The sequence below is a fragment of the Paenibacillus catalpae genome (genome assembly GCF_900112695.1).
Taxonomy (GTDB): Bacteria; Bacillota; Bacilli; order Paenibacillales; family Paenibacillaceae; genus Pristimantibacillus; species Pristimantibacillus catalpae.
Genome location: NZ_FOMT01000002.1, coordinates 485,164 through 946,536 on the forward strand (window position 1 = coordinate 485,164; position 461,373 = coordinate 946,536).

Here is a 461,373-nt window from a genome sequence, read left to right on the forward strand (position 1 = left end):
GTCGTACAAATTCGGATGATTCGGGTGCCAAGAATGAATCTTCCATTCGTTAACGTCGTTCATGACGCTCATTTCCACCTTCAGGAACGTGCGGTCTACATTCGTTTCAGAAGAGCGGATGAGCTTCCCGTCATATCGAATAATCGTTTGCAGGGTAAGGTTGTCGAAGGAGCGGACGGTGCTGCCCAGCTCGTATTCGAACGTTACCGATGCTTCCTCAAGCTTAGGCGTAATCTTAGCTCTGTTTACATGGTATACATCAACGTATTCGAGCCAAACAGACTGCCAGATGCCCGTTGTTTGTACATACCAGCACCCGTAGTTCTTGTCCGTCCAGCGCTGCTTGCCGCGCGGCTGCATCGTGCTGTTGCCGTCTTCGACCCGGACTATGATGCGGTTGTCTCCGCCAAGCTGTACAGCATCTGTAATATCCAACGAGAACGCGGCATATCCGCCTTCATGCGAACCGATATATACGCCGTTTACCCATACCTTAGCCAAATAATCGACAGCTTGGAAATGGAGGATTACGCGCTTGTCTCCGATTTCCTTCGGAATGGCTACATTCCGTTCGTACCATACGCATGGATGGAATTTCTCCTCGCCGATGCCGCTTGCTTTTGTTTCATAGGTGAACGGAACCTGAATCTTCCGGTCTGCATCCAACTTGCTGTACCACTTGCTGCGCTCTCCTTCAAACGAATCGTCGAAGCGGAAGCTCCATTCACCATTTAATAATTGCCATTCGTCGCGTACCCATTGCGGCCGTGGATAATCCTTCACATACTTGTGCGTGCTTGTCATCCTTCTTTCTCTCCCTTTAGTTAACAATTTGGTTGATATAATAAATAACTTCTTAATGAATTTATTCATATTATGCTAAATTAATAGCATTACGTCAACTAAAATGTTGTTTTATTAACTAACAAGTTAATTAATTATGTAATTAGCTTATTGGTGGTAGAATGAGGAAAACGAATAGAGGTGAAGGGATTATGGAGAAACCCTTGTTAATCATAATCAATGGATTTCCCGGTGCGGGCAAGACGACTTTGGCCAAGCGGCTTTCAAAAGATTTGCGGCTGCCCTTATTGTCCCGGGACGGTATCTATGAGACCCTTTTTGACGCTTTAGATTGTAAGACCAACGGCTCTCCTCCCTTGCTGGCTCCGGCAGCATTTACGTTTTTATATTCTTTTGCCGGCACTTTGCTGGCGGCAGGCCAATCCTTAATAATCGAAGGATTCTTCGGACGGCCGGAATTAAGAACTGCGGAGTTTCTTGAATTGAAGCAGGTTTATGATTTTGAACCGTTTCAAGTGATGTGCAGAGCTGATGGAGAGGTGCTGCTGGAACGTTACTTCGCGCGCATGGGATCAGCAGAACGGCATATTGGCCATCAAGATCTGGAATGGATTGAACAGGAAGGCAATAAAGAGAGGCTTTTGCATGAGAAGCTTGAGCCTTTGTCGATTGGCGGAACGGTTATCGAGATGACTACAACAAGCGATACGGGTTATGCGGATTTGCTCAAGCGACTGAGATCGGCACTTGAGAGAAGTAAATAGCAGGATTCGATGAGTGAAGAGCAGGATCGATACTGCCTCTCCTTAAGCTCAGTAAATATACTAGAGAATAGATTCATTTAGGGGGAGAGCGCGTGACAAAAGATAATCGAATTCCAAGGCTTGATGTGCAGATGTCATGGTGGGGAATGTCTGGATTGGCTGCAGCCGCGGGACACAGTACCGAGGAACAGGTGGAGATGATAGCGGAAGCGGGCTTTGACGGCATCAACGGATTTATCCCGGCTCCACAGGAAGAAGAGAAATGGAGACGGCTCCTCGAGCGTTACGACTTATCTTTTAGCGTTAATGCGTACCCGAAAACCGCTGAAGACATGGAGAGTTTCCTGATCAAAGCGAAAGCATATGGCGGCATCCAACATATCAATGTTCAAGTACTGACGCCATTCTTGATAGACGAGCCGGCTGTTCAGTTGCTCAGCACGATTGATGCGTTATCGGGGCAGGCCGGAATCCAGACCTATATCGAGACGCACCGCGGCACGATAACTCAGGATTTATTGCGTACGATTCAATATATCAAGGCACTGGATTCTTTGCGTTTGACGATCGATCTGTCGCATTATGTGGTGGCTGGCGAGATGCATATGATATCGGAGGAAGCGGAGCAGCTGATCCAGACGGTTCTGACCCGCAGTTCGGCGTTCCATGCCAGGGTGTCGAACGGAGAGCAGGTGCAGGTTGACGTAGGAAAAGATGGACAGCACCCGATGATGACGCACTTCGAACGCTGGTGGAGCGATGGCATGAGGAATTGGCGATCGGAAGCGGGAGAGGGAGCTGTTCTTCCGTTTGTTGTGGAGCTTGGCCCGCCGTCCTATGCGATTACGACAGATGAATACGCGGGACGCACCAATGAAATTAGCAACCGCTGGGAGCAGTCGTTGTTCTTTATGAGAACGGCCAGAAGGCTTTGGTCGGAGGTCGGAAACGATTAACTTGTGTATAAAGGAGAGTTATGGTGACGGACAGAAAGTATTGGATGGATACCTTGGTTCGCATTGCACATCCTGTACTAGATGCATTATCCGAACGGCGGCTTCGTACGGTTATGCCGGTCGAAGCGTTGAAGGAGGGCCGGAGCGACTACACGTATTTGGAAGCACTGGGGCGGACGCTAGCCGGAATTGCGCCGTGGCTCGAGACAGGGCCTCGTACAGGTGACGAAGGTGAGCTTCGAGACCATATGGCAGCTATGGTAAGACGGGCAATCGATGCGGCAACGGATCCGGCTTCGCCTGACTTCATGAATTTTGATAAGGGCGGACAGCCCTTGGTTGATGCAGCTTTTCTCGCAAATGCGGTTCTTCGCGCGCCAAATGAGCTATATGAGCAGTTAGAGCCGAAGGTAAAGGAGAATTTGATATCTGCTTTGCTGGCAACGCGGGTTATTCGCCCCGCTTTCAGTAATTGGCTGCTATTTAGCGCCATGATTGAAGCTGCATTATATCGGATAGGCGCACAATGGGACCGCATGCGTATCGATTATGCGCTGCGGCAGCATGAGCAATGGTACGCAGGTGACGGGGTCTATGGAGACGGCCCTGCCTTTCATTGGGACTATTACAACAGCTTTGTCATTCAACCTATGCTGGTTGAAGTGTTGGATGCCGTCCACGATCAATACGGGGATTGGTCAGACCTTCGAAGCAAGGTGCAGACAAGGGCCGTTCGTTATGCAGCCGTTCAGGAACGGTTGATTTCGCCGGAAGGGACATTTCCGCCAATCGGGAGATCGCTTGCTTATCGGTTTGGCGCGTTCCAGCATTTATCCTTGATGGCATTAAGGGAACAGCTCCCGGAGGAGCTTGAGCCTGCTCAAGTCCGCTGCGCGCTGACGGCGGTCATGAAGAGGCAGATCGAGATGCCGGGCACGTTCGACGACAACGGCTGGCTTCGGATCGGATTTGCCGGGAGTCAGCCGGAAATCGGTGAAGAGTACATTTCTACGGGAAGCTTGTACTTGTGCACGACGGTATTTCTTGCTCTGGGACTGCCGCCTGAAGCCGATTTCTGGCAAGGGGAGGCCGATTGGAGCGCCAGGAAAATATGGTCCGGAGGCGAAGCGCCGAGGGATAAGGCGATTTCGGGCTAATGCGTTACGTGCTGGTTGCCCTCTATATCCTTATTGTACAGGTCCATTTTCTTCATGAGATCTGTTACAATAACGACTAAAGAGGTGAGATCATGCTGGATTCAATCGATAATCTTATATTGCTCAGGCTGTCTCAGAACAGCCGGATTTCATATACCGACCTGGCCAAGGAAGTGGGCTTGTCGGGGGTTGCGGTGAAAGAACGGATTGACAGGCTTGTGAATCAGGGAATCATCGAGCAGTTCTCGATTGTCATCAATGCCGAGAAGCTGGGGAAAAAAATATCCGCTTACTTGGAGCTTGAGGTAGAGCCGGCGCATCTGGATGAAATTCTGGAATTGCTTAAGGCGAATGAACGCGTGGTGGTTCTCTACGAAATGACCGGACCTTGCCTTCTGCACGTTCATTATCTGGTGGAGGATATGGACGAGGTGGATCGTTTCATGCACGAATCCATCTACTCGTTAAAAGGGATATTGCGCGTCGAGAATCAGATTCTGCTTAAGCGTCACAAAAATCAGGATGGCTTAAATATTTAGAAAGAGAACCGCCGGGAACTAGAAGCCCGGCGGTTCCTTTTTTTATAAGGGAATAATTAGTTCGTTTTCGACAATACGGATTTGTAGAAGCTTGCAAAATAGTCGCTGACTACGGCTTTCTCATCCAATAGAAGCACAGGTGCGATCAGCTTCATTTTTTCTCCGTTGTAAGTTGCAGTGGCATCTCCAATCTTCATGACAAGCTTGTTGCCGTTGTAGCTAATGGTGATGGCTTGCTTCGCGTTATTCCAGCCGATCTTTGCTCCAAAACTTTCAAAGCTGCTACGCAGTCCTACGGTCTGTTGCTCTGCCTCGCCGAATTGCCCTTTGCCGATTACCGCATGAACACCCCAATTGCCGTCAACCACTTGCGTAATGCCGAAATCCGTGGAGACCGACATGAGGGAGTAGGCTTCGTCCTCGGTCAGATCCATGCCTTTCATCAGAAAATCCTTCGTTTTATGCGCAGCATCCTTCATCGCTTTATCGATAGAAGAATTGTTGTAGATGTCCTTCTGCGCATTATCCCCAAGCTCTGCCAAGTGGTTGGCGTAGCTGAAGCCGTGCACGACCCATTCATTCTCATTCTCAAGCAGCGGGTAATTGAGGTCGCTCAGCTTTTTGTCTAGATCCGCTTTCTTATGAAGAATGACTTGAATATCGCCGGTCACTGATGTCTCGATTGCCGTTCCGTTGATCTCCGAATCCCCTTGGCCAGCATGTGGGTCACCTACCGACAGCAGCGCGCCTGGTACGGAAACCGGATAGTACATGGATGCGCCTTCGGTTACGCGCCAATCATCCACATTGCCGCCGAAGTAGGAAGGCGGGACGGAGTCAACAATATCCGCTTCTTTCGGAGCGACGCCCATCGTGCCAAAATGCAGCCTTACCGGTACCTTCACGCCTTTCAGTACACTATAATTCTCCTCAACCGTATCGTGATCTACAATGACGCCGGGATAATCGATTGTCGGATGTACTTTGCCGTCCGGATCGGTTTGCGGTGTCCACCTGAAGCTGTAAAGCGCGGTGGCATAATCTGTGACGCCGTCAGATTCCATCTCATAGATCGTGACAACCTCGCGCTTCTTTGGTTCTTCTGCCATATCTCCGTATAAGTAACCCCAGTTGGCGGCTGCGTTGACGCCATAGGTTTTGCCTTCATGCTTTTCGTTGCCGTTAGGCCGGAGCTTCATGTCTAATATTTTCACTTCCAGAACATCGCCCGGTTCTGCTCCATCGACAGCGATAGGTCCTGTCATAATATGTACGCCGGGTCCGCGCAGATCTTCGTTCTTCTCTACACTATCCCAGTGAAAAATATCCTCCACGCCGGCATCGCCTTCTATCATTCTCTCGTAATCATCACCGGAATGATGGGTAATCGCTTCGACAGTTACGATGTCGCCGGAATTGACCGTAAGCACCGGATCGCCTTTGCCGATATTCCCCCAACGGACATTGTCCGCATTGGCGGCAAGATAATGTGTTTTTGGCAGTGATTTCGTGTTAGCATTCGCTACATAAAGCGGCGAACCAAGTGTTGTTAAAGCAGATAAAGCCATAATAACCTTCCATGACATCCTTTTCCCCATAATCAAGTCTCCTTTTTTATTAATACGTGTAAGTTTTCCTAACATGTTAGTGAGACTGAGTATAGCAGAAGGTATTGGAATTAACAATATAAAGTTTTATGCGTATATGAATTAAATATATTAAGAATCTGCGCCCATATGGTTTATATATTTAATTCATACTTGAAGCGGGATATAGACTCGACTGCTGCCGGCTTGCAAATATAGCACAATAGGTCAATTCAAAGCATAAAAAGTGATTATCAAGCTGTCCTGTTATATCCTAATATGTAGGGGTTAAGGTTAGTTGTACCGGTTAATAGGAACTGGAGAGATTACGAGGAGGATTGACCAAATGTCATTGGATTATGAAGCGTATCTTTTTGTGCATTTTACCGGCGAGCATGAGGATGGCGAGCAGGTTTATTTCTCTGTAAGCAAGGACGGACTTCACTGGAATGACCTGAATCCAGGCAAGCCTGTTTTACAATCCGGCATTGGCGAAAAGGGAGTACGCGATCCTTTTATTATCCGTTCTCCATTGGACAACAAATTTTACATCATTGCGACGGATTTGCGCATTGCAAATGATAAGGGTTGGGATGCGGCTCAGCATCGCGGCAGCCGCTCGATTATCGTCTGGGAGTCTTCGGATCTTGTGAATTGGTCGAAGGAGAGAAGCGTGGAGATTGATCTTCCCGATGCAGGCTGCGTCTGGGCGCCGGAGACGATCTTTGACGAGGAAGCGGGAGAGCATCTCATGTTCTGGGCATCCATGGTGAAAGCAGGAGAGAGCGATCCTAAGCAGATTATTTACAGCTCCAGAACAACGGATTTTATCAGCTTCACGAAGCCCGAGAAATATATCGAACGCGGCAATCATGTGATTGATACGACCATTATCAGGGAAGGGAATACGTATTACCGGTACTCGAAGGACGAAACAACGAAGTGCATTACGGTTGAGCGCAGCAATTCGTTATCCCGTTCGTCCTTCCAAGAGCTGCATTTTCCTGTATTGGACAAGCTGTTTGGAGTAGAAGGGCCGGAGGTATTCAAATTCAATGACCGTAACGAATGGTGCCTGATGGTTGATCAATATGCCACAGGCAAGGGGTATCTGCCGCTTATTACCGAAGACTTGTCCAGCGGACAGTTCCGTGTGCTGAATCCGGAAGAGTATAACCTCGGGGCAACAAAGAAGAGACACGGATCTTTCCTGAATCTGACCGGAACGGAATATAAGGCCTTATTGGAAGCCTGGGGGACAAAGGGGAAATAAGACAAAAAGCTTAGCGTGGAGCAATCCATGCTAAGCTTTTTTCGTTCACCCAGTTATCCGGCTGCAACAATCACCTTTATGTCGTATTCGGTGCATATTTTTCCAAAGGGGACGGGCAGCTCGGCATCGGTGATCAGTACGTCGATGTCGTCAAACGGGCATACCCGGTGAAAAAGCGTTTTCTCGAATTTGGAGGAATCGGCCAGAAGTATAACCTGATTTGCCCGCTTGATCATTTCCCGTTTCAGGTAAGCTTCTTCCACAGTAGGGGCAAACAAGCCTTCGGCTGTAATGCCGCATGTACCGAGGAAAAGCTTGTCTACCCGGATGTCGCTGAGCATCTCGATCGTGCGTGGTCCAAAGGCATAACGATGCCAGGCATGAAGCTCACCGCCAAGCATATGGGTTCTTGTCTGCGGCTTGTCGCACAGGATGGCAGCGATATCGATCGAATTGGTGACAACAACGTTATCCTGAGAGGGCATAAATTCGGCGATATATTGCGTTGTTGTTCCCGTATCCAGCATCAAATAGTCACCGCTCTGAATAAGTGACGTTGCAGCCAGGGCGATGGAGCGCTTGCTGCCTGCATCGGTGAGCCGCTCTTTGTAGCTGCTAATTTGCTTGGTCATCGAAGGCAAAATAGCGCCGCCGCGTACGCGGACGATTAGGCCGTCCGATTCCATCCGGACAAGATCCCGCCTTGCTGTATCATAAGAGACCTCGTATTTCGTACAAATGTCTTCCATGCTTATATTGTGATTCCGTTTCAAATAATCGACGATCGATTGTATCCGTTCCTCTTGCGTCATTCTATGCCCACCTTATTCATACATTCTTCTTTCATTATAAGCATCCGGGGAATTTGGACACAAGGAAAATATGATTTTTAGTAAGTGTTTTGCTTAAAATAATAAGTATATTAATTACATTCTGTTGAATATATGCACATCTTCACTTATACTGATTAAAGAAAATGGCGGTAAAGGAGTGCTCGGAAATGAACAAAGTGAACGTAGGATTAGTCGGATTCGGATTATCGGGACAAGTCTTTCATGCACCAATTATTCAGTCTGTCGAGGGAATGGAAATCGTGAAGGTGGTCTCAAGCAACCCGGATAAAGTGGGACAGTATTTGCCGGACGCCTCAGTCGTAACCTCGTTAGAGGAATTGTTGTTTGATGAACATATTGATCTTGTTGTCATTACATCGCCTAATCAGACGCATTATCCATATGCTAAGCAAGCCTTGCTCGCTGGCAAACACGTGATTGTTGAGAAGCCTTTTGTCATCTCATCGGAAGAAGCAGAAGATCTGATCGAGACGGCCAAGCTGCAGAATAAGAAACTTAGCGTATATCAGAACCGGAGATGGGATAATGATTTTCTCACGGTGAAGAGCCTTATTGCTTCCGGTAAACTGGGGGATATCGCTTCCTACGAGACGCATTATGACCGTTTCCGGCCGCAAGTATCGGACAGATGGAGAGAGAAAGCGGGGCCGGGCTCCGGTATGCTCTATGATCTTGGTGCACACTTGATTGATCAAACGCTGCATCTGTTCGGAAAGCCGGCAAGCGTATATGCCGATCTGCTCGTGCAAAGAACAGGCTCCGAGGTCGTTGATTATTTCCATCTGATACTGACGTATGAGAACATGCGGGTCATTCTCCATAGCGGTTCGCTTGTCATGCAGCATGGTCCAAGATTCCAGGTGCACGGCAGTCAGGGCAGCTTTATCAAGTACGGGCTGGATTCACAAGAGGATATGCTTCGGCGAGGCGGCCTGCCGGGCCAGCCTGATTGGGGCAAGGACCGGGAAGATTGGTATGGCGATCTCACGTTAACGGTTGACGGCCAAGCGGTAACAAGCAAGGTGCCGACGCAACAAGGAAGCTATGAACGCTTCTATGAAGGCATGTATCAAGCGATAACAGACAACAAGCCTGTACCGGTTGATGCGGCAGATGCGATGAATACGATTAGAGTCATTGAGCTTGCGATTCAAAGTAGCAGGGAGAAAAGAGTTTTGCCTTTTAATTAAATAACACAAGCAGAAAAGCGCTTAACATGGCGGAGTCCATGCTAAGCGCTTTTTGTGCTTTATGCGATTACTTCATATACTTGCGATCGATGTAGGTAAGCTTGCTGACAATGTCCTGATAGTAGTTGCCGAAGCCTGAGCCGTAGATGGTCAGTCCGCCTATGTTCTTCGCGTCTTCCCTGACCTCCAGCCTGAGGTCCCACTGCAGCCGTCTAATGTCGACGTTGTCGATCGTATAGTCTGATACCTTTGTTCCTTCGATGAATGTGCCGTCGTTATTGATACGGATATGGACGAGCAAGCCATACTGATTCATCTCGATATTCCACCACTCTGGTGTATACTTGCCGCGCGTGCCGCCGAAGTCGCCGGGGCTTGTCCATTTGCCGATCGGGAAGCCGTTGAACGTGAAGGAGATGTCGGATGGCCAATGCTCGTTGGACAGCGGGGCCTCTGAAGCGAGCTCCATCGTGAGCTCAAGCTCTTCAGGCTCTTCCTCGGGCATCAGGAAGTTTGGAATTTTGTACGAAATAAAGCCTTTCAAGAACCACAAAATCTTAGCGTCGACACGTTCCTGGTCGAGGAAATAACGCGGGTCGTCGAAGCCGTCGCCGATGATTTTGTACTTGGAAGCCAGGCCGCACGTAGGCTTGACGTCGAAATCGGTGAAATGTCCGATGGAGATGTTGGAAATATGGAAGTTGCGCGGAATCATTCCTTTGCTCGGGAACACGAGCTCGATCCGGTCGGCTACTAGCGTGCAAAGCTTTTGTGATGCGCCCTTGCCAGGAATCATCTCCGTGCGGACCAAGTCAGCCCGTTCAAGCTTCTTGACGTGCATCGTAATGATCGAGTTGCTAAGTCCAAGTGCGGAGGCCAAGTCTTTCATAATCATCGGCTCTTGTCCGAGCAGCTCGATGATCTTAATCCGGACGTTGCTGGCCAAAGCCTCGAATAAGGGGAGATTATTCTCCGATACAATTGTTTCCATGTGACCTCTTTTTATAGTTCATTTTATTATTAAATATACCTCATCCGATTGAGTTCTGACAAGAGTACACAACAATCATTTAAATTTTTGAATTAAATTACGAAGAACTTAACAAAAATATGAAACACTTTATAGAAAATCGTTGACAAAATGAATCGTGCGTTTTAACATGCTAAATATCACAGTCATCTACGAAATACTTCACATTTATGTAAAATACTTAAGCGGCAACTGTAAATCATTCGTATCATTTGCAGGAAGCAGCCACGCATTCGGAAGGGAGGGTACTTTTTTTCGGAGTGAATATGTAAGCGCTGTTATGGGGGTTGTCAATTCGCTTTACTAATCATGAGGAGGTTTTGAAACAGATGAAAAAGAGTTCGATTATGATGCTTACGCTGATCACTGCGCTAACGGTTACGGCGTGCAGCAGCAACAACGGAGGAAACAACGGCACGGCGGGCAATAACGCTGCAGGCAGCAATGCAGCTGCAAGCAGTAACACTAACGCGGCAAATAAAGAAAGCGAGCAGCCGCCAGCCGAGAAGGTTGAAATCTCCATCTCGTCGTGGGGAGCTCCGGACGAACGCAAGGTGTTCGAGGCGGTACTCGACGAATTCCAGAAAGCGAATCCGAACATCAAAGTTAAATTCATTCACATTCCTAACGATTATACAACGAAAATGAATACGATGATTGCCGGCAACTCAGCACCGGATGTCATCTTCACAAGCGATGGCGACTTCCCGCGCTGGGTGAAGCAGGGCGCATTCCTTGACATCACGCAGTACGTTGAAGCAAGCGATAAGCTGGACTTGAATGACATGTGGGAAGGCGGTCTGAACCGTTACCGTTACGACGGCAAGATTACGGGAACGGGCAGCTACTATGCACTTCCGAAAGATATCGGCCCTACGGTTATGTACTATAACAAAACGATATTCGACAAGCTGGGCGTTCCATATCCGAGTGCAGAGAAGCCTATGAACTGGGAGCAAGCGCTTGAGATGTGGAAGAAGCTTACCGTCGACGAGAACGGTGACGGCAAGACAGACATCTTCGGTGCAGGTCCAATCTGGTGGGAGGGCTTCGTCTGGGGCAACAGCGGAGCAGTGCTGAGTGATGACCGCAAACAATTCACACTGAACGAGACGGCTGCTGCCGATGCGATGCAATTTATTTATGATCTTACGAATACACACAAAGTCGTGCCAGATTCAAGGGCGCTGCAATCGATGAACGATGGTCAAATGTTCGAAGCAGGCAAGCTTGCGACGATTACGGGCGGCCGCTGGATGGTGCCTACATACCGCAAGCTGAAGTTCGATTGGGACGTTGCACCGATCCCATCCAACAATGGTAGCTGGACGAACGGCTGGTCAGGATCGGTTGGTCTCGGCGTCAATGCGAAGTCGAAGCACCCGGAAGCAGCCTTCAAGCTGGTTGAATTCTTCTCAGGTATTGAAGGTCAGACGAAGATGACGGAGCTCGGCTTCCAAATTCCGAACTTCAAATCCATGTCCGACGATGAAGTATACACGCAACCTGGCCAAAAGCCGGAGCATTCGGAAGTGTTCATTAAAGCTGGCGAAGGCCAACAGGCAGGTACGTGGACGTATCTGCCGAACAGCAAATGGCTTGATACCCTTAACCAAAACCTCAGCAAGTTCTGGACCGGCAAAGAATCGGCAGTCGACTTCTTCACGAAGCTGAAGCCGCAGGTTGAGAAAGATCTGAAAGAAGGCAATCCGGAGCTCTTTCAGTAATTTATAACGTGAAGCTGCAACGCGTACGCCGCGCGGACACGTTGCAGTTTCATTTTACCGGAACAAATCAAGAAAGGGGGCAGCCCTGATGAGTGCCAATACCGTCAAGCCGGCGAAGCGAAAGTCGCTCTACCGCAGTGAGAAGTGGTGGGGTTTCCTGTTTATCGCCCCGCCGTTCATCGGCGTGCTTGTATTTTTACTTTATCCGTTTGTGAATTCACTTTATATGAGCTTTACAACATTTAATTTCGGGCAACCTGCTGATTTTACGGGGGTTGCTAACTATAAACGGGCGCTCACCAATGATCCGCTCGTATGGAAGACGCTATGGAATACGTTCTACGCGGCACTTGGTGTACCGGTTAGCATGATCGTCTCGCTAATCATCGCGCTGCTGCTTGATCGGAAGCTTCGCGGCAGAAACTTCTTCCGGATGATGTTCTTCCTGCCGACGATTTGCTCCATGGTTGCGCTGGCGATGATCTGGCAGTGGATCTTTAATGCCGACTTCGGCCTGCTCAACTACTACCTTAGCGAGCTCGGCCTGAACCCGCCGGCATGGCTAGTCGATGAGAAATGGGCGATGATCGCCATTATCATCCAAGGTGTCTGGGGCGGTATGGGCGTCAGCATCATTTTGTATCTGGCAGCGCTTGGCAATGTCCCGTCTTCCTTATATGAAGCGGCTACGGTCGATGGCGCGGGCGGCTGGAACAAATTCATCCACATTACAGTTCCGGGGATTTCGCCGGTAACGTTTTTTGTCCTGATCACTTCGCTCATTGGTGCGCTGCAGGACTTCCCTCGGTTCCAGCTGCTTACAGGCGGCGGCCCGAATTACTCAACAACAACAATTGTGTATTACTTGTACACCATTGCCTTTGAGTACAGTGAAATGGGCTATGCGTCTGCAATTGCCTGGTTCATCGGCATCATTATTATGTTCGTCATTCTGATCAACTTCCTGCTGTCCAAGCGATGGGTCCACTACAACTAAGGCCCTGTTCTTACGAAGTAAGAATTACCATAAATGGCTAAAGATAAGCCAGTTAGTGTTGCAATTCTTTAGGTTTATGCTTACGAAGTAAGAATTACCATAAACGGCTTATGATAAGCCAGTTAGTGTTGCAATTCTTTTTAGGAGGGATACAAATTCATGAGTACAACAACGGCAACCGGCCGCAAAGTGAAAACAGGTGCTACGCTCGCCAATACGGTCGTCTACCTGTTAATGATCATCGGCGGTGTCATCATGGCAGTGCCCTTCCTGTGGATGCTGTCTACGTCGCTTAAGCCGGACGGCGAGGTGTTCTCGTATCCGCCGCAGTGGATACCTTCAACCTTTGCTTGGGACAACTACAAGCTAATTTTCACTGATGCACATATGATTCGAGGCTTCTTCAATACGATGATCGTAGTTATTCCAACCCTTGTGATCGGCCTATTCGCCTGTGCACTGTCTGCCTACGCGTTCGCGAAGCTGCGGTTCCCGGGGCGTGACAAGCTGTTCATGACACTCGTCGGCACGATGGTTATTCCCGGTGCGGTTATGATGATTCCGGCCTTTATTATGTTCAAGACGTTCGGCTGGACGGACAGCTGGAAGCCGCTCATTATTCCAGGCATGTTCGGTGCGCCGATGACGATTTTCTTCTTCCGCCAATTCATTAAGCAGCTCCCCGACGAGCTTGAAGATGCAGCGAAGATTGACGGAATGAACCCGTTTGGGATTTTTATGAAAATTATTATTCCGCTTACGAAGCCGGCCTTGATTACACAAGGTATTCTGTCCTTCAACGCGGGGTACAACGATTATCTTGGACCGCTCATCTACTTGAACACGCCGGAGAAATATACGCTCCAGCTCGAGCTTGCGTCCTTCTCGTCCTACTACGTAACGGAATGGACGCTTATTATGGCGGGCGCAGTTGTTGCGCTCATACCAACGCTTATTTTGTTTGCATTCGCACAGCGTTTCTTCATTGAAGGGATTGCCCTCACGGGTATTAAAGGATAGGAATTGATTTCTACATATATAAAGGAGATAGACCAACGATGACCACTTTCAAAGTAGTTGTACACACGGACTGGACGGTAGGCACGATCGACCGTCACATCTACGGACATTTCGCGGAGCATTTGGGCCGCTGCATTTATGAAGGATTGTGGGTCGGCGAAGATTCGTCGATTCCGAATACGAAAGGCATTCGCAATGACGTGCTTGAAGCACTTCGCAAGCTGAACATTCCGAACCTACGCTGGCCGGGCGGCTGCTTTGCAGACGAATACCATTGGAAGGACGGCGTAGGCCCGCGGGAATTGCGGAAGCGGATGGTCAACACGCATTGGGGCGGCGTTGTAGAAAATAATCATTTTGGTACGCATGAGTTTTTCCAGCTGTGTGAGCTGCTGGATACGGAGCCATACATCTGCGGCAATGTCGGCAGCGGCACGGTGCAGGAGATGAGCGAGTGGGTTGAATATATGACGTTCGGCGGCGAATCGCCGATGGCGAACTGGCGGAAGGAAAACGGACGCGAGCAGCCGTGGAAGTTGAAATATTTTGGCGTTGGCAATGAGAACTGGGGCTGCGGCGGCAATATGCACCCGGAATATTACGCGGACTTATACCGCAATTATCAGACTTACGTCAGACAATACGGCGACAACCGAATTTATAAGGTGGCAGGCGGCGCCAACATCGACGATTATCGTTGGACGGAAGTGCTTATGCGTAAAGCGGGCCATCTTATGGACGGTTTGAGCCTTCATTATTATACGATCCCGGGTAGATGGGAAGAGAAGAAATCGGCACTCGAATTTGACGAGCAGGTCTGGGCAGAAACGATGGCCAAGGCATTCCATATGGACGAATTGATTACGCGCCACAGCACGATTATGGATCAGTATGATCCGGAGAAGCGCGTTGGTCTAATTATCGATGAATGGGGCACTTGGTTCCTGACAGAGCCGGGGACAAATCCGGGCTTTCTGTTCCAGCAGAACACGATGCGCGATGCGCTGGTTGCCGCGATTCACCTGCATGTCTTCCACAAGCACTGCAGCCGGGTCCATATGGCGAATCTTGCTCAAATGGTTAACGTGCTGCAAGCCGTTATCCTGACAGAAGGGGAGCAAATGCTGCTCACGCCAACCTATCATGTACTCGAAATGTTCAAGGTGCATCAGGATGCCGATGCGCTTGCCATTCACGGCTCGTTCGGGGAATACGAGGGCTTCGGCAAGAAGATGCCGCAGGTGACGGTATCCGCATCGGTTAAGGATGGCGTTATCAGCGTCAGCCTGGCGAACCTTGATCCGAATCATGCAGCCGAGATGAACGTTGAGCTCCGCGGCTCGTCTTCCGGTTATACGGTAAGCGGCTCACTTCTCGCAGCAGATGATATTCATGCCCATAACACATTTGATCAGCCTAACCGGGTTGCGCAGCAATCGCTTGATGGAGCGCAATGGGCGGACGGCATACTGTCCGTGAAGCTTCCTCCGGCATCGGTGGCGGTCGTGGGGCTGACACCTAACGTTTGATGGCGCGCGCGGCTGGAAGATACCGTGGACTGCGAGTGGGGATCGGAACGGCTTTGACCGCCATGCTGCTGCTCGCCGGCTGTAGTGATGCGGGGAACAGCGGGGCAGGAAAAGTGGAGAATACAACACCGGTGTTTAATGAAGCATCTGTACATGATCCGTCCGTCATTCGGGCGGAGGACGGTACTTATTATGTATTCGGCTCACATCTGGCGGCAGCAAAGTCAACCGACTTGATGAGCTGGGAGCTCGTTGCATCCGGCGCGGCTGACGGCAATCCGCTCATTCCGAATGTGACGGAGGAATTGCGTGAAACGTTCGAATGGGCACAGACCGATACGCTTTGGGCTGCGGACGTCATCCAGCTTGCAGACGGCAAGTATTACATGTACTACAACGCATGCCGCGGCGATTCACCGCTCTCGGCAATGGGTGTAGCAGTGGCGGCTGACATCGAAGGGCCGTATAAGGATCTGGGCATTATTCTGAAGTCCGGCATGTGGGGCGAGCCGAGTGAGGATGGCGAGATTTACGACGCCACTATTCATCCGAATGTCGTCGATCCCGATGTCTTTTTCGATAAGGACGGCAAGCTGTGGATGGTGTACGGCTCCTATTCAGGCGGTATTTTCATTCTGGAGATGGATGAGAAGACAGGTAAGCCCCTGCCAGGCCAAGGGTACGGCAAGAAGCTGCTTGGCGGCAACCATAGCCGGATCGAAGGTCCGTATATGCTGTACAGTCCGGACACGGACTATTACTACCTGTTCCTGTCGTATGGCGGACTCGATGCCGCAGGCGGCTACAACATACGGGTTGCACGTTCGAAAAATCCGGACGGTCCGTTCGTCGATGCAGAAGGAAAAGATATGATTGAGGCGAAGGCGGATCCGTCGCTTCCCCTGTTCGATGACCGGTCCGTTGAGCCGTTCGGCACAAAGCTGATGGGCAACCATCTGTGGAAGGATCCGGCGGATGAGGGACGCGAAGGCGGCTACGTATCGCCTGGCCATAACTCAGCTTACTACGATGAGGAGAGCGGAAGCTATTATCTAATCTTCCATTCGCGGTTCCCGTACAGTGGGGAGAAGCACGAGATTCGTGTGCACCAGTTCTTCCTGAACGAGGAAGGCTGGCCTGTTGTTGTGCCGTTCCAGTACGCCGGTGAGACACTCAGGAAAGTCGACAAGGATGCAGCTGCGGGAGAGTATGAGCTTGTGAATCACGGGAAAGACATTTCGGCCGAACTGAAGGAATCCGCAGCGATTCGGCTAGAGAAGGACGGTACCGTGGCTGGCGCGGTAAGCGGTGAATGGGAGTTAACCGGGGAAGCCGGTCTTCATCTGACGGTGGACGGCATGGCTTATGACGGATATTTGCTCCGGTCTTGGGATGAAACAGCGGAGGTATGGACGGAGACGTTCACCGTCCTGTCGGAGGATGGCACCGCTCTGTGGGGTGCAAGACGATAACATTGCTGAAAATAGAGAGGGAGAGAGACGATGACTGAACAAAAAACGATGAAGGCGACGGAACAACCTATTATATTGCAGCGGGCTGATCCTTGGGTTTACAAGCATGAAGACGGGTTTTACTACTTTACAGCATCCGTTCCGGAATATGACCGGATCGAAGTGAGACGGGCAAGCACAATTGCGGGTCTTGCGGAAGCGGAGCCGGTTGTTGCTTGGCGGAGGCATGCGTCCGGCATGATGAGTGCAAATATTTGGGCGCCGGAAATCCATTTTATCGACGGCAAGTGGTATATCTACTTCGCCGCTGCCCGCACAACTGAGACAAACGATGGGCTGTTCGATCACCGTATGTTCGTGCTGGAGAACGAGTCGGCAAATCCGCTCGAAGGCGAATGGGTAGAGAAAGGCCAAATCAAGACGATGTGGGAATCATTCGCACTTGATGCGACGACATTCGAGCACTACGGCATCCGTTATCTCGTATGGGCGCAGAAAGATCCGGACATCAAGGGCAACTCCAATCTGTACATCGCACCGCTCGCGAATCCATGGACGTTGGCGTCGGATGGCGTCATGCTGACGAAACCAGAGTACGACTGGGAAGTGATCGGCTTCCTCGTGAACGAGGGTGCGGCTGTTGTTAAGCGTAATGGGCGTATCTTCATCTCCTATTCAGGAAGCGCGACGAATCATCATTACTGCATGGGTCTGCTTGAAGCATCGGAAGAGGCTGACTTGATGGACCCGGCCTCGTGGACAAAGTCGCCGCAGCCGGTGCTGAAGACGGACGAGGAACGCGGTCTGTTCGGACCGGGTCACAACAGCTTCACGAAATCGGAAGACGGCCAAGATGATATCCTCATCTTCCACGCCCGCACGTACAAGGAGATTGTTGGTGATCCGCTGTACGATCCGAACCGTCATACGTTCGTCCGCAAGCTGCAGTGGAGCGAGGATGGCAAGCCGGTATTCGAATAGCTATAAAATATAGCACAATAGGTCAATTCATAGTGTAGCGTCAATTGTTGTTGACTCGCTAGAGGGCGTAGCCCAAGCGAAGGCGCGGGAGCTCAACGATCAGGAACAGAATCTCTTGCATAACGATCATTGTACATCTTTTCAAATGCAGCTTTCGTATCAGGAACACTGAATCCACGAATAAAGGATGATTGGAATGATTGAGGGGAGAATGTTTGAAATGAGAAAATCGTATAAGCTGATTTTGTCCATGTTAATTTTCACGTTAATGATTCCTGTTACCGCTATGGGAAGCGGGGAAACCGCTGCATCTGGCAATAAGACTGGTGCAAGTGGCGAGCCGGCTGCACCAACGTACAGCGATGTGTCGGTTCATGATCCTTCGATCGTCAGAGACGGCGACAACTTCTATGTTTTTGGCTCTCATATTGAGGCTGCCAAATCAACGGATCTGATGAATTGGACGACGTTTACGAACGGATATACAACACCAAACAACGTGATTTACGGGGATCTATCGCAAAATCTTGCGACGTCCTTTAAGTGGGCCGGGGAAAATGATTCCGACAGCAAAGGCGGCTTCTCTGTCTGGGCGCCGGATGTGTTCTGGAATGACAGCTATGTTAATGCGGATGGAACGAAGGGTGCCTATATGATTTATTATTGTACCTCATCGACTTACATCCGCTCGGCAATTGGTTTTGGCGTGTCCCAGAACATCGAGGGTCCGTATACGTATGTGGATACTCTCGTTTATTCCGGCTTTACAGCAGGTGAGGCTTATGATGCCAACAGCGTCATTAATAAGAAATGGACAAACACGAATATCCCACAGTTGATTGAGGACGGGAAACTGAGCGGCTCTAGCGATAAATGGTTTAATAGCGATGGCACTTTCTCCAACATTACGTATCCTAACGCTATTGACCCGCAGCTCATGTTTGACGAGAACGGTAAGCTTTGGATGTCCTATGGTTCATGGTCAGGCGGAATATTTACCCTGCAGATCGATCCGGCAACAGGCAAGGCTGTTTATCCGGGTAAGGACTCCGTTACCACAGACGGCAGACTGGTTGACCGTTATTTCGGAACGAAGATCGCCGGCGGCTACTACAAATCCGGAGAAGGTCCTTACATGGTCTACAACAAAGAAACGGACTACTATTATCTGTTTGATACGATCGGATGGCTGGGTGCGGACGGCGGTTACAATATGAGATTGTACCGTTCCAAGAATCCGCTTGGTCCTTTCGTGGACGCAGCAGGGGAAAGCGCCGTACTTCAAGGTGACACGGACGTTTCGGCCTTTGGCAACAAGCTGATGGGGAACTTCCTGTTTAAGCGTGAAGTGGGCGATCCAGGCACAGGAATTGGCTACGGCTATGTTTCGTCAGGACATAACTCGTTCTATCAGGATCCAGATACCGGAAAAATGTTTCTAGTCTTCCATTCCAGGTTTCCGCAGGAAGGCGAGAACCATGAAGTACGCGTGCATCAGATGTTTATGAATAAGGACGGCTGGCTTGTCACAGCGCCATACCGTTATTCGGGCGAATCCCTTGAGAAGGTGAATCGCGAGGATCTGATCGGCGAATATAAATTTATTAATCATGGCAAAGGAACAACGGCCGACCTTGTAGAGTCCAGTTACATTACGCTGAACAAGAACAATAAAGTGACGGGCGATGCTGCGGGGACCTGGAAATCGACTGGTCATAACGAAGCAGAGCTGACTCTGGACGGCAAAACGTACAAAGGTGTGTTCGTGAAAGGGTGGGATCCTGAATCCGAACAATTCGTCATGACATTTACAGCAATGTCTGATGAAGGGGTAACCATCTGGGGCAGCAAGCAGGAGGATAAGACAGACTCGCAAGTCGTTGCGGACATTATTGCAGATTTGAATATAGGGGATACCAGCCGCGTGATTGCGAATCTGAATCTTCCTTCTGAAGGCATGCGTCATACTCCAATTACGTGGACATCCAACAATCCGGATGTTGTGTCGGCAGCAGGTGTTGTCGTTCGTCCAGACTCCGGCTCGGCTGCAACAGCCGTAACGCTGACCGCTTCCGTCACGAAGGGAGCCGTTACAAGCTCGAAGAGCTTTGACTTAACGGTGCTTCCGTATGAAGATGCCACACTTGTAGCCCAATATTCATTTGAGAACGATTTGACGGAATCAACCGGCGGCTACGGTGCTGGTACAGTAACCGGCAATCGAATTGACATTACGGGCGGCACTATCTCGTATACGGCTGGCGTTAATGGCCAAGCAGCTATATTAGACGGCAATTCCGGCGTACGCTTACCTAATAAGCTGATCGACAGCAATCAATATTCGGTATCACTGTGGGTAAAGCCCGAACAGTTGACTACCTATACCACAACCTTCTTTGGCGCCAAGGATGGCTTTAACTGGGTGAGCCTTGTTCCTAAAGGTCCTGTTGGCGATAATACGATGGTATGGTCCGGCAGCAGTGTCTGGTATGACGGGATCGCTGGACTCACAATTCCAACTGGTACCTGGACACATCTTGCTTATTCCGTAGATAACGGGACTTTATCCGTATATGTCAACGGAGAGCTGAAGTTCACTGGCTCGAACTTCCCGGATATTTTCACCGGAACCAATTCAGTCTTCAGCCTTGGTGTTAACTGGTGGGATACTCCGTTCAAAGGACAACTTGATGAACTGCAGGTTTATGAAGGAGCGCTTAGCCCGCCTCAAATAGTGGAATTGGCAGGATAAAGGGCAATAGCAGAAAGGTTGTCCCATAGGGGCAACCTTTCTTTGTTGTGAATGAGGGAAGAAACCAAGCTCTGCGAGACTTTAAGGCCCCCAAGTGACCTTAAATTGAGAAACATCTCTCGTGGAATTTGTCTATGATATCTATCCTGGATTCCAGAAAAATCAACGATATGAAGCTTATCTTTTTGTGCATTTTACCGGAGAGCAAAGGATGGAGAGCATTATAAGCCAGGACGGTCTTCATTGGAATGACTTGAATATTGGTCAGCCTGGATTGAAATCCGCCATCGGGGAAAAGGATTATTTCCAACAGGGGGCAGGAATATGTAACCATCAACGTTCGGATGCGATTGCAAAGTATGCCTTCATCGCTTACAATACTGAATAAACGTTCAGTATTGTGTCGGGTATCGATCTACTGGATAGAGGTGAAGCCATAAGTGAATAAGAAACAGCAGCAAACCGAGCAGACGAAGAGGAAAATAGCCGATGCCGCGCGGGCTTTGTTCGTTCAGAAGGGTTACAAGGCGACTTCGATTGAAGATATTGTGAAGGCGACCGGCTGCAGTGCCGGCAACATCTATTATCATTTCAAGAGCAAGGAAGGACTGTTCCTGCATCTGATCGAGGATTGGAATACCGAGTGGGAAGAGACTTGGCTTGCGAAGGAGCCGCTGTACGCGACAACGATTGATAAGCTGTATGGAATGGCTGAGCATCTGGCGCATGATCAGCTTAATCATCCGCTTACCAAGGCGGTTGACGAGTTCTTCTACAACGCGGAGAAAAATACGGAAGTGGAAGAGCGCATCAATGAGATGGTAAAAGGTTATATTGATTTTAACCGGAATTTGCTGCAGCGGGGTATCAACAACGGAGAATTCGAAACCACGAACGTAACCGGACTCGCCATTATTCTGGACAGTCTGATGTATGGCCTTAATCAGCATACGCGAAGAATGGATAGGGATGAAGCTCTGGCGGCTTACCGGCTGGCTATGGATGTGTTCCTGCACGGCATCGCCAAACCGGCCCGCTAGGCCTTTTTTTCTGCAATAATCTAGAATGAATATTCAGTATTATGACAGCATGAAATCGGGGGAATAAAGAATGACGTTATTGCTTAAAAATCGGGGAGCTTTGCTTATCCTGATGTTTAATTTATTGCTAGTCTTCACGGGGATCGGGCTTGTTATCCCGATTATGCCGAAGTTCATGGAGACGCTGGGCATTACCGGAGGTATAGTTGGCCTTCTGGTTGCTGCCTTTTCGCTGACGCAGCTTCTATTCTCGCCGCTTGCCGGGAGATTATCCGACAAGTTCGGCAGGAAAAGAATGATTGTTATCGGCATGATCGTATTTGCGGTCTCCGAAGCCCTGTTTGGGTTCGCAGAATCTCCGGTCCTCTTATTTGTGTCGAGGCTGCTAGGCGGCATTAGCGCGGCTATGATTATGCCGGCCGTTATGGCGTATGCGGCAGATATTACGACCAAGGAAGAACGGGCAGCGGGGATGGGGCTCATTAATGCGGCGATTACAACCGGATTTATCATTGGTCCCGGCATTGGCGGTTATATCGCCGAGTTTGGCATCCGGGTGCCTTTTTATGCCGCAGGTGTCGCAGGGTTAATTGCAGCATTTATCAATTTGTTTATTCTTCCGGAGTCCAGGCCAGTTCAAGAAGAAGCAGCGGATGCTCCTGCTCCTGCTTTCAAGAAACAACAGAGCGGGTTCATTACGCAATTGCGCTATTCTTATCGGGAGCCGTATTTCTTGAGCTTGATTATCGTCTTTGTGATGTCCTTTGGACTTGCTAATTTCGAGACCGTATTTGGATTGTTCGTCGATCATAAATTCAGCTACGGGCCTAAGGATATCGCCTTTATCATTACGTTTGGTTCGATCGCCGGAGCCGTTGTTCAGGTCACCGTCTTCAGTTGGATCCTGAAGACGTTCGGCGAGCGGAGGGTCATCTCCATCTGCCTTCTTTTTGCCGGGCTGTTTATCGTTCTGACCTTGTTCGTCCATCAATTCTGGATGGTATTTGCCGTTACGTTTATTATCTTCCTCGCCATCGATATTCTTCGTCCGGCGATTAGCACACAGATGTCCATGGTCGCCAAGGACCAGCAGGGCTATGTGGCGGGTCTCAACTCGGCCTTCACCAGCCTTGGCAATATTGCCGGGCCAATCATTGCGGGATTCCTGTTTGATGTGGATATTAATTATCCTTATGCGTTAGCCTGCCTGGTTCTTCTCGTCTGCTTCGCGTTAACGTTAAGCGATAGAAAACGAAGCCTGCAGAGCGCGCAATCATAAGGCTGCTTTCCAACAGCTGATGCCGGTCGTTTTATTGCCGGCGTCAGCTTTTTTTAGGTTAAGAGTCATTGAAAAATACTTGCGTCATCATTGAAATATAATGACCTAATGGGCAAAATGAGAGAAGCTGATAATAGGCAGCGCGGTTTGGAAGGAGCAGCCCATGAATAGATTCAAGAAGATTATTAAAAGCAAACCATTTATCGTTATGGCTTTGCTCGTTGTATTGGTCTTTTTAAATAATACTTCCTTATTTATTAAACCGTCAGGCGAAGCCCCGGTATTGCTTGCCCATCGCGGACTGGCGCAAACCTTCACGATGGAGGACATTCAGAATGATACCTGCACAGCGGAGCGGATCTACGAACCGGAGTACTCTTATTTAGAAAATACGATTCCGTCTATGGAGGCTGCATTGGATGCCGGAGCAGATATCGTCGAGTTTGACGTACATATAACGAAGGACGATCAATTTGCCGTTTTCCACGACTGGACATTGGACTGCCGCACAAACGCCAAAGGCGTCACCCGGGATTATACGATGGATGAATTGAAGCAATTCGATATTGGCTACGGGTACACCGCTGACGGAGGCAAAACCTATCCTTTCCGAGGGAAAGGAGTTAATCTAATGCCTTCGTTAACAGAGGTATTAGCTCATTTTCCGGATCAATTCCTGCTTATCGATGTAAAAAGCAATGATCCGGAGGAAGGCAAGCTCCTGGCTCGCTATTTGTCCGAACTTCCGGAGGATCGCAGAAGCAAGCTGGCCGTCTATGGAGGAGATGAACCTATTGCAGCCTTGAAGGAAGAGCTCCCCGATATGCGGGTGATGTCCAAAGCCACCATGAAGAAATGCTTAATTCCTTATCTGGCCGTTGGATGGACGGGGTATATGCCCGCAGCATGTAAAAACACGGAATTACATATTCCCGAGAAGATTGCTCCGTTCTTATGGGGATGGCCAAACAAGTTCCTGGATCGCATGGAGCATGCAGATACCCGGGTTGTTATCGTTGGCGGGAATGGCAGTGATTTCTCCAGCGGCTTTGATGCCTTGGAAGATTTGAAACGCCTGCCCGAGGGATATTCAGGAGTGATCTGGACCAATCGGATTGACCGGATTGCTCCGGCGTATAACCGGTAGTACCCGGCCAGGATATACAGCTCTGTTCTCAAGTTGAGCAGAGCTGTTTCTTTTTTTACAAATCCGATCAAACGGGTTGGAGAAGGAGAACAAACATAGCCCGCCAACATATGCTGATCATAGCAACACATTGTGGCAGCAAGAGAGGAGCATACGTACAGATGGGCAGAGAGTTTACGGCGCTGTTTGACGAATGGTCGGAATCTTATGATCGTACGGTTGCCGGGGAAGATGTGGAATATCGTGAAGTATTTGCGGGATATGACCGCATCCTCGAAGCAGTAGCGGAGAGGGTCAGCGGGACAGTGGTAGAGTTTGGGGTAGGCACGGGCAATTTGACGGAGAAATTGCTTAAGGTGAGCGAAAAAGTGTTCGGGATAGAGCCTTCGGAAGGGATGCGCCGTGAGGTGCTGAAGCGGGGACTCCCGATTAAGCTTCTGGACGGCGATTTTCTGGAGTTTCCGCAGCTGCCCGTTCGGATTGATGCGATTGTGAGCACGTATGCTTTTCACCATTTGACCGATGCGGAAAAAGAACGTGCGATTGCCCTCTACAGCAGTTTGCTGGCGCCTGGTGGGCGCGTAGTGTTTGCAGATACTTCATTCGCAAGCGCGGAGGAGCGGCAGGAGATTGAACAATCCGCGCTGGATGCCGGATTTTTGAATTTGTATCAGGATTTGCGCACGGAGTATTATACGTCACTTGAGATCTTGAATAAGCTGTTTATGGAGCAAGGATTTACGGTCAGCTTTACCCGCCTCAACCGTTATGTCTGGCTGCTCGAAGCGGTCAAGCTGGGCTAGATCAACTGCACATCCAGAGGGGACAGCAGAGGAGAGATGCTTACATGGCTATATATCGCAATGTCCGTGAGCTGATCGGGAATACGCCAATCGTTGAACTGACTCAGTTTTCATTGCCAGCAGGAGTCCGGTTATTCGCCAAGCTGGAGATGATGAATCCGGGGGGAAGCGTGAAGGATCGTCTGGGGCTTGCGCTGCTTAGTGATGCGGCGGAGCGGGGAGTGCTAAAGCCCGGAGGAACAATCATAGAGCCAACAGCGGGAAATACCGGAATTGGTCTGGCGCTTGCCGCTGTTGGGTCAGGATATAAAGTCATATTTGTCGTACCCGAGAAATTCAGCATGGAGAAGCAGACGCTGATGCGCGCGCTTGGCGCGGAAGTCGTCAATACAAGAGCTGAGGACGGAATGCTGGGAGCAATCAGCAAGGCCGAAGAGCTTGTAAAGACTATTCCCGGGGCGTATACACCTGCGCAATTCTCGAATCCGGCGAACCCGTCTGCCTATTATTCAACGCTTGGTCCGGAGCTGTGGCAGGAGCTGGACGGGGAAATTGATATCTTTGTGGCGGGTGCGGGAACGGGTGGTACGTTTATGGGGACGGCACGTTATTTGAAGGAACAGAGCCCTTCTGTGAAGACGGTTATCGTTGAGCCGGAGGGCTCGACATTGGCAGGCGGCAAGTCAGGTCCGCACCGGACGGAAGGCATTGGCGTCGAGAAGCTGGCTCCGTTTATGGACCCGACTTATTTCGATGCGATTCATACGATTAAGGACGATATTGCTTTTGCCCGTGTGAAGGAGCTGGCAGAGCTGGAAGGACTGCTGGTCGGCAGCTCTTCGGGTGCTGCGCTTGAGGCATCGCTAAGGGAAGCGGAGCTGGCGCCTTACGGCAGCCGGATTGTTACCATATTCCCGGACGGGAGCGAAAGGTATCTCAGCAAGCAGATCTACGGGGAGTAGAGGAGGCGGCTTTAAGTTGAAGCGATTAACGAAGCTGATTCACGGCGGTACGCCGGTTGACCCGCATACCGGTGCGGTCAGCGTACCGATCTACCAGACGAGCACGTACAAGCAGGATGATATTGGCGTTCATCGTGGCTATGAATATTCCCGCACGGGCAATCCGACAAGGCATGCGCTGGAGGAGCTGATCAGGGAGCTGGAGGGAGGAGCGCGCGGACTCGCCTTCAGCTCCGGCATGGCGGCTATTCATACCGTGCTCTCCCGACTGGACAGCGGTGACCATCTGCTTGTAACCGACGATGTCTACGGCGGAACGTTCCGAATCGTCACCCGGGTGCTGGCGCGGCTTGGCATCGAAGCCACCTTTGTGGACACGGCGGATTTGGATGCATTGAGCGAGGCGTTGCGTCCGAATACCAAAGCTCTGCTGGTAGAGACACCTACCAATCCGCTGCTGAAGTTGACGGATATCGCTGCCGTGTCTGCTTGGACGAAGACGCACGGCCTGCTGTTTATCGTGGATAACACGTTTGGCACGCCGTATTGGCAGACACCGCTTGAGCTCGGCGCAGATGTAGTTGTCCATTCGGCAACCAAATATTTGGGCGGACACAGCGATGTTGTTGCAGGGCTGGTCGTTACGGCAGATGAGAAGCTGGGCGAGGAGCTGCATTACATTCAGAATGCGGTTGGCGGAGTGCTTGGGCCGCATGATTCGTGGCTGCTGATGCGCGGGATGAAGACATTAGGGCTGCGCATGGAAGCGCATGAGGCGAATGCCCGCGCGATCGCGGCTTTTCTCGCGGAGCATCCTGCTGTCCGCAAAGTCTATTATCCCGGCCTGCCGGAGCATCCGCAGCATGAGCTGGCGAAGCGGCAGGCGCTTGGGTTCGGTGGGATGATCTCCTTTGATGCGGGAGGCGAGGAGCGTGTGGCGGAGGTGCTGCGGAAGGTGCGGTATTTCACGCTTGCCGAGAGCCTGGGTGCCGTGGAAAGCCTTATCTCCGTCCCCGCCCGCATGACGCATGCGTCGATTCCAAAGGAACGGAGAGAGCTGCTTGGCATTACAGACGGCCTGATCCGGATCTCAGTGGGGATCGAAGACCGGGAAGATCTGATCGCGGATCTGGCGCAGAGCCTGGGATAGTAGGGAAGAAGGAAAAGGGCTGTTCCGGGCCGATGCCGGCTTGCGGAGCAGCCCTATTTCTGCGCTGTAAGAATCTGTAAGCGCAAAAAGGCTTCTTACAGTTTCAAGTGAAAAAAAAGTATTAAATAAAGTGTTAGACCATGATGGCATTAAGCTAACGGGCAGTTTAGCGCAGAAGAAACGTAGTAAAAAAGGAAAAAGAAGGAGTTTCTAGAATGTGTAAATTAACCAAAATGCCTATTTATTGGAATGCCTACCCTCTCTACGAAAAATAACCAGAATGGATATAGGCTAGAATCCCTGGGATTTATATAGCTAGAGTTAAATTGGATCAGTCTATAGAGTCAAGACAATTTTGCTTAGTAATAACGAAAATGACCTTATCGGGGGACCAGATGTGAAAACCTCTTTAAAAATATTCTACCTCATTTCTGCTGCAGCAGTTGGCTTCGGTTGCTTTATAGCATTCGTGTTCATTATCTTTAATACTGGCGACGGATTTATGAGCACTGATAATGAACCGGCTGCTATCGGGGTAGCTTTCTTGGCAGTTGTAGGGGGGACAGTCTATTTATTTCTCGGACGACTCATTTACAAGTCGTACAAATATATAGGCACAGTGTTGTTAATCATCATCATTTCAGCTTTTCTATCTTTACCAATTATGCAAGCTTTGCCCGATGTCTTGGAGGCTTACCATGGATATCGTGCTAAACCATATGTGGAAAGGTACTTGGGTGAACTGAAACCGACCCTTGTCGGGAAAATTGAACCACTCGAATTCGATTACGACAAAAGCATGTCTTATACTCTAGATGACTGGGGTGATCAGATTTGGATTGAGTTAAAAAAGGAAAAAGCGACGCTATCATCTGAGGACTTAGAAAAGGTGATAGGCGCATTACCTCCTGCCAAGTATGATCTGAGGGTAATTATAAATTATGAGAATTTAAAGGATCCAAATTATCAGAATACACTCGATTTTATGATTCGTAGTGATCCAACTGATCCGCCGTATTGTGATTCTTACGACTATGAGCATAAGCCGTGTGATCAAGTGAGAGAAATTTTGGATAGCCGAGATTAACGAGAAACACTAGTGGAGGAACTGTCAAGGTGTGGCAGTTCCTCTTTTGATTTATTGAAGTAAACCAACAAATAGCCATACGACACCTGACAGTCATCATTTGCTGCGCCTTATGAATGTGTTAGTTATACGTGATACAAAGGATTTGACCAGATGGATCGACTTTGAATTGGATTATTATAGCCTGATTATTAACACAATGAGAATCTATGATCCATTGCTATGGATGTATATTCAAATCCTACCAGTGAAAACAAACAATAAAAAAAATACGTAGACCAGTATGTAGCGTAGCTCAATTTAAAATATAAAACAAAAATCAGCGTTTCCGATTAAACCGGTAACGCTGATTTTTAACCGGTACGAAGAGCGAGGAGAAGCATTCATGTATGTATAGAAGTCGTCCGACAATAAATATGTCGGACGACAAGAACATCTATACAACGAAAGTCGCATAAAGTGCGGCTTTTTTATTTATTGTATAGAAGTTCTTGTCGTGATCACAAAACAAGAACTTCTATATATTGCCGTATAAGGACAAGAACTTCTATACATAAACGACAAGAGCACAACCAAGTTCTACCCGAGCGGCTCGTGAAGAGATGATCTTCATGCTGATGCGAGCATATGGCAAGCTGTATGGCGTAGCGCAAACCGTAACGGCGTCAGCGTTCGATGATGAATCGCAAGTGTCAGCTTGGGCGGTAGACGCGGTCAGACCGGCAGCGGCGATGCAACTGATCAGAGGACGCAAATTCTGGTTAAGCTACTATCGGGGGAATTTAGTTGAGTTAATAAGGAGCAGACTGCACTTTGTATGCTCCATTTCTCACTTATCTTGTCTCTCGATGAAGCGTCATCTTTTTATGAGAAGGACAATACTTGCTAAGCTCCAGGCGGCTCGGATTATTTTTCTTGTTTTTCATTGTCGTGTAATTACGGGCACCGCATTCCGTACATGCTAAAGTAATGATCACTCGCATGATGATTATCACCTTCCTTTATTACCATATTATGTATGAGCTCAACCACGTGATCAGCACGAAATAAAGAATATTCCGGAATTCATCTTATTTTATTTAGGACATGAAAAAGCATCAACTACTCAAATTTATGCCCAGCTGCGCGGGGAACGTAGAAGAGAGTTGTATCGTCGCGGCGAACGACAAGAACATCTATACAATCCCGTGATCCCCGGGAAACACGAATTATTAAACGGGCAGGATAACGCAACAAACTCCACGGATATACGTCTAAATACTGGAAGTATATTTAGGGATTTGTAGCGTTTTGTCCAAGAACTTACAGAAAAAAATAAAGCAATTCCACACACCGTGCGAAATTATCAATATACATAAGTATCGCTCCAGAGTTCATATTCTGCTTTTTTGCGAGGGTTAATAATACTGTTTGGATGGACCGATACCCGCTCGTAGACCTCCAAAGGCAATGTCGTATGAAAGGTGGTAAAGGCAATAGCAACACTTATTGTTCCAATCGACTGGTTTAAAAAGCAAAATGGGAGGGTTAAATTCACACTTATAACCTTACTGTTAATAGCCGCCGTTGTTTTCTTCGCAATAGCTTCATCATTAATACTGGCTGCGTTCCGACTTACTTATCGTCATTGGGTCATATCGGTAGGCTTTTTCCTGTTGCTACTTTTGGTTGCCGCAGTTTCTTGTGGACTTATAGCTTGTCTACAAATGTACAAGAAAAGGTTCGCAGTGTTGATTCGTACGGTCGGGACGATAGCACTGTTGGCAGCTGTTGGCTTTGGATGTTTTTGGGGGTGTTTCGTTTCAATATTTTATACTGCCAGTATCGAGGAGCAGATGGTTGAGCGGGATGGCACAAAAATGCTTGCCGAAGTAAGTTCGTTTTTGGATGTAGATGTGTATTACTACGACTATAAAAACTGGTTTGTTCGAAGTGAAAAATACAGGATTCATGAGTGGTACGGAGACGGTGGATATAACCCACTTAAAAATGAATTAATGCCAGAACCGATAACAGTAACGTACTACGATGAAAATGGAAATCGCATAGGCGGGGCAGGACATTAGATGAGGTAAAGCCATTAATCTATCGGGAGGACTATAGCTGAATGAACACTTCGGCAGATGCTCAGATGATCGGCTATCGTTTTCATTGAAGAAAAGGGCAGGCACTAACAATATATGGTGTCAAGTGAGTACCGACATACGTGGGATATAAATGAAATATAGGGGTAGAGAGGATAACATTAATAAATGAAATATTTAACAAGGCTCATTCTTTCCGTTCGCTTGCATAATGGAAGTCACTTCTTCTTGGAGATGAACCCATTTGTTTAATTCGGCACTGTAGAGCTGTTGGAAATATGCTTCTGAGAATGTTTCCGCTTGTTTTTCTTCCTCTAAAGGTAAATGAAAGCTTACTTTTTGAAAAAGCTCGTACCATTCTTTCCGTGAATACTGGGCATTTACAAACGAACACAGGCCGCCATTGGGTGGACGAGGCGTTAAAACGGGACCCTGAGCATCATCTAGGCTGGTATGTCCGCGTTTCGTTGTTTTATGAGACCGGCAACGAGGCGGCTTTTCACGAGGCAGTCCATGAAGCGCTGCGAATTGATCCTTACGAGGCTCATTATTATTACTTGCGGGCTAATCAGCTGAACAAGAAGGGCAAGTTCAAGGAAGCGAAGGAACAAATCGAGGTTGCTCTGGAGCTGGAACCCGAGAATCCGCAAATTACAAGGAAGCATTGCTCGGGAACGATGTCGTATCCAGAGAAGTCGAGCGGGGAGCTCTCCGTTATGGCGCGGAAGAACCGATTGTGCTGATGTACTTAGCCTGGTCTGCCGCCAGACGAGGGGATTATAAGCTGCATGAGACTTATATGCGAAGCGCGGTGCGGTTAAATCCGGACGAGAAGCAGTACCAGGATGAGTACCTGGAGTCGCTTCAGAATCAATATGTACTCTACCGGATTTGTTAGTGGCCTAATAAATTATTTCGTAAAATGAAGCCTTGGCAAGTTTTCGTGCTGTGGGCAGTATGCTGGTTATTGTTCAAGCCACTTGTCCTTATCTTTATTATCCTTCATCTCGTCGCCCACTGGTCGACCAAAGCAATCGTTCATGTGAAGATTTTTGGCTGGCGCAGACGGCGGACATAAGCCTAATACGGAACCCATGCAAAAACCGGATCGATTCTCTAAAGGAGAATGATCCGGTTTTTCTGCTAAAGTCTGAATGAATTGGTAAGACAGATATGATTGACAATTAATTATCCTAAAGTTAGAATAAATAATATTAGGATAATTAATTAGCCGAAATAACACCTAGATAGGAGGATGCAGATTGTCCGAACGCGATGCAGAAGGAATGGAACTTGATCTAAAGCTAATTCGCGTATTGAGAAATATGGTAAAAGAGTTGTACGCGAGCTTGGAGCATGATATCGAAAGCTACGGGCTTAGTACTGAGAATTTTCGCATTCTAGAGCTTCTCTATAACAGGGGTCCTCACCCAATCCAGAAGATCAGCGATACCTTTGCTATTCCTAGCGGGAGTATCACCTATGTGGTGGACAAGCTTGAAAAAAAGGGGTTGGTGGAACGGATTCCTATTCCAGGAGACCGTAGAAAAACGAATGTCTCCTTAACGGCTGCTGGTCGAAGCAGCTTTGACAGTATTTTTCCAAAGCATGCTCAATTTATTTCCGAGCAGTTGTCTTTCGCGACCGACGAGGAGAAGCTCGAGTTAATCGATGTAATGAAGAAGATCGGTTACGGCATCAAAAACCGTGACAACACAGACAATCAGAAACAGGAGGGCTAAACATGGAAATAGGGGTAGATACCTTTGTGGAGACAACACCTGATGTTGTAACAGGTGAAACCATCAGTCATGCGGAACGTCTGCGTCAGGTAGTTGAGGAAATCGTTCTTGCTGATAAGGTTGGGCTAGATGTTTTTGGGGTTGGCGAGCATCATCGGAAGGAATTTGGAGATTCTGCAACCGCCGTTATTCTGGCGGCTGCAGCTCCAATGACCAAGAACATTCGCTTAACGAGCTCGGTTACCGTACTTTCTGCGGCAGATCCGGTCCGTTTATTCCAGCAATTTGCAACGCTTGACGGTATTTCGAATGGGAGAGCCGAAATAATAGCAGGCCGTGGGTCAATGGTTGATGCTTTCCCTTTGTTTGGCTATAACTTAAATGATTACGATGCGTTATTCGAGGAAAAGTTAGAGCTTTTATTGAAATTGAGGGAATCGGAAAAGGTAACTTGGAAAGGCGGATTCCGACCGGCCTTTAAGGATCTGGGAATTTACCCGCGACCTGTTCAGAGTAAACTGCCTGTATGGCTTGGCAGTGGCGGTAATGCCGGATCTGTAATAAGGGCAGGGCAGCTGGGGCTGCCGCTTGTATTAGCCATTATCGGAGGGAGTCCGTTAAACTTTGCTCCCCTAGTGCCGCTTTATAAGAAAGCAGCCGAACGAGCCGGACACGATGTGTCGAAGCTACAGATAGCCGTACATTCACTCGGGTATGTCGCAGAGAGCAACTCGCTTGCGGTTGATCAATATTTTCCGCCTACTCAGGCTTCCTTTAATTATTTCGCCAAAGAGCGCGGTTGGGCGCCATATACACGTGCACAATTCGATGCTTCCCGTTCCTTAGAGGGGGCCTTATACCTTGGTGATCCGGAAACAGTGGCTAACAAGATTCTATTTATGCGCAAACATCTAGGCTTCAGCCGGTTTTTCATGCATTTACCGGTTGGAACCATGCCGCATGAGGAAGTTATGAAGGCAATCGAATTACTGGGAACAGAAGTGGCTCCTCGCGTTCGGGAAGAAGTGGCTAAGTTGGAGACTGAAGGGACAGGAGCAAGAGCGTAAATTGTTCAATTAATAAATTAAGATAGAAAAAAAGGGAGAGAAATGCAATGCATATTTTATCTGTTGTACTTCAAGTTATTTTGGGATTAGGATTTTTAATGTTTGGTTTTATGAAGTTTGGTTCTAAACAAATGGTAGAGGGATTTAACCATTACGGTTACTCGAGTTGGTTCAGAGTGTTTACCGGTATCGTAGAAGTTGTGTCCTCCATTTTGGTCATTGCGGGGATCTGGAACGAATCATTAGCTGCTTGGGGAAGCGTAATCATTCTTATTACGATGATTGGGGCGATAATGACCCACATTAAAATCAATGACAATGTCAAACAGATGAGTATGCCAATCATGTTGTTTATTATGGGACTCGTTGTTTTTCTCATCAATTATGATGCGCTGATTTGAAATCTCATTTTGACCAAAATAGATACAGATTGATGAATAAAAAGCATTGATTACTGCGATATTATACTTGGTAATTTGATGGATAAGGAGGAATTATTCATGGGTATTCTAGATAAGAAGATTGTATTGATTACAGGTACAGGCGGAGGTATGGGGCGGGTCGCCGCTCTTACCTTCGCTAGAGAAGGCGCGAAAGTGATCGGCTGCGATATCAATCCTGAAGCCAATAACGAAACAGTCGAACTAGTAAAGAGCGCCGGCGGAGAGATGACCGGTATTGCGCCAAGCAATCTGACCGACCCGGAACAAGCTAAGCAAGTAGTGGAAGAGGCCGTAAAAGCCTATGGCGGTCTTGACGTTCTGTACAACAATGCGGCTATGCAGAGATTTGGTCCAATGCCGGATTTCTCGATTGAGGACTGGCGGACAACCATCTCCGGCGAGCTTGATATTCCATTCTTTATGTCCAAATACGCATGGCCTCACCTGGTTAACCGCGGGGGCGGCGTTATCATTAACATCGCTTCGGTTGCCGGCATGATAGCAGGTGAAACCCCTCCAATGGTAGCACATTGCGCTGCTAAAGCAGGCGTCATCGGTATGACCCGTCAGCTTGCGCTGGAAGGTGCACCTCATGGTATACGTGCGGTGGCAATCAGTTCCGGTCCGGTTCTTACGCCTGCCAGTGACCGTGATCTGGGTGATAATCAGGCGGCCCGCGCTGCAATCACAAGCAAGACGCTGCTTAAGCGTTTTGGTAAACCCGAAGAGATCGTGGAGCTTGCGGCATTTCTGTCGTCTGATCGAGCAGCCTATATCACTGGCGTTAACTATGCGGTTGACGGCGGAGCATCAGCTTGGTGATATCCAAAAGCCAAGTGAATTCATAAGATATTAATGAAAAGACCGACCTGGATTTGGATCACCAGGTTGGTCTTTGATTTATTTATAATGGGAAAAATTATAAAAGCATTATACAAAAAACAACCCCAAGATTAGAACTAAAAATAAACTCAAGACAAGAGAATTAACTGAAGATCTAAAAACATGAAGATGAATAGACTATAGACTAGATTGTAGGGAATGTTGGCTGTCGGACGACAACAACATATATACAACGGAAGCCGCATAAACTGCGGCTTTTTTATTTTTTGTATAGAAGTTCTTGTCGTGAACTCAAGACAAGAACTTCTATACAAAGCCGTATTGGGACAAGAACTTCTATACAATGCCGTGATCCCCAAAAACCGCAGCTCGAGTTATTAAACGAACGGGCAGTTTAGCGCAACACTCACTTTGATAGGCGCCAAATAAAAAAGGAAATGTCCCGTCGGAACATTTCCTTTTGGTTATCCGAATATCTTTTCCAACGCTTCTCTTTGAATTGGTTTAACATCAATAATTGGGCGAATTTGTTTTGCTTTTGAGATAGCGTCCTCTACATTTTCAGCGATACCCAACTTCAGAAGAGTACCGGCTGCCACTGTACCCGTACGTCCTTTTCCAGCACCGCAATGGAAGGCAACTTTTTTACCATTCCGATAAGCATTTACTACCTCGTCTATAGCTTGCTTGAACGCAACATGTTGGTTTTCTGGTGAATTATCACCAAGCGAGATGGGCACATGCTGTGCCTTAGATTCTGCATAGGCACGACCATCTGCCTCACCGCGTAAGTCAACGATGACATCAATATTTTCGTTTTTCTCCATTGCTTCTACGTCTGCAGCTCCACCCATAAAGATTTTCTCTTCATGAAGAGAGTGATAGTTCTTTTCCATGATGTTAACACTCCATTGCATCTTTTATTTTTTTCTGAAGCTCGTAAATGATACCGAAACTGGTGCAGAAGGAGGGGCGCAGCAAAGCGAAAGATCACGAGCTTCACCAGCTGATTCAAATTCAGAATCTTCTTTCGTGTAGAAGATCTCCCATGCGTTTCCGTCAGGATCATATACCCATACCTTATCTTGTACAGCATAACAGCAGGTTGTATTCATTTCATCAATTAACAGTAAGCCTGATTCACGAAGTCTTTCTCCCATCGCCAACACTTCTTCAGTATCATTAACCTGAAAGCCAAGGTGGTTTAACACGCCATTTTTTTCAAAAGGACGTACGTTTAAGGAGAAATGTAAGGCCGGATTATCCAGTTCAAACTTAGCGTAGATATCTTTGATTTTCGACGGCTCTGTTCCGAAGAAACTCCGATAGAAGGCAAGGGACTTTTCAAGATCAGAGCAATTGACTGCTACATGCATTCTTTTAATCGAAGCAGACATTTATTCACCATCTCTAACGAACTGTTCAATTCGAGACTTAATTGAATCTCTGACCGTGCGGAATTGCTCCATAATTTCTTCTTCTGTACCTGTCGCTTTGGCAGGGTCATCAAAACCCCAATGCCATTTGATAACGTTAGGATTCATAATGACAGGGCAGTGTTCATCTGCATGACCACAAAGAGTAATGACATAAGTTGCACGATTCAATATTTCTGGATCAATAACATCAGAGCTATTACCGCTAATATCTACACCGGCATCTTTCATCACTTGAACGGCTCTAGGATTCAAACCATGCGCCTCAAGACCAGCACTTTTTACTTCGTACTTATCTCCACCGATTGCATTCAAAAAACCATCAGCGATTTGGCTGCGGCATGAATTCCCTGTACATAGAAAATAAACAAGTGGTTTGTTAGACATTTTTAAAACTCCTTTAAATTGTAATTTTTGATTATCAGCCTACAACTTTTAACCATAGATACAGCCCACTTAAAGTAATAAACAAAACAGGAACCGTTAGGATAATACCCGTTTTAAAGTAAGCTCCCCAAGAGATCTTAACTCCCTTACTCGACAACACGTGCAGCCAAAGCAAGGTAGCGAGTGAACCAATAGGAGTAATTTTCGGACCTAAGTCAGAGCCAATCACATTTGCATACACGAAAGCTTCATGAAGCACGCCTGTAGAATTCGTATTATGAATAGCAAGTGCATTTATCATGACTGTTGGCATATTGTTCATGATCGAAGAGAGGATAGCAGCTATGAAACCAGATCCTACTGTGGCTACAAATAAGCCTTGATCGCCAACCCATTTAAATACATCGCCTAGCTCATCAGTCAGTCCAACATTTCTAAGTCCATATACAACGACATACATCCCGATAGAGAATGTGACAACTGCCCATGGCGCCCCTTTTACAAGCTTCCAAGTATGGATCTCCCGGCTCTGACGGGCAAGTAGCAAGAAGATGATAGCTGCAATACCAGCGATAATAGATACCGGTACATTAATGAACTCACTTGTTAAATAAGCGATTAGAAGAACGGCAAGGATAATCCAGGAAATCTTAAATAGTCGCTTGTCTTTGATCGCGTCAACCGGTTTCTTCAATTGTGCCAGGTCATATTGCTTAGGTATGCTTTTTCGGTAGAAGAAAAAGAGCACAAGTAAGCTCGCAGCAACAGAGAAGAGAGTAGGAACGATCATACGACTAGCATATTCCGCGAATCCTACGCCGAAAAAGTCTGATGACACAATATTCACCAAGTTACTAACGACAAGCGGTAGGGAAGCCGTATCGGAAATAAATCCACTTGCCATAATAAAAGGAAGAATCATACGTTCATCAAACTTTAACGCCCGGACCATGGCCAGAACAATTGGCGTTAAGATAAGAGCCGCACCATCGTTTGCGAAAAAAGCAGCTACTGCCGCACCTAATAAAATGACATACACAAACATCAAATGACCGTTTCCTTTGGCAGCTCTAGCCATGTGAAGCGCTGCCCATTCAAAGAAACCAATCTCATCAAGAATGAGCGAAATTAGAATGACCGCGACGAACGCAAGAGTAGCGTTCCAAACAATTTGGGTAACGTCCCACACGTCATGAAAATTTACAACTCCAAAGATGAGTGCGATTACAGCTCCGCCACATGCAGACCAACCGATATTAAGACCTTTTGGCTGCCAGATGACGAATACTAAGGTAACTAAAAAAATGATTGATGCAATAGCCAGCATAATGCCTCCTGGTTTAAGTACAGCCTTTAACTGTATTGATTTTCTCTTGCATAGATGGAAGTTGATCAATCAACTGCTTCAAATAATTCTTGTCATCTAAGTTCAATGAATAGTAAATCCACTGACTACGGCGCTCCTCGTTAATTAGACCGCCCATTCTTAGTTTTTTAAGATGTTGGCTAATATTCGGTTGAGTTGTTTCTAAAATTTCAACGATATCACAGACGCACATCTCTCGGTGCCGTAAAAGCGCCATAATGGATAACCTAGTTTTATCGGAGAGAAGCTTAAGCTCATCGGACATCTCCTCAATCGATTGCATATTTTGCCCCCTTTCCATAACTAGCTTTCTAATTACAGGGTAATTATATACGCGATCAATTATATAAGTAAATAGTTATATCAGTAATTACTTATTTAACTTGGGGTTAACAAAAGTTAATGTCCAGATAACAAAGTAGACCTATAATAAAAAGCTTCTGCATTTAGCAGAAGCTTCTCATCACTTTAACATCCTCTATCCGTTTTGCATGATGTAGATTCATTTTTTGGACTGCAGCAGCCACTACTAATAGTGGTCACTTCGATTGGCCGAATAGTCACCTTCTTCGGGGCAGGCGTACAGCAACTATTGTTGTTATCACTTATTTCTTGTGACCTGGACACAGAGCAGACGCCAGTCTCCGGGAGATGAAGTTGCACTTCACGAGCTGCTATAAAATCACCTGCTAGTGCAGCAACAACACTACGAACTTGTTCAAAGCCTGTAGCTAGCAGGAATGTCGGAGCTCGACCGTAACTTTTCGATCCCACAATATAAAAATCTTTTTCAGGCTGACGAAGTTCCGCTTCACCATGAGGGCGCACAGTGCCACAGCTATGAATATTAGGATCAATCAAGTCAGCAAGTTGTGGGACGGACTCCACAGCAGTATCAGCTGCATATCGCAATTCAGAAAGGAACGAGAAATCAGGTCTTGCTCCCGTTGCTACAATAACCTCATCGATTTTATCAAGAGAGTATGCCTTATCTAATTTAGTGCCATGTAGTGATAAGGTTTCTGATTCTTTTCTGAGTTCATCAATAAGAAATGGGGTATGAACCTGTACATTGCCCTGTTGTACATATTGGTTAGCTCGGGTACCTAGTGCTCCGCGAGCCGGCAGCCCATCATTTTCTCCGCCGCCAAAGGCATCCGAAACCTTTTGCTTTCTTAGTACCCAATGGATTGTTGTTTCCGGGATCTCCATTTTCAACTCATTTAACAATGTGAGTGATTGAATGGCCGAGTGACCACTGCCTACAACAACGATGTTCTTCCGTGCATATCGTCCTTTATCTGCACCCAGAATATCTGGGATACCATACTGAATGTGATCTTTATTATTGATCTCGCCTTCAGCAGGATGACCACTTGTGCTCATCGGGTTAGGTGTGAGCCATGTGCCGGTGGCGTCAATGACAGCAGAAGCTTCTTTACGCAATAACTTACCGTGCTGCTCATATTCAATAATAAAGGGGGCAAGATCCCGGCCGGCCGTTTTCATTTTATCGAATCCTTTTCGATAGATAGCTTTAACCGATGATTGAAGATGAATAAAGGGTTGTAATTGTTTTAGCTGAGATAGTGGTAATAGGTACTCATTAATTAATTCCAGCCCCGTAGGCATGTGATCTTTTACTGGAGCGTGCCACCCAGACTCCATAAGGAGCTCCTTAGCAGCTGTATCTATGTTAAATTCCCAAGGGGAGAACATCCTTACATGTTTCCAACTAAGTACAGAGGACGCGATATGAGTGCCTCTTTCAAATAAAATAAAGGGCATATTCCTTTTTACAAGTTGTGCAGCAGCAGCTAATGCTACTGGCCCGCCACCGATAATAGCTGTTGGTAATGGTTTATTCATTTTGTACTTCCTCCCTAGATTTTATTTGCAATTTGCAAATATATGATAAAAAGTAAACCTCCATTATTTTGGAGGCACACAACATGCTGCTGATTTTTGCATAGCATCATTAAACAATTGAATGGAGCGTAGAACTGTTTCTCGTTCAAAATGACTCATTGTTGACAGGACGCCATTCAGTTGAGTATTTACAGTAAGGTTAATCGCATTTTCAACGCTTAATCCTTCAGGTGTTAGCGATAAAATATTGATTCGTTGGTCAGAAGGGTGCGGCGTTTTCTTTACTAATCCTTTATCAGTCAAGGTTTTAACCTGTCTGCTAAAAGTGGTGATGTCCATTCCAAGAGCCCCAGCAATATCCTGCATGGAGGGATTATGCTGACGATTAATTTCATAAAGAATATGACTTTGTACAAGTGATACCTCTTGGCCGCAGCAGGAATCGCAGCATTGTTCGTTTAACAAACCAAAATTTCGGGACAGGATCTGAAACATAGTTCTCACATTTTCCATTTGCATGACCTCCTGAATCAGTTATAGCATTTATATTTGCAAATTGCAAGTAATTGTGTATAATCAATTTTAAAATTACCAGAAGCAGGAGGTTTCTAAAATGTTAGATCTCATTATTATTGGGGCTGGACCGTACGGGATATCGGTAGCAGCACATGCCGCTGCAAAGAAACTAAGCTACAAACTGTTTGGATATCCCATGGATTTCTGGAAGAATCAGATGCCACAAAACATGTACATTCGAACGCCGCATGACCTGGTTAGTTTTTCTGATCCTGAAGGGGAATACACTATTCAACTGTTTGCGAAAGAAACAAATACAGACCTCGAATCTCCTTTGCCACGCACCGTATTTGTACGCTATGCCTTTTGGTTTGTTGAAAGGGCTGGGATCCAGTTCACATCAGAGCTTGTTCGTAATGTAAGCTACAATGGATCGTTTTATACGATTACGGCAGAGTCGGGTGATAAGTTGGAGGCTAAAAACGTTGTAATAGCAACAGGGGTTAAAGATTTTCAATTTATCCCGTCACTGTACAGCGAATTGCCTGAGTCCTATGTGTCCCATACTTTAGGTTATACCAGCTTTGATGAGTTTCGTGACAAATATGTTGTCGTTGTTGGAAGCGGACAGAGTGCTTGGGAGGCTGCAGCTTTATTATACCAGGCTAAATCAAAGGTTAAGCTCCTGTATAGGAAAAAGAGGCATGTATACGGCGGAAGTCGGATAGGCGAATTGATCTTAAGAAGAATAGGTGATTTTTTTTATAAGCTCCCACGACCCTTAAAAAGACTGCTATGGAAAGCCGGTTCAGTAACCGTACCTATTGCACGCTTTTTAAAACCGTTAGTTGAAGAGAAGGTACCTGTGTTTGCAAACATAACTATAAATCAGGTGAGGGTAGTAAATAACAAAGTACAGCTAAAATTCACTAATGGTGATGAAACATACGCTGATCATATTATCGTTGCATCCGGCTTTAAAATTGATATAGATAAGTTACCCTTTGTTGAAGACCACCTAAAAAAACAGATTGTTAGAGAAGAAGAGAATGGAGCATTTCCGAAACTAAATCAGAACTTTGAAAGCAATCTGAAAGGGCTATTCTTCGCAGGGCCTTTATCTGCACATAGTCATGGTCCTACATTTCGATTTATACTTGGGTTAGGCAAAGCTTCAAAAACGATTATACGCTCTATAACGAAACAGGAGGAGAGCTAATGCCGGCGATACTCGTCAGACATGCAACATTAATGGATCTAAAAGATGTGTTATCCATATATAATCAAGGAATTGAAGACCGTATTGCCACTCTTGAAGTTGAACCAAAAGATATCAGCTATATGGAAAGCTGGTACAATGGCCGCAGTGAGCGATATTCAGTTCTAGTTGCTGTTAAAGGGGATGCAATTGTAGGGTGGGCATCCTTAAATAAGTATTCTCCCCGTTCTGCTTATGATGGTGTGGCTGATTTGTCAATCTACATTCAAAGAGATCACCGAGGGCAGGGGATTGGAAGTATATTGCTTGCTGCTCTTGAAGACGCTGCCTTACAAAATGGTTTTTATAAGATTGTTCTTTTTACTTTCCCATTCAACAGCTTAGGTCAAGGATTATATCGTAAACAAGGATACCGCGAAGTGGGCATCTTTATTAAGCAAGGGATTATAGACGGTAATTTTGTAGATGTCATGGCTATGGAGAAGATATTGAACTAACGGCGAACTATAGTTCAATCAATAAAGCTGCAGCAGACAGGTGGATCTGCTGCAGCTTTTGTTAAAGTAAAGGGCAGGATAGTGGGGTATTACAAAGGGCTTCCGGTTATGTTTTAATGTAGCGGCCGAGTCAGATCAATCTGTTCGTAAAAAAACTATTGATTATGACAGGAGTTGTCACCATTAAAGTTTACACTATCAGGGAGAGATCAATCCTAAAGGTTGAAGGAGCTGTATAACCATGGAAGTACAATTGACCCCGTTTATTATGCTGGACGGAGGCGCCCGGGAGGCGATCGCCTTTTACGAGCAAGCGCTGGACGCGAAGGTAGTATTCAAGCAGACCTTCGGCGAAGCGCCCGGAGAAGCCGGACAAGCGGTGCCGGAGCAGGCGAGGGACCGATTGGCCCATTCCGTCCTGAAGATCGGAGGAACGGATCTGTTCGTCGCCGATACCGATCCGGGGGCTCGGTTCGCGCAGGGCAATCAGGTGAACATCTGCATAACCGTCGCCGATAAGGAGCAAGCCAGGAAGTATTATGAGGCGCTGAAGGAGGGCGGGCAGGTGGATCTCCCCCTGCAGGAGATCCACTTCAGCCCCGCGTACGGGATAGTGACCGACATATTCGGCGTCACCTTCCAGATTTTCACGAAGAGGGCGTAATGGAGTGGCGTCTTTGATTGCGCTAACGGGAAACGTTAGTTCCATACAACTACGAGCAGCAGCCGCAAGTCAGTGGCTGCTATTTTTATGGAAGTAAAGAGCATTTTCTTTAATTGGCAGCTGTTATTAATAAAATCGGGTACGAGTTTTTAGAGTGTATTTCATTGAATGAACATGAACTAATGAAATATGAACCGTTGGCAGGATCATACGCGGTGGTTAGATTTGATGCTAAATATCTTATTTGTTTTAATACATGGAGAGAACAGTGGGAATTACCTGCTGGAGGAAGAAATGATGGTGAAACAGCTAAAGAATGCGCTATACGGGAGCTTTTTGAGGAAACAGCGCAGGTTGTTCACGATATGGATTTTAAAGGCTTATTGAAGGTTAGAAAACCTGATGGAGCAATAAAATATAATCCAATTTACTTTGCTGATCTGGAATACATAGCTCCCTTTTTTTGCAAAGTAGCTCATTACGCTAAAGGGGAACGTTAGTTCGGAATAACACAGCAGCAGCCGGTAAGGGGATCAGCTGCTGTTTTTGTTGAAGTAAAATGGCATTAGAGCGTGGTATTATGGGGAAAACAGTATAGAAAACAGGAGAACTAGCGTTCATGATTGAGAACATAAAGATGTGGGCTAAACAACTTAAAAGGAAGGTTTTTGTACTTTATTTTGCATATAAGGATAATCGAACTCCTTTGTATGCAAAAGTATTTGCCATATTTGTTGTTGCATACGCATTTAGCCCAATTGACTTGATACCAGATTTTATACCCATATTAGGATATCTGGATGATGTAATACTTGTTCCACTTGGCGTAGCGATATCATTGAAAATGATACCTGGTAATGTCATTCAGGAGTGTACAGTAAAAGCCGAGGAACGAATGAAGAATGGAAAACCGAAAAATTGGCTTGTTGGAAGTATAATTATTTTGGTGTGGATTGTAGCTTTTATTTGGATTTCTTTTACCGCATACCGTTATTGGTTCAACTAACTGGGAACGATAGTTTGAATTAAAAGGATATGGCTACAGCTGTGGCGGATACTTTTTCATTTGTACAAAAATGAGTTTAAATTGAGAGAGTTCAATAGAGCGGCAGTCTGGAGTTATTTCTCGCCCAAGATTAGCCGTTTTGTTTTTTTGGACAAGATGTATATTAAAAAGTAATTATAAAGGGAGAAATTGATTATGAAGGTTAAGAAAACAGTTAAGTTAATTGATTTAGTTGGTGAAATTGAGATGCAAATAGACGATACTTTTACTTATATTAATTCAGCAACAGGAGAAGTTTTTATGCTTACAAGAGAAGAAATTGGAGCGGCTGAAGATGAAGATCCACTCGAGAAATTTCCTGAATGGCAAAGAGAGAACATCGAAAAAGCAATCCAGGTTCTTGAAGATGAAAACGGGATTTATATCGACTTTACATTAAGAAACGACTTCAATGAATATGAACTCATGGAAGATTTTATTGGGGCTTTAGAAGATGAAAAAATTCGAGAAAAACTGTTTGAGGAAATTCAAGGGCGAGGAGCATTCCGAAGATTCAAAGATTCCATTATTGAACAAGGTGTTGATAAGCAATGGTATGACTACAAAGAAAGAAAAATAAAGGAATTAGTAATTGGATGGTGTAAGGCTCACGATATTGAAATTCAGTATTAAGCTGTCGATGCCGCCCTTCGAGATGTGGATCCGGCGTTGGCCCAGTATATGCCGGGCAAAGATGGATCTGGCATGGTGCCTTGGGGCATTCACGTCATCGAACCAAAGAAAATCAAATCCTGCACGTTCAAAACTTCATTCATACGCCATTATTTTCGCGATTTGGGCTGCCTGAGCAAATTGACCAATGAATTTCGTCATTGACTTACGTCTATATCATTGAGAATAACCAAACAACGAATATCATGAGAGAGGTGTCTATTTAAAATGGAAACGAGTCAACCGACGAAAGTAACCGTGCAGGCCGTCATTCAAGCCCCTGTCGAGAAGGTATGGCGCTATTGGACCGAGCCGGATCACATCACGAATTGGAATCAAGCGTCCGAGGAGTGGCATGCGCCGAGAGCCGAAAACGATCTGCGGGTCGGCGGCAAGTTTCTGACACGGATGGAAGCGAAGGATGGCAGCATGGGCTTTGATTTTGGCGGCGTCTACGATGTCGTGAATCGGCATGAGGCGATCGGCTACACCATGGAAGACGGAAGAAGAGTGGATATTGCTTTCGTCGATCAAGGGGATGAGACGAAGGTCATTGAAACGTTCGACGCGGAAAGCTCCAATCCCGTCGAGTTCCAGCAAGCAGGCTGGCAAGCAATCATGGAAAATTTCAAAGTCTATACCGAACAAAACTAATCATCGCGAAGAAGACGCCGGGGAAGATGCCCGGCGTCTTTCTTTTTGAACCCTAGTACGACGTGCTCTCCGTTAGCCTTAACCTTGTGCCGCATCCATGTTCATGTAGTTAATGGCCCACAGATGGCCGTCCAAGTCCACGAAGCCCCAATGATACATGAACCCATGATCTTCAGGTTCAGCGTGCAATTTCCCGCCCAAGGAGACCGCGGTATTCACGATTTCATCGACCTTTTCCCGGCTCTCGAAGGCCAATGCGATCGTCATCTGAGCATACTTGCTCGTATCGACGGATTCCTTCTCCGTGAGCGTATTAAAGAATGCTTGATTGATCAGCATGACCTGCAGGTTGTCGCCGATCACGATGGCTACCGAATTCTCGTTCTCGGGGAATTGCGGGTTGAGCTCAAATCCGAGTCCGGTGAAGAACGCTTTCGATTGTTCTACGTTTTTTACAGGCAGGTTGAAGCTCGTGAATGCGGACGTTAATGCCATTTTCAAAACACCTCTTCGTCAAATTAGTTTGTGTTCATTTATGCCTTCGTTTATATAGACGACAGCCGATCCGGGAATTCATCGGTCTCATGGATTCGGAAGCGTAAATTTTGAAAAATAAATTGGTATTGAGTTCGGATACGCCATTCCCGTAAGGTTGCTTATTCTTATTGTGCAGGGATAAAGATTGAACCTCTCTAAAAAAGAATTCGTCTGAATATATGACTATTAAAGGGTACCGAAGGGCGAAAGCACCCCAATACAAAATATTTTTTTGGGAGGGATTGACATCATAAGGTCAATCGGATATATTTGTTACATACCAACCGAATGTATGGAAGGAGAAGACGAATGGCAAGGAATAAATATCCTGAAGAAACAATCAATCAAATCCTAACCGTAGCTCTTAACCTGTTCATTCAAAAAGGATACGAGCAGACCTCCATTCAGGATATCATCAACGAGCTGGGTGGGTTGACAAAAGGGGCGATTTACCATCACTTCAAGTCGAAAGAGGAGATCTTGGAAGCCGTCACCAACCATTTGTTCAAGGGTGTTGACGAGATGCTGTCCGGTGTCCGGGACGACAATGGGCTGAACGGACTGGAAAAGCTTCGCAAAATTTCCCGCGTCTCACTCGACAATCCCGCCCAAGACGAAATGGCATCGGTGGCTCCGAACCTCTTACGCAATCCGAAGATGCTGGCGGCACAGATCGAGAACATCATCGAAAAAGCCGTACCCGTCTATATCCAGCCCATCATCGAACAGGGTATGCGAGACGGATCGATCCGAACCGATTATCCAAGGGAGCTTAGCGAAGCGTTAATGATTCTCACCAATATATGGCTAAACCCGGCGGTCATTCCAGCTTCGCCCGAGATGATGTTGCGCAAGTTAAGGTTTTTCGATGAAATACTGAAAGGCCTGGGGCTTGACCTGTTCGATGAGCAAATATTTCAACGATACGAGGAACTGTTTCGTATGTCAGCTAGAGAAGTCAGCATAGAGAAGTAAACTGTCGAAAGGCAGCTTATTTTTCACCTATACATACCGTCGGTTGGTATGTATAGGTGATCCGGGTTAAAAGCGTAGTATAGAAAACTTATTATAAGGAGATGTGAATGTTATGAATCAGAAATTAACAATGACTTCCCGCTCGCAGGAACGTAATGTAGTGACCAACTTTAGCGGAAGCAACCTAGCGAAGAGCGACTTAGCAGGCGTTACGGCCCATAAAGGACAGTTTAACGGCAGCGCGCTGCATGGTTCCGACTTTTCGGGGGCGGATTTGACCGGCAGTTCGTTTAAGGGCAGCGATGTACGCCATGCCATTTTTGATGGCGCGAATCTAACGGACTGCAGCTTGTTAGCGCTTGACCTTTCGAATGCAAGCTTCAACAAGTCGATTCTTGTACGAACCAATTTCAATAGTTCGCAGCTTGACGGAGCTAAATTCACGGGAGTTAGACTGACCGACGTCACGTTAGCGACGACCGATCTTAAGACAACGATATTTGAAGGCTGTTTATTTGACGGGGTTGATTTCAAGTACTCAGATCTGAGCGGGCAGCGTTTCGACGGACAGACGTTTATCGGCGTTAAGTTTGACCGGGCGGCATTAAGCAACGCTTCGTTCAAGGGCGCTACATTAAAAAATGTTTCTTTCCACCCGGGTTTTACTCTGACTAAGAAATACTATCGCTTGATCAAAACCATCTGCTTTGACAACGCAACGATGGATAAACTGACATTTGCTGCTCTCAAAGGCATGGATGCTAATTTGTCAAAAGTCACAGTCATTTAATATAAGGGAGGTAACCAAATGAAAACCGTACAAACCAAGACCATTCAAGTAAAAGGACTGCAAAAAACCTACAAGCAGCTTCATGTCTTAAAGGGCGTAGATTTTGAGGTGGAAAAGGGCAGTATTTTCGCCCTGCTCGGCTCCAACGGGGCGGGCAAGACAACGACCGTCAAAATCCTCACCACGCTGCTCAAACCGGACAGCGGAACCGCCACCGTGTGCGGCTTTGATGTTGCATCAAAGCCGGACCATGTGCGGCAGTCGATCAGTTTGACCGGGCAATTCGCCGCGGTTGACGAGATTTTGACCGGGCGGGAGAATCTTATTATGATCGCCAAGCTGCGGCATCTTAAAAATCCGCGTCAGGTTGCGGACGATATGCTTAAACGCTTCGGCTTGACGGATGCCGCGGACCGAAAAGCATCTACTTATTCGGGCGGTATGCGCCGCAGGCTCGACATCGCCTTGAGCCTTGTGGGAAAACCGCAGGTTATTTTCCTCGACGAGCCGACTACCGGACTTGACCCCGAGGCTCGCATCGAGGTTTGGAAGATCGTCAAGGAGCTGGCGGGCGGCGGCACCACGGTATTCTTGACCACGCAGTATTTGGATGAGGCTGAGCAGCTTGCCGATCGAATTGCCATTCTGCACGAGGGTAGGATTATTGCCAATGGCACGCTTGAGGAACTGAAAAAGCTGTTTCCGCCAGCAAAGGCGGAGTACGTGGAAAAACAACCTTCATTGGAAGAGATCTTCCTTGCAATCATCGGTAAAAAGGAGGCAATGTAAAAATGGAAACAGTGAAGAAACATTTTTTCAGCGATATGGGTGTTATGCTTGGACGTTCCATGCGCCATATTTTCCGCAGCATGGACACCATCGTCACGGTCTGCATCACTCCGATTGCGATGATGCTGCTGTTCGTCTATGTGTTTGGTGGAGCAATCCAGACCGGTACGGATAACTATGTGAACTACCTGTTGCCCGGTATCCTGCTGATTGCGATTGCAAGCGGTATAGCCTATACGTCGTACCGCCTATTTCTGGATAAGCAACGGGGCATCATTGAGCGGTTCCACACCATGCCGATAACGCGTTCCGCCGTGCTGTGGGGGCATGTTCTGACCTCGGTGGTATCCAACGTCATTTCGCTTATCGTCATCATTCTCGTAGCGCTCGTGATGGGTTTCCGCTCGTCGGCGGGGGTGCTGCCATGGCTTGCCGTAGCCGGTATACTCGTGCTGTTTACGCTGGCTTTGACTTGGGTTGCAGCGATTGCCGGACTGTCCGCAAAATCGGTGGAAGGCGCAAGCGCATTTTCCTATCCGCTTATCTTCCTGCCGTTTATCAGCTCGGCGTTTGTGCCGACTGAGTCAATGCCGACTGTCGTTCGCGCCTTTGCAGAGAACCAGCCGGTGACCTCGATCGTGGAAGCGATTCGTGCGCTGCTATCAGATCAACCGGTGGGCAATGATATATGGGTCGCGCTTGCATGGTGCGTCGGAATCACGGTCGTGGCATATATCTTTGCCATGAGGGCGTATAAAAAGCGGGTGTAAGAATATCTCTACAAATGGGAAACATGTGGGCCCAAGACGGCTCGCGAGGCTATGGCTTCGCGGGCTGTTTGCTTTGGGTGGATCGTTTCAAGCGGAATACCGTTAGCAATACTTCAGTTCTTTAATACTAAAGGGCAGATTAATTTAAGAAGTCCAGTTTTTATTCTATTTTATCCCCAAACTTCTTCCCGAAATGTTCCATTAAATCAATAATGGGGATTAGTTCCTCTCCTTTCAATGTTAATGAATATTCAACACGCGGAGGTACCTCTGGATAAATTTTGCGATTAATTAAGCCATCCGCTTCTAATTCTCGAAGTTGTTTTGTTAGGGATCCTTGTGAAATTCCCCCTAAATGAGTCTTAATTTCATTATATCGACGAGGGTTAAATTTTAAAAACCAAAGAATTAGATACTTCCAACGTCCCGAAAGTATGTTTTGAGTATAGGCAATGCCATATAGCTCTCTATGATCTTTCTTACATTCTTCACTAAATTCATCCTCATTTATTCTAGACACCTTAATCACTCATTTCTGCTGTTAGGTACGAAAAAGTGTACTATGTCCATTTTTATTGCCTTCTTCAAATATCCGAGCAACGTATATATAGTAGTACATGTATACAGATTACTCAATCAAGGGACCATGAAATAGGATATTGGAGGAATGGAAATGAGATTTGGAATTATAGGTGCAGGACCAATCGGATCTAATATTGCGAAAAAATTGGTTGATAATGGACATGATGTCAAGATTGCAGACGCTCGTGGGATTGAACGCTTGGAAGGGAAAAATCTTACAGGAACACCTGTGATCGTAGAAGATGTCATTAACAATATCGATGTTCTTATAACATCGATCCCTTTCTATGCATTGCCAAGCATTCGCAACATTATAGATAAAGTTGGGGAGGAAGTCGTCGTTGTAGACACTTCAAATTATTATCCTCAAATCAGCGGTACAATCGAAGACGTGGAGAATGGAATGGTTGAAAGTGTTTGGGTGTCCAATCATTTGGGAAGACCCATCATTAAAGCGTTCAACAATTTCTTAGCCTATACGTTAGAGCATCATGGAACTCCCGAAGGGACGGATGGACGCATTGCTATAGCGGTTGCTGGCGATGACCTATCCCATAAACAAATCATCATGGGTGTAGCAAACGATCTTGGCTTCGATGCCGTAGATAGCGGTTCTTTAAGCGATTCGTGGAGACAACAGCCAGGAACCCCAGCGTACTGCACCGAACTTACAAAAGAGGAACTAGCTATAGCCTTAACAAAAGCGAATAAAGAAAAAGCGCCGCTTCTGCGCGAAAAGGTCATGGAAAAGCTGATAGCTTCAGGTGGAACATTTTCCATTCATGATGTTGTTAAAGCAAATAGAGAAGTATTCAATTCATAAATTACAAATCCCTGTACCTTCAACTAACAGAGAACGTTAGTTTGAGTCCATCCAGGAGCAGTTTGCCACCGCGGCAGCTGCTCCTTCGTCGTTAAGTTAAATGATTGGGTAGTTGAAGTAAAGGGCAGATTACTTCAAAAAGCTTTGAAATAACAGGATAATTATGGTACAAATTTGTTGAGGTTAATTAGGTATGTGCGACTGGCGAAAACGTGGAGTACCACAAGGAAGCACATATTTCATACGCCGTTCGCCTGGGCAAAGTGTTTGATCTTAGATCAGATGCTTTTTTTATTTCCCATTCTTGAAAGGGTAGGTGTTATGAAATGAAAATTGCTTATGTTCTATTTGACAAGATGACAACGTTAGATTTTGTTGGTTTTTACGATGCGGTATCCTGGTTAAGAATTCTAAATGTCAAAGAAGGAGTTTCGTGGGATCTCTGTGCAAACAAAGATGAAATTACAGACGATCGAGGTATGACAATAAAAATTAAGCATATTTATCCAGATTTATCTGGGTATGATTTAATATTTATCCCAGGTGGTATGCCTACTAGAGAACTGAGATATGATACCAAGTTTGTTTCATGGATTCAAAGTGCTCATGATGTACAGTACAAAGTATCTGTCTGCACAGGTGCATTACTTTTAGGGGCTGCAGGATTCTTAAATGGTAAATTGGCAACAACGAATCCATCTGCATATGATTTGTTGACTCCTTATTGCTCAGAGGTTGTTAAGGCTCGTATTGTACGGGATGGAGATACTTTTACAGGTGGCGGTGTATCAGCTTCTATTGATTTAGGTTTGTACCTTGTTGAGTCATTAACGAATGCGGATGTGGTGAAAAAGGTTCAAAAGATGATGGATTATCCGTATTATAGGGCGGGGAATTTAACTTATGTTTTCATGCCACACGAATAACACTTTCATAAACTTCTAAAAACTAAAAGTTTATCTTTTATAGCGGGTTGCCCGCCGCGAGATTATGCCCTTGCTGATCGTAAAATCACCAAGAATAGGGACTGCAGACTACAGTCCCTATTCGACTTTAATCTATTAATCTTCTTGCCAGGAACGACTACCAGATCAATGTCCCTCCGGTTCTAACCTAGTTTCTGCGAACCATTGAACCACACGGATTTGATCGACAGGGTATCCGAAATATTAGTGGTCGGATCACCGTTTATGAGAACAAGATCAGCACGCGCACCTTCGGTAATCCGGCCTCGATCATGAAGACCAAAACAACGGGCCGGTTTGGAAGTAGCCGACTGAAGAGCTTCGATCGGAGTGAACCCAGCCTTCACCAGAAGCTGCATTTCGTGGTGGACACTGGCTCCATGAGCAAGCCCACCAAGGTTCGGAACGGGAACCGGCGCGACATCCGTCCCTACAAGAATATCAACTCCGGCACGGTGAAGATCCATTACATTCTTAAAGCTATTTTCCATATTGCCTTGTGGGAACGTATTGAAGCTTGAGTTCAAAATATCGATCCAATCCGGACTTAATCTGGAATGAACCCGCGGATCTTTCGCCAATTCCGATGCCGTATTTCCAATAATCGATGAATTCAACACCAAACACGGTGTAACAAAAGCTCCTGAATCCGCTATGGATTTAACTAATTCGGACGTGAACTCAGGTCTATCGATAAACAAGTGGCCCAAACCGTCGACTCCAAAATCGATGGCTGCTTTCGATGAAAGAGCCGTCAAGACGTGGGCGATGACCAACTTATCGAATTTGTGGGCTTCAGACACGGCTGTTTTTAGAATCTCATCGCTTAGAACAGGCAAGCCAGGCGCATTCATGACCGTTCCTTCTTCGATCATGATCTTAATATAGTCAGCTCCATTCTCCACTTGGGTATGCACATGTTTGATCGCTTCTTCAACTGTCGTCACTTGCGGTATTTCTTCGTGATCGTGAGCGTATGCGGCCAACATTGCTTCCCTGTCTTCCTCCGATAACTTCTCTAGTTCCTTTAATATAAACTCCGGTATTTCATCTCCATCCGGCAGTAATTCATCTGGGTGTCCACCGGGAGCGGTAATTGCTGTACCGGCAGAACGGACGTCCGCGACGTCATCCGCATTTTTCAACTGAATTTCGCGCCCTCTTTTAGTGAAATCGCCATTCATTTCGAGTTCTGTTGTAACGCCGAATTTTAAGGCATCTCGTAATCCGCCGATTGAGGTATGGACATGTGCATCAATCAGACCAGGTATTAGTGTCGTATTTTCACCATCGATAATCGTTGCATCGGCTGGAATGTTTCCGCCCACTGAAATAATGGACTCCCCTTTAATGACAATATGTCTGGGAGCAATAATTTGATATCCATCAAAGATTCGTACATTTGTAATCGCCGTAATTTGTTCTAATGCAGCATTTTGATTTACTTTCTCCATTTCAATTCCTCCTAGATTGCGACTCGACACTTCGGAGTATAACTGTTAGAAAACTAACTGTCAATAAGCTAACATTTATTTGACAATCCTATAGGATCACTGTATATTTTAGCTACTTACAATTAGATTCCTAACAATTACAGAGGGGACGATGGGACGATCATGCATTCCCGAAAAGATACGCCATATATGGATTTGTTTCAAATTATCGGTCTTAAGTTAAAGAAAAGAGCGGACGAGAGTATAAAAGAGCTAGGATTAAGTTCTCAACAAGGAAAAGTAATCGATTATATTTATGAGAACCAAAATAATCATATTATTCAAAAGGATCTTGCAGACCGGTTTCATCTACGTGGGGCGAGCATTACAAGCATGCTTCAAGGTCTAGAGCAAAAAGGGTTCATCGAGCGCAAAATCCCGGCCAATAATGAACGGCAAAAAAATATATATGTATTACCAAAAGCGGTTGAATTGATTGAAGGTTTTAATAACTCATTCCAAAAGGTGGAGGATGAGATCGTTCAAGTCCTTAATGACGAGGAGCAGCAAATCTTAAAAAAATTGCTGATCAGAATAAATGAACGCATATAAAGAAGAGGATCCCAATGAGATTATGGATGCAACTAGAAATATGTCGGACGACAAGAACATATATACAACGAAAGTCGCATATACCGCGGCTTTTTTATTTTTTGTATAGAAGTGTTGTCCTTTCCTAATATTTTCGGTCATTGCAAGCCCTATAGATGAACCCAATTTGCTACAGCTGACAGGAAATGAGGAAGCAAAAACATTTTTGAAGGCGGTTGGCCGCTGCCGTTTTGTTGTTGAAGTAAAGGGCAGGTTAATTGAATGGAATTACAGTTGAACTTGAATATAGGAAAGGGATATCGTTTACACGATCACCTGTAATGAATAAAGAAGATGATACGAAAAAAAGAAGTCGACCATTTCGTTGGTCGACTTCTTTTTTTCTATTGTGCGGTCAAAATTTGTGGGCCTTCAGCCGTGATAGCGATTGTATGCTCATATTGGGCGGCAAGCTTGTTATCCATCGTCCGTGCGGTCCAGCCGTCCGGATCGATTGTCATGAAGTAAGTACCTTCGGTGATCATGGGTTCAATCGTGAACACCATGCCTTCCTTGAGACGGAGGCCTTTTCCGGGCTTGCCGACATGCACATAAGTCGGCTCCTCGTGCAGGTCGCGGCCGATGCCATGGGCAAGAAGATCGCGCACGACACCGAAGCCGTGTGATTCCGCATGCTGCTGAATCGAGCTCGTCACGTCGCCGAGCCGATTGCCGGGCTGCGCCTGCTCGATGCCCAGGTCAAGACATTCCTTCGTGACACGCATCAGCTTCTCGGCAGTCGGCGAGATTTGCCCGACCGCATAACTCCAGGCCGAATCGCCGAGCCAGCCATCGAGTTCAGCGACCGTGTCGATCGTCACGATATCGCCTTCTTCGAGTGGCTTATTGCTAGGGAAGCCATGTGCGATCACATCGTTGGCGGAGGCACAGGTCGCGTATTGATAGCCCTTATAGCCTTTCTGGTATGGCTTTGCGCCGTACTTCAACATAATGTCCTCAAAAATGCGATCAATCTCGTTGGTGGTAATGCCCGGTTTGATAAGCGGGGCGATTGTACGATGGCATTCCGCCACTACTTGGCATGCCTTCCGGATAGCCTCAATTTCATACTTGCTTTTTAAAATGACCATGTTCGTATCAGGACTCCTTCGTAATAGCTTGCAAGGCGAGACGGGCAATTCGATCGATGTCAAGGTCAGAATTGCCTGCATAATAGTACAGTCCACAGCAGCCGATCAGCACAGCAAGCATATGGTCAACGCTATCGTCTTCGCACTGAGCGATCGATTGAAGTGGAACGTACAGACGTTCCGTAAATCGTCTCTTTGCGTGGTAGCGATCCTTCTCAGGCAAGCCTGCGTAATGTTCCGCCGCCATTTTGTAGACAAGATATGCACGGGCGTCTGATTGCCACAGCCGGAGGAGCGCTTTGCAATAGGTCAACACCTGCCAGTCATCGGGGTGGCTGCCGCTGATGTTCGCCCATTCCACGATAACTTGCTCGCATCTGTCAAAGCCGCTGCACAACACATCTTCTATTAATAAATGCCGGTTGGGGTAATAATGATATACTGTGCCGTAACCAAGCCCTGCTTCACGGGCGACGTCGCGAATATCAAAGCTACCTCCCGTGCGAAAGTAAGATCGCGCGGCGACGTCCAGGATCTGTTCTCTGCGCTGTATACGTATGAGCTCATTTTGTTCTTTGGTACGGGGGGACATAAGCGTGAGAACCTCCTTATATAGACCTGCATATTTGTCGATATAAAGATTTTAGCGCATATGGCAGAGTAATGCAAAAGATCTGTAGGTGTTCGATGAAATGAAGTATTAAGTTGTGAGCTGTCATAATACCTTATATGTTTAGCTATGGGGCAAGAAGTCAATTAGGGTTAAGTTCAACTAACCAGAGACGATAGCTTAAGTAAGAAACACCGACGCCAACTTTGAATCCGGCATTGAGAAAATATCGTAGGAATAATATTGGAAAGAGCAAACTTAAAAGACCTCCGTCAAGAGGTCTTTTGTTTTATATTTTAGAGGAATATCGTTAGCCAGCTGTCGTGAAGGCAAGAAGCTTGTAATGATTAGTAGTACCCTTTTCCAGTGCCTACACCACCTACCTGTGGGCCGTAACCGCCTCCCCAGCCGCCAACAAAGCCACATCCGCAGACGATAATCACCAGCAAGATGAACAGTACTAGAATTCCGCCAACTTGATTTCCATGGCCAAATCCTGACATAATTCACAACACCTCCTCACGTCTGGAGTATACTTTATAATATGTGTGGTGAGGTAAGGTGCTTGGGTATTTGCCTCAAAGGCATTCATTTAATTCCATTTGCCCCTCCGTTACGAAGGTCATGGAAGGTTAAATGTCCGGGGGAATGCATGCAAAGTTTAGGTGTTATTGAAGTGAGCAATTCGAAGGATGGTGAAATACCATTTATCAGATATTTCAACTCTGGAATTGTACTTTAAAGGAAAAGCAAATGAGGTATATAGAGTCATAGGAGAATTATTAATCGAACATCAGAAAATAACAGAAGGCTGGATTGATTTTCAACGCTTTATGAAAGGATAGCTTGATTGGCTATTAAATCAAAACCAAGGACTTTTAGCACAGGTCCAGGAAAAGTTATTACTACATATGCGAAAGTCCTGGAAAAGCATCAACTAAATCCAACTGAAATTAAGATTGGTTCGAATGATGAAACGTTTAAGGTAGCAATTTTAGGGGAATCTTTTATTATTTGTAGGGAAGTAGAATTCAAGAGAGTTTTATAATATTACGCGTACTACGTATTCAATCTTAATTGGAGTATCTGTTGCAGCTTTTGTTGGAGTAAGGGCGGCAGATCGCTATAGACATTGTGGTAGCAGAACACGTCAAATAACCTTCATCACTTGATGAAGGTTATTTGACGTTCATGATACCCTTGCTCTAGACGTTGCTTGTTTGTATCTGGCCATATTACAAACCGATTTAAGCGTTGCGCGAAACCTCCGGCTTCCGGGCATCCGTCCTTCCCCACAGTTGCCAACGCAGCACAATTCCGATGAAACCAATTATTCCAACCGCGAGCCCGGCGATCAAGAACGTGCGGCTCACCCCCATGAGACCGATCAGCGCACCGCCGCTGAGCGGAGCGATGACGAAGATGACGCTAGTCAAGGATTCAAATATGCCGCTGACGCGGCCTACGGCTTCGGGTGGCGTTTCCTTCTGCAAAATGTAGTTCATGCCCGAGGAGGTAAAGCCGGTACCGATCCCTCCAATAAAGAATACCAGCAGCATGAGCCAAAGTGGACTGTCTTGTCGGAAAGCACCGGCTGCCGCGAACATCAGGCCGATCAACGTCACGCCCCCTCCGAGCAGCAGTCCATACGCCGTAAGCTCTTGGTACCGGCGAAGCCAAGTTACGCTCGCGAGTCCGCCAGCCCCGATCGCGGTCACGAGCCAACCCATCAACTCGGGTTGTTCCGGGGCAATCTCGCGGAAGAGGACGGCGAATTGGGCATCAATCATTTGGATGCCGGCCAGCCCGATCAAGCTGAAGAGAAGACTCATGCGCAAGATGCGGCTGTGCCAGAGAAGGCGCCATCCTTCACGCCATTCGCCCCGCAGTCCCCCCTTCTCCCTGATTGGTGATGCAGCGGCCGGTACCCGCCCATCGGCGGCGGGGACAAGCAGGAGCAAGAAGGCGGACACGACGTAGCAGCCCGCATTCACCGCCATACTGACGGAGGGGGTGAATGTGGATGCCACGGAGGCGCCAAGCAAAGGCCCTAGTATTTTGGAAAGCTGGAAGACGGCTCCGTTAAGAGAGGTTGCCTGCAAGAGCTGATCCTGCGCAACAACTGCCCGAGTCATCGATTGTTGTGCGGGATAGTGGAAGACGCGGGCGGTTGATCGGATTGCGATCAAGCCGAGCAGTAATCCCGCGTTAGGGGCGAAGATGAGCATGACGGTTAATCCCGAGCGCAGGAGATCGGTGGCGATCATCAGGTTCCGTTTGTTCCAGCGATCCGCCAAAATACCTGCCAACTGGCTGAATGCAATGCTGGGCACGGCAAAACAAAGAGGTAGCAGCGCGATCGTCATCGCATCCGCCTTCCAGATGAAGCCGAGAAGAATCGTGACTGCCATAAAGTCGAAATAATCGCCGAAGGCCGAGAGGCCGTAGGCGGCGAACATTTTTGCGAACGAGCGGTTTTTTCTTAACATCGGAACGGCAAACCCCCTGATTGAAATCGTTATGATCCAATCGTAGCAGGGGAATGTCAGAGAATGATCAGAGATGTTTTATAAGCAAATGCTCCGTTCGAGGCAGCAGTTCTTCAAAGCGGTAACGGACAGCAAGCTGGTCCCGCTGCCGTTGATAGGCTAACCGATAAGTTTCGTCGCACTCGTGGATGGAGAGAAATCGCAGCAATGTATTTAAGCTAAAAAGCAGATGGGGGAGAAATTCCGTATGGCGGAGCGTCTCCAACCCTTCATCCAATATAAGTCTCGCGGCGGGAATATCGCCTTGCCGGTATAGGAGCATTGCCATGGCCACGAGATAAGCTCCCCGCTCGCGCTTGATCGGATGACTTATCAGGAGCTCGTCGCATTCGCGTAGCTTGGCGTCCGCAGTCTCTAGCTTCTCCGTCCATATTGCCAGATAAATCTCCTGCAGCAGAAAGACCGCCTTGAAGCTAGGGGAGTTGAGTCCTTCAATCTCCTGCCGGATCTCTTCGAGAGCATTACGCGCATGATCCGGCCTGCCGGCTTCCGTATAGAGGTTAACGAGGCTTAGCTGCAAGTCATATCGCCATTCCAATGTGTCGGCCCTGGCAAGAAGCTTTACGAAGTAAGGGAGCGTAGCTGCGGGCTCCGGTTGAATGAGGGAGTGGATATATACGGCATACGTCAGCTTCTGCCAAAGGGAAATGTGGTCCATTGTTAGGAGCCATTCAAAATCACTGCGTATAAAACGGAGATAGGCGTCATTATAAGGGTCGCCCGGCAAGCTGAGAACCTCACGGTTCTCCGCCAGCAGCTGCATGGCTGCTCCCATGCCAAGGCCGTGATACCTGGAAAATAAACGCTTCACGTCAAACGCGAACTCTTCGTCGAAGCATAGCGGATTATCTTTCGACTCGGGAGCGTGGCGCACGAGCTTGTAGCCCTGACCGCGGACGGTCTCCACGCGGAACAGATGGTTCCACCCGGCCAATTTTCTCCGAATGCGGTAGATGTGGTCGTCCACGGTCCGGTCGGTCGGGGCTTCCATCGGCCATACGGCATCAAGCAAAGCCTCCCGGGTGAACGAGCGTCCGGCATGCTCGTATAGAAATTGGAAGAGCACGAACTCCTTGGGCAGGAGATGAACGCGTTCTCCCGCGTATGCGATTTGATAAGTATCCGAATTGAAATGAATCATGTGAAACTCCCTGCCCTTTCATTACGCATGCCAATACTTCTTTTCTTGATGATGGCATGGCGGTTCGGAGAAAGCAAGCGAATGTCTTCCTTCCATTGCAGATGGTATGTTGAGGCAGCAACTGGCATCGTTTTATTGAGCTAACAGTGAACATAGTAGCGGAATATACTAGTTAGTAATTAGGTTGGTAGGTTAATGAAGGAGTTTGATTCCTTGAATTCGGTTATTATTCATAAAGCCCCATGTGGCCAGCAGGCCACGCCGAAGCTGCGGCGAAGTTATGCCGCAATGCTTCGTATTTCATTGTCGATCATGCCGGGCATACGGTGAACATAGAGAAGCCCAAGGCGGGTTAATCGGGAAATCTTGAAATTCATACATAGTTAAGGTATTGATCAATAGTTAAAGGGATCTTTAGGACGAAATTCTTTTAATATCCCGTTTTAAAGAGAAATCGCGGTGTAACGATAGGTAGACTTGAGATAACGGTATAATGCCACTAAGCGCCAATTAATGGCGTTTTCTTTTTATGCAGTTACTGTAGCTCTAACTCTAAATGCACAACGACAGTTTTTTTGGGGCGTGGTTGTTTGTTGGGTTTACCAATTATTTCCTTTGTTTAAGCATGAAGCGAGGTGTATAATCCGTTCAGATATCGGAGATAGAAGTGGGGAATTGGGTATGAACAACGGGTTGGTCAACGCCATTATTGCGTATATCATGTGGGGGGTTCTCCCGCTATATTGGAAGCTGTTTAACGACGTGCCGGCAGGAGAAATTTTGTCGCATCGGGTTGTCTGGTCGTTCGTCTTCATGGGTATTCTTGTTGCCGTCCAGCGCCGCTGGGGCGACATGAAGCGAATTGCATCTAGCCGTTCGCTCCTGCTGTCACTTGCCGCCAGCGGACTGCTGATCGCGGCGAATTGGCTCATCTTCATATGGGCGGTCAACAACGGCCATGTCGTAGAGACAAGTCTCGGCTATTATTTGAACCCGTTGCTGAACGTGCTGTTGGCGGTCGTCTTCCTTCGCGAGAAGCCAAACCGTGGCCAATGGCTCGCAATTGCCATTGCTGGTTCCGCAGTGCTCATCATCGCCATCGACTACGGGAGGTTCCCGTGGGTCGCGATTTCGCTGGCCGCGTCGTTCGGCTTGTACGGCTTCGCTAAGAAAAAGATCGGGCAAGACGCTTCTGTAGGCTTGCTGTCGGAGACGGCAGTCGTCCTGCCCATTGCGCTCGGCTACTGGATCTACTTGGCAGCCGCGGGCAAGACGACGGCATGGACGCTGCCCGCGTCCACGTTCGTCGAACTGCTTCTGTCAGGCGTGGTTACAGCGCTGCCGCTGCTCTTCTTTGCGCGGGCTGCCGCCCGGATGGCGCTGTCCGCACTTGGATTCGTACAGTACATTGGGCCGACGATTATGTTGTTATTGAGCATATTCGTATTCAAGGAATCGGTCTCTCCGGTGCTGCTCGTCGGCTTCGCGCTCATCTGGACATCGCTTGTCGTATACGCTGTGGCATCAGTTCGCGGCACGAGATTAGCGAAGGCGAGTTAACGGCAAAGGCGCTCAGGCACCGTCAAAAACAAAATGGCCATTTTGTTTTCGTAAGCTTAACAGGCGACATCAGAGAGTATTTAATACATTGGACTTCTATTCGGTTTGGCGGAACGACTCGGTAATAAATAAGTGACGTAAGGGTCAGGGCGACCCTCGGTACGGAAAAGAACCGGCAGCGGATCAGTGATCCGCTGCCGGTTTATTATTTGGAGGAGCTTTTTCACCTTAAGGATATCCCTGCAAACGTTGTTGCGGTTGGCAATCCTTGTACAGTGCTTCGCGAAATTAACGAGCACGATTCAGTGAACAAAGGAGCAGTTTGCCGGCGGCAGCTGCTCCTATTTTTCATTGAAGTAACAGGCAGGATAACGTAATAATAGACATGTATTTTCTGCGCAAAATGAAGCCACCTAAGGATACGGTTTGTATTTCAACTTGCATTTAATATATGTATGCGATATATTGCATGTATGAAAACGAAAAAGTAAGGATGATAACAATGCCAGTACCTAAAGGTTTTGTCTCGCCTGCACGGATGTCCGCTAAAGAACGGGTCTTCTCCCAAATTCAACGCTGGATTATCGATGGCACGTTGCAACCTGGTGAAAAACTTATCGATGCTGAATTGGCCGAGTCGCTTGGCGTAAGCCGCACACCTATTCGGGAAGCTTTTCAGCTACTCGAAGTACAGGGGCTCGTTTCCATGCATCCTGGAAAAGAAACAAAAGTAACGGAAATTGAGAAGGACGACATCTTTAAGATGTATTCGACAATGGCAGTTCTTCAGGCATTAGCAGCAGAAATTGCCGCAAAAGTGATAGTTCCTGAGCAGATCGAGCAACTGCGCGCGATTAATTTAGAATTTGCTAATGCTATTAAGAGTGGTCAAGCTTACCAAGCAATGGAGGTGGATGAACAGTTTCATAATCTCATTGTGGAGCTTTCCGATAATTCTTACGTCGCTTCATTCAGCGCATCGCTTCAGATACATAAACGACGCTTTAAATATGTGTTCCTAAAGCAGCCGGTTACTGCGACACAAGCTTCAGTTGATGAGCATGCTTTGATTATTACAGCTTTCGAAAAGAACGATAGTGAACTCGCTCAAGAAATTATGAAGCAAAATTTCATTCGTCCGATGCAGGAGCTACACGGACTACTTTAAACAGACAGGGGCAAAGAAAGATGGCGAACAAAAAAGATCTTCGTATTCGTAGCAAGGTAATCAGCGAGGGTGTCAATCGGGTACCGAATAGAGCGATGCTCCGCGCTGTTGGTTTTACTGATGAAGATTTCAAAAAGCCGATGATTGGCGTAGCTAGTACTTGGAGTGAGGTAACCCCATGTAATATGCACATAAATGAATTAGCAATTCAAGCCAAGCAAGGGGTGCGCGATCATGGTGGCGCTCCGCTGATTTTCAATACGATTACAGTTTCTGATGGCATTTCAATGGGGCATGGAGGCATGCTGTTCTCGTTACCAAGTAGGGAAGCCATTGCGGATTCTATTGAGATTGTAACAGGAGCCGAACGCTTTGACGGTCTCGTGGCGATCGGTGGGTGCGATAAAAACACGCCTGCCTGTTTGATGGCAATCGGGCGGATGAATATTCCTTCCGTTTACGTATACGGCGGAACGATTCAACCGGGTAATCTCGACGGTAAAAACGTCGATATCGTTACGGCCTTTGAAGCAGTCGGCCTATATCATGATGGAAAAATGACGGATGAACAGCTCCACAAGGTAGAATGCAGCGTTTGTCCGGGTCCAGGCTCCTGTGGTGGCATGTATACCGCCAATACAATGGCCGCAGCGGCAGAAGCCATGGGCATGTGCCTTCCCGGTTCATCCTCTACGCCAGCAATCTCGCCTGACAAAGCGGCAGAATGTGCCGCGGCAGGCAGACAAGTCATATCTCTGCTGGAACGTGATATCTACCCCAAAGATATCATGACGAAAAAAGCGTTTGAGAATGCGATTACTGTGGTTATGGCTCTAGGCGGTTCAACAAATGCGTTTCTGCATCTGCTCGCCATTGCACACTCGGTAGGCGTTGATTTGGCATTAGATGATTTTGAGCGAATCCGCCTGCGTGTTCCCCACCTGGCTGACCTGAAGCCAAGTGGCCGACATGCCATGCAGGATTTAAATGATGTTGGTGGCATACCGGGAGTAATGAAGTTGTTGCTCGCTGAGGGTCTTCTTCATGGTGATTGCCTGACGGTGACTGGTAAAACTTTAGCAGAGAATCTAGCCGAGGCAGCTCCACTTCGAAACGACCAGGAGATTATTCGCCCATTGGATAAGCCACTGAAACCGAATGGACCATTGGTTGTACTCAGAGGTAACCTAGCTCCTGAAGGTGCCGTTGCCAAAATGTCAGGTATGAAAAAGCTGCGGTTTGTCGGACCTGCAAAGGTGTATGACAGCGAGGACGAAGCAACGGAAGCAATCTTGAGAAATGAAATCCATAAAGGGGATGTATTGGTCATTCGCTATTGCGGCCCTAAGGGCGGGCCAGGAATGCCGGAGATGCTATCTGTTACGGCACTAATTGTAGGTAAAGGTCTTGGTGGAGAAGTTGCCCTTATTACGGATGGCAGGTTCTCTGGCGGCTCGCATGGATTTGTGGTCGGTCATGTATCGCCTGAAGCACAAGTAGGTGGACCAATCGCGTTGCTGAGAAACGGGGATACTATTACCATCGACAGCGAGACGCAGCAGATCACATTTGATGTCACTGAAGAGGAGTTAGCTGAGCGGGCGCAAGTATGGGTACAGCCTCCACTTAAAGTAAATTCAGGTGTACTAGTAAAGTATGCAAGGCTAGTTTCTTCAGCATCTAAAGGTGCAGTAACTGATATCTCCGAATAAGGTGTAATTCTACCGGCAGTTGAATAAAGCGGATGTGACAATTCAACCAGCGCTTGATAGGATTGCGTTTGCGGAAATGCTATGCTGTTTTCGACAGTGCGCACTGTACATTTTGTTTTATCGGAGGTATATGATGCTCGACTTGCGTAAAATTGGAGCTTATATTTCGAAGCTTCGCAAAGACCAGGATCTGACCCAATTGGAACTTGCCGATCAACTGAATGTAAGTCATCAAGCGGTATCGAAATGGGAACGGGGCGACTCGCTACCGGATATCGGAACGCTTCCGCAGTTTGCGAGGTTATTCGGCAAAACGGTAGACGACATTTTAAATGCAGGAGACAACGTAGAAAATCGGGAGCACCGGCACCTAGGAACGATCGTTAAGGAGATCGCAGAGAACAGGCCGGTACAAGTTGCAGAGATGGTCAATACCGGAGAGGTGAAGGTGGAAGAGCTTGTACAAGTAGCGCCGTTTGTAAAGGCAAGCGCTCTGAATAAGGTTACAGAACGATTAGACAACAGCGTCCTTAAGTTAGACGTGATCATGCGGCTGGCTCCGTTCCTTGGAACAGATACATTGGATGAACTGGTTCGTCAGGCAGAAGAGGGAGAAATTGTGTGGAATGCCATTACTGGACTCGCTCCGTTCGTCAGCAGCGACACATTAAGCCGACTGGTAGATAAATCGATTGACGGTTCCTTAGAAGTGCACAATCTTGTTGCAATTGCCCCGTTTCTTGGAAGAGAACATGTAGATCGGTTGGTACAAGAAGCCGAAGAGGGCAGCTTGAGCTGGCATTCCGTTCAAGGGCTGGCCCCCTTTATTAGCAGAGAAACATTAAGTCGTTTGGTAGACCGGGTTGTAGATGGCACCATTGATGCGAACCGGATCATAAGCCTCGCACCTTTTCTGGACAGGGAGCAAGTGGATCGGTTAGTACAAGAAGCCGAAGAGGGCAGCTTGAGCTGGCATTCCGTTCAAGGGCTGGCACCCTTTATTAGCAGAGAAACATTAAGTCGTTTGGTAGACCGGGTTGTAGACGGCACCATCGATGCGAACCGGATCGTAAGCCTCGCACCTTTTCTGGACAGGGAAAATCTCGAGAAGTTGATTGGTGGAGTCGAAGCGGAACAGCTTAGCCCGGATCTGCTGGCAAGTCTTGCTCATTTCGTCGATCAAGGGACATTGAGCAGAATGGTGAAAAACTTATTAAATAAAGTAAAGTAGACATGTATATCGGATATCGGAGATTGGATGCATAGACCGTCGGCGATTCCCAAAGCTACCGGCTTGAGCTTTTTGTTTGATTTTCGGATCATTGCGAACCAGCAATAGCAAATGACCGAGCCACGATAAAATTTGTCGATATAAAGATGTTGAAACGAAAGTTGAATAGCTAAACTGTTGGAGCTGCCGGTCTTACACCGGCAGCTTTTGTTGCGTTAAACGGACAGTTTAACTCGAAGGAGTACATTGATCTTTGAAGAAGTGACGCCAAGCAACAAGATATTCCCTTATTATGGGGGTAAGTATTAGCTGGTTTTTATTGAACTATAGTTCCCTACGTCATTAGGTTTCTCCAGATATTCATTTCGAATACACACGTTGGACACAGGAACCTCCTATACTTCAACTTGTAAGAACAAATTGGAGGTGCTGGCCGTAAGGTTAAAACAAGGGGTCCCATCGTCAGCAGGGATGCTGTCCGTTATCATTATTCTGATTTACGCTAGGTCAATTGAAACCTTTGCTGTCGAAGATTCGTTTAGTAGTAAACTAATTAAAATTGATGGGTTACTATGAAAGGATGTTATATATGAAATTCAAACAACACAAAAGACTTGGGCTGGCCCTTGCTACAGCATTATTAGCTTCTCCGTTGGTCATGTCGCTGCCAGCAGGTCATGCAGCTGCGGCTGTTACCAAAGCGAAATTCAGCATCATAGATCAATCTTTTAGCATTGAGGGAGTTAAGAGTAACATTGGTACCATCAACAGCGACGGCTCCACTTATATTGCTCTGCGAAACTTGAATAAGGCGTTAGGATTAGGAACAAACTTCGATAAAACGACTCAAGTGGTTACCGTTACCGGGCACAACCGGACCATGAAGCTGGATCTGAAAAACAACACCGCAACGTTAAACGGACAAGTCATTACTGGCCTGCAAGTGATTACACAGGATAATACGTCATATCTGCCACTACGCTCTTTGTTGGAACGCATGGGTTATGAAGTGACATACACATCAGGTTCCAAACAAATCGGCATTAAAGCTATTGCCGAGAACAAGTTGACGATCCAAGCTCACTCGTTAAGTGATAACAGCGGCGGCAAGAAGCGTTTCGTTTATTACCCTGTGATTTCTGGCATGGACAATACTGAAGTACAGACCAAAATCAATGCGCTGTTGAAGCAAGAGGCTGAGAAGACAATAGCCTTATCGAGCCAGCATAATGAGTATGACACTATCAGCAACAGCAATCTTAAGGGAGCATTCGAAGTTACGTACAACGAAAAAGGAAAGCTAAGTCTATACACTTACTACAGCATCGATTCAGGCGGAGCGCATGACCTCCATAGTCTCGTCCCTCATACGTTTGATCTAAACACAGGGAACCAATTTTCCTTAAAGGATGTAACTGAAGGTAAGGCAAACTATGTAACGATCATTAACGATCGGATCAAAAAACAAATCAAAGACCGTAAGCTTGACGTGATCACACCTTTTAAAACGATTAAGGCAGATCAAGACTTTTACCTAAGCCATAACGGAGTGGTCATTTATTTTACCGAAGGTGAGTTAATGGGAGCTGCACAGGGCTTACCTAGGTTCGTTATTCCTTTCTCGGCATTTAAATAGTTCACTGATATCCAGGAGTAGTTTGCCGCCATGGCAACTGCTCCTTTTTAAGCTAAAAGGCAGTTTGTTTAATGGATTAGAAGTTTGGAAGGAATTAGTAATTCCTGATAGAATAAATATGAAAATGATCCGGTAATAATTTGTACATATAAGGAGATAAAACTATGGCAAAAAACAAATTACTAAGAATGGACAATGTTGGCATCGTTGTAGAATCCCTTGATAACGCAATCTCTTTCTTCGAGGAGATTGGCTTGAAGCTCGAAGGGCGAGCTACTGTCGAAGGTGAATGGGCTGGCCGCGTAACAGGGCTGGGTTCACAGTGTGTAGAGATTGCTATGATGGTTACCCCAGATGGCCACAGCCGGATTGAACTTTCTCGATTTCTCACCCCGCCTACGATATCAGATCACCGAACTGCTCCTGTAAATGCCCTCGGTTATCTACGCGTCATGTTCACCGTTGAAGACATTGACGAATTGGTATCGAGACTCGCTAAGCATGGTGCTCAGCTCGTTGGCGAAGTGGTTCAGTACGAGAACTCGTATCGGCTCTGCTACATTCGTGGAAATGAAGGACATCTAATCGGTTTGGCGGAACAACTCGGTAATAAATAAGTGACGTTTAAAAGAAGACTTAACGGAAATATATACATTACTAGAGTAGGGTGCATCATATAAACACCGCGTTCACGCTCCGGGTCTGGGCGACCCTCGGTCCCGGAAACTAGGAGCGAGGAAGTAATTGCGGTGACACATCCGCACCGACTAGCCCTATCGCTGCCGGCACGCGATTGGCAGCTAAGATATTGCAGCGACAACACCACCTTGGGAAACTAACCAAGGCGGTGTTTTTTGTTACAAGAAAATAATGGAGGAGATATAAATGGAGCTTCTTGTTCCTTTTAAATTTATATCTCTTATGGAGAATTTAAGACAAGTCTACCTTAAGGACTGTACTTTTTTTGAAACTCCTTATCCAATAACATAATTTCTGCTTTTTGGCTTACGGCATGGTCCCCAAGTTTTACATCAATTATAAAGTCATTGCTTAGCATCCGTCGGTAGTGTGTAATTATGTCGCTGTCATCCCACTCTCCCAGTACCCTCGTTTCGGCTGGGATCACCGGAATTCCGGCTTGTTCTACTAGATGAAGGTTTTGTTTAATATCTGAGGCTATCTTTCTTAGCACACTTTCACTTCTTGCTGTCTCTATATCGACCATACCGTCTTTTGTATAGAAATGCTTGTTTACAATAGCCAACGCCGCATGCGAAACATGGAATGCTTGAATATCATTCTGTATCTCATAATGCAAATCTGCTAATTCAAATATTTTGGCAAGTTCCTTTACTCTTTCGGTCCTCAGTCCATTAACTTCACCAAAAATGGTTCCTTGATGTTTTTCGGAACCGAATTGCGCGTATAGAACGCCTTCTTTCATGTCTCCACCTGCACCAGGGAATCCTGGGAGTAACCGCTCGCCCACGATTTCAAGCCAACTGTCATATTGGATGGTATTAGTCAAGGTGACAATGGTTTTACTCTTATTATTTTTGACTGCAGACAGGGCAGATTCGACCTGATCATATCGTACGGGCATAAAGATGAAATCATAAATGTCGTCGTTATCAAGTTTTTCGATTGTATTTATTGATATTTGTTTCAGGGTCCCCTTATCGTTGTATGTTAGTCCGTTCCTTCTCAGCGTATCCAGTCTTTTTCCTCTTGCTAGTAGGGTGACGTCCAGTCCGTACTGTGCAAATCTGAGCGCATATACACTGCCAATCACACCAGCGCCGAATATTAAAAGTCTATTTTGTTTGGTGTTCATTGTTGATCCGTCCTTTCAGGATTATGATCACAGATTGCTTAAGCAACAACTGTTAGATAAGATATTAGTACCACATTCATATCAATTCAACCGGCAGATGAAGTGGAAAGTTGCATAACCAACACATATTGATATTTGATGTTTAATATGGGGGCAGGGATATGGTAAATCAGCAGGATCCAAGGGTTTTGCGCACAAGGCAGTTAATAAGGGAAGCATTCCGAGAATTGTTACAGAGTAAAGGATTCGATTCCATAACCATAAATGATATCGCACAGAAGGCTACCATTAACCGAGCAACCTTCTATGCCCATTATTTAGATAAGTATGCTTTGCTGGAAGAGATCACAGAACAGGCTTTTCGCGAGATGATTCCAGAAGAAGTGATGGATGCACTTGAGTTTACAGATGAAATATGTGATCAACTGATCTTGCTCACACACCGCTACCTCATAGATTTTCATCAGAAATGCAGAATGGATTCCAAATCGATGGCTACGATTGTAGATGAAAAAATAAAGGAAATGTTGAAACAGACAATAGTAAGTATTTTATTGAAAAGGGATAACTTCTATAGAGAAGACCGTTACCATGCAGAGATCATTTCGGCCATGACAGGCTCGGCCATTTATGGCGCTGCACTACATTGGTTAACAGTCGGAAAAATGGATCAGACCGATTCGCTTTTAAACATTGTTCGTCCTTATGTTATGAACGGTCTTGAGTTGTATCGCAATTGAGGTGTTTTTGAACTAACGAGGAATGATAGTTCAATTAAAGCTGCAGCAGATCTGAGATCTGCTGCAGCTTTTGTTTTGTTAAAGTATAGGGCTGGTTAGTTTAAACAAAGTTGTGGGCTTGAGGAGCCTAGGCCGTAACTAATTTTTAAAGAGTAAAGATTGGCCCGTAAATCGGGTGTTGACCTGGAGGTGGCTCCAGCCTCTAGAATAATAATATCCGGAGCAGAGAGAGGTGGCGATCAAATGTATTCCATCGGGCAAGCGGCGGAGTTGACTGGTTTCAGCATCGATACGCTCAGGTATTACGAGAAGATTGGTTTGACGAAGCAGCCCGACAGAGGGCCGGGGGGGCTGAGGTTGTATAGTGAAGAAGACGTACGGTTGCTTACTTCCTTGCACTGCCTGAAAAAGACGGGATTGACGCTAGAAGAAATGAAGAACTTTCTGCAGGAAGGACGATGCTTCGCGAATCCGTTGTTTCCGTTAAGTGCCGAAGACAGGGAGGTTATCGCGAGCCGAACGCACATTCTCTCTGAACATCTGGCCAAAATGGAGGATCAGTACTTAGCGCTAGCGAGCGTAATCAGGCAGACCAAAGAAAAGTTGGATTTTTACAATGGGATATTGGAAAAGGAGGCATCGATAAAATGAAAATCGCTTCTATCGGTTCTGGGAATATGGGCGGGACATTAGGAAAGAGATGGGCCGCATTTGGGCATCAGGTGATGTTTGGATCGCGGGATCCGCATAGCGAGAGGATGAAGCTCTTGCTTCAGGTCGCGGGCGATAACGCACAGGCTGGCACCGTCAAGGAAGCGGTCACGTTCGCCGAGGTGATTCTGCTTGCAGTGTTACCCGGTGATGTGGAGCGCACGCTTGCCCAGGCGGGGGATCTGGACGGCAAGATACTCATCAACTGCACTAACAGATACGACGGCATGTCCGCGGACTTAGAGGTGAGGCATCTTGCTAGGAATGCTCGCGTTGTCCGTGCTTTTCACACACTGCCCTGGGAAGTGCTTGCAAGCCCGCGATATGAAACGGGTCTCGCGACTGCTTTCTTGAGCGGGGATGACCCCGCAGCAGTGACAGCTGTCGCAAAATTGGCAGCCGATATCGGACTCGATCCGGTAGACGTTAGCGGCTCGGACGCTATGGCAAAGGTGGAGGTGGCGATCGGGACACTTTGGAGTGTACTCGCTCCCAAGTTCGGACGGGAATACAGCCTTGCCGTACTAAGACGTTAGTGGTAGGAAGTTGATGCGATCTTGTACAAAACTGATTTTTGGTCATATGGTAGTGAAATCGTTTAAGATAAATATTGTTGTATGCGTAGATTCAAACTCCCCGGTACGTATCCCTTTTCTAGGGTACTGCGCGCTCTAACAATGGTTGAATAGCTAAAATGGTTAGTGAGCGTCAAATAGCCCACATCCTGGCTAGCAGGTGTGGGCCATTTGACGCTCACTAATTTTGAAAGTTCGAATTCAACGAACCTACAATCGGCGCTATATAAAAGACGGACCGTTCATATAAACTCTTCATCCTCATTTGTAATTCAAATTATCAACTCTTTTCATCTTATCATAGATAAGTGATGGAGCCATAGGCTCCAGAAGATTGTCCAAATGAATTAGGTTACTTAGTAGCGGCTAAGAAAATTACTTATAAAATAAATTAGACAAGGAAATGGATTGGTGTCAGCTAACGGGAAAGTGCGGTAGGGGTATCTAAAGGGAAGTTAATATTTGACTTCTAAAATAATTGTCGGATGACAAGAACATTATTTCATTAACTGCCGCGTAAATCGCGGTATTTTACTTTATGGGATAAAGTTCTTGTAGAGCCGAATGACAAGAACGCTGCAACAGCGCCTCTCCCGAGCGGGAGAGGCGCTGCTCGCTTAGATAAACTGCCTTACATCGTTGTTGCGGCTGAAGCGATAGATGGCGACCAGTGTGAACACGGCAGCGAAGGCGACGAGAATGGCCAAGTTGAGCCCGAGACTTCCGATCGCTTGACCGTCCTGCAGCTTCGTAATCGTGTCGAGAAGCCAGTGTTGCGGGAGGAAGCTCGAAATTTTCTGAACGGTATCCGGCATAATCTCGGCTGGGAAGAAGCAGCCGGCAAGCAGACAGGTCGGAGTAATGATCAGCGTCTGCAGAGCGCTGGCCCCTCTGCTGTTCTTCGAGAATGCGGTGAGCAGCAGGGCGAGGCTGATGGCGACGAGCGAGAACAGGAGGAGCGCGCCGAGCAAATCTCCGAACGGAACACCGGAGTCGATGCCGAAGGCGTACTTCAAGATCAACAGCGTAATGACGATCTGCAGCACCTGGATGATGAAGGTAACCAGCACGTTCGCGAGCACGAATCCCCGGGCCGATAACGGAGATGAGAGCAGACGGAGGAAGGTGCGGTCTTCTCTCTCTTTAAGAATAAGCCCGCACATGTTGACCGCGGAGGAGAGGAGGAACATCAGCAGGAAGCCGATCGATTGATACGTCATATCCTTAAATCTCGCGGTATCTTTAAGCGACTCCGAGTCGAACTTGAAGCTGGAATTTTTGTAATCCGCAAAGATGGCGTCGAACGCATCTGCGTCGTTCTTCGTCACTTGGCCAATTGCGGCGACGTTAACAAGATAGCCGTCAAGAAGTGCCTTCACGTAAGAAGTTACTTCCGCGCCTTTGGCGGAAACGAGGCGCAGATGGGCCGGATGACCATCCTGGACGCTGTCCGCGAATCCTTCCTCGAAGATAAGGCCGCTGTCCAGCTTTCCGGAAGCGATGTCCTTGTTTATGGAGGCTTCATCCGTCATCGTGATTTTCACGTTGTTCAGCCCTTCGACGAAATGAATCGCATCTTGCGTCAGCGTCTTCTCGCCGTCTTGGTTGAGGATGCCGACGTGTAAGCTGCCGCCGCTGGAGCTTCCGTAGATCAGCATGGAGAGCAGGACGGCGGCGATTGGCAATCCGAAGTAGACGATCCAGCTCGATCTCTTGCGAAAGGTTGAGTGGAGCAGCCTGCGAGCAATCCAAAGAATGTTAGTCATGTCAGAACGCCTCCCGTTTACGCATCGTAATGGCGACGAATGCAAGGAACGCTGCCGCTATCGCGGTATTAAGCCCGATGACCGGGAACACGGCTTGCAAGTCGTCGTTATAGATCAAGCTCATCAACGCTTCATTCGCCCAGCGAAGAGGCGAGACGTTCGCGATTGCGCCGAAGACGCCGGATGCCTCGTCGACAGGGAAGTAGGCTCCGCCGATCATGGATGCTACTTGAACGAAGATCATCATGACGGCGTTGACCGCATCGTCTTTAAATAGGTAGGCGATGCCAAGGCCGAAGCTGACCGCCAGCAGAACTTCGGTGAACAACAGGAGAAATACAAAGCCGAGGTGTTGGCCCCAGTTGGCGTTGAACGCGTATTTGCTGAACACGACGACCGCGAGAATGCACAGGAAGTTGATGATGGTGCTAGCAATCACCTTACCCGCGAAGATCTCCATCTTCCCGATGGGGGCGGCGACCAGTCGGAGCGCCGTCTTCCGCTTCACCTCGCCACGAATGAGCCAGCTAGCCGACATGCAGGCATAGAAGGCAATCATTGTCGATTCCGCAATCGCGTAATAATCGATGGAGCCCGGTTTACGGTCTGGATCGATCGAGAACTCCTGGACGAACGAACCGGCCGACATCGATCCCGCGATGATGGCTTGCGCCGCTTCGGGATCGTTTTTTACAGCTGCCGCGGCCAAGCTATACTTGTCGGCGAACGAGGTTAGCATGCCTTGGATGATATTACTCGAAATTGTCTGACGGCTGCTTCCGTAGAAGTGAACGCCATTGTCGTCGATCTCCGCGTAAGCCGTAAATTGATTATTCTGAACCGCTTCCTTGCCGTCGATGCCGTTCGCGGCGGGCGTCAACTCGACGCCTTCTTTGCCGATCGCTTGAGCGAAGCCGTTCCAATAGCTTTGCAGCTGCTGACTCTGGGCGGTATTTTTAACAAGCAGCTTCATATCTCCGACTGCGACTCCGTTATGGAAGGCGTTCGTTAGCGCCGTTCCGAGGATCAATATAAGCACGATCGGAAAAGCAAGCATAAAGATCAGGGTGCGCTTATCCCGCAAACTTTTCTTGATCTCGAATAATGCAATGTTCAGCACGTTCACGTTCCTCGTCCTCCTTAGTCGCGCAGGTTCCGGCCGGTTAAGGTCAGAAATACCGTCTCCAGATTTGGCGCTTGCTCTTCGACCGAGCTGATCTCGACCTGATCGCGAATCAACTGCTGGATAACCCAATTGAGATTGTTAATCTCGCCTTTCGACACGATCTTGACCGTTTGTTCTTCCAACCGAACGGAATTGACGCCAGTGGTTCGCTTCAGTGCATCCAGGTCAAGACGCTCGGCGTTCTTCACGCCGATCCAGGTCTCCTTCGTATCGGTGATGATCGACTTGAGTTGCTCCTTTGTTCCCTCCGCGATGATCTTGCCGTGGTCGACGATCGCGATACGGGTACATAGATCTTCGACCTCTTCCATATAGTGACTCGTATAGATGACCGAGCAGCCCATCTGATTCAGCTTCTTCACCGAGTTCAAAATGTAATTGCGAGACTGAGGATCGATACCCACGGTCGGTTCGTCCATGATGATCAGCTTGGGGTGGTGGGCGATGGCGCAGGCGATGTTGAGGCGCCGCTTCATGCCCCCGGAGAAACTCTTCGGCAGAGCTTTGTGCTTGTCGCCGAGACCGACGAACTCCAGCGCCTCCTCCGTGCGTTCCTTCAGCAGCGACCCGCGGAGACCGTACAGTCCGGCGAAGAAGCTCACATTCTCGTAGGCGGTCATCTCTTCGTAGATTGCGAGATCCTGCGGTACAATGCCGATGTTCATCTTGGAGAATTTGTTCTCCTTCACGATGTTTCTGCCGAGAACTTGGATTTCTCCCTTCGTGATCCGCAGCAGTGAGGAGATCATGTTAATCGTCGTGCTCTTGCCCGCGCCATTCGCTCCGAGGAAGCCGAAGATTTCTCCTTCGCTAACGCTAAGGTTCATGTTGTCGACGGCGATGAAGTCGCCGAATTTTTTGGTCAGGTTGCGGATTTCCAATACGTTCATCCGTATCACTCCGTTTTCGTTAATGTTCATGGCTTTATTCTAATAAAAAAGGATGACCTCATGTCAGTGCATAAGTTCACCCTTTGCATATGAGAAATTTCATGTTTGAAGCGTGAGTTCTTTCATCCGCCCTTCTGAAGGGGCAAGAGAGTGGTCACGCGGAAGCCCTTGGCACCGTCGACGATGACGGTTCCCCCCGCGGACGCTGCTCTCTCCTCCATGCCGACGATGCCCAGCCCTTTGACGATTTTGCCCGCGCCTCTGCCGTTGTCGGCGACGACGGACTGGATCATGCGGTTCAGCACGCGAATCTCGAACTCGATGGCGGTCGCCCCTCCGTACTTCAGCGAATTGGTGACCGCCTCCGTCGCGTTCTCATGGATGATCTTCCACTGAAGAGGCGTGATCACATCCAGATCTCCCGCATGGGTGACGGTCGCGTTTATCGAGTGATTGGCGGACAACTCGTCCACGAACAGCCGAAGCCGGTGGATGCCAAGCTCCTCCGACCGGGGCTTCATATCTTTAAGAGTAAGGCGGATCCGCTCCAGCCCCTCCTTGGAGATGGTGATTGCGTTGCCGAGAAGCTCGGAGGCTTTATCCGGATTCGCGCCAAGCAGACGCCTGGACGCTTCCATCTGGATAAGCGCCCCGGCCATCGCGTGGCCGACTTCGTCGTGAATCTGCTGCGACAGCCGATTGCGCTCCTCCAGCTTGATTGTGTACTTGGATTGGCGAATATACTCCTCGTTCATGCTAAGGGATTGCTTCAGACGCTGCAGATCGAGGCGAAGCGTCTCCTTCTCCTCGCCGATCTTCTCGAGTTTCTCCGTATGAACCCGCAAGGCATAGTAGAGAAGAAGGCTTAAGGAGGTTGAGAGAAGATAGACCGGAATCTCGTCGTTTGGAATGAGGAACAGCGGCACAAGTCCAAGCAGCAGGGCGAAGCGGTTTCTTCCTCCCAGCAGCAGCACAATCTCATAGAGATTGACGGGCAGCAGAAGGATAAAAATCGTATTCATACGAAAGGCGAGCAGAGCGACCAGTACGGCCGAAGCGACCGATCCCAGCAGCTGAAACCGTCTTTGCTTTTTCAGAATCGGAATGGCCATGTTCACGCATAAATAGGACAAGTAGGCTAGCATCTCCCACGGAGATGCTCCGCGCACGACGGAATAAGAGACGAAAATGACGTAGAAAAGCAACGCAGCCTTGTTGCCAATGATCCAAAATTCCATGTCGCGACTCCCTAATCTTCGGATTGCTTGACTTCACCCGTCAAATAATAGATCGCAATCTGCGTTCTGTGCTCAAGTCCCGTCTTGTTCAGGATGGACGTGATGTAATTGGCGGCAGTGCCTTCGGAGATGAACAACTTCTTCGAGATTTCCTTATTAGAGAGCCCTTTAGCGATCTGTGCCATGATGTCGAGCTCCCGCTCCGTGAACAGGCTGCGGTCAATTCGATCCGAACCGGAGGACGGAGCGGCAGCGGGTTGAACCGGATCGAAAGCGGCAGCATGACCGTTATGCTGCTCATGGCCGGTCTGAGGTTTCAATTGCGCACCAGTCAACAGATTGGATTTGATCGTATTCAGAACGACGTCTTGGAGAACGTGATGGTCGTTATAGACGCTCTTTATGGCATCCCGGATTCTTTCGGGGTCGTTGTTCTTGAGGAGGTACCCTCTGGCGCCCGACCGCACTGCCTCGAGAATGTATTCGTCATCGTCGAACGTGGTAAGGATCAGCGGCTTGGCCTTCGTCTGCTCTGTCAAGAGACGGGTTGCCTCGACGCCGTTCATGTTCGGCATTCGCACGTCGAGCAGGGCGACGTCCACTTCGTGCGAGCGGCAATATTCGACCGCCTCCGCTCCGTCGCCGACGGTGGCGACCACATCGAATTCGTCGAACGTGGTGAGGATGATCTTCATTCCTTCACGGATAAACGAATTATCATCCGCGATCAGCACTTTTATTTTCAATGGATAGAGCCTCCTCATGAACTTGCTTGCGCAGCGTATACATTAATACAAGAATATACCAATCGCGTGTTATCCGACAATCGAATAGCCTAAGAATCTTTAGCATAAAATCGATAGGAGCGAACGCCGGTTAGTTTAAGGAGAGGTTGATCACTAACATGGATAAAATATTAGAAGCGCTTCTCGGAGGAGTTAAGAAGCAATATTCGAAATCTAAAGCAATGATTCCACCAAAGGTATATGATGTATCACCTCAAAGCCAGAAAGAAATATTCGACATGAAATTCCCTGGGCTTTATATTTTTTATGGCCAGACGAGCTATTGCTCCAAACAAAAGGTACTTTACATAGGAATATCCGGAGCAAAAGGTGGTGTCGGGATAGGAGTTCAAAATCAAATCAACAAACGTAAATCGGATCCTGATTTTCAAAAAAACATGAAAGAGTTGGGTTATGATGGAGTAATTCACTATGACACGGCTAGTTTCCTAGACAGTACGAAGGCGACAGTACTATTAGAAGAGATACATATCGTTGAGTTTGAAGGGAAAGAAAACCTGAAGCTAGTTGAGATGTTCCTTTGCATCGAAGAAGAACCCCTTTTCTGTAATAGGCATATTACTGAACCGATGAAAGATCGGCATAAACGCTATATGGAAGAGTGTGAGGACGAGGTACTCCAAGCCGATTAAACATGAATATGAAAGATGATATAATTCATTGAATTCAAAGCTATATACACCCACGACGAAGCTGCCGCAATTATCGGCGGCTTCGTCACGTTAACTGGCAGTTTGACGCGACTTTCAATCAAAGAAAAAGTATAAAACTACATGGAGACTTACACCGAGGAACGTTAGCTGAGGGGCTTGTTTCCGAACCTTAAGCTTTTAGATGATCTGAAATCGTATTTATCAATACGGAGGGTTGCCTGATGGAGAAAGAGATACGATTAATAGAGGAAAGTGATTACGAAAAGGCGTATACATTTCAGTGCGAGTATTTGGATAGAGAGAACTTTGAGGATTTTATGCAGCGAGTGAAAAGTGATCCTGACTTGTACTTCGTAACAGTGGATGGCAGTGAAGTGGTTGGTATTTGCTATGGAAGTCCGTCTAAGAGAAATGATTCAGTCATTAATTTGAATGGGATCGCGGTTAATCTGGATGTTACTAAGAAATATGCTAGAGTTGGGCTGGGAACAAACATGATGCGGATCTTTGAAACGGCTGTGAAGAAAAGAAGCTATTATATAATTGGCGTAGGTTCAGCGGACGATCCAAAAGTGGAAGCTTTTTATTTAAAAAATGGATTTAAACCAACGGAATTGGTAGTCAAAGGTTCAAATCTGGAGGAAATTGAGAGAGTCCGCGTAATTGACTATGAAAGCGGGATTTTACGAAGAGAAGAACTAAGACGTAAATATAATCCAAGAGAAGTGATCTTCGTTTTAGAAAAGGATTTAGAATGAATGACTTCAAGGGGGGCTGTGAAATTGAAAAAATGGAGTATTGCACTCATTGTCTCGCTGCTCATGTTTGTCTTGCAAACGGGGTGTACGGGTGGCACGCAAAACCCAGGGAAAGAGGTATCGAACAAGGCGGAGAATGCCAAGCCAGCAACCAGCAAAGCGGAGGAGAATACGCTGTCTCCCAAGCCAACTACGGCTGCTTTGCCAGCGGCTACGCCGGCCCCGAAGCTGCCGAAGCGTGACCCGCAGTCAGCGCCGCTTGACGTATTTCAACAGGCGAAACAGCTCGGGAGAGGTGTCAATCTTGGCAATGCACTTGAAGCTCCGATAGAAGGGCAATGGGGAATCATTTTACAGGAAAGCGACTTCAAGACGATCAAGGATGCAGGCTTCGAAACGGTCCGCGTTCCGATCAAGTGGTCGGCGCATGCGGACGCGGAGGCTCCTTACGCTATTGATGCCGAGTTTTTCGAACGCATTGATTGGGTCGTCGACCAGGCGCTGAAGCAGGGGCTGAACGTGGTTCTTGACATGCACCATTTCGATGAGATCTATCTGAATCCAGATGAGCAGGAGGCTCGTTTTCTGGCGCTGTGGAAGCAAATCTCGTCACGGTACAAGGAGCTTCCCAGCAATGTGTATTTTGAGCTGCTCAATGAACCAAACGGTTCTCTGACCTGGTCAAAATGGAATAGAATGCTGAAGAAAGCGCTCGATACGATTCGAAGCGAGGATCAGTGGCATACGGTCATTATCGGCTCCGTCAACTGGAACAATTATGCTGATCTTGTGTCGCTAGACATTCCGGTTAACGAACACAACGTTATCGTTACATTCCATTATTACGATCCTTTTCCCTTCACTCACCAGGGAGCAGAATGGGCAGGTCCAGAAATCGGAACCAGCGGCGTTATTTGGCCAGGTCCCCCGGCGCAGAAGGTTGAACCAGTCACTTCCGCCAAGCAGGTGAAGTGGGTGGACGATTGGTTCCAGGATTACAATACGAAACCGGTGGAAACGAATCCAGCAGGTCCCAATTCGATTGTGGAAGCATTCGATAAGGTGAACAATTGGGCAAAGGAGCACCATCGCCCGATCTATCTTGGCGAATTCGGCGCGTACAGCAAAGCCGATATGCCTTCACGAGCACGATGGACGACTTTTGTGCGAGAGGAAGCGGAGAAGCGCGGTTTCAGCTGGGCTTATTGGGAATATAGCTCGGGCTTCGGCGTATTCGACCCAATCGCTAATCAGTATCAGAAGGAATTGCTGGAAGCGCTTATTCCTCATAAGGAATAGTAAGGAATAAGATGCAATAAGCTTCGGAATAAAGCATAATAATTTGTCGGTTGAGTCCGAATGAAGTCCGCGTAAATCGCGGGCTTTTTTATTTAGTGGGATCAAGTTCTTGTCACTTAGAAACTTATTTATATCAGTAAAAAATGATTGAGCTCGCTCGAGGAACCATAGCTCAATACAACGCCTACGACGTAGCTGCCGGCATTATCGGCAGTTTTACTTTGCGGCAAATGCCATTAACAATCTCCACGCCTTAGGCTTGATCAATGGCTATGGCGACGGCACTTTCAAGCCAAACCAGGTCATCACGAGTGCGGAGGCGCCTGATGCGAACACATCGCGCGAAGAGGCCGTCGTGCTTGTTCTCCGCACGCTTGGCAAAGCGTTGGAGCTTGACTTGAAGCTGTAAATGATATAATTCTCTAAATTTAGAAGAATAGGCGGTGAAGGGGCCCTCCCTTCACCATTTTTTATAGGGTAGCTCCTATTTTACAAAAACAACGTATTCGCTTAACGGACAGGCAATACTCCCCCGTTAGGATGGGATAGATTACCGAACGATTACGATAGCGGAAGGAGTGCAATTATGAGATTAATCTTAATGGGAGATTTGCATTACCACGACATCGACGAGGCCGTAGAAGGTCTGCGCGAGGCACGAGCTGCATTTTACGAGACGTACTTGGGGCGTTTTCTGGAAATGGATGCTAACTATCATATTTCGCTCGGCGATTTGACAAACTACGGAACGGTGTCGGAGCTGCGGGAGGTATACGAGATTCTCGGCAGCAAGGAAAGATCGTTCATCCATGTGCTGGGCAACCACGACCTGTACGCGCAAAAGAAGATGGACGTGCTGAGAATGACCGGTCAGAAGGAATATCACGCGATTGACGCCGGCAAAGCTATTCTGGTGTTTCTGAATACCGCGAAGGAAATGGACTTCGAGGATTGGGGCGGATGGATTGACGAGGAACAGCTGCACTGGTTCGAGCAGACTGTTAAAACTTCCGGCTCAAAGCCGATGCTCGTCTTTGCTCATCATCCGGTGTTCGAAACCACGGCGAGGTCCGAGAAGGAGAAAGGCTCGATTCATCCGGACATTGATATGTGGTCCATCCTTAAGCAGAAGCAAGGACAAGGTCTCTTCTTCAACGGCCATACGCATGTCGATTCGATCATCCGGCAGCATAATTGGACCTTCGTACAGCTGTCCGCCGGGCTCGACCAGCACGGCTTCAGGATCGTCGATATGAAGGAAGATGAAATCCGAATCATGGCCGTCGATGTCACCGATGCAGCACTAACGGATCATGCTCCGATTCTGCATCGGCATATGAAGCATTTCGGGCATAATCCCGACGCGCGGGGAATGGATGCGGACCGTGAGACAATCGTCAACCTATTGACGACCGTGCAAGGAGGATAACCGATGGCAAGCTCGACCCCGCATGACCTGTTCCTCAAACGGCTGCACGAGCATCGGATGATTGCTTCCATCAAGGAGCCGAAGCATATCGAAACGGCTTTGGCGCGGAGCGACCGGCTGAGCGGCATCTTCCTGCTGACTGGCCATATCGGCGTGATAAAGGGATACGTGGATGTCTTCAAGATGCATGGGCTTCCGGTCTTCCTGCATTTGGAGAAAATCGGCGGGCTGAACACGGACATTTACGGGCTGGAATATTTGGCGAAGGTGATCAAGCCCACAGGCATTATATCGACCAAGACGAGCGTGGTGAAGACCGCAAGGAAGATGGGGCTGCTTACGATCCAGCGTTTTTTTCTCATTGATACCGAAGGGCTGGACAATATCGCCAAAAGCTTAAGCCAGACTGAGCCTGACGTCATCGAGGTAATGCCTGCCCGCATTCCGGAGGTTATCAGCATGGTTAAAACCATCACTTCCTTGCCGGTGATTACCGGGGGCTTGCTGTTTGATGAAGAACAGGCGCTTGCCTGCCTGCAAAGCGGAGCGGCCGCCATTTCTTCTTCCAATGCCGAGCTTTGGAGGAAGCGCTATCTCCAAGAGGAAAAATTACGGAGATTCATATAATCTTAGTAAAGCGAAGACATTGCGTTAATACTTGTCCCTTAGTATTCAAAGTGAAAAGTAAATAGCAATTGGTTGGAGCATTGGAGAAACCTTAACCCGCCGCGGACGAAAGACCGCGGTTGGATTAAGGTTTCTTTTTTGCAGCTCAAGCTCTTTAACACAAAAAAATTATTGGAGGAACTAACCATGATGAAAAAGTTTACCGCCCTTATGCTTGCGACCGTTATGACCGCTACGCTCGCCGCTTGCGGATCGAACGGAGCGGCAGGCAGCCAAGCGACGAGCAGTCCGAGCGAAGCTGGCGCGAACGGAGGCTCATCCAAAAAAATCGTCATTAAGTATTGGTATGCGTTCGGAGACAAAATCGAAGAAGCAAAGCTGCATTTGGTAGAGGGATTTAATGACTCGCAAGACCGCATCGAAGTTGTAGCGGAGCATCAAGGCGATTACGAAGATCTGCATGCGAAGGTACAGGCAGCTTTCGCAGCAGGCAACGCTCCGGCTGTGACGGATCTCGAAAGTTCTTCAACCGGCGTGTTCGCGCGCTCCGGCATGCTTGAGGAGCTGACCGCTTTCGCGGAGAGGGACAATGCCGAGCTGCAGCTCGAGGATTTCAATCCCGGTCTGATGGGGAATGCCTACGTGGACGAGAAGCTTTACGGCCTTCCGTTCATGCGCAGCACCCCGATTCTGTATAAGAATGTCACGCTGCTGAAGGAGGCCGGCCTCGATCCGGAAGGTCCGAAGTCATGGGACGAGCTGGAGCAATACTCCCGCGTGCTGAAGGAGAAGGGCAAAACCGGAATGACGGTTCCTGCCGACATCTGGTTCTATGAAGCGCTTGTCGCCCAAAGCGGCGGCAAAATGCTGAGCGATGACGGCAAATCCGCCGCATTCAATAGCCCAGAGGGCGTAGCTCCGGTTGAGTTCTGGAAGAAGATGGTTGGCGAGGGGCTCTTCAAAATTCCGGTCGGCGACGAAGCGGGCGCAACGGCGGACAAAGACTGGGCGAACCAGTTGTCTGCCTTCAAGTTCGCCTCCACCGCAGGCGTAAACGGAAGCTTGGAAATCGCAAAAGGCAACGGCTTTGAGATGAAGACGTCGTTCATGCCGGCGAACAAAGACTACGGCGTGCCGACAGGCGGCTGCCAGCTAGTCATAACCGCCAAGCAGTCCGACGAAGAGAAGGAAGCGGCATGGGAATTTTTGAAGTGGATGACGAGCAAGGAAAACACGATTTATCAGCATAAAAACGTCGGTTACTTGCCGACCCGTCTGTCCGCCCTCGAAAGCGAAGATCTGAAGGCGCATTTCAAAGAGTTCCCGCAGTACAAGGTAGCCGTCGACCAATTGGAGTATGCAAGGCCTCGCCCGATGGAGAGCGCCTATCCGGAAGTAACGAAAATCATTAGAGAAGCGATCGAAAAATCGATTCTCGATCCAAAAACGAACCCTCAGGATGCAATGAACGAGGCAGCCGATAAGGCGAATAAGCTGCTGAACAAATAAACCGTCTCCGGGAGCTGAGGATTTGCTTACAAGGTTTGGCGAAAAATGGTTATCCGAAATTAGAGTCGTCATATTCGATATGGACGGCACGCTTTATCAGGAGGACACGTTCCTTGAACGTTATATCCGCTACATGCTGGAGGGAACGGAGCATGAGCGGGAATCCAATGCCGCTGTGAAGGCTGGAAGAGCTATTTTAACGGGGGAGCATCCTTTCCAATTTGGTCATTTCTATCATAAAGCGGACCGTCTTGCGCTCTTGCGGCATCAAGACAGCTTTATTCAAGGCTACACCTGGGACGGGGAGTGCATTGGGGAATTAGCCAGCGGTTATGGTCCATTGACGCGGCAGGCCGAACAGTTGATTCCGATTGGCGATCCATGGGGCATTGCCTCCGTCATCGGACACAAATACCGGCTTGCCGAAGAGAAGATGGCGGCGGCGTTCGTCCGCGTCCGCGAGGAGATGATACGGGAGCCGTACCGGTTCTCTTTTAACCGGGATTTGTTTCGGGCGATTGAAGAGCTGAAGGGCTGCAAACGGGTGCTGATGACCAACACGTATCTGGAATCGGGCAACGCATTTCTGGACTATATGGGAATCCGGGACTTGTTCGAGGAAGTGTACTGCGGAGCCCAGAAGCCTCATGGAATCCGAAGCTACTTCGAGTCGCTGCTGAAACAGGGCTGGGAGGCGCAAGAAATATTGTCGATCGGCGACAATCCGTGGAACGACCTGCACCCGGTGAAAGGGCTCGGCGGGCGGACTTGTTTTATATCTCCGTACCCAAGCAGCGACAGCGAAAGCTGGGATTTGCGGTTGACAACGGTGGATGAGCTGGCAGAGCTGATGCGGGCAATGCAACAAAGCATAACGAGGGGGAGACGGCCAGATGGCGAAGATCGAGCTGAGAAACATAAGCAAAAAGTTCAAGGATGACACGGTCATTCCCAATTTGAATCTGACGATCAAGGACGGTTCGTTCACGGTGCTCGTAGGCCCTTCCGGCTGCGGGAAATCGACGACGCTCCGCATGGTGGCCGGGCTGGAGCAGCAATCCGACGGGGACATTTGGATCGACGACAAGTGCGTAAACGATACGCCGCCCGGGCTGCGGGACGTGGCCATGGTGTTCCAGAACTATGCCTTGTATCCGACGATGACGGTTCGCGGCAATATCGAATTCGGCCTGAAAAATCGCGGCGTGGCAAAAACGGACCGCAACACGCTTGTGACGGATATTTCCGAAATTGTCGGCCTTGCTCCTTATCTGGACAAGAAACCCCAGCAGCTGTCCGGCGGCCAGCGTCAGCGGGTTGCCCTCGCTCGCGCGATGGTAAAGCAGCCGAAGGTGTTTATTCTGGATGAGCCGCTGTCCAATCTGGACGCGAAGCTTCGAGGCCAGATGCGAACGGAGCTTATTCAGCTTCATAAACGGCTCGGCACGACGTTCGTCTACGTGACGCATGACCAGGTGGAGGCGATGTCGATGGGGGACCAGATCGTTGTCATGAATAAAGGCGTCATTCAGCAGGCCGATTCGCCAATGAAGCTGTACCATGACCCGGAGAACCTCTTCACGGCCGAATTTATCGGAACGCCTGCGATGAATACCATGAGCATGAAGGATGTGCGCGGGCTGGATGTGCAAGCGAACGGGTATATCGCCTCTTTGGGCTTTCGTCCGGAGCAGGCGCTGCTAAATGCGGGCCCTGAGGTGCGGGGTCATGTCATCGAAGGCGAAATCGTGACCCGCGAGAGTCTTGGCGCCGAGCAGATTTATCAGATTCGAACAGGCGGAGGCGTCTTTTTCGTCAAAACATTTCTGGCGCCTCTCGCAACCGCGGACCGGGTGAAGGTGACGATTCCCTATGAGCATCTTTATTACTTCGGACCCGGCGGGGAGAGGCTTCGCGCGGGAATAGAGGCGGGCGCAAAACAATTGGTTCAAGCCGGAGGAATCTGAACATGACCTTATGGGCGAAACTGCGGCCTTACGGGATGGTGGCGCCGGCTATCCTCGTATTCTCTCTGTTTTTCATTTATCCGATATTTTACATGATCTATCTCAGCATGTTCGATTGGAACTTCGTAAGTCCGACTAAGGCTTTTGTTGGCCTGCAGAACTTTCAGGACCTTCTGTCGGAAGAGGACTTCCGAAAGGTGCTGACTAATACGTCGATTTATACGATTCTTACCGTTACATTGACGACCGGCCTAGCGCTGCTGCTGGCTCTGTGGCTGAACAAGAGAAACATCTTCCACGGCTTCGTACAGGGTGCGATCTTCAGTCCGCATATCATCTCGCTCGTCTCCATCTCCCTCCTCTGGAGCTGGCTGATGGATCCCGAGTACGGACTGTTGAACTGGGTCATCGGGCTCGTCGGGTTCGGCAAGCTGCAATGGCTGTCCCACCCGAGCACGGCACTTGTCTCGCTTGTAATGGTCGCCGTCTGGAAGGGAGTCGGCTATAACGCGCTCGTATTTATCGCCGGGCTGCAAAGCATTCCGGCCGATATTTATGAGGCGGCTTCGCTGGATCGCTCCAAGCCGTGGACCACATTCACGAAACTGATTCTGCCAATGCTGTCGCCGACGATCTTCTTTCTCGTCATCATCAACATGATCGGCTCGTTTCAAGTGTTCGAGACGATTGCCATCATGACGCAGGGCGGACCGATCAATTCGACCAATACGCTTGTCTACTATATCTACGAAAACGGCTTCCGCTTCTTCAAGATCGGCTATGCCTCCGCAGCTGGCGTTATCCTGCTTATCATTGTCGGTATCCTGACGATCGTATATTTCAAGCTGTTGTCGAATCGCGTTCATTACCGTTAGAAAGTGGTGACCATGTTGAAATCCGTTAACGATACGATCAGCGGCGTTCCGATCGGAGCCGCGGCCAAGAATGATCGCGTGTTTGTGCGCAGCAAGCGGCAAGCGCTGCGCAGAACGCTGCGCGCCATTCTCCAAGTTGTCAATTATGCCGGATTGCTGGGGCTCGTTCTTGTCTTCGCCATGCCGTTCGGGTGGATGCTGTCCACCTCGCTGAAGACGCTGCCGGAGACGATGATCTTCCCGCCGGAGTGGATCCCGCACAACTTCGTCTGGCAAAACTTTGCCGATGCCTGGAACACGGGGCCGTTCCTCAGTTACTTCGTGAACAGCGTCGTTATCGCGGTCGGCATTCTTGTCCTGCAGATGCTCACGTGCATCCCGGCCGCGTACGCCTTCGCGCGCTATAAATTTAAAGGCTCGGGCTTCCTTTTCGGCATAGTTATGGTCACGCTCATGATTCCGGGACAGCTCATCTTCCTTCCCGTCTATCTGGAGCTAAGCGCATTTAAGCTGTTGAACACGCATCTTGGCCTGATTCTCCCGTTCGCGTCAAGCGCTTTTGGCATCTTCCTGCTGCGGCAGGCGTTCAAGCAAATATCCGAGGAGCTGCTGGAGGCGGCGCGTCTCGATCAGGCCGCCGAATGGAAGATCATCCTGCAGATTATGGTGCCGATGGTGAAGCCGGTGCTCGTTACCTTCGCGCTGTTCAGCTTCATCGCCCATTGGAATGACTATTTCTGGCCGCTCGTCATGACAACGAACGAGACCGCCCGCACGCTGCCGCTTGGCATCGCGAAGATCCGGGAAGTGGAGGGCGTTGCAACGTGGAATATTCTGATGGCCGGCAACCTCATTCTGGTTGCGCCGATTCTGGCCGTATTCTTCCTGTCGCAGCGGCAGATCATCAAGGCATTCGTCTATAACGGCGTCAAATAAAACACGGAAGGCTGGGATATTCAATGATTACCATTGTTGCGCACCGCGGTTGTTCAGGACATGCCCCCGAAAATACGATGGCCGCGTTTAAGCTGGCGATGACCGATCCAGGCATCGCGATCATCGAGCTGGACGTACATTTGTCCAAGGACGGCGTGCCCGTCGTCATGCACGATGCCGCGCTGGACCGGACGTCCAACGGGAAAGGACCGATTCAAGCTTATTCGCTCGAGGAGCTCCGCACGTTCGACGCGGGCAGCTGGTTCGCGCCCGAATTCGCCGGCGAGCGAATTCCAACGCTGGAAGAAGTGCTTAAGCTTGCCAAAGGACGCATTCAGCTGCATGTCGAGTTAAAGGCGCTGGGCGGCGAGTATCCGGGGATCGAGGAAGCGGTCATTGCAGACATCCGGAGACAAGGCATGGAGGAAGAGGTTGTTCTCTCCTCGTTTAACCACGATTCCATGAAGAAGGCGAATGAGCTTGCGCCCTCCATCCGCACTGGACTTATTTTTCTCGGAAAACCGACGCTTTTGCTTGAACAGCTTCGCTATACGGGCGCGGCCAGCGTATCGATGCATCACGCCTTCGCAACGCGCAGCCTGGTCGACGAGATGGCTGAGCACGGCATCGACTTTGGCGTATGGACGGTTGATGACGCCGAAACACTTGCCTGTCTGACGGAGAAGTATCCGAACTTGCGCATAACGACCAACTACCCGGACCGGCTGCTGCACATCATCCGGCAGGATGTTCTATCATCCTGAGAAGAGACGCACAGGAGAGGAGAGGGAAACAGCGATGGCCATCCGAATAACCTCCCATGCCAAGCTTAAAGTTGTATTGCTTTTGCTGCTTTTGGGTAGTTCAGCGCTCCTCACGTCCGCGTCGTATTTGACGTATCCATCGAACGTGCCGCTCATTGTCGCGCATCGCGGGGCATCGGGCTATGCGCCGGAGAATACGATGGCTTCCTTCGAACTCGCGGAGCAGCTCGGAGCCGATTATATCGAGCTGGACGTCCGTCTCAGCAAGGACGGCGAGCTTGTCGTCATTCATGACGTCAACTTGGACCGAACGACGAACGGCACGGGTATTGTTGACGACTACACCGTAAACGAGCTTCGTCGCTTTGATGCGGGGAGTTTCTTTGATCCCGGCTACTCGGGCGAGACAATATCAACGCTCGAGGAGGTGCTGGATCGGTTTGGCGGCAGGATCGGGCTGCTCATCGAAACCAAGGATCCCGAGCGGTACCCCGGGCTCGAGCGGAAGCTGGCGGAGGAATTGAAGCGGCATCGCGGGCTCAAAGACATTATGCTGCAGTCGTTTGACTTTGACTCGTCAAAGCGAATGCACGAGCTGCTGCCGGACGTGCCGGTCGCCGTGCTTGTCCACGAGGACAAGTACCCGCTCTCCGGTGACATGCTGGATGAACTGGCCTCCTACGCTTCTTATATTAACTGTAAGGTCGACCAGTTGGATTGGAAGGCGGTCGCCGACATCCATAAACGAGGCGGGAAGGTAATGGCGTGGACGGTGCGGACCGAGAAGGACATGAAGCGGGCGAAGAAGCTTGGGGTAGACGGAATTATTACCGACTATCCGGCTTGACCGGAAGACTGCCGGAATGCGAAACGGGGCCGTAACCGAGGTCTGTTAAGACTCGGTTACGGCCCGTTTGCTTTTTTGCTGTTGTCTTTGAAGAAAATTTAGAAATCCACTTGATCCTTACGTAACGTAATGATTTATAGTGAACGTAAGAGCAAGAGGAAACACAGGCCTACTGCCAACAAATCGAACAATTAATTTCCAAATCGGAGGAGAAACAAACATGAGAAAACTCGTATTGTTCATGCATGTGTCGCTGGATGGGTATGCGTCGGATTCGAACGGAGGACTAGATTGGATTCCGTACAACGAGGAATTAGAAAAATACGCCGAGGAGGTCGTAGCCGAAGTCGGCTCTCCTGTATACGGACGCAACACGTATCGGATGATGGAGAGCTACTGGCCCTCGATGCTGGACAATCCGGATGCATCAAGGCACAGTATGGAGCATGCTAAATGGCTGCAGGATGTTAAGAAGATCGTCATTTCCGGCTCGATGGACAATGTGGAATGGAACAATACGATGCTGATCAAGGACAATATCGCTGAGGAAATCAGGGCGCTCAAGGAGCAGCCTGGCAAAAACCTCGTTATCTTCGGCAGTCCGGGGGCGGCGAAGACGTTGCTTGAGCTCGGCCTGATCGACGAATTCTTGCTGACGATTTGTCCGGTCATTTTGGGCGGCGGAAAATCGGCATTCCACGGCAACGGTGAGAAAATCAGGCTGAAGCTGCTGTCCAGCCGAACGCTCAAGTCGGGCATTATCGCGGCCCGCTATGAGTTGGAGAAATAGCCGTGCGTACAAGATGTTCCACTAGCGGGAAACCATAGGCTAATAGCGTTTAAAATAAGCAGATTCTAATCCCTATTAGTTTATTCTAATTGGCATAACGCGTCTGATTATTCTACCATAGGTACATAACCTTTTTTTCTGCTCCTCTAAGCTGCCGGGTAACCGCTCTTGAGGAGCTTTTTATTGTTTAAGCACCACGTGTCGGAACGAATAGAGCATTTGCCCCATTAAAAGTCGCTTAAGTTTTTTTCAGCCAATTTCCAACATTGACCATCCCCCTTAAACAGCTTAATATGGTAACAAATAGTGAAGGTGGGATATGTGCAGTGATGATGATGACTGTGTTCCTGAGAGAGGTTAAAGGTTAATTATTAACCGAATAACGTACGGCCGTGATTAAAGCACTCTGCTGCTTGTAGTGGGGTTTGCTTTGCTGCGTTCGTACCACCTCTTATGAACACCATTATCATCACTGCTTCCGTAACGAATGAGCGAGATAAAGATTTTTACTTTATTTCGACTTCGCTGCGTTCGAAAAGCCGTGGATGAACAATGTTCATTCACGGCTTTTCTCTGTCCGATCCCTATTTTATTTGTTTTTGCTGACTCAAGAATAGACTTTAATATACAGGAGATGGAACAATGACTGCTTACGAGAAACCTGGTTTGGACATAAGAGAAATCGAAACCGTATTACTGAAAATTCTTGGACCCGGTGCGGCCGAAATTACGCCATTGACCGGCGGCAATTTGAGCAGCGTGTATTCCTTCGTCCACGGAGGCAAAGGTTATGTCGTGAAATTTAGCGATCTGGAAGGAGCGTACAAGACGGAAAGCTATGTCTCTGACTTGCTGGCAGGTCAGGGCATCCCTTTTCCAAAATGTTTCGCGTTGGGGAAAACCGGCCGGTTGGCTTACATGATCATGGAGAGAATGGACGGGCGCAATCTAGGCGATTACACGGCAGAGGAACAGGCCCGTCAATTACCTGAACTTATCGGCATCTTGAGCAAAATGGCAGCTGTGGACGTTAGGGCAACGAACGGGTATGGGTGGATCGGGTCTGACGGTAATGGAGTTTACGATTCCTGGAAGGAATTCGTCGTTGCCTTCAATGCGGAAGATCAGACGGGGACGTTCTGGGAGAACTGGCACGACTTGTATCGAATGTCTTGCCTGGAGAGAGACGTATTTGAAGAAATCTATAACCGCTTGTTGGCTTATGTTCAGTATAACGAACTGCACAGAGGCTTTATCCACGGGGATTTCCACCAGTGGAATATTTTGTCCGACGGTAGACGGATCACCGGTATTATTGATGGGAACTGCCTATATGGCGATTCTCTTGTGGATCTGGCGATTCTCGATCGACATATGCCGTCAAATGGCGTCATTCAGGCGTATCAAGACTATCAAGCGAAAGTTGGAATCCCCATTCCTTATTTTAAGGAGAGGCTGCTCGGCGCCTATTATTTCAAGGGACTCGATGGACTTCGATTTTACGCCAAGATGGGATGGAGTGACGCCTATAAAGGTACGCGACATTTCCTATTAAATCTGAAAGCTTGACGAGCAGGAATTTAACAGCAAGGCGAACTGTCACCAAAAGAAGCTTGCAACGGCAGAAGTATGCGCGTATGTGTTCGGATCCTCGTTACCACGTTAACCGTCGGAACGGGGATCCCCTTGCCGCTGCCCATTCCGGTAGACCATAGGCGTCATGCCGTATTGCTCGGCAAATATGCGGTAGAAAAATCCGAGGCTGCTGTAACCGACAGCCTGCGCGATGTCCTCAATAGGCTTGTCCGTATTGGCTAGCAGGCCGGCTGCATGAATCAGACGTTGAGTTTTTACCAGTTCGATAAAGGTTTTGCCGGTTCTTTTCTTAAGCATATTGCCCAGGTAATTGGCATTAAAGCTAAACGCTTTGGACAGCTGGGTAAGCGTGCAGTCGCGGAAGTTCTGTTCGATATAATCGAGGACCTGGATCAGATCCGCTTTGGCCGCCCCATGCTGGCTTTCGTTATTGGTTCGGACCGCATAAACCCGCATCAGCTCTGTGAAGACCAGCATGATATAGTTATAGATCATCTCCTCTGCATAAGCCCGGCTGCCGAACGCTTCGCACATCAGGCTCCGCATAAACCATTGCAGCTCCCCATGCCCCTCGGATTCAAATACGATATACCGGTTATGATTCGTGTTCTCCGTAATCGCATTCGCCAGAAAGTCGGACACTATGCCCCTTGATCCAAATCGGCTCAGAAAGGAAGAGGTGAACGTATTTTTCTTCATAATGATATTAATCAGAATATCATTATCCCCCATAGCTTCGATGCTGTGCACGACCTCGGAATCAAGCAGACATACCTGCCCCTCCCTTAGGACAACCTCCTGTCCATTAATCCACTGCCTGCAGCTCCCCGAGTAGATATAGTTCAGTTCAATAAAATTGTGATAATGCAAAGGCATCGGCGCAAAGCGGTTGTGCTTGCGGATATGAATCGGTCCATTCGTGAAAAAAGGCGAGTCCGGCATCCGGAAGGGAAGATTCTCCTCCCTCTGAGGCGGTGCGGACGGAATATCATTGATGTTCTTTTTCGACTCAAGCTGTTTGGCCTCAGTCTCGTTTATTTCCCTCAAATAACTGTCTAGCTGGCGATGGTTCATAGCAGCCTCCTCTATCCCAATCGTGGACAAGCATCATCTGTAAAAAGGAGAATGATAACCGTAAATACGGAATTGTTAGGTGCCTTGGAAAGCGTTTTAATAAGGATATCGCGATAACAGGCTATATGCAATCGGAGAATGCCAGACCTAGATGAAAAGGGATGATCAGATAATGAAGCCATGGATGAATACAACAATGGACACCAATCAAAGAGTAAAAGAACTGCTTACTGCCATGACGCTTGATGATAAGCTTGCCTTGATGCACGGTGGTACGCCTTCTGAAGAATGGGGCATTCCAACCCTGAAGCTGAATGATGGCCCCGGCGGCGTGACCGGACCGCATGAACGGGTTGGGACGCAGCTTCCTGCTCCAATTGCGCTGGGCGCCGCATTTGACGATGAAGCTTCTCATCGGTACGGAGAGATCATAGGCAAGGAAGCGCAGGATCGCGGAACGTCGCTTTTGCTTGGACCTACCGTTAATATCGCGCGCACCCCGCTTAATGGACGGACGTTTGAAGGCTATGGCGAGGATCCGCTGCTGTCGGCGGTCACCGGAACGGCCGTTATTCAGGGCATACAGGAGCAAGGGGTAATGACCTGCGTCAAGCATTATGCGGCTAACAATCAGGAAGAGGACCGTATGGTCCAGAACAGCATCATTGATGAGCGGACGCTGCGCGAGATTTACCTCCCGGCGTTTGAAGCAGCCGTTAAAGAAGGGAAAGCCGCCTCCATCATGTCTTCCTACAACAAAATAAACGGGACCTACGGGTCGGAGAATCATGCCTTGCTGACGCAGGTGTTAAGGGATAACTGGGCATTTGACGGCTTTGTTGTTTCCGATTTTCTGGCTACGCAAAGCACCGTCCGCTCCATCTATGCCGGTCTGGATTATGAGCTGACGATTCCGTTTAAACGGTATTACGGTGAACCGCTCAAAGCAGCGGTGGAGAGCGGACAGGTACCGGTGAAGATGATCGATGAGAGTGCCGGGCGCATATTGAGGAAAATGTTTGAGTTTGGTCTGTTCGATAAGGGACAGATGAACGAGAAAAGCAGTGATGCGGGAAGCTTGAGGCATGAAAAGGATGCTTTGCGCCTCGCGGAAGAGTCGATTGTCCTGCTCAAAAACGATGACGCCATGCTGCCGCTTGCGTCATCCGGCTCCATCGCGGTTATTGGACAGGCGGCCGTTAACCTGATCGCTTCGGGCGGAGGCAGTGCCCATGTGCCATGCTCAGATATCCTTACTCCTTTGCAAGCAATCCGATCCCATGCCGGTACGGCCGGAAAAATAAGCTATGCGCCAGGTACAGCCCCTGTTCCAACGGGCCCATCCTTTATCTACCCTTCGCCGAATGCGGCGCATACGATTCCGGCAGAAGCCTTCGAGAATGGGCTGCAGATGGAAGGTTACCTTTCAGCAGATCTGAGTGGCGAGACGGTGCACAAGCAAGTGCTGCCAACTCTTCATCTGAACTGGCAGTTTGACGGTGTCCCGCATACCGCATCGGCTAAGTGGACCGGCACGCTGCTTCCACAGGAAACGGCTGACTATACCTTTTATATGCCGGCGTCCGGAGGAACGCGTTTGTTCATCGATGGCGAGCTTGTGATTGACAATTGGAATTTCCGTTCCCTTTACGTAACGGGGGTAAAGCGGCTCGAAGCAGGCAGCCGCGTCAGCGTGGAGGTTCATTATCGGTCCAATAACGGTGAGGCTGCAGCGTTGCCCTCCATTGCACTTCAATGGTATGCCGGAACGGACGAAAATCGAATGGAAGAGGCCGCTGCGGCCGCTGCAGAAGCTGATGCCGCCGTCGTATTCGTAAACGATTATATGACCGAGAACTTCGACAAACCGGATCTGAGGCTGCCCGGCGCCCAAGACCGGTTAATCGAAGCGGTAGCCGCAGCCAATCCGAACACGGTTGTTGTATTAAATACCGGCGGTCCGGTTGCGATGCCATGGCTCAGTAAGGTTAAAGCCGTTGTTGAAGCTTGGTATCCCGGGCAGCAAGGCGGCGAGGCGATTGCGAACGTGCTTTTTGGCGATACGAATCCTTCCGGCCATCTACCGGTCAGCTTCCCGGAATCCGAAGAACAAGGGCCAATCATGACAAAAGGGCAATATCCGGGTATTGGACTCGATACGGTTTATTCGGAAAAGCTCGATGTCGGCTACCGCTGGTTTGCTGCGGCAGGGGAGAAGCCGCTCTTCCCGTTTGGCCACGGACTTTCATATACTTCGTTCGGCTACGGAGACCTGCGAATCGAACAAATCAATCATGCAGGAATGCCATGCTTACAGGTTGCATTCGAAATCGTCAACGAGGGACCGCGTGACGGCAAAGCGGTACCGCAGCTGTACCTTCAATTCCCGGCAGCAGCCGGAGAGCCGCCGCTGCAGCTGAAAGGCTTCGCCAAGGTTATGGTTCCGGCAGGCCAGACCGCCCAAGCAGTCATGCGGCTTAACCCAAGAGCCTTCAGCATTTGGAGCACGGCTCAGAACAAATGGACGGTTCCCGAAGGCGAGTTTACGGTCTTGATCGGCGAGTCTTCCGAGCAGATCGTTCGGAAGGCATCCATCGTTCCAGCAACAGAATTTGCGAAAGCAGCAGAGAACTGTGAGAGTGTATTGCACGGATTGAAGCGGCATACGAAAGAGTTCTGATTCCCCGGATAGATTTTCCTATGGAGCACTTTCGATCCTGGTCGTCTATCCATGCCTGCAGCGTTTCTTCATAAGCGGCGGCATCGTACTGGGGAGCTTAAAAGAATAGAACAAAAGAGGCTGTGCAGTACAAAACCTGCACAGCCTCTTTCTGCTGTTAACCCCAGCAGGATTTTATTGACCATCCAAAAAATCCTGACACCCCATCCAAAAAAAGGCGCCGTGATAATTGGTTTGTATTCGTTTACAATAAATGAAACAACCATTAGACGGCCAAATCGGGCCACAGGAGCTAAAGAGAATGCGCTCATTTTCCCTAACCTCGCTTCTAAGGCAATATCGTCCCCGCAGACTTCGTACGCGGATCCTTCTTGCCGTCGTCTTGTTGTCCGTACCGCCGCTTATTATTCTCGGGACAATATCGGTCAACATTTCGAAGGATACAATCGTTCATAACCATCTGGACAATAATGAACATAACCTGAAGACAGCAAGCGAAGTCGCGGACCTGCTGTTTCGCAACGTCATAAATATGCATCGATTAATACTGGCCAATGACCAACTGCGCGAGGAATTAAAGGCAAGTGCAGAGGACGGGGGACATATGCTGGATATCCGCACGGCCAACCGTCTGCAAAATCTGGTCGTACGCAATTTGATCGATACCCGGCATATTGATTCCATCTGTTTGTTTGACAGGGGCTATCATTCGGTATGTTATGGAAGCGTGGATGCCAATGCCGGTATTTACGAGGATGAATCAAGCAGAGCGATGATCGGTCAGACGGATTGGTACAAAAGTACGGCTGCCGCAAACGGCAAGGAAGTGTTCTTCAGCTACAATGTTCTACAGTCTATTAATTCGGACACAACCGGCCAGTCATTCTCCAGTGTGAAGCTGCTTCGCGATCCGGCGAATTTTCGTCCGATCGGGCTGCTCGTTATCAATTTGAAAAGCACGATATTCGAGCAGGCGATGAATGACGAAGAGGACAGCGGGTTCGTCGTATTGGATACGGGCACCGGAGTGACCCGCAGCGTATATTCGCAAAATCCCTCCATCTCTGACCTGATCGACCGCGAGGATGGCGAAGCGAGGGTGCTCCAAAACCTGCATCAGCATGGTTATTTGACGGTAGGCTACCGCAATTCGACCACGGACTGGACCTTTCTTCATGTGGTAAAGGCCAAGGTGCTTCTGCAGGATTCGAACCGCATTACAACGGTCACGATGCTGATCGCTGCTATCATTGCCTTGGTTGCCATTCTCTTGTCGCTGTTTGTATCGGGCAGCATCACCCGGCCGCTGCTTCAGCTCAAGAAAATGATGGTCGACTGGTCCAAGGGCTCTGGAGCCTCCGTTCAAGTCATTTCGTTCGAGGAAGACGAGGTTGGCGCCATCGGGGAGACGTTCCGGAAAATCTCCTCGGAGAACAAGCAGCTGAGCGAAAGGCTGATCCACTCCCAGCTGAAGGAGAAGGAAGCGGAGCTTAGAACGCTTCAGGCGCAGATTAAGCCGCATTTTTTGTACAACACGCTGGATTCGATTTATTGGATGGCCATCCTGCAAAATAATAAGGATATTGCGAAAATGACAGTCGCTTTGTCCGAAAGCTTCAAAATCAGCTTGAATAAAGGGAAGGAAACGATTCCTGTATTCAGGGAGCTTGAACATATTGAGCATTACATGACGATTCAGAACCTGCGCTACAAATCGCGCTTCCGCTATTCGGTGGAGGTGGATGAGGCGCTGATGGGGATTGAGATTCTTAAGCTTATCCTCCAGCCTCTTGTTGAGAACGCGATCTATCACGGCTTGGAGCCGAAGATTGGCGAAGGAACGATCCGGCTGACAGGAAGAATGGAAGAAAGCACCGCAATCTTTACGGTAGAAGACGATGGCGTCGGCATGGAGGATGTCCGTGCAACAGAAACGGGATACGGACTTGTCAATGTCAGGGAGCGCATCATGCTTTACTACGGAGATCGCAGTTCCCTTCAAGTAAGCAGCGAACCCGGAAAAGGGACGATCGTCGAGATTCGTTTCCGGCCAAATGAATTCAGAGAGGGATGAGAGCTATGTTAACTGCCGTTATTTTCGACGACGAATATATCGTGACACAAGGACTGCAAGTGATGGTTGACTGGTCCCGTTACGGCATTGAGCTAATTGGCACAGCCTCTGACGGAATCTCCGCTCTGCAGATGGTCCGGGAGCTGCAGCCTGATATTGTGATGACGGACATTCGCATGCCCGGCTTAACGGGACTTCAGTTAATCGAAGAGATTGCCAAGGAAAAGCCGGAAACCGCATGTATCGTGTTCAGCGGGTTTAACGAATTCGAGTATATCCGTACGGCGTTAAAGCTTGGCGTCATCGATTACTTGGATAAGCCGATTACGCTTGAGAAAATCGATGAGGCCATGCGGCGGACGATTGCCCGAATTGGCCGTCAGCAGGAGCATGTCCAGATGAAGACGCAGCTGGCGGCTAATAAAGAAGCTTTGCTTGAGAAGGCAACGCTTGATTTATTGCTGCTTGGCGAGGAAGCCGTTCCAGCCTGGAGGACAGCCTTTGGGGAAGGGGATGCGAAGCAGGCCGCAGCTGTAACCGTGCTTGCAGCTACTGGCAAAGGGGAGTGGCTGGACGAGCATCCTTCCTATCGGAGCATCCCCTTTTATTACGAGAAGATGTGGATTATGGTCGTTATCCATTTCATGATGCCCGCCGATTATTTATGGGAGCATCTGACGCTTCTCTCACCGCAAATGCAGGAGACGATTGGCTCCGGGCAAACCTACGCCAATATCGCCGAAGCAGGCCAAAGCTATAAGGAAGCCGTCCGCGCCTTGCGCTATGGCGTTTTTCTTGAGGAGAAAGGATGGAACAGGTTCGAGCATGCGGAGGACACCTTTCCTCACGGATTAACCGAGTGCGAAGAAGAAATTGTATTCTGCATGCGAACAGGCAATAAAGAGGGGTTGCTTCGCTTGCTTGATGAGTATAAGCATTGTATGGAAGCTGAGCGCCTGAGTCCTGAGCTGGTCGAGCAGGAGGTGACGAAGCTGGCCTACATCGGCTATCAGGTTGCGATGGAATCAGGCGAAGATGTCAGAACAAGCGCCCGTCCGATCGTCCCCCATTGGGAGCTCGGCGAGATGTCATCAAGAGACCGGATGTTCCAGTGGCTTCGGGAGCAGATGGAGCAGCTTCATAATTTCATGAAGGAAGATAAGCAGGCAACAAAGCATAATGCGATCGAGAAAGCGCTGGCTTTTATCGACAAACATTATCTGGAGTCGTTCACCCTTCAGGAAGTGGCCGAGCATGTGGGTATGAATGCGACCTATTTGAGCCTGCTGTTCAAGGAGAAGGTAGGACTCTCGTATATTAAGTATGTAACGAAGCTTCGTATGGAGCAGGCCAAGATTTTGCTGCATAAAGGCATGCTTGTCAATGACGTCAGCAAGAAGGTGGGCTATTATAATTACCGGCATTTCACCGAACTGTTCAAGAAGTATACCGGCGTGACGCCGGGCCAGTTCCGAGAGGGGCATGGCATGGCCAGGGTCAACGAGATACCTGGCAACGACGAACAGGAGGTGGGCGATCATGATTAAGCCTGCTGCTGCGACATTTGGCCTTATTGCGGCTTGCTGCGTACTTCTTGCCTCCTGCGGCGGCCGCTCCTATATTTCAGAAAAGCAGAACACGATCTCCGATCCCGTCCGGGTTATTCATTATGTGTCATCGGATCTGGAGGAGCAGCAGCCTAGAATGATAAGCGAGCAGGCCCGTGAATATGAGAAGCAGCATCCTAACATCAAATATGAGTTTGAGAATGTCAATACATCGGATCTTGTGCAAAAAATTCAGCTGCTTGCCGCAAGTAACGATCTGCCGGAAATTTTCTCCTATGAATCGGGGAGACAGCTCGAGCAGCTGGCCGATAACGGATTTATTCTTGATATTGAAAAGCTGTTTCGCGAGATTGGCCTGCAAAACGAGCTGAATCCCGCAGCCGTCAAGCTGCTCAAATCAATGGTACGGAACAAAGGGCTGTATGCGCTCCCGCTTGAGATTAATATCGAAGGCTTCTGGTACAACAAGGATATGTTCGCCAAATACGGATTAGCCGAGCCGGAGACTTGGGATGATCTTCTGCATGCGGCAGAGATCTTCCATTCCAATGGCATTCAGCCCTTTGCACTCTCAGGCGCGCAGAAGTGGCCGATTACCCGTCTTATCAACGGTTATGTGATCCGTAAATACGGGTACGATGCGATGCAGCGAGTAGAACGTAAAGAATTGAAGGTAACCGAGCCGGGCTTTGTTGAAGCAGCTGCGATTGTACAGCATATGGCACAGCAGGGCTACTTCGGAAAGCATGTGAACATGACGGAGATGGATGAAGCGTCAGCTTTATTTCTCGAGGGAAAAGCGGCGATGTTTTATACGGGAAGCTGGAGCCTGAGGGATTTCAACAGTTCTCTCAAGAATCATATCGGGATGGATGCAATCGGTTTGTTTAATATTCCGCTTGTTCCCGGCGGCAAAGGAACCAAGGACGATTGGATGATGAATGCGGGGCTTACGACTTCCCTGTCGGCTGCTGCTTACGATGACACGATGAAGGATTGGCTGAAGGCGGTATTTACCGGTTACGGCGATAAAGCGATGGAAGAAAGCGGCGTTATCACGGGCTTTAATGTGCAGCGTTTGCCATCCGATGTGCCGAAGCTGACGCAAATGGTGCAGTCCACGATCGACAGCGTCAAGAACGGCGCTTTATGGTTTGAGGCATTGTTTGATTCGGACGCACAGACAATCGCCTGGAATAACGCGCAGTTGCTTATCTCAAGCAAAGACTATACGCCGGAGATGTATATGCAGGATCTTCAGGCGGCCTTGGATGAACAACAATAAGAAGAGAAAGCAAGATCCCGCAGACCTTACCCTGGCATGCGGGATCTTGCTGTTGCTTAACCTTTAACCGCACCTGCCGTCATGCCTGCCACGATCTTCTTGTTGAAGAAGATAAAGAGAACAAGCGGCGGAAGCGAGATCAGAATAATATCGGCGAACAGCAGGTTCCAGGAAGTATTGAACATGCTCGTGAAGTTATAAAGCGTCAGCTGAATCGTCGCGTTTTTCGCTCCCGGGAAGAAGTAGAGCGGGTTGACGAAGTCGTTATATATACCGACGGAAGACAAGACGACAACCGTTGAGGTGACGGGCATAAGGAGCGGGAAGACCATCTGGAAGAACATCCGCATGCTGCCGCAGCCATCCACGATAGCGGCTTCATCAATCTCTCTTGGAATGGTGGCCATAAAGCTGCGGTACAGCAGCACGGCAAATGAAATGCCAAGCGCGACCTCGACAAGCACGATCCCGGTCATTGTTTTGAACAGGTGAATGGAATCAAGCACCCAGATGGTCGGAACGACAGCAGGCGGAATCATAAGCCCGGCCATGACGAGAAACTGGATGATTCCTGACCAGCGGTCAGTGCGGCGCTGCAGCACATAGCCGGTCATGGCGCTTACCACAATCAGAACAGCGATCGACAGCAGGGTGATCAGCGTACTGTTGATGAATGAACGAACCACCATATGGTCTTGAGCGATCAGAACTTCCCTATAGTTCGACCATTGAATGGCCGTAGGCCAGCTGAGGTCCAGGAGAGCGGCGTCCGTCTTGTTTTTCAAGGAATTGATAATGACAAAGAAGAACGGTACCCAGAAGATGACGATGGACAAGATGACCGCAATAACTTCGAATATAATTCGTTTAGTGCCTTTCAACTTCATTATAAATCGACCTCCCTTTTCGACAGAAGCTTAAGCAGAGGGAAGGCCAGCAGAGATACGCCGATAAAGAGAATGACGTTGCCCGCCGTCGAGAGGCCGTAGAAGCCTCCTTGATATTGTTTATAAATGATAGAAGCGATCAAGTCTGTACTGAAGCCTGGTCCGCCCTTGGTCATCGCCCATACGAGATCGAAGGAGCGCAAGCCTCCGATAAAGGCAAGAATAATGACGGAGTTCATAGCCGGTGCTACAAGCGGATTTGTAATATGCCGGAACCGGTCCCAGGCGTTGCCGCCGTCGATCTGAAGCGCTTCGTAATATTCCTCAGGAATGGACATAATGCCCGCGATAAAAATAACAGTAGCCATACCGACGCCTTTCCATACATCAACGAGAGCGACGGACAGGAGGGCGATGTTCTGGTTGCCAAGCCAGTCAGGACCGGCAATGCCGGCAACGGCAAGGGCTTTGTTAATGAGGCCTTGTGTCGGATGCATCATGCTGCTGAACGCGATGCCAACGGCAATCGTAGACAGCAAAGTCGGGAAAAAGACGACGGAGCGCAGGTATCCTTTAATCCGAAGACCGGATGTGAGGGCTACCCCAAGCAGCAAGCCAAAGACTACCTTAAGACCGCAGGTAACTACGGCGTAAATAATCGTATTGCGGAAGCCGATATTCAGCGACGATTCCGAGAAGAACGTTTTATAATTGTCAAATCCGATGTATTCCCAGTCTACCAGGTCCCATCTCGTCATACTGAAGAAGAAGGACATGATCGTAGGGAGCAGGAACAAAACAAAATAGATGATGCCTGCCGGCAACAAAAACTTATACGTATACAAACGTTTGTAAGTCTTCGTTATGGAAGCCTTCTGCATGGTGAATCTCTCCCATCTTGCTATCTTTAGAAAAAGCCCTGTCCTGCCGCGTTCGTGCAGGGCAGGGCTTGATGTTGTTGCTTTAGGCTAAGTTTTTATCACCAGCCTTGGATGCCTAATTGCTTCGCTTGCTTCTCAACGTCTTTGTCATAGGCTTTGGCATTGTCTTCAGCCGATTTCATGCCTGCGCCAACTTCAACAGTCAGCTGCGGCAGGTTTGGTCCTTTCAGCGGAGACAGGAACTCGAGAGCAGGCGCATTGTTGCCGTTATCGAAGTAAGGCATCATTTCCTTAACGCCCTCGTAAGCATCATCCGGCAGTGTAGCACCTTTGATTACGTAAGGACCTTCTGGCTTCGCTTTCGTTGCTTGAATCGCCATGCCTTCAGGGGAAGCGAAGAAGTTGATCCATTTTTTCGCTGCTTCAATGTTTTTGCCGTCTTTGTAGATCGAGATCGCTGCAGGCATCCATACCGTCAGAGCGGTTTTGTCCGCACTGTCAGCTGGCTGTGCGAATACGCCGATGTCACTGATTTTGTCCGGGTAAGTCGCAAAGATGTTAGACAGTGCAAAGGTTAGCATAGGGTACTGAACGCCAGTGCCGTCAACGAGCATTTTGAGCGCTTGGTCATAAGTCGTTGCGAGATAATCCTTGTTCATAAAGTCCTTCATTTCGGACAGCTTCTGGAAGCTGCGCAATGCTGCGGGAGTGTCTGCGAATTTCGCTTTGTTGTTGGTGAAGTCGTCTGCGAAAGCAGGAGCATCCGCCTGTACGTTCGCATAGTCGGCCAGAACGATCAGCTGGGAAGTCCAGCTGTCTTTGTAGGAACCGATTACGGCTGTTTTGCCGGCTGCCTTGATTTTCTCGCTATTTGCCTTCAGCTCATCCCAGGTTTTAGGTACGGACAAGCCAAGCTCAGCGTATACCTTCTTGTTGTAGAGCCAAGCGCCGGCTTGCGATGCGCCGCTTGGAGCCGCATATGCCTTGCCGTCAACGGAGACCGTTGGGAGGAAGGAATCCATCACATTTTGCATGAATGGTTCGTTTGTCAGGTCAACGAAATATTTCTCGGGCTTTAATGCTTTGAACAAGGAGCCGGAGTTGTAGAAGCTAAGGTCGCTCATCTCGCCTGTGGCCAGTCTTGTTTTAACGAGGTTGTCGCCTTCGTCGCCGCCTGGGCGGAGATCGAATTCGGTTTTGATGTTATAACGTTTCTCGATTTCATCGGCTACCGCTTTGATGCCCTCGGTCGAAGTCTGGTTGTCGATCATCAGCTTCAAGGTAACCGTTTTTTCATATCTTTCCGAAGCGGTGTCATTCGAAGCTGCCGGAGATTCAGCCGCTGCGTTCTGGCTTGCTTCCGGCGATTTATTGGCATTTGCATTTGCTGCCGTGTTATTGCCGTTATTGTTGCTGCCGCATGCCGTCAAAGCGGAAGTGAGGAGCACTGCCCCTGTCAGAGCAAGAATTGTTTTCTTTTTAGTTTGAGCCATTCAGATATACCCTCCTTGTCATGTTCGAGCGTAATCAAGCTTGCTGGATAGAATATTTGGTTGTACGGGTTCCGGAGCCCTGTGGACCTAAGTGTAAAGGCTTTCATAATGACTGATAAGCGCCGCATTTTTTTGTCGGTGTCTGATTTTTTTGGCCGTCCAGTAACGGCGCGGGGTTTCGCTTGAGGATCCAAATTAATCGTACATGAACCTAAAAATAGCTGACGTTCCTTCGCATCGATTACTCAGCGTAAAGAAAGAAGGGTGCCCATTCCAAGGGCACCCTTCTTTCGTCCTTTATTTGCGCGTTTACTAGCTCCTGTTTGCTTTCCTGTACTCTCTAGGCGTCAATCCGGTATATCTCTTGAACAAATCATTAAAGTAGGGAGTGTTCTGATAGCCTACGGCAGCGGAAATATCGGTTATCCGGATCTCGCTGCTCACCAGCAGCCGGCACGCTGCTTGAATTCGAATATTTTGCAGATATCCGGAGAAAGTCTCGCCTGTATATTGCACGAACAGGCGTTGAACCTGCCGCTCTCCGACGCCAAGCAGGGAGGACAGCTGACTGAGCGTAAATGGCATCGCGTAATCTCTCTGCAGCAAAGCTAAAATCTGATCCATGCTGGAGTTAAGGGACTGTACCTGCGGATTCGTATGACCGGATTGGAGTCTGCTGATATAGATAAGCAGCTGCAATAGCCCGGTGTGCAGGGCAGCTTCCCTTCCCGGCCGTTCGACTGAGAATTCCCGGTGCAGGTAGGAATAATAATGCTGAACTTCTCCGGTAAGATCCTTGTAACGCGTAATATGATGCAAATTCAAAAGCACCTCCAACTCGCTGCCTCCCGGAAAGCTGTTAAGAAGGTTCCGTGCAGCCTCCATGGTAACGATGCAGTTGTACACGATCAACGGGCGCTTCTTATCCAGCGAGGCCGGCCTGAACACATGGGAGGCGCCCATCGGGATGACGAACAGGTCACCGCGCGACACATTAGAGACATCGTTCCCGACATGATGGGTTCCGAGCCCTTCGCTGACATAGCTGATTTCAAGGAAATCATGATGATGCTCCGTGAGCTCGTAGGACTCCACATTGCGGTTCACAAATATGGAAAGCTTGTCGTCAAAATATTGTTCACCGCTTAACAGCCTTACCGTACGTTTCGTCATACCATCCACCCTCATTTGTCGGGATAACGTTGATATTGTCGTGAAAGCAGAATTATACATGCCATTCCTTAGCGAAAGCAAGAGGATCATCACCGGTTATATCGCTCCTGACGGATGTCGGAATAATAGAAAAGGATGTCGCATTTACCTGATTTTTTTTCGAACGATAAAATTTATGATTAAGGCAAACAGCCGGACTTTCTGAGAGGGGATCTATTCATGTTAATCAATCAATCGATGGTCGATAAAGCGGAATCATTAATGCCGGAGCTTATTAGTTCTGTAGCCGAACCAAAGGCAGTTGTGGACATTGTTGCCGATGAGTCGGCCTTTCAAGGCTGGAGGGTAGACCAGGCGGTAGATCAGGAATGGAAGGAGAAGGTGCTTGGAAAAGGAGACAGCTTCATCCTCGATTTCCAAGATCATCTCGTCGGATATATCCGTTTGAGAATCAAGCCTGTCGGCAGTCCGCCGGATGCACCGCTGAAGCTGAAGCTTACGATTGGCGAAATGCCGTGTGAAATTGCGGAGCCATTCGATACTTACAACGGTTGGCTCAGCAGCTCCTGGCTGCAGGAGGAGACTATCTTTGTAGACGTGCTGCCAGCGGAAATCAAGCTTCCGAGACGTTACACATTCCGGTTTGTTAAGGTTGATGTTCTGGATACGTCGGTGAAATATAAGGTATCGTTCGAGGAAGTGAATTGTACGGCAGTAACTTCGGGAGATGTATCGAGCATTAAGCCGCTTCCTGACCAGCTCTCCGAGGAATTAGCGCTCATGGACCGGATCGCGATCAAAACATTGCAGGACTGCATGCAATCGGTATTCGAGGATGGACCAAAACGGGACCGGCGTCTATGGATTGGCGACTTAAGGCTGCAGGCGCAGGCGAACTATCTGACGTTTAATAACCATGATTTGGTGAAGCGTTGTCTGTATCTTTTCGCCGGTATGCGTCTCCCGGATGGCGCAGTTGGGGCATGTGTATTCGAGAAGCCGCATGCTCATGTGGACGATACGAGGTTGTACGATTACTCGCTGTTTTTCGTAGCTTGTCTGTATGATTATTATGAAGCATCCAAGGATATGGCGACTCTTCAGGAGCTGTGGCCGATTGCGTTGGAGCAAATGGAGATAGCTGCTCAGCGGCTGGAGGAAGATGGAGTTGTACGTGACGACGAGACCTGGTGGAGCTTTATTGACTGGCATCCTGAACTGAACAAGCAGGCGCCAACGCAAGGTGTCTTGATTTACTGTTTGAAGCAGGGCTTGGAGCTGGCACGTGTCCTTAGCGAGTCTGACAAGCAGCAGTACATCGAAAGTCTGATTGAACGGACATCCGCAGCAGCGGTTAAGCATCTGTGGGATGAGGAGAAAGGCTTCTTCGTCAGCGGCTCGGAACGCCAGATTTCATGGGCATCGCAAATCTGGCTGGTGCTGGCTGAAGTGCTGCCCGCGGAGGAGAATGCAACGCTGCTGAACCGTTTGTTCGAGGAGCAGCCGGCAATCGGAATGACTACTCCATACATGTACCATCATCTAATCGAAGCCTTGTTCACGGTTGGCAGCAGAGAGAAAGCACTCGAGCAGATGCAGGCCTATTGGGGTGAAATGATTAAGGACGGAGCGGATACATTCTGGGAGTTGTATAACCCTGAGGATAAGAAGCTGTCGCCATACGGCAGCAACCTGATCAACAGCTACTGTCATGCGTGGAGCTGCACGCCTACTTATTTCATTCGTAAGTACCTGCTCTAATGCGAGGAGAGTGCCCTCGGCTTCCATCGGGAAGCGAGAAAGGGCTGCTTTTACATGATGTCACTTCACGGAACGTCGGTCGGCTTTTTCGAGCTCGTGAAAAAGAAATAGACTATGTTTTGCATAAAGTAGATTAGTTAATGGGTTAGAAAAGAGCTGTCTCCCATGCCTGCTTGAGGCTTGGGGACAGCTCTATCTGTTACACCTAGCGGCGGCGAAGAGCCGTCGTGTTAATAACGCCGTACCGGAACAGCAGCTTGCTGCCTAGCCAGCCGACAATACGGTCAGTCAGGAAGCCCATTAGGCCAAGGCTGATCAAGCCAACAAAAATCCAGTCTGTGCGGAAATAAAGCCGGGAGTTCCAGATGAGGAATCCAACGCCTTCATTAGCCGCGATCATTTCGGCACCGATAATGGCCATATACGAGGTACCCATTGCAAGCCGGATGCCGGTGAAGATGTAGGGGGTAGTAGCCGGAATGACAACATGAAGCAGGATCTGCCATTCGGAAGCGCCCATGCTTCTTGCGGAGCGGATCCGATCTTCTTCAATCGCTAGTACTCCCGTTAACGTATTAATGATGACAATAAACAAGGTTGCGTACATAATAAGGGCAATTTTAGACTGCTCTCCAATCCCGAACCACACCAGGAATAAGGTGATAAAAGCAATCGGGGGAATGAAGCGGACGAAGTTCAGGAACGGCTCCGCAAAGACGCGGATAGCCGTTACCTTGCCAATCGTCAGCCCAATCGGAATAGCTAACAGACTGCCTAGTGCCCAGCCGGCGAATACCCGGTAGAAGCTGATGCCGATATACTGCATAAGCGAGCCATCGCTCAGCAGCTCCTGCGCTCCTTGCCAGGTAGCTATCGGACCAGGGATAATATCCGGACCATATATCCATGCGCCAATCTGCCAGACGATGAACGTAATCAGCCAGAGCAGAGGGATAGTCACCCATTTTTTCTGCAAAATCTTCATGGATACAGTCCTCCTTCCAGCTCGGCATCAAAGTGAGATTGAATACGGCGGTGCAGCTCATTCAGCTCCGTAGATGCCGGGTCGCGCGGATAGGCAAGAGGCACCTGATAGATGCTGGAGATGCGTGCATTTGGTCCGGTAGACATGACGGCAATCCGCTGCCCAAGCAGCAGAGCCTCCTGGATATCATGGGTAACGAAAATGACCGTTTTCCCTGTTTCCCGCCAAATCTGGCTTAGTTCCTTCTGCATAATTCTTCGTGTCATCGCGTCAAGCGCACCAAACGGTTCGTCCATGAGCAGAATCGCCGGGTCATTCGCTAATACTCGGGCAAGCTGAACGCGTTGCTTCATACCGCCGGACAATTCACGCGGGAATTTGTTCTCGTGGCCAAATAATCCGACAAGACGGATATACCGGTCCGAGATTTCTTTCCGCTCGTTTTTCGGCAGCTTCTTCATCTTCAGGCCAAACTCCACGTTCTGCCGTACCGTCAGCCAAGGGAAGAGGGAGGAGTCTGCCTGCTGGAAGACGACCGCTCTTTCCTTGCCGGGCTTATCGATCTCGTCGGACCCGACGCGCAGACTGCCTCCCGTCTTGGAGACAAAACCGGCAATCATATTCAGCAAAGTGGACTTGCCGCAGCCGCTTGGTCCGAGAAGGACGAAGAATTCTCCGCCCTTTACGACCAGATCAATATCTTTAATGATGTAGTGAACGGAACCGCCGGCACCCGGCTTCAGCTCGGAATAGCTTTTGTTCAGCCGTTCGATTGTTATCGTATTTGGAGATGGACTTGGGTTTTGCATTTGTCATCTCTCCTTTACTCTTGCTTATAAGTGAACGAATCAGGAAGAGCTTGTTGTAAACCGCCCAAACTCAGCTTATCGGCCAAGTTGAAGTCTTGTTTGATAATGCCGGCGCCAACCATATAGTCTTTCTGGTTCGTCAGGCTGTCGAAGGACTCTTGGGTGAAGCCGATGTTCCAGTTGTTTGTTGCCAGATCCCGGATGGTGGCTTCCTTCGGCTGCTTCGTTTCCTTGAACAGGATATCTGCCGTTTCGTCCGGATTCGCCGCAATATATTTGGAGGTTTCATCCAAGGCTTTAAGGAAATTCGCAATCGCCTGCGGATGATCTTTAATCAAGGAATTAGGAGCGATAAGGGTGCCGCCGATCCGAATGGATGTTTTGGACATATCAGTCAACTCGTGAACGCCTTCAATCGCTTTGAACTTATCAATAAGCGTTGCTCCAACAACCCAGGTTGCGTCAATTTCGCCTTTTTTGAGTGCGACAAAAGCCTCGTCGAAGCCGCCTTGCCCAATTTGCTTCGTGTCATCAACCGCTACGCCGTTATCCTTCAGATAAACTTCCCACAGATAGGGCAGGAACGTGCCGCGAAGCGTGCTCAGCTTCTTGCCTTTCAAATCTGCTGCCGATTGAATGTCATCACGGACGAACAGCTTCCACTGGGCTGCCGAAGCTTCCGTATCTGTACCCGTCGCGCCAATAATGGAAAATTCGCCTTTGCTAACCGCATTCAGAGACGGAAAATCCGCGCCCCAGCCAATATCAGCCTGCTTGATGAATAAGGAGTTAATGCCTTCGGCAGGTGTAGCAAAAGTAATAATTTCGGCATCAATGCCGTATTTCTCGAGGAAGCCTTTGTTCTTTGCAACACGGAATACGGGATTGGTCGAAGTGTCGGCAATCTTGATTTTGATCGGATCGGCGGCTGCCTCTGTCTGCTGGCTGTTCGTAGAGTTTGCCTCAGCGGCTGCCGGCTTATTGTCCTTGCCGCCGCATGCGGCAAGGGTGAACGTAACGGCTAGAACCGTAGCAATGATACCAAACTTTTTCATCTGTCATTCCCCTCAGCTTTCTTCTCCGGAATCGGCCGTACTTGGTTTCTCCTCGGTGGTCGCAACGCAGAACGCACCTTCGCCATATTCCCCGGTTCCTACGACTTCGACAACCGAGCTCGTTCCTCTATCAGCGGCGCCAGGCACGCGGTAATCGGCAACGTCGATCGGAATGATCGCTTCTTCCACCGGTTTCTCAAGCTGAGGCACCCACTCATAAGGAACCCGGTAAGCTCGGTAGACCATATTGGCATTAATTTTGTTTTTGTACGGAGAAATGTACTCCCAGACTAATTCATGCTCTCTTGTAACCTCGAAGATCCGGCCGTCGGCGCCTTCCGTAATAAGCGTATTGCCGTTTGGCAGACGTTGAGCCGAGCTGATATACGGGCTGTAGAAACGATAGGAGTCGAGCGGAGCCATAAATCCGGCTTCTGTCGGCGTGTACTGCCATTCAATCTCGAGGGTCACCGGATTGATCTCCAGGATACGCGAGTGGTCGCGCACAGCATTCTTGATTCCATATGGAGATGCGGGGTTTGGCAGGCCATAACCGCCCCAGCCGCCGTTATCGAATACGAGAAGATTGCCTTCTCCAGGCAGACCTTGCGGAATAATGTGGGCATGATGCTGGCCGATAATCCAGCCGAGATGCTTCACTTCAGGCTTCGAGTAATCCGGTCCAAGCTGCCATACAATTTTGCCGGTTTGGCGGTCCGTTATGGCAATAATATTGGATTCCCTAGCATCCCAGATGATGTTGTCCGGATGGAAACGCTCGTCGCCGGCATCATAAAATTTATTTGGTCCAACCCATGATGCGGAGTTGATATGCATCCAGTCGCCGCCTGTATCACCGCCGAAGTGGCGGCCGTTTGGATCGCGGAACAGGACGTTTTTCGCTGCTTCATCAAATCCAAGCTCTTCAAAATGATCGCTTACCGCCCATTGCCAGAGGATGTTGCCTTCCCAGTCCACTTCGATAATGACGTCATCGAGCAGCTCTTTGTCGGAAATCTCAGGCTTAGTGACGTTGCGGTGAGCCAGAATGAGGGTACGGCCGCCATTTGCCTGCGGTTCCTGTCCCGGTGCATAATAACCGACAGGATTGCCTTCGCGCTGGTAATCATGATGCGCGCGTGCCATCCACTCCGGCTCATAGCCCGGATCCTCTATGTATTCCAGGCGGTTGAATCTCCATACGATCTCGCCGTTCCAATTCACTTGTACAAGGTCGGCTTCATCCTGAAAGCCATACTTCGGATCACGTTCCTTGGTGCTGCCCACCACATAACCGCCCGGCAAAATTTTGTTCGGGAAGCCGCGGAGTCCCTTCCACAGATGCACCTCTTTGCCGCTCATATCAATCAGTAAAGCACCAACGTTTGCTGCTTGGAAAATCGTGTAGCCGCTCCATGCTTTCTCGGGCAAATAAACCGTTGCTCCAGTTGGATAAATAGTGGGATGTCCCATGTTCAACACTCCTTAAATGATTAAATGGAATAGATTAATAATTCAGAAAATAATTTTGCTTCGGCTTTGAGGACGGCGGAGTTTTTGGTTTTGCATCCGCTTGTTGTTCGGTCTTTTCGGTTAATTGCTCTTCATATTCTTTGACCATTGCCATGTAACGTTCCGAGAAGCCCTCCAGATTGGCATAGATACGTTCAAAAATTTCCCTCTGACAGGCGAGTTCTTCCTCGTTAAAGCTGCCAAAGATGAGACTTACGCCACGCTTTCCAAGCTCCGGATACCGGTCTAACAGCTGCCGGCCTTCCTCTGTAACGTCCAGCCATACATTCCTTCGGTCGTCCGGCATACGCCGCCGTTCTGCAAAACCTTTCGCTTCAAGCTTGTCGCATAACGCCGTAATGGCGCCGGAGGTCAGATCAAGCTGCTCCGCGAGATCTCCAAGCTTCTGTATACCGCCCAACTGAATACTCCGAAGAATAAGCAAGCCGGGCAGGGCGATGTCTTCAACGGAAATTTTGTCTCGCTCCTTCACGAATCTTCGGACCATACGCCTGAACAGCCAATCAATTTCTTCCATTTGAGAGATGAGATCTGCCATGTTTTGTTGTTGTTACCTCCTCCAAGAAGACAAAAAAGGCCGCAACATACGTCCTGTGTTCAGGTACGGTTGTTGGGCCTTTGGTTATCCAATCGGCTTTATGAAATTAGTTCAACGTTAAAACAATGAACGTTGAAGGATTATGGATTGATCTTAACCCCATAATTCCGACAAGTCAAGTGGTATTTAAAAATAAATATTAGACTTTATGAATCTCCCTGAATTGAATAGGTGTCATGCCCTCGAGGCTTTTGAAGCATTTGCTGAAGTAACTGGTTTGGGAGAAGCCTGTCTCAAGAGCAATGAGCTTAATCGACAGGCTGGTTGAAGCAAGCAGCCGCTTCGCTTGCAGGATCCGTGCTTCCATCAGAAATTCCGAAAAAGACATCCCAAACGTCTTGTTAAATCTGCGGCTGAAATAATGCGGACTGAATCCCGCGATGGCAGCTGCCTGCTCCAGCGTGAAGGGCTCGCTGCAATGGGCACGGATATAATTGGCGGCGGCGCGTATCTTGTCAGCAGCCTGGTTCACCGACACATTAAGCTGGGCGGCCGTCGTTTGAATTCGGGTCAGCAGCTCGTATAAAGTAGAGGCCGACGCGTATTCGTCATCCACTTCATAACTTCTGCCCAGCTCCAGCAATTTTTCCATTAATGACTCTACAGGAGCGGAATCGGATAATTGAAATAGCCATGGTTCGTCCAAGCCTTTTCCGTCTAATAATTCCTCCAGATGAGTACCGAAAAAATGAACCCAGCGAATATTCCAGGGATCCCGGTCATCCGAGTAGTATGTCTGCCTAAGGCCTGGTCCGTACAGAAATCCTTGCCCCTTTGTCAGCTCATACGTCATGCTTTCTGTTTGCAGGTAGCCCTTGCCGTCCAGCACAAGATGAAGATTGTAGTAGCGGTCGAGGTTATTTTCGGTGGTGGCATACTCGCGGTTGACGGCATGTTCGGGAAAATCGCTGTACCCGCCGATAAAATCAGGGAAGCAGCTATGTCTTGGGAAGATAGGCTTCGGAAGGAAAATATGCTCTTTCATGTAACACCTCTCGCAACGCAATATTTTCACATCATATTTATAGATAAAGGAATATACGGCTGTTAACGGATAACCATATGACAATATATTAATACACTTCGCATATTTTTGTCATATCCATGCGGAAGTGGCGTCCACTAAAATAGAGGTAGATGCAAGATACGTTGGGAGGATGTCACAATGGCAAAATCAATTCAGATGGAAGAATTAACGCTTGGTGTTTGTTACTATCCGGAGCATTGGCCGGAGGAACTGTGGGAAGATGACTTCCGCCGCATGCGGGAGTTGAATATCTCTGTTATTCGGATGGCGGAGTTTGCCTGGGCGATGCTTGAGCCGGAGGAAGGCGTGTATGACTTCAGCTTTTTCACGCGGGTCATGGACCTGGCACACAGCTATGGCTTGAAAGTAATTCTTGGAACGCCAACGGCAACGCCGCCCGCGTGGCTGACTCATAAATATCCGGAAGTATTAAACGCCCATCAGAACGGTGAGCTGATCAAGCACGGCATGAGACGTCATTACAATTATTCCAGCTCGAAATACCGGGAGCTTTGCGAACGGATCGTGCGGAATATGGTGAATGCATACAAGGATCATCCCGCGGTAATTGGCTGGCAGATCGATAATGAGTTCAACTGCGAGAAAAATGTGTTCTATGCCGAGGCTGATCATGCCGCATTCCGCGTGTGGCTTAAAGAGAAGTACGGGACTTTGGACAATTTGAATAAAGCGTGGGGAACGGTCTTCTGGAGTCAGACTTACACAGCTTGGGAGCAATTGCACCTCTCTCAGACCGAGTCGCCGAATCCGCATCTGGCCTTGGACGAGAAGCGGTTTATCTCGGATAATGTCATCTCTTTCGCTAGGCTTCAAGCCAATATTATCCGGGAGCTGGCGCCGCAGCATTGGGTGACGACAAACGGTTTGTTCGGCCATCTGGACAGTCATGAGCTGACGGATGAGCTGCTCGACTTTTTCTCGTATGATTCGTATCCGCAGTTTTCAACCATCTTCCCGGGCCAAGATGAAAAGCCGCTTATGGACCGCGGATGGAGCATGAGCCTTTCTAATGTTCGTTCTATCTCGCCAAACTTCTGCGTGATGGAGCAGCAAGCGGGGCCGGGCGGCTGGGTAGACCGTATCGAGATGGGATCCCCAAGACCCGGACAAATCCGATTATGGTCGTATCAATCGGTTCTTCATGGTACAGATCTGCTCGTCTACTTCCGGTGGCGTACGGCAACGTTTGGCACGGAAATTTACTGGCATGGCATCAATGATTACCACAATCGGCCGAATCGACGGGTTCGCGAGGTGGCGCAGGTTGGCGGGGAATTTGCCAAGATAGGTGCAGCTATCGCCGGAACGCAGTATCAAGCGGATGTTGCCATCATGCAGGACTATGACAACAACTGGGATGCCGAAATGGACAAATGGCATGGCCCGCTGCAATGGCAGAGCAAAGGCTCCTGGTATAAGCAGCTGCAGTACCGTCATATTCCGGCGGATGTCATTACCCTGCGTCCGAACACCAGCTTGGAAGATTTAACGCAGTATAAAGTAATCGTTTATCCGCATCCGGCGATTATGACCGATGACACGGCTGAGCTTCTAACGCGGTATGTGGAGCAGGGCGGCAAGCTGTTCTTTGGCGCCCGCACGGGGTACAAGGATCCGTCAGGACAATGCTATATGCGTCCATTCCCGGGGCCGGTTGCCGAGCTCTGCGGCATCACGGTGGAGGACTTTACGTTAGTCAAAGGCTCGATCCGCGCTGCTGAGCTGCAGTGGGAAGGCCGATTGTCTTCGGGGACGCAAGCGGTAGGCTTTAACGAGGTTCTGCATGTGGAAAATCCTGAAGTCAAGGTTGCAGCTGAGTACGCAACGGAATATTACCAAGGTGAGCCGGCGTTAACCCGGCGTCCTCTTGGCAAAGGCGAGGTTTGGTATTACGGTGCCGCGTACAGCGAACCGGTAGTGGATGCTATCCTGGACGAATTAGGCCTAACCTCTCCAATCGCAGATTGGGTGGATGTTCCGGCTGATGTGGAGCTTGGCATTCGGGCTTCGGAGAATGCTTCATATGCCTTCTTGTTGAACTACTCGGATCAGTCCGTCACCATTCAGGTCAAGCAAAGAGCAGTGGATCTTCTCACAGGAGAAACATTGGAAAATGAGGTTGAGATGCCAGCGTACGGCGTTATAATATTGGCGCTTCAATAATGATAGAGCCCCCGCGGGAATAGTCCCGCGGGGGCTTGCTGCATTTATAAACAAAGAGCCTGCGGCAATCAGCCGCAGGCTATAAAAGAGAATATATTAAAGGGGGGTCTTGTCCTTTATTATAGGAGCCGATAATGAAAGGAACCTGAGTGGAATATTACAAGAAGGTTACAAATAGATGGTTGCAGTTGGTTTAATAAATAGATGTGGGAAAACAAAGTTCTTTAACTGAAAATAAAGTTTTTTAATGAAAAATAAAGTTCTTTAATTCAGGGGAATATTCTAATTGTCTTGAAAATAATGTTCTTTAATCATGATATGCCTTTTTTGTTGTTTAGCACAGAGTTTCTTGGGAATTGCTGCCGCAGATAGTGTACAAGATGGTTCACCTTACGATTAATGGCAAGTAAAATATCTCGACGGGAAGGGTATATCAGCAAAGCTGCTATGCCTAGATTGTTGAGAAACCTTTGCCTTCTCAAAAAGGCATAGGTTTTTCTTTTTATCTTACAGGGGGGAGAATTAATGGGATCAACTCCCGTTAATTCTTCCTCTCCGAGAGAGCGAACTTTTTTATGTTCTGATCGGCTGCCATCATCATCAGTGCTTGCTCAGTCGCATTTCGCAAGTTTCTCAAACTGCAGTGTAGCGGCTGTAAATGCGCCTTCTGAAACCCCAACTACAATTAATACTTATTTACATATCGTCATGATGCGTCACATACTTGGGGAATAATAATGTGATGATTTGCTTGACCTGTTGATTGTTCAACGAGTACGCGACCTCGGTACTTTTTCGTTTCACTCCAACCACACCGAAGGTACGAAGTTTCTGAAGATGTGTTGATACTGTCGATTGCGGCAATCCCATACAATCCTGCAGGAATGAGACGTTACAGCTATTTTGTTCGGCCAGCACCTTTACAATACGCAGTCGGACAGGATGGCTGATTGCTTTTAAAAGATTAGCGGCTATCTTAATTTCTTCTTTTGTAGGATCCATAAGCGCTCTCCTTTCGCTATATCGTAATATAATGACATAAAAACAACGGTGAAAGTGATCTTCATCACCCCAATATAGGTTATTCCTTATAGGGGTTGACGAATGATTAGCTTTCACATATAGTATCAATATACCCATACGGGTATAGGTAAAAATGTAACTTACGTGGAAGGAGAAAGTCAATTGTAAATACTCTTTTTTTTGGCCAAATTAATACCCTACGGGGTATTTCGATTGGTTAAAAAGAGCAATCTACATTTGGCATTCCCGATAAAACACAGAAAGGAGGAAATCTCTTGGATATAGCTTGGATTCTGACGTTATTTACAATTGGGTTTGCCGGATCTCTAATTTCCGGGATGGTCGGGATCGGAGGTTCCATTATTAAGTACCCGATGCTACTTTACATTCCACCGGCACTAGGCTTCATCGCTTTTACAGCACAGGAGGTATCCGCGATTAGTGCAGTACAAGTATTCTTTGCTTCGTTAGCCGGAATATTCGCCTTTCGAAAGGGAGGATATATCAATAAATCCCTCGTGTTATATATGGGAATTGCCATTGTGGCCGGTAGTTTTGCCGGCGGTTACGGCTCGAAGTTTCTGCCTGATGAAGCGATTAACCTAACGTATGCCGTGCTTGCGCTTGTAGCTGGGATTATGATGTTCCTTCCCAAAAAGGGAGACGACAAAGCCGATTACACGAAGTTAAGCTTCAACAAGACGCTAGCGGCAAGTTTGGCCGGTCTAATTGGAATATTATCTGGTATTGTTGGCGCGGCTGGAGCATTCATCATAGTTCCCATTATGCTCGTCGTTTTGCGCATTCCTACACGCGTTGCCATTGCTTCGTCACTTGCGATTACCTTTATTTCCTCGATCGGCTCAACTGCGGGGAAGCTTATGGGTGGCCACATGCTGCTCATCCCATCGATCGTCATGGTAGTAGCAAGCACAATCGCATCGCCACTTGGTGCCGTGATTAGTAAGAAGCTTAATACGAAAGTATTGCAATGGATTCTCGCGGCACTCATTGTTGCTACTGTCGTAAAAATATGGCTTGATATTTTGACTTAAAGGGGGGATACACGATGCAGTCGAATCAGGTCCGTTTGCAGCTACCGTTTGAAGTGAAGGAGCGGTTGAAACGTAGCGAGAAATTTACCATTCTCGACGTACGCGAACAGGATGAATGGGAATCAGGACATATACCGCAAGCGAAGCATATCCCGCTAGGCCAACTTGAGTCACGGCTCAACGAACTCGATCCAAATCAGGAGACAGTGGTCGTATGCCGAAGTGGAGGTAGAAGTTATGTTGCGTGTGAATTTTTGTCGGCTATGAACTATAACGTAATCAATATGCCAGGCGGAATGACCGCGTGGCAAGGAGATATTAAACAAAGAAAATAATCATTGTGGGAGGAAGTTTATCACCATGACAACGACACTTAAGGTTGACCGGATACTCGAATGTGAAGGCTTGGCGTGCCCGCTGCCGGTTGTTAAGACGAAAAAAGCGATTGAAGAACTGAACACCGGAGAGGTACTGGAAATAAAGGCAACCGATAAAGGCTCTGTAGCGGATCTGCAAAGCTGGGCTAAACGGACCGGACATCAGTATATCGGGTTTAAGGAAGAAACTGGAATATTCCGCCATTTTATTCGTAAAGCAGATCCGACAGAAACCAAAGAGGATGTGAAATTCCAATACACGGCCTCATTGGATGAAATTAACAACAAACTCGCTTCCGGTGAAAAGCTGAATATTCTTGATGTACGTGAACCAGCTGAGTATGCATTCGGTCGTATTCCCGGAGCGATATCGATCCCCGCAGGAGAGCTGGAGGCTCGTTATAATGAGTTAGATCGGGACAAAGAATTTCATGTTATCTGCCGTACTGGAAGCCGGAGCGATATGGTATGTCGTACCCTGGCTGACAAAGGCTTTTCAAGGCTCAAGAATGTCATTCCAGGTATGACCGAGTGGGCAGGAGACGTAGAGAAGGATGTTTAAATAGCAAAGTAATTTAAACCCTGGTAATACCATTTAACTACAATTATAGAATTGGAGGTAACAACAATGTCAAACAAACTCGCGATTATTGCCAGCAACGGTGGCTTGTTCGATGCTTATAAAGTATTCAACATTGCAACAGCAGCTGCCGCTACCGACACAGAAGTAGCCATTTTCTTTACCTTCGAGGGTTTGAACCTTATTCATAAAGAGGCTTATGGACAATTGAGCATGCCGGTCGGCAAGGAGCGCCTCGAGCAAGGCTTCAAGGCAGCAAATGTTCCCTCCATACCTGAACTCGTAAGCATGGCTCAAGAAATGGGTGTTAAGATTATCGCTTGTCAGATGACGATGGATGTCATGAATCTTAAGAAGGAAGATTTTATTGATGGAATTGAAGTAGGTGGAGCTGTAACTTTCCTTGACTTTGCGCAAGACGCTAACGTGACTTTAACTTTCTAATAATCTAACCTATAGGGAGGTTAAAAAGATGACAACAAATACAGTAACGAAGTTGTCGGCTAAGGAAGTCGCACAACTTGTACTTGAAGGTAAAGAACTGTTTATTATCGATGTACGCAATGAGACGGATTTTGCCGATTGGAAAATTGAAGGTCGCAGTGTGGAGATTATCAACATCCCATACTTTGATTTGATCGATGGCGTAGATCCAGCTCTTGATCAAATTCCGGATGGCAAACCAGTACTCGTCGTTTGTGCAAAGGAAGGCTCGTCGATATTTGTTGCTGAAAAAATTGCTGAAGCAGGCAGAAGCAATGTGTCTTATCTTGAAGGTGGCATGAAATCTTGGAGCGAATACTTGGAGCCGGTTAAAGTTGCCGATTTGACAGCAGGTGGAGAGCTATATCAATTTGTTCGGATCGGTAAAGGTTGTCTGTCTTATGTTGTGCTGTCCGAAGGCGAAGCTACCATCATTGATACGAGCCGGATGATTGACCAGTATGAAGTCTTCCTGCAATCGAAGGGCGTCAAGCTGGTGCATACAATTGATACCCATCTGCATGCCGACCATATTTCTGGAGGCCGGGCACTAGCAGAAAAGTACGGCTCGACATATCACTTGCCTGAGAAGGATGCAGGGGAAGTCACGTTCTACTATGAGAAACTTGAAGAAGGCAAAGATATTACTGTAGGAGGCGAACGGATTATCGTGCATCCAATCTACTCACCGGGACATACAATTGGCTCGACGTCGTTTATTATCGACAACAGATATCTATTATCCGGTGACATTTTGTTCATTGAATCTATCGGCCGTCCAGACTTGGCAGGACTTGCTGAGGATTGGGTCGGTGATCTCCGTGAGACGCTGTACAGTCGGTATAAAAATTTGTCTGAGGATTTAATTGTATTGCCAGCACACTTCGGTAAAATTACCGAGCTTGGCGAGAAGGGACTTGTATCCGGTCGACTCGGCGACCTCTATAAGCAAAACCCTGGCCTAAACATCACTGACGAGGGAGAATTCCGTAAAACAGTCACTGAAAACTTGCCGCCGCAGCCGAATGCTTACCAGGAAATCCGACAAACAAATATGGGTAAAATCAATCCGAATGAAGAAGAGCAACGTGAGATGGAAATCGGACCAAACCGGTGTGCCGTTCATGATAACTAAATTTTTTGGGGGAATAAAACTATGATCAGTGATAAAGTTTTAGATGCAACTGGATTAGCATGTCCAATGCCGATTGTGAAAACGAAGAAGTCTATCGACGAACTATCTTCTGGGCAAGTACTGGAGGTTCACGCTACCGATAAAGGTGCTCAAAATGATCTAACAGCTTGGGCTAAAAAGACGGGGCATGAAATTTTAGACAGCAAGGAAGAAGAAGGAATATACAAATTTTGGATTAGAAAAGCATGAAAAAGCAGGGGGGAATGACCACAAGTCATCCTCCTTCTTTACTACTGCATTTTTATGCAAAGCTATCCTACCCCTCTGAGTATAGAATCAGTTGTATGTTCGCAGAGACAAAGAGGGGATGACGGTTTGATTATATTGATAATCTTCGTCGAGCTGCTGTTCTTACTAGTTGTTTTTCTAAAGTGGTTACCGGTCAAGTGGCTCTCCTTTATCGATGATTTTCAATTGATTGACCGAATGACTCTAACTGATTGACTATGTATAGTATATTTTTTTTTTTCAAAATCAGAACCCTTACCCGTATATGTATTTTAGAAAGGATGATATTATAAAATGACACAAACTGAAAAATCAACGATCGTGTTATTCAGTGGAGATCTGGATAAGGCAATCGCTGCTTTTATAATTGCAAACGGAGCAGCTGCTTACGACCATGAGGTAACAATTTTCTTCACGTTTTGGGGGCTCAACACACTACGAAAAGATCAGCCCGTTTCGGTTAAAAAGGGATTGTTGGAAAAGGCATTTTCATGGATGATGCCGCGTGGTTCCAAAAAACTAGGTTTATCACGTATGAATTTCGCAGGCGCTGGTCCGGCTATGATCAAGCATGTGATGAAAAAGCACAATGCACTGAGCCTGCCGCAGTTAATCGAATTGGCGCAAGCGCAAGGCGTTAAGCTCGTCGCGTGCACGATGACGATGGATTTGCTGGGGCTAACACAAGACGAGCTGCTGGACGGCATTGAATACGCCGGCGTTGCAGCTTATCTAGGAGACGCGACGGAAGCGAGGGTCAACTTGTTCATCTAAGCTCAATTACTGTCCATCATCGTATGTGGTATATTGTAAGCTTAGGGAACTTTGTTCATAATATACCTATTTACTTAATACGAGAGGGTGGGCATTCATGAAATATGATGATGATGTGAAACGCAGATTGAAACGTATAGAGGGACAAGTTCGAGGCGTTCTTAACATGATGGAAGAAAATAAAGACTGCAAGGATGTCGTAGGTCAGCTTTCGGCGATTCGGAACGCAGCGGATAAGGCGATTGCCTATATCGTTGCGGTTAATTTGGAGCAATGTCTTGTTGAACAGATGGAACAAGGTCAGGAAACGGGGCAGGTAGTGAAGCAAGCTGTTGAACTGCTTATCAAAAGCAGATAATTCACATGTAGAGAATGAGGGCGAAGATGAATACATCAACGATAATTAACGTTCTTATTGCTTTAGTCGTCATTTGGTTGATTTATAAACAATTTGCTTCAGTTAAAGGGGTACGTTCAATAGGCTCGAAAGAGTTCGAACAGGAGCAAAAATCCACTCAGGATGCCATTCTAATTGACGTTCGCGAACCGCATGAATTTAAGTCGGGGCATATTCCAGGGGCGAAAAATCTTCCGCTATCCCAATTAAAAATCAGAATTAACGAAGTCCCAAAGGATAAACCTATATTTGTTTATTGTCAGAGCGGAATGAGAAGCAAAAGGGCTGCAGTCTCTTTTAGTAAAAACGGTATTGCTCATATTGTGAATTTAGAAGGCGGCATCATGGCTTGGCAAGGGTCAGTGCGGAAATAAGGTGAAGAGTCCCTACAAAATAGGGACTTCTTTTTTTGCGATATTTATTGCAGCTTAGGGTAATAATACGTTTAATCATGAAAAAATGAGTTTAAAAGATATCGCAGGGGGTTCAAAATGTTTCACTACACGGTACAAACGAATAAATCTGTCGATGAAGCTATCGGTGCACTGGAACTTTCGTTAAGGGTAGAACAATTTAGTGTTCTCTGGCGATTTAATATTCAAGATAAATTAAATAAGAAGGGAATTGAATTTAACCAACGCTACGAAGTGCTTGAGGTGTGCAATCCGGTTGAAGCGAAGAAGGTGTTAGCCGAGAATGTATTAAACGGTTATTTCTTGCCATGTAAGATCACAGTGTACGAGCATGCAAGTGTGACAAATATTGGATTACCGAAGCCATCACACTTGATCGGAATGGTTGGAGAGGAATCGGTCGCTGCTCTCCGGAAAACGGCTCTAGATATCGAGCGCCGCCTGATTTTGTGTATAAATAAAAGCATCTGAAGGGTGGATCAGCCTAGAATGAGGAGAACTATCTTATGATGCAGGTAAATGTCAGACGCACAAGAACATCTATACCACGACAGTCGCTTACACAGCTGTCGAACGACAACAACATCTATAGAATGGAAGTCGCATAAACTGCGGCTTTTTTTGTTTTAAGGATTTTCATCGCGCTAGCGATCGCTTCCGTACGAGTTATCGTCGATAAAGAGCAAATAAAGAGAGCGATGCGTTCTGTATGCATCGCTCTCTTTATTTGACCTGACCACTTACTCCTCGTCCTCCACCAGTTCAACCACCACAGGATCCGATTCTACCTGAAATACCGGTCCGTCCACCTCCAATCGGAACGACGCAACAGCCTGATTCGTGACTTTCTCTCCTTCATTTACGCTGGACGGACGCGCAGAGAATGTAACCGTTATCTCCTCGCTAGGGCGGATCGTGCCTAGCAAAATCAGCTCAGGACGAGCACCCGATCGCGTTTGGCCATTTACTTTCACACTGTCCGGAATAAAGACCAACGGCTGCTGCAAAACATCAGATAGCCGCAAGTCAATGATCGGCAATTGTCCTCTGTTCACGACAACAATCGTGTACGTAATTATTTCTCCTAGGGTGGCCTCAACGGGAGAAGCCGATTTGCCCACCGTCACGGGCGGTGGAACGACTGGCGGGATAACAGGAGGGACAACAGGCGGAACCACGATAATAATTTCCGATGAATCGCTCTCTTCCGGCGCTTCGACGGAAACAACGGTTGCAACGTTAGAAATGACGGTGCCGTTTGCAGCGTCAAGCGGTATGGTGAACGAACGTGTTATTGTGACCGTTTGTCCCGGCTCGAGTACGGCAATCGTCTCGATCATGCCGAGCAGCGGATCGGAAACCGCAATACCCGTAACGGTGACAAAGCCGGTGTTGGCAACACGAATGGTATACACCACCGTATCACCTGGGGCAGCAGTCGTCCGATTCACCGTTTTATCGATTTCCACTCTTGGAACCGGCGGTGTAATGGCCGTGATCACTTCGTTGGACGAAATTTCGCCTGTATTGATTTCCCCTCCGGCTACGCTCTGGTACTCGAACTGTACGAGCGCTTCATTTCGGATCAGCCCATCCTCAGGAAACGATACGACAATCGCCTGATAAGTCACGATGATCGTATCATCGGGCGCCAACGTGCCCAGGCTGATGCCGGTAACCGGATCACCCGGCCTCGGTTCGCCATCTACTGTAATGCTTCCGGGCAGAAATACCGTATCGTTTGGGAGGCTGTCTAGCAGAAATACCGTTTCCGCAGACACAGTGCCTGTATTGCTTATGACGACCGTATAGGTGAGTACCTGCCCGAGTCCAGCAATATCAGCATCAACATCTTTGCCGACCGTCACACGGGGTGAATTAATATCGATAAAGATACCGACGGCAATAACCGAGTAGCCGTCATTCGTTGTACGAAGCTGGAATGCAGCGGATGTTTGGTTATTCAGCAGCGAGGCCGAGATGTCTACGTTCGTAATATCCCAGCTCTGTCTACCGCCTACAATTTGAGTGCCGGGCTCTCCGTTAATCTGATTTCGGTCACCGAAAGTGCCCGACGTATCCAGATTGCCGCTGTCTTCATTAATTTGGGAGGCAAAGAAGTTGTTCGAGAAGTTGTTCGGCCCCGAAAGCAGCGTTAAGTTCGCCGCATCCGGCCCGAACAGCACTTGGTCCCCCACTTTATTAGCGTCTCCGTCTTGCGCGCATAGCGCCATACGTCCGCTGACGGGACCTTCAACCGGAGTGACAAAACCGGACAACGTCGTTGTGACGGAAGGGTCGCTGCCAAATGCGATCTCAACGATACCGACATTAAGGCTTAAATTACGGAACGGCATATCAGGGTCTCGATAGACGACACAAAGCGTCCATCCGCAGCTGTTCGCCGTACTGTTGCCAAAATCAATATTTCCGACCACGCTTCCGACGGTATAGACGCCGGCGCCACCGGATTGAATTTGAGAGGTTACATTAGCAGAACGAAAGTAATTGTCTGTTGCGTTGCGATGGGAGATTTGTGCGGTAGACGGATCAGGGGCGATCGTATAGGTGATTCCCGCAGGTGTAGTCAGTGTGACCGATTTATTAATAAAGGCAACGTAATTGTTCGTTCCCCCGGTAACAGCATAAGTGCCTGCCCACACGAGCTCCGCATAGATAACTTCACTTTCGGCGGGAATACGCAATATTGCGCTGGCGCTGTTGAGGTTATAATCGGAGGTCGTGCCCGCCGGATAACTTCCGAACTGCATCGATGTATCAATGGTGGTGAAAGCTCCGATGTAATCGCGGGTTCCAGGCACGCCGTCCGTCGATGAGCGACTGAGTCCAAGCGTATTCCCGGTAAACGTAATGGCTCCTGTGTCGTTTCCGCTGAATCGAACAATAAATGGCATGTCTTACTGCCTCATTTCGTTATTTTATTATGCCTCACAGTATGTTTAAAGGCATTTACTGGTGACATTAAAAAATAATGGCTGAGCTCATGACAAGAACTTCTATACAATCCCGTGATCCCCGGGAATACACGAGTTATTAAACTAACGGTCAGGATTGCTTAATAAAATGCTAAAGGGTTATTTTAATGGGTGATGAACGAAAATCACTGCACATTGTCAGGTTTTTATTATTGTTCGATTTCTGTTGACTATATGGCAAATAGCCAAGTGGAGGGAGATGGTTAGTGGAATTAAAGAATAACGAGGGGACAATTTTATTGAATGTATTGTGCTGAAAGTAACGGAGGAACAGAAGCGCTTTATCTCCTCCAATCAACATACACTCGCTGAAGCTTAAGCAAGGGATAGTTAATATGGATAATGAACAGTCCAACAAGTGGTGGAAATTAGTTTTTAGTGTTATTAATGTCTTCGATGAAGGAAAGATACCTTATAGCTTTGATGCGTCAACTTCGCTTTTTGTGCATGGCATAGAAGATTTCGATATGGATGATTTAGATATTATGATTCAGTGGAATTACTGAAACTGCCCATAAGTTATTTCAAAAAAATAATCCTAGTCCAATAAATAAAGGCGGGTTTTGGCAATTCAACTTCTATGTTGATGGAATGGAAGTACATATTATGTCGTCAGAACAAATAACTTGCTTAGAGAAAGATGACGAACGTGTCGCGATTGAAAAGGAGAGTATTATCATATGGTCGAAATCAATTCACTTTTATCGTCGGCATACGAAGAATCCCCGTCTTATTGAATTAATTGATAATTTCATTATGAGTAAGGAGTAACTGAGGCTATTTACACTAACGGAGAACTTTAGTTCAACACACGAAGAAGAAGGGCGCGATCCGCAGCCTAAAAAATAGGGAGGCGTAATATTGATCTGCGAGAAGAAGACTAAGCGGCTTGATAGTGTGCGAGCTCTAGTTCATGAAATGCTTCTTCCAATTACGATAGACAAGATGGATTCAATCCAGAGCGTGGTGATATTGTCATTTTCGAGAAGCTTCTTTCTGATAATTCTCACGATCATATCGGAATTGTTTTAGCTTGTGATGACAACAAAATTAGTTCAATTTCCCAATCTGAAAAATTCAGCTGTTGCCGCCAGTGCCTTTCACTCATTGGAGAAGATGTTCATCACTGAGGTTTGAGCACTTTTGTTTGTTTTGATTCTGCTTGATGTTCTGGTTGACAATTTAGCATTAAACAAACAACTTTATTTTCAATTCGGGCTTATTACTGGCCCTGATTAAACAACTTTATTTTCACAAATTCAGCCGTGTTGTTTGTAGAATCTCATTCCATTAAATAACTTTAATTTCTTTGTCGTCGGTTTTTAGTACCTGCAAACCTTTGATTTTACTGGGTCTCAGTTAAAGAACTTTATTTCTCCTCTCCAACTTGACCTCATTCCCGATGGATAGTAGGTAGGAGACCCAATTTTGAAAAGCCAATTAGATGAATTTATTCAAATCCCATTTTTGATTAAATTCCAGATGCGTTCGAACCTGTCTTGGTAGTCTGGTAAATTCCATGATTCTTTGAATGACGGGAGGCTAAACACCGCAAACGCAGATAAAATCGCCTCTGCCCGTTCAAAGTGAGGATCTTGATAGTCCATGAATCCGTCAATAATTTGGTAGGAATCCCATAGAACTTCTCGTAATACTAATGGATTGCTATCTACATATTGTGTATTCAAAGCAAACATTTTGGGATTTTCGTTATACGCACGTTTTTTTGCGTTAACAAATGCCCAGAGCCAATCGTGAAGCAAGTCCCGCGCATTCAAATTAGTCATATCTAATCTAATTTGTTCTGAAATCATTCGGGTGAACCAACTTTTGGACACGGCTACCCACAGTTCCTGCTTATTTTTGAAGTGTTTATACAGTGCTGCATGGGTGATATTTAATTCATCCGAAATTTGAGAGAGAGTCACTTCGGGTTTATCTGTGCGTTCAATTAACGCTTCTGCTGTTTCGATGATGAGCTCTTGTGTGATTTTAGCCATGAGATTTGCCGATGAATACGGGGATTTTAAAAGCATATCATTTGCCTTCAAGCACCCGCGTAACACCGTGTTGTCCCCCTTCTTTATAAAAAATTCTTTAATACCTGTTTGTATATTTGCCCATATCTTAGCATAATGGCGAATAAGTAACAAATGTTGACTTTTGTAACCATCGATAGTATGCTTGGTGTGAAAGTTACAAAAACAAAATATTGTTACTTATTATCCGACGCATAGGAGGCCGTTAATTATGAAAGCAGCACAGATTAGTAAATATTCAAAAAAGTTCATAGTAGAAGTTAACGAAATTCCAGTCCCGGAAATAAATGACTACGAAGTATTGGTCAAGGTGAAAGCAGCAGCGGTTAATCATTTGGAATTACTCATCGGTACCGGGAGCGTGAGGCTGATTCAGGATTATGAGTTCCCATTGACACTCGGAAACGAACTGACGGGTGTTATTGAAAGAGTCGGTAAGAAGGTTCAGGGTTTCAAAGTTGGCGATACAATTTATTCACGCCTGCCACTACAAAAAATTGGTGCCTTTGCGGAATATGCAGCAATTAATGCGGATGCCATTGGACATTTACCCTCTAATCTCGATTTTGTAACTGGGGCTGCTGCACCCTTAACCGGTTTGACGGCCTATCAAGGTTTACATGAAGAATTAGCTGCCAAATCCGGCGAAACGGTGTTTATCCCCGGGGGCTCAGGGTCATTTGGCCAAATGGCGATTCCTATCGCCAAGAGCATGGGACTCGAGGTTATCGTCAGTGGAAATCCACAAGCGCGTGGACGGACAATAGCGGCTGGAGCAGACCGATACATTGATTACACGACTGAGAACTATTGGGAACAACTTAGTGATGTTGATTATGTAATTGATACCTTGGGACCAAGCGAATTTAATCATGAACTGTCAATTATTAAAGCAGGAGGTCGCCTTCTTTCTCTGCGAACCGGTCCTAACAAACGGTTTGCTCGAAATCTAGGCTTGTCAGGTTGGAAACAAAAGCTCTTCACCATTGCCGGAGCTAAGTATGATTACAAAGCGAAGAAAAAGAATATTCAATATCATTTCATTTTTGTTCGCAGTGATGGCGAACAATTAAAGAAAATCACCAAGATTATTGAAGATAACGGAATTGTACCAGCGGTGGACCCGACAGAATTCTACATTGAAGATATTAATGAAGCACTGAAGCTTGTTGCTACAGGTCATCCTAAAGGAAAAGTCATTATCCGATTTTAAGGAGAGCACCCAGTGAAGGCAGCACAAATTTCTGGATATTACCGGTGTCCAAGATTTTAATAAAGGTGATCTCGTGTACACTATGCCACCGCTAGATACAATGGGAGCGTTTGCGGAATATGTCGCAGTAGAGGCAACTATTGTGGCTAAAATGTCGAATAATCTTTCCTTTAAAGAAGCAGCGGCCGTACCATTGTCTGCTTTGACGATCATCCAGGCATTAGATGTTTTAGGTGCTCGACAAGACAGTAAATTATTTATCTCTGGAGGAACGGGGGGCTTGGGGCAGATTGCCATACCTTACGCGAAGTAACAAGGACTGTTTGTGACGGTTAGTGGTAGTAAATCCGCGCGTGCTTTGGCTACTCGACTCGGGGCAACGATGAAGCTTTTTTGGGAATAGGGTTATGAAAAGACTTCTCTGTCGGATCTAGTTGAGCATATGGGAATTCATCGGAGAAGTTTGTAAGACACGTTTGGTTTCTAATATCATTGAGAAATTAAGTTCTAATACATGAAGAGATTCATTTTTTTTGTTGATTGTAGAATGATCATTCTCAAGTACCGAAACACCCCTCCTCCAAATTTATACCAAAAATCTTAACTAAAGAATAAAAGGAGCAACTAACATGAAAGTTTCTGAACAAGTCGCATTTGTCACGGGTGCCAACCGAGGTCTTGGACGTTATCTTACGCTTGAACTTCTATCCAGAGGGGCAAAGGTTTATGCTGCAGCCAGAAATCCAGAGTCCATTGATATTCCGGGTGTAATACCTGTGAAACTGGATATCACAAACCCTCAAGAGGTGGTTGAAGCTGCTAAGGCCGCTAAGGATGTGACTATTTTAATTAACAACGCGGGATCGTCTACAGGTGCTTCTTTACTTGAAGGAGATCTAGAACAAATCCATTTGGAATTTGACACACATTTCTTTGGCACACTTTCCATGATTCATTCTTTTGCACCGATTTTGGCAAATAACGGCGGTGGCTCGATTCTGAATATACTTTCTGTATTATCTTGGTATAGTTCGGGAACTGTTGGCGCTTATACGTCTGCGAAAGCTGCAGAATGGGCATTGACGAATGACCTACGTATAAATCTGTATCCTCAAAATATCCGAGTAGCTGGATTACATGTTGGCTTTATGGAGACAGACATGACATCGGGATTAGAGGTTCCAAAAGTAAACCCTATAGACGTAGCAAAAGCTGCAATCGATGGTATTGAATCTGACAATTTTGAAATTATTGCGGATGATGTGAGTCGCAAAGTCCAAAGTGGGCTTGCCTTTGGTGTAGCTGCGTTATACCCCCACCTAAAATAGGGTCTAGCAAGCAATACTGTACTGATAGCCGGTGCATCGGGGCGGTATTGACAAAGAACTAGTCGGACCGATTCGCCAAAGGTCGCGAGGAACAATGACTGAACTCATAAATAATTTAAGGGGAGTTTGAAAATGGATAAATTGTGGAGCAAGACAAAGATCGGAAATTTGGAATTGCCGCATCGTTTAGCGATGGCGCCAATGACACGTAGTAGAGCGCAAGATGATGGTACACCAGGCGAGCTAAGCGCCCTTTATTATTCTCAAAGAGCATCAATGGGATTAATTATTAGTGAAGGTACACAGCCTTCAGAAGATGGCCAAGGTTACTTGAATTCACCTGGTATCTATACTGAAAAGCAAATTGAAGGCTGGAAAAAAGTTACTGATGCTGTTCATGCTGCAGGTGGATACATGTTTATCCAGTTGATGCATGTTGGTCGTATGTCACATCCTGATAATACCACGCATCATCGTCAAGCGGTTGCACCTTCAGCAATTGCACCTGGATTAGAAATGTTTACTGCTAAAGGGAAGCAGGAAATCCCTGTTCCACGTGCGTTAAGTGAAAAGGATATTCAAACGACAATTTCGGACTTCCGAAAAGCAGCAGTTGCGGCTATTGAAGCAGGGGCTGATGGTGTTGAAATTCATGGAGCCAATGGCTATTTAATAAATCAATTCTTTGGAGAGAATTCTAATAGACGAACTGATAAATATGGAGGATCTATAGAGAATCGTGTTCGCTTTGCTATTGAAGTAACGAAAGCAATCGTCGACGAAATTGGAGGGGATAAAACAGGCTTCCGTATTTCTCCAGGAACCCCTCTTGGCGGGATTGATGAAGGCGAACAAAGTTATGAACTTTATCTCCACCTTGTTAGAGAATTATCCCAGTTTAATTTAGCATATCTACACGTTATGCATTTAGGGAATGAAACACTTCTTCGTGAAATCCGTTCAATATGGGAAAATCCATTATTGGTCAATCGAGCTGGAAGAGCACTAAAAGATATTAGTATAGATATTGATAATGGCATTGCTGACATGGTACCAGTTGGTGTCTGGTCATTAGCTAATCCGGATTTAGTAGAACGTCTAAAAAAAGAAGCTCCCTTGAATGAAGTTGAACACACTACACTATACTCTGGCACCGGGAGTGCAGGCTATACGGACTATCCTACTTTGAACGATCTAGAATCTCATCAGCAGTAAGAATACCATATAAACGAAAGCCGTAAGCAGGATTCATAATGCTTGCGGTTTTTTTTATTATAACAGCGGCCGGCAGCAAAGTGAGCATGTGCTAAAGTTCTTATCATTTATGTTGCATTAGTCTTGTCATCCGACGACAAAAGCGATAGCATGGAAAACTGTTTAATTGTTACAATAATATTGTATTAAAAACTGAAAACGCAAAAATTTCATTGAATAATTCAATATATTTGAAACAAACTGTTGACTTTGCCTGGAAAATGCCGATATACTCTCGATATATTAGATTAATTGGATAAAATGAGGTGATGAGATAACGGTGGTGTAAGGGGGAAATCATCACGAACAGTCATTAATGAAAGCGCTTTAATTAATTCGATGAGGTGATAAGTTTGATGTTGAAACGAAGTTTAATGGCTATTCTATGTGTGCTGCTCTTGATTGCCCCTCAGGCGGCATTCGCCTATAAGAATCCGGCATCGCTGCCAGACGAATGGGGACAATATGGACTTGGCGACCCTTATGTGCTGAAGTTTAACGGTACCTATTATTTGTATGTGAGCACGAGAGATACTGATATCGGGGTCAAAGTGTGGAGCTCGCCAGACCTTGTCAACTGGAGCTATGGAGGATTGGCCGCAACCGATCCGGTCACGAAGGGAGCCTACGCTCCCGAAGTCGTTTATTGGAACGGATATTTCTACATGTATACCTCTCCTGCCGGTAATGGTCATTACGTGCTGCGCAGCGAGAGCCCGACCGGTCCGTTCACGGTGCAGACGGGCAATTTGGGCCATTCGATCGATGGCAACGTCTTCATTGACGATGATGGCAAGTGGTATTTCTATCATGCGAACGGAGCGGGAATTCTCGCGGCTGCGATGCCTACGCCGACGACGATCGGCAACAGCGTCAATACAGGTGCAAGCATGAACGGTTGGACGGAAGGTTCTACAATGTTCAAGCGCAACGGAAAATACTATATGACGTATACCGGCAACCATGTATTCAGCAAAGGCTATCGGGTCGACTACGCGGTCAGCACAAACCCGCTCACGGGATTCGTGCGTGATGCGGATAACCCGATTCTGATCAGTACGGAAGGTCCGACAGTCGGTCTCGGCCATAATACGGTCGTCGTTGGCCCGAACCTGGATGCCCGCTATATCATCTACCATAATCTCGAAGGACCGGGCATTGTCGGACCTCTTCGGCATATGGGGATGGACCGGATCGTGTTCAACGGGGATAAAATGTCGGTGCTAGGACCGACGACAACTGAGCAGCCGGATCCGGAGATGCCGGATTTCGAGGACCGGTTCAATGGCGCGGAACTCAGCCCGGCGTGGACGAATGCGGACGGTGGCAGCTGGAGCGTTGATTCCGGCTATCTTCGGCAGCAAACCGCCGGTACTAGCAGACTGGTGACCACTTCTGCGGCCGGCAGCAGCTATACGGCAGAATTTAACCTGCAGCTGGCTGAGTTGAGCAATACCGGCAGCCCGCGGCTTGGAGTCGTATTCTCCTACAAGGGCGATAACGATTTCGGCACAGCGCTGTTAGATCCGTCGAGCAATTCGCTGCAGACGCAGTTCCGGGTGAACGGTGCTGATCTGGGATGGGTGGCGAGCCCGCTGCCGGAAGGGTACGATTATACGAAGCTGCACAATATCCGGGTTGAGAAAGCAGGAGATACGTTCAAGATCTACGTCGACGGCATGCTGAAGCAGACGCGCAGCGTGATGCTTGGCGGCGGCAGCATCGGTTACGTCACGGAGAATGCGAAGGCGAATTTCGGTTATGCCGCTTTCAGCAACGACGTGAACGGCAGCAGCGATTTTGACGCCGCGAAACCGGTTCCAGGCCAAGTCGAGGCCGTTCATTACCTGTCAGGCGGTGAAGGAGTCGGGTATCATGACCAGACGCCGGATACAATCGGCGATTACCGCGGAGAAGGCATGGATACGGGCAAAGCAGACGACGGCACCTCACATATCACCGCTTTCGAGAATGGCGAATGGCTGCAATACCGGCTGAACATCTCGGAAACAGGCAAATACGATATCGATCTTTCTTATGCGGAAGCAGCCCTGGGCAGCAAGGTACAGCTCACTCTGGATGGTGGACAGCCGCTTGGCGAGTTTGAGCTGGCAGGAGTTAATGACGCTGCTGATGCAGGATGGCAAACCGCACAGCTGAACGGGGTAGAACTGCCGGCAGGTGTGCATACCTTGAAGGTCGCAGCCGTATCGGGCACTATCTCGCTGGATAAGCTGACGTTCCACCGGCACGCGGACGTTCCGGTTCTTTATGAGAACTTCGATGACGGCCAGGATGACGGCTGGAAACGGTATGAAGGTTTCTGGAGCGTGAAGAGCGACATTGCCGAGGAGGAGCAGCCTTACGACGCTTATCATCCGATCCCGGGTGCGATTGGTACGGTCCACTATATCTCCGGCGGCGAAGGTGTCGGTTATCATGAGAATACACTCGAAAACATCGGCGGCCAGTACCGGGGAGATTCGGTCGACATTCGTTCCAATCCGGCCGGCGGCGGTTACAACGTAGGCTGGAACCAGACGGGCGAATGGCTGAAGTTTAACATTGACGTAGCGGAAGCCGGATCCTATAACGCAGAATTCAAAGTGGCTACTACGCTGGATGGAGGTCAGATCCGGCTTTGGCTGGACGATACGACGGATCTTACCGGCATCGTGGACATTCCGAAGACCGGTGACTGGAACATCTGGAATGTGGTGCTCAAATCCGGTGTTACACTGCCGGCAGGCAAGCATACGCTGAAAGCCGAGACGGTCCGCGGAGAATTTGATTTTGCAGGTATAGCGCTGACGAGGATGGATCAGCCGATACCAGTACCCGGTGTCATCGAAGCCGAGCATTACAAGCCCGGCGGTGAAGGCGTAGGCTACTATGATTTGACTCCTGCGAACATTGGGGGCAAATACCGCAGCGATAAGGTCGACATTCGCTCCGCTGCATCGGGCGATCAGATCGTAGGCTGGAATCAAACAGGCGAATGGCTGAAGTACAACATCCGCGTCGCGGAAGAGGGACTGTACGATCTCGACTTGTGGGCAGCTACAACGTTCACGGATGCACAAGTCCGGCTATGGCTGGATGACACGACTGATTTGACAGGCGTACTGAGCGTTCCTGCTTCCGGCGACTGGAATAAGTGGAAATCGGTGACGAAATCCGGTATCCTGCTGCCGGCCGGCGATCATGAACTGAAGGTCGAAATTGTCAAAGGCGAGTTTGACATGACAAGACTGTCGCTCACCCAATTCGATAAGCCGCACGTGCTGCCCGGATTTATCCAGGCTGCTGATTATAAGGCAGGCGGCGAAGGATCGGGCTACCATGATCTGACTCCGGCTAACATCGGTACGGAATACCGAAATGATTCGGTCGATATCCGCCGGAATGCGGGCGGCAGCTACAATGTGGGGTGGAACGCTACCGGCGAATGGCTGGCCTACAACGTAGATATTGCCGAGGCTGGCGTGTACAACGTCGATTTCGTGACCGCTACATCGACGGACGGCGCGAAGGTCCGGCTGTGGCTCGACGGCGCAACCGATCTAACCGGTGAAGTCGATATTCCGAATTCCGTCACCTGGGAGAACTGGGCGACAACAACAAAGCAAGGCATCTATCTCCCGGCGGGCGCACATACCTTGAAGGTAGAAACCGTGAAAGGTGAATTCGACTTCCAAGGAATACGGATTCATCAGAATCCGGTCGAACCGAAGGTTGTTCATACAGGCGAATATCAGGCAGCAGTCGGCAGCTTCGCGAAGACAACGATCGGGGATGCCAATTGGTCGGATTACAGCATAGAGTCCGATATCAAGCTGATTAGCGATTCTGGTGACGGAGGCATTCTGTTCCGTGTGAATAACCCGGCTCACGGCAAAGAATTGAATCAGAACAATGCGAACTTCGTGCAAGGATATGTCGCGTACCTGAACAATCAGGGCGTTCATCTCGGCAAGCTGAATTACAGCTGGACCTATTTGACAGGGGTGCCGCTCGAGGTGAAGACAGGCGAATGGAAGCATATGAAAGTCGTTGCACAGGGTACCCGCATTCAAGTGTATGTCGATGATATGAGCAAGCCGGTTATCGACTATACAGATACTAGCGGCAGTCCATTCACGCACGGCAAGGTCGGCATGCGGACATTCATGAATGAAACGAGCTACGATAATTTCACGGTTCTGCCTGCCCCTATTCATGCTCCTGCCATCGGCAAGCTGCTGGATTGGTTTGGCTCAGCCGGACAGTTAGACGAGAAGACCCGGAAGCAGCTGGATAAGGAGCTTGATCATGCAGCCGATGCGGTCAGCAAGAAGAAGCCGGACTGGAAGCAGGGGATCAAGCATCTGGAGAATTTGCTGAAGCAGCTGAATAAAGAGAAGCAGCAGGAAGAGATTTCGAATCAAGCAAAGACAACGCTCAATCGGAGCGTTAACGCACTCATTGAGGCGTGGAGCGAAAATCTGGGCAAGTAGCCGACAATGCCTCAGCCAAAGCGGCGACTAATTAATAATCACGTCCCTGTACCGAAGGAGCTTCGGTGCGGGGACTTTTGCGTTATTGAATAAGAAATTATGAAGGTAGTATTATTTTCTCTCACCAGCCGTTAAGCCTATTTTTAAAAGAAATACAATTATTCAATTGACATACTCTAGGGGGGTATTGTATAGTTCAATTGCGAGGTGATCATTTTGGCAAACCAAAAGGAAGCTGCAATGAACGAAATCAATGATGTCTGCTGCTCTTCAGATAACGAAAGAAAGAGTCATCATTCGGATAAAATGAAGGGGAGTTTAATCTCTCGGTTAAATCGAATTGAAGGACAAATTCGCGGAGTGAAAGCCATGATCGAACGCGATACTTATTGTGATGATGTGTTGAATCAAATCGCTGCAATTCAGTCGGCTTTAAACGGTGTAGGAAAACTGCTGCTCGAGGGCCATATGAAAAGTTGCGTGGTGGAGCGTATTCAGGCTGGGGAAAATGAAGTCATTGACGAGCTATTGATTACGGTAAATAAATTAATGAAATAATTTGACTTGGAGGGATTATCAATGAAACAAGTAATAATGAATGTTAACGGAATGTCTTGTCAACATTGTGTGAATTCTATTGAGAAAGTGATCAAAGAAATCGGAGGTTCTGCTCTTGTAGATCTGTCAAATAACAAAGTGACCGTGGAATATGACGAAAATAAATTGTCCATGGGTGATATTAAAACAGCGATTGAAGAACAAGGGTATGACGTTGTGGGTTAAATAATCTGGCCACGCTGGTGGCCCTTTTTTTCACAAATTTTAATACCCCCATGGGGTATATATGAATAAGGGTGATAAAATGATGCAAAGCACTGAAGCACAGCAAAACAAGCAGGCAACATTGCAAATAACAGGCATGACATGCGCAGCATGTGCAAATCGAATAGAGAAAGGTTTAAATAAAATGGAGGGAGTTACCGGGGCAAATGTAAACTTTGCTCTTGAAAAAGCGTCTGTGACCTACAATCCGGATAAAGTGAGCCTCCCTCTAATTGAGAAGAAAATCCAGGATATCGGCTACGATACTGTAAAAGAAGCTGTTGATTTTGACATTGGCGGCATGACTTGCGCAGCGTGTGCTGCGCGAATTGAGAAGGGGCTTAACAAAATGGCTGGCGTAACGAATGCGACCGTAAACCTGGCTTTAGAAACAGCTCGGGTCGAATATTTGCCGGCAGAAGTATCCACTTTGGATATCATGAAAAAAGTAGAGAAGATCGGATATACGGCAAAAGTTAAACAGGAGCAGCAAGGGACAGAAGACCATCGAAAAAAAGAAATTAAAGCGCAGCGAAAAAGGTTCTTGTTGTCGGCGGTCTTATCGCTGCCGCTGCTTTGGGCGATGGTTGGACATTTTTCATTTACGTCTTGGATCTGGGTGCCGGATTTGTTTATGAACCCTTGGTTCCAACTGCTGCTAGCTACTCCAGTTCAATTTATCATTGGTCGTACTTTTTATATGGGTGCATATAAAGCGCTTCGCGGAGGAAGCGCCAATATGGATGTGCTTGTGGCCCTTGGTACATCTGCAGCCTATTTCTACAGTTTGTATTTGACGATAGATTGGTCCAACGAAACACATGCTCATCACACGCCAGCCATGTATTATGAGACCAGCGCGGTACTCATTACGCTAATCGTCCTTGGAAAGTTGTTCGAAGCTTTAGCAAAAGGCCGGTCATCGGAAGCGATAAAATCGTTAATGGGCCTGCAAGCGAAAACAGCTTTAGTGATTCGAGAAGGGCAGGAAGTCGTTATTCCAATTGATGACGTGGCCGTGGGTGATGTTATCATCGTAAAGCCCGGCGAAAAAGTACCAGTTGACGGCATTGTATTGGAAGGCTCCTCCACGGTGGATGAATCTATGCTCACTGGTGAAAGCATGCCAATCAGCAAAAAGAAGGACGATTTTGTAAACGGGGCAACAATCAATAAAAACGGTATGCTTCGGATTCAAGCGGAAAGGGTCGGGAAAGAAACGGCTCTTGCTCAAATTATTAAAGTTGTTGAGCAGGCACAAGGATTAAAAGCCCCAATCCAACGTATAGCTGATGTGATATCAGGTACTTTTGTGCCAATTGTCGTCGGAATTGCAGTCGCCACTTTCCTGGTATGGATTTTTATAATTGATCCTAACGATTTCGCCGGAGCTCTTGAAAAGGCTATTGCGATACTTGTAATTGCATGCCCATGCGCACTTGGTTTAGCCACCCCAACTTCAATAATGGCGGGGTCTGGTCGCGCCGCAGAATTTGGTATCTTGTTTAAGAGTGGAGAACATCTGGAATCAACACAGAAATTAACCACAATTGTATTGGACAAAACAGGAACAGTGACAAAAGGCAAACCTGAACTTACAGACGTAATCGTTGCTTCATCCATTCCAGAGGAAGAGTTTCTTGCTTTCATAGCCTCTGCCGAGAAAAACTCAGAACATCCGCTTGCGGAAGCCATCGTTACTGGTGTACGGGAACGAAACATCGCTTTCTTAGAACCTGAAGCATTCGAAGCAATTCCGGGATTTGGCATTCGTTCAGTTGTGAGTGGGAAAGAGGTGCTTATCGGAACACGTAAATGGATGGCCCATAATCAGATACAGGTAGATACGGCCATTGATCAAATGTCTGTGCTGGAAGAGTTGGGAAAAACGGCAATGCTGGTTGCCATTGACGGTCATTATTCCGGTCTAGTTGCCGTTGCCGATACCATCAAGGATAGCTCAAAGCGTGCAGTTGAGCGGCTGAAAGAGATGGGGCTTGAGGTGATCATGATTACTGGTGACAATGAACGAACAGCAAAGGCAATTGCCAATCAGGTTGGAATTGAGCATGTGCTTGCGGAGGTTTTGCCAGAAGGCAAGGCAGTAGAAATAAGGAAGCTGCAGCAGGCAGGCAAAAAAGTAGCCATGGTTGGCGACGGCATCAACGATGCCCCTGCACTGGCAACAGCCGATGTTGGTATGGCCATTGGTACGGGTACCGACGTGGCTATGGAAGCAGCTGATGTGACGCTGATGCGTGGTGACTTGAACAGCATTCCGGATGCTATCTTGATGAGCCAGAAAACGATGACCAATATAAAGCAGAATCTTTTCTGGGCACTCACTTATAACGTGATCGGCATCCCGATTGCAGCAGCCGGCTTCTTGGCTCCGTGGCTAGCAGGGGCGGCGATGGCCTTCAGCTCCGTGTCTGTAGTGCTTAATGCACTCCGTTTGCAACGGGTAAAATTATAAGAGGGAGCGTGGATAGATTGGGGTACAAGAAGTTTGCAGTTTCTCCGGGCTTCGAGGAAGGCGGCTCTCTCTTTAAGCCTGAACAACTCGCTATGCTTGGTTCCATAGTGGGTGCTGATGCTAAGATTGAACTAACCACTTTTAAGCAATTGTATGTGGAATTGGACGAAAACCTATTCGAAGCCGTACAAGACCAATTAAGGCTGACAGGTTTGGACATTCAACCAGCAGGATTCTATACCAAGAACTTAATTGCCTGCAATTTTTGCAGGGGAGCTGAAGACGCTGGTTTAAATCTGGCGAAAAGGTTGGATCAGGCTGTTGCCGGAAAAGAGGTACCAAGTCCATTAAAAATCGGATTTGCCGGATGTGCACTTGGTACGAGCGAACCTTTGCTAAAAGATATCTCAGTGATCAAAATGAATAAAGTTTACGATGTATATGTCGGTGGCGAAGCTAAGGGGATAAAAGCCCGTCTTGGACAGCTATTCGTTTCTAGCCTTCCTGAAGATCAAGTCATTCCCGTTGTTACTGGCCTGATTAAGGTTTTTCAAGAGCAGGGCAAAAAGAAAGAGAAGTTTTCGAAATTCGTGCAACGTTTAACAATTGAAGAGTTACGCAAAGTAACTGGTACTTGTCTTAATTATTAATCTGATAATCACTAGGAGGCTAGCTTAAAATGAAAAGAACAACGATATTAATCATGATTGCAATCGTAATGCTTGCAGTATTAAGCGCATGTGGAAAAAACGCGGTGAATTCCAATATGGAACATTCCGAAATGAACCATTCCGGTTCGGGTGAAGTACCCGCAGGTTTAAAAGAGGAAATAAACCCTACCTATAAACCTGGAAGTCAAGCAGTTATACAAGATGATCACATGCCAGGGATGAAAGGTGCAACGGCAACGATTGTTGGAGCATATAAAACAACAGCGTATGTGGTGGATTATACGCCTACAAATGGCGGGGAAAAAGTGAACGATCATAAATGGGTAATTCAACAAGAAATAAAAGACGCGGGGGAAAAGGATCTACAACCAGGTGCTCAAGTTATCCTTGATGCTGATCATATGCCTGGGATGAAGGGAGCAGCAGGTGAGATTGTATCTGCTGAGAAAACTACTGTGTACATGGTTGATTACACACCAACAACTGGCGGAGCACCGGTAAAAAATCATATGTGGGTAACGGAAAGTGAGTTGTCACCATTAGTAGAATGATTTACCGATGATGGATGGATATAACCGATTTCATTTAAATCCCGCTTCGTCAAAGGAGTGGGATTTTGTTTGTGACTCTTTTTTAGTGCGCCAAGCATAGGAACCGATTACTATTGCGTATTCCATAAGACACAACAGACAGCTGCGGATAATCAATAGGCAGCTGTCTTGTTGTTAAACGTGTGGGTAGGATAGCTAATAACTTATATGGAATAAACGGGAGGATCATATTAAACTGAGGTAGTTAAGAAAAAATTGCGAAGGGTGAAAAAAGGAGATATTGTATGAGCAATCGTGAACGAATTAAAATAGTCTTTTTATATGGTGTTTTCATCTGTTACCTATTTTTGTTAATTAAAATATTATTCTTATCGAGAGTATCGATTTCGGAGCTATTTAACAGCCAAAGGACTTTAGTTAGATCAATTAATCTCATTCCTTTCAATAGCATAAGTGAATTTATATCCGGCAGCTCTGCTAACTTAAAACAATTCGCTTTTGGTAATGTGGTTGGCAATATACTTATTTTTATTCCCCTTGGTGTATATGTGGCATTATTTAAGAGCAATAAAAAAGTAATAATCAATCTGTTGTTTATATGTATGGTAAGTTTATTTGTTGAAGTCATTCAAGGGCTATTAGGCATTGGAGCAGCAGATATTGATGATATCATTCTAAATGGTTTAGGTGGATGGATTGGTATCGTAGTTTATAAGTCTTTATTATTTGTAATACGAGATAAAAAGAAAGTACAAACTGTAATAACCGTACTATCTGCCATCGTAGGGTTACCAGTTATATACTTCTTATTATTCATGATAAAAATGAGGTTCTGAATATCTTTATTGCACGTGCTCAACTTTGCTTCCTTGCAAGGTTGGGTACTTTTTTTGTTATGTATACACTTTACAAAGTTTGTCCAGTGGTCTAATGTATGCATATAGATCATTTACGTTTTTTGTCTAATTGGTGAAGCTCGAACCACAGCGGTGGCCGATCGAGGGGTTACATTACAATTACTTGGCACTTATGTTTGGAAAAAGAAATGGTGGAGGAGATTGAATTGTCGTCAATGCAAAATCTAATCGTTAATAACTTAATTCGCGCTTATGAAAGACTAGGCGAACTCAGTCAGCTGCTCACCTTTATTAAAACGGATCGCACACAACGCTTTGAATCTGATGTCCCTTTTGAATTATTCAATAGTGTAGTTAACTATGAGCATTCTGAAGGGATCGACCTTATAGAAGAAATCAAAGCCATTAAGTCAATGTACCATAATCGCGGCCAGAAATTGCGTTGGCTGACTTACTCTCACAAGCCTGATGAAGTCGTTAATCAAGCACTTGCAGCTAATGATTTGAAGCAGAGCGACGTGCTTTTCGGCTTGGGACTTGATCTGGATGGATGGCGGTTGGATTTACCGGAAATACCGGGTCTTGAGGTTCGACCTGTACGGGAACCTCAAGAGTTGGAGGACTATAGAAAGACCATTCTGGCCGGATTTAGCATTCCAGAGCCGATGGCAGATATTTTTTGCAAAGTGTTTGTAGATGGCCCCAGTCAGAATTCGTCCATGATTCAACATTATATTGCTTACTTGGACGGCGTGCCTGTGACTACGCTCAGTACCTTTATCGATGGCGATGTCGCAGGAATCTATAGCATTGCAACGGTAGAAGCCTACCGCTCTAGAGGAATGGCTCAAGCGGTGCTAACACATGCATTAGATGTCGTACAACAAAAAGGCGCGAAGCTGGCGGTTATCCATGCAACCCCGATGGGACGAAAGGTTTATCAAAGGGTTGGGTTCAAGGAAGAACTGACGATCACCATTCATTCCAGCTAGTAACACGACGTCGATTTTAATGCCAGAAACTGATCCTTCCGGAATTGACCGCTCAAAGACTGCCGACTATCGGCAGTCTTTTTCTATTGGACCAGGTATTGGCTGAGTCAAGAGGGGAGCCTTCGGCCGGATGGAGCAGGCACATCGGAGGTCCATCCCAGGAATCGGTTTGGTGATGTCGATTCTATGGAGTAGCTATACTCGAGGTAACATGCTGATAATATTTTCACTTCTTTCAGACGGGAAGCGGTCGTTCTATAATGGATCAGGAGTCTAGTTTTATATATAGAGTGTCGCTTAATATTTAAATGCCGAAGGGTCGTGGACTATGCGTTCTGATATTCAGCCTGCCAATTACCGGGTTCCGCTTTTTTGTGCAGTTACTTTGTTATTCTGGTTCTCGATGTATACCTGTGTTCCAATTTTAACCGCATATGTAGAAAGCGTGGGTGCATCGAATAAGATGGCAGGACTGATCGTAGGGATGTACGGGCTAAGCCAAATGCTGTTACGTATTCCGGTTGGCATCCTGAGTGATCGGATTCATAAACGGAAGCTGTTTATAATGATCGGGTTATTGTTCTCTACCCTGTCAGGGGCAGGTATTCTATTGACGCATGATCTAAACTGGATCCTATTCCTTAGAGTTGCGGCGGGGATCGCGGCTTCGACATGGGTGGACTTTACAATTCTTTTTGCCAGCTACTACGCCAATGACGAAACGACCCGTGCCATGGGAACGATTGCCGTAAATAATTCTTTGGGACAGATGCTGGGGATATTATGCGGGGGATGGTTTGCGGATCAATATGGCTGGGAGTCGGCTTTTCTTATTGGAGCCGCTGTTGGATTGGTTGGGATGGCGGGTTCTTTCTTCATCGTGGAGAAGTTCGATGATCAGGCGGCTCCTATAACCCTGCAGGGGATACAAGAGGTGGCAAGTGACCGCACTCTTCTAACCGTCTCGTTTCTCTCGATTTTATTTCAAATGCTGACGTTTGCAACCGTCTTCGGTTTTACCCCCGTGTTTGCCCAGTCACTTGGGGCAACCAAGCTGGATATGGGGCTGCTTACATTCTGTTCAACTTTGCCTACAGCACTTGCTTCCTGGATAGGCGGCAGGCATTTGGCCCGTAAGCTTGGAGAACGAAGGGTTATTATTCTAGGGTTCATTCTGAGCGGCTTGTTTACGGTCTTTATTCCTTTTACCAGCTCCTTATGGTTTCTTATTGTGACCCAATCACTTGCCGGCTTTGGCAGGGGCTTTACGTCTCCCGTTCTTATGTCTCTTTGCATCAAGCATATGGTGCCGGAGAAACGAGCTACGGCTATGGGATTCTATCAAGCGATCTATGGATTGGGCATGTTCATGGGTCCTTTATTTATGGGAGCTGCGGGGGATTGGCTAACCTTGCGGGAGGGCTTTGTAATCGTTGGATTGCTGGGGTGTGTGACTGCTTTACTAGGGCAAGTGATGCTAAGAAAACTGCCTGGTATTGGCATATCATTGAGTATAGCATCAGGTACCTCTTCAAAAAACGCATGATAGAATGTTTTTTCAAAATAGTACTTGATTAAAACGGAACTATAACCGAAGAAGGCGGTGAAATGGATGGGGAAACCTATAACATTCAGCATCATAGGCGGTGGAAGCTTTCGCGCACAATATTTTCTAAGAATTGCACAGGCACTTCCTGAGCAATTTCGTGTTAGCGGAATGGTCATTCGTGATGAATCCAAGGGCAGGGCGATGGAAGAGTTATGGAAAGTGACTAGTTACCGGACACTGGATCAGCTCTTGGTTAATGAACAACCGGACTTTGTTGTACTATCTATCCATGCATCTGCCGCTATCGATTATATGCTGCAGCTGGCAGAACGAGGAATTCCTGTACTTACTGAAACACCTCCCGCACCTGATCTGGACGGTTTACTGCAGCTCCACGACAAGCTTACCCGTCAAGGTGCGCGAATTCAAGTTGCTGAACAGTACCAGTTTCATCCTATACAGGAAGCCCGGCATAACTTTATTATGTCTGGACAGTTAGGCAATGTTAATCAAGTGACGGTATCCATATCTCATTTATATCATGCAGTAAGCTTAATTCGGAAAATGCTGGGAGTGCGCTTTGAAGAAGTCACCATAAAGGGAATGAAGTTTGAATCCGATTGGGTCGCTGGACCGAACCGAAGCGGTCCGCCTGTAGAAGATAAATTAATCAAGTCGGAGAGAGATTTAGCTTGGTTGAATTTTGGCGGAAAGCTGGGGATTTACGATTTCACCAAGGATCAACATCGTTCATGGACCCGTTCGAACCATTTATGCGTACGGGGGGAGCGGGGGGAAATATTCGATAATCGGATCAGCATACAAGATCCTTCCTGCATACAGATTCAAATGGAATTAAAGCGAATGAATAAAGGTGAGTATGAGAACGCGGAAGGCTACTTCCTTAAAGGAATTATGGCTGGTGAACGATGGGTATACGAAAACCCCTACATTCCTGCTAGGCTTTATGATGATGAAATTGCTATTGCTGTCTGTTTGGAGAAGATGGCCGTTTATGCCGAGGGAGGACCCGGATTTTATGGTCTTCCGGAAGCTTCGCAGGACCACTATATCGGATTGCTGATTGAGCAGGCCATTAGATCCGGGGAGACAGTAGTATCAATTCGACAACCATGGGCTGATAACGAATGATAACAACCGCATTACTATGACATTCAGCTCGTCGGTATTTCGAGGAGCAGAGAAACCGCCCTGAGAAGGGCGGTTTCTCTTGTTTATCACGCAGCAATTTCTGATAACCATACTATTGCATTGTGTACACCTTCGAATTCATGGTACAGCAATGTTGTTGTATCCTTTTCAGTAGCTTCTCTATTCAAACCGCTGTGGGAGACTGAATTCGTTGGGTTAACAGCAGCTGTGTATTGAATGCCTGCATTCAATAGTCTGGGGAGCCACTCATCATACAACCATTTCATATCTTCTTCCAAGGTCAATAGATGACTGTTATCAAATAAAACTTTCTTTGCATTCTTAACGACAGCCAATTCAATCAATTTATCTAAAGGTTCGCGGAAATCGTCCCCTATAGCAAAGGAATTCCACCGAATCACAACAGATTCAATTACATCATCCCAAAAAATGTGAGCCTTTTTATAGTAATGTCCCATCATAATTCTCTCCTTCATCCATTTCATGTGTTTTGATAGTTTCACTATAATACGAAAAGGCATCATATACGTAATTAATATATTTTAGATTTGCTATAGACGTCATTTATACCCTGAATCCGCAATTGTTCTATTTTACCTAACACTGTAACAGCTGTAACTTTTAAATTAATCATTACGTCTAGATAGTTACATCTGAGCAGAGAAAGGAAGAATATAAATGATAAATAGAAAAAATCTCATGCTGTCCAGTCTTGTATTTGCGACCGTCATTTCTGCAAGCAGCGCGCCATTAGCATACGGAGCCGAGAGTAAATCTGCCTCGCCTTCTGCCGTTACTTTTAAAATAAACGATGTTCATTATAGTAATAGCACCGGTAAGCATAGCCTGCTTTCAGCCCCTTTTGTTAAGAACGGAAGTACGATGGTTCCCGTCAGAGCTGCTGCTGAATCTCTAGGCGCGTCGATAAATTGGAATAACAAGAACCAGAGGATTACCTTGTCGGGCGCAGGCTTCGGCAGTATTCAGTTCACTTTGAATTCATCCTATGCGGTGAATGCCAAGGGAGAGAAAATCAAGCTGCCCGAGCAAGTGCGCCAGGCAAAGGGCACCGTGTTCGTCCCTGCCCGGTCGTTGGCAACACTGATGGGCGTCCGTCTGCAATGGGAGCCTGCAACCGATACGATCACTCTCGCAAATCAAGCGCAAACGCCTGGTTCAATAAACTTCAATTATCCATTTGCCAAGGATACGGAAGGATGGAAGGGGGGCTTTGCCGATATGCCGGTCGATTATGATAAAGAGATTTACGAACTGGACTTTGCCCGTAACTTACTTCCCGTCCAAAACAATACCGCTAATTATGGTCTGAAGCTTTCGGGGCATAATCGCAGCGATGATCTGTTTATGTATCTTTCCAAAGGCATGGAAGGGTTCAAACCAAATGCTTCCTATAACGTTAATTTGAAGTTTGCGATGTATACCGACGCGGGAGGAGGAATGATCGGAATTGGCGGCTCTCCAGCTGAATCCGTATTCCTGAAGGCTGGTATTCTTGCGAACGAACCGTTATCTGTTCCAACCTCTTCCGAAGGATCGCAATACTACAGAATGAACGTGGACATCGGCAGTCAAGGAACCGGCGGCAAGGACGTCAAGGTAATTGGCAATGCTGCTAAGCCTGATGTGGAGAAGGATGGTTATCAGCGTGTTGAGTTTGATTACAGCGCCAAGGTGACGGCAAATGCCAAGGGCGAGATTTTTATTCTTATTGGCGCGGATTCAGGATTCGAAGGGCTGACTACCCTTTACTTTGACGATATCAAAGTAACCGCTCAGGCCGCCTCATCCGGGCAATAACATGCAAATAGCTTTGGCTATTAAGCCGGCTTAACTTACCCAAAAGTGCTTGCCATTCCATTAATGGCAAGCACTTTTTTGCATGGTAAGAATAAAGGTAAATAGCTTGTTTATTCCGAAAAGCGAGCAAATAAGAAAGCCCACAACGACGACATCATGAGAGACAGAGGAAGCGCAGGCTTCCTTTTATTAAAGTGAACCCATTTCCAGGCATGTTTATCAATTTGTTTGAGTTCCCAATTTTTAAGTCTCATCTGCTCTTCAAAGAAAAAAGGATGATTTAACAACGTATTCACTTCCCTTTTATAATAATGGTCAATCCAACGATTTCCATTATTATAAAAAAGAAAGTATGACAGCATAGTGTCACACTTCTCCGTAACGGTCCAACATTTTTTCGATTTTCTCTTTGATCCGAAGTCTGAGCATTGGTGGTTCGAGCACAACGGCGTCCTCGCCGAAGGTAAGCAGCTTTTGAATCAGCCAGTCGGTGTCGATGGGTTGGACAATGGTTAGCGTAAGTGTTCCGTTTTCATTGAACTGCTTCTCGTCCAGATAAAATTCGTCGAGCACCTTGGCAAGTGAACCAGCCGTGAAAAGAATGACGGCATGTTCAGTCTGGTCGTGATCATAGACGCCGCCTGAGAAAATATTATCGGCATGGACCGTGTGCTTCCGTTCGAACACTTCCTCCAAGGCAGTTAGCTCCGACATTCTCGTCAGCTTGAACAACCGATAATCGCTACGCGAACGGCAGTAACCATATAAATACCAAGTGTCGTATTTAAGCACCAGACTGACAGGCTCAACGATTCGGTCCTGCCGTTCTTCCTTGGCATTAATGTAATGAAAGTGGACGAGCTGACCGGCATTAATAGCCGAGCGGAGAGTTCGGAGCAGACAGGCATAAGATCTCCAGCTTCCTAGATCCATCGTCAGGCTCGGGGTCTTGCTGCTATCGGTCTGCACGGTCTTCAGGCGTTGAATCGTCTCCTGAACCCGCTCATCTTGAAATATGGTTGTTGTGCTGTTCAGAAGGGTAATTAAAGAGGCAATATCGTCGGAACCTAGAAGGCTTTTGTCCATCTTGTATTCCTCCATGATCCCATAACCGCCGTTTACGCCTTGATAGGACACAACAGGAATACCGGCTGCGCAGATTGCCTCTATGTCCCTGTAAATGGTTCTTTGCGAGACGCCGTATTTGTATGACAATTCCGATGCAGAAACGACTTCATTGTTCAGCAGCAAATAGGTAATGGATATCAGTCTTTCCAGCTTCAAGAAAGAATCACCACCTTTTCATCTCGAATAATCGAAATAATCTCCTGCAGCTCGGGTACATGCTTATGCTTGCTTTTATAACCGATAAACAGCTCGTTATTAACTGTTAAACTATCGAAGCAAGTTTGAAGGTTGGTATTCGAATTCTCGAACAGATAGGTAGGGGCAACACTGATGCCTGCTCCCGCCTCGACAGCTTTGATAACAGCATGCATATTGGGAATCACATGCTTCGGCTTAATAAGAGGCCTCCTCTTGAAGTGCTCTCTCCAGAGACGTCTAATCATGGGGAGCTCCAGCCCGTATGAAATCCATTTTTGCTGGGACAGCCATTCTTCCTTTTCTTTTAGAGTGTGAAGAACCGGAATGGCAGCAGCAGCTGGAGCGATGATTGAGAACGTCTCCTCCATAAGCCATTCATATTCAATGCCGGGAACGGCGAATTTCTTGGGAGTAATAATCAGCTCGACCTGATCTTCCTTCAAAAGCTCGATTAATTGATCAGCTGTTCCGAAATAAGAAACGCTGCATATGCCGGAATCCGTAAGCTTGGGAAGGAGACGCTCCTGGAAATACTCCAGGGACAAGCCGATGCGAAACACCTTGTTATTCGGCAGGGAGGTGGATTTGAGCCCCGCGGTTGCTTCCTCCAGCGATTCAACCAGCGGAGCCAGCCGGGAATAGAGCTCTTTCCCCCGTTCAGTCGCGACAAGCCTTCGGGACACCCGGGCGAATAAAGCCTCGCCTACTTCCGCTTCCAAGGCAGCGAGGTGCTGACTCATAGCCGGCTGCGTCATCATTCTGGTCTTGGCCGCTTCGGAAACGGAATGATGCTTATAGATTGCGATAAAGCTTCGATACCATTCAAAATCAACCATCGTTTTATTCATCCTCCGAACATTATCAATAAATTGAATTATAAATATATTTATGGATCATTACAATTTATATAATTCGTTTTATTGTTATGGTGGATGTATAATGGCTCAGTATCATCCATTTGATAAAGCCATGTCATGAGTCGTCCAAAGCTGGGTACATTATTAAAGTAGTTGGCAAGGGATTCATGGACTGAATAGAGGAGAGATTAAATTTGAAGCACTTATTTACTCCATACGAGATCAAAGGCTTGTCCCTTAAAAATCGTGTCGTTATGCCGCCGATGTGCCAGTACTCGGTAACGAATAAAGACGGTATCGCAAACGACTGGCATTATACCCATTACGTCAGCCGCGCCGTTGGCGGCACGGGTTTAATCATTATTGAGATGACCGATGTTGAACCGGATGGCCGTATCTCCGATTATGATCTTGGTTTATGGTCCGATGAACAGATTCCGGCCTTAGCCCGCATTATTGAAGCCAGCCATCAGCACGGAGCAAAAGTAGGGATCCAGATTGCACATGCGGGACGTAAAGCGGAAGATGCGGATGTGCCTGTAGCTCCGTCTGCCATTCCTTTTGATGAGAAATCCAAGACTCCTAGAGCACTGACTACGCAAGAAGTAGAAGAGATGGTTGAGAAGTTCCGGCTGGCGGTACGTCGTGCGGTACAGGCGGGAGTAGATACGATTGAGCTTCATGGTGCTCACGGCTACTTGATTCATCAATTTGTTTCGCCGCTGACGAACAAGAGAACGGATAAGTACGGGCAAGACTTGACGCTGTTTGGCAAAGAAGTCATCAAAGCCGCCAAAAGCGAAATGCCTGCCGATATGCCGCTCATTATGCGGATTTCTGCTAGGGAATATGTAGAAGGCGGCTATGGCATTCATGATAGTATCGCATTTGCCAAGGAATTTCAAAAGGCTGGGGTTGATATCTTCCATATCAGTGCAGGCGGAGAGGGTCAAATTGCCGCTGCAGGAAGACCGGGAACACATGCCGCTTATCAGGTGCCGCTTGCTAGAGCAATTAGAGAAGCGCTCAACGTACCGGTTATCGCGGTAGGCAGACTGGATGAGCCAATTCTCGCCAACTCGGTGATCGGCAACGAAGATGCGGATCTTGTAGCCGTGGGTAGAGGCATGCTGCGAAATCCTCATTGGGTTCTGGAAGCAGCAACCGTTCTTCATAAAGAAATCGATCTGCCTAGACAATATGCGTTTGGATTCCCAAAGGTTTAAAATAACTTCATTACCAAAAGCGGTGCAGAGAACAATCTGCACCGCTTTTTTTTGCTTTGCACGATCCTTTGATCACTGTCTTTTTCTATGGGGTAAACATAAACGGAGCCTTTGAATGGTTCTGTAGAAGAAGATTGTGCTTCCGAAGCAGCTTTCTTGCAGAAAGCTTTTAAGTGGTCGCTTTTGCTCTGAGGATTCCACCACTTTGAATTCTATTCAAAGGAATCCTCGAGCAATGGCGATCGGAAGAACATTCAAATGCGCAGTTTGCGATTTACCCTATTTTTTTATAAAAAACAACCAGAAATCAAAGGATTAGCTTCTACGAAGCTGCCCACCCGATCTTTTACAATACAGATATACCATTTAAGAAAAGCAGGTGAGGCATTTGATTAAAAGCAGCCGCTGGAAGCTGGCGCGCAGCAATTGGGATATGTATGTGCTGCTCATACCAGGATTAATCTTCTTACTATTGTTCAAATATACGCCGATGTACGGTGTTGTCATCGCGTTTCAGGAATTCAATATTTTCAGCGGCATCGGAGGCAGCGAGTGGGTTGGCCTAGAGCAATTTCAGAAGCTGGTTCGCTCCGAAGACTTCTTCCAGGTGCTGACGAACACCCTGCTCATCAGCATGTATAAGATCGTACTCCTGTTCCCGGTACCGATCGTTGTTGCGCTCTTGCTCAACGAGGTTCGGAAAATGCTGTTCAAGCGCACGATCCAAACGATCATATACTTGCCCCATTTTCTATCGTGGGTGATCATCTCCGGGTTGTTTGTCACGCTGCTGGCTCCGACAGACGGACTGGTCAACCAGATTATTATGGCCTTTGGAGGCGAGCCGATCTCGTTCCTGCAAGATAATTCGTTCTTCCGAAGCGTTGTCGTGTTCACGGCGGGTTGGAAGGAAATCGGCTGGAATGCTATTATCTTTATCGCTGCCATCGCGGGCATCGATCAGGAGCAATACGAAGCAGCATCGATCGACGGCGCCGGCCGGATTCGCAAGATGATGTCGATAACGCTTCCTGGCATTATGCCAACGATTGTTCTGATGTTCATTCTTCGGATCGGAAGCCTGCTCGAAGCCGGCACCGAGCAGATTCTGACCATGTATAATCCGCTCGTATACGAAACCGGAGATGTTATCGGAACTTATGTCTACCGGATGGGCCTTGGCCAGCAGGATTACAGCTTCAGCACGGCGGTTGGCCTGTTTAACTCCGTTGTCGGATTTATCCTTATTATTAGCGGCAACATGCTCAGCAAGAAGTTCTTGAAGAGAAGTATCTGGTAAGGGGGCAATACCATGCACAGCAGAAAAATCGGTGATTATGTACTCGATATCTTCATTTATGTGAGTTTGATTGCGATGGGCTTGTCTACGCTGGTTCCTTTCATCACCGTGTTATCGAAGTCGGTTAGTGAAGAATGGGCGATTACATCCGGGAAAGTTAATTTGTTCCCTGTAGGCTTTCAGCTTGATACGCTGCAATATGTCGTAACGAATAACCAGTTTCTCCACGCGCTGCTCATTTCAGTTCTGGTGGCAGTTGTAGGAACGCTCGCTTCACTTATTGTGACAGCCATGACGGCTTACCCGCTTTCGAAGCGGGAGCTGCCCGGCGTAGGCATCATCATTATCCTGTTTGTCTTTACGATGATGTTTAACGGCGGCATTATTCCAAGCTATCTGCTCATCCGGCAGCTGGATCTGATTGATAACCTAGGTTCTCTCATACTGCCCGGATTAATCAGCGTGTTTAATATGCTCGTCATCAAAAGCTACTTCGAAAGTCTTCCGCAAAGCCTTGAGGAGTCTGCCAAGCTTGACGGCGCGCGCAACTACACGATTTTGTTCCGCATTATTCTGCCGCTCAGCGGTCCCGTTCTTGCTACAATCGGGTTATTCTATGCGGTTTATTATTGGAATGATTACTTCCATCCGATGCTCTACATTAACAGCACGTCGCTTAAGCCGCTGCAGCTGTATTTGCAGGATATTGTGATGAACGCGGATTCCTCAAGCTTCAAGATGAGCGCGGAGGACATGATGAATGTTCCTGCGGAAGGAGTAAGGGCAGCTACGGTTATTGCTTCTACCATTCCGATTCTGCTGGTGTACCCGTTCCTGCAGAAGTATTTCATCAAGGGTGTGCTGATTGGCTCTGTCAAAGGCTGAGTCGCTCGCATTGATTCTTGCGGCTGTTCGGCAATAATGCGGCTAACCGCAAGATTAATGATAAATAATATATTTACAGGAGGGTCATGCAATGAAACAAATGACAAAAAAGCTTTCACTTGCAGCAACAACGGTTGTTCTGGCTAGCTCTTTAGCTGCATGCTCGTCGAATAACAATGGTAATGATGCAGCAGCATCGAATGCGCCTCAGGCATCTAATAATGCGGAAGCATCGAATTCCGGAGGCAATCTTCCAACCTTGAAACGTTTGGATGTCTTCCAGGGCGAAGATTATGCCAACTACCCGGTAGCGAAGCTGCTGGAAGAAAAAACGGGCTACAAGGTGCAGTACGATATGCTTCCTCAGGATAATCCGGCCCAGAAGCTGAATCTGCTCATGGCCTCCGGCGAGCCTTATGACATCGTTACCTCGTACATCGATATGGCGTTGTATTCCGATTATGCGAAAAAAGGTGCACTTATTGATCTGACTCCTTTGATTGACCAATTTGGTCCTAACATCAAGAATGCCATCTCGCAGCAATCGATGGATGCGCTCAAGGTTGACGGCAAGCTGTACGCCATTCCGAACATCATTACCTATCCTGTAGGCACGGGCATTCTGATTCGTACCGACTGGCTCGATAAGGTTGGCATGAAGATGCCGACAACAACTGAGGAATTTGAAGCTGTTCTTCAGGCATTCAAGGACAAAGACCCAGGCGGCAACGGCAGCCAGAACGTTCCTTTTACCATTAAAGGCGACTTGCCAATGATCGATGATCTTGTAGGCGCTTTCGGAATGCCAAACCCGTGGAATAACGTGGACGGGCAGCTTGTTCCGCGTGTTCTCGACCCGGCCTTCCCGGATTATGTGAAGTATGTTTCCGAACTCTATGCCGGTGGTTTGCTCGACAAAGAATTTGTTGTAAATAAAGACGCTACCGCAAAAGAAAAATTCTCAAGCGGCAAAGCCGGGGCTATTGCCATTCACTGGGCTGACATTCCGGGCGTAGCCGATGCACTTGCAAAAGCAGCGCCTGACGCGAAGTTTTCGTACGTGCCGGCTCTTAAAGGTCCAAGCGGCAAGTCCGGCTTTGGAGCCAACCAAGGCTTTGACCGTCTGAGCTTTGTCCCGAAAGCCTCCAAGAATCCAGAGGACGCAGTTAAATGGATCAATGCAAGCCTTGAACCGGCGACATTTAAAGAGCTTGCCATCGGTGTAGAAGGCACTCACTATACGGTTGATAACGGCTCGTACACGCCAATTCTGCCGATCTTTAACGACGAGCGCAACCTGGCAAATAACTACATGGTAGGAACGGACGAAGCCAACTATCCGCAATACTGGCAGGCACGCGTGCGCAAAAATCCGGTGATGTTCGAAGCGTTTGACACGCTCAACAACAAGACAGCCGACTCGGATAAAATTCTTAACGAGCTCAGCGTAGCGCCGTACTTGGAAAACTACTCGAAAAACAATCTGAAGCTTGAGACCATGGCGGGCGACTATACGGTCAAGCTCATTGCGGGCAGCGAAAAGCTGGAGGGCTTGGGCGACTTCCAGAAGAAGTTTAATGCCGAAGGCGGAGAAGCAAGCGCCAAAGAAGTTAACGCTTGGTACGCTTCGAAATAATCAAAAAATTTAGCGGGGAGGGCTTCCTATAAAGCCCTCTGCCGTGTTCCTTTGGAGAGGGGAAATGGATGATGACTACTTATTCTTTTTCGCGGGAAATTGAGACTTACAAACAGGCGGACGTCGTTATTATTGGCGGGGGGCCAGCCGGTACAGCGGCTGCTATAAGCGCAGCCCGCTGCGGCAAGAAAGTCGTAATATTGGAAAAAACAGCCCAGCTTGGCGGCATGGGGACAATCGCTAACGTCAGTATTTTTATGCCAATCGGCAATGTGACCGGCATTTACCGCGAGCTGATTGCCGAGATGCTGGCCGAGTCGCTTCCGGCAGGCCATGATGAATCGATTGCTCCGCAATATTCTCCCTTTATGCTGCGCCATTATTTGAATGAGAAGATGAAGAAAGAAAAGGTGGATGTCTACTTCCACTGTGAATTTATCGGCACGATTCGGGAAGGCAGCAAGCTGAAGGCGGTTATCGTATCGACCCGCGAAGGGCTGAAAGCGTTCGAAGGCGAATGCTTTATCGATTGCACGGGTGATGCACGCGTAGCGATTGATGCCGGCGTTCCTTACACAACCGGCCGCGAGAGCGATGGACTGACACAGCCGATGACGCTCATGTTTATGATGCAGGACACGGGCAAGCCGGTAACGCCGATTTTGCCGGAAGGCTGCTATGAATATAAGGACGTATCCGACCTGCCTCAAGGCAGAAGACTGTATTGGGAGCAGAACAACGACGGCTCGCTGCTCGTCAACATGTCGCGCGTCAAAGCTAACGGGGCCAAGATCGAGGACGTGAACTACGCGGAGACGGAAGCGCTCAAACAGGTGTATTCCATTGCTTATTACCTTCAGAAAACCGGCTTTGAGAACTATGCCTTAACCCATATCGCACCGCAGACGGGTACCCGCGAGACGAACCAGATCGTGGGCCTCTACACCCTTAACGAGCAGGATCTGACCAGCGGCGCGAGATTCGCGGACGTTGTTGCGCAGACGAATTACGAGATTGATATTCATAGTCCGGATGCTCAGAAGACAACCGATGAACGGAAAATCGACGGCTATGACATTCCATACCGCTGCATGGTGCCGGAGTCTTTGGATAATCTGCTTATAGCAGGCCGTTCGATTTCCGCAACACACGTAGCGATGTCCTCGATGCGCGTGCAAGCAACCTGTTATGCGCTTGGGCAGGCTGCGGGTATTGCGGCTTCACTCTCCATCGGCAGCGCTGTCCGCATGCAAAATATATCCATAGACAAACTACATGATATATTGGAAGATCAAGGTGTAAAGTTCAAGAAATAGCTTGAACCGATTAAGAAGGAGGACATTCCATGTACAAGCTGCTTATTGTTGATGACGAGATTACCGTCAGAACGGGCTTGCAATCTTACTTCAACTGGTCCTCTTTTGGTATCGGGATTATGGGCGAGGCCGATGACGGGGATGTTGCCTTCGAGATGATCGAAAGGGAAACACCCGATCTTGTCCTGACGGATGTCCGCATGCCGAATATGGACGGAATTACGTTGTCCCGCCTGATTAATGAACATTATCCACAGGTCAAAATCATTTTTGTCAGCGGGCATGATGATGCTGATTACTTGAAGTCGGCCATGAAGGTCAGCGCGGTCGACTATATTTTCAAACCGGTAAATCTCGAGGAGCTAAGCGCTGTCCTGAAGCGTGTCGTTAGCGATCTGGATGAAGCGCGCGCCGAGCAGCAGAGGAAGGAAGAGCTGCAGGTCAGGCTGAAGGAAGGAATGCCGCTGCTGCGGGAGAAGTTCCTGTTGTCGCTGATCAACAGCGGCGTGCATAAGCAGGACATTCGCGAGAGAGTCCAGTTTCTCGAGCTGAACCTGCCTGAGGATGCTCCTTATTGGGTGATCGTCATCTCGGTGGACGATCTGCCCGATGTGGAAAGCGTCCGAAGCGAGAAGGACCGGCAGCTGCTCTGGTATTCAATTAACAACATCTGCCAGGAGCTGATCGACACTCATATGGACGGCTATGTCTTTGAGCATCATACGGGTGAATTTGCCGGTATTCTGCGCATGAATAGGGACAGCGAGGGATTAAGAGATGCCGCGGAGGTTCTGCTTGAGCTGGCCGGCAAGATCCGCGATAATCTCGAGCGTTGGCTGAAGATCAGCGTTACCATTGGGGTCAGCGACCGGGTAACGGGTCTTGGCAGTCTTGCCAATTGCTATAAGCAAGCCCGAGAAGCGGTCAATCATAAATGGTATTTGGGGAAAAACCGCATCATTACGATGGACAGTCTGGAAAGCCCGGAGCAGCATAGCGGAAGCTCTAGCCGGTATGAGTTTGTCTATAACGAGGAGCTTGCCTCCGCGCTTAAAGCGGCGGATTCGAACAAGCTGCATGAGGTGCTGGACTCAATCTTCGCGGATTTGAATCGTAACCGCCCGGACGGCTTGAAGTATGGACGCAACGTCTGCATGCAAATTTTTCTGGCCGCAGGTCAGCTGCTGCTGGAATTAAATGTGCAGTCCGAAGAGCTGGAAGCGGCAGAAGCATCGGTCTGGGAGTCGCTGTTAGACCGGGAGACGCTGGGTGAAATCAGGCATATTCTTGAATCGTATTTATCGGCTGCCTGCGAGCGGATCGGCGAGAAACGCACGGGCAAGGTAGCCAATCTTGTCGAGCGCGTCCGGGCTATCATCGACCGGAACTATGCCGACGGCAGCTTGACGGTAACGGACATCGGCAAGGAGGTTTTCCTGACTCCGACCTACGTGAGCCTGTTGTTCAAGCAAGAGTCGGGACAGACGATAGGCGAATATATGACGCAGGTACGGGTGGAGAAAGCGAAGGAAATGCTGCGTGATCCGCAATACAAGTTCTACGACATCTGTTATGCGATCGGGTATACGGATCCGAGCTATTTTACCAAGCTGTTCAAGAAGATGACCGGCGTAACGCCAAGCGTCTACAGGGAGAAATATGTTTAGGCCGGCAGGGAAGGCGCATGCGGTAAAGCGCCCATACAGGAATGAAGGTGGCGGATGGTTCCGTCACCTTCTTCGCCGTATTGCTATTCCTCGTCAATGGCTGATCGCTTACTTCGTGCTCATTGTGATACCGGCAGCCGTTATTTTGTACGGTTATTATGAACGCTCTACTACGATTCTGAAGAATGAAGTCATGCGGACGATGCAGCTGACGCTGGAGCAGGCAGGCAGCAATTTATCCTACAGGCTGCAGCATATCGAGGAGATCAGCGATGCGGCCTTCATGAATAATAAATTACACCAGTACTTATCGGTCAGTGATACCGACCAGCTTATAAATACCCAGCTCGAGGTCGTCAAGGATTTGCGGAATCTGGTCGAGTCGGTACAATCCAATTCGGACGTATTCCGTGTCCGTCTGTTCGTGGACAAGTCGAAGCTCTACGCGGGGGAGAAGGTAAACTTTTTCCCGCTCGACAGCTTGATGGAGAAGCCATGGTATAACGATATTATCGCGGCCAACGGCAGCATAGTCTGGAGCGGCATATATCAGCAGTCTTATTTGGAAGCCGGAAATGTTGATGTATTGTCGTCTGCCCGCATGCTGCGTGATCCCCAGCATTATGATCAAATTTCGGGAGTCATGATGATCGACGTGAAGGAGAAGATGGTCTCCGATCTGTTATCTGCTCTTGAATTCGCGTCCGGAACGCAGGTCTACCTGGTGGATTCGGCAGGCACCGTTATTGATCACCCCGACCGCGCACGGATTGGAACGCGGATAGATAACGAGATGAGAGACCGGCTGAATGCCAGCCGGGATAGTGACGGTCATGCTTTCCGGCTGAGCAAGGCTTCGGATGAAGTGATGTTCACGACGATCTCGCCTACGAACTGGAAGCTGGTGGCGCAAAGCAACGGGGGCCAGCTGTCGCCGCAGGCGGTGAAGCTGACTCAGCGTTCAAGCTTGACTTCCCTTTTGGAATATTTTGCATTGTTCACGCTGCTGCCTTTTGTTCTGCTCGCCATTATCGTTCGGGGAATGAACCAAAGGGTGAGGAAAGTAATCACGGTCATCCGCAGGGAGGGCACCGATAGTCTGGAAGAGCTGCCCGTCGTATCAAACAGTGACTTCCTCGTACTGGAACGAAGCGTAGATCATCTGATCCTGCGTGTGCGCAAGCTTGTTGAAGAAAAGTATCTGGCCGAGATTCACGAACGCGAAGCACAGCTTCAGGCGCTTCAGGCGCAGATTAATCCTCATTTTCTGTACAATACGCTTGATATGATCAACTGGATCGCCATCGGCAAAGGGGCGTCGGACATCAGTCAGATGATCGACAGCCTCGCGAAATATTTCCGCTTAAGTCTTAACAAAGGCAAGAGCATCGTCAGCGTAGAGGACGAGGTCCGGCTGGCAGAGGTTTACCTGAACATCCAGCAGAACCGGTTCCCGAATACGTTTGAAGTCCTGATTGAGGTGGAGCCGGGCATCGCAAGCTGCCAGATTCCGAAGCTGATTTTGCAGCCGATTGTTGAAAACGCGCTATTGCACGGTATCCGAAAAATGAAGCATAAACGCGGCCTGATCTCCATTATCGTCAAGGAGGAGAACGGGGATCTGATGATTACGATATCAGACAACGGTATCGGGATGGATGAGGAGCGTACCCGTCAGCTGCTAAGGGCAGCACCTCAGCCCGAGGAGAGAACGGACGGCGTGGGCAGCTCATACGGCTTGTTTAATGTGAACGAGCGCATCAAGCTGTACGCGGGGGATCACTATGGACTGGAGATTGCCTCGGAGCTTGGAGTCGGAACAACGGTAACGATCCGCTTGCGCGCGGAACAGCCGGAAGGCCGTTCATAACGGCAGATAAGCAAGTAAGATGCAGCAGCCAATCAAACGATTGGCTGCCTTACCTCTATTGACTCCGGTAGCGCTTTTTTGCGCGTAAGAGCCACCTCATGCTAAATAAACGTGTAAGATGGTTCTTTTACTCTTTCCCCATACCTGTCATGATCAATTTGAGTTCGTAAACAACGAGTCATGATGATGTTCAGAGGAGGAAATGATAATGAATCACCAAATTCCATTTCAACAAGTGGATGTATTTACAAATGTTCGATTTAAAGGGAATCCGGTAGCCGTGGTTCTGGATGGAGATGAGTTATCAACGGAAGAGATGCAGGCTATAGCAAATTGGACGAACCTATCTGAAACCACTTTTATTTGCACGCCAACAGACCCGCGGGCTGACTATAAACTGCGCATTTTTACCCCAAACAGTGAGCTTCCTTTTGCAGGACACCCCACTATAGGGTCGGCTTTTGCTGTACTAAAACATGGTTATAAACCGAGGACAGAAGGGTGCTTGGTACAGGAATGCGGCAGCGGGTTAGTTGCGATTCATATTGATGAAAACAAACTATTCCTTACATTGCCTGAGCCTAATGTACAGAGCATACAGCCTGCTGATTTGGCTGCACTTTCAGATGCTTTGGGAATCCCGTCCGATCATATAAAAACAAGTGCAAGGATTAACGTTGGAGCAGTATGGCTTACGCTGCAGCTTTCTCATGCAGACGAGGTGCGAAGCCTGCGCCCCGACATGGCAGCACTTGCTGCACGGATTCCTTCAGGAGTGACGGGTGTTACCGTATTTGGCCTGGATTCCGGAAATACGGATTCTGATCTGGAGGTGCGGTCTTTTGCCCCAAATGAAGGAATAGAGGAAGATCCCGTGTGCGGCAGCGGTAATGGATGTGTGGCAACGCTTGTTAGAAATCTTGAACTATTAAACAAATCGAACTATGTTGCTAGTCAAGGACACTGTGTGGGGCGAGACGGAAAGGTCGAAGTTCGAATTCAAGATAACGGAAAAATCTTAATCGGCGGTTATGCAGTTACATGTATCGAAGGTACGTTAAACATTTAATCAGATATTTATAGTTTAAAATCTCATTCAAAACCTTACACCGGCAGCTGACATGATCAGCTCCCGGTTTTTTGTTTAAAGCGGCGACCTTGAAAAAACACAAGCGCGATTAAAACGATTCCATTGTTGGCTTCCCCCTCAAGCGGCTAGGATAAGAGTATGCACACAAGCTTATTTCGAAGACGAAGGAGGGACCGCTCTTGTTCGGTTTCATGTGGAAGTACCGGACGTTATATCTCATTTCGATCCCGGGCATTCTTTATTTTCTCGTGTTCAAGTACTTACCGCTCCTTGGATCGGTGATTGCGTTTCAGAACTACAACCTGTTCGCCGGCTTCAGCGGCAGCCCATGGGTAGGCCTCGAGCATTTCAATCGAATGTTCCAGCATTACGATTTTCTTCGCATCTTGAGAAACACGCTTATGCTTGGTGCCCTCGACATCCTGATCGCCTTCACGGCACCTATCATTCTGGCGCTGCTTCTGAACGAAGTCCGGCTCGTTCTGTATAAGAAGATCGTTCAAACGGTAGTCTACGCGCCGCACTTTCTGTCGTGGGTGATTGTCAGCGGGATTTTCACGGGAATGTTGTCTCCTTCTTCCGGTATCGTAAACGTCATTCTTGGCTGGTTTGGTGTCGAGCCGATCTACTTCCTCGGCGAAAACTCGTATATCCGTACCATATTGGTTGGCTCAGGCTTGTGGCGCGACGTTGGCTGGGGAACGATTATCTATTTGGCTGCCTTGACCGGCATCAATCCCGAGCTGTACGAGGCATCCGAAATCGACGGCGCGGGCCGCTGGAAGCAGACGATCAAGATTACAATTCCGTCTTTGCTGCCCGTCATAACCGTACTGTTCCTGCTGAAGATTGGCGACTTTATGGATTACGGCTTCGAACGCGTATTTGTCTTCCAGAACCCGCTGAACATCACGAACAGCGAAATTCTGGACACGTATATATACAAAGCCGGATTGAAGCAGATGCAGTACAGCTATGCAACGGCGATCGGACTGTTCAAATCAGTCGTCGGCTTGTTCCTGCTAGTTATCGCCAATACATTAAGCCGCAAGGCAACCGGAGAATCGTTGTATTAGGTGAACGCTTTCGAAGTATGAATCATCATGATGATCGCAGTACGGTCATTGTGGTCATCATTCATTTTAGGAGGGGTGGCCGTGATCAGGCGTGAGCATTGGAGCAGAAAATGGTTCCTTATCGCGAATTATGTGTTTTTGGCAGGATTGTCGCTTACCATGCTTCTGCCGTTCTTGAACGTCATCGCGCAGTCGCTGAGTGGAGCGGCGGCAATTGACCGGGGAGACGTCATGTTCTGGCCCGTCGATTTCACGCTCAATTATTACCGGTATGTGTTCGATGATGTCTCCATATGGCGGGCGTTTGGCATTACCGTATATATTACGGTGCTCGGCACGCTTATTAACCTAGCTGCTACTTCGTCGCTCGCTTATCCACTGTCTAGAACGGAATATGTCGGACGTAAATACGTGCTCCTGTTCGTCTTAATGACGATGATCTTTACGGCGCCGCTCATTCCTCAGTTCATTCTCATGAGAGAGATCCATCTCATCAATACACTTTGGGCGCTTATGATCCCGACGGCAATCAGCGCGTTTAACCTGATCGTGCTCCGCTCCTTTTTTGTTCAAATCCCGACCGAGCTTATCGACAGCGCGAGGATTGACGGCTGCGGGGAATTGCGAATACTTTGGAGCTTGATGCTGCCGCTGTCCAAGCCCGCGCTTGCGACGGTGGGTATCTTCTATTCCGTGACCAACTGGAACAAATATATGGACGCCTTGTACTACTTGAATGACCGCAGGCTATACCCGCTGCAGGTTAAGCTGAGGGAGCTGCTCATTAACGACGATCTGGTCGACACGGGCAATCTGCCATTCGATATTGCTTCGCAGTCGGTGCAAGGCGTCCAGATGGCCGTCATTCTTGTGGCGACCGTTCCGATTATTATGCTGTACCCGTTCATGCAGCGATATTTTATTAAAGGCATGCTGATCGGCTCTATCAAATCTTAGTCGAAGAAGCAGCCCACAGTAAAAAATGACAAACCGAGCTTAACAAACTCCATTGTGGCCGCGCATCATTCGTATCTATACTGAGGCTATAGTTTTGAAAGCGCTCTATCGATATATTTTCGACTGAGGAGATGAGGGGATTTATGAGAAAACTGTTCGTACTCGCCACGATTGCTGCACTATCCGTCTCGGTGATGGCTGGCTGCTCCAAGAACAACAATGAACCATCCAAGGCGGCGAATAACCCGTCTAATACAGCAGCTCACAACAAGCCTGAAGAAACGCCGGCTGCCAAGCCAGCCAAGTTCTCGATTTCCATGCGGACGCTTAACGTGCCCTACGTGGAACAGAATCCTGACATCAACAAGGACAAATACGTGCTTGCGCTTGAAAAAATGACGAATACCGATCTCGATATCAGGCTGATTCCTCACAACGAGTATCAGGACAAGATGATTCAAATGTTCGCGACAAACGACATTCCGGACGTTGTTCAAGGCAGCGGGGGCATTAGCGGGCAGGAGCTGGCGGGTGCCGTACAAAACGGCGTGTTCCTGCCGCTGAACGATCTGCTGGAGCAGTATGGGCAGAACCTGCTTAAGCTTCTCCCGAAAGAGGCATGGGATCGGCTGACAGACGCGAAAACGGGCAACATCTACGGCATTCCGGAAGTGTTAAGCAATCCGTCGAGAAGGGCAACCTGGATCCGGACCGACCTGCTTGAGAAAGCGGGCAAACAAATTCCAACAACCGTCGAGGAAACAATCGACGTGCTGCGGGCGTTCAAAGAGCTTGGGGTCGAGCATCCGTACATGGGCCGCAAAAACTTCAAGTATGCGGATACCTTCTTTGGTTCCTACGATGTTTTTGGCTATCTGAATCAATTCAAGCTGTTCCCGGACGGTCAAGTAAAGCCGAGCTTCTTCGATGCCGATGCCATGAAGAAAGCAATCGGGACATACAAAACCATGTTTGATGAAGGCTTGATCAGCAAAGAATTCGCGACGATTGAAAGCGCGGATTTCAAAAGCATCGTAACGAGCGGCAAAGCGGGCATGTGGTCAATGAATGCCAATGAGCTTCCGATCTGGGGCACGCAGCTGATGACTAATGTTCCGGGTGCCAAGGTAGCGCTTATTCCTTCGCCTGTCGGCGACGATGGCAAAGGCGGTTATGCGTACTACAATCCGGTAACGCGTTCTTACTTCATCAATGTAAACGCAAAGGACAAAGCGGCTGAGATCGTGAAGTTTTTCGACTGGATGGTCAGTGAACAAGCCGAGCTGTTCTTCAGCTACGGGATTGAAGGCGAAGACTACCAAAATGATGGCGGCACAATCGCGTACACCCCGCCTACGGATGAGGCAGGCACGAACAAGCAGCGGTTCCTGAACTACTGGCTGTGGATGGTGCAGGACACAACCTACAACAAGCGCATTGCTGAACTATCCGAGCCAGGAAAGCAAATGGTTGACGCGTTCGACAACCTGCTGACGAAGGAGGGCCGCGGCGGGATTGAGTTTGATCCGCGTCTCGAAGCACTTGTGAAATACCCGGATTTGAGCCCGCTGTCCGATCAGCTTCCGCCGCTTGTGCTCGAACACGTACTGAAAATGGTGTACGGCAAAGAGTCTATTGATAGTTATGACAAGGTACTCGAGGAGTACTTATCCAAGGGCGGAAAAGAATTAATAGAGGAAGCAACAGCCCGTTACAACAGCAAAGAAAACGCTTTCGAATAATGCTCGCGGGAAGCGTGCGCATGAACTAGAATGACAGTAAGAGATTTGGATGCTCTCCGTGCCCGGTATATATTTGCGAGCCGGGGAGCATCTTGCTCCATAAACGCTTTGCACCTGAAGCAGCAATGCTTCCGCTCGCAAACGAGGAGGACAGATCCATGTACCGCATTTTAGTCGTCGACGACGAACCGATGATTCGCAAAGGACTGCAGAAGCTGATTGGAGAGTCTGATCACTCGATATGTCATGCCGAAACGGCGGATAACGGGGTAGACGCACTCGAGAAAATCGCGGCAAGCCGCCCCGACCTTCTGTTTACCGATATCAAGATGCCAAAGATGGACGGTCTGGAGTTATGCCGGCAAGTGAATGAACGTTTTCCCGATTTGCCCGTTGTTGTCATTTCGGGTTATGGCGATTTCGAATATGCCAGGCAATGCATGTCCTTTGGCGTAAAGGAATATTTGCTCAAGCCGGTGACAAAGGCAGCTGTGAGCAAGGCGGTATCGAAGCTGATCGCAGGGCTTGAAGCCCGGCGGCAAACGGCGTATATTCCGCTGTCCAAGACGGAAGAGTGGCTGAATCAGCTGCAGGACGGTATCTGGCATCTGCAGCCGGAGTCGATCAAGACGGTAATGGCAGGCATGGAGCAGTACTGCGCGGCCAGCATGCTGGATGCCCGGATGCTCAGCGAATTGACGCAAGATTTGGCGGGCAAACTGGCGGATCGCTTGAACGCGCGTCATGTGTACCCGTTCGAAGCGCCGAGGAGACCAGCGGAGCGGGATGCCGCTGCTTTCGCCTGGCTCTGCGAAACGGCGATGGGGATGATGGAGCAATTGCGAATCAAACGAAAAGGCAACCTGAAAGAACCGGTTGAAGAGGCCAAAGCTTATATTGAGAAACATCTGAACCGCGAATTGTCGCTGGAGGAAGTGGCCGACAAGCTTGGTCTCAGCGCTTCGTATTTCAGTCAGCTATTCAAGCAAATGACGGGCGAAACGTTTGTGCAATACCGGACGAAACGGCGGATGGAGAAAGCCAAGCTGCTGCTCTCGATGCCTCACCATAAAATTACGGATGTTTCCGCCGAAGTCGGATTTGCCGATCACCCGCACTTCACGAAAACGTTCAAGAAGTACAGCGGGCTGACGCCTTCCGAATACCGGGAATCGCTGGGGATCAAAGGATGAAGCCAAGCCTCTCCAGGGAGCTTTTCTTTTATTTTCTGATTGTCATTTTATTCTCCTTGTCCACGGTCGGCATCTTTACGTATCTCAAATCATCCGCGGCGATCGACAAGCAGGTAGAGAAATATATTTCCACGGTCATTGAGAACGCAGGCGCGCAAACGGATCTTCAACTTGAAACGTTCGAACGGGTGAGCAACTCCATTCTGTCCCAGCAGTCCGTCAAGCAGTTTCTGGATATGGATCCAAAGGACAGCTACGAATATTACCACTTCACGAAAACGATCAGGCAAGACGTGTTCCAGAAAATCTTCATTACTTACCCGACTCAGATTCATATGATCTATATTTTGGGAGACCATGGCCTGTCGATTTTCGATCAGAACCAAAGCTTCTCTTCCATGACCGTTGATCCGTCGCCCCGGTATGAGGAATTGAAGGCGAAGACGCCGGATAACGGCGGAATCGCGATATTAAACACGGCGCTCATGGACGGAGAGCGTGTCGTCACCATTGCCCGCAAAATCAGGGGTTACTCGTCTTACGCGGTGAAAGGCATTCTTGCCATCGAGCTGAACGAAAGCGAGCTGTCGACGTTATGGAACAATGTGGATCTCGGCGAGAACGGCTTCTTCTTCATACTGGACGCTGAAGGCTCCGTCGTCTACTCGCCGGACGGCGGCACGCGGAGCGAGGTCGCAAGTACGGATCTTGGACAGCGGATTGCAAGCGGCGGGAATACGCGGTTCATCGAGAAGGTAAGCGGGAAGGACATGCTGATCGTCTCGCATAAATCAGGTTATTCCTCATGGAGTCTTGCGGTTGCTTTGCCGCTCGATGAGCTGCGGGAACCGATTTCCGGGATTCGGTCCACGACGATAACGGTTGGCCTCGCGACTCTTGCCATCGCGTTGTTCCTCGCTTACCGGTTCGGCTATTCGATCGTTCGTCCGATTCGGACGCTAAAGAACGGCATGCGCCAGACGGAGAAGGGAAACTGGATTCGGATTGAGAGCAAACGGCGAAATGACGAGATCGGCGGGCTGATTCACAGCTACAATCTCATGGTCAGCCGGCTTTCGGACATGATTGAACGGGTGTACGATACGGAACTGACCAACCAAAAGACGCAGCTCCAGCTTCAGGCCATTGAACTAGAGAGGCATAAAGCGGAGTTTCAGGCGCTTCAGCTGCAAATTAATCCTCACTTTTTGTACAACACGCTGGAGACCATCAATTGTTACGCAATCGTACAGGATTCCGGCGAAATTTCAGAAATGGTCGAGGCGATGGCTTATATGCTTCGTTACTCGATTCAGACCAACCTCGAAGAAGTGACTTTGGCCAATGAGCTGAATCATGTTCGCAATTACATGATCATTCAGAAGCACCGTATCGGACATGAGTTCGAAATCGAAGTTTTGACGCCGCCATCGCTGCTTCTGTCAAGAATGGTCAGGCTGACGCTGCAGCCCATCGTGGAGAACATTTTTCAGCATGCATTTGTGGACGGGTTCGAAACCCGGCATTACATTCGAATCGATACCCGCCTGGAAGACGGCGAGCTGCTTGTTATCGTGGAGGACAATGGAGTTGGCATGACGGAAGAGAAGCTCGCGAAATTGAGGAAAAGACTAGATCGGAACCGGCTGGTCGAAGAGGCGGCAGCAAGTCACGGACGCCGCGGCGGGATTGGGCTGGTGAATGTTCACCGGCGGATACAGATGGTTTTTGGCGATGAATACGGGCTTCGCATCGACAGCTCGCTTGGCGAAGGGACGCGAATCGTACTAAGAATGCCGAGCGAAGTCAGGCTGCAATGGAGACCGGAGCTCGAGCTTATGAATGCGTAGAAGACGAGAGGGGAAGGCGATTGGTATGGCAATTGATCTGACAGGGAAAGTTGCGCTTGTAACGGGAGCGAGCGGCGGGATTGGGCGAGCGATTGCGGTCGCTCTGGCCTCATCAGGAGCGAAAGTCATTCTTAACTATTTGAATAGCCGGGAAGCAGCCGAAGAGGCGGCCGCTTCCATTCGGGATAGCGGGGGAGAAGCAGTCGCGATTCAGGCCGACGTTTCGAAGGCCGAGGAGGCGGAGCGACTTGTCGGCGAGGCAGAAAGCGCGTTTGGCCGTTCTGTCGATTTGCTCATTAATAATGCGGGTCATCTCGTGCAGCGGATTCCTAACGAGGAAATGACCGAGGAGTTATACGAACGCATCATGGACGTGAATCTGAAGAGCGCCGTGTTCGTCGCGAAAGCAGTCATTCCGGGCATGAAAGCGGCCGGGGGCGGAAGCATCGTGAACATGACGTCCGTCGCCGCCCACAACGGGGGAGGACCGGGTGCCTCGATTTATGCCGCGAGCAAAGCCGCCGTACTGTCGTATACGAAAGGACTTGCCAAAGAGCTGGCTGCCAGCGGCATTCGCGTCAATGCCATATCGCCTGGATTTATCGGGAACACGGCATTCCATGCGACATTCACATCAGCTGCGGCAAGAGAAGCAACCATTCAAAGCATCCCTCTGCAGAGGGAAGGTACCCCTGAAGACGTGGCGGGGGTTGCCTTATTTCTCGTCTCCGATCTATCGGCCTATCTGACCGGGGAGACGATCGAGGTAAATGGCGGCATGTTCATGCGATAATCGCTGGGCAACAAATTTGACGAGCGGAGAGAGGGATCGCCATGGGGAAGCTATTCGAACCGGTCAGCGGATTGTTGACCGTACCTTATGAACCAAACGAGAAATCGGAGCTAAAGGAGAATCCGCCAAGGTTCACCTGGATGCCGGCGAAGCCTGAAGATGACCGGTACCTCCTGCAGATTTCTTCTTCTTCAGAATTTGAGGCGGATTCGACGGAGCAGGTTGGACCGCTTCCTTTTAACTTCTATACGCCTGATCATGTGTTTGAGCCGGGGACGTATTATTGGCGGTATGCTTTGGCGGAAGAGGCAGGAGCGGCGGCACAATTTTGCTGGAGTGAGGTGAGGTCGTTCGTTGTGCCGGAACATTTGCCATCGACGCCGCTGCCAACGCGGGAGACGAGATATGCGGATACGGACGTTGCGCATCCCCGGCTTTGGCTGCAGCCCGGCCGAGTCGAAGCGCTCCGGGAACGCATCCGCAAGGATGCTGCCGTCTGCGGTTGGGACGTTTTCTACGAGAAATCCGTTAGGCCATGGATGGAAAAGAAGCTCATTCCTGAACCGGAGAGGTACCCGGACAACAAACGCGTCGCGAAGCTCTGGCGCAAAATGTATATGGACTGCCAGGAAACCCTGTATGCCATTCGCCATCTGAGCGTGGCGGGCGTGCTGCTTGAGGATGCGGACATTTTGGAACAGGCGAAGCGCTGGCTGCTGCACGTCGTTTCCTGGGATCCGGGAGGAACAACCTCACGGGATTACAACGACGAAGCCGCGTTCCGGATTGCCGGAGCCGTGGCGTGGGGATATGACTGGCTGCACGGGATTTTGTCGGAGGAGGAGCGGGCAGCGGTTCGCGCGAATTTGCTCATCCGCACGGAGCAGGTCGCCCATCATGTCATTGATAGATCCCGGATTCACCGCGTCCCTTATGACAGCCATGCGGTTAGGTCGCTGTCTTCCGTGCTTGTGCCGGCATGCATCGCCATGCTGCATGAGGAGCCGAAAGCACGGGAATGGCTCGATTATGCGCTGGAATATTATGCTTGTCTATACTCCCCGTGGGGCGGGCAGGACGGCGGTTGGGCAGAAGGTCCGATGTACTGGACGACCGGTCTTGCGTACTTAATCGATGCCTTGAATTTGATTCGCCAGTATGTCGATATCGATTTGTTCAAGAGACCCTTCTTCACGCGTACAGGAGATTTTCCGCTTTATGTGAACAGCCCGGGTACGGTAAGAGCGAGCTTTGGCGACCAGTCCAGTCTCGGTGAACCACCAAGCCTAAAGACAGCCTACAATATCCGCCAATTCGCGGGATTGACGGGCAACGGGCTATACCAATGGTATTACGAGCAGGTGAAAGAGCAGGATAAAGACGCCGACACGAAGTTTTATAATTATGGATGGTGGGATTTCCGGTTCGACGACCTTCTCTACAACCATGATTATCCGGCCGTTCAGCCCGTCGTTCCCGTACCGGAGAGCATCGAGCCCGTCAAGTGGTTCCGCGATGTCGGCTGGGTTGCCTTTCATCGCAGGATGGATGATCCGGACGAACATATCCAGTTACTCGTCAAGAGCAGTCCATATGGATCGCTTAGCCACAGTCACGGCGATCAGAACGGGTTCCTGCTTCATGCGTACGGCGAACCGCTCGCCATCGACAGCGGCTATTACATTGCATTCGGAAGTACAATGCACCGGAATTGGCGAAGACAGACCATCTCGAAGAATGGTCTGCTCATTGATGGTAAAGGTCAATACGCAGGCACGGACAAGGTGCTTTGCAAGGAGGCTTGCGGCCTGGTCGAGGAGGTCCTATCGAAGCCCGGGTTCGCCAGCGTCCGGATGAACGCAACGTCAGCTTACCGGGAGACCGTGCCGTATTTGAAGCGTTACGTCCGTGAGGTTCATTGGCTGGATGATTCATACGCCGTCATCGTAGATAGCGTAGACCTTGACCGGCCGGGGCGAGTTTCCTGGCTTATGCATACGCTTCATCAGATGGAATTGAAAGGGCAGGTGTTTCGGGTAGTCGGGACCAAAGCAGAGATGGAGGGCCGGTTTGTTTACGTATCCTCCGGCGACATGACGCTCAGCCAGCATGATCAGTTCACGGATGTAGATCCGTCCGAGTATGAAGGGCTGCCCAGCCAATGGCATTTGCGGGCAGAAACGAAGGAAACTCAGAGTCATCGCATCGTTACGCTGCTCGTGCCGATGAAGAAGGGCGATGACAAGTTTGTCTCTTATTTCATTGACGATCAGGATCACGGCATTCATTTATATTTCACGAATGAGAAGGGCACGACGCGTATGATTGAGGTGCCGAAAGCGTATTGACGGAAGAGGGGATGCGTTTATGAGTAACATTGGAGTATGGGAAGCGGCGGAGCCGGGTGTAAAACGTAATATTTTGTGCGCCGAGGGCGGTCTGATGATGATGGAGGTCCACTTCGAGAGCGGTGCAGAAGGCTATGAGCATCAGCATCCTCACGAGCAGATGTCCTATTGCTTGAAAGGAGCGATAGCGTTTACGATCGACGGAATCGTGACGGTAATCAAGCAAGGGGAGACCATCTATATCCCGAGCAACGCCATTCACGGCGCGAAAGCGCTGGAGCCTTCCGCGCTTCTGGACACGTTTACGCCGATTCGCCGGGATTTACTGATGCTAGAGTAGGCGAGAAGCCTGTTCGTCCAATTAAATATTCTTTGCAGCAGAAGCCGCATCAAATGCGGCTTCTTTATTTTGATAGAGAAGGACTTGCGATGAAACGTTTGACATTCATTGATTACAAATGTAATATGACTACAACAGTAGTCAACAAGGAGGCTTGAATTCCATGAAAGAAATGCCGAGAATTTCGGATGCGGAGTGGGAGGTTATGAAGGTGCTATGGGCAAAATCGCCGATGACCGCAGGTGAAGTAATTGAGTCCCTGGCAGACATAACGGATTGGAGTCCCAAGACGATCAGAACCTTACTAACCAGATTGGTCCAGAAAGAAGTAATAACCTTCGATTCTAACAGCAAGCCATATGTCTATTCTCCGCTTGTTGCGGAAGAAGAAAGCACTCGGGCTGAAACGCAATCGTTTCTGAAACGGCTGTACGGAGGAGGAGCATTAAAGCCGATGTTGGTTAACTTCCTCAAGTACGAACAATTGTCCAAGGAAGACATTCAAGAGCTGAAGAGCATTCTGGACGAAAGAAAGGAATAAGCCGGATGATTTCTCTTCTAACTGACCTATTAACCTGGATCATATCCACGACGCTGATGGCCAGCGTATTAGCCGTTATTATTTTAGCTGCGAAATGGTTGCTGAGAGATAAATTAAAGCCCAGGTGGACATATTTGCTGTGGCTTCTCCTGGTTCTGAGGTTATTGCTGCCGTGGATGCCTGAGAGCTCATTTAGTGTCTTCAATATCTACCATACTCTTTCGGAGAACAGCCAGACATTAGAAAATTACGAAACTTCATTATCACCTGCAGTTGAATCAGGATATGAGACCCCGACACAAGTTCAAGTCGATCCGGCAGCGAGTGATTCGACTGCAGCAAAGCAGATCTCACTCTTTCAAATCGCGTCGATCGTTTGGATAGTTGGCATGCTAGCATTCCTTGGTTTTATGATCAGGGCAAACGCACGGTTCGCCGCGAAAATAAAAACGGAGCCGAATGTTAAGGATCAGGGGATAAATAGATGTTTTGAACGCAGCAAAGATGAAATGAACGTACGCCGAAGTATACCCTTAATCCAGACGAATCGAGTATCCAGCCCGACCTTGTTCGGGTTACTGAAACCGAAATTGTTGATACCTGATTCCGCTCTAAGTGCCTTGAATGAAGCGGAGCTGCGGTTCGTGTTCTTGCATGAATTGTCGCACGTCCGTCGAAACGATATTGCCGTGAATGGGTTGATGAATATATTGCTTGCTATACATTGGTTTAATCCCTTTCTTTGGTATGCGTACCGCAAAATGCGAGTAGATCAGGAAATGGCATGTGACGCACTGGCCTTAACGAGAATAAAGCCGGAGGAGTCCAAAGAATACGCCTTAACAATCATCAAACTGCTAGAGTTATTCATAAAACCTGTTCATTTGGCAGGAGCTGCAAGTATTTCACCAAATAAAAAAGAACTCAAGAGGAGACTGATTATGATCACATCATCTCCGAAGAACTCCTATAAATGGTCTCTGCTTGGTCTTGCAGTCATCTTATTGTTAGGTGGCGCTGCATTAACCAATGCCAACACGGCAGATAACGGTAAGTACGCTCTTGAGGACACAAATAAATCCGCGCCTGCAACAATAGAAGAGCTTGCTTCGGTATGGGCAAATGCGCTTCAAACACGAGATGGAAGACCCCGTTATGAAATGATGTCTGCAAAAGCGAAAGAAAAGTTCATACAAGAACAGATCGTTAGGAGTGGAGAGGACTGGAATTATAATATTGGCGTGTCGAGTCCTTGGGTTGTTGATTATGAGAGTAAGATTGACGGTATGAATGTTACGATCACTTATTTAACGAAAACAAGCGAACCGTCCTATTATAAAACGGAGGAATCTCTTACCTTTGCTAAGGAGAACGGTAAACTTGTTGTTGAGGATTATGAAACCGTCTTTGAAGGTCAGGTAAAATGAAACAGCTGCGCAAATAGGGAGGGAGATCACTGTTGAGAAAAGCTTTAGTTATCATTTGTATGGCAATCGCAGTTGCCGGGACTACGTTGTACATCATTAAACAGAAAGAAGCTAAAGAAAGACAGATATTGCAACAGAATCTCATCACAACTATTGAAGATAAGCGGAGCGGAAATGATGTTATTGATATTGATTTAAAGCAGATCAACAGTTTCGCTTGGAATAATGTATATATCTTCACCCCATATATGGATGAAGACTCCATTAATAAGCAGTTAGGTTTTAAATGGTCAAAAGCTGACTTGGTTGCATACTCCGACAGCTACAGCCTAGTTGTCTTTGTTAAAGGTAAAAAGGTCGTGCGATATGTGTTACTGCCTAGAAGGTATGGCGATTTTATGATTGAGCATAAAAACGAATTTAAGCCCAGCGAGACACTGAAAATTAAACCATTGAATTTTGGTAACGGAGAACAATAAATCAATACCCATGTACAGCAGTCGGTTAAGATAATCGGCTGCTGTTTTCATTTGCATTAGTTGGGAGTTAATGCCAGTTTATGTTAAAGTGGAAAGATAGTCATGGAATCGTCAGCCGTTTGAAGATGACCTTAAATTGATAAGACTGAGAATGTATATAGATTAAGAATGTAAATGTATCAACGGCAACTAATCTAGGAGGGAAATCCCGTAATGGAATCGGAAAGTAAGCAGAACAGCTTTATTGATTTATTAAAGAAAGGAAACACATCATCAGCCGCCGCTGCACTCGGTAACACAGGAATTGCAATCATCAAAGGATTTGCTGCTATAACTACGGGTAGCGGGGCAATGTTTGCATCAACCATGCATTCCATCGCAGACGCAGTGAACCAGGCTTTTGTATTTGCGGGCAGTGTCTTAGCGGAGAAGAAACCCACTAGGCGATTTCCAACCGGGTTCGGGCGTGTCATTAACTTATTCTGTATGGTTGCAGTTATTGTAGTAACCGTTATGGCATATGAGACCCTTCTAGAAGGGTTTCATTTATTAGCATATCCTTCGGCAGAATCTCATGGTTTTTGGTTAAACGTGATTGTATTGCTCTTATCCGTCACGGTAGATGGATTTGTATTAATAAAAGCAACCAAGGAGATCATTCACGAGACTCGAGTAGAAGCTAAGGGGCTTGCAATCTTTCCGCAAGCCTTTAAAAATGTCGGCCGGGCAGCGCCTCCAACTCGTTTAGTCTTCTTCGAGGATCTGGTTGCTACAACCGGTGCTTTCTTAGCACTGCTTGCGGTAATCGTCACATCATTGACCAGCTTTGCACTGCTTGATGGGATTTCTACTCTTCTTATCGGATTATTGATGATTGGAGTTGCATTTAAAGTGGGTTACGATAATATGGTCGGACTTATTGGTGTTTCTGCTCCGAGAGATGTTGAAGATAAAATTGCTAAGATTATTTTTTCAAATACCTATGTTACAGATATTTATCAAATGCGAATTCTTCAAGAGGGACGCTATTATCATGTAGAGGGTCTGATAGAGCTGCGGGCAGGTCTAACCCTTGCCGACGCGGACGATATTAAATTCCGAATTAGAGATAGTCTTCTTGTGGAATCTGAAATTGCGGATGTAACGATAGGGATAATTGAAGATAACGGGGTAAAGAACTGGAACCCTGAGCCTGTTAATCCTTAATGCCAAATTAGCGCCGTATAGGCGCATATACAATAAGGGAGTGAATAATGTGGTTATAACTTATGAGGAGATTACCCGGAAAGGCGTTGGAGTACTAAATGAGGATGCCATTATTTCTCATCCCAAAGCAAATTTGTATGGGGCTTTGGACGGAGTATCTTCCCTGGTACCCTATGTTAATTCCAAAAAGGAAACGGGCGGCTTCATTGCGGCTAATCTGGTGAAAAACTATTTCGAATCTCTAACTGAGCCCGGAAGTTTAAAGGATCACGTGACCGAGGTGAATAATCTCCTAAGGGAACAAATGATTCTCGCCAATATCAATCTCGAGAAGAAAGAAGAACTTTGGGGAGCAGCCCTGGCAATCCTACGCGTTCATGATGATGGTGTGGAGTTTATACAGACAGGGGATTGCATGATTCTAGCGGTGTACGATAATGAGGAGGTTCGCCCATTAACCTGGAGACAAGTTTCTCACCTTGAAGCTTCAGCATTCGCTAAATGGCAGGAAGGAATAACTAAAGGCTTAAACAGCCGGAAAGAGCTTCATGAAACCGTTATTGCTACGATAGTGCAGAATCGGTATCGGTCTAATACTGATGGCGGTTATGGAGTATTAAACGGGGAAAAGGATGCAGTTCGTTTTTTTGAATACGGGAAAATTAATCTGACGTGTTTAAAGCATATTATTTTATTGACTGACGGGATGTTTTTGCCAACAAATATCGTGCCCGAACAAAACTCGTATTGGAGCTTTGTTGCCCATAGCATATTGGATAAGGGCTTAACGCTTTATACTCGGGAGTTAATTGAGCTTGAAGAATGTGATCCCGAATGTATGAACCATGTCCGCTTTAAGAAATCGGATGACAAGACCGCAATTGTGATTAATTTTCAATAATGGAGCCAGTGAATGAGCTTGTAGTAAATGGAGGGGCTTACCATTTTAGTTTGTAATAGCGATAATCAGTCGCCTTTTTTTTTATTTATGTAAAGGGCAGGAAACTTGCAAGAACATGCTGAATTAAAATATGTAATTTATGTATGATAATTCTTTTTAAATTTAATAAGCAGGTGAAAAATGGGATTATTCGATTTTTTAAAAAAACAGAAAAATGCTGAACGATTAATAAGAACAGCAGATATTCAAAATGTTGAGAATTTTTCATCGTTGCAAGAATTATTGGAACGTTACGGTGGCATTGCTCTTGAGAAACAACTAGCAATGACAGAGTCAATCGGCAGCCTTGACTGGAGCGTTAATATGAGTGCCGGAACAGCAACATTTGGTGATGATTTAACTTTCCCGATTCAAATCTTGGGTAGTGTTTCTCACCAATCAAATACTTGGTTATGGGCTTGGGCAAACGCTCAGGCACAGATTTCCTCAAACAGTTTGACACAAGCTATTCAATTGAAAGCTTACGGGAATAAGAACAACATTCCTGAACTGAGTGAAAAGACAATCCCTGTGACCAATAATGAAGGACATGTTATTGCAAGCATTGCTTCCGGAATGTTTAAAAACCGTTTCTATTATGCAGGCAACTATGGTGCCGGAACAGCATTCTTCACTATTGATGTAACAGAAGAAGATTTAAAGGAACAACCCGAATCGGTATTGACCGTATTTCCGCAACTGATTATGACATTTGAACTCAATCATAGAAAAGCATTAAGCTTTTATTTGAAAGACAAAGGCTTTGAGGTTTATGAATCGAAGAATGACAGTCTAACAGGCATTTCTGCTAAACTTACGGTTACCGCGCATTTCGATGAGCTTAATCGAATGATCAACCTGGAAGCAACTCATAAATAAAAGTGTTAGTCATTGATCTACAGCAGCCGGCAGATCCCGGCTGCTGTTTTCATTAAAGGAACGAGCGCTTTTTGACAGGCTGCGCAGACCCCTATCAGAAAATAAACATGGACAGTAGCCCATTTATATACGGCGATTATGAATATGGAAGAGGCGCAAGGAGTTGCCGAAGAACTTAAACAAATCAAATCTCCATACGATGATAAATAGAATGGGGTCTATGCTGCAACAAAACTAGGTTAACTCCGTCTATTATTTACATGTGGGAAATTCCACCATCCGGACGGAGTGATAAAATGTGGAAAATTACATCCAGGTTCTTCCTGATTTACTTGGTCGTGTTTGGTACTTGGTTTATGTTCGAGCACGAAACTGTCCATGCCTGCTCTTGTGCGGCTCCCCCTAACATAGAAGATCAGTTGAATCTTAAAACTGCCATTTTTACGGGTAAGGTAGTGAGTTTAACCCAGCCGGTTAAAGGAAAACTAATGTCTACTGCAGATCCTGTAAAAGTTCAATTCGAAGTGAAAACGGTATGGAAGGGAGAATTGAGCTCTCAAACCACTGTTTACACAGCGATGAGTTCAGAAAGTTGCGGATATGAGGAATTTGATGTGGATGAAGAATTTATCGTGTTTGCTTACGGGGATCCAGATCATCTTGAAACAGGAATTTGTGAAGGGAACAAGACGATTGCAGCCGCCCAGGAAGACCTTAAAGCCCTGGGAGCAGGATATGAACCAGCCAAGATAACACTGCATCAAAAAGATTCTTCGGATATTACCTCCAATAACAAAGAATTTAATAGCTCATTAGTCATAGCTCCGGCCGTTTTTCTTTCATTGCTGATCCTGCTGGCCATAACCTTAAAAAGGCGGGGGCGTTAATTAACATCTTTTGCGAAAAAAGCAGCCCTGTCCGGCAACGTCGAACCGTTGCGGGCAGGGCTGTTTATATATCAATGATAGACGTGCATTATTTTACCGTAATCCGAATTGAAGCGGTTTTGCCGCCGAAGGCTGCTTTAATCGTCGCGCTGCCTTTGCGGACCGCCGTAATTTTGCCTTCCTTAACCGTCGCGACCGACGTATTGGATGAAGTCCATACGGAGCTATCTGTTGCGTTCACCGGGCTGCCCGTATAGTAGATCGCCTGCACGTTGACCGTCAGCGTGTCGCCAGCTGACAACTGCGCGGATTTGCTGGATGCCTGCAGCGATTTCAGCTTTGGCGTGACGGTGACAGAAACTTTAACCGTCTTGCCTTGATAGGTACCCTTCACTGTGGTTGTCCCCACGTTGAGCGCCTTAACGGATGAGGAGCCGCTAATTGTTGCGATCTTCTCGCTTCCGACAACCCAGTTCATCTTGGTTCCGATGGATATCTTCTTGCCGCTCTTGTAGTAACCCGTGACCTTGATCGACTTGGAACGCCCCGGATTCAGCTCGAGCTTCGTGGGTTCGACGACCAGCTTTACAATCTCTTCTTCGATCTTGACGCGAACGGTGACGGTTTTAGTCAAGTAAGTACCCGTCAAGGTTACGGTTGACGATTCCAGACCTTTCATCGTTTCCTCTAATAGCACGATGTTGTCGGAGGTCGTGTTCCATTCGATCGCTTCCGAAATATCTTCTTCTTCGCCATCCTCATAGACGACAGTTACCTTAGGAAGCTCGGTAGCTTTGCCTAAAATAACGCTCAAGTCCTTAGCTTCGGCCATTAGCTTGATCGGCTTCAAATGAACGGCAAGCTCAACTTCGACTCTCAGATCCTGCACGGTTCCCGTGAAGATCGTCTTTCCGAGCTGTTTGGCCGTCCAGATGCCATCCTTGAGATCGGCGATTTCATCATCAGAAACCGTCCATTTCACCAGCTTCGAGACGTCGACGCTCGTGCCGTCAAACGTGGTTGCCGTTACTTTCGGCAGCTCGCCTTCGATGCCCTTGAAGCCGTCGATCGTCGTTTTTTCAACCTTCAGCTTGGTAATGCTCGGATATATGGTTACATCTATGCTGCGGCTTACGCCCCGGTAAGACACCGTAATCTTCGTTGTGCCAATCGCCTTCGGTGTCACCTTGCCCTGCGATACGGTAGCGATTGTGACGTCGGACGATGTCCAGTCACCTGCGGTTGTAATGTCCGATGTAACGTTCGAATTGCTAAGCACCTCGGCTTTGATCTGCAGAGGCGCGTCCTGCAATTGCATATGGAATTCCTTGTCGGGAGCGATCTTGATGGACTGGTATGGCGTCCGAACAACAACGGTAAGTGTGTCGGTTACTCCCAGATGGGACACCGTGACGGTTGTTTTGCCTGCGCCAACTGCGGTAATAATACCTTTGCTCACAGTCAGCACCTTCGTGTTGGAGCTTGTCCATTTGGCTTCGCTCGTCACATCTTGCGTTCCGCCTGAGTTTGGCACGGCGGTTGCTTTCAGCAGGTAATCATCGCCGCCAACCTCGAGCTCCAGCAGATTATTGGCCGGTTCGGGACTGATTGAAACAGACTTGTAAGGCGATGAAACTGTCAGTTTGATCGAGTCCGATTTGCCTTTATACTTTGCCGTAATGGTAGCCGTCCCCGCACCAACGAGCGTGATGCGGCCTTCGTCGACGGTGGCAACGGATGAGCTGGTCGTGCTCCACGTCGCGTCGTCGCTAATGTTCTGGCCGTCTCCGTCGAGCGTGAAGACAAGCGATTGCCCGAGAAGCACATCCGTGGCCGCAGGAGCAGCTTGACTATTTTGCATAATCGTGACTTGGTCGTACACATAATCCGAAGATGCTTTAATGGAAATGGAGAAGCCTTTATAGGTAGCGGAGATCGTAGCTGTTCCTTTGCCTACGCCGCTTAACACGCCTTTTTCGACTTTGACGATAGAGCTGTTGGATGATTTCCATGCTGCGTCTGCCGTTACATCTTTTTTGGATGCCGAACCCGATAGAGACGCGAGCACGGTGAGATCGACTTTGTCGTCCTCCACGGACATTTCCAGTGACGACGTGCCGCTATTGTAATCCGATTCCGCGTAGCTCCATTCGATGCCGGTAACGGTATCCTCCGCCGCATAGACGGCTCCGGCCAGACTTCCCATGACAAGCGTCATGGCTAATGCGGCTGCCAGCCATTTGCGGGCAAACTTAAGCGACAGGATTCTCTTGCTGTTTTCTTTCACTACATCCCTTCCCTTTCCTTGGAAAATGTTTCTTCCTTCCATTGATAACGGCATTTGATCGGCGAAAATGAACCCAAACGCCGAACTTTTACTATATGTAAACATAAAGAAGAAGCCGACGGCCGGCTTTCGCCCTATGGAAAACTTTGCATCAAGCCTCTTAACGCATGGCAAGTAACTTTAGTTGCAGCCAGCCAATGAAGTGGATAGCACTTCTTCCTTTAGGTGAAGTGTTCTACGGAGAGGATTTAACAAGGGAGACAGCTATAAGCTTGCGATAAAATGAGCAGGGACAAACATAAAAAAAGCAGCGGTCAAAGGACAGTTCTCGTCCATGACCGCTGCTTTATTTCGTTTACTTCAACACAACCGACAATCCCGTGAAAATAACGCCAAGCGCATAAGCGCCGGCATCGGGATAACCGATGCTCCGTTCGCCCACGGTGCCTGCGCGGCCCATCCGGGCAACGATTATTTCGGTCTGCCTGGCGCCTTCAACCGCTGCTTCGGCAGCCGCAATTCCGGCAGCCTTCAGCTCGGTTCCCGCAACAGCTGCTGCCTTCCAGCTGTCCGCATAAGGGATAAGCGCGTCGATCAGCGTCTTGTCGCCCACAACCGCACCTCGGCCAAATGACCTTTCGCCGGTTGCCTGGATGCCTTTCACTACCGCATCAAGCAGCTCTGCCACCTCTGCTGCAGACAGCTCTGTCTTGCCTTCGGCATACTTGCCGCCGGCACGGAAAGCCGAGCCCCAGATCGGGCCCGACGCCCCGCCGCAATGCTCCATAATAATCAGCGAACAGGCATGCAGGAAGCTGCCGATATCATGGGACTCGCGGACAATCTCCGTCCATTCCGCCTTTAATTGCTTGAAGCCTTTCGCAACACTCATGCCAAAATCACCGTCGCCGGCATGGGAATCCAGATCGCAGAATGGCACTTCATTCTCGATAATAATCTCGCTCATCTTATCGATGAGATAGATCATATTGTGCAGCGAGAGCTTGTCATCCTGCACAACGGCATAATCTTCGCCGGTTTCTACCCGGTAAGACACCGTCTCACTCTGTTGCACGGATTCCTCGAGCGCCACATAGGACACCGGCTCCGAAGCTCCGCCGCGTACGATGAGAGCAGGCGTATCGCATTCTTCATTGAGCAGCTGCTTCAACTGCTCATCCAATTTCATGATGGACAGGGAAGCTCCCGCCATATCGATGCTGGTCATGTAGTTGCCGACAAACACCCTGTTTACAGGGATGCCCTTGGCATGCAATTCCCGCATTACGGCATTGTTCAGCAGGTACAGCTCCTGAAGCGGAGTTCCGCCAAAGCCGTTAACAAGCACGGCAACTTCCTCTGCAGAACCAGCGCTCATATCCAGGCTTGCAAGCAGCTCAGTGACCATACGCTGTGCCAGTTCATCAGCGGAAATCCGCTTTTCTCTGCGGATGCCCGGCTCGCCGTGGATGCCAACGCCATATTCCATCTCATCTTCGCCGATTGCGAACGTTGGCGTGCCTTTGGCAGGAACGGTACAGGAGGTAAAAGCAAATCCGATGCTGCGGACATGGGCAATTGCATTCTCAGCTGCAGCTTTTACTTCTGCAAGGCTTTTGCCCGCTTCCGCAGCAGCGCCGGCAATCTTGTGAACAAGAACCGTGCCGGCAACGCCGCGGCGTCCAACCGTATAGAGGCTGTCTTCCACCGCAATGTCGTCATCCACTTTGACATAGTCGACCTGAATGCCGTCTTCTGCAGCCAGATGGGCGGCATTCTTGAAGTTCATCATGTCGCCGCTGTAGTTCTTGATAATAAGCAGCGTGCCTTTATCGCTTGCTGTCGATTTGATCGCTTGGTACACCTGAATTTGGGAAGGGGAAGCAAATACATCCCCGCATACTGCCGCATCAAGCATGCCTTTGCCGATAAATCCGGCATGGGCGGGCTCATGGCCGCTGCCGCCGCCGCTGATCAGCGTCACTTTTGCAGCATTAATGTTCTGTTTCTTGATTACTTTATATTTGGAGTTGAAGGCAAGGCCAGGATGCGCAATGACAAGTCCATTACACATCTCGCGGACAAGCGTCTCCGGCTGATTGATGATCTTCTTCATCTTACGACTTCCTTCCTTGTTTGAAAGCCTGGCCGAGCTGGTCAGCAACCATGATCGCCGCGGCTACAGCTTCCTCTGTAATCGGGAATGGCATAGCATGAATCGATTCCTCCGGAATGCAGGCAAGCGCGGCAACCTTCGCAAGCTCCTCATCCGTAATGCTGTCTACGCCGATGTCGGACAGACATACCGGCAGACCTACAGCCGCGCAGAACGCAAGCACTTCATTGACTTCTTCCTTCGGTGCATTTTCCAGAACGAGCTGGGCAATCGTGCTGAAGGCAACCTTCTCGCCGTGGAAGTAATGATGAGTGCCATCCAGAACGGTCAGGCCGTTATGGATGGCATGGGCCGCGGCAAGACCGCCGCTTTCGAAGCCAAGACCGGAGAGCAAAATGTTTGTCTCAATGATGTTCTCAAGCGCAGTTGTTACTTTATTGCTGTCGCAGGCCAATTTCGCCTGAACCCCATCTTCCAGCAATGTCTCATAGCAGAGCTTCGCAAGCGCTTGGGCCGCTTTGGTTCCGCGGGCAATCGGTGCTGCACCGGCATGTACGCCGTTTGGCAGTCCGGCATTAACCTTGGAGAAGGAGCGGGACGTTGCTCTGGCTTCAAAATAAGTCGACAGCGCGTCACCCATGCCGGATACGAGGAAGCGGGCAGGAGCATTGGCAATAACCGTCGTATCAATCATCACGACGCTTGGGCTGGATTTGAAGTAAGCATAATCCTCGAATGCACCGTCATTGGTGTAAATAACGGCCGAATGGCTTGTTGGCGCATCGGTTGCCGCAATCGTTGGAACGATAATAAGCGCATCGCCTTCCGCGACGCATTTGGCCGTATCAATCGCTTTTCCGCCGCCAAGGCCAATGGTGCAGGAGCAGTTTTTCTCCCGGGCAAGCTCTTTGAGACGTGCAATCTCTTCGCGGGAGCATTCGCCGCGGAATCCGCTTTCAACCAGCGTAATATGGAATTTATTAGAAGTAAAGTCCAGCTTGTCCTTTACGCGTTTCACATCTTCGGGATGGGCAATAAGAAGGGCGGAATTACCGTAGGTTTGAACGAAAAAGCCAAGGTTAAGCAGTTCGTTTTCACCTTGTACGTATTTGCTTGGACTAATAAATGCTTTTCTCATTATGGAGCCTCCTAAAAAGAATTGTCACACAAGCGGCCAAGTTCTGGCCGCATGTGATGATTCTTGCGTCGTAAGCATGAGCTAAAAAGAATTGTCACACAAGCGGCCAAGTTCTGGCCGCATGTGATGATTCTTTGACTACTGCCATTATAAGATTAGGAGGAGGGAGAAGCATTGTACGTTAAGCGCAAAATAAAGCAGTTTTCGATGGTGTTTTTATGCACAAATCTTCCTGGAATTGTACTATTTTGTCCTGGCAGAGCGATCTAGTATAATGGGTTTAATGCTTCCGAAGCAAGAATCATCACAATTGTGCTGAATAAGGCCAATTAATTGGGTGATCATTCCTTTTAAGGTTTGGAGCGATTCCGATGAACGCAAGATATGATCTGAAACAAATTATGGATATCGACAAATGGCATAAGCTTCAGGATTCGATGTCTCTTGTGACGAAGATGGCGATTATTACGGTGGACTATAAAGGGATTCCGGTATCGAAGCATAGCGAATGCCAGGCATTTTGCCGCGAGGTGAGGAAGGATTCCACGTTATCCTCCTATTGCCAGAAATGCGATGCGCGGGGAGGGCTGGAGGCGGTCCGGTCGAACAAGCCGTATATTTATCAGTGTCATTTTCAAATTCTTGATATCGCGATTCCGATTGTGGTGGATGATCAATATATCGGTGCGGTGATGGCGGGGCAGGTCAAGCTTCGTGATCCCGATGTGCCGATTGAGCAGATTGTAACCAGGCCTCCCAATGTGGAGACGGATAAAAAGTTTAAAGCACTTCAGGAGGAATATCAGTCGCTGCCGGTATTGTCCTTCGAAGAGGTAACGCGAATTGCCGACATGCTGTTCCACCTGTGCAACTATATCGTCGAGGAAGCCATCCGCAAGAGCGACATGCTTCAAATGTACCGGGACTCCTTGTCGCTTGAGCATCCGGCGGCAGCCCCGATGCAAACCATCAATTCCAAGTATGAGCATATACAGGCGCTGCAAAGCGAGCTGTCGAATACGCTGATTGAGAAGAAGCTCAAGAAGTCCTCTAGCGTCTACCAGTCTGGCAATTCCCTGCTGCAGCCGTCTTTTGATTATATATACCGCCATAAGCATGAGAATGCGGATTTGAAGGAAATGGCCGTGTTATGCCATGTGAGCCCGAGTTATTTCAGCCGGATATTCACGAAGGAGACGGGGGAGAATTTCTCGGTATTTGTCCCGCATCTGAAAATTGGATGGGCGAAGGAGCTGCTGGAGACAACCGAGCTGTCCGTTGCCCAGATCAGCGATGAGCTTGGATTCGCGGACGCGGGTTATTTTATCAAGACGTTCAAGAAGTTCGAAAGCCTTACACCCAACGCTTACCGGAAAATCTACCGGGACAAGGCTTAAGCTTCGCTTGAATATTCCGGAATGAAACGCATCTCGCAGCCAAAAAACAACGGCGAAGCCGTTTCACCTTGTCCCTTTGTAATAAGCAGGGGATAGTCCGACGTATTTCTTGAACATTTTGCTGAAATAATAAATGTCGCTAAAGCCGACCAGCTCGGCAATCTCGCCAACGCTCAAAGGGGTGTTCTGCAGCAGCTCCCGGGCCTGATTTACCCTTACTTTATTGACGTAATGAGTAATGGAATAGCCGGTAATTTTGTTGAACGTCCGGTTCATATGATCAAAATTGCAGTCAAAGCGGGCTTCGATATCGGAGCCCGTTATTTTGTCCGGATAATGATGATGGATGTAGTCGAGCAGCTCGTAAGCTTTGACGGCCCCTTTGGTAGTCCGCTTACGGGAGCTTTGCAGATGCTCCAGCAGATAGGCGCGGGACAGCTCGATGAACAGCTCCGACAGCTTAAGTGCCGTCAGCCCGCGGTTGTAGTTTTTCCTCCGGTAGAGCTGCCCCATCTCATTCAAATGGTTAAATACCTGGCTGCGTATGTTTTTATCGGCAAGATTGAAGTGCTTCGGAAAAGAATAGCTGCTGCCGGGCTCCATATCCCTTTCCTGGTCCTCCAGAATAAATCCCCTCGCATAAGCCTCTATATCATCGATCTGAACATGCTGAATATCCGAATGCAAGAAGTGAATGTAATAATAATCGCATACGTGCTTCTCGAAGCCTTCATGATCCAGATTCGGCTCCAGCATAAACACATCGCCGCTCCGCAGGGCATAACGCACCCCATCCTCCTCCATATGCAGCTCTCCGCTCTTGATAATGTAGAGAATATATTCATTCACATTCCGTTTGAAATGGATCCAAGGGCTTGTATAAGCAACAAAGCCCAAAAAGGTAATGCGGGGTATAAGCTCCATGTTTACTGCCAGCACTGCAACAATCCCCTTTCATAAAAGTCGCTATTATACAAAAAGTGTCTCTATCCGCCATTTTCAAATATTCTATCACAAGCTAATCTGATGGTGTGGTTTTTAATCCGGTAATCGTTGGGATGGTGTGTATGGGGAAATTAAAAATCGGTATTATCGGACTTGGCGGCATTGCCGACTTTCATAGCGAAGGCATATTGGCAAGCGGGGAAGCGGAGATTTGGGCGATCTGTGACGAAGACGCCGAACGTCTGGCCGCAAGACGAGTGCAGTGGAATATTCCCGAGGAACGGGCTTACTTAAGTTATTCCGAGCTGCTCCAAAACCCGGACGTGGATGCCGTCACGATTGGCACGCCTACCGTGAGCCACTTCGCGATTGCGATGGCAGCCATTGAGCACAGCAAGCCTTTTGCGCTGGAAAAGCCGGTTGGCATGAACGCGGAGGAAGCGGCTGCTCTACGGGCTGCTCTGCAGAACAATCCGCTGCCGCATATGATTTGCTTCTCTTACCGCTATAAAGCGGCAGCCCGTTACGCGAAGCAGCTGATTGAAGAGGGAAGGCTTGGCACGATCAACCATGTGTACAGCCAGTATTTGCAGGATTGGGGCATTCATGAAGACATTCCGCTCGTCTGGCGGTTCGTGAAGTCTATTACGGGCTCCGGAGCATTTGGCGATTTGGGCTGCCATATGCTTGATCTGACCCGCTTCCTCGTCGGCAATACAGAGCGTGTGATTGCGGATGCCGGAACGATTATCAATCGGCGGAATTTGCTGGACGGCTCCGGCCAAGGCGAGGTGGACGTTGATGATTTCTGCCATGTCCTCTCCCGCATGGAAGGCGGCATATCCGCTTCGATGATGATCTCCCGCTTCGCCTATGGACGGGGCAATGATCAGCATATTGAAATTTATGGTACGAAAGGCGCTCTTGTCTATAACCTGGATGCCGACGATTCGCTTCTGGTGAAGTTCAAGGAGGACGGAGACGAGTTGTTCCGCCGGGTTGAGATTCCAGACCACTGCCGGACAGGTCAAATGCAGTCGTTCTTTCATCTCTTGAACGGACGCGGCGACGGTCAGGATGCAACGATGGAAGACGGTTATATCAATCAGGTTGCCGTAGACGCGATTATCCAATCTTTTACCGAAGAACGATGGATTTCAATTCAATAGCAAATAGGAGGCTGTAACTGCAATGAAACAAATTAAAGTAACCGTATGGAACGAATATCGTCATGAGAGACACAATGAGCATGTGGCAGGCATCTATCCGGAAGGCATTCATAATGCAATCGGCGGATACCTGAAAACAATCGAAGGCCTTGAAGTCGGAACAGCTACACTTGATGAGCCGGAGCATGGCCTCACCGATGAAGTGTTAAATAACACGGACGTGCTGATCTGGTGGGGGCATCTGGCCCATCATGAAGTGCGGGATGATATTGCGGAGAAGGTAAGAGACCGGGTGCTGCAGGGCATGGGCCTTATCGTCCTTCACTCCGGCCATGCCTCCAAGGTATTCGAGAAGCTGCTTGGTACCAAGACCGGCGCACTCAAATGGCGGGATGACGGCGAGAAGGAACGGATCTGGGTTATTGAGCACGGCCACCCGATTGCGGACGGGCTTGGCGAGTATATCGAGATTCCCAAGGAAGAAATGTACGGTGAGCGCTTCGAGATTCCGGCACCGGATGAGCTTGTTTTCATCTCCTGGTTCGAAGGCGGCGAAGTATTCCGCAGCGGCTGCTGCTACCGCAGAGGCAAAGGCAAGCTGTTCTACTTCCGTCCGGGTCATGAGACCTTCCCGATCTATCATCAGCCGGAGATTCTGCATGTGATCAAGAATGCCGTACATTGGGCAGCGCCGACACAAGGAGCAGCAGCATCGTATGGACGAGTGGAACCAATCGAAAAAATAAGTAAATAATTTACTAATGCCCAGATATAAGAGGGTATAGGTTTACTCTATACAGGGCTTATATTTCACCGCGAAACGTAAGCTGCACCTCCTAACAAAGGTGCAGCCGTTTACGCTTCGATTGACAGTTAGTTTTTCATGGCCATATACTCTGAGGTAACCGGTTGATTGAAACGGGAAGTACGGTCCCAAGCCTTATTGTTCCGCATGAGATTGTGGAGCGTCAGACGGTCAAGGATTTGCGTATATAAAACAGGAAATGCGTGGCGGGCCATAGCAAGAGGTCTGTCACGCATTTTCTGCTCTTAGATTGGGTTCGGGAGGATCAACCATGTTTGCCAAATCCATCAAAAAAACAAGAAAGCTGAGCTCCCGGTTTGTTCTGCTGTTCTCGGCCGTTACGCTGCCGCTCCTGATCATTCTGTTTGCGGTCGGGCATTACGCGCAGGATGTCGTCCTGACGCAGGTCGCGAATTCGTATCAGAATCTGGTTAATTCCAATCTGAACATGATCGACCGGAGTCTGGATGATATTACGACCAATATGGTCTATAACGTGGATCATGACGAGAACTTTCAGAAGTTCGGACAGACGGGGCTGTCGGACTCGGAATATTATTTTGCCCAGATGGAGCTCATTCAGAGAAACTCCGCCTACCGCTCTTATTACCATACGGTAGATATGTTCTATGTCTACTCGGTGCCAAACCAAGTGCTTGCGACGACTAATGTGATTACCGATACCGATCATGATCAGGTCAGCAGCTGGATTACAGAGACGCTGAACAGCCCGGAAGCTTTGCGCCCGCTTATGTATCAATGGACGATCGTGCAGATTGGACAGGAGTATTATTTGCACCGGGTCGTCAGCGATGATACGAGTAATAACGCCTATATCGGGGCGTTAATCAGCATGAATACGTTAAAGCTGCCGCTTAAGGACGTACGCACCGGCGGGGATGTGCTCTTTGCCGGCAATGACGGCATGATCTTGTCAAAGCCGTCGGACAGCTTAAGCAAGGATTTCCGGCTTCCGGCCGACAAGCTGGCGCAAAATACTTCTTTCTCCTATTCGGATGGCGGCAGGAAGCTGTTCATCATTACAAGCCAATCGCCGCTTAGCGGAATCAGCATGGCGGTTGTTCTGCCATATTCGGATCTGTTGAAAGGGCTGAAGCAGTTCCAGACGGTCATTAACCTGCTGCCGCTCTTTGCGCTGGTCATTCTGCTTATCTATCTTTTTGTATTCCGGCGGATCATCCTGACGCCGATTCTTCAGCTGCTTGGCACGATCCGGCGCGTGAAGGACGGGGATATGGAGATGAAGCTGCCCGAATCGCCTATCACCGAATTTGATATTATCAACCATACCTTCAACAACATGATGGATGAAATCAAGGACTTGAAGATCGACGTGTATGAGGAGCGGCTGAATGCGCAGAAGGCAGAGCTCAAGCATCTGCAGACGCAGATTAATCCGCATTTCTTCCTCAATACGATGAACATTATTTTTCAGCTGGCAGACTTGAAGCGCTATGAGCTGGTGAAGAAAACGGTGCGCCATATGGTTGGCTACTTCCGGTTTATGCTGGGCACAAGCCGGGATACAATCACGCTGTCGCAGGAGCTGGAGCATATCCGCAACTACCTGGAGATTCAGAAGATGCGTTATCAGGATTCCTTCGACTTCGAGATCGGGTGTGCGGAGGAGCTTCTGGATGCCCGGATTCCTTCGCTGCTGGTACAGCCGTTTGTAGAAAATGCGATGCTTCACGGCATGAGCGTAAAAGGGGAGCCGTTCCTTCTTCAGATTACGGCGGCGCGGGCGGAAGACTCTGCCGAACGGATGTTAATCGAAGTGAAGGATAACGGCAAAGGCATGAGTCCCGAGCTGATGGAGGAGCTGGCATCGGATCAATACAAGCCAGCCTCGGATGACAATCATATCGGGATTTGGAATGTGAAGAAGCGGGCGGCGATGCGGTACGCAAGTCTTGCCCGGATCAGCTTCCAGCCTAATGATCCCAAAGGGTTGGCCGTACGGCTGCTTTTACCTATAGATCTTACGAAGGAGCAGGATGAACATGGCGCAGATGCTGGTCGTTGATGATGAGAAATTTGCCGTGGACGGCATTTGCGAATGCAACGACTGGTCGATGCTTGGTATCGACGTTGTGCATACCGCCAATCATGCCGATGCGGCAAGAGTGATTTTGAAGGAGCACCGCATTGATATCCTCATTTGCGATATCGAGATGCCAGACGAGGACGGATTGTCGCTTGTCCGCTGGGTGAAGGAGCATTCGCCGCATACGGAATCGCTCTTTCTTACCTGTCATTCGGAGTTTACTTACGCCAAGCAGGCGATTAATCTCGGCAGCTTTGATTATTTGCTGAAGCCGATTGACGGCGAGGAGCTTGTCCATGCGGTCTCCCTTATGCTGCAGGCGGTGAAGGAGAAGGAAGAAAGCATTCAGCATCATGCGCAGTACCACAGATACGTGGAGCTGTGGCGGAAGCAGCAGCCGCTCTTAGCCGAGCGTTTCTGGCAGGATCTCTTGTCCCGCCGGCTGCTGTCGTTCGGGGATTTTCTCGAGCGGGGACTGCAGGATGCCCAGATCGAGCTTGCGGCTGACGGCCGGGTCATGCCGGTTCTGATCAGCATTGAGGAATGGCAGAAGACGCTCGATGCCCGGGATCAGGAGATTATGGAGTACGCGGTGAAGAAAGCAGCCGATGAAATGTTTCTGTCCGAATATGCGGGAGAGGTCATTACTGACCGCAGCGGGGTCCTGTTCGTAATGGTTTACACGGCAGGGGCTTCCCGGCCGGCGAATGGCTGGGTGGAGATTGGCAGAAGGTTTATTGAGGTGTGCCGGGACTATTTCTATTGCCAGGTGACCTGCTATATCGGGAAATTCGTCAGCCTGCAGGAAGTGTCCGGATTATGCGAAGGGCTTAAGAACAGAGAGCGGCATAACGTAAAGGAGCCGCAATCGGTTATCTTGTACGTGCCTCAGGGAACAGGAGGCGCCGAGCAGTTGTCTGTTCCGGACAAGATCAACGTGCCGGAATGGTCCTCCTATATGTTGAACAGGGAGCGGGACAAGGTGATTGCCCTTATTCACCGGAGCGTGGATAAGCTTGAAGCCCGCAAAATCCATCAGAATCAGCTTGAAACGTATTATCATGACACGCTGCAGGTCGTATACAGCTTTATGCACGTGAAAGGGATCAGTCCAAGTCAGGTGCCGAACTTCCCGCTTTGGGCATCTGCCCAAATCCGCAGCTTGTTCCAATACAGGCATTGGGCGGAAAATATGATCTCCACTGTTATGGATGTTGCTTTCTCTGCCGTCGAGAGCGACGGCGTTGTGCAGAAGTCGATCCAGTATATGAAAGAAAAGGTGGAGGAGGATATCTCGCGTGAGGATGTCGCCGCACATGTCCACTTGAATCCGGCTTATTTGTCCCGTCTGTTCAAGAAGCAGACCGGTCAGAACCTGATCGATTACCTCATTGAAACGAAGATGACGAGGGCAAGACAGCTGCTCGATTCGAAGGGAATGACGGTCAGCGCGATTGCGCAGCAGGTCGGATATTCGAATTTTTCGCATTTCACGAAGATGTTCAAGAAGCAATATGGGGTTAATCCGCAAGAATACCGCAATGTCACAAAACGACTAGACTAAGGTTACAAAAACGGTAGGGGGGTCTGCCGGGCGGCCGTATACTTGAAGACATACAACAAACAAGTAGGTGAAACATATGCCCGTGCTAAGACAGCTGCTGAAGCACCGCGCCTTGGTCATTCTCGCGATTCCCGGCATCATCATGCTGTTTATTAACAACTATCTCCCGATGTTCGGCATATTCCTTGCGTTCAAGGATTTGAACTATACGAAGGGTGTATGGGGAAGTGACTGGGTGGGGCTGCAAAACTTCAAGTTTTTGTTCGCCTCGAACGATGCCTGGATGATTATCAAGCACACCATTCTGTACAACGCTGTTTTTCTCCTCATTAACACGGTGCTGGCAGTATTGCTGGCGATTCTGCTTAATGAGGTCAGACGGAAGGTTCTCTCGAAGTTCTTCCAAAGTGCCGCGATTCTTCCAAACTTTGTGTCGATGGTTATTGTGGGCTATCTCGTCTACGGCTTCCTGAATCCGGAGCTTGGCTTTATCAACAAATCGATTCTGGAGCCCATGGATAAAGAACCGATCGCCTGGTACGCCGAACCCGACTATTGGCCGTATATCCTGACGATCGTGAATACGTGGAAAACAGTCGGCTACTCCGCCATCGTGTATCTGGCTGCCATCATTGGCATCGACCAGGAGTATTACGAGGCTGCCCGTATTGACGGGGCAAGCAAGTGGAAGCAGATGACGAGCATTACGGTTCCTCTTATTACACCGGTTATTATCATTCTTACGCTGCTTGCGGTCGGCCGGATCTTTAATGCGGATTTTGGCTTGTTCTATCAAGCAACGATGGCTTCGGGCATGCTGAAGGAAACAACCGAGGTTATCGATACCTACGTGTACAACGCTTTGCTGGTAACCGGCGATACGGGGCTGGCATCGTCCGCAGGTCTTCTTCAATCGGTCGTTGGCTTTGTGCTTGTCATAACGGTCAACTATGTGGTGAAGAAAATCAGCAAAGAAAACGCGTTGTTCTAGGGGGCCCAGCATGAAGACAAATAATCGTACGAATCCGTTTATTATTTTGTTCCTGACCGTGTTCAGCCTGTCCTGTCTTATCCCTTTCTGGCTTGTCTTTATGGTATCCGTGACCAATGAAAAGGATCTGACAAGACATGGCTACAGCTTCTGGCCGAACCATTTCGATTGGGAAGCCTACCGTTACCTGCTCCATGATTCCGCGAATATCGCGAGGGCTTACGGAGTGACGATTACCGTTACGGTAATAGGAGTTGTCGTCAGCCTTCTTATTACTTCAGCCATGGCTTATTCTTTGTCCCGAACAGAGTTTCCGTATCGGAATGCCTTGAGCTTCTACGTGTTCTTCACCATGCTGTTCTCTGGAGGCCTGCTGCCATGGTATCTGGTGTATACCCGGTTCCTGCATGTGCAAGATACGCTGCTCGCTCTTATCATTCCGGGGTTAATAGGCGGCTTCAACATCTTTATTATCCGGACGTTCTTCACAAACAGCATTCCGCCGTCTCTGGTGGAGTCAGCCAAGATTGACGGGGCCAGCGAATACCGGACGTATTTCAGCATCATTATTCCGCTGTCTCTGCCGGTTATGGCGACGATTGGGCTGTTCACGATCGTATCCTACTGGAACGACTGGTTCACAAGTCTGGTGTTCATTAATAACGAGAAGCTGTATTCGCTGCAGTACTTGCTGAACAAGACGTTAATGAACGCTTCATTCCTGCAAAGCATAGCGAATAAGGCTTACAGTAATACCGCCAACGTAACGCAGCCGCTGGAATCGATCCGGATGGCTATGGCAATGGTTGCCATCGGTCCGCTTGTATTTGTGTTCCCGTTCCTGCAGAAATACTTTATTAAAGGGTTAACGGTAGGGGCAGTAAAAGGCTAAATCCGATCCGTCGGTTTAGTATATAGATCCATCAATTTGGGGAGGTCACTTGAATGAAGCTTGTTAAACACAGTTCGGCTGTCCTGATGTCGGTCATTCTTATCCTTGTGCTGGCTTTGACAGGATGCTCGGGCAATAACAAAACAAATGATGAAGCTTCACATGCAAACGCAGCAAAAGAGACAAATGCGTCCAGCGAGCCGGCAGCAACAGGCGGCGATGCGAAAAAGCTTGATCCGTATGAAGTGGTGATGGTCTATCCGGATGCGCCGCAAAGCGATCTCGCTTCGGTTCAGACGGCGATGAACGATTACTTGAATGCCGCATACCCTGAGCTGAGCATGACGGTTAAGCTGAATCCGATTGATTGGGGCGCATGGGGTGATAAGACGAATCTGATGATGGCGTCTAATGAGAAGTTCGACCTGTTCTTCACGGCAGACTGGTTAGGCTATAACCAGCAGGTATTGAAGGGCGGCCTGCTGCCGCTGGATGATCTGCTGGCCGAATACGGTCCGGACATTGAAGCGGTAGAGAAAGATTTCCATGAGCCGGCCAAACGCGGCGGCAAGCTGTACGGCATTCATACCCACCAGGAGCTTGGCGGCTCGCAGGGTATCTACCTCGACAAAGCGCTGGTCGACAAATACAGTATGGATCTGTCCGCGCTGAAATCCGGCAAAGTAGAAGATTTGGAGCTGTTGCTTCAAACGATTAAAGAGAATGAGCCGGACGTAACGCCGCTTGTTGCGCCAAGCTTCCCGCTGGATGCGTATTATACATCCGGCACGCTGGATACCATTGCCAGCGCGGCAGCCATTAATATTTTGGATACGGATCCCAGCAGCTATGATGTAGTCAACTTCTACGAAACACCGCGTTACAAAGAGCTGGCTGATCTGATGTACAAATGGTTCAAAGCGGGTTATGTCAATAAAGACGCTTTGACACCGGGCCTTGATGCGTGGAAAAAAATCCAGGCGGGCAAAGGCTTCGCTCTTGTAGGCGATATGGAGATTCTGGCGGACATGGAGATTGGCTCGGTATCGAAAGCGCCTAATGCCTCCATTAAAGCTGGCCGTGAGATGATCCAGATTCCGCTCAACATCGACAGATTGCAGACGGGCAAAATGACAGCAACGATGCAGGCGATCTCCAAAACGTCGAAGGATCCTGCCCGTGCGATGATGCTGCTTAACCTGTTCTTCAAGGATCAGAAGCTGCTGACCTTGTTCAACTTTGGCGTAGAAGGCAAGCATTATGCGCTGAAGAACGGTCAGATCGCGCTGCCTGAAGGCAAAACAACAAATGATGTGGGCTTCTATCACGATATTATGTGGCAGATTGGCAACCAAATGCTGAACTACACCCGTGAAGGGGAAGACCCAAACAAATACAAAAACTACGAGAAGTTTAACGAGATGATCTCGAGCCGTGCGGCACGCACCTTTGGCTTCATCTTTGATCCGGAGCCGGTGAAAAACGAGATTATCGCGATCGACAATGCCAACAAGGCTTTTGTTGACGGTCTGAAATCCGGCCAGCTGAATCCGGAAGAAAACCTGCCTAAGCTGCTTGCGAAGCAAAAAGCGGCCGGCGTAGACAAAGTCATCGCCGAGGCGCAGAAGCAAATTGACGCTTGGCGTGCGGCGAACGGGAAGTAATAGTCTGATAGGAAAGAGAAGGAAGAGCTGTTCCGGCAGGTCATAGAGATGACCGCTGGGCAGCTTTTTTTGTATTTAGACTTAGTGGCCTCCAGTGCTCTATTAGCACGTTGGAATTTTGTCCAATTCATTCGGTTAGTTGGCGGATCCTTAGCCGTCTTCGCTGGATTCCATCCAACATAATCAGGCTGAAAGGCGGTTACTTAGGCGAATGAAGTTCATTTTGCTGCATGGAATCCAACGTAGCGGAACGAATAAAGCTCAATGAATGATTTATGTTGGATGAAATCCACCTTAGCGTTAGAAGGACAGACCACTATACCCGGTTCCATATGATATAGTGAGAGAGAATACATATGGATGAGGAGGGAGCATGAACAATGAATATCCTTATTACAGGCGCCAGCCGGGGGCTAGGTTTGGAAATGGCGGCAGAGGCGCTTGAGCGTGGGCATCAGGTCATTGCAGGTGTACGTGATCCAGAAGGACCAAGCAAGCTGACTTCTCTGGTCGAGCAATATGGATCATTGCTTGAGCTGGCAAAGCTTGATGTTACAAATGAGGCGGGACTAGCTGAATTGGCTGATTTATTGAAGCAGCATGACAGGCCGCTAGGTGCAATTATCAATAATGCCGCAATTCTCGTTGAACGGAATACTCCAATTGAGAAGCTGAATATCGAGGAAGTTGCCAGAACGTTTGACATTAACCTATTTGGACCCATGCGCGTGGTGAAGCATTTCCTTCCGCTTATCACGGAGCCGAATGGAGCCATTATTAATATTTCTTCTGAGGCTGGCAGCATCAGCAATGCTTATCCGGGGGATTATCCTTACGGCATTTCGAAGACAGCAATGAATATGTTTACGCAGCAGCTGCTCTCCGCTGTGAAGGAGCGGGGCATCCAGGTATTGAGCGTTCACCCGGGCTGGATGAAGACGGACATGGGCGGAGAGAATGCTCCAACGAATCCGCGTCAAAGCGCGAAGGGAATCCTCGATTTGATCGAAGGCCGCATTGTACCGGAGACCCGCTTTAACTTTGTAGATTATACAGGCAAGGAAATGCCAATCTAACCGATACGCCCCCTCTTCTTCCTCTGCGGAAGTTGATATGTCAATCCATCTTGGCAAATGGAATATATCATGATATATTGTTATATATATTGAACACTTGTCAGGTGGAAGACGGGGGAACGAACTGGATGAACGAATCATCGAAACCGATGTATGAGCGGATTTTCGAAGCACTCCGCGAGGATATTATTGAGAAGAAATATGAACCGGGCGACCGTGTTCCTTCCGAGAAGGAGCTTGGCGATGAATATAATGTAAGCCGGATTACGAGCAAGAAAGCGCTGGAGCTGCTGGCTAGCGAAGGTTACATTGTCCGGCAGCCCGGGCGCGGTTCATTCGTGTCTGAACAGCCGGCGCCGCAGGCGAAGCAGGCTGTGCAAGCAGCAGGGGCACCGGCTCAGAGGTCGCGCAAGGAAGACGGCAGGCTGCTGATTGGTCTGGTCATTACCGACTTTGCGGACAGCTACGGCAACGGGCTCATCTACGGCATGGAGGAGGCTTCGCGCCAGCATAACTGTTATCTGGTTCTTCGCCGTACATTTGGTATTCCGGCTCTAGAGGAGGAAGCAATCAAAGGGCTTCTTGAGCTTGGAGTAGACGGACTTATTATTTTCCCGGCGCAGGGCGAATACTTTAATGCGGAGATTCTGAAGCTGGTCATTAACCAATTCCCGTTTGTGCTGGTAGACCGCCATCTGAAAGGGATTTCAGCGAGCTCTATTGCAACGGACAATGTAGGTGCAGCGAAGGATGGTACAAACCATTTGTTTAAGCTTGGGCACAAATCGATTGCCTTCCTGACCCCTCCGCCGGTTGATACAACCGCGATTGAGGAGCGGATTGAAGGGTTTATTCAAGCCCATGCGGAGAAAGGGATTGTTGTCGACCGGGAGATCTGGATGGAGAATATTACTTCTACGCTTCCCAAGCATAATACGGAGGAGAATAAGCAGAAGGATATTCAGAAAATTATTGACCATCTGAATAAGCATACGCACATTACTGCGCTGTTTGCGACCGAATTCAATATTGGTCAGATTGCGTTTCAGGCCGTGCAGCAGATGGGCAAGTCCGTACCGGAGGATTATTCCATTGTCTGCTTCGACTGTCCGGAGACCAACGGGCGTTATCCTTTCACTCACCTGAGCCAGAACCAGCATGAGATGGGGCGCGTAGCCTTCGAGAATGTGCTCAAGTTGCATGGCGGACAATCCGTGCCAAGCAAAATTCTGCTGGACGCTTCACTTGTCATTAGCGACTCGACAGGTCCGGTTAATCTATAAGCATTAGTATTCAAGCCTCCGATCAGGAGGCTTTTTTTGCGTTTAGCCAGGGGGCCCCTTGTCCGAATAACAAAAAAACGTTAGAGCACAATATTTGGTAAGGGGTAAGCCGCAGGAACAACTATCAAGCGCTAGTATAAGATCCGAATAGAGGAGCAGTTCATGTGCATTTAATTCTTGGCGTCATTACCGTATTGGCAGCTTGGAGATATGGCGATTGGAGGCATTGGCAGAAGTATCATCAGACGATGATGTATTTTGCGCTCGGCAACCTGCTGTATAACTTCCTAACCGCCAGCCACTTCCTTTGGAAGCTGAAGCCTGACTTTTTTCCTAATCATAGTTTGACGGAAATGATGTATACCTTTGTTGTTTTCCCCGCTACAGCGTTAATGTTTCTCTCAAATTATCCTGAGCAAAAGAAGAAAGTGATCGTCCACTACTTGAAATGGATTGGGATCTATGTCGGAGTCGAATGGGTTTTTATGCTGACCGATCGTATCGTTTATCAATATGAGTGGAATCTTTACTGGTCCATATTTTTCGACTTCACCATGTTTCCTTTGCTTCGGATCTTCTATAAGAAACCGCTGCTTGCTTACGGAATCACGTTTATACTGTGCTTATTTTATATCTGGTATTTCAAGATACCCGTTAATGTTCCTGTTGAAGAAAGGTGATAGACCGCTTTTTCGCTGCGGCAAAGGATTTGTCGAAAAATGTCCTGCTTTCCCAAAGCCTCCCTTCGGAGGCTTTTTTTGTGCGCCATAAGTCCTGCTTAAATAGTATGAAAGATTGGTATAAACAATATAGAAAAATACATATTGACATACCATATACATGCCAATATAATAGCAATATCAAATGAAAGCGTTTTATAAAAAGGTTTACGGAAACAAGGAGGCACAATTGTTATGACACAATCGACAGAAATCCCCGCATCTTTAACGCGGCTGGTGGATCTAATCAAGGAGAAAACGCCGGATCATCCGAATTGGGCCGCTATATTTGAGAAGGCGATCCACAATACGCTGCAAACAACCATTCAGCGGATGCCGGACGGCACGACATTTGTTATAACAGGTGATATACCAGCTATGTGGCTCCGCGATTCTGCCGCTCAGCTTCGTCCGTTTCTCGTGCTGGCTTCTGAGGATGCCGATCTGGCTGATCTCATCGAAGGTCTGGTACGGAGACAAATGGCTTCGATCCTGATTGACCCTTATGCGAATGCTTTCAACAACGGGCCAACCGGCAAAGGCCATCAGGATGATTTGACCGATACAGGCCCTGCCATCTGGGAACGCAAATACGAAATTGACTCGCTTTGCTACCCGCTGCAGCTCAGCTATCTGCTGTGGAAAAATACCGGCCGGACCTCGCAATTCGATGACACGTTCAGACAGGCGGCAGAGGCAATCCTGAATCTATGGACGACCGAGCAAAACCATGAAACAGCTTCGCCTTACACGTTCCAGCGCTTTAACTGCGCACCGACAGATACGCTCCTGCGTGAAGGCAAAGGGACAAAGACGGGCTATACGGGAATGACATGGAGCGGCTTCCGCCCAAGCGACGATGCTTGTATATACGGCTATCTCATTCCAGCGAATATGTTTGCGGTTGTCGTTCTGGGCTATCTGAAGGAAATTGCGGAGGAGGTGCTTGGCGACCAGCAGCTTGCAGCACGCGCAGCTAAGCTTGGCACGGAAATCGATCAAGGCATCCAAACCTACGGCGTAACCGAGCATCCTCAATTTGGAAAAATTTACGCATATGAAACAGACGGATTAGGCCATTACAATTTTATGGATGATGCGAATGTGCCAAGTCTCTTATCGATTCCTTATCTCGGCTATACCTCGGAGAAGGATCCCGTCTACCGCAATACGCGCAGCTTCGTCTTGAGCAGCAGCAACCCTTATTACTTCGAGGGAGAAGCAGCAGCCGGAATCGGCAGCCCGCATACGCCTGACCAATACATCTGGCATATTGCGCTGGCGATGCAGGGTTTAACGACGGAAGAGCGTTCCGAGAAAGAGCGGCTGCTCAGCCTCATGGAGGCGACAACGGCAGGCACCGGCTTCATGCATGAAGGGTTCCATGTAGATGATCCGTATCAGTTTAGCCGTCCGTGGTTCTCCTGGGCGAACATGATGTTCAGCGAGCTTCTGCTTGATTATTGCGGAATTAAAGTACAGACGAAATGATAGCGGTTTCACGGAAAGACTTGCCTTAAGGCGGCTTTCTTCGAAATAGAAAGTGCAACTAAAAAAGGGAGGCATGAAAAGTGAAAAAATGGATCACGATGATGGCCTTGATTACGGTCGTAGCAACAGCCGGCTGCGCAAACACATCTACAAGCAGCAACGGCAACAGCAATGCGAATGCAAACAGCGGGACAAATGAGCAGACGGACAACGCATCAGGAAATGCAGGAGGCGGCAAGGCAGTTGAGATTACGTTCTGGGGTGACTGGGCTGGCGACGGCCAGAAGCAGTTCCAAACGATGGTTGATGCTTTTAACAAGTCGCAGGACAAAATCCATGTCAAATACATGCTGCAGCAGGATTTGATCACGAAATTCCTGACGGCTGCCACATCCGGCGGCGCACCGGACGTTCTGCTCTGGGACAGATGGCGTACACCGCTGTATGCACCGAAAAATGTCCTTCACCCGATCGATGATTTCATGACGCAAGACGGCTTGAACAAGGATGATTTCTACGGCGAAGCACTGAAGGAATTAACCAATAGCGACAAGCTGTACGGTCTTCCTTTAACCGTTGACGCCCGCGCTCTTTTCTATAACAAAAAGCTTCTGAACGATGCAGGCGTAACACAGCCTCCTACGACATGGGATGAGCTTGAGCAGGCTGCGATCAAAACGACCAAATGGAATGGCAGCAAGCTTGAGGTGGCAGGCTTCTCGCTTGGCGACAATGGCCTCTTTAATATGTATCTCCAACAGGCGGGCGGCCAAATGCTGACCGAAGACGGCAAAACAAACTTTAACAATGAAAAGGGCCTGGCGGTGCTTGATTTCTGGAACCGCATGCTGAACGACGACAAAGTGTATAAAGTCGGCTTCGAGCAAGGTCTTGGCGAAGGAACGGATGCCTTCGCGACCGGCAAGGTTGCCATGACTTATAACGGTCCATGGATGCTCAGCACGTACAAGAAATACGGCAAAGATCTGGACTTCGGGGTTGTGCCGCCTCCGGCAGGACCAAACGGTGACAAGGGCGGCGTGATGGGCGGCTTTGGCCTTGTTATTCCGGAAGCCTCGAAGCATCAGGCAGAGGCATGGGAGTTCATCAAATGGTGGACGGCTAACAAAGACAATGCCTTGATGTGGGCAAAAACAAGTCTTAACATCCCGGGCTACAAACCGGCGCTGGATGATCCGTTCTTCCAGGATGATCCGCTTTATAAGCCGTTCCTTGATACGCTTGAATTCGCTAAAGTTCGTCCGTCTCACCCTGGCTATTCCGTAATGGAGACTGAAGCGCTTATTCCGAACCTGGAGCTCTACCAGCAGAAGAAGCAAAACGCTGAAGATACGCTTAAGAAAGCGCAGCAGCGTGGAGACCAGCAGCTCGCAGATAACGAAGACGTGAAATAATAACGCTACTTAGCAGCACTATAAAAGGAAGGATAAAGGGAGGGAGACCTCCCTTTATCCCTTCTCACACAAGGAAAGGAGGAGTGCTGATGTCTTCAATGGGTAAGCTGAACCAACATCAGGCCCGCATGGCCTATCTGTTTATAACGCCAACCATGCTGCTGTTTATTGCTTTTACCATTATTCCGGTCATCATGGCGCTCTATTTAAGTTTTACGAATTATGACGTGGTGAGCCGGATGGAGTTCGTTAAATTCGACAACTACAAAAAGATGCTTGAAGATGATTTGTATTGGACGACGTTCAAGAACGTATTCTTCTACGCGGTCGTCTTTGTACCGCTGAATATCATCATTTCCTTGCTGCTTGCCATGCTGCTTAACTTCAAGCGGTTTGGCGTCAAGCTGTTCCGCACAATGAACTATCTCCCGACGCTGACTTCTTCTGTGGCGGCGGCAACCGTTTGGATCTGGCTGCTTCATCCGGAATTCGGACTTGTCAATAACCTGCTAAGTTATGTCGGAATTACAGGTCCGGCATGGCTCGCTCAGACGGAGACGGCGATGTTCTCCATTATTATGGTGACCTTATGGCAGTCGGTGGGCTCCAATATGGTCATCTATATTGCCGGCCTGCAAGGCGTACCGGACTATTTGTATGAATCCGCGAAGCTGGATGGGGCAACGGCTTTCGACCGGTTCCGCTACATTACATGGCCGCAGCTTCGGCCGACAACCTTCCTTGTCAGCACGATGGCGATTATCGGGGCGCTTCAGATGTTTGACCAGGCCTTTGTTCTGACGCAAGGCGGTCCGGGCAACGTGACTAAGACGCCGGTATACCTGATTTACAATCAGGGCTTCAACCAGCTCAAGATGGGTTATGCTTCAGCCCAGGCATTCGTGCTGGCAGTGGCGATTCTGATCTTTTCTTTCATTAACATGCGCATTAACAAATCCGAAGAACCAATTGTGTAAGGAGGCAAGCATATGTCACAGCCAACTGTTACATCTGTTACAACGCGTACGCCTAAGCTGCCTTCTTACGCCGTAAGAAAGGTAGTGGCGACCGTATTGTTCTATGTCGTCACGGTAGCCATAGCAATAGCGATGTTTTTACCTTTTTTCTGGAGTCTGATCACATCGTTCAAACCAAGTAATGAAATCTTCGCGGTGCCGATCAAGTGGATTCCGTCAACGCTTACTTTGGAGCATTACAAAGCGGCGTTTACAACGGTGCCGTTTGCCGGATATTTCGCCAACTCGTTTATCCTGGCCACGGCCGGAGTGTTATGTAATTTATTCTTTGGTTCCATCAGCGGCTACGCCTTTGCCAAGCTGAACTTCAAGATGAGTAAGCCGCTCTTCCGTATATTGCTGGCGGCGATGATGATTCCTGGGATCGTGACGATGATCCCGAGCTTCTACGTGCTGAAGCATTTTCCGCTTATCGGCGGCAATGACATTCTAGGAGGCGGAGGCAACGGCTTCCTGAATTCCTTCTGGGGGATTATCCTGCCGGGAGCATCGGGTTCCTTCGCGGTCTTCTTCATGCGGCAGTTCTTCCTGACACTGCCTTCCGACATGATGGAGATGGCGCGGATCGAGGGCGCCGGAGAGTTTCGTATTTTCTGGAATATCTACCTGCCGCTAACGAAGCCGGCGCTTGCGACGCTCGCTATCTTCACCTTCCAGGGAGGCTGGAATAACTTCCTGTGGCCGATGATCATCCTGAATGATCCGGCTAAAGCGACGATACAGATGGGACTGCAGGCTTTCTCGTTTAACCATCAGACCGACTTCGGGCCAATGATGGCGGGGGCGCTCATTGCGATTTTACCGATTCTCGTCTTGTTCCTCCTGCTTCAGAAGTATTTTGTGCAAGGTATTGCGTTTACGGGAACTAAAGGATAAGCGGGGGAATCGATTTTGTTGCAAAAGAAGCTGATAGCCGGAGTGGCAGTGCTGCTTATTATGGCGGCGGCTGTCATCTGGCAGCTGTCGCAGAAGGACGGGCCTTCCGCTTCCTCCGCCTTGTGGCAGGAGCGGGCAGACGAGGCGCAGCTGGAACTGGCTGCTTCGTTCTGGGATGAGAAACGCAGTTTGTTCAACAATGCCGCGCCGTGTATTGCGCAGCTGTGCACCGACCCTTTCAATTACTGGTGGCTGGCTCATGCGGTTGATGTGCTTGTTGATGGATATGAGCGTACAGATGATAAACGATTTACCGAGCAGATTGCCAAGCTTTATCAGGGATTGCTGGACCGTAATGCCGGAGTCATGATTAACGATTACTACGATGATATGGAATGGATGGCCCTTGCCTGGCTGAGAGCCTATGACGCAACCAAGGATGAGCGGTATAAGCAGGCTTCGCTTGATCTGTGGGAGGAAATCAAAGGCGGCTGGAACGATGAGATGGGCGGTGGCATCGCCTGGCGCAAGGAGCAGATCGATTACAAGAATACACCTGCGAATGCACCCGCTGTTATCCTGGCAGCACGGCTGTATGGACATTTTCATAACGAAGAAGATCTGGAATGGGCCAAGAAGATTTACGACTGGCAAAAGAAAACGCTTGTTGATCCGGAAACCGGACTTGTGTGGGACGGCATTAACCGGACTGGTGACGGCAATATCGATAAGGACTGGCAGTTCACGTACGGCCAAGGCGTGTACATCGGGGCTGGCACCGAGCTGTACCGCGCAACAGAAGAGCAGGCGTATCTGGAGGATGCCCGCCTGACGGCGGCTAATCTGAAGAACATGTTCCTGACTCCGGCTACCGGCATGCTTCCTTCGGAAGGCGAAGGGGACGGAGGCTTATTTAAGGGCGTACTAGTCCGCTATTTAGGTGAACTCATTGCCGCAGATCCGGGTAATCCAAAGCGGAAGGAACTGATCGGCATGCTTAAGACGAATGCCGACAGCTTATGGCAATACGGCAAAGCAGAAGACAAAGCGTTGTTCAGCTATTCATGGACACAGACGCCGGACGCCGTGGTGCAATTAAGCACGGAATTAAGCGGAATCATGCTGCTCGAGCAGATGGCCGTATTAGAGAAAAACGGACAATTAGATTAGGCAGAAGATACGGGGAGAGTGAGAGCTATGATGTGGGCAGCAAGGGCGGAAGAAGCGCAGCAGGCATTGGAGCAGTTATATTGGAATCCATCGATTAACATGTACGACATTGAGATCCCATGCCCGGACGGTGCTTGCAATACGATTTTTCATTACTGGTGGATGGCGCATGCGGTAGATGCACTGGCGGACGGATTGAACCGCACGGGCAGCCCGGCTTACCGGGAGCGGCTCGATGCTTTCTATGAAGGTATTCTGCAGCGCAACGAAGGGGCTTGGCCAAATGAGCTGTATGACGACATGGAATGGATGGCGATTGCCTGGCTGAGGGCTTATCAGGCAACGGGAGTGGAGAAGTATAAGGCGGCGGCCCTCCTATTATGGGACGATATCCAGACCGGATGGAATGATCATGCGGGCGGAGGAATCGCTTGGCAGAAATCGCAGCTGGATTATAAAAACACCCCTGCGAATGCTCCTGCCGCCATTCTGGCAGCACGTCTGTATCAAGCGTTTGGCAGGGAAGAAGATTTGGCTTGGGCAAACAACATTTATAACTGGCTGAAGGCTAAGCTTGTTGATCCGGCTACCGGCTTTGTGTGGGATGGCATGAACCGTACCGGAGACGGCTCGATCGATAAGGACTGGAAATTTACGTACTGTCAGGGCGTCTTTATTGGTGCGGGAGTAGAATTGTACCGGATTACGGGAGACGCGGGTTATTTGCAGGATGCCGAGCGCACGGCAAAGGCAGCCCAAGATGAACTGCTGCGCGGCGGATTATGGCCTGATGAAGGCAACGGGGACGGCGGATTGTTCAAAGGCATTCTTGTTCGTTATCTTGGAGAGCTTGCATCCGTATCGGCGGAGAGGGCAGAGCTGGCGCAGCTTCTGGAGCAGCAGGGGCAGACGCTTTGGGCGCAAGGCGCTGATCCGGCGCGCAAGGTATTCAGCACGTCCTGGGGTGTTCAGCCGGAAGAGCGCGTTACACTCAGCACGCAGCTGAGCGGCATTATGCTGCTGGAGCAGCTTGCGCTGCTGGAGAAGCGCGGTCTGACAAGCGAGGCACAAACAGAGGAGGTACAGTCATAATGGCAGCACAAGGCATATGGGCGGAACGCGCGGCGGCCGCGCAGCAAGACTTCAAGCGTTTGTTCTGGAATGAAGAACGCGGCGTAATGGATCAGGTGGTTCCCTGCAGAGGGACCTGCAACGACCACTGGATTTATTGGTGGCATGCGCATGTGGTAGATGTGCTGGTCGATGCGCTTCAGCGCACGGAAGCAAGCGAGGATGAGGTGCTGCTGGAGCGGGCATTCCGCGGCGCGAAGAAGTGGAACGGCGACACGCTTCTGCATAATTACTATGATGATATGGAATGGATGGCGTTGGCGCTGCTGCGTGCCTATCGGACGACAGGGAAGCCCTTCTATAAGGAAGGCGCGCTTGAGCTGTGGGAAGACATCAAGACGGCCTGGAACGACAATATGGGCGGCGGCATGGCTTGGAAGAAGGATCAGCTGGATTACAAGAATACGCCGGCTAATGCTCCTGCCTCTATTTTGGCTGCCCGAATCTATCAAATGGACCGCCGGGAAGAAGATTTGGAGTGGGCTTTACGAATTTATCAATTCAACAAGGAACGGCTTGTTGATCCGGAGACCGGCTTTGTCTGGGACGGCATGAACCGGCTTGGCGACGGCCAGATCGATTATGACTGGAAATACACGTATTGCCAAGGCGTATTTATTGGCGCCGGCATTGAGTTGTATAACTGTACCGGGGATGAGAACTATCTGGTTGATGCACAGAGAACCGCAGCAGCAACCGTCCAGGAACTGGTAGATCCAGAGACGGGCATGCTGCCGCGCGAAGGAAATGATGATTGCGGGCTCTTCAAAGGAATTCTTATCCGTTATCTCGTTAATCTCATCCACATTCAGCCTGATTTGGCGCTGCCATGGGTTAATCTGATCCGGCATAATGCCATCTCTTTATGGGAGCAGGGTCGTTCAGAGGCCGGATTGTTCAGCTTGTCCTGGGCAGGAGAGCCGGAGCCGGAAGTCCAGCTCAGCGGCCAGCTTAGCGGAGTTATGCTGCTTGAAGCGATGGCGGAGCTGGAGAGAACGAAAGTCCTCGAGTCTAAGTAAAGGGCTAGTGCTGCTGCCGGTACTGCAAGCGGAATTGCTTTGGGGTCTTGCCGGTACGCCTGTGGAAGCAGCGGACGAAATACGGGAAGGAGCCAAAGCCTGTCTCTTCCGCAATAGCGCCAACGGGATCATTCGTATGAATGAGCAGCCGTTTCGCTTGTTCAATCCGAAATTGGGTTACATAGTCTAGCGGCGTGCAGCCAAACGTTCTTTTCATGCATAAGGCGATATAGTTCGGATGAAAATGCAGCTCCTCCGCCATCCGCTTATAACTGAGCGGGTCGCGGTAAGATTTGCGCAAATAGAGAGCCGCCTCCTCGGCAAGCTGAAGATGAGAGCTTTGTGCCGTATCTTCCTTGCTGTCCTCCTGTAGACGAAGCAGAATAGCGTGGAACTGCTGCTGCTCTTGCCAGCGGGAGTTGCCGGAGGGGTTCTCATACAGCCGAAGGAGCTCGCCGAATTGCTCTTCCGTCAGCCCAAGGCTTTGTACCGAGCCTGATCGCGGCAAATAAAACGAGAAATACTCAATAGGGGAATAGAGAGGCTCCTGCTCAGGCGGCAGGGGCTCTTTTTCGTAGGGCTCGGGATGCCACTGTCCGGTTGTTTGAAAATGCAGCCAGTAGAAATGCGTCTCTTCCTTGCAGGGCGAGACGGTGTGATGCTCCAAATCCGGGCGCAGTATGCCGAAATGGCCGGCTGGCAAGGTGAGCTCATGCTCCCCTTCCATCAAATATAAACAGCCTCTGGTCACGAACAAGAGGTCAAATACGCCAATGCTGCTGCGACCTGGATGCTTCCTGCCGATGCTGTACGTATCTTGGCCAATCTGGATGAAGTGGGGCATAGGCGGACATTCAAAATGAAACATTATGATTCTCCTCATATTGCGGAATTATGGTTCCAGTATAAGTAAATACAAGGGATTCGTAAATATGTGAATATTCCTATTATGTTGTAATCGGATAAATAGTAGTTGCGATTGTCTATCCAGCGGCAGGCGGCTATAGTGGTATATTCGAAGGAGTTGCAACAGAACAAGGAGGGAATCTAACAATGAAGAGTGCATTTGAGGCTCTGCCGCTTGGCAGCATTCGAGCGGAAGGGTGGCTGTACAACCAGCTTCGGATTCAGGCGGATGGATTAACGGGGCATCTGGAGGAGCATTGGGCGGATGTAGGCCCTGATAACGGATGGATCGGCGGAAACGGTGAAAGCTGGGAGCGTGGTCCGTATTATTTGGACGGATTGCTGCCGCTTGCCTATATATTGAACGACAAGAAGCTGATCGCTAAGGCGGGCCGCTGGGTAGAATGGGCGTTAAATAGTCAGCAGGAGAACGGCATGTTTGGACCAAAGCGGATCGAAACCGTAAATAATGACGTGGACAAGGAGCAGGATTGGTGGCATTACATGATCATGCTCAAGGTGCTGACGCAATATGAGGAAGCGACAGGTGATTCGCGCGTTATTCCGTTTCTGACGAGATTCGCAGAATATGTGTCCGGACAGATCGAAACCCAGCCTTTGCGCGGATGGGCGAAGGCCCGCGGAGCGGAGCTGCTGCTTTGCCTCGTGTGGCTGTATAAGCGGACGAAGAAGGAAGAGCTGCTGGAGCTTGCTTCCATTGTGAAGGAACAGACAACGGACTGGACCGATATTTTTTATGATTTTCCGTTCTGGCGGAAGGTAGAGCAGTGGGATTGGAGAACGCATGTGGTGAATGTGGCCATGGGGATCAAAACGCCAGGAGTTCTCTATGAATTGACAGAGGACAGCCGTGAGCTGGAGGCGGTGTACCGCGGGATTGACAGTCTGATGACCTATCACGGGCAAGCGCATGGCATGTTCTCGGGCGATGAATGGCTGTCTGGAACACACCCGAGCCAAGGCGTCGAATTATGCGCGGTTGTTGAGTATATGTATTCGCTCGAACAGCTGTCACGGATTTCAGGAGACGGCAAATTCGCCGACATTCTGGAAAAAGTAGCCTTCAACGCATTGCCTGCCGCTATTTCTGCGGACTGGACCTCTCATCAATATGACCAGCAAGTGAATCAGATTATTTGCAATGTAGCGCCGCGCGCCTGGAGCAACGGTCCTTATGCCAATGTGTTTGGCCTGGAGCCGAATTTCGGCTGCTGCACAGCGAATATGCATCAAGGCTGGCCGAAGCTGGCCTCGCATTTATGGATGCAGGACAATGAAGGCGGACTGGCGGCGGTATCTTATGCCCCTTGTTTCTTACGTACAGCCGTTGCCGGAGATGTGCAGGCAGAGATTCGAGTATCCGGAGAATATCCATTCCGGGAACGGGTAAGGATGGATATCCAGTTGGATCGTCCGGCAAACTTCCGGATCCAGCTGCGAATTCCGGGATGGTGCCATTCACCGGCTATTACAGTGAATGGAGCAGAAATTCCGGTTGCCAATAAACAAGGATATGCTACAATTGACCGCGAATGGCAAACGGGAGATTGTATACAGCTGTCGCTGCCGATGGAGCCGAGAACCGTGTCCCGCAATCTGTTTGCCGTGAGCGTGGAACGCGGACCTCTTGTTTATGCCCTTCCCATAGAAGAAAACTGGCAGCTTCTGCGGAGGCGCGAACGGTTCCATGATCATGAGCTGTATCCGGCCTCGCCTTGGAAATACGGCTTGCTTGCGGATACCTCCTTTAAGGCTGTCGTAAGCGAGGGAGATTTGCCTTACCAGCCGTTCCTGGCGGTTGATTCCCCCATTAAGCTGGAGGCGCAAGGCAAGCTGGTGCCGGATTGGCGGATGGAAGGCAATAATGCGGGAACCCCGCCGCTTGCTCCAGAGACCGATGAACAGCCAGTGGTCGATCTCGAGCTTGTACCGTATGGCGGAGCCAAGCTTCGAATTGGAGAATTCCCGCTGATTGGCGAGCGAAAGTCCGCAAGAACCTGATGCTTAGTTATGAACCTGGACATTACGACAAAGGAGTATGAGGAAACGATGAATCAAGCGAATGAAGGATTATTTCATGGCGAGCGTGCCATATGGCTTCGCTGGGGACGATATGAAGCAGCGCTGCTTCCGGAGATTGGCGGCAATCTGATCGCATTCCGGGACGCAGAAGAGGAATACCGCTTCCTGCATGAGCCAACGCCGGAAGAGATGGAGAGCTTCAAGGCAAGACCTATGATTCACGGTATTCCTGTGCTATTCCCGCCGAACCGTTATGAGGACGGCAAATTCCCCTGGGGCGGCCAGACCCTTCAGTTCCCTGTAAACGAGCCGGCTACGGGCAATCATCTGCACGGTTTTCTCTATCAAACGCCATGGCAGGTAGAAGACTACGGATCGACAAAGACAGAAAGCTATGTTGTTGTATCCGTTCAGGTGGATGAGAACCATCCTTCCTATGCAAGCTTCCCGTTCCACTATACGATCCGCCTTCGTTACTCCTTAAGCGAGAACGGACTGCTGCAGCAGGTTGCGGTTCGTAATGACGGGCAATCGGATATGCCATGCCTGCTTGCTTTCCATACATCGGTTAATGCACCGTTCGTGCCGGGAGGACAAGCTCAGGATTACCGCATCCGCATGACAATCGGCGAGCGTTGGGAGCTGAATGAGCGTATGCTTCCTACCAAGGCCTATCAGCCGTTGAAGGAAGAGGAGCTCCAAATGCAAGGCGAAGGCGTATATCCATTCTTTGAAGCGATGGACAATCATTACACATCCCGTCCGCAGAACGGACGTAACCGGATGGAGCTTGCGGATACAAAGGCGAATATCAAGCTGGTCTATGATGTGGGCACGTCCTATAAGCAATGGATGATCTGGAATAACAATGCGACGGAAGGCTTCTTCTGTCCGGAGCCGCAGATTAACCTGGTAAATGCGCCTAACGTTGATCTGGATGCAGATGAGATCGGCCTGTTAAGTCTCGCGCCTGGAGAGATCTTCGAGGAATCCAGCAGACTGTATGTAATAAAAGGTTAGTCTAACATAAGGAGCTGTCTCAGAAGCCAATAGCTGATGAGGCAGTTTTTTTATGTCTCAGTACATTTCCAATATATGTTACAATCGAGGGGTGGAGAGAAGAAGAGAGGCAGACGCCGCTCACCCTAATAGGATTAGGAGGAGTTTCAAAGATGTCTAAGCGGATTCTGCTCATAGAGGATGATATCGACATCAGCCAGTTAATCGAAAGCCACCTCAAACAGGAGAACTACAACGTTTATACGGCATATGACGGCGAAGAAGCCGAATTGCTTTTTCGGCAGGAGAAGTTTGATTTAATTTTGCTCGATTTAATGCTGCCCAAGATTAGCGGCATGGATTTGCTCAAGCAAATCCGGGAAACCAGCGTTGTTCCTGTCTTGATTATTTCTGCCAAGGGCAGCGATCTTGATAAGGCTTTGGGACTGGGTTTTGGTGCGGACGATTATATAAGCAAACCCTTTTCGATGATTGAATTGACAGCCAGAGTGCAGGCGGCCATACGAAGATCAACGCAATATTCGGAAGTGGATAACAAGCCGGAAGAGACTAGAGCGATTACCTATAAGGATCTTACTCTTGATTTACATACATTCTCCGCGATCGTAGGCGGCAAGAGCATGCAGCTTACGGCCAAGGAATTTCATATTTTAAAGCTGTTCCTCACCAATCGCAGCAGAGTATACACCAAGGAGCAGATCTATCAGTTAATTTGGGAGGACGATTACTACGGCAACGAGAACGTCATCAATGTTCATATCCGTAGATTGCGGGAGAAGATCGAAGAGGATCCGTCATCTCCCCGGTACATCAAGACAATCTGGGGAATCGGATACAAGTTGGGCGAATAAGCTATGATTCTAATCTTATCATTTGCAATTGTCGTATTGGTCTCAATCATTGTCTGGCAATGGTACTCCGGCAGGAAGCTTAAGAGTAATGTGCAAGAAATAACAGATAAAATCTCTGACATCATTATGCAAGAAACGGCTGAGAAAGTGCTGGTGACTTCCGGTCAGAACACGGTTCGACAGCTTCTTGTCCAGATTAACAGACTGCTCGATTACAATCAGAAGGTCATAGCGGATTATGCGAGAACGAAGGAGAGTCAGCGGAAGCTGATCTCCAACATGTCCCATGATTTAAAGACGCCGCTGACGGTCATTCTTGGCTATACAGAAAAACTGAATCAAGATAAACAGCTATCCAAGAAAGAGGAACAGCAGGTGCTGCAGCGGCTGAACGAGAAGGTGAACGCAATGATTGCGTTAATTAATCAATTTTTTGACCTGGTCAAGCTCGAGGCCGAGGATTATGCGATTCCGTTAAGCAAAATATCCCTTAGCGAGATTAGCCGGCAAAGCGTGCTCGATTTCTATGACCTGCTGTCGTCACGAAACATACGGGTTGAGATTGATATTCCGAACCGCCCCTTCTATATTCTGGCCAACCGGGATGCGCTGCATCGGATATTAAGTAACCTCATCTCCAATTCCATCCATTATGGAAGTGACGGGGGAGTGCTCGGGGTAACGGTTCGGGAGGAAGGTGATTATGTAGCGGTCGATGTTTGGGATCGGGGAAAAGGGATTGCGGAGGCGCACCGGGACCGCGTATTCGAGAGGCTCTACACGTTGGATGATGCCAGAAACCCGAACTTCCAAGGAAGCGGGCTGGGGCTAAGCATTTCCAAACGGTTAACGGAGGAGATGCAGGGAACGATAGCTCTGAGCAGCACGCCGTATCACAAAACCACCTTTACCTGCAAATTCAGGCCATTATCCTATTAAGAGATGTTCAGCTGCTGCCGAACATCTCTTTTTTTTCTTCCAACCTCTAATTAAGAAACATGTAAGGAATGGGAAAGGAAAAATCGACATTCTCTAGTCTAGAATAAAAATAACAAAACGAAACCGAGTCGAAACCGCGGGAGGAATCAGACAATGAATGCGATCATTCAAACCTATGGGCTGACTAGAGAGGTAAAAGGAAGAACGATTGTCTCGAACGTTAATCTGAATTTAAAAAGAGGCGAAATTTATGGTCTGCTTGGACCAAATGGCGCAGGCAAAACGACGATTATGAAAATGCTCACCGGACTTATTCTTCCAACCTCCGGAGAAATTACGTTGTTTGGCAAAAAGCTTGCTGAAGATTCGAAAGAAAGCTTAAAGCGAGTCGGGAGTATTATCGAATACCCGCTCTTCCTCGAACATTTGACGGCCATGGAAAATTTGAAGATTCATTGCGAATACTTGGGTTTTTATGACGAGATGGCGATTCGTCAGGCATTGGACCTGGTTCAATTGAAAGGAATTGAAGGGAAGAAGGTGAAGGAGTTCTCGCTGGGCATGAAGCAGCGCCTGGGTATTGCGCGGGCTGCGATTACGAAGCCGGAATTGATCGTGCTCGATGAGCCGACCAACGGCTTGGATCCAATCGGCATTAAAGATATGAGAGATCTCGTTCAAACGCTGAACAAGGAATATGGCATTACGTTCCTCCTCTCCAGCCATATTCTTGCTGAAATTGAACAAATGGCGGACAGAATTGGCGTCATTCAGCAAGGAAAGCTCGTGGATGAGTTCACCTTGTCGGACATTCGGCAGCGGCGGACCGAATATCTGGAGCTGGTGACTCCGGATGTGCGGAGAGCCGCGGTGCTGCTTGAGCAGGAGCTTCAAATTTTCAATATCAAAATTGTCCAGGACAATCGGATCCGGATTTATGACGCTAACGTATCCGCAGGGCAAATATCCAGGCTGCTGGTCTCGCGGGATATTGAACTGGAGGAGATTCAGAAGAATACAAGCACGCTGGAGGATTATTTTTACAATCAAATTCAAGGAGGAGCTAAGCATGCTAAAGCTGATTGAATTGGAATGGAGAAAGCTGGAGCGGAAGAAAGTCATCGGCGAAGTCGTTATCTATTGGGCCATTCTTATGTTTCTGCCCGTATTCTTTCTCCAAGTTGTATTTGCCGATATGCCCGAAGTGACCTATGCCGAAAGCTATGCCGCTATGATGAAGCTGATGCTTCCAATCCAGATGGGGTTCCTTCTATTCGGAGCGTCATTGATCAACCACGTATTTATTGAACCATATAAAAATAAAACGATGGCCTTATTCTTCGGCTATCCGCTTAGCCGCAAGAAACTGTTCACGGCCAAAGCCCTGTTCATCGTATCGGCAGTTTTCTTCTGCACGGTCGTCTCCTTTCTGCTGTCGGGCATCACGACTTATGCGATTGACCTGGCCTTTGATGTCATAGACGGAACACCGACAGCGCCAGATCTGATGGCCTTTGGAGTCCGTACGATCATTCATTCGGCCGCGGTCGCCTTCGCTTCGTTGATTCCGCTGTTTTTGTTTGGGATTTGGAGAAGGGCGGTCATCCCAACGGTTGTTTGTGCGATTTTTCTCATGCAGTTTCCTAATTTTCTGGGGCTTCTGCGTATTGCATTGAACCCGGACCTTTTATATGCTCTACTCAGCGTTCTTGGTGCAATAAGTGCTTACCTTTCCGTTAAGCTGGTGAATAAGATCGGGGATGTATAGTCCATTCAAAAGCAAAAAACCAAGACATGTAGTATACAAGTCTTGGTTTTTTGTACAGGAACGCTATTCGTAAGTCAAGCTGTCCAGAATTTCCTTCACGTTAAGCTCAGCACAAGCCATGGACGTATCGGCTACGCCGTAATACATCTTCACCACATCGCCATCGACCAATGCGCCGCAAGAGAAGACAACGTCTCCGAAGAATCCGTTCATCTCATAATCGGTTTCCGGCTCCATGATGGGATGATTGGAGCGGGCAATTACTTTGGAAGGATCGTTCAGATCCAGCAGCAGGGCACCCATGCAGTAGCGGTGATCCAGCGTTGCGCCGTGGTATAACTCCAGCCAGCCTTTTTCGGTGCGGAACGGTACGGCCCCGCCGCCCATGCGGCCGCTGTCCCACATGCCGTCGCGCAGACCCGCGAGATGTTTATGGTTGCCCCAATAGACGAGATTATCGGATTCGGCGATCCACATTTCCGGATTGCCTGTGCTCTTGGTCGTTGGACGGTGCAAGGCATAGTATTTGCCGTTAATTTTCTCAGGGAAGATCAATACGTCCTTGTTGTCCGGTCCGAAAATCATCCCGTGATGCGTAAAGTTCACAAAATCCTGGGTCGAAACCATGGATTCGCCTACGCCTACCGGAGATACAGCGGAAAAATAGATATAATACGTATCGCCGATCTGCGTCACGCGCGGGTCTTCGATACCGAAGCTTTCCAGCGATTGTGCAGGATACACAAGCGGCTTGTCATCGATCGTAAAGTGATGTCCATCGGTACTGCGTGCTACCCGAATATAGGACAAGGAAGTCAAATATTCGAAGGTAGCGCTGTGATTCACATTGCGAATAACACGCGGGTCGGAGAAATCATAACGCGCATCATCCGTACGGAATTCCAGAATGTCCAGCTCTTGCGTAGCTGCATTAAATACGGGAGCTTTGACAATCATCGGATCGTTACTGATCGGACGCTCAGCGACCCGGAGCAGCAGTAAAACTTCACCGTTATATTCCGCGACGCCTGCATTAAAAGCGCCAATTACTTCAAAACCTTCATGATACGGCTTCACGTCAGCCGGTGTAACCAGAGGGTTCTCCTCATATCTGTATATATTCATGTTGTTTGCCCCTATCCAATAAGCATTATTTATTTTGTTCGAACTTGAGGAACGGATCGTGGATGGTGATGCGATGCGCTTCCGCATCGCTGATTCCGGCATAGAGGTCGGCCGTTCCATCCGAATGGCGAACGAGCCCCCCGCTAAATACGACGTCGGCCAGATCCGGGCGCTTGGTTTCACCCGGCAGGAATTCAGCGCGTACAGCAATCAGTTCCATATCGCTGAACTCGCCTGTCTGCGGATCGAGTGCAAACACCATCGGATAATAGTGACGGTCTCCGGCTTCGTCAAAGCTGGCGACATGGCCAAGCACGCCGACAAGTCCATTGTTCAGGATGTGCAACTCGTTGGCACCGCCCCATTCCGCGTCAATGAATTGATCTGCCAGAAGGGGAGCATCGTTAACTAGTTCTACCGTCACACCGGCGAGCGAGCTTACCTTTGTAAATCCGATTTTGCCTCGGCCGCCTTTTTCGCCTTGAGGACGAGTGAACACGCCAATTTCGCCGCTGGCCAGTTCCACAAGACGCAAATCCTTCATGGCATCGGGGCCGGTGAAGAAAGGAGAAAGCCCATTTAGCGATTTGCCTTTTCTGAATACGGTTCTCCACATTAACGCATTGTCCATTGCAGGGTGAGGGAAAGTCTCAACGCCGCCCAGAACCAGCTCGCCATGAATGAAGGTGAAGAACGGATCCTGAAGGGTAAAGACGGGCGCTCCTTCTTTGGGTACCCAAGTGCCGTTCTGCTCTACGAAAAAGTGGATTTCCGAATGCTCGCTGTCCCGGGATTCCACACGACCTGCAATTACGGTGACTCCATCAATTCGAAATGGTGCCGAGATATTATAAACGTCTTTGTCACCTACGCCCGAAAATGAAAGTTTTACCGGATTCAGAATCGTAGATTTCTTATCTTGGTATTCCTGCAGCAGCGTTGCGCATGTTTTAACTGCGGATTTCTTCAATGCCAAAGTAAATGCCTCCTAAGATAAACAAGAAATAATTGCGATTTAGTTAACCCAGACAACCGCTGTATGAGGCGGGATTTCGACCACAGATTCACCGAGCGGCAAGATTTCTTGGCTTGCCGCACGAAGCGCCAGCTTACTGCCCGACCAATCGAACAGGTCCAGCCGGAGCGGCTCGCTCCCAAATTGGAGCACAACGACGGCCTCATCGCTGCCGCAGCGTTTGGTATATACGATTGCCGCCCCGTTCAACTGTTCCAACTTGACGTATTCGCCGATGGAGAGGGCGGGGTGCTGCTTTCGGAGAGCCAGCAGTCTTTTGTAGAAAGCATAAATAGAGTCCGTCTGCTTCTGCTGAGCTGCCGTATGAATCTGATCGTGGCCCGGTCCCATCCCGATCCAAGGTGCTTGATCCGAGAAGCCGCCGTAGCGATCTCCGTTCCACTGCATGGGGGAGCGGGAGTAATCGCGGCTTTTAGCCCGGGCCAAGCGTAAAGCTTCTTCTTCCGTTAAGCCATTCTCAATAGCAGCTTTGTAGTGGCCAAGTCCCTGTATATCCCTCATGTCCTCAATCCGGTGAGCGTTATAGTTCCTCATTCCGATCTCGTCGCCATAGTAGATAAAAGGAACACCTTTAGCCGTTAATAGGAGAGCTGCCATCAGCTTGGCTCTCTGTTCTTCAAGCTCCATATCGCCCTCGCCAAATCTCGATATATGGCGCTGCATATCATGGCTGCTGAAGAATAAGGTAGGGAGCTGCTCGGAAGTATGCCGTTCTTCCATTAATTTGATCTCTCTGAACAGATCCTCCGGCCGAAAGTTCTCCTGACTTCCCAGGTTGAAGTTAAACACCACATCGAGAAGGCCGCTGCCGCTGTAAAGGCGCAAGATATCCATATCTTCGGAGCCAACCTCGCCTACCATAAAAATGCCTTCGCGCTTATGCACATAACGGCAAATGTCGCCGATCGCCTCCAGAATCCCGTCCTGGTTCTGATCGTAGAGATGAACCTGTTCTCCATTCGCATCTACCGGATTATCCTGAAAATCACCGGACACCTTAAGAAAATTGATGACATCCAGCCGGAATCCGTCGATTCCCTTATCCAGCCAAAACCCCATAACGTCCTTCATCGCTTGCCGGACTTCCGGGTTGGCCCAATTCAGATCAACCTGTTCCTTGGCAAAGGCATGGTAATAATACTGCTTCGTGCTTTCATCCCATTCCCAAGCGCTTCCTCCAAAAAACGACTCCCAGTTGTTCGGGGCCTTTTGATAGTCAGGAGACTTCCAGATATACCAGTCACGCTTCGCGGACAGGATAGAAGATCTGGATTCCTGAAACCAGGCATGGGCAGATGACGTGTGGTTCAGCACGAGATCCACAATAACCCGGATGCCCCGCTCATGGGCTTCATGAATGAAGGAATCGAAATCTTCCATCGTACCGTACTCCGGATCGACGGCATAATAATCCGAAATATCGTAGCCGTTATCGATCTTGGGCGATTGGTAGAAGGGGGTCAGCCAAACGCCGCCGATGCCTAGTTCCTTCAGGTAATCCAGCTTGGAGGTGATGCCGGGAAAATCTCCGATGCCATCTCCATTGCCGTCGCAGAAGCTGGGCATATAAATTTCATAAAAGACGGTTTCTTGCCACCACTTTTTGTGATTTCTGTTCATATGTCTCCACCCCGTATTATTTGAGACTGAACTGCATGCCTTCTTTGAACTTTTTGCCGAAGATTGCAAACATGATGATAATCGGTACGGTGAGCAGAACGGATGCCGCATAGAGCGGTCCCGGGTAACTGCCGTAAGGGCCGAACATCTGGGACAAGAGTACGTTGAGCGTGAGCATGTTGTCGCTGCGGACAACGATCATATCCCATAGAAGCTCGGTCCAGCGTTCCATCAGCAAGAAGAGGAAGATGACCGCCGTAATGGACTTGGACATAGGCATCATGATTTTGTACAAAATCTTGAAGTCCGAAGCGCCATCCAGCTTGGCAGCTTCAATAAAGGCATCCGGAACGGCTTTAAAGAAGTTGGTGTACATGAAGATCGCCCATAGGCTGACGGCCTTTGGAATGATCATCGCCCAATACGTGTCGTAAAGCCCAACCTTCTGAATAATGAGGAAGTTGGGAATCAGCAGAATGATCGCCGGGAAGAACATATGGAACAGCACGAAATTGTTCACGGTGTCGCGGCCCCGGAATTTCAATTTGGCCAGGGCATAGGCCACCATGATGCCGAACAACATCATAAGGAAGGTGGAGGCAATCGACACGAACACGCTGTTAAAGAAGGCATTCATCCACGGCCGGGCAATGCCGACGTCACCGCCGGTAAGAAGCCACTCATAAGATTTGAATGAGAATTTGCTTGGAATGAACTGTCTGTCCACTTGCGTCCAATCGGCAAACGAGTTAAGCACCATATACAAATAGGGGTACACCATGACGAGAAGCAGAAGGGTTGCCAGTACATAGCGCACCGCGAGACGACGTTTACTATTTTTCTTAGACCCAACCATTTCGTTTCCCCCAGCTTTCCAGCAGTTTGCGAATAATGAAGATGGAGATGAACGTTACGATGGAAGCCATAATGGCAATCGCAGACGCATACCCAGCTTGCAAATTCGTAAAGGCTTGATTGAAGATTTCCATCTGCCATGTATTCGTTGCAAAGTTTGGCCCTCCGCCTGTCAACTGGTAAACTTCCGTGAAGATACCGAAGGTTACGCCAAATGCGAGAATAAGGGTTGTATACAGGGCAGGGTACAAGAGCGGCAGCGTAATTTTCCAGAATCGCTGTCGGTCGGTCACCCCGTCAATGGCAGCTGCTTCATAGACTTCCTTGTCAATGCTTTCGAGACCCGAAGTCAGAATCAAGGCATAATAACCGGTGAACTTCCAGGCCAAAATCAGACCAACAATAAAGAGCGCCGAGAATGGCGAGCCGAGCCAGTCGATATTAATCCCGAAGGTGCTTCTCAAAAATTTATTGATCGGGCTATTGTAAGACAGAAAGCCTTGTACAATCAGGGACGCAACAACGCCTGAAGACAGATACGGCAGGAAGAATCCGATCAGATAAACGCTTTTGAACTTGGGCAATCCTTGGATAACAACGGCCACGGCGAGCGACATGACGATGACCAGAGGCACGAACAGCATCATGAACTTGTAGGTAACCCAGAAGGAGGCTTGTACCCCGGGTGCTTCTAAGGCTTTCCGAAAGTTATCCACCCCTACAAAATCATATTCGGGAGCGATTAGGTCCCAATTCGTAAAAGAAAGGTACAGGGACCAAAGGAGCGGCCCCAGGAAAAATACAAGCCCGAAAATAATGTAGGGACTGGCAAAAAGCCAGCCCAACTTATTGTTTTGCTTATTAATCATTATTGAAGTTCACCTTCAATCGCTTTCTTCATGTTATTCCAACCGGTTTGCGGATCAATTTCCCCGCGGATGACCTTGGTAAAAGCTTCCTGTCCGATCAAGGTTTGAAGCTCATTGAATTTAGGGTTGTCCATAGCTGGAACACCTTTGGACACCGCTTCTGCATAAGGAGCCAGTTCCGGTTTCCCGGCGAGAATCTTCTTGAAGCCTTCCAATTGGTTCAGATCATCCCGTGCCGGAGGGAGGTTGGTTTGCTCAAACCATTTCACATCATGATCCGGAGTGGAATAAACCCACTTCAGGAATTCGGCAGCTGCCTGCTTTGATGCTTCCGGAGCACTGGAGAAGATAACCAGACCTTTTGCATCCGCATAGGTTTTCGCATTCGCCGGATCCATATCATCCGGTACCGGAGGCAGGGTCAGCGTGAAGTTCTCTCCATATTTCAGTTCAGGATATTTCGTTTTCCACAGATCGAATGTCCATGGACCGATATCGGTGAACACGCCAACGCCCGTTTCGAACGGATCGGTTGCATTCTGAGACAATATACCGTCAGCTTTACGAAGATTATCAACGAAAGTCAGCATTTCAACGCCGGCTTTATCGTCGGCGACAAAGTTTTGTCCTTCAATAAACTTATTGCCGTCTGAAGCCGCGTTGTAGAGCAAGAAGAAGTCAAACCAGCGTTTCCAAGCGGTAGGGTCCGCAAGGTCGGCGCCTTTCGTCCACATATATTTATCTGGATATTTAGCCTTCAGCTTCGCCGTAGCTTCCAGAACTTCACTGTATGTTTGCGGCGGCTCATTATAACCGATCTCTTTCAGGAGATCCGTACGCCATCCAATAAGCATCGGGTTTGAGTAGATCGGCAATACATATTGATGACCATCGGCGAATTGCCAAGGGGCGATCGTTTCGGACATGTTGCGGGATTCAACGATTTCCTTGAATTGCGGCAGCTCATCAAGAGCTACGAGCGCTTTGCTATTGGATAACTGAGCGGCGAAACCGCGGTTTATATTCTCAGCAATTGTCGGCGCGTTCTTGCCGGCAATGGCAGCTTGAATGCTTGCTTCAGAGCTTGGCGATTCTTTAATCGCGCTAACGTTAACCTTTACATCAGGATTTACGGTTTTGTACTCTTTGGCCATCTCCTGCCAAAATGCTTGCTGCGTCGGGTTAGGTGCCGCCCAGAATTCGATGGTAGTTACGCCTTCTGCGCTTTGACCGCTATTGCCGCCGCTGCCGCAAGCGGAGAGCACCGTTCCGCCTGCCAATGTGAGTGCTAGAAGCAAAGAATATCTTGATTTTTTCATAATGACCTTTCCTCCTAAATACATGATGTAATCAACTGTATAAGTTGACAAAGCAAATCTAGTAACGTTACAAAATGTAATTACTAATTACTGAAAGCGTTATATCCACATTATTATTCATGAATAATAGTTTTGTCAACGACTAAACCAGCGAAAGTGGATGGAACTATTTCCTTTGGGTAGAAAAGGTCACTTTACATAATTTATTTGTAACGTTAAAATAATTTTTGTAATGTTTGAGCGGGAGCTTTCAAAATTCTGCTTTTTTTCGGTATAGTATGATGAGAATCCATTCGTTCTATACAACTATTCTTACTGTGAAGAGAAAGGAACGTTATCCTTGACCAAGCCAAAAGTTACGATGCAGGATATCGCAGACCACTTGCAAATCTCCAAAAATTCGGTTTCGCAAGCACTTACGGGTAAAGGCGGTGTCAGCGAGGAGACGCGCAAGCTTATTATTCAAACGGCTGATGAGCTCGGCTACGTCTATCCCGGAACTCGCAAGCGATCCTCGGATCAGGAGGACAAGGAAGAGGCTGCAGGCAGTATTGCTTTGGTAGCAACGGATTTTGCCTTCTCTTTGCGGGGCTTTTTCGGGGAAATTTACCTTACAATAGAAAACGAAGTGCAAAAGAGAGGGAAAAAGCTGCTGATTCAATCTATTTCCCAGCAGATGATGAAGGATCGGACGCTGCCCCCATTTATAGAGGGAAGAGAAGTGGACGGGATCTTGATCCTCTCGCATCTTAGTACCGAATATATGAACTCGTTGATCGATACAGGGATTCCAACCGTGCTCATCGATCATCATCATCCGGATGTGCATGCCGATGCTATTCTTACGAACAACCGATTCAGCGCCTATCATGTCGTGAAGTATCTCTATGAGCTGGGACATATACGCATTGGCTATATCGGCAACATGTCCTTTTCACCCAGTTATTATGAACGTCTGGAAGGATTCAGGCTTGCCCATCATGAACTCGGCATGGAGATGCACCCTAAATGGATTATTAGCGATGCCCTTGAAGATCAGGAATTCATGGAGACGCGGCTGCAGGGGCTGGAGGAGCAGCCTACAGCCTGGTTCTGCGTGAATGACGGTCTTGGGTTTATCGTGAATTCGACCCTTTATAAAATGGGTTATAAGATTCCGGCCGATATTTCCATTGTGAGCTTTGATAATGGACAGCTTTCCAGATTGGCTACACCGAGGACAACCACAATGGGAGTGGATCTTGGGTTATTCGGAAGAACGGCGATCCGGCAGCTCTTCTGGCGGATGCAGCAGCCGGATGCGCCGCATATGGAGCTGCTGCTGCCGACAACGCTCATTGAACGCGAATCAACATCTGTTCCACGCATTTAACTTAAATGGGTGTTTCCGTAAGGGACACTGAAAAACATGCCGCGTTTGAATTGGCTATTAACCAGCCAAGGCAAGCGCGGCTAATTTTATATGTTGAACCCATCATTATTTATCATTCAGAAAAAGTGTAATAAAAAATAAAATTATATTTTGTTACAAATAAACTAGACAAATTAGAGCGATCGCGCTAATCTTATTGTAAGAAACTTATTCGATATAGAGGAAGAAGGGACTTTGCGTTGTTAGAATTAACGATAGACGAGCCCGATCGTCTCGTAAAGGTTGCGCATGCTCTCAGTACACATACAAGAATCGGCATCATCAAGCTGCTGCTTGCCAAACCAAACCTGAACATTATCGAAATCGCAGAAGCGCTTCATATTCCTGTCTCAACGGCGGCAACCAATGTGAAGGTGCTGGAGGAGGCGGAGCTGATTTTGACCGAGCTGCAGCCGGCGTCCCGCGGGGCGATGAAGGTCTGCAGCCGAAATTTTGACGATGTGCGCATGATACTTAATCCGATTGCCTTTTACCAGAATACGAGCAAAGCGGTGGAAGTCGAAATGCCGATTGGCCATTTCATCAACTTTGATATCCTTCCCACCTGCGGAATGGCAAATACGACAGGCATGCTGTTTACGGAGGACGAGCCGGACAACTTTTATCATCCGGACAGCCGTACAGCAGAGATCATCTGGTTCCGCAAAGGCTGGATTGAGTACCGGTTCCCGAAGAAGGTTCCGCCTGGCGCCAAAGTGAAATCACTCGAATTCTCGCTTGAATTATGCTCGGAAGCGCCGAACTATAATAACGACTGGCCGTCGGAAATTACCGTGTGGGTGAATGATGTGGAGATAGGCTCCTGGATTTCGCCGGGTGATTTCGGAGACCATCGGGGCAAGCTTAATCCCCCATGGTGGAATGACTCCAGCACCCAGCACGGGCTGCTCAAAACTTGGGCAGTGGACGAAAGCCGCAGCACCGTCGACAATGAGAAAAGCGGGATGACGACGCTTCGGGATTTGCATCTGGATCAGAAGCCGTATATTACTTTCCGGATCGGACTGAAACAGGATGCGAAGCATCAGGGAGGAATGAATCTGTTTGGCAAATCGTTTGGCGATTATGCGCAGGGTATTATTATGCGCATGCAATACGAATAACTAGATAGATCGTCCAATTGTTTCAGATGTTTTGTGAGAACAAAGGCATCTGGAACTTTTTTGTTGAATGATACAGTTTTATTGAAAGAAAGCGTTGACATTACGAATTTTGGATTGTATATTTTGTTTATAAACAAATAAGTTGAAACAAATTAAAAAATATGTCGGTATTGTCGAGCCTGATTCAAGGAACGCTAGCGGGGGCCGGTCAGACTGTACATAAGGGGCAGAGCTTATTTGTTTACGGGTTACTGGGAATCGTTCATTCATTATGAAGGGGGAAGGAACAAATGGCGACATGGAAAAGCGGTAAGGTATGGATGGCCGCAGTGCTTTGCTTCATTATTGTCCTTACGGGCTGCAGCTCCAATAACGGAGGCAGCAAGGAAAACTCGAACAGCGGAAAAAACAACAGCGCGAATACGGCAGAGCAGAGTCCTTCGAATGCAGGAACAGCAGGTGAAGGTGCGGATGCAGGTGCTGACGCGAAGTCCAATATTGAATTTATGGGCTGGGGCGGCGATACCGAGAAGGCTGTCTTCCAAACGCTGATCGATGCTTATATGAAGAAATACCCGAACAAAAAGGTAAAGTACACGGTTGTACCTCCAGGCGAGTACTATCAGAAGCTTGATACATTGATCGCAGCGAAGAAAACGCCGGATGTATTTTATGCAGGCGGCGCGAACTTCAACAAGCTTGTAAGCAGCGGCGTATTGATGAACCTGCAGTCATTGCTTGAATCGAGCAGCCTGGTCGATCAGAACAATGTATGGCCGGCAGCGCTGGACCGTTACCGTTATGACGGCACGGCATCCGGTCAAGGCGATATTTACGGCTTGCCGAAGGATGTTGGCCCTTGGGCATTTGCTTACAACAAGGATCTGTTTGATAAGGCAGGTCTTCCGTATCCAAGTGCAAAAGCCGGCGAATACACATGGGATGATATGATTGCCGACGCGAAGAAGCTGACTGTAGCTAACGAACGCGGTAAAATCGATACCTTTGGCGTAGCAGGCTATTCCACGGAATCTGCCGTATGGGCCAATGGCGGCGATTGGACAGACGGAAAAGGCAACATCACAATCGACACTCCTGAATTTGCGCAAGCGATGCAATTTGTTGCTGACCTTAACCTTGTTCATAAAGTAAGTCCTTCCCCGGATGACGAGAAAGCACAAAATGGCTATGCGCGCTTCGTAGCTGGCAAGATTGCGATGTTCCCGATGGGACCATGGGATCAGCCGGGCTTCTGGGATCTGCCATTCAACTGGGATATCGCGGCATGGCCAGCCAGCCCGAATACAGGCAAGACAGCAACATGGCTCGGCTCGCTTGGCTTTGTCGTATCGGCCAAAACCGAGTTCCCTGATGACGCCTTCCGCCTTGCTGCATACCTCAGCCTTGATCAAGACTCGCAAAGACAAAACTATGAGCTGGGTCAAGCGGTACCAAACCTGATGGATATGGCAAAAGGCGAGTTCTTGCAAATGGATAAAAAACCGGAGACCCGTCAAGTGTTCCTTGATATTATTTCCGACTATGGCCGTCCTCCAATTGAGAACACCTCGAAAAACACGAAATGGCTCGATACGTTCTGGCAGGACGCAAGTGCTGTCTGGACTGGCAAGCAAAGCGCAGCTGACTTTGTGAAGGCTGAACAGCCGAAGCTGCAAAAACTGTTTGACGAAAGCAATAAGTAAGCAGGTTGAACTTGCCGAGTTAAAGGGGCAAAGATGACAGCCGAAGGGCAGCGTCTTTGCCCCTCTCACCTTCGGCCAGGGAGGATTAATAATGAAGAAAACAATAACCGGATACCGGCGCAAAGAAATCATCTGGTCTCTTATATTCGTCACACCGCCCGTACTCGGGTTTCTGATCTTCGGACTGGCGCCGCTGCTCACTTCATTTGGTCTCAGCTTTATGTCCTGGGATATGCTGACGCCTTCAGAGGTAGTAGGTTTCGATAATTTTAATTACATGTTTAATGACGAGAAGTTTTATAAGTCGCTCTACAATACCGTTTTCCTGCTCCTCGGTATTCCGCTTGGCATGATCGTCTCCATGATTCTTGCCATTATGATGAACCGCAAGCTTGCAGGCATCTCGATTTTTCGGACGATCTATTATATCCCTGTCATCTCGCCGATCATTGCCGTTTCCCTCCTGTGGCAGTGGATGCTGAATTATGATTACGGCTTGGTAAACGAGTTTATTTGGAAAGTCTTTGGAACGCAGGGGCCGAACTGGCTGGGTGATCCGAACTGGGTAAAACCATCCTTCATTATTATGGGATTATGGGGCGGTGTAGGCGGCACGATGGTGCTGTATTTGGCCGGACTCCAAGGCATTTCTTCAACCTATTACGAAGCAGCAGAAGTTGACGGGGCTTCCCGTTGGCACCAATTCAGGCATATTACGCTTCCGCTTTTGTCGCCGATTCACTTCTATGTGGTTGTCATGGGCATTATCGGCACGTTCCAGTCCTTTAGCCAAATGTACATTCTGGCTGCAGACGGCGGACCGGAATACAGCGGTGCGACAATTGTGTATTACATTTTCCAAGAAGCGTTCAAATATTTCAACATGGGTTATGCAAGCTCGGTTGCCTGGGTGCTTGGCATCCTTATATTTATCATTACATTGGTACAATTCCGCTTGTCCAAGCGGTGGGTGTACCAGGATTAGGAGGCCGCTACGCAATGGCTAATCAACGCCGTCTTATAAATACGATGATCTACGTGCTGCTGCTTGCGGGTTCCGTTATTATGCTGGGCCCGCTTGTATGGACCGTATCGACTTCGCTGAAAACACAGCAGCATGTGTTTGATGTACCGCCGCAATGGATTCCCGAACCGTTGACCTGGCTCAACTATAAGGATGTATGGTCGAAGGCACCGCTATTATACGGCTTTATGAACAGCGCCATAGTCGTTGTTACTGTTCTTACTGTCGGTTTGTTCGTCGCAGCGATGGCTGCTTATGCCTTCTCCAAGTTTGAATTCCCGTTCAAGGAATGGATCTTTATGGCGCTTCTCGGAACGATGATGATTCCGTATTCAGTCGTAATGATTCCGCAGTATATCGGGTTCTCCGAGCTGGGCTGGGTGGATACGCTTGCCCCTCTCATTGTTCCGGGGTTATTCGGCAATATCGTGACGATCTTCTTCTTCCGGCAGTTTATGCAGGGCTCGATTCCGAACGATCTGATCGATGCGGCCAAAATCGACGGCTGCGGCTACTTCCGGACATTTACAACCGTAGCGCTTCCGATTGCGAAGCCGGCGATCGCCGCACAAGCCGCGCTTGGTTTTATGGGCATCTGGAATGACTTTATGGGTCCGCTGATTTACCTGCATACGCCAGAGCGTCAAACGATTCAGGTTCTTATCGCAAGCATGCAGTCCAACTATATTTCCACTTCAAACTACCCGTCTCTGATGGCGGCATCGATTGTTGCCCTTGTGCCGGTCGTTATCGTGTTCTTTATGGCGCAGCGTTATTTCATCGAATCGATGGCAATCAGCGGTATTAAGGGGTAATGACATGAGCGCATGGCAAATGAAACGATCCCTGATCGGCTTTGGCATCGCGGTTGTACTGGCAGCAGGAGGAGGGGGGATATGGATGATGACGCAGAAGCAGGATGAAGCGAAGGTCAGAGAAGGCTTAACGCTGGACCGGACCTACCAGAATCCCATGATGCTGGATCAGGAATGGGAGGATTACGGCATCGGCGATCCTTATGTGCTCCGCTATAACGGCAAGTATTACTTATATTGCAGCACGAAGGACTGGCGGGTCGGCATTAAAGCCTGGAGCTCCGATGATCTGGTGAACTGGAGCTACGAGGGGCTGGTAACGGAAGAGCCGCTCACCGAAGGTGCTTATGCGCCTGAGGTTGTCTATTGGAACGGTTCCTTCTATATGTATACCTCTCCGGCAGGCAAAGGCCATTATGTGCTGCAAAGCGACAGTCCGACAGGACCGTTCACCGTCAAGACCGACAATCTTGGACTTACCATTGACGGCTCCGTTTTTATTGACGATGATGCCAAGTGGTATTTCACTCATGCGGAATCCGGCGGGATTATGGCAAGCCCTATGAGCGATCCCTATACGATCGAGGCAGGCGATAAGCTGAATACGTCGCTTGGGCATTGGACGGAAGGCTCGATGATCATTAAGCGAAACGGCGTTTATTTCATGACTTATACCGGCAATCATGTTTTCTCCAAGGGCTACCGCGTGAACTACGCAGTGGCGCATGAGTCGCCGACAGGCCTTTATACGATTCCTGATAACAACCCTATTATAATGTCGACAGATACAGATTTTAACGGCCTTGGCCATAGTGCGACGGTTCTTGGACCGGATATGGACTCGTATTACATCGTTTATCACAATTTGGCCGGCAAGTCAGCCGAAGGGCCGCCGGTAAGAAAGCTCAATATGGATCGGTTAACTTTCAACGGGGATAAAATGTCCGTGCTTGGTCCAACGCATGGCATGCCTGCTCAGGCGCCGGAACTTCCGGCGTTCCGGGATCCGCTGGGCGACAGCCCAGGGGCCGAGAAATGGCAACCGGCAGACGTTTCCGGAGCAGATGAGTCTTGGGTAACGACTGTTTCAACGGAAGAACGGTTTACCGCGGAGTATAACGTTGTCGTGGACAACGGGCAGTCCGTTCCGTCTTCCGGTGAATTGGAGACGATCTTCTCCTATACCGATGAAGACAATTACCGCAGTGTCCGGATTAATCCGGGCAGACGTTCCATTTCTTTGTCGGATACGGAAACGGGACAAGAGGTTCAGCAAGCATCATTGCCTGAAGGCATGGACTTCTCCAAGCTGCATACGGTTCGGGTAGAAGCGGACCAAAACGGAACACGGGTGTATTGGGATGGGCTTTTACTTCTCGATAATCAGCAGCTGACGGCAAAAGCCGGACGGATCGGTTATGCCTGGAAAGGCGGACTGAAGCCGGAGCTTCATTACACTGCGTTCACGAATGAAGCGGGCGGCAGCAGCGACAATAAAGCGATTAAGCAAGTACCGGGCACGAAGGAAGCTGTTCATGCCGCATCTATTGGTCAAGAAGGCATCACGGTTCATCGGGAAGGAACTCCTGACGGCAGCTACTCGGCTGAGCTGAGTGGCCCGGAAGCCGAGCTGGCATTCCCGGTATATGTACGAGCGGATGGTGACTATACCGTTGCCGCGATGGTATCGGATGCTTCAGCCGGCTCGACGCTAGAGGTGGAGGCCGGCGGCGTAAAACGGTCCGTGAAGCTGAAAGCGGAGGCATTCGCAACCGAGGACGATTCTTCGGAATGGATGAAGGTTCCGCTTGGAAAATTCTCATTAAAGCAAGGACTGCAGTGGCTGACCGTTGCGAAGGGGAAGGGCAGCCCGGACATCAGGTTCATCGAAACGAGTGAAGCGGCTGTATTAGAAGGCGAGCAGGAGGTCAGCTTCGACCCGGATTCAACTTTTGGTGATTGGCGGGTAGACAACGGGACGACTGGACTGCTGCTGGACGGCAATAATGCGATGATGTTTGGCGGGGATACCCGGTGGACCGATATGGATCTTAGCGTCCAGGTTACGCAGACCGAAACAGCGGAAGGCGAAGCTTCGATTCTGCTGCGTACAACGATGGAATCCTCGTTCCGCGATCAGGTAGCAGATTCTTTCATCGGCTATGAGCTGGCTCTGCGCAACGGCAGAATCATCTTGCGAAAGGTCAGCTATGAAGTAAATCAGGAGCTGACTTCTGGCGTGCTTGAGCTGGAGAACGGCATAGCCCGCGAGATTCGAATCAAGCTGGATGGCACCAAAATCAGCGTGTATGACGGCGATCAGAAGGAACCGCTTCTTGAATGGACGGACCGGAACGCGTTTTTGCATGGCCGGGTAGGCTTAAGAACAAGCTCGTCAGGCTGGCAGTTCAGCCATATGAAAGTATCAGCGGAATAACTAACTTTTTTCATAAATACAACGCAGCAAATGAAGCGTAACAGGGAGCAGGGAAACCGTATGACAACCAAAATGTACATCAAAAACTACCCGCGGCCGCAATTCGCCCGCGAGCAATGGATCGATCTGAACGGAGAATGGAATTTTGCATTTGATGATGCGAATACGGGCGAAGCTGGTTTGCCTTCTCAATTCACCGGCGATTTGAAAATCAACGTACCTTTTACGTATGAGACGCAGGCAAGCGGAATTGGCGATGAAAGGCATCATCCTTATGTGTGGTATAACCGTACGCTTGATATTCCGGCGGATGCGGAAGGCTCGCAAGTGCTGCTGCATTTCCAGGCTGTAGATTATGTTGCAAAGGTATGGGTGAACGGCACTTACGTAGGTTCGCATCAAGGCGGCTATGCGGCATTCTCCTTTGATATTACGCCGTATATTACCGCTGGCGGAGAGAATCAGCTGACGGTCAAGGCAGAAGACAGCCAAGACGCCACGCAGCCGCGCGGCAAGCAGCGCTGGGTGAAGGATAATTTCGAGTGCTTCTACGTGCAGACAACAGGGATCTGGCAGTCGGTATGGATGGAGTTTGTGTCTCCCGTCCATGTAGACTCTGTTAAGATCACCCCGGATATCGACAATCGTACCGTTCGGTTCGAATACCAGGTAGAAGGTGACTATTCGGCCTCCGATATTCGTCTGGAGACGGTCATCAGCCTGAAAGGCAAGCAGGTCAAGCAGCTGAGTATGATCATTGACCGCCCATGGCTGCAGCTTGATGCCGATCTCGTTCATGAGGTGAACGGACCATGGAAGCACAGCAACTGGTCGCCGCAGCATCCGAATCTGTATGATGTGGAGTTTATTTTGTATAAGGGCGATACCAAGCTGGATCACGTCTATTCCTACTTCGGCATGAGAAAGATCTCGATCGAAAAAGGCCGTGTTCTGCTTAATAATGCGCCGCTCTATCAACGGCTTATATTGGATCAGGGTTATTGGCCGGAGAGCCATCTGACCCCGCCTTCGGAAGAAGCTTTGATCGAAGACATCGATCTTATCCTGGCGATGGGCTATAACGGCGTACGCAAGCATATGAAGGTGGAAGACGCGCGGTTCCTGTACTGGTGCGATGTGAAAGGCCTGCTCGTCTGGTCTGAAATGGCTGCTACCTTTGAATTTAATGATAACGCCGTTCATAAATTCACCAAGGAATGGATGGAGGTTGTGCGCCAGCAGTACAATCATCCTTCGATCATCACTTGGGTTCCATTTAATGAATCCTGGGGCGTCATGAATATTAAGAAGGATAAGAAGCAGCAGAAGTTCACCGAAGCGATCTATCATTTGACCAAAAGCTTTGATCCGTATCGTCCGGTCATTACGAATGACGGCTGGGAGCATACGGTGTCCGATATTCTGACCCTTCACGACTATGTCGAGACGGGGGAAGAGTTCGAGAAGCGCTACAGCAACAAGGACGAAATATTGAACAACGAGCGTTCCTTCAACCAATGGAAGTATGCTTTTGCAGAGGGTTATGAGTACAAGGGACAGCCAGTTATTGTAAGCGAGTTCGGCGGGATCGCCTTCCAGACTGAAGCAGGCTGGGGGTATGGCAATCAGGTAAGCTCCGATGAAGCATTCCTGAACCGGTTCCGCAATATTCATCAGGCGATTAAGGACAGAGATTACATCGTCGGCTACTGCTATACCCAGATAACCGATGTCCAGCAGGAAGTGAACGGGCTCTTGACAGCGGACCGCAAGCCGAAAATCCCGCTCGAGAAGATCCGTGAAGTTAATCTGTTGTAAAAGAAATCCCCTCCCGATAAGTAAACGGGAGGGGATTTTGCTGTGCTTTTTATTATTTCGCGGAAGCAACTTGTGTGCTGTCATTCGGCGACTTGACTTCGCTCTTGCTCCATTTCGGCAGAGAAGCGACATATTCATCAGACATGCTGATCAAACGATGTGCTCTCGTATAGGTGTCTTCGGTATCCTGCGGAATTGTTGTTGAGCCGCCTGCGAGCGGGTACGTGCTGCCGTCAGCATAACCGGAGCCCGGTATAAATGCGCCTTTATCCGAGATGAACGAACCGGAAGGCAGATAATAACGTTGTGGCAGGATGTTGCTTGTATGATTGAGCAGATCCTGGCCGAAATGGACTTGGTCCTTGATGGACACGCCAATCAAATTAGATAAGGTCGGGAAAATATCCGATTGTCCGCCGACCTGCGGGAATTCCTGGTGAGGTTCATTTGGCACGGACATAATGAGCGGGATATTCATCATATCCGGCAGCGTGTAGTCACGGCCGTAAATTTCTTTCATCAGCTTCTTCTCATCGTTATCGAGCGAGTAAATCGGAAGGCCTTGATGGTCGCCGTACAGTACGATGACGCTGTTATCCCAGACCCCGTTTTTCTTCAGCTCGTCAATGAACTGGCCTAGGGCGTAATCCGCATAATTCTGTGATTCAATATAGTCTCCGACGAGCGTGTCTTTATAACGCTCCGGCAGCTCCATCTTATATTTGCTCTCCGGGATACGGAATGGATGATGACCGGACATGGAGATCAGCTGAGCATAAAACGGCTGGCCGGTTTGCTGCATGCGCGCAAGCTCATCAGCCGACTTCGCATACAGAACCTCATCGGACGGACCAAAGGCAACGGGGTCTTCTTTGCCAAAGAACCGGTCATCATAATATTTGCCCCAGCCAAGTGCTTTATACAGCTGATCGCGGTTCCAGAACATTACACTGTTCGTATGGAAGGTAGCCGTTTGATAACCGTTAGCGGCAAAAGCCTTCGGCATGCTTGGCAGCTCTTTATCGGCATAAACCTCGGAAGCCGCGCCGTTTGGCGGTACGTAAAGCGATGTATTCACAACAAACTCCGCGTCTGCTGTGTTGCCCTGGCCGACCTGCTGGAAGAAATGCGGGAAGTAGAAATGATCGGCAGCCAGCTTGTTCATGTTCGGCGTAATTTCCTGACCGTCGATTTTCAAGTTAATCAGGAAGTTTTGGAAAGCCTCAAGCTGAATGATAATGACATTTTTTCCTTTGGCCGCTTCCCAGTATGCAGGCTGAGCGGGCTGGGCGCTTCCTTTTTCCTGCTCGACCATAGCCGGAGTTACTTCCTCCGCATTAATCGGCAAGTCTTTGGAAGGAGCAAACGTTGCGTAAAGCTCATAGTTCAGGATCCCCATGTTCTTCGCCTGCTGGAATTCATTCATATCCTGGCGGTAAGGGATAATGGCTGTTGCGCATGCGGCAACAGCCAGCACTTGTCCGGCTACGAACCAGGTGCGTCTGCCTTTAACCGACAGGGTGCGGCTCCAGGTACGGAATCGCTTGTTGCTTGCATACAGAATGAACAAGGCAACAATGTCGGTGAAGATAAACAGGAAATACGGATCCATAAGGGAGATTACGCTGCTGTTTACCTCCCCGACCTGATTGACCTGCCGCAATTCATGATAAGTAACAATAACGCCGAAATACTTGTAGTACATAATAACGGCAAAATAAATTCCGGTCAGAATCAAGTCGCAAATCAGATAAGTCATGAACTTCTTTCTGTAGGCGAACGATTCAATCAAGCAGAAAATAAATCCAATAGATGAAATGCCGGTCAGCAGCATTTTGACAATATCCCCAGTCCCGCCATCAAACACGATGATCCAGACGAGAAGCATTTTTAAAATCATGATGATGGAAAAGACAATAGAGGGCTTATTAAGAAGCGCTTTCCACCGATACCCGTTACTCAAAACCAATCGTCTCCCTTTCCTTCAGTTAACGGCTGCCGCATCTTGCCGAAAGCAGCTCGCGACTTGCGCGTTAGTAATAGGTTTGTTTAATTTCTCGCTTACATGCATGGTAAACAGACGAAAAAGTGCTGCGGGGATTTGACGGGCGTACATCTGCCTCCGAGCACGGTGTGAAAACTCTCAAATATGACTTATAATTACAGCTGTTTATTATTACTTTACTACTATAATTCATTGCTATAATCAAATGCAAGATGACCAAATGCCACTCCAACAATTACATGATTACCCTATCAATTATTTAACACGAAATCTTATCTTGCCATAGTGAAAAAGAGTCCGTTATGATAAGTACACGACTTACAATTTTATATTTTAGGTACTGCTGTGTTTATAACGTTAGGGAATCGCATAAAATGAAGAAAGTAACTAATATTCCCGAAAGCGGGAGGTACCTATGCGAAAAACAGGTTGGAAGATAACGGCAGTTGCAGCCCTTCTTGCTGCATCCATTGGTTTGAACATGAAATCCGATCTGTTCTCTGTATTTGCGTCAGCCTCAAGTAGCGGCGGCACGATAGATCAGCTCGAAGAGGAGCTGGCATCTCATTTCCAAAGCAGATCCGAGCATTTTACTCTTCAATATAAAGGAGACAAGCACAAGCTTTCTGACGGGCTGCAGAATACAATCAATGTGGCGTTGTCCCAGGATGATTATACGGCTTATATTCTTGACTCCTATTTATATACGATTCGCAGCTGGGGCAATCTGTCCACGATTAAGCTGGAGGCCAGATACCGCGAGACAACGGAGCAGACCGCCGTTGTTGACGAAATGGTAAGTAAAGCAATCTCCCGGATTATTACCCCGCAGATGAATGAGCACGAGAAAGTGAAGGCCATTCACGACTGGGTTGTCGACAAGCTGCAGTATGACGAGACCTTGAAGCATTACACCGCATACGATGCCCTGACGACGGGAACGGCCGTATGTCAAGGTTATTCGCTGCTCGCTTATAAAATGCTCAAAGCTTCCGGTATTCCGGTTCTGATTGCAGAAGGCAAAGTGAAAACGGGCGATCATGCTTGGAATATGGTGGAGCTAAGTGGCAATTGGTACCATCTGGATATGACCTGGGATGATCCGGTTGTGAAGCAGGCTGGCACGCAGCAGGCGGAATCCCGTCTCAGCTACAACTATTATTTAAAAACGGATGAAGAGATGCGCGCTGATCATCAATGGGTGAAATCCTATCCGGCAGCGACGCAATCGTACAGCAGCGAGCTGAGCAGGCTGGAGAGCACGGACAGCGCGAAAGCGGACGTTTACGAGAAGCTCACGACTGATCTTGGTTTGCATTGGGCGGAGCCTGAGCATACCGTTGCAAGTCTCGTCGAACTGGAGCAGGATATCCGCGAGGCCGTGATGGAGGAGCAGACCAGCATGCATTTCCGTTATCTCCATGGCTCAGAGCTGGCAACGGATCTTCCGACAGCGTTCAAGCAGGCGCATGTATCTGTCCGCTACTCGGCCCATTATGAGCCTTACGGCAACGACGGTTCGATGCTTGTGCAGGTGCAGCTGGATTATCAATAAAAAATGAAGAGCCGTATCCCTTGCAGCTAATCTGCTTGGGATACGGCTCTTATTTGGCTTTAGCCTATTGCTGCTCGCGGTTACGGGCGGCGGTCATTTGCTGCCATACCGATCCTGCCGCTTCCTCGCCGCGCTCAATACGCTCCAGCGCGATCTGAGCCTGAAGCTGGATCTCGAACTCGGCATCCTTCGCCGCCTCGCGCAGTGCCTCTACGGCGCTCTCATCGCCGGCTTCATACAAGAAGCGTGCGGCACGCCAGCGGACAAGCTTGTTCGGATCGCGTAGCGCTTCAATCATCGGTCCGGTAGCGGCGGGATCGCCCCAATCGGACAACGTATCGCCTGCGGTACGGCGCACGGATACGGATTTGTCGCGCAGCGCCTCGAACAAGTACGGCATGGCCTCCGGTGTGCGAAGATCGCCGAGGTATACAACAGCAAGCCGGCGGATTGACATGTTCTCGTCATGAAGGGCTCTGGCGATCAGCGGCAGCAGTTCCGGTTCCGGCGACATTCTCTCCATTGCGGCGTAGCGGATTTGCCATTCCGGCGAATCCAGCCGTTCCGAGATTTCTTCGGCAGACAAAGGCGCCGGTCTTGCAGGTGCGGCAGGTTCTTCGCCCGGACCAAGCGCCTGGGCTGCGGCAATCAGCTCCTGCAGCCGGTCAGTTGTGTAAGCAGCATCAAGCTCCTTCACGATCTCGGCAGCAATCTCTTCAAGCTCGCCATAACGGATGCCGAATTCCTCCAGCATCCGCTCGCGGATCATCGAAGCACCGGCTGCCTCGGATACGGCATCGGCGAATTTAGGCGGCAGCGCGGAGCGGGCTTCACGCTCGCCGTTCTTCACGCGCACCTGCATCGGAATTCCTCGAAACATTTGCACAAGTACATGGGCCTCGCCATAACTTTCGGCGGCAAGAGCAGCTCCTCCTGCGGCATCGTCGCCGTCACTGCCGCCTTGCAGCAGTGCTCTTGCATCGGCGAGAATTCGTGCCCAGTCCGCATTGGATACGCGGTCCAGCGCGATGAAGTCGGCCGTGCGGAAGATACTCCGCACTCCTTCAATGGCAAGCAGCGAGCGGAGCGGCTCCGGTGCGGAGTCCGACTCTTTTTTCGTATAGGATTGTCTGACGCCGCGCGGGAGCGATTCATCCACATTCAGCTTCATGGAATTTGGGCTTGGGGTTGGTTCTATCGAAATAAGTTTCATGATCTTTATGCCTCCCGTTCACTAACTTGAGCTTATAATCATAGTGTACATGAAAAAAACAGCTTTCGCGAATACCGCTGACTAACTCATAAAAGTTGATTGGACATTCCCAAGTTGGTATCTTTAAACTACAGGACAAGACAATCAGGAGGGATGAACGGTGAGGCAGCATAAATTTAAGAACATCGAGCCGGTGCCGCTGCATAATTCCATGAAGCAATTAAAAAGATGGCGGCAAGAGCGGCTTCGTAAAATAAAAACGAAGGATTATTCGTATTCTGTTCCTAACGTAGAGCCGGACCTGAACTTTTTGCATCAGAACCGGACCATGCCTTCTTTGACATGGATCGGGCATTCGACCTTCTTCATTCAGCTTGCCGGTAAGAACATCATGACGGATCCGGTCTGGGCCGGGCAGATGGCTTTCCAGAGAAGATTGGCACCGCCGGGTATACCGATTGATGATGTACCCCCTGTTGATATCGTCCTTATCTCCCATTCCCATTACGATCATCTCCATATCCAATCGCTGCGCCGGCTTCAGGGCAGCAAGCTGATGCTTGTCCCGGCTGGACTTCGTTCGAAGCTTAGGCTGAAGGGGTTTACGAATGTCAAAGAGCTTCATTGGTGGGAGTCGGTTGTGATTGACGGCATCCGTATTACCTTTGTGCCTTCCCAGCATTGGACCCGGCGCAACCTGTGGGACATGAACAGCTCCCATTGGGGAGGTTGGATCATGGAGCCGGTTGAAGATGATTCGAAGGATCCGACGATATATTTTGCAGGGGACAGCGGTTATTTCCCCGGCTTCAAGGAGATCGGCAGCCGTTTCCGTATTGATGTGGCGCTTATGCCAATTGGAGCTTATGAGCCGGAATGGTTTATGGGTCCGCAGCATGTAACGCCGGAGGAAGCGCTTCAGGCATTCGAGGATACCGGGGCCAAATGGTTTGTTCCCATGCATTACGGTGCGTTCAAGCTTGCCGATGATACGCCGCGCGAGGCGCTTGACCGGCTCGAGAATGATCGGGTTAGACGGGATCTCGAAGAGCAGCGGATCAAGATTCTGCCTCATGGCGAGACCTGGCGCTGTCCGAATCGTGAAAATAGCAAACGAGAACAAGAGTAAGCCAAATAAGCACAATGACTCTCCAGGGCCGGAGAGCTATACTTATGATATACAAACGTACGTCTTTAGGAGGAAACTAGATAATATGAGTCAGCCTATCCGTCTTGGCATAATTGGTGCAGGGGCTATTGGTAAAGTCCATTTGGAAACATTCGCGAAGGTAGGGGCAGATTCGGTCTATGTGAGCGCAATTACAGATGCTTATTTACCGCTTGCCGCACAAAGAGCAGAGGAGTTTGGCGTGAAGACGGTTCATCCGAATCCGCAGGCTTTGCTTGAGGATCCGGAGATTGATGCCGTTGTGATCGGCGTGCCGAACCAGTTCCATGCTCCGCTTGCAATCGAAGCGTTAAAGCAGGGCAAGCATGTTTTGCTCGAGAAGCCGATGGCGATTGATGCCGAGGCTGCGCGGACGATCTATGAAGCGCAGAAGTCTTCGGGCAAAGTGCTGATGATGGCGCAGCAAATGCGCTGGACCGGCATTAACCGTGCAATTAAAGCCCGGATTGAGAACGGCGATTTGGGCCGCATATATAATGTGAAGACAGGTTGGTTCCGCAAAAAAGGAATCCCGGGCTGGGGCTCGTGGTTTACCCGCAAAGACATGGCAGGCGGCGGACCGCTTATCGATATCGGTGTTCATATGCTTGATCTGGCCCTTTATCTGATGGGCAATCCAAAGCCAGTGTCCGTCTACGGCTCCACCTATGCCGAGTTTGGTCCGGAGCGCCGCGGCATCGGCACCTGGGGAACGCCAAACTGGGAAGGCTATTATGACGTTGAAGACCTAGCAACTGCGCTTATCAAGCTGGACAACGGCGCAACGCTGTCGCTTGAAGTGAGCTGGGCTGCGCATTCGGCAGGCATGAGCCAAGATCCGTTCGTGCATCTGATGGGCAAGGAAGGCGGCGCAGCGCTGATTGGCAATGACGGCAAATTCGTCACCCATGAAGGCGACGAGGTGGTGGAGTCCAACATCGATCCGCTCGAAGGCGAAGAAGACCGCGTGCTGCTTAGCAAGCATTTCATCGAATGCATTAACGAAGGCAAAGAGCCGATTTCCTCCGCGCTTTCGGGCTATACCAACAGCCGTATTCTGGATGCGATCTATGAATCATCCCGCAGCGGCCATGAAGTGAAGTTGAACTGGGATTAAAAAGAGCGGCCGTGGACACGGCCGCTTTTTTGTTGTTATCGTCATTCGTTTAGTGCAAGCGGAGCGATAAGAAGAACATTTGAATGCGCAGTTTGCCATTTAAACTGCATTTATCTTTTCCCATTGGGTGTAATTGAACGTTCAGACTGTGGTATAATGGTTCGAGATAAATTGAGTTTGGAAAAGAAGGACGGGATTAAATAAAATGATTAGTACAAGCGGCATAACACTTCGCTTCGGGAAGAAGCCACTGTTCGAAGATGTAAATATTAAATTTACGCCAGGCAACTGCTATGGCTTGATTGGTGCCAATGGCGCCGGTAAATCGACGTTTCTGAAAATTTTGTCCGGCGAGGTTGAACAGTCCAGCGGCGAAGTTCATATTACGCCGGGCGAACGCCTTGCCGTATTGAAGCAGAACCATTTCGAATACGATGAGTTCGCCGTGCTCGAAACGGTAATTATGGGCCATAAGAAGCTTTATGACGTGATGAAAGAGAAAGACGCTCTTTATGCTAAAGCAGACTTCACGGACGAAGACGGCATGCGTGCAGGCGAGCTTGAAGCTGAATTCGCCGACATGAACGGCTGGGAAGCAGAATCGCAAGCAGCTGAGATGCTGAACGGTCTGGGCATCACTCCTGATCTGCATGACAAGAAGATGGCTGAGCTGGGCGGCAACGAGAAAGTCCGCGTCTTGCTGGCACAAGCCTTGTTTGGCGAACCAAACATCCTGCTGCTCGATGAGCCTACCAACCATTTGGACATCGAATCCATCCGCTGGCTGGAAGATTTCTTGTCCGGCTACGAAGGCACTGTCGTTGTAGTCAGCCATGATCGTCACTTCCTGAATACGGTATGTACGCACATTGCGGATATCGACTTTGGCAAAATCCAGATGTACGTGGGCAACTATGACTTCTGGTATGAGTCCAGCCAGCTGGCTCTCGCTCTTCAACGCGGCGAGAACAAGAAGAAAGAGGATAAGATCAAAGAACTGCAGGCATTTATTCAACGCTTCAGCGCGAATAAATCCAAATCCAAGCAAGCGACTTCCCGTAAGAAATTGCTGGACAAAATTACGCTCGACGACATTCGTCCATCGAACCGTAAATATCCTTTCATCAACTTCAAGGGCGAGCGCGAAGCGGGCAAATCCCTGCTGCTTGTTGAAGGTCTGACGAAGACAATCGACGGCGAGAAAGTGATCGATAACCTGACGATTGCCGTGAACAAAGGCGACAAAATCGCTTTTGTTGGTCCTAACGGCCTTCCTAAAACGGTATTGTTCCAACTGCTCATGGGCGAGATGGAAGCTGATTCCGGTACGTACCAATGGGGCGTTACAACAACGCAAGGCTACTTCCCGAAAGACAATGCGCCTTACTTCGACGGCGTTGAGCTGAACCTTGTGGAGTGGCTTCGCCAATACTCCAAAGATCCGGACGAAACGTTTATCCGCGGATTCCTCGGCCGTATGCTGTTCTCCGGCGACGATGCGATGAAGAAAGCAACTGTTCTGTCCGGTGGCGAGAAAGTACGCTGTATGCTTTCCAAAATCATGTTAAGCGGTGCAAACGTGCTTGTCCTCGATGAGCCTACGAACCACTTGGACCTTGAGTCCATTACGGCGCTTAACAATGGTTTAACAGATACGGACTGCACGGTTCTGTTCACATCGCATGACCATCAATTCGTGCAAACAATCGCGAACCGCATCATGGAGATCACGCCTAACGGTTTGATCGACAGAATGATGACTTATGACGAGTACCTCGAGAGCGATGAGATTAAAGCTCTCCGCGAGCGTATGTACGCGGTATAAATAATCAATATTGAGCCGTACGATTTCAAATTCGTACGGCTTTTTGTTTTTTTATATTTTATATGAATTTGCTTTTTGTAAGGAGATCACCTATCTGTGCGGAGTAAAAGGTTTGAGCCGGAGAAGCGCAGCGTTCGCCTTTGTTCCCGGATTTCAACCGCTTAGCCCATTGATTAAAGAAATACGGGGAACAACAGCGATTGGAGGTCCAAACCTTTTACGCAGCACGATGGAGTCCCGAGCAATAGCAATCCCTTATTATAAGTTTCCTCCATGCATAAAAGTGCGTATATGGTAAACACTGTTTCTCTAGACCCACATCCATTTGTTCGGGTATGATAACTCATATTGCATTCATGGATTAATGATGAAATGAGGTTAGGGGATATAAATGAATCAGTATGAAGAGATCAAGCAGGGCGAGAAGGGAGCCTTGGTCAGCATCGGCGCGTATATCGGGCTGTCGGCCATCAAGCTTGGCGCCGGCTATTGGTTCGCCTCTGGAGCGCTCGTTGCGGACGGGTTTAATAACCTGACGGATATTGTAGCATCGGCAGCCGTACTGATCGGCCTGCGAATATCGCAGAAGCCGCCTGATAAGGATCATCCATACGGACATTTTCGAGCGGAGACGATTGCGGCTCTGATTGCCTCGTTTATTATGGCTACGGTAGGTTTGCAGGTTATTATCAATACGGTACGCTCCTTATTCTCGGAAGAGCAAACGGTGCCCTCACTGACTTCTGCGTGGGTCGCTTTGTTTGCTGCTGTCTGCATGGGGATTGTTTATGTCTATAACCGCAGGTTGGCCAACCGGATTAACAATCAGGCTCTGCATGCGGCGGCCAAAGATAATTTATCGGATGCGCTCGTCAGTGTTGGTGCAGCGATCGGTATTATTGGCGCCCAGTTTGGCATGCCTTGGCTTGACCCGGTAGCCGCGCTTGTAGTGGGCGGTATCATCTGCAAGACGGCTTGGGAAATCTTCTACAGCTCGACCCATGCGCTTACGGACGGCTTTGATGCCAATGAACTGATGACGCTCCGTTCTACTATTGAACGGACCAAAGGCGTCGAATCGATAAAAGATATTAAGGCCCGCGTACATGGAAGCAATGTTCTGATCGATGTCATTGTGCAGGTTGATCCCGGCTTGTCGCTTATCGAGAGCCATCGGATCAGCGATGAGATTGAGCAGCGGATGGAGGGGAAGCATAACATTATGAGCGTTCATGTGCATGTGGAGCCCCATGAATCCGGCACAGCGGTTGGTACTCCGCAATCATAAGTCCCAAAATAAAAACCTTAGCCGTCCCGGCTAAGGTTTTTATTTTGGGATCGTCATCCGTATTTCTTCATCATCTTGAGGAATTTATTGGCCGTAAGCGCCGGTGTGCCGGCATTCAGGCGGAATACTTCATCGGAACCCGGTCTATTGATGCCTGGATGTGTAGTGAAGAATAAAGCGACGCCTGCATTTTTCTCAAGCTGCTTGGCTGTGGAGTTAAAGGCGCCGAACGGAAAAGCGATCATCTGACGGGTATTATTGAGCTCTTCCTTCAAACGTTTCTCCATCAGCTGCGCATCAGCTGCAACGCGAGCCGTATATTCCTTTTTGGTTTCGACCCGGCCTTTATCTTTCAGGTAGATTTGATTGGTTAGCATAGGGCCTTTCTTATGTCCTTTTTTATCGAGCGGAACATAGTCATGCTGATTGTAAGTATGGCTGTAGAAGCTGAAGCCCTCGGCTTTAAGCTTGCGCATGGTATCCCAGGACAAATGCTTGGTGTGTACATTTTGTTTGTCGCTGCTTGCGCCAATAATGAAATGAGTGGCGACAAAATTATTTTTCTTCAATATCGGTACCGCATATAGGTTAAAGCTTTCATAGCCGTCATCGAAGGTAATGACGACTGCATTATCCGGTACCTTTCCCTTGTTCTGCATGAAGTCCATAAACTGCTCAACACTGATGACATTGTAGCCGTTCTCTTTCAGAAGCTTCATATGGGTGCCGAACCGGCTGGGGGAAATCGTTGCCCCGCTTTCCTTCATATCAATATGATGGTACATGAGGACAATAACCTTGTTTTTGTAATGTGCAGGTTTGTTATTAGCAGCGTTCAGCTGATACTGAGACACTGGCCAAGTGATCGCAATGGCGATGACGAGGAGTGCAGCAATCACTTTCATTCTCAAACTTATTTCCTCCTACAGATGAATTACGCGTCCAGCTGTCTTTCCGGAAGAACCGGCTGTGCAGGCCGTTTTTTCGGCCTTGGCAGATTACCGAAGGCAATCCAGTTAAACGGCACATAGCGGGCGAAGAAGCCAACAACGATCCAGGATCCAATGAGGGCGAGCGCAAAGCCTCCAAGATACCAGAAATGAAGCAGCCAAGCCGTTCCCGTATCAAGCGGATATTGCCGGTAGACGAGCAGGAAAAATGGATGAATCAGATAAATGCCAAACGATAATGCACCAAGCCTTGCAATTAGACGGGTTAGGACCTTTGGCAGTTTTCTGGATAAAATAAAGGATAATTGAATTAATACAAGGGCCGTAAGCACCCCATGAATATTCCAAACGAGATCGAACAATGTAGTATTAAACGAATCGCGGTGGAGTCTGGTTTCGTAATACAGGTACACATGCGTTAATCCGGCAGCGATCCAGCAAACCCATAAGGCAATCCATGTGGCTACGCGGGCTGCGGTAGCATGTTCTCTTGCAATGATAACCCACTGTTTTATTTTCGGATAATAGATTCCGAGAGCTGCTCCAAGCAGATAATACGAGAAATAAGAGAATGACCAGCTGCCTCGGTTAGGAACCGGTGTCTCCAGGCCGTATTTATTAAGCATGAAGAAGCCCCACTGGAGGGCAATGCCCGTTGGAATCGCCCATTTGACCGTGCGCGGATATTTTTTCATCAGCCACAGGAACAACGGGAACATGAGATAAAACTGAATATTGATGTACACGAAATACAAATGCGTATAGGCCTTGCCGGTTAATATTTTATCGATGAAAATATCAAATTCCGTTGATAACGAACGGTCCGGGTAATAAGTGAAATGCAGAATTGTAAAGTAAAACAAAGAGAAGACCAGATACGGAATAATAATGTACAGCAGACGCTTCTTATAAAAGCTTCCAAGCAATTGCTTGTCCAAAGGCCGGGAGTAATAATTATAGAAGAGGACAAAACTGCTTAGAAAGATAAAGGTTGTTGTACCGATTTTCATGAAAATATTGAAAAAGTTATAAAGAAAAAAATAATTCGAATTTACCATATCAACAGTGGCAAACGAGGTTGAGTGAACGGACAGAACACCGATAATGGCCATTGCCCGTACGAGAAGCAGCTCAGGGATATTTTCCCTTTTCTGCAATGATGCTAAAGCCTTAGCCATTCGTTAAACATCCTTCCTGCGGTGTCATACTATTAAACTATTAACCTAGTTATTATAGTATAAACGGACAGGCATGCACAACAATTTGTCTTAATCTCCCATTCGAGATTAAGACAAAATTGTATTATATCGCTTTCCTTATTCCCGTGGTCTTCTGCGGGCTGCGCCGCTGTCCTGCGCGGCTTGGATGACCCGGCGGCGAACTTCTTCGACAACTCTCGTATTAAATACGCTTGGAATAATATAGATTCTGCTTAACTCATCCTCGCTGATGACGGAGGCGATGGCTTCTGCGGCGGCGAGCTTCATTTGCTCGTTGATGGTGACCGCGCGGCTGTCCAGCGCTCCTCGGAAGATGCCGGGAAAGCAGAGAACATTGTTAATTTGATTTGGATAATCGCTCCTTCCCGTAGCCATGACAGCAACAATATCCTCGGCAAGCTCGGGCCGAATTTCGGGCTCGGGATTGGCCATGGCGAACACAATGGGATCAGGTGCCATGGATTCAATATGCTCTCTGGTCAAAATGCCGCCAGCCGACACCCCTATAAATACATCGGCATTTGCGAGCGCTTCTTTTAGCCCTCCGCTGATACGGGCTTCATTTGTATGCTGTGCATACCACTGCCACATTGGATGGCTGTAAGTACGATCTGCTGTCAGAATGCCTTCGCGGTCAACGCCGATTATATGCTTTGCACCGCCTGCCAGAAGCATTTTCGTACATGCCGTCCCGGCAGCGCCAATCCCGCACACGACAAACCGCGTATCCTCAATATTTCGTTTCGTCAACTTTAAGGAATTCAGAAGTCCTGCGTACAGCACGACGGCTGTCCCGTGCTGATCATCGTGGAAAACCGGAATATCAAGCTCGTCGCGGAGCCTGCGCTCAATCTCGAAGCAGCGCGGTGCCGATATATCCTCCAGATTAATACCGCCGAATGCAGGGGCGAGATGCTTGATGGAGGCAATAATCTGCTCGGTATCCTGCGTATCGAGGCAGATGGGGAAAGCATCCACGTCCGCAAATTGCTTGAACAGCATCGCTTTGCCTTCCATCACGGGCATTGCCGCATAAGGGCCGATATTGCCCAGGCCAAGCACTGCGCTCCCGTCGGAGACGACGGCAACCGTATTGCGTTTGATGGTGAGAGTGAATGCCTTCTTGGGATCGGCTTCAATGGCTTGGCAGACCCTCGCGACATCCGGCGTATACACGCGTGATAAATCATCCCGGTTTTGTATGGGGGTTTTGGGCTGTATCGTTATTTTTCCGCCAAGATGCAAAAGAAAAGTGCGGTCGGACACATGCCGGAGGCGAATGCCCGGCACGCTCTGAAGAGCGGCTTGCAGCCGTTCGGCAGCACCGGCTTCCGCAATCTTGACCGTCAAGTCCCGTATGCTAATCTGCTTGTCGGTTTGAATAACGTCAATGGCTACAATATCGCCGCCTGCCGCTTCAATGGCGGAGACGGCTTTGCCGAAATACGCCTGCTGGGTATCGATCTCGAGACGCAGAATGATTGTTTTTCCGTCCATGCTCCGTTCCTTCATCCTAATCCGCTCCCTTTGCTATTCGACTGCGATCTACGTATCCTTCTCTATAATAACAATAACCGGAAAAGGTTTGTACTATTCGAACGGGGGAGGATTTTGTGCAAGCAAAAAGCCGTCATTGCAACAGCTGCAAGACGGCTTTCGGACAAGTAAGCGGATTATATTCTTCGTTTCTTTTGTTAATCAAAGCTTGGCGGTAACGAGAAGATGTTTCTGTCTGCTGAATTGCAGCCATCCATCTGTCGACCGTTTCGGTCGTCTCCAGCATCTCGCCGAAGCCGTTCCTGATGAAGTACTCGCAATTCTGCTCTTCCTGTCCGGGAATCGGCTCATAGAACAACATCGGGATGCCTTTGCTCATGCCCTCTGTACAGGTCATGCCTCCCGGCTTTGTTACAAGCACATCCGCTACGTCCATCAGCTTGCTTACTTCTTTGGTGAATCCGATAACCCGGATGTTCTCGTGCTTGAACCTCGGGTTCGCAAGCATCTTTTCTTTCACTTTATCATTGTTTCCCACGCAAAAAATAAACTGAATGCGATCGCGCCATTTCGTCATATATTCCAGCAGGCTGTCCTCGTACATAAGTCCCCAGCCGCCGCCCATAATAAGGACGGTAGGCAGCTCCTTCAGGCCAAACTGCTGTCTGATCTCTGCTCTGTCATAGCTTTTCCAGAAATGAGGATGAACAGGAATGCCGGTGACATCGATCCGGTTATCGGGAACACCGTGGTTAATGAGCTTGTCCTTCACGAGGGAGGACGATACCAGAAATTTGTTTACCTCCTGGTTCACCCACGAACCGTGCGCATCATAATCGGTTATGACGGTGCAGAGCTTAATGTTGAGGCCAAGCCGCTTCAGCCGGCTGACAACCGCGTTCGGAACAGGATGCGTGCAGATAACAAGGTCCGGCTTAAGCTGGGCGATGACCTGCGAGGTATGGGTATAAAACATCCGGTGAAGCGCAAGCTGCATGAATCGATTAAGCGATTTTTTATAATTGCTGCGGTACATCAAGCCAACCATCTTCGGCTGCTTGCTTACCGTTTTGCGATAGGCGGAAATGATTAAAGGTCCTAGCACGGGATTAAGAAAATTGCCCAGCTCCATCACGCGGGTCTGTATATCCGGGTTGAGCTGGCGCAGGCCTGCTGCCAACGCATGCGCGGCTTGCGTGTGCCCTGATCCGAATCCTTCGGAGAGCAGGAGCACTCTTTTCTTACGCATAATGTCACCTACTTTTCTAGTTCCATATTACGACTCTGCTCGATTTAAAACAAGTCATCCTGCTATTGAAGTTGCAGGTGCGATAGTCCTATATCGGGCTGCCCGCGCCGCAAACGTATAGATCATGGTTGATTTGCAAGAAAATATTCTTATATGATAGGGTGAATTGCTGCTGGGTAAATAAATATTGTTCAAAGTACTAAGCGGTATTATAGCACATTGGAAATAAGTAGCGAGCATTCAAATGTGCAAATTAGGCACGGAAATTAAAGGCTATGCTTACGAAGCAAGAATTGCTTCATAATTCTTTTTAGGAGGACTCTACATATGCAAGAGATAAATCGTGATTTTATCGTTCCCGGCGCGATTGCCAAGGCGGATGTAAGATCAGGACAGTATATTGGTGAAATTGTTGAAGTGAACGGGCCGCGTGCTGTATTTAAGGTGCTGGCGGTATTGAAGCATCCCGAACAGGGGGATCTGCATCATCCCTATAACCCGGATGTTGCGATGTTCCATGAGCGCAGAGCTTTGAGCTATACGGAGAAAACAAATGTGCCGCTTCGGGATCTGAAGCCGTTTGACGGGGATGTGCCGGATTACAATGTCTCGCTGCATGAGGCGGTTGCCGCCCAGATCGCCGCGCTGGACCGTCTGATGCGCTGGTCCGCGCGCGGGCTGGAGCTCTTGAAGGAGTTACGAAAGGAATATAAGTAACTAAAATAATTTCTTCTACTATATGAGCCGCTTTGCGGACTGCGGCATTTATTTATTAATGAAGGCGGTTTGCATGGTGCTGCGGTAAGTGACCTGGAGGCCAAGTGCTTCAGACAAGGCGGCAAGCGGCAAATAGGTTTTGGTTTCCTTGCCTGATTTAAGCAGGAATGCTGGCGGTGTAGTCAGCTTGACCTTCTTGCCGTCGATCGTTACATAAGCGGAACCAATCGTAAAGATGACTTTATGGCTGTTATAGGTGACGGTTGCGCTTTGGGCTGCATTATTCCAGCCCAGTTTCGCGCCTAAGGCGTCCGTAATATCCCTCATCGCTACAAAGCTCCGGTTGCTGCGGAGAACGGGAGGAGCGGATCCGGCAGGCAGTTCTTTGCCGTCTACTACAACAGACATTTGAACATTAGCCAGACGCGGGCGGACAGTCCGGTAATCCCCCCAAATCGTATTCGCAAACGCGCGTCCCATTGCCGCATAACCCTTATGATTCGGGTGGATATCACCTTCGGCAATGGAAGTGAACTCAAGCTCATGGCCTACAAACAAGCTGCTGACATCAGCGATTTGCAGCTTGATACCGTCTTTCGACACTCGGGTGCTGACTTGATCTAGCTTGCTCCGCAGCTTGGTTACGCCGTCAAGCAGGAGCTTGCGTTTAGCTTCGGGGTACAGCTCGATCGTGGCAGAGCCGAACTTCACCGGGGCCGGAACCGGCAGATATTGATCCGAGATAACCAGTTGCGCTTCCGGATTTAGGGCCGCTATCGTTCGGATCGAGGCTTCGAGATCTTTTTCATACTGATCCAATACGGTTTGGATATATGTAGTAACTTCCTCGGCTGTTGCGCCGGAGTCCAGCTTGCTCATAACGGGAATAAGATCATTTCCTCCGATCGTTAGAACGATTAGGTCCGCAGATTGTATGGATTTAGCCATTTGAGCCGTTTGTCCGACAAGGTTGTCCTTGCGCGGATCCTGCAGATTTTTCTGAATGTCATCGGGCTTGACGGATCGCCCCCCGGAGACGGCCTGGAGCAGCAGATTTAGTCCTTCAGCCTTGAGTCCGATAATCCCGTAATTGACATATTCCGCACGAAGGCCGTGGAATAACGCCTGCTCGTACACTTGCTCGACATAACCGTAAGGAATGGATTTCTCGGTATAACCATGCTCATATCCGGCGGTCAGGGAGTCGCCAAGCGCGACTATCTGATAAGGCTCAGGCTCTCCGGATGCTGCTGCTCTGGATGACCCTCCCCAGGCTGATACAGTTAAGATGATAAAGGCCAGTATTGCACATGCGAATTGAAATTTCCTTGATTTGCTATACAAATGTTCATCCCCCTTTTGATAAAATGTTAGGCATAGTATAAGAACACGAACAATGTGCTGTAAAGTAAAGTTTTATCACATTCATAAAAATATTAAATTGATTCCCTTTTAGCCTGATGTTAAAATAATATAATAACCGCAATGGCGGAACACGGCCCGGAACATGGTCAATCTTAAACGAAAGCTTCATGATGCTAATTATTTTCCACCAGATACGAACGATTTCCTTTAAAAGCTACGGAAAAGTTTGTGTCCGCGGAAAGTTGGCATTAAGCCATCACGTTTAAGCTCGAAAGAATGGCAAGCGACAGGCCGATGCGCCTCGATTGCTGCCGTTCGATATACCGTTATTGAGCTATGCTTGCCCAAAAATCTTCTGATAGAAAGGTTGCACACGATGAAAGAGAAAATTTTTGGATTACCGCCGAAACAAGGTCTATATGATCCGCGCTATGAAAAAGACGCATGCGGCATGGGATTTGTGGCAAACATCAAGGGAAGAAAATCGCATACTGTCATTCGTCAGGCGCTGACATTGCTCGAGAATATGGAGCATCGCGGCGGTCAAGGCAGCGAACCAAATACGGGGGACGGCGCAGGTATTCTGCTTCAAATTCCGCATGATTTCTTCACACGTGAACTGAAAAAGCTTGAGATTGACCTTCCGCAAGAAGGAGAATATGCAGTCGGCCTATTGTTTATGCCGCATGATGAAGCGATCCGCAGCTCGTTTGAGCGTGAACTGGAGAACATTATCCTGGAAGAGGGCCAAACGTTGATCGGCTGGCGTACGGTTCCAACGGATGATTCGAAGCTTGGCCAATCCGCTTTGTCGGTGAAGCCGTTCGTTCGCCAAGTGTTTATCGCTAAGAACCCTGGGCTTCAGGACGAATTGTCCTTTGAGCGCAAGCTGTACGTCATCCGCAAGCGTGCGGAACTTGCGATCCGTTTCGGAGGCAAAGAAGGCGGAGAGATGTTCTACTTCACAAGCCTTTCGAGCAAGAAGATCGTATACAAAGGGATGTTGACAACGGAGCAAGTACGCTCGTTCTATCTGGAGCTGAACGACGAGTCTGTCGTGTCGGCTATGGCGCTTGTTCACTCCCGTTTCAGCACGAACACCTTCCCGAGCTGGGAGCGTGCGCATCCGTTCCATTACCTGATCCACAACGGCGAGATCAATACGCTGCGCGGCAACATCAACTGGATGCATGCCCGTCAGACGTTGTTCGAGACCGAGCTGTTCGGCAGCGATATGGAGAAAGTAAAACCGGTAATCAGTCCGGATGGTTCAGATACGGCGATGTTCGACAACGCACTCGAATTCTTGCATTTGTCCGGCCGTTCCTTGCCGCATGTTGCGATGATGATGGTACCGGAACCTTGGTCGAACCATGAAAGCATGGACGACAAGAAAAAAGCATTCTACGAATACCACAGCACCCTGATGGAGCCGTGGGACGGACCTGCCGCAATGGCGATTACGAACGGTACGCAAATCTGCGCTTACTTGGACCGTAACGGCCTGCGCCCAGCCCGTTATTATGTAACGAAAGACGATCATATCATTCTCGGTTCCGAAGCCGGCACTGTCGAAATTGCTCCCGAAGAGATTTTGTACAAAGACCGTCTCCGTCCGGGCCGCATGCTCGTTGTAGATACGAAAGAAGGCCGCATCATTTCCGACGAGGAAGTGAAAGCGCAAATCGCGGCTGAACAGCCTTACCGTGAATGGCTCGACGAGCATCTTGTAGACCTTGAAGCGTTGCCGGACGCGCCTGAGCTTCCTGAACTGGATCATGCTACGGTGCAGCAGCGTCAGCAGGCATTCGGCTACACCTTCGAAGATGTTCGCAAAGTGCTTGAACCAATGGCAAGCAGCGGCCAAGAGCCTATTGCTTCCATGGGTTACGATGCGCCGCTTGCCGTATTGTCGGAACGTCCGCAGCGTCTGTTCAACTACTTCAAGCAGTTGTTCGCGCAAGTAACGAATCCGCCGATTGACGCAATTCGTGAAGAAATCGTTACAGCCGTTGGCACAACGATCGGGCCTGAGCGCAACCTGCTGAAGCCTGAACCGGAAAGCGCGCGCCATATCAAGCTGGATACGCCAATTCTGTCGAACGAGCAGTTCGCGAAGCTACGCCATGTACGCCGTCCAGGCTTCAAGTCGATTACGCTTCCGATCTTCTTCCCGGCGGCTGAAGGCGAAGAAGGACTCCGTTCCGCACTTAAGCTGATGCGCGAAGCGGCAGACCGCGTTATTGAAAAAGGTCATAATATTCTTATTTTGTCTGACCGCGGTCTTGATAAAGACAATGCTGCGATTCCATCGCTGCTTGCCGTATCTGCCCTGCACCATCACTTAATCCGTCAAGGCACAAGAACGAAGGTTGCGATTCTGCTTGAATCCGGCGATCCGCGCGAAGTGCATCATTATGCGCTGCTGCTCGGTTACGGCGTCAATGCGGTTAACCCATACCTGGCGTTCGAGACGCTTGATGATATGATCCGCCAAGGCATGCTGAGCAATATCTCGCATGAGAAGGCTGTTAAGAACTACATTAAAGCTGCTACGAAGGGCGTAACAAAAGTATTGTCCAAGATGGGTATCTCGACGATTCAGTCGTACCGCGGCGCGCAAATTTTCGAAGCGCTTGGTCTGCAAGAAGAGCTGATCAACGAGTACTTCACATGGACGCCATCGCGTATCGGCGGTATTGGTCTGGATATCATCGCCCAAGAAGCGCTGAAATGTCATAACAAAGCTTACGCTGACCAAGAGGGCGGGGAGAAAGAGCTCGACTCCGGCGGCGATTATCAATGGCGCAAAGACGGCGAAGACCATTTGTTCAGCCCGCAAACCATTCATACGCTGCAAATGGCATCCCGTAAGAACGACTATAAGCTGTACAAGAAGTTCTCGAACATGGTGCAAGGCGAGGACAAGAAGCATATGATGCTTCGTTCGCTGCTCCAGTTCAAGGATGGGCGTCAATCGGTGCCGATCGAGGAAGTCGAGCCGGTAGAATCCATCTTCAAACGTTTCAAAACAGGCGCAATGTCGTTTGGTTCGATCAGTAAAGAAGCGCATGAAAGCCTCGCTATCGCAATGAACCGTATTGGCGGCAAATCCAATACAGGCGAGGGCGGCGAAGATCCTGCACGCTTTATCCCTGATGCGAACGGCGATTCCCGCCGGAGCGCGATCAAACAGGTTGCATCGGGCCGCTTCGGCGTAACGAGCAACTACCTTGTGAATGCGGATGAGATTCAAATCAAGATGGCGCAAGGCGCGAAACCGGGTGAAGGCGGTCAGCTTCCAGGACGCAAGGTTTATCCTTGGGTTGCTGAAGTTCGCGGTTCAACTCCGGGTGTAGGCCTGATCTCGCCGCCTCCGCATCATGATATTTATTCGATTGAGGACCTTGCCGAACTGATTCACGATCTGAAAAACGCGAATCCTCGCGCTCGCATTAACGTGAAGCTGGTATCCGAGGTTGGCGTAGGCACAATCGCTGCCGGCGTTGCTAAAGCACGCGCAGACGTAATCATGGTCAGCGGCTATGACGGGGGTACTGGCGCATCACCAATGAACTCGATTCGCCACGCGGGTCTGCCATGGGAGCTTGGTCTTGCAGAAACGCATCAAACGTTGATGCTGAACAATCTGCGTGACCGTGTCGTTATCGAAACCGATGGTAAAATGATGAACGGCCGCGACGTTGCGATTGCAATCCTTCTTGGTGCTGAAGAGTATGGTTTCTCGACTGCTCCACTTGTCGTACTAGGCTGCATTATGATGCGCGTATGTCAGCTCGATACTTGTCCGGTTGGCGTTGCAACACAAAACCCAGAGCTTCGCGCTAAATTTATGGGCGATCCAAGCCATGTCGTGAACTATCTTCACTTCATTGCGCAGGAGCTTCGTGAAATTATGGCAGAGCTTGGCTTCCGTACTATTCAAGAAATGGTTGGCCGTGTCGACGTTCTCGAATCGAAAAACCTGGTTGATCATTATAAAGCAAAAGGAATTGATCTTAGCCTTCTGCTGCATTCCCCGGATGTACCGCAAGACGCAGCGCGTCATAACGTACAAGAGCAAAACCATGGACTCGAGCTGTCGCTCGACATGCAAGAGCTTGTTCCTGGAGCAGCAGCGGCACTGGAAAGCGGCGAACGTGTTCGCGGCACATTCCCGATCTGCAATACAAACCGTGTAGTGGGTACAATTCTCGGCAGCGAAGTAACCCGCCGTTACGGCGCGAAAGGCTTGCCTGAAGATACAATCTCCTACCACTTCGTTGGTACTGCCGGTCAAAGCTTTGGAGCATTCGTTCCGAAGGGCATCACGCTCTCGCTTGAAGGCGACTCCAATGACTATGTTGGCAAAGGCCTCTCCGGTGGTAAAATTATCGTTGCTCCATCTCCGAAAGCTACATTCGTGGCCGAAGAGAACGTCATTATCGGCAACACGGCGCTTTACGGTGCAACGGATGGTGAAGTATACATCCGCGGTATCGCAGGCGAACGCTTCGCGGTTCGGAACTCCGGCGTGAAGGTTGTTGTTGAGGGCGTAGGCGATCATGGCTGTGAATATATGACTGGCGGCCGGGTTGTTATTCTCGGCAGCACAGGCCGGAACTTTGCGGCAGGTATGTCCGGCGGCATTGCTTACATCTACGACGAGCATGGCGACTTCTACAAGAACTGCAACATTGAGATGGTTCTGCTGGAGCGTCTTGAGACAGAAGAAGATGTTGCTGAGCTTCGCGGCCTGCTAGAGCGTCATGTGGATTACACGGGCTCTGCAGTTGGCTCGCGTGTTCTGAGCGATTGGAATTTATCGATCACGAAATTCGTGAAGGTTATTCCGAAGGATTACAAAAAAATGATGGAGCATATCCGCAAAGCGGAAGATGCAGGACTGACTGACGACAAAGCGCTTCTTGCTGCTTTTGAAGCAAGCATGAAAGAGCTGGCTCGTACAGGAGGATAAAGGGAAACAGGCTGGGCAGTTGCTCAGCCTGTTTTTTTTTGTAGAGAGTGGTGGCTGTGTACTCTGGATGCCGGGAAAGTATCTCCTTACGGTACACCGAATGAGAGACAGTTCAATACGCCTGTCTCTCATTCGGTGTCGCTGTTGAAATCGTGGGACTTTGATTAGAAGTTGAGGCTGTCCCACGATTTCAAAGGCGAACGTTGCACTCCTCCAGGAGATACTTTTCCTCTATCCACTCGCAGCCACCACTCAAAAAAAGGCAGGCTAAGCAAAAAGCCGCTCGCCTGAATGAGATAGGACAGGGGAGGGGAATGTGGAACCATTCCCTCAATTTCCTAGTGAGAAACACCTCACAAAACAATTAAAATATATTGTAAAACGATAAATTAGACATTATAATATCACTGAGTCTACACGGATGAGGTGGTTGTTATGAATCGTGCATCAACTTTGTTTTTGAAAATTACGGTGATTATATTGGCAATGCCTGCGATTGCTGTATGTGTTATAGCGATGATTGCTTTAATTCGAGATAACCCTGATCAATTTCCAGGTAAAATGCATGTATCCGATATCGGTTTTTTTGCTGCCGTAATTCCTTATTTCATCGCATTGTATATGGCCTTGAAATTACTCGGTTACATTGATAACAATATCGCTTTTTCAGAGCTGTCCGTCAGAGCATTAAAGAAGATTAAATATTGTGGTCTCAGTATCGGCATGATTTTTGTGGTGATGCTGCCAGTCGTGTTCATTACGGCCAGACAGGAAGAGGCGCCTGGGATTATAGTAGTCGGTTTAGCAGTAACCTTTGCTTCGTTTGTTATAGCTATCTTTGGCGCGCTGCTGGAACGATTATTGCAGAACGCTATTCGACTGAAGTCGGAAAATGAGCTGACGGTTTGAGAGAAGATACAATAATCTTTCAGAAAGGAGGGCATTCAGTGATCTACATAGAGACCCCAAGATTGCGATTGCGTGACTGGCGAGAGGCAGATCTGGGGCCGTTTATTCGGATGAACGAGGATGAAAAGGTAATGGAGTATTTTCCAAAGACCTTGTCGGAAGAAGAAACAATAGCGTTCTATGAGGTAATTACGAATGAGTTTAAAGACTTGGGGTATGGCTTATATGCGGTGGAGACGAAGGAGAACAATGCGTTTATTGGTTTTATTGGTTTCCATCAAGCAACCTTTGAAGCTGATTTTACACCATGTGTGGAGATTGGCTGGCGGCTGACCAAGGAAGCTTGGGGCAAAGGATACGCAACAGAGGGAGCGGATGCTTGTTTGCAGTATGGCTTTGATAAACTTGGTTTTACGGATGTCTATAGCTTTACAGCTGAGATTAATAAAGGTTCAAAGAATGTGATGAAGAAGATTGGAATGCGCTTTATTCAAACGTTTGAGCATCCAAGGGTAGAGAAGAACAGCCGGCTAAGCAAACATGTTTTGTTTCACGTCAATCACATAAAATAACCGTCTCATTGCGAGACGGTTATTTTATGTTTTGGACTTGCATAGGATGTAAGCAGTAAGGAACGAGAGCTGAAGGGAGATGGTGATCCCAATCACCATAAGCATACCTTCATCACCCTCAGGTGAAATGATAATCGCCAATGCAAAGAAGACAATGACCGTAAGAAGAACGATGCCGATGAATGCGGCAAACATTCTTAGTCGCCTGAGACCGTTGGATCTTGAATGCATGTCGCCTCCCTAATAATGTTTAATTATTCCAGTTCCATGTTTGTCTACTTTACATGAGATCCCCGTTGATGTCGATATCCAATTATGAAAAAAAGGTTAGGAGCATCCTCTATCTGCTTCTAACCTTTCGCTAACCATTTGCTTAAAAAATTTACAAAGGCTTCCATAAAAATCGACTCGCTTTTCTTTAAAAGATGGTCATATATTCCTATTTTCGACAAAAAAAGAACTAAACCTACCACAACTTCCGACATATTCCAGCTATATTGTTAGGTATAATAACATTATTGTTTCACTTTATTAGGAGTAGGAGTCGGATAAGATGAGAGAAGCAGAGATGCAAGCAACAAGCACTGAAGATAAACGTACTGAGCTAAATATTAGAGAAATATTAATTCAGTTGGATATTCCGCAAGAAAAATGGCCTACGGATCTTATCCAGCCCTAACAATTGCCGCAGCCCTAGTTCATCATACGTTCTGCCCGAACAAAGGCAATGAACCGTTTCGTTTCTTCTGCAGTAAGCTTCCGACCATCCACACTCAAATTGTACTTCTCCAGCAGCTCTTCGTCAGAAAGCTCCAGATGATCGACAAAGCTTCTAATATCTTCGCTTAACGCCGCCTGAGTATTCTGCGTTCTTCCTACCAAATAATCTATCGATACATGATACAGGTCAGCAAACTTTGCTAGCGTCTCCGTATCAGGCTCTCTGCGGTTCTTCTCATAATGAGATAATGCAGCCCTGGATATGCCGAGCTTTGCGGCGGTTTGCTCCTGTGTCCACTTTTTTTCTTCCCTCAAGCCAGCAATTCGGTTCCCTATATTCATCCTATATCCTCCTAAAATGACTGACTTCCGCTACACCTATATTAATACGGAAACGTAAATATTTCATTTGTTGCAACGAAACGTCGCAAAAAATCCGTAATAAAGTTATTTTCGCTTGACATGTTACATAACGTATCGTAAAGTGAAAGAAATGCAAGATACAAATTGTATCATTTAGTTATTGTTAACACAATTCGCTGTCTTTATTCCTCCCTATGAAGAAGGAGATGCTTCAACATGGGTGCCGACCCTTTTATACAAAGGTCCAATATCCGTATTCACCTCCACGAAGGAATAACCGCCCGTGCAGGTCTTCTGAATGAGCAGGGCCTCTTGCTTACAGCTTCAACATGCTCTGTGCTGATCTTGAACATTAGCAGGCAGGGGCTAAGCTTTTTGTCCGGATTGCGTTTTCCTGTGCATAAAGGCTACCTGATGGATTTCCAGATGAATATTTCCGGTGTTGCCTTTAATCTGCGCGGTCATGTCGTATGGCGCAACACAAGGGATAACCAATACGAATACGGCATTACCTTCTACCCTCCTAACCGGCTTCGGTCCGTGCTGGTCCGCATGCTGAATCAGGAGCTGCTTCGTCAAAGCCCGCAGCAGTATAAGATCCACGCTTTATATCGCGCATTAAGTCATAAGGCATTCTAATAAAAGCTGGCAGGTGGTTAACCATGCAACAATCCACGATTGAAAAAAGCAAGCTGATTACAACGATTAATCCCGATTCACCAATTGCTGAAGCGTACCGCTCCCTGCGCACGAATATTCTTTTCTCCTCCATCGATGAGCCTGTAAAAACGTTAATGGTAACGTCCTGCCAGTCCGGTGACGGCAAATCAACAACCATAGCGAATCTCGCCGTAGCTTTCTCGCAGGAGGGCAAACGCGTGCTTCTCATTGATGCGGATTTGCGCCGGCCATCGCTTCATACGTTTTTCATGCAGTCCAATCAGACCGGATTATCGAATGTACTGGCGAACCAGATGGAATGGCAGGATGCGGTTCATTCCACTTCTATTGACAATTTATTCTTTATCGCTTCCGGACCCACTCCTCCCAATCCATCCGAAATGCTGGGCTCCAAAAAAATGAATCAGTTCATCGAAGAGCTGACCGCTCATTACGATATGATCCTGTTTGATGCACCGCCTTCTCTTGTCGTGACAGACGGACTTGTGCTTGCATCCAAATGCGACGGAGTTGTTGCCGTCATTAGTGTTGGCATGACAAAACGCCAGCAAGCGAAAAAAATGTACGCCAGTCTTGAGCATGTCAAAGCGAGACTGCTGGGTGTGGTACTCAACAATAAGAAAAAGAAAAGCAAGGAACAGCCGTATTACACCTACTACGGTACAAACAGGAGGATGTAATGGGAGAGCAGCAAGTGAGACTCGTTTTATTAGCCGGCGGTCAAGGCAGACGGATGTGGCCGCTTTCTCATGCTAAGCGTGCGAAGCAGCTTCTTCCTTTGCTGCCTGGAGCAGAAGGTGATAGAGAGTCTTTGCTGCAAAGGCTGTGGCGTCAGCTGGGCCAAGTTGGCATGCAACAGGATACGTTTATTGCGATCGGCCATAATCAGGCGGAGGCTTTGCGTAATCAGATTTCCTTCAGCCTGAATGTAATTCGGGAGCCAGAGGCTAAAGGGATCTTTCCTGCTGTTGCGCTTGCCGCATCCTATCTTTATTCCGTTGCGTCCATGCCTCTCCATGAGACGGTTGCTGTAGTGCCGTCGGACTTGTATCTGGAGGAAGAAGAATGGCTTGAGGCGCTGAAGGAGCTGCCCGAGCAGCTTCGCAGGCATCAGCTTAACCATGTCATAACCAGCGACGGAAGCGGCATTGTCGTCTTTCGACTGGAGAGTGTTATTTCAGCCTTGGCGGAAGAAGGACTGCCGATTTCCTACGAACAACTTTACCGGCGTTACGAAGGGATTCACAGCAAGCTGGAAATGGTTATGACCCGGTTATTCGAAGGAAGTCCTACCTTCCGAATGCCGGAGTTGCCTTGCCATCGCATTAACAGCTGGAACAGTCTTGCTGCTGCTCTGCCGGAAAACGCTTCTATTTATAATGATTCGGCAGTTCCTGTAATTATGATGGGGCTGAAAGATATTACGGTAGCTATATCTGCAACAGGAATTCTCATTGCTGACCAGAGAGCTGTTATGCAGCCAGAAAAGCTCCTGAATCCTTGTGCGGATGAGCAGCTGCCGCTGGTACCCGGTTACGAAGCCGGTAATTGGGGGAGTGCGGTTGTCATAAACTGCACATACGATGAAGACGGGCAGCAATCCATAACAAGAAAGCTCGAGGTTAACGAGGGCGGATATTTGAATTACGTTTTTTATATGAAACGGAAACAGATTTGGACGGTGCTGGCTGGTGTTGGAGAGCTGATCCGCAATGAGGAAAGAACCATCGTTCGGACTGGTGATGTCATTGAGATCATGCCGGGGCAAAGACATACCGTTCACGCCAGATCCAGACTCTCGATTCTGGAGGTCCATTTCGGAACAGCATTAATGGAAGATGACCGGATTGTTCTGGCTGATCATTGGGAGGAAGTTAGTCCTGCCATGTAGAGAGTAAGCTGTTGCGGTAAAGAAAAAGGGGGAAGTGGAGTATGAAACGGGGCTGGAAAAGAGCGCTGATCGGCATTGGAGCCGGATTCGTCATTATTGCTGCCGGTACGGCCGGATATGTTTGGCATCTATACGGCTCGGTGAAAGAAACGGCAGATAAGATTTATGAACCGATTCAGCCAACGGTATATGTAAGCAAGGACCCGGAGGTTACCGTTAAGCCGCAGCAGGCTGTACAGGCTCTCATAGAAAAACGTCATCCGTTTACCGTTATGGTCATGGGCGTTGATGAGCGGGAGAATGATAAAGGCCGATCCGATACCTTGATCGTGCTTGCCGTTAACCCGGAGAAGAAATCCATCCTCATGTTCAATATCCCGAGGGATACAAGAACTGAGATTATCGGGCACGGGACTACGGATAAAATCAATCATGCTTACGCCTTTGGCGGAGTAACGATGGCGAAAAATACGGTAGAGCATTTCCTCGATTATCCGATCGACTACTATATCCGGATTAACATGGAAGGCTTCGAGCATTTGATTGATATCCTTGGCGGAGTCGAAGTGAACAATCCTTTTACGTTTTATTACGGGGAGCATCAATTTAATCAAGGCAAGATTAAGTTAAATGGCGAGCTGGCACTCCTATATTCCAGAATGCGTTATGAGGATCCAAGAGGGGATCAGGGCCGAAATGCCCGGCAGCGGGAAATATTAGTGGAGGTCATGAAGAGCTCCCTTCAATTCTCGAACATTACGCAGGTTCAAAAAATATTAAAAGAGCTTGGCACAAGCGTCAAAACAAACATTACATTTGAAGAAATGAAAACTTTTATGACTGATTACCGGGAAGATTTGGGCAACATCGATACGGTAGAAATAAGCGGCTCGGGTAGTACGATTAATCAAGTGTGGTACTTGATTGTAAGCAGGGAAGAGCGGGAACGGATTCATGATCTGCTGAAGGAACAAATGGATATCGACCAGACGGCGTCTTAACAGGACGCTGTTTTTATTCCAATAACTGTAAACGCTTACAAGCGAACAGACGACAAATTAAATACAAGTATTGACAACTTTCGCTAAATCCAATAAAGTAAAGATACGAATTGTAACAACTTGGAGAAATTGCTACAGTAAGTATATCGACATGGAAGCGGGGAAAGTAATGATGGTACAACTGGAAGAATGTTTTTATTGTGTGGGCTGCGGAAAAATGGTGCGGATGTATGAGGCAAAGTCTCTTTTTCGGACCGGCTTTTTCCGTGTTATCCTTCCCCTCGGCTGCTGCTCGGGCTGTTCACAAGTTTAAATAAAGACTTAATGGATAGAACGCTTTCCCTCACACTTTTAATTCGCTATAATAGACGCACGATACATAGAACTAGATTTTGGAAAAAGTGTATGCAATGAATCATACAAATCGTTGCATTCATTTTAGGAGGGCAAAGGGTATTATGGAGCAACCGATCGTACAGCTGCAGCAGGTTACGAAGCGGATCGGGAAGAAGACGATTATTAATAATCTGACGCTTGATCTGCCGCTTGGCGAAGTATTTGGTTTTCTCGGGCCAAACGGTGCCGGTAAAACAACGACGATCCGTATGATGGTAGGTCTCATGGCTATGACCTCCGGTGAAATCAAAATCGGCGGCTACAGCATCCGCAGCCAGTATCAGCAGGCAATCCGAAATGTAGGGGCAATTGTTGAGAATCCGGAGATGTACAAGTATTTGACCGGGTATCAGAATCTTGTCCATTTTGCACGAATGATTGAAGGGGTTACGCCTGAGCGCATTCAGGAGGTCATTGACCTTGTTGGTCTGGAATCCCGTATTCATGATAAGGTCAAGACATATTCCTTAGGGATGCGACAAAGACTTGGGGTAGCCCAAGCTATCCTTCACCGTCCGAAGCTGCTTATCCTCGATGAGCCAACGAACGGGCTGGATCCGGCAGGCATTCGCGAGCTGCGTGATTATCTTCGCCAGCTGTCCAAGGATGAAGGGATTGCTGTATTCGTCTCCAGTCACTTGCTGTCAGAGATGGAGCTTATGTGTGACCGCGTTGCGATTATTCAGAACGGCAAGCTGATCGATGTGCGGACCATTAATCAAGGCGGTCTGGATGTCGAGAGCAATGTCCAAATGCTGTTTGAGGTAGATAAGCAGGCCGAAGCGATTGCAGTCGCGGCGGAGCTTGGCAAAGATGCGTTCAGGGAAGGCGACAGTCTTGTCATTGAAGCGAACCGCGAATTTGCTGCAGACTTTAATGCAAGATTGGTTGCTGCGGGCATTAAGGTATACGGCATCCGCGTTCAAACCAAGTCGCTTGAAGATCAATTCCTCGAAGTAACGGGGGGGGAACGCATTGTTTAATTTTATGAAGCTTGTTCAGAACGAAAATATGAAAATTTATCGCCGTCCCCGTACCTATGTCATGCTGGGTTTATTGCTTGCTTTAATCGCGGCGATTTCCATTATTGGTTATTTCGTTGATGATAATCACACCGCCTCCGCGTGGAGCATGATCATGACGGAAGTGATGATTTCGTATATGCTTGTTACGGTATTCACGATTATTATCGCATCATCCAGCGTGGCGGATGAATTCACAAGCGGAACGATCAAGCTGCTGCTGATTCGTCCCTGGACAAGATCCAAGGTGCTGCTGTCCAAGTACATCGCGGTTCTGCTGTATGCGCTTGGGATGGTTGTCGTGATGCTGGTGTTTACTGTCATCCTGAACATGATCCTGTTCGGATACACGAATGAGACGGCATCGGAAGTCATTTCTCCTTTGGTCTCGGGATCTGTTATGGCTTATCTGCTGAAGTACAGCTTTCTGAAATATGTGTCGCTTGTCGTCACCACTACGCTTGCCTTTATGCTTGCGACAGTGTCCCGCAGCGGCGCTTTGGCAATCGGCTTGTCGCTGTTCCTGATTCTAGGGGTTAATTCCTTCTCGCCTCTATTGGCTTCACTTAAATATAAGTGGGCGGATTATATCTTGTTTATTCATCTTGACCTTACGCAATATTTGAACGATACCCCAATGCGGGATGGAACGACACTGGGCTTCTCTGTCCTGGTGCTGGCGATTTACTATGCCATCTTTGTAGGTCTCGCGTGGTATGTATTTAAGAAGAGAGATGTAGCAGCGTAAAACCAAATTAGATAAAAACTCCCGTTCGGTTCCTCTTCCAAGAGGATCCAAACGGGAGTTTTTTAGCTTCGATAGAGGTTTTCTCATACCGCCTGGCGCGCTTTTTCCTTCTCGCGGCTTTGTTCCTTGGAAGGTTGGGTTGAGCTGCTTCCGCTCCCCGTCTCTGACAGCGGGCGGGTACGCGTCTCATTTGGTCGCTCCATATGGCAGCTCCCGTTTAACATGCCGCCGTCCTGAACAATAATGCCTTGGGCAGAGATGCTGCCGGTCAGTTGACCGGTTGCTGTAATGGTCAGCCTTCCTTTTGCCACTACTTCACCATACACTTTGCCGGCAATGGTAATGTCCCTGGCTGTTATGTTGGAGCGTGCCATGCCGTTCTCTCCGATAATGACATCTCCCAGACACTCGATATCTCCGCTGTGCTCTCCCTCGATGCGGAGGTTTGCCTCGCTGATCAGCTTGCCCTCGATATGCGTGCCAAGACCAATTAACGTATCGGTCGTCGAAACGCGCTTGTTGTCTTTAAACATGGGGATAGGTTGATCCTCCTTCCATTCCGGCCATGATTAGAACGTTCTATTGACTTTTATTCTCGCAAAGCTCGAAACATGACAGAATTATATGGAATTGATGAGAGAAAAATGGCGTATGCCCGTGGGTCAGTACGAGCTTGCCGAATATATATAATATAGTTGAGTTCTGATATAACAGGATGGTGAAGCATGAACGTAATGGAAACAAGGCTGCCGGGAGTTAAGCTGCTGGAGCCTCCTGTATATGGCGATCACAGAGGTTTTTTCACGGAGAGCTATAACGAGAAGACGGCGCGTGAGAATGGAATCATCCATTCCTTTGTACAGGATAATCATTCCTTGTCGGTGGAAGCGGGAGTTCTTCGGGGGATGCATTATCAGCTTCAGCCCAAAGCGCAGACGAAGCTGGTCCGAGTCACGGCAGGAGCGATTTATGATGTTGTTGTAGATATACGACAAGGCTCGCCAACCTTCGGGCAATGGCAGGGCTTTATTCTAAGCGCAGCGAATAAGAGACAGCTGCTGGTGCCGCAAGGCTTCGCCCACGGCTTCTGTACGCTGGTACCAAGCTGTGAAGTACAGTATAAGGTGGACGCTTTGTATTCCGCAGAGCATGACAGAGGTATTGCCTGGGACGATCCGGCGCTAAGTATAGACTGGCCGGTCTCTAAGCCGATATTGTCGGATAAAGATGCCAAGCATCCACGGCTTGCCCAGGCAGAAATCAATTTTGTATATGAGGGGTGAGCATTCCTAAATGAAACTGTTAATTACAGGCGGGGCGGGGTTTATAGGGAGCAACTTCGTTCATTATATGTTAAGCCGTTACCCCGGCTATGAAATCATTAATGTCGATTCCTTAACGTATGCGGGCAATCCAGAAAATTTGCGGCAGGTTGAGAACCATCCGAACTATACATTTGTGAAAGCAGATATTGCCGATCAGGCGGCGCTTACTCCGCTCTTTGAATCCGGTATTGACGCGGTCATTAACTTTGCCGCGGAATCCCATGTTGACCGCAGCATTTTGCAGCCGGGACTATTCGTGCATACGAATGTTATTGGAACGCAGACGCTGCTTGATTTGTCCAAAACGTATCAGGTGGCCAAATATGTGCAGGTATCCACGGATGAAGTATACGGTACGCTTGGGGCTGAGGGACTATTTACGGAAGAAACTCCGCTTGCACCAAACAGTCCGTATTCGGCCAGCAAAGCCGGGGCTGATCTGCTCGTCCGCGCTTATTACGAGACCTTCGGTCTGCCGGCGGTTATTACGCGCTGCTCGAATAACTATGGACCTTATCAATTTCCGGAAAAGCTTATTCCGCTTATGATCCAAAATGCGCTGCAGGATAAGCAGCTGCCGGTATACGGAGACGGCCTTCAGGTAAGAGACTGGCTGTATGTGGAGGATCATTGCAGGGCGATTGATCTTGTTCTTCATCAAGGCAGGACCGGGCAAGTATACAATATCGGCGGCAGCAATGAACGAACGAATCTTCATGTCGTGCAAACGATTCTGCAGGAGCTGGGCAAGCCGGAATCGCTGATCCGTCATGTAGAAGACCGTCTGGGCCATGACCGCCGGTATGCGATTGATGCAAGCAAAATCAAAAATGAGCTTGGCTGGACGCCGCAGCACAATTTCGAGGAAGGCATCAAAGCGACAATTGCCTGGTATCTGCAGAATGAGCAGTGGCTGGAGCAGGTTGTATCCGGCGCTTATATGAACTATTACGATACGCAGTATGCGAAAAGGCTGGAGTCCAAATGACCGGTTCACAAGAGCAGAGAAAGCTGAAGGTAGCGGTTACGGGAGCAAACGGACAGCTCGGACGGGAGCTTGTCATGCTGGAGACCGGCGGTAAATTCGAGATGATAGGACTCGATCGCACAGCGCTGGATATCACAGATCTGGAGCAATGCAGAAGGGTATTTGCCCTCCTTCGTCCGGATGCCATTATTCATTGCGCTGCTTATACAGCAGTAGATCAGGCGGAAGCGGAGCCGGATGAAGCATTCCGGATCAATGCGGCAGGCACCCGTAATGTGGCCGTGGCAGCCAGAGAGATTGGCGCCAAGCTATGCGCGGTCAGTACCGATTATGTATTTGATGGAACGGGGACGGCTCCCTACAAGGAATATGACCGAACCAATCCGCAAACGGTATACGGACAATCCAAGCTGGCCGGGGAGCAGGCGGTCATCAGCCTTCATGACCGATATTTTATCGTCAGAACATCCTGGGTATTTGGGGGTTACGGCAATAATTTCGTCAAAACAATGCTGAAGCTTGCCTCAGACAGAGATCAGTTGACCGTTGTAGCCGATCAATGGGGCTCGCCCACCTATACCCGGGACTTGGCGTTATTCATGCTGGAGCTCATTCAAACCGACTTTTACGGTATATATCATGCATCTAACAGCGGTATTTGCTCCTGGTACGAATTTGCGCAGGCGATCATGGAAGAGAGCGGGAGCCGCACACGGATCGAGCCGTGCACGACAGCTGAGTTTCCCCGTCCTGCCCCTCGCCCGCATTATTCGGTGATGGATCACAGTGCCATCCGCAGCAATAGCCTCACTCCGCTGCAGCCTTGGCGGGATGCGCTGAAGCATTATTTATTAAATACCGGAACCAAGAAGTAACAGCCTGTCCCCGAGATGCTCGGCGGAACAGGCTGTTTTGCATCTCAAAGTATATGCTCTAGTCCGGTCGACCAAACTAGGGTGAATGGGTTTTTAGTAATGGGGTGCGTGGATGATCGGTTGGCTCACTGCAATTATTATGCTTCTTCTGTTATATAGCGTTCAGCCCGCGGTCATTCTGTGGATGGAAAGGCGAATACCGGCTAGGGCTGCCGCATGGATCGTGCTTGCTTTAGTGCTCCCTTTTCTAGGCTTTGCCGGATATTGGATGATTGGGCGCTCCAGGAGAGTGAAGGCAGGTCAGGATATTTCAAGAGAATACGAGCAGGCTGCCGAACGGCTGTCGATTTGTGCAACCAGTCCCGGAGAGCTTGGTCAGACAGGTATGCTGGAGCAGGAAAAGCTGCTTCGTCTGCTGCATGTCTGTTCCGGCAGGCCTGTAACGCTGGGCAACCAGGTGAAGGTGCTGACAAACGGGCGGGAGACATTTGCTTCTATCCTGGAAGAGATGGGGCAGGCTCTTCATCATATTCATCTGGACTATTATACGATCCGCGATGACGGAATCGGACGGCAGTTCTTGGATCTGCTCACGGCTAAAGCAAGGGCAGGCATCGAAGTGCGCGTTCTTTATGACGGGATAGGCAGCGTCAATTTGAGTAAAAGGTATATCCGCGAGCTTAAGCAGTCAGGCGTGCAGGTCAGCTGCTTTTTACCGGCCAGAGTCGCGTTGCTCAAGCGGCTGCTGAACAGCCGCAATCATAGCAAAATCGTTGTTATTGACGGTAAAATCGGATTTGTAGGCGGCATCAATATCGGTGATGAATATTTGGGCAAGGATAAGAGGCTTGGCTTTTGGCGGGATACGCAGCTGCGGCTTGAAGGGGACTCCGTCTATTTCCTGCAGGAGCTGTTCATGAAAGACTGGGAGCTTGCGGCCAAGGAGCGACTGCCGGTGCATGCCGGTTACATGCCTGAGCATGATCCGGATGATGCTTTGCAGGAGCCGGTTCTTATTGTATCAAGCGGCCCGGACCGAAGCGGGGAGCCGATTCTGGAGACGGCCTTTGCTGCCGTGAAAGCGGCTAAGTCGAGTGTTTATATTTCAACGCCTTATTTTATACCGGATGAGAGTCTGCTGGCCATATTGGGGAGTGCCGCGAAGAGCGGGGTAGATGTGCGGCTGATTATACCTGGCATTGCAGATACGCAGCTTGTCTTGTGGGCGACCTTGTCGTTTGTAGAACGGATGCTGGAAGCAGGGGTCCGGGTGTACCGGTATGAGAAAGGCTTCATCCATGCGAAAGTCATGATTGTGGATGAGCTGCTTGCTGTTGTCGGAACGGCTAATATGGATATGAGAAGCTTTCACAGCAATTTCGAGCAGAACGCCGTGCTGTTTGATCCCGGGACAATCAAGCATTTGAAGCAGGATTATGAACAGGATCTGCTCGACAGCAGAGAGCTGGACCTGGCCGGCTTCCGGCAAAGACGGAAAAAGGAAAAGGCAGCGGAAGCCGCTGCCCGATTGTTGTCGCCTCTTTTATAAAGGGGCGGCTTATTTGGATGTGTTTATAAAGCTCAGTACATGCCCTAAATCCTGAGGCTTGACCAGATCAATCAAATCACCGTAACGCTGCAGACGGTCTGCAATATTCAATAGATGGAAGTCGGCTGGCTTGATGCCCCCGGCATACACCTCGTCCCACTTCAAAGGCGTTGAGACCGGGGCGCCATAACGTGCTCTAGGCGTATATGGGGCTGCGATCGTTTTGCCTCTGTAATGCTGCAGGTAGTCGACGTAAATCAGGTCGCCGCGATTTTTGGTCAGCCGTTCCACGGTGAACAGCTGCGGATAAGCGCGGGACAAGTAATCGCCGACAAATTGGCCCAAGCCTCTTAGCTGATCAAAGCTGTATTTCTGCTGCACCGGCACGATAATTTGAACGCCGGTTGCTCCGGAGGTTTTGGGAACGGACTCGATATTCAGTGATTCCAGCAGCTTTCCTACAAGCGCGGCGGCTTCGATGATGCGCGGTTCTTCCTCTCGGGAAGGATCAAGGTCCAGAATCCACTCCGTCGGGTAATCGGGATTGCTGATCCGGTCGAAGGAAGCATGGAACTCCAGGCAGGCCAAATTGCCAAGCCAGAGCAAGGTCGGCAGGTTGTCGAGATGCACATACGAGATATTCTCGCTGCGGGCGATATGAACGAAATCAGGTCTGGGCTCCGGGCAGTTTTTTTGATAAAACGACTTGTCGGCATAGCCATGCGGATAACGGATGGTCGTCAAATAACGGTCCTTGCAGTGCTTCAGCAAAAAAGGAGACAGAAAAGCAAGTCTCTCAAGATACATAGATTTGGTAATCCCGTGCTCCGGCCAAAGCGGCTTATCCGGATTTGTAATCTTTATTTCCTGTCCTTCCACCATGACGGTTGCAGGCTTCTTGGCAGATGAGCTTGTTCGGTTCATGAGCGCCCTCCTGACGGGTTGAGACCAAAGGATACGAGCTTCGGATGCCGCAGCAGTCCGGCGGATGTCAGCTCAAGGCCGGTTACCCGGCAGGGAAGCGGGGAGGGGAGCCATACAATGCTCTCACCCTTCAGCTCAGCAGGCAAAGCTGGGAAAGGCATTGGCCATGAAGGAGCATCAATTCTCCGCAGCTGAAGCATTTGGCCCAGCGCCTCGCGCATTGCTTCATCAAGACCAAGCGATACACTGCCGATGAAGCGGCCTTGATCCGACATAATCAGGCTGGCCGCACGGCCATCGCGGCGCTTTACGCCAACAATGCCAACATCGAGCAGCAGAGCCCGTTTTTTCTTCAGCCAATCGCGATGTGCTTTGCCTTCTTTGTATGGACTGTCAAGCCTCTTGCTGACGATCCCTTCCCACTGATGATCATCAACCCATTTCCAAAGCGATTCTGCATCGGTATAGAGATCAGCCGTAAGAAGCCGGTCAGAGCGTACCGGCTTCATCTTTGCCATAAGCCGTTCGTGGCGCTCGGCATAAGGCAGAGCGCGCAAGTCTTGATCCCCATCTTGCAGCAGATCAAAGAGGACGTACAATACTTTCCCTTTCGCGGAGGAGGAAGAAGGCTCCGCGCCAAAGCTTCGTTCACGGCTTAATACCATTTGGAAATTCGGGCGCTCACCGTCCCAATAGACGACCTCGCCGTCCAGCATGCACGGACCAAGCTTATCAGCCTGCTCTTGCAGCGTCCGGTGAATTTCCGGATAGACCGTATTTTTGTTCAGCAGTCTCCGCGAATACAGATCAATCCTCCCGTCATCATTGATCGTCGCGACGATACGGACGCCGTCCCATTTGATCTGATAGATCCAGCCGGACTCCCGGGGGATGCGGTCATCCGCAACGGGTATCATCGGCTCCGCAGGAAGCGAGAACACAGTCATTAAGAGATCTCCGTTGCTTTAGGCTTCTTCGTTCTAGGCTTGCGCGGCTTCACAACCGGCTGATCTGCAGCGGTAGCAGCGTCCGCCGGAGTGCCGGCACCTGCAACTGCTTTGCCCGCGCCGGTATCTAGACCAACTCCGCCTGGCGGCAGCTTGGCTGCATCGAGGCTGGCCTGAAGGGCAGCCATCAGGTCAAGCACATTCGTTTGCTCCTGTTGCGGCGCCACGCGGATTTCTTGGCCGGCAACCTTATTATTGATAGCCTCCAGCATATTCGCCCGGTAATCATCCGTATATTTGGTTGGCTCAAACGGCGTAGACAGCTGCTCGATCAGGAGCTTGGCCATCGTGAGCTCTTTTTCGTTTACATTAACCGATTCCGGCAAACCGGGGACATGGGAAATGGAGCGGATCTCATCCGGGAAAAAGATCGTCTCCATCGCCAGGCAGTTATCGATGACACGAATGGCAGCGAGGCTGCTTTTAGACCGGATCGACACTTTGGCTACGCCGATCTTGCCCGTATCGGCCATCGCCTGGAGCAATAAGCCATAAGCGTTGCCCCCGGCCTGGTCAGGCGATAAATAATAAGTCTTCTGGAAATAGACCGGATCAATCTCCTCCAGTGCGACAAAATCCAGGATCTGAATGGTGTGCGACTTTTCTCCCGCTAACTGCTCGAGCTCATCCTTTTCAAAAAGGACATAACGGCCTTTCTCATATTCATAACCTTTAATGATATCGTCCCATCCCGCCTCTACATCACAATTCGGACAGCGCCGTACATAAGCGATTGGGCTGCCGCAAGGCTTGTGAATCATGCGAAGCGAAATATCCTTATCCTCCGTTGCCGTAAACATCTTGACGGGTACATGGACAAGCCCGAAGCTGATTGCGCCTTTCCACACAGTATGCATCTGGTATCTCCTCCTAAAATGAATTATCACCCAAATGGCCAAGCTTCAGGCCATTGTGATGATTCATTGCTTCGAAAGCATTAACCTAAAATGGATGTTGAAGCCTTCTTTATATCTTTTATTGTTCCCGCAATGCATGAGAATCAATCAAATCGGGCATATTTTGCTTGAACCAACAATGCTTGCAGCAGGGAGGAGTGAACCGACTATGATGGAATTCGATGATATCGAGAACAATGAGAAGCCGCCGGCAGACAAATGGGATGAAGGCCGCGACAACTACTTTATGGATATTGACCGCATGGTGAATGAGGGCTTAGGCGGAGGCACCGTGTCCCCGCATAACGGGTTAATCGATGAATCAACAACCGATTATATCGTTCCGGAATCAAAGGACGAGCTATAGTAAGTTTGAAGGAGGCAATGAATCAAATGGATGTAAACCGCGCCAAACAGATTTACAGCTCAGATTCCACAATCAAGGTTCATTTGGAAAACGGCGATTCCGTATGGATTGAGCATATAGATGAAGCGAATGGAACGGCTACCGTAAAAGTTGAGGGCAACCCGACTGACACGAAGACCGTATCCGTAGACCAGCTGCAGGAAAGATAAAAGTTGTTAAAATTCCGGAACCGGACGGCTTACTATAAGCTGTCCGGTTTTTTTGTTGGAAAAAAATGAAACTTTTTAACCATGGCCGTCGTTTATAGATAGTTGTATGATTTTGGAAGTTGTTCAAATTTTAGAGAGAGAGGAACGTGTAAAACGATGAAAAGATCAATGAAAGGCAAGTTGCTTGCAACGGTTCTATCGCTTAGTTTGCTTCCGTTTGGAGGGCTTGCTTATGCAGCGGATTCTTCCTTTACATCGACGTCTGTTATCTCCAGTTCTTCGGGAGCAACAGCTGCTTCGGGCGGTGTCCTTGACGAGAGCCAGGCGAAAATATCGAAGGACGAAGCCGTTGAACGGTTCAAGAAGCTGTTCCCGGATTTATTCAAGGATGCTGAGGTCGTTAGCGTTGACCTTGGCAACCCCAATCAATATCCGCCAAGCAATGAAATGATTTGGACCATTCAGTGGAGCATATCCGTCGAGAACGGTACCCATGGCTTTGACTCGGCTATTGATGCGATTACCGGGGATATCATTACATACTATAATCCCCTTCCCAAGGAAGAAGCTTATTACCCGGCTAAAGTATCGAGGGAAGAGGCGGAGAAGATTGCCAAGCAATTCATATCGGTCGCGTCCCCATCCTTAAAGACGGCTGACAAGCTTCAGCTCAAGCCAATAGAGAGCGATTATCCGCAAGCTTTATTTGGCTCGGTACAATATTCTTTCAGTTATCAAGTTCAAGTAAACGGCATCCCGTCGAGCAACAGCCAAATTCAAGTGGTCATTGACGGAAACGGGAAAATAACGGATTATCGCGGTTTCGGCTCTCGTACAGATTATCCTTCCTCTGAAACAACGCTGACAGCTGAGCAGGCTGCCGAAAAAATGAAAAAAGATTTAAAGCTCCAATTGGCCTACATTCCCGGCGCTGACTATTACACGAACCGGACGAATACATCGGCTTACCGTCTTGGCTATATTGCCACTGGCGGGATTGGTCTGATTGATGCGAAATCCGGAAAATACTTTGATGAGCAGGGTCAGCAGGCAGATTCCCTTCCAAGCTCCGGTTATTCCGCGATTACTTCTTCAGCAGCGCCATTCCAGCCGCATAAGGGAGAGGAACTGACAAAGGAAGAAGCATTGGAGATTGTGTCCGCAATCACCGGATCTGATGTCTCGGAGGATACTATCCAAGCATCAAGTAGCGACAGGAATGGTCGTAAAACGTGGTCCTTGTGGTTGGGTGATCCGTTCAACGGACCGCAAGGCCGCGCCGAAGTAGATGCGGCAACAGGGCAGCTCATAGAATTTTATACTTATTCCTATCCCTCCGGGAATTCTTCTGCTCAGGAAACGGCAAAACCGGCCATCTCGGAAGCGGATGCTAAAACAAAAGCCCAAGATCTCGTAACAAAGCTGTATCCGAACGCTTCGGGCAGCTTGAAGCTGATTGACCGTTCGGGAACAGTCTCATATAGTCCGGATACGGCCTATATGTTCAGCTTCCAACAGTTTTATAAAGACAAACCGGTCCAGTTGTCCAACGTTCAGATTAACCTTGACGGACAAGGCAATCTGACACAGTATTATGCGACGACAACACCGACGGATAAGCTAAGCGAGCTGGATTCGTTAACTGCGAAGATCAGTGAGGATGAGGCGCTTAAGCTGTACCGCGATGCCATTAGTACGGAACTGCAGTATACAACAATTGGGGGCAACTATGTTGGAGGCAAGCTTCAAGAGCAGCAAACGAAGCTTGTGTATACTCCGGTTATCAAAGAATTGGAGAACACTGGCGTTATCCTAAACGCGGTAACTGGCAAGCTGGAACAGCAGTTTGATTTCTATGGCACGACGGCAGAGAAGGGCGAGCTGCCGGCGGACGCGAAGAAGCATTGGGCATCCAAATCGCTGCAGACGATGTTTGATTACGGCATTATTAAACCGGATTCCGATGGACTCATTCATCCTGACAAAACCGTTAATAACGGAGACTGGATCAACATGCTGCAGGCCGGCTTTACAGGAGGAATCAATTACATTACTTCAGACAAACAGCGGTTTGCCGATATTCCGGTCGGCAGCGAATATGCTCAAGCCGTAGAGTATTTGGTGCAAAGGGGCTTCCTGAAAGCTTCTCCAACGCAAAAGCTGCACCCTGAGCTGGGTTTAACCCGCGGAGACTTGGCCGTATGGCTGACGAAGCTGCTCAAATATGAGAAGTTGTCCGAATTTATGGCAAGTGGTACCGATGTGTCCAAGCTGAAGGATGCTGCCCAAATCAAGAACAAGGGCGCAGTAACAATCGCTATGAAGCTGGGGCTGCTTACAGCGGACAAAGGGAAGTTTAATCCGAATGCGCCGGTTACAAGAGCGCAGATCAGTATCGTTCTGCTAAGACTTGCAACGCTGCAGGACAAAGTAGACACGCCAATTATGAATAACAATAATTACTAATAGCCAAGAAAGCTGCCGATAACCCGGCAGCTTTTTTAATGTGATGAGTCCTGCCCTCAATTTACGGATATATGCAAGAGCTGCTGAAGCGAAGCTTAAGAGGGTATGGAGATAACTCACATAGAAAAGCTGCCGAACGGGTTCGGCAGCTTTTCTATTGGCTTGTATTAACCGCCGAAAGCATCCCGGAATGCCCAGCGAAGCTTGGCGACATCAACCTCCCACAGCTCGGCGATTTCGCTCGCGACGTTCTCGTCCCACCAATCGGACAGAACCTTGCGGTTTTTCTCATTTTCGGCAATAAAGATCAGGTTCTGAATAACCTTTTTATAATACAGGGTTTCAGCCTGCTCCATTTTCTCTTTTGACACCCATACCTTTAACCGTTTGACGGTTCGATATAGTTCATTGCTGCAGGCGCGGCGAATCTTTCGTGCGGACGGCAGGCCGGAGGTATGCTTTTGGGTTGTAGTTGACTTCATCGTGAACCGACTCCTCTCTAACTCAAAATATGCGGCTGAGTTTGAGACGGTCACTTAATGAACAACGTATTACCGTTTGTTAATGGACTTCGATGTAGCCGACCATGGGACCGCCATTGTTCATATCGGTATGGACCTGGCATATAATGGTGAAGGTACCGGCTTGTTCAGGCGTAAACCGGACAACCGTTGTTTGTCCTTTCTTCACCTCGCCCTTAATGCCTAGACCTTCGATGACAAAAGGATGGCTGCTGCCGTTGACGCCGCTTATGCGAAGCTCGACCGGCTCGCCCTTGCGAAGGCTGATGCTGCCCGGATCCCAGCGGTATACTTCCAGTTTTTTGCCGTCTGCGGTAGTTGAGCTGAATTCGCCGGTTACAAGCTGGATAGTCTGTACCTTTGCCGGCTGGGTGCTTGCGGGACGCGTTCTATCCCAGCTTAAATAGACGGCTGCCAGGAGGATGATAAGCAGGGCAAATACAAACAGCTGAACATGCTTTTTATTAATAATAAACACTCTCGACATAAGGATCCCTCCTCTTTCATAGTTCAACGGGGCTGAATTTGAAGTTATGCTAGTCTATGCGGAGGCTTGTACCTGCATGACTATTGCGCTTTCACGACAATGCCCGACTATAGGCGGGTGGATGCTTATCGGCTCCATATGGTAGAATACATTCAATTGCTATTATTTAGGATGGGGAAGGCGGTAGGAAATGGATTTTATTAAGGATATATTGCATGAAGTTCTTTTATGGATTGAAAGCCTTGGTTATTTCGGCATACTAATTGGATTACTAATAGAGGTTATACCAAGTGAAATTGTATTGGGCTATGGCGGATATTTAGTATCAGAGGGGAAAATATCCTATCTTGGCGCAGTTATTTTCGGAGTGCTTGGTGCGGTAGGGCAGAACTGGATTCTATACGCCTTTGGAAGATACGGCGGCCGTCCGCTGGTAGAGAAGTACGGGAAATACATAAAGATCAAGACGAAGCATGTGGATATAGCGGAAAACTGGTTCAAGAAATATGGAGCCGGCATCGTATTTACAGCCCGATTCGTTCCGGTTATGCGGCAGGTTATTTCCATCCCGGCAGGAATGGCGAAGATGAATTTTACCCTGTTTACGGTTTTGACGGCTCTTGCCTCCATTCCTTGGACGATATTATTTGTTCATTTGGGCAAAACATTAGGTGAGAACTGGGAAGATATCGATCAGAAGGCTGCTCAGTATGTACAACCGGCCATTCTGATTGCGATAGCGTTGCTTATTGTCTATGTGGTCTACAAGTTTATTCGTTCCAAGGGTAAATCCGTATAATAAATGAGGATGAAGAAAGAGGGATGAACATGAGCAGAAGCGTTGCAGAGAAATTAAACAAAGGCATCACGCCGCAGCAGTTTGTTGAAGGGATGACCAAGAATAAGGAAGCCTTCCAAGGCTGGTATGACAAATTTGAATGGGCGGACAAAAACGACCGCGAGTTTTTCGAATCGCTGAAGAGCCGTAATGATCTGCGCGTCTTTATTCTGATGGCTGACTGGTGCGGCGATGTTGTTCGTAATATTCCGGTTGTGTTTCGCGCTCTTGAGACAGGAGAAGTTCCGGTTGAAGTGCTCATCATGGAAGAAAACATCGATACAATGGACCAATTCCTGACGATGGGAGGACGTTCTGTACCGGTCGTTATCTTGACGGATGCAGAAGGTCAGGTGATTCATGGCACTTGGGGTCCAAGGCCTACATATGTACAGGAGCCGATGGTGCTCTTCAAGAAGGAGAATCCGGATCGTGAAGCAGCGGATTACCAGGAAAAGCTTGCGGTAACCCGTCAGGAGATTATGCGCCGATACGGAGAAGGCACCGGTTATCACGCTCTTGTCGTACAAGAACTGAGAGCTTTAATAGAATCGATTTAACGGATCAGATTGGAGCAACATGGAATGCGTATTGAAACGTTTAACTTAGGCCCGCTGCAAACCAATGCTTATTTATTAACGGAAAAAAACGAGCAGACCGGCGAAGAACGCGGGATTGTTATTGATCCGGGTATGGGGCCAAAGAGGCTCCTGGACCGGATCGCAGGAGTGAAGATTGAAGCCATCCTGCTGACTCATGCCCATTTTGATCATATGGGTGGCGTGGAGGATGTAAGGAAGGCCGCAGGTTGCCCGGTGTACATCCATGATCTTGAGGCAGATTGGCTGACCGATGCGCGCAAGAACGGCTCGCTGCGCTGGTCGGACGTTACGCCGCCGCTTACGACAGGTCCGGCTGAATTCGCGCTGGATGAAGGACAGACGCTGAATTTCATCGGCCATTCGTTCAAAGTGCTCCACACGCCGGGTCATTCTCCCGGAAGTGTAAGCTTCCTTTGCGGTAATGACATCTTCTCAGGCGATGTTCTGTTCAAGCAATCGGTCGGACGGACTGACCTTCCGGGCGGCCGGGAACGGGATTTGTTCGATTCCATACAATTGAAGCTGTATAAGCTTCCGCCTGAAGTTACGGTATATCCGGGACATGGTCCCAAAACAACGATTGGTTTTGAGATGGCGAATAATCCATTTGTGAGATAAGCCCCTTATTGAACCGCTGGCTGATATGGCCGGCGGTTCCTTGCATTTCAGGATTCATTCCCGGAAATATGGAAAAGCGGATTCAAATCTGAGACAATACAGGTATGGACTTTTTGTAAAAGTAGAAGTTTGAAGGGATGGTGCAGTTGTTTGGCGGATACTAAGGTGAAGCACGTGGAAGAGGAAGCAGGCAGCACAGGCAAACGGACATCCGAGCAGATTGCTGCAGAGAATGAACAGATCATTAAAGGCATGGCATCGCAGCTGTCAATTCCAATAACGAAGGTGAAAGCGGCTGTAGCTTTGCTGGACGAAGGAAATACAATTCCGTTTATCGCACGCTACCGGAAAGAGATGACCGGAGAACTGGATGAGAATGACCTGCGGGCGATTGAAGAACGGCTGCAATATATGCGTAATCTGGAAGATCGCAAACGTGAAGTTATTCGTCTTATAGATGAGCAGGGTAAGCTGACCGACGAGCTTCGCAGCTCGATTGTGGCTGCAGGCAAGCTGCAGGAAGTGGAAGACCTGTACCGCCCTTACCGGCAAAAGCGGAAGACACGTGCCAGCGTAGCGAAGGAACGCGGCTTGGAGCCGCTTGCGCTGTGGCTGTGGGCACAGCCACGCCAAGGCGAGCCGCATGCAGAAGCGGCCAAATACATAAGCGAAGACAAAGGGGTAGCCTCAGCTGAAGAGGCCCTTCATGGCGCTATGGATATCCTGGCAGAAAATATAGCGGATGATGCGGCAATTCGCTCATGGGTGCGGAAGCATACCTTTGACCAGGCGCTGCTTCGTACCGAAGCGAAAAATGCAGATTCCGAATCGGTCTACGAGATGTACTACAGCTATCAGGAGCCGGTCCGCAAGCTGCCTCCGCATCGCGTATTGGCGATCAACCGCGGGGAGCGGGAGGATGTGCTTCGCGTCACATTCGAGCTCTCGACAGAACGGATTCATGAATTTATCCAGCGCAAGGTGCTTCGCCAGCAGACCGCTCCAGCTGTACGAGATGTATTAATTGCGGTCATCGAGGATGCTTATAAACGGCTGATCGCCCCGTCCATTGAACGGGAAGTACGCGGCGAGCTGACGGAGAAGGCGGAGGAGCATGCGATCTCCATCTTCTCGGAAAATCTGCGCAACCTTCTTCTGCAGCCTCCCGTGCGGGGCAATGTGGTATTGGGGGTCGATCCGGCGTACCGGACAGGCTGTAAGCTTGCGGTTATCGATGATACCGGCAAGCTGATGGAAGTAGCCGTTACTTATCCGACCCCTCCCAACAATAAAGTCGCTGAAGCCGAGCGAACCATTAATGGTCTTATTGACCGTTACGGTGTTACCCTTATCGTTATCGGCAACGGGACAGCCTCCCGCGAAACGGAGCAGTTTATTGCCGGACTGATTGGCAAACGGAAGGCTGCCGGACAAACCGTGCAGAAATACATTATCGTAAGCGAGGCTGGGGCGAGTGTCTATTCCGCTTCCAAGCTGGCTGCTGAAGAATTTCCTGATCTGGATGTTGCGGAACGGAGCGCTGTCTCTATTGCACGCCGTCTGCAGGATCCGCTGGCAGAGCTCGTCAAGATTGAGCCAAAAGCGATCGGCGTCGGACAATACCAGCATGACGTCAGCCAGAAGCGGCTGGATGAAAGCCTTGGAGGGGTAGTAGAATCTGCCGTTAACCATGTTGGCGTAGACGTGAATACCGCTTCAGCTTCTCTGCTCTCTTATGTGGCGGGGATTAATGCGACGATTGCCAAAAATATCGTCAAATACCGGGAGGAAAACGGCCGGTTCGCGAAACGCGGCCAGCTGCAGAAGGTACCGCGGCTTGGCGCCAAATCCTACGAGCAGTGCATCGGCTTCCTTCGGATTCCGGAAGCAGCAAATCCGCTGGACCGTACGCCGATTCACCCGGAATCTTATGATGTCGTGGATAAATTGTTTGGCCAGCTCGGCCTGAAGCAAAGCCAGCTTGGTACCGATGAGCTGAAAGAAAAGCTTTCTGTTGTTGATCCTTCTGCTCTTGCAGATTCGTTAGGTGTAGGTGTTCCTACGTTAAAGGATATTATCGACAGCCTGCTTCGTCCGGGACGTGATCCGCGTGAGGAGCTGCCTCCTCCGATTTTCCATACCGATGTTCTGAATATTGAAGATCTGACGCCAGGGATGGAATTGCAAGGTACCGTACGCAACGTGATTGACTTTGGCGCCTTTATCGATATCGGCATTAAGAATGATGGTCTTGTCCATATTTCTCAGCTGAGTGATAAATTTGTGAAGCATCCGATGGATGTTGTATCGGTAGGCGACAATGTCACGGTATGGGTGCTTGGCGTTGACCTGAAGAAAGGACGAGTGTCCCTTACCATGCGCAAGCAGGCATAATTTCGGGCTTGCTGGTTCGCTATAATGGACCCTATAATACAGATGTGCCTCTAAGATCCTACTTAAGGAAGGAGAGGATGGACATCATTACTCAACCTGTTAATCAAACGGATAAAGAACGTTGCAGCAGCGCTCCTAACCACAAATGGTTTGGTCTATCCCTGCAGGCACTTGTTGTGCTTTCCCATAAGCCTAATGCTTGTACCAGCGCAGAGCTTGCCGGTCATCTAAAGACAGAAGCAACGATGCTGCGCCGTGTGCTTGCCAAGCTTGCCCGTGAGCAGCTCCTTGAGACACGGGAAGGCCGCGATGGAGGATACCGCTTGAAGCGCGTCCCGGACAAGATTACTCTCGCAGATGTTTATTTGGCTCTGCGCGTAGGTGAGCCGTTATGCAGCGGCATGATCGACACAACAGGCATCCATGACTTTGGACAGGAGATGCGGGTTGCTTTTATGGAAATAACAGATGAAGTGGAACGGAGAACGATCGAAGTACTTAGTCAGGTCACGATTGCCCAGCTTTCTGAACGCATCTGCACGTTGAAACGTATGGATTTGTATAAATAAAAACGAGCGGCGGGAAAATAGTCACAATAGACCAGTTGACTTTCCGCCGTTTCGATTTTATACTGTTATCAAAGTTGTTACAGATTCGAACGTATTACTTACAGCATAGAAGGCATATGAGTTCAACTATAACTGTGATAAATTGTTCGCAGTTTAATCTGTGGTTCATTCTTCACAGTCGTCCTCTTTATGTCTTTTTTTGATTTTAACTGAGCAATCTGGAACACAGATAAACTTATTTGGAGGGAACCAACAATGACTATCGAAACACAAGTAAAAGATTTTACTGAAGTATTAACATCCCGTCGTTCTGTTCGTCATTATGATCCATCTTTCAAAATCTCGGACGAAGAAATTAAAGAAATTTTGGAACTGGCGACGAAAGCACCATCCTCGGCTAATACACAATCCTGGCGTTTCCTCGTTATTACAGACCAAGCATTGAAAGATCAGCTGCTGCCAATCGCTAATAATCAGCAGCAGGTTGTTGATGCATCAGCGGTTGTTGTTATTCTTGGTGATCTGGAAATGTACACCAAGCTTGGCGAGATCAATGAGGCGGCTGTTAATGCTGGTTACATGACAGAAGAGGTTGCACAACGCTTCACGGAGAACTACCAGAAGCTGCTCACATCCATTCCGAAGGAGCGTCTGACCGAAATGGTTGCGTTTGACGCCGGGCTTGTATCGATGCAAATTATGCTCGCAGCAAGATCGAAAGGATATGACACTGTACCGATGGGTGGTTATGACCGCGCTAAGCTGAAAGCCTTCTTCGAAATTCCGGATCGTTACCTGCCGCTTCTTGTATTGCCAATCGGCAAAGCGAAAGAAGAAGGCCGTCCGACGGTACGCCTTCCGCTTGATGAGATTACGTTCTGGAACGGCGTGAAGTAATCGTAGATAATAAAAACTCCCGCAGCTATCAGCTGGCGGGAGTTTTTGCACTGGTATTTAATGTAGTGTTATTTCGGGACGGCTGTCGTCTTCGTTTTTCGTCGTTTGCTTGCTCCGATAGAAATACCAGCATTCATTCAGCAGCTTGATCTGCCTAAGGTCTTTCTTCTGGAAAGCACGCATCATTTGATTGCAGAGCCATTGAGGCATTCATATCTACTCCTTCCGGCCATACCTGATGTACTAATACGATATGGGGAAGGGCGAATGTCCGTGCAGGTCCTACTTAGACTTCTTCTTCCTCGTACCACTGTTCAAGCTGAGCTTGCAGGGCACGGATCTCGGTGAGCAGCGCAATCAGCGGGTAAGCCGACTCCTTCACAGCCGCAAAATCACGTTCCAGTTCATTAATGTAGTCAAGACCCGAAACGATTCGGACCGTGCTGTCATGCAGCTCCACATTGTCGCATTCAGCAACAGCGTACGGCAGCTGAGGCACGCGTTCAGCAGTCAGCTTGTCGATCTCTTTATGGAGGCGCAGATTAAGCGCGCTGAGCTGGTAAGCATGGGATTCCGGCATCTCAACAAAGAAAATGTTGCTGCCGCCGTTCATAAGGACGTAACGCATAGTAGGCATAGTGTAAATAAACTCCCCTCGTTGGCGCAGGTTTCTATAATGATTGCTACTTGACAGTGTAGCCTATGATCGCTTTAAAATTCAAGTAGTGGGGGCGAATACAATGACAATTACGATGGATGATCAAACACTGCAGCGGTGGGTGGAGCGCGTATCGCTCGAAAGCTTTGGAAGGCCGTTTCTTCACCGGGCAACTTTTAACCGGAGACTTACGGCAACCGGCGGACGTTATTTTACGAAATCGCACAATATTGAGATCAGTCCGCGTCAGCTTGAAGCGTTTGGCGTAGAGGAAACCGAAAAAATTATTAAGCATGAGCTATGCCATTATCATCTTCATATTATGAAGAGAGGATACCAGCATAGAGATGAAGACTTCAAAAAAATGCTCGCATATGTGGGCGGGTCCCGTTACTGCAAATCGCTTCCGGAAAGAGCCGCAAAGGCGCAGGCGCCTTATAAATACAAGCTTGTATGCCATAGCTGCGGTACCGAATATCCGCGTAAAAGAAGGCTTGATCCAGCCCGTTATGCATGCGGAAAATGTCGCGGAAAACTTTTTTTAAAAAACGCTTGACCTTCGGAAATGACCGTGATATATTATTACTTGTCGCCGCGGTAATTGAGCGGTTGGAACGAATGAAAAAACAAGTGATTCAAAGCATTCCCTGATAGCTCAGTTGGTAGAGCACTCGACTGTTAATCGAGTTGTCACAGGTTCGAGTCCTGTTCGGGGAGCCATGGAGAGATACCCAAGTGGCTCAAGGGGACCCTCTGCTAAGGGGTTAGACTGCGTAAGTGGTGCGAGGGTTCGAATCCCTCTCTCTCCGCCATAATTTTCTTGGTGGACAAGTCGCTCGAGAGAGATGACAATAGGAACAAGAAGTAAGGCCCGTTGGTCAAGGGGTTAAGACACCTCCCTTTCACGGAGGTAACAGGGGTTCGAATCCCCTACGGGTCACCAATTTCCTCAATGAGTGAAGCAAGCTCTCAAGAGTGCGTTTTACAACATGAGAGCCATTAGCTCAGTTGGTAGAGCACCTGACTTTTAATCAGGGTGTCGAAGGTTCGAGTCCTTCATGGCTCACCATTTACTTCTTCCCTCGAAGTAAGATGGTATGAAGGAAAAGATTCTTAAAATGTGCGGTAGTGGTGGAATGGCAGACACGCTATCTTGAGGGGGTAGTGGGTGTATACCCGTGGAGGTTCGAGTCCTCTCTACCGCACCATAACTTAAATGATCCAATCCCTTACGATGTAAGGGATTTTTTTATTTGTCCTTATAATCGGATATATACTTTGGACTTTCGGATAAGCATGGCTATAATAAAAAGAATACGGAATGTACGATAAGGAGTGATAACGGCATGATCAAAGTGCTGGTTGTGGATGATGAAATCAGCATCTCCAGCGCGATAGCTTACGCGCTGCAGCGTGAGGGATTTACGGTGGAGACGGCCGGGGATGGAATGGAGGCGCTCGAGAGAGTTGCAGCATTCAAGCCGGACGTTATGGTTCTGGATGTGATGATGCCCAAGATGAATGGCTACGAGGTGTGCCGAAAGCTGGAGGCGGGTAACAGACCGGCCATCATGCTGCTCACCGTTAAAAACGATATTGTTGATAAAGTGCTTGGGCTTGAGCTTGGGGCCGATGATTACATGACCAAACCGTTTGATATTCGGGAAGTGGTCGCACGGGTAAAGGCTCTGCACAGGCGCCGACAAATTGAATCGCCTGAACAGGATTCCGACAAAGAAGGAAAACTGGAGCTTGGCGGGATAGCCATCGAGCTGCTAAGCCGTACCGTTAAGATTGATGGTCAGATGGTGGATCTGACGCCTAAGGAATTTGATTTGCTGGCGCTGCTGGCGAAGCATCCTGACCGGGTATATACCCGGGAGGCACTGCTCGAACAGGTGTGGGATATGGATTTTGCAGGTGGGACGCGTACGGTAGATATTCATGTTCAGCGGCTGCGCAAGAAGCTTGGCGATTGGCAGGGTTTGATTCAGACCGTTTACGGAATCGGTTATAAAAGCACGAGGACATTATCATGACCCGATCAGCCGTTTCCCGGCATAAGTTCAGGATCGGCCTTAAAGGGAAAATTACCTTTTTTCTGGCGCTTCTGCTTGCATTTGTTGTGGTGCTTCTAAGCATGCTTGTGCTTGCGGGTATTCGCGAGGATCAACAGAGGCGGATGGAGCAAAGCTTTGCCCAGCTGGCGAATTCGGCTAATCTGCGTGTCCGCTCGGAATATTTGACTGGTGAACGGGTGTCGCCGGATGAATTCATGGAACGTAACGCCCAAAGCCTGGCGGTAGATCTCGGTGGGCAAAGCGGAATGGCGGTTACGTTATACAGTGCTGCCGGAGTGTTTGCCGGGACATCGCTGCCGGTTCAGCCGCTGACCGATGTCAAGGATGCACTTGCTCATACGGCCAAAGGTCAAGCGGCGTATATTACGCTCGGCAATCAGATTTTGTATCTGGCACCGCTCTACAATGCCGATCAATTTCTGGGTACCGTACAATTCCACGGCTCGCTTCAAGAACAGAAAATGTTCTACCGTCATATTCGCGACTTGTTTATAGGGACGGGGGCTGCCGTATTGGCAGCTGGTCTCCTGCTTGGTTATTTGTACGTATGGCGGCAAGTGTATATCCTTGGGAAGCTGAATCAGGCTGCCCGGGATATCGGGGAAGGCCGTTATCTGGACAAGCCGCCGGTCCGCCGGCTGGATGAGGTTGGCGAGCTGGCTGAAGGGATTTACGATATGAGCGGCAGCATTGCCTCCTATGTCAGCGAATTAAACGAAGAGAAACAAAAGCTGCTGACCGCTATTCAGAGACTGCAGGAGCTGGAGCAGCAGCAAAAGCAGTTCATCGGCAATATCAGTCATGAGCTGAAAACCCCATTAACTTCTATCCTTGCGTACTCCGATCTGCTTGGCATGTACAGCGATGATCCGGTTCTGCTGCAGAATGCCCGTACCCAGATCAGCAAGGAAGCGGAGCGGTTGTATGCGCTGATCGAGAAAGCTCTTCAGCTCTCATCCATGGATATTTATGATTTTAAGACGAATGCTGCCAGGTTTGAGGTGAAGCCACTGCTGGAGGAGGCTTTAGGCCGTCTGCATATCAAAGCGGAAAAGCAAAGGATTTCGCTTTCTTCCGATTTGATCAATGATCAGGTATGGGCGGATCAAGATAACCTTATGCATATGGTAACGAATTTGCTGAGTAATGCTATCAAATATAATCGTCCCGGAGGGTGGGTACGGCTATCCAACCGTTCGGAAATTGCGTCCTCCGGTGAACGCCGTGTTATTATCGAGGTTGCGGATAATGGCATCGGTATCCCTGAGGAGCTTCAGAGCCGAATCTTTGATCCTTTCTATACGGTTAGTGACGATCGTTCCCGGGAAACCGGAGGCACGGGGCTTGGCCTCGCCTTGGTGAGAAGCCTGGCCGAGAAGCAGCATGGTTCAGTGAAATTGGCCGAATCTGGACCTGAGGGCTCCAGATTTGTTATCACCTTGCCCGGTGATCCTATAGAAATAGGGTCTCAAGAAAAATGAACAACAGCCTGGACTTTGTACAGTCTGGGCTGTTTGTGTTTTTGGATAACTTATAATAAGGTTACAAGTTGGATACAATTCAGAGATGTTTTCGACATAAGGGCCTTCTATACTGAGAGAAACTTGTTGTATAGTCCGGGGGGATCAGCGATGAAACGGATCATAAAATTAGGCGCAGTGCTGTCACTCGCAGCAGCGCTTGCGGCGTGTTCCTCTGTTCAGAATGGGGATCTTGCGAATAATGGTAATAATACGAATAAACACGGGGAGTTGACGGTCGTAAAAGGCCCCGAGCAAAAGCCGAATCAGGATATTGTTGTGCAGAGCATTCACCGGTTCGAAGGAGCCAGCATGGACAAATGGCTGTCAGACGATCAGGTACAGCTCATGTACACCAAGCTCGTCAAGCAGGCTACGGCTACCGAAGAGGCTCAATACGAGTACAATACCATAAAGGTAGATTTAAGCAATAATGAGCAAAAATCTCCGGCTGAGCCTGCTAAGGATGATGGAACCTTTGAGAAGGAGCAGCCATCCCCGGACGGTAAGTATGTTTTCGTCCAGCATTGGAAGGATAAATATACGGCACGTAACTTCATGAAGGAAGTCAGCACCGGGACAATAACTGAAATTAAGGGAAGCAACTATTTGGAAATTGGCGGCTGGCTGAATAATACTTCTTATATTCTTGCGGCAGGTTCGATGAGCGGCATTGGCGATATCCGGCAGATCACAGTTGACGGAACCGTGACATTGCTGAAGCTTGATGATCCGCAACTGGGGGATCAGCCGTTTATCAATTTTGGCACCGGCCAGGGACGTATTTATTATACAGACAGCAATCAGACCTTGAAGCAATTCGCACCTGGCGAGCCGAAACCAACTGAGCTGGTCAAACATGCGATGAAGTTCCAGGTATCGCCGGACGGCAAACATCTCGCGGTTGAAATTCAGCAAGCAGCTGGGAAGATTGGCAGCGAGCTTCGCATATTTGATTCGAACGGAGGAGCGGAAGGATTATCGATTGCAAAAGGCGATTTGCTTCCTTACATCGAATGGTCTCCTGATTCCTCCAAGCTGGCGGCAGCAGTGTATACCGAAAATCAGAGCGGGATGAACGGGGTATATATTTTTGATTCGGCAACCGGCAAAGTTTCTCCGATCGGACCAAGTTATTTCCCGCAATATCCGCTGAGCTGGAATCCGTCAGGTACACGGCTTGGTGTGTCGGTCGCCGATAAGGACGGTATGCCTGTTACTCATATTGTTGATTTCAAATAATAAGAATCCGGATCAATTGATCCGGATTTTTTTATGCCGAAAACTGTTACATGTTCGATACAAGCCCGATATGTTTTGGAGATATCGGCTTACTATACTGAGTTCATCAACAAGAACAACAACAAATCAACGAAGGAGCGGGCAGCATGAATTAATCAAAATTGAATCGGGCGAGGCAAAATTGTTTACAGGTTCGTTACAAGCTCGAAATGGTTTCGAGATATCGCCTCTATATACTGAAGTCAGTAAGGAGCTTCAAACAAGCGCAAAACAGGTTATAAGGTGTCAGAGAGATAAAAAGGTTAGAAGTTAGAAGAAAAGCACAAAACACAAACCAACTCTAAAGGAGATAATAAAAATGAACAAGAACATTAAAAGAACAGTAGCAACCATGATGATCGCAGGGATGACCGTTTCCGGAGCAGCTGGTGTATATGCCGGAACAAATATGGAGAAGATTAATGCGTTTCTGAATCACAGCATCGGCTTTAAAATCAACGGAAGCACTTATATTCCTAAAGATGAGAACGGCAATAAGCTTGCGCCAATCACGTATCATGACACGACTTATCTGCCGGTTCGCGCTCTCTCCAATGCGTTGAACACACCAATCCAATATGACAGCAAAACAAATACAATCTACATTGGTACAAGCACAACCGATCAATGGGTACTGACAAACTACACAGCAGCTCAACTCGATGAGATCAAGAAAGCATTTGCCGGGTTTGACGGGTTCGAAACGGCTTATGCCCCGCAAATGATGATCAAAGGCGACGCTTTGCTAAAGGCAGCAGCAACGGCGGATGGCGTGAACCTGCTCTTCAAAAACATGACGGTGAACGTATCGCCACGTGACTACTCGCATGATTATGACGGTACAACCGTGATTTTATCCAACGGTGCAACGGCAAAATGGTATACACAAGGCAAGACTTCCATGCTGAGCGTAAAAGTAGATGACCGTTACGTAACCGTAAGCTCCCCGAACGGGAAGCTGAGCAAATCCCAGCTGGAAAAAGCAGCGGTAAGCGTAACAAAAGTAGGCGCTATCCAAACGGATCTGGTAAAAGTATCGTACACAGCGGCCCAGCTCGATGAGCTCAAAAAGGCGTTTGCCGGCTTTGACGGATTTGAAACGGCTTATGCCCCGCAAATGATGGTAAATGGCGATGTTCTGCAAAAAACAGTGGCTACCGCAGACGGCGTGAACATTGTCTTCGAGAATATGACGGTAAACGTATCGCCGCGTGATTACTCCCATGACTACGAAGGTACAACCGTAACTTTATCAAATGGTGCGAAAGCAAAATGGTACAAAATAGGCGATACCTTGATGCTGACGGTGAAAGTGGATGACCGTTATGTCACTTTGAGCTCTCCAAATGCTAATCTGACTCAAGCGCGGCTGGAGAAAGTAGCCGTTACAGTAACAAAAGTAGGGGCTGCTCAAACCGACCTGGCGACTGTCACGTATACAGCTGCTCAAACAAAAGCGATTAAAGAGGAGTATGCGAAATTTGACGGCTTCACTGCCGCTTACGCTCCAACAAAAATGGCAAAAGACGATGCGTTCCAAAAAGTGGCGAGCGGAGATTCGGTTATCTTCTGGTTCAAGCACATGAACGTTCAAATCTCGCCGCGAGACTACTCGTTTGGTTATGACAGCACGAATGTAACGCTGCCAAACGGCGTGAAAGCAAAATGGTTTACACCAAGCGACACGGCGATGCTGACTTTCCAAATTGACGACCGTTATGTAACGATCAGCTCGGCGGATAACAGCCTGACTAAGGCTCAAATCGAGCAAATCGCTACTGGCGTAGCTAAATTGAAATAATCAGGCACTCCTGAACACCCTGTACAGCTTCGATAGCTGTACAGGGTGTTTTTGTTTTGTTCCCGAAATGTTTGCAGGTTTGTTACAAGCCCGAAACGGTTTGGAGATATCGCCTCAATATACTGATAACTAATCAGGTTATCATCTATAGGGGGAATAAGTTGTGAGAATGAAAGTGATTGCTGCACTCCTCGTTATCGCCATTGCGATCACTTGGCCGGTGTCCCAGTATGAGCTGAACGCAGCCGTTAACAAGCCTGCACATTATAAGAATAAGGTTATTGTCCTCATGTATCATCATATTGACGGGAAGGAAAGCGAAGCAACGATCTCCCCGAGCCGGTTCGGTACGCAGATGAAGCTTCTGAAGGAGAACGGCTATAATGTCATTAGTGTGGAACAATTCCTGGACTTCATGCAGAAGAAAGCAAAGGTGCCGGATAATGCAGTCGTCATTACCTTTGATGACGGCTACGAAAGCTTTGACCAATATGCGGTTCCGATTATGAAAAAATATCATTTTGTCGCCACTCACTTCATCATCGGATCGAGCAGTGACAAACAGAATGTGCAAACGAAGCATTTGAACTGGGATACGATGCGCAAGCTTAAAGCCGAGGGCTTCAGCTTTTACAGCCATACGTATAATCAGCATGACTACGCTCCGCTCGATAAGAAAGGCCGCAAAACAGGACCTAAGCTGAGCAATCCGATCTATTTGAAGGACAAAGGCCGGGCAGAGACTCAGAAGGAATACCTGGCTCGCGTGGAGGCTGATGCACAGCTGATGGAAAAACGTCTGAAAACAGAACTGAATAACACTTATCAGATGATCGCTTTCCCGTATGGCGTATTTAACCGGGCAGCCAAGCAGCTTGAGAAAAATGCAGGTGTTACGCTATTCTTCACCACACAGCCAGGCATTAACAAACCGGGCTCCGATGAAGTATTCCGCCTGAATGCCGGAACACCCGCACTCACGGGCAGCAAGTTTCTCGGCATGATGAAGAAATACGGATAATTCCGAACAAAAAAGTTTTTGTTTGGTTCCTAGGGACAAGCAGAGCTATAATGAAGGAGGAATCTATTGTATATCATTGGAATACCGGGAGGGCTTATTCGTGAAATTAGTCAACTTCAGGGAAAAGGAAGCTTCTGCTTCTTATCGTTTGGGAGTATATACCGATAAAGGTATTGTGGATGCTGGCGATATAACCATAAACGGTCTATTGCAAGGTGGAGAGACAGCATTAAGTAACCTTCAACAGCATCTTGCGGAGCTCAAGGAAGAGCAAGTGCGTTACCTGAATGAGTCGGAGGTTGTTTACGGACCATGTGTGCCGGAGCCAGGGAAAATCATTTGTATCGGCCTTAATTACCGCAAGCACGCGGAGGAGACGAATATGCCGCTGCCCGAATATCCGATCCTCTTCAGCAAATTCAACAACGCGCTTGCCGCGCATGGTGAGGATGTGCCTCTGCCAAAGTCGACGCAAAAGGTTGATTATGAGGCAGAGCTTGCGATTGTAATCGGACGCACGGCGAAAAATGTATCGGTGGATAAAGCCCTTGATTATGTATTTGGATATTGTGCCTCTAATGACCTGTCAGCCCGCGATCTGCAGACGCGGACAAGCCAGTGGCTTGCCGGCAAATCCTGCGATAAATTCGCGCCTATCGGGCCGTATCTCGTCTCCAAGGATGAGGTAGGCGACCCGAATGCTTTGCGAATCAGCTGTAGCGTAAATGGAGAAGTGCGTCAGGACTCGAATACGTCGGATATGATTTTTAACTGCAAGGAGATTGTCAGCTATATTTCGCAATGCATGACCTTGTCTCCAGGAGACATCATTCTGACGGGTACGCCGGAAGGCGTCGTGATGGGATATCCGCCGGAGAAGCAGGTGTATCTTCAAGCCGGGGATGTCGTAACGATCGAGATTGAGAAGCTGGGCGCACTTACGAACCGGATGGTTGCAGTACAGGAATAACGAGCTAAAAACCGTCTTAGCCATAAACCAGGGCTAAGACGGTTTTTTTCTCATAAGCTTGCTTAACTTCTCTTCCGTATCGCTGTCCGGCGCCGGCGTATAAATGCTGCAGCGTAGATCCGATCCGCCTTGCAGCTGCAGGGATGTCAAATGGAAAAGCATTTTCCCCGCTTTCGCATGCCGGAATTCCAGAACTACCTCGGGCGCTGTACGAACCTCGCTATGCTCCCACAGCTCCTGAAAATCCGGATGCAGCTCCTTCATTTCCTTCAGAAACTGGTCATACCAGTTATCCTCTACGTATTGCCCGTAATAAGCCCGGAAGATGGACAGAAACCCGCTCGCGAACTGCTTCCAATTAACCGCAAGACGGCGAAGCTCCTGCCTTGTAAATATAAGCTTGATCATATTTCGCTCCGATTCGGGAATCTGGGCAAAATCGACAAAGACATGGGCAGCAGCTTCATTCCAGCCGACAATTTGGCAGCGGCGGTCAGAGATGATGGAGGGGCATTGTCTTAATTCCTGCAGAATTTTGCGTAATGGCGGACTGACCGCATCCGATGAATAGGAGGGCAGCTCAGCAGTACCGGATGCTCCTGCTCCGGGCTCCAACGCAAGGCCGTGCAAATAGTTGCGTTCATCATGCGTAAGCCGCAGGGCAGAAGCAATGGCGTCAAGGACATTGGGGGAGGCCTGAATGTCCCGTCCCTGTTCCAGCCAGGTATACCAGGTCGTACTTACGCCAGCCAGAGCTGCAACCTCTTCCCGTCTGAGGCCTGGTGTCCTTCTCCGGCTGCCGGGAGGGTAACCGACCTCCTCCGGCGTGAGCTTGGCCCGCTGGGCTTTAAGAAAGCTGGAAAGCGCGGCGAGCCGCGTCTTATGATTCATAATGATTCATACCTCCGAATCGGTTAATCCTGTTACTCATTATACTAGGATAAACGACAACTTGTAATAGGATACTTGCTGTGGCAACATGATTTAATATCAGGTACTAATTTTGAGGTGCAGCCACCTGATAAAGTGAATGCTTACGAGGTAAGAATCATCACAAACAGCGAGAATCGCGCTATTTGTGTGATCATTCTTTTAAGGAGTGTTAAACCTATGGAACGTGTAGTTATTACGGGAATGGGCGTTATCTCGCCGCTAGGGAAAACGGTTGATGAGTTATGGAGCCGCATGAAGCGGGGCGAGTCGGGAATTTCGCGGATAGATGCTTTTGATACAGAAAGGCTGAAAACAAAAATAGCAGGGACGGTTGCTGATTTCGATCCGGAAGGATTGTTTGGCCGCAAAGAAGCAAGAAAGATGGACCGTTTCGTGCAATTTGCCGTTGCCGCCGCCGATCAGGCGATTGCACATGCAGGCCTCAAGCTGGATGAGATGGACCGGGACCGCATTGGGGTCTATGTCGGCTCGGGGATTGGCGGATTAAGCACCTTAATGGAGCAGGACGAAATCTTGCGCACACGCGGACCTGAACGCGTAAGTCCGATGCTGGTGCCGATGATGATTGCCAATATGGCTGCAGCTTCAATTAGTATCAGGTACCAATTAACGGGTCCAACCTTGGCGCCGGTTACAGCCTGCTCAATCGGCAATACCGCGATTGGTGAAGCGATGAGGCTCATTCGGCTTGGTGTGGCGGATGTGGTTATTGCGGGAGGGGCAGAGGCAACGGTAAACGAGCTGTCGCTTGCAAGCTTTGGCAATGCGCAGGCTATATCTTCCCGGAATGAGGATCCGACGAAAGCAAGCCGGCCGTTTGATCAGGGCCGAGACGGTTTTGTGATGTCGGAGGGAGCGGGTATTGTTGTGCTAGAGTCACTTGCTCATGCGAAGAAACGGCAGGCGGAAATTTTTGGCGAGGTGGTTGGTTACGGGGCAAGCTCCGATGCTTATCACATTGTTGCGACACATCCGGAAGGGACAGGGGCGTACACGGCCATGCGGACTGCCCTTGCAGATGCGGGAATTCAACCTTCCGATGTGGATATCATCAGCGCGCATGCGACAAGCACGGGACTTGGGGACCGCTCGGAGGGCCAGGCGATCAGCCGGTTATTCGGCGAAGAGGCCAGCCGTATTGCGGTTACGGCAAATAAGTCGATGCTGGGTCATATGTTAGGAGCGGCAGGCGGCGTTGAGGCGATTGCCCTCATTCAGAGTCTGCGCGAAGGAATCGTGCCGCCGACCATTAACCTTGAGCAGCTTGATCCGGAATGCGGTTTGGTTAATGTTCCAACAACAGCACAATCCGCTCTGCTGAACATCGGTTTATCCAATTCATTCGGCTTCGGCGGACATAACGCCGTTATTGTGCTGAGACGGTTCGAGGGCTGAAGCATCGCCGTAACGGGCTAATGATTTATGCGCTGCTTCACGCAGCCGATACTTCATATAGGGATGGTCGGCAACGCGGACGCGCAGGCCGAGGAACCGAAGCTTTGACAGCACATATTCCGTCTCGTCGCCCAGAAAAGTCAGCTTGATCGTATAAGTATCAGATAGCTCATCGTAATGTACCTGCTTGTCAAAACAGGAGAAAGCATACAATATCCGGGACAGCTCTCTGTTATAAGCCGGAATAATCTCAATCATGGCGTGCTGCATGCGCTTATCCCGTTGTCTGGCCAGCGCGTCTGCCGCCTGATTGAAAAACTCCTCGCTTACCGGCATTTCTTCAACACTGCTGATACTGCGCAATCTGGTCGACATCAGTGAGCGGGTTCTCCGGTTGTACCAGAGCAAATACCACTCTCTCTTCACCATGGAGTATTCCAGCTTGTAAGGAACACCGGCCTGGCGGGGGAGCAGATGACCGTCTTTACGGAAATAGTGGAGCTGCATGCCCGATTTCTTCACAATCATCTGTCTTAACGTCCGGAGCATGGGATGATACAGGGAAGACGTGGTGCTCGCGGCTTTTTCTATAATGATGGTCCGGAAATTACCGGTATGGGGCTGTTCATCCGATCCGCTGAGGCTTTGCTGAAGCTTATGCAGGGTATCTGCTTCGATCGCAGCGACAGCATCCGGATGCTCCAGCATCATCAGCAGCCAGCGGCGTTCCTGTGCGGTAACGGCAAGGGCACCATGCTCATCAAGCTGTGCCATCATCCGGTAATTGAATATTTTTTCGAACAGGTTCATAGTAAGCCGCAAGCTCCTTCCATTCTTTAATAAACTCCCGCCTTAATGCCGCGGGCTCAAGTACCTCACAGCTGGATCCAAAGCTGCGAAGCCAAGGCTTGATCTCCTGCGTGCCGTTTACCGTAATCTCGAACAGGAATGAAACGTCATCCTCCTCCGTAATGACACCCCACTGTCCTTGCAGCAGCACCCGGTCTTTAATGAAGTTTCGTTTTGCCCCATCCGGGTTGAAAAATCTTACTTTCACCTCAACCGGTCTGCCCATATCAACGAGCCAGCTGTACCTTGTATTCCGCTCAAGCGAAGCGAGCTTTGTCATGTACTCGTCTTCCGTCACAAATCCGCTTTCCTCCAGCTGCGTAATGCCTTCCATTCGGAAAATCGCTACACCGGATCGTCCTGCGCTATAGCCAAGCAGATACCAGCGTCCATATTGATGGTCGTAAGCGATCTTCAGCGGCAGCATCTCGGCAAGTCTGCCTTCCGACTCTTTGGTGAACATCGGATTTGTATTTTTGGACTGATAGCTCTGGTTGGATTTGGGCGTGAAGTAGTGGAAGCTCAGCTTCCGTCTGGCCTCAATCGCCTGCATGATCGTATAGAGATGCGCTTCGTCCAGAATGCGCGAATGATAGTGGTACTTATATAAGAACAGATCACTTGCCCCGTCCGGCAGCTGCCGGCGCTTCATCGCTTTTTTAAGACTGTCCCTCAATAGATAACCCTGGACGGAAGGGACCTGCGTGTTGGCCATCACATCTACAAAAGCATACAGGTCCGATAATTCTTCGTCGGAGAGCATGGTTACGAAATCATTGTGCGCGGTATATTTCTGCGGTCTTCCGCCCGGAAGCCGCCTGATAACGCCTGCCTGCTCCAAATATTTGAGATCGGAGCGGATTGTTTTCTCATCTGGCAGAGCCAGCTCTCCCGGCATTCCTTCGCTGCAAAGCTCGAGAAGCTCCATTGAAGTAAGCGACTGCTCCTGCAGGGAAGCGATGAGGAGGGATAAGCGGTAGCTCTCAGATTCCTTGAGTGATTTGGAACGGAAAAGGAAGAGCAGAAGAGGGTCTGCCGATTCGTAATAACTGGTTCGCAGCATGTCTGCCATTGCTTTATTTTGTTCATCAGCTGTCTGCTGCTGGACGGTTCCGGCAATGTCCTTTAAGCGCCGGATCGTCTTGTCGAAGGTATGTACAGAGATGCCGAGCCGGTCGGCGAACTGCTGACGGTTATAAGCGCCGCTGGTCAGCACCAGCATTCGCAGAAACTGGATTTCTTTATCAAAGCTTTCTTTTGCCACGGTTCATGAGGCCCCTTTCAACCGGAAGAGGTAGTTACCTCTATTGTAACAAGGGCTGGCGAAACGGGATACGCTTTGGAGGGACTTTCTCCAGGGAAAGTTAGTTAGAGTGTTCCGAAGTAACTCGTCTAATCCTGGTCTCTGCCGCAATGTACGTTGGATTCACTACAGTAACTTCGAGGCGATTTGCTGCTTGCGTTCCTCTACGCTGGATTTCATCCAACCTAATCATGCTTTTTGGTATTCGCCATACTTCCACCATGTTCCTGAAACCGAGCATCGATTTTAATGAGGTTGTAAAGCAAACGGCCGGGCCGAACCGGGCGGGGATGTCGATGATCATCCCGCAGTACCCGTGCAGTCTCTGTACGCGGTATGCTGTCGGACTTGGTACGTACTTTACTCAATTATTGCGGAGGTTCGAATCCTCCATCGTCCTTGGGAGACGATTCTGGTAGAGCGATGACTCGACTTTTAATCGAGATCAATCAAACTCAAAGCGAACATGTTGTTTTGGAGAAAATGCTCAGCAGGCTCTAACAGCTGCACCATACGCCGAGGCTCTGCAGTCCGCGGATACCGGACGGAAGATAACTGCATCCAGGGCTGCTGCCAAACGTACCGCAGGCAGGCTCAAGCAAGACGGTCTGCTGCGCTGCCGGAGGAGTCAGCCGGTCGAGCAGGGATGCCATTCTTAAGCGGAACTCCGCTTCGGGTTCGGGAGCATTTTCGCCAATCAACGCAAAATCAAAGGAGGTTATACACCTATGACGACATATATAAACAAAATTACGATTCAAAACGATCAGCGTGGACTGCTGTTTAAGGACGGAAGCTACGTAAGGCTGCTTGGTCCGGGCAAACACCGCTTTCCCTATTTCTCGAAAATGACGGTAACGGTAATGGATGTAACCAAGCCGTTTGTCGTGCCTGGCAAGGAGCTTGCATTGTTCCTGCATGATGACGGACTGCTTGAGGAGCTTCACATCATTGACGTTGCCGATGACGAATATGTGCTTCATTACGAAGACGGCAGAAGCAGCGGCCTTCTGAAGGCAGGCAAGTACGCCTACTGGAAGTCGGCGATCAAGCATGCTTTCACTCGCCTGAATACCCGGAATATCGAGCTCCCAGCATCCTTAAATGCCGCAGATCTGTTGAAGCTGAATGCGTTCTACAGCACCCATGAGGTGGCGGGTCATGAGAAAGGCTTCCTGTTCTATGATAATGTGCTGCAGAGGGAGCTTGGTCCGGGCAAATACCGGTTCTGGCGTACGCCGGTTTCGGTTGCGGTACAAACGGTGGATATGCGCCGCCAGCAGCTGGATCTGACCGGACAGGAAATGATGACGGAGGATAAAGTGACCCTTCGCTTAAATTTTGTCAGCCAATACGTCATGAAGGATCCGCTCAAAGCGATGGAGATCAGGGGCTTCGAAGAACAGCTGTACATTCAGCTTCAATTAATCCTGCGGGAATATGTAGGGACGATGAAGCTGGATGAGCTGCTGCGCACGAAACAGGAGATTGGCGCTTTTGTGCTGGAGAGGCTGGCGGTAAGAAGCGGGGAATACGGAGTTGCGTTTCTTAGCGCGGGCGTGAAGGACATCATCCTGCCCGGTGAAGTGAAGGACATTATGAATACCGTACTTCTTGCGGAGAAAAAAGCACAAGCTAATCTCATTACGCGCCGCGAGGAAACGGCATCCACGAGAAGCCTTCTGAATACGGCGAAGCTGATGGATGAGAATGCCACGCTGTACCGCTTGAAGGAGCTCGAGTTCCTGGAAAAAATATGCGATAACGTCGGAAGCGTTTCGCTCACGGGCGGGGGCAATCTGGTTGAGCAGTTAAATCAGCTGCTTGGCGGCAAACGTTCGGGTTAGGGGGGAGCAGTGTTATGGATGAGCATTACCGGTTAAAAATCGAGGCCGAGCTCGCACGTATCGAGGAGGAAGACAATATCCGCATCCTGTACGCCTGCGAGTCCGGCTCCCGCGCTTGGGGTTTCCCGTCGAAGGACAGCGACTACGACGTCCGCTTCCTTTATGTACGGCCGGTGGAATGTTATTTGTCGATCAGGGAACGAAGGGATGTAATCGAACGTCCCATCAGCGGGATGCTGGATATAAACGGCTGGGATCTGCGTAAGGCATTAGCCCTGTTCAGCAAATCGAACCCGCCACTTCTGGAATGGCTGCAATCGCCGATCAGGTACATGGAGCCTTATACGACAGCCGAACGAATCCGAAGCTTTTCCACCGCAACCTTTTCGCCAAAGTCCTGTATGTTCCATTATCTCCATATGGCGAAGGGCAATTACCGGGAATATTTGCAGGGCGATACGGTCCGAGTGAAAAAGTACTTCTATGTACTTCGTCCGCTGCTGGCCTGCAGCTGGATTGAGAAATATAATGAAATGCCGCCTATGCTGTTCGAGGAGCTTGTAGAGGATTTAATCCCGGGTGACAGCGAGCTTTATGACATTATTCAACGTCTTCTCCTCAGAAAACGTGCAGGCGAAGAGCTGAGTATGGAGCCGCGTATCCAGCAGCTTAACGACTATCTGGAGGGCCAAATCCTTTATTTCGAGCAGGCTGCAAAAGGCTTGGACACAGCAGAAGGTCTCACTGATGAACAGCTGGATAAGCTGTTTCGGGATGCCCTGCTGGAGGCATGGGGAAAAGTAAGTGTATAATGGTGGTAGAAGAGGAGGGGTGCCGGATGCCAAGAGAAATTCGGGTCAGCGAGCTTGCCGCGCTTAAGGAAATTGCAGAAATGCTGAACACAACCAATGATATGGATCAGATGTTAAACGACGTGCTGGTAAAGCTGCTGGAAGTGACCGATTTTACGACCGGCTGGATATTCTTAATTGATGACGATGTGCCGGGAAATACTTGCGCGGCCCATCACAACCTGCCTCCTGCCTTAACCGCCGGCAACTATGCGCTTATGTGCGGGGAAGACTGCTGGTGCGTAGAGCGTTACCGGCAGAATAAGCTTACCCATGCTGTTAATATTATTGAATGCAAGCGAATTACGTATGCAGTAACCCATCAGCTGGGCAGCACAGAAGGGATCACTCATCATGCTACGGTACCGCTTAAAGCCGGCAAAGACCGGTTTGGTCTGCTGAACGTGGCACAGGCGGGCAAGGAAAAGTTCACCGAGGAGGAGCTTGCTCTGCTGCAGGCTATCGCGCTCCAGATCGGAACGGCCATTAATCGGATTCGCTTGTATCAGACACAGGAACGGAATGCGGTGCTGTATGCAAAGCTCGGAGATGTGATCCAGCGGATTAACGGTGTGCAGGATATCAATCAGCTGCCGATCAAGGCAGTGCAATATATTGGAGACGCCTTCGGCTGGCCGAATGTCTCCTTATTTATGTTTGACGGGCAGCAGCTCTCTCTGCGCGCCTTATATTCGAACGGGCAGGTCACGAAAGAATGGCAGTCACTTGCTGTTGATCAAGCAGGCCCGATCGGCGCAGCCCTCCTAGATAATCGGTTTGTCATTGAATCCTCCTGCATGGAGGGTAACATGCTGGAATCGGTTGGCATTCCGCCGTACCGATCGGCAGCCGCCATTCCGCTTCGGGTGCGCAACCGCACGATTGGCGTCATGTTTATAAGCAGTCCGGATCAGCGGCAGTTCGATGACCTCAATGAGGATTTTATGTATTCGCTGGGAGATCATTTTACGTTATGCGTAGAAAACCTGCGCATTTATGAGCACCGGAGCGAGCTTACGCGAATGGAGGAACGGAACAGGATGGCGCGCGACTTGCATGATTCCGTTGTTCAAAAGGTATTCTCCTTATCCTTCCTCGCGAAAGGCGCGGAAAATGTGCTTGCCGGGCGTGACCCTGTCGTTCAGCGGTCGCTGCATGAAATCCAACAGCTGTCGCAGGAGGCGCTGAAGGAGATGCGCACATTGATCTGGCAGCTGCATCCGGCAGGTCTCGAGAATGGACTGCTGCCAGCGCTTAAGCAATACGGGCTGGGACTTAATTTGGCTATTTTTGATCGGACAGACGGGGTTAAGGAGCTCCCGCGCGCGATTGAAGAAGCATTCTGGAGAATTGGCCAGGAGGCTTTAAATAATGTTAGGAAGCATTCCGGGACGGAGACTGCTTATATTCGGCTGATCAAGCAGCAGGATGGGGCAGCGGTTCTGGAGGTCAGGGACGAAGGGTCTGGCTTTCAGGTTGACCGAAAAAAAGGCCGTCAGACGATGGGGATGCGATCGATGCGGGAGCGGGCTGAGGCGCTTGGCGGTTCATTAACGATTACAAGCGGACGGGGAAAACCGACTATTGTCAGAGCGATTATTCCGCTTGAATCGGTTCAGTCGCATTGTGAGGAAGAGAAGGGAAGCAGCGGTGATTACTTATTATGAAAATCAAAATTTTGCTTGTAGACGATCATCAAATTGTATTGAAAGGGATATCGTTCTTTCTGTCGATGCAGCCGGATTTTGAATTAGTCGGAGAGGCGCAAAACGGACGGGAGGCGGTGGACAAGGCGGGCGAGCTGCAGCCGGACATCGTCTTGATGGATTTGAATATGCCGGTTATGGACGGGATTGAGGCGAGCGCCCTGATTAAGGAGCAGCATCCGCATATCAAGGTGCTGGTGCTGACCAGCTTTTCCGATCAAAGCCATATTGTACCCGCTTTGCATACCGGCGCAATCGGCTATATGTTGAAGGATGTGGAGCCGGATCAGCTCGCCGAAGCGATTAGAAGCGCTTATAAGGGGAATATCCAGCTTCATCCGGATATATCACGGGCGCTGCTCAGCCGTATGGAACCGGAACTGAATGTTGAGCCGGTCAGACTGCAACCGAATAAGGATAAGGCGCTTGACGTTTTGACGCCAAGGGAGCTTGAAGTATTGGAGCTGCTGACGAAGGGGTTGAGCAACAAGGATATTGCCCAGACGCTTATTGTCGCGGAAAAGACAGTAAAGACGCATGTCAGCAGCATTCTCAGCAAGCTGGATTTTACCGATCGTACGCAGGCCGCGCTGTTTGCGGCACCCCTCTTTCAGAATAAAGGACAGATGGCATAAATCGTCTCAGCCTAAAGTCGTAAGACCGGTCTTGCTCTATTTTTCCGCCTAATTGCCGATGATGGCGAATGTAAAACTCTATAAGATAAAGGTAGTTACAAAAAGTTAACTACACATTATTTTATGGAGGGAATTAATAAGATGAGTACTGTACTGTTCGTAAAAGCAAATGACCGTGGAGATATCGCTGTCAGCGTTAAGCTGTATGACGCTTTTCTCGCTAGCTATAAAGCAACTCACCCGCAAGATACTGTAATTGAGCTGGACCTGTTCAAAGAGGAACTGCCTTACCTGAATGCAAACCTGATCAACGGCGGCTTCAAAGCAGCTCAAGGCCTTGAGCTGACTGCGGAAGAGCAAACAGCTGTAAGCATTGCAGACAAATACCTGAATCAATTTATCGCTGCGGATAAAGTGGTATTTGGCTTCCCGCTTTGGAACTTCACAATTCCAGCTGTTCTGCACACTTACATTGACTACTTGAACCGTGCAGGCAAAACATTCAAATATACGGCTAACGGCCCGGTTGGTCTTCAAGGCGACAAAAAAGTTGCTCTCTTGAACGCTCGCGGCGGCGTATATTCCGAAGGTCCTTACGCTGCAGCTGAGATGTCCCTTAACTATGTGAAGAACATCATGGGCTTCTTCGGCGTAACGAACTTCGAAACAGTTATCGTTGAAGGCCATAACCAGTTCAGCGACAAAGCCGAATCCATTATTGCTGAAGGCGTAGCGAAAGCTGAGAAGGTTGCCGTTAGCTTCTAATATCAGTTTTCATAAATAAGTGTAAAATCCCACATTTTTTCCTCAAACGAGGTAAAATGTGGGATTTTTATCTCTTTATACGACAAATTTTGACAAGTCTCCGGTGCGGAAGTACAATAATATAGGACTTTTGATACAGCTAGATGCTAGTGACGGAGAGGGTAGCGGATGGACAAACAGTTTTTTGCGGAGATGAGAAAGATCAGTCACGAGGACGAGCTTAGATCTAAGCTGCTGCTGCATGGCGTCAAACGGATTCTGGAGGAAAAGCAGGAGAAGCGGAAAAAGGGCTTGCTTGGTTTTCTGAGAAGAAAAGACAACAACCTATAAGAAAGTACATACATATACAGTCAGGTGATTTCACCTGGCTGATTTTTTTATACCCCAGCACACAAACCTTTTATGCATCTTCATAGTATGAATATAACTATAGACAGGAGATAAGCTGTAAAGGAAGTGAGGCGTATGTTCGAGACGGTTCAAGTCGATATGATTCCGGCCGGGCGGGCTAATCGTCCCGGAGCTCCGCTAGACGGGCCTTATTTTATTACCATTCATGATACGGCTAATCCGGGTAGAGGCGCAAATGCCCTCATGCATGCCAAGTATTTGAAAGGCGATGCGGCGGCAGCACTGCCCGTATCCTGGCATTTTACCGTTGACGATACGCGGGTTGTGCAGCATTTGCCGGTGACAGAGCATGGCTGGCATGCCGGTGACGGAAGCAAGGGACAGGGCAATCTAAGCTCAATTGGCATCGAGATCTGCGAGAATGAGGATGGCAACCGCACGGATGCAGAAGCGCGGGCCGCGCGGCTCGTTGGCGATCTTCTGTATAAGCTGAAGCTTCCGATCGAAGCGGTTGTCCAGCACAACCATTGGAGCGGGAAAAACTGTCCGCATATTATCCGGGCGCGCAAGAACGGCTGGGAAGTTTTTCTTGATCAGGTGCAGACTCAGCTGAACGAACATTTAGGGGAGGTAGATGTACCGATGACAGAAGCGGAAAGGAAGCAATTCGAAGCGTTGGCTGCCCGAGTAGCGGAGCTGGAAGAGCAGCATAACATGAAGGTTCCGACATGGGCGCAGCCTGCTGTAGACCGGGCGATTGCGCTTGGACTTATCGAAGCCCCGGCAGACGGCAGCTCCCGTGACTTTTTCAGAATTTTGACGATCATGTACAGGCGGGGGTTACTAAACGATAAATAATGGCAGTCCGGGTGTTGAGCCCGCACGAAAACCCCTGGACGCTTGCGGCCAGGGGTTTTTACTGCCTTAACTATTTCCTCATGAAACACGTCGAACCCGGCGCTTTTGCCTGAGCTTCGCTGTGACTAAAGGTTTTAATTCCAGCAATTCAATAAGCTCCTCTTGCGTGAACGGCTTTTCCCTGCCCCATTGTTTAACCTTGACCATATAGGGGCTGCCGGGATTCTTCATATGGTAGAACCCGGGTATACGCATAACTCTCGATAGGTTTGTGATCATCGGATCGGAATTGAAGGTTTGGGCTAATGCTTTTTGAATGGGAACGAATTTGCTTATGTCTCCGCCTTGCAAGACCCAATAGATATGATAACCGTTTTTCGTTTCGACGATCATCGTATCCTTGATGCGGTCTCCATGCTTGTTTATAAATTGTTTTTTTAGCGTCGCTACTCGCTGTAGTGTCCGTTGAGCTAAAAGGCGATAGTGGCCGTTTTTATTTTGGGTGATAGTAATGGATTGAAGCCGCTCTGAAGGGTCGGAGAGAATGGAGTCGATCTTCTGCTGAGCCTGCTCTTTCGTTTTGCAAAGCGCCGAAATTTTGTTCAAATCAACATCGATGAACTGTGCTCTGATGGCTTTGAACGGACTATCTTTCGTCGTTTCCCGGCTGTTAATCTCCATAAAAACGGCATAGCCTTTTTTATTTAGCCACAGTGCATTTACAGGCTTGTTTCTCCTTGAAAAAAGCTTGATCTGGGGAACCAGTCTCTCCAAGGAATGAAAAGGCTTATGCAAGGTAATTGCGGGAAGCTCGGTAGCAACGCTAAAGCCCCGGTTTTTGCCTTTAGCGTCATTGATTAATAAGAAATGCAATTGATCGCTTGGCTTGCAGCCAAGTTTTTCAATAAACCGGTAGGCATGACTGGAATATAGCTGCACAGGTTTGAAAACTTTCGCTCGGCTTTGCGTCATTAACCACATCTCCTTGTAAGCTCGCGTAATCTGGGAGGTTCGTATCTAAACAATCATATTCTGACAAGATGTTATTCGTGTAAAATGACGTACCCATTTTTCCGTATTTCTTCCCTGGCATGACAAAAGCCAGCCGCATGCGGCCGGCTTTTAGCATTTAGTTAATCATGGACGATTTTTCTTGAAAACTTGGCCGCGAATTTCCCCGTCCGGATTTTGAATGGTGTGCACATTGATGTAGGCGTTGCCTCTTTCGAATTCACGGATAAGATCGCCGATCGTTTTTCCGCTTAGAGGACCTTCCAGATCGCTGCCGGTCAAAGTTCCCCGGATAATGCCGCGTTTAACGGAAATGCCGAATTTCGACGGGCCGAACAGAAAGGCGACTACAGGACCGTTTACGCCTGCTTGTCCAAGATGAATGTGGGCTGCTGTCACTTTTTTAATGTTTCGGACAACAAGTTTGAAAGACAACTGGTTGCCGCTGCCGCTCAGCTGAAAAACGGCAAATCCTGTAGCATTGGTTCGTACGGGAGGGACTTCGTTTCTACCATTCAAAATAGCTTTAAACCTCTTCATAGCTTTTCACTCCTCTTCATTAATACAATAGTTTATTGCCAGCGGGAGAGGATGGCTTGTTCGACTGCCTAAAAATGATGAAAGGTTTGCTTTTATATTATTTTGCTTGCGATAAGGGCAGCCGAAAAAGAGCCGGGTGAGCACGGATCCCCATGCCATCCGGCTCTCCGCCTCACAACAACCACAGTTAAATACAAAAATCACCCTCCGAGAACAACCACAGTTAAATGAAGCCCGTTATTGGCTCATTAGAATCAAGCGCTTTCACAACTCTACGTGCTAGAATGAAGAAAGAGATTCCTTATTTCATCAAGCATGGAGAGGGTGTAATCATGGTACGTATCGGTATCGTTGGTTTAGGAAATATGGGAACGGGGCATGCCCGTTATTTGATTACAGGAGGCGTCAAAGGCGCTGAACTGACAGCAGTATCCGACGTTCGTCCGGAGCGTTTGGCAGAGGTAAAGGCAGAGTGGGGCCACCATATTCAAGGTTTTCTCAGCCCGCAGAAAATGTTCGAATCCGGTACAGTTGACGGTGTTATTATTTGTACGCCGCATTACGATCACCCGGAGCAGGCGATTGCGGCACTAAACGCGGGACTGCATGTATTGATTGAGAAACCAGCTGGTGTCTATACGCGCGCGGTACGCGAGATGAACGAAGCGGCGGCGAAGAGCGAAAAAGTATTCGGCATTATGTACAATCAGCGCACGAATCCGCTTTATGCAAAGCTCAAAGAACTGATTGCTTCCGGCGAGCTGGGCGAAGTGCGCCGCACGAACTGGATTATTACGGACTGGTACCGCTCGCAAAGCTACTATAACTCCGGCGGCTGGCGCGCAACCTGGGCCGGCGAAGGCGGCGGCGTTCTGATTAACCAGGATCCGCATCAGCTGGATCTGTGGCAGTGGACAACGGGTCTTATGCCCAAACGCGTCCGAGCATTCTGCCAATTCGGCAAGCACCGCGATATTGAAGTGGAAAATGACGTTACCGCTTATGTGGAATACGAGAACGGAGCTACCGGCGTATTTGTCACTTCGACCTTTGAATCCCCGGGTACAAACCGATTTGAGATTTCGGGCGACCGCGGCAAAATCGTGATCGAGGACAACAAGCTGACCTTCCATCGTCTGCGTGTATCGGAGTCCGAATTTAATGAGACCTACACAGGCGGCTTTGGCCAGCCGGAATGCTGGAAGTTCGAAATTCCGATCAGCGGCGGCGGAGGCAGCCATCAGGAAATTACGCAAAACTGGGCCGATGCAATCAATAAAGGAACGCCGCTTATCGCACCGGGTGAAGAAGGCATCAAGGGCCTCATGATCTCGAACGCGATGCTGCTGTCCACTTGGACGGATAACTGGGTTGATCTGCCGATCGATGAAGATTTGTTCTATGACAAGCTTCAAGAGCAAATCGCCAAATCCGACTCGAAGAAAAATGCGAACGAATACCATACGCTGGATGTTTCCGGCACGCACTAATCAGGAGGTGAAATATGTCTTCAGCTAATGGAATGAATTATGCGCCGCAGGGGAAGCCGCGTCCGGTTGCCGGGCAAGGGGATTTCGTCTTCGCCGCCATGTCTCTTGACCATGGTCATATTTACGGAATGTGCAACGGCCTGCGCGAAGCGGGCGGCACTTTGAAATGGGTTTACGATCCGGATCCTGCCAAGATAGAGGTTTTCTGCCGGGCCTATCCGGAAGTGCGTGTCGCGCTTTCCCAGGAACAAATTCTTCAGGATAATGAAGTGCAGCTGGTAGCTGCAGCAGCGGTAACGAATGAGCGCGGGCCGCTTGGCGTGAAAGTGATGAAGCACGGCAAGCATTATTTCACGGATAAAGCGCCGTTCACGACGCTGGATCAATTGGCCGATGCCAAGAAGACGGCGGCAGAGACCGGCAAAAAATATTCGGTTTATTACAGCGAGCGTCTTCATGTGGAAAGCGCGGAATTCGCGGGGCAGCTTGTTAAAGACGGCGCGATCGGGCGCGTCCTGCAGGTCATTGGATTAGGCCCACACCGCCTTAATGCGCACATGCGCCCGGAATGGTTTTTCGAGAAGGAAAAATACGGCGGGATCTTGTGCGACATCGGCAGCCATCAGATCGAGCAGTTCCTGTATTATACTGGCGCGAAGGATGCTAAGGTTCAGAGCAGCAAGGTAGCCAACTATAATAACAAGCAGTATCCGGAGCTTGAGGATTATGGGGATGCTACCCTTATCGGCGATAACGGTGCAACTAACTACTTCCGCGTCGACTGGTTTACGCCGGATGGCTTGTCAACCTGGGGTGACGGCAGAACGATGATTCTGGGCACCAACGGCTATATTGAGCTGCGCAAATACGTGGACATCGCCAGAAGCAAGACGGGAGATCATCTGTTCCTGGTGAACGGCGAAGGCGAACATAAGATTGAAGTGAAGGACCAGGTTGGCTTCCCTTACTTTGGAGCCCTCATTCTTGATATATTAAACGGAACGGATCTTGCCATGCCGCAGGAGCATACATTCAAAGCAGCCGAGTTATGCCTTGAAGCGCAAAGACAGGCTGTACGGATCGAATAGAACAACTATAAGCGAAAGAAGGTTTCTGAACCATGAAGCTGTCTATTTTTACAGTAGCAACACCAGAGCTTTCCCCGGAACAGTTAGTTAGCGTTGCACGCGAAGCCGGCATCGACGGCATTGAATGGCGGTATAAGGAAGCTCCTGAAAATGCATCGGAGCAAAAGCCGTCCTTCTGGGGAAATAACCTGTGCACATTGCTGCCTTCCGGCGGCGAAGAAATGGCAGACCGTTTCCGTGAAGCAGCGGCTTCGCAGGGCTTAAGCTCGATAAGCGTAACGCCTTACTTGACGGCTGGCGATTTGGATGCAACGGAGGATGTGCTCCGCAAAGCTAAACGTGTAGGGGCACAATTTATCCGCCTCGGCGTTCCCGGTTATGACCGTTCCCGTCCCTTCGGTGAACTGTTCACTTTGACACGCCAATATTTGAAGGATGCAGAGGGTCTATGCCGCAAGTACGGCATTAAAGGTCTGGTGGAGACGCATCATCAGACCATTGCTCCAAGCGCATCGGCAGCTTACCGCCTTGTGGAAGGACTTGATCCTTCCTTCATCGGCGTCTTGTTTGATCCGGGCAACATGGTGCATGAAGGCTTCGAGAACTACCGGATGGGCATGGAGATACTTGGCCCTTATCTCGCTCATGTCCATGTGAAGAATGCAGGCTTTGTAACGGACGGAACAGCCGAAGACGGCAGCGTGCGCTGGAAGTCGGAGTGGAGCGGAATTAAGGAAGGCATTGTGCCTTGGAAGCAGGTCATTGCGGATCTGAAAGCGGTTGGCTATGACGGTTATCTCGGCGTTGAGGATTTCAGCGGTCAATTCCCTGAAACCCAGCAAATGTTGAAGCATTTTGTTGCGTACATGCGCGAGCTGCTGCAAGCCGAGGCCTAATATGCTGGATTTGCATTACTGGTCAGACCAACCGATGGAGCCGTTTTTTCACTCCCATATGTTCTACGAGGTTTACTATTTCCATAGCGGCAAATGCAATTATCTGATTGGCGACCAGATTTATGAGCTTGCTCCAGGTGATTTGATCATTATGTATGGGATGACCCTGCACTGCGCCAAGACGGATCCATCGGTCGAATATATCCGTTCGATTATCCATTTCGAGCCCACTTCGCTGCAGCCTTACATCGAGTTGCCGCATGCCCAGAATATACTGCAGCCGTTCCAGCAACTGAACAATTACCGGCTGCGTCTGCGCGGAGAGGATAAAGCGGAAGTCGAACGGATCCTGGCCAGGATGCATGAGTATCAGAAACGCCGCGATACAATTGGCGACAACCGGCTCAGGCTTGCTTTTGTTGATTTGCTGTATATGATTCTTGATCATTGCGAGCAGCCGCTGCTTAACCGGAACAGGCAGGAATACAGCTCTGAGAAGGAAGCTACGGTGCAGCGCATTATTTCGGTGCTGGAGGAGAATTATACGGATGACCTTAATATGGAGCTGCTTGAGGAGCGGCTGCATTTAAGCAAATCCTATCTCTCCAAGCTGTTTAAGGAAGTGACCGGTGTCACGATCTTTCATTATATTTATACAAGAAGGATCAATGAAGCGAAGATTCTGTTCCTTATGCAGCCCGAGTTGTCGGTGACGGAGGTATGCTTCCGTCTTGGCTTCAAGCACCTGGCTCATTTCAGCAGACTGTTCAAGCAGTATGCCGGCATGCCGCCGGAGCAATTCCGCAAACGAGAGCACACGTAAGTAAGAGAACTAAAAAGGTACGATTCTGGTGAAGCGTCAGCGTTCGATTTTGTAGAATTATGGTAATTTAGAGAGGCTTTGCAAGGATTCTCCTTCTTTACGATACAAGTAAAGTCAGGTCGATTAGACGCTAACAGATGATGTTTTTCGAACTTACGCCATTACTCTCCGCATGGGCAATTGGCTAGCGGGGACGTTCGTAGGAACAGGAACGGAGATTCAGAAGGCTTCGGTTTGTACCGAAGCTTTTTTGTTTTTGTTATGTTTTGAACATTTCATAAGTTATAAAATTTGAAAACGAAAACAAACATTAAAAGTTAAGCGCCAGGCATCAGAAAAAGTTTTACACATATATAGGTAATATCCAGTATGTCGGGGAGGATATCAAAAACCCTATGTTACCTATTGAAAAATATTTCGGTAAGTTAGAACTCGTCTATTCATTTTATGGGGCTATGCCTACAGGCGTTAGTGTATCAGAAACCGGGCGTATCTTCGTTTGCTTTCCGAAATGGGGAGATGACGTTAGATTTACGGTAGCGGAAATTGTTGAGGGTCAGTTGCAGCCTTATCCTAATTTAGAAACGAATTTGTTAAACCCTTTGAATATCACTATGTCCTTCATCAGTGTCCAAAGCGTATTTGCTGATGGAAGGGGAACCCTGTGGGTACTGGATACGGCTGCACCAAATTTTTCTGAACCTATTAAAGGAGGGGCAAAACTAGTCGCTATAGATCTAAATACAAATACAATAAGAAAAGTATATACGTTTGCAGAAGATGCAGTTTTGCCGACAACGTATCTGAATGATGTACGATTTGATTTTCGAGTTGGTAAATCAGGTTTTGCCTATATAACGGATTCTTCTTCAAAAGGTCCAGGCGCTATTATAGTCGTAAATTTAGAAAATGGAAATGCGTTTAGACGGTTAAATGGAGCAAATTCAACATCACCCGATCCGTATTTTTTACCAAAAGTGGAAGGTAAAATTTTGATGAATCGAAACACAGATGGTTCGACATCTCCCTTTCGATTGGCCTCTGACGGTATAGCGATTTCCCCTGATGGAAAAATTATATTTTTTTGTCCATTAACCAGTCGTCATCTATACTCGATCTCAACAGAAGCCCTGAGAGACAGTACGATACCGGATTTCAATTTACGTTATCATGTGCAGTATTGGGGAGAAAAAGGTGCGTCTGACGGAATGATCACCGATGCAAAAGGAAACGTTTACGCCGGAGACTATGAAAACGATAGTATTCGAAAGATATTGCCGAATGGAATAATGGAAACCATCGCACATGATCCGAGAATTTTATGGCCGGATACTTTTTCTATTGGTCCGGATCGATACTTATATGTTATTGTAAACCAACTACATCGGCAGGCAAGATTTCATTATGGAAAAGACCTGCGACAAAAACCTTATAGTTTACTTCGTATAAAAATTGATGAATTACCTGCTCCTACCTTTTGATATTCACTTTACAAAATTTGATTCTACTAACGGGGAACGTTAGTTGAGAATAACAAAATGGCAGCTGATCCAGATGATCAGTTGCCATTTTTATTACCCATCCCTAGAAGGCCTTAACGACTATGTTAAATCCTTTAACCAAGCAGCAAGTGCCTCGCCAATTTCATGAGGTGAATCTTCCTGGGGATAATGAAGTCCACGGACGGTGATCTCCGTTTGCATTGGCCAGGTACGGCAGAATTCAACATGTGATGTCGGCATAGTGCCTGGATCACAGTTGACGAAGAGTTTAGGGACCGAGCTCTGTGCCAACCACTCTCCGTACGTGGTAACAATGTCCGTCACATCAGCCGGATTTCCATCAAACGGAAGTTGTCGCGGCCAGGTTAACGTCGGGCGGCGTCCTTCACCAGGCAACGAGAATGGCCGACGATATTCGGTCATCTCTTCCTCCGTCAACTTACGCAGAATGCCGATTGGAAGGTTAGTCTCGATGAAAGAGTTGTGTTCTAACACCATCTGTTCACCTTCCTCGGATCGTAATGCCTGGAAAATTTTCCGTCCCCGTTCCGGGAGCTCGCTCCAACTACGAGGTTTTATGATTCCCTCCATGTAGGTGATTCCTTTAACTGCCTCCGGATGGCGGTACGCCCAATCAAATCCCAGGGCCGACCCCCAATCGTGCACCACAAAAGTAACCTGCTTACGAACACCAAGTTGATCCAAAAGGGCATCGAGATAGCGACGATTCTCTTCAAAGGTGTATGAGTTGGAATCACTATGGGGGATTTTCTCGGAATCGCCCATACCTATGAGGTCAGGAGCAATGCAACGACCGAAATCTTGAGCATAAGGAAGAATTTCACGCCAGAGATAAGAGGAAGTAGGGTTGCCGTGTAGGAAGACAATCGGATCGCCACTTCCTTCATCTACGTAGGCCATCTCTAGACCAAGCACTCGTTGACGTTTTTTTTCGTAGGGAAAATTCGGTTTAACCATTCAGAATCTCACCTTTCTTTTATTAGACTTGTTAAATGTAAATGCCTACATTGATGAATGCAAGCACATACTTACATTTATATTCTGAGAAAAGCCCCCTTCGGGGCTGCTCTTAGAGAAACCAATAACTAAGGGCTAAGTGCCTTAGTAAATACACTTACGCTTTCTTCAATAAACACGTCCAGCGTATCTTCCGAGACCGCTTCTTTGGCATTTAGTCTACTGATGAAAGCCCCGTAATTCATCCACATAAACGATAATGCTTGGATTTCAGGATTTGAGGAGACCACTTTGCCTTTTGATGACATTGTCGTTAGATAATCAGTGAGCAAATTTTTCAAGTGCTTCGGGTTGCGCGAAGCCTCTTGTAGAACAGAGTCAGGTAGAGTACTGCTTCCTTTAAGCGCGATTGAAATTAGTTTTCTGTTCCGGTTCATGATGTTATGATACGTTCGACTCACTGTGAGCAGATCCTCTTGCAGATGTCCTTTAAGACCCTCGTTAAAAAGCCTAGTCATCTCATTGCCATAGTGGAACCTGCTGAAGGCGGCCTCAAGCAATTTTTCTTTCGTTCCAAAATGCCGAAATAAAGTGACTTCGTTCACTCCGGCAGCTAGCGCGATTTCTTTGGTCGTTGTACCGTCATATCCTTTTTCTGCCATGAGGTTGATGGATGCCAGCAATATTTTTTCTGTAGTTGGATTAGCGCTCATGAGTTCACCCCCGTAATGCAAGTGCTTGCTTTCATTTTATTTTAGATTACATGTAATTAAATGTCAATACAGAGGAGATAGAACCGCTGTTGACTAATTCTTACTTTAGGCTTACTCAGTATTGATGGAAAGTTGAGGAAACATTTTGAGAATGATCAACGCATCATTGAAAGGCAAAAAGGAAACTGTAAGGAACCCCCAGAGTGCAATAATAACATACTCATACATGGGAATTAGACATATACAATTAGTTAGAATGCCTGGAACTCAATTAAGCTAATAGAGAACTTTAGCTCAACAACAAGTCAGCTGCCGAAGATCAATCGGCAGCCGTTTTCATTGAACGATGGGCAGTTTTGAGTGGTAATTATGTTATAATTTACAGCATTACGTGGAGATTGTTAAACGATGAAGCATCAATAGAAAAATGGATTTTTTTAAAAATGACTTTTAAGAATGGGGACAGATATGACTTCTATCGTCATGGATATTGGGTTGCTGGAAGTATTCCCATGTTTGGGGGATGTTTGCCCCGAGGATTGGGCTGAAGCAAAGCCGGAGATACGGACATTCTCCGCCAAATCTCGTATCTTTAATCGGGAAGAAGCAAGGTCCTACGGCATGTTCTTACTGAAGGGTAGTACCCGCATCAGCCAAATCGGAAAAGATGGAAGCGAGCGGGTTGTCAATAAACTTAATCCTGGCGAAATATGTGCGCTCCTTGTACTAAGCGGTCTGAGCGGACGAGACTACCCAGCCGTCATCGAGGCTGAGACTGAGGTTGAAGCACTGTTTGTATCCAAAATCAGCTTCTTACACTGGGTGCAAGAATACGAGTCGATCCGTAAAACCGTGTTCGGTAACCTGCTTGAAGGAATTATGAATATGGGCGAACAGCTTCAAGCGAGACAGACCAAACCGCTGGAAATGCGGTTGGCTGAAGCACTGCTGAGTTCCACGTCAGAGCAGCGGCCGATGCTGCGAATGACGCATTATGAGCTTGCTTCTGAAATTGGTACTGCCCGTGAAGTTGTGAGCCGCACGTTGCAACGATTTCGGCGTCAGGGATGGGTGGAGATAGGACGAGGTTGGGTAAAAATCACCTGCCGCACTAAATTGGAGGAGCTATCGGTGACTAGGTCACAGAAGCGGTAATGCTATTCTGGTAAATTGGATTAGTAATTAAATTCCAAGTGCAGGAGGTATCATCGATGACTCACCAGCTTCAGCAGGGCATGATTGCCCCAACATTCCAGACTGTCGACCACAACGGCAATTCTATATCCTTTGAAAATTTTCGTGGCCGCAGAGTACTGCTCGCCTTTATGCGATTCTCCGCTTGCGCTCTTTGTAATTTGAGGGTGCATCATTTTATCAACAGATATCCCGATTGGCAGTGCCAAGGTATGGATGTTATCGCCTTCTTCGAATCACCAGAGGCGAATATGCGAACATACGTCGGAACTCAAAACGCTCCATTTCCACTCGTCGCCGACCCGAAAGCACACTTGTACGATTTGTTTGGTGTTGAGACATCTGAAGAGAAAGTACGTATGACAATGGCCGATGAGCACACAAAAATGTTCGCTTATGAAGCTGCTGCTGCCGGCTTTGCACTCACCCCAGAGGAAGGTTCAAATTTTAATCGAATACCTGCTGATTTTTTGATTGATGAGAATGGTATTGTGCGGTTTGCACATTATCGGCAGCTTCACTACGTTAACGGGCAGAATAGTTCCAATACGTGGTTGAATAACTTATGGTTCCTTTGTGCTGAAGGATGGCTAACGAGGAACATTAGTTTAAAACAACAAACCGGCAGCAGATCAGAGATCCGCTGCCGGTTTGTTATTGAAGTAAAGGGCAGATTAGCTTAACGAAATTTTTATCCAACAATATGAAAAATAATAGTTGACCTTGACACAGTGTCAACCTTTTAAGATAAAGCAGAAGGGAGGATGTATATGCAATGAAAGAAAAATTACAAATTAAAAATACCTTAAACCGAGAACGGAACACTGGCGACGATCGCCCGCAGGTGACCGTGCTCGGCCTTGGCCCAATGGGACGTGCCTTGGCTAGGGCTTTCCTAAAGGCCGGACATCAGACGACCGTCTGGAACCGATCGCCCGGCAAAGCCGGTGAGCTGATCGAACAAGGTGCGATCCTCGCGGAGTCCGCTGCCGAAGCCGTCACGGCTAGCCCGCTAACGATCGTCTGCGTTCTCGATTATGACGCCGTGAATGCGATCGTTGGTCCGATTGACGGCGCTCTGAGAGGACGCACGTTGGTGAATCTGACGGCCGACTCACCGATTCGTGCTCGCCAAATGGCCGAATGGGCAGCGCCACACGGGATTCAATACCTCGACGGGGCGATCATGACTCCGACGACGACGATCGGCCAAAGTTCGGCCTTCGTTCTGTATAGCGGGTCGGAGTCCGTCTATCAAGCTCATCGAGAAACCTTGAGCAGCATAGGCGGCACTTCAGTGCACCTAGGAGAGGATCCGGGCCGGGCTGCGGCATACGATGTGTCGCTTTTAGATATTTTTTGGACGTCTATGAGCGGTTATATACATGCCCTCACAATGGCGAAGGCGGAGAACATAACTGCGAAAGAACTGCTTCCATTCGCCCAAGGTATTAGTAATATTCTTCCGGATATTATGGCTGGACTGGCCGAGCAAGTCGATAATGGGCAATACCCGGGATATGACTCCAACCTTTTTTCGGCAGCCGCGGGTATGAAGCATATTATTGATACCTCACAAGCGCATGGCATCGATACCAGCGTACTGATTGCAGCAAACGATATTGCCAGGCGTGCGATCGACGCCGGTCACGGTACGGACGGGTATGCTTTTCTAACTGAAGTTATTCGAAAGTAACGGGGTTAAGCCCAGTAGGCAAAGGCTACTTCTTTCCTTTTCTAGCGGAAAAGCCCGGTCCAAAGATGGAACGGACTTTCCGCTAGAATGTTGATTTGCTTGTTGGCCTGGTAGAACCGCTTACCGTTCTATTCAGCGATTGCCGGACTCTCATCTGTTCAATGCGTTGGTCCAACCGATGCTGAACGGAAGTCAGCGTTTGAATCTGTTGGATTATTTCTTTGCGTTTTTCCTCATAGGCTTCGAGCATTTCCTCACAGAAACCATCGCTATCGGTATATGAGTCGTACTCATCATGGCACTTCAAAATTTCAAGAATTTCGTTTGTCGACATCCCAAGCTCCAAATAAATCTGGATTGTGTTGATTCGCTTGATGTCGGCCTCGTCGAATTCTCGATAATCATTATCTAATCGCCTTGCAGCGAGCAGGTTTTTCTTTTCGTAATATCTGATCGATCGGGCGCTGACACCGGTTGCTTTCGAAAGTTGGCTTATCTTCATCGGATTACTCCTTTCATAGATGTGTTACACAAATCCCATTATATAGGTATCATCCCCTTTCTTAAATGCTGGCAAGACATTTTTATACATTTCGCAATTGAAAGGTTGTTCCTTGATTTCATTCACCTTTTTGTCATCAATCATTGAGCTAACGAAGAACGTTAGTTGAGATCAATATGATAGCAGCCGGCTTACATGCTCGGTTGCTTTTTTGTTGAACTAAAGGGCAAGATAGCTCAATGACGTGACGAATTATTTGAGTAACACGACTAGCGGGGGTTAGAATGGATAAGGAGACAGTCTGGCAAAGTATTTGGCAGAAAGTCGAAAATGATGGACAATCCAGTTTGAACAAATATGAAAGAATATGGTTAAACGTTGATGGATTAATCGGTGATGTGAACGGAGGCGGCTTGATTAGTTTCTTTTATAATCATGGTGCTGACAATTATAAGGAAACTATCGAGGACCTAGAAACAATCGGGGCAGAATCTGCAATTACATTAGTAAACAATATTGGTTCTATGTTCCCTGATGGGGTACCTCCTGTAAATATTGAAGAACGGAATGAGATAATCGATTCATGGGAGCATGATGAACTGAATGAGTTCTTCGAAAACCTGGATGAACAGTTTTATGCAATTATGGATGACTTAGAAAATAAGCTAGAGCCAGTCATTGCAGAAGCAATAAAGCTAGCTGACGAGTAACAGTATATATTGATGTCGTTCAACTAACGGAAACAATAGCTTAACAACCGAGTGCAGCCGGCGTATTACGTCTAGCTGCTTTTTGTTTGACTAAAGGGCAGGATAGCGCTATCTCTTCAAGAATAATTTATTCAATTAAATCTAACAAATGGAGTGAGAATAGTTTGAGTTTAATGCGAATACAAATTCCTGCAGGTTAAGCGATTTCTTATAACAAGTTTCATGATGTTGAACCAGTTCTTGATGATGGGGAAGAAGATTTTTTAAGTAATTGGTATTACTTCACAGAAGATATATTGCAGATTCGAAAACTCGAAAATGTAGATGGAAGACACGTTATTCCTGAGTGTAATACATTTATCATTGACTTAGGCTGGTACCCTGATAGTAAATTATCTGGAGAATACATACTTGTAGAAGTACTTGAAGAGGAGTGGAACGTAATAAAAACAATGCGTTCTAAAAGTAGATTTGAAATTAGAGATACACTTGAAATTTGGTTGCGTGAACTTAATAATAATCAAACAGAAGATGGTTTTTAAGTCTTAGTCATTCCGCTAACGAGGAACTTTAGTTCAACAATCCAGGAGCAGTTTGCTACCGCGGGAGCCTCTTTGTGTCGGAATGCAATGCGGTCAACAAAATGGAGGTGTACCTTTTGAAGAAGTTTCGCGGTAAAAAAAGATACTTCAGAAAACTATGGTCATCGGTGGAAAACTTTCAGGCACATGTTGACGATGATTCTTGGTATGATTATTGGCATAGACATCTCGACTTCTGGGGCTTAGGAAATGACAGTTTAAAAATAAGAAGGGCACACATTAAAGCGTATATCTTACTCTATACAAGAATTTTAAACCAACTTGAGCAACTAAATATGCCGTATCAATCATGGGTATGTATTCATGATGAAGATACGGGAGCTGATGCAGTCTACATACACACACCAAACCCTAATGCGGACGATTTTCCAGCGAACTTTGATTTTCTTAAATTGGATTGTAAGCCTCCAAATGCCTTTTCTGACCTTATAGATACAGCCCAATTTAATATTGGATATTATGAATCTGAGCATGAACGTGTTTATTACATACAATCAAAAAACATCAAATTTCACTAATTCTGTTATTAAGCTATCGAGGAACGTTAGTTCCATACAACTACAAGCAGCAGCCGCAAGTAAGCGGCTGCTATTTTTATGGAAGTAACGGAGGATAGATGAATTTTGTGAATATATTTCAGGTATGCGAACGATAAAAAAAATAAGTTTAACTTTTAAGATTAAAGACGTGCTACAGTCTTCAGAGTTCACTGAATTCGTTAAAGGAAGTAGAAAAAAGAGGTCGAACCAGTAAGTGAACAGGGAATCTTGCTAGGCCTGACAGACATCCAATGCAAGTGACGATCTATTCTTTAGTGCTAAGTGACAACAAGTGTTTTAGATTGTCATCAATAAATTGATTATCGGCACTGTTGATTCCACGACCGGCAAAATGGCCCCAGATCGATTGGATTGGTTTCAAGACAGCATTAGGTATACGCTTAGCTTCGTATTCATTATCGTCCGCTGTGCAGAAGAGATCCGTGCTTCCCGGCATGATACAGGCAAGAGCTTTTATGCTCTGAAGTGCTTTATTAAAGTCTCCGTTATAGGAGGGGTTTGCACTAATATCTGCATGTTGGCCTGTCCATAACATTGCCAGAACATTATGAGGATCCATATTCATAAAGCTATCTTCCCAGACACCAGCTACAAAATCCTCCAATGTATCAAATCCCATCTCACGGTAAAGCTCTTCTCTATAAAACGCATGTGATAGTCCCCATCCCGCATACACCCGACCAACGGCACGCATGTCTGTAGAACTTAGTTGGTTTAATTTACTTGAGTCGAAGCCGACTGCAGATAGCAGTGAGGCTTTTACACCTTCCAGCACTACATATGTGTGAGGCCAAGGTTTGGCGATGCCTCCGAAAGGTGCGATTCGTTCAACCATCTCCGGGTTACTTGCCCCCCATTGAAATGCCTGAATGCCGCCCATCGACCACCCGACGACGAGAGCAATCTTTTGAATACCGAATTTTTCGGTCAGCAGTTGGTGCTGGAATCGAACGTTATCATAGATGGTTACCTGTGGAAAGTTAGCCCGATCAAATGGAGGAGGCGTGTTACTGGGAGAGGAAGATAGCCCATTGCCCAGCAAATTGGGAACGATAATAAAATATTTCTCTGGATCGAGTGCCATCCCGCTGCCAATGAGCCATTCATTCTGAACATGCTGATCCCCAAAAGCCGTTGGATAGACAATAACATTATCCTTCTGTTCATTTAATTTTCCGTATGTTTTATAAGCAAGAAAAGCATTTGGTAACGTCACTCCTGATTGTAAGAGTACATCACCCAAACTAAAAATTTCATAGTCCATCGTATAGTCGCTCCCTTCAAAATGAAAAACCACATGTTCACTGTGATTTCTTGTGCTCAGTATAGAGCTGTGATACTCTCAATAAAAGTGAATAGAATTCAAAATAGCATTCAATAAAATTGAAAGATGAAGGGGGAGCATCGGATGGAATTGCGTCAACTGAATACGTTTTGTACGGTTGCAACAACATTGAATTTCACGCGGGCAGCAGAAGTGCTGAGCTACGTTCCTTCCAACGTCACGATGCAAATTAAAGCATTGGAAGATGAGCTAGGTGTTCGCCTCTTTGATCGGTTGGGCAAGCAACTCGCGCTCACAACTGCGGGTAAACGCTTTTTAACACACGCCCAAGGCGTTCTTGAAAAAATGGACGAAGCTCGTAGTGCTGTCCATGATAATGAAAAACTAAGTGGTACCTTAACGATAAGTGCGAATGAGGTTATTTGCTCCTACCGGCTTCCACCTGTCTTCCAACGGTTTCGTTCGCAGCATCCGGGAGTTCGTCTAATCTTCCGCTCAGTTCCGAATCAAGAGCTCAAGCAAACGCTCTTTGAGGGAACCACGGATATTGTTTATATGTTGGATGAACCCATTCGCTCGAGTGGACTTTCCGTGGAACCTTTGCTGGAAGAACATTTCCGATTGTTAGCTGCTCCAGATCACCCACTCGCCAAACGAACTGTGCTTCAGTTGGAAGATTTTCACGGAGAAGTATTCCTGACGAATGAAAAGGGTTGTCCTTATCGAACTATGTTTGATCGATCATTTGAGAAAGAGGGCATTGATAGCATTACATATTTAGAGTTTCAAAGTGCTGAAGCCATTAAACAATGTGCAATTTCAGGAATCGGTATTGCCTTTCTTCCTGAGATCGTCGCGGAATCCGAAGTTGAACGCGGAGAACTTGTTGTCCTCCCATGGCAAATTCCGGGCTTGCAGGTATATACACAGATGTTGTGGCATAAAGACAAGTGGCTTTCACCAATCATGTTATCTTTCATAGAAGCAACCAACGCAGTTTTTGGTTCACAGAATGAGAAACTAGTTTTTCCGACCAATGGCAAGAACTTAACTCCATAGCTGAAAAGGTTAAGAACACATGGACCCATGTCGATTAGAATATTAATCTGTTTCGTTAAGCTAACTGGGAAACGTTAGTAGATTAATTAGGGAACAGGTCTGAAGGGGAGGTGTCTCTATGAATGAGAATCTTAAGTCATTTATGGAAGAGCCGTGGTTGGTAATAACGGACAATATGGCGGAGGAACTAAATATTGAGTTGCACAGAGAGTTATCTCAAAACTAGTTAGGCAAAAAACCTCTTGCCAAAACTAATGGTATTAGTTATTATAAAACTAACGATATTAGTTTATGAGCGAAGGTGGTTAATTAATTATGAAAATGACACGCTATGAACAGGTTTATCAGCTCACTTATTTGCCTAATGTATTCCCCGTTAATTGTTACCTGGTGGAGGAAGAGAAAAGCTTAACGTTAATTGACGCTGCAATGCCAAATAATGCGGCAGCTATCCTGAAAGCCGCCGAGCAGATCGGCAAGCCGATTACACGGATTGTACTAACTCATGCGCATAGTGATCATATCGGAGCATTGGATGCATTGAAGAAGCAGCTGTCCGATGTGACGGTCTATATTTCCGCACGTGATTCCCGTCTGCTTAATGGTGACCGCTCGCTGGATCCTACTGAGGCAGATACGCCTATCCGTGGCGGCGTGCCCAAGCCGGGCAAAATTGCAACTCGGCCGGATGTGCTGCTGCAGGACGGAGACCGGGTTGGCTCGCTGCTTGCCGTCTCAACACCTGGACATACGCCTGGATCCATGTCCTTTCTCGATTCACGCAGTCATGCTCTCATTGCGGGAGATGCCTTGCAGACTCGGGGAGGAATTGCAGTAAGCGGTCAAATGATGCCGTGGTTTCCCTTCCCTGCAATGGCTACGTGGAATAACATCGAATCCCTTCGCAGTGCGATGAAGCTGCTTAAACTGAAGCCAACGCTGCTTGCTGTCGGACACGGGAAGATGCTTGAAAATCCGGAGGCTGCGATGGAGCAGGCCATTAAGACGGCATCCCGCAAGCTTGATGCGGTATTGATGCATGAATAACGGTCATTAACTATACGAAATTAAGGGGCGAATACGACATGTCACCAAGAATAGGATTGGATTTGCAAACCATCATACAGAAGGCTGCCATGCTGGCCGATGAGAACGGACTGGAATCCGTGACTCTGGCCTCGCTGTCGCAGGAGCTCGGTGTCCGTTCCCCATCGTTATATAATCATGTGGAAGGATTAAGCGGTCTTAAGGAGAAGCTTGCCCTGCATGGGCTGAAGAGTCTGCATGATAAGCTGCTCCGGGCTGCAGCCGGCAGATCGGGGGATGATGCCGTGTTTGCTATAGGGCTCGCCTATATACGCTTCGCGAGAGAACATCCAGGCTTGTATGAGGCAACGCTGCCGGCTCAGCATACGGAGAATGAGGAGCTGCTTAAAATAAGCGAAGAGCTTATACAGCTTATTATTCAAGTAATGCATCATGCTTATGAGATGAAGCAGGAAGATACGATTCATCTCGTAAGAGGCTTCCGCAGCTTTATGCATGGCTTTGCCACTCTGGAAAGAAGCGGAGGATTTGGGCTGCCGGTTAATCTGGATGAGAGCATTCAGTTTGTCCTGCGGACTTATCTGACCGGCATCCGTGAAAATTTCCGTTCTTAGCCGGAAGCGCCCTTATATGACCGGGCGATCCCTTTACGATAGTCATCGGGCGATTGTCCGGTAAATTTTTTGAAGGTCTGACTGAAATGCGAGACGTATTTGAACCCAACCTCAAAAGCTGTTTCCGTAATGGAGCGGTCCGGGTTCATGGTGAACAGCATTTTGGCCTGATTGATTCGGCGCTGATAGAGATAATGGAACAAGGTAATACCTGTCGTTTCCTTGAAGATTTTAACCAGATAATGCTTGTTCAAATGCATATAGAAGGCGATATCCTCAAGCTGAAGATCCTCGCGGTAATGCTCCTCGATATAAGCGATAAGCTTCTGCACATTCTGATGCTTGATGCTCTTCGGCGGTGAAGCTTGTCCATAGCTGGGCATGCTCTCGAATTCGTAAATAAGCAGCAGCAGCTCCTGAAAACAGAGAATTAACCGGTCATGCGACAGCGGATCTTTGCTTTGACGAAGCTGGCATAACCGCTCCAGCAGCGGCTCTATCCTGGCCTGCTCCTCCGGTTTCAGTGAAATAAGACGGTTTGTTTGTCTTTCGAAGGGAAGGAGCAGCGGTACTAGAAAAGGCGGCTGGAATAGGCCTGAAGCAAAAGCCGGATCAAAATGGACAACCGTCCGGCAGTATTCATAACGGTTATCGATGGACGGATAATGCAGAGTCATCCCGTTCATAAGAATGAGGTTGCCGGGAGCAAGCTCATAGATGCTGTCGCCGATCAGCAGCTTGCATTTGCCGCTGTGGAAATAATAAATTTCATATTCCAGATGGGAATGGAAGTCGGTCGGAATCTGGGATGTATTATACATAGCTTCAATAGGAAGCGCGTATCGTTCTTGATTGCTCATGCTTTCCTCCACGCGTTTGTTTAAGCTGCAGTTCCATTATACTGCGCTGCCGCCGAATACACCAACCACATATAAATGGGGAGACCATCAACGATAACCGGATAGAAGCGATTCGCCTCTCGCGGTGGTACGATGAGTATAGGACAAGTCGAGGAGGATAATCGTAATGATCAAGGAAGATTTGGCTATTGAATCCATTAGTACCATGAAGGAAACCGTGGAACGGCTCGCCATGACGATGCCGGTGACGGATATGCATACCCATTTATTTTCTGCTGATTTCGGCAATTTGCTCCTGTGGGGCATAGATGAGCTTCTTATATATCATTATCTTATTTCGGAGTCGTTCCGCTGGTCGGATGATCAGGAATCGTATGAGGCATTCTGGGCAATGTCGAAGCGGGAGCAGGCCGACTGGATATGGAACAAGCTGTTTATCGAACATTCGCCAATTAGTGAAGCAGCTAACGGTTTTATAACGATTCTGCACCGCCTGGGATTAGACGTTTCTTCGCGTAATCTGAATGACTACCGCGAGGCGCTTGCCAACCGCACAACCGCACAGCAGGTGGATGAAGTGCTTCGGATTTCGAACGTGAAGCATGTCCTCATGACCAATGATCCGTTTGATCCCGAAGAACGTGACGTGTGGCTGAACCGCGGAGGCAATAAGGATTCCCGTTTCTGGGCAGCTCTTCGGGTAGACACCTTGCTCAATGACTGGCCCAATGCGGTTGTACAGCTGCAATCGCTTGGTTATGACGCTGCTGAGCAATGGACTGAGCGGACGAAGGTAGAAGTACGCCGCTTTCTGTCGGAATGGATTGTGCGCATGGATGCTTTATATTTGGCTGTATCGATGCCTGGAGATTTCGTCTATCCGGCTGAAGATCACCGTACCCGCATGATTGATGAAGCAATGGTACCGGTCTGTCAGGAGCACGGCATTCCGTTTGCCCTTATGATTGGCGTTCGCCGCCGCGTTAATCCGGAGCTTCGTCTTGCCGGAGATATGAGCATGGATTCGGATGTAACCGCAGTCGAAGCTTTGTGCAGAAACTACCCTACGCAAAAATTCCTCATTACCATGCTCGCCCGCAGCAATCAGCATGAACTGACGGTGCTTGCGCGGAAGTTCCGCAACCTGATGGTATTTGGCTGCTGGTGGTTCCTTCACATCGAATCGATGGTGGAGGAGATGACGAAGTTCCGGCTTGAGCTGCTGGGCACATCAGTGATCCCTCAGCATTCGGATTGCAGGGTGTTTGAGCAGCTGATCTACAAGTGGGAGCATTCGCGACGTATTATCGGCCAGGTGCTGGCTTCGAAATATGAGCGTTTATACAACAGCGGCTGGAAGGTCACAGAGGAAGAGATCAAGCGTGATCTGGACGATTTGTTCAACCGGAATTTCTGGCGCTTCCTTGGCAAGGAACAGCCTCAGTAAGGAATCAGCGAAGCAGACGAAGGCCTGCTTCTTTTTGCGTGCCTGTACTCTGCAGATCATGGGAAAAATATCGAATCTCTGAAAGGTTGCGCCATATACTGTTGTAATGCTACAGGAATGGAGGCGACTCAACGTGACCGATAAACGATTGCCGCGCAGCTCCCTTCTTTCAATCGGCGGTATGTTATTTCCAATTGTTGTACATGGCATTCATTTGCTGCTTCCACTGCTGCTGACGGGCGGTATAAGCGCATTAGAATGGTCAAATATGCAGCACCACAACGGCGGGATGAACGGCATGATGGATGATCCGTTTATGGACGGCATTATGATGGGAATCATGATCATCTCGGTCGGATTTACCGTAGGGTATCTGGTCCGGATCTGGCGGCTGCGGGATTGCAGCCGTACAGCAGCCTGGTGTTATACAGGCACTTCCGTAGCCTGTTTTGCCTTGCTGCTTATATTGATGTAATGAGGGTGCCCTTGGTCAGGTGCGGACTTTTTTATCTGGGCGGATATGCTGCTGAAATTGATTGTTGCGCTTTCCGAAATTCTCTGCTCTAATGGTTGAAGAAAGATAGACAAGAAATGGGATAGTGGAGCGAAAGGATTGCAGCGAGATGGAAAGAAAGGGCAGTGTCTATAAACTTGGCATGCAGATGATGCCGCGTGTTTGGTTTAATGCGAAGATCGACTTCAGTGCAACCTTATTATTTAGTATTTTTAACGTCGTCTTAAATCAATTTTTTATGCCTTTCGCTATTCAGGAAGGGGCTAATAATCTGCAGGTTGGACTCCTGTCCGCGGCACCGGCAGTTGGTCTCTTGTTCTCGCCGATCTGGGCGGCCTGGATTGAGAAGACAGGGAATCCCAAGCCGTTTGTTATTATTCCGAATGTGATTGGCAGGCTGCTGATTATATTCCCGGCCTTATTTGCTTATCCGTCTGTTTACGTTGCAACCGCGCTTGTCTTCCAGATTTTAATGGGGATTCAGGCTCCGGCTTATGCGTCTCTGGTTGCGCGGATGTACCCGTCTGATGTTAGAGGCCGGCTGATGGGTTATGTGCGGGTAGCGAGCGGAGCACTAATGATTCCTCTTGCTTATATCGTTGGGACATGGGCCGATGCGGCGGGGCCGTCTGGCCCGTTGATTACAGCATCTATTTTTGGAGTAGCTTCAATTATCTTATTTCATTCGCTTCGGCTGCCCAAGCAGCTTAAGCCTGTACATACAACGCGAACAGCGGCAAAGTTCTCGCTGCGAGATCAATGGGCGCTCGTGTCGGGGAACCGCAAGCTAGCTGTATTTCTAGCGGCTACTACGTTTGCGGGCTTTGGCAATATGCTGTCCAATCCGCTGTACCAGATTATACAGGTTCAGGTGCTTGAGCTGAGCAATGTTCAGATCGGCTATGCCCGTATTTCTTATTTTGCAGGCCTCTTGCTCACATATCTGATTGCAGGACGGTTAATTGACCGGATTGATATCAAACATGTACTATTATGCGGGATTAGCGCGTATGCGATTGTTCCGATGTTATATGGCTTATGGGGAACCTATTCCGCCGTTATTGTAGGGAATGGGATTCAAGGAGTAGGCGAGGCGATATGGGATATCGGCATCCTTGCCTTTGTATCCAGATTGGCTCCGGGCAGGGAAGCAACCGTGTTTGGCGTGCATCTTATGTTGTTTGGAGTACGCGGAACGTTGGGTCCGCTGCTGGGAGCGGGTTTGTCAGACAGTGTGTCATTAACCATGCTGCTCGTCATTGCTTCGATTTGCGGATGGATCGGAACGGCCATGTTCCTGTTTGGTAACCGAAAAGAACTACATCATGGGGAAGCCTCAAGCTGACCCTGATGGAAGGAAGGACCTGCGCTCAGGTCCTTTTTTTGTTTCGTTAAGCTTGCCTTCTTTATCTATATATCGTAATATTACGATATAACAATTTAGTGAGGTTGAGGTGAGAAAATGGATAACAACTTTAAAGCTTATGACGATGCGGCCGAAATGCTGAAGGCATTGGCGCATCCGGTACGGCTGTGCATGGTGAAAGGGCTGCTTCAAAAAGGCCGCTGCAATGTATCGTTTATGCAGGAATGTCTGGATCTGCCGCAATCTACCGTGTCCCAGCATTTGCAGAAGCTGCGAAGCGCCGGCATTGTAGCTGCCGAGCGAAGCGGGCTGGAAATTCATTATACAATCGCTTCTCCGAAGATCGCGAAATTGATCCAGGCGATGTTCGGTGACGATGAGTCTTAATTCCTCTTACCAACAATAGTTCCTACACAACAGGAGGTTTACAGCATGAGTAAAAAAGTGATTATTGTCGGAGGTGTCGCCGGCGGAGCTTCCGCTGCGGCAAGATTGCGCAGGCTGGATGAGCAGGCGCATATTATGATGTTCGAACGGAATGACTACATTTCGTTTGCGAACTGCGGTTTGCCTTACTATATCGGCGGCTCGATCAAGGAGCGCAGCAAGCTTCTCGTTCAAACGCCGGAAGCAATGTTTAAACGATTCAATATCGATATCCGGACACAAAGTGAAATTACAGCCATTAATCCGTCAGCCAAAACGGTAACGGTACGCAACCTCGAAAGCGGAGAGCAATATGAGGAAAGCTATGACCAAATGATTCTGTCGCCAGGCGCAAAGCCTATCCGTCCGGATGTTCCGGGAGCCGATCTTCCTTTTATTGTTTCTCTCCGCAATCTTGCGGATACGGACCGTATTAAGGAAAAAGTGACCGACTCGGAGACGCGTTCGGCTGTTGTGCTTGGCGGAGGTTTTATTGGAATCGAGATGGCGGAGAACCTGAAGGAGCTTGGCCTTCATGTTACTTTGGTTCAATCCGGCAATCAGATTTTATCGCCGTTTGATGCGGAGATGGCTGGTCTATTAGCGAAAGAAATGGAGGATAACGGGGTACAGCTGCGGTTTAATGAGCAGGTGCGATCGTTCACCCAGAAAAGCCAGAACCGGGTTGAGCTCCACCTTGCATCAGGTTCCGTTCTCGAGACTGAGCTTGTCATATCGGCAATCGGGGTTACTCCTGATACGGCTTTCCTTCAAGGCAGCGGCCTTGCCTTTGGAGCACGCGGGCATATTGTGGTGAACGAGCATATGGAGACAAACCTGCCGGACATTTATGCCGTTGGCGATGCGGTTGAGGTAACGGATTTCGTGAGCGGCAGACAGACGGCGATTCCGCTTGCGGGTCCGGCTAATAAACAGGGTCGAATCGCGGCGGATAACGCAGCGGGACGGAAGACAGCCTTTAACGGGACTCAAGGCACGTCGATCATAAAAGTATTTGGCCTTACGGGCGCATTGACCGGCAGTAATGAGAAGTCGCTCCGCTCTCAAGGTATCCCCTATCAGGTCACTTATGTGCATCCGAATTCGCATGCCGGTTATTACCCGGGCGCCGTTCCGATGTCGCTGAAGCTGCTCTTTGATAAGGAAGGGCGGATTCTGGGCGCACAGGCGGTTGGTCGTGATGGCGTGGATAAACGGATTGACACCATTGCAACGGTCATGCGCTTGAGTGGAACGGTTACGGATCTGACGGAGCTTGAGCTGGCCTATGCGCCGCCATTTTCTTCGGCGAAGGATCCGGTCAACATGGCAGGTTATACGGCAGAAAATATTTTGTCAGGCCTCACGGATGTATTTACTGTGGAGCAATTAGCTGACCGTGATGTGCAGAATTCCTATCTTGTTGACGTGAGATCCAAGATGGAGCATGACAATGGCCATATCCCCGGCTCTGTCCTTCTTCCGGTTGATGAGCTTCGCGGACGCCTTGATGAGCTGGACCGCAATAAAGAGATATGGGTATATTGCCAGGTAGGGCTGCGCGGTTATACGGCTTCGCGCATTTTACGGCAAAATGGCTTTAAGGTGAGGAACTTAACCGGCGGTTATAAGACGTACAAGCTGACTCAATTTACGCCAAAGCGCCATGAAAATCAGCCTCCGGCAGCAGCTCTTGAAACGATTGCTGCCGGGAGCAAAGAATCAGCAGCGGCGTCAGCTTCCGCGAGTCCTGTTCTGCAGGCGGATGCCACTTTGGATGCTTGCGGCTTATGCTGCCCGGGTCCGCTTATTCAGGTTAAACAGCGGATGGATGAGCTTAAGGCGGAAGATGTCCTCAAAGTAACCGCGACAGATGCGGGCTTTTACGAAGATATTAAAGCTTGGGCCGGCATGACGCACAACCGGGTAGAGAAGCTGACCAAGCATAAGGACGGCATGATTGAAGCCTTTGTTCGGAAGGGAGAAGGACCCGGATCAGAATCTGATAGGGCAGCAGCCCAAAGCTCGGATAACAGCACGATGATCGTCTTCAGCGGTGATCTCGACAAGGCGATTGCTTCGTTTATCATTGCCAACGGCGCAGCATCCAGCGGTAAAAAAGTAACGATGTTCTTTACGTTCTGGGGATTAAACGTTATCCGCAAATCGGAGAAGGTGCCGGTATCCAAAAATCTGATCGGCCGCATGTTTGGCATGATGATGCCGCGCGGCAGCCGCAAGCTGGGCTTGTCCAGAATGAATATGATGGGCATGGGCTCCAGAATGATACGTGGTGTCATGAAGAGCAATAACGTATCCTCGCTTGAGGAACTTATTGAGACAGCAATTGCTCAAGGCGTTGAAGTTGTAGCCTGCCAAATGTCGATGGATTTGATGGGAATCAAGCAAGAGGAGCTGATTGACGGCGTGAAAATCGCGGGAGTAGGTTATTATTTGGGCCAAGCCGATCAATCCGGCATTAACCTGTTTATTTAATGAGGGCATGTTCATTTCTCGTTCATAATGGTCTGCTACAATGCAATCAAAATGCCATAGAGGGGAATACGAGAGATGAACAACTGGAAAATCGTACTAAGCGCTTTCGCGATATCGGTTGCTTTGGCGGGCTGCGGCTCTAAGTCTGATGACGCAGACACGACCGGCGGGGCTGAAGCACAAGTCCAGCAGCAGAACCAGCAAAGTCAAGGGCAGCAGGGCGCTCAAGGCAGAGCGATGATGAGAACAATCGGAAAAATCAAGTCAATCAATGGTCAGACCATCACAATCTATAAATCATCGTTCCAAACACCGGAGGGAGGCAGGCAACAGGGCACCCCTCCGCTAGGCGAAGCCCCGCAAGGGGATGCAGCCGCACCTAACGGCAATCCTCCAGCTGGAGATCAGGCGGCAGAGGGCAATGGGGGCGGGTTCCAGCGGAACATGGAAAACATGTTCTCCGATGAGACGATGGACATAACGGTAACGGACGCTACCAAGATTGTTTCGGTTACCTTTACGGACGGCAATATGACGGAAACGGACAAGACGCTTGCCGACTTGAAGGCCGATGATATGATTACCGTGCAGCTAAAAGACGATACGCAGGAAGCGGAGTCCATTCGTCTTGGCGGTTTTGGCGGAGGCGGAGGCCGCGGCGGACAGTTCCAGAACGGCGGAGGAACTCAGGACGGGCAGCAGCAGACCGAACAGCAGACCACCGCAAAATAAAAGCAACAAGGAAGAAGCATCGGCAACGGGGGATGCTTCTTCCTTGTTTTTATTAAAAACAAAAAACTGCCCCGAACATCAAGGCAGTTCTATACAAGCTATGGGTTTAATACAATGAGATCGTTAAAGTGTCTTTCTCATATAGGGAGTGAAGTGTCGCCTCACTGCCGTTGATTTCAACGCTGATCAGAGATTTGATACAATTTTTTAAGGCATTTTTGCCCGTTGTAAGCTTGCGGTTCAGTACATCAGATAATTTCTCGATTGCTTTTTTATTCGTATCAGTTAAGTAAACGGGAATTGTGCGATTATTAAATAAAATCATTGTTTTCATGGGGGAATGCCTCCATTCCATTAATAGACTTTGATATAACATATACGGATTAAACGTATAGAAAGTTTCGCCCGAATATTATTTAGCTTACTGTATGAACCTATTCTAAGCTATAAAGATTAAGATAAACTTAAAAAATGGTTATGATTTCTTTACAAATCGAGGGAGTTTTCCATCCTGAAGGAAAAGGCGGACAAGCCTTTGAACGCTAAATCGGAAGAAATGGCAAAATCGCATAAGAAAAGAGTAATAAGACAACTGTTTTTTTGTTTCCTGCTGCCCGTATAATGAGTTACGTAGGACTAGGTGATACAATACAAACAGCTACAATGAATTGAATGATAAAGGAGTGCTTAACAGGTGACACGTCCGGGTATCGGTTTACAGTTGTATACGCTTCGTGAAGAAACGGCTCAAGATTTTGAAGGTACATTGCGCAAAGTTGCTGCAATGGGCTATGAAGGCGTTGAATTTGCTGGGTACGGAGATATTCCCGCCGCACAAATGAAAGCGCTGCTAGATGAGCTTGGTCTGGTTGCGATCGGCAACCACGTGCCTCTGGTGAATCTTGAAACAAAGATTGAAGAGGAAATTGCTTATTTGACTACAATCGGAGCGAAATACGCGATCTGCCCTTGGCTCCCTGTTGAAGTCCGCGATTCAGAAGCTTGGAAGAAGCATATTGTAAACTTCGCGGAATACGGTAAGCGATTCCAAGAAGCAGGCATTATTTTCTGCTACCACAATCACGAGTTCGAATTCGAAGTTGAGATTGATGGACAAATCGTATTCGATAAGCTGTATGAAACCGTTGGCGCCGATCTGCTGCAAGTGGAAATGGATCTGGGCTGGGTCCAATACGCGGGCCGCGATACGCTTGAATACATCTCGAAATATGCCGGCAGACTGCCGCTTGTTCACTTGAAAGACTTCGTTAAAAACACAGAAAAAGCAGAAATCGACACGGTTGAACTTGGCCGCGGCGATCTGGATCTGCTGCCGCTTATTCAACGTTCCGAGGAATCGGACGTGAAATGGCTTATCGTCGAGCAGGACCGTTGCGCGAATCCTCCGATTCAATCGGTTGAGGAAAGCATGAACTGGCTGAAAACTAACTATCTGAACAAATAATTTCAACTTTTGAATATAGAAGAGGCAGGGGAAAAGAATGAGTAAAGTAAGAGTAGCAGTAATCGGTTGCGGTTCCATCTCCAAACATCGTCACATTCCTGAGTATGCTGACAACAGCAATGTAGAGCTTGTGGCATTCGTGGATCCGGTAATCGAGCGTGCAGAAGAATATGCAGCAAAGCATGGCGGAAAAGCTTATGCTGACTATGAAACCATGCTGGCAGAAGTTAAGCCGGACGCAGTAAGCGTATGTACGCCTAACTATCTGCATGCTCCAATGTCGATTGCTGCAGCAAACGCTGGCGCACATGTCCTTGTTGAGAAGCCAATGGCTGTAACAGATGAAGAAGCAGCTGCTATGAACGAAGCAGCAGCGAAAAACGGCGTGAAACTCATGGTTGGACACAACCAACGCCTGATGCCTCCACACGTGAAAGCGAAGCAAATCCTTGACTCCGGCGTACTTGGCAAAGTGCTGACTTTCCGCACTTCGTTTGGCCACCCTGGTCCGGACGGCTGGAGCATTGACGGTGCAGGAAGCTGGTTCTTCCGTAAGAACGAAGCGATCATGGGTGCTATGGGCGATCTTGGCGTGCACAAATCCGACCTGATCCGCTACCTGCTGAGCGATGAAGTTTCTGAAGTTGCAGCATTTATCGCAACCATCGACAAACCAGGCGACGTAGACGACAACGCCAACGTAATTGTCCGCATGAAGAGCGGCGCAATTGGTTCCCTTGTAGCAAGCTGGACTTATTACAAGGGCGAAGACAACAGCACAGTGCTGTGGTGTGAAAAAGGCGTTATGAAAATTGGCACGCATCCGGAAGATCAAGTTATTGTTGAGCTTCGCGACGGTTCTGTTGAGAAACATAAAGTAGGCGAAATCTCGACGAACACAAAACAACTGTCTAGCGGCATCGTTGATGCGTTCATCGATTCGATCATTAATGATACGGTTCCCGCTATTTCGGGCGAAGAAGGCCGCAAATCGCTGAAAGTTATTCTTAGCGCGTTTGAATCGCAAGCAACTGGCCAATTCATCAAAGTGAATTAATCGATATATATAGAAGAAACTCCTCGAGGGATCGCCTGAAACGGTGATTTCTCGGGGAGTTTTTTGTTGTTTTGCGACAATTTGAAATCGCTTTCTTAAAGGATTCTAATGTTTCGCGCTGCATGAATTGAAATATTCTGACTTTTTATCAAAAGGCTCAACAGCCGCCTGAATTTGCGGTTTTAGCCAAAAGTGAGCACATTCTCATAAACGTGCTGAAGCCCCTGTTTTTACAGTGAAAACGCACTGCTTCCCAGTTTTTGTGTCATGAAACAAGTTCGAAACACATGTTACGATAAGTGGCGTCGGAGGGCAAGTGGTTAACTAGCCAAGCCAATTAAGCTTTTATCCCATATACATTCCTGAGGAGGATGATTTCATGAAGATGCAAACATTACGAGTAGGTGTCGCTAGCTTAGCAGCAGCAGCTTTGATCAGTGTAGGTGTAACGACTCCAACTGCAGGTGCAGCACCAGCTGTGAAGACTTACTCCACAACTTTAAATAATGTTTCGATGGATCAGATCAATGAAATTGCGAAGCAATACGGAATTGACCTGAGCAAGATTACTTTCGGCGGTATTACAATTAAATTGCCGACTGAAATAACAAAACCAAGCACAGGCACTGGTAACACAGGCAACACGACTACACCAACAACGCCTGCGAAACCAACAACACCTGCAAAACCAACAACGCCAGCAAAACCAACAACACCTGCAAAACCAACAACGCCAGCAAAACCAACAACACCAAGCACTGGTTCCGGTAACACAGGCAACACTGGTTCCGGCAACACTGGTTCTGGTACAGTATCGCAAAGCGAATTTGCATCCCAGGTTGTAACGCTTGTTAATAAAGAACGTGCTAATGCGGGTCTTAAGGCCCTGACATCTGACGCTCTCTTGACGAAAGTTGCAACAGCGAAAGCAAAAGACATGTACGACAACAACTACTTTGACCATAACTCCCCAACTTACGGTTCGCCGTTTGATATGATGAAATCGTTTGGCGTGACTTACAACTACGCTGGCGAGAACATCGCAATGGGTCAAAAATCGCCAACGGAAGTAATGACTGCTTGGATGAACAGTGCTGGTCACCGCGCTAACATTCTGAACGCTAATTACACGAAAATCGGCGTAGCTTACGTGAACGGCGAATGGGTTCAAGAATTCACTGGCTAGTAGTAAATTGATTCGGAATAATCGCAGCGTCAGGCGATTCCGCCTGACGCTCTTTATTTTAAATACGATACTTAGATTACGCATTAAACCAGGGGGTTAACAACATATGAAGAAAGCTTCGATCATGACTACAACAGTACTCGGCTTATCTCTTCTTTTTGCCACAGGATCGGTTCATGCGGCCAGCAAAACACATACGGCTGTGGAGGGCGATACGTTCTGGAAGCTCTCGCAGAAATATCAGGTATCCGTTGATAAGCTCATGAAAGCAAACTCAAAGATTAATCCTTTAAATATATACTCCGGTCTTAAGATTGTCATTCCAACGACAGCAGCTAAAGCCAAAACAACAACGGCTGCTGCTAAAAAGACAACAACAGCTAAGGCAACTACGGTTACAGCGCAAAGCGTAACAGCTAAGGATGGCACCATTCATACCTTCAGCAAGCAGATTACGGTTAAAGCAACGGCATACAGCGGCGCAGCAGAAGAGAATGGCGGCTGGGCAGGTCTTGACTACTTCGGCAATAAGCTTAAAGTAGGCACAGTTGCCGTTGACCCTAAGGTTATTCCGCTTGGCACAAAGCTTTACGTTACGGGCTATAACTCTGATGGTCTTCCAACAGGCGGTATGGTTGCGACGGCAACCGACGTTGGCGGCGCGATCAAAGGCAATCGTATCGATATTTACTTGCCGGGCACTCCTGCTGAGGTAAGCAAATTTGGCATTCAAAACGTAAAAGTATATGTCCTGAAGTAAAGATTGGATAACCGGAAGCCTTGCTGCTTCCGGTTATTTCATTTTATCGGCAGGTTGATTGAGCATCTCTGGCAGCGTCACGAACTTATAGCCTTTTTTCCTAAGCTGCGAGATAAGAACTGGCAACGCCTGAATAGTTCCGGTAAGATCCTGTCCGTATCCGCCGCCTGCATGCTGCAGGACAATGGAGCCTGGCTGCAGGGTCTTTTTTATATTGTGCAAAACGATCCCGCTGTTCGGATTATTCCGCCAATCCACGGAATCCACATCCCAATTGACAACGGTGTAGCCGCTTTTTCTCGACCATGCTACTTGATCCGGAAGCATCTCGCCATACGGCGGCCGTACGAAGCGGGGATGGTACCCGATAATCTTGCTTACAATGGCATCCGTCCGCCAGATTTGGGTATGAAATTCCCGGGAATTCAGCTGCGACATGACAGCATGATTATAAGAATGATTGCCTATGGTATGCCCTTCTCGATGTATCCGCCGGACCAGTGCCGGATGCTTCACCGCGCGGGAACCAACAACAAAGAAAGTGGCGCAAACATCATAGCTCGCAAGAATATCCAATATCTGAGGAGTGAACCTCGGATCAGGTGCATCATCAAAAGTCAGGGCTATCTGTTTGGCGTTTCTTGGGCCATTTAAGATAAAAGAATCGGGAAACTGCTTATGCATCTTTACCCATGACATGCCGGCTGCTTTTTGTTTTTTCGGCTTTGAAGGGGAAGAGGCTTGGGCTTGTTCCATAGAAGCAAATAACAGAACGATGGATAATACCATGAGAAACCATCGCTTCTTTCTGCCGGGCTTAGACGGCATCAATTTCATTCGTTTAGTGCCTCCGTTTCGCGTTTCGTATGTAATCCGTTAAGCTATTTTTCCCGTTCCTCAAGGGATCATGCGCAATCACAAAAACAGCCGCATCCAGAAGCCTGGATGCGGCTGTTATGCTTCCTTTATCCTATTTCATTTTGAACACTTGAATCGTGCGCTGAAGCTGTGTGGCCATGTTGAGCATACGCTCTGTCTCTTGGACGACGCCTTGAACAGATGCAATCTGCTCGTTCATAGAGGCGGATACCTGCTCTGTACCAGCTGCGGATTCCTCGGTAATAGCGGATATATTCTGGATGGCATCCGAAATTTTGCGGGCGCTCTCCAGCATTTGATCGCTTTCGCTTGCAAAGGCAGCAATCTGCTCGGTTATAAACTGAACGCTTTGAACAATCTCCGCAAATACCATCTCGGACTCGCGGATCCGTTCTGTCTGTATCTTAACGACTTCTTCATTCACCTTCATATGATTAATCGTTTGCTTGATGCCTTGATCGATACTCTTCACAAGACTGAATACTTCCTTGGTGGAAGCCGTTGATTCTTCTGCGAGCTTGCGTACTTCCTGGGCAACTACTGCAAAGCCGCGGCCGTGCTCGCCCGCACGGGCAGCCTCAATGGAAGCGTTAAGCGAGAGAAGGTTGGTCTGCTCGGCAATATCGGAGATTGCCGTTGTCATAGCTGTGATGCCTTGTGCCTTCCGGGCCAGATCGGTAATCGTCTCCGATACCTTCTCTGTTGCTTCTACGTTACGGCGCATCCCTTCGGATTGCGCTTCGAGTGCTTCTCGTCCTTTATCAACAAGACCCAGGGTGAGCTCGGAGCGTTCGTTCATTTCTTTCGTCGCATGGGCATAGTTCGCGACCTTCTTCTCGATCTCGGCAATGGATTCACTCATGTCCGCGACATCCTCGGATATTTCATTTGCTCCCGTTGCCAATTCGTTGGAGGAGGCGGCAACCTGCTCCATTGCAATCTGAATGTGATTGTTTTTATCAAAAATATTTCGGCTTGTTTCCGATACATGCCTTGTAATATTGGAGGTTTCGGTCAAAATATCGCGCAGCTTGTCCACCATGCTGTTAAAGGCATGTCCAACTTCGCCAAGAGACGCATTTGAAGCGGTATCAATTCTTTGCGTGAAATCGCCCTTGGAGATTCGGAACGCCGCGTTTGACATTTCTTCAAACGAGGAGCTTAACGCCCTTTCGATAAAACCGACAGTCGGATAAGCAATGATAGCTAATACCGCCGTTACGATAATACCGGCAAGGAAGGAGCCGCCGCTAAATAAAATAACCAGGTTCAGTGCAATTGCAACCAGCGCCAAATTGAAATAAATGGAGGTCATCAGCTTACTTCTAACGGATAAGGAATAGTACCATTGGCTCATTATGTAAGCGCTCCTTTTTATAGAATAACCATATTATAGCATCAGCGTTGAAATTGGTCTATAAATGTCGAATGAGATCGAGACTTTTTGACTAAAGAAAAATATGTAATTGCGTGATAATTGTAAAAAATTATAATTTACTATATTGTCAATTTATTGAAAAGATTTTATAATCAGACCTGAGAACTAGTTGGTAACAACTATTTACAACATTATCAGGGTAGAAAGGAGGAGAAATTATATGAATTTAGATGCTATGCCATTGGCACGGCAAGTTGATTTTGTATTTCGCCAATTAGAAGAGGAACTTACACATGCAGTTGGGGGAACGGTTCACATTCACATTCGGAATAATGCTGTCGGCAAATTTGGCCTTCGTCACAATCCGATTGAGAGTCGAAACGGCAAACTGGAGCAAGACGAAGAGGGAGGCATGACACCGACGCAGGTCCAGGCGTTTCGCAAACTTGCGATTGATGCTTTGAAATTGAGAAGGAATTGGACGCATGGCGAAATTATGTACGATTTCGCTGTCCGGCAGAACGCGGGCACCTGGTCGGCTAGCATCTGCTACGAATCGAATTATAATACAGCTAATTGGAGTTATCGTTATCAGCAGCCGAAGCAGCCGATGCTGCGGGAAAAGAGCAGCGATAATGCCGGCTTTGATTTTTAGGCGATAGCCATTTTAATCCTTATAAACAGCCGTGCAGATTATTCTGCACGGCTGTTTTGTCGCATTTCGCTATTTAACCTCATGGCTTCCCGAATGAAGATGCGGAATTCCGCTGCTGTTTACTTCATGCTCCTGTGCTGCTGCAGGGAGCAGAAATCCAAGCAGCAGGGGCAGCAGGAATAACCCATAGACAAGAATGCTTTTGAGAGGAGACATCGAGTGGTCGTGATCATGATCATGGTGGTCATGATGGTGGTGCTTGTGAGGGGAATCATGGCCGCATTCATCACAATCAGCAGCATGAGGCCGATGACTCAGAGCAAGGAAGGCTTGGTGAACGGCTGCTGCATTTAGTACGATGGCCGACAGCTTGACGTACAGCTCCATCCGGGGAGCAATATATAGCGGGAGCTGACCTAACCGGTCTAGATAGATGATCAGGAAAGCGAAGGCGGCAAGAAAGCCTGCCCTTATCCAGTTATGATTCATCGGAGCACCTCCAGCAGCCATACGCTAGCCAGTACCAGCGTAAAGGTCAAGATGGTAATCGAAAGGACGATCCGTATCCGGAAAGCGGATAGCATCATCAGCATATTTTTCAAATCGATCATGGGACCAAACACAAGGAAGGCAAGCAGCGGACCATGCTCAAACATCCCTCCAAACGAAGCGGCAATAAAGGCGTCCGAGGTGGAGCAGATCGAGAGCAGGAAGGCCAGCCCCATCATAAAGAAATAGGAGAGGACAGGCTGATCTGCAACCGATTCGAAGGCCTGGCGGTCAATAAAGGATTGGATCACAGCCGTAAGCAGCGCGCCAAAGATTAAATATTTGCCCATATCGAAAAACTCATCGGATGCATGTCCTAGTGTTGAGGACAGCCTGCCGCTTTTCTTAACCGGCTCATGTCTTTCATGAATATGATGGTGATGGTCGTGATCATGATTGTGGTCGTGCTTATGGTGATGATGATTGTCGGCAGATGTTCCTTTCAAGGGGCTGCTCTTCATAAACCGGTGCAGGAGCAGACCAATGATGATGGATACGATAAAGGCAATGATAAGCCGGTCATAGGCCATTTGCGGATCCGTACGAAAAGCGGCGTAGGTGGACGTAAAGACGATAGGGTTAATAATGGGTCCGGCAAGCAAATAAACAATCCCGATATAAGCAGGCATGCCTTTGCGGATTAACCGCCTCACAACGGGAATCATGCCGCATTCGCATAATGGAAATACGAGTCCCAGCAATGCGCCAAAGAGGATGCCGATGATATGATGTCTAGGCGTCAGCTTCTGGATCATTTCGTCGGTAACGAATACTTGAAGCAGGGCAGAGAAAATAACGCCAAGCAGAATGAATGGAAAAGCTTCTAATATAATGCTTAAAAATACAATTTTGAACTCTTGTGCGCCATCGGACTCAAGAAGAGCAAGGGACCAGGGTTGTCCAGCCAATATAAGGCAGATCATAACAAGACATCCGATACCCAGTATCGGGGTCCCGAACCGGAATAATATGTTCAGCATAGGCCAACCTCTCTTTAACGATAAGAATCACATTGGTAATCAGCTTATGCGCGGCAAGAGCGGGATAGGACAACTTTTTGGATCGGGCTTGACATGGCAGTAGAGACTTGCGCTATAATCAGGGTACGAAATGCGATGATGGGAACAAGTAAGCTCAGGTGTTAATGCATGCAGAGAGCTGGCGGAGGGTGCAAGCCAGTGCAAGCCTGATTGCCGAATGGATCCTGGAGCGGAAAGCGGAACACAGCCCCTTGAGGTGCTGTCTATGCTTCTCCGGCAGTTCCCCGTTACGGAACAATGAAGGCTTGTTGCTTGTAGCCCGGCTCTGATGGATATCGGATAGATGCGGGAGGCAATAAGTAAATTAGGGTGGCACCACGGTCCCTCGTCCCTTGCGGCGGGGGATTTTTTGCGTTCAGATACGCATTTGAGCAAATCATTTAAAGCAAAGAAAAGGGGATGAACGTTCATGAAAAAAGTACTTTCAGGCATTCAGCCGAGCGGTCAGCTGACACTGGGCAACTACATCGGCGCCATGCAAAACTTTGTGAAGCTGCAGGAAACGGAAGAATGCTTCTTTATGGTTGTTGACCTTCACGCGATTACCGTGCCGCAGGAACCCGAGATGCTGCGCGAGCAGTCCGAATCGGTTGCGGCATTGTTCATTGCGGCCGGCATTGATCCGGCAAAAGCGAATATTTTCGTACAATCCCATGTACGTGCTCACGCCGAGCTGGGTTGGATCTTAACGACGCTTACCGGTATGGGAGAGCTTGAGCGCATGACGCAATTCAAGGATAAATCGGCTGGCAAAGAATCGGTTGGCGCAGGTCTGTTTGTGTATCCTTCGCTGATGGCCGCAGATATTCTCGTCTACAATGCTGACCTTGTGCCGGTAGGCGATGACCAAAAGCAGCATTTGGAGCTTACCCGTGATCTGGCGAACCGGTTTAACTCGAGATTTGGGGATTATTTCACGATTCCGGAGCCGTATATTCCGAAGGTTGGCGCACGGATCATGTCACTTGATGATGCAAGCAAGAAGATGAGTAAGAGTAACCCGAACGTTGGCAGTTTTATTGCCCTTCTTGACGAGCCGAGTGTGATTCGCAAAAAAATTAGCCGTGCAACGACCGATTCCGGCCGCGAAGTAAAATATGATCCGGCGAACAAACCGGAGATCAGCAACCTGATCACCATTTACTCGCATTGTGCTAACCTTTCCATCGCAGAGGTTGAAGCTCGTTATGAAGGCCAAGGCTATGGCCCGTTCAAGAAGGATCTTGCGGAGCATGTCGTAAATGTTCTTGAGCCGCTTCAGCAAAAGTATAAATCGATTCGCGAATCCGGCGAAATTCATGAGATTCTGAAGCAGGGTGCAGCACGGGCATCCGAGCTTGCAGACCGCACGCTTGCCGATGTGAAGGAAAAGATGGGCTTCCTTGTACCTCGCGGTTAATAAAAAACAAAGGCTGACGCATTAGGCGTCAGCCTTTGTTTTCGTTTTGGCGGCGTAATCTTGCTTTTACAACAAAGCCGCCTCCGATCATGCAGAGCGTGAGTATCCCAAACAGGATAGCCAGCCATGCATTGAAAGACATCGAGATTGCGGTGGCGCACATAAGCAGAACAGAGACAACAGCGAACAATAAAGATAGTGGTTTAGACAAGGTATTAACTCTCCTTTACGGCCGTAAATATTATTTTTTGAGGTTAGCATAATTTGCGTTAACATGCTCATAATAAGTTTGCAAGCTTGCAAAACATCACAGTGCTCAACTGAAGGGAGATTATCATCATGGCTAGCAACAAATCGAGCAATCAATTAGTGGTTCCACAAGCACAGCAAGCTCTTAACCAAATGAAAATGGAAGCAGCTTCGGAGCTTGGCGTACAAATTCCAGCCGACGGTTACTACGGTAACGTTACATCGCGCGAAACAGGTGCGTTGGGTGGATATATTACTAAGAAACTTGTCCAAATCGCTGAACAACAATTGTCCGGCGGCGGCTTCCGCTAATTGTTATTAATACACAATGCTTCAAGAGGAAGCCACAAAGCTCAAGGGTTAACCCCTTGAGCTTTTTCTCATGTTGTCTTTAGACATACAAAAGAAAAGCCCCTTCTATTGTGCGCCAGGGACTTTCCTTCCGTCAAGCTTGCTAATACGTGTTCATGCGCAGCCGCTTCATTAACCGGTCATCACTTAACCATCCGACATAAGAACCAACTGTTTCATATTCCTTGTTCATAAGCAGAACAGCAACAAACGGATATTGCTTGCGGTGCCGGTATCTGACGTCTGACCAGCGGACTTCATATCCCCAGGCATGCTCTTTCACTTCTGCACAGGCAAATTTCGTGAAGTATAGAAAGGATCGGATCGCATTATCATTCCTGGATTTGGCAACGGCAGGATGGTCGGAGCACCGTACGTTGTCCAGCCATCTAAGCTTGCTGCCCTTAAGATCACCGACGACAAAGCTTCCGTCCGCTGCACGCTTGACGATATTCCAGTGGGACAGCGAAATCGTTGGAATCGCCACGTAAGCCTTTGTCCCGTCCGGCTCCGGATCAAGTTTGGGGAGCTTGCGAAGGGTGCTTCTGTGAGCAAGCGTCCTCCATGTATAATAAACGATGGTAATCAAGTAGAGCAGCGGGAAGATAGCAACGGGGCTGGCGAGGCCAAATGCCCAGATCAGAATCGCACCGACATGGGTAGCGAATATGACGGGGTCAAAGATATGGATAATATTCCATGAGATCCACTTCTCTGTAAAAGGCCGCATTGCCTGTGTGCCGTACGTATTAAATAAGTCGGTAAATACATGAACACAGACAGCGAGCAGTACCCAGGATCCGATATGCAGCCAGGGAAGACTGCCGCGGTAAAACAGCTGGAGAAGACCGGTAATGAGGATCGTCCAGATCGCGATAGCCGGCAAGGAATGTGAGATGCCGCGGTGGTTCCGGATATAGCTGGCATTTCCTTTCAGCCGCAAGAAGGTATCAAAGTCCGGAGCCTGGGAGCCGACAATGGTTCCGATTAAGACAGCAGTAAAAATGGTTGTGTTGTTAGCGACCACGGGATCGATGCAGGCCAGTCCGGCCAATCCGATGCCCATGACAAGATGCGTGCCTGTGTCCATGGCGAGACCTCCTAAAATGAATTGCCACACAAAGGCTGATAAACAGCCGATGTGCGATTCATGCTTCGAAAGCATAAGCTTAATGAATTGCCACACAAAGGCTGATTATCAGCCGGTGTGCGATTCATGCTTCGTAAGCATAAGCTTAATGAATTGCCACACAAAGGCTGATAAACAGCCGGTGTGCGATTCATGCTTCGTAAGCATAAGCTTAATGAATTGTCGCACAAAATTTTGCTGAACTTTTGGATTCAATTATGATGTAGTATCAACGGAGATGCATCACTTTATCAGTGGCAAAAGAAAGGGGCAATGACCGATGTATATTTGCTTTGCGGAATACAAAATCGCGGATGGCAACAGGAATGCTTTTTTAGCCTATGCCAATGCATTAATGAGGGAATCGGGGAATCAAGTCCAATTATATGAAGGAACGGATCAATTGAACTTATTTGTGGAGATCTGGACAACGGCCACCGAGGAGGAGGCTGAAGCCATAAAAAAAGAACGCTGCGAAGAGCGTTCTCCTTGGTACCGGATCGCCGAATGGATTCCCGGCGGTGCGGACAAAATGCATGTATGGACATTCAAGCCGGCGGGGGGTGGCCCGAATGCCGGGTAGAACTTAACCTTCGCGGCTGGTCAGCGGTGTTGTGTTCGTGATCATGCCGCCTTGGAACGGATACTCATAATTAATCTCGCCGTCAAACGTTACATAATCCAGGTTCAAAGTCAGCAGCAGATAACGCATGCCAGTGGAAGGATCGCTAATAATAATATGGTCGCGGCCGGCTGCTTCAATAATACCGCGGAATACTTTGGCGTTCCATTCACGGTTGTTCTCGTAAGTCATGTAGAATGTAGCCATTTTACCGCGGTTAAGACGCAAAATGTTCTCTACATAAGACTCTTCAACCGGAACCGTTACAATGTTTCCGCCTGTTGGAGTAATGACCGAACCGTTTGGTACTGGCGGAATCGATTGCGCGCCGAAAGTTCCCGGCATCATGGGCATTGACATAGGCATTTGCATAGGCATTTGCATAGGCATGTTTGGCATTGTAGCGGCCGGCATCACGGCATTAGGGAAGCCGCCTCCGTGACCGCCACCTCCAAATGGGCTGACGCCGCCGCCATAACCGCCCGTGTTTGCCGGGCTTACTGCATTTTTGTAACCATAACCGTAAGACATGCTGTTGATCCTCGCTTTCAATCTTTGAAATTTGTTGATCGATCAGTACACTCTTGGACAATCGTCTCTTGTCGGGATGTAGAAGCAGTGGGCTTTATACCGGCCGCTGTTCGTCTGATCCCACCATGTGCCTGGGCAATCTCCGGAAGGGCGGAAAAACCACAGCGCATTGGATGCGGGACGCTGGCGCTCGCCGTTGATAACGCGTCTGGCTAATGCGATATCCCTGTCGCGTGCACTCTGATAGAAATAACCTTTCAGCGTAGCCTCGAAGCCGCCAGGTCTTTGGTACACCATTTGCTGAATGGTGCGGATATCCTTGAAGTCGAGACAGTTGCCCAGAACACGATTGACGCCGACATTGCCGACCATCAGCATGCCAAGCTCACCTTCGCCCTCTGCTTCGGCACGCATCAGTCTGGCGAGCATCTTCACCTGTTCATCATTAACTTTGATGACTGCCATATGTTCGCCCCTTCACTTCCCTTCACATACAAAAGAGTGGGCATTTGACTACATACCTATAGTATTGAAAGGCGGGCAAAAGGGTTCCAGATTTATTGTCACAATTTGAGTGGCGAATTGATGAACAATGGCGCCCGACATTGTCATGGAACCTATTTTTCTGTATGATTAAGAACGATTCATCAATGAAAATGTATAGGCGCGCTGCTGCGTGCTTTGTTGCATAACTCGGGAGGCTCGCTTCGTGTTGAAAGATTTAATTGCACTAACCAAACCACGGCTGCTCCGGCTTAATGTATTTGCCGCGATTGGCGGCTTCTGGGTCGCTTCCAAATGGGATATTGAATGGCTGACGCTGCTTTGGGTTGTTATTGGCTCAGCGATTACAATAGGTTCCGCTTGTGTTATTAATAACTATTGGGACCGTGAACTTGATCAGAAGATGGAGCGTACGAAGGAACGCGCATTGCCGATGGGCCGTTTGCAGCCCGGCTTTGTTCTAGGTTACGGTATTGTGCTTGGTATTATAGGTCTTACGGTATTGTTTGTCCTGGTTAATCCGGTTACCGGCTGGCTTGGTTTTCTGGGCTGGTTTGTCTATATCTTCATTTATACGATGTGGCTCAAACGCACGTCCACGTGGAGCACGTCGATTGGCGGCATTTCCGGGGCTATGCCTCCGGTGCTTGGCTATTGTGCCGTAACCAATGAAGTGGATATGGGAGCATGGCTTCTGTTTGCGTTCCTCTTCCTGTGGCAGCCGGCGCATTTCTGGTCGCTTGCGATCCGCCGGGTGGAGGAGTACCGCACCGCAGGCTTCCCGCTGCTTCCTGTTGTGAAGGGGATTAAACGGACGAAGCTGCAAATGATTCCTTATGTGGTGCTTCTTATTCCTACCTGCGTGCTGCTGTACACCTATGATTATACGGGAATTGTATTCTTGATCCTGTCCGTTATTGCCGGGATTGTATGGGCTGTTCATACGATTCGGGGACTAAAAGCGGAAAATACCGAGAAATGGGCGAAGGTAAACTTCCTTATTTCCGTTAACTATTTGATGGTGGTTTTTATTGTCATGATGGCAAATACCGTGAAGTAATCTCTTAGTGATTATGAGGTAATTCTTTTTAGAGGAGGACGAGAAACGGAAATGGCATTTCTAAAAAAACACAGCTTTAAATTTGCCGTATTGGCGCTTTGTTTGGCAATGGGCATTTATTTATTCATTACAAACTACTCGCAGTCGAGCGGCGGCAGTAAAATGCCCGTTCAAATGGCTGCTCCGTCATTTGCTATGAATGATATTGACGGGAATGAGGTTTCGCTTGAGTCTACCAACGGCAAAGCCAGACTGGTGTATTTCTATTTTGCAAGCTGCCCCGATGTCTGTCCTCCAACCACGTTTATGATCTCCGAAGTGGAGGATCAGCTGAGAGAGGCCGGAATCCTTGGAACGAAGGCAGAACTGATTTCGATTACCTTCGATCCGACTCATGATACGCCCGATGTAATTCGGGACTTTGCGACCCGCAACTTCGCGCAGCTGGAGGACGGCGGCTGGGAGTTCCTGCGAGGAAATGACGAGGAAGCGACGCTGAAGCTGGCAAGGGACTTTGGCGTGAGCGTGAAAAGGGAAAACGATACATTCATACATATGAATGTTATAACGCTCGTTGACAAGAAGGGCCAAATACGCAAATGGATTAACGGCAGCGACGAATCGCTCACACCGGAAAGCATGGTGGCGGATTTGAAGCAGCTCGCGAAGGAATAAGCGATGGACATATTTTGGCATATATTATGGAGCAATGTACTGCCGCTCACATTGATGATAGCTGTTGGCTTCACAATGCAGCGGCTTTTTTCTTTGGATATCAAAACCTTATCAAAGCTGAACTTTTATGTATTTTCTCCCGCTGTTATTTTTAATCTGCTCTATACGACGGATATATCCGCAAGCCTGATTGGGCAAGTGCTGCTGTTCGTTGCTTTGTTTATGACTTTGCAGGCTGTCGCCGTAGAGTCGGTCGTCCGCTTGCGCGGGCTGGAGGGAGGCATGCGCGGCGCCATGCGCAACAGCGTCTTGTTCTATAACAGTGCCAATTACGGGATACCGCTTAATCAGCTGGCTTTTTCGGCTAATCCGTATACCTTGTCGATTCAGATTATTGTTATGGTTACGCAGTCGTTGCTCCCGAATACATACGGTATTTATAGTGTCAATTCGCATAAGATGAGCTTCCGGTCTACGCTTCGCACCATATTGTCACAGCCGATTATCTATGTTATTCCGATCGCGTTTCTGCTGCACGGCTTCCAGGTGCAGCTGCCGCAGTCTATTGAAACGCCGATAACGTATCTGTCTGACGCCTTTATTGGTACAGCGCTTGTAACGCTAGGAGTGCAGTTGGGCAATATGAAGTGGGAGCTTAACCCGGTCTTGATCAAAAACGTTCTGCTCGCAAACGGACTGCGCCTGATTGCAGGACCGGCACTAGCAGCCCTGGTGGTATGGGTGCTAGGGTTTTTCTTTACTATCGACCATTTGATGGCGGCAGCTCTTATCGTATCCTCATCCGTTCCAACATCGCTCAGCAGTGTTCTGCTCGCAGTCGAATTTGATAATGAGCCGGAATTCGCCTCGCAGGCGGTATTCCTCTCGACCCTTATCAGCATTATTACTGTAGCTGTTGTTATATTCCTTCTTCATATTTAACAGGGTATTGGATGTATGACTCGAGGCCGGCCTTCTCAAATTGTTCAATCAGGTAATCTTCAGGCGTATGCTCCACACCAGGGTAACCCCGCCTTGTATAGATGTGCTCGGCGTCCGGGAACAGATCGCGGAGTATACCGCGGATCCGTTTGCCGGAGGAGTCATTATCCGTGAAAATATAAACATCCTTGTCTCCGACTTGCTTACGCAGCTTCTCCAGCTGGACGGTACCGGGCGTGCCGAAGGTGCAGAAGATCGGAACGGATTCATCAAGTACCCGCCGAATACGGCTCTTGTCGTTTTTGCCTTCCACAATAATGGCGATATCCATAACAGTCACCAGCCTTTTATTCTGTAGGTTCTTACATGTAGTGTAGCGATATTCACTTGCCGGGAGCAAGAAAAAATTGCTAAATAAAAAGGGGACGGAGCATATAGCTCCGTCCCTTTTTCATTGTATACGAAGGGGAATCTTAATGGCAGATTGTGCAGATGATGATAACGAGCAGGATGAACAATACGAGGATGGACCCCACATTGTTAAAGCCGCCACCGCGATGATCGCTTACAGGTGAAACATGAATTTCAGACATCTAAGTCACCCCTCTCGAGCAATCTTCAAGGTCATGTCGGCCCGGCAATCGTCCTTGCGGAGCAACTGTCATGGATGGCCACCTGACATAGTGCATTATATGCCCGGGTGAGCAGATGGCCTTGTGCATTCACCTAGACTTGGGAAAAATGGGTGTGAGCGTAGTTTTTCTGCGGTGGAAGGGCAGGAAGCAGACGCCAATCATCAGGCCCAGGAAGGCCAAATAGTACGGTGACAGATTATCGCGCAGTTGGCCGGCAAGCATCGGACCAAGGAAAGCTCCCACAGAATAAGCAATCGACAGGACCGAGAAGGTCCGTCCGTATCTGGCACCGCCGCTGAGCTCGATCAGAAGCGTCGATATCGCCGGAAGAATAATGCCTTTGGCCATCCCGACAAAGAGAAGCAGCATGGCGAAAGGAAGCGGCGTATGAGCGGCAATCGTAAAATAGACAAGAGCCAGCCCGAGGGCTCCCCATAACGTTCGGTAGTAGGAAGACAGCTTGTTAAGGAACAGCATACTTAATGTAATCAAAGCTCCCAGGCTGACAACGGAGAACAAGATCCCCGTTTCCATCATCCCTTCCGTGGAGGTAGACATGAGCGGCAGCTCGAAGGACAGAATGCCCTGCGCGCAGCTAATGGCAACCGGCAGAAGAAACACCAGCCAAGGGATCGGAGTCCCCTCCGCAATGGCCGGCTTTTTGCTGTCTGACGACGTTGGCTCCACTTTTTCAGCCGGAGCGGCCTTAATGTCGCGTATGAAGAATAATGCGCACACGGCGGTAACGATGAGTACCCAGCCGAGTAAATAAAAGGCGGTAGTAAATCCGATCTTCGCAACCATATACGCACCGGCTGCCGGAGATACGACGGTAGCCAGCGTATGGACAAGTCCGTTACCGGCCATATACTTTCCTTGCTTGGTTACATCGCTCGAGATGCGGGCCAGCAGGGCCAGGCAGGCAGGTGACAGAAAGGCTAGTACAAATCCGCTGATCGAGCGGAGTACCAGCAGCTGCCAGGGATCAGTTACCTTCGACTGGAAGAGAAGCACGATCCCTGCCCCCATGAGACTAAAGACGATAAACAGCCTGCTGCCAAACCGGTCAACCCCATATCCGGCCATAATATTGCCTGGCAGATGAGTGATGGAGTACATCCCCATCATCAGCCCGATGAAGGAGGGTGCCGCACCAAGGGAAATCGCGAATGGGGTAAGAATCGGATATTGCGCATGCAGATCAAAGAAAGCAACAAACAGAAACAGATAAAGCCAGATTGCGGTTTTCAACAGGCACGTCCTCCTTGCCATAACCTCTTAATCTACTTGTACGTCAAAGGTGGACAGGATATGTCTCCTTGCTGTTTACGGTGCCTTACGTTTACGGCATATTATGGGTGGGTTATAATGTTTGATAATAGGACATTGCACGAGTTATAATAGGGCTAATGCTTACGAAGTAAGAATTACCACAGTAGGCAAAATCCCGCCTACTTGTGTGATAATTCTTTTAGGGGGATTGTTTTTGGAAAATTACTTTGATTTTTCCGGCTATGATTGGGAGGCCTGGAGCACCTTCTTGCAGGATCATTGGCTTGTGCTCGTCATTGCTCTTGTTGTATTACTCTTGATTATCAGAGTCGTGAAGACATTCGTGAAATGGGCATTAGTGCTCGTCATTGTAGTCGGCATTGTGGCTTACAGCGGCTATACGCTGGAGGATGTGAAATCGATCGGCACACAGGCGATCGACAGCCTGAAGCAGGAAGCTGTGTCGGCGATGGCGGGAGAAGTAGAGAAAGCAACGTTTACCTCCAATTCGGATGGAAGCTTTACCGTAAAGACAGAGAATATTGAGCTGACGGGTGTTCCCGGCTCAGGTGAAGTAAGCGTAAAGTTCCGCGGCAAATCGGTAGGTACGATGAAGATAGATTCAACTATTCAGGCTCTTATTGATCAGGCGAAGGCAAATGGCAAAGTATAGATAGACAAGTACAATGAAGTAGTTAGAGGCAAGGAGGGGTGAACATGATGGAATGGTTTCGTGCAGGGACGGTCTGGGAACCGGTCTCGCTGATCGTTCTTCTCCTTCTGCTTGTTTCGCTGCTGCAAGGAATGAGAAGGGGCGCGTCGGGTTCAGCGAGGCGTCTTTTCTTTTTTGTATGGGACGGCGTTATCATGATTGTCTGTCTTGTGCTTGCCGGGCAAATTGCCGGAGGCTTGTCCCCGAAAGCAGCGGATTGGCTGAGCGCACATGTGGAAGTTCCGCAGCGGGAACTTGGTGCAACTTCGCAGGCCTGGTATACGTTTATTACAAGTCTGCGTGATTTCGCGCTGCTCCGATACGGGATTCTGTTCCTCCTGTCGTATTTGCTGCTCCGGTTAGCAGCTTCGTTTCTTGTTCCTCTGCTGGAGATGCTTTTTGCCGCCAGACAGCGCCCCGGCAGACATGAGAGTATGGACCGTCTTCCAGGAGGAAGGGCGGCAAGCCGTGCGGCCGGTGCCGTATTTGGTACCGTTCACGGCGCGGGACGGGCATTCGTATTTGTAGCTGCCCTCTTTATTTATGTGTCGCTTGCGCCTAACGGACTGTGGTCCGGAACGATCCAGCAGTCACCATTGTACATGAAGGCATCGGCTGTGCTTGAGCCGGTTGCCGGCGATATGCTGACCGGACGCGGACCTGTTCTCGCCGAAGCGGTACAGGCGGAGTTTCAGAATGTCCTGCAGCGCAAATACGAGATTATTGACTACAATATCCCGGCAGATATTGAGCAGGCAGCCCTTCAGATTACGAAGGACAAGAGCGGTGAGGAAGAGAAGGCGCGCGCCTTGTATGACTGGCTGGGCAGCAGGATTGCGTATGATTGGGACAAGGCTGACAATTATGTAGACAATGGGGTTTGGAAAGAGCAGACGCCGGAAGAAACGTTTGAAACCCGCAAAGGGGTCTGTATCGACGTTGCCCGGCTGTATGCGGTTATGGCACGCGCGTCCGGTCTAGAAGTAAAGGTTGTTACCGGCACGGGACTGGACGGGAACGGAGGCTCCGGTCCGCATGCGTGGAATGAAGTGAAAATTGGCGGAGAGAATGGATCCTGGATTCCGCTGGATGCGACATGGGCGTCTTCCGGCGACTGGTTTAACCCGGATAATTTCGACAAGACCCATATCCGGGCTGTATAAGTTAGATTTAGACAAGAGGTGAACAGGCTTGCATGATGATCCGCAGAAACGGGAAATAACGAATCGTCGTCATTTCTCGTTTCGTTTGAATTTATTCTTTTTTATCGTATTTGGACTCTTTAGCGTTCTTATTATTCAGCTTGCTATTCTCCAGTTTGTGGAAGGCCCAAAGCTTAGCGCACAGGGCAGCCAAAAGAGTACGAGGAGCGTCAAAATCGCGCCGATCCGGGGCAATATATACGATTCGTCCGGTACTCCGATAGCTTATTCGACATCTACGCAGTCGCTTTACTTTACGATTTCTCCCGACTTCAAGGACGGGGATGCGGAAGCGATAGCCGCGAAGCTTGAAGCGGTGTTTAATGAAGTCGGTGATAAAGATCCGGAAAAGGCCATGACGACCGAAGACATTATTCGGCAGATGGACCTGGATTTCCGGCGGAATACGATCTCTACTCCGCGCCGGATCAAGACCGGTTTGACCAATAAAGAGATTGCCTACTTTATGGAGCACCGCGATGAATTCAAAGGCATAGATATTGTTGAGGAAAGCGTTCGTAACTACAGCAAAGATACGGTAGCCGTTCAGCTTGTAGGATATTTGAAGAAATTCAGAGGTGTCCGTGATTCCCTTGATTTCTATAAAGCAAAAGGGAACGAGGAGGATCCGCAGCTTCAATATCTGGATGACGAGGACGTTGGTTTTGACGGTCTTGAATACATGTATCAGGATATATTGCGGGGCAAGAACGGCCTGAAGACGTATCCGGTTAATAATGCCGAGCGGATTATTGGTCCCGTACAGATTACGAACCCGAAAAAGGGCGATGATCTGTATTTGACGATCAACCGTAATGTGCAGTTAACGACGGAACAGGCTATTGTCGACCAGATCCAAAAAATCAGAACGTCGTCAAATAAGTCCGAGCGTGCCGAATATGCCAAAATCGGCTTTGCCGTCGCTATGGAAGTGAATACCGGTAAAGTCGTTGCGATGGCGAGCATGCCGGATTACGATCCTAACATTTGGTTTGGCGGCAGAATCAGCAATGAAGACTACAAAAACTTCGAATCCGTCTTGAACAACGGTACGATCAGAGAGGTATTCCCTCATTATGAAACGGAGAAAGAGCGGAATCAGCATCCGTCCTCGCTCGTGCCTCCGGGCTCGACGATGAAGCCTTTATCGATTCTGATCGGTTTAAACGAGAAGCTGTTTACGACTTCGAGCACATACTTTGACAACGGAGCCTTCTTCTTTGGTTCAACGGGCCATGAAGTGCGGATCGGCAACGCCTCGAACCATGCTTACGGCTTGCTGGACCCGGCCTCGGCGATTGCCCATTCCTCCAACCCGTTTATGGCGAAGATGGTGGGCAACAATATGTATGAGAAATACGGCAAAAAAGGCGTCGATGTATGGGATAACTACATGAAGCAATTTGGGCTTGGCGTTCTGACCGGCAGCGGTCTGAGAGGCGAATCCAAAGGCACTATTGACTACTACCACGAAGCCGAAACAGCAAGCTCCCAGTCCGCCCTGGTGCGGGCTTCATTTGGTCAGCAGGCGCGTTACACGCCGCTGCAGCTGGTGCAATATGCGTCCATGCTGGCTAATCAGGGCAAGCGGATGAAGCCGCAATTCGTGAACCAGATTAAAGACGCGGAAGGGAACGTTGTGCAGACATTTAAGCCTGAGGTGCTTAACACCGTTGATCTCCCAGACTCTTATTGGAATGAAATTGAGGAAGGCATGTCCAAGGTTAACGTGCAAGGATTCGACGGCGTAACGTACACGTATGAAAGAAAGACGGGTACAGCCCAGTCTGACGTGGCCGGCCGCCGCGCGGATAATGCGGTATTTATCGCTTATGCGCCAAGAGAGAATCCGAAGCTGGCTGTTGCGGTTGTTATACCGGACGGTGAGTTTGGCGGCTGGGGTGCTGCTCCAATTGCCCGGAAAATTTTTGATGCCTATGATTACGAGGTTGGCTTGAACGGTACGCCGGGCAAGCAGAAGGATCAGGCGAATAATTCGGCAAACGCAGGAACGACAGGCACTGCAAACCAGCCATAAGGATGACCATAAGAAGCTGTTTCTGAAGATTCGAAAAAGAATCTTTAGAGACGGCTTTTTTTTTTTGAAACTTTTTAAAAAGAAATTTCGTATAAATGTTGCATCAGAGAAACATTTTTGAATACAATAAAAAAAGAGGCGTTAAGCTAACTAATGTTCGTCCATGCAAAACTTAAGGATGGGGGAAAGGGTATGCGGTTTTCCAAAAAGCCAAACTCCGCGATTAAGCGGTTTATTATGACCATTTTATTTCTGGCTGTAAGTGCTCTTCTGATGACCGCTTGCGGAGCCGGGCAAGACGACGGCGCTGCAGGCGGAGGTAAGCTTAAGGTTACAGCTACAACCGGCATGATTGCTGACGTGGCGCAGGAGGTAGGCGGCGAAGATGTTGTTGTTACCGGCTTGATGGGGTCAGGAGTTGACCCTCATCTCTATAAGGCGTCGTATGGCGATGTGAAGAAGCTGGATCGGGCGGACATTATTTTATATAACGGGCTGCATCTGGAAGGGAAAATGGCGGAGATGTTCGAGAAGCTGGAGAAGCGTAAACCAACCGTTGCGATATCTTCGCGCATACCGGAGTCCGAATTGCGTTCATTCCCCGGCGGAGGGAGCCAGTCGCATGACCCGCATATCTGGTTTAATGTGAAAATGATGATTTCGGCAACAGAGGTTATTCGTGACTCCCTGATCGAGAAGGATCCGGAGCATGCCGACGTTTACTCGCAGCGCGCTGCTGCCTATATCGGGAAGCTGGAGGAGCTGGACCGTTATGCCCGCGAGCAGATCGCATCGATTCCCGAAGAAAGAAGGATACTGGTTACCGCACATGATGCCTTTGGTTATTTCGGTGATGAGTATGGGCTTGAGGTAACCGGTCTGCAGGGGATGAACACGATGTCCGAGTATGGCTCCAAAGATGTCAGCTCGTTGCGTGATTTCCTTGTTGAGAACAAGATAAAAGCGGTCTTTATCGAATCCAGCGTGCCGAAAAAAGCGATTGAATCGGTCATTGAAGGAGCACGTTCGATGGGGCATGAGGTGACGATCGGCGGCGAGCTGTTCTCCGATGCGATGGGCGAAGCCGGTACCGAGGAAGGAACCTATATCGGAATGGTTAGACATAATGTAGATACCGTTGTTCACGCGTTGAAATAACAAAAGAAAGGAAGTGTTGGTGATGTCGAAAGCAAAGGTACAGTCTGCAGCATCTGTAATGGAGCGGGAGGGTGCTGCTCCTCCATTAACGATCAACGGGCTGAGCGCAGCCTACCAGAAGAAACCGGTACTACGCGGCGTCTCTTTCACCGTGACGGAAGGTGAGCTTATAGGAGTTATCGGTCCTAACGGCGCCGGCAAATCGACCATGATGAAGGCGGCTCTTGGCCTTATTCCGAGCCTTAGCGGCGATGTGCTGGTGTACGGCAAACCTTATAAGCAGCAGCGCAAGCTGGTCGGTTATGTACCGCAGCGTGAATCCGTCGATTGGGACTTTCCGACGAATGCGCTTGATGTGGTGATGATGGGCCGTTACGGACATCTTGGCCTGTTCGGAAGACCAGGCGCGAAGGAACGCGCCATTGCGATGGAATGTCTGGCCAAGGTCGGAATGGCCGACTTTGCATCACGTCAGATCAGCCAGCTGTCCGGCGGACAGCAGCAGCGGGTATTTCTGGCGCGCGCGCTGGCACAGGATGCGAGCTTGTACTTCATGGATGAACCGTTCGCGGGTGTGGATGCCGCAACGGAGAAAGCCATTATTACCCTTCTTCAGGAGCTGAAGCAGCAAGGGAAGACGGTAATTGTCGTTCATCATGACCTTGCGACGGTGGAGGAATATTTCGATTCCGTCCTGCTGCTGAACGTAGAACTAGTCGCTTACGGCAAGACAAAGGATGTATTTACACAAGAGTTGCTGCAGCATACTTATGGCGGCCGATTGGCGTTTCTTGACCGGAACAGCCTGCTTAAGACGGACATCACGGAAGGGTGAGTGAGCAGATATGAATACGCTATGGACGCTTCTCCAGGATCCGAACATGCAGTGGATTCTGATCAGCTGCACCCTGCTTGGTCTCAGCAGCGGCATTATCGGCTGCTTCTCCTATTTGCGGAAGCAGAGCCTGATGGGCGATACGCTTGCACATGCGGCATTGCCCGGCATTTGCATTGCTTTTATGCTGACGGGTACGAAGTCTATTCTGTATTTCCTGATCGGTGCGGGTCTGGCAGGTGTGGCAGCGACCTTTGGTATCGGCTGGATTACGCGGCATTCCCGGATTAAGCATGACGCGGCGATGGGCATTGTTTTATCCTCCTTCTTTGGACTTGGCATTGTGCTGCTCACCCTTGTACAGCATGGGGGCTACGGCAATCAGGCGGGGCTTGATAAATTTCTGTTTGGCCAGGCGGCATCGATGGTTGGTTCCGACGTGCTCACTCTGTCGATCGTCAGCCTGATTCTGGTTTCGGTCTGTTATTTCTTATTTAAGCAGTTCAAGCTGGTATCCTTTGATCCCGGCTTTGCCAAGGGGATCGGTTATCCGGTCGCTTTTTACGAGCAGCTTACCATGCTCCTCATGGTTGTTGCGGTTGTAGTAGGCATTCAGGCGGTTGGCGTTATACTCGTCGCTTCCCTGATCATCACCCCGGCGGTATCCGCCCGGTACTGGACGGACCGGCTTGGCGTGATGGTAGTTGTATCCGGCATATTTGGTGCGATAAGTGGCGCAACAGGTGCAATAGCCAGCTCTACCGCGGCGAGTCTGCCAACAGGGCCGCTTACCGTACTTGCCGCAACCGCGTTGTTTGGACTTTCGCTGTTGCTTGGCTCCAAGCGGGGGATTATCGTGCGGAGGCTTGTGCGGCAACGAATGAAACGGTCGCTCGGATTCGGATATGAGGAGCAGGCAGCAACGGCATCCGTTCCGGATGAACGGGTAAACAAGGAGGCGGCATTATGAGCGACTTCTGGATTTTACTAACGGGCGTGCTCGTTGCGAGCTGCAGCGGCATACTTGGCACCTTCCTTGTTCTGCGCAAAATGGCGATGATCGGCGATGCAATCAGCCATTCCGTCATGCCGGGTATCGTTATTGCTTTTCTGCTGAGCGGTTCGCGGGATTCTCTTCTAATGATGGTTGCGGCGATGGCCTGCGGATTATTTGCCGTATTCCTCATACAGCTGTTTCAGAATAAAGGGGTGCAGGCCGATGCGTCGATCGGGGTTGTATTCACCGCACTGTTCGCCATTGGCGTTCTCTTGGTCAGCCTGTTCGCCAGACAGGTGCATCTCGACCAGGATGCGATTCTGTACGGGGAAATCGCCTACGTCCACTGGAATACCTGGGTAGTGAACGGGATTGACCTCGGGCCAAAAGCGGTATGGCTGCTTGGCATAACTCTGATTATCATTGTAGCGGTCATCAGTCTGTTCTATAAGCAATTCAAGCTCTGCTCCTTTGATCCCGCGCTTGCTGCCGCCTGCGGCATTCCGGTTGCGCTGTTCCATTACCTTCTGATGGGCATGGTATCGATGGCAACGGTCAGTTCCTTCGAAAGCGTAGGAGCGATTCTGGTCGTCGGGATGCTGATCATTCCGGCTGCTACGGCATATCTGTTGACGGACCGGCTGAGCCGGATGATTTTGCTCAGTGTAGGTGTGGGCATTCTAAGCGTGTTTGGCGGTTATGGTGCTGCCGTTGTGCTGGATGCTTCCATCGCCGGCTGTATCGTTTGCGCAGCAGCTGTACTGTTCGTGCTGGCCTTCCTGTTCTCGCCGTCTCATGGCATTGTCGCGAAGAAGCTTCGCCTCCGCAAGCTTGCGGCTTAATTAGCAATACGCTCAAGCCCGGCCCCTCTGTAACGGAGGGGCCGGGCTTCATTCTGCTTCTAATAACAGGTTGCCTGTTTAACCCATGACTTAAGGGATAGTTTTGCTTGAGACCGGCTCAGCACAAAGTTGAACCTTTCTTACACGTCCCAACGTTTAGTACAATAGGCGGCTTTTTAAACGGCTTCATTTGGAATCTTCCTAATCTGTGCTAAAATATTGCATAGTAGAAACAGGCAGGAGGATTTATCGATGGGGAATTACAAATTAGTCGCACTGGACATGGACGGCACTTTGCTGAACGAGCAAAGCGAGATCAGCAAGGAGAATGCGGAATGGATCCAGCGGGCGCTTGATGCCGGTATAACGGTAAGCTTCTCGACCGGTCGCGGCTTCCGCGGGGCGCTTCCGTTTGCGGAGCAGCTGAAGCTGGAGACGCCAATGATTACGGTGAACGGCAGCGAGATTTGGCAGAAGCCGCACGTGCTGCATAAACGCACCTTGCTGAGCCCGGTATACATCAAGCAGCTGCATGAGCTGGCCCTAAGGCATGAAGGCACCTGGTTCTGGGCGTACTCGACGAATGGCATTTACAATCTGGAGAAATGGATCGATCCGTCGACGACGTATGAAGACCATCACTGGCTCAAGTTCGGTTACTACACGGAGGACGATGTTGTCCGGGGTCGTATCCTGCAGGAAGTAACGGAATGGGATGCGCTCGAGATTACGAACTCTTCGCCGCAGAATCTGGAGCTGAATGCCAAAGGCATCACGAAGGCCAGCGCGATCCGCGAATTATGCAGCATGCTGGGTATTGAGATGTCGCAGGTGGTTGCTGCAGGAGACAGCTTGAATGATATTGCGGCGATCCGTGAAGCGGGACTTGGGGTAGCGATGGGCAATGCGCAGCAGGCGGTAAAGGATGCGGCAGATGTGGTGACGCTCACCAACAATGAGAACGGCGTCGCCGAAATCATCAAACAATATGTATTGAAAGGTTGATGCCTAAGTGGATATTTTAGGCTGGTCGCTGGTTGTCATTTTATTTGTAGTCGGGATGGCCGGGGCCATCTGGCCGATTCTGCCGGGAGTATTTGCGATATACGGCGCATTCTTCGTGTACGGCTTCTTCTTCACGTTCGAACCGTTTGGCTGGGTATTCTGGACGGTGCAGACCTTGATTCTGGTCGTTCTGGTTATAGCCGACCATGCGGTCAGCGCATGGGGGGTTCACCGGTTTGGCGGCTCCAAGGCGTCCATTATAGGCAGTACGATTGGACTTATACTTGGTCCATTCGTCATTCCTGCCTTTGGCCTGATTATTGGTCCGTTTGCCGGGGCTGTTATCGGCGAACTGGCTGTAGGCTCGAATATCGAGAAGTCGTTTAAAGTCGGCATCGGCTCACTGGTTGGCTTATTAACCAGCGTCGTTGTCAAAATCATTCTTCAAGCAGCAATGATCGTGCTATTTATTATTTGGTTAATGTCCAATTAGGGAGATGAACAGGAATGGTAAAAGTTACAGTATGGAATGAGTTTTTGCATGAGAAAGAGCATGAAGAGGTAAGAAACATTTATCCTGACGGCATACATAACGCGATTGCCGAAGGAATCCGCACATCTGAAATCGAGATTCAAACCGCAACCCTGGAAGAACCGGAGCACGGACTCACCGAGGAAAAGCTGAACAATACCGACGTTCTGATCTGGTGGGGACATATGGGCCATGACCGCGTTGACGATGCAATCGTGGAGCGGGTGCATCAGCGCGTGATGGACGGCATGGGTCTTATTGTTTTGCACTCCGGCCATTTTTCGAAAATTTTCAAAAAGCTGATGGGCACCGGTTGTGATCTGAAATGGCGCGAAGCGGGCGAGAAGGAACGGATCTGGACCGTTAATCCGGCCCATCCGATTGCAGCGGGCATTCCGGAATACGTCACGATTGATCATGAAGAAATGTACGGCGAGCACTTCGACATTCCGGCTCCGGATGAGCTTGTATTCGTCAGCTGGTTCGAAGGCGGAGAAGTGTTCCGCAGCGGCTGCACCTTCTTCCGCGGCCAAGGCAAAGTGTTCTACTTCCGTCCGGGGCATGAGACACACCCGACCTATTACCACCCGCATGTCCTTCAGATCATCCGTAACGGCGTGAAGTGGGCTGCACCATCCGAAGCAGGCAAGCCTGTGCGCGGCAACCATCAGCCGCTCGAGCCGATTAAAGGCCAAGCTTAATTCTAATTGGGCCAGTAATTATAGAAAGAGTAGGACATCATGAAAAAAGATTCTCTTATAAAAGGCACGCTAATTCTGGCGGCGGCCGCGCTGATTGCCCGGTTCCTCGGCATTTTCCAACGGGTGCCGCTTGACCACATCTTAACCGAAAACGGTGGTCTCTATTTTGCGGTAGCGAACAACGTGTACTTGACGCTTCTTGTGGTAGCTACAGGCGGGCTTCCAAGCGCGATCAGCAAAATGGTATCCGAACGGTACGCGCTCGGCCGGGAACATGAAGCAAAACGCGTCTATCAGGCAGCGTTGATGTTTGGTATCGTAACGGGCGTAATCCTCACGATCGCCCTGTACGCAGCGGCGCCGTATTACGCTATTCATATTGCCAAGACGCCCGGTGCGGAGGTGGCTATCCGCGCGGTTGCGCCAACTCTGCTTATCTTCCCGATTATCGCGATGATGAGGGGCTACTTCCAAGGCCGTCAGCTCATGATGGCAGGCGGTATGTCTCAAATTATCGAGCAGATTTTACGCGTAATCGTTGGTGTTGCACTCGCTTACTACGTCGTATCGATCGTGGATTGGGGCGAAAAATGGGGCGCAGCCGCAGCGTCGTTTGGCAACGTTATTGGCGGAGTCGGCGCTTTGCTCGTCATGATCTATTATGGACGAAAGCTGCGCCGGGGCGACCTGGCGGAGCGCAAGGCAGTGGACATTGAGGCGGTTAAAGCCGCATCGAAAATTCCTTTCCGCTCGATTTACCGTGAGATTTTTACGATGTCTATCCCGATTGTTATTACAGCAATGACCGTGCAAATTATTTATACCTTTGATTCGTCCTTATTTGTCCGTTTGACGGAGACCTATTATGGCTATCATGAAGCGCTTCTGGTGCTGAGAGACCTCAGCTTCAAAGCACAGACGGTTGCGGGTATTCCGCCGATTCTCGCCATTGCGCTCAGCACCTCGATTATTCCGGTCATATCGTCGGCTTATTCCTTGCGCAATATGGCCGAGGTGCAGCGCCAGACTGCTCTTGTCATGCGCATCGTGCTGTTTACCGGCGTGCCGGCAGCCCTTTGCCTTGCAGCAGCATCTTATTCCGTAACAGGCCTCATCTTTACTGGACCAAGAGGTTACGGAATTGTAGCTGCGCTCACAGCAGGGACGATCTTCCAGATTACGATGATGACAAGCAACTCGATTCTGTTCGGTTTAGGCAAGGCACGTATTCCGATGATGAATACTTTCGTCGGAATCGGGCTGAAAATTCTGTGCAGCTACGCCCTCGCTCCGATCTATGGCGTATATGGCGTTATTATGGCGACAAGTGTCTGCTTCGTCATTATGACATGGATGAATCTCGAAGCGATCAGAAGAGAAGTGAAGTTTACGGTGCTGGGCAGCCGCTGGCCTTCCTATATCGTAACCATTGTTATATCGGTAGCCGCAGGCTGGGGGACTGAGGTGGGCATTCGCCGCCTGACGGACAGCTGGCCGGACAAGCTGACGTATCTTATCTCTGCCATAGCAGCCGGCGCTGTGATCGGAGTCCTGTATCTTGTTCTGCTGGTTCTGCTTCGTGTCGTCACGATGGAGGATGCGAAGTCCTTCCCGGGTCCGCTGCGCAAGCTGTTTGTCCTGCTTCTGAAGGTGCTTGGACGTTCAAAGCCTCAGAAATCGTGATATAAATTCTTAATTTCCATACATTTACAACCCCCCTGAACCTCAGTTACAATAGATAGGATTATAGGTCTATTAATCTATCTATTACTGGCAGTGAAGGGAGATTTGCAAATGAAGAGTATGAAAAGATTCAAGAGGGGGATCATTCTGATTTTGTCGCTTGCGCTGGTAATCGTGGCAGGCTGTCAAGCGATTCAGGGTGTAGACTTTAACACCGTGCTCAAAAACACGTTTAAAGTGACCTCCGCCGAAAGCAAGCAATCGGTAGAACTCAAGCTTCTTATGAATGAAGAAGCCTATGAGGGAATGCCTGAAGAAGAAATCGCTCTTATGAAATTATTCTCGAGTTTGAAGATTCAGTTAGATAGCGTGAAAATTCAGGATGCAAGTCATGCTTCCTATGCGGGCAAGCTGATTGTCGGCGATAATGTAAGCATCGGCTTCTCGATCAAGCAGTCGGATACAACGGCGGTCATCGAAGTGGAAGGCGCTAAGCTTCCGATCGTGATTGACGTAACAGGCTCTGGTATTGGATCGATGCTGGGCACGGCTGAGCTTGATGCTGCGGCAGCAGACTCCGATGAAGAGGCCGTGACGGCGATTGGCAAAGAAATTATGGACAGCGCGACATCCTTCTTCATCGATAATCTGCCTAACCCGGATAAACTCTCGGTTAATGCGGTACAAGAACCCATTAACGGGGTGACCACCTCGCTGTTCCATGTGAAGGCTGAACTGAGCGGCACGGAAATTTGGGCTTGGGTGAAGAAATACGTAGATGTTCTTGCGAGCGACCGTGATGGGCTTGAATCGTTCGTGAAGCAGATCGTTGCGATTATGAACAGCCATCCGGAATTGTTTGAGGAAATGGGTGTAGATCCATTCGAACAATCAGGTCTGGATATGCCGACAACCGAAGATATGATTAAAGAAATGACTGATGAGCTGGAAGCGTTGTTTGTGTCCCTGCAGGATGAGCTGAAAGCCATGGAAGAAGAAGGCGGCGAAGATCTTAAGCATATCTTCAATAACGACTCTTCGATTAAAGCAGAGCTTTATGTAGACAGCAAAATGGATATCCGCAAGCAGGCAATCGACTTGACGCTTAAGCCTAGCGAGCAAGCTTTGTTCCCGCTCGACGGACTTTCGCTGCACGTGGAGAGTGAGATGTGGAACGTAAATGGCAAGGTAGAGGCAGATGTGCCCGTAGTTCCTGAGAAAGCTGTTTATTCACATGAACTTGATGCGATGCAAGGCTATCAATTCCTCCGTTTGTTTGACAAGCAGTCCGCAGCGTACGGTTTGCTCGACCAGCTTCAAATCGGCAAGCAAACAGTGGAGCTCCCGGTTGATTACTCCCGATATCCGGCAATTGTGACTCCTAAGTATGTGACGATTGTTCCGCTTCGGACCGTTGCTGAACAGCTTGGAGCAACGGTTAAATATGATAAAAAGACCAAAAGTGTAACAGTCTATGATGAAGTGGCGAATACTACAATCGTCCTGAAGGAAGGCTCTGACCGTGTAACGGTCAACGGAAAAGCAAAGACATGGTCGTTTGTAACCAAATCCGTTGACGGCACGTTGTATGTAGCTGGCCGCGACTTCGCTAATGCGCTTGGCGCGAAAGTCCGTTGGGATGACAGCTGGGGCAGTGATGTGTTCGTCATTGAACGTGAAGTGCATTAATCATTCCGTATAATGGGGAGGATGACAACCATGAACAAACTAACAACAGACGCAGCCTTCCGGGAAGCCGTACAAGGCGATGGCATTACAGTTGCGGTATTCAAAACAACCTGGTGCCCGGATTGCCACTACATCGATCCGTTTATGCCGGATGTCGAGCAGCAGTACAGCGGTAAAATCTCGTTCTACGAAATTGACCGCGATGATCTGCCTGATCTTTGCTCCGAGCTGAACATTCTCGGTATTCCAAGCTTTATCGCGTTCCGAAATGGCAAGGAACTGATCCGGTTCGTCAGCAAGCTTCGCAAGACAAGGGACGAAATCGAACAGTTTCTGGACCGTGCGGTACAGGTTGCAGATGCTCTTCCAAACGGATAGAAATCATTAAATTGTGCGGCTCATGGAGTTCATCCTGAGCCGCACTTTTTGTTCAAACGCATCATTGCCACGGAACTGTCACACCCTAGGAAGTGTCACATTTTCAACATGGCTTTTGACCCCTATAATCGCTATAATGAGGTGACAACAAAACCCGAAATAAGGTGATTTTATTATGGTTACCGGCCGTTTTCGCGCGCTTGCTCTCGCATCGTGCATCGGAATGCTTTTTGTTCTGCTTGCCGGAGCACTTGTTACAAATACCGGATCCGGACGCGGATGCGGTGATGATTGGCCGCTGTGCAACGGTGAATTTATTCCCGCGTATACAATGGAAACCGCGATCGAATTTTCGCATCGTCTGATTACCGGATTTGAAGGTATGCTCGTTGTGGCAGCCTTTGTCGCCATATACCTGCTGTTCCGAAAAAATAATACGGATTACAAAGAGCCGCTGATCTATGCGAGCGGAGCTCTGTTCTTCACGATTATTCAAGCGCTTATGGGCGCTGCAGCAGTCGTATGGTATCAGTCCGACGCCGTTATGGCTATTCATTTTGGCATTTCCTTAATTGCATTTGCATTTACTTTGCTGCTTGTCGTTTGGTCTTATCGTGTGAAGAACGGGAAGCCGGTGGAACTGGTCATACCTCGTGCAATATTTCCGCGCATGCTGGCTGTCTCCATTTTCTGTTATATTGTCGTTTACCTCGGTGCTTTTATCCGTCATACGGATTCTGCAGGCGGCTGCCTCGGATGGCCGCTATGCAACGGCGAGGTTGTACCGGAGCTAGAGGGAGCAACAGCAGCAGTCTTTATTCATCGTGTAGGAGCACTTATTTTTGGTCTTGCTATAATCGGGCTTTATGTCCATGTACGCAAAATCAGCGGCAAAGGCGAAGGTCTTACGAAATCTGCCGGCTGGGCGCTAATCCTCGTCATTGCTCAGATTCTGAGCGGTGCGCTGCTGACGAAGACAATCGGCAACGAGGACTGGTTCCTGTTTACGAACCTGCTTCATAATTTAATTATAACGGGCTTGTTTGGAATATTAAGTGATATGTTGATACGTTCCTGGCGGCTGCGGGAAGGACGGGTAAAAACGTGAGTTTTCAGAACCTGCGTGAATTTGTAGAGGTATTAAAAAGGGAGAAGGACTTGCTCGTTATTGACGCGCAAGTAGACCCCAATCTCGAACTGGCGGAAATTCACCGCCGTGTTATAGAAGAGGAAGGACCGGCACTGCTTTTCACGAATGTGAAGGGCAGTCCTTTTCCCGTTCTGACGAATATGTTCGGGACAAGCCGCCGTGTTGATCTCGCCTTTGGACCACGTCCCGAAGAGATCATGAAGCAGATTGTTGGAGCAGCGGACCGGATTATGCCTCCAACGCCCAAAGCTTTATGGGGTGAGAAGAAGCTGATTTGGGACATGCTTAAGGTAGGTATGAAAGAAGTGCCGAGCGGTACTGCTCCGATCCTTCAAGTATTAAAGCGTCAAAATCCGCTGGCCGGAGTCCCGCGGGTTACAAGCTGGCAGGAGGATGGCGGTCCGTTTATTACTTTGCCTCTTGTCTATACGGAGAGCTTAAAATCCCGTAAAGCGCATAATCTAGGAATGTACCGCATGCAGATTTACGATGATTCAACAACCGGCATGCATTGGCAAATACATAAAGGCGGCGGCTTCCACTACCATGAAGCGGAAAAGCGGAATGAAGCGCTCCCGGTGTCCGTCTTCCTTGGCGGTCCGCCTGCACTGATTGCTTCTGCGATTGCGCCGCTTCCGGAGCATCTGCCGGAGCTGCTGATGGCTTCGCTTATTCTGGGCGGCAAGCTGCCTGTCGTATCCGATCCTCACAGTAAACACCGGATTCCTGCGGAAGCTGAATTCGTGATCAGCGGTCAAGTGCCTCCGCATATCCGGCGACCGGAAGGTCCGTTTGGCGATCACTTTGGTTACTACTCGCTTGTTCATGACTTCCCGGTGTTTAATGTGAATCACGTATGGCATCGCAAGGATGCGATCTATCCGGCGACGATTGTTGGCAAGCCTCGTCAGGAAGATTATTATCTTGGCGAGTACCTGCAGCGTCTTCTGGCCCCTGCATTCCCGATGGTAATGCCGGGTGTGAATGAGCTGTGGGCTTACGCGGAAGCCGGCGTACACGCGCTTGCAGCCGCTGTGGTGCGGGAATCCTATTCGCGCGAGGCACTATCGACGGCCTTCAGCATTCTTGGCCAAGGTCAGCTGACTTTGACCAAATTCCTGATGCTGACCGATCAGCCGATCGACCTGTCACGGTTTGACGTACTGCTTGAGACCGTTCTTGAACGGTTCCAGCCGCAGACGGATCTGTTTGTCTTTGATGAAACATCCCATGATACACTCGACTATACAAGCGGCAAATTTAATCATGGCAGTAAAGCGGTTATGCTGGGCGTAGGCGAGCCGGTGAGACAGCTGCCGTCAAGCTATGAAGAAGGCGTTATTGAAGAAATCAGCAACGCACAGGTATACTGCCGCGGATGTTTGGTTGTATCCGGCGCATCCTATGAAGCAGAGCCGCAGCTTGCGGAGCGACTGCTTGCAAGGCTGTCGGAGCGCGGAACGGAATGGCCGATGGTTGTGCTGGTAGATGATGCCAACATTGCGCATGGACAAACGTCGTTCTTATGGACGGTGTTTACCCGGTTTAATCCGGCGGATGATATTTATGCGAATGCCGAAATTCGCCGCCATCATTTTGGCTACAAGCTGCCAATCGTTATTGATGCAAGAATGAAGCCGGGTTATCCGGCGGAGCTGTTCCCGCGCGAGGATATTACCGAGCTGGTTGACCGCAGATGGAACGAATACTTCTAATCACTTAAGTGGCAAGAGAGGCGGTAATGATCGATGCTGCGTTTTCTATTTGATGAACCGGAACGGGAGCCGGAAGGCCGTCTTGGAGAGACGATGCAGCTGATGAATCAGTTCGTAGCGCATCTGCATGAGAAGATCGAAGCAGGCAAGGATGCGGACCATAAGCTGCGTACCTACGAAGTGTGGACGAAGGGACTCTTTGCTTCTTTGAACGAGATCGAGCAGAGCTGCTATGCTGCGCGACGCTTCAAGGAGCAAATCAAGGCCCCTTCCGTGAGCCAGATGTCAGAGGAAGAAAAGCTGGTGTATCAGCGGTACGTCTATTTTGACAAAAATGCATTTATCCGTATTTTTGCCCTGCTCGATAAGCTGAGCATCCTGCTGAATGACATGCTTGATATGAAGACGGAACGGATTAAGCCTCATTTCTCCTACTTCACCGTTCTGCGCAATATGCGTGACAAGAAGGCTCATCCGGATTTGACCTGGAAGCTGAACGACATCAAGGAGAGTCTCAAGGAACCGATGGGGCGGCTGAGGAAGCGCCGTAACACCGAGATTCATTACATGAATACGGAAATGCAGGATGATCTCGCTCAGAGTCATAAAATGTACGGACAGGAAGTTCAGCTTGAAAATATTGAGGCGCAGTCCGAGGATCTTCAGCATGGCTTGCAAATGGTAACAGGATCATTACGCCTTACCTTTGATTATGCTTGCAAATTAATACGAACCAGGTAGGCTTATTATCGCGAGGAGGAGTGCTCGTGGAGCTGATGGGCAGAACGGCGCTTGTAACCGGAAGCGCCAAAGGGCTTGGCAAACGGACTGCACTGCAGCTCGCAAGTCTTGGCTGCAGCATCGTGTTAAACTACCTGGGAAGCAGGCAGGAGGCGCTGGAGCTTCAGCGTGAGATTGAACAGATCGGCGTAAGAGCAATCGCTATACAAGGCGATATTTCCGTTCCGGCAGGTGTGGCGAAGCTGGCTGCAGAAGCGGAAGCCTGGAACGGGGGCATTGATATTCTCGTGAACAATGCGGGTCCGTTTATACGGGAGCGCCGTTTGTTCGCGGATTACAGTGAGGAATCCATCACTCAACTCTTGAACGGCAATCTGCTTGGGGTTATGCTGCTTGATCGCAAGCTGCTCTCAGGCATGCGCGAGAGGGGCTGGGGACGTATTATCCACCTTGGCTTCGGTCATGCGGATGAAGCGAGAGCATGGCCGCACAGGGCCGTGTATGCCGCTGCAAAGACGGGACTCGTCTCCTTCACCAAGTCACTGGCGGTTGAAGAGGCGCCGTACGGAATTACCGTGAATATGATTGGACCCGGAGATATCCGCGGCCTGAACAAGGAGCGGACGATTGTGGAGGCTGCCTATGACAGGGATATGGAATCGCCGGTCGGCAGGCCGGGAACCGGTGAAGATATAGCAAGAGTCATCGGCTTCCTGTGCCAGCCCAGTTCTGATTTTCTAACGGGCAGCATTATTAACGTAACCGGCGGCTTTGATGCCATTCGTTCGAACATTATCGGTTTATAAGGAAACAAAAAAAGAGTCTTGCCCGCGATAAGCGGGCAAGACTCTTTGTGTTTAAGCTTAGAATACCTGAACAACTTCCTGTACGCCTTCAACCTCTTCGAGCAGAGCGCGCTCGATGCCGGCTTTCAGCGTAATCGTGGAACTTGGGCAGCTTCCGCATGCGCCCATCAGACGCAGTTTAACGATACCGTCCTCTACGTCTACCAGTTCTACGTCACCGCCGTCGCGTTGCAGGAACGGACGCAATTTATCCAGTACGTCCAGTACTTCATCGTACATTGTATCTTGTGCTTGACTCATTGCAATCATCTCCCTTCTCCCCTATTATAGTACAAAGTGCAACGATTGAAAATGGATATCAACCGTTAAGGCCAGGTGATTAAAAATTGTCAAAACCGCTTATCGAGTTCTGCAACGGCAATATGCATCACGGAACCGAAGAAATCATGAAGCAGCTCAAGCAAAATAATCAGCTGAAGGTGATCGAATACGGATGTCTTGGCAACTGCGGTGAATGTTATTTGAAGCCATTCGCGTTAGTTGACGGCAGGATTATCGCTGCCGATTCCATAGAGGAATTGGATCAACGTATTCGAGAAACCATCAGCATAAAGCTAAAGCCATAATATAATATCCGATTATCCGCTATTTAAGACTAGCCGAAATGGCGTTTCGATTTCCAGAGTATACCGCTCTTGATCAAACGCGGAATTTTTCCCATCATTGGCGTGCTGCCCATGAGGCCAAAGCCGCTTTTCTTGCCAAGGGAACCCATTACACCTTTTAACTTGAGTTTGCCAAGCTTAGGCGTTTTGTTGTTCCAAATGGCATGAATAACTTCTGCAATTTGCTTGCCTTGCGCACCGGCTGCTTGACCGCTTGGCGAGAAAGGCAGGGATGCGCAGTCACCGCAAATAAAGACATCATTATAGTCCGGCAATTGATGGTATTCATTCACAATAAGCCGGCCTTGTTTGTCCTTTGGCAGATTCATGCGCTGAACAATCTCAACAGGCTGAATGCCGGCTGTCCATACCGTTACGTCTGTCAGGATCGTTTGATTCGCGTTTGAATCATGCAATACCCCTTGCTCAAGACGACACAAGGATATATGGCTGAGCATCTCAACATCATGCTCTCTGAACCAGGAAGCCACAAACTTCTGCAGCGATCCAGGGAAGGCCGACATGACGCTTGGTCCGCGGTCAATGATGCGGATGTTCAGGTCGGAACGGCTTTCGCGCAGCTCGGCTGCCACCTCAACCCCGCTAAGACCGCCGCCGATAATGGACACTTGGCCATAAGGCTTCACGTCGTTCAGCAGCTGGTATGTTTTGCGTGCATTCGAGAGCGTTTGAATGCTTGTTGAGAACTCTTCCGCACCTTCGATGCCATGGTAATTATCGGTACAGCCAAGTCCAACGACGAGCCATTCGTAATCGATTGGATCTTGACCTTCGAGATAGACAAGCTTGTTGTCCAAATCGATATCTGTAATTTCTCCGTAACGTGTTGTTAAACGCGGATCCTGCGGGAACTTAACGCGGATCTCAAGATCAGATACCGTTCCGGCAGCAAGTGCATAATACTCGGTTTTAAGGCCTTGATAAGGCATGCGGTCAATAAGAATGACTTCTACGTCGATTGGCAGCTGTTTCTCGATGACATCTGCTGCGATCGCCTGGCCGCCGTAACCGCCGCCCAAAATAACAAATTTTCTCATATGATTTCCCTACCCAACTCCAAAATGATGAATGACTTGTTGTGTGCCTAATATGTGCGTCTAGCCGCGTGATTACTCATATACTTTAATTTCGTTATAGAACGTATCTCTCTCCACTGGGATACGTCCGGCTCCTTTAATGAGCCATAAGAGGTCCTCACGCGTGATGCCTTCCGGCGTTAGCGCGCCTGCCGAATGGCTGATTCTTTCTTTTACAATCGTGCCATGAGCGTCTGAAGCGCCCATCGTCAGCGCAACCTGAGTCAGCTGCGTGCCGATGTTAATGAAGTAAGCTTTAATATGCTGAATGTTATCCAGCATCAGACGGCTGATCGCTATTGTCTTCAAATCCTCGTAGGCCGAGTTGCGACGACGAATCCCGGCTTTCGGATTGATCGGCTGCATGGACAACGGAATGAAAACCTGGAAGCCGTTTGTTTCATCCTGAAGCTCGCGGATCTGCATCATGTGACGGATGCGGTCCTCATGGGATTCAATCGAACCGTACAGCATCGTTGTATGCGTGCGCAGGCCAAGATTATGAGCAGTGCGGTGCACCTCTAAATATTGGCTGACATCGGCTTTGTCAACGCGCATTTTTTTGCGGTAATGATCGGATAATATTTCTGCGCCTCCGCCTGTCAGCGATTTAAGGCCGACTTTCATCAGTTCTTCCAATACTTCCTTGTAGCTTAAGCCGCTAATACGCGAGAAAAAGTCGATCTCCGCAGCTGTGTAGGCTTTGAGCGTGACTTCAGGGAAGCGCTCATGCAAGGCCTTCAGGGAATCGACGTAATATTGGAACGGAACATGTGGGTTATGCCCGCCTACAATATGGAATTCTCGTACACCAGGGTGGAAGTGCTGCTCAACGTACTCAATCATTTCCTGACCGGACAAGGTGTAAGCGCCCGGAGCGCCCTCGTCTTTGCGGAAATTACAAAATGCACAATGCGCTTCGCAGACATTCGTAAAGTACAAGCTCATGTTTTCGATAAAATAAACTTTCTTTCCGTTCTTCTGAAGATTGACTTCATTAGCTAGTTGCCCAATTGTAAGCAGATCATCCGATTGATACAGGAATACACCGTCTTCCAGTGTAAGGCGCTCTCCGTTTCGGACTTTGTCGATGATCGACTGCATTTGCTTATTATCAGATGGAATGATGACGTTCATCTTGGCAACCTCCTTTTTCTCAAAAGTTAGTTCAGGATCTAGTGCGCGGCATGCTGCCATTTATCGTTCTTGTGACGAGTAGATTCATTTCGGCGATGCCTTTGTGAAAAAAATAACTTGCTCATCCGATTAAGAAAGCTTCCATTATTATAAACCCGTACGTAAAAGGCGGCAACACCTAAAGTCTTCAACTCGCGGCAAGCAGCAGGCACACATCTCTTGAGGAAGCGCGGGAAGAGGAGTATACTACAACTATAACGATACATTTTATCTTGTTTATCATAGAGGAGGGACGAGGCATGATCACTATTAGTGAATCGGCAACTGACAAAATAAAAGAAATGCTCGAGGAGGAAGGAACTCCCGGACTATTCCTGCGCATTGGCGTAAAGGAAGGCGGCTGCACAGGCTTCTCCTACGGCATGGGCTTTGATGATGAAGAGCATGAGAACGACAAGGCGATGGAAGTCGCGGACCTGAAAGTGGTTGTAGACGACGACAGCTTGAAATATTTGAATGGTCTTATTATCGACTGGAAAGAATCCGCAATGGGCGGCGGCTTCACGATCGAGAACCCGAACGCAACAGCAACTTGCGGCTGCGGATCATCGTTCCGTACAGCAGCTGCGGCTGGTAAACCGGATAGCGACTGCTGAGCACGCCTGTGCTCAGCTTTTTTTTGTGGCCGGGGCAGGCTGCGCAAAAGAATGTTCTTCCAATCGCCATTGTTACCGTAATCTTTGAATTTATCGTACAAGGTACGATTCCGGTAACAAAAGCGAGCACTCCGTTTTTCTAGAACATTCTTTTGCTCCGCCTGTACGGCGAAGTTAAAAAGCATTCGCAAAAGGCTAAGCTCAGCCAGCCTTTTGTTCACCTTTTTAGACAGGTCGCAAACACAACCTGTCTCTAAATAAATCTAACCGGCGTCCTATTTAATGGACGCCGGTTTTTGTTTAAAAAAAGAAGTCGCAGCGGAACGGAGGAAGTGAATGCTTTTTAGGAGCGAAGCGTCCGCCTTTGTATTCGGATTGAAACCTTGAAAACATTGTTCCAATTAATCCGAATACAACAGCGGTCGAAAAAGCATTCACTTACGTAGTGGCCATTACGACCTCTGCATCTTACGAGAATTCAGCCAAAGCGGAATACGGAACACGAGATTGATCAACAGAACGAAGAACACGAGTACCGCGGCCGCCTTCTGCGCGATCTCCTGGGCGTCCGGAACAATCGCTTCGGACTGAACATACCACAGGTGCACGGCAAGTGTCTCGCCCGGAGAGAAGAGGCTGAAATCCCACATTTCGCCGGAGGTTGTCACACCGGCAGTCAGAATAATAACGGCGCTTTCGCCAAAGGCGCGGCCAGCTACAAGACAGATCCCGGTAATAATTCCGTTCATAGCTGCAGGGATCAAGGCGCGAATAATCGTCTGTAAATGTGTGGCCCCCAGCGCAAAGGAGGCGTTCTTCAGTTCCTTCGGTACGGCACGAATCGATTCTTCCGTGACGCGGGTAAGAACAGGCAGGTTCAGGAAGGCCAGACTGACGGCACCGCCGAGAATCGTCAAGCCAATATCGAACATCTCCACGAACAGCGCTATGCCAAACAAACCAAAGATGATCGAAGGGACGGAAGCGAGTCCCTCTACGCAAATCCTTACAAACGAGATCAGCTTATTGTCCGGCGCAAACTCCGCGAGATAAATGCCTGCCGCCATGCCAAGCGGAATAGAGATCAGCAGCGACAGGAACAGGATATAGAAAGAGTTCAGCAGGGCAGGTCCAATACCGCCGCCCTCATCGATTTCGCTTGGCAGACCAAACAGGAAGTTCCAGGAGAGCTTGGGCAAGCCGTCTTTCAGAATTAGAAAGAGAAGCCCCAGGATAAACAGGACCACAACAATGCCAACGGTCCAGACTAGAACCGTAAAGAAGCGGTTATTAAAGCTGTTGATTCCTCTTTTTCCGCGGAACGGATTGACGGTGTTTACATTACTCATTGCTGTGCTCCTTTCCGCTGCAGCCAGCGTACGCCAACAATCATAAGAAGGGAGATTGCAAGCAACAGGAAGCCCATAAAGTACAAGGCATAGTTCCATGTTGAGTCAAAAGGAACGTTAGCAATCTGCATTACGATGTTGCTCGTCAGGACAGAGGTTGGTTTAAGAAGGCTGTCTGCAAATTGCGGGGTATTGCCGATAACCATAACAACGGCCATCGTCTCACCGATGGCGCGGGCCATTCCCAAAATGACGGCATACATGATGCCGCTGCGCGCGGAAGGGATAAGCACCTTCCATACGGTTTGGAAACGGGTAGCCCCAAGGGCATACGAAGCATCGCTAAATTTCTTGGGAACTGCAGTGATCGAATCATCGCTGATCCGGCTGATCGTTGGAAGCACCATAATGGTCAGCACGAGGGAAGCGGCGAGCAGGCCGTCACCCATGCCGGTACCCGTAACATCACGGATGAGCGGAATAAGGACGGTCAGGCCAAGGTAGCCGTACACAACCGATGGGATACCGACGAGCAGGTCCATCACCGGACGAAGCGTGTTTTTCAGCCAAGACGGAACAAAGGTTGACAGAAACACGGCAATCAAGAGCGAGAGCGGGACGGAAATAACCAAGGTCAGCAAAGTAAGGGCAAACGTACCGAATATGAACAGGAGAGCACCGTACTGTTCGGTCTCCGGGCTCCATTCAGTCGAAAGGAAAAATTCGGAGAAGGATACATCTCCAAAAGTCAGTATACCTGTGCGGAACATCAAGAGAAGAATGAGGAACAAGATAAGGCAGACAAACCCGGCGCAGGCAATACAAACATAACGGAACAAGCGGTTCATTACAAAAAGGCGTTTCTTTCGGTCAAACGGCTTGCCGCTTCCCGTCAAAAGACTGCCGCCCAGATCGATCTGGCCCGCAGTTGATGAGGTATCTAACATAAATACGATCGGCTCCTTTGGTAGCAAGCAGCCGCCTTGTCGCTTCGCGAAAGACGGCCGCCGTTACCTGTATTAAATTAGTTAAATTATTTCATTGCCGAGATCGGGATGAACTTCAGCTTTTTCAGCGAACCGTTCTGGAACTTCGTGCTTTGAACATATTTGATGAACTCTTTTACTACGCCTGTTGGTTGGCCTTTTGTCATGTAGTAGCCGTAGCCCCAAACTTTATATTTGCCGTTAATGATGTTATCGATAGTTGGAGCAACACCGTTAATGCTTACAGCCGTCATTTTTGTCGTAATGTAAGCGAAGTCTACGAAACCGATGGCATTAGGCGTGGATTCGATTGTTGTTTTCATATCGCCGCTCGATTTTACTTCTTTGTAGTTATCGCCTTTTGTCATGAAGGCAGTACCCATAAGAGCTTTTTGCTGGAAGTTAACGCGCGTGCCGGAGCCAAACGTACGGTTAACAACGATAATGTCAGCATCTTTGCCGCCTACTTCTTTCCAGTTCGTAACTTTGCCGGAGAAGATGTCTTGCAGCTGTTTTGTAGTCAGGTTTGTTGCCGTTACGTTCTTGTTTACTACTGCCGCGAAAGGAATAACAGCAACCTTGTTAGCGACTTGGCCCGTGAAAGCTTCGAAGCCAGGAGCTGGTTTCGTTGCATCCCAGTCAATGGCGCCGATATCCGCGATTCCTTTGCGGACCGATTGTGGACCAGTGATGGAGCCTGCCGCCGAAGCGGAAATTTTAACCTTCGGATTCAGCTTCTTGAATTCATTAGCCGCTTGAAGAGTGAGCGGAAGAAGAGCGGATGAACCGTTGATTACGATTTTGCCGGACAGCTTGCTGGCTGCTTCTGTTTTAGCAGGGGCTTGGACAGAGCCAAGGCCGATCGTTGCGATAAGAGCGGCTACCGTAGCCGCTTTGAGCCAATTGAGTTTCATTGTTTTATTTTCCTCCTAAAATGAATTGTGAAGCCATTCATACTTCGTAAGCATGTGCGTATGAATTGTCACACAAATGGCCTAATTCTGGCCTTTTGTGATGACTCTTGCTTCGTAAGCATCATCTAATGAATGGTTTAGCGGGTAATCGTTGTGAATTTGCCATTAACCGGAACAGCCAGCTGGCCGCTGCTGATAGCTGCGATATCGCCTTTGCCCGAAACAATCAGCTCGGTTACGTTATCAGATACTCCGTACAGCTTGCTTGCAGTACCGGTTGCAGGATCAAGAGCGCTAATGCTGTTAGCTTCGCCTTTTGCCGTGAGCAGGATCAGCTTGCCTTCAGCTTGATTCAGTTGGTATACATCTTCCGCGCTGTAGACGCTTGCTGCCGCTAAAGTAGCTGTATCTACCGAAGCGACGCTGCCTACCGCATCGTCGTTGATGCTTACGAAGTAAGCTTTCGAACCGTCAGCGGACAGCTCCAGGAACGCCTTGTCGCTCGTGTCTTTCGTCAACTGAACCGGTTTGTTATCCGATTTAGCCGAGTCGTAGAAATAAGCTTGCGTTTCTGTTCCTGTAGGATCGATGTTGACGTCATCTTTGTCTACATCTGTGCTGTCCCCAGTTACAACCGGCTGTTTAATCAGGAGGTAAGCAACTTTAGTGCCGTCAGCGGATACCGTAAGGTTGGCTTTGTAGTCCACTTTATCTTCCAGTACTTTTGTTACGGCGCCGTCAGCAAGGCTAAGCTTGCAAATCACGGAGTTCTTGTCCCCTTGGAAGAAGAAGATCGAGCTGCCGTCAGCCGAGAATTGCATTTCGTTTTTGATTGATGTGTCTGTGCTTACTTTTGTAGATTGCTTTGTGCTAAGGTCAATGACGTTAACGGTGCCGTCAGCTTCGGAATAAGCGGCTTTCGAACCATCCGGGGACACGATCAGTTCCGATGTGTCAGACGAAGTGAGCAGAAGTTCATTTTTACCTGTCGCAGCATCAACCAGGTAATCTTCGCGGCCAGTATCGACAGTTTTCGATGCGATCAGCTTCGAAGCATTCACCCAAGTCACTTGATCAACGTTCTCAAGGAATTTGATCGAGGTGATATTGCCGTTCGAGTAGCCAACACCCAGCTTGGTAAGGAAGCTTACCGGCTCAACAAAAGCTGTACCGTTCACAGTCACCGCATCACTAAGGTTAACGACGTTGTGATTCAATTGAACAGTAATGGTGCTGCCTGTCACATTCAGTGAAGCTTCAAGAGCTTTCGCCAGGTCGCGAACGGATGCGAGCGTTACACCTTGCGCGTCAATCGTGCGGATAGCGGCAGGTTGGCCGTTGACGGAAACTGTTATCGAACCGATTTGAACCGCTTGTGCCGATTGTACGGCCGATTGTGCCATTACTGGTGTAACAGCTGCTGCTCCAATTGCTGTTGCGAGCACGGAAATGACTACTGCTTTTTTCATGTGTAGTTCGTCACCTTTCTTATTTTCGAATAATTGCTAGGTCCGACGGCCCTTCGCCGGTATGTATGATTGGCCTTGATTTTTACCCCCGTCAAGCCGCGTCGGAACTATTTCGGTTGCAAAGTTAGTCTAACAGCGGATTATTATCCCATTATTTAGAAAATGTAATGATTTTGTGAAGATAGTCCTAGGTTGATTGGGAGGGGGTAAATTGCTATCCTAAAATGACATGGGTTTCTTTTTACAGAAGTATCCATTAATAGGATGCTGTAAGGAATGAGGAGGATTATCGGTATGTATCGGATATTTATCATCGAGGATGATGACAAAATAGGAGCTATTCTGAAATCAACGATGGAGAAATACGGGTTTGAGGCGGAAAGAGCCGTTCACTTCAAGGATCTGCTTGGAGAGTTTACAGCCTATGACCCGCATCTGGTTCTGCTGGACATCAATCTGCCGTATTTCGACGGCTTTTATTGGTGCAGACAAATACGGACAAGATCTAACGTTCCGATTCTGTTCATTTCCGCCCGTGAAGGAGAGATGGATCAGGTGATGGCCATTGAAAATGGCGGGGACGATTATCTTCCGAAGCCAATCCATCTGGATCTTCTGCTTGCGAAGGTAAAGGGCGCTTTGCGGCGGGCATACGGAGAATACGCTGCCGCTTCGGCTGCTACAGCTGCTTCGGCGGCTGAACTTGAATTGTACAGCCTGCGGTTAAATCTTAGCCGCAATGAGCTGGAGTGGCGGGGGGAGCGGACGGAGCTGACCAAGAACGAGCGGCTGCTCGCTGAGGCTTTTATGAAAAGGCCGGATGAAATTGTAGCAAGAGAACAGCTTCTCGAAGCATTATGGGATGATGTTCAATTTGTTGATGACAATACATTAACCGTTAACGTCACCCGTCTGCGCAAGAAGCTCGAGGAAATTGGAATTATAAAAGCGATTGAGACGGTTCGCGGACAAGGCTACCGGCTGAATGCCGAAGCGCTGCGGGAGGCAGGAGCATGATTCGTGCTTACCTCTGGGACCGGAAATTTATAATCGCACTTTACCTGTTAGGCTGTCTGCTGGCTTGTGCGATGTTTTTGCTGGACAAGCTGCGTTATGAGGGCAGAGCGGATGCAGGGCTTGTCTACTATTATGCCGAGCTGGCTTTCTTTCTGCTTATCGCAGGGCTAACGGTCGATTTTCTTCGCCAGCGGAATTATTATAAACAGCTTCAGGATGCCATTGATCATGGAACAGAGCTTAAAGCCTCTATGGGGATTACATCCGGCATTACGAGAGAGCAGTTGGCTGTACAGCGGCTGCTTGCCGCGCAGTATGGCGCCTATTTGACGGAACTCAGCCAATACCGCAGACAGCAGGAGCAGTATAATCATTTTGTCCTGCAATGGGTCCATCATATGAAGACGCCCGTATCTGTTATTGATCTGCTGGTGCAGGAGGCGCTGCAGGAGCGGGCTGTGGAGCAAGCTGACAAGGAGAGGCTTCAAAGCATCAGGGAAGAGGCGGGCAGGATGACAAGAGGGCTGGATATGATGCTGCATACGGCAAGGCTCGACAAGATTGAATTTGATCTGCATCTCCGCTCCGTTCCTCTGCATGAGGCTGCCCGAAGCGTCATTAATGCTCACAAGCAGCTCTGCATCAGGCATGCGATCTTTCCCAGGATTGAGGGGGAGGCAGTTGCCGAGACGGATGAGAAATGGCTGACGTTTATTCTGAACCAGCTGATTGGCAATGCGATTAAATATTCGAAGAGAAAGCCGGGATCGAAGAAACTCGTCATCCGCATTGAACAGGAAACGGATTTAAGTGCGACCAGGCTGTCTATTATAGATGAAGGAATTGGAATTGAGGCTCATGATCTGCCGCGCATTTTTGATCCGTTCTTCACAGGGGAAAACGGACGTGCCGTTGAGGAGTCAACGGGTATGGGGCTATATCTGACCAAGCAGGTATGCAGCCGTCTCGGCCATGAGCTATCTGTCGAATCGAAAGTTGGTGCCGGTACGACAGTTGCGGTTATTTTCCGCCCCGAAGGAATCCACTTGCTGCGTTAAGTGATGCAACATGACAAAATCGTAAGGTTTGAAGCCTCCATTTGAAAGGTAAATCGATGGGTTCATGATGGCGCGTGGCGGTATACTGAGTCCATAATCAAAACAAAACGAACCAGTGTGAATCATAGGGAGGCTATTACGATGAGCGTATTGCAAACGAAAGGGATTGGAAAGATTTATCATTCAAAGGGGAACCTGTCCTACCGGGCGCTTGAGGATATTGATCTGAACATAGAAGCGGGAGAGTTTGTTGGCGTTATGGGTCCTTCGGGGAGCGGGAAGACGACACTTCTTAATCTGCTGGCAACGATTGACCGTCCAACTTCGGGTGAGCTTGAAATTAACGGCGTGCAGCCCGCCAAGCTTAGCGACAAGAAGCTGGCCTTGTTCCGCCGAAGAGAGCTTGGCTTTGTTTTCCAGGACTTTAACCTGCTGGATACGATGACGATTAAGGAAAACATTATTTTGCCGCTGGTGCTGGAGGGTGTTGCGCCGCGTGTGATTGAAGAGAAGCTGAAGCCGCTCGCGATTATGTTGAATATTGAAGCGATCTTGGACAAGCGGACTTATGAAGTATCGGGCGGACAGAAGCAGCGTGCCGCTATTGCCCGGGCAATCATCCATCAGCCTGCTCTTGTACTTGCCGACGAGCTGACCGGTAACCTGGACTCCAAGGCAGCGAAGGATGTTATGGACGCCTTGAAGGATATGAACGAAAGGCTTCGCGCGACTGTCCTGATGGTTACTCATGACCCGTTCTCTGCAAGCTATTGTCAACGGATTGTCTTTATCAAAGACGGCAAGCTGTTCTCGGAAATCCGGAGAGGGACAAACCGTCAGGCTTTCTTCCAGCAGATCCTGGATGCTTTGAGTGTATTGGGAGGTAATTTCGATGACGTTCCGTTCGCTCGCGCTTAGTAATATGAAGGGGAATTGGCGTTCCTACAGCGCCTTTTTCCTCAGCTGCGTGTTCTCCGTACTTATCTTTTATATGTACTCGTCGTTTATTTTTCACCCGGATGTAGTAAACGGACATATTCAGCAGGCGGCGAAGGTGAGAAGGGGGATGATGTTCTGCCTCTATATAATAGGCATCTTCTCGTTCCTGTTTGTCCTCTATTCCAATTCAGCCTTTCTGAAGACAAGGAAGCAGGAATTCGGCCTGTTGTCTTTGTTCGGGATGACCAAAGCCCAGCTTAGAAAGCTGGTTATCTATGAAAGCATTGCTATTGCTCTTCTGTCCATCGGGACGGGTATCGGACTAGGCATGTTGTTCAGCAAGCTGTTTTTCATGGCGTTATCGGTGTTTCTTAAAGTATCAGACCCTATACCGTTTGCGGCACCGCTTAAGGCAATCGGAATGACCGGACTTGGTTTTTTTGTTTTATTCGTAGCTATTGCGGTATTGACTTCGCTCCGGATCGGCAAAGCCGAGCTGGTCGAGCTGTTCAGTGCAGGCCGTAAACCAAAGGGGCAGCTACTGTTCTCGCCTTGGCTTGTTGCGCTGGCTCTTGTATCGCTTGGTTCGGGGTATGTAATGGCGATTATGCTGGATCCGTTTAACTTCTTCTATATGGCGCTGCTTATACTTGTAACGGTGACGATCGGAACCTATTTTCTGTTCACGCAGTTCAGCGTGCTCCTTATCCGGTTTCTGCAAAAGCGTCATTCCGTCTTCTACAACCGGACGAATATGGTCGTGCTTTCACAGCTTGGCTATAAGCTGAAGGATAACGCGCGGATTCTGTTTATGGTATCCATTATGAGTGCGGTCATCTTAACCGCGTCAGGTACGTTTTATTTGATGCAGATCAGCGCTAAACAACAGATTTTTCAGTACTATCCGTATGCGGTAGCCGTGATGGAGAAAGGGCTTCAAAGCCATGAGGTTATTGATCCGGATGGGCTGAAGACGCATCTTCGTGAGGCCGGCCATCCGGTTACGGATGAGAAGATTGTCGTCGGCGCAAGCGTCGCAAGCATTAAGCTGACACGAAGCACTGGTGATAATATCGAGTATAATCCGGATACGATGATGATCTCGGAGTCCGACTATAACCGTTTGGCCGAGGCGCAAGGAAAGAAGAATATTGATTTGAAGCCGGGTACGGTAGCGATGCCGGGATCCTTCAGCCCTCCTATTGAACGGTTTCAGGGGACTGTGCAGGGCACTGCTTTTGATTATGCCGTATCGACCGACCTTTCAGACAGCGTGATGAACCAGACGGATATGAACTGGATGACTGTTATTGTGGAGGACAGCGACTATAAGCTGCTTCTTGCAAATGTGCCGGAAAGCGAGCAGCTTGTCTGGTACGGGTATGAAGTGAAGGACTGGGAAAATGCAGGCTCAGCTATTAAGAAGCTGCAAGTGCCGGAAGATCTTGAAGGACAAATTAACCGCAACCGGGCTGATAACTTCGCAAATATGAAAGAAACAAGCTCGCTGACGCTGTTTATCGGCTTGTTCATCAGTCTGCTGTTCTTTATTGCATCGGGCAGCTTGATTTACTTCAAAATGTTTACGGAATTGCAGGAGGATCAGGCGCAGTTTAACGCGCTCAAACGGATTGGCATGACGAAGCAGGAGATACGTAAAATAACGGTGACACAGATCGCAATTATTTTTTATCTGCCTTGCCTGGTCGGAATGATTCATGCGTTGTTCGCCATGAAAGCGCTCGACGGACTGATGGGATCAAGCGTGTGGCTGTATTCGCTTGTCATAATCGGGATCTTCGTTGTTATGCAGACGATCTACTTCCTGCTGGCAAGCATGAGCTATTCCAAAGGCTTGAATAGAGAAACGGCCAGCGCTTAATGCGCCGGCCGTTTTTTTTATCAAATCGTATTCTGCTGTTCCAGCCAAGCGGTGCGTTTGCTCTGCAAGCCGACTAGTATTCCTTCCGCCGCTTTGTACTCGGATTGAAGTTTATTGACGACGATTCTTACCTGATGAGCCGCTTCAGAGGTTCTTTCCTGCGTCTCTTTAATCCGTTGCTGGACGATCCAGTCGGTAATCAGTCCGTCGAACCAGTAGTCCCCGAATTTCAGCAGGCCGCTGATATCGATGTGAATGTCGAGGTTTTGCTTTAAGTCTGCAAGCTCATCCCGGAAGCTTTTGAGCTCATGATTGGCTGCCGCAATAGACGCTTTGGCATCATCAATATGTTCATGCTTGATATGAGTAGAAATAAGTCCGCCGTTGCCCCAAGTATCCCAATTGCCCCAGTTGATCGCTTTATCCAGACTGTTGATTGCGGGCTCTAAGGAGGCAAGCACTCGCCTGCCTGCCGAGAACGCTTCATTCAGCTCGCGCACGACAGCTTTTTGGGCTGCAATATCGTTCTCCATGGCCATCAGTTCAGTGGCTTTGTCGGGCATAGTTCTAAGCGCTTGTTCCTGTTCACTAAGAAGCCTGTAATAGTCCTTCTCAGCGCTTTGGTTAGACGTCATGATCAAACCAGCTTGAATAATATCTTCCTTGAGCTTGTCGCGTTCTTGCTGGGCCTCCTGAAGCTTCAAAGCAACGGAAAGCGCCTGCTGTCGTTCCAATTCCAACTGCTCGTCTTTGCTGCGAAGCAGCGTATGGAACAGATTTGTCAAAGTCATCTTGGTCAGCTTATCTACATCGGCCTGCTCCGTTGCAAGATCGAGCTCCAATCGTATAATTTGCCTTTCCAGCTCATTTAATCGGGAGCGAAATTGACTTTGCCTGCGTACCGCTTTGTCCAGCTCATATTTGCGTTCCTTCGCCGAGGCTAGTCGATCAAATAAGGAATCTGTCATAAGTAGGAATTCCCTCCTGGAATAGGGTGACTGTTTTCAGCTCTATACGGGACGGGGCTGATTAGGTTTCATACTGTGTTGACAGGGTTATTGCTCCGGCTTGAATTCGAGCTCGACTTGAATGATCTCGGAACGGCTGCCCAGCCGGATTGGCGGTCCCCAGGAGCCAAATCCCGATGATACGATAGCATGCAGGCTGCCTTTCAGCTTATAGCCCCAATCCAGCTCGAATATACGGCGGGTGATCAGATGGTTAGGTGCCATTTGCCCGCGGTGGGTATGGCCGGACAAGGACAGGTCAATGCCGTTTAACGCCGCCTGCTCCAGATCCGAAGGCTGATGGTCCATCATAATAAGCGGCAGAGCTTTATTTACCGTCGCTGTCAGCTCGCTGATGGGCAGCCGGCCTTCCGGATCACTTGACCGCGCGGCCAAATCTTTACGGCCAATGATGTAGAAGCTGTCTTGAATGAGGATTTTCTCGTCGAGCAGTACACGGATACCGATGGCATTCATCTCGGCGATATATTGCTCAATATGTCCGCCGATGTATTCATGGTTGCCCAGTACAGCATAGACACCAAGCGGCGCCTTGAGCTTGCTCATCGTGGCGGCCATATTGCGGCGGATGAACGGATCGATGCTGTCGTCAATCACATCGCCTGGCAGAAGGATCAGGTCGGGCTTCATTTCTTCCATATGGCGGACGAGCCGTTCAAGATGCTTGTTGCCAACGACCGTGCCCAGATGAATGTCCGAGGCGACACCGATCCGGAGCTTTTGGAAAGAGCCGGCCTGCTTCGGAATCGTTAGTTTGTAGGTTCGGACGATAGGCGTCCACGCGTTCCAGGCACCCCGAATGAGAATCGAAGCCAAGAGAATAAAGGCAACTGTGCCGACAGAAGCTACGGCTGTTTTGTATTCAACAGAGGCAAGGGTAAGCAGCCAGACGATCAGATCCGCGAGCGGCAATATAATCAGGGAGTACTGCATGACGGCGAACCAATAGGAGCCGAAATATTTGAGGGAATAAGCCATTTGGCGGATCGGCGAGGCCGAATGCTGTCCTAACCGTCCGAGGATCCAGGAGAAGGAGAGGATTCCGACAATGATGCCGTACGGCAAGGCATGCTCCAGATTAAACAGCGAGGATAGGTATTCCCACCCGTTCCAGCCGATGTACCCGTTCACCAAGCCGAATATCAGAAGGAAAACTGCAATAACAGGAATAAATCTAGCTTTCACTTGGAATACACCTTGCTTCCATTTATAGGTTGAGTTCACTTGTGAAACTACTATAGCATAACGGCAATTGCCGGGTAAAATCACACCTGCCCGCATTGGTTTCCATGCCATTTTTCTAGTATACTTGTACAAGAATTTACGGCATTCGCATGTATGGAGAGAGGGATTAGGAATGAAGTCATTAGTGCTCGCGGAAAAGCCAAGCGTAGCAAAGGAAATTGCACGCGTACTGGGCTGCAGCAGCAAAAATAAAAGCTATATGGAAGGTCCGGATTATGTGGTCACCTGGGCTTTGGGACATCTGGTTACTCTCGCAGAGCCGGAGGATTATGATCCGAAATACAAGACTTGGAACCTTGAGGATTTGCCTTTGCTGCCGAATAAAATGAACCTGAAAGTGATGCGCGAAACGTCGCATCAATATAAGGCGGTTGCGCAGCTGTGCAAGCGTCCGGATATCGGTGAACTGATTATCGCCACCGATGCGGGGCGGGAAGGCGAGCTTGTGGCAAGATGGATTATGGAGCTTGTCCATTGGCGCAAGCCGTTCAAGCGGCTGTGGATTTCGTCCCAGACGGACAAAGCGATCAAGGACGGCTTCAAGGCGCTTAAGCCTGGCCATCAATATAATAACCTGTATGCGTCGGCGGTCTGCCGGGCGGAAGCGGACTGGCTTGTAGGCCTGAATGTAACAAGGGCCCTGACGGTGAAGTACAATGCCCAGCTTGCTGCCGGCCGCGTGCAGACGCCTACGCTTGGCGCGCTGATGGATCGCGAGAAGGAGATCAACCAATTCCAGTCGCAGCCTTATTGGACCGTTACAGCCGACCTGGGCGCGTTCCAGGCGGTATGGCGCCAGAATGATTCCCATGACGGCAGATTGTGGGACAAGAATGATGCTGAGGCTGTTGTGGCGCGTCTGCAAGGAAAGAACGCCAAGGTCGACAAGCTGCGCACGACCCTGAAGTCCGAGCCTCACCCGCAAGCCTTTGATCTCACCGAGCTGCAGCGGGAAGCGAACAAGCGGTTTGGCTTCTCCGCGAAAATGACGTCAAACGTCCTGCAGAAGCTGTACGAGCAGCATAAGCTCGTAACTTATCCGCGTACCGATTCTCGTTATCTGTCGAGTGATATCGTGTCAACGCTTAAGGGGCGTCTTGAAAGCGTGGCGGTAGGACCTTATGCGCCGCTTGCCCGGAAGCTGCTGCGGGGACAGCTGACCGTTACGAAGCGGTTCGTTGACGACAGCAAGGTTAGCGACCACCATGCCATTATCCCTACGGATGAGTACGTGAATTTATCTGCGCTGAGCAACGATGAGCGTAAGCTGTACGATCTGATCGCGCGCCGTTTTATCGCTCTATTCTATCCGCCATATACGTATGATGAGACAAGTGTCGTGCTTGCGATCGGTGAAGATAAGCTGTATGCGAAAGGGAAAATCCAGAAGGATATCGGCTGGAAGGAGCTTTATGCAGGCGGTGATTCGAGATTTGCGGCTGATGATGACGATGAGGACGAGAATGACCGGAGCGAGGACAAAAGCACGCCGGAGCAGCTGCTGCCTTCGCTCGTTCAGGGTCAGCCAGTTCCGGTCAAGCAGAGCCGCTTGAAGGAGCTGCGCACCATGCCTCCTGCCCGTTATACGGAAGCCTCGCTGCTCACGAAGATGGAGAAGCACAGTCTAGGCACACCGGCTACACGCGCGGATATCATCGAGAAGCTGCTCTCTACCGAAACGATCGAGAGATCACAAAACCGTCTTATTCCGACAGGCAAAGGCAAGCAGCTTATTGAGCTTGTCGTAGATGAACTTCGCAGTCCTGAGCTTACGGCCAAATGGGAACGGGAGCTTGAGCAGATTGCGCTTGGCAAAGGGGATGCCAAGCAATTTATGACGGGTATCCGGGAGCAAGCCAGCAAATGGGTGACGGCTGTAAAGAATGAAACAAAAGAGTATAAGCCGCATAATTTAACCCATTCGCGTTGTCCGGAATGCGGCAAGCTTCTGATGGAAGTGAAAGGCAAACGCGGCAAGTCGCTCGTCTGCTCCGACCGCGGATGCAGCTACCGCCGTCAGGCTGAGCCGTCACTGTCGAATAAGCGTTGTCCGCAATGCCATAAGAAGATGGAGATTCATAACGGCAAGGCAGGCAAATATGCGCAATGCAGGCCATGCAATGTTATTGAGATGCTTGGCGACAAGCAGGGCGGCAGAGTTAATAAGCATCAGCAGAAAAAAATGATCGAGCAGTACAGCGATAATGTATCGTTATCAAACAGTCTTGCCGATGCTCTGAAGGCGGCAATGAACAAACAGGATAATGAATAAGTAAACAGGAGGGAGTACAGCTAATTGAGCTGTTGCTCCCTTTTTTACCCCTTAGGAAGGGGCAGCCGTTTACGCTTGCCTTGGACAATCATCCAAGAGACAAACGTTACTCTATCATATGCTATCAGTAGGAAAGGAGATTGATAGCATGGATGATCAACTAGGCCGGCCAGTCCCTGACAAATGGGCGAAGCAGGCGGCGCTGCTCGCTAACCCTTCTATTGCCCCTCATATCCCACCGACCAAGCGATACAATGCCGGCAATCTAAGAAGTATGCTAGGTAAGCATCAAATGGTTGTTATTAAGCCGGTAGTGGGTACGGGAGGACATGGCGTTATTAAGGTTTGGAAGTCGGGCGCAGGCTACAGCTACACTTCTCATTCGACAACCCATGAATTTACAAGCTTTGCGGCGTTAAAGTCAGCACTCGACAAGAAACGTAAAAACCGTCCTTATCTGATCCAGAAAGGAATTCGTCTGGCCAAGGTTGGTGGACGTCCAATCGATTACCGAGTGAAATATGTGAAGACGGAAGCGGGATGGGAATACCGTTCCATGGTCGGCAGGATTGCAAAACCGGGATTATTCGTCACGAACCTATGCCAGGGCGGCACGATGGTTACGGCAGCGGAAGGGATTCGCAGATCGTTGTCTCCATCTCTGGTTGGTGCGAAAAAGCAGAAAATGCGGGACTTGACCGTAATGTCAACGAGGATGCTGGAGGAAAGGTTCCCTGGCGTTGCCACGCTAGGTTTTGATTACGGCATTGATGTTAACGGAAAGATATGGATCTTTGAGGTGAATACGAGGCCGCAATAATGCGATTATCCAGCTTATAAAACCCGTTTGGGTTTATTTTTTTTTCAGGCCGAACCTACAAGCTTATGAACAGATTTTCAATATATTCCATTAATGGGTCAAGAAAATTCGATTAAAGTTTTTTATCGGCTTTTGGAAAAAAAAGGCTGTGTATAAAAGTATCCACATCATCCACTAAGGAAAATCCTCATTATTCGACGTATATTCACATCTCATGCACAGCCTGTCCACAAGGGGATGTGCATAAGAGGAGCCATTGTTGAGAGGAATAGGGCATGTTACGATGGGAACAGCTTAGGAAACTTTAGGAAGAAAGGAAGTGTCCAGTAATGGAGCTGCTGTCAGACGAGCTACTGGAAGACACCTACCTTGCCGCCATTCAGTACAATCTGGAAGACGACTTCATCCGAATGCTGCTGATTGAGATGAAGCGAAGGCAACTAAACAAGTCCGTTGTATCAAATGTCGTTTAACGGGATGATCCCCATTCCGTAACGGCAGCCTCAACCGTCCGCTCACAGGACGGGCAGTACACAATATGCATGCAGTTCTTTTCATCGGCCGATTGATTTAACCATGTCGTCTCTGTCTCTAATGGCACATAAGGTGCGTAAGGACCAACCCAGTCTGTCATTCGGCCCCAATCTTCCATCGCTTGACCACAATTGGCGCAGGCTGCATTCAGCGGCTGCATGCCATTGCATACAGGACAAAACATAAGGGTATCCTCCTTGGCTTCGTGCAACATGCTTGCACTTGAATGAATCGCCAACGTTAGGATACCCTTGTCATTTTCATTTTACCACATGGAATTAATATGTTTGTGCTACAGCTTCATGTTGCTGCTATGTCCGGGAGAGAGCTTCGCATCCGGATCAATATAGACCTTGGCATTATTAATGGCGGTTGGTGCTTCCCCAAAGCCTACGGCAATCAGCTTGAGCTTGCCTGGATAAGTCGTAATGTCCCCTGCGGCGAAGATGCCGCTGACACTTGTCTCCATCCGTGTATCGACGACGATGGAGCCGCCCTGAATTTCTATGCCCCACTCGGCAATTGGACCAAGAGATGAGACAAAGCCATAATTGACGATTACCGCATCTACTTCGATCTCGGTTTCTTCCTTCGATTTAACATCGGCAAGGGTTACACGACGAATACGGCCATCGCCATGAAGGGATGTAATCTCTTTTGGCGTCAGAACTTTGACCTTAGAGTTGATCAGATTTTGTACGCTATGCTCGTGTGCTCGGAACTTGTCGCGGCGATGCACGAGTGTGACGCTTTCGGCGATCGGCTCGAGCATAAGCGCCCAGTCCACCGCAGAATCTCCGCCTCCTGTGAGTAGAACCTTCTGTCCTCTGAACCGGTTCAGATCCCCTACAAAATAGTAGAGATTGCTCTTCTCGTATTGCACGGCTTCGGGAAGCTCCAGCCTGCGCGGCTCAAAGGCGCCGACGCCGGCAGTAATAATAACCGCTTTTGCATAATGTACAGCTTTATTGGTAATCACTTCAAATAAACGTTCGCTCTGTTTGTTGACTTCAACTACTTTCTCTTCCAACAATACTTCCGGCTGGAATAAGCCGATCTGCTCAATTAATCGATCAACAAGCTCCCCGGCTGTAACTTTTGGAAATCCGGCCACGTCATATATGTACTTCTCCGGATAAAGGGCTGCGAGCTGACCTCCAAGCTGGGGCATGCTCTCAATGATTTTGACGGATGCATGGCGCATTCCGCCGTAAAAGGCCGCGAACAGGCCGGCAGGTCCGCCGCCAATAATGATAATATCTACAAGGTTATCGGGCTTCTGAACGGATGACATGGAAAGACACCTCCAGTAAATTGATGATCTGCTTCCTATTATATGCCTGCCGTTTCGAAGAAGGAAATATTTAATTTGTATGCTGCTCTAAAGTTTTTCGTATATTTTGCTCTTGAAGTTTACGTAAAAACTATGTAATATTTCTGATGTATTGTATGTATGGCGCCGGATTTGGACCAGTCGACAGAGAAGAAAGATGACTGAAACACGATGTTGAGGCGTATAATCGGAGCGATAAATCAGACCAAAAAATGACACAATTCGCTGGTAAAGAAATATAGATCCAGCACGGATTGTGTAATTTTTCACAAACAAAAAGACACATAAACAAGCTAAGGAATGGATGGGATCATACGATGAGCAACATACCCAAAATTGTCATCTTAGGAGCTGGCTACGGCGGCGTGCTTACTGCGCTGCGGTTGCAAAAAGAACTTAACTATAACGAGGCTGACGTCACATTAGTGAATAAGCACGACTATCATTATATTACTACGCATTTGCATATGCCGGCTGCAGGAACGGATAATCCTGAGAATGCGCGCGTCAGCATCTCGAAGCTGATTGACGAATTCAAGATCGACTTCGTGAAATCGACAGTCGTACAAATTCGCCCGCAGGATAAAAAGGTTATCCTTGAGGATGGAACCCTTTCGTATGATTACCTTGTCATCGGTCTTGGCGGCGAGCCGGAAACCTTTGGCATTCCGGGACTTGGCGAGTACGCGATGAACATTCGCAGCATTAACTCTGTCCGCCTGATCCGTGAGCATATTGAATATCAATTTGCACGCTTCAAGCGTGAACCGCATCGCACGGACTATCTGACCTTTATCGTAGGCGGAGCCGGCTTTACCGGTATCGAATTCGTTGGCGAGCTGTCCGATCGCATTCCTGAGCTGTGCAAGCAGTTTGATGTGGATCCGGCACTTGTGAAAATTTATAATATCGAAGCTGCACCAACCGCACTGCCTGGATTTGACCCTGAGCTCGTGGAATACGCCATGGACGTATTAACGAAAAAAGGCGTAACGTTCCGCATCGGAACAGCGATCAAAGAGTGCACCCCTGACGGTGTAGTCGTTGGTGAAGGCGAAGAAATCAAATCGCAGACGGTCATTTGGACCGGCGGTATCCGCGGCAACCGTCTGATTGAGGATGCAGGCTTTGAAACGATGCGCGGACGCGTGAAAGTGGATGACAACCTGCGTGCTCCCGGCCATGAGAATATTTATATCGTTGGCGATAACTCCCTGATGTTTAATGAGGAAGGCCGCCCGTATCCGCCAACAGCGCAAATTGCGATGCAGCAAGGTGTTGTATGTGCGCATAACCTGATTGCCTCAATCCGCAACCAGCCGCTGAAGTCGTTCGTGTTCAGCAACAAAGGCACGGTGGCATCGCTGGGCAAAGGGGAAGCGATCGGTATCGCTTTCGGCAAGAAGTACAAAGGCCGCATGGCGGCTTGGCTTAAAAAGATGATCGACCTGCGTTATTTGTTCATCATCGGCGGTATTCCGCTTGTGCTGCGTAAAGGGAAGTTCCTGTAATGCGTCATTGCAGCGTTCAAGTCCGCGGATTATTGACCCGGGATGAGCTCGACCGTTACAATGCGCTGATGGAAGTCGGATCGTTCCTGGAGTCCCAGCAGCGTTATGATTTGTCGTATACGGTGCAAAAAGAAGTGGACATTCTCATCATGCCCGCCATCGAGCGGCTAAAGGAAAAAGGCCGCGAGCGCGACCGCGCAACCGAACTCTATCTCGAACAAAAACGTCTCGGCCTTCTGGACGAGGACGACGAAGATTAATAAGAAAAAGGCTTTCGCTTCGGCGAAAGCCTTTTTTATTTTGTGCTTGCATGCATTTCCGATTTCTAGCTGCCTTCTCTAGTGGAGAGTCAATGGAGGAAGCTGGCCGACAGCTCAAACACGGGCGAGCTTAATAACCTATAAACAAACGCCACCGGAATTACCCGGTGGCGTTACACTGTTATAACAAAAAGGTTAGACGAGGATGGAGCAGCTCAAATGATTCTGGAGAAGCGTAGCGTTCGCCTTTGTTCACGGATTCCAACCTATAACAATTGAAATCAAGGAATCCGTGAACAACAGCGATCGGAAGAACATTTGACTGCGGAGATCCTCCAGCTAACCGCCCGCTTACAGCGACAGCATCGCCTTAAACTTTTCATCCGTCAACAGATTCCCCACAAAGAATTCGCCAAAATCGCCATAACGAGCGCTCACTTCATCAAAGCGCATCTCGTAGACGAGTTTTTTGAATTGAAGCGCATCGTCGGCAAACAGCGTTACGCCCCATTCCCAATCATCGAAGCCAACGGAGCCGGTGATGATCTGTTTGACTTTGCCCGCATATTTGCGGCCGATCATGCCATGGCTGCGCATCATCGTGCGGCGGTCGTCCATGCTGAGCATGTACCAGTTATCATTGCCCGAGCGGCGTTTGTTCATCGGATAGAAGCAAATATGTCTTGCTTTCGGAAGAGTTGGCTTCAGACGCGCAACAACCTCCGGATTTTGCATTGGGTCGCTGCCCGGGGAATTCACGTAGTTGCTAAGCTCAACTACGCTCACATAAGAGTGAGCCGGCTGTGTGAACTCGGCAAACAGCGTTTTGTTAAATGCGGTTTCAATGTCGTTTAGCTCTTCCAGCGTTTCGCGCAGGTGCATAAAGACGAAATCGGCTTTTTGGCCTACGATCGAATATACAGCTGTGCTGCCTTGCTTGTTGTCATCTACGTTGCTCCATTCCTTCAGGAAGGATTGAAGCTCGTCCAGCGCCTGACTGCGCTCTTTATCGGTTGCAAGCCGCCATGCTGCCCAATCCATCGAACGGAAATCATGCAGCGCGTACCAGCCTTCTAATGTAATGGCTACTTCACTCATTGGTAAATTCTCCTCTCGTCTCATTGCTTTTAACATTGTATCGTATATAATTCAGCTAGAGCAAATGGCGGACTTGTGACAAATAGACAACGTTGATTGACTTCCTTATTTCCATTATTTAAACTGATAAGCGAGACTTTCCATAAGGAGAAGAGGACATGCTTCAATTAATTGTAGCTACGGTGCTGTTTCTGGTCATGATGTTCGGCATCGGCTTTATACTTAACATGCTTCTCAAAACAACCTGGTTTCCCATTTATGTATTCATAATTATACTGCTACCGCTCGGCATTTGGTCGACATGGGACGAATCGGTTTCGTTTGTCGATAATTTCACGGAGTTTACATATGTCGATGTTATTCCGGTTATAGGCGCCCTGGCTGGGGCGTATGTCAGCGGCTGGGCCATTCGCGCATTGCGCCGCGGCGGTTATAAAATGTTCTAACAACAAAGCGGCTCTCGTTATCCCGGATCGGGATGGCGGGGCCGTTTTTCAATCGGTTTTGCGCTTGCTCCTCATATTTCTAGTTTTGTATTCGACCCCGGCCCTTCTTTTTATGTTAAAATGATAGAAAGTATGAATGAGATGGAGAGATGCAATTGCGCATCGGTAATCTACTGCAATTTACGGAGCATCACCGTTACTACATTTTTCGCGATTTTTCACTAAGCAGCTTGGACTATAAAATGTTGTCGCTTATCTATCAGCCGATGATAGGCGCTTTTGCTATTGCCTTCTACCAACAACTGTATCATGGCATAACAGAAGGCACATCCGGTTACTCAACCATTGAGACTCAGCGTAAACTGTTCCTGGGACTTGGACTTGATATGAATGAACGAGGCAGAAAATATCTGATTGACCAGGCCTCGCGGCTCGAAGCGGTTGGACTTCTGCAGACGTCGCGGGTTGGTATGCCGGATCAGGCGGACGTGATGTATGAATATGAGCTCTCGCAGCCTATGTCGCCAAGCGAGTTTTTCCGCAATCAGCATTTGACCCTGCTGCTTCGGGACAAGATCGGCAAGTACGCGGTTATTTCGCTTCGCGAATCGTTTGGGGCACAGGAGCCTGACGAGCTTGCGCAGAAGCAGCTGACCAAAGAAAACATATCCGTTCCTTTCTACGAGTTGTTCCAGTTGAACATACAATCGGTTGACCAGGAACTGGAGCAGGCGTTGACGGAGGTTGCGCCAACACGACAAGCCGCGCCTCGAGCACAGCTGGAGACGGCAGGTATTCCTTATGGCGAGATCATCCTGCGTTTTCCGCGTAATTCGGCGAACCGGAGTTATGTAGAGCGGATGCGCGGCAATGCCGAGCAGCTCGCCCAAGTCAATTATGTCGCTTATAAATACAATCTATCCGTAGCGGATATTTGCCGATTACTGGATGAGGACGATATTTTCGTTCAAACAACCGGTGAGTTAATCGTAGACGAGCTGCAGCTTCGGGCCAATCAGCTGTACCGTCAGGATAAGAAACGCGAAGGGGACCGGCAGCGGACGGTTGCCCGCGTGCAGGCGGCAACGGTTCAACCGAATGAAGCAGACGGAGATCTCGTCGAGTTTGACGTACAGGAAGAATATTATTTGCATGTTCCAAGCCAATTGGCGGGGAAATGTGATGTGCAGCAATATAACATGCTCATGCGGAATGAGCCTCACACCAAGTTTTTGCAGAAGTTTTTCCCAGGGGCAGTACCGGACTGGATCGAAAGATCGTTCGAACGAATTGACCTTAATTATAAGCTCCCCGCACCGGTTATAAACGTACTTATTCATTATGTAATAGGCATGAATGATGCGCAGCGCGTAACGAAGACCTTCCTGGAAGCCGTTGTGTCCAATATGCTCGTCAAGCAGGTGGACACGTTCGAGAAGGCTGTGCTTTATGTAAGGGAGCAGGCTGAAGTCGAAGCGGATAAGGAACGCCGGAATGCCAGGGCAGCCGGACAGTCAGGTGCAAGAGGAACTACGCGCAGCAATGCGCGAGGCGGTATTTCACGCAAGCCGTCTATTCCGATTGTGCAGGATGAAGGGGCAGGCGATACGGCTATTTCGCCGGAGAAGCTGGAGCAGATGCGCAGGCTGGCCAGAAAACTGGATGGCAAAGGTTAGAACATAAGGCGGGGTGAATACGAATGGAATCGCTTGGTGAAATGTTGAAATCATGGCCTGGCGGAAAGTCAATGACCGATCAAGCGCAGCAAAAGCTTGGAGAGCTTATGGCGGACCCTCTTGTTGAGCGTCTGTTCGTCAAGCACCCTGAGCTGGATGAGCGTGCGGTACGGATGAATATGAACCGTGTATATCAATACGTGAAGGAATACCGGAACTGCTCGAATTGTCCGGGGCTAAGCCAATGTCCCAATGATTTCGAGGGTCATTATACATTGCTCTCATGCGAGACGGTTAACGATCAAGTGCAGTTGATTGACCGGAAGGTGTCCTGCAAGAAATTTATTGCAAAGCGCAGCGAAGAGCAGATCAAGAATCGGATCCGTAGTTTTTATGTCGATGAGACAGCACTAAATAACGGCTATTCGGCCGATGAAATTTTGTTTAACGATCCGAAGCGGACGGAAGCGGCCTACCAGATTCTCGCTTATATCGATAAGACGAAGGAAGAGGGCTTACAGAAGGAAGGTTTATACCTGGCGGGCAAATTTGGCACGGGTAAGACATTCCTGATGTGTTATCTGCTTCATGAGCTTGCGAAAGCGGGCTACTCCGGAGCTATCGTGTACATGCCGGAGTTCGTAGAGGACTTGAAATCTATGATGCATGATCAGGCGAAGCTTCGCGAGACGGTAGAGATGATGAAAGAGACCGATCTTCTTATTTTTGATGATATGGGAGCCGAGAACTTGAATCCGTGGGTACGGGACCATGTGCTGGGATCCATTCTGAACTACCGGATGAACCGCAAACCTACTTTATATACCTCCAATTATGAGTTGGATGCGTTGGAGAAGCATTTCAGCTTTACAAGCAAAGACGGCGATGAACAGCATAAAGGAGAGCGTCTGATGAACCGGATCAAACCTTACGTTCAGGTTGTGATGGTCACGGGTGAGAATAAGCGGGGACGCAAGTAAAAGGAAGAGGCTGCACATTTGTTCAAATGTGCAGCCTCTTTTTGTGAAAATACTTTAACTATTTACCGCGTTAATAACTTGTAGTATACTCTCCTCAGGGGAGGTGAGAAAATGTTACATACTTGGAAAAATAAAGTTCAAGATGTACATCTTTGTAAGTTCATATCGGTGACCGTGAATTCAGAATGAACGGATGTTTCAATTTCAATTAGATTATGTATCCATTGTAAACGGAAAGCAATAGTTATGATCAAAATAGTCAGAAAAATTAAAAGATTTGAACAAATAGAAAAGAGCGGATCAATCTGACACTAGCAAACGGATAGAATAACGTGCAAATTAGAGGAGGAGATAGGATGATTACACGAAAGAAATCGATGAAGTTTTTGTTTCTATTAAGTATATTGGCTATCGTCATTTCAGGCTGTTCCAGCAACAATAACGGTAATAGCTCGAATTCCCCATCACCTTCTGCGACAACAGCAGATGAATCGGCCTCTCCTTCCACAGAACCATCTGAAGATCCCAACACGCCTAAAGTAGGCGGAACCTTAACGGTAAGTACATTCTCCGATATCGTTTCGGTTAATCCAATTTTCGTAAATGATACGTCATCAGGCGATATGCAGTATTTGTTGTTCGCCCAGTTGTATGACCTTGACCGCGACGGTAACCTGGTTGTACAGCCATGGTCGATCGCTTCTGAGCTTCCTCAAATCTCTGAAGACGGTAAAACGTACACGGTAAAAATGAAAAATACGGCCAAATGGAGTGACGGTCAGCCGATCACTGCAGAAGATTTGGTCTTTACCATTAATACGATTATTAACCCTAAGGCAGGTGCACCGGGGATCAGCCTTTATGACAAGGTTGATAAAGTCGAGAAGGTCGACGACTACACCGTTAAATTTACGCTCAAGCAAGTATACGCACCATTCCAATATTCCTTGATGGTGAATCCGGTGCCAAGCCATATCCTGAAGGATGTGAAGCCGGAGGAGTTGCAGGCTAATCCATACGGTAAAGACCCTGCTAAGACGGTTACAAGCGGTCCTTGGAAATGGTCGGAATGGAAGACCGGTCAATATGTAAGTCTCGAAGCCGATCCGAATTACTGGGGCGAAGTGAAGCCGAATATTCAGAAAGTCGTTTACAAAATTTATGCGGATCAAAATACCGAGGTTCAAGCACTGATCAAAGGCGATGTGGATACAACGCTTGCGATTCCAATTACGCAGCTAGAAGCAGTTGAGAAAAATGACAAGATCACTGTCATTAAAGGAGCCACTTCAACCTACGAATATATCAGCTTCAACTTTGACGCAAACAACTTCCCTGATAAATTCATTCCTTTCAACTCGCAAAAAAGCCGCCAAGCCATTGCCTATGCACTTAACCGCCAAGGTATGGTTGATAATGTCTTGAAAGGGACAGGTGCACTGATGAACGCGCCATTCCTGCCAGGCTCCTGGTCAGACCCTGGCGACAAAGCGGTTAACTATGCCTATGACGCTGAGAAAGCGAAAGCCTTGCTTGCCGAAGACGGATGGGTACCGGGCAAAGACGGCATTCTCGAAAAAGACGGCCACCGTTTCTCCTTCGAGCTGCAATACAACGCTGGCAACAGCCGCCGTGAAGCCGTATCCCAAATTATTCAGCAGAATCTGAAAGACGTTGGTATTGAAGTGAAGCCAACAGCGATTGACTTCGCAACCTGGATTGATCAAAACATCACGCCGGGCAAATATCCTGCTATTCTCCTTGGCTGGTCGCTTAGCAATCCGGATCCGGACGGCGAAAGCATCTTCTCGTCGAAATACTTCCCGCCAGCTGGACAAAACAACGGCTGGTACAAGAACGAAAAGCTCGACAAGCTGTGGGTTGACGGTTACTCCGTTGTAGACCAAGCTGCACGTAAAGAGATTTACAACCAAATCGCAACTGAAATCTCGACTGATCTGCCTTACGTATTCCTGTATCAATACGGCAATCCGCAAGGTGTCGGACCTAAAGTGAAATTCGCTCCGGAGGATGCTCCGGAACCAACTCATCAAACCGGTTACTTCTACCACATGATCAAATGGTGGCTAGCCGAATAACAGCGTAAAATTCGATCGTTTACAGGAGAAGAGGGCGTGGCCCTCTTCTTCCTTGTAAACTTAATTGTCGCAAAAGGCGCGGCAATTCTTAAGTGAATGCTTACGAAGTAGAATTGCCGCAAAAGGCGCGGCAATTCTTTTAGGAGGATGGGCAAATGACCGAGTTTTTTATTCGCCGAACGCTTCAGTCCGTCTTGGTGCTATTCCTGATTACGCTCGTGACATTCGGGCTTATCCATGCCGCTCCGGGAGGACCTTTTCAAATGATGCTGGCACCGGGCTTATCTCCGGAAGCCATGAAGGTACAAGCACATAATATGGGGCTGGATCAGCCTCTTCCTATGCAATACTTACATTGGTTAGGCAACTTGCTGCAAGGTGACTTGGGTTATACGTTTAAGAATCATGTACCGATTGGCCAGGTGATTTGGCCAACCGTAAAAAACACGTTTATTCTGATGGGAGTGGCATGGCTGCTGACCCTCATTATTGCTATCCCATGGGGCATCTACAACAGCACGAAGGAATACAGTCTGTCCGATCAAACGGCCTCCTTTATTTCGTATATCGGATTTGCGATGCCGACCTTCTGGTTCGGGATCATTCTACAGCAGATCTTCTCGATAAAGCTGGACTGGCTACCGTTAGCCGATATGTACGCCATGGACAAGGAAGGTCAGCTTGGCGACCTGATGATGCATCTCATTCTCCCGGTGACCGTTCTGACGCTTAGCTTCCTGGCTGCTTATGTGAAGTATTCGCGCTCCAGCATGATGGAGGTGCTTGATAAAGATTATATCCGTACCGCACGGGCAAAAGGGGTGCGGGAAGGCAAGGTTATTTACAAGCACGCTCTCCGTAACGCGTTAATTCCTGTCATTACGATTGTAGCGCTTGACCTGCCGCTGCTTGTTGCCGGCGCGGCCTTAACCGAAAGTGTGTTCAATTGGCCGGGAATGGGACGTTTATTCGTACAGATGGCGGTTGCACGCGAGTACTCCGTTCTAATGGCCATTACTCTTTTAACGGCTGTTATTGTCATTATCGGCAATCTGATCGCCGATCTGCTATACGCGGTTGTTGATCCACGTGTGCAGCTTGGAAAGAGAGGGGGAAGATCGGCATGAGCGAAGCAAACATGCAAACCTCTGCCGTTATCCCGCCGGTTGACGTGCAGGCGGTTAAACCGCTCAAACGCCCTCCCGGACCTTGGCGAACGGCATGGACCAAGTTTCGCCGCAATCCCTATGCGATGAGCGGCCTGGTTGTTCTTCTTATTTTTGTGATTTGCGGGGCATTCGCTCCGTGGTTTACCAAATATGACCCGGCAAAAATTGATTTGATGTTCGCTAATTTGAAGGCAGGTACTGACGGTCATCTGCTGGGAACAGATGAGATGGGCCGCGACATTTTCGCCCGATTGCTCTATAGCGCACGGATCTCCTTGGCTGTCGGATTTTCCGTTGCGGCCGGATCAGTCATTATTGGAACCTTGATTGGATCCATCTCCGGTTATTTTGGAGGATTTATCGATACCTGCTTTATGCGGCTGGTAGACGTGATGAATTCAATTCCATTATTATTCCTGAACATTCTCGTGCTTGCGATCTTTGGTACCGAATTCCGTTACATGATCATGGTTCTTATTCTAACGAGCTGGATGAGTGTAGCACGGCTTGTGCGGGGCACGTTCCTGCAGCTCCGCGAAATGCAATATGTGGAAGCGGCAAGGGCTATCGGAGTGTCGAACTTCGGTATCATATTCCGGCATTTGCTCCGCAATGCCAGCTTCCCGATCATCGTAAATGCGACATTAATGGTAGGTGCAGCAATCTTAAGCGAATCGGCCTTGTCTTATCTTGGTTTAGGTATTCAAGCGCCTCAAACCAGCTGGGGTCTAATGCTGACAAACGCACGCGAGTTTATGCTTGTTGATCCGTTGCAATCGGTGTATCCGGGTGTCTGCATTCTTCTTGTAGTACTTGCCGTTAATTTTATTGGCGACGGCATTCAGGACTCATTGAACCCGCGGCAGAAAATGTCCGAGAGGAGAATCGACAGATGGCGGAAAAGCTTCTTGAAATCGAAAATCTAACAGCCGGTTTTCTCACGGTAGGCGGAACGGTAAAGGCCACCGAGCATGTATCGCTCTCTCTCGATAAAGGGCAGACCGTTTGTCTTGTAGGGGAGTCCGGCAGCGGGAAAAGCGTCACTTCGCTAGCTATCATGCGGCTTATTGATTACAGCGGAGGTGCGATTCTTGAAGGCAGCATCCGGTTCCAGGGCGAAGATCTGACGAAGCGGAGCCAGGATGAAATGATCCGGATACGCGGCAATAAAATCGCTATGATTTTTCAGGATCCGATGTCTTCCCTTAATCCGGTCTATACCGTAGGAGATCAGATTGCCGAGAGCATCATGCTTCACCGGAAGAAGGGAAAGAAGGAAGCCCATAAAATGGCGGTTGATATGCTCCGGCTGGTCGGCATTCCGGCCCCCGAAATCCGGGCGAAGCAATATCCGCATGAGCTGTCCGGAGGGATGTGTCAGCGGGTCGTTATTGCGATCGCTTTGGCCTGCGACCCGGATTTGCTTATTGCCGATGAACCAACAACTGCGCTGGATGTAACGGTACAGGCCCAAATCCTCGACCTGCTTCGAAGCCTGCAGAAGGAGCTTGGCATGTCCATCCTGCTTATTACGCATGACATGGGCGTTGCCGCCGAGATGGCGGACCGTATAGCGGTCATGTATGCCGGCATTATTGTGGAAGAAGGCAGTGCAAACGATATATTCGCTCGCCCGAGTCACCCCTATACAGAGGGATTGTTGAAGTCTGTGCCTGGCTTGGATGGATCAAGAGGCGATGAGTTGTATACGATTCGGGGCAATATTCCGGGACTTAGCCAGCTTCCGGTGGGATGCCGTTTCCATCCGCGTTGTCCGCATGCGAAGGATATTTGCCGGGAGAAGTCACCGCCGGCATTCAGGGTAACAGAAGGTCATCACGCCTCTTGCTGGATGTACATGGAGGAAGGCGGAGCAGCAGCTTGGAAAAATGAATCGAAGCCCGAGGTGAGCCGATGAACGCGGAATATGTACTTGAGCTGCGCGGAGTCAAAAAATATTTCCCCATTCGGTCCGGTCTTCTGAACCGGGTGGTTGGACAGGTCAAAGCGGTGGATGATGTGACGCTGTCGATCCGCAAAGGAGAGACGTTTGGTCTCGTTGGCGAATCGGGCTGCGGCAAATCAACGCTTGGCCGGGTTGTGCTTAATCTTCATAAGGCGACGGAAGGCGAAGTCAACTTCAACGGTACCGATGTACAGAAGCTGAGCGGGCAGGAGCTGCGCCGGCTGCGCAAGCAGATGCAGATTATTTTCCAGGATCCGTTTGGCTCGCTTAATCCGCGGTTTCTGGTAAAGGATATTATCGGAGAACCGCTCAGGCTGCACGAGCGGATGACGGAGAGGGAGATCGACAGCCGTGTCGTGGAGCTGATGGAGCTGGTTGGCCTTGATGCTACCCGCAGAAACCGTTATCCGCAGGAGTTCTCCGGCGGACAGCGGCAGCGTATCGGCATTGCGCGGGCTATCGCTCTAAATCCCGAGTTTATTGTAGCGGATGAAGCGGTGTCTGCCCTCGACGTATCGGTGCAGTCGCAGGTGATTAACCTGCTCATGAAGCTGCAGCGCGAGCTGGGCTTGACCTTCCTCTTTATTGCTCATGGGCTTAACGTCGTCCGGCATATCTCAGACCGGGTTGGTGTTATGTATCTGGGAAAAATCGTTGAGGTTGCCCCAACGGAGGAGCTGTTCGCAAAGCCGCTCCATCCCTATACCGCAGCTCTCTTGTCGGCGATTCCAAGGCCGGATCCAACCCGGAAGCGGGAGAGAATCGTGCTGCAAGGGGATGTGCCGTCTCCTGCGAATCCTCCTTCGGGCTGCCGCTTTCACCCGCGGTGCCCGGCTGCACAAGCAAAATGCAGCATGGAGGAGCCGCAGCTGAGGGAGCTGGCGGATGGAAGGCAAGTCGCCTGCCATTTCCCGCTGGATGCAAGTCTAATTGGATAAAGGTACAAGGCTGGGCTTATGCCCGGCCTTTTTGTTTGGCTTTTTACTTATAAGGATGGCTTATAGTTGTAATAAATAATTTCCAATTTTCTATTGACAGATGATTGGGCGGGCTGGTAATATTCATCCATAACCAACTAAACAGGTAGGAATAATACTGACTACCCGGACCACCGGATGCTGACATTATTCAACTGTCAATAAAAATAGGGGTGTGTTGACTAATGAAGAGATTAGCTATCGTCCGTTCGTTTGTACTTATTCTTACTTTTACCCTGGTGCTCGCAGCATGCGGCAACAATTCCAACTCCAATTCAAATTCAACTAATAGTGGAAATAAAGAAACTCCTGCAGCTTCCAATGCAGGCACTGCATCGGAAGCTCCAAGCGAAAAACCGAAAGATCCGGTTGAATTGCTTAACGTATCTTATGACCCGACTCGTGAACTCTATGAAAAATATAATGAAGCATTCTCGAAATACTGGAAAGACAAAACTGGCCAGGAAGTAACAATCAAGCAATCCCATGGCGGCTCCGGCAAACAAGCGCGTGCCGTTATAGATGGTCTGAAAGCAGACGTAGTAACTCTGGCGCTTGGTTACGACATTGACGCACTGGTAGAACCGGGCTTGATCAAACCTGACTGGCAGACAAAATTCGAACATAACAGCGCACCTTACACGTCCACCATCGTATTCCTTGTCCGCAAAGGCAATCCAAAAGGCATTAACGACTGGAGCGACCTGATCAAGGACGGCGTTGAAGTGATTACGCCAAGTCCGAAAACTTCGGGCGGCGCACGCTGGAACTACCTCGCGGCTTGGGGTTACGCCTTGAAGAAAAACAACAACGACGAAGCAAAAGCGCAAGAGTTTGTGAAAGAGCTGTTTAAACATGTCCCTGTTCTGGATTCCGGCGCACGCGGCGCAACTACGACATTCGTAGAAAAAGGCATCGGCGACGTATTACTCGCTTGGGAGAATGAAGCCTACCTGTCAGTCAAAGAACTTGGTCCGGATAAATTCGATATCGTTTATCCATCGATCAGCATCCTTGCAGAGCCTCCGGTTGCCGTTGTTGATAAAGTTGCCGATGAACGAGGTACAAGAGAAGTAGCTGAAGCTTACCTGCAATACCTGTACTCTGATGAAGGTCAAGAAATTGCAGCGCAGAATTATTACCGTCCAATCAACGAAACGATCGCTGCGAAATACAAAGATCAGTTTAAGGACCTCGAGCTGATTACCATTGACGACTTTGGCGGCTGGAAGACCGCTCAAGAGAAGCACTTTAATGACGGCGGCATCTTCGACAAGATTTACACGCCAGGCTCTTAAATGATGGTGACCATAGATGAACGGAGCTGACTTCACATGAAAGGTTCCAAAGCAAAAAAGTCTAAAAACGTACTGCCGGGCTTTGGCCTGTCGATGGGCTTCACCATTGCTTACCTGAGCTTGATCGTTCTAATCCCTCTCGCCGGTGTGTTTGTGAAAACAACCGGCCTGAGCTGGAACGAGTTCTGGGCGGTTATCACGAATCCCCGCGTAATCGCCTCCTACCGGATCAGCTTTACAACTTCCGTTCTCGCCGCTTTAACGAATCTGGTGTTTGGGCTTCTTGTAGCCTGGGTGCTGGTCCGTTATCGTTTCCCCGGGAAAAAGATTATCGACAGCCTCGTCGATTTGCCGTTTGCTCTTCCGACGGCCGTGGCAGGAATTGCGTTAACCGCGATCTATGCGCCAAACGGCTGGGTAGGCTCGCTGCTTGAGCCGCTTGGACTGAAGGTCGCTTATACGCAGCTTGGCATTACGATTGCGTTAATTTTTATCGGTATACCTTTTGTTGTCCGAACCGTCCAGCCTGTCCTGCAAGATTTCGAGAAAGATACGGAGGAAGCGGCGGTAATGCTGGGCGCTTACAGGTGGCGTACATTTTGGAAGGTGATTTTCCCGGAGCTGCTGCCTGCGTTGTTAACGGGGTTCACGCTGGCTTTCGCCAGGGGAATCGGGGAATATGGTTCCGTCGTGTTTATCTCCGGCAACATGCCGATGAAAACCGAAATTGCACCGCTCCTTATCATGACGAAGCTTGAGCAATTTGATTATAAGGGTGCTACTGCAATAGCGCTGGTAATGCTTATTATATCCTTCTTGCTTCTGCTGCTTATCAATTTCATGCAATGGCGCATTAGCCGCCGTACGATTGCGGAATAGGGGAGGGATAATAAGATGGCAGGAGCCGTTACCGCGCATTTGTCTCAGGAAGCATCGAAAAGGCCGAAACATATTACCGAGTCGGCCGGAGTTAGATGGCTATTAATCAGTATTGCTTTAGTATTCCTAAGTCTGGCCGTTGTCATGCCCCTTGTATCCGTATTTATTGAAGCATTCAAGAAAGGCTTTGATGTCTACAAGGCGGCGATTACCGATCCCGATGCTTTGTCGGCCTTACGGTTAACTTTGTTTGTTGCTCTGATTGCCGTACCTCTTAATGCGGTATTTGGTATCTCGGCGGCATGGGCGATCAGCAAGTTCCGCTTTAAAGGAAAGAATTTTCTTATTACATTGATAGATCTGCCGTTTGCCGTATCGCCTGTCATTTCAGGAATGATATATATCTTATTGTTTGGAGCGCAAGGCTTCCTTGGACCTTGGCTCGACAAGCATGATATTCAAATCGTATTTGCTCTTCCAGGCATCGTTCTTGCCACCATTTTTGTAACGGTTCCGTTTGTTGCCCGTGAGCTCATTCCGCTCATGCAGGCACAAGGGGTACAGGAAGAAGAAGCCGCAGCCGTTCTTGGTGCAAAAGGCTGGCAAATCTTCTGGCGTATTACGCTGCCCAATATCAAATGGGGCCTGCTTTATGGCGTAATCCTCAGCAATGCCCGCGCGATGGGGGAGTTTGGCGCTGTATCCGTCGTATCCGGCCATATAAGGGGAGAGACGAATACGCTGCCTCTTCATATTGAGATCCTTTATAATGAGTACCAGTTTTCCGCTTCCTTTGCGGTAGCTTCCCTGCTCGTTATGCTGGCGGTTCTAACCTTGCTTGTGAAAGCCTTATTTGAATGGAAAACCAATCAAGGCGCATCCCACGAAAAGCTGAACTAAATTTTTTTACTATTAAAACCGAGTAAATCGGTTGATTATGGAGGGGTTAATAATGGCAAAACCTTTGGAAGTAGATCAGTTGTGGTTGGACCGGATTCTCGAGCAAGTTAATGGGTTGCAGTATGGTTCTGTCAATATTACCGTACATGATGGACGTATTGTTCAAATCGACCGTACCGAGCGTACGCGATACGATCAGCCTTCGCATAAGCAGGGGCAGTCGGATCAGCAAAAGGCAGGAAGTGGCGATCAGCTGCGTGCAGTTGCTCAATAAGACATGAAAAAAGCTCCGTATCGGTTATCCGATACGGAGCTTTTTTTTGTTACGAGATGATGAATTTCACAATGACAGCAGCAGCGAAGATTACGGTCATGAAACCGAGCATTCCGCCAAAGCCCATCACAACGTCCATCAAGTCGTGGCGCGGTTCTTCGTTCACATGTTCGCGCGGATCACGTACATTTTCCACTATGGATTACGCCTCCCTTGAAGACCATTCAGCTTATAATAGTATACCCAACTTTACGAATAATTGTAAAGCAATTGATTGACAAATATAAGGCGAAACATGCGTTCGATATGATAAAATAAAAGAATATATGCACAGCCTAGAGCTTATGCTTTCGAAGTAAGAATCACCACCAACCGGCCAGCGTTCGGCCAATCGTGTGGCAATTCTTGTAGGAGGGGAACCATGGATCAGCAACAACAGAATACAGCCATCAGCCGGGCAGAAGCCGAAGAGCTAATCCGCAACAAATTAGCGCTGCTTCCAGACCAGCCAGGCTGTTATTTAATGAAGAACGGGGAAGGAACAATTATATATGTAGGCAAAGCGAAGGTGCTGAAAAATCGCGTCCGCTCCTACTTTAACGGCAGTCATAACGGCAAGACCCAACGGCTTGTATCGGAAATTCGCGATTTTGATTATATTATTACCTCAAGCAATATGGAAGCACTTATCCTGGAATGTAACCTGATTAAGCAATATCATCCGCGGTATAACGTCCTGCTGAAGGATGATAAGACTTTTCCATATATTAAGATTACGAATGAGACACATCCGCGTCTGGAGGTTACACGGCGTGTCGTGAAGGATAAGGGCAAATATTTCGGACCGTATCCAAACGCCTATGCCGCACAGCAGACGAAAAAGCTGCTTGACCGGATTTATCCGCTTCGCAAATGCGGGACGTTGCCTGATAAAGTCTGTTTATATTATCATATCGGCCAATGTATTGCTCCTTGCGAGTTTGAAGTGGAGCCCGGGCAATACGAGACGATGGTACAGGAGATTACGAAATTCCTTAACGGCGGTCATGATGTGGTGAAAGCAGATCTTCAGCGCAAGATGGAAGCAGCGGCCGAGGAGCTTAATTTCGAGCGGGCCAAGGAATACCGCGATCAGATCATCAATATTGATGCAGTTATCGAGAAGCAGAAGATTACGATGAATGACGCCCTCGACCGCGATATATTCGGGTATGCGGTGGAGAAGGGCTGGATGTGTGTTCAGATCCTGTATATGCGCCAAGGTAAAATGATTGAGCGCCGCGGCACGACGTTCCCTTATTACGGGGAAGAGTATGATGACTTCATGACGTTCGTCACACAGTACTATAGCGATAACCCGGCGCTGCCGAAGCAAATCCTGCTGCCTCTCCCGGCTTCCGAAGAAGAAGAGAGCGCAGAGATGACGTCTAACTCCGCGGATGAATTTGCAACTATGCTGCATAACTGGTTAAAAGTGAAGGTTTTAATGCCGCAGCGCGGACGGAAGAGCGAAGCCGTATCGATGGCGATCGACAATGCCAAGATTGCGCTTGCCGATAAATTCCGACTTATTGAACGTGATGAGGAGAGAAGCATCCGGGCATCGGAAGGACTGGCAGAATGGCTTGGACTGCCGGAGGTTCGCCGAATTGAAGCGTTTGATAACTCAAACATTCAGGGCACGAATCCGGTCTCGGCGATGGTTGTTTTTACGGATGGCAAACCCGACAAGAAGGAATATCGCAAGTACAAGGTGAAGACCGTAGTTGGAGCGGATGATTACGAGACGATGCGGGAGGTTGTTCGCCGCCGTTACGAAAGAATGCTGAAGGAGCAGCTAACGCCTCCGGATTTGATCGTAATTGACGGAGGTAAAGGACAAATCTCGGCAGCTCTTGATATCCTGCATAACGAGCTTGGGCTTTATATTCCGGTATGCGGGCTTGTCAAGGATGCCAAGCATAAGACGGCTCAGTTAATGACCGGTGATCCCCCGGAAGTAGTGCCGCTGCCAAGGGACAGTCAGGAGTTCTATCTGCTGCAGCGAATTCAGGATGAGGTCCACCGTTTTGCGATCTCCTTCCACCGTGAGCAGCGCGGCAAGTCGATGATTGCTTCGCAGCTGGATGCGATTCCCGGAATCGGAGAAAAACGCCGCAAACTCTTGCTTAAGCATTTTGGCTCGATCAAGAAGATCAGGGAAGCATCAATCGAGGACTTCAAGCCGCTGTCGATTGGCGAGAAGCTGGCTTCGGAAATTATTGCCGCATTAAATGACAACGAAAAGGAACAAGAAAAGGAAAAGGAATGAACCTCATTCCCTGAACCTATACACAAACAGTGAAGGGAATGTAGGGGAACCTCATTCCTCTGAACCTATAAACAAACAGTGAAGGGAATGTAGGGGAACCTCATTCCCTGAACCTATAAACAGTAAAAGGAATGTAGGGTACTCTACATTCCTTTTACTATATTATTAATTATTGCTTATTTACCTTTACCGCTTTTATTGCCTTTATTCGCTCCGCCTTTGCTGCCTGAGGATTTAGCGCCTCCAGATTTGCTGCTTCCGGCTTTATCCGCACCAGCTTTATTCGCTCCGTGTTTGCCGCCTGAGGATTTGCCTCCTCCAGATTTAGCGCCTCCAGACTTAGCGCCTCCAGACTTAGCGCCTCCAGACTTAGCGCCTCCAGACTTAGCGCCTCCAGACTTAGCTCCTCTGGATTTGCTGCTTCCAGCTTTATCCGCTCCGGCTTTACCGCCTCCAGATTTAGCTCCTCCGGATTTGCTGTTTCCGCCTTTAGCGCCTGCGGATTTATTGCCTCCGGATTTACCACCTTCAGCTTTTTCCGCTCCAGCTTTGTTGCCTCCAGATTTGCCTTTTCCACCTTTGCCGCCTCCGGCTTTTTTAGCTGCGGCTTTGTTCGCTCCTGCACTTCTGCCGCCAGGGCTTTGGCTGCCAGGGCTTTGGCTGCCAGGGCTTTGGTTGCCGGGGCTTTGATTATCAGGGCTTTGGTTGCCAGGGCTTTGGTTGCCAGGGCTTTGGTTGCCAGGGCTTTGGTTGCCGGGGCTTTGGTTACCAGGGCTTTGGTTGCCGGGACTTTGGTTGCCAGGGCTTTGGTTGCTGCCAGGGCTTTGGTTGTTTGGCAATTCTATCACTCCTCATGAACGTAATACTAGATTATATGAAGAGTGCTAGAGTTACTCTTGTACAGGAGTGGACATACGAACGAAATAGTTCCTTGTCCAATTTTATTACAGTGCGATGCTTGTAATTTTGTTGAGAGGCACATAAACGATATAAGTCGTTTTGTAGCTCACAGCAGAGAACGTAGCATTTCCGTTTTGGAAGCCTGCCCATTTCGCTTTATCGAGATCTTTCCCGTTATCCAGCGTCACGCGTTGAATAACTTGTCCGAGCGACAGCTTGCTAAGGATGCTGTATGCATATTCAGCATTGTTTTTTCCGTTTGCTTTTTCCCCTTGATTGTACGGAATTGCTGAATTGTCATGACAGCCTGAGGATTTGTGCTGGTCGCAGTTGCCCGACGATTTGTGCTGATAGCAGCTGTTAGATTTGTTTTCGCATTTGCATGAGGACTTATGCTGCCAGCAACTCTTACCTGAAGATTTGTGTTCGCCCGACTTTTTCTTTCCTGAGGATTTGTGAGAATAGCCGCCTGATTTTTTACCCGATTGTTTATTGCACTTTTGGCTTGAGCATTGTTTGCGACAATTGCTATAACCGCTTACTTTGATTGACAATCCTATCACCTCCATTTTCTTTGACTTAATAGATTATATTAATTTGGATAGAGTTGCTCTTGGACAAAGTTACCGTTTCTATTAAATGGGCTTGCCCCAACCTTTTTGGAGCCAAGTAAACGCAAAAAAGGAATGCATCCTATGCGGATGCATTCCTTTTATTTGAGCTTGCCGGGCCAGTCAGACGGGTATCTGACGGCGGTTATGCCAATACCTGATGACCCATGCGACGATGACAGGCAGCACAGCATAGATCAGAGCGGCCGTTATATTCACGCCTCCGCCAACGCTGACGAGCTCAAAGCCCATAATCAGGCTGTCGAGTATGGCATGGGTGAATACAGCTGTTATAAAGCCGTATCGGAGGAAAATAAGGCAGAAAACAGTTCCCAGAATAACAAGCTCTACGATCCGCGTATAGAACGGGAAGATCGGATAGCCGACATGGCCCAGCGCCCACATGATGGTCGGAATAAGCGTGGCGATAAACGTATTTTTGAACCACTTCTTAAACAAGGCAATACCGAACAACCGGAAGATGGCTTCTTCGGAAATAGCGGCGCACCATGCCATCATCGGCATGAGCCACAGCATGTTCGTATTATAAGAGGATTGCGTAGCATCACTGGTTGCCCAAGAACCGGCCAGGAACTTCATGGCAATCATAATAATCGCCTGACAGCCCAGAATGATTGCCGCAAAAAGATATGACAGCCAGACGCTGCGCCAGACATGATCGCCATAGCCGCGTTCACGGAAGCCCGGCCATAACGGACGTTTCTGAGAGCGCCACATCCCGTCACCGGCGACGAGGGCAAAGTAGACAGCCAGGCCAACCGGAATGAGCAGCACAACGGTAATAATAATAGTTGCGTTAAGCTCGGCGTCAGAGCGGCTCTGCTCGCCAAAGCTAGCCAGGATGCCATCCAGTACATTCAGATTGTTATAAATGTAGAATACGATAAATACCAGGCTGATAAATAAACCGCGTCTGAAGGTTGTGTGTCTCCGGTACAAGATCGCATATATAATGGATAAAACAAGCGAGATAAAGCACATATAAGCAAGACTGACAACGGATAATGCACTGCCCGTCTTTTTCTGGCTTTCCACATACGTTATGTAGTCAGCTGGAGCCTGGAAAGCAGTCTTGTACCTAGTAATGACGGCTTTATCATCCATGAGTCCAACCCCAATGACCAGCTCCAGGGAAGCATCTCCGAGCTTATAGCCGTCCGGATGCAGAACCGCATCTCCATCATCATTAATGTACAAGCTCTCCAATTCTTCGGGGCGGAAGCCTTTGGTCTCGGCAAAAGCTTTCGCTGACGTTTGAATCAGCTGATCATTATCGGAAGCCGCCGCGCCGAGCCAATGCCAGCCTGCAATGCTGCCGTTTGTCATATGGACATAGACATAGGCTTTGGAGCCGTCCTCCATATCCAGATTGACCTGAAACGTATCTGTCGGGAATTTGGCATCATACTTTTTCTCAAACGAGTCGAGCAGATCCTTCTTGGAGAAATAACCATTCGCCAAACTGTCGGTCTGATAGATCGTATGAGCGGATACAGCGGATACGCCAAATTGCTGCTTAACGAAATTTTCGGCCGTTAATGCGGCTTCACTCTTGGCGATGACATCAGGTGTTGAGCTCGAGAAAAGCTGGTCTCCCGCGGCCGGGCCGATCTGTGTGAAGATAAAAATAATTGCACCTGCTACGGCTGCCCACAGGAATCGTTTCCAATCTTGAGGGGCGATGGAAGGGATCATACCTAACCTCCATTTCAATTTCAGACAATCCTTAACTATTGTAACAATACCACTATTAACTTGAATTATCCAATGCGGGCGAAAGTAGAGGATGCGAACGGAAAGCGGTGAAATAAGGACTTGCAGCCAGCAAGTGACCATTTGCTCCATGCGATTGAACGTTTTTGAACGAATACCGCTTAATTATCGCTTACGTTCATTTTGATGTACCTGTCATTTGGGCGTATAATCGTTAACGTCATACAAATCGAATAGCAACAGCCGAATTTCGCTATCGAAAACGGGGGAACCAAACCGCTGTACAGTGCAATCCGTCAGCATGGGGTGAATTTCGAGCATCCGCTCGAATAGGGCTGCCTTTCCAGGCCCGAATCCGTCAGCTAACCTCGTAGGCTGTGTGGAACAGGACTCATCTTAGCATTGGGGTTCCCGTGCTTTTTTTTATGCCCAAATAGAGAGATGTCCATGATAAAGGAGAGAAACATGTCCAACTATTTTAATATCCTGAAGTGGTCGCCTCCCCGGATCCTTGTTTTTGGCTTTGCGATGATCATCGTGCTTGGTGCCTTTCTGCTGACCTTGCCTTTTGCTTCAAACGATGGTTCGCGGCTTCCTTTCATTGATGCTCTGTTTACAGCAACCTCGGCGACCTGCGTGACCGGCCTTGTAGTCGTGGATACAGGTACATACTTCTCTATCTTTGGCAAAATCATTATTCTTGCACTGATTCAAATCGGCGGTTTGGGCTTCATGACGATGGCTACGCTGATTGCGCTTGTGCTGCGCAAGAAGATCTCGCTGAAGGAACGGCTAATCCTGCAGGAAGCGATGAACCAGACAAGTATGGAGGGAATCGTCCGGTTAATCCGGAGGGTTATTATTTATTCCCTGACGATCGAGTTGATTGGCGCTGTTTTGTTCACCATTCGTTTTGCCTTTGATATGCCGTTTGGCAGAGCCGTATGGTTTGGCTTCTTCCATTCGATTTCGTTCTTTAATAATGCAGGCTTTGATATCTTTGGCCATTTCCGCAGCTTAACGATGTATGTGAGCGATCCGCTTGTAAATATCGTATCCATGCTGCTTATCATATTTGGCGGACTAGGTTTTGTTGTAATGGCGGATTTACTGGAGTTTCGGAAGAACAAGCGGTTGTCGCTGCACAGTAAAGTCGTGTTATCCACGACCGGAACATTGATTGCCGTCGGTGCCATCGTCATCTTTATATTCGAGCTGTCGAACAGCAAGACCCTTGGTTCTCTGGATTGGGGAGGTAAAATCCTGTCATCCTTCTTCCAGTCCGTTACGCCAAGAACGGCTGGCGCCAATACGCTGGATTATACCCAGATGCGGCAGGCGACCGTGTTTTTTACAATCATCCTGATGTTTATCGGGGCATCTCCCGGCTCGACTGGCGGGGGAATCAAGACAACGACCTTTACAACGATGGTCGGGGCGGTTATCGCGATGATCCGCGGGCGCGAGGATATTGTTCTTTTCCATTACAGACTTGGAAAAGACCGCATCTTCAAGGCACTGACAATTACGATGCTGTCGCTTACCCTTGTTATATTTGTAACGATGCTGCTGTCAACAACCGAAGACCAGCAGTTTCTGAAAATTTTATTCGAAACAACGTCGGCCTTTGGTACGGTTGGCCTTACGGCCGGCATTACGCCCGAGCTGACATATTTCGGGAAGATTGTTATTGCCATAACCATGTTCGCCGGCAGGCTGGGCCCGCTTACGCTTGCTTACGCGCTTGGACCTAAAACAGAGAAAGAGCTGTACCGGTATCCGGAAGGCAAAATTACGATTGGATAGGGGAATAGAGAGCAAGAATGAAAAACAATCAATTTGTGATCGTAGGTTTAGGGCGATTTGGCTCGAGTCTTGGAAGAGAGCTTATTAAGCTGGGCTATGAGGTGCTCGGGATCGACCGTGATGAGGAAGCTGTCCAGGAAATGAGCAATGTACTGACGTACACGGTTTCGGCCGATTGCACCGATGAAGAGACACTGCGATCACTTGGTGTTCGTAACTTCGACTGCGGCGTTGTGGCCATTGGCGATGACATTCAGGCCAGCATTTTGACGACTATTTTATTGAAGGATCTGGGCGTGAAGCGGGTTGTAGCGAAAGCGATGAGCGAGCTGCACGGACGCGTGCTGGAGAAGATTGGAGTCGACCGGGTGGTCTATCCGGAACGGGATATGGGGATCCGGGTGGCCCATCAGCTGGTCTCGCCAAACCTGCTTGATTATATTGAGCTGTCGAAGGAATACACGATTGCCGAGCTTTCGGTACCAAATTGCCTGAATGGCAAATCCCTTAATGAATTGAATTTGCGGGCCCGTTTCGGGTGCAGCATCGTAGCCATTAACAAGCCTTCCGGTATTATTATTGCTCCTACGGCGACGGATGTTGTGACGGAAAAGGACGTCATGGTTGTGATCGGAACAAACGACCAGATTGATCAGTTTGAAGAAACCATAATCAGGTGATGATAAGGACAGTGGGCGCAGTTAGCGTTCTCTGTCCTTTTTGCATGGCAGGCGCTGGTGAAGGGGATGGACGATGGGTCTTTGATGGGGCGGGATGGCTCGGTGGGACGGGGTATCTCTTTCGGCCGCTATTGTCATTCCTTTGCTCTGAATAGGTTTACATAGGTGCTTGCAAAGGAAGTGACAAAGGCGGACGCTTCGCTCCTCCAGAGATACCCCTTTCCCACCTCGCCCGCGGCACCCATCGAATCCCAAACGTCATCCCCGCTGCGCGGGAATGCAAAGAAGGGCAGTGAAGCGCTAAAAAGCGCAATCACTGTCCTCCCCTGCGGGGAGAGGGGCGAAAAGAGAAGAGCAAAGCAAAGAGCAAAGCAAAGACAAAGAGCACTTTACTGGCCCAGCTCCGAAATCCACCTGCGGACAGCAGGATGAAGATCGGAAGGGTCATTATGGATCAGGCAAGTCGTTCGCTTGGTATCTTCAAGCTCGCGGATAGGGACGACGATCAGCTCGTTGTCGGCTAGAAGCTGCTTGCGCATATAAGAATGCGGGAGAAGAGTAGCCGCGCGACAAGTGTGCAGAAGACGCACGATCGCTTCGAAGGAGTCGATCTCCATCCGGACATCGGGCTGAAGATGGTATTTGGCGAATACTTCGTCCGTTAATTTGCGGTACCAGGTTCCTTTGGAGAACAGAATCATCGGTAGACCATTTAAATCTTCTATTGTAAGAGAATCCTGATTGGTGACAGATACACTTGTCGGAATAACAAGAAGCAGGTGATCGTCAAACAGCGGAACACAATGAAGCTGGGAGTCTTCAATCATCGAAGCAACGATGGCTATATCCGCTTTATTGTCGCGGACAAGCGAGACAATCTCATGGGTTTTGCCGGTTACGGCCTTAATATCAAACTCCGGGTGGCTGGCGTTTAACGTCTTGATGAAATCGGGTAATGTAGTCTGAAGGGTCGTCAAGCTTGCACCAATCGTTATGGAAGTTTTGCCTGCAGCGGTATATTCTGCAACGGAGTCCATATAACGGCGGTGCAGCTTGCGCAGATTGACCGCATACTCGTAGGTCAACTGACCGACACGGGTCAGCTCAAGCCGTTTTCCGACACGTTCAAACAGCTTGGCTCCGATCTCTTCCTCAAGCTTGGCAATCTTGCGGGATAGAGCCGGCTGGGACAAATTAAGCAGACTTGCTGCTTTGTTCATGCTGGAATGCTCCACTATTGCAGCAAACATATTAAATTCTTCGATCATCTTGATCTCTCCGATCGCTTATGTGAAATTGTTATAATAAATTATAATAAATATGCAATTCCATTATAAGTCCAAAAGGAGTAGGATTAAAGAGGTAGCATACACGGAAAGTTCACAATTTTTATTCCCCAGAGTATTTTGCGGGGGACCCCGCTGTGAAAACCGGAAGAAGGGGTAAATCTTTCGTGCTTGATGTCGACTTTTGTTGACGGACGAATGAGCCGGGGGTACAATGTAGAATGGTTTGTCAAGAGTAAAAATGTCATGGAGCACTGGAAAGGAGAAGTATTAATGAAAGGAAATTCGTACTACTGGCGCAAGCTTCACTCTTTGCTTGGGGTGATTCCGCTCGGTGGGTTTATCATCGTACATGCGCTGGCCAATTTTCAGGCGTATGAACGGGGACCGGAAGGCTTCTCGAAAGCCGTTGGTTTTATTAACGACCTGCCTATTGTAACGCTGCTGGAGATCTTCGGTATCTATCTGCCGATCTTGTTCCACGGTATTTACGGCTTGTACATGGCTTATCAGTCGAACCTCAACTCGGGACGTTTCAAATATGAACGTAACTGGGCGTTTACGCTTCAGCGTATTACAGGGGTTATTACCTTCATCTTTATTTTCTGGCATGTGTTCGAGACCCGCGTGCAAGTCGCGCTCGGCAACATCACGCATGAAGAGCTTGGCTCGACGATGCATGATATCGCAACGAACCCTGCTTTGTTTATCCTGTACCTCATCGGTATTCTGTCTGCGGTATTCCACTTCAGCAACGGCCTTTGGGCATTCCTGATCAGCTGGGGTATTACTGTATCTCCGAAAGCTCAAAAGGTTTCGGCGAACATCTGCATGGTTATCTTTGTGCTTGTAGCCGCGCTGTTCATTCTGTCGCTCGTAGCTTTCACAGGAGACGAGTTCAAGGAAGCAGCAAGTGCCGCATTGGCATTGACCAATATCGGTTAGTAGTATTTAGACAAGGAGCGAAACGTTATGGCTAAAAATAAAATTATCGTCGTAGGTGGCGGCCTTGCAGGTTTGATGGCAACCGTTAAAGCGGCGGAAGCGGGCGTGCATGTGGATTTGTTCTCCCTCGTGCCGGTAAAACGTTCCCATTCCGTTTGCGCGCAAGGCGGCATTAACGGCGCTGTTAATACAAAAGGCGAAGGCGACTCCCCTTGGGAGCACTTTGACGATACCGTATACGGCGGTGACTTCCTCGCCAACCAGCCGCCGGTAAAAGCAATGTGTGAAGCTGCACCTGGCATTATTCACTTGATGGACCGTATGGGCGTTATGTTCAGCCGTACACCAGAGGGTCTGCTTGACTTCCGTCGTTTCGGCGGTACGCAATATCACCGTACGGCATTCGCAGGCGCGACAACCGGCCAGCAGCTGCTGTACGCACTGGACGAGCAAGTTCGTCGCTGGGAAGCTGCCGGTCTCGTAACGAAATACGAGCATTGGGAATTCCTTGGCTCTGTACTGGATGACGAAGGCATCTGCCGCGGTATTTCGGCACAAAGCCTGCGTACGATGGAAGTACATACTTTCGTCGGCGACGCCGTTATTCTTGCATCCGGCGGCCCTGGCATTATCTTCGGCAAAACAACGAACTCCGTTATTAATACAGGTACTGCGGCAAGTGCGGTTTACCAGCAAGGCGTTCATTATGCGAACGGCGAATTTATTCAAATTCATCCAACGGCTATCCCGGGCGATGACAAGCTGCGCCTCATGTCCGAATCGGCACGTGGTGAAGGCGGCCGGATCTGGACGTACAAAGACGGCAAGCCTTGGTACTTCCTTGAAGAGAAATACCCTGCATACGGCAACCTTGTTCCGCGCGATATCGCAACACGCGAAATCTTCAGCGTCTGCGTTGATGAGAAGCTTGGCATCAACGGCGAGAACATGGTATATCTCGATCTGTCCCATAAAGATCCGAAGGAGCTTGATGTTAAGCTTGGCGGTATCATTGAGATTTACGAGAAATTCATGGGTGATGACCCGCGTAAAATTCCGATGAAGATCTTCCCTGCGGTTCACTATTCGATGGGCGGCATGTGGGTTGACTATAACCAAATGACGAACATTCCTGGTCTCTTCGCAGCAGGCGAATGTGATTACCAATTCCATGGCGCGAACCGTCTTGGCGCGAACTCCCTGCTCTCGGCTATCTTCGGCGGCATGGTAGCTGGCCCGAAAGCGGTTGAGTATATCAAAGGCCTCAAGAAATCGGCTGAAGATGTTGCTTCTTCGGTATTCGACCGCGAGAAGAAACGCCATACCGAGAAATACAACAACATTCTAAGCATGAACGGCACGGAAAATGCTTACGTCCTCCACAAGGAGCTTGGCGAGTGGATGACGAACAATATGACCGTTGTACGGTTCAATGACAAGCTGAAGCAAACGATCGACAAGATCAAAGAGCTGAAGCAGCGTTACCAGAACATCAACATCAATGATACGGCGCAATGGAATAACTCCAGCGTAGCGTTCACGCGTCAATTGTGGAACATGCTTGAGCTGTCCGAAGCGATGACACTGGGTGCATTGCTCCGTGACGAAAGCCGCGGCGCGCATTACAAGCCGGACTTCCCGGATCGTAATGACGAGGACTTCCTCAAAACAACAAAAGCAACCTGGACTCCTGAAGGTCCGCAAATCTCGTATGAGGAAGTTGATACATCCCTCATTAAACCGCGTAAACGCGACTATACAGCTAACAAGAAGAAAGGAGAATAACAATGGCTCAAACGACAGCAACAAAAACCGTAAAGTTCGTTATTACCCGCCAAGATGGACCAGACTCCGCGCCTTACACAGAAGAGTTTGAGATTCCTTACCGCGCGAACATGAACGTAATCAGCGGCTTAATGGAGATCCAGCGTAATCCGAAAAAAACGGATGGCGGCAAAACAGCTCCAGTATGCTGGGAATCTAACTGTCTTGAGGAAGTGTGCGGCGCCTGCTCGATGGTGATCAACGGCAAGCCTCGCCAGGCCTGCAGCGCGCTGATCGATCAACTGGAGCAGCCGGTTCGCCTTGAGCCGATGCGTACATTCCCTGTCGTACGTGACCTTGTTATTAACCGCGAGCGCATGTTCAACGCGCTGAAACGGGTTAAAGCATGGATTCCGATCGACGGTACGTATGATCTGGGTCCAGGTCCACGTCTGGCTGAATCGAAGCGCCAATGGGCTTACGAACTGTCGAAATGCATGACTTGCGGCGTTTGTATGGAAGCTTGCCCGAACGTCAACGACCGTAACAGCTTTATCGGCCCGCAAGCGATCTCCCAGGTTCGTCTGTTCAACGTTCACCCTACAGGTGAAATGAACAAGGCAGAACGTCTTGAGACGCTGATGGAAGACGGCGGTATCGAAGGCTGCGGCAACTCGCAGAACTGCGTGCGTTCTTGCCCGAAAGGCATTCCGCTTACAACTTCGATTGCTGCAATCAACCGTGATACTACCAAACAATTGTTCAAAAAATGGCTTGGCTAAGAATTTCGCCCTCCGTGAACCGGGGGGCTTTTTCTTGTCCCTCATTTGATAATGATAACTATTATCAATATAGTAAAATAGATAAAGGCGAAAGTCAACTAACGCAAAAAAGCTGTGCCATGAAGGATAGGAACTATCCTGATATGGCACAGCTTTTTTAATCAGTTTCTTACATCCAGTGCTCGCCCCAGCTTTGGATCGACTCGATAACGGGTTGGAGCTCCCGGCCCTTCGGCGTTAATTCATATTCGATGCGAACAGGCATTTCAGGATAGACAGTTCGCTTCACAATGCTCAGACTCTCTAGTTCCTTCATCCGATCCGTTAACATTTTGTCACTCATCTCGGGGATCTGCTCTTTAATTTCCTTGAACCGTTTAGGTCCGCCAAGCATAACCCGAATGATAAGCCCTGTCCATTTCTTACCAAGAATGTCGGCCGCAGCTTCATACTTTGGGCACATAGTTGAATAATCCAACGCGATCACCCCTTTTTCTACCTTTATTGTAGCATATGTTCTTTGGAAAAGTAAGTTCGTTCACCTATCCAAAATTGGGTATTAGCTATTTTTATTTTACCTACTTGACTTAAGTAAGTAACATACATTATTATAAGTGCATCAAGAGCGGCCGCTCAAAAAAAACCGAGAAAATAGATAAAGGGAGAGGTTCTACATGTTAGATACAGGATTATTGATTATTAGGGTTGTTATTGGTTTGCTGATGATTGGGCACGGTGCGCAGAAGCTGTTTGGCTGGTTTGGCGGGTATGGCTTGAAAGGTACAGGCGGATGGTTCGAGTCAATCGGAATGAAACCTGGCGTATTGATGGCAGCCGGTGCAGGATTGGCGGAGGTAGCAGGCGGATTGCTGTTCGGTGCCGGATTGTGGGTTGAAGTCGGTGCAGCATTGCTCATCATTCTAATGTTTATGGCTATCGTGAAAGTGCATGGCGTAAACGGCGTATGGGTTACGCAAAACGGCTATGAGTACAATCTGGTTTTGATTGCTGTAATCCTTGGCGTAGCCTTCACCGGCGCAGGAGATTTCTCGATTGACGCTTTACTGAAATAATGCCTAAAATAATATAAATAGGGAAAAGCACCTCTGGAACCTGTGATGAACAGGCTCCGGGTGCTTTTTTGTGTTTAGGAAAGGAAGTTAGATTCGGATAATAAACAGCCCGGCAATCGTCAGGAGAAAAGCAGCCCATTGCGCCCGGTTCAGTTTTTCTTTATAAACGAGGATGGAGCCTGCCGCAACAACAAGACTATTCGTCGCAAAGATTGGTGCAGCCAGGTTGGATGGACCGGTCGCCAAGGCGATAGCATATAACTGAAGTCCGCCATATGAGAAAACGCCGGCCAATAGCCCCAGCTTTAGGCCTGTCCTGACGGCTGCAGAATCTGCAGCTTTGCGAAGCGGGAAGGCAAACCAGATCAAGGATAACGCATATCCGATAAACAGGATGGGGGCGCTTGATAAACCAAGCTCTTCAGTCACCTTAAGTCCGCCGTTACGGAAGGTAAAGAACAGAATGGCTGCGGCCACATACAGGTACCATTGTGACTGAACGGAGGAAGGAACTGATTGTTTTTTGTAATTGATCATTACAACAGCGGCCAGCAGCAGAGCAATGCCGGTTCCTTCCGTCCACTGCAAGGTTTCTCCGTAATATAGAGTGCCAAGCGCAATAACAAGTACGATATTCATGTTCGTAAGCGGGGATGTTAAGGCTGCGGGACCGTAATCCAGCGCTTTCATAAATAAAGCATTGCCAAGAGCAGAGCCAGCCCCGATAATGACCCCGGCCAGCCATACCCGGTAATCCGTTAATTGATGAATCGATCCTTCTCCTGCTGCATGAATACCAAAGCCCGCCGTTCCCGAGGCATACAGCCCGAACAGCATAACCGAGACATGTCCCCGGCGCATTTGGCTTACCTTCATCCACCAGCCTGCAAGTCCAAACAGCAAAGCGCTGCCGACCGCGATTGCCAGCCACATCAGATGTCATCTCCTGCCCGAATTTGTTACACAAATGAAATAGTTCTGTTACGGTACAAACATATTATTAGGCTATTATAATAAACAAGACCCCCTTTTAATATATCGATTTTGGACCTGTGAGCGCACAGGTCCACTTTTTTTGTCCGGATATAAAAAACCGCTTTGCAATGTGCAAAGCGGTTACTTTCTATTTTACAGCGGAAGTACGATTTGCTGGCGTTTGCGGTAGAACACCCACTGCGAGAAGCCGATTTCCTTCAGGCGCTTGCGCACAAGCTCGAATTCATCGCCTACACGGCTTGGCTTATGGGCGTCAGAGCCAAAAGTAACATTGACCCCAAAGTGAAGCGCTCTCTCCAGAATCGCATCGGAAGGATACCAGCCGCCAACGTCCTTGGTGCTGCCGGAAGTATTAATCTCAATGGCAATATCATGCTTGGCAATTACGCGCAGCGTATCGTCAATTACTTCGTCCGCGGGAATGTCCGAGAAGGCCGGATAATAGCCCTTCATCGCGTCGATATGGCCTAATATGTCAAACATACCGCTGCGTGCGGATTGCTGGATCAGGTCATAATACGACGATTTTTCCGAAATCTGCTTTTCATTGGACAAGCCTTTCCATCGGTTGCGGTTAAAGATGCTGACTCCGCTGACTTGATGGACAGAACCGATCAAATAATCAAACGGTACATCCTTGTAGGCATCCCGGTAAGTCTCCGCATGTTTCGGGAAGAAATCCGATTCCATGCCAAGCAATACTTCAATACGGCCTTTGTACTTTTCCTTCAGGCGAAGGACCTCGTCTACATAGCTCTTGAAGTCACTTCGGGCCATCGCAATGCCGGGAAAAGGCTGATCCTGCTCGCTGCCGAAATACGGCGAGTGGTCGGAGATGCCTATAACTTGAAGACCTGCGTCTAGTGCGGCAATAATATAATCTTCGATCGTGCCGTTGGCGTGGCCGCAACGTTCGTGATGGGTATGCAAATCGAATTTCATTATAGTTCCTCCTAAAAGAATGGCTGCCTAAACGGCCAAAGTTTTGGCCATTTGTAGTGATTCTTACTTCGTAAGCATGAAAAAGAATGGCTGAGATTTACTCGCTGCCAAGAAATGATTGCTCAGGCATGCCTTTTAAGTCGCTTAAGAACTGCTGCATGGCTGTATTTAAATATCTGCCGGATTTGTATACGACAGCTACCGGGTGATACGGTTCAAGCTCTACTACTTTAATGATCTTGAGTGAGCCGAGTTTTAATTCGTTGGCAATGGACAGCTTGGATACGACCGCAATGCCAAGATTAATCTCGACCATCCGCTTCACTTCTTCACTGCTCGACAACTCCATAATTATATTCGGCTGGATATTATTTTTCTTGAAGATCTGGTCCAGGAACCGACGGCCCAAGGTGTCAGGCGCAAGCATGATAAAGGGCAAATCCTTGATCATATGAATGTTAGTATGCACAACTTGACTCAATGGATGAGCGGGAGAAGCAACAAGGACAAAGGAATCGTAATAAAGAATAGATGTGTCCATGTTCGGATTTTTTTCCGAAATGTAAGTAATGCCGATATCGACCGAACCGTTCTCTACGCTTGCTAAAACCTGCGAGGAAGGCATTGTATGGATGGTTGTTTTGATAAGCGGGTACTGGTCCTGGAAGTATGATAACACCCGGGGCAATATCTGAATGGCCATGGATGAGGTTGTTCCGAGCACGATATGGCCCTGAGGTATCGCATTCAAATCGGACAGCTTCTGCTTTAATTCCTCGACAACCGCCAGGATCCGCTCCGCGTGCTCCAGAAAAACTTTTCCGTGGTCGGTGAGGGTAACTGGCTGATTGCGATCAATGAGAACGGTCTTGAATTCGTCCTCAAGTGTTTTAATTTGAGCAGAGACGGCTGGCTGAGTCAAGTTCAGCAGTTCGCCGGCTTTGCGGAAGCTCATCGTCTTTGATATGGTGAGGAGCGTTTCAAGCTGGCTAATATTCAATTCCATTCCCCCTCGAACATGATCACTTATTATTATAAAGCATATGGATGATTACAGCAAAAAAGCGGTCAAGCTTCAAAAATTCTTAAGAAGATGCTTTCGAAGCATGAATTACCACAAACGGTAATGTTATTTTTTTGTATGGCCATTGCTTTTAAGAGGAATAAATGGGGGTCCGTCGAACTATTGCTGAAGTATAGCCAATACATAAATTGGGGGCGTTTATGCTGGATCAAAGAGCATTGCGTGGCTGGAAAATGTACGACTGGGCAAACTCGGCATTTGCCACAACGATGATGGCGGCGGTGCTGCCGGTTTATTATTCCGATGTTGCGGCCGCAGATCTGGCCGGCAACAGTGCGGAGACCTATTGGGGCTATACCCAAAGCATTGCGATGCTGCTGGTCGCTATTCTATCGCCGATCCTTGGGGCTATTGCGGATTACACAGGCTCCAAGCTGAAGTTTCTGTCGGTATTTATGCTGCTTGGCGTATTATCCAGTGTGTTTATGGCCTTTGCCGGGGAAGGGGATTGGCTGCTTGCCTCGATCTTGATGGTGTTAGGTTCCATCGGTTACTCGGGAGGAAATACGTTTTATGACGCGATGCTGGCTGACGGCGTGCCGCAGAAGTTAAGGGATCGCGTAAGCGCGCAGGGCTATGCTTATGGATATGCCGGAGGCGGCTTACTCCTGCTTATTAATGTCATTATGATCGAAGGATGGGAGAAGCTTGGTTTTCCGAGCAAAACCTTCGCTACCCAAATGGTCTTTATTTCTGTAGGGATCTGGTGGCTGTTCTTCTCTTTGCCGATTCTCCGTTCGGTTAAGGAAGTGAGAAAAGCTCATGGTCATCAGGGAACAGGAGAGGTAGTCCGGGCAGGCTTTGTCCGGATAAAGGAGACCTTCTCTATCCTTAAGCGGTATCCTGAGCTGCTGAAGTATATGGCTTCATTCTGGTTTTTTAACGACGGGATTAATACGGTTATTGTAATGGCCACGATTTACGGCGCGGGCATCGGGATTGAGACAAGTGATCTGATCATTGCTCTGCTTATTACACAGTTTGTTGGATGGCCTTGCACCATTCTGTTTGGCAAGCTGGCCGGCCGTTTCGGCTCCAAACGGATGCTTTATTTTGCATTGATGATCTACGTAGTTATTGTAGGGCTTGGTTTCTTTATGACAAGCGCCATACATTTCTATGCGCTTGCCATCATGGTTGGTTTGGTCCAGGGAGGAAGCCAGGCCGTGGCTCGTTCCATCTATGCCAATCTGGTACCGCCGTCACGGACTGGCGAGTTTTTTGGCTTTTTATCGCTGTCGAGCAAGTTCTCCTCTTTTGCGGGGCCGCTTGTATTCTCGGTTGTGGGCACGATAACCGGGTCCAGCCGGGTGGCGATTCTGTCTCTTATTGCTTTCTTCCTGATCGGAATTGCCTTGTTGTGGAAGGTCAACCTGGATAAAGGTGCGCGTGAAGCGGCAGAAGAAGGGAAGGCTTGAGCATGCAACAGTCAGATCTCGTTAATGCTATAATAGGATGAGATCCATGAAGAAAGGTGCGATATGAAATGCCAAACATTTATAGCAATTTAACGGAGTTGATCGGCAATACACCATTGCTCGAGCTCACTCATTACAATAAGAATCAGGAGTCGCTTGCGAAAGTTATAGCCAAACTAGAATACTTTAACCCCGCGGGCAGTGTGAAAGACCGGATAGGTTTTGCGATGATTAAGGATGCCGAGGAAAAAGGCAAGCTGGTCCCGGGTTCCGTCATTATTGAACCAACGAGCGGCAACACGGGGATTGCGCTGGCTTTCGCAGCAGCCGCATTAGGCTACCGCTTAATTATTATTCTGCCGGAGTCGTTTAGCATTGAACGCCGGAAGCTGCTGGAAGCGCTTGGAGCAGAGCTGGTGCTTACGCCCGCATCGGAAGGCATGTCGGGAGCGATCCGGAAAGCGGATGAGCTCGCAGCCCAAATTCCAAACGCCTACATACCGATGCAATTCAGCAATCCTGCGAATCCGGAAGTTCACAAGCATACAACAGCGGAAGAAATTTGGCGTGATACCGACGGTCAGGTCGATATTTTTGTAGCGGGCGTTGGTACAGGCGGTACGATCTCGGGTGTAGGAGAGAGGCTGAAGCAGCTGAATCCGAAAGTTCAGATCGTAGCCGTTGAGCCGTTCAACTCACCGGTATTATCCGGCGGCGAACGAGGTCCCCATTTGATACAGGGCATCGGTGCCGGGTTTGTGCCGGATAACTATAACGCCTCGGTCGTTGATGAGATTATCAAGGTGAAAAACGAAGATGCTTACCGTACTTCCCGGCATCTGGCACGCAGTGAAGGCTTGCTGGTCGGTATTTCTTCCGGCGCTGCGGCATTCGCAGCCAGCGAGCTCGCCAAGCGCGAGGAGAACAAGGACAAAACCATCGTAGTCCTTTTCCCGGACACAGGCGAGCGTTACCTGTCGGCGAATTTGTACGACGAAGCTTAATTCAGGCGATAAGCAAAAAGACCCGTTGGGTCTTTTTTTGTGTCTGTAAGGAGCTTAAGTGGTACGAATATGATCTGTCAGGAGCTTATGGACCGTTGGCCATAGCGGGATAGTGACGCAATAAGACCCCGCGAGGGCCTTATTGTGCTACTTATCCATAAGACCCTGTCGGGGTCTTATGAGTTAGTGACTGATGGCAATACGTGCGAAAGTAACGGTATAGTAATGCTATAGGACCCTATGAGGGTCTTTATTGCATTTTAAAGTAACTAATCTGGTACGGAACCAGGCTCGTGCGCAGCACCTGAGCCTACATCCCGGTCCCACCTCCAGAGCCGCCTGGGGTTTTGGGCGGCGGCGCTGCGGGAGGTGCAGGGAGGGCGGCAGGGAGCAAGGAAGGGGCTGGGGAGGGGCTGGGAGGGGCGCAGGGGTAAGGGGGAGATCTCCATTGAAGAGTGTAACGACCGCCTTTGTCCGTTCTTATCCACCACTTGAAAATTGATTCAAGATAAGAACGGACAACAGCGGCTGAAAGGAGATCCCCCCGTCCCCGAAGCACGCCGACCCAGCCCCGACCCGCTGCCCCGAACGCTCCACAAGCTGCCGACCAGCCAGCGCGCAAAAAAAGCCGCCCCAACACCAGGGCGGCTCCCACATTCCCGCATTACAACCAGTTTTTCTTCCTAAACACAATCAGCATCCCTGCACCGAGCACCATCATTATGCCAAGCAGAATAATCGATCCGCCGCGCACATGCATCCCCGGAATAAAGTCGAAGTTCATCCCATAGATCCCGGTAATAAAGGTCAGTGGCATGAATATGGTCGTCATCGCGGTGAACACGCGCATGATTTCGTTCGCCCTGGCGGAGATACTCGACTGATAAGCTTCTCGTAAGTTGCCCATGAGCTCTCGATACGTGTCGAAAGACTCGGCGATTTTTACGGCGTTCTCATAAATGTCGCTGAAGTACTTTTGCAGCTGGTCATCAATCAGTTTCAAATCCCGCTTGTTCAGCGTGGCGATGAGATCCTTTTGCGGACCAAGCACTTTCTTCAGCCACAAAATCTCGCCGCGCAAACCGATGATTTCGTTCAGATGCGATTTTTTTGTATTCATTAATATATCTTCTTCCAGCATCTCGATCCGGTTGTCGATCCGGTCACCAACGAGGAAGTAATTGTCGACAACGATGTCGACCAGATGGTATAGGAAATAGTCCGGCCGGTTAACTTCCTGCTCCCACAGAATGGGTTTCAAGCTGCGAAGTTCGTTCAGCTTTTGCTTCGTAATGGTAATAATATAATGACGTCCTAGAAAGATGTTCAGCGCGCGCAGGAAAATTTCCTCGTCATCAAACCGGATACTGTTAATAACAATAAAATATTGGTTTTCATAAATTTCAAGTTTAGGGCGCTGCTCCTCTTCGCTCAGGCAGTCCTCGACGGCCAGATCATGCATGCCAAACAGCGGCTGCAGGATAGCAAGATCCTCAACGTCGGCATCAATCCAATAGAAGCCTTCCGCGGCAGGAACCAGCGTTTCATTAATGTCTTCGATCAGGGTGAATACCCCATTGTTTACATGACGAATTTTCATCCGAGCTTCTCCTCTCTTTTGAAACGGAGACACTGCCGGATGAATGTGCAAAAGAACGGACTTAAAGCGTAAGCGCCCGCTTGAGCAACGGTAGATCCGGCAGCTGCCGTATTCGATTGTTGTCAGGCTTAGGTCGGTCGCCTTCCATGTCTGTTTGCACTCCTTTACCCTTTATTGTTCTTGAAAAATTGGCTTTTAATCCTTGTCTAGTATACTCCTGCATACACTTGACATTCAAGCGGAAATATAGGACGAACGCCCTTTAAAATGACCTTCTACAGCATATGTAAATAACGTCCTTGACGCGAATGACGGAATCCATTAAAGTTAAGAATAGAATTGGAATTCGACAACCGAATAGAACCACTTTCTTATCAAGAGCAGGCGGAGGGACTAGCCCGATGAAGCCCGGCAACCGGCGTAAGCACGGTGCTAATTCTTGCGGAAACTTTAGTTTCTGAGAGATGAGGGAGGCGAGAGCTCTTTTTTTGACGAGCGCACGACCTTTTCTCACGGCAGAAAGGGTCTTTTTTGCGTTGAGAAAGCCGATATCGAAGCAAAGGAGTGAATTGCAATGCCGATTAAAGTACCTGATTTTTTACCAGCCAAAGAGATTTTGAACAATGAGAACATTTTCGTTATGGATGAAAGCACCGCTTTCCATCAAGATATCCGTCCGTTGCGGATTGCCATATTGAACTTGATGCCCACCAAAGAAACGACCGAAACGCAGCTTCTTCGTCTGATTGGCAATACACCGCTGCAGGTCGAGATTGTACTGCTGCATCCGAAGACTCATACGTCCAAAAATACATCGCATGAACATCTTGAATCTTTTTATAAGACGTTCGATGATATTAAAGATCAGTATTATGACGGTCTTGTTATTACAGGCGCTCCGGTGGAACATCTGTCTTTCGAAGACGTGAATTATTGGGAAGAACTGAAGGACATTATGGATTGGAGCAGACGTCAGGTTACGTCGACCTTCCATATCTGTTGGGCCTCACAGGCTGGCCTTTACCATCATTACGGTGTTCCGAAATACGATCTGGATAAGAAGATTTTTGGCGTGTTCCCGCATACGACCGAGAAGCAGAACGTTAATCTGCTCCGCGGCTTTGATGAAATGTTCTTTGTTCCGCAATCCCGACATACCGAGGTTCGCCGCGAGGATATTGAACAAATCGGGGATTTGGAAATTTTGTCCGAGTCCGAGGATTCCGGCGTATATATTGTAGCTTCGAAAGACGGCAGACAAGTTTTTGTCAGCGGGCATTCGGAATACGACCCTCTTACACTGAAGTATGAATATGACCGCGACAAAGCTAAAGGCATGGAAGTTGAGCTTCCGAAGAACTATTTCCCGGGAGATAATCCGGAAAAATTGCCTTATTCGACATGGCGTTCCCATGCGAACCTGCTGTTCTCGAATTGGTTGAACTATTATGTATACCAACAAACGCCTTATGATTTGGGTGCAGGTATCTAAATAAATATCTACTAACGTATAGAAGGAGACGGACGAATTTTATGAAAATGGAAAGTCATCTTGCGCAAATCGGCTCCGTGAAGGAGCCAGTTACGGGTGCGATCAGCTTCCCGGTCTATCAGGCAACCGCATTCCGCCATCCTCAGCTTGGCCAAAGCACTGGTTTTGATTATGCCCGTACCAAAAGCCCGACACGTACCGTGCTGGAAGAAGCGGCTGCTCAGCTTGAATCCGGTGATGCAGGTTTTGCCTGCAGCTCCGGTATGGCCGCTTTGACTACGATCTTCTCTTTGTTCAGCCAGGGTGATCACCTGATCGTATCGCTTGATTTGTACGGCGGCACTTACCGTTTGCTTGAAAAAATCATGTCGAGATTTGGGGTTGCGGCTTCCTATGTAGATACGAATGATCTTGACGGCATGTCCGAGCTGCTCCAGTCGAATACAAAGGCCGTTCTGATCGAGACGCCTACGAATCCGCTGATGATGATTACCGACCTGGAGCGGATTTCCGCTTGGGCGAAGTCCAAAGGTCTCCTTACTATTGTAGACAATACCTTGCTTACTCCGTTCTTCCAGCGTCCGATTGAGCTTGGTGCGGACATCGTAGTGCACAGCGCGACCAAATACTTGGGCGGTCACAACGACGTCCTTGCAGGTCTGATCGTAACGAAAGGGAAAGAGCTGTCTGAGCAAATGGCTTTCCTTCATAACTCGCTTGGCGCTGTCCTTGGACCGCAAGATTCCTGGCTCTTGATGCGCGGCATGAAGACGCTGGCACTCCGCATGGAACGCCATCAGTCTAATGCAACGGCGATTGCGAACTACTTGCTGGAGCATGAGGCGATTGAGGATGTTTACTACCCTGCGCTGCCTCATCATCCAGGTCATGAGGTGCAGAACAAGCAATCGTCGGGCAATACGGGCATTTTCTCCTTCCGCTTGAAGGATGCCCGCTATGTGGAGCCCATTCTTCGCCACATTAAGCTGATCGCTTTCGCAGAAAGCCTTGGCGGCGTGGAATCGCTTATGACTTACCCGGCCGTTCAGACACATGCGGACATTCCGGTTGAGATTCGTCAAAAAATCGGTGTGGATGACCGTCTTCTTCGTTTCTCCGTAGGAATTGAGCATGCCGATGACTTGATTGCAGATCTCGAGCAGGCTTTGGCTGCGGCAAAACGAGAAATCGGGGAGGCGTAAGGAATAATGAGTGACCGGCATAATCTTGAAAAAATTTCCGAACGCAGCTTTGCGACCAAGCTGCTCCATTTCGGCGCTGAAATTGATGAGCAAACAGGTGCATCCAGCGCGCCGATTTTCCAGGCATCAACCTTCCATCAAGCTGATATTATGAATCCGCCGCATCATGATTACAGCCGTTCCGGCAACCCGACGCGTGAAGCGCTTGAGAACTATATCGCTTTGCTTGAAGGCGGTACCCGCGGTTTTGCGTTTGCGTCCGGCATGGCTGCCATCTCGACGGCTTTCATGCTGTTGTCAGCAGGTGACCATGTCATCGTGACGGAGGATGTTTACGGCGGTACATACCGTCTGCTCACGGCTGTATTGACCCGTTTCAATATTGAAACGACTTTTGTTGATATGACGGATTTTGATCAGGTGCAATCGGCTTTGAAGCCAAATACGAAAGCAGTCTTTATGGAGACGCCTTCCAACCCGACACTCAAAATTACCGATATCTCACGTGTAACGGGCTGGGCCAAAGAACATGGACTTCTTACGATGCTCGACAATACGTTCATGACTCCTTACCATCAGCGTCCATTCGAGCTTGGCGTAGATATTGTGCTGCATAGCGCAACGAAATTTCTGAGCGGCCATAGTGACGTATTGGCTGGACTTGCTGTAACGAAGGACGAAGCGCTTGGCCGCCGCTTATATCAGCTGCAGAACGGCCTTGGCGCGGTTTTGAGTGCTCATGAGAGCTGGCTTCTTATGCGCGGCATGAAGACTCTTCAGGCCCGCATGGAGCACAGTGAACGCAGTGCCCGCAGGCTGGCAGAATGGCTGTCGGACCATCCGGAGGTTACCAGAGTGTATTACCCTGGTCTTGAGGATCATCCGGGCCGCGAAATTCACGAGAAGCAATCGAAGGGCTACGGAGCTGTTGTATCCTTCGACGTAGGCAGCGGCGAGCGTGCCGCATCGCTTCTCAGCCGCGTTCAGCTGCCGCTTGTAGCGGTTAGCCTCGGCGCCGTGGAAAGCATTTTATCCTACCCGGCCAAAATGTCCCATGCGGCAATGCCAAGAGAAGTGCGTTACGAGCGCGGAATTACGGACGGACTTGTCCGTTACTCCGTAGGCCTAGAGGATATCGAAGATCTGATTACCGATCTGGATTCAGCCCTGCGAGGTTAATTTCTTTCAAAATAAGCGAAAAATGCGGCTGTCGCATGCGACAAGCCGTGTTTTTTCGTTTTTCCGTAACATACGAAAGATGACGGACAAGAACGAGATATGATAGGATGAATTGATAGCTATTAAGAACGGAAAGATAAGGAGGTCTTGCGATGTCTACGTTGGACCAGATTTTGGATAAAGCGCTGCTCGGAGAACGGATTACTTTCGACGAATGTGTGACGCTGCTTGAATCCGATGAAATTGAAAAAATGGGCGAGGTTGCGAATCAGCTCATGCTGAGACGCCATCCTGAACCGATTACGACATTTGTCGTAGGCCGGAACGTCAACTATACAAATATTTGCGATGTGTATTGCCGGTTCTGCGCGTTCTACCGTGCGCCGGGTTCTAATGAGGGCTATGTCCTTTCGAACGAAACGATACTTAATAAAATTCAGGAAACGATTGATGTAGGCGGTACGGAGATTCTGATGCAGGGCGGCACCAACCCGAACCTGCCATTCTCCTACTATACGGATCTGCTTCGCGAGATCAAGCAGCATTTCCCGGATATTACGATGCATTCCTTCTCACCGGCCGAGATTCAGAAGATGAAGGATGTTTCCGAAGGCCTCTCGCTTGATGAGGTCATCCGCCAGCTTCACGAAGCTGGTCTTGATTCGCTGCCGGGCGGCGGTGCCGAGATTCTCGACGACCGCACCCGCCGCAAAATCAGCCGTCTGAAGGGCTCCTGGACGGACTGGATGGATGTTATGAAGTCCGCACACCGTCATGGCATGAACACAACGGCTACGATGGTATACGGCTTTGGCGAGACTGCCGAAGAGCGCGCGCTTCACCTGCTCCGGATCCGCGATGCGCAGGATGAATGCCTTGCGAACGGTTACGACTCGAAAGGCTTCCTCGCCTTCATCTGCTGGCCGTTCCAACCGGACAACACGAACATGAAGAAAGTTGAGAAGTCGAAGCCGGAAGAGTATTTGAAGATGGTCGCGGTAAGCCGAATCATGCTCGACAATATCGATAACTTCCAGTCTTCCTGGGTTACGATGGGTCCGGATATCGGCAAGCAGTCGCTCTCGTACGGCTGCAATGACTTCGGAAGCACCATGATCGAAGAGAACGTCGTATCGGCTGCAGGCACCACTCATAAAGTGAACATTGAACTTATTCTTCAGCTTATCCGTGAATCGGGCAAAATCCCGGCGCAGCGCGATACGAAATACAATACGATCAAAATGTATGATGATCATGAGCATGCTGCAAAAGATTTTGTTATGCAGAACTAATTCAAATCTAAGCATCCGGTCCCGTTTTATGGGGCTTGGATGCTTTTTTTATGCCGGAGGGAGTTAACAGGCTACTAAAAATGGCGGATGTCACATATTCTTTTTCAGGATCATGCCTAATGGAGAAGGATGTGTGAATCGATGGACCAGCAGAAATTGATTGCCGCCATCAAGCAAATGGAAGACAGACTGCACCGGAACGATATCAATATGAGGGAAGAAATAACGGGGCCAATACTCGATGCTATATTCGATGAGAATACGATCCTCAGGAAGGAGATCGCAAGCGGATTAACCTTTGATTTCTATTACCGGACCAAGATTGCACGGGATTTTCTGCTGTCGGAGCCGGACTGTCCCGACCATGTTTGGGAGCCGCAGACAACCAAGCTCCTGACGATATTCTCGAGGCAAGCCAAAAACGTGCTTATTGGCGGGGCGTACTTTGGCGATCAGGCGCTTCTTGTTGCGAAAGAGCTCGCCGGGCAGGAAGGGACGGTACATTGCTTTGAGCCGAACAAAGACCAGTACAACATGCTGAAGCATAACGCTGAGCGAAATGGACTCGGCAATATTAAGGCATGGCGGCTAGGGCTATGGAAAAACGAAGAGGGCAGGATGAAGCTGATCGGGGATGATTCCTTTGCTCATGCAGAACTCGTGACTGAGAGCCTCGAGGAGGATCCGGCTGTGTTCTCTACCACCTCCATTGATACTTACGTGAAGGAGCAGGAGATCAGCAAGCTGGACCTGATCCTACTCGATATTGAAGGGCTGGAGCAAACGGTTCTGCAGGGTGCAGAAAGCCAGCTGGATCTGCCGGCGGAGGAAGCTCCCCACATCATATTCGAAGTCCATCGCCATTACGTTGATTGGAGCAACGGACTCGATCAAAGCGATATCGTAAAGTACCTTCAATCCTTCGGATATCACATATTTGCATTGCGGGATTATAACTCCAATGTCGATATGGCCGGCAAACCGGTTGAGATCATTCCGCCAGACCGTGTTTATCTCGAGGGACCACCTCACGGATTCAATATGATTGCGGTCAAAAATCTGTCCATCCTGGATGACCCCATGATCAAACTCTGCTACGACGTCAGCCCCAAGCTCTTGACTCACAAAAAAATTTATCTCCACCAACCAACAGAGTAGTCCTCGTGTCTACGTTGGATTTTATCCAATTTCAAGGCGCGCCGAGAGCTGAAGATGGCCGGTAGGTTGGATTCAATCCAGCATAATTTGCATTTAACCAGCCATTTACTTGCCAAATTCGAAAATATGCTGGATACAATCCAACGTACGCTCAAAAAGCCCAAGTTCTAGACGATTTCGCTGGATACAATCCAATGTAGCCGGTTGTAGACGCCGGAATACTACAAATAGTATAGGCAGTGTTAGTGCATGGCCCAGTGTCGAAGGATAACTCCCCATCATCTCCCACTCACTCCATTCGTATATACCCAACCCCCCAGCCATATACTTATAAGGGGAATGAAAGGGGTGAGCTCATGGAGCTGTTTACCGTAACGCTGCCTTCGAACATGGAGCAATCGGCTGCCCAATTAGCGGCGTTGATGGCGGAGTACACAACCAATGATCTACATATCGCAAACATCGAAGGAGAGGCTATAGCGTACACGCTGCTATCCGAGAAGGAGATTAGCTGCCAAGCGATCCTGCCTTATTTTCAACTGGCTGACCATAGCCAATCGGTGTATCAAGCGGCTTCCAAAGCACTTGCCGAATTCATCGTAACCGATATGGAACCACTCATTCTGGCAGCCATCATTCGGAGAAAATACAGGAATAACCATGCTATTGATGCACCTGTTATCGAAAAATATTGTCACGAGCTGCTTCACGGAACAGAGTGGGACGGTCTGGGAACGAGATTTCTGGATGCGGACCGGCAGCGCCGCAAAACAAAGGTTGCTGATGAAATTGACCGTTATTTGCAGGAGAACTCGGTTTTAAATTTGTCGGGCTTAACATCCTTTCGGCTGCAGCCATACCGGACAGAATTAGCCGAAATTGTTGATTATGCGTTGGACGAATATGTACTGGATAAGCAATATCAGGAGTTTATTTCGCTGCTGAAATATTTTGTAGGCTTGCAGGAATCCAAAGTGCCGATTGTCCATCTTGTCCATAAAGGAAGCCATGAGTTTGTCCTGTTCAATGAGAAATTTCAGCCTTTTGAACCGAAGCCCCACTCGGACAAGTTAGTGGCCGAGATGCTGGAAACCGAAATGAATATAGAAGATATGGTCATCAGCTCACTCATTGCTGTCTCACCGAAGCATATAATGATCCATACGAGGCAGGAGGATATGCAGGTTATCCGGACAATCGAGACGATTTTTGACAATCGCGTATCGCTCTGTACCCAATGCCCGGCTTGCAGCCCATGCTTTGAAAGCAACGGGACCATCCAGCCTGACAGCCGCATCTATTGACCAATGGGGGTTAAAGCGGCTATAATATTGGACATAACTATGTAAACAGCAATGACAAAGACATGTATCTGCCGGTAATGTCGGCCCAGAGAGAGGAAACTCGGCTGCAATTTCCTTCGAGACATTCGCAAATATACCCCTTTGTAGCTGTGCGGTTGAACGTGACTAACCATGTCATTACTAAGCTGCACCGGATTGTCTCCGTTATCAGATCAATACAAGGATTGCTGAGTTGTCTGGGACACCAGGACAATAGTCAGCGGTCGAAGTAGGGTGGAACCACGGGTAAACAAGCACTCGTCCCTTTGCGGGATGCGTGCTTTTTTTGCGTTCATCCCGCGTGCTATGCCAACTTTTTCAGGAGGGAAATCAATGTCTATCAAAGTTACTTTTCCAGACGGCGCGATTCGGGAGTATGCAGCTGGAACAACAATCGAAGAAGTAGCGGGCTCGATCAGCCCGGGTCTTCGCAAGAATGCTATCGCAGGTAAAATCAACGGTAAAGTCGTTGACGTGTACGCGCCAATCGAATCTGATGCCGCAATCGAGATCGTTACGATTGAATCGGCCGATGGCCTCGAGGTTTACCGTCACAGTACGGCCCATCTGATGGCTCAAGCAATCAAACGCCTGTATGGCAACGCAAATGTGAAGCTGGGCATCGGTCCGGTTATCGAGGACGGTTTCTATTACGATATCGATATGGATCAATCGCTGACTCCGGAAGACTTGACCAAGATCGAGAAAGAAATGGAACGCATCGTGAATGAAAATCTTGACATTCGCCGCCGTGTAGTCAGCCGCGAAGAGGCTCTGGCCATTTTCACGGAGCTCGATGATAATCTGAAGCTTGAGCTGATCCGCGACCTGCCGGAGGATTCGGTTATTACGATGTACCACCAAGGCGAATTCTTTGATCTTTGCCGCGGACCGCATCTGCCGGCCACTGGCCGTATTAAAGCATTTAAGCTTCTGAGCGTAGCCGGCGCGTATTGGCGCGGGGATTCGAAGAACAAGATGCTGCAGCGTATTTACGGTACGGCCTTCGCCAAGAAAGCACAGCTGGATGAGCATCTGCACTTCCTGGAAGAAGCGAAGAAACGTGACCACCGCAAGCTGGGCAAAGAGTTGAAGATGTTCACCTTCTCCCGCGAGGTGGGCCAAGGCTTGCCGCTGTGGCTGCCAAACGGCGCAAAGGTTCGCCGTACGCTTGAGCGTTATATCGTTGACTTGGAAGAGCGTCTTGGCTATGAGCATGTGTATACACCAGTACTTGCTAACGTGGAATTGTACAAGATCTCCGGTCACTGGGAGCATTACAGCGAAGACATGTTCCCGCTGATGGCTCTGGACAACGAAGAGCTTGTTCTTCGTCCGATGAACTGTCCGCATCATATGATGGTATACAAGAGCGACATGAGAAGCTACCGCGATCTTCCTGTCCGTATTGCCGAGATGGGCACGATGCACCGCTATGAAATGTCCGGTGCTTTGACTGGCCTGCACCGCGTACGCGCGATGACGCTGAATGATGCGCATATCTTCTGCCGTCCGGATCAGATCAAGGAAGAGTTCGCTCGAGTTGTGAATCTGATCCGCAAAGTTTATGAAGATTTCGGCATTACAGAATACCGCTTCCGTCTGTCTTACCGTGATCCGCAAGACACAGAGAAGTACTTCCAGAATGATGAGATGTGGGAAATGTCGCAGCGTATGCTGCGTGAGGTAGTCGAAGAGCTTGAACTGCCATTCTTCGAGGCAGAAGGCGAAGCGGCGTTCTACGGTCCTAAACTTGACGTTCAGATCAAAACGGCTCTTGGCAAGGAAGAGACATTGTCGACTGCACAGCTCGACTTCCTGCTCCCAGACCGCTTCGAGCTTGAATATATCGGCGAGGACGGCAAGAAGCATCGTCCGGTCGTTATCCACCGCGGGATCATCAGTACTATGGAACGGATGACGGCCTTCCTTCTGGAGAACTTCGCTGGTGCATTGCCGCTCTGGCTGTCGCCGGTACAAGCGAAGGTCATTCCGGTATCGACTGCTTACGAGGCTTACGCGCGTGAAGTGGAAGAGAAGCTGAAGCTGGCTGGCGTTCGCGTGGAGAGCGATCTGCGCAACGAGAAGCTTGGCTATAAGATCCGCGAAGCACAGCTTGAGAAGCTGCCTTACATGCTCGTGGTCGGCGATAACGAGGCGCAATCGGGCACTGTGTCGGTACGTAAGCGCGGCGAAGGGGATATCGGCGCTAAACCGGTAGCAGAGCTGATCGAGCTGCTGCAAAACGAAATCGCAACTAAAGCAATCTAGGCTGTTATGAATAAAGCTTGGACCGTTTGGGAATTATTCTTCTGAGGAGGAAGCTGCCCAAATGGTCACAAGCTTTTTTACTTGTAAAAAAACAATTTCAAGCGTAGCGGTTGCGGCAATGCTGACAGGAGGGTTTACAGCTCCGGGTCTTGCAGCAGCACCTACCGTTAAGCATGAAGTTCATGAAGCAACCAAAGAGAATAGCAAGGAAGCACCCGCAGCCGTAGAAGCCATTGCGGAGCAGGCGTTATCAACCGTGCAGGTTATAGCTACGGGCTATACGGCAGGTTATGAATCAACAGGTAAGCGCCCTGGTCACCCGCAATACGGAATCACTTATTCGGGGGTGAAGGTCAGAAGGGGGCAAGTATCAACCGTAGCGGCTGATACGAAGCTGTTTCCGATTGGTACACTGCTTTATATTCCGGGCTATGGCTACGGCGTAGTTGCGGATACCGGGTCGGCCATCAAAGGCCACAGGCTCGACTTATACTTTGAGACGATAAAAGATGTATATAAGCAGTGGGGAAAGCGGACCGTTGCGGTACAGGTGCTTCGCAAAGGCAACGGCAAGCTGTCTCAGACGTGGCTGAACCAGATTAATCATGCGGTTGAAGCGGGAAAACCGATCCCTCAGACGTACTTAGAATCATAATACGCATCTGAATAATAAGCCTTCACTCAGCCATACTAAGGTTGGACGGGGAGGTGAATACTACAATGGCTAAAAACAAAAACAACAAAGCGCAAAACAACAACAAGTTCAACGCAGAATTCGCTGAGGAGTTCAACCAAAACAATGCAGCTGGTAAAGCTGCAAATCAACAAACTCAAAAAGCGGAGAAGTAATAACTTTGACGAATCAACAAGAGGAACCGATCCCCGGTTCCTCTTTTTTCCTATTTTGAAGGAAGCACGGTTTTTTATCTTTATCAAATTTTCTAATGTTACATATTTTAAGTTTTCAAGAGCGAATCTTTATTGTATATTAGTTATGTAAGAAATAATCACGCAGTGAAGACAGGTGAGCTATCATGACTGATCCAATTATCCAAACGAATCATTCTTCATCCCATCATCGTAAAGCAGCGGAAGTGCTGCCTTTTATCGATGCGTATGTGGCGAAGAAAGAGCAGGAAATCGCAGAAATCGAGCAAATGGTTGAACGATATGAGAAGCGGCGTCTGAAGGAAGAGCGGGCTTATCAGTCTATGTCCACGTTGCGTCGGTTATTGTCCGGCCGAAAGCCGGATCATCATTTGGCTGTTGAATATATTCATTTTGTTAAGAAACCAATGGAGCAAGTACGTGCTCTCCGACTGGAAATTGAGCATGCCAGATCCATTCAAGTATCGTCACCGACAGATATTGTGACCATCTCGGGAGACCTGGTTAATGAACTATATCGATAATTATACCCATAAACAAAAGGCGTTCCCCTTCCGGAGGAACGCCTTTTGTCTGTTTTATTATTTTCTTGTAATGTGATCCACATCAATGAAATCATTTTCCTGGTTGTATGCAGGAACGCCATGGATACCGACATCGAGGCCAATAAGCTCTTCGTCCCTGGAAACGCGTACCGGCATGATTTTGCGAATCAGCAGCAAGACAGCCCAGGTGACGGCAAATCCCCAAATGGCGATGACGACAAGTCCAAGCGCCTGTGCACCGAGCAGGTTCCAGCCGCCTCCGTATAACAGACCGTAGTAGCCTTGTCCGACGCCCTCTGTAAGCTCGGGGATTGCGCAGAGACCAACAGCCAATGTGCCGATGCTGCCGCTAATGCCATGCACTGCAAAGGCTCCGACCGGATCATCGATTTGTTTGCGCTCCAGGTATTCGGTAACAAGCACCATCGCAATGCCGCAAATAGCCCCAATCCAGATGGCCGCGCCGTCGGATACAAAGGCACAGCCCGCAGTAATGCCGACAAGACCGGCTAGAGAGCCGTTGATAACCATCGGCGGGTCCGCTTTCCGGTAACGGAACATCGTAAACAGAATACAAATCGCTCCGCCTGATGCAGCGGACAACATAGTTGTTACGGCAATGTGGCCAATTGCGGCGTTGGTTGCGCTGAGCGTACTGCCGGCATTAAAGCCGAACCAGCCAAACCAGAGTATAAAGGCGCCAACGGAAGCCAGCGGAAGATTAGATGGTGATACGATGTTCACTTTGCCGTCGGGTGAGAACTTGCCGATTCTCGGACCGATAAACAAGGTTGCAGCCAGCGCCGCAAATCCGCCAAGGGCATGGATGGCTGCCGAACCGGCAAAATCAATCATGCCAAGCTTGCCTAACCAGCCGTTTACTGCCCATACCCAGTGCCCTGACAGCGGATAGATCAGACCAGTCATGGCAATGGTCAATAAGATATAGGCCCGGAAATGAATCCGTTCCGCAACGGCTCCGGATACAATCGAGATGACGGCGATGACGAAGGCGCATTGGAACAGCCAATAGGTCTCGTGGGAAATATTCAGACTGATGTGTGATAAGTCCCCATTGAGCAGAAATCCGGATGAGCCGAACAAGCCGCCAATGTCTTTGCCGTACATGATGGCGAAGCCAAAGAAGTAAAAGACAAGTGCACCAAAAACAATGTCGACAAAAACCTTCATAATAATGCTAACCGCATTCTTCTGCCGGACAAAACCGGCTTCAAGCAGGGCAAACCCGCCTTCCATCAGCAAGATCATTGCTGCTGTCAAGACAACCCAGACGGTATCCAGCCCTCTCGACAGTTCTGCTACATCCATTGATTCAACTCCTGTTGTTCATAGTCGTAATTGATGTAAGGTTTCTCTGTCTCTATGAATCCGCTCACCATTATAAATAGCCAAAGTAAGTAATGTCAACGTATTTGCGTGATGTTTTATGACGCATGTTAGATATTTTTTGCAGAATTAGCATTTAAAGATCGATTTTTAGAAAAACAGAATTCCTGTTCTCAGTCTCGAGACCGATGCCAAGTTCAATCGGCCGTCCCTTTATAACCCTACTTGCATTAGCTATACTAAGTAGCATAAGACATTAAGAAGTACTGGCAGGGAGTTGACTAAAATTGAATGGAAGCTTTCTAAACCGGCTGTTATCGGGTCTTGTCATCATTGCCGTTGGCGTATTCTTTCTGTTAAAACAACTGGGCATGATTGATTACGACATTAGTATTGGCGAGATTATCTCCAATTATTGGCCAGTCGTGCTGCTCTGGATTGGTCTGCATGGACTGCTTGCCGGCCGTCACGGTCACGGCTCCGGCTGGTGGGCGGGGATGATGATTTTACTCGGGTTTATATTTCTGGGTCATAATCTGGAGTGGTTCTCCTGGTCGTTTAGCGACATCGTTTCATATGCTTGGCCAATCATTATCATACTGGTAGGCATTAACTTCTTGCGCCGTCCGCGGCACCGTCACCAGGAGCCTCCTCAATATGATGATGAATGGAAGTCATATAACGCATATACCGATTATAAAGGTGACATACCTGCTGCGCCTCCGCTTCACCCGGATCCAACCAAGGCCGGTGAGGAAGATGCGAATCGAACAGATGCCGGCAACCCAAACCCGGGAGATGCCAAAGCCTTCACGGATCATAAGGTTGGCGGGGACCCCGAGCCTGATTTAAGAAGGGGTCCTTATCATCACGGGAGACCGCATCAAAACTTCAAGCGTGAATTGCGTCAGCAAATCAATGAGCAGAAGCGGCATATCCGGGAGCACAAGCATCAGGTGAGAGAGCATATCCGCGAGCAGCACCAGCGCTCCAAGCATGGATCTTTTGAATATTGGAACCATGATCCAAATGCACAGTCGAGATCGGGATTTATCGGAGATATTCATATTGGCCAGGATTATTGGGAGCTGAAGCCGCTGAATATATCCCATTTTATCGGTGATACGATTGTTGATTTGACGAAAGCACAAATTCCGTTTGGCGAGACGAAGATCTGTATCTCTTCTTTTATAGGCGATGTAAAGGTGTATGTACCTAACGACTATGAAGTAGGCGTACAGGTTATATCGAGTGCTTTTGTAGGCGATGTGAAGATTCTGGGTCAGAAGGAAGGCGGAATGTTCAAGAGCATTAACATTCATTCGCCTTACTATGAAGAGACGGACAAAAAAATCAAACTCGTCGTTAGCACGTTCGTCGGCGATGTTCGCGTTACGAAGGTGGGATAGACGTTTATGATCGTTCGATTGTTCCGCGGCGGCAAATGGCGGCTGCTCACCATGTTTGTTGCCTCCTCGGTAACGGCACTGGTGCTTGCTATTGCGGTATGGACTGGATTAGCAGATGGGGACAGAGTTCAGACGGAAGTGCGCTACGGCGCAGCCTCCGTCTTTCTGCTTGTTAGTGCAGGGTTTGGGTATTGGACGGGCCAGCATATTCAGAGGCGGATTGACACGCTGCAGCTGGCGCTGAAACAGGCGGTCAACGGGAACTTCGAAGTCCGGATTACGGAATCCGGCGATTTCTCCTTCTCCGAGCTGTACCACGAATTCAATGAGCTTGCCGAACTGATGCAGGAGAGGATGAAGCGGCTCCAGATGACCGGGGAAGAACAGGTCATGTCACAAGCTGCTTCTAATGAAGCGGCCGTTCAAGAGGAACGGAAAAGGTTAGCAAGAGACCTCCACGATACGGTCAGCCAGCAGCTGTTTGCCATGCATATGTGCGCCTCTTCGCTTCCGAAGCTTCAAGAAATTGATCAGGAGCGCGCCGCTTCCGTGTTGGATCAGCTTATTCAGATGTCAACGCTAGCGCAAAAACAGATGAGGATATTTATCGCGCAGCTTCGTCCGATGGAGCTGGAGGGGCGTACGCTGCTCGAGGCGCTAGACAAATGGTTTCCGGATTATTGCCGTCAGAATGGGCTGCAAGGCGTATTTGACTGGCGGCTGACTGAACCGCTCACCGAGGCGAAGGAGCATCAGCTGTTCCTTATTGTCCAGGAGGCAATGGCCAATGTAGTGAAGCATTCCGGTGCGCAAAGCTGTTCATTAAGCTTGACGGAGAATGAACGGCAGGTTGTGCTTATTCTTCAGGATGACGGAACGGGCTTTCGGGCAGATCAGGTAAGACGCGGTTCTTACGGATTATCCACGATGCAGGAGCGGGCCCAGCAGCTGGGCGGTCAGGCTGAAATTATTAGCAAGCCGGGCAGCGGCACAAGAGTGAAGGTTACCATACCGAAAATATGGAGGGGCAACGATGAGCGGGACTAATACGTTAAAAGTTATGATTGTTGATGACCATGATATGGTGAGAACAGGCTTGCGCACGTATTTGATGCTGGAGCCGAAGTTTGAGGTTGTAGCTGAAGCAAGCAGCGGTCAGGCTGCTATTTCGCTCCTGGAGGCGGGCATTGCCTCCGGCATACCGGATGTAATTCTGATGGACCTGATGATGCCGGGGATGGATGGCATTGAGACAACCCGGCAAATGATCGCCAAATATCCGAACCTGAAGATCATCATGCTTACCAGCTTCCTTGAAGATGACAAAGTTTACGGGGCAATTGAAGCGGGAGCGGTAAGTTATGTCCTCAAGACGGTTTCGGCGGAGGAGCTTATTTATGCGCTGCATGGTGCAGTGAAAGGGATGCCGGTCATGACGGCGGATGTTTCCCAGGCTCTGACGAGAGGCTTGCGCCAGCGTACGGCCCAATCGGGTGACGAGGAGCTGACGGAACGGGAGAAGGAAGTGCTTCTGCTCATCGCGGAAGGCCGCTCCAATAAGGAAATCGGCGAAGAGCTTCATATTAGCGTAAAAACAGTCAAAACCCATGTCAGCAACCTCCTGATGAAATGCGAGTTGGAGGACCGGACGCAGCTTGCGGTTCTGGCCCATCGCAAAGGCTGGGTAAAAAACACATAAATAACGGGATGGCGGGACATATTATCCTTTAGCGGTTAATCAAGCAAGAGATGCCAAAGGAGAGCTGAACTGTCATGATTCCACTTTCATCATCACTGGAAGCCCGTCAGCAAGCATTTACTGATTCCAGGGACTGGCTTGAGCAGCATCAATTCTCGCTCGGGGGCAACTGGGATTATACGAACGGGTCCTTCGACCGGGCATTAGATCAGGAGAATAAGGTATGGCTTCGCCTGCCCTTTCAAGTAACTAACGGCAGTGTCGTAGACGTAACGGCAGATACAAATGCCATCATTACGTTAGGAACTCCCTATGTTCTGAGGCATGAATATCAGGAAGGCAATGATCCTGAAGCAAGCGCCCGCGTCGTTGGGGCATTGTTTGATCAATTTCAGTCCCCTTCCAATCCGGATGCCCATGTCGATGCGAAATGGATTGATAAGGCGAAGGAAGTACTGAGAGAAGTTGAAAAGCTGTTTCCACAATAAAATACGGCACGCCAAGCTCTCTATCGTGGAATGGAGAGTTTGGTAGAGTGACAGGCAAAAGTGCATAGAAATAACGTCGTTAGACGTTTTTTTTATGTTCGTTTTAATTCATTTTAAGTTTGTTTTAAGGTAGAATGTGCATGATAGGTATACAGGAATTGAGAGCGCCGACAATTACAAGATTCGGCTGCTTTATTGGAATAGATCAAGGAGGAGACGGAAATGGACGATCAGAACAAAAAATACGACGATTTCTTTCAGAATCGTGCGAACGGTGAAGACAACAATCCGCGTGAAGACGAGAATACAACAGCATCAGCTGAAGGATCGGAAGCTCCGGGTAAAACTTCCTATTATTATTCATACGGACCATTCAAATCTTCCGCACCGGATGATAATGGAGCTTCCGTGCCGTCCCGGTCTAACCCGCAGGAATACTATGCAGCGGCATCTGACGGCAGCGAGCCTGAGCCGGACCAGCAGCAGTCGAGAGTGGAAGTAACGCCGCCTGCGCCGTTACGTCCTTTTACTTATAATCAGCAGTCTGCTAAAAGCGGCTGGCAAACACGTGAACCGCGTAAGAAGAGTCCGATAAAAGGAATGTTCGTCTCCTTCTTGGCCGGTGTAGTTGTGGTTGGCGGCCTGATGGGCGGATTAATGTACGCCTCGGATACGAATAACTGGTTCACCAGCAATTCGGTATTCTCCTCGAAGCAGGCGGAGAACGGCTCGGGTGCAAGTTCAGGAACAACGGCAGAAAGTTCTACAGCTGGCAACGGCGGAGCATCGGTAGCAGCAGCAAGACCGGATAATATTGCGAAGCTGTTCGAGACGGCAAGTCCGGCAGTTGTTAAGATCGAGACTTATGTGAAGCCGGCTGCGCGCGGCGGCAGCGGAAGCGGCAGTATTTTGGACGATCCGTTCTTCCGCCAGTTCTTTGGTGAGGAAGCACCGGATGCTAACCAGCAGCAAGAGAATAATGGCGATGACAGCAACATGCAAGCGTCGGGAATTGGTACGGGCTTCTTCTTCGAATCGGATGGTTATATCCTGACGAACCAGCACGTGGTTGCAGATTCCGATAAGATCGAAGTAACGGTTCAAGGCTATGATAAGCCGTTTAAGGCCGAGCTTCTTGGCTCCAGCTTTGATCTTGACCTTGCGGTATTGAAAGTGACGGGCGATAAAGCATTCCCAACACTGCCGCTTGGCAGCTCGGATAAAATTAATATCGGTGACTGGGTTGTAGCCATTGGCAACCCATATGGCTTTGACCATACCGTAACCGTTGGCGTATTGAGTGCAAAAGAACGTCCGATTGATATTCAGGATACAGACGGCACCCGCGAGTACAAACATTTGCTCCAAACGGATGCTTCCATTAATCCGGGTAACTCCGGCGGTCCGCTTCTGAACGTAAACGGTGAGGTTGTCGGTATTAATACAGCAGTCAGCTCGCAAGCACAAGGTATCGGCTTCGCGATTCCTACAAGTACGATTCAGGAAGTTCTGGATACGCTTAAAAACAATAAGGAAGTTCCTAAAGAGCCGGTTCCATTCATCGGTGCTGAGCTTGGCGATGTAACGGATGCGATTGCGAAGCAGCTGGGCATGGATAAAGTCCAAGGCTCGATCGTCAGCAACGTGTATTACAACTCTCCGGCATACATTGCCGATCTGAAACAATTTGACGTGATCCTTGGCATCGATGGCAAAACGTATTCGAATACGCAAGCGCTCATCGCCGAGATCCAGAAACGTAAAGTAGGCGATAAAGCCGTACTGAACATTGTCCGCAGAGGCGAAAAGATGGATTTGCAGGTGGAGATCGGCGACAAAAACAAATTTAACGCCGAGTAAGTCATAACGGAAGCGCAGAGTAAGAAAGACTCTGCGCTTCTTTTATAGAAGAGCAGAGAAGTTATTCAGGGGGAGAATGAAATGAGACAGCATATTATGGTTGTAGATGACGATGACAAAATTACCTCTTTACTTAGAAGAAGCCTTGCGTTTGAAGGTTATGAAGTAACAACGGCAAGCAATGGTATGGAAGGACTAAAGCTGCTCTTAACGGCGGATCCGGACATGCTTATTCTTGATGTCATGATGCCGCAAGTGGATGGTTGGGAAGTGTGCCGCCGTGTTCGGGAAGGCGGAAGCACAGTCCCTATTCTTATGCTGACGGCAAAGGATGATATTTCGGACCGGGTAAAGGGGCTTGATGCCGGAGCGGACGATTATTTGATTAAACCGTTTGCGCTGGAGGAGCTTCTGGCAAGGGTCCGTGCTTTGCTGCGCCGTAAATCAGACAAAATGGATGATTCGAGCAGCAACAAAATCGTTTTTGACGATTTGGCACTGGATCTGGATTCCCGTGAAGCCATTCGTTCCGGAAGGCGGATTGAATTAACGGCGAAGGAATATGATCTGCTGCTCTTATTTATGCAAAATCCGCGCCGGGTACTAACCAGAGACGCAATCATGGAAAAGATTTGGGGATATGATTTCAGCGGCGAGTCGAACGTGCTCGAGGTTTACATTGCCATGCTCCGTCAGAAGCTGGAGGAGGGCGGGGCCAAACGCATTATCCAAACCGTGCGCGGAACCGGCTATGTACTGCGGGGAGAGGGTTGATTAGCAGATGACGATCAGGCTTCGTCTGACTTTATGGTTTTCCGGCATCCTTGCAGCCGCATTAATCGTATTATGTGTGGCTATTTATTTCTTTGTTAATATGAATACGTATGCAGATACGAAAGAACAGCTTCGCGACCAGGCTGAATCATATGATATCGTGAAATACGAAAATGGATTAAATCAGACTGATCTGAATATTAAGAGGAATTCTCCATTTTACGAAAAAGATTTTTATGTGCAATTAGTAAATTATAAAGAAGGCATCATTAAAACGTCCGGTGAATTACAGGTTAACGGTATCAAATTTCCTATTCCTGAAGCCAAGACAAATCCGGATTATGACTATAAGAAGGCGGAATTGAAGACCAATGAAGGGGAAGTCGCTTTCCTGATCTATCAAGTTCCTATTCATAACAATACGGATGGCACATTAATTGGCCTGCTTCAGGTTGGCGCGGTAGTAGCCAGCGAGGAGAATTACCTGGCCGGACTACGCGTCATTCTTATTATGTCATCGTTGATTTGTCTTCTGCTTGCCTTTACAATAGGCCTGTTCCTGGCGCGCAAAGCCCTGCAGCCGATCGAGCGGGTGATCCGCACGACCGAGCAAATTCAAGTCGGCTCTGATCTTAGCGTCCGCATTCCGATTGAAGGGCCGAAGGATGAAATCGGGAGGCTGGTGTACACCCTTAATATTATGCTATCTCGGATCGAGATGGCTTATAACGGACTGGACGAATCTTATAAAGCGCAGCGCCGCTTTGTCTCTGATGCCTCCCATGAGCTTCGTACGCCTCTGACAACGATTCGAGGCAATATTGAGCTTCTGCAGCGGGTGTGGTCGAAGACCATTGATCCGGAGAAAGCGGGTGATATTGTGCTGGCCCTTGATACACAGCGGTGGGAGCTGTCTAACGAGGCGATGCAGGATATTTCAGCCGAGGCACGGCGAATGTCCACGCTTGTTAATGATCTTCTGGCATTAGCTAGAGCGGATGCGGGATATGAGATGGAGAAAACAACGCTGCCCATGCTGCCGATCGTAGAAGAGGTTGGCCGAAGAGCGGGTCTGCTTCCGCGGAACGCTGAATGGCGGATTGGGGATTTATCTGCATTAAATGGCTATCAGGTGTACGGGAACGCTGATTATTTGCAGCAGCTTCTGTTCATCTTTATTGAGAATGCCTTCAAATATACACCAAGCGGCTGGATTGAACTGAGCGCAATACACAAAGAAAATCAGCTTGGCATTATTATTAAAGATACGGGAATCGGTATGAATCCGGAGGAAGTTCCCCATATCTTCGACCGTTTCTACCGGGCAGATGAATCGCGCGGAAAGACCGTAGGAACAGGGCTTGGCTTGTCTATTGCCAAGTGGATTATTGATGAACATCGCGGCTCGATTGAGGTGACAACGATGGAGGAAGAAGGGTCCACGTTTGTTATTTGGCTGCCAATAGACTTTTCCCCCCAGCCTGCTTCGATTATAATGGAAGGAACGGATCGAAACGAAGTCTAACTTCGTTATAGAGAAAGCAGGTGTTAGCAGATGGAAATTGTTAAAATATCGCCGCGGGGCTATTGCTATGGGGTCGTTGATGCGATGGTTCTCGCTTTGCAAACGGCAAAGAATCTGGACCTTCCGCGTCCAATTTATATTCTTGGCATGATCGTTCATAATGCGCATGTGACAGAAGCTTTCGAGACAGAGGGCGTTATTACGCTTGACGGCGAGAACCGTCTGGAAATTCTGGAGCAGATCGAGAAGGGCACAGTTATCTTTACAGCCCATGGTGTATCGCCTGAGGTGCGCAACCGTGCCCGTGAGAAAGGTCTCACCATCGTGGACGCAACTTGTCCGGATGTAACAAAGACGCATGATCTGATCCGGGAAAAAGTAGCCGAGGATTATCATATTATTTATATCGGCAAGAAGGGCCATCCGGAGCCGGAAGGTGCGATTGGTGTGGCGCCGGACCGTGTTCATCTCATTGAGCGTGCAGAAGATATTGAGAAGCTCAGCGTACCTGAGGGCCGAATTATTATTACGAATCAGACGACGATGTCGCAATGGGATATCCGTATTATCATGAGCAAGCTGCTTGAGGCGTATCCGAAAGCGGAGATTCATAATGAAATCTGCCTGGCGACGCAAGTACGCCAGGAGGCCGTAGCCGAACAGGCCGGCGCTGCACAGCTATGTATTGTAGTTGGCGATCCTCGCAGCAATAACTCCAATCGTCTTGCGCAAGTATCCGAAGAGATTGCGGGCGTAACGGCTTACCGTGTTGCCGACGTGTCGGAAATCAAGCAGGAGTGGCTGAAAGGCATCGATCGCGTCGCCGTTACTTCAGGAGCGTCGACTCCAACTCCGATTACGAAGGAAGTTATCGCGTATTTGGAGCAGTACGACCATGCCAACCCGGAAACGTGGGAGATCAAGCGCACGGTCAACAAAAACAAGCTTCTTCCGACTATTCGTACCAAGTCGAATGCAGGCGCAGCAGAAGCTTAATATGATTGGTTATAGAGACAATCAGGGGAAATGACCTTTGGTTGTCTCTTTCTGTTTATTGTACCCTTTGAGTATTTGAAAAAATTGACAGAGTGCAGCGGAGTAAGTGAATGTTCTGGAGAAGCGAAGTGTTCGCCTTGGTAATTAGATTCCTACTATGGAAACTTGTTCAGGGAATCTAATTAGCACAGCGATCGTAAGAATATTCACTTACGTAGTTGCATGCCTGCGATGCAAATTTCCTGTTGACGAAAAGGGTACTCCTCGTGTATATTTGCTTTAACAAGTAAAAGCATAAAAGCCACAAAGCATAAAAGCGTATAAGCGTTGAAGCGAAAAAGGAGAGATGGACATGATCGTTATTACAAGCCCACATATTGCTGAAGAGCGCATTCAAGAAATCGTGAACCATATTGAAAGAGCGGGCGTGCAAGCCCATGTATCGAGAGGAACGGACCGTACCGTTATCGGGATTATCGGCCAGGCGGAGCCAACGCTTGCTGAGCATCTCCGCCAAATGAAAGGCGTCGAGAATGTGATCAAGATCTCGAAGTCCTACAAGCTTGCAAGCCGTGACTTCCATCCGGACGATACGGTGATCGATATTAAAGGCGTTAAAATCGGCGGCGAGAACCTCGTGATCATGGGCGGCCCGTGTGCTGTTGAATCGCCGGAGCAAATTGATGAAATCGCCCGTCTTGTGAAAGCAGCCGGCGGACAAGTGCTTCGCGGCGGTGCGTTTAAACCTCGTACCGGTCCTTACAGCTTCCAGGGAGTTGGAGTGGAAGGCTTGATCATGATGGCGGAAGCCGGCAAGAAGCATGGCCTCCTGACGATTACGGAAGTCATGACGCCGGAGTACGTAGATGTATGTGCCGAATACGCGGATATTCTTCAGGTCGGCACCCGCAACATGCAGAACTTCGACTTGCTTCGCAAGCTCGGAACCATCCAGACACCGGTCCTGCTCAAGCGCGGCTTCAGCGCAACGTATGATGAGTTCCTCAATGCAGCGGAATACATCCTGGCCGGCGGAAATCCGAATGTTATGTTATGTGAGCGCGGAATCCGAACGTTCGAAACTTACACAAGAAATACTCTCGACCTATCTGCTATTCCGGTTCTGCAAGGGCTTAGCCATCTGCCAGTAATCTCGGATCCTAGCCACGGTACAGGACGCCGCGAATTGGTAGAACCGATGTCCAAGGCATCCGTTGCAGCAGGGGCGAACGGTCTGATCGTTGAAATGCACACAGATCCGGATAATTCGATGACAGGTGACGGTGTACAATCGTTATTCCCAGACCAATTCGCTAATTTGTTAAAGGATTTAGAGAAGCTGGCGCCAATCGTCGGAAAACAATTTAATACAACAAAAGAGCCGGCAGCGGCCTTCGCAGAGTGGAAAATTTAATACAAATTGTTAATGAGAAAAGCCGGGAAGCCTTGATACACAAGGCCTCCCGGCTTTTCTGATCGAATGTAAAGGCTTAATTGTGAACAAATGTTTAAACTTGTAAGTATACCTCACATATGATTAAAAAATACCTTACATAAGTATTGACGATGCCAAACCGTAGTTTTATAATTACCTCATAGTTTAGCACGAAAATTGAACAATAACTGTTCATAACTAAGCAAATGTTCGGAAATGGAGGAAATATCTGATGTCAGTTCAAAATGTTTTGAACACAATTCAAGAAAACAACATCCAGTTTGTAGATTTCCGTTTTGTGGATCTCGCTGGTCGCGCGCACCACATTACTCTTCCTGCTACAGAAGTTGACGCTGATACTTTCGTAAACGGTGTAGCTTTTGACGGTTCCTCGATCCCAGGGTTCCGTGGTATCGAAGAGTCCGACATGGTAATGATGCCGGATACTGAAGCAGTATTCGTTGATCCTTTCACAGATCATCCTACACTGAACATTATGTGTAACATTCATACACCGGACGGCGAGCGTTACGAGCGTGACCCACGCAGCATCGCTCAAAAAGCGGAAGAATACCTGCAAACGACTGGTATCGGTACTACTGCATTCTTCGCACCTGAGTCCGAGTTCTTCATTTTCGACGAAGTTCGCTATGAAAGCACAATGAACTCCTCTTCTTTCTACGTTGATTCCGAAGAAGCAGGCTGGAACACGAACCGTAAAGAAGAAGGCGGCAACCTGGGCTTTAAAGTTCCTGTAAAAGGCGGCTACGTGCCAGTTGCTCCAGTTGACCAACAACAAGACATCCGCAGCGAAATGGTTCGCCTGATGCAAGAAGTTGGCCTTCGCGTTGAGCGTCATCACCACGAAGTTGCAACTGCTGGTCAAGCAGAAATCAACTTCCGTTTCAGCACTTTGACTAAAACAGCTGACAACCTCATGCTGTACAAATATATCGTTCATAACACAGCTCGCCAATACGGTAAAGTGGCTACTTTCATGCCAAAACCATTGTTCGGCGACAACGGTTCCGGTATGCACGTTCACTCCTCGATCTTCGACGGCGACACTCCGCTGTTCTATGAAAAAGGCGCTTACGGCAACCTGAGCCAACTGGCTATGCACTACATCGGCGGTATCCTGCACCATGCACCAGCTCTGATCGCTTTGACGAACCCTTCGACAAACTCGTTCAAACGTCTGGTACCTGGTTACGAAGCACCGGTTAACCTCGTATTCTCGAAAGGTAACCGTTCCGCTGCAGTTCGTATTCCAATCGCATCGGTAACACCAAAAGGCTGCCGTATCGAGTTCCGTACTCCGGACTCCACAGCTAACCCTTATCTGGCATTCGCAGCTATGCTGCTTGCTGGTCTGGACGGCGTTAAACGTAAACTGGATCCTGTTGCTTTGGGCTATGGTCCATTCGACAAAAACATCTACGAACTGCCAGAAGAAGAGAAAAAAGAAATCCGCAGCGTACCTGGTACACTCGACGAAGCGCTTGACGCTCTCGAAGCGGATTCCACATTCTTGACTGAAGGTGGCGTATTTACGGAAGAATTCATCGCTAACTATGTTGCCGTTAAACGCAGCGAAGCTAAAGCGGTATCGATCCGTATTCATCCACACGAATACAGCCTGTACTTCGGCTGCTAATTCGAAACGCACTTATTCAAGCGGACTCCCTTAGGGGGTCCGCTTTTTCCATTATAGAACTAATAAGTTACTCTAAACGCGGTCGCTCTTCTTCGACATGCTTCGATAGAGGTTTTCTCACTTGTCGAAGGAAATGACGGCGAGAGGTTCGTACATAGGTCTTTCGCCCAGTCGGGTTTGGTAAAGAGTAATGCCGCTTGCGTCGAATGCTGTCTGATGCTGTAGAAAGCTGCTGGAGAGCTTCTGGAGTTGATCTGTCTTACAAGGCTCATCAGCATTGTATTTCCTCGCTAAGGTGACATGTGGGCGGTAAGGACGGGTCTCTGGTGTGTAGTTGATGGCAGAGTGAAGGAATTCTCCAAGCAATTGATGAAGCTTAAGCAGCTCATCGGGCAATTCCTTTAGGCCAAGCCATAAGACGGAAGGGCGTTCCACGCGGCCAAAGCTGCCAAGCTTCGACAGTTCTAATGGAAAGGCTCTTATTCGAGACGCCGTCTCCTGCATGGCAGCCTGAATAACGGGGATGGAGGAGATGGGCATGTCCCCGATGAAATGCAGCGTAACATGCAGGTCTCTTGGATCTACCCATCTCTGGAAAGGGAGCTGTGTCCGCCAATCGGGCAAATGGCTAACGATTTGCCCCGTAATATTTTCTGGAATGGTAATAGCGGTGAAAATCCGAATATTTTCTGCCATATGATTATTCTCCGTTCGACTTTTTGTCACTAACATTATGTAAATGTACTTGAAGACAGCCTCTAAAATTGCTATCATAATCAATATCATGTGAGATGTGAAATATAAGCATAGTATAGAGAACTTGTACCTTCTTATATTTTAACAAAAACAAAAGGTGGGTAACGGAAATGAAACGAGCCTATAATTTCAATGCAGGACCGGCCGCTTTACCGCTTGAAGTGCTGCAGCAGGCACAGGAGCAATTTGTCGAATATCAGGGCGCAGGCATGTCTATTATGGAAATGTCGCATCGGAGCGCACTGTATGAGCAAGTGAACAATGAATCACAAGCACTCATGCGCGAATTGTTCGGTATTCCGGATAACTATCATGTATTATTCCTTCAAGGCGGCGCTAGCCAGCAATTCGCCATGATTCCGATGAACCTGCTTCGTCCGGGTCGCGTTGGCGCTTATGTCAAGACAGGCGCTTGGGCTGATAAAGCACTGAAGGAATCGAAATTCGTTGGCGAGACTGTTATTGCGGCTTCGTCAGAAAACGACAAATATATGCGGATGCCAAATGTGAATGACTTTATCGTTCCTGACAATGCCGCTTACCTCCATATGACATCGAATGAAACAATCGGAGGCGTTCAGTTCCAGGAGTTCCCGACGAATCTTGGCAATGTGCCGCTTGTTGCCGATATGTCGAGCGACATTTTGAGCCGTCCAATTGATATTAGCAAGTTTGGTCTTATTTATGCGGGCGCGCAAAAAAATCTTGGTCCATCGGGTGTGACCGTTGTTATCGTACGCGATGATCTGGTACAGGAAAGCCCGAAAGACATTCCGGCTATCTTCCGTTATGATACTCATGCCAAAAACAGCTCGTTATATAATACACCGCCATCTTTCTCGGTATATATGGTTAATTTGGTCCTGAAATGGATCAAATCAAACGGCGGAGTTGCTGCAATGGAGCAAATAAACCGTGATAAAACGAAGTTGATCTATGATGCGATCGATCAAAGCAACGGTTTCTATATCGGGTGTGCGCATCCGGACAGCCGTTCGCTTATGAACATTACTTTCCGTATCCAAAGCGAAGAGCTTGAGAAGCAATTCGTGAAGGAATCGGAACAAAACGGCTTTGTTGGCCTGAAAGGCCATCGCGATGTTGGCGGCCTTCGTGCATCGACGTATAATGCCGTTCCTCATGAGAGCTGCAAAGCGCTTGCTGAATTTATGGCGGATTTCCAGCGCCGCAACGGTTAAGAATGAACAAAGACCGCCATTCCCGTAAACGGAAAGGCGGTCTTCATCTTTAGCGGTGGTTATGCGAGTGAAGAATCGGCCATATTAGGGGCGTGAAGCTTGTAGCCGACATTGCGGACCGTCATAATATATTCGGGAGTTCTTGCGTTTTGCTCGATTTTATCCCGAAGATGGCTGATATGAACGTCAACGATACGCGTATCGCCGAGGAAATGGTAATCCCATACCCCATGCAGCAGCTGCTGACGGCTTAATACTTTGCCTCTATGCTTACATAAGAAGAGAAGAAGCTCAAATTCTTTAGGTGTCAGTTCGATTGTTTTGCCATCGATCAGCACTTCGCGTTGTTCTGCCCGTACAGTCAATCGGCCAATATCGAATGTAGTGGATTCGGCTTGGCCTGGAAGGGATTGAATGCGGCGGAATATCGCCTGGATACGGGAAATGAGCTCTTGCGGACTAAACGGCTTTGTCATATAATCGTCGGCCCCGTTATCGAGCCCGGCGATTTTGTCTGTGACATCCTGCAAAGCGGTAAGCATAACGATAGGTACGGCATTGCTTTGCTTGCGCAGTTCACGGCATACTTGAATACCATCCATCTTCGGAAGCATCAAATCAAGTACGATCAGGTCAGGACGGAATGGCTTCAGCATCTCGAATACGGCCTCTCCATCGCTTACGCACCGGACATCATAGCCGGCGAGCTTTAGATTAAATTCGATAAGCATGGAGATTGAAGGCTCATCATCTACGACCAATATTTTCTTTTTCATCGTATCTATTCTCCTTTGCCTCCTACATGATGTCTCCATTATGAAGGCTAACATTAATGCGGAGATTAAGAGTACGTTAACCTAATGTAAAAATTGCCTCCCAAGCACTGGTGCGGCAGCCTAATGAATCGTGTATAATGACATAGAATGTGAGGTAAGTACAGTTATGGCATTTCATATCGTATTGGTTGAACCCGAAATTCCTGCAAACACGGGCAATATTGCTCGTACATGCGCAGCAACAGGCGCGCATCTTCATCTTGTTCGTCCCCTTGGCTTCCAGACCGATGACCGCACACTGAAGCGCGCCGGCCTGGATTATTGGCATGCCGTTCACGTGGAGTACCATGATTCCTTCCAGGAGCTGCAAGATGCGAATCCAAACGGAAGATTTTTTTATGCAAGTACAAGAGCGCGTAAAGTGTATACGGAGTTTGAATTCAGGGACGGAGATTTCTTCGTATTCGGGAAGGAAACCAAAGGACTTCCGCAAGAGCTGATCGAGGCGAATCTGGATACTTGCATGCGGATGCCGATGACAGGTGACGTCAGATCGCTGAATCTTTCTAATTCGGCGGCTATTATTGTGTATGAGGCTCTGCGCCAGAATCAGTTTCCAGGTATGGACTGAAATTGCATGATATTAAGGATTATCCTTGTTTGGGAAGGAATTCGAATGAGACCATCGAAAGTCTACTGTGCAATGTTTTCACAGAGTTAGCTTGCAAATCCAGACATAAAGAAGGTGAAAAGATGAAACCAGCAGGTGTGGTTAGAAAGGTGGATCAACTCGGACGAATTGTCCTTCCTAAATCACTTCGTAAACGGTATCAGATGAATGAGGGGGATCCTGTTGAGATTTTAGTGCAAGGCGACCATATTATTTTGGAGCGCTACCGTCCAAGATGCGTGTTCTGCGGATCAATGGAAGATGTGAAGGAATTCAAGGAACGCTATCTATGCGAACAATGCATGAGCGAGATGGGACAGCTTCAAATCCGTTAATTGGACATATCCTAACAGCACTAATAAACATATCAGGTCATAATAAAAAATGAAGCTTCTCCTAAGCGTCAACGCTTACAGGAGAAGCTTCATTTTTTGTTTCTTAAAGGCCTTTGGTCTTGTCGTCGTTATACGAAGACGTCAAGATGGCAGTCAAGAACAAAATAAAGACTGTCATAACAATAACGAAAGTAATAGACATTAAGTGACACCTCCGATATGCTAGCTTCATTATAACCAAGGTTTAGGAAAAAGAAAACGTGAAAAGTTGTGAACAGATTGTTAAAACCTTGTTATATTGCATGGACTCTTTTTATTATGCGACAATAATGGCAGGAAGAATCATTGCAGTTATTGTGGGAGGAGACGGAAAAATGGAATTTCGGTTTGCATCAAGAATGACGCAGGTTAAATCTTCGGTCGTGCGGGATATTCTGAAGCTGACGCAAGGCTCCGATATCGTATCTTTTGCAGGTGGACTGCCGGCGGAAGAGTTGTTCCCTGTTCAGGCTGTCAGGGAGGCGGCTGACCGCGCAATCTCGGCGGGCACAAGCGCGCTGCAATATGGACTTACGGAAGGCTACCTGCCGCTTCGCGAACAGCTTTGTGTTCGTATGGCCCAGAAGGGGATGAATGTGAAGCCGGAGGAAATGATCATTACAACCGGCTCCCAGCAGGCGATCAGTCTGCTCGTACAAGTGTTGACCGAGCCAGGAGATACGGTGCTTGTTGAACGTCCGACGTATTTGGCCTGTCTTCAGGTATTTGAGCTGCATGGTCTGAAGGTTATAGCAGCGGAAAGTGATGAGCATGGGATGATTCCGGAGGATGTGGAACGTCTGGTTCGCCTGCATAAGCCGAAGTTTATGTACGCTGTACCAACCTTTGGCAATCCTACGGGCAATGTATGGAGCCTGGAGAGAAGGCAGCAGCTGCTGCAAATTTGCGTTAATCATCAAGTCCCTATTATTGAAGATGATCCTTACGGCGAATTGAAATATGACGAGAAGGCGGCTTACCCTACTCTGTTTGCTCTTGATCAGCAGCTTGGAAGCGGCGTTGTCATTTATACGAGCACGTTCTCGAAGACGGTCGCTCCCGCGCTCCGCACAGGTTGGGCGATTGGTGATGCGCGTGTGATCAAGATGCTTGCCGTGGCGAAGCAGGCGGCAGATCTGCAGTCCAGTACGATGGATCAGCAAATATTAAGCCAGCTGCTGGCGCATTTCCCGCTTGATGATCATATCCGGGTTATTTCGGAATCCTATGGAGACCGGATGCGCGAGATGCAGAATCTGATCAGGGCGCAAAAGATTGAAGGCCTCCATTGGATCGAGCCAAAAGGCGGCATGTTCCTGTGGGTCGAGCTTCCGGAAGGTCTGGATGCGGAAGCGCTGCTGCGGGTTGCCGTATCGAAGGGTGTTGCCTTTGTACCGGGCAGTGCCTTCTATGCTTACGATCCAAAGCGGAACACTGCCCGGCTTAACTTTACACATAATAAAGGTGCCAGAACGGTGCTGGGCGTCGAGCGCTTGGCAGAGGCGATCCGCGAGTTTACAGCGCGGAGTTAAGACTTGTAGCTTTTTTGCCCGTTGAACGTCTGGATGTTTTAGGTTTTGAGGTCGCTTTGGGAGCCTTGGATGCTTTTGCCTCTTTAGGAACAGGAGCCGGCGGGAGGACAAAGCTCTCCTTCCATTCGGCGATGACTTCCGCATATTCGGCCAAGGCTAAGGCTCCGGCTGCCGTCAATTGATATTGGCCGCGTCCGACCTTCTCGAACCAGCCATAGTAATTGCTGCGGAGCATGGATGCGGTTTGCGGATTGCCGGTCAGCGCTACCAGCTGGCTTGGGGACAGTATCCCGGCCTGTTGCAGGGCATAGGCGCCTCGGAGCGCCTTTTCCCGGTAGGCGGTGACTAGCTTGCGGCCGGTGCTGCCGCCTACATTGTAATCGCCGCTGCGCTCGCGGAACTCCCTTAAGAGGCGTGCCTGACGGGTTCTTCGGATGCCGCGCTTTGGCATCTCGCCTGGCTCGCACAGCATCTCGATAAGCGGTGCTTTTGTCTTGAAGAAGGTAACGGTCATTAGGCCGAGACCAAGCATCCGGCACAGCTCTGTAATATCGCTGAAGCGCTGATTGTGGGCGCCGCTTTTTTTTCGGTTACGCTCAATAGCGAGCACAACATGGTCATTTATGCGTAAACGTTCAATCCCTTGCAGAAGCAAAGCGAGATTGAACGTTTTTTTCATTTCGACAACAACGGCTTCACTGCCATCTTGTTTCATCGCGACGAGATCGCAGTGAAGAACCTCGCTTTTTACTGTAAAGCCAAGGTTTTCGTAATAGGTTTTGATGGGGCTATACAGCTCCTCTTCCTTGTTAACCGCCATGTTAATTCCCCTCTTTCTCCCATCATTATAACAAAGGTTTGTTCATGCTTGTCGCTATTTGCCGGATTGCCGACTAAAATAGTGGTCAATTTCCTACATAACTAAGCATAGGAATGTAATACACTTCAAAAAAAGTTGGTCCACTCGATCAATGATGTAGAGATAATCCCGGGCGGAATGAAAACTAGCGGATTGCGGAAGCGATGGGAGGAGGCACGGCATGGACATTTTCAAGCGAATATCGGAGTATCAGACAGAGAGTGAGAAGCTTGGGTGGACGGGATCTTTCAGAGAATATATCGAATTACTCAGGGAGGACCCGACCCCGGCCATGACTGCGCACGCGCGCGTCTATGAGATGATTGAATCCTTTGGGGTAGAGGACAATAATGGGAGGAAGCGCTACAAGTTCTTCGAACAGGAAATATTTGGTCTCGACCGCGCCGTGGAGAAGCTGGTGGAGGAATACTTCCACTCGGCAGCAAGAAGGCTGGATGTCCGTAAACGGATCCTGCTCCTCATGGGACCGGTCAGCGGTGGTAAATCAACCATTGTGACGATGCTCAAGAAAGGTCTGGAGCGATTCTCCAGAACGGAGCAAGGTGCCGTATACGCCATTAAAGGCTGCCCGATGCATGAAGAGCCGCTTCATTTGATCCCGCATGAACTTCGTCCTGAGATCGAGAAGGAGCTGGGCGTGCGCATTGAAGGCAATCTGTGCCCATCCTGCCAGATGAGGCTTCGGGTGGAATATGACGGGGATATCGAAAATGTCATCGTAGAGCGTGTGCTTGTGTCTGAGGAAAACCGGGTGGGGATTGGTACATTCAGCCCTTCCGATCCGAAGTCGCAGGATATTGCCGACTTGACCGGCAGCATCGACTTCTCGACGATTACAGAGTTTGGCTCGGAATCTGATCCGCGTGCCTATCGGTTCGACGGTGAGCTGAATAAAGCGAACCGGGGCCTGATGGAATTCCAGGAGATGCTCAAATGCGACGAGAAGTTCCTGTGGAACCTGCTCTCGCTGACGCAGGAGGGGAATTTCAAGGCGGGAAGGTTCGCGTTAATCTCGGCGGATGAGCTCATTATCGCCCATACGAATGAATCCGAGTACAAGTCGTTTATCAGTAATAAGAAAAACGAGGCGTTGCAATCCAGGATGATTGTTATGCCGATTCCATACAACCTCAAAGTGTCTGAGGAAGAGAAAATTTATACAAAGCTGATCGGCCAGAGCGATATGAAGCACATTCATATTTCGCCGCATTCCTTGAAATCGGCAGCAATCTTCTCCATACTTACCCGTCTGAAGGAAACGAAGAAGCAAGGCATGGATCTTGTGAAGAAGATGCGCATGTACGATGGTGAAGAGATCGAAGGCTTCAAGGAAGCGGATCTGAAAGAAATGCAGAACGAATATATCGAAGAGGGCATGTCCGGTATTGACCCTCGTTATGTCATTAACCGGATTTCAAGTGCGCTCATCAAACAGGATATGCAGTGTATCAATGCATTGGATGTGCTGCGAGCGCTGAAGGACGGCCTCGACCAGCATCCTTCCATTACGAAGGAGGAGCGGGAGAGGTACCTGAACTTCATCTCGGTGGCGCGCAAGGAGTATGACGGTCTGGCGAAGAAAGAGATTCAAAAAGCATTTGTTTATTCCTTTGAGGAGTCCGCCCGGACTTTATTCGAGAACTATCTCGACAACATTGAATCGTATTGCAACTGGGCCAAAATTAAAGATCCGCTGACCGGCGAAGAGATGGATCCGGATGAGCGCCTGATGCGGTCGATTGAGGAGCAGATCGGTGTATCCGAGAATGCGAAGAAAGCCTTCCGCGAAGAAATTCTGATCCGGATCTCTTCGTATTCGAGGAAAGGGAAGAAGTTCGATTTCACAAGTCACGAAAGGCTGCGCGAGGCGGTAGAGAAGAAGCTGTTCGCCGACCTGAAGGATATTGTGAAAATAACGACTTCAACCAAAACACCGGATGAAAGCCAACTGAAGCGTATTAATGAAGTGACCAAACGGTTGATTGACGAACACGGCTATTGCCCGGTATGTGCCAACGAGCTGCTTAGATATGTCGGAAGCCTTTTGAATCGTTAATAATTGTAACAGTCAAGTGGAAATTATGAAAAGCGGCTGTGCGGGTGTAAACCTGCACGGCCGCTTTTGTTTTTTGCTCTTAAGGCATTTGCTCTTGTCATGAAGAATACAAGTTTCCGTTCAGGCGGATTCCATATTTTCCGATATAATCTATATAAGATAAAAGTTAAGCTTTGAATCTTTTTAGGGGGAGATAAAATCAATGATTCAAGTCACAGAAGAACGCCGCAGGCAGCTGGAGTATACTCGTATAACGGAAGAGGATTTGAAGCGGCTCTTGGATTGCAAGCCGATATTCGAGCAGGTAGTAGAAGAGGTCGTTGACCGCTTCTATGACAGTATCGGGCAGCAGGCGCATCTCATGAACATTATATCGAGCGTAAGCAATATTGAACGTCTGAAGCAGACACAACGCGGCTATTGGTTGTCCCTTGCCTCCGGTGTAATCGACCAGGCGTACATAGAGAACCGGATTACGGTAGGGCTTGTCCATTCCAGAATCGGGCTTACGACTGACTGGTATTTGGGAACTTATATGACATATCTCGACATAGCCGCCGTCGTACTGAAACGTACGGTTCCGGACAATTGGACCTCCATTGTACACTCGTTGTCGAAGATGTTTAATCTGGATTCGCAGTTGGTTCTTGAAGCTTATAACCGTGCCGAGCAGGCTCTGATTCAGGATTTGGCGGATCAAAAATCGGTTATGTTGACGACTATTACGGAATCCGTACAACAGCTGGCCAGCCTTATGACTGAATTGGATCAGGGAGCCCAGTCAATTGCCGAAGCGGCCGTAACCACTTCCCAGTCGCAGGACCGCTCGCATGAGCTGCTTGGCGATCTGCAGGATGAGCTTGCCGGTATTACGGAGATGGGACTGTTAATTCGCGGGATCTCAGACCAGACGCACCTTCTGGGCCTTAATGCGGCGATTGAAGCAGCACGCGCGGGCGAGATGGGTCGGGGCTTTGAGGTTGTTGCCAACGAGGTTCGAAAGCTTGCCGCATCCTCTCGTACGGCACTGGAGACGATTCAAACGAATCTGGATGAGATTCATAAGAAGATCAATCTGGTTCGCGCGGAATCGGAGAAAACATCGGTCGAAGCCCGTAATCAGGCTGCGAGATCCCAGGAGCTTGCCGTATTTGTTCAAACGGTGGATTCCGTAACAAAAGATTTGCGGCAATTGAATACATAACAAGAGAATAGGCATATGATATAAAGCAGGGTTTCTTCGCCAGCGCAGAAGCCCTGCTTTCGTGCTATATAAGTTGACATGAAAATCCAGATCTTGTATGATGAATCTAACAAAAATTTACTTTTATTAAGCATATTAAATATTTTGTGTAAGGTAATCTAACAAATATGTAGCAAGCCAACTATGGTAGACATCATCGCAGGCATCAGGTAAGGTGCTGCACCATCATGGAGGAGGCGGTTGGCATGTCGACGGCCAAACAGTCGCATTCGCATTATTACGATTCGCAATCATTTTACGATGAAATGTTCGATAAAGACTTTTCGGTTCGTCCCCACTATGACAATATCCATCGGTTGTTCACGAGAATGAAGCCGTCGGAATTGACGATGAGGCAGCATGCTCTCAATCAGCGCATGATGGAGGAAGGCATCACCTTTACCCTGTACAGCCCAAACCAAAGCGAGCCTCTTGAAAGAACCATCCCTTTTGATTATATCCCTCGCGTTATCCCCAAACATGAATGGGAAGCAGTGGACCGCGGCGTTCGTCAGCGGACCAAGGCGCTGAATATGTTCATTCACGATATTTATCACGCCCAGCGTATTGTGACCGACGGTGTTATTCCGAGACGAATGATTGTATCCAACGTATATTTCCGTCCAGAAATGATGGGGTTAGACGTTCCAGGAGGAGTTTATATTACGTCCTCCGGCATAGATTTAATTAGAGACGAGAAAGGCCGCTATTTTGTCCTCGAGGATAATCTCCGCTCGCCTTCCGGTTACTCGTATTTATTCAAGGGTCGTACAATCATGAGCGAGCTGTTTCATGATCTATACTTGTCCTCATCCGTTCAGAGCATTGAGCGCAGCTTAAACTATTTCCTTAGTTCTTTGCGTACTCTTGCGCCAAGCGGCAAGAAGGATCCGTTAATTGCGCTTCTTACTCCGGGCTCATTCAACTCGGCTTATTATGAGCACACTTTCCTTGCCCAGCAGCTTGGCATTCATCTGGTAGAAGGCCGCGATCTTGTCTATAAAGATCACAAAATTTATTTGCGCGATATGAGGGGACTTCGTCAGGTTGACGTCATTTACCGCCGGATTGACGATGATTTTCTTGATCCGCTTGCCTTCCAGCCGGACTCGCTGCTAGGCGTTCCGGGGCTGATGAATGCATACCGGGCAGGCAATATTGCGATTGCGAATGCGCCGGGTACCGGTGTTGCCGACGATAAGGCAGTGTATGCTTACGTTCCGGATATGATTCGTTATTATCTCGGGGAGGAGCCTATTCTGCATAACGTGCCGACCTATCTGTTAACCCGGAAGGAAGAGCTGGCTTACGTTCTTGACCATCTGGATCAACTTGTAGTGAAGGAAACTTCTCTCTCCGGCGGTTATGGGATGCTGATCGGTCCTGCAGCTTCGCCGAAAGAGATCAAGGAGTTTGCCGAGGAGATCAAAAAAGACCCGAGCCGTTATATTGCCCAGACCACGATGAAGCTGTCTCGCGCACCGGTAATGGTAGATGGCCGGATGGCTCCCCGCCATATTGATCTGAGGGCGTTTGCGCTTATGGGTGAGGATTCTACGCATGTTATTCCAGGCGGTCTTACTCGCGTTGCACTGCGAGAAGGCTCGCTTGTTGTTAACTCTTCGCAAGGCGGAGGAGTTAAAGATACATGGGTGTTAAATCGTTAACAATTTTCGATCAAGAAACGGAGGTATCGCTGTGCTTAACCGAAACGCTGAAGCGTTGTTTTGGATTGGCCGCTATATGGAACGGGCGGAGAACCATGCGAGATTAATTGATGTCCATTATCACCTGCAGGCAGAAGATGAATTAGGCGTTGAAGCTTGCGGTGAAGACGGCGACAAGAATGAGGTGCCATGCAAATGGACCCGGATTGTAGACGCGCTGGGCAGCAGGGGCTCTTATGAGCAGCAGTACGGCAGCTATACGGAGCAGGATGTTCTTCATTACATCACGCTTGACCGGGATAATGCCAATTCGCTCGTTTCTTGTGTCAGCCATGCGAGGGGGAACCTTCGCACGCTGCGCGAGAAAGTTCCAAGCGAGCTGTGGGACACCGTAAATTCCTTTTACTTATGGCTGCGTGAGAAACAGCCGGAAGACTTGATGAAAGAATCTCCACATCTGTTCTATGGACGGATTAAGGAATGGGCTGCTTTGTTCCAAGGATTATGCCAATCGGTTATGCCGCGCGAGAATGAATGGCATTTCATCGAATGCGGACGATTCCTGGAGCGGGCGGAAAATACCCTTCGGATTATTAAAGCGGTTGGCAATGCCGCTGTCGGCGATGGCTGGAACAATACAGGTGCCTATCCGTACTTGCAGGCTGTACTGAAATCGCTCAGCGGTCATCAGTCCTTCCGACGCTTTTACGCGGACGGCATGTCGGTCGAATCCATTGTGGAGTTCGTCATTCTGAACCAATCGTTCCCGCGTTCCGTTCATTTCTCCTTCCATGCACTTGATGAGCATATGAAGCAGATCGAGCTTACCGATAAGCAGCTCCGCACTGCCCATGACCGTGTTATCCGCCAAGTGGCGAAGGCGAAAGCGGACTTGGCTTGTCTGGAGCGTGATGATATGATTGTCGACCGTAACGGGTCCATCATTGGACATTTGCTGGAGTCGTGCCAGATGCTGGGGCATTCTTTTGCCAAAACCTTTTTTCGTATGGGGGAGGCAAGCGCATGAAGTTAAATATATCTCACGTGACGCAATACGAGTACGAGGGTTCAGCAACGGACAGTGTCAATGAGATCCGGCTGACGCCAAGCACGAATGAACGGCAGTCCTGCTACCAGCAGGCTATCTTTATAGAGCCCAACGCTTCGCTCTTCAGCTATGAAGATTACTTCGGCAACCGGGTACACTCCTTTTCCGTTAATCCGCCTCATAGGCGGCTGACGATCCGGACGCAGATGACGGTCGTTACGAGGCATGCCCCTAGTCCGGAGCAGCAGGCTGCCCTTCTGAACGGGAAGCTGGCCCGGGAGGCATGGGCCTGGCTGGAGACGGAAGAAGCGGCTAACCGCTTTGCAGAGTTTCTGCTGGAGACCCATTATACGAATATAACGGGGGAAGTAAAGCAGTATGCGGATACGTTTGCTCTGAAGGAAGGGCAGGATATCAGCGTGCTTAGCTGGTTGATTTCGTTGTCCGGCAAGATCCGCTCCGAATTTATCTATGACCCGGAAGCTACAACGGTTACCACTAAGGCCAGTGATCTTATTGAACGCAAGCGCGGGGTATGCCAGGATTTCGCCCATCTGATGATTGCTTGCTGCCGGGTTCATCATATTCCTGCCCGCTATGTGAGCGGTTATCATTTTGTAGGCGACCTTCAGGGAGGCAGCGCAGATTTTGAACAGGCATCACATGCCTGGGTGGAAGCGTATGTGCCTCAGCTGGGCTGGTGCAGCTTTGACCCGACGAATGAAGCACCGGTTGGCGAGCGATATGTAAAGCTGGGGCATGGCCGGGATTACAAGGATATCGTTCCTGTAAAAGGCGTGTACCGGGGCAGTGGCGAGCAGAAGCTGAAGGTAACCGTTGACGTACGTAAAATCGAGGACTAATACATGATTAGGGACAAAATAAGGCTGCTTTCCAAGGTTCGGTTATGGGAACCTTGGGAAGCAGCCTTTGTGTTATTCGGCTAACCGAGAAAATAATTAAGCTCGACTTCAACCTCTTCGATGACAACGTCCGTAATCCGCTGATCTCTGGTATATCGCCACTGCTCGTAATATTCCTCTTTCATATAGACATGAACCATAAACCTTGCCCCCACATTAAACATGACCCTGTAACCTGTAAACTTATCTTTGGACAACGGTATCACCTCGGATGTCTTCATTCTCGGTAGAAAGTACTAGAAAAATTATAGTGAAGATAGAGGAAAAATGCTATAAGCATATATCATGCTTTCTTGGGCACTTTTTCCTAAATTTTTTCTCATAATTGGTAACAGAGGAAATCATGTTTAGAGGAATTTCTATCCTGCAATTTTCGCTAAAACAGCCCTGTTATGCGATAGGTGAGTCGTGGTGAAAAGCAATGCTGGCCTAGGTTTGAGCGCGTTTTTTATTAGAACTCGTTCATAAAAATGACTGGTAAAAGATTGAAAATTAGAGGCTTATAAGATTGGTTCTGTCTATCTGAATTGGCACTTTTTGGTCATTGCGGTGAGAGTTGGTATATATTTTAATAGGGGTGGGAGGGATGACAAAAACATGAAAAAGCAACTACTAAGCCTCGCTATTATCGGTTCTTTACTAGGGACAGCCGGCATCGCCAATGCAAGTACAACCTGGACTACGGCAAGCGCAGTAAAGAAATACAATCAGTACATAAACGCAGATAGCTATGTGAAGGATGAGCTCTATAATGTGGCTGATTTTCATTCTAAGTATGGCAGTGAGTCCAACACTCTCGCTTACCAAGTTGTCGAACGGGCAATCTGGTATATGGAAAATGGTTATATGGTTTACGGCAGCGGTTCAGATGCTTATGGCAAATACGGTTACGAGGATTGCTCGGGCTTTGCGCGTTTTGTGTTTGGAGATTTTGGTTTCAATGTTACAGGCACATCCGCCAATTATAATACCGTCGGTACAAAAGTGGCCGGTGTCAGCAAGCAAAAGGTTAATGGCAAATGGAAGCTTACCGGGATTGAAAACCTGAAGCTTGGAGATATTCTGACATGGCAGGAAACAGATCATATTATGCACGTTGCCATTTATATGGGAACCAATCGTAATGGTCAGCCCGTCGTCATTGGAACACGCTCGGATGGCAATCCGACAGCGCTTGGTACGGTTGACGGATGGGAATATTGGTGGGGCGAGAACTTCAAGGAAGCCCGCCGCGTAATCCCTGCAGCCGGATTTACCGGCATGGCAGGCAAAACGATTAAAGCGCCTACGATTCCACAATCCTATGTGCTTCCGCCGCAGAAGCAGATTCCGGCATGGAATGGCCCTGGCCATTCAAACGGCGGAGGAACAACGCCAACCCCGGATCCGACACCGTCGAATCCATCAAATGAGAAGACTACATATGTGGTGACGGTAAAAGGCTGGGTCAGCCTGAAGTCGGCTGCCAGCTCTAGTTCTTCTACCGTTGGCAGACTGGAGCTTGGTCAAAAAGCTGAGCTGATTAAAAAGGCGAACAGCTACTGGTACCAGGTGAAGGTAAACGGAAAGACAGCCTATATCACGACAAGCAGTACTTATACGAAGACGGTAACGCAATAGAGCTTTAGGTTGGGTGGGAACTCACATTCCAACAAGGAGGCTCATGCCTGGATGAGTATAACTCGCGATAAACTTGGTGCTTTGGGAAGGGCAATCTTGGACCGTGAGGGAAACTCTTTTAAGCGTGAGCCTGATTGTTAGGTGTGGCGCTCGTTGAGAGCGGACGAAGGGGATAACAAGCGATATTTCGTGCAAAAAGGGCTGTTCTCCATGTGAGAGCAGCCCTTTTTGTCATTCACCTTCTTATTTGTCAGACAGTAATGTTCGAATCCGGTTATCCACGATACTGAGGTCCCAGGTTTAATAGAATACATGATCACCGTCATTACGCCCGGTATTTAGTTGCAGTTGTATGCAGGCCTATCCACATCAGCACAAGTGGCGGAAGGCTTCGGCTCATACAATGGGATTGGAGGGTGAGTTCCATGTATGATAAAAAGTATAACAGCCGCAGTATTTACGGGAAGCTTAAGGTGTGCCGGTATATGAATTCGCATAAAACTTTGAAAAAGCTTGTCCCTCATACCGTATCTTTCAGCCGGGAGCATATGAAATCGATGCTGGAGAGCCACTCGTCCGTCTATGTTAAGCCGGATACGGGCTCGCAGGGGATGGGGATTTTCAAAGTAAAGAAATCGAAAGGCTCAGGTTATACGGTCAAGCATATCGTGAAAAAGAAGCAATTAAGCCGCCATTTGAGTTCGGCATCAGCGGTCTACGATCATATAAACAAGAAGTCGGACAAAAAGCTTATCATCCAGAAGGGCATCACACTGGACCGGGTAAACGGCAGAGCCTACGATATCCGGGTAATGGTGCAGCGTAAGCCGGGCGGAAATTGGACGGTGAACGGTTATTCGGTTAAGGTAGGCGCTCCCAAAAAGATCGTTACGAATTATTATCAGGGCGGCAAGCTGTATACGATGGAGAAGCTCGGGAAAGAGCAGGGCAAGTCGGCGGAAACGACCTCGAAGAGGAAGGCCGATCTGAAGTCGAAGTCGTTAAAGATTGCAAAGCATCTTAGTACTAAACGCAAAGGGATGCATGAGCTTGGCATTGATTTTGCGTATGACAAGAAGCAGCACCTTTGGGTTATCGAAGTCAACTCGAATCACCCGCAGTTTTACCCGATAAAGTGGCTTGATCCCGCGGCTTACAAGAAAATGAAAGAGTTTGCGAGAAGTTATGGCAGGAAGGACGCTTAGGGGAAGGGCCGCATAAGCGGCTCTTTTTTTATATTATAGAAGATTGGAAGAGGCTTAAATTGGCCATGATGGTACGTAAAAAGATTGAAGGTGCTTGCTTCTTGGAAATGGCTAATGTGCTGTTAAGCTTGTCCGTCGTGGTGATATTCTACCTCGTGTACTTATATTTCAAGCAAAAGAAGCTGTTGGAAAGAATTCAAATGAGCGCGGTTGAAGCCTTCGCTTCTCATAATGAAATGAAGGAAACGCTTCGTATAGGCTTGTACAACCGTTTCAGGAGAGAGCCGGATTTGGATAAAGACGACGATCCCCTGTTGTTTGAGCATTTTGTAGCCAGGATTATGACAACTGTACGGGGCGGCAGTACCAACGTGACCAGAAGCTCAGGGGATTACGGTATTGATCTGGAAGAGCACTCGGATAAGGGACTATATTTGGGACAGGTCAAATGTTATAACGACATGAATCCCGTTGGTTATGAGCCGATTGCAATTGTCCATTCTCAGATGATTAAGCAGGGAGCCATAGGCGGATATGTTGTAACGACATCCAGATTTACTTCCAATGCAATTGCATATTCGGAGGGTTTAAATATTGAGCTCATTAATGGAAACCAATTGGTCGAGCTGTGGCTGCAGCATTTAGAGATGAAGCGGGAGCATTTTGCAGAGTTAACCCCTATTGTAGTCATGTAATTCGATATCAAAAAGACCGGGAGGCAGCAGCCCATGCTGTGCTTCCCGGTCTTTCGCATGCACAACTACAATTAGACAAACTTCCGGCTGGTCTTCTTCCCGTCGCAGCTGAAGACGATCTTTTTATCCTCAACAACGGTTTCCAGATGAACATTCTTGCCCCACAGCTGTACAACGTATGGGAGGGTGCGCTCCACATATTTGAGGTCAAGCTCGGTGCCTTCATAGTTATGCTTCAGGTACAGCTCGCCGATCCGGTTGAAGTCGCCGTCGGTGACGGTGATGCTCGGGAAGCCGCCGTTTACCTTGGAGTACACAAGCTGCTCGCGGATATTTTCCCATGATTTATCGGTAATTTTCCATTCCGGGCCTTTCTTCTCGAAGATGTACAGGTCAAGCTCATCGACCAGTTTTTTGGTCAAGAAGTTGCGGAGGAAGGAGATATCCGAATCGAATTCGCGGACCTCGAATATTTTCTCCCGGCCTCTGCCCGGCACACGTCCGAATCTGACCTGTTCCTCTTTCGTTGGATTATCCCAACGCTTCTCAATATCCTCGAAGATCTTAAGCCCGAGATAATACGGGTTAAGGCTATTCCGTGAAGGAATAACAACGGAGGAGTTCAGCTTGGCGAACTCTATCGTCTCGTCGCTTGTGAGCGGCAGCTCGCGAATGATGCGCTGATGCCAATACGAAGCCCAGCCTTCGTTCATAATCTTCGTCTCGATCTGCGGCCAGAAGTAGAGCATCTCGTCGCGCAGCATGGACATAATATCGCGCTGCCATGGCTCAAGCTTCGGCGAGAATTCCTCGATGAACCAGATTAAGTCCTTCTCCGGCTCCGGCGGGAACTGAGTAACAGCGGGACCTGACGCGCCATCGGAATCCTCGGTAACCTCAAGAGACCATAAGTCTTCATATTCGGTCACGGCTGTTTGCTTCGATGAACGGGCTTTTTCCTTCGTCAGCAGTTCAATATACCGGCTCTTATCCAGCTGATAGGGCTTGATAATGGTAGGGTCAACATGCTCTTGAATAGCCAGAACGGCGTCAATAAACTTCTCGACGGCCTCCGTGCCGTGATCCATCTCATATTGATGAATGCGGTCGGCTGTGGCGGACATGCTCTCGACCATATTGCGGTTCGTTGCGCCGAAACGGGCATTGTTCTTGAAGAAATCGCAGTGGGCCAAGACGTGGGCGACAATGAGCTTATTCTGAATCAGCGAATTGCCCTCGAGCAGGAAGGCATAACACGGGTTCGAGTTAATAACAAGCTCGTATATTTTACTTAGACCGAAGTCGTATTGCATCTTCATTTTGTTGAAAGTCTTGCCAAAGCTCCAGTGGCTGAAGCGCGTCGGCATCCCGTAGGCGCCGAAGGTGTAAATGATGTCCGCTGGACAAATCTCATAACGCATAGGGTAAAAATCGAGCCCGAAGCCTTGTGCGATTTCTGTAATTTCATCAATGGCGCGTTCTAGTGCACGGATCTCATCCTGGTTCATTCCGCTATCCCCCCGTACTTGATAAATACCGTTCATACCATATGTATGCCGCCGCCGCGCTTGGATATGCCCTGCCGGTTCATGTAATCTCCTATTTATTTATTCAAAGAATTCGTTTATGATTTCCCTAATCATTAACGATAGGACCGGGAGGATGCAGCAAACATGGACAAGCGGATGAGAACGTTCATGCCTTTTACGTACAAAATGATGATTTCCTACTTGCTGCTTGTCTTGATCACGGACGCTGTCATTGGCTATTTCTCGTATACGATGCTGGTGCAGTCCCGTACGGAGATGGCGGAGACAAATATTAAGACAGCGATGAAGCAGACGGAAAATAACCTCAGCTACCAGCTGGATGAGATTCAGCGGATGTCGGATACGTTGTTCGGGAGCTTATCCTTCCAAAGAGCTTTGCAGAAGAAGGGGGACCCGTTCCAAACCTATCTGACGATGCTCGATGAGATCGTTCCGCAGATCCAGGCGCCTCTGCATTTGTACGGCAATCATATCCGGCTGCTTGTCTATACGACAAACGGATACCTCAATGAGGTTGACGGCGACAGCATGTACGAGGAAATTAAGGACAGCGACTATTATATTTTGCCGTACAGCGAGATTACGAATAAGTCGTGGTTTAACGATATCAAGGATTCGGACCGCGATAATATTTGGCTGCAGGTCGACACGGATCAAAGCCTCGACAATATCTCGCATTTCCGGAAGCTGGTCTCTTATAACGATTACAAGACGATTATCGGTTACGTACGGATTACGACGAGAATGGATGATTTGTTAGGTGATTTTAAAGCGTTTCCAACCGAGGAAGGGCTTGTTCTGCGGCTTGTAGATACAAGTACGAATACCGTTTTGTATCAAAGGGGCGATAATCGGCAGACGGACGGGGCTGAAACAGCGGATGCCATGACGTATGAGGATAATGCAACGTATCTCGTGATGCATAATGCGATTCCGAACACCGGGCTGATGATAGAGACGCTTGTCCCGCACACGTATCTGAGCAAAGATGCAGCCAAGCTGCGCGGCGTTATTTTCTCCGTCTGCCTGATCAGCTTTCTTGTCATGTCGTTCATCGGATTCCTGGTTGCAAGATTGTCCGGGCGGAAAATGAGGCGTATTGTCTCGTTCCTCCGCTCCTTCCAGCAGGGAAGCTTTCAGAAACGGCTCCGCTTCAGCGGTAATGACGAGTTTGTTCATATCGCGGGGGCCTTTAACGATATGGCGGAGAACATCCAGGACTTGATCAAGAGGGTGTACGTCGAAGGCATTCAGAAGAAACAAGCGGAGCTGGAAGCGCTGCAGGCGCAGATTAATCCGCATTTCCTGTACAACACCTTGTCGACGATAGGCAGCCTTGCGAATTTGTCGGAGACCGAGAAGGTGACGGGCATGGTTGAAGGGCTGGCAAAGTTTTACCGGCTGACGCTTAATGACGGCCATGTGTTTATCCCGCTGGCGAAGGAGCTGGAGCAGGTAGAAGCTTATCTGGATATCCAGCGCATAAAATATGCGGGCAAATTTGATGTTCATATCGATATGGAGCGGGAGCTTGCGGACTGCAAGGTTATTAAGCTGATCCTGCAGCCTTTTGTGGAGAACATCTTTAAGCATGCCTGGTTTGGCAGCCATATTGCCATTCGGATCAGCGGCAGAGTCGCAGGGAATAAGGTCGAGCTGAAAGTGATTGATACAGGCATCGGAATGAAGCCGGATGCTCTCAAATCCGTTATGGCGCAGCCGGGTCATGCCGGAGGCTACGGAATTCGCAACGTGGATGACCGCATCAAACTGCGGTATGGCGATGAATACGGCATTGAGATCGGAAGCGTGTTTGGCGGCGGAACAACGGTACGGATTGTGCTGCCTATCGACCGGGAAGACAACTTGCAGGAGGAAGAGCAAAGGAGACATCTGGCATGATTACAGTGTTACTGGTTGATGACGAAGCGATTGATCTGGAGTGGATGCGGCGCAGGGTGACGGGCAGTACGCTGCCCCTGCAGGTCGTGGGTACGGCAAGCAGCGGCTTTGAAGCGTTAAAGCTGATGGAGGAGGAACGGATTGACGTGATTTTATCCGATATCCGGATGCCGATCATGTCGGGGACAGAGTTCGCGCGGAAAGCGAAGGAGCTTAACCCGCATGTGCAGATCGTCTTTATAAGCGGGCATGAGGATTTCAGCTATGCGAAGGAAGCGATTCAGATGAACGCCTCGGGCTACCTGCTCAAGCCGGTAAAGGATCAGGAGCTGCATGATATGCTGGAAACGGTATATACGCAGGTGACGAACGAGCGCAAGCGGCATTCGATTGTGACGGAGGCCCTCACCCTTGTAAACCGGGAGCTGCTGCTGCGATGGCTGGCGGATGCTTCGGAGGAGCATGAACGGGAGCATATAGCGCCATTCCTGACCTCGCTTCTGCAATATGGCGCAGCTGCTGCCGTTATCGAGATTGATGATGTAGAATGGAAAATCCCCGAGCAGGAGCGGCGCAGCCAAATCCGCAGCATCTCCTCCTTCATCGAGCAGTTCGTGAGCGATCACAATGGAGGCACGGTGCTTGTCAGCCATGACCAGAGGATTGTCATTCTCTCTCCCATCTCGGATGACCGCTTCACTTCCATGCTGGAGGAGCTTGTAGGGGCAGTCGGCCAGAGCTTCCCGGTTACGATTACAGCAGGGGCCGGCAGCTCTGCGCGGGATACGGAGGAGCTGCGCGAATCCTACCGGCAGGCGCAAGCTGCCCTTAGCGCGAAATGGCTGCTTGGAAAGAACCGGCTGATTAAAGATGTATCCGGTACGGCAAGAGAAGATAAGCTGGAACCAAATGTGGAAGAAAATGTGGAACAGATGCTTGCCGCCATACTGGACTATGATCTGGTAGCGATTGATGACCGGCTGCTGAAGCTGTTCGACAAGAACGAAAGCGTATCCCAGAAGCAATATGCGTATGACCTTATTATCCGGGTAACGTCGAAGCTGCATGCCGATCTGCTGCAGCAGAGCGAGAATCTGTATGAGCTGCTGAAGTGGGATGCGCAGAAGGCGGCCGTCCTGTTCCAGTTCGAGACGATTGATGATATTTTGTCATGGCTTCGGAGAAGGTTCTTCGAGCTGTCGGAGCTGCTCTATGTCAAGCGTCAGAAGCAGAAGCGCAAGCTGTTCGACAACATTATGGCGTTTGTAGACGAGCGGCTCGAGCAGAAGATTACGCTGAAGGAAGTGGCGGCGTTTTTTGATTTTACGCCGAATTATTTAAGCACCTTGTTCAAGGAAGAGACGGGCATTCTGTTCAGCGACTGGCTGAACGAGCGGCGGATGGACCGGGTGAAGGAGCTGCTTGCCGATCCTTGCCTGAAGGTGTATGAGATAGCAGAGCGTGTCGGTTATAAGAACATCATTTATTTCAACCGGCAGTTCAAGCAGTTTACCGGCATGACGCCGGGCGAATACCGGAAAAAGCATAAAATCTAGTCCGTTTGACCTTCATGAATAAGCCTGCGGCCTCTTTTCCGGGTCAGCAGGCTTTCTTTTTTACTCCGCGTATAAACGAAACTTTTTATTCGAAATCGTAGATTAAGTATTACTTTTTGTAGTTTGGCTTAATTTTGGAGGGTCCGCTGGCTTTATATAATTAACCTATACACATGAGAGAGATCATACAGGAGGAGAAAACGAATGAAGCAACGCGGATTTTGGGGTTATGCCCTTCAGAACAAGACGCTGCTGCTCATGCTCGCGCCAGCGGTATTGTTTTTTATACTGTTCGCTTATGTCCCAATGGCCGGCATCGTGCTTGCATTCAAACAATACAACAACACGGGAGGCATATTCGGAAGTCCGTGGAATGGAATCAGCAACTTCCGCTTTTTCTTCGAATCGGGCAATGCCTGGATGGTAACGAGGAATACGGCGCTTTATAACATCGCCTTTATTATCGTCAACAACGTGCTGCAGATTGCAGCGGCGATTCTCCTCTTCGAAGCCGTGGGCAAATGGTTCCGCAAGTTCTCGCAGACGATGCTGTTCCTGCCTTACTTTATATCGTGGGTAGTCGTAGGCGCTATTGCTTACAATTTGTTCAACTACGATGTGGGTACGCTGAATGTTATGCTGAAAGCGATTGGGATGGAGCCTGTCGATATTTACAACACGCCTTCGTACTGGCCAGTTATCCTCGTCCTTGTATCCGCTTGGAAAACGCTTGGTTACGGCTCGGTGATGTATCTGGCAGCGATTACGGGCATCGACAATGAGA

General features: G+C 48.7%; 432 protein-coding genes, 5 tRNA genes, 1 pseudogene and 3 riboswitches (2 of these 441 cut by a window edge). Of the genes and pseudogenes, 317 read left to right on the forward strand and 121 right to left on the reverse strand.

Going from position 1 to position 461,373, the window contains the following annotated elements; genetic code table 11:
* On the reverse strand, positions 1 to 804 hold the 5' portion of the coding sequence (locus BM200_RS09825; protein ID WP_091184504.1) for a glycoside hydrolase family 2 protein. Its footprint begins 960 nt before the window's first position; 804 of the gene's 1,764 nt are visible here — the first part of the coding sequence; its start codon is at positions 802 to 804; its stop codon lies off the left edge, out of view.
* Between the two features lie 191 nt (positions 805 to 995).
* Between BM200_RS09825 and BM200_RS09830 the strand changes: the two genes are divergently transcribed.
* From BM200_RS09830 to BM200_RS09845, 4 genes are all read left to right on the forward strand, one after another.
* Positions 996 to 1,568 (forward strand): P-loop nucleotide/nucleoside kinase family protein, encoded by a 573-nt coding sequence (locus BM200_RS09830; RefSeq protein ID WP_091184507.1) that lies wholly within the window; start codon positions 996 to 998, stop codon positions 1,566 to 1,568.
* Between the two features lie 92 nt (positions 1,569 to 1,660).
* Positions 1,661 to 2,524 (forward strand): sugar phosphate isomerase/epimerase family protein, encoded by an 864-nt coding sequence (locus tag BM200_RS09835; RefSeq protein ID WP_245772967.1) that lies wholly within the window; start codon positions 1,661 to 1,663, stop codon positions 2,522 to 2,524.
* A gap of 20 nt (positions 2,525 to 2,544) precedes the next feature.
* Entirely contained in the window at positions 2,545 to 3,681 is a 1,137-nt protein-coding gene (locus BM200_RS09840) for a DUF2264 domain-containing protein (protein WP_091184510.1), read from the forward strand.
* 92 nt (positions 3,682 to 3,773) lie between these two features.
* Positions 3,774 to 4,220 carry an Lrp/AsnC family transcriptional regulator gene (locus tag BM200_RS09845; RefSeq protein WP_091184511.1) on the forward strand — a complete coding sequence of 149 codons (447 nt, stop codon included), beginning with the start codon at positions 3,774 to 3,776 and terminating at the stop codon, positions 4,218 to 4,220.
* 56 nt (positions 4,221 to 4,276) lie between these two features.
* On the opposite strand, the gene BM200_RS09850 is transcribed toward BM200_RS09845, so the two are convergent.
* Positions 4,277 to 5,818 (reverse strand): acetamidase/formamidase family protein, encoded by a 1,542-nt coding sequence (locus tag BM200_RS09850; protein WP_091184514.1) that lies wholly within the window; start codon positions 5,816 to 5,818, stop codon positions 4,277 to 4,279.
* Positions 5,819 to 6,152: 334 nt separating this feature from the next.
* On the opposite strand from BM200_RS09850, the gene BM200_RS09855 reads away from it, so the two are divergent.
* Complete coding sequence (locus BM200_RS09855; RefSeq protein WP_091184516.1) at positions 6,153 to 7,079, forward strand: glycoside hydrolase family 43 protein; 927 nt, start codon at positions 6,153 to 6,155, stop codon at positions 7,077 to 7,079.
* A 53-nt stretch (positions 7,080 to 7,132) separates the two neighbouring features.
* Here BM200_RS09855 and BM200_RS09860 read toward each other — a convergent pair whose 3' ends face one another.
* Complete coding sequence (locus tag BM200_RS09860) at positions 7,133 to 7,891, reverse strand: DeoR/GlpR family DNA-binding transcription regulator (RefSeq protein WP_091184518.1); 759 nt, start codon at positions 7,889 to 7,891, stop codon at positions 7,133 to 7,135.
* Positions 7,892 to 8,079: 188 nt separating this feature from the next.
* Here BM200_RS09860 and BM200_RS09865 point away from each other — a divergent pair, with 188 nt between their 5' ends.
* Positions 8,080 to 9,123 carry an oxidoreductase gene (locus BM200_RS09865; RefSeq protein ID WP_091184520.1) on the forward strand — a complete coding sequence of 348 codons (1,044 nt, stop codon included), beginning with the start codon at positions 8,080 to 8,082 and terminating at the stop codon, positions 9,121 to 9,123.
* Between the two features lie 67 nt (positions 9,124 to 9,190).
* Here the strand turns inward: BM200_RS09865 and BM200_RS09870 are convergent, their stop codons facing one another.
* Entirely contained in the window at positions 9,191 to 10,114 is a 924-nt protein-coding gene (locus BM200_RS09870; RefSeq protein ID WP_091184523.1) for an ArsR/SmtB family transcription factor, read from the reverse strand.
* 368 nt (positions 10,115 to 10,482) lie between these two features.
* Here BM200_RS09870 and BM200_RS09875 point away from each other — a divergent pair, with 368 nt between their 5' ends.
* The 15 genes from BM200_RS09875 (at position 10,483) to BM200_RS09945 (ending at position 28,099) form a co-directional block, all read left to right on the forward strand.
* The gene (locus tag BM200_RS09875; protein WP_091184524.1) at positions 10,483 to 11,880 is read left to right on the forward strand and encodes an ABC transporter substrate-binding protein; all 1,398 of its coding nucleotides are present in this window, start codon (positions 10,483 to 10,485) and stop codon (positions 11,878 to 11,880) included.
* An 88-nt stretch (positions 11,881 to 11,968) separates the two neighbouring features.
* The gene (locus BM200_RS09880) at positions 11,969 to 12,877 is read left to right on the forward strand and encodes a carbohydrate ABC transporter permease (RefSeq protein WP_091184527.1); all 909 of its coding nucleotides are present in this window, start codon (positions 11,969 to 11,971) and stop codon (positions 12,875 to 12,877) included.
* A gap of 159 nt (positions 12,878 to 13,036) precedes the next feature.
* Complete coding sequence (locus BM200_RS09885) at positions 13,037 to 13,897, forward strand: carbohydrate ABC transporter permease (protein ID WP_091184528.1); 861 nt, start codon at positions 13,037 to 13,039, stop codon at positions 13,895 to 13,897.
* 38 nt (positions 13,898 to 13,935) lie between these two features.
* The gene (locus tag BM200_RS09890) at positions 13,936 to 15,426 is read left to right on the forward strand and encodes an alpha-N-arabinofuranosidase (protein ID WP_091184531.1); all 1,491 of its coding nucleotides are present in this window, start codon (positions 13,936 to 13,938) and stop codon (positions 15,424 to 15,426) included.
* A 62-nt stretch (positions 15,427 to 15,488) separates the two neighbouring features.
* Entirely contained in the window at positions 15,489 to 16,898 is a 1,410-nt protein-coding gene (abnB, locus tag BM200_RS09895; RefSeq protein WP_175532858.1) for an arabinan endo-1,5-alpha-L-arabinosidase AbnB, read from the forward strand.
* Between the two features lie 30 nt (positions 16,899 to 16,928).
* On the forward strand, positions 16,929 to 17,879 hold the full coding sequence (locus BM200_RS09900; RefSeq protein ID WP_245772968.1) for a glycoside hydrolase family 43 protein: 951 nt from the start codon (positions 16,929 to 16,931) through the stop codon (positions 17,877 to 17,879).
* 220 nt (positions 17,880 to 18,099) lie between these two features.
* Positions 18,100 to 20,631 carry a LamG-like jellyroll fold domain-containing protein gene (locus BM200_RS09905; RefSeq protein WP_425434541.1) on the forward strand — a complete coding sequence of 844 codons (2,532 nt, stop codon included), beginning with the start codon at positions 18,100 to 18,102 and terminating at the stop codon, positions 20,629 to 20,631.
* Positions 20,632 to 20,752: 121 nt separating this feature from the next.
* Positions 20,753 to 21,019, forward strand: coding sequence for a hypothetical protein (locus tag BM200_RS09910; protein ID WP_091184537.1), 267 nt, complete (start codon positions 20,753 to 20,755; stop codon positions 21,017 to 21,019).
* A 52-nt stretch (positions 21,020 to 21,071) separates the two neighbouring features.
* A complete protein-coding gene (locus BM200_RS09915) occupies positions 21,072 to 21,671 on the forward strand; it encodes a TetR/AcrR family transcriptional regulator (protein WP_091184539.1) in 600 nt (199 codons plus the stop codon).
* Positions 21,672 to 21,741: 70 nt separating this feature from the next.
* Positions 21,742 to 22,950: an MFS transporter gene (locus BM200_RS09920; protein WP_091184541.1), complete on the forward strand. Its 1,209-nt coding sequence runs from the start codon at positions 21,742 to 21,744 to the stop codon at positions 22,948 to 22,950.
* A 163-nt stretch (positions 22,951 to 23,113) separates the two neighbouring features.
* Positions 23,114 to 24,097, forward strand: coding sequence for a glycerophosphodiester phosphodiesterase family protein (locus BM200_RS09925; protein WP_091184543.1), 984 nt, complete (start codon positions 23,114 to 23,116; stop codon positions 24,095 to 24,097).
* Positions 24,098 to 24,258: 161 nt separating this feature from the next.
* Positions 24,259 to 24,900: a class I SAM-dependent DNA methyltransferase gene (locus BM200_RS09930; protein WP_091184545.1), complete on the forward strand. Its 642-nt coding sequence runs from the start codon at positions 24,259 to 24,261 to the stop codon at positions 24,898 to 24,900.
* Between the two features lie 44 nt (positions 24,901 to 24,944).
* On the forward strand, positions 24,945 to 25,862 hold the full coding sequence (locus BM200_RS09935) for a PLP-dependent cysteine synthase family protein (RefSeq protein WP_091184547.1): 918 nt from the start codon (positions 24,945 to 24,947) through the stop codon (positions 25,860 to 25,862).
* 16 nt (positions 25,863 to 25,878) lie between these two features.
* On the forward strand, positions 25,879 to 27,012 hold the full coding sequence (locus tag BM200_RS09940) for a bifunctional cystathionine gamma-lyase/homocysteine desulfhydrase (RefSeq protein WP_091184550.1): 1,134 nt from the start codon (positions 25,879 to 25,881) through the stop codon (positions 27,010 to 27,012).
* A gap of 397 nt (positions 27,013 to 27,409) precedes the next feature.
* On the forward strand, positions 27,410 to 28,099 hold the full coding sequence (locus BM200_RS09945) for a hypothetical protein (RefSeq protein ID WP_139230771.1): 690 nt from the start codon (positions 27,410 to 27,412) through the stop codon (positions 28,097 to 28,099).
* Between the two features lie 833 nt (positions 28,100 to 28,932).
* Here BM200_RS09945 and rpmG read toward each other — a convergent pair.
* Positions 28,933 to 29,082 carry a 50S ribosomal protein L33 gene (gene rpmG / locus BM200_RS09950; RefSeq protein WP_015844858.1) on the reverse strand — a complete coding sequence of 50 codons (150 nt, stop codon included), beginning with the start codon at positions 29,080 to 29,082 and terminating at the stop codon, positions 28,933 to 28,935.
* Positions 29,083 to 29,562: 480 nt separating this feature from the next.
* Between rpmG and BM200_RS30205 the strand changes: the two genes are divergently transcribed.
* The 7 genes from BM200_RS30205 (at position 29,563) to BM200_RS09985 (ending at position 34,257) form a co-directional block, all read left to right on the forward strand.
* Positions 29,563 to 30,165: a hypothetical protein gene (locus BM200_RS30205; protein WP_091184554.1), complete on the forward strand. Its 603-nt coding sequence runs from the start codon at positions 29,563 to 29,565 to the stop codon at positions 30,163 to 30,165.
* A gap of 425 nt (positions 30,166 to 30,590) precedes the next feature.
* Complete coding sequence (locus tag BM200_RS09965; RefSeq protein WP_139230772.1) at positions 30,591 to 30,926, forward strand: tetratricopeptide repeat protein; 336 nt, start codon at positions 30,591 to 30,593, stop codon at positions 30,924 to 30,926.
* A complete protein-coding gene (locus BM200_RS29970; RefSeq protein ID WP_175532819.1) occupies positions 30,920 to 31,081 on the forward strand; it encodes a hypothetical protein in 162 nt (53 codons plus the stop codon). The genes BM200_RS09965 and BM200_RS29970 overlap by 7 nt, the downstream gene beginning before the upstream one ends.
* A gap of 364 nt (positions 31,082 to 31,445) precedes the next feature.
* Entirely contained in the window at positions 31,446 to 31,925 is a 480-nt protein-coding gene (locus BM200_RS09970; protein ID WP_245772969.1) for a MarR family winged helix-turn-helix transcriptional regulator, read from the forward strand.
* A 2-nt stretch (positions 31,926 to 31,927) separates the two neighbouring features.
* Positions 31,928 to 32,992, forward strand: coding sequence for an Atu2307/SP_0267 family LLM class monooxygenase (locus BM200_RS09975; RefSeq protein WP_091184561.1), 1,065 nt, complete (start codon positions 31,928 to 31,930; stop codon positions 32,990 to 32,992).
* 47 nt (positions 32,993 to 33,039) lie between these two features.
* Positions 33,040 to 33,393, forward strand: a complete 354-nt coding sequence (locus BM200_RS09980) for a DoxX family protein (RefSeq protein ID WP_091184564.1) — start codon at positions 33,040 to 33,042, stop codon at positions 33,391 to 33,393.
* A gap of 99 nt (positions 33,394 to 33,492) precedes the next feature.
* Complete coding sequence (locus BM200_RS09985) at positions 33,493 to 34,257, forward strand: SDR family NAD(P)-dependent oxidoreductase (protein ID WP_091184566.1); 765 nt, start codon at positions 33,493 to 33,495, stop codon at positions 34,255 to 34,257.
* A 485-nt stretch (positions 34,258 to 34,742) separates the two neighbouring features.
* On the opposite strand, the gene BM200_RS09990 is transcribed toward BM200_RS09985, so the two are convergent.
* The 7 genes from BM200_RS09990 to BM200_RS10020 form a co-directional block, all read right to left on the reverse strand.
* A complete protein-coding gene (locus tag BM200_RS09990; RefSeq protein ID WP_091184568.1) occupies positions 34,743 to 35,174 on the reverse strand; it encodes a protein-tyrosine phosphatase family protein in 432 nt (143 codons plus the stop codon).
* Positions 35,175 to 35,198: 24 nt separating this feature from the next.
* Complete coding sequence (locus tag BM200_RS09995; protein ID WP_425434565.1) at positions 35,199 to 35,663, reverse strand: ArsI/CadI family heavy metal resistance metalloenzyme; 465 nt, start codon at positions 35,661 to 35,663, stop codon at positions 35,199 to 35,201.
* A gap of 12 nt (positions 35,664 to 35,675) precedes the next feature.
* Positions 35,676 to 36,101, reverse strand: coding sequence for an arsenate reductase (thioredoxin) (gene arsC / locus BM200_RS10000; protein ID WP_091184573.1), 426 nt, complete (start codon positions 36,099 to 36,101; stop codon positions 35,676 to 35,678).
* A 34-nt stretch (positions 36,102 to 36,135) separates the two neighbouring features.
* Positions 36,136 to 37,428: an arsenic transporter gene (locus BM200_RS10005; protein ID WP_091184575.1), complete on the reverse strand. Its 1,293-nt coding sequence runs from the start codon at positions 37,426 to 37,428 to the stop codon at positions 36,136 to 36,138.
* A gap of 13 nt (positions 37,429 to 37,441) precedes the next feature.
* A complete protein-coding gene (locus tag BM200_RS10010) occupies positions 37,442 to 37,750 on the reverse strand; it encodes an ArsR/SmtB family transcription factor (protein WP_091184578.1) in 309 nt (102 codons plus the stop codon).
* A 185-nt stretch (positions 37,751 to 37,935) separates the two neighbouring features.
* Entirely contained in the window at positions 37,936 to 39,336 is a 1,401-nt protein-coding gene (locus BM200_RS10015) for an NAD(P)-binding domain-containing protein (protein ID WP_091184581.1), read from the reverse strand.
* Between the two features lie 63 nt (positions 39,337 to 39,399).
* Positions 39,400 to 39,849: a MarR family winged helix-turn-helix transcriptional regulator gene (locus BM200_RS10020; RefSeq protein WP_091184583.1), complete on the reverse strand. Its 450-nt coding sequence runs from the start codon at positions 39,847 to 39,849 to the stop codon at positions 39,400 to 39,402.
* Positions 39,850 to 39,949: 100 nt separating this feature from the next.
* On the opposite strand from BM200_RS10020, the gene BM200_RS10025 reads away from it, so the two are divergent.
* The 7 genes from BM200_RS10025 to BM200_RS10055 all read left to right on the forward strand — a co-directional run bounded on the left by BM200_RS10025 (position 39,950) and on the right by BM200_RS10055 (position 44,603).
* Positions 39,950 to 41,071: an NAD(P)-binding domain-containing protein gene (locus BM200_RS10025; RefSeq protein ID WP_091184585.1), complete on the forward strand. Its 1,122-nt coding sequence runs from the start codon at positions 39,950 to 39,952 to the stop codon at positions 41,069 to 41,071.
* Positions 41,071 to 41,568 (forward strand): arsinothricin resistance N-acetyltransferase ArsN1 family A, encoded by a 498-nt coding sequence (locus tag BM200_RS10030; RefSeq protein WP_091184588.1) that lies wholly within the window; start codon positions 41,071 to 41,073, stop codon positions 41,566 to 41,568. Before BM200_RS10025 ends, BM200_RS10030 begins: the two co-directional genes overlap by 1 nt.
* A 241-nt stretch (positions 41,569 to 41,809) precedes the next feature.
* Positions 41,810 to 42,232, forward strand: coding sequence for a VOC family protein (locus BM200_RS10035; RefSeq protein WP_091184591.1), 423 nt, complete (start codon positions 41,810 to 41,812; stop codon positions 42,230 to 42,232).
* A 113-nt stretch (positions 42,233 to 42,345) separates the two neighbouring features.
* Positions 42,346 to 42,732, forward strand: coding sequence for an NUDIX domain-containing protein (locus BM200_RS10040; RefSeq protein WP_245772970.1), 387 nt, complete (start codon positions 42,346 to 42,348; stop codon positions 42,730 to 42,732).
* Positions 42,733 to 42,851: 119 nt separating this feature from the next.
* Complete coding sequence (locus BM200_RS10045; protein WP_091184592.1) at positions 42,852 to 43,238, forward strand: YkvA family protein; 387 nt, start codon at positions 42,852 to 42,854, stop codon at positions 43,236 to 43,238.
* Positions 43,239 to 43,433: 195 nt separating this feature from the next.
* Entirely contained in the window at positions 43,434 to 43,910 is a 477-nt protein-coding gene (locus tag BM200_RS10050) for a UPF0158 family protein (protein ID WP_091184595.1), read from the forward strand.
* A gap of 267 nt (positions 43,911 to 44,177) precedes the next feature.
* On the forward strand, positions 44,178 to 44,603 hold the full coding sequence (locus BM200_RS10055; RefSeq protein ID WP_091184596.1) for an SRPBCC family protein: 426 nt from the start codon (positions 44,178 to 44,180) through the stop codon (positions 44,601 to 44,603).
* 78 nt (positions 44,604 to 44,681) lie between these two features.
* On the opposite strand, the gene BM200_RS10060 is transcribed toward BM200_RS10055, so the two are convergent.
* A complete protein-coding gene (locus tag BM200_RS10060; RefSeq protein WP_007729208.1) occupies positions 44,682 to 45,098 on the reverse strand; it encodes a VOC family protein in 417 nt (138 codons plus the stop codon).
* Positions 45,099 to 45,449: 351 nt separating this feature from the next.
* On the opposite strand from BM200_RS10060, the gene BM200_RS10065 reads away from it, so the two are divergent.
* From BM200_RS10065 to BM200_RS10080, 4 genes are all read left to right on the forward strand, one after another.
* Positions 45,450 to 46,115, forward strand: a complete 666-nt coding sequence (locus BM200_RS10065) for a TetR/AcrR family transcriptional regulator (protein ID WP_091184599.1) — start codon at positions 45,450 to 45,452, stop codon at positions 46,113 to 46,115.
* A gap of 112 nt (positions 46,116 to 46,227) precedes the next feature.
* A complete protein-coding gene (locus BM200_RS10070) occupies positions 46,228 to 46,905 on the forward strand; it encodes a pentapeptide repeat-containing protein (RefSeq protein ID WP_091184601.1) in 678 nt (225 codons plus the stop codon).
* An 18-nt stretch (positions 46,906 to 46,923) separates the two neighbouring features.
* Positions 46,924 to 47,694 (forward strand): ABC transporter ATP-binding protein, encoded by a 771-nt coding sequence (locus tag BM200_RS10075; RefSeq protein ID WP_091184603.1) that lies wholly within the window; start codon positions 46,924 to 46,926, stop codon positions 47,692 to 47,694.
* A gap of 2 nt (positions 47,695 to 47,696) precedes the next feature.
* Positions 47,697 to 48,464: an ABC transporter permease gene (locus tag BM200_RS10080; protein WP_091184605.1), complete on the forward strand. Its 768-nt coding sequence runs from the start codon at positions 47,697 to 47,699 to the stop codon at positions 48,462 to 48,464.
* Between the two features lie 160 nt (positions 48,465 to 48,624).
* On the opposite strand, the gene BM200_RS10085 is transcribed toward BM200_RS10080, so the two are convergent.
* Positions 48,625 to 48,984, reverse strand: coding sequence for a winged helix-turn-helix transcriptional regulator (locus BM200_RS10085; protein ID WP_175532820.1), 360 nt, complete (start codon positions 48,982 to 48,984; stop codon positions 48,625 to 48,627).
* A gap of 153 nt (positions 48,985 to 49,137) precedes the next feature.
* On the opposite strand from BM200_RS10085, the gene BM200_RS10090 reads away from it, so the two are divergent.
* A complete protein-coding gene (locus BM200_RS10090; protein WP_091184609.1) occupies positions 49,138 to 49,869 on the forward strand; it encodes an NADPH-dependent F420 reductase in 732 nt (243 codons plus the stop codon).
* Between the two features lie 187 nt (positions 49,870 to 50,056).
* Positions 50,057 to 50,136, forward strand: a riboswitch (ZMP/ZTP riboswitch).
* Positions 50,137 to 50,195: 59 nt separating this feature from the next.
* Complete coding sequence (locus tag BM200_RS10095; protein ID WP_091184612.1) at positions 50,196 to 50,795, forward strand: DJ-1/PfpI family protein; 600 nt, start codon at positions 50,196 to 50,198, stop codon at positions 50,793 to 50,795.
* A gap of 182 nt (positions 50,796 to 50,977) precedes the next feature.
* On the opposite strand, the gene BM200_RS10100 is transcribed toward BM200_RS10095, so the two are convergent.
* Positions 50,978 to 52,288, reverse strand: a complete 1,311-nt coding sequence (locus BM200_RS10100; RefSeq protein ID WP_091184614.1) for an amidohydrolase family protein — start codon at positions 52,286 to 52,288, stop codon at positions 50,978 to 50,980.
* A 162-nt stretch (positions 52,289 to 52,450) separates the two neighbouring features.
* Between BM200_RS10100 and BM200_RS10105 the strand changes: the two genes are divergently transcribed.
* Positions 52,451 to 52,879, forward strand: a complete 429-nt coding sequence (locus BM200_RS10105) for a MarR family winged helix-turn-helix transcriptional regulator (protein ID WP_091184616.1) — start codon at positions 52,451 to 52,453, stop codon at positions 52,877 to 52,879.
* A 383-nt stretch (positions 52,880 to 53,262) separates the two neighbouring features.
* Here the strand turns inward: BM200_RS10105 and map are convergent, their stop codons facing one another.
* The 5 genes from map to BM200_RS10125 all read right to left on the reverse strand — a co-directional run bounded on the left by map (position 53,263) and on the right by BM200_RS10125 (position 58,309).
* Positions 53,263 to 54,009 (reverse strand): type I methionyl aminopeptidase, encoded by a 747-nt coding sequence (gene map / locus BM200_RS10110; protein ID WP_091184618.1) that lies wholly within the window; start codon positions 54,007 to 54,009, stop codon positions 53,263 to 53,265.
* A 7-nt stretch (positions 54,010 to 54,016) separates the two neighbouring features.
* Positions 54,017 to 54,601 carry a TetR/AcrR family transcriptional regulator gene (locus tag BM200_RS10115; RefSeq protein WP_091184620.1) on the reverse strand — a complete coding sequence of 195 codons (585 nt, stop codon included), beginning with the start codon at positions 54,599 to 54,601 and terminating at the stop codon, positions 54,017 to 54,019.
* A 365-nt stretch (positions 54,602 to 54,966) separates the two neighbouring features.
* Entirely contained in the window at positions 54,967 to 55,122 is a 156-nt protein-coding gene (locus BM200_RS29975; protein WP_015844449.1) for a hypothetical protein, read from the reverse strand.
* Between the two features lie 744 nt (positions 55,123 to 55,866).
* Positions 55,867 to 57,108, reverse strand: a complete 1,242-nt coding sequence (locus BM200_RS10120; RefSeq protein WP_091184622.1) for an MFS transporter — start codon at positions 57,106 to 57,108, stop codon at positions 55,867 to 55,869.
* 67 nt (positions 57,109 to 57,175) lie between these two features.
* The gene (locus tag BM200_RS10125; protein ID WP_091184625.1) at positions 57,176 to 58,309 is read right to left on the reverse strand and encodes a winged helix-turn-helix domain-containing protein; all 1,134 of its coding nucleotides are present in this window, start codon (positions 58,307 to 58,309) and stop codon (positions 57,176 to 57,178) included.
* Between the two features lie 681 nt (positions 58,310 to 58,990).
* On the opposite strand from BM200_RS10125, the gene rarD reads away from it, so the two are divergent.
* From rarD to BM200_RS10155, 6 genes are all read left to right on the forward strand, one after another.
* Complete coding sequence (gene rarD / locus BM200_RS10130; RefSeq protein WP_091184627.1) at positions 58,991 to 59,869, forward strand: EamA family transporter RarD; 879 nt, start codon at positions 58,991 to 58,993, stop codon at positions 59,867 to 59,869.
* Between the two features lie 502 nt (positions 59,870 to 60,371).
* A complete protein-coding gene (locus BM200_RS10135; RefSeq protein ID WP_091184630.1) occupies positions 60,372 to 61,037 on the forward strand; it encodes a GntR family transcriptional regulator in 666 nt (221 codons plus the stop codon).
* Between the two features lie 20 nt (positions 61,038 to 61,057).
* On the forward strand, positions 61,058 to 62,749 hold the full coding sequence (gene ilvD, locus BM200_RS10140; protein ID WP_091184633.1) for a dihydroxy-acid dehydratase: 1,692 nt from the start codon (positions 61,058 to 61,060) through the stop codon (positions 62,747 to 62,749).
* Positions 62,750 to 62,879: 130 nt separating this feature from the next.
* The gene (locus BM200_RS10145) at positions 62,880 to 63,980 is read left to right on the forward strand and encodes a helix-turn-helix transcriptional regulator (protein ID WP_175532821.1); all 1,101 of its coding nucleotides are present in this window, start codon (positions 62,880 to 62,882) and stop codon (positions 63,978 to 63,980) included.
* Between the two features lie 589 nt (positions 63,981 to 64,569).
* Positions 64,570 to 65,616: a stalk domain-containing protein gene (locus BM200_RS10150; RefSeq protein ID WP_175532822.1), complete on the forward strand. Its 1,047-nt coding sequence runs from the start codon at positions 64,570 to 64,572 to the stop codon at positions 65,614 to 65,616.
* A gap of 164 nt (positions 65,617 to 65,780) precedes the next feature.
* Entirely contained in the window at positions 65,781 to 66,233 is a 453-nt protein-coding gene (locus tag BM200_RS10155; RefSeq protein ID WP_091184641.1) for a VOC family protein, read from the forward strand.
* Between the two features lie 329 nt (positions 66,234 to 66,562).
* Here BM200_RS10155 and BM200_RS10160 read toward each other — a convergent pair whose 3' ends face one another.
* Positions 66,563 to 67,450: a ketopantoate reductase family protein gene (locus tag BM200_RS10160; RefSeq protein ID WP_091184643.1), complete on the reverse strand. Its 888-nt coding sequence runs from the start codon at positions 67,448 to 67,450 to the stop codon at positions 66,563 to 66,565.
* A gap of 161 nt (positions 67,451 to 67,611) precedes the next feature.
* Between BM200_RS10160 and BM200_RS10165 the strand changes: the two genes are divergently transcribed.
* From BM200_RS10165 to BM200_RS10175, 3 genes are all read left to right on the forward strand, one after another.
* The gene (locus tag BM200_RS10165; protein WP_091184646.1) at positions 67,612 to 68,190 is read left to right on the forward strand and encodes a TetR/AcrR family transcriptional regulator; all 579 of its coding nucleotides are present in this window, start codon (positions 67,612 to 67,614) and stop codon (positions 68,188 to 68,190) included.
* A 243-nt stretch (positions 68,191 to 68,433) separates the two neighbouring features.
* On the forward strand, positions 68,434 to 68,841 hold the full coding sequence (locus BM200_RS10170; RefSeq protein WP_091184649.1) for a MerR family transcriptional regulator: 408 nt from the start codon (positions 68,434 to 68,436) through the stop codon (positions 68,839 to 68,841).
* Positions 68,838 to 69,437, forward strand: a complete 600-nt coding sequence (locus BM200_RS10175) for an NADPH-dependent F420 reductase (protein WP_091184652.1) — start codon at positions 68,838 to 68,840, stop codon at positions 69,435 to 69,437. Before BM200_RS10170 ends, BM200_RS10175 begins: the two co-directional genes overlap by 4 nt.
* Before the next feature lie 656 nt (positions 69,438 to 70,093).
* Here BM200_RS10175 and BM200_RS10180 read toward each other — a convergent pair.
* The 5 genes from BM200_RS10180 to BM200_RS10200 all read right to left on the reverse strand — a co-directional run bounded on the left by BM200_RS10180 (position 70,094) and on the right by BM200_RS10200 (position 75,302).
* Positions 70,094 to 71,242, reverse strand: a complete 1,149-nt coding sequence (locus BM200_RS10180; protein WP_091184653.1) for an ABC transporter permease — start codon at positions 71,240 to 71,242, stop codon at positions 70,094 to 70,096.
* Position 71,243: 1 nt separating this feature from the next.
* Complete coding sequence (locus tag BM200_RS10185) at positions 71,244 to 72,368, reverse strand: ABC transporter permease (protein WP_091184657.1); 1,125 nt, start codon at positions 72,366 to 72,368, stop codon at positions 71,244 to 71,246.
* A 14-nt stretch (positions 72,369 to 72,382) separates the two neighbouring features.
* A complete protein-coding gene (locus BM200_RS10190; protein WP_091184659.1) occupies positions 72,383 to 73,318 on the reverse strand; it encodes an ABC transporter ATP-binding protein in 936 nt (311 codons plus the stop codon).
* A gap of 122 nt (positions 73,319 to 73,440) precedes the next feature.
* Positions 73,441 to 74,556: a sensor histidine kinase gene (locus BM200_RS10195; RefSeq protein ID WP_091184662.1), complete on the reverse strand. Its 1,116-nt coding sequence runs from the start codon at positions 74,554 to 74,556 to the stop codon at positions 73,441 to 73,443.
* A gap of 11 nt (positions 74,557 to 74,567) precedes the next feature.
* Complete coding sequence (locus BM200_RS10200) at positions 74,568 to 75,302, reverse strand: response regulator transcription factor (RefSeq protein WP_091184664.1); 735 nt, start codon at positions 75,300 to 75,302, stop codon at positions 74,568 to 74,570.
* 158 nt (positions 75,303 to 75,460) lie between these two features.
* Between BM200_RS10200 and BM200_RS10205 the strand changes: the two genes are divergently transcribed.
* From BM200_RS10205 to BM200_RS10275, 15 genes are all read left to right on the forward strand, one after another.
* Positions 75,461 to 75,994: a hypothetical protein gene (locus BM200_RS10205; protein WP_091184667.1), complete on the forward strand. Its 534-nt coding sequence runs from the start codon at positions 75,461 to 75,463 to the stop codon at positions 75,992 to 75,994.
* A gap of 242 nt (positions 75,995 to 76,236) precedes the next feature.
* Positions 76,237 to 76,773 (forward strand): GNAT family N-acetyltransferase, encoded by a 537-nt coding sequence (locus BM200_RS10210; RefSeq protein ID WP_091184669.1) that lies wholly within the window; start codon positions 76,237 to 76,239, stop codon positions 76,771 to 76,773.
* 24 nt (positions 76,774 to 76,797) lie between these two features.
* Positions 76,798 to 78,072: a glycoside hydrolase family 5 protein gene (locus tag BM200_RS10215; protein ID WP_217649564.1), complete on the forward strand. Its 1,275-nt coding sequence runs from the start codon at positions 76,798 to 76,800 to the stop codon at positions 78,070 to 78,072.
* Positions 78,073 to 78,247: 175 nt separating this feature from the next.
* Complete coding sequence (locus tag BM200_RS30595; protein ID WP_091184671.1) at positions 78,248 to 78,481, forward strand: S-layer homology domain-containing protein; 234 nt, start codon at positions 78,248 to 78,250, stop codon at positions 78,479 to 78,481.
* A 177-nt stretch (positions 78,482 to 78,658) separates the two neighbouring features.
* Positions 78,659 to 79,501 carry a metallophosphoesterase family protein gene (locus tag BM200_RS10225; RefSeq protein ID WP_091184674.1) on the forward strand — a complete coding sequence of 281 codons (843 nt, stop codon included), beginning with the start codon at positions 78,659 to 78,661 and terminating at the stop codon, positions 79,499 to 79,501.
* 3 nt (positions 79,502 to 79,504) lie between these two features.
* Positions 79,505 to 80,128: a glycerol-3-phosphate responsive antiterminator gene (locus BM200_RS10230; protein WP_091184676.1), complete on the forward strand. Its 624-nt coding sequence runs from the start codon at positions 79,505 to 79,507 to the stop codon at positions 80,126 to 80,128.
* A gap of 186 nt (positions 80,129 to 80,314) precedes the next feature.
* Positions 80,315 to 81,637, forward strand: a complete 1,323-nt coding sequence (locus BM200_RS10235) for an ABC transporter substrate-binding protein (RefSeq protein ID WP_091184678.1) — start codon at positions 80,315 to 80,317, stop codon at positions 81,635 to 81,637.
* A gap of 22 nt (positions 81,638 to 81,659) precedes the next feature.
* A complete protein-coding gene (locus BM200_RS10240) occupies positions 81,660 to 82,577 on the forward strand; it encodes an HAD family hydrolase (protein ID WP_091184680.1) in 918 nt (305 codons plus the stop codon).
* The gene (locus BM200_RS10245; RefSeq protein ID WP_091184682.1) at positions 82,531 to 83,604 is read left to right on the forward strand and encodes an ABC transporter ATP-binding protein; all 1,074 of its coding nucleotides are present in this window, start codon (positions 82,531 to 82,533) and stop codon (positions 83,602 to 83,604) included. The genes BM200_RS10240 and BM200_RS10245 overlap by 47 nt, the downstream gene beginning before the upstream one ends.
* Before the next feature lie 2 nt (positions 83,605 to 83,606).
* Positions 83,607 to 84,479 (forward strand): carbohydrate ABC transporter permease, encoded by an 873-nt coding sequence (locus BM200_RS10250; protein ID WP_091184685.1) that lies wholly within the window; start codon positions 83,607 to 83,609, stop codon positions 84,477 to 84,479.
* A gap of 105 nt (positions 84,480 to 84,584) precedes the next feature.
* Complete coding sequence (locus BM200_RS10255; RefSeq protein ID WP_425434566.1) at positions 84,585 to 85,415, forward strand: carbohydrate ABC transporter permease; 831 nt, start codon at positions 84,585 to 84,587, stop codon at positions 85,413 to 85,415.
* Positions 85,416 to 85,438: 23 nt separating this feature from the next.
* Positions 85,439 to 86,179, forward strand: a complete 741-nt coding sequence (locus BM200_RS10260) for a glycerophosphodiester phosphodiesterase (RefSeq protein ID WP_091184689.1) — start codon at positions 85,439 to 85,441, stop codon at positions 86,177 to 86,179.
* Between the two features lie 34 nt (positions 86,180 to 86,213).
* Complete coding sequence (locus BM200_RS10265) at positions 86,214 to 87,026, forward strand: glycerophosphodiester phosphodiesterase (RefSeq protein ID WP_091184691.1); 813 nt, start codon at positions 86,214 to 86,216, stop codon at positions 87,024 to 87,026.
* A 220-nt stretch (positions 87,027 to 87,246) separates the two neighbouring features.
* Positions 87,247 to 87,816 carry a dihydrofolate reductase family protein gene (locus tag BM200_RS10270; RefSeq protein WP_091184694.1) on the forward strand — a complete coding sequence of 190 codons (570 nt, stop codon included), beginning with the start codon at positions 87,247 to 87,249 and terminating at the stop codon, positions 87,814 to 87,816.
* Positions 87,817 to 88,458: 642 nt separating this feature from the next.
* Positions 88,459 to 89,385 carry an aminoglycoside phosphotransferase family protein gene (locus BM200_RS10275; RefSeq protein WP_091184696.1) on the forward strand — a complete coding sequence of 309 codons (927 nt, stop codon included), beginning with the start codon at positions 88,459 to 88,461 and terminating at the stop codon, positions 89,383 to 89,385.
* Between the two features lie 93 nt (positions 89,386 to 89,478).
* Here BM200_RS10275 and BM200_RS10280 read toward each other — a convergent pair whose 3' ends face one another.
* Positions 89,479 to 90,486 (reverse strand): AraC family transcriptional regulator, encoded by a 1,008-nt coding sequence (locus BM200_RS10280; protein ID WP_091184699.1) that lies wholly within the window; start codon positions 90,484 to 90,486, stop codon positions 89,479 to 89,481.
* A 172-nt stretch (positions 90,487 to 90,658) separates the two neighbouring features.
* Here BM200_RS10280 and BM200_RS10285 point away from each other — a divergent pair, with 172 nt between their 5' ends.
* The 4 genes from BM200_RS10285 (at position 90,659) to BM200_RS10300 (ending at position 98,093) form a co-directional block, all read left to right on the forward strand.
* Complete coding sequence (locus BM200_RS10285; RefSeq protein ID WP_175532824.1) at positions 90,659 to 93,166, forward strand: beta-glucosidase; 2,508 nt, start codon at positions 90,659 to 90,661, stop codon at positions 93,164 to 93,166.
* Positions 93,167 to 93,467: 301 nt separating this feature from the next.
* Positions 93,468 to 95,240 (forward strand): sensor histidine kinase, encoded by a 1,773-nt coding sequence (locus BM200_RS10290; protein WP_091184703.1) that lies wholly within the window; start codon positions 93,468 to 93,470, stop codon positions 95,238 to 95,240.
* A 5-nt stretch (positions 95,241 to 95,245) separates the two neighbouring features.
* Positions 95,246 to 96,787 carry a response regulator transcription factor gene (locus BM200_RS10295; protein WP_091184705.1) on the forward strand — a complete coding sequence of 514 codons (1,542 nt, stop codon included), beginning with the start codon at positions 95,246 to 95,248 and terminating at the stop codon, positions 96,785 to 96,787.
* Complete coding sequence (locus BM200_RS10300) at positions 96,780 to 98,093, forward strand: ABC transporter substrate-binding protein (RefSeq protein ID WP_091184707.1); 1,314 nt, start codon at positions 96,780 to 96,782, stop codon at positions 98,091 to 98,093. The genes BM200_RS10295 and BM200_RS10300 overlap by 8 nt, the downstream gene beginning before the upstream one ends.
* A 56-nt stretch (positions 98,094 to 98,149) precedes the next feature.
* Here the strand turns inward: BM200_RS10300 and BM200_RS10305 are convergent, their stop codons facing one another.
* The 4 genes from BM200_RS10305 to BM200_RS30600 all read right to left on the reverse strand — a co-directional run bounded on the left by BM200_RS10305 (position 98,150) and on the right by BM200_RS30600 (position 102,527).
* A complete protein-coding gene (locus tag BM200_RS10305) occupies positions 98,150 to 98,980 on the reverse strand; it encodes a carbohydrate ABC transporter permease (protein WP_091184710.1) in 831 nt (276 codons plus the stop codon).
* Positions 98,980 to 99,861: a carbohydrate ABC transporter permease gene (locus BM200_RS10310; RefSeq protein WP_245772971.1), complete on the reverse strand. Its 882-nt coding sequence runs from the start codon at positions 99,859 to 99,861 to the stop codon at positions 98,980 to 98,982. The genes BM200_RS10305 and BM200_RS10310 overlap by 1 nt, the downstream gene beginning before the upstream one ends.
* A gap of 98 nt (positions 99,862 to 99,959) precedes the next feature.
* On the reverse strand, positions 99,960 to 101,354 hold the full coding sequence (locus BM200_RS10315; protein WP_091184712.1) for an ABC transporter substrate-binding protein: 1,395 nt from the start codon (positions 101,352 to 101,354) through the stop codon (positions 99,960 to 99,962).
* Between the two features lie 312 nt (positions 101,355 to 101,666).
* Positions 101,667 to 102,527 carry an AraC family transcriptional regulator gene (locus tag BM200_RS30600; protein ID WP_175532825.1) on the reverse strand — a complete coding sequence of 287 codons (861 nt, stop codon included), beginning with the start codon at positions 102,525 to 102,527 and terminating at the stop codon, positions 101,667 to 101,669.
* Positions 102,528 to 102,746: 219 nt separating this feature from the next.
* Here BM200_RS30600 and BM200_RS10325 point away from each other — a divergent pair, with 219 nt between their 5' ends.
* Positions 102,747 to 104,288, forward strand: a complete 1,542-nt coding sequence (locus BM200_RS10325) for an alpha-L-rhamnosidase-related protein (protein ID WP_091184717.1) — start codon at positions 102,747 to 102,749, stop codon at positions 104,286 to 104,288.
* 205 nt (positions 104,289 to 104,493) lie between these two features.
* Here BM200_RS10325 and BM200_RS10330 read toward each other — a convergent pair whose 3' ends face one another.
* The 6 genes from BM200_RS10330 to BM200_RS10355 all read right to left on the reverse strand — a co-directional run bounded on the left by BM200_RS10330 (position 104,494) and on the right by BM200_RS10355 (position 110,253).
* On the reverse strand, positions 104,494 to 105,273 hold the full coding sequence (locus BM200_RS10330; RefSeq protein ID WP_091184720.1) for an ABC transporter permease: 780 nt from the start codon (positions 105,271 to 105,273) through the stop codon (positions 104,494 to 104,496).
* A complete protein-coding gene (locus BM200_RS10335; RefSeq protein WP_091184721.1) occupies positions 105,270 to 106,082 on the reverse strand; it encodes an ABC transporter ATP-binding protein in 813 nt (270 codons plus the stop codon). The genes BM200_RS10330 and BM200_RS10335 overlap by 4 nt, the downstream gene beginning before the upstream one ends.
* 14 nt (positions 106,083 to 106,096) lie before the next feature.
* Positions 106,097 to 107,137 (reverse strand): ABC transporter substrate-binding protein, encoded by a 1,041-nt coding sequence (locus BM200_RS10340; RefSeq protein ID WP_091184724.1) that lies wholly within the window; start codon positions 107,135 to 107,137, stop codon positions 106,097 to 106,099.
* Between the two features lie 12 nt (positions 107,138 to 107,149).
* Positions 107,150 to 108,610, reverse strand: coding sequence for an aryl-sulfate sulfotransferase (locus BM200_RS10345; protein ID WP_091184726.1), 1,461 nt, complete (start codon positions 108,608 to 108,610; stop codon positions 107,150 to 107,152).
* A gap of 34 nt (positions 108,611 to 108,644) precedes the next feature.
* On the reverse strand, positions 108,645 to 109,208 hold the full coding sequence (locus tag BM200_RS10350; RefSeq protein WP_091184728.1) for a MarR family winged helix-turn-helix transcriptional regulator: 564 nt from the start codon (positions 109,206 to 109,208) through the stop codon (positions 108,645 to 108,647).
* Positions 109,209 to 109,407: 199 nt separating this feature from the next.
* The gene (locus tag BM200_RS10355) at positions 109,408 to 110,253 is read right to left on the reverse strand and encodes an AraC family transcriptional regulator (protein WP_091184731.1); all 846 of its coding nucleotides are present in this window, start codon (positions 110,251 to 110,253) and stop codon (positions 109,408 to 109,410) included.
* Between the two features lie 180 nt (positions 110,254 to 110,433).
* Between BM200_RS10355 and BM200_RS10360 the strand changes: the two genes are divergently transcribed.
* Positions 110,434 to 112,479, forward strand: coding sequence for a beta-galactosidase (locus tag BM200_RS10360; RefSeq protein ID WP_091184734.1), 2,046 nt, complete (start codon positions 110,434 to 110,436; stop codon positions 112,477 to 112,479).
* Between the two features lie 696 nt (positions 112,480 to 113,175).
* Here BM200_RS10360 and BM200_RS10365 read toward each other — a convergent pair.
* Positions 113,176 to 113,481, reverse strand: coding sequence for an ArsR/SmtB family transcription factor (locus BM200_RS10365; protein ID WP_091184736.1), 306 nt, complete (start codon positions 113,479 to 113,481; stop codon positions 113,176 to 113,178).
* Between the two features lie 296 nt (positions 113,482 to 113,777).
* On the opposite strand from BM200_RS10365, the gene BM200_RS10370 reads away from it, so the two are divergent.
* The 10 genes from BM200_RS10370 (at position 113,778) to BM200_RS10415 (ending at position 119,475) form a co-directional block, all read left to right on the forward strand.
* The gene (locus tag BM200_RS10370; protein ID WP_091184739.1) at positions 113,778 to 114,557 is read left to right on the forward strand and encodes a sulfite exporter TauE/SafE family protein; all 780 of its coding nucleotides are present in this window, start codon (positions 113,778 to 113,780) and stop codon (positions 114,555 to 114,557) included.
* Positions 114,558 to 114,571: 14 nt separating this feature from the next.
* Entirely contained in the window at positions 114,572 to 114,892 is a 321-nt protein-coding gene (locus BM200_RS10375; protein WP_091184740.1) for a rhodanese-like domain-containing protein, read from the forward strand.
* Between the two features lie 25 nt (positions 114,893 to 114,917).
* Positions 114,918 to 115,496: a sulfurtransferase TusA family protein gene (locus tag BM200_RS10380; protein ID WP_091184743.1), complete on the forward strand. Its 579-nt coding sequence runs from the start codon at positions 114,918 to 114,920 to the stop codon at positions 115,494 to 115,496.
* Between the two features lie 66 nt (positions 115,497 to 115,562).
* Complete coding sequence (locus BM200_RS10385) at positions 115,563 to 115,958, forward strand: DsrE/DsrF/DrsH-like family protein (RefSeq protein WP_091184744.1); 396 nt, start codon at positions 115,563 to 115,565, stop codon at positions 115,956 to 115,958.
* Between the two features lie 28 nt (positions 115,959 to 115,986).
* Positions 115,987 to 117,132 (forward strand): MBL fold metallo-hydrolase, encoded by a 1,146-nt coding sequence (locus BM200_RS10390; protein WP_091184747.1) that lies wholly within the window; start codon positions 115,987 to 115,989, stop codon positions 117,130 to 117,132.
* Between the two features lie 21 nt (positions 117,133 to 117,153).
* On the forward strand, positions 117,154 to 117,381 hold the full coding sequence (locus tag BM200_RS10395) for a sulfurtransferase TusA family protein (RefSeq protein ID WP_091184750.1): 228 nt from the start codon (positions 117,154 to 117,156) through the stop codon (positions 117,379 to 117,381).
* Between the two features lie 333 nt (positions 117,382 to 117,714).
* Positions 117,715 to 118,194 carry a DsrE/DsrF/DrsH-like family protein gene (locus BM200_RS10400; protein ID WP_091184753.1) on the forward strand — a complete coding sequence of 160 codons (480 nt, stop codon included), beginning with the start codon at positions 117,715 to 117,717 and terminating at the stop codon, positions 118,192 to 118,194.
* 97 nt (positions 118,195 to 118,291) lie between these two features.
* Complete coding sequence (locus tag BM200_RS10405; protein ID WP_091184756.1) at positions 118,292 to 118,552, forward strand: metal-sensitive transcriptional regulator; 261 nt, start codon at positions 118,292 to 118,294, stop codon at positions 118,550 to 118,552.
* Between the two features lie 26 nt (positions 118,553 to 118,578).
* Positions 118,579 to 118,965 (forward strand): rhodanese-like domain-containing protein, encoded by a 387-nt coding sequence (locus BM200_RS10410; protein WP_091184759.1) that lies wholly within the window; start codon positions 118,579 to 118,581, stop codon positions 118,963 to 118,965.
* A gap of 117 nt (positions 118,966 to 119,082) precedes the next feature.
* Complete coding sequence (locus BM200_RS10415) at positions 119,083 to 119,475, forward strand: DUF302 domain-containing protein (protein ID WP_091184762.1); 393 nt, start codon at positions 119,083 to 119,085, stop codon at positions 119,473 to 119,475.
* A 269-nt stretch (positions 119,476 to 119,744) separates the two neighbouring features.
* Here the strand turns inward: BM200_RS10415 and BM200_RS10420 are convergent, their stop codons facing one another.
* Positions 119,745 to 121,919, reverse strand: a complete 2,175-nt coding sequence (locus BM200_RS10420; RefSeq protein WP_091184764.1) for a DUF7507 domain-containing protein — start codon at positions 121,917 to 121,919, stop codon at positions 119,745 to 119,747.
* Positions 121,920 to 122,335: 416 nt separating this feature from the next.
* On the opposite strand from BM200_RS10420, the gene BM200_RS29985 reads away from it, so the two are divergent.
* A complete protein-coding gene (locus tag BM200_RS29985) occupies positions 122,336 to 122,506 on the forward strand; it encodes a hypothetical protein (protein WP_175532826.1) in 171 nt (56 codons plus the stop codon).
* Between the two features lie 948 nt (positions 122,507 to 123,454).
* On the opposite strand, the gene BM200_RS10425 is transcribed toward BM200_RS29985, so the two are convergent.
* Positions 123,455 to 124,066: a TetR/AcrR family transcriptional regulator gene (locus BM200_RS10425; protein WP_217649565.1), complete on the reverse strand. Its 612-nt coding sequence runs from the start codon at positions 124,064 to 124,066 to the stop codon at positions 123,455 to 123,457.
* Positions 124,067 to 124,250: 184 nt separating this feature from the next.
* Between BM200_RS10425 and BM200_RS10430 the strand changes: the two genes are divergently transcribed.
* The 15 genes and pseudogenes from BM200_RS10430 (at position 124,251) to BM200_RS10495 (ending at position 141,400) form a co-directional block, all read left to right on the forward strand.
* The gene (locus BM200_RS10430; protein ID WP_091184767.1) at positions 124,251 to 125,252 is read left to right on the forward strand and encodes an NADP-dependent oxidoreductase; all 1,002 of its coding nucleotides are present in this window, start codon (positions 124,251 to 124,253) and stop codon (positions 125,250 to 125,252) included.
* A 142-nt stretch (positions 125,253 to 125,394) separates the two neighbouring features.
* Positions 125,395 to 125,565, forward strand: a complete 171-nt coding sequence (locus tag BM200_RS29990; protein ID WP_175532827.1) for a hypothetical protein — start codon at positions 125,395 to 125,397, stop codon at positions 125,563 to 125,565.
* 69 nt (positions 125,566 to 125,634) lie between these two features.
* Positions 125,635 to 125,718, forward strand: a pseudogene (locus BM200_RS30345) (TetR family transcriptional regulator); the annotation flags it as partial.
* A 163-nt stretch (positions 125,719 to 125,881) separates the two neighbouring features.
* A complete protein-coding gene (locus BM200_RS10440; RefSeq protein WP_091184772.1) occupies positions 125,882 to 126,580 on the forward strand; it encodes an SDR family oxidoreductase in 699 nt (232 codons plus the stop codon).
* Between the two features lie 132 nt (positions 126,581 to 126,712).
* On the forward strand, positions 126,713 to 127,795 hold the full coding sequence (locus BM200_RS10445) for an alkene reductase (RefSeq protein ID WP_091184774.1): 1,083 nt from the start codon (positions 126,713 to 126,715) through the stop codon (positions 127,793 to 127,795).
* Positions 127,796 to 128,190: 395 nt separating this feature from the next.
* Complete coding sequence (locus tag BM200_RS10450) at positions 128,191 to 132,330, forward strand: carbohydrate-binding protein (RefSeq protein WP_091184777.1); 4,140 nt, start codon at positions 128,191 to 128,193, stop codon at positions 132,328 to 132,330.
* Positions 132,331 to 132,570: 240 nt separating this feature from the next.
* Complete coding sequence (locus BM200_RS10455) at positions 132,571 to 132,888, forward strand: metal-sensitive transcriptional regulator (protein ID WP_091186252.1); 318 nt, start codon at positions 132,571 to 132,573, stop codon at positions 132,886 to 132,888.
* 21 nt (positions 132,889 to 132,909) lie between these two features.
* Entirely contained in the window at positions 132,910 to 133,113 is a 204-nt protein-coding gene (locus BM200_RS10460; protein WP_091184779.1) for a copper ion binding protein, read from the forward strand.
* An 82-nt stretch (positions 133,114 to 133,195) separates the two neighbouring features.
* On the forward strand, positions 133,196 to 135,628 hold the full coding sequence (locus tag BM200_RS10465; protein WP_091186254.1) for a heavy metal translocating P-type ATPase: 2,433 nt from the start codon (positions 133,196 to 133,198) through the stop codon (positions 135,626 to 135,628).
* A 17-nt stretch (positions 135,629 to 135,645) separates the two neighbouring features.
* The gene (locus BM200_RS10470) at positions 135,646 to 136,278 is read left to right on the forward strand and encodes an NAD(P)/FAD-dependent oxidoreductase (protein WP_091184781.1); all 633 of its coding nucleotides are present in this window, start codon (positions 135,646 to 135,648) and stop codon (positions 136,276 to 136,278) included.
* 29 nt (positions 136,279 to 136,307) lie between these two features.
* A complete protein-coding gene (locus tag BM200_RS10475; RefSeq protein ID WP_091184783.1) occupies positions 136,308 to 136,850 on the forward strand; it encodes a YdhK family protein in 543 nt (180 codons plus the stop codon).
* Between the two features lie 284 nt (positions 136,851 to 137,134).
* The gene (locus tag BM200_RS10480; protein ID WP_091184786.1) at positions 137,135 to 137,686 is read left to right on the forward strand and encodes a VanZ family protein; all 552 of its coding nucleotides are present in this window, start codon (positions 137,135 to 137,137) and stop codon (positions 137,684 to 137,686) included.
* A gap of 236 nt (positions 137,687 to 137,922) precedes the next feature.
* Positions 137,923 to 138,699, forward strand: a complete 777-nt coding sequence (locus BM200_RS10485; protein ID WP_245773008.1) for a GNAT family N-acetyltransferase — start codon at positions 137,923 to 137,925, stop codon at positions 138,697 to 138,699.
* Between the two features lie 328 nt (positions 138,700 to 139,027).
* The gene (locus tag BM200_RS10490) at positions 139,028 to 140,245 is read left to right on the forward strand and encodes an MFS transporter (RefSeq protein ID WP_091184790.1); all 1,218 of its coding nucleotides are present in this window, start codon (positions 139,028 to 139,030) and stop codon (positions 140,243 to 140,245) included.
* A 66-nt stretch (positions 140,246 to 140,311) separates the two neighbouring features.
* Positions 140,312 to 141,400 carry a Gfo/Idh/MocA family protein gene (locus BM200_RS10495; protein ID WP_091184793.1) on the forward strand — a complete coding sequence of 363 codons (1,089 nt, stop codon included), beginning with the start codon at positions 140,312 to 140,314 and terminating at the stop codon, positions 141,398 to 141,400.
* A gap of 86 nt (positions 141,401 to 141,486) precedes the next feature.
* On the opposite strand, the gene BM200_RS10500 is transcribed toward BM200_RS10495, so the two are convergent.
* Entirely contained in the window at positions 141,487 to 141,882 is a 396-nt protein-coding gene (locus BM200_RS10500; RefSeq protein WP_139230777.1) for a hypothetical protein, read from the reverse strand.
* A 217-nt stretch (positions 141,883 to 142,099) separates the two neighbouring features.
* On the opposite strand from BM200_RS10500, the gene BM200_RS10505 reads away from it, so the two are divergent.
* Positions 142,100 to 143,239 carry a copper amine oxidase N-terminal domain-containing protein gene (locus tag BM200_RS10505; RefSeq protein WP_091184797.1) on the forward strand — a complete coding sequence of 380 codons (1,140 nt, stop codon included), beginning with the start codon at positions 142,100 to 142,102 and terminating at the stop codon, positions 143,237 to 143,239.
* Positions 143,240 to 143,605: 366 nt separating this feature from the next.
* On the opposite strand, the gene BM200_RS10515 is transcribed toward BM200_RS10505, so the two are convergent.
* Positions 143,606 to 144,523 carry a helix-turn-helix transcriptional regulator gene (locus BM200_RS10515; protein ID WP_091184802.1) on the reverse strand — a complete coding sequence of 306 codons (918 nt, stop codon included), beginning with the start codon at positions 144,521 to 144,523 and terminating at the stop codon, positions 143,606 to 143,608.
* Entirely contained in the window at positions 144,520 to 145,401 is an 882-nt protein-coding gene (locus BM200_RS10520) for a LysR family transcriptional regulator (protein ID WP_091184805.1), read from the reverse strand. Before BM200_RS10520 ends, BM200_RS10515 begins: the two co-directional genes overlap by 4 nt.
* Positions 145,402 to 145,616: 215 nt before the next feature.
* Here BM200_RS10520 and BM200_RS10525 point away from each other — a divergent pair, with 215 nt between their 5' ends.
* From BM200_RS10525 to BM200_RS10635, 23 genes are all read left to right on the forward strand, one after another.
* Complete coding sequence (locus tag BM200_RS10525; RefSeq protein WP_091184808.1) at positions 145,617 to 146,648, forward strand: NADH:flavin oxidoreductase/NADH oxidase; 1,032 nt, start codon at positions 145,617 to 145,619, stop codon at positions 146,646 to 146,648.
* A gap of 388 nt (positions 146,649 to 147,036) precedes the next feature.
* Positions 147,037 to 147,948: an ABC transporter permease gene (locus BM200_RS10530; protein ID WP_091184811.1), complete on the forward strand. Its 912-nt coding sequence runs from the start codon at positions 147,037 to 147,039 to the stop codon at positions 147,946 to 147,948.
* A gap of 12 nt (positions 147,949 to 147,960) precedes the next feature.
* Positions 147,961 to 148,833, forward strand: coding sequence for a carbohydrate ABC transporter permease (locus BM200_RS10535; RefSeq protein ID WP_091184814.1), 873 nt, complete (start codon positions 147,961 to 147,963; stop codon positions 148,831 to 148,833).
* 91 nt (positions 148,834 to 148,924) lie between these two features.
* Positions 148,925 to 150,469 carry an extracellular solute-binding protein gene (locus tag BM200_RS10540; protein WP_091184816.1) on the forward strand — a complete coding sequence of 515 codons (1,545 nt, stop codon included), beginning with the start codon at positions 148,925 to 148,927 and terminating at the stop codon, positions 150,467 to 150,469.
* A gap of 68 nt (positions 150,470 to 150,537) precedes the next feature.
* Positions 150,538 to 151,785, forward strand: a complete 1,248-nt coding sequence (locus tag BM200_RS10545; RefSeq protein ID WP_091184819.1) for an FAD-dependent oxidoreductase — start codon at positions 150,538 to 150,540, stop codon at positions 151,783 to 151,785.
* Positions 151,786 to 151,814: 29 nt separating this feature from the next.
* Entirely contained in the window at positions 151,815 to 153,452 is a 1,638-nt protein-coding gene (locus BM200_RS10550; protein WP_091184821.1) for a response regulator, read from the forward strand.
* The gene (locus tag BM200_RS10555; protein ID WP_091184824.1) at positions 153,445 to 155,322 is read left to right on the forward strand and encodes a cache domain-containing sensor histidine kinase; all 1,878 of its coding nucleotides are present in this window, start codon (positions 153,445 to 153,447) and stop codon (positions 155,320 to 155,322) included. Before BM200_RS10550 ends, BM200_RS10555 begins: the two co-directional genes overlap by 8 nt.
* Before the next feature lie 208 nt (positions 155,323 to 155,530).
* A complete protein-coding gene (locus BM200_RS10560) occupies positions 155,531 to 156,391 on the forward strand; it encodes a PhzF family phenazine biosynthesis protein (protein ID WP_091184825.1) in 861 nt (286 codons plus the stop codon).
* A gap of 212 nt (positions 156,392 to 156,603) precedes the next feature.
* A complete protein-coding gene (locus tag BM200_RS10565) occupies positions 156,604 to 157,488 on the forward strand; it encodes an ABC transporter permease (RefSeq protein ID WP_091186256.1) in 885 nt (294 codons plus the stop codon).
* A gap of 81 nt (positions 157,489 to 157,569) precedes the next feature.
* Positions 157,570 to 158,445, forward strand: a complete 876-nt coding sequence (locus BM200_RS10570) for a carbohydrate ABC transporter permease (protein ID WP_245772972.1) — start codon at positions 157,570 to 157,572, stop codon at positions 158,443 to 158,445.
* Between the two features lie 143 nt (positions 158,446 to 158,588).
* Positions 158,589 to 160,187 carry an extracellular solute-binding protein gene (locus BM200_RS10575; protein WP_091184828.1) on the forward strand — a complete coding sequence of 533 codons (1,599 nt, stop codon included), beginning with the start codon at positions 158,589 to 158,591 and terminating at the stop codon, positions 160,185 to 160,187.
* Between the two features lie 158 nt (positions 160,188 to 160,345).
* Complete coding sequence (locus tag BM200_RS10580; RefSeq protein ID WP_091184829.1) at positions 160,346 to 161,380, forward strand: response regulator transcription factor; 1,035 nt, start codon at positions 160,346 to 160,348, stop codon at positions 161,378 to 161,380.
* Positions 161,377 to 163,230 carry a cache domain-containing sensor histidine kinase gene (locus BM200_RS10585; protein ID WP_091184832.1) on the forward strand — a complete coding sequence of 618 codons (1,854 nt, stop codon included), beginning with the start codon at positions 161,377 to 161,379 and terminating at the stop codon, positions 163,228 to 163,230. The genes BM200_RS10580 and BM200_RS10585 overlap by 4 nt, the downstream gene beginning before the upstream one ends.
* Before the next feature lie 25 nt (positions 163,231 to 163,255).
* Positions 163,256 to 164,023: an SDR family NAD(P)-dependent oxidoreductase gene (locus tag BM200_RS10590; protein ID WP_091184834.1), complete on the forward strand. Its 768-nt coding sequence runs from the start codon at positions 163,256 to 163,258 to the stop codon at positions 164,021 to 164,023.
* Positions 164,024 to 164,064: 41 nt separating this feature from the next.
* The gene (locus BM200_RS10595) at positions 164,065 to 166,371 is read left to right on the forward strand and encodes a DUF4962 domain-containing protein (protein ID WP_091184835.1); all 2,307 of its coding nucleotides are present in this window, start codon (positions 164,065 to 164,067) and stop codon (positions 166,369 to 166,371) included.
* Between the two features lie 19 nt (positions 166,372 to 166,390).
* Complete coding sequence (locus BM200_RS10600; RefSeq protein ID WP_091184838.1) at positions 166,391 to 166,711, forward strand: cupin domain-containing protein; 321 nt, start codon at positions 166,391 to 166,393, stop codon at positions 166,709 to 166,711.
* Positions 166,712 to 166,874: 163 nt separating this feature from the next.
* Positions 166,875 to 167,252 carry a BlaI/MecI/CopY family transcriptional regulator gene (locus BM200_RS10605; RefSeq protein ID WP_091184841.1) on the forward strand — a complete coding sequence of 126 codons (378 nt, stop codon included), beginning with the start codon at positions 166,875 to 166,877 and terminating at the stop codon, positions 167,250 to 167,252.
* Positions 167,253 to 167,257: 5 nt separating this feature from the next.
* Positions 167,258 to 168,679, forward strand: a complete 1,422-nt coding sequence (locus BM200_RS10610; RefSeq protein ID WP_091184843.1) for a M56 family metallopeptidase — start codon at positions 167,258 to 167,260, stop codon at positions 168,677 to 168,679.
* Positions 168,680 to 168,711: 32 nt separating this feature from the next.
* Complete coding sequence (locus tag BM200_RS10615) at positions 168,712 to 169,158, forward strand: hypothetical protein (protein ID WP_091184846.1); 447 nt, start codon at positions 168,712 to 168,714, stop codon at positions 169,156 to 169,158.
* 213 nt (positions 169,159 to 169,371) lie between these two features.
* Positions 169,372 to 170,364, forward strand: a complete 993-nt coding sequence (locus tag BM200_RS10620) for a cation diffusion facilitator family transporter (RefSeq protein ID WP_091184847.1) — start codon at positions 169,372 to 169,374, stop codon at positions 170,362 to 170,364.
* Positions 170,365 to 170,413: 49 nt separating this feature from the next.
* Positions 170,414 to 171,265 carry a protein phosphatase 2C domain-containing protein gene (locus BM200_RS10625; protein ID WP_245772973.1) on the forward strand — a complete coding sequence of 284 codons (852 nt, stop codon included), beginning with the start codon at positions 170,414 to 170,416 and terminating at the stop codon, positions 171,263 to 171,265.
* A 180-nt stretch (positions 171,266 to 171,445) separates the two neighbouring features.
* Entirely contained in the window at positions 171,446 to 172,183 is a 738-nt protein-coding gene (locus tag BM200_RS10630; RefSeq protein ID WP_091184851.1) for a DUF6882 domain-containing protein, read from the forward strand.
* A gap of 296 nt (positions 172,184 to 172,479) precedes the next feature.
* Complete coding sequence (locus BM200_RS10635; RefSeq protein WP_091184853.1) at positions 172,480 to 173,070, forward strand: hypothetical protein; 591 nt, start codon at positions 172,480 to 172,482, stop codon at positions 173,068 to 173,070.
* 88 nt (positions 173,071 to 173,158) lie between these two features.
* Here BM200_RS10635 and BM200_RS10640 read toward each other — a convergent pair whose 3' ends face one another.
* From BM200_RS10640 to BM200_RS10650, 3 genes are all read right to left on the reverse strand, one after another.
* Positions 173,159 to 175,357: an Ig-like domain-containing protein gene (locus BM200_RS10640; protein WP_175532829.1), complete on the reverse strand. Its 2,199-nt coding sequence runs from the start codon at positions 175,355 to 175,357 to the stop codon at positions 173,159 to 173,161.
* 355 nt (positions 175,358 to 175,712) lie between these two features.
* Positions 175,713 to 177,473 carry a dihydroxyacetone kinase subunit DhaK gene (gene dhaK / locus BM200_RS10645; RefSeq protein ID WP_091184857.1) on the reverse strand — a complete coding sequence of 587 codons (1,761 nt, stop codon included), beginning with the start codon at positions 177,471 to 177,473 and terminating at the stop codon, positions 175,713 to 175,715.
* 1 nt (position 177,474) lies between these two features.
* Complete coding sequence (locus BM200_RS10650) at positions 177,475 to 178,611, reverse strand: glycerol dehydrogenase (protein ID WP_091184860.1); 1,137 nt, start codon at positions 178,609 to 178,611, stop codon at positions 177,475 to 177,477.
* A gap of 371 nt (positions 178,612 to 178,982) precedes the next feature.
* Here BM200_RS10650 and BM200_RS10655 point away from each other — a divergent pair, with 371 nt between their 5' ends.
* Entirely contained in the window at positions 178,983 to 180,008 is a 1,026-nt protein-coding gene (locus BM200_RS10655; protein ID WP_091184862.1) for a PocR ligand-binding domain-containing protein, read from the forward strand.
* A gap of 63 nt (positions 180,009 to 180,071) precedes the next feature.
* Here the strand turns inward: BM200_RS10655 and BM200_RS10660 are convergent, their stop codons facing one another.
* Complete coding sequence (locus BM200_RS10660) at positions 180,072 to 180,947, reverse strand: helix-turn-helix transcriptional regulator (RefSeq protein ID WP_091184865.1); 876 nt, start codon at positions 180,945 to 180,947, stop codon at positions 180,072 to 180,074.
* A 128-nt stretch (positions 180,948 to 181,075) separates the two neighbouring features.
* Between BM200_RS10660 and BM200_RS10665 the strand changes: the two genes are divergently transcribed.
* The 17 genes from BM200_RS10665 to BM200_RS30000 all read left to right on the forward strand — a co-directional run bounded on the left by BM200_RS10665 (position 181,076) and on the right by BM200_RS30000 (position 201,323).
* On the forward strand, positions 181,076 to 182,122 hold the full coding sequence (locus tag BM200_RS10665; RefSeq protein ID WP_245772974.1) for a Gfo/Idh/MocA family protein: 1,047 nt from the start codon (positions 181,076 to 181,078) through the stop codon (positions 182,120 to 182,122).
* Positions 182,123 to 182,144: 22 nt separating this feature from the next.
* Complete coding sequence (locus tag BM200_RS10670; RefSeq protein WP_091184869.1) at positions 182,145 to 182,876, forward strand: ThuA domain-containing protein; 732 nt, start codon at positions 182,145 to 182,147, stop codon at positions 182,874 to 182,876.
* 322 nt (positions 182,877 to 183,198) lie between these two features.
* Entirely contained in the window at positions 183,199 to 184,974 is a 1,776-nt protein-coding gene (locus BM200_RS10675; RefSeq protein WP_091184874.1) for a sensor histidine kinase, read from the forward strand.
* Positions 184,952 to 186,559 carry a response regulator transcription factor gene (locus tag BM200_RS10680; protein ID WP_091184877.1) on the forward strand — a complete coding sequence of 536 codons (1,608 nt, stop codon included), beginning with the start codon at positions 184,952 to 184,954 and terminating at the stop codon, positions 186,557 to 186,559. Before BM200_RS10675 ends, BM200_RS10680 begins: the two co-directional genes overlap by 23 nt.
* Before the next feature lie 76 nt (positions 186,560 to 186,635).
* Complete coding sequence (locus BM200_RS10685; RefSeq protein WP_091184879.1) at positions 186,636 to 187,550, forward strand: ABC transporter permease; 915 nt, start codon at positions 186,636 to 186,638, stop codon at positions 187,548 to 187,550.
* Between the two features lie 10 nt (positions 187,551 to 187,560).
* A complete protein-coding gene (locus tag BM200_RS10690) occupies positions 187,561 to 188,442 on the forward strand; it encodes a carbohydrate ABC transporter permease (RefSeq protein WP_091184881.1) in 882 nt (293 codons plus the stop codon).
* 53 nt (positions 188,443 to 188,495) lie between these two features.
* Positions 188,496 to 190,106, forward strand: a complete 1,611-nt coding sequence (locus BM200_RS10695; protein ID WP_091184882.1) for an ABC transporter substrate-binding protein — start codon at positions 188,496 to 188,498, stop codon at positions 190,104 to 190,106.
* 380 nt (positions 190,107 to 190,486) lie between these two features.
* A complete protein-coding gene (locus BM200_RS10700; protein WP_091184885.1) occupies positions 190,487 to 191,182 on the forward strand; it encodes an SDR family oxidoreductase in 696 nt (231 codons plus the stop codon).
* Between the two features lie 128 nt (positions 191,183 to 191,310).
* The gene (locus BM200_RS10705) at positions 191,311 to 192,465 is read left to right on the forward strand and encodes a GntR family transcriptional regulator (protein ID WP_091184887.1); all 1,155 of its coding nucleotides are present in this window, start codon (positions 191,311 to 191,313) and stop codon (positions 192,463 to 192,465) included.
* Between the two features lie 164 nt (positions 192,466 to 192,629).
* On the forward strand, positions 192,630 to 193,145 hold the full coding sequence (locus BM200_RS10710) for a CBO0543 family protein (RefSeq protein WP_091184888.1): 516 nt from the start codon (positions 192,630 to 192,632) through the stop codon (positions 193,143 to 193,145).
* A 234-nt stretch (positions 193,146 to 193,379) separates the two neighbouring features.
* On the forward strand, positions 193,380 to 194,675 hold the full coding sequence (locus tag BM200_RS10715; protein WP_091184891.1) for a glycoside hydrolase family 125 protein: 1,296 nt from the start codon (positions 193,380 to 193,382) through the stop codon (positions 194,673 to 194,675).
* Between the two features lie 80 nt (positions 194,676 to 194,755).
* Positions 194,756 to 196,090, forward strand: a complete 1,335-nt coding sequence (locus BM200_RS10720; RefSeq protein WP_091184893.1) for an ABC transporter substrate-binding protein — start codon at positions 194,756 to 194,758, stop codon at positions 196,088 to 196,090.
* 89 nt (positions 196,091 to 196,179) lie between these two features.
* Positions 196,180 to 197,067, forward strand: coding sequence for a carbohydrate ABC transporter permease (locus BM200_RS10725; RefSeq protein WP_091184896.1), 888 nt, complete (start codon positions 196,180 to 196,182; stop codon positions 197,065 to 197,067).
* Between the two features lie 57 nt (positions 197,068 to 197,124).
* Positions 197,125 to 198,003 carry a carbohydrate ABC transporter permease gene (locus tag BM200_RS10730; protein ID WP_425434567.1) on the forward strand — a complete coding sequence of 293 codons (879 nt, stop codon included), beginning with the start codon at positions 197,125 to 197,127 and terminating at the stop codon, positions 198,001 to 198,003.
* A 15-nt stretch (positions 198,004 to 198,018) separates the two neighbouring features.
* Positions 198,019 to 199,173: a glycoside hydrolase family 76 protein gene (locus BM200_RS10735; RefSeq protein ID WP_245772975.1), complete on the forward strand. Its 1,155-nt coding sequence runs from the start codon at positions 198,019 to 198,021 to the stop codon at positions 199,171 to 199,173.
* A 27-nt stretch (positions 199,174 to 199,200) separates the two neighbouring features.
* Entirely contained in the window at positions 199,201 to 200,265 is a 1,065-nt protein-coding gene (locus tag BM200_RS29995) for a glycoside hydrolase family 76 protein (protein ID WP_175532830.1), read from the forward strand.
* Entirely contained in the window at positions 200,265 to 201,323 is a 1,059-nt protein-coding gene (locus BM200_RS30000) for a glycoside hydrolase family 76 protein (protein ID WP_175532831.1), read from the forward strand. The genes BM200_RS29995 and BM200_RS30000 overlap by 1 nt, the downstream gene beginning before the upstream one ends.
* Before the next feature lie 4 nt (positions 201,324 to 201,327).
* On the opposite strand, the gene BM200_RS10745 is transcribed toward BM200_RS30000, so the two are convergent.
* Positions 201,328 to 202,191 carry a helix-turn-helix transcriptional regulator gene (locus tag BM200_RS10745; RefSeq protein WP_091184903.1) on the reverse strand — a complete coding sequence of 288 codons (864 nt, stop codon included), beginning with the start codon at positions 202,189 to 202,191 and terminating at the stop codon, positions 201,328 to 201,330.
* Between the two features lie 185 nt (positions 202,192 to 202,376).
* Between BM200_RS10745 and BM200_RS10750 the strand changes: the two genes are divergently transcribed.
* The 6 genes from BM200_RS10750 (at position 202,377) to BM200_RS10775 (ending at position 208,850) form a co-directional block, all read left to right on the forward strand.
* Positions 202,377 to 204,251 (forward strand): beta-L-arabinofuranosidase domain-containing protein, encoded by a 1,875-nt coding sequence (locus BM200_RS10750; protein ID WP_091184905.1) that lies wholly within the window; start codon positions 202,377 to 202,379, stop codon positions 204,249 to 204,251.
* A gap of 48 nt (positions 204,252 to 204,299) precedes the next feature.
* A complete protein-coding gene (locus BM200_RS10755; RefSeq protein ID WP_175532832.1) occupies positions 204,300 to 205,292 on the forward strand; it encodes an aldose 1-epimerase in 993 nt (330 codons plus the stop codon).
* 152 nt (positions 205,293 to 205,444) lie between these two features.
* Complete coding sequence (locus BM200_RS10760) at positions 205,445 to 206,143, forward strand: response regulator transcription factor (protein ID WP_091184911.1); 699 nt, start codon at positions 205,445 to 205,447, stop codon at positions 206,141 to 206,143.
* Between the two features lie 3 nt (positions 206,144 to 206,146).
* Complete coding sequence (locus tag BM200_RS10765) at positions 206,147 to 207,082, forward strand: sensor histidine kinase (protein WP_091184913.1); 936 nt, start codon at positions 206,147 to 206,149, stop codon at positions 207,080 to 207,082.
* Positions 207,083 to 207,235: 153 nt separating this feature from the next.
* On the forward strand, positions 207,236 to 208,168 hold the full coding sequence (locus BM200_RS10770; protein ID WP_091184915.1) for an ABC transporter ATP-binding protein: 933 nt from the start codon (positions 207,236 to 207,238) through the stop codon (positions 208,166 to 208,168).
* Positions 208,152 to 208,850 (forward strand): ABC transporter permease, encoded by a 699-nt coding sequence (locus BM200_RS10775; protein ID WP_091184917.1) that lies wholly within the window; start codon positions 208,152 to 208,154, stop codon positions 208,848 to 208,850. The genes BM200_RS10770 and BM200_RS10775 overlap by 17 nt, the downstream gene beginning before the upstream one ends.
* A 63-nt stretch (positions 208,851 to 208,913) precedes the next feature.
* Here the strand turns inward: BM200_RS10775 and BM200_RS10780 are convergent, their stop codons facing one another.
* Genes BM200_RS10780 through BM200_RS10805 form a run of 6 tightly spaced genes read right to left on the reverse strand, consistent with a single transcriptional unit; the run spans position 208,914 to position 215,674 of the window.
* Complete coding sequence (locus BM200_RS10780) at positions 208,914 to 209,975, reverse strand: BtaManbiosPhlase (RefSeq protein ID WP_091184919.1); 1,062 nt, start codon at positions 209,973 to 209,975, stop codon at positions 208,914 to 208,916.
* A gap of 25 nt (positions 209,976 to 210,000) precedes the next feature.
* The gene (locus BM200_RS10785; protein WP_091184922.1) at positions 210,001 to 210,951 is read right to left on the reverse strand and encodes an MTP-1 family protein; all 951 of its coding nucleotides are present in this window, start codon (positions 210,949 to 210,951) and stop codon (positions 210,001 to 210,003) included.
* 39 nt (positions 210,952 to 210,990) lie between these two features.
* A complete protein-coding gene (locus tag BM200_RS10790; protein WP_091184923.1) occupies positions 210,991 to 212,631 on the reverse strand; it encodes an alpha-glucosidase in 1,641 nt (546 codons plus the stop codon).
* A 16-nt stretch (positions 212,632 to 212,647) separates the two neighbouring features.
* Positions 212,648 to 213,487, reverse strand: a complete 840-nt coding sequence (locus tag BM200_RS10795; RefSeq protein WP_091184926.1) for a carbohydrate ABC transporter permease — start codon at positions 213,485 to 213,487, stop codon at positions 212,648 to 212,650.
* The gene (locus BM200_RS10800; protein WP_245773011.1) at positions 213,474 to 214,352 is read right to left on the reverse strand and encodes a carbohydrate ABC transporter permease; all 879 of its coding nucleotides are present in this window, start codon (positions 214,350 to 214,352) and stop codon (positions 213,474 to 213,476) included. Before BM200_RS10800 ends, BM200_RS10795 begins: the two co-directional genes overlap by 14 nt.
* Positions 214,353 to 214,354: 2 nt before the next feature.
* A complete protein-coding gene (locus BM200_RS10805) occupies positions 214,355 to 215,674 on the reverse strand; it encodes an ABC transporter substrate-binding protein (protein WP_091184932.1) in 1,320 nt (439 codons plus the stop codon).
* A gap of 340 nt (positions 215,675 to 216,014) precedes the next feature.
* Here BM200_RS10805 and BM200_RS10810 point away from each other — a divergent pair, with 340 nt between their 5' ends.
* The 7 genes from BM200_RS10810 (at position 216,015) to BM200_RS10840 (ending at position 226,006) form a co-directional block, all read left to right on the forward strand.
* A complete protein-coding gene (locus BM200_RS10810; protein ID WP_245772976.1) occupies positions 216,015 to 217,046 on the forward strand; it encodes a LacI family DNA-binding transcriptional regulator in 1,032 nt (343 codons plus the stop codon).
* 239 nt (positions 217,047 to 217,285) lie between these two features.
* Complete coding sequence (locus tag BM200_RS10815; protein WP_091184934.1) at positions 217,286 to 218,209, forward strand: ArsR/SmtB family transcription factor; 924 nt, start codon at positions 217,286 to 217,288, stop codon at positions 218,207 to 218,209.
* Positions 218,210 to 218,499: 290 nt separating this feature from the next.
* Positions 218,500 to 219,912, forward strand: coding sequence for an ABC transporter substrate-binding protein (locus BM200_RS10820; RefSeq protein ID WP_091184936.1), 1,413 nt, complete (start codon positions 218,500 to 218,502; stop codon positions 219,910 to 219,912).
* A 91-nt stretch (positions 219,913 to 220,003) separates the two neighbouring features.
* On the forward strand, positions 220,004 to 220,897 hold the full coding sequence (locus BM200_RS10825) for a carbohydrate ABC transporter permease (protein WP_091184939.1): 894 nt from the start codon (positions 220,004 to 220,006) through the stop codon (positions 220,895 to 220,897).
* Between the two features lie 14 nt (positions 220,898 to 220,911).
* Positions 220,912 to 221,751 carry a carbohydrate ABC transporter permease gene (locus BM200_RS10830; protein ID WP_091184942.1) on the forward strand — a complete coding sequence of 280 codons (840 nt, stop codon included), beginning with the start codon at positions 220,912 to 220,914 and terminating at the stop codon, positions 221,749 to 221,751.
* 4 nt (positions 221,752 to 221,755) lie between these two features.
* Entirely contained in the window at positions 221,756 to 224,188 is a 2,433-nt protein-coding gene (locus tag BM200_RS10835) for a family 43 glycosylhydrolase (RefSeq protein WP_091184945.1), read from the forward strand.
* A 60-nt stretch (positions 224,189 to 224,248) separates the two neighbouring features.
* Positions 224,249 to 226,006, forward strand: a complete 1,758-nt coding sequence (locus tag BM200_RS10840) for a glycoside hydrolase family 2 protein (RefSeq protein ID WP_091184947.1) — start codon at positions 224,249 to 224,251, stop codon at positions 226,004 to 226,006.
* Positions 226,007 to 226,058: 52 nt separating this feature from the next.
* Here BM200_RS10840 and BM200_RS10845 read toward each other — a convergent pair whose 3' ends face one another.
* Positions 226,059 to 227,969, reverse strand: a complete 1,911-nt coding sequence (locus BM200_RS10845) for an LTA synthase family protein (protein WP_091184950.1) — start codon at positions 227,967 to 227,969, stop codon at positions 226,059 to 226,061.
* 457 nt (positions 227,970 to 228,426) lie between these two features.
* Between BM200_RS10845 and BM200_RS10850 the strand changes: the two genes are divergently transcribed.
* Complete coding sequence (locus tag BM200_RS10850) at positions 228,427 to 229,566, forward strand: transglutaminase domain-containing protein (RefSeq protein ID WP_091184952.1); 1,140 nt, start codon at positions 228,427 to 228,429, stop codon at positions 229,564 to 229,566.
* 64 nt (positions 229,567 to 229,630) lie between these two features.
* Here the strand turns inward: BM200_RS10850 and BM200_RS10855 are convergent, their stop codons facing one another.
* Positions 229,631 to 230,779, reverse strand: coding sequence for a virulence factor (locus BM200_RS10855; protein WP_091184954.1), 1,149 nt, complete (start codon positions 230,777 to 230,779; stop codon positions 229,631 to 229,633).
* Positions 230,780 to 230,939: 160 nt separating this feature from the next.
* On the opposite strand from BM200_RS10855, the gene BM200_RS10860 reads away from it, so the two are divergent.
* The 4 genes from BM200_RS10860 (at position 230,940) to BM200_RS10875 (ending at position 236,177) form a co-directional block, all read left to right on the forward strand.
* Complete coding sequence (locus tag BM200_RS10860; protein WP_091184957.1) at positions 230,940 to 231,908, forward strand: MBL fold metallo-hydrolase; 969 nt, start codon at positions 230,940 to 230,942, stop codon at positions 231,906 to 231,908.
* A gap of 85 nt (positions 231,909 to 231,993) precedes the next feature.
* Complete coding sequence (locus tag BM200_RS10865; protein ID WP_091184959.1) at positions 231,994 to 233,064, forward strand: Gfo/Idh/MocA family protein; 1,071 nt, start codon at positions 231,994 to 231,996, stop codon at positions 233,062 to 233,064.
* Positions 233,065 to 233,269: 205 nt separating this feature from the next.
* A complete protein-coding gene (locus BM200_RS10870) occupies positions 233,270 to 234,889 on the forward strand; it encodes an ABC-F family ATP-binding cassette domain-containing protein (RefSeq protein WP_091184962.1) in 1,620 nt (539 codons plus the stop codon).
* A gap of 391 nt (positions 234,890 to 235,280) precedes the next feature.
* Complete coding sequence (locus BM200_RS10875) at positions 235,281 to 236,177, forward strand: cation diffusion facilitator family transporter (protein ID WP_091184964.1); 897 nt, start codon at positions 235,281 to 235,283, stop codon at positions 236,175 to 236,177.
* Between the two features lie 53 nt (positions 236,178 to 236,230).
* Here BM200_RS10875 and BM200_RS10880 read toward each other — a convergent pair whose 3' ends face one another.
* The 4 genes from BM200_RS10880 to BM200_RS10895 form a co-directional block, all read right to left on the reverse strand.
* Positions 236,231 to 237,082, reverse strand: a complete 852-nt coding sequence (locus tag BM200_RS10880) for a polysaccharide deacetylase family protein (RefSeq protein WP_245773012.1) — start codon at positions 237,080 to 237,082, stop codon at positions 236,231 to 236,233.
* A 29-nt stretch (positions 237,083 to 237,111) separates the two neighbouring features.
* On the reverse strand, positions 237,112 to 238,305 hold the full coding sequence (locus tag BM200_RS10885) for an acyltransferase (protein WP_091184970.1): 1,194 nt from the start codon (positions 238,303 to 238,305) through the stop codon (positions 237,112 to 237,114).
* Between the two features lie 138 nt (positions 238,306 to 238,443).
* On the reverse strand, positions 238,444 to 239,859 hold the full coding sequence (locus BM200_RS10890; RefSeq protein ID WP_091184971.1) for an NAD-dependent malic enzyme: 1,416 nt from the start codon (positions 239,857 to 239,859) through the stop codon (positions 238,444 to 238,446).
* A gap of 118 nt (positions 239,860 to 239,977) precedes the next feature.
* Positions 239,978 to 241,093, reverse strand: coding sequence for an MGDG synthase family glycosyltransferase (locus BM200_RS10895; RefSeq protein WP_091184974.1), 1,116 nt, complete (start codon positions 241,091 to 241,093; stop codon positions 239,978 to 239,980).
* Between the two features lie 327 nt (positions 241,094 to 241,420).
* Here BM200_RS10895 and BM200_RS10900 point away from each other — a divergent pair, with 327 nt between their 5' ends.
* A complete protein-coding gene (locus BM200_RS10900) occupies positions 241,421 to 241,810 on the forward strand; it encodes a kinase-associated lipoprotein B (RefSeq protein ID WP_091184976.1) in 390 nt (129 codons plus the stop codon).
* Between the two features lie 48 nt (positions 241,811 to 241,858).
* On the opposite strand, the gene BM200_RS10905 is transcribed toward BM200_RS10900, so the two are convergent.
* Positions 241,859 to 243,154, reverse strand: coding sequence for a stalk domain-containing protein (locus BM200_RS10905; RefSeq protein ID WP_091184979.1), 1,296 nt, complete (start codon positions 243,152 to 243,154; stop codon positions 241,859 to 241,861).
* A gap of 397 nt (positions 243,155 to 243,551) precedes the next feature.
* On the opposite strand from BM200_RS10905, the gene gltB reads away from it, so the two are divergent.
* From gltB to BM200_RS10920, 3 genes are all read left to right on the forward strand, one after another.
* Positions 243,552 to 248,153: a glutamate synthase large subunit gene (gltB, locus tag BM200_RS10910; RefSeq protein ID WP_091184981.1), complete on the forward strand. Its 4,602-nt coding sequence runs from the start codon at positions 243,552 to 243,554 to the stop codon at positions 248,151 to 248,153.
* A 435-nt stretch (positions 248,154 to 248,588) separates the two neighbouring features.
* Positions 248,589 to 249,062: a DUF2975 domain-containing protein gene (locus BM200_RS10915; protein WP_091184984.1), complete on the forward strand. Its 474-nt coding sequence runs from the start codon at positions 248,589 to 248,591 to the stop codon at positions 249,060 to 249,062.
* Between the two features lie 38 nt (positions 249,063 to 249,100).
* Positions 249,101 to 249,634: a GNAT family N-acetyltransferase gene (locus BM200_RS10920; protein ID WP_091184987.1), complete on the forward strand. Its 534-nt coding sequence runs from the start codon at positions 249,101 to 249,103 to the stop codon at positions 249,632 to 249,634.
* Between the two features lie 24 nt (positions 249,635 to 249,658).
* Here the strand turns inward: BM200_RS10920 and BM200_RS29685 are convergent, their stop codons facing one another.
* Entirely contained in the window at positions 249,659 to 249,865 is a 207-nt protein-coding gene (locus BM200_RS29685; protein ID WP_139230778.1) for a hypothetical protein, read from the reverse strand.
* A 322-nt stretch (positions 249,866 to 250,187) separates the two neighbouring features.
* Between BM200_RS29685 and BM200_RS30605 the strand changes: the two genes are divergently transcribed.
* Complete coding sequence (locus BM200_RS30605; RefSeq protein ID WP_281248364.1) at positions 250,188 to 250,313, forward strand: hypothetical protein; 126 nt, start codon at positions 250,188 to 250,190, stop codon at positions 250,311 to 250,313.
* Positions 250,314 to 250,327: 14 nt separating this feature from the next.
* Here BM200_RS30605 and BM200_RS10925 read toward each other — a convergent pair whose 3' ends face one another.
* Positions 250,328 to 250,696 (reverse strand): helix-turn-helix domain-containing protein, encoded by a 369-nt coding sequence (locus BM200_RS10925; RefSeq protein ID WP_091184990.1) that lies wholly within the window; start codon positions 250,694 to 250,696, stop codon positions 250,328 to 250,330.
* Positions 250,697 to 250,933: 237 nt separating this feature from the next.
* Here BM200_RS10925 and BM200_RS10930 point away from each other — a divergent pair, with 237 nt between their 5' ends.
* From BM200_RS10930 to BM200_RS10955, 6 genes are all read left to right on the forward strand, one after another.
* Positions 250,934 to 251,356: a PilZ domain-containing protein gene (locus BM200_RS10930; protein WP_091184992.1), complete on the forward strand. Its 423-nt coding sequence runs from the start codon at positions 250,934 to 250,936 to the stop codon at positions 251,354 to 251,356.
* 23 nt (positions 251,357 to 251,379) lie between these two features.
* On the forward strand, positions 251,380 to 252,078 hold the full coding sequence (locus BM200_RS10935) for a CpsD/CapB family tyrosine-protein kinase (RefSeq protein WP_091184995.1): 699 nt from the start codon (positions 251,380 to 251,382) through the stop codon (positions 252,076 to 252,078).
* Positions 252,078 to 253,289 (forward strand): sugar phosphate nucleotidyltransferase, encoded by a 1,212-nt coding sequence (locus BM200_RS10940; RefSeq protein ID WP_091184996.1) that lies wholly within the window; start codon positions 252,078 to 252,080, stop codon positions 253,287 to 253,289. Before BM200_RS10935 ends, BM200_RS10940 begins: the two co-directional genes overlap by 1 nt.
* Before the next feature lie 41 nt (positions 253,290 to 253,330).
* Positions 253,331 to 254,290 carry an LCP family glycopolymer transferase gene (locus tag BM200_RS10945; RefSeq protein WP_091184999.1) on the forward strand — a complete coding sequence of 320 codons (960 nt, stop codon included), beginning with the start codon at positions 253,331 to 253,333 and terminating at the stop codon, positions 254,288 to 254,290.
* 458 nt (positions 254,291 to 254,748) lie between these two features.
* On the forward strand, positions 254,749 to 255,669 hold the full coding sequence (locus BM200_RS10950) for an ABC transporter ATP-binding protein (protein WP_091185001.1): 921 nt from the start codon (positions 254,749 to 254,751) through the stop codon (positions 255,667 to 255,669).
* Positions 255,662 to 256,456: an ABC transporter permease gene (locus BM200_RS10955; protein ID WP_091185003.1), complete on the forward strand. Its 795-nt coding sequence runs from the start codon at positions 255,662 to 255,664 to the stop codon at positions 256,454 to 256,456. The genes BM200_RS10950 and BM200_RS10955 overlap by 8 nt, the downstream gene beginning before the upstream one ends.
* An 83-nt stretch (positions 256,457 to 256,539) precedes the next feature.
* Here the strand turns inward: BM200_RS10955 and BM200_RS10960 are convergent, their stop codons facing one another.
* Complete coding sequence (locus BM200_RS10960; protein WP_091185006.1) at positions 256,540 to 256,989, reverse strand: bactofilin family protein; 450 nt, start codon at positions 256,987 to 256,989, stop codon at positions 256,540 to 256,542.
* A gap of 192 nt (positions 256,990 to 257,181) precedes the next feature.
* On the opposite strand from BM200_RS10960, the gene rfbC reads away from it, so the two are divergent.
* From rfbC to cls, 4 genes are all read left to right on the forward strand, one after another.
* The gene (gene rfbC / locus BM200_RS10965; protein ID WP_091185010.1) at positions 257,182 to 257,739 is read left to right on the forward strand and encodes a dTDP-4-dehydrorhamnose 3,5-epimerase; all 558 of its coding nucleotides are present in this window, start codon (positions 257,182 to 257,184) and stop codon (positions 257,737 to 257,739) included.
* 10 nt (positions 257,740 to 257,749) lie between these two features.
* Positions 257,750 to 258,769 (forward strand): dTDP-glucose 4,6-dehydratase, encoded by a 1,020-nt coding sequence (gene rfbB, locus BM200_RS10970; RefSeq protein WP_091185013.1) that lies wholly within the window; start codon positions 257,750 to 257,752, stop codon positions 258,767 to 258,769.
* Positions 258,770 to 258,792: 23 nt separating this feature from the next.
* Positions 258,793 to 259,644, forward strand: coding sequence for a dTDP-4-dehydrorhamnose reductase (gene rfbD / locus BM200_RS10975; RefSeq protein WP_091186266.1), 852 nt, complete (start codon positions 258,793 to 258,795; stop codon positions 259,642 to 259,644).
* A 112-nt stretch (positions 259,645 to 259,756) separates the two neighbouring features.
* Entirely contained in the window at positions 259,757 to 261,193 is a 1,437-nt protein-coding gene (gene cls, locus BM200_RS10980; RefSeq protein WP_091185016.1) for a cardiolipin synthase, read from the forward strand.
* Positions 261,194 to 261,202: 9 nt separating this feature from the next.
* Here cls and ligD read toward each other — a convergent pair whose 3' ends face one another.
* The 3 genes from ligD to ku are packed head-to-tail and all read right to left on the reverse strand — an operon-like array spanning position 261,203 to position 263,981.
* A complete protein-coding gene (gene ligD / locus BM200_RS10985; protein WP_091185019.1) occupies positions 261,203 to 262,117 on the reverse strand; it encodes a non-homologous end-joining DNA ligase in 915 nt (304 codons plus the stop codon).
* Complete coding sequence (locus BM200_RS10990; protein WP_091185022.1) at positions 262,114 to 263,064, reverse strand: ATP-dependent DNA ligase; 951 nt, start codon at positions 263,062 to 263,064, stop codon at positions 262,114 to 262,116. Before BM200_RS10990 ends, ligD begins: the two co-directional genes overlap by 4 nt.
* Positions 263,064 to 263,981, reverse strand: coding sequence for a non-homologous end joining protein Ku (ku, locus tag BM200_RS10995; protein ID WP_091185025.1), 918 nt, complete (start codon positions 263,979 to 263,981; stop codon positions 263,064 to 263,066). Before ku ends, BM200_RS10990 begins: the two co-directional genes overlap by 1 nt.
* A gap of 208 nt (positions 263,982 to 264,189) precedes the next feature.
* Between ku and BM200_RS11000 the strand changes: the two genes are divergently transcribed.
* The 3 genes from BM200_RS11000 (at position 264,190) to BM200_RS11010 (ending at position 267,062) form a co-directional block, all read left to right on the forward strand.
* Positions 264,190 to 264,387 (forward strand): hypothetical protein, encoded by a 198-nt coding sequence (locus tag BM200_RS11000; protein WP_425434543.1) that lies wholly within the window; start codon positions 264,190 to 264,192, stop codon positions 264,385 to 264,387.
* 26 nt (positions 264,388 to 264,413) lie between these two features.
* Entirely contained in the window at positions 264,414 to 264,596 is a 183-nt protein-coding gene (locus tag BM200_RS11005) for an H-type small acid-soluble spore protein (RefSeq protein WP_091185028.1), read from the forward strand.
* A gap of 156 nt (positions 264,597 to 264,752) precedes the next feature.
* On the forward strand, positions 264,753 to 267,062 hold the full coding sequence (locus tag BM200_RS11010; protein ID WP_091185031.1) for a YcdB/YcdC domain-containing protein: 2,310 nt from the start codon (positions 264,753 to 264,755) through the stop codon (positions 267,060 to 267,062).
* A gap of 167 nt (positions 267,063 to 267,229) precedes the next feature.
* Here BM200_RS11010 and BM200_RS11015 read toward each other — a convergent pair whose 3' ends face one another.
* Together BM200_RS11015 and BM200_RS11020 are read right to left on the reverse strand one after the other, a co-directional pair.
* On the reverse strand, positions 267,230 to 267,544 hold the full coding sequence (locus BM200_RS11015) for a dehydrogenase (RefSeq protein ID WP_091185034.1): 315 nt from the start codon (positions 267,542 to 267,544) through the stop codon (positions 267,230 to 267,232).
* A gap of 79 nt (positions 267,545 to 267,623) precedes the next feature.
* Positions 267,624 to 268,070 (reverse strand): cupredoxin domain-containing protein, encoded by a 447-nt coding sequence (locus tag BM200_RS11020; protein ID WP_091185037.1) that lies wholly within the window; start codon positions 268,068 to 268,070, stop codon positions 267,624 to 267,626.
* A 190-nt stretch (positions 268,071 to 268,260) separates the two neighbouring features.
* On the opposite strand from BM200_RS11020, the gene uptA reads away from it, so the two are divergent.
* The 6 genes from uptA to BM200_RS11050 all read left to right on the forward strand — a co-directional run bounded on the left by uptA (position 268,261) and on the right by BM200_RS11050 (position 273,988).
* Positions 268,261 to 268,869 (forward strand): undecaprenyl phosphate transporter UptA, encoded by a 609-nt coding sequence (gene uptA / locus BM200_RS11025; protein WP_091185039.1) that lies wholly within the window; start codon positions 268,261 to 268,263, stop codon positions 268,867 to 268,869.
* A gap of 29 nt (positions 268,870 to 268,898) precedes the next feature.
* On the forward strand, positions 268,899 to 269,468 hold the full coding sequence (locus BM200_RS11030) for a thioredoxin family protein (RefSeq protein ID WP_091185041.1): 570 nt from the start codon (positions 268,899 to 268,901) through the stop codon (positions 269,466 to 269,468).
* A 24-nt stretch (positions 269,469 to 269,492) separates the two neighbouring features.
* The gene (locus tag BM200_RS11035) at positions 269,493 to 270,128 is read left to right on the forward strand and encodes an MBL fold metallo-hydrolase (protein WP_091185044.1); all 636 of its coding nucleotides are present in this window, start codon (positions 269,493 to 269,495) and stop codon (positions 270,126 to 270,128) included.
* A gap of 150 nt (positions 270,129 to 270,278) precedes the next feature.
* On the forward strand, positions 270,279 to 272,522 hold the full coding sequence (locus tag BM200_RS11040; protein WP_091185046.1) for a Tex family protein: 2,244 nt from the start codon (positions 270,279 to 270,281) through the stop codon (positions 272,520 to 272,522).
* 77 nt (positions 272,523 to 272,599) lie between these two features.
* Positions 272,600 to 273,091: an Rrf2 family transcriptional regulator gene (locus BM200_RS11045; protein WP_091185048.1), complete on the forward strand. Its 492-nt coding sequence runs from the start codon at positions 272,600 to 272,602 to the stop codon at positions 273,089 to 273,091.
* 255 nt (positions 273,092 to 273,346) lie between these two features.
* The gene (locus BM200_RS11050; protein ID WP_091185050.1) at positions 273,347 to 273,988 is read left to right on the forward strand and encodes a nitroreductase family protein; all 642 of its coding nucleotides are present in this window, start codon (positions 273,347 to 273,349) and stop codon (positions 273,986 to 273,988) included.
* A gap of 57 nt (positions 273,989 to 274,045) precedes the next feature.
* Here BM200_RS11050 and cmpA read toward each other — a convergent pair whose 3' ends face one another.
* Together cmpA and BM200_RS11060 are read right to left on the reverse strand one after the other, a co-directional pair.
* The gene (gene cmpA / locus BM200_RS11055) at positions 274,046 to 274,198 is read right to left on the reverse strand and encodes a cortex morphogenetic protein CmpA (protein ID WP_091185053.1); all 153 of its coding nucleotides are present in this window, start codon (positions 274,196 to 274,198) and stop codon (positions 274,046 to 274,048) included.
* Positions 274,199 to 274,274: 76 nt separating this feature from the next.
* Complete coding sequence (locus BM200_RS11060; protein WP_091185056.1) at positions 274,275 to 274,625, reverse strand: P-loop NTPase family protein; 351 nt, start codon at positions 274,623 to 274,625, stop codon at positions 274,275 to 274,277.
* Positions 274,626 to 274,740: 115 nt separating this feature from the next.
* Between BM200_RS11060 and BM200_RS11065 the strand changes: the two genes are divergently transcribed.
* The 12 genes from BM200_RS11065 to BM200_RS11120 all read left to right on the forward strand — a co-directional run bounded on the left by BM200_RS11065 (position 274,741) and on the right by BM200_RS11120 (position 283,320).
* Entirely contained in the window at positions 274,741 to 275,202 is a 462-nt protein-coding gene (locus BM200_RS11065; protein WP_091186268.1) for a SprT family protein, read from the forward strand.
* 88 nt (positions 275,203 to 275,290) lie between these two features.
* A tRNA-Asn gene (locus BM200_RS11070) sits at positions 275,291 to 275,366 on the forward strand.
* A 1-nt stretch (position 275,367) separates the two neighbouring features.
* Positions 275,368 to 275,458 (forward strand) — tRNA-Ser (locus BM200_RS11075).
* 56 nt (positions 275,459 to 275,514) lie between these two features.
* Positions 275,515 to 275,589: transfer RNA gene (locus BM200_RS11080), tRNA-Glu, on the forward strand.
* Between the two features lie 50 nt (positions 275,590 to 275,639).
* A tRNA-Lys gene (locus BM200_RS11085) sits at positions 275,640 to 275,715 on the forward strand.
* A 53-nt stretch (positions 275,716 to 275,768) separates the two neighbouring features.
* Positions 275,769 to 275,854, forward strand: a tRNA-Leu gene (locus tag BM200_RS11090).
* A 138-nt stretch (positions 275,855 to 275,992) separates the two neighbouring features.
* Positions 275,993 to 276,685, forward strand: a complete 693-nt coding sequence (locus BM200_RS11095) for a response regulator transcription factor (RefSeq protein WP_091185058.1) — start codon at positions 275,993 to 275,995, stop codon at positions 276,683 to 276,685.
* A complete protein-coding gene (locus BM200_RS11100) occupies positions 276,682 to 278,208 on the forward strand; it encodes a HAMP domain-containing sensor histidine kinase (RefSeq protein WP_091185060.1) in 1,527 nt (508 codons plus the stop codon). Before BM200_RS11095 ends, BM200_RS11100 begins: the two co-directional genes overlap by 4 nt.
* A 150-nt stretch (positions 278,209 to 278,358) precedes the next feature.
* Positions 278,359 to 279,489: a TolB family protein gene (locus BM200_RS11105; protein ID WP_091185062.1), complete on the forward strand. Its 1,131-nt coding sequence runs from the start codon at positions 278,359 to 278,361 to the stop codon at positions 279,487 to 279,489.
* 358 nt (positions 279,490 to 279,847) lie between these two features.
* Entirely contained in the window at positions 279,848 to 281,329 is a 1,482-nt protein-coding gene (locus tag BM200_RS11110; protein ID WP_091185064.1) for a stalk domain-containing protein, read from the forward strand.
* 169 nt (positions 281,330 to 281,498) lie between these two features.
* Entirely contained in the window at positions 281,499 to 282,350 is an 852-nt protein-coding gene (locus BM200_RS11115; RefSeq protein ID WP_245773013.1) for a polysaccharide deacetylase family protein, read from the forward strand.
* Positions 282,351 to 282,450: 100 nt separating this feature from the next.
* The gene (locus BM200_RS11120) at positions 282,451 to 283,320 is read left to right on the forward strand and encodes a fumarylacetoacetate hydrolase family protein (protein ID WP_091186271.1); all 870 of its coding nucleotides are present in this window, start codon (positions 282,451 to 282,453) and stop codon (positions 283,318 to 283,320) included.
* 33 nt (positions 283,321 to 283,353) lie between these two features.
* Here BM200_RS11120 and BM200_RS11125 read toward each other — a convergent pair whose 3' ends face one another.
* A complete protein-coding gene (locus BM200_RS11125) occupies positions 283,354 to 284,211 on the reverse strand; it encodes a helix-turn-helix transcriptional regulator (RefSeq protein WP_091185068.1) in 858 nt (285 codons plus the stop codon).
* A gap of 219 nt (positions 284,212 to 284,430) precedes the next feature.
* Between BM200_RS11125 and fabF the strand changes: the two genes are divergently transcribed.
* The gene (fabF, locus tag BM200_RS11130) at positions 284,431 to 285,669 is read left to right on the forward strand and encodes a beta-ketoacyl-ACP synthase II (protein WP_091185070.1); all 1,239 of its coding nucleotides are present in this window, start codon (positions 284,431 to 284,433) and stop codon (positions 285,667 to 285,669) included.
* Here fabF and BM200_RS11135 read toward each other — a convergent pair.
* The 3 genes from BM200_RS11135 to BM200_RS30005 form a co-directional block, all read right to left on the reverse strand.
* Entirely contained in the window at positions 285,613 to 286,479 is an 867-nt protein-coding gene (locus BM200_RS11135) for a WYL domain-containing protein (protein ID WP_091185072.1), read from the reverse strand. The genes fabF and BM200_RS11135 overlap by 57 nt on opposite strands.
* The gene (locus BM200_RS11140; RefSeq protein ID WP_091185074.1) at positions 286,430 to 287,782 is read right to left on the reverse strand and encodes a helix-turn-helix transcriptional regulator; all 1,353 of its coding nucleotides are present in this window, start codon (positions 287,780 to 287,782) and stop codon (positions 286,430 to 286,432) included. Before BM200_RS11140 ends, BM200_RS11135 begins: the two co-directional genes overlap by 50 nt.
* A gap of 536 nt (positions 287,783 to 288,318) precedes the next feature.
* Complete coding sequence (locus BM200_RS30005; protein WP_175532833.1) at positions 288,319 to 288,474, reverse strand: hypothetical protein; 156 nt, start codon at positions 288,472 to 288,474, stop codon at positions 288,319 to 288,321.
* A gap of 75 nt (positions 288,475 to 288,549) precedes the next feature.
* On the opposite strand from BM200_RS30005, the gene BM200_RS11145 reads away from it, so the two are divergent.
* From BM200_RS11145 to BM200_RS11170, 7 genes are all read left to right on the forward strand, one after another.
* A complete protein-coding gene (locus BM200_RS11145) occupies positions 288,550 to 289,668 on the forward strand; it encodes a slipin family protein (RefSeq protein ID WP_091185077.1) in 1,119 nt (372 codons plus the stop codon).
* Between the two features lie 14 nt (positions 289,669 to 289,682).
* A complete protein-coding gene (locus BM200_RS11150) occupies positions 289,683 to 290,480 on the forward strand; it encodes a nucleotidyltransferase domain-containing protein (RefSeq protein ID WP_091185079.1) in 798 nt (265 codons plus the stop codon).
* 26 nt (positions 290,481 to 290,506) lie between these two features.
* Positions 290,507 to 292,186 carry a GAF domain-containing sensor histidine kinase gene (locus tag BM200_RS11155; protein WP_091185081.1) on the forward strand — a complete coding sequence of 560 codons (1,680 nt, stop codon included), beginning with the start codon at positions 290,507 to 290,509 and terminating at the stop codon, positions 292,184 to 292,186.
* Positions 292,183 to 292,860: a response regulator gene (locus BM200_RS11160; RefSeq protein ID WP_091185083.1), complete on the forward strand. Its 678-nt coding sequence runs from the start codon at positions 292,183 to 292,185 to the stop codon at positions 292,858 to 292,860. The genes BM200_RS11155 and BM200_RS11160 overlap by 4 nt, the downstream gene beginning before the upstream one ends.
* A 141-nt stretch (positions 292,861 to 293,001) precedes the next feature.
* A complete protein-coding gene (locus BM200_RS11165; RefSeq protein ID WP_091185085.1) occupies positions 293,002 to 293,625 on the forward strand; it encodes an FMN-dependent NADH-azoreductase in 624 nt (207 codons plus the stop codon).
* Between the two features lie 168 nt (positions 293,626 to 293,793).
* Complete coding sequence (locus tag BM200_RS30010) at positions 293,794 to 293,955, forward strand: hypothetical protein (RefSeq protein ID WP_175532834.1); 162 nt, start codon at positions 293,794 to 293,796, stop codon at positions 293,953 to 293,955.
* 135 nt (positions 293,956 to 294,090) lie between these two features.
* Positions 294,091 to 294,834 carry a peptidoglycan recognition protein family protein gene (locus BM200_RS11170; RefSeq protein WP_091185087.1) on the forward strand — a complete coding sequence of 248 codons (744 nt, stop codon included), beginning with the start codon at positions 294,091 to 294,093 and terminating at the stop codon, positions 294,832 to 294,834.
* Positions 294,835 to 294,912: 78 nt separating this feature from the next.
* Here the strand turns inward: BM200_RS11170 and BM200_RS11175 are convergent, their stop codons facing one another.
* The gene (locus tag BM200_RS11175; RefSeq protein WP_091185090.1) at positions 294,913 to 295,806 is read right to left on the reverse strand and encodes a DNA-primase RepB domain-containing protein; all 894 of its coding nucleotides are present in this window, start codon (positions 295,804 to 295,806) and stop codon (positions 294,913 to 294,915) included.
* Between the two features lie 165 nt (positions 295,807 to 295,971).
* On the reverse strand, positions 295,972 to 296,385 hold the full coding sequence (locus BM200_RS11180) for a CHRD domain-containing protein (protein WP_091185092.1): 414 nt from the start codon (positions 296,383 to 296,385) through the stop codon (positions 295,972 to 295,974).
* A gap of 332 nt (positions 296,386 to 296,717) precedes the next feature.
* Here BM200_RS11180 and BM200_RS11185 point away from each other — a divergent pair, with 332 nt between their 5' ends.
* The 5 genes from BM200_RS11185 to BM200_RS11205 all read left to right on the forward strand — a co-directional run bounded on the left by BM200_RS11185 (position 296,718) and on the right by BM200_RS11205 (position 302,163).
* On the forward strand, positions 296,718 to 297,875 hold the full coding sequence (locus BM200_RS11185; protein WP_091185095.1) for a Gfo/Idh/MocA family protein: 1,158 nt from the start codon (positions 296,718 to 296,720) through the stop codon (positions 297,873 to 297,875).
* A gap of 14 nt (positions 297,876 to 297,889) precedes the next feature.
* Positions 297,890 to 298,963, forward strand: coding sequence for a Gfo/Idh/MocA family protein (locus tag BM200_RS11190; RefSeq protein ID WP_091185098.1), 1,074 nt, complete (start codon positions 297,890 to 297,892; stop codon positions 298,961 to 298,963).
* Positions 298,964 to 298,995: 32 nt separating this feature from the next.
* Positions 298,996 to 299,859 (forward strand): sugar phosphate isomerase/epimerase family protein, encoded by an 864-nt coding sequence (locus tag BM200_RS11195; RefSeq protein ID WP_091185100.1) that lies wholly within the window; start codon positions 298,996 to 298,998, stop codon positions 299,857 to 299,859.
* 1 nt (position 299,860) lies between these two features.
* Positions 299,861 to 300,682: an AraC family transcriptional regulator gene (locus BM200_RS11200; protein ID WP_091185104.1), complete on the forward strand. Its 822-nt coding sequence runs from the start codon at positions 299,861 to 299,863 to the stop codon at positions 300,680 to 300,682.
* A 395-nt stretch (positions 300,683 to 301,077) separates the two neighbouring features.
* A complete protein-coding gene (locus tag BM200_RS11205) occupies positions 301,078 to 302,163 on the forward strand; it encodes an L-dopachrome tautomerase-related protein (protein WP_091185107.1) in 1,086 nt (361 codons plus the stop codon).
* 120 nt (positions 302,164 to 302,283) lie between these two features.
* Here BM200_RS11205 and BM200_RS11210 read toward each other — a convergent pair whose 3' ends face one another.
* Positions 302,284 to 303,162, reverse strand: a complete 879-nt coding sequence (locus BM200_RS11210; protein ID WP_091185109.1) for a haloalkane dehalogenase — start codon at positions 303,160 to 303,162, stop codon at positions 302,284 to 302,286.
* A 128-nt stretch (positions 303,163 to 303,290) separates the two neighbouring features.
* Positions 303,291 to 303,875 carry a TetR/AcrR family transcriptional regulator gene (locus BM200_RS11215; protein ID WP_091185112.1) on the reverse strand — a complete coding sequence of 195 codons (585 nt, stop codon included), beginning with the start codon at positions 303,873 to 303,875 and terminating at the stop codon, positions 303,291 to 303,293.
* 468 nt (positions 303,876 to 304,343) lie between these two features.
* Between BM200_RS11215 and BM200_RS11220 the strand changes: the two genes are divergently transcribed.
* The 3 genes from BM200_RS11220 to BM200_RS11230 all read left to right on the forward strand — a co-directional run bounded on the left by BM200_RS11220 (position 304,344) and on the right by BM200_RS11230 (position 306,765).
* Positions 304,344 to 305,030, forward strand: coding sequence for a Crp/Fnr family transcriptional regulator (locus BM200_RS11220; protein ID WP_175532835.1), 687 nt, complete (start codon positions 304,344 to 304,346; stop codon positions 305,028 to 305,030).
* Positions 305,031 to 305,086: 56 nt separating this feature from the next.
* Positions 305,087 to 305,752, forward strand: a complete 666-nt coding sequence (locus tag BM200_RS11225) for a redoxin domain-containing protein (protein WP_091185117.1) — start codon at positions 305,087 to 305,089, stop codon at positions 305,750 to 305,752.
* A 92-nt stretch (positions 305,753 to 305,844) separates the two neighbouring features.
* The gene (locus tag BM200_RS11230; RefSeq protein WP_091185118.1) at positions 305,845 to 306,765 is read left to right on the forward strand and encodes an NAD(P)-dependent oxidoreductase; all 921 of its coding nucleotides are present in this window, start codon (positions 305,845 to 305,847) and stop codon (positions 306,763 to 306,765) included.
* A gap of 82 nt (positions 306,766 to 306,847) precedes the next feature.
* Here the strand turns inward: BM200_RS11230 and BM200_RS11235 are convergent, their stop codons facing one another.
* Positions 306,848 to 307,267: a MerR family transcriptional regulator gene (locus tag BM200_RS11235; protein ID WP_091185121.1), complete on the reverse strand. Its 420-nt coding sequence runs from the start codon at positions 307,265 to 307,267 to the stop codon at positions 306,848 to 306,850.
* 284 nt (positions 307,268 to 307,551) lie between these two features.
* Here BM200_RS11235 and BM200_RS11240 point away from each other — a divergent pair, with 284 nt between their 5' ends.
* From BM200_RS11240 to BM200_RS11250, 3 genes are all read left to right on the forward strand, one after another.
* Positions 307,552 to 307,977, forward strand: a complete 426-nt coding sequence (locus tag BM200_RS11240) for a DMP19 family protein (RefSeq protein WP_091185122.1) — start codon at positions 307,552 to 307,554, stop codon at positions 307,975 to 307,977.
* Between the two features lie 296 nt (positions 307,978 to 308,273).
* Positions 308,274 to 308,519: a hypothetical protein gene (locus tag BM200_RS11245; RefSeq protein ID WP_245772977.1), complete on the forward strand. Its 246-nt coding sequence runs from the start codon at positions 308,274 to 308,276 to the stop codon at positions 308,517 to 308,519.
* Positions 308,520 to 308,635: 116 nt separating this feature from the next.
* A complete protein-coding gene (locus tag BM200_RS11250; protein ID WP_091185125.1) occupies positions 308,636 to 309,097 on the forward strand; it encodes a hypothetical protein in 462 nt (153 codons plus the stop codon).
* 286 nt (positions 309,098 to 309,383) lie between these two features.
* Here BM200_RS11250 and BM200_RS11255 read toward each other — a convergent pair whose 3' ends face one another.
* Positions 309,384 to 310,403 carry an alpha/beta fold hydrolase gene (locus tag BM200_RS11255; RefSeq protein ID WP_091185128.1) on the reverse strand — a complete coding sequence of 340 codons (1,020 nt, stop codon included), beginning with the start codon at positions 310,401 to 310,403 and terminating at the stop codon, positions 309,384 to 309,386.
* A 144-nt stretch (positions 310,404 to 310,547) separates the two neighbouring features.
* Between BM200_RS11255 and BM200_RS11260 the strand changes: the two genes are divergently transcribed.
* The 3 genes from BM200_RS11260 (at position 310,548) to BM200_RS11270 (ending at position 313,144) form a co-directional block, all read left to right on the forward strand.
* Entirely contained in the window at positions 310,548 to 311,483 is a 936-nt protein-coding gene (locus BM200_RS11260) for a LysR family transcriptional regulator (protein WP_091185130.1), read from the forward strand.
* A gap of 315 nt (positions 311,484 to 311,798) precedes the next feature.
* Entirely contained in the window at positions 311,799 to 312,530 is a 732-nt protein-coding gene (locus tag BM200_RS11265; RefSeq protein WP_091185134.1) for an MBL fold metallo-hydrolase, read from the forward strand.
* A 38-nt stretch (positions 312,531 to 312,568) separates the two neighbouring features.
* Positions 312,569 to 313,144 carry a TetR/AcrR family transcriptional regulator gene (locus tag BM200_RS11270; RefSeq protein WP_091185136.1) on the forward strand — a complete coding sequence of 192 codons (576 nt, stop codon included), beginning with the start codon at positions 312,569 to 312,571 and terminating at the stop codon, positions 313,142 to 313,144.
* On the opposite strand, the gene BM200_RS11275 is transcribed toward BM200_RS11270, so the two are convergent.
* On the reverse strand, positions 313,141 to 314,004 hold the full coding sequence (locus BM200_RS11275) for an AraC family transcriptional regulator (protein WP_091185138.1): 864 nt from the start codon (positions 314,002 to 314,004) through the stop codon (positions 313,141 to 313,143). The genes BM200_RS11270 and BM200_RS11275 overlap by 4 nt on opposite strands.
* Before the next feature lie 166 nt (positions 314,005 to 314,170).
* Between BM200_RS11275 and BM200_RS11280 the strand changes: the two genes are divergently transcribed.
* The 6 genes from BM200_RS11280 to BM200_RS11305 all read left to right on the forward strand — a co-directional run bounded on the left by BM200_RS11280 (position 314,171) and on the right by BM200_RS11305 (position 320,985).
* Positions 314,171 to 315,451 carry a glucuronate isomerase gene (locus tag BM200_RS11280; RefSeq protein ID WP_091185141.1) on the forward strand — a complete coding sequence of 427 codons (1,281 nt, stop codon included), beginning with the start codon at positions 314,171 to 314,173 and terminating at the stop codon, positions 315,449 to 315,451.
* Between the two features lie 133 nt (positions 315,452 to 315,584).
* Positions 315,585 to 315,926 carry a hypothetical protein gene (locus BM200_RS11285; RefSeq protein WP_091185144.1) on the forward strand — a complete coding sequence of 114 codons (342 nt, stop codon included), beginning with the start codon at positions 315,585 to 315,587 and terminating at the stop codon, positions 315,924 to 315,926.
* A gap of 148 nt (positions 315,927 to 316,074) precedes the next feature.
* Positions 316,075 to 317,310 (forward strand): MFS transporter, encoded by a 1,236-nt coding sequence (locus tag BM200_RS11290; RefSeq protein ID WP_091185147.1) that lies wholly within the window; start codon positions 316,075 to 316,077, stop codon positions 317,308 to 317,310.
* A gap of 117 nt (positions 317,311 to 317,427) precedes the next feature.
* Complete coding sequence (locus tag BM200_RS11295; protein ID WP_091185149.1) at positions 317,428 to 317,718, forward strand: ArsR/SmtB family transcription factor; 291 nt, start codon at positions 317,428 to 317,430, stop codon at positions 317,716 to 317,718.
* A 45-nt stretch (positions 317,719 to 317,763) separates the two neighbouring features.
* Complete coding sequence (locus BM200_RS11300; protein ID WP_091185151.1) at positions 317,764 to 320,253, forward strand: DsrE/DsrF/DrsH-like family protein; 2,490 nt, start codon at positions 317,764 to 317,766, stop codon at positions 320,251 to 320,253.
* A 75-nt stretch (positions 320,254 to 320,328) separates the two neighbouring features.
* Entirely contained in the window at positions 320,329 to 320,985 is a 657-nt protein-coding gene (locus BM200_RS11305; RefSeq protein ID WP_091185153.1) for a hypothetical protein, read from the forward strand.
* 106 nt (positions 320,986 to 321,091) lie between these two features.
* Here BM200_RS11305 and BM200_RS11310 read toward each other — a convergent pair whose 3' ends face one another.
* Complete coding sequence (locus BM200_RS11310) at positions 321,092 to 321,319, reverse strand: 3-dehydroquinate dehydratase (RefSeq protein ID WP_091185155.1); 228 nt, start codon at positions 321,317 to 321,319, stop codon at positions 321,092 to 321,094.
* 360 nt (positions 321,320 to 321,679) lie between these two features.
* Between BM200_RS11310 and BM200_RS11315 the strand changes: the two genes are divergently transcribed.
* From BM200_RS11315 to BM200_RS11330, 4 genes are all read left to right on the forward strand, one after another.
* Complete coding sequence (locus BM200_RS11315) at positions 321,680 to 322,450, forward strand: sugar phosphate isomerase/epimerase family protein (protein ID WP_091185157.1); 771 nt, start codon at positions 321,680 to 321,682, stop codon at positions 322,448 to 322,450.
* 37 nt (positions 322,451 to 322,487) lie between these two features.
* The gene (locus tag BM200_RS11320; protein WP_091185160.1) at positions 322,488 to 323,507 is read left to right on the forward strand and encodes a Gfo/Idh/MocA family protein; all 1,020 of its coding nucleotides are present in this window, start codon (positions 322,488 to 322,490) and stop codon (positions 323,505 to 323,507) included.
* 379 nt (positions 323,508 to 323,886) lie between these two features.
* On the forward strand, positions 323,887 to 324,693 hold the full coding sequence (locus BM200_RS11325) for a CAP domain-containing protein (protein WP_091185162.1): 807 nt from the start codon (positions 323,887 to 323,889) through the stop codon (positions 324,691 to 324,693).
* Positions 324,694 to 324,799: 106 nt separating this feature from the next.
* Positions 324,800 to 325,453, forward strand: coding sequence for a 3D domain-containing protein (locus BM200_RS11330; protein ID WP_091185165.1), 654 nt, complete (start codon positions 324,800 to 324,802; stop codon positions 325,451 to 325,453).
* Positions 325,454 to 325,486: 33 nt separating this feature from the next.
* On the opposite strand, the gene BM200_RS11335 is transcribed toward BM200_RS11330, so the two are convergent.
* A complete protein-coding gene (locus tag BM200_RS11335; protein ID WP_091185167.1) occupies positions 325,487 to 326,290 on the reverse strand; it encodes a polysaccharide deacetylase family protein in 804 nt (267 codons plus the stop codon).
* 133 nt (positions 326,291 to 326,423) lie between these two features.
* The gene (locus BM200_RS11340; protein WP_091185170.1) at positions 326,424 to 327,689 is read right to left on the reverse strand and encodes a methyl-accepting chemotaxis protein; all 1,266 of its coding nucleotides are present in this window, start codon (positions 327,687 to 327,689) and stop codon (positions 326,424 to 326,426) included.
* Between the two features lie 241 nt (positions 327,690 to 327,930).
* Between BM200_RS11340 and BM200_RS11345 the strand changes: the two genes are divergently transcribed.
* Positions 327,931 to 328,365, forward strand: coding sequence for an O-methyltransferase (locus tag BM200_RS11345; RefSeq protein ID WP_091185172.1), 435 nt, complete (start codon positions 327,931 to 327,933; stop codon positions 328,363 to 328,365).
* Positions 328,366 to 328,434: 69 nt separating this feature from the next.
* Here the strand turns inward: BM200_RS11345 and BM200_RS11350 are convergent, their stop codons facing one another.
* A complete protein-coding gene (locus BM200_RS11350; RefSeq protein ID WP_245772978.1) occupies positions 328,435 to 328,854 on the reverse strand; it encodes a DUF1980 domain-containing protein in 420 nt (139 codons plus the stop codon).
* Positions 328,851 to 329,894 carry a permease gene (locus BM200_RS11355; protein WP_091185178.1) on the reverse strand — a complete coding sequence of 348 codons (1,044 nt, stop codon included), beginning with the start codon at positions 329,892 to 329,894 and terminating at the stop codon, positions 328,851 to 328,853. Before BM200_RS11355 ends, BM200_RS11350 begins: the two co-directional genes overlap by 4 nt.
* A 469-nt stretch (positions 329,895 to 330,363) precedes the next feature.
* On the opposite strand from BM200_RS11355, the gene trpS reads away from it, so the two are divergent.
* The gene (gene trpS / locus BM200_RS11360) at positions 330,364 to 331,353 is read left to right on the forward strand and encodes a tryptophan--tRNA ligase (protein WP_091185181.1); all 990 of its coding nucleotides are present in this window, start codon (positions 330,364 to 330,366) and stop codon (positions 331,351 to 331,353) included.
* A 28-nt stretch (positions 331,354 to 331,381) separates the two neighbouring features.
* Here the strand turns inward: trpS and BM200_RS11365 are convergent, their stop codons facing one another.
* The gene (locus tag BM200_RS11365; protein ID WP_091185184.1) at positions 331,382 to 331,564 is read right to left on the reverse strand and encodes a DUF5325 family protein; all 183 of its coding nucleotides are present in this window, start codon (positions 331,562 to 331,564) and stop codon (positions 331,382 to 331,384) included.
* A gap of 128 nt (positions 331,565 to 331,692) precedes the next feature.
* Here BM200_RS11365 and BM200_RS11370 point away from each other — a divergent pair, with 128 nt between their 5' ends.
* Positions 331,693 to 331,914: an alpha/beta-type small acid-soluble spore protein gene (locus BM200_RS11370; RefSeq protein ID WP_091185185.1), complete on the forward strand. Its 222-nt coding sequence runs from the start codon at positions 331,693 to 331,695 to the stop codon at positions 331,912 to 331,914.
* Positions 331,915 to 332,056: 142 nt separating this feature from the next.
* Here the strand turns inward: BM200_RS11370 and BM200_RS11375 are convergent, their stop codons facing one another.
* Positions 332,057 to 333,043: a metal-dependent hydrolase gene (locus BM200_RS11375; RefSeq protein WP_091185187.1), complete on the reverse strand. Its 987-nt coding sequence runs from the start codon at positions 333,041 to 333,043 to the stop codon at positions 332,057 to 332,059.
* 319 nt (positions 333,044 to 333,362) lie between these two features.
* Here BM200_RS11375 and BM200_RS11380 point away from each other — a divergent pair, with 319 nt between their 5' ends.
* On the forward strand, positions 333,363 to 333,665 hold the full coding sequence (locus tag BM200_RS11380) for a hypothetical protein (RefSeq protein ID WP_091185189.1): 303 nt from the start codon (positions 333,363 to 333,365) through the stop codon (positions 333,663 to 333,665).
* Between the two features lie 3 nt (positions 333,666 to 333,668).
* Here BM200_RS11380 and gerQ read toward each other — a convergent pair whose 3' ends face one another.
* On the reverse strand, positions 333,669 to 334,235 hold the full coding sequence (gene gerQ, locus BM200_RS11385) for a spore coat protein GerQ (protein WP_245772979.1): 567 nt from the start codon (positions 334,233 to 334,235) through the stop codon (positions 333,669 to 333,671).
* Positions 334,236 to 334,277: 42 nt separating this feature from the next.
* Positions 334,278 to 334,700: a cell wall hydrolase gene (locus BM200_RS11390; RefSeq protein ID WP_091185192.1), complete on the reverse strand. Its 423-nt coding sequence runs from the start codon at positions 334,698 to 334,700 to the stop codon at positions 334,278 to 334,280.
* Between the two features lie 223 nt (positions 334,701 to 334,923).
* Between BM200_RS11390 and cyoE the strand changes: the two genes are divergently transcribed.
* From cyoE to BM200_RS11405, 3 genes are read left to right on the forward strand one after another with little or no spacing between them, the layout of a single operon-like run.
* Positions 334,924 to 335,799, forward strand: coding sequence for a heme o synthase (cyoE, locus tag BM200_RS11395; protein WP_281248376.1), 876 nt, complete (start codon positions 334,924 to 334,926; stop codon positions 335,797 to 335,799).
* A gap of 51 nt (positions 335,800 to 335,850) precedes the next feature.
* Positions 335,851 to 336,474, forward strand: a complete 624-nt coding sequence (locus BM200_RS11400; RefSeq protein ID WP_091185197.1) for an SCO family protein — start codon at positions 335,851 to 335,853, stop codon at positions 336,472 to 336,474.
* 3 nt (positions 336,475 to 336,477) lie between these two features.
* Entirely contained in the window at positions 336,478 to 337,416 is a 939-nt protein-coding gene (locus tag BM200_RS11405; RefSeq protein WP_091185200.1) for an AEC family transporter, read from the forward strand.
* Here BM200_RS11405 and BM200_RS11410 read toward each other — a convergent pair.
* From BM200_RS11410 to BM200_RS11415, 3 genes are all read right to left on the reverse strand, one after another.
* Entirely contained in the window at positions 337,394 to 337,747 is a 354-nt protein-coding gene (locus BM200_RS11410) for a toprim domain-containing protein (RefSeq protein ID WP_091185202.1), read from the reverse strand. The two genes, BM200_RS11405 and BM200_RS11410, sit on opposite strands and share 23 nt — an antisense overlap.
* Positions 337,748 to 337,889: 142 nt before the next feature.
* On the reverse strand, positions 337,890 to 338,009 hold the full coding sequence (locus BM200_RS29690) for a dihydroorotate dehydrogenase (RefSeq protein WP_139230780.1): 120 nt from the start codon (positions 338,007 to 338,009) through the stop codon (positions 337,890 to 337,892).
* A gap of 129 nt (positions 338,010 to 338,138) precedes the next feature.
* Positions 338,139 to 339,302 (reverse strand): MFS transporter, encoded by a 1,164-nt coding sequence (locus tag BM200_RS11415; RefSeq protein WP_091185205.1) that lies wholly within the window; start codon positions 339,300 to 339,302, stop codon positions 338,139 to 338,141.
* 235 nt (positions 339,303 to 339,537) lie between these two features.
* Here BM200_RS11415 and BM200_RS11420 point away from each other — a divergent pair, with 235 nt between their 5' ends.
* The 17 genes from BM200_RS11420 (at position 339,538) to BM200_RS11500 (ending at position 357,507) form a co-directional block, all read left to right on the forward strand.
* Complete coding sequence (locus BM200_RS11420) at positions 339,538 to 339,996, forward strand: hypothetical protein (protein ID WP_091185207.1); 459 nt, start codon at positions 339,538 to 339,540, stop codon at positions 339,994 to 339,996.
* A gap of 44 nt (positions 339,997 to 340,040) precedes the next feature.
* Positions 340,041 to 341,198, forward strand: a complete 1,158-nt coding sequence (locus tag BM200_RS11425) for a transglutaminase domain-containing protein (protein WP_091185210.1) — start codon at positions 340,041 to 340,043, stop codon at positions 341,196 to 341,198.
* A gap of 28 nt (positions 341,199 to 341,226) precedes the next feature.
* Positions 341,227 to 343,275: a peptidoglycan D,D-transpeptidase FtsI family protein gene (locus tag BM200_RS11430; protein WP_091185212.1), complete on the forward strand. Its 2,049-nt coding sequence runs from the start codon at positions 341,227 to 341,229 to the stop codon at positions 343,273 to 343,275.
* A 192-nt stretch (positions 343,276 to 343,467) separates the two neighbouring features.
* Positions 343,468 to 344,433, forward strand: a complete 966-nt coding sequence (locus BM200_RS11435) for a metal ABC transporter solute-binding protein, Zn/Mn family (protein ID WP_091186275.1) — start codon at positions 343,468 to 343,470, stop codon at positions 344,431 to 344,433.
* A gap of 22 nt (positions 344,434 to 344,455) precedes the next feature.
* Complete coding sequence (locus tag BM200_RS11440) at positions 344,456 to 345,268, forward strand: metal ABC transporter ATP-binding protein (protein ID WP_281248367.1); 813 nt, start codon at positions 344,456 to 344,458, stop codon at positions 345,266 to 345,268.
* Positions 345,269 to 345,278: 10 nt separating this feature from the next.
* The gene (locus BM200_RS11445; RefSeq protein ID WP_091185215.1) at positions 345,279 to 346,238 is read left to right on the forward strand and encodes a metal ABC transporter permease; all 960 of its coding nucleotides are present in this window, start codon (positions 345,279 to 345,281) and stop codon (positions 346,236 to 346,238) included.
* Positions 346,235 to 347,107 carry a metal ABC transporter permease gene (locus BM200_RS11450; RefSeq protein WP_091185216.1) on the forward strand — a complete coding sequence of 291 codons (873 nt, stop codon included), beginning with the start codon at positions 346,235 to 346,237 and terminating at the stop codon, positions 347,105 to 347,107. Before BM200_RS11445 ends, BM200_RS11450 begins: the two co-directional genes overlap by 4 nt.
* 252 nt (positions 347,108 to 347,359) lie before the next feature.
* On the forward strand, positions 347,360 to 348,112 hold the full coding sequence (locus tag BM200_RS11455) for a Cof-type HAD-IIB family hydrolase (protein ID WP_091185219.1): 753 nt from the start codon (positions 347,360 to 347,362) through the stop codon (positions 348,110 to 348,112).
* Positions 348,113 to 348,119: 7 nt separating this feature from the next.
* Positions 348,120 to 348,605 (forward strand): DUF456 domain-containing protein, encoded by a 486-nt coding sequence (locus BM200_RS11460; protein ID WP_091185220.1) that lies wholly within the window; start codon positions 348,120 to 348,122, stop codon positions 348,603 to 348,605.
* A 14-nt stretch (positions 348,606 to 348,619) separates the two neighbouring features.
* Positions 348,620 to 349,345, forward strand: coding sequence for a ThuA domain-containing protein (locus BM200_RS11465; protein ID WP_091185223.1), 726 nt, complete (start codon positions 348,620 to 348,622; stop codon positions 349,343 to 349,345).
* 39 nt (positions 349,346 to 349,384) lie between these two features.
* Positions 349,385 to 351,028, forward strand: coding sequence for a putative polysaccharide biosynthesis protein (locus tag BM200_RS11470; protein WP_091185224.1), 1,644 nt, complete (start codon positions 349,385 to 349,387; stop codon positions 351,026 to 351,028).
* Between the two features lie 111 nt (positions 351,029 to 351,139).
* Positions 351,140 to 352,717 carry a copper amine oxidase N-terminal domain-containing protein gene (locus BM200_RS11475; protein ID WP_091185227.1) on the forward strand — a complete coding sequence of 526 codons (1,578 nt, stop codon included), beginning with the start codon at positions 351,140 to 351,142 and terminating at the stop codon, positions 352,715 to 352,717.
* Between the two features lie 30 nt (positions 352,718 to 352,747).
* Positions 352,748 to 353,095, forward strand: a complete 348-nt coding sequence (locus tag BM200_RS11480; protein WP_091185229.1) for a thioredoxin family protein — start codon at positions 352,748 to 352,750, stop codon at positions 353,093 to 353,095.
* A 175-nt stretch (positions 353,096 to 353,270) separates the two neighbouring features.
* Complete coding sequence (locus BM200_RS11485) at positions 353,271 to 354,203, forward strand: COX15/CtaA family protein (protein ID WP_091185231.1); 933 nt, start codon at positions 353,271 to 353,273, stop codon at positions 354,201 to 354,203.
* Entirely contained in the window at positions 354,200 to 355,960 is a 1,761-nt protein-coding gene (locus BM200_RS11490) for a UbiD family decarboxylase (RefSeq protein WP_091185234.1), read from the forward strand. Before BM200_RS11485 ends, BM200_RS11490 begins: the two co-directional genes overlap by 4 nt.
* Before the next feature lie 33 nt (positions 355,961 to 355,993).
* Positions 355,994 to 356,701 carry a Cthe_2314 family HEPN domain-containing protein gene (locus BM200_RS11495; protein ID WP_091185237.1) on the forward strand — a complete coding sequence of 236 codons (708 nt, stop codon included), beginning with the start codon at positions 355,994 to 355,996 and terminating at the stop codon, positions 356,699 to 356,701.
* 26 nt (positions 356,702 to 356,727) lie between these two features.
* Positions 356,728 to 357,507 (forward strand): SDR family oxidoreductase, encoded by a 780-nt coding sequence (locus BM200_RS11500; protein ID WP_091185239.1) that lies wholly within the window; start codon positions 356,728 to 356,730, stop codon positions 357,505 to 357,507.
* Between the two features lie 57 nt (positions 357,508 to 357,564).
* Here BM200_RS11500 and BM200_RS11505 read toward each other — a convergent pair whose 3' ends face one another.
* Entirely contained in the window at positions 357,565 to 357,807 is a 243-nt protein-coding gene (locus BM200_RS11505; RefSeq protein WP_015846404.1) for a NifU family protein, read from the reverse strand.
* A gap of 86 nt (positions 357,808 to 357,893) precedes the next feature.
* On the opposite strand from BM200_RS11505, the gene BM200_RS11510 reads away from it, so the two are divergent.
* Entirely contained in the window at positions 357,894 to 358,133 is a 240-nt protein-coding gene (locus BM200_RS11510) for a YuzB family protein (protein WP_091185241.1), read from the forward strand.
* A gap of 29 nt (positions 358,134 to 358,162) precedes the next feature.
* Here the strand turns inward: BM200_RS11510 and BM200_RS11515 are convergent, their stop codons facing one another.
* On the reverse strand, positions 358,163 to 359,230 hold the full coding sequence (locus tag BM200_RS11515) for an NAD(P)/FAD-dependent oxidoreductase (RefSeq protein ID WP_091185244.1): 1,068 nt from the start codon (positions 359,228 to 359,230) through the stop codon (positions 358,163 to 358,165).
* Positions 359,231 to 359,302: 72 nt separating this feature from the next.
* Entirely contained in the window at positions 359,303 to 360,406 is a 1,104-nt protein-coding gene (mqnE, locus tag BM200_RS11520) for an aminofutalosine synthase MqnE (protein WP_091185246.1), read from the reverse strand.
* Positions 360,407 to 360,705: 299 nt separating this feature from the next.
* On the opposite strand from mqnE, the gene BM200_RS11525 reads away from it, so the two are divergent.
* A complete protein-coding gene (locus BM200_RS11525) occupies positions 360,706 to 361,062 on the forward strand; it encodes a HesB/IscA family protein (RefSeq protein ID WP_091185249.1) in 357 nt (118 codons plus the stop codon).
* A gap of 452 nt (positions 361,063 to 361,514) precedes the next feature.
* Here BM200_RS11525 and pstA read toward each other — a convergent pair whose 3' ends face one another.
* The 4 genes from pstA to BM200_RS11545 form a co-directional block, all read right to left on the reverse strand.
* Positions 361,515 to 362,411 (reverse strand): phosphate ABC transporter permease PstA, encoded by an 897-nt coding sequence (pstA, locus tag BM200_RS11530; RefSeq protein ID WP_091185251.1) that lies wholly within the window; start codon positions 362,409 to 362,411, stop codon positions 361,515 to 361,517.
* On the reverse strand, positions 362,408 to 363,358 hold the full coding sequence (gene pstC / locus BM200_RS11535; RefSeq protein WP_091185254.1) for a phosphate ABC transporter permease subunit PstC: 951 nt from the start codon (positions 363,356 to 363,358) through the stop codon (positions 362,408 to 362,410). Before pstC ends, pstA begins: the two co-directional genes overlap by 4 nt.
* Before the next feature lie 86 nt (positions 363,359 to 363,444).
* Entirely contained in the window at positions 363,445 to 364,311 is an 867-nt protein-coding gene (locus BM200_RS11540) for a phosphate ABC transporter substrate-binding protein (RefSeq protein ID WP_091185256.1), read from the reverse strand.
* 137 nt (positions 364,312 to 364,448) lie between these two features.
* Complete coding sequence (locus BM200_RS11545; RefSeq protein ID WP_091185259.1) at positions 364,449 to 365,780, reverse strand: TolB family protein; 1,332 nt, start codon at positions 365,778 to 365,780, stop codon at positions 364,449 to 364,451.
* A gap of 294 nt (positions 365,781 to 366,074) precedes the next feature.
* On the opposite strand from BM200_RS11545, the gene BM200_RS11550 reads away from it, so the two are divergent.
* From BM200_RS11550 to BM200_RS11565, 4 genes are all read left to right on the forward strand, one after another.
* Positions 366,075 to 366,797, forward strand: a complete 723-nt coding sequence (locus BM200_RS11550; RefSeq protein ID WP_091185261.1) for a response regulator transcription factor — start codon at positions 366,075 to 366,077, stop codon at positions 366,795 to 366,797.
* Positions 366,794 to 367,855 carry a sensor histidine kinase gene (locus BM200_RS11555; protein ID WP_091185264.1) on the forward strand — a complete coding sequence of 354 codons (1,062 nt, stop codon included), beginning with the start codon at positions 366,794 to 366,796 and terminating at the stop codon, positions 367,853 to 367,855. Before BM200_RS11550 ends, BM200_RS11555 begins: the two co-directional genes overlap by 4 nt.
* A 141-nt stretch (positions 367,856 to 367,996) precedes the next feature.
* The gene (locus BM200_RS11560; protein ID WP_091185267.1) at positions 367,997 to 368,773 is read left to right on the forward strand and encodes an ABC transporter ATP-binding protein; all 777 of its coding nucleotides are present in this window, start codon (positions 367,997 to 367,999) and stop codon (positions 368,771 to 368,773) included.
* Positions 368,748 to 370,676 carry an ABC transporter permease gene (locus tag BM200_RS11565; protein WP_091185270.1) on the forward strand — a complete coding sequence of 643 codons (1,929 nt, stop codon included), beginning with the start codon at positions 368,748 to 368,750 and terminating at the stop codon, positions 370,674 to 370,676. The genes BM200_RS11560 and BM200_RS11565 overlap by 26 nt, the downstream gene beginning before the upstream one ends.
* 20 nt (positions 370,677 to 370,696) lie before the next feature.
* Here BM200_RS11565 and BM200_RS11570 read toward each other — a convergent pair whose 3' ends face one another.
* Positions 370,697 to 371,644: a coiled-coil domain-containing protein gene (locus BM200_RS11570; protein ID WP_091185272.1), complete on the reverse strand. Its 948-nt coding sequence runs from the start codon at positions 371,642 to 371,644 to the stop codon at positions 370,697 to 370,699.
* Positions 371,645 to 371,731: 87 nt separating this feature from the next.
* Positions 371,732 to 372,889, reverse strand: coding sequence for a metallophosphoesterase (locus BM200_RS11575; RefSeq protein WP_091185274.1), 1,158 nt, complete (start codon positions 372,887 to 372,889; stop codon positions 371,732 to 371,734).
* Between the two features lie 172 nt (positions 372,890 to 373,061).
* Here BM200_RS11575 and BM200_RS11580 point away from each other — a divergent pair, with 172 nt between their 5' ends.
* The 3 genes from BM200_RS11580 (at position 373,062) to sda (ending at position 376,514) form a co-directional block, all read left to right on the forward strand.
* Positions 373,062 to 375,221 (forward strand): DNA topoisomerase III, encoded by a 2,160-nt coding sequence (locus BM200_RS11580; protein ID WP_091185276.1) that lies wholly within the window; start codon positions 373,062 to 373,064, stop codon positions 375,219 to 375,221.
* 148 nt (positions 375,222 to 375,369) lie between these two features.
* A complete protein-coding gene (locus BM200_RS11585) occupies positions 375,370 to 376,041 on the forward strand; it encodes a YheC/YheD family protein (protein WP_091185278.1) in 672 nt (223 codons plus the stop codon).
* Between the two features lie 329 nt (positions 376,042 to 376,370).
* Entirely contained in the window at positions 376,371 to 376,514 is a 144-nt protein-coding gene (sda, locus tag BM200_RS11590) for a sporulation histidine kinase inhibitor Sda (protein ID WP_091185280.1), read from the forward strand.
* Here sda and BM200_RS11595 read toward each other — a convergent pair.
* Entirely contained in the window at positions 376,511 to 376,759 is a 249-nt protein-coding gene (locus tag BM200_RS11595) for a hypothetical protein (protein ID WP_091185282.1), read from the reverse strand. The genes sda and BM200_RS11595 overlap by 4 nt on opposite strands.
* A gap of 108 nt (positions 376,760 to 376,867) precedes the next feature.
* Positions 376,868 to 377,869 carry an NAD(P)/FAD-dependent oxidoreductase gene (locus BM200_RS11600; protein ID WP_091185284.1) on the reverse strand — a complete coding sequence of 334 codons (1,002 nt, stop codon included), beginning with the start codon at positions 377,867 to 377,869 and terminating at the stop codon, positions 376,868 to 376,870.
* Positions 377,870 to 378,225: 356 nt separating this feature from the next.
* Here BM200_RS11600 and BM200_RS11605 point away from each other — a divergent pair, with 356 nt between their 5' ends.
* Both BM200_RS11605 and BM200_RS11610 read left to right on the forward strand, forming a co-directional pair.
* On the forward strand, positions 378,226 to 379,419 hold the full coding sequence (locus BM200_RS11605) for an NAD(P)/FAD-dependent oxidoreductase (RefSeq protein ID WP_091185286.1): 1,194 nt from the start codon (positions 378,226 to 378,228) through the stop codon (positions 379,417 to 379,419).
* The gene (locus BM200_RS11610) at positions 379,419 to 379,679 is read left to right on the forward strand and encodes a hypothetical protein (RefSeq protein ID WP_091185289.1); all 261 of its coding nucleotides are present in this window, start codon (positions 379,419 to 379,421) and stop codon (positions 379,677 to 379,679) included. The genes BM200_RS11605 and BM200_RS11610 overlap by 1 nt, the downstream gene beginning before the upstream one ends.
* Before the next feature lie 351 nt (positions 379,680 to 380,030).
* Here the strand turns inward: BM200_RS11610 and hemQ are convergent, their stop codons facing one another.
* Positions 380,031 to 380,777, reverse strand: coding sequence for a hydrogen peroxide-dependent heme synthase (gene hemQ / locus BM200_RS11615; RefSeq protein WP_091185292.1), 747 nt, complete (start codon positions 380,775 to 380,777; stop codon positions 380,031 to 380,033).
* Between the two features lie 158 nt (positions 380,778 to 380,935).
* Here hemQ and BM200_RS11620 point away from each other — a divergent pair, with 158 nt between their 5' ends.
* The 12 genes from BM200_RS11620 to BM200_RS11675 all read left to right on the forward strand — a co-directional run bounded on the left by BM200_RS11620 (position 380,936) and on the right by BM200_RS11675 (position 393,441).
* On the forward strand, positions 380,936 to 381,223 hold the full coding sequence (locus BM200_RS11620; RefSeq protein WP_091185295.1) for a YuiB family protein: 288 nt from the start codon (positions 380,936 to 380,938) through the stop codon (positions 381,221 to 381,223).
* 155 nt (positions 381,224 to 381,378) lie between these two features.
* Positions 381,379 to 382,899 (forward strand): replication initiation and membrane attachment family protein, encoded by a 1,521-nt coding sequence (locus BM200_RS11625; protein WP_091186279.1) that lies wholly within the window; start codon positions 381,379 to 381,381, stop codon positions 382,897 to 382,899.
* Positions 382,900 to 382,922: 23 nt separating this feature from the next.
* Entirely contained in the window at positions 382,923 to 383,879 is a 957-nt protein-coding gene (gene dnaI / locus BM200_RS11630) for a primosomal protein DnaI (protein WP_091185297.1), read from the forward strand.
* Positions 383,880 to 384,235: 356 nt separating this feature from the next.
* A complete protein-coding gene (locus BM200_RS11635) occupies positions 384,236 to 385,978 on the forward strand; it encodes an ABC transporter substrate-binding protein (protein ID WP_091185299.1) in 1,743 nt (580 codons plus the stop codon).
* Positions 385,979 to 386,133: 155 nt separating this feature from the next.
* Positions 386,134 to 387,105 (forward strand): ABC transporter permease, encoded by a 972-nt coding sequence (locus BM200_RS11640; protein ID WP_091185302.1) that lies wholly within the window; start codon positions 386,134 to 386,136, stop codon positions 387,103 to 387,105.
* On the forward strand, positions 387,102 to 388,073 hold the full coding sequence (locus BM200_RS11645) for an ABC transporter permease (protein ID WP_091185304.1): 972 nt from the start codon (positions 387,102 to 387,104) through the stop codon (positions 388,071 to 388,073). The genes BM200_RS11640 and BM200_RS11645 overlap by 4 nt, the downstream gene beginning before the upstream one ends.
* Positions 388,040 to 389,065 (forward strand): ABC transporter ATP-binding protein, encoded by a 1,026-nt coding sequence (locus tag BM200_RS11650; protein WP_091185307.1) that lies wholly within the window; start codon positions 388,040 to 388,042, stop codon positions 389,063 to 389,065. Before BM200_RS11645 ends, BM200_RS11650 begins: the two co-directional genes overlap by 34 nt.
* Positions 389,062 to 390,051: an ABC transporter ATP-binding protein gene (locus BM200_RS11655; protein ID WP_091185311.1), complete on the forward strand. Its 990-nt coding sequence runs from the start codon at positions 389,062 to 389,064 to the stop codon at positions 390,049 to 390,051. The genes BM200_RS11650 and BM200_RS11655 overlap by 4 nt, the downstream gene beginning before the upstream one ends.
* A gap of 224 nt (positions 390,052 to 390,275) precedes the next feature.
* Positions 390,276 to 391,388 carry a sulfate ABC transporter substrate-binding protein gene (locus BM200_RS11660; protein ID WP_091185314.1) on the forward strand — a complete coding sequence of 371 codons (1,113 nt, stop codon included), beginning with the start codon at positions 390,276 to 390,278 and terminating at the stop codon, positions 391,386 to 391,388.
* Positions 391,389 to 391,424: 36 nt separating this feature from the next.
* Complete coding sequence (gene cysT, locus BM200_RS11665) at positions 391,425 to 392,267, forward strand: sulfate ABC transporter permease subunit CysT (RefSeq protein ID WP_091185317.1); 843 nt, start codon at positions 391,425 to 391,427, stop codon at positions 392,265 to 392,267.
* A 15-nt stretch (positions 392,268 to 392,282) separates the two neighbouring features.
* A complete protein-coding gene (cysW, locus tag BM200_RS11670) occupies positions 392,283 to 393,167 on the forward strand; it encodes a sulfate ABC transporter permease subunit CysW (protein WP_091185318.1) in 885 nt (294 codons plus the stop codon).
* A gap of 52 nt (positions 393,168 to 393,219) precedes the next feature.
* Positions 393,220 to 393,441: a YezD family protein gene (locus BM200_RS11675; RefSeq protein ID WP_091185320.1), complete on the forward strand. Its 222-nt coding sequence runs from the start codon at positions 393,220 to 393,222 to the stop codon at positions 393,439 to 393,441.
* A 49-nt stretch (positions 393,442 to 393,490) separates the two neighbouring features.
* On the opposite strand, the gene BM200_RS11680 is transcribed toward BM200_RS11675, so the two are convergent.
* Entirely contained in the window at positions 393,491 to 393,637 is a 147-nt protein-coding gene (locus tag BM200_RS11680) for a YqzM family protein (protein ID WP_425434546.1), read from the reverse strand.
* 225 nt (positions 393,638 to 393,862) lie between these two features.
* Between BM200_RS11680 and uvrC the strand changes: the two genes are divergently transcribed.
* The gene (gene uvrC / locus BM200_RS11685) at positions 393,863 to 395,752 is read left to right on the forward strand and encodes an excinuclease ABC subunit UvrC (protein ID WP_091185325.1); all 1,890 of its coding nucleotides are present in this window, start codon (positions 393,863 to 393,865) and stop codon (positions 395,750 to 395,752) included.
* A 169-nt stretch (positions 395,753 to 395,921) separates the two neighbouring features.
* On the opposite strand, the gene BM200_RS29695 is transcribed toward uvrC, so the two are convergent.
* The 3 genes from BM200_RS29695 to BM200_RS11700 all read right to left on the reverse strand — a co-directional run bounded on the left by BM200_RS29695 (position 395,922) and on the right by BM200_RS11700 (position 398,979).
* The gene (locus tag BM200_RS29695) at positions 395,922 to 396,329 is read right to left on the reverse strand and encodes a hypothetical protein (protein WP_139230781.1); all 408 of its coding nucleotides are present in this window, start codon (positions 396,327 to 396,329) and stop codon (positions 395,922 to 395,924) included.
* A gap of 367 nt (positions 396,330 to 396,696) precedes the next feature.
* Complete coding sequence (locus BM200_RS11695; RefSeq protein ID WP_091185330.1) at positions 396,697 to 397,206, reverse strand: hypothetical protein; 510 nt, start codon at positions 397,204 to 397,206, stop codon at positions 396,697 to 396,699.
* A gap of 180 nt (positions 397,207 to 397,386) precedes the next feature.
* Positions 397,387 to 398,979: a CPBP family intramembrane glutamic endopeptidase gene (locus BM200_RS11700; protein WP_175532836.1), complete on the reverse strand. Its 1,593-nt coding sequence runs from the start codon at positions 398,977 to 398,979 to the stop codon at positions 397,387 to 397,389.
* 249 nt (positions 398,980 to 399,228) lie between these two features.
* Positions 399,229 to 399,389, forward strand: a riboswitch (cyclic di-AMP (ydaO/yuaA leader).
* Between the two features lie 73 nt (positions 399,390 to 399,462).
* Between BM200_RS11700 and BM200_RS11705 the strand changes: the two genes are divergently transcribed.
* The gene (locus tag BM200_RS11705; protein WP_091185334.1) at positions 399,463 to 400,803 is read left to right on the forward strand and encodes a TrkH family potassium uptake protein; all 1,341 of its coding nucleotides are present in this window, start codon (positions 399,463 to 399,465) and stop codon (positions 400,801 to 400,803) included.
* A 17-nt stretch (positions 400,804 to 400,820) separates the two neighbouring features.
* Positions 400,821 to 401,483 (forward strand): potassium channel family protein, encoded by a 663-nt coding sequence (locus BM200_RS11710; protein ID WP_091185336.1) that lies wholly within the window; start codon positions 400,821 to 400,823, stop codon positions 401,481 to 401,483.
* 389 nt (positions 401,484 to 401,872) lie between these two features.
* On the opposite strand, the gene BM200_RS11720 is transcribed toward BM200_RS11710, so the two are convergent.
* Complete coding sequence (locus BM200_RS11720; protein WP_091185340.1) at positions 401,873 to 402,751, reverse strand: LysR family transcriptional regulator; 879 nt, start codon at positions 402,749 to 402,751, stop codon at positions 401,873 to 401,875.
* A 291-nt stretch (positions 402,752 to 403,042) separates the two neighbouring features.
* On the opposite strand from BM200_RS11720, the gene BM200_RS11725 reads away from it, so the two are divergent.
* The 3 genes from BM200_RS11725 to sdhB are packed head-to-tail and all read left to right on the forward strand — an operon-like array spanning position 403,043 to position 406,260.
* Positions 403,043 to 403,714, forward strand: a complete 672-nt coding sequence (locus tag BM200_RS11725; protein ID WP_091185343.1) for a succinate dehydrogenase cytochrome b558 subunit — start codon at positions 403,043 to 403,045, stop codon at positions 403,712 to 403,714.
* Positions 403,715 to 403,741: 27 nt separating this feature from the next.
* Positions 403,742 to 405,499, forward strand: coding sequence for a succinate dehydrogenase flavoprotein subunit (gene sdhA / locus BM200_RS11730; RefSeq protein WP_091185345.1), 1,758 nt, complete (start codon positions 403,742 to 403,744; stop codon positions 405,497 to 405,499).
* 2 nt (positions 405,500 to 405,501) lie between these two features.
* Positions 405,502 to 406,260, forward strand: a complete 759-nt coding sequence (gene sdhB / locus BM200_RS11735) for a succinate dehydrogenase iron-sulfur subunit (protein WP_091185348.1) — start codon at positions 405,502 to 405,504, stop codon at positions 406,258 to 406,260.
* Between the two features lie 169 nt (positions 406,261 to 406,429).
* Here the strand turns inward: sdhB and BM200_RS11740 are convergent, their stop codons facing one another.
* Positions 406,430 to 406,738: a winged helix-turn-helix transcriptional regulator gene (locus BM200_RS11740; RefSeq protein ID WP_245772980.1), complete on the reverse strand. Its 309-nt coding sequence runs from the start codon at positions 406,736 to 406,738 to the stop codon at positions 406,430 to 406,432.
* Positions 406,739 to 406,934: 196 nt separating this feature from the next.
* Between BM200_RS11740 and BM200_RS11745 the strand changes: the two genes are divergently transcribed.
* The gene (locus BM200_RS11745; protein WP_091185351.1) at positions 406,935 to 407,333 is read left to right on the forward strand and encodes a DoxX family protein; all 399 of its coding nucleotides are present in this window, start codon (positions 406,935 to 406,937) and stop codon (positions 407,331 to 407,333) included.
* A gap of 87 nt (positions 407,334 to 407,420) precedes the next feature.
* Here BM200_RS11745 and BM200_RS11750 read toward each other — a convergent pair whose 3' ends face one another.
* The 3 genes from BM200_RS11750 to BM200_RS11760 all read right to left on the reverse strand — a co-directional run bounded on the left by BM200_RS11750 (position 407,421) and on the right by BM200_RS11760 (position 410,271).
* The gene (locus BM200_RS11750) at positions 407,421 to 408,266 is read right to left on the reverse strand and encodes a DMT family transporter (protein ID WP_091185353.1); all 846 of its coding nucleotides are present in this window, start codon (positions 408,264 to 408,266) and stop codon (positions 407,421 to 407,423) included.
* Between the two features lie 195 nt (positions 408,267 to 408,461).
* Positions 408,462 to 409,271: a histidinol-phosphatase gene (locus BM200_RS11755; protein WP_091185355.1), complete on the reverse strand. Its 810-nt coding sequence runs from the start codon at positions 409,269 to 409,271 to the stop codon at positions 408,462 to 408,464.
* Positions 409,272 to 409,368: 97 nt separating this feature from the next.
* Complete coding sequence (locus tag BM200_RS11760; protein WP_091185357.1) at positions 409,369 to 410,271, reverse strand: LysR family transcriptional regulator; 903 nt, start codon at positions 410,269 to 410,271, stop codon at positions 409,369 to 409,371.
* A 224-nt stretch (positions 410,272 to 410,495) separates the two neighbouring features.
* Here BM200_RS11760 and BM200_RS11765 point away from each other — a divergent pair, with 224 nt between their 5' ends.
* Together BM200_RS11765 and cysK are read left to right on the forward strand one after the other, a co-directional pair.
* Positions 410,496 to 411,773: an MFS transporter gene (locus BM200_RS11765; RefSeq protein ID WP_342716324.1), complete on the forward strand. Its 1,278-nt coding sequence runs from the start codon at positions 410,496 to 410,498 to the stop codon at positions 411,771 to 411,773.
* A 68-nt stretch (positions 411,774 to 411,841) separates the two neighbouring features.
* The gene (cysK, locus tag BM200_RS11770; protein WP_091185359.1) at positions 411,842 to 412,777 is read left to right on the forward strand and encodes a cysteine synthase A; all 936 of its coding nucleotides are present in this window, start codon (positions 411,842 to 411,844) and stop codon (positions 412,775 to 412,777) included.
* 664 nt (positions 412,778 to 413,441) lie between these two features.
* Here cysK and corA read toward each other — a convergent pair.
* Positions 413,442 to 414,377 carry a magnesium/cobalt transporter CorA gene (corA, locus tag BM200_RS11775; RefSeq protein WP_091185363.1) on the reverse strand — a complete coding sequence of 312 codons (936 nt, stop codon included), beginning with the start codon at positions 414,375 to 414,377 and terminating at the stop codon, positions 413,442 to 413,444.
* Between the two features lie 368 nt (positions 414,378 to 414,745).
* Positions 414,746 to 414,848: riboswitch (SAM riboswitch) on the forward strand.
* Between the two features lie 103 nt (positions 414,849 to 414,951).
* Between corA and metA the strand changes: the two genes are divergently transcribed.
* The 10 genes from metA (at position 414,952) to BM200_RS11820 (ending at position 425,726) form a co-directional block, all read left to right on the forward strand.
* Positions 414,952 to 415,869: a homoserine O-acetyltransferase MetA gene (metA, locus tag BM200_RS11780; protein ID WP_091185366.1), complete on the forward strand. Its 918-nt coding sequence runs from the start codon at positions 414,952 to 414,954 to the stop codon at positions 415,867 to 415,869.
* A gap of 41 nt (positions 415,870 to 415,910) precedes the next feature.
* Entirely contained in the window at positions 415,911 to 417,071 is a 1,161-nt protein-coding gene (locus tag BM200_RS11785; RefSeq protein WP_091185369.1) for an aminotransferase class I/II-fold pyridoxal phosphate-dependent enzyme, read from the forward strand.
* 6 nt (positions 417,072 to 417,077) lie between these two features.
* On the forward strand, positions 417,078 to 418,250 hold the full coding sequence (locus BM200_RS11790) for an aminotransferase class I/II-fold pyridoxal phosphate-dependent enzyme (RefSeq protein ID WP_091185371.1): 1,173 nt from the start codon (positions 417,078 to 417,080) through the stop codon (positions 418,248 to 418,250).
* A 152-nt stretch (positions 418,251 to 418,402) separates the two neighbouring features.
* The gene (gene mqnC / locus BM200_RS11795; RefSeq protein ID WP_091185373.1) at positions 418,403 to 419,542 is read left to right on the forward strand and encodes a cyclic dehypoxanthinyl futalosine synthase; all 1,140 of its coding nucleotides are present in this window, start codon (positions 418,403 to 418,405) and stop codon (positions 419,540 to 419,542) included.
* Positions 419,543 to 419,683: 141 nt separating this feature from the next.
* Positions 419,684 to 420,700, forward strand: a complete 1,017-nt coding sequence (locus tag BM200_RS11800; protein WP_091185375.1) for an FkbM family methyltransferase — start codon at positions 419,684 to 419,686, stop codon at positions 420,698 to 420,700.
* 356 nt (positions 420,701 to 421,056) lie between these two features.
* Positions 421,057 to 422,004 (forward strand): putative sporulation protein YtxC, encoded by a 948-nt coding sequence (locus tag BM200_RS11805; RefSeq protein ID WP_091185377.1) that lies wholly within the window; start codon positions 421,057 to 421,059, stop codon positions 422,002 to 422,004.
* Positions 422,005 to 422,376: 372 nt separating this feature from the next.
* Positions 422,377 to 424,314 (forward strand): threonine--tRNA ligase, encoded by a 1,938-nt coding sequence (gene thrS / locus BM200_RS11810; RefSeq protein WP_091185380.1) that lies wholly within the window; start codon positions 422,377 to 422,379, stop codon positions 424,312 to 424,314.
* Positions 424,315 to 424,375: 61 nt separating this feature from the next.
* The gene (locus tag BM200_RS11815; RefSeq protein WP_091185381.1) at positions 424,376 to 424,969 is read left to right on the forward strand and encodes a 3D domain-containing protein; all 594 of its coding nucleotides are present in this window, start codon (positions 424,376 to 424,378) and stop codon (positions 424,967 to 424,969) included.
* A 65-nt stretch (positions 424,970 to 425,034) separates the two neighbouring features.
* Complete coding sequence (locus BM200_RS30610; protein ID WP_281248369.1) at positions 425,035 to 425,163, forward strand: hypothetical protein; 129 nt, start codon at positions 425,035 to 425,037, stop codon at positions 425,161 to 425,163.
* Positions 425,164 to 425,348: 185 nt separating this feature from the next.
* On the forward strand, positions 425,349 to 425,726 hold the full coding sequence (locus BM200_RS11820; protein ID WP_091185384.1) for a hypothetical protein: 378 nt from the start codon (positions 425,349 to 425,351) through the stop codon (positions 425,724 to 425,726).
* A gap of 57 nt (positions 425,727 to 425,783) precedes the next feature.
* On the opposite strand, the gene BM200_RS11825 is transcribed toward BM200_RS11820, so the two are convergent.
* Positions 425,784 to 427,076, reverse strand: a complete 1,293-nt coding sequence (locus BM200_RS11825) for an ammonium transporter (RefSeq protein ID WP_091185385.1) — start codon at positions 427,074 to 427,076, stop codon at positions 425,784 to 425,786.
* A 305-nt stretch (positions 427,077 to 427,381) separates the two neighbouring features.
* On the opposite strand from BM200_RS11825, the gene liaF reads away from it, so the two are divergent.
* The 10 genes from liaF to glnA all read left to right on the forward strand — a co-directional run bounded on the left by liaF (position 427,382) and on the right by glnA (position 438,937).
* Positions 427,382 to 428,503 carry a cell wall-active antibiotics response protein LiaF gene (gene liaF / locus BM200_RS11830; RefSeq protein ID WP_245772981.1) on the forward strand — a complete coding sequence of 374 codons (1,122 nt, stop codon included), beginning with the start codon at positions 427,382 to 427,384 and terminating at the stop codon, positions 428,501 to 428,503.
* A gap of 6 nt (positions 428,504 to 428,509) precedes the next feature.
* Positions 428,510 to 429,550: a sensor histidine kinase gene (locus BM200_RS11835; RefSeq protein ID WP_091185388.1), complete on the forward strand. Its 1,041-nt coding sequence runs from the start codon at positions 428,510 to 428,512 to the stop codon at positions 429,548 to 429,550.
* A complete protein-coding gene (locus BM200_RS11840; protein ID WP_091185389.1) occupies positions 429,537 to 430,202 on the forward strand; it encodes a response regulator in 666 nt (221 codons plus the stop codon). Before BM200_RS11835 ends, BM200_RS11840 begins: the two co-directional genes overlap by 14 nt.
* A 74-nt stretch (positions 430,203 to 430,276) precedes the next feature.
* Positions 430,277 to 430,690 carry a YugN-like family protein gene (locus tag BM200_RS11845; protein WP_091185392.1) on the forward strand — a complete coding sequence of 138 codons (414 nt, stop codon included), beginning with the start codon at positions 430,277 to 430,279 and terminating at the stop codon, positions 430,688 to 430,690.
* Positions 430,691 to 430,912: 222 nt separating this feature from the next.
* Positions 430,913 to 432,550 carry a S1C family serine protease gene (locus BM200_RS11850; protein ID WP_091185396.1) on the forward strand — a complete coding sequence of 546 codons (1,638 nt, stop codon included), beginning with the start codon at positions 430,913 to 430,915 and terminating at the stop codon, positions 432,548 to 432,550.
* Between the two features lie 81 nt (positions 432,551 to 432,631).
* Positions 432,632 to 433,324, forward strand: coding sequence for a response regulator transcription factor (locus BM200_RS11855; protein WP_091185399.1), 693 nt, complete (start codon positions 432,632 to 432,634; stop codon positions 433,322 to 433,324).
* A 7-nt stretch (positions 433,325 to 433,331) separates the two neighbouring features.
* A complete protein-coding gene (locus BM200_RS11860) occupies positions 433,332 to 434,849 on the forward strand; it encodes a sensor histidine kinase (protein WP_091185403.1) in 1,518 nt (505 codons plus the stop codon).
* Between the two features lie 30 nt (positions 434,850 to 434,879).
* On the forward strand, positions 434,880 to 435,845 hold the full coding sequence (locus tag BM200_RS11865; RefSeq protein WP_091185406.1) for a 4-hydroxy-3-methylbut-2-enyl diphosphate reductase: 966 nt from the start codon (positions 434,880 to 434,882) through the stop codon (positions 435,843 to 435,845).
* A gap of 352 nt (positions 435,846 to 436,197) precedes the next feature.
* On the forward strand, positions 436,198 to 437,259 hold the full coding sequence (aroF, locus tag BM200_RS11870; protein ID WP_091185409.1) for a 3-deoxy-7-phosphoheptulonate synthase: 1,062 nt from the start codon (positions 436,198 to 436,200) through the stop codon (positions 437,257 to 437,259).
* A 253-nt stretch (positions 437,260 to 437,512) separates the two neighbouring features.
* A complete protein-coding gene (gene glnA, locus BM200_RS11875) occupies positions 437,513 to 438,937 on the forward strand; it encodes a type I glutamate--ammonia ligase (protein ID WP_091185411.1) in 1,425 nt (474 codons plus the stop codon).
* A 117-nt stretch (positions 438,938 to 439,054) separates the two neighbouring features.
* Here the strand turns inward: glnA and thpR are convergent, their stop codons facing one another.
* Positions 439,055 to 439,633, reverse strand: coding sequence for an RNA 2',3'-cyclic phosphodiesterase (gene thpR, locus BM200_RS11880; RefSeq protein ID WP_175532837.1), 579 nt, complete (start codon positions 439,631 to 439,633; stop codon positions 439,055 to 439,057).
* Between the two features lie 170 nt (positions 439,634 to 439,803).
* Here thpR and serC point away from each other — a divergent pair, with 170 nt between their 5' ends.
* The gene (gene serC, locus BM200_RS11885; RefSeq protein WP_091185415.1) at positions 439,804 to 440,892 is read left to right on the forward strand and encodes a 3-phosphoserine/phosphohydroxythreonine transaminase; all 1,089 of its coding nucleotides are present in this window, start codon (positions 439,804 to 439,806) and stop codon (positions 440,890 to 440,892) included.
* Between the two features lie 59 nt (positions 440,893 to 440,951).
* Here the strand turns inward: serC and BM200_RS11890 are convergent, their stop codons facing one another.
* Entirely contained in the window at positions 440,952 to 441,668 is a 717-nt protein-coding gene (locus BM200_RS11890) for a response regulator transcription factor (RefSeq protein ID WP_091185418.1), read from the reverse strand.
* 166 nt (positions 441,669 to 441,834) lie between these two features.
* Between BM200_RS11890 and trmL the strand changes: the two genes are divergently transcribed.
* From trmL to BM200_RS11905, 3 genes are all read left to right on the forward strand, one after another.
* The gene (trmL, locus tag BM200_RS11895) at positions 441,835 to 442,299 is read left to right on the forward strand and encodes a tRNA (uridine(34)/cytosine(34)/5-carboxymethylaminomethyluridine(34)-2'-O)-methyltransferase TrmL (RefSeq protein WP_091185421.1); all 465 of its coding nucleotides are present in this window, start codon (positions 441,835 to 441,837) and stop codon (positions 442,297 to 442,299) included.
* Positions 442,300 to 442,421: 122 nt separating this feature from the next.
* Complete coding sequence (locus tag BM200_RS11900) at positions 442,422 to 442,673, forward strand: AbrB/MazE/SpoVT family DNA-binding domain-containing protein (protein WP_091185423.1); 252 nt, start codon at positions 442,422 to 442,424, stop codon at positions 442,671 to 442,673.
* 374 nt (positions 442,674 to 443,047) lie between these two features.
* Positions 443,048 to 444,244: an aminotransferase-like domain-containing protein gene (locus BM200_RS11905; RefSeq protein ID WP_091185428.1), complete on the forward strand. Its 1,197-nt coding sequence runs from the start codon at positions 443,048 to 443,050 to the stop codon at positions 444,242 to 444,244.
* Here BM200_RS11905 and BM200_RS11910 read toward each other — a convergent pair.
* Positions 444,228 to 445,064 (reverse strand): DUF2161 family putative PD-(D/E)XK-type phosphodiesterase, encoded by an 837-nt coding sequence (locus BM200_RS11910; RefSeq protein ID WP_091185431.1) that lies wholly within the window; start codon positions 445,062 to 445,064, stop codon positions 444,228 to 444,230. The genes BM200_RS11905 and BM200_RS11910 overlap by 17 nt on opposite strands.
* 220 nt (positions 445,065 to 445,284) lie before the next feature.
* On the opposite strand from BM200_RS11910, the gene BM200_RS11915 reads away from it, so the two are divergent.
* From BM200_RS11915 to BM200_RS11950, 8 genes are all read left to right on the forward strand, one after another.
* Positions 445,285 to 447,180, forward strand: coding sequence for a PrkA family serine protein kinase (locus BM200_RS11915; RefSeq protein WP_091185436.1), 1,896 nt, complete (start codon positions 445,285 to 445,287; stop codon positions 447,178 to 447,180).
* 202 nt (positions 447,181 to 447,382) lie between these two features.
* On the forward strand, positions 447,383 to 448,384 hold the full coding sequence (locus BM200_RS11920) for a globin-coupled sensor protein (RefSeq protein ID WP_091185438.1): 1,002 nt from the start codon (positions 447,383 to 447,385) through the stop codon (positions 448,382 to 448,384).
* Positions 448,385 to 448,629: 245 nt separating this feature from the next.
* Complete coding sequence (locus BM200_RS11925) at positions 448,630 to 450,090, forward strand: circularly permuted type 2 ATP-grasp protein (protein WP_091185441.1); 1,461 nt, start codon at positions 448,630 to 448,632, stop codon at positions 450,088 to 450,090.
* Between the two features lie 31 nt (positions 450,091 to 450,121).
* Entirely contained in the window at positions 450,122 to 451,117 is a 996-nt protein-coding gene (locus BM200_RS11930) for an alpha-E domain-containing protein (protein ID WP_091185444.1), read from the forward strand.
* A complete protein-coding gene (locus BM200_RS11935) occupies positions 451,114 to 452,001 on the forward strand; it encodes a transglutaminase family protein (protein WP_091185446.1) in 888 nt (295 codons plus the stop codon). Before BM200_RS11930 ends, BM200_RS11935 begins: the two co-directional genes overlap by 4 nt.
* A 657-nt stretch (positions 452,002 to 452,658) precedes the next feature.
* Complete coding sequence (locus tag BM200_RS11940; protein ID WP_091185449.1) at positions 452,659 to 453,681, forward strand: SH3 domain-containing protein; 1,023 nt, start codon at positions 452,659 to 452,661, stop codon at positions 453,679 to 453,681.
* A 425-nt stretch (positions 453,682 to 454,106) separates the two neighbouring features.
* Entirely contained in the window at positions 454,107 to 454,886 is a 780-nt protein-coding gene (locus BM200_RS11945) for a YheC/YheD family protein (protein ID WP_091185452.1), read from the forward strand.
* A 65-nt stretch (positions 454,887 to 454,951) separates the two neighbouring features.
* Positions 454,952 to 455,581 carry a restriction endonuclease gene (locus BM200_RS11950; protein WP_245772982.1) on the forward strand — a complete coding sequence of 210 codons (630 nt, stop codon included), beginning with the start codon at positions 454,952 to 454,954 and terminating at the stop codon, positions 455,579 to 455,581.
* 71 nt (positions 455,582 to 455,652) lie between these two features.
* Here BM200_RS11950 and BM200_RS11955 read toward each other — a convergent pair whose 3' ends face one another.
* A complete protein-coding gene (locus BM200_RS11955) occupies positions 455,653 to 457,089 on the reverse strand; it encodes a SpoVR family protein (RefSeq protein ID WP_091185453.1) in 1,437 nt (478 codons plus the stop codon).
* Between the two features lie 165 nt (positions 457,090 to 457,254).
* Here BM200_RS11955 and BM200_RS11960 point away from each other — a divergent pair, with 165 nt between their 5' ends.
* The 3 genes from BM200_RS11960 to BM200_RS11970 form a co-directional block, all read left to right on the forward strand.
* Positions 457,255 to 459,033, forward strand: a complete 1,779-nt coding sequence (locus tag BM200_RS11960) for a sensor histidine kinase (RefSeq protein ID WP_091185455.1) — start codon at positions 457,255 to 457,257, stop codon at positions 459,031 to 459,033.
* Positions 459,030 to 460,589, forward strand: a complete 1,560-nt coding sequence (locus tag BM200_RS11965) for a response regulator transcription factor (RefSeq protein WP_091185457.1) — start codon at positions 459,030 to 459,032, stop codon at positions 460,587 to 460,589. The genes BM200_RS11960 and BM200_RS11965 overlap by 4 nt, the downstream gene beginning before the upstream one ends.
* Positions 460,590 to 460,793: 204 nt before the next feature.
* Positions 460,794 to 461,373 carry the 5' portion of an ABC transporter permease gene (locus BM200_RS11970; RefSeq protein ID WP_091185459.1) on the forward strand. 341 nt of this gene lie beyond the right edge of the window, so only the first 580 of its 921 coding nucleotides appear in the window; it begins with the start codon at positions 460,794 to 460,796; the stop codon falls past the right edge of the window.

Bases quoted from the DNA above. Each gene is read 5' to 3' on its own strand.
- BM200_RS11390 (WP_091185192.1), bottom strand. From the start codon at position 334,700: ATGGCAGTCATCAAAGTTAATGATGAACAGGTGAAGATGCTCGCCAGA.
- BM200_RS11755 (WP_091185355.1), bottom strand. From the start codon at position 409,271: ATGAAATTCGATTTGCATACCCATCACGAACGTTGCGGCCACGCCAAC.
- BM200_RS10050 (WP_091184595.1), top strand. From the start codon at position 43,434: ATGAAGGTTAAGAAAACAGTTAAGTTAATTGATTTAGTTGGTGAAATT.
- sda (WP_091185280.1), top strand. From the start codon at position 376,371: ATGGAGCTGCTGTCAGACGAGCTACTGGAAGACACCTACCTTGCCGCC.
- BM200_RS10445 (WP_091184774.1), top strand. From the start codon at position 126,713: ATGGATAAATTGTGGAGCAAGACAAAGATCGGAAATTTGGAATTGCCG.
- BM200_RS11145 (WP_091185077.1), top strand. From the start codon at position 288,550: ATGACGACATATATAAACAAAATTACGATTCAAAACGATCAGCGTGGA.
- BM200_RS30000 (WP_175532831.1), top strand. From the start codon at position 200,265: ATGGCAGCACAAGGCATATGGGCGGAACGCGCGGCGGCCGCGCAGCAA.
- BM200_RS10520 (WP_091184805.1), bottom strand. From the start codon at position 145,401: ATGGTTGATTTTGAATGGTATCGAAGCTTTATCGCAATCTATAAGCAT.
- BM200_RS30600 (WP_175532825.1), bottom strand. From the start codon at position 102,527: ATGACGAAACGTACGGTAAGGCTGTTAAGCGGTGAACAATATTTTGAC.
- BM200_RS11450 (WP_091185216.1), top strand. From the start codon at position 346,235: ATGAGCGACTTCTGGATTTTACTAACGGGCGTGCTCGTTGCGAGCTGC.
- BM200_RS11105 (WP_091185062.1), top strand. From the start codon at position 278,359: ATGAAACGGATCATAAAATTAGGCGCAGTGCTGTCACTCGCAGCAGCG.
- BM200_RS11350 (WP_245772978.1), bottom strand. From the start codon at position 328,854: ATGAATCATAACTGGATAAGGGCAGGCTTTCTTGCCGCCTTCGCTTTC.
- BM200_RS10540 (WP_091184816.1), top strand. From the start codon at position 148,925: ATGAAACAAATGACAAAAAAGCTTTCACTTGCAGCAACAACGGTTGTT.
- BM200_RS11340 (WP_091185170.1), bottom strand. From the start codon at position 327,689: ATGAGCCAATGGTACTATTCCTTATCCGTTAGAAGTAAGCTGATGACC.
- BM200_RS10865 (WP_091184959.1), top strand. From the start codon at position 231,994: ATGAGTCAGCCTATCCGTCTTGGCATAATTGGTGCAGGGGCTATTGGT.
- BM200_RS11265 (WP_091185134.1), top strand. From the start codon at position 311,799: ATGAAAATGACACGCTATGAACAGGTTTATCAGCTCACTTATTTGCCT.
- BM200_RS11620 (WP_091185295.1), top strand. From the start codon at position 380,936: ATGCTTCAATTAATTGTAGCTACGGTGCTGTTTCTGGTCATGATGTTC.
- sdhB (WP_091185348.1), top strand. From the start codon at position 405,502: ATGGCTCAAACGACAGCAACAAAAACCGTAAAGTTCGTTATTACCCGC.
- abnB (WP_175532858.1), top strand. From the start codon at position 15,489: ATGCTGCTGCTCGCCGGCTGTAGTGATGCGGGGAACAGCGGGGCAGGA.
- BM200_RS11100 (WP_091185060.1), top strand. From the start codon at position 276,682: ATGACCCGATCAGCCGTTTCCCGGCATAAGTTCAGGATCGGCCTTAAA.
- trmL (WP_091185421.1), top strand. From the start codon at position 441,835: ATGGCATTTCATATCGTATTGGTTGAACCCGAAATTCCTGCAAACACG.
- BM200_RS11275 (WP_091185138.1), bottom strand. From the start codon at position 314,004: ATGAGCAATCAAGAACGATACGCGCTTCCTATTGAAGCTATGTATAAT.
- BM200_RS11750 (WP_091185353.1), bottom strand. From the start codon at position 408,266: ATGTGGCTGGCAATCGCGGTCGGCAGCGCTTTGCTGTTTGGACTTGCA.
- uptA (WP_091185039.1), top strand. From the start codon at position 268,261: ATGGATTTTATTAAGGATATATTGCATGAAGTTCTTTTATGGATTGAA.
- BM200_RS11505 (WP_015846404.1), bottom strand. From the start codon at position 357,807: ATGAGTCAAGCACAAGATACAATGTACGATGAAGTACTGGACGTACTG.
- BM200_RS11960 (WP_091185455.1), top strand. From the start codon at position 457,255: ATGGACAAGCGGATGAGAACGTTCATGCCTTTTACGTACAAAATGATG.
- BM200_RS11790 (WP_091185371.1), top strand. From the start codon at position 417,078: ATGAGTGACCGGCATAATCTTGAAAAAATTTCCGAACGCAGCTTTGCG.
- BM200_RS10035 (WP_091184591.1), top strand. From the start codon at position 41,810: ATGGAAGTACAATTGACCCCGTTTATTATGCTGGACGGAGGCGCCCGG.
- BM200_RS10150 (WP_175532822.1), top strand. From the start codon at position 64,570: ATGAAATTCAAACAACACAAAAGACTTGGGCTGGCCCTTGCTACAGCA.
- BM200_RS10270 (WP_091184694.1), top strand. From the start codon at position 87,247: ATGAGAAAACTCGTATTGTTCATGCATGTGTCGCTGGATGGGTATGCG.
- BM200_RS10430 (WP_091184767.1), top strand. From the start codon at position 124,251: ATGAAAGCAGCACAGATTAGTAAATATTCAAAAAAGTTCATAGTAGAA.
- BM200_RS11705 (WP_091185334.1), top strand. From the start codon at position 399,463: ATGTCCAACTATTTTAATATCCTGAAGTGGTCGCCTCCCCGGATCCTT.
- BM200_RS11650 (WP_091185307.1), top strand. From the start codon at position 388,040: ATGGCGGAAAAGCTTCTTGAAATCGAAAATCTAACAGCCGGTTTTCTC.
- BM200_RS10400 (WP_091184753.1), top strand. From the start codon at position 117,715: ATGACACAAACTGAAAAATCAACGATCGTGTTATTCAGTGGAGATCTG.
- BM200_RS30010 (WP_175532834.1), top strand. From the start codon at position 293,794: ATGGACAAACAGTTTTTTGCGGAGATGAGAAAGATCAGTCACGAGGAC.
- BM200_RS11190 (WP_091185098.1), top strand. From the start codon at position 297,890: ATGTCTTCAGCTAATGGAATGAATTATGCGCCGCAGGGGAAGCCGCGT.
- BM200_RS11375 (WP_091185187.1), bottom strand. From the start codon at position 333,043: ATGGACACAGGCACGCATCTTGTCATGGGCATCGGATTGGCCGGACTG.
- gerQ (WP_245772979.1), bottom strand. From the start codon at position 334,235: ATGTCTTACGGTTATGGTTACAAAAATGCAGTAAGCCCGGCAAACACG.
- BM200_RS11915 (WP_091185436.1), top strand. From the start codon at position 445,285: ATGGACATTTTCAAGCGAATATCGGAGTATCAGACAGAGAGTGAGAAG.
- BM200_RS11045 (WP_091185048.1), top strand. From the start codon at position 272,600: ATGGACATCATTACTCAACCTGTTAATCAAACGGATAAAGAACGTTGC.
- BM200_RS11155 (WP_091185081.1), top strand. From the start codon at position 290,507: ATGCCAAGAGAAATTCGGGTCAGCGAGCTTGCCGCGCTTAAGGAAATT.
- BM200_RS10260 (WP_091184689.1), top strand. From the start codon at position 85,439: ATGATTACCATTGTTGCGCACCGCGGTTGTTCAGGACATGCCCCCGAA.
- BM200_RS11220 (WP_175532835.1), top strand. From the start codon at position 304,344: ATGACTTCTATCGTCATGGATATTGGGTTGCTGGAAGTATTCCCATGT.
- BM200_RS10825 (WP_091184939.1), top strand. From the start codon at position 220,004: ATGAAGAAAACAATAACCGGATACCGGCGCAAAGAAATCATCTGGTCT.
- BM200_RS11660 (WP_091185314.1), top strand. From the start codon at position 390,276: ATGAAGAGATTAGCTATCGTCCGTTCGTTTGTACTTATTCTTACTTTT.
- BM200_RS10990 (WP_091185022.1), bottom strand. From the start codon at position 263,064: ATGACTGTGTTCTCGCTTCCTGCGGAGCCGATGATACCCGTTGCGGAT.
- BM200_RS09885 (WP_091184528.1), top strand. From the start codon at position 13,037: ATGAGTACAACAACGGCAACCGGCCGCAAAGTGAAAACAGGTGCTACG.
- BM200_RS11425 (WP_091185210.1), top strand. From the start codon at position 340,041: ATGATGGAATGGTTTCGTGCAGGGACGGTCTGGGAACCGGTCTCGCTG.
- BM200_RS10805 (WP_091184932.1), bottom strand. From the start codon at position 215,674: ATGAAAAAATCAAGATATTCTTTGCTTCTAGCACTCACATTGGCAGGC.
- BM200_RS30605 (WP_281248364.1), top strand. From the start codon at position 250,188: ATGAGAGAAGCAGAGATGCAAGCAACAAGCACTGAAGATAAACGTACT.
- pstA (WP_091185251.1), bottom strand. From the start codon at position 362,411: ATGAGTAATGTAAACACCGTCAATCCGTTCCGCGGAAAAAGAGGAATC.
- BM200_RS11115 (WP_245773013.1), top strand. From the start codon at position 281,499: ATGAAAGTGATTGCTGCACTCCTCGTTATCGCCATTGCGATCACTTGG.
- BM200_RS11515 (WP_091185244.1), bottom strand. From the start codon at position 359,230: ATGAGAAAATTTGTTATTTTGGGCGGCGGTTACGGCGGCCAGGCGATC.
- BM200_RS11675 (WP_091185320.1), top strand. From the start codon at position 393,220: ATGGCAAAACCTTTGGAAGTAGATCAGTTGTGGTTGGACCGGATTCTC.
- BM200_RS10230 (WP_091184676.1), top strand. From the start codon at position 79,505: ATGGCAAGCTCGACCCCGCATGACCTGTTCCTCAAACGGCTGCACGAG.
- BM200_RS10175 (WP_091184652.1), top strand. From the start codon at position 68,838: ATGAAAATCGCTTCTATCGGTTCTGGGAATATGGGCGGGACATTAGGA.
- BM200_RS10790 (WP_091184923.1), bottom strand. From the start codon at position 212,631: ATGAACAGAAATCACAAAAAGTGGTGGCAAGAAACCGTCTTTTATGAA.
- BM200_RS10750 (WP_091184905.1), top strand. From the start codon at position 202,377: ATGAAGAGTGCATTTGAGGCTCTGCCGCTTGGCAGCATTCGAGCGGAA.
- BM200_RS11825 (WP_091185385.1), bottom strand. From the start codon at position 427,076: ATGGATGTAGCAGAACTGTCGAGAGGGCTGGATACCGTCTGGGTTGTC.
- BM200_RS10675 (WP_091184874.1), top strand. From the start codon at position 183,199: ATGTTTGCCAAATCCATCAAAAAAACAAGAAAGCTGAGCTCCCGGTTT.
- BM200_RS10210 (WP_091184669.1), top strand. From the start codon at position 76,237: ATGGAGAAAGAGATACGATTAATAGAGGAAAGTGATTACGAAAAGGCG.
- rarD (WP_091184627.1), top strand. From the start codon at position 58,991: ATGAACAACGGGTTGGTCAACGCCATTATTGCGTATATCATGTGGGGG.
- BM200_RS10630 (WP_091184851.1), top strand. From the start codon at position 171,446: ATGGGATTATTCGATTTTTTAAAAAAACAGAAAAATGCTGAACGATTA.
- BM200_RS11230 (WP_091185118.1), top strand. From the start codon at position 305,845: ATGAAAGAAAAATTACAAATTAAAAATACCTTAAACCGAGAACGGAAC.
- BM200_RS11745 (WP_091185351.1), top strand. From the start codon at position 406,935: ATGTTAGATACAGGATTATTGATTATTAGGGTTGTTATTGGTTTGCTG.
- BM200_RS11330 (WP_091185165.1), top strand. From the start codon at position 324,800: ATGAAGAAAGCTTCGATCATGACTACAACAGTACTCGGCTTATCTCTT.
- BM200_RS10010 (WP_091184578.1), bottom strand. From the start codon at position 37,750: ATGCAATCGATTGAGGAGATGTCCGATGAGCTTAAGCTTCTCTCCGAT.
- BM200_RS10695 (WP_091184882.1), top strand. From the start codon at position 188,496: ATGAAGCTTGTTAAACACAGTTCGGCTGTCCTGATGTCGGTCATTCTT.
- BM200_RS10550 (WP_091184821.1), top strand. From the start codon at position 151,815: ATGTACAAGCTGCTTATTGTTGATGACGAGATTACCGTCAGAACGGGC.
- BM200_RS10580 (WP_091184829.1), top strand. From the start codon at position 160,346: ATGTACCGCATTTTAGTCGTCGACGACGAACCGATGATTCGCAAAGGA.
- BM200_RS11720 (WP_091185340.1), bottom strand. From the start codon at position 402,751: ATGATCGAAGAATTTAATATGTTTGCTGCAATAGTGGAGCATTCCAGC.
- BM200_RS11805 (WP_091185377.1), top strand. From the start codon at position 421,057: ATGGAGCTGTTTACCGTAACGCTGCCTTCGAACATGGAGCAATCGGCT.
- BM200_RS10170 (WP_091184649.1), top strand. From the start codon at position 68,434: ATGTATTCCATCGGGCAAGCGGCGGAGTTGACTGGTTTCAGCATCGAT.
- BM200_RS11470 (WP_091185224.1), top strand. From the start codon at position 349,385: ATGAAAAAAGATTCTCTTATAAAAGGCACGCTAATTCTGGCGGCGGCC.
- BM200_RS11200 (WP_091185104.1), top strand. From the start codon at position 299,861: ATGCTGGATTTGCATTACTGGTCAGACCAACCGATGGAGCCGTTTTTT.
- BM200_RS10950 (WP_091185001.1), top strand. From the start codon at position 254,749: ATGGAGCAACCGATCGTACAGCTGCAGCAGGTTACGAAGCGGATCGGG.
- BM200_RS11890 (WP_091185418.1), bottom strand. From the start codon at position 441,668: ATGAAAAAGAAAATATTGGTCGTAGATGATGAGCCTTCAATCTCCATG.
- BM200_RS10005 (WP_091184575.1), bottom strand. From the start codon at position 37,428: ATGCTGGCTATTGCATCAATCATTTTTTTAGTTACCTTAGTATTCGTC.
- BM200_RS09890 (WP_091184531.1), top strand. From the start codon at position 13,936: ATGACCACTTTCAAAGTAGTTGTACACACGGACTGGACGGTAGGCACG.
- BM200_RS11545 (WP_091185259.1), bottom strand. From the start codon at position 365,780: ATGAAAAAAGCAGTAGTCATTTCCGTGCTCGCAACAGCAATTGGAGCA.
- BM200_RS11445 (WP_091185215.1), top strand. From the start codon at position 345,279: ATGAATACGCTATGGACGCTTCTCCAGGATCCGAACATGCAGTGGATT.
- BM200_RS10125 (WP_091184625.1), bottom strand. From the start codon at position 58,309: ATGATTCATTTCAATTCGGATACTTATCAAATCGCATACGCGGGAGAA.
- BM200_RS10565 (WP_091186256.1), top strand. From the start codon at position 156,604: ATGTGGAAGTACCGGACGTTATATCTCATTTCGATCCCGGGCATTCTT.
- BM200_RS10875 (WP_091184964.1), top strand. From the start codon at position 235,281: ATGAATCAGTATGAAGAGATCAAGCAGGGCGAGAAGGGAGCCTTGGTC.
- BM200_RS11565 (WP_091185270.1), top strand. From the start codon at position 368,748: ATGACGTTCCGTTCGCTCGCGCTTAGTAATATGAAGGGGAATTGGCGT.
- BM200_RS10885 (WP_091184970.1), bottom strand. From the start codon at position 238,305: ATGGCTAAGGCTTTAGCATCATTGCAGAAAAGGGAAAATATCCCTGAG.
- BM200_RS11050 (WP_091185050.1), top strand. From the start codon at position 273,347: ATGACTATCGAAACACAAGTAAAAGATTTTACTGAAGTATTAACATCC.
- BM200_RS11865 (WP_091185406.1), top strand. From the start codon at position 434,880: ATGGAAATTGTTAAAATATCGCCGCGGGGCTATTGCTATGGGGTCGTT.
- BM200_RS10780 (WP_091184919.1), bottom strand. From the start codon at position 209,975: ATGAATATATACAGATATGAGGAGAACCCTCTGGTTACACCGGCTGAC.
- BM200_RS11170 (WP_091185087.1), top strand. From the start codon at position 294,091: ATGTTCGAGACGGTTCAAGTCGATATGATTCCGGCCGGGCGGGCTAAT.
- BM200_RS11610 (WP_091185289.1), top strand. From the start codon at position 379,419: ATGCGTCATTGCAGCGTTCAAGTCCGCGGATTATTGACCCGGGATGAG.
- BM200_RS11020 (WP_091185037.1), bottom strand. From the start codon at position 268,070: ATGTCGAGAGTGTTTATTATTAATAAAAAGCATGTTCAGCTGTTTGTA.
- BM200_RS11370 (WP_091185185.1), top strand. From the start codon at position 331,693: ATGGCTAGCAACAAATCGAGCAATCAATTAGTGGTTCCACAAGCACAG.
- BM200_RS10915 (WP_091184984.1), top strand. From the start codon at position 248,589: ATGAATCGTGCATCAACTTTGTTTTTGAAAATTACGGTGATTATATTG.
- BM200_RS09925 (WP_091184543.1), top strand. From the start codon at position 23,114: ATGAATAGATTCAAGAAGATTATTAAAAGCAAACCATTTATCGTTATG.
- cysW (WP_091185318.1), top strand. From the start codon at position 392,283: ATGGCAGGAGCCGTTACCGCGCATTTGTCTCAGGAAGCATCGAAAAGG.
- BM200_RS10305 (WP_091184710.1), bottom strand. From the start codon at position 98,980: ATGAAGTTGAAAGGCACTAAACGAATTATATTCGAAGTTATTGCGGTC.
- BM200_RS10235 (WP_091184678.1), top strand. From the start codon at position 80,315: ATGATGAAAAAGTTTACCGCCCTTATGCTTGCGACCGTTATGACCGCT.
- BM200_RS10265 (WP_091184691.1), top strand. From the start codon at position 86,214: ATGGCCATCCGAATAACCTCCCATGCCAAGCTTAAAGTTGTATTGCTT.
- BM200_RS10655 (WP_091184862.1), top strand. From the start codon at position 178,983: ATGAACGCAAGATATGATCTGAAACAAATTATGGATATCGACAAATGG.
- BM200_RS10440 (WP_091184772.1), top strand. From the start codon at position 125,882: ATGAAAGTTTCTGAACAAGTCGCATTTGTCACGGGTGCCAACCGAGGT.
- BM200_RS11280 (WP_091185141.1), top strand. From the start codon at position 314,171: ATGATCAAGGAAGATTTGGCTATTGAATCCATTAGTACCATGAAGGAA.
- BM200_RS10195 (WP_091184662.1), bottom strand. From the start codon at position 74,556: ATGGAATTTTGGATCATTGGCAACAAGGCTGCGTTGCTTTTCTACGTC.
- BM200_RS11380 (WP_091185189.1), top strand. From the start codon at position 333,363: ATGTATATTTGCTTTGCGGAATACAAAATCGCGGATGGCAACAGGAAT.
- map (WP_091184618.1), bottom strand. From the start codon at position 54,009: ATGGTCATTTTAAAAAGCAAGTATGAAATTGAGGCTATCCGGAAGGCA.
- BM200_RS10245 (WP_091184682.1), top strand. From the start codon at position 82,531: ATGGCGAAGATCGAGCTGAGAAACATAAGCAAAAAGTTCAAGGATGAC.
- BM200_RS11065 (WP_091186268.1), top strand. From the start codon at position 274,741: ATGGATGATCAAACACTGCAGCGGTGGGTGGAGCGCGTATCGCTCGAA.
- BM200_RS10715 (WP_091184891.1), top strand. From the start codon at position 193,380: ATGACACAATCGACAGAAATCCCCGCATCTTTAACGCGGCTGGTGGAT.
- aroF (WP_091185409.1), top strand. From the start codon at position 436,198: ATGATCGTTATTACAAGCCCACATATTGCTGAAGAGCGCATTCAAGAA.
- BM200_RS09830 (WP_091184507.1), top strand. From the start codon at position 996: ATGGAGAAACCCTTGTTAATCATAATCAATGGATTTCCCGGTGCGGGC.
- BM200_RS10275 (WP_091184696.1), top strand. From the start codon at position 88,459: ATGACTGCTTACGAGAAACCTGGTTTGGACATAAGAGAAATCGAAACC.
- BM200_RS09875 (WP_091184524.1), top strand. From the start codon at position 10,483: ATGAAAAAGAGTTCGATTATGATGCTTACGCTGATCACTGCGCTAACG.
- BM200_RS11635 (WP_091185299.1), top strand. From the start codon at position 384,236: ATGATTACACGAAAGAAATCGATGAAGTTTTTGTTTCTATTAAGTATA.
- BM200_RS29690 (WP_139230780.1), bottom strand. From the start codon at position 338,009: ATGTCTGAAATTCATGTTTCACCTGTAAGCGATCATCGCGGTGGCGGC.
- BM200_RS10330 (WP_091184720.1), bottom strand. From the start codon at position 105,273: ATGAAGATTTTGCAGAAAAAATGGGTGACTATCCCTCTGCTCTGGCTG.
- BM200_RS09930 (WP_091184545.1), top strand. From the start codon at position 24,259: ATGGGCAGAGAGTTTACGGCGCTGTTTGACGAATGGTCGGAATCTTAT.
- BM200_RS11475 (WP_091185227.1), top strand. From the start codon at position 351,140: ATGAAGAGTATGAAAAGATTCAAGAGGGGGATCATTCTGATTTTGTCG.
- BM200_RS10160 (WP_091184643.1), bottom strand. From the start codon at position 67,450: ATGAACACCAAACAAAATAGACTTTTAATATTCGGCGCTGGTGTGATT.
- BM200_RS11965 (WP_091185457.1), top strand. From the start codon at position 459,030: ATGATTACAGTGTTACTGGTTGATGACGAAGCGATTGATCTGGAGTGG.
- BM200_RS11335 (WP_091185167.1), bottom strand. From the start codon at position 326,290: ATGAAATTGATGCCGTCTAAGCCCGGCAGAAAGAAGCGATGGTTTCTC.
- BM200_RS10065 (WP_091184599.1), top strand. From the start codon at position 45,450: ATGGCAAGGAATAAATATCCTGAAGAAACAATCAATCAAATCCTAACC.
- BM200_RS09990 (WP_091184568.1), bottom strand. From the start codon at position 35,174: ATGGAAAAGAACTATCACTCTCTTCATGAAGAGAAAATCTTTATGGGT.
- BM200_RS11210 (WP_091185109.1), bottom strand. From the start codon at position 303,162: ATGGTTAAACCGAATTTTCCCTACGAAAAAAAACGTCAACGAGTGCTT.
- BM200_RS11125 (WP_091185068.1), bottom strand. From the start codon at position 284,211: ATGAATCATAAGACGCGGCTCGCCGCGCTTTCCAGCTTTCTTAAAGCC.
- BM200_RS11595 (WP_091185282.1), bottom strand. From the start codon at position 376,759: ATGTTTTGTCCTGTATGCAATGGCATGCAGCCGCTGAATGCAGCCTGC.
- BM200_RS10190 (WP_091184659.1), bottom strand. From the start codon at position 73,318: ATGAACGTATTGGAAATCCGCAACCTGACCAAAAAATTCGGCGACTTC.
- BM200_RS11005 (WP_091185028.1), top strand. From the start codon at position 264,414: ATGGATGTAAACCGCGCCAAACAGATTTACAGCTCAGATTCCACAATC.
- BM200_RS10360 (WP_091184734.1), top strand. From the start codon at position 110,434: ATGGCAAAATCAATTCAGATGGAAGAATTAACGCTTGGTGTTTGTTAC.
- thrS (WP_091185380.1), top strand. From the start codon at position 422,377: ATGTCTATCAAAGTTACTTTTCCAGACGGCGCGATTCGGGAGTATGCA.
- BM200_RS10345 (WP_091184726.1), bottom strand. From the start codon at position 108,610: ATGGGACATCCCACTATTTATCCAACTGGAGCAACGGTTTATTTGCCC.
- BM200_RS10090 (WP_091184609.1), top strand. From the start codon at position 49,138: ATGAGATTTGGAATTATAGGTGCAGGACCAATCGGATCTAATATTGCG.
- BM200_RS11015 (WP_091185034.1), bottom strand. From the start codon at position 267,544: ATGAAGTCAACTACAACCCAAAAGCATACCTCCGGCCTGCCGTCCGCA.
- BM200_RS10670 (WP_091184869.1), top strand. From the start codon at position 182,145: ATGAAACAAATTAAAGTAACCGTATGGAACGAATATCGTCATGAGAGA.
- BM200_RS11150 (WP_091185079.1), top strand. From the start codon at position 289,683: ATGGATGAGCATTACCGGTTAAAAATCGAGGCCGAGCTCGCACGTATC.
- dnaI (WP_091185297.1), top strand. From the start codon at position 382,923: ATGGAATCGCTTGGTGAAATGTTGAAATCATGGCCTGGCGGAAAGTCA.
- BM200_RS11440 (WP_281248367.1), top strand. From the start codon at position 344,456: ATGTCGAAAGCAAAGGTACAGTCTGCAGCATCTGTAATGGAGCGGGAG.
- BM200_RS11465 (WP_091185223.1), top strand. From the start codon at position 348,620: ATGGTAAAAGTTACAGTATGGAATGAGTTTTTGCATGAGAAAGAGCAT.
- BM200_RS10935 (WP_091184995.1), top strand. From the start codon at position 251,380: ATGCAACAATCCACGATTGAAAAAAGCAAGCTGATTACAACGATTAAT.
- BM200_RS10840 (WP_091184947.1), top strand. From the start codon at position 224,249: ATGACAACCAAAATGTACATCAAAAACTACCCGCGGCCGCAATTCGCC.
- BM200_RS10145 (WP_175532821.1), top strand. From the start codon at position 62,880: ATGATGCTCGACTTGCGTAAAATTGGAGCTTATATTTCGAAGCTTCGC.
- metA (WP_091185366.1), top strand. From the start codon at position 414,952: ATGCCGATTAAAGTACCTGATTTTTTACCAGCCAAAGAGATTTTGAAC.
- BM200_RS11295 (WP_091185149.1), top strand. From the start codon at position 317,428: ATGGATAACAACTTTAAAGCTTATGACGATGCGGCCGAAATGCTGAAG.
- dhaK (WP_091184857.1), bottom strand. From the start codon at position 177,473: ATGAAGAAGATCATCAATCAGCCGGAGACGCTTGTCCGCGAGATGTGT.
- BM200_RS11700 (WP_175532836.1), bottom strand. From the start codon at position 398,979: ATGATCCCTTCCATCGCCCCTCAAGATTGGAAACGATTCCTGTGGGCA.
- BM200_RS11580 (WP_091185276.1), top strand. From the start codon at position 373,062: ATGAAGTCATTAGTGCTCGCGGAAAAGCCAAGCGTAGCAAAGGAAATT.
- BM200_RS11920 (WP_091185438.1), top strand. From the start codon at position 447,383: ATGATTCAAGTCACAGAAGAACGCCGCAGGCAGCTGGAGTATACTCGT.
- BM200_RS11235 (WP_091185121.1), bottom strand. From the start codon at position 307,267: ATGAAGATAAGCCAACTTTCGAAAGCAACCGGTGTCAGCGCCCGATCG.
- BM200_RS10095 (WP_091184612.1), top strand. From the start codon at position 50,196: ATGAAAATTGCTTATGTTCTATTTGACAAGATGACAACGTTAGATTTT.
- BM200_RS10830 (WP_091184942.1), top strand. From the start codon at position 220,912: ATGGCTAATCAACGCCGTCTTATAAATACGATGATCTACGTGCTGCTG.
- thpR (WP_175532837.1), bottom strand. From the start codon at position 439,633: ATGGCAGAAAATATTCGGATTTTCACCGCTATTACCATTCCAGAAAAT.
- BM200_RS09935 (WP_091184547.1), top strand. From the start codon at position 24,945: ATGGCTATATATCGCAATGTCCGTGAGCTGATCGGGAATACGCCAATC.
- BM200_RS09920 (WP_091184541.1), top strand. From the start codon at position 21,742: ATGACGTTATTGCTTAAAAATCGGGGAGCTTTGCTTATCCTGATGTTT.
- BM200_RS10390 (WP_091184747.1), top strand. From the start codon at position 115,987: ATGACAACAAATACAGTAACGAAGTTGTCGGCTAAGGAAGTCGCACAA.
- BM200_RS10650 (WP_091184860.1), bottom strand. From the start codon at position 178,611: ATGAGAAAAGCATTTATTAGTCCAAGCAAATACGTACAAGGTGAAAAC.
- BM200_RS11525 (WP_091185249.1), top strand. From the start codon at position 360,706: ATGATCACTATTAGTGAATCGGCAACTGACAAAATAAAAGAAATGCTC.
- BM200_RS09845 (WP_091184511.1), top strand. From the start codon at position 3,774: ATGCTGGATTCAATCGATAATCTTATATTGCTCAGGCTGTCTCAGAAC.
- BM200_RS10100 (WP_091184614.1), bottom strand. From the start codon at position 52,288: ATGGAGAAAGTAAATCAAAATGCTGCATTAGAACAAATTACGGCGATT.
- serC (WP_091185415.1), top strand. From the start codon at position 439,804: ATGAAACGAGCCTATAATTTCAATGCAGGACCGGCCGCTTTACCGCTT.
- BM200_RS10105 (WP_091184616.1), top strand. From the start codon at position 52,451: ATGCATTCCCGAAAAGATACGCCATATATGGATTTGTTTCAAATTATC.
- BM200_RS10355 (WP_091184731.1), bottom strand. From the start codon at position 110,253: ATGAAAGAGCATATTTTCCTTCCGAAGCCTATCTTCCCAAGACATAGC.
- mqnC (WP_091185373.1), top strand. From the start codon at position 418,403: ATGTCTACGTTGGACCAGATTTTGGATAAAGCGCTGCTCGGAGAACGG.
- BM200_RS10775 (WP_091184917.1), top strand. From the start codon at position 208,152: ATGCTAAAGCTGATTGAATTGGAATGGAGAAAGCTGGAGCGGAAGAAA.
- BM200_RS10545 (WP_091184819.1), top strand. From the start codon at position 150,538: ATGATGACTACTTATTCTTTTTCGCGGGAAATTGAGACTTACAAACAG.
- BM200_RS10770 (WP_091184915.1), top strand. From the start codon at position 207,236: ATGAATGCGATCATTCAAACCTATGGGCTGACTAGAGAGGTAAAAGGA.
- BM200_RS11345 (WP_091185172.1), top strand. From the start codon at position 327,931: ATGAATTTAGATGCTATGCCATTGGCACGGCAAGTTGATTTTGTATTT.
- hemQ (WP_091185292.1), bottom strand. From the start codon at position 380,777: ATGAGTGAAGTAGCCATTACATTAGAAGGCTGGTACGCGCTGCATGAT.
- BM200_RS11900 (WP_091185423.1), top strand. From the start codon at position 442,422: ATGAAACCAGCAGGTGTGGTTAGAAAGGTGGATCAACTCGGACGAATT.
- BM200_RS10250 (WP_091184685.1), top strand. From the start codon at position 83,607: ATGACCTTATGGGCGAAACTGCGGCCTTACGGGATGGTGGCGCCGGCT.
- BM200_RS10405 (WP_091184756.1), top strand. From the start codon at position 118,292: ATGAAATATGATGATGATGTGAAACGCAGATTGAAACGTATAGAGGGA.
- BM200_RS11845 (WP_091185392.1), top strand. From the start codon at position 430,277: ATGATTCCACTTTCATCATCACTGGAAGCCCGTCAGCAAGCATTTACT.
- BM200_RS09840 (WP_091184510.1), top strand. From the start codon at position 2,545: ATGGTGACGGACAGAAAGTATTGGATGGATACCTTGGTTCGCATTGCA.
- BM200_RS10070 (WP_091184601.1), top strand. From the start codon at position 46,228: ATGAATCAGAAATTAACAATGACTTCCCGCTCGCAGGAACGTAATGTA.
- BM200_RS10135 (WP_091184630.1), top strand. From the start codon at position 60,372: ATGCCAGTACCTAAAGGTTTTGTCTCGCCTGCACGGATGTCCGCTAAA.
- BM200_RS11950 (WP_245772982.1), top strand. From the start codon at position 454,952: ATGATGGTACGTAAAAAGATTGAAGGTGCTTGCTTCTTGGAAATGGCT.
- BM200_RS10015 (WP_091184581.1), bottom strand. From the start codon at position 39,336: ATGAATAAACCATTACCAACAGCTATTATCGGTGGCGGGCCAGTAGCA.
- BM200_RS11035 (WP_091185044.1), top strand. From the start codon at position 269,493: ATGCGTATTGAAACGTTTAACTTAGGCCCGCTGCAAACCAATGCTTAT.
- BM200_RS30610 (WP_281248369.1), top strand. From the start codon at position 425,035: ATGGCTAAAAACAAAAACAACAAAGCGCAAAACAACAACAAGTTCAAC.
- BM200_RS10690 (WP_091184881.1), top strand. From the start codon at position 187,561: ATGAAGACAAATAATCGTACGAATCCGTTTATTATTTTGTTCCTGACC.
- BM200_RS10495 (WP_091184793.1), top strand. From the start codon at position 140,312: ATGGGGAAACCTATAACATTCAGCATCATAGGCGGTGGAAGCTTTCGC.
- BM200_RS10460 (WP_091184779.1), top strand. From the start codon at position 132,910: ATGAAACAAGTAATAATGAATGTTAACGGAATGTCTTGTCAACATTGT.
- BM200_RS10075 (WP_091184603.1), top strand. From the start codon at position 46,924: ATGAAAACCGTACAAACCAAGACCATTCAAGTAAAAGGACTGCAAAAA.
- BM200_RS11550 (WP_091185261.1), top strand. From the start codon at position 366,075: ATGTATCGGATATTTATCATCGAGGATGATGACAAAATAGGAGCTATT.
- BM200_RS11180 (WP_091185092.1), bottom strand. From the start codon at position 296,385: ATGAAGAGGTTTAAAGCTATTTTGAATGGTAGAAACGAAGTCCCTCCC.
- BM200_RS10850 (WP_091184952.1), top strand. From the start codon at position 228,427: ATGCGAAAAACAGGTTGGAAGATAACGGCAGTTGCAGCCCTTCTTGCT.
- BM200_RS10610 (WP_091184843.1), top strand. From the start codon at position 167,258: ATGATTTCTCTTCTAACTGACCTATTAACCTGGATCATATCCACGACG.
- ligD (WP_091185019.1), bottom strand. From the start codon at position 262,117: ATGAACCGAACAAGCTCATCTGCCAAGAAGCCTGCAACCGTCATGGTG.
- BM200_RS11255 (WP_091185128.1), bottom strand. From the start codon at position 310,403: ATGGACTATGAAATTTTTAGTTTGGGTGATGTACTCTTACAATCAGGA.
- BM200_RS10285 (WP_175532824.1), top strand. From the start codon at position 90,659: ATGAAGCCATGGATGAATACAACAATGGACACCAATCAAAGAGTAAAA.
- BM200_RS10055 (WP_091184596.1), top strand. From the start codon at position 44,178: ATGGAAACGAGTCAACCGACGAAAGTAACCGTGCAGGCCGTCATTCAA.
- BM200_RS11165 (WP_091185085.1), top strand. From the start codon at position 293,002: ATGAGTACTGTACTGTTCGTAAAAGCAAATGACCGTGGAGATATCGCT.
- mqnE (WP_091185246.1), bottom strand. From the start codon at position 360,406: ATGAACGTCATCATTCCATCTGATAATAAGCAAATGCAGTCGATCATC.
- BM200_RS09855 (WP_091184516.1), top strand. From the start codon at position 6,153: ATGTCATTGGATTATGAAGCGTATCTTTTTGTGCATTTTACCGGCGAG.
- BM200_RS10295 (WP_091184705.1), top strand. From the start codon at position 95,246: ATGTTAACTGCCGTTATTTTCGACGACGAATATATCGTGACACAAGGA.
- BM200_RS10225 (WP_091184674.1), top strand. From the start codon at position 78,659: ATGAGATTAATCTTAATGGGAGATTTGCATTACCACGACATCGACGAG.
- BM200_RS10595 (WP_091184835.1), top strand. From the start codon at position 164,065: ATGGGGAAGCTATTCGAACCGGTCAGCGGATTGTTGACCGTACCTTAT.
- BM200_RS09880 (WP_091184527.1), top strand. From the start codon at position 11,969: ATGAGTGCCAATACCGTCAAGCCGGCGAAGCGAAAGTCGCTCTACCGC.
- BM200_RS29995 (WP_175532830.1), top strand. From the start codon at position 199,201: ATGATGTGGGCAGCAAGGGCGGAAGAAGCGCAGCAGGCATTGGAGCAG.
- BM200_RS29685 (WP_139230778.1), bottom strand. From the start codon at position 249,865: ATGCATTCAAGATCCAACGGTCTCAGGCGACTAAGAATGTTTGCCGCA.
- BM200_RS10855 (WP_091184954.1), bottom strand. From the start codon at position 230,779: ATGAAACTTATTTCGATAGAACCAACCCCAAGCCCAAATTCCATGAAG.
- BM200_RS11860 (WP_091185403.1), top strand. From the start codon at position 433,332: ATGACGATCAGGCTTCGTCTGACTTTATGGTTTTCCGGCATCCTTGCA.
- BM200_RS10480 (WP_091184786.1), top strand. From the start codon at position 137,135: ATGAGCAATCGTGAACGAATTAAAATAGTCTTTTTATATGGTGTTTTC.
- BM200_RS11820 (WP_091185384.1), top strand. From the start codon at position 425,349: ATGACTGATCCAATTATCCAAACGAATCATTCTTCATCCCATCATCGT.
- BM200_RS11215 (WP_091185112.1), bottom strand. From the start codon at position 303,875: ATGAGCGCTAATCCAACTACAGAAAAAATATTGCTGGCATCCATCAAC.
- BM200_RS10590 (WP_091184834.1), top strand. From the start codon at position 163,256: ATGGCAATTGATCTGACAGGGAAAGTTGCGCTTGTAACGGGAGCGAGC.
- BM200_RS11400 (WP_091185197.1), top strand. From the start codon at position 335,851: ATGGCATTTCTAAAAAAACACAGCTTTAAATTTGCCGTATTGGCGCTT.
- BM200_RS10395 (WP_091184750.1), top strand. From the start codon at position 117,154: ATGATCAGTGATAAAGTTTTAGATGCAACTGGATTAGCATGTCCAATG.
- BM200_RS10415 (WP_091184762.1), top strand. From the start codon at position 119,083: ATGTTTCACTACACGGTACAAACGAATAAATCTGTCGATGAAGCTATC.
- BM200_RS09905 (WP_425434541.1), top strand. From the start codon at position 18,100: ATGAGAAAATCGTATAAGCTGATTTTGTCCATGTTAATTTTCACGTTA.
- BM200_RS10705 (WP_091184887.1), top strand. From the start codon at position 191,311: ATGAACGAATCATCGAAACCGATGTATGAGCGGATTTTCGAAGCACTC.
- BM200_RS10725 (WP_091184896.1), top strand. From the start codon at position 196,180: ATGTCTTCAATGGGTAAGCTGAACCAACATCAGGCCCGCATGGCCTAT.
- BM200_RS11325 (WP_091185162.1), top strand. From the start codon at position 323,887: ATGAAGATGCAAACATTACGAGTAGGTGTCGCTAGCTTAGCAGCAGCA.
- BM200_RS10375 (WP_091184740.1), top strand. From the start codon at position 114,572: ATGCAGTCGAATCAGGTCCGTTTGCAGCTACCGTTTGAAGTGAAGGAG.
- BM200_RS11205 (WP_091185107.1), top strand. From the start codon at position 301,078: ATGTTACCTATTGAAAAATATTTCGGTAAGTTAGAACTCGTCTATTCA.
- BM200_RS10300 (WP_091184707.1), top strand. From the start codon at position 96,780: ATGATTAAGCCTGCTGCTGCGACATTTGGCCTTATTGCGGCTTGCTGC.
- BM200_RS11260 (WP_091185130.1), top strand. From the start codon at position 310,548: ATGGAATTGCGTCAACTGAATACGTTTTGTACGGTTGCAACAACATTG.
- BM200_RS11925 (WP_091185441.1), top strand. From the start codon at position 448,630: ATGTCGACGGCCAAACAGTCGCATTCGCATTATTACGATTCGCAATCA.
- BM200_RS10940 (WP_091184996.1), top strand. From the start codon at position 252,078: ATGGGAGAGCAGCAAGTGAGACTCGTTTTATTAGCCGGCGGTCAAGGC.
- BM200_RS10635 (WP_091184853.1), top strand. From the start codon at position 172,480: ATGTGGAAAATTACATCCAGGTTCTTCCTGATTTACTTGGTCGTGTTT.
- BM200_RS11645 (WP_091185304.1), top strand. From the start codon at position 387,102: ATGAGCGAAGCAAACATGCAAACCTCTGCCGTTATCCCGCCGGTTGAC.
- BM200_RS11095 (WP_091185058.1), top strand. From the start codon at position 275,993: ATGATCAAAGTGCTGGTTGTGGATGATGAAATCAGCATCTCCAGCGCG.
- BM200_RS11935 (WP_091185446.1), top strand. From the start codon at position 451,114: ATGAAGTTAAATATATCTCACGTGACGCAATACGAGTACGAGGGTTCA.
- BM200_RS11605 (WP_091185286.1), top strand. From the start codon at position 378,226: ATGAGCAACATACCCAAAATTGTCATCTTAGGAGCTGGCTACGGCGGC.
- BM200_RS11955 (WP_091185453.1), bottom strand. From the start codon at position 457,089: ATGAACCAGGATGAGATCCGTGCACTAGAACGCGCCATTGATGAAATT.
- cysT (WP_091185317.1), top strand. From the start codon at position 391,425: ATGAAAGGTTCCAAAGCAAAAAAGTCTAAAAACGTACTGCCGGGCTTT.
- BM200_RS10605 (WP_091184841.1), top strand. From the start codon at position 166,875: ATGAAAGAAATGCCGAGAATTTCGGATGCGGAGTGGGAGGTTATGAAG.
- pstC (WP_091185254.1), bottom strand. From the start codon at position 363,358: ATGTTAGATACCTCATCAACTGCGGGCCAGATCGATCTGGGCGGCAGT.
- BM200_RS11195 (WP_091185100.1), top strand. From the start codon at position 298,996: ATGAAGCTGTCTATTTTTACAGTAGCAACACCAGAGCTTTCCCCGGAA.
- BM200_RS10020 (WP_091184583.1), bottom strand. From the start codon at position 39,849: ATGGAAAATGTGAGAACTATGTTTCAGATCCTGTCCCGAAATTTTGGT.
- BM200_RS29975 (WP_015844449.1), bottom strand. From the start codon at position 55,122: ATGTCAGGATTTGGCCATGGAAATCAAGTTGGCGGAATTCTAGTACTG.
- BM200_RS10575 (WP_091184828.1), top strand. From the start codon at position 158,589: ATGAGAAAACTGTTCGTACTCGCCACGATTGCTGCACTATCCGTCTCG.
- BM200_RS11655 (WP_091185311.1), top strand. From the start codon at position 389,062: ATGAACGCGGAATATGTACTTGAGCTGCGCGGAGTCAAAAAATATTTC.
- BM200_RS09850 (WP_091184514.1), bottom strand. From the start codon at position 5,818: ATGGGGAAAAGGATGTCATGGAAGGTTATTATGGCTTTATCTGCTTTA.
- BM200_RS11000 (WP_425434543.1), top strand. From the start codon at position 264,190: ATGATGGAATTCGATGATATCGAGAACAATGAGAAGCCGCCGGCAGAC.
- BM200_RS10930 (WP_091184992.1), top strand. From the start codon at position 250,934: ATGGGTGCCGACCCTTTTATACAAAGGTCCAATATCCGTATTCACCTC.
- BM200_RS10835 (WP_091184945.1), top strand. From the start codon at position 221,756: ATGAGCGCATGGCAAATGAAACGATCCCTGATCGGCTTTGGCATCGCG.
- BM200_RS10060 (WP_007729208.1), bottom strand. From the start codon at position 45,098: ATGGCATTAACGTCCGCATTCACGAGCTTCAACCTGCCTGTAAAAAAC.
- BM200_RS10180 (WP_091184653.1), bottom strand. From the start codon at position 71,242: ATGACTAACATTCTTTGGATTGCTCGCAGGCTGCTCCACTCAACCTTT.
- BM200_RS11300 (WP_091185151.1), top strand. From the start codon at position 317,764: ATGAGTAAAAAAGTGATTATTGTCGGAGGTGTCGCCGGCGGAGCTTCC.
- BM200_RS10960 (WP_091185006.1), bottom strand. From the start codon at position 256,989: ATGTTTAAAGACAACAAGCGCGTTTCGACGACCGATACGTTAATTGGT.
- BM200_RS30005 (WP_175532833.1), bottom strand. From the start codon at position 288,474: ATGGCATCCCTGCTCGACCGGCTGACTCCTCCGGCAGCGCAGCAGACC.
- cls (WP_091185016.1), top strand. From the start codon at position 259,757: ATGATCGGTTGGCTCACTGCAATTATTATGCTTCTTCTGTTATATAGC.
- BM200_RS11185 (WP_091185095.1), top strand. From the start codon at position 296,718: ATGGTACGTATCGGTATCGTTGGTTTAGGAAATATGGGAACGGGGCAT.
- BM200_RS11435 (WP_091186275.1), top strand. From the start codon at position 343,468: ATGCGGTTTTCCAAAAAGCCAAACTCCGCGATTAAGCGGTTTATTATG.
- BM200_RS10585 (WP_091184832.1), top strand. From the start codon at position 161,377: ATGAAGCCAAGCCTCTCCAGGGAGCTTTTCTTTTATTTTCTGATTGTC.
- trpS (WP_091185181.1), top strand. From the start codon at position 330,364: ATGAAAAAAGTACTTTCAGGCATTCAGCCGAGCGGTCAGCTGACACTG.
- BM200_RS10290 (WP_091184703.1), top strand. From the start codon at position 93,468: ATGCGCTCATTTTCCCTAACCTCGCTTCTAAGGCAATATCGTCCCCGC.
- sdhA (WP_091185345.1), top strand. From the start codon at position 403,742: ATGGCTAAAAATAAAATTATCGTCGTAGGTGGCGGCCTTGCAGGTTTG.
- BM200_RS10685 (WP_091184879.1), top strand. From the start codon at position 186,636: ATGCCCGTGCTAAGACAGCTGCTGAAGCACCGCGCCTTGGTCATTCTC.
- BM200_RS11290 (WP_091185147.1), top strand. From the start codon at position 316,075: ATGGAAAGAAAGGGCAGTGTCTATAAACTTGGCATGCAGATGATGCCG.
- BM200_RS10620 (WP_091184847.1), top strand. From the start codon at position 169,372: ATGGAATCGGAAAGTAAGCAGAACAGCTTTATTGATTTATTAAAGAAA.
- BM200_RS11840 (WP_091185389.1), top strand. From the start codon at position 429,537: ATGAGCGGGACTAATACGTTAAAAGTTATGATTGTTGATGACCATGAT.
- BM200_RS09870 (WP_091184523.1), bottom strand. From the start codon at position 10,114: ATGGAAACAATTGTATCGGAGAATAATCTCCCCTTATTCGAGGCTTTG.
- BM200_RS09860 (WP_091184518.1), bottom strand. From the start codon at position 7,891: ATGACGCAAGAGGAACGGATACAATCGATCGTCGATTATTTGAAACGG.
- BM200_RS10490 (WP_091184790.1), top strand. From the start codon at position 139,028: ATGCGTTCTGATATTCAGCCTGCCAATTACCGGGTTCCGCTTTTTTGT.
- BM200_RS10760 (WP_091184911.1), top strand. From the start codon at position 205,445: ATGTCTAAGCGGATTCTGCTCATAGAGGATGATATCGACATCAGCCAG.
- BM200_RS10280 (WP_091184699.1), bottom strand. From the start codon at position 90,486: ATGAACCATCGCCAGCTAGACAGTTATTTGAGGGAAATAAACGAGACT.
- BM200_RS11600 (WP_091185284.1), bottom strand. From the start codon at position 377,869: ATGTCATCCGTTCAGAAGCCCGATAACCTTGTAGATATTATCATTATT.
- BM200_RS10900 (WP_091184976.1), top strand. From the start codon at position 241,421: ATGCAAGAGATAAATCGTGATTTTATCGTTCCCGGCGCGATTGCCAAG.
- gltB (WP_091184981.1), top strand. From the start codon at position 243,552: ATGAAAGAGAAAATTTTTGGATTACCGCCGAAACAAGGTCTATATGAT.
- BM200_RS11640 (WP_091185302.1), top strand. From the start codon at position 386,134: ATGACCGAGTTTTTTATTCGCCGAACGCTTCAGTCCGTCTTGGTGCTA.
- BM200_RS10030 (WP_091184588.1), top strand. From the start codon at position 41,071: ATGCCGGCGATACTCGTCAGACATGCAACATTAATGGATCTAAAAGAT.
- BM200_RS10365 (WP_091184736.1), bottom strand. From the start codon at position 113,481: ATGGATCCTACAAAAGAAGAAATTAAGATAGCCGCTAATCTTTTAAAA.
- BM200_RS10500 (WP_139230777.1), bottom strand. From the start codon at position 141,882: ATGATGGGACATTACTATAAAAAGGCTCACATTTTTTGGGATGATGTA.
- rfbC (WP_091185010.1), top strand. From the start codon at position 257,182: ATGAACGTAATGGAAACAAGGCTGCCGGGAGTTAAGCTGCTGGAGCCT.
- BM200_RS11110 (WP_091185064.1), top strand. From the start codon at position 279,848: ATGAACAAGAACATTAAAAGAACAGTAGCAACCATGATGATCGCAGGG.
- BM200_RS09980 (WP_091184564.1), top strand. From the start codon at position 33,040: ATGCATATTTTATCTGTTGTACTTCAAGTTATTTTGGGATTAGGATTT.
- BM200_RS10925 (WP_091184990.1), bottom strand. From the start codon at position 250,696: ATGAATATAGGGAACCGAATTGCTGGCTTGAGGGAAGAAAAAAAGTGG.
- BM200_RS10165 (WP_091184646.1), top strand. From the start codon at position 67,612: ATGGTAAATCAGCAGGATCCAAGGGTTTTGCGCACAAGGCAGTTAATA.
- BM200_RS29985 (WP_175532826.1), top strand. From the start codon at position 122,336: ATGGATAATGAACAGTCCAACAAGTGGTGGAAATTAGTTTTTAGTGTT.
- BM200_RS10895 (WP_091184974.1), bottom strand. From the start codon at position 241,093: ATGCGTAAGAAAAGAGTGCTCCTGCTCTCCGAAGGATTCGGATCAGGG.
- cysK (WP_091185359.1), top strand. From the start codon at position 411,842: ATGCCAAACATTTATAGCAATTTAACGGAGTTGATCGGCAATACACCA.
- BM200_RS11495 (WP_091185237.1), top strand. From the start codon at position 355,994: ATGCTGCGTTTTCTATTTGATGAACCGGAACGGGAGCCGGAAGGCCGT.
- BM200_RS10335 (WP_091184721.1), bottom strand. From the start codon at position 106,082: ATGCAAAACCCAAGTCCATCTCCAAATACGATAACAATCGAACGGCTG.
- BM200_RS10450 (WP_091184777.1), top strand. From the start codon at position 128,191: ATGTTGAAACGAAGTTTAATGGCTATTCTATGTGTGCTGCTCTTGATT.
- BM200_RS10350 (WP_091184728.1), bottom strand. From the start codon at position 109,208: ATGGCAGATCTCATCTCTCAAATGGAAGAAATTGATTGGCTGTTCAGG.
- BM200_RS11570 (WP_091185272.1), bottom strand. From the start codon at position 371,644: ATGACAGATTCCTTATTTGATCGACTAGCCTCGGCGAAGGAACGCAAA.
- BM200_RS11455 (WP_091185219.1), top strand. From the start codon at position 347,360: ATGGGGAATTACAAATTAGTCGCACTGGACATGGACGGCACTTTGCTG.
- BM200_RS11160 (WP_091185083.1), top strand. From the start codon at position 292,183: ATGAAAATCAAAATTTTGCTTGTAGACGATCATCAAATTGTATTGAAA.
- BM200_RS10455 (WP_091186252.1), top strand. From the start codon at position 132,571: ATGAACGAAATCAATGATGTCTGCTGCTCTTCAGATAACGAAAGAAAG.
- BM200_RS11135 (WP_091185072.1), bottom strand. From the start codon at position 286,479: ATGAACCTGTTCGAAAAAATATTCAATTACCGGATGATGGCACAGCTT.
- ku (WP_091185025.1), bottom strand. From the start codon at position 263,981: ATGCATACTGTGTGGAAAGGCGCAATCAGCTTCGGGCTTGTCCATGTA.
- BM200_RS10420 (WP_091184764.1), bottom strand. From the start codon at position 121,919: ATGCCATTTATTGTTCGATTCAGCGGAAACGACACAGGAGCCATTACG.
- BM200_RS11555 (WP_091185264.1), top strand. From the start codon at position 366,794: ATGATTCGTGCTTACCTCTGGGACCGGAAATTTATAATCGCACTTTAC.
- BM200_RS10700 (WP_091184885.1), top strand. From the start codon at position 190,487: ATGAATATCCTTATTACAGGCGCCAGCCGGGGGCTAGGTTTGGAAATG.
- BM200_RS10080 (WP_091184605.1), top strand. From the start codon at position 47,697: ATGGAAACAGTGAAGAAACATTTTTTCAGCGATATGGGTGTTATGCTT.
- BM200_RS10820 (WP_091184936.1), top strand. From the start codon at position 218,500: ATGGCGACATGGAAAAGCGGTAAGGTATGGATGGCCGCAGTGCTTTGC.
- BM200_RS11310 (WP_091185155.1), bottom strand. From the start codon at position 321,319: ATGAAAACAATGATTTTATTTAATAATCGCACAATTCCCGTTTACTTA.
- BM200_RS10555 (WP_091184824.1), top strand. From the start codon at position 153,445: ATGTTTAGGCCGGCAGGGAAGGCGCATGCGGTAAAGCGCCCATACAGG.
- BM200_RS10115 (WP_091184620.1), bottom strand. From the start codon at position 54,601: ATGTCCCCCCGTACCAAAGAACAAAATGAGCTCATACGTATACAGCGC.
- rfbB (WP_091185013.1), top strand. From the start codon at position 257,750: ATGAAACTGTTAATTACAGGCGGGGCGGGGTTTATAGGGAGCAACTTC.
- BM200_RS10600 (WP_091184838.1), top strand. From the start codon at position 166,391: ATGAGTAACATTGGAGTATGGGAAGCGGCGGAGCCGGGTGTAAAACGT.
- BM200_RS11480 (WP_091185229.1), top strand. From the start codon at position 352,748: ATGAACAAACTAACAACAGACGCAGCCTTCCGGGAAGCCGTACAAGGC.
- BM200_RS11485 (WP_091185231.1), top strand. From the start codon at position 353,271: ATGGTTACCGGCCGTTTTCGCGCGCTTGCTCTCGCATCGTGCATCGGA.
- BM200_RS11945 (WP_091185452.1), top strand. From the start codon at position 454,107: ATGTATGATAAAAAGTATAACAGCCGCAGTATTTACGGGAAGCTTAAG.
- BM200_RS10745 (WP_091184903.1), bottom strand. From the start codon at position 202,191: ATGTTTCATTTTGAATGTCCGCCTATGCCCCACTTCATCCAGATTGGC.
- BM200_RS11855 (WP_091185399.1), top strand. From the start codon at position 432,632: ATGAGACAGCATATTATGGTTGTAGATGACGATGACAAAATTACCTCT.
- BM200_RS10120 (WP_091184622.1), bottom strand. From the start codon at position 57,108: ATGTTAAGAAAAAACCGCTCGTTCGCAAAAATGTTCGCCGCCTACGGC.
- BM200_RS11910 (WP_091185431.1), bottom strand. From the start codon at position 445,064: ATGGCGGTTAACAAGGAAGAGGAGCTGTATAGCCCCATCAAAACCTAT.
- BM200_RS11355 (WP_091185178.1), bottom strand. From the start codon at position 329,894: ATGCTGAACATATTATTCCGGTTCGGGACCCCGATACTGGGTATCGGA.
- BM200_RS11240 (WP_091185122.1), top strand. From the start codon at position 307,552: ATGGATAAGGAGACAGTCTGGCAAAGTATTTGGCAGAAAGTCGAAAAT.
- BM200_RS10870 (WP_091184962.1), top strand. From the start codon at position 233,270: ATGATTAGTACAAGCGGCATAACACTTCGCTTCGGGAAGAAGCCACTG.
- BM200_RS10205 (WP_091184667.1), top strand. From the start codon at position 75,461: ATGGATAAAATATTAGAAGCGCTTCTCGGAGGAGTTAAGAAGCAATAT.
- BM200_RS09865 (WP_091184520.1), top strand. From the start codon at position 8,080: ATGAACAAAGTGAACGTAGGATTAGTCGGATTCGGATTATCGGGACAA.
- BM200_RS10310 (WP_245772971.1), bottom strand. From the start codon at position 99,861: ATGCAGAAGGCTTCCATAACGAAGACTTACAAACGTTTGTATACGTAT.
- BM200_RS11270 (WP_091185136.1), top strand. From the start codon at position 312,569: ATGTCACCAAGAATAGGATTGGATTTGCAAACCATCATACAGAAGGCT.
- BM200_RS11405 (WP_091185200.1), top strand. From the start codon at position 336,478: ATGGACATATTTTGGCATATATTATGGAGCAATGTACTGCCGCTCACA.
- BM200_RS11905 (WP_091185428.1), top strand. From the start codon at position 443,048: ATGGAATTTCGGTTTGCATCAAGAATGACGCAGGTTAAATCTTCGGTC.
- BM200_RS11765 (WP_342716324.1), top strand. From the start codon at position 410,496: ATGCTGGATCAAAGAGCATTGCGTGGCTGGAAAATGTACGACTGGGCA.
- BM200_RS10045 (WP_091184592.1), top strand. From the start codon at position 42,852: ATGATTGAGAACATAAAGATGTGGGCTAAACAACTTAAAAGGAAGGTT.
- BM200_RS11010 (WP_091185031.1), top strand. From the start codon at position 264,753: ATGAAAAGATCAATGAAAGGCAAGTTGCTTGCAACGGTTCTATCGCTT.
- BM200_RS11710 (WP_091185336.1), top strand. From the start codon at position 400,821: ATGAAAAACAATCAATTTGTGATCGTAGGTTTAGGGCGATTTGGCTCG.
- BM200_RS10880 (WP_245773012.1), bottom strand. From the start codon at position 237,082: ATGAAAGTGATTGCTGCACTCCTCGTCATCGCCATTGCGATCACTTGG.
- BM200_RS09985 (WP_091184566.1), top strand. From the start codon at position 33,493: ATGGGTATTCTAGATAAGAAGATTGTATTGATTACAGGTACAGGCGGA.
- BM200_RS11800 (WP_091185375.1), top strand. From the start codon at position 419,684: ATGGACCAGCAGAAATTGATTGCCGCCATCAAGCAAATGGAAGACAGA.
- cmpA (WP_091185053.1), bottom strand. From the start codon at position 274,198: ATGCCTCAATGGCTCTGCAATCAAATGATGCGTGCTTTCCAGAAGAAA.
- BM200_RS10560 (WP_091184825.1), top strand. From the start codon at position 155,531: ATGAATCACCAAATTCCATTTCAACAAGTGGATGTATTTACAAATGTT.
- BM200_RS10505 (WP_091184797.1), top strand. From the start codon at position 142,100: ATGATAAATAGAAAAAATCTCATGCTGTCCAGTCTTGTATTTGCGACC.
- BM200_RS09975 (WP_091184561.1), top strand. From the start codon at position 31,928: ATGGAAATAGGGGTAGATACCTTTGTGGAGACAACACCTGATGTTGTA.
- BM200_RS11835 (WP_091185388.1), top strand. From the start codon at position 428,510: ATGATCGTTCGATTGTTCCGCGGCGGCAAATGGCGGCTGCTCACCATG.
- corA (WP_091185363.1), bottom strand. From the start codon at position 414,377: ATGAAAATTCGTCATGTAAACAATGGGGTATTCACCCTGATCGAAGAC.
- BM200_RS11785 (WP_091185369.1), top strand. From the start codon at position 415,911: ATGAAAATGGAAAGTCATCTTGCGCAAATCGGCTCCGTGAAGGAGCCA.
- BM200_RS11060 (WP_091185056.1), bottom strand. From the start codon at position 274,625: ATGCCTACTATGCGTTACGTCCTTATGAACGGCGGCAGCAACATTTTC.
- rpmG (WP_015844858.1), bottom strand. From the start codon at position 29,082: ATGCGAGTGATCATTACTTTAGCATGTACGGAATGCGGTGCCCGTAAT.
- ilvD (WP_091184633.1), top strand. From the start codon at position 61,058: ATGGCGAACAAAAAAGATCTTCGTATTCGTAGCAAGGTAATCAGCGAG.
- BM200_RS10340 (WP_091184724.1), bottom strand. From the start codon at position 107,137: ATGAAAAAGTTTGGTATCATTGCTACGGTTCTAGCCGTTACGTTCACC.
- BM200_RS11850 (WP_091185396.1), top strand. From the start codon at position 430,913: ATGGACGATCAGAACAAAAAATACGACGATTTCTTTCAGAATCGTGCG.
- uvrC (WP_091185325.1), top strand. From the start codon at position 393,863: ATGGATCAGCAACAACAGAATACAGCCATCAGCCGGGCAGAAGCCGAA.
- BM200_RS10890 (WP_091184971.1), bottom strand. From the start codon at position 239,859: ATGAAGGAACGGAGCATGGACGGAAAAACAATCATTCTGCGTCTCGAG.
- BM200_RS10475 (WP_091184783.1), top strand. From the start codon at position 136,308: ATGAAAAGAACAACGATATTAATCATGATTGCAATCGTAATGCTTGCA.
- BM200_RS10485 (WP_245773008.1), top strand. From the start codon at position 137,923: ATGCAAAATCTAATCGTTAATAACTTAATTCGCGCTTATGAAAGACTA.
- BM200_RS10945 (WP_091184999.1), top strand. From the start codon at position 253,331: ATGAAACGGGGCTGGAAAAGAGCGCTGATCGGCATTGGAGCCGGATTC.
- BM200_RS10795 (WP_091184926.1), bottom strand. From the start codon at position 213,487: ATGGTTGGGTCTAAGAAAAATAGTAAACGTCGTCTCGCGGTGCGCTAT.
- BM200_RS11940 (WP_091185449.1), top strand. From the start codon at position 452,659: ATGAAAAAGCAACTACTAAGCCTCGCTATTATCGGTTCTTTACTAGGG.
- BM200_RS11815 (WP_091185381.1), top strand. From the start codon at position 424,376: ATGGTCACAAGCTTTTTTACTTGTAAAAAAACAATTTCAAGCGTAGCG.
- BM200_RS11225 (WP_091185117.1), top strand. From the start codon at position 305,087: ATGACTCACCAGCTTCAGCAGGGCATGATTGCCCCAACATTCCAGACT.
- BM200_RS10410 (WP_091184759.1), top strand. From the start codon at position 118,579: ATGAATACATCAACGATAATTAACGTTCTTATTGCTTTAGTCGTCATT.
- BM200_RS10380 (WP_091184743.1), top strand. From the start codon at position 114,918: ATGACAACGACACTTAAGGTTGACCGGATACTCGAATGTGAAGGCTTG.
- BM200_RS11725 (WP_091185343.1), top strand. From the start codon at position 403,043: ATGAAAGGAAATTCGTACTACTGGCGCAAGCTTCACTCTTTGCTTGGG.
- BM200_RS11410 (WP_091185202.1), bottom strand. From the start codon at position 337,747: ATGGATATCGCCATTATTGTGGAAGGCAAAAACGACAAGAGCCGTATT.
- BM200_RS11560 (WP_091185267.1), top strand. From the start codon at position 367,997: ATGAGCGTATTGCAAACGAAAGGGATTGGAAAGATTTATCATTCAAAG.
- arsC (WP_091184573.1), bottom strand. From the start codon at position 36,101: ATGTCTAACAAACCACTTGTTTATTTTCTATGTACAGGGAATTCATGC.
- BM200_RS10315 (WP_091184712.1), bottom strand. From the start codon at position 101,354: ATGGCTCAAACTAAAAAGAAAACAATTCTTGCTCTGACAGGGGCAGTG.
- BM200_RS11585 (WP_091185278.1), top strand. From the start codon at position 375,370: ATGGATGATCAACTAGGCCGGCCAGTCCCTGACAAATGGGCGAAGCAG.
- BM200_RS10465 (WP_091186254.1), top strand. From the start codon at position 133,196: ATGCAAAGCACTGAAGCACAGCAAAACAAGCAGGCAACATTGCAAATA.
- BM200_RS11320 (WP_091185160.1), top strand. From the start codon at position 322,488: ATGAGTAAAGTAAGAGTAGCAGTAATCGGTTGCGGTTCCATCTCCAAA.
- BM200_RS10680 (WP_091184877.1), top strand. From the start codon at position 184,952: ATGGCGCAGATGCTGGTCGTTGATGATGAGAAATTTGCCGTGGACGGC.
- fabF (WP_091185070.1), top strand. From the start codon at position 284,431: ATGGAACGTGTAGTTATTACGGGAATGGGCGTTATCTCGCCGCTAGGG.
- BM200_RS10755 (WP_175532832.1), top strand. From the start codon at position 204,300: ATGAATCAAGCGAATGAAGGATTATTTCATGGCGAGCGTGCCATATGG.
- BM200_RS10155 (WP_091184641.1), top strand. From the start codon at position 65,781: ATGGCAAAAAACAAATTACTAAGAATGGACAATGTTGGCATCGTTGTA.
- BM200_RS10325 (WP_091184717.1), top strand. From the start codon at position 102,747: ATGTTAATCAATCAATCGATGGTCGATAAAGCGGAATCATTAATGCCG.
- BM200_RS10665 (WP_245772974.1), top strand. From the start codon at position 181,076: ATGGGGAAATTAAAAATCGGTATTATCGGACTTGGCGGCATTGCCGAC.
- BM200_RS10535 (WP_091184814.1), top strand. From the start codon at position 147,961: ATGCACAGCAGAAAAATCGGTGATTATGTACTCGATATCTTCATTTAT.
- BM200_RS10385 (WP_091184744.1), top strand. From the start codon at position 115,563: ATGTCAAACAAACTCGCGATTATTGCCAGCAACGGTGGCTTGTTCGAT.
- BM200_RS11175 (WP_091185090.1), bottom strand. From the start codon at position 295,806: ATGACGCAAAGCCGAGCGAAAGTTTTCAAACCTGTGCAGCTATATTCC.
- BM200_RS11540 (WP_091185256.1), bottom strand. From the start codon at position 364,311: ATGAAACTCAATTGGCTCAAAGCGGCTACGGTAGCCGCTCTTATCGCA.
- BM200_RS10025 (WP_091184585.1), top strand. From the start codon at position 39,950: ATGTTAGATCTCATTATTATTGGGGCTGGACCGTACGGGATATCGGTA.
- glnA (WP_091185411.1), top strand. From the start codon at position 437,513: ATGTCAGTTCAAAATGTTTTGAACACAATTCAAGAAAACAACATCCAG.
- BM200_RS09900 (WP_245772968.1), top strand. From the start codon at position 16,929: ATGACTGAACAAAAAACGATGAAGGCGACGGAACAACCTATTATATTG.
- BM200_RS11305 (WP_091185153.1), top strand. From the start codon at position 320,329: ATGAACAACTGGAAAATCGTACTAAGCGCTTTCGCGATATCGGTTGCT.
- BM200_RS11030 (WP_091185041.1), top strand. From the start codon at position 268,899: ATGAGCAGAAGCGTTGCAGAGAAATTAAACAAAGGCATCACGCCGCAG.
- BM200_RS10765 (WP_091184913.1), top strand. From the start codon at position 206,147: ATGATTCTAATCTTATCATTTGCAATTGTCGTATTGGTCTCAATCATT.